Origin of the sequence: Umezawaea tangerina, assembly GCF_003002815.1 — a bacterium.
GTDB lineage: Bacteria > Actinomycetota > Actinomycetes > Mycobacteriales > Pseudonocardiaceae > Umezawaea > Umezawaea tangerina.
The window spans coordinates 397443-758266 of the sequence record NZ_PVTF01000004.1 but is presented as its reverse complement, the minus strand read 5'-3'; the positions used below and the strand labels follow the sequence as shown (position 1 = coordinate 758266).

Annotated in this window: 343 protein-coding genes, 2 tRNA genes, 3 pseudogenes and 1 riboswitch (1 of these 349 only partly in view); of the genes and pseudogenes, 228 read left to right on the top strand and 120 right to left on the bottom strand. The window is 71.3% G+C overall.

The genetic code is table 11. From position 1 onward, the window contains the following. Both CLV43_RS17555 and CLV43_RS17550 read right to left on the bottom strand, forming a co-directional pair. On the bottom strand, window positions 1-590 hold a 590-nt coding region (locus CLV43_RS17555; protein ID WP_245886568.1), incomplete at its 3' end, for an alpha-amylase family glycosyl hydrolase. An 89-nt stretch (window positions 591-679) separates the two neighbouring features. After that, window positions 680-2656 carry an alpha-1,4-glucan--maltose-1-phosphate maltosyltransferase gene (locus CLV43_RS17550; protein WP_106188216.1) on the bottom strand — a complete coding sequence of 659 codons (1977 nt, stop codon included), beginning with the start codon at window positions 2654-2656 and terminating at the stop codon, window positions 680-682. Window positions 2657-3021: 365 nt separating this feature from the next. Here CLV43_RS17550 and CLV43_RS17545 point away from each other — a divergent pair, with 365 nt between their 5' ends. The 5 genes from CLV43_RS17545 (at window position 3022) to CLV43_RS17525 (ending at window position 8226) form a co-directional block, all read left to right on the top strand. Next, window positions 3022-3219: a ribbon-helix-helix protein, CopG family gene (locus CLV43_RS17545; protein ID WP_211304388.1), complete on the top strand. Its 198-nt coding sequence runs from the start codon at window positions 3022-3024 to the stop codon at window positions 3217-3219. After that, a complete protein-coding gene (locus tag CLV43_RS17540) occupies window positions 3216-3599 on the top strand; it encodes a type II toxin-antitoxin system death-on-curing family toxin (protein WP_106188215.1) in 384 nt (127 codons plus the stop codon). The genes CLV43_RS17545 and CLV43_RS17540 overlap by 4 nt, the downstream gene beginning before the upstream one ends. A 233-nt stretch (window positions 3600-3832) precedes the next feature. After that, a complete protein-coding gene (gene glgP, locus CLV43_RS17535; RefSeq protein ID WP_106188214.1) occupies window positions 3833-6403 on the top strand; it encodes an alpha-glucan family phosphorylase in 2571 nt (856 codons plus the stop codon). A gap of 301 nt (window positions 6404-6704) precedes the next feature. Beyond that, complete coding sequence (locus tag CLV43_RS17530) at window positions 6705-7322, top strand: hypothetical protein (protein WP_106188213.1); 618 nt, start codon at window positions 6705-6707, stop codon at window positions 7320-7322. 556 nt (window positions 7323-7878) lie between these two features. Then, window positions 7879-8226, top strand: coding sequence for a hypothetical protein (locus CLV43_RS17525; protein WP_106188212.1), 348 nt, complete (start codon window positions 7879-7881; stop codon window positions 8224-8226). A 107-nt stretch (window positions 8227-8333) separates the two neighbouring features. Here CLV43_RS17525 and CLV43_RS17520 read toward each other — a convergent pair whose 3' ends face one another. The 4 genes from CLV43_RS17520 to glgX form a co-directional block, all read right to left on the bottom strand. Next, on the bottom strand, window positions 8334-9467 hold the full coding sequence (locus CLV43_RS17520) for a hypothetical protein (protein WP_245886565.1): 1134 nt from the start codon (window positions 9465-9467) through the stop codon (window positions 8334-8336). Window positions 9468-9884: 417 nt separating this feature from the next. Further along, window positions 9885-10280: a rhodanese-like domain-containing protein gene (locus CLV43_RS17515; protein ID WP_106188211.1), complete on the bottom strand. Its 396-nt coding sequence runs from the start codon at window positions 10278-10280 to the stop codon at window positions 9885-9887. Next, window positions 10277-10855 (bottom strand): cysteine dioxygenase, encoded by a 579-nt coding sequence (locus tag CLV43_RS17510; RefSeq protein WP_106188210.1) that lies wholly within the window; start codon window positions 10853-10855, stop codon window positions 10277-10279. Before CLV43_RS17510 ends, CLV43_RS17515 begins: the two co-directional genes overlap by 4 nt. 573 nt (window positions 10856-11428) lie before the next feature. Further along, entirely contained in the window at window positions 11429-13537 is a 2109-nt protein-coding gene (gene glgX / locus CLV43_RS17505) for a glycogen debranching protein GlgX (protein ID WP_106188209.1), read from the bottom strand. An 80-nt stretch (window positions 13538-13617) separates the two neighbouring features. Here glgX and CLV43_RS17500 point away from each other — a divergent pair, with 80 nt between their 5' ends. Genes CLV43_RS17500 through CLV43_RS17480 form a run of 5 tightly spaced genes read left to right on the top strand, consistent with a single transcriptional unit; the run spans window position 13618 to window position 18214 of the window. Then, window positions 13618-14469: an ABC transporter ATP-binding protein gene (locus tag CLV43_RS17500; protein ID WP_106188208.1), complete on the top strand. Its 852-nt coding sequence runs from the start codon at window positions 13618-13620 to the stop codon at window positions 14467-14469. 3 nt (window positions 14470-14472) lie between these two features. Next, window positions 14473-15288 (top strand): SAM-dependent methyltransferase, encoded by an 816-nt coding sequence (locus CLV43_RS17495; protein ID WP_245886563.1) that lies wholly within the window; start codon window positions 14473-14475, stop codon window positions 15286-15288. Window positions 15289-15330: 42 nt separating this feature from the next. Beyond that, window positions 15331-16110, top strand: coding sequence for an enoyl-CoA hydratase/isomerase family protein (locus CLV43_RS17490; RefSeq protein ID WP_106188207.1), 780 nt, complete (start codon window positions 15331-15333; stop codon window positions 16108-16110). Window positions 16111-16144: 34 nt separating this feature from the next. After that, window positions 16145-17053, top strand: a complete 909-nt coding sequence (locus tag CLV43_RS17485) for a class I SAM-dependent methyltransferase (protein ID WP_106188206.1) — start codon at window positions 16145-16147, stop codon at window positions 17051-17053. Then, on the top strand, window positions 17054-18214 hold the full coding sequence (locus tag CLV43_RS17480) for a THUMP-like domain-containing protein (RefSeq protein WP_106188205.1): 1161 nt from the start codon (window positions 17054-17056) through the stop codon (window positions 18212-18214). A gap of 56 nt (window positions 18215-18270) precedes the next feature. On the opposite strand, the gene CLV43_RS17475 is transcribed toward CLV43_RS17480, so the two are convergent. Beyond that, window positions 18271-18729: a PaaI family thioesterase gene (locus tag CLV43_RS17475; protein WP_211304387.1), complete on the bottom strand. Its 459-nt coding sequence runs from the start codon at window positions 18727-18729 to the stop codon at window positions 18271-18273. A 93-nt stretch (window positions 18730-18822) separates the two neighbouring features. Between CLV43_RS17475 and CLV43_RS17470 the strand changes: the two genes are divergently transcribed. Then, on the top strand, window positions 18823-19251 hold the full coding sequence (locus CLV43_RS17470; protein WP_211304386.1) for a winged helix-turn-helix transcriptional regulator: 429 nt from the start codon (window positions 18823-18825) through the stop codon (window positions 19249-19251). 77 nt (window positions 19252-19328) lie between these two features. Here the strand turns inward: CLV43_RS17470 and CLV43_RS17465 are convergent, their stop codons facing one another. Genes CLV43_RS17465 through aroB form a run of 3 tightly spaced genes read right to left on the bottom strand, consistent with a single transcriptional unit; the run spans window position 19329 to window position 23391 of the window. Beyond that, entirely contained in the window at window positions 19329-20402 is a 1074-nt protein-coding gene (locus CLV43_RS17465) for a sugar phosphate nucleotidyltransferase (protein ID WP_170155874.1), read from the bottom strand. Beyond that, window positions 20402-22285 carry a TIM barrel protein gene (locus CLV43_RS17460; RefSeq protein ID WP_106188203.1) on the bottom strand — a complete coding sequence of 628 codons (1884 nt, stop codon included), beginning with the start codon at window positions 22283-22285 and terminating at the stop codon, window positions 20402-20404. The genes CLV43_RS17465 and CLV43_RS17460 overlap by 1 nt, the downstream gene beginning before the upstream one ends. Beyond that, complete coding sequence (aroB, locus tag CLV43_RS17455; RefSeq protein ID WP_245886561.1) at window positions 22282-23391, bottom strand: 3-dehydroquinate synthase; 1110 nt, start codon at window positions 23389-23391, stop codon at window positions 22282-22284. Before aroB ends, CLV43_RS17460 begins: the two co-directional genes overlap by 4 nt. 154 nt (window positions 23392-23545) lie before the next feature. On the opposite strand from aroB, the gene CLV43_RS17450 reads away from it, so the two are divergent. The 6 genes and pseudogenes from CLV43_RS17450 (at window position 23546) to CLV43_RS17425 (ending at window position 30403) form a co-directional block, all read left to right on the top strand. Further along, complete coding sequence (locus tag CLV43_RS17450; protein ID WP_342749788.1) at window positions 23546-24724, top strand: MFS transporter; 1179 nt, start codon at window positions 23546-23548, stop codon at window positions 24722-24724. Next, entirely contained in the window at window positions 24721-25623 is a 903-nt protein-coding gene (locus tag CLV43_RS17445; protein ID WP_106188200.1) for an SDR family oxidoreductase, read from the top strand. Before CLV43_RS17450 ends, CLV43_RS17445 begins: the two co-directional genes overlap by 4 nt. Next, on the top strand, window positions 25620-27059 hold the full coding sequence (locus CLV43_RS17440) for a trehalose-6-phosphate synthase (RefSeq protein WP_106188199.1): 1440 nt from the start codon (window positions 25620-25622) through the stop codon (window positions 27057-27059). Before CLV43_RS17445 ends, CLV43_RS17440 begins: the two co-directional genes overlap by 4 nt. Window positions 27060-27076: 17 nt before the next feature. Then, window positions 27077-28348 (top strand): aspartate aminotransferase family protein, encoded by a 1272-nt coding sequence (locus CLV43_RS17435; protein WP_245886560.1) that lies wholly within the window; start codon window positions 27077-27079, stop codon window positions 28346-28348. Beyond that, a complete protein-coding gene (locus CLV43_RS17430) occupies window positions 28324-29298 on the top strand; it encodes an alcohol dehydrogenase catalytic domain-containing protein (RefSeq protein WP_106188197.1) in 975 nt (324 codons plus the stop codon). Before CLV43_RS17435 ends, CLV43_RS17430 begins: the two co-directional genes overlap by 25 nt. Before the next feature lie 118 nt (window positions 29299-29416). Next, window positions 29417-30403, top strand: a pseudogene (locus CLV43_RS17425) (IS481 family transposase). A gap of 32 nt (window positions 30404-30435) precedes the next feature. Here the strand turns inward: CLV43_RS17425 and CLV43_RS17420 are convergent. From CLV43_RS17420 to CLV43_RS17405, 4 genes are all read right to left on the bottom strand, one after another. After that, window positions 30436-31062 carry an HAD family hydrolase gene (locus CLV43_RS17420; RefSeq protein WP_170155873.1) on the bottom strand — a complete coding sequence of 209 codons (627 nt, stop codon included), beginning with the start codon at window positions 31060-31062 and terminating at the stop codon, window positions 30436-30438. A gap of 102 nt (window positions 31063-31164) precedes the next feature. Next, window positions 31165-34455 (bottom strand): GH92 family glycosyl hydrolase, encoded by a 3291-nt coding sequence (locus CLV43_RS17415; RefSeq protein WP_106188195.1) that lies wholly within the window; start codon window positions 34453-34455, stop codon window positions 31165-31167. 58 nt (window positions 34456-34513) lie between these two features. Then, window positions 34514-35494, bottom strand: coding sequence for a pyridoxal-phosphate dependent enzyme (locus CLV43_RS17410; RefSeq protein WP_106188194.1), 981 nt, complete (start codon window positions 35492-35494; stop codon window positions 34514-34516). Further along, window positions 35491-36609 carry a M20/M25/M40 family metallo-hydrolase gene (locus tag CLV43_RS17405; protein WP_106188298.1) on the bottom strand — a complete coding sequence of 373 codons (1119 nt, stop codon included), beginning with the start codon at window positions 36607-36609 and terminating at the stop codon, window positions 35491-35493. Before CLV43_RS17405 ends, CLV43_RS17410 begins: the two co-directional genes overlap by 4 nt. 75 nt (window positions 36610-36684) lie before the next feature. Between CLV43_RS17405 and CLV43_RS17400 the strand changes: the two genes are divergently transcribed. Both CLV43_RS17400 and CLV43_RS17395 read left to right on the top strand, forming a co-directional pair. Continuing rightward, window positions 36685-37575 carry a LysR family transcriptional regulator gene (locus CLV43_RS17400; RefSeq protein ID WP_170155872.1) on the top strand — a complete coding sequence of 297 codons (891 nt, stop codon included), beginning with the start codon at window positions 36685-36687 and terminating at the stop codon, window positions 37573-37575. Then, window positions 37572-38315 (top strand): acyltransferase, encoded by a 744-nt coding sequence (locus CLV43_RS17395; protein ID WP_106188192.1) that lies wholly within the window; start codon window positions 37572-37574, stop codon window positions 38313-38315. The genes CLV43_RS17400 and CLV43_RS17395 overlap by 4 nt, the downstream gene beginning before the upstream one ends. 277 nt (window positions 38316-38592) lie before the next feature. Here the strand turns inward: CLV43_RS17395 and CLV43_RS17390 are convergent, their stop codons facing one another. From CLV43_RS17390 to CLV43_RS17370, 5 genes are all read right to left on the bottom strand, one after another. After that, window positions 38593-39783 (bottom strand): ABC transporter ATP-binding protein, encoded by a 1191-nt coding sequence (locus CLV43_RS17390; RefSeq protein ID WP_106188191.1) that lies wholly within the window; start codon window positions 39781-39783, stop codon window positions 38593-38595. A 7-nt stretch (window positions 39784-39790) separates the two neighbouring features. Further along, window positions 39791-41527 (bottom strand): ABC transporter permease, encoded by a 1737-nt coding sequence (locus CLV43_RS17385; protein ID WP_106188190.1) that lies wholly within the window; start codon window positions 41525-41527, stop codon window positions 39791-39793. A gap of 13 nt (window positions 41528-41540) precedes the next feature. Continuing rightward, complete coding sequence (locus CLV43_RS17380) at window positions 41541-42572, bottom strand: ABC transporter substrate-binding protein (protein ID WP_106188189.1); 1032 nt, start codon at window positions 42570-42572, stop codon at window positions 41541-41543. 128 nt (window positions 42573-42700) lie between these two features. Continuing rightward, window positions 42701-43381, bottom strand: coding sequence for a response regulator transcription factor (locus CLV43_RS17375; RefSeq protein WP_106188188.1), 681 nt, complete (start codon window positions 43379-43381; stop codon window positions 42701-42703). Next, complete coding sequence (locus tag CLV43_RS17370; RefSeq protein WP_146174788.1) at window positions 43378-44253, bottom strand: sensor histidine kinase; 876 nt, start codon at window positions 44251-44253, stop codon at window positions 43378-43380. Before CLV43_RS17370 ends, CLV43_RS17375 begins: the two co-directional genes overlap by 4 nt. Window positions 44254-44743: 490 nt before the next feature. Here CLV43_RS17370 and CLV43_RS17365 point away from each other — a divergent pair, with 490 nt between their 5' ends. Together CLV43_RS17365 and CLV43_RS17360 are read left to right on the top strand one after the other, a co-directional pair. Continuing rightward, entirely contained in the window at window positions 44744-45517 is a 774-nt protein-coding gene (locus CLV43_RS17365; RefSeq protein ID WP_146174787.1) for a GAF domain-containing protein, read from the top strand. A 40-nt stretch (window positions 45518-45557) separates the two neighbouring features. After that, window positions 45558-45893 carry a hypothetical protein gene (locus CLV43_RS17360; protein WP_146174786.1) on the top strand — a complete coding sequence of 112 codons (336 nt, stop codon included), beginning with the start codon at window positions 45558-45560 and terminating at the stop codon, window positions 45891-45893. A 6-nt stretch (window positions 45894-45899) separates the two neighbouring features. Here CLV43_RS17360 and CLV43_RS17355 read toward each other — a convergent pair whose 3' ends face one another. The 3 genes from CLV43_RS17355 to CLV43_RS17345 are packed head-to-tail and all read right to left on the bottom strand — an operon-like array spanning window position 45900 to window position 49378. After that, on the bottom strand, window positions 45900-47150 hold the full coding sequence (locus CLV43_RS17355) for a glycosyltransferase family 4 protein (protein ID WP_106188184.1): 1251 nt from the start codon (window positions 47148-47150) through the stop codon (window positions 45900-45902). A 24-nt stretch (window positions 47151-47174) separates the two neighbouring features. Next, window positions 47175-48635: a 1,4-alpha-glucan branching protein domain-containing protein gene (locus CLV43_RS17350; RefSeq protein ID WP_106188183.1), complete on the bottom strand. Its 1461-nt coding sequence runs from the start codon at window positions 48633-48635 to the stop codon at window positions 47175-47177. Next, the gene (locus CLV43_RS17345) at window positions 48632-49378 is read right to left on the bottom strand and encodes a class I SAM-dependent methyltransferase (RefSeq protein WP_245886559.1); all 747 of its coding nucleotides are present in this window, start codon (window positions 49376-49378) and stop codon (window positions 48632-48634) included. The genes CLV43_RS17350 and CLV43_RS17345 overlap by 4 nt, the downstream gene beginning before the upstream one ends. A 336-nt stretch (window positions 49379-49714) precedes the next feature. Between CLV43_RS17345 and CLV43_RS17340 the strand changes: the two genes are divergently transcribed. The 3 genes from CLV43_RS17340 to CLV43_RS17330 are packed head-to-tail and all read left to right on the top strand — an operon-like array spanning window position 49715 to window position 51736. Continuing rightward, the gene (locus tag CLV43_RS17340) at window positions 49715-50689 is read left to right on the top strand and encodes a hypothetical protein (protein ID WP_146174785.1); all 975 of its coding nucleotides are present in this window, start codon (window positions 49715-49717) and stop codon (window positions 50687-50689) included. A 16-nt stretch (window positions 50690-50705) separates the two neighbouring features. Then, complete coding sequence (locus tag CLV43_RS17335) at window positions 50706-51290, top strand: OmpA family protein (RefSeq protein ID WP_106188180.1); 585 nt, start codon at window positions 50706-50708, stop codon at window positions 51288-51290. 8 nt (window positions 51291-51298) lie between these two features. Beyond that, window positions 51299-51736, top strand: coding sequence for a hypothetical protein (locus CLV43_RS17330; protein ID WP_106188179.1), 438 nt, complete (start codon window positions 51299-51301; stop codon window positions 51734-51736). A gap of 437 nt (window positions 51737-52173) precedes the next feature. Here CLV43_RS17330 and CLV43_RS47815 read toward each other — a convergent pair whose 3' ends face one another. Further along, complete coding sequence (locus tag CLV43_RS47815; protein WP_170155870.1) at window positions 52174-52317, bottom strand: hypothetical protein; 144 nt, start codon at window positions 52315-52317, stop codon at window positions 52174-52176. Between the two features lie 59 nt (window positions 52318-52376). Beyond that, entirely contained in the window at window positions 52377-53219 is an 843-nt protein-coding gene (locus CLV43_RS17325) for a DegV family protein (RefSeq protein ID WP_106188178.1), read from the bottom strand. A gap of 276 nt (window positions 53220-53495) precedes the next feature. On the opposite strand from CLV43_RS17325, the gene CLV43_RS17320 reads away from it, so the two are divergent. Both CLV43_RS17320 and CLV43_RS17315 read left to right on the top strand, forming a co-directional pair. After that, window positions 53496-54278, top strand: a complete 783-nt coding sequence (locus tag CLV43_RS17320) for an electron transfer flavoprotein subunit beta/FixA family protein (protein WP_106188177.1) — start codon at window positions 53496-53498, stop codon at window positions 54276-54278. Between the two features lie 14 nt (window positions 54279-54292). After that, window positions 54293-55252: an electron transfer flavoprotein subunit alpha/FixB family protein gene (locus CLV43_RS17315; protein ID WP_106188176.1), complete on the top strand. Its 960-nt coding sequence runs from the start codon at window positions 54293-54295 to the stop codon at window positions 55250-55252. Window positions 55253-55308: 56 nt separating this feature from the next. Here CLV43_RS17315 and CLV43_RS17310 read toward each other — a convergent pair whose 3' ends face one another. Continuing rightward, window positions 55309-56718 (bottom strand): SNIPE associated domain-containing protein, encoded by a 1410-nt coding sequence (locus CLV43_RS17310; RefSeq protein ID WP_146174784.1) that lies wholly within the window; start codon window positions 56716-56718, stop codon window positions 55309-55311. 176 nt (window positions 56719-56894) lie between these two features. Here CLV43_RS17310 and CLV43_RS17305 point away from each other — a divergent pair, with 176 nt between their 5' ends. From CLV43_RS17305 to mnmA, 5 genes are read left to right on the top strand one after another with little or no spacing between them, the layout of a single operon-like run. Beyond that, the gene (locus CLV43_RS17305) at window positions 56895-57659 is read left to right on the top strand and encodes a GNAT family N-acetyltransferase (protein ID WP_106188174.1); all 765 of its coding nucleotides are present in this window, start codon (window positions 56895-56897) and stop codon (window positions 57657-57659) included. Then, window positions 57656-58522 carry a lysophospholipid acyltransferase family protein gene (locus tag CLV43_RS17300; protein WP_245886557.1) on the top strand — a complete coding sequence of 289 codons (867 nt, stop codon included), beginning with the start codon at window positions 57656-57658 and terminating at the stop codon, window positions 58520-58522. The genes CLV43_RS17305 and CLV43_RS17300 overlap by 4 nt, the downstream gene beginning before the upstream one ends. Before the next feature lie 4 nt (window positions 58523-58526). Then, window positions 58527-59891, top strand: a complete 1365-nt coding sequence (locus CLV43_RS17295) for an MFS transporter (protein WP_106188173.1) — start codon at window positions 58527-58529, stop codon at window positions 59889-59891. 21 nt (window positions 59892-59912) lie between these two features. Continuing rightward, a complete protein-coding gene (locus CLV43_RS17290; RefSeq protein ID WP_106188172.1) occupies window positions 59913-61115 on the top strand; it encodes a cysteine desulfurase family protein in 1203 nt (400 codons plus the stop codon). Window positions 61116-61119: 4 nt separating this feature from the next. Continuing rightward, window positions 61120-62208 carry a tRNA 2-thiouridine(34) synthase MnmA gene (gene mnmA / locus CLV43_RS17285; RefSeq protein ID WP_106188171.1) on the top strand — a complete coding sequence of 363 codons (1089 nt, stop codon included), beginning with the start codon at window positions 61120-61122 and terminating at the stop codon, window positions 62206-62208. Window positions 62209-62575: 367 nt separating this feature from the next. On the opposite strand, the gene CLV43_RS17280 is transcribed toward mnmA, so the two are convergent. From CLV43_RS17280 to CLV43_RS17265, 4 genes are all read right to left on the bottom strand, one after another. Next, window positions 62576-63289 (bottom strand): hypothetical protein, encoded by a 714-nt coding sequence (locus CLV43_RS17280; protein WP_106188170.1) that lies wholly within the window; start codon window positions 63287-63289, stop codon window positions 62576-62578. 79 nt (window positions 63290-63368) lie between these two features. Next, a complete protein-coding gene (locus CLV43_RS17275) occupies window positions 63369-63683 on the bottom strand; it encodes a hypothetical protein (protein WP_106188169.1) in 315 nt (104 codons plus the stop codon). Between the two features lie 23 nt (window positions 63684-63706). Further along, window positions 63707-64582, bottom strand: coding sequence for a serine/threonine dehydratase (locus CLV43_RS17270; protein WP_106188168.1), 876 nt, complete (start codon window positions 64580-64582; stop codon window positions 63707-63709). After that, entirely contained in the window at window positions 64579-65091 is a 513-nt protein-coding gene (locus CLV43_RS17265; RefSeq protein WP_106188167.1) for a DUF6584 family protein, read from the bottom strand. Before CLV43_RS17265 ends, CLV43_RS17270 begins: the two co-directional genes overlap by 4 nt. A 64-nt stretch (window positions 65092-65155) precedes the next feature. Here CLV43_RS17265 and CLV43_RS17260 point away from each other — a divergent pair, with 64 nt between their 5' ends. Then, the gene (locus tag CLV43_RS17260) at window positions 65156-66370 is read left to right on the top strand and encodes a hypothetical protein (protein WP_245886555.1); all 1215 of its coding nucleotides are present in this window, start codon (window positions 65156-65158) and stop codon (window positions 66368-66370) included. 62 nt (window positions 66371-66432) lie between these two features. Next, window positions 66433-66816 carry a hypothetical protein gene (locus tag CLV43_RS17255; RefSeq protein ID WP_106188166.1) on the top strand — a complete coding sequence of 128 codons (384 nt, stop codon included), beginning with the start codon at window positions 66433-66435 and terminating at the stop codon, window positions 66814-66816. Here CLV43_RS17255 and paaI read toward each other — a convergent pair. After that, a complete protein-coding gene (paaI, locus tag CLV43_RS17250) occupies window positions 66813-67178 on the bottom strand; it encodes a hydroxyphenylacetyl-CoA thioesterase PaaI (RefSeq protein ID WP_211304402.1) in 366 nt (121 codons plus the stop codon). The two genes, CLV43_RS17255 and paaI, sit on opposite strands and share 4 nt — an antisense overlap. Before the next feature lie 267 nt (window positions 67179-67445). Here paaI and CLV43_RS17245 point away from each other — a divergent pair, with 267 nt between their 5' ends. Together CLV43_RS17245 and CLV43_RS17240 are read left to right on the top strand one after the other, a co-directional pair. Beyond that, window positions 67446-68453: an aldo/keto reductase gene (locus CLV43_RS17245; RefSeq protein ID WP_106188164.1), complete on the top strand. Its 1008-nt coding sequence runs from the start codon at window positions 67446-67448 to the stop codon at window positions 68451-68453. Between the two features lie 62 nt (window positions 68454-68515). Then, a complete protein-coding gene (locus CLV43_RS17240) occupies window positions 68516-69541 on the top strand; it encodes a uroporphyrinogen decarboxylase/cobalamine-independent methonine synthase family protein (RefSeq protein WP_106188163.1) in 1026 nt (341 codons plus the stop codon). 127 nt (window positions 69542-69668) lie between these two features. On the opposite strand, the gene CLV43_RS17235 is transcribed toward CLV43_RS17240, so the two are convergent. Together CLV43_RS17235 and CLV43_RS17230 are read right to left on the bottom strand one after the other, a co-directional pair. Continuing rightward, complete coding sequence (locus CLV43_RS17235; RefSeq protein ID WP_106188162.1) at window positions 69669-70172, bottom strand: GNAT family N-acetyltransferase; 504 nt, start codon at window positions 70170-70172, stop codon at window positions 69669-69671. Between the two features lie 9 nt (window positions 70173-70181). Next, a complete protein-coding gene (locus CLV43_RS17230) occupies window positions 70182-71084 on the bottom strand; it encodes a LysR family transcriptional regulator (RefSeq protein WP_106188161.1) in 903 nt (300 codons plus the stop codon). Window positions 71085-71156: 72 nt separating this feature from the next. On the opposite strand from CLV43_RS17230, the gene CLV43_RS17225 reads away from it, so the two are divergent. The 7 genes from CLV43_RS17225 to CLV43_RS17195 all read left to right on the top strand — a co-directional run bounded on the left by CLV43_RS17225 (window position 71157) and on the right by CLV43_RS17195 (window position 78816). After that, entirely contained in the window at window positions 71157-71786 is a 630-nt protein-coding gene (locus CLV43_RS17225; protein ID WP_281262164.1) for a succinate dehydrogenase cytochrome b subunit, read from the top strand. After that, window positions 71786-73669, top strand: a complete 1884-nt coding sequence (locus CLV43_RS17220; RefSeq protein WP_106188160.1) for a fumarate reductase/succinate dehydrogenase flavoprotein subunit — start codon at window positions 71786-71788, stop codon at window positions 73667-73669. Before CLV43_RS17225 ends, CLV43_RS17220 begins: the two co-directional genes overlap by 1 nt. Continuing rightward, on the top strand, window positions 73666-74400 hold the full coding sequence (locus CLV43_RS17215; protein ID WP_106188159.1) for a succinate dehydrogenase/fumarate reductase iron-sulfur subunit: 735 nt from the start codon (window positions 73666-73668) through the stop codon (window positions 74398-74400). Before CLV43_RS17220 ends, CLV43_RS17215 begins: the two co-directional genes overlap by 4 nt. Before the next feature lie 25 nt (window positions 74401-74425). Continuing rightward, the gene (locus tag CLV43_RS17210; RefSeq protein WP_106188158.1) at window positions 74426-75106 is read left to right on the top strand and encodes a type II toxin-antitoxin system RelE family toxin; all 681 of its coding nucleotides are present in this window, start codon (window positions 74426-74428) and stop codon (window positions 75104-75106) included. Between the two features lie 37 nt (window positions 75107-75143). Next, window positions 75144-77354, top strand: a complete 2211-nt coding sequence (gene ligA, locus CLV43_RS17205; protein ID WP_106188157.1) for an NAD-dependent DNA ligase LigA — start codon at window positions 75144-75146, stop codon at window positions 77352-77354. Next, window positions 77347-77850, top strand: coding sequence for a GNAT family N-acetyltransferase (locus CLV43_RS17200; protein ID WP_106188156.1), 504 nt, complete (start codon window positions 77347-77349; stop codon window positions 77848-77850). Before ligA ends, CLV43_RS17200 begins: the two co-directional genes overlap by 8 nt. A gap of 168 nt (window positions 77851-78018) precedes the next feature. After that, on the top strand, window positions 78019-78816 hold the full coding sequence (locus CLV43_RS17195) for a hypothetical protein (RefSeq protein ID WP_106188155.1): 798 nt from the start codon (window positions 78019-78021) through the stop codon (window positions 78814-78816). On the opposite strand, the gene CLV43_RS17190 is transcribed toward CLV43_RS17195, so the two are convergent. Both CLV43_RS17190 and CLV43_RS17185 read right to left on the bottom strand, forming a co-directional pair. Continuing rightward, window positions 78760-79215, bottom strand: coding sequence for an SWIM zinc finger family protein (locus CLV43_RS17190; RefSeq protein WP_106188154.1), 456 nt, complete (start codon window positions 79213-79215; stop codon window positions 78760-78762). The two genes, CLV43_RS17195 and CLV43_RS17190, sit on opposite strands and share 57 nt — an antisense overlap. Window positions 79216-79389: 174 nt before the next feature. Next, window positions 79390-79614, bottom strand: a complete 225-nt coding sequence (locus CLV43_RS17185) for a hypothetical protein (RefSeq protein ID WP_106188153.1) — start codon at window positions 79612-79614, stop codon at window positions 79390-79392. Between the two features lie 107 nt (window positions 79615-79721). Between CLV43_RS17185 and CLV43_RS17180 the strand changes: the two genes are divergently transcribed. Both CLV43_RS17180 and CLV43_RS17175 read left to right on the top strand, forming a co-directional pair. Beyond that, window positions 79722-81383, top strand: a complete 1662-nt coding sequence (locus CLV43_RS17180; RefSeq protein WP_106188152.1) for a DUF262 domain-containing protein — start codon at window positions 79722-79724, stop codon at window positions 81381-81383. 23 nt (window positions 81384-81406) lie between these two features. After that, window positions 81407-82135 (top strand): 3-keto-5-aminohexanoate cleavage protein, encoded by a 729-nt coding sequence (locus tag CLV43_RS17175; RefSeq protein WP_211304385.1) that lies wholly within the window; start codon window positions 81407-81409, stop codon window positions 82133-82135. A gap of 173 nt (window positions 82136-82308) precedes the next feature. Here CLV43_RS17175 and CLV43_RS17170 read toward each other — a convergent pair whose 3' ends face one another. Both CLV43_RS17170 and CLV43_RS17165 read right to left on the bottom strand, forming a co-directional pair. Next, the gene (locus CLV43_RS17170) at window positions 82309-83118 is read right to left on the bottom strand and encodes a MerR family transcriptional regulator (RefSeq protein ID WP_106188150.1); all 810 of its coding nucleotides are present in this window, start codon (window positions 83116-83118) and stop codon (window positions 82309-82311) included. 37 nt (window positions 83119-83155) lie between these two features. After that, the gene (locus CLV43_RS17165; RefSeq protein ID WP_211304401.1) at window positions 83156-83809 is read right to left on the bottom strand and encodes an ACT domain-containing protein; all 654 of its coding nucleotides are present in this window, start codon (window positions 83807-83809) and stop codon (window positions 83156-83158) included. A gap of 262 nt (window positions 83810-84071) precedes the next feature. Between CLV43_RS17165 and gatC the strand changes: the two genes are divergently transcribed. The 5 genes from gatC (at window position 84072) to CLV43_RS47810 (ending at window position 88037) form a co-directional block, all read left to right on the top strand. Continuing rightward, window positions 84072-84371, top strand: coding sequence for an Asp-tRNA(Asn)/Glu-tRNA(Gln) amidotransferase subunit GatC (gatC, locus tag CLV43_RS17160; RefSeq protein WP_106188149.1), 300 nt, complete (start codon window positions 84072-84074; stop codon window positions 84369-84371). Next, window positions 84368-85879 carry an Asp-tRNA(Asn)/Glu-tRNA(Gln) amidotransferase subunit GatA gene (gatA, locus tag CLV43_RS17155; RefSeq protein WP_106188148.1) on the top strand — a complete coding sequence of 504 codons (1512 nt, stop codon included), beginning with the start codon at window positions 84368-84370 and terminating at the stop codon, window positions 85877-85879. The genes gatC and gatA overlap by 4 nt, the downstream gene beginning before the upstream one ends. A gap of 2 nt (window positions 85880-85881) precedes the next feature. After that, the gene (locus tag CLV43_RS17150) at window positions 85882-86073 is read left to right on the top strand and encodes a hypothetical protein (RefSeq protein WP_106188147.1); all 192 of its coding nucleotides are present in this window, start codon (window positions 85882-85884) and stop codon (window positions 86071-86073) included. Then, window positions 86070-87572: an Asp-tRNA(Asn)/Glu-tRNA(Gln) amidotransferase subunit GatB gene (gene gatB, locus CLV43_RS17145; protein ID WP_106188146.1), complete on the top strand. Its 1503-nt coding sequence runs from the start codon at window positions 86070-86072 to the stop codon at window positions 87570-87572. Before CLV43_RS17150 ends, gatB begins: the two co-directional genes overlap by 4 nt. A 297-nt stretch (window positions 87573-87869) precedes the next feature. Next, window positions 87870-88037: a hypothetical protein gene (locus tag CLV43_RS47810; RefSeq protein ID WP_170155868.1), complete on the top strand. Its 168-nt coding sequence runs from the start codon at window positions 87870-87872 to the stop codon at window positions 88035-88037. Between the two features lie 100 nt (window positions 88038-88137). Here CLV43_RS47810 and CLV43_RS50065 read toward each other — a convergent pair whose 3' ends face one another. Further along, entirely contained in the window at window positions 88138-88263 is a 126-nt protein-coding gene (locus CLV43_RS50065) for a hypothetical protein (protein WP_281262163.1), read from the bottom strand. Window positions 88264-88272: 9 nt separating this feature from the next. Between CLV43_RS50065 and CLV43_RS17140 the strand changes: the two genes are divergently transcribed. Then, window positions 88273-90780: a CHAT domain-containing protein gene (locus CLV43_RS17140; RefSeq protein ID WP_245886552.1), complete on the top strand. Its 2508-nt coding sequence runs from the start codon at window positions 88273-88275 to the stop codon at window positions 90778-90780. Window positions 90781-91417: 637 nt separating this feature from the next. Here CLV43_RS17140 and CLV43_RS17135 read toward each other — a convergent pair. Together CLV43_RS17135 and CLV43_RS17130 are read right to left on the bottom strand one after the other, a co-directional pair. After that, window positions 91418-92608, bottom strand: a complete 1191-nt coding sequence (locus tag CLV43_RS17135) for a PQQ-dependent sugar dehydrogenase (protein WP_106188144.1) — start codon at window positions 92606-92608, stop codon at window positions 91418-91420. Window positions 92609-92619: 11 nt separating this feature from the next. After that, a complete protein-coding gene (locus CLV43_RS17130) occupies window positions 92620-93549 on the bottom strand; it encodes an alpha/beta fold hydrolase (protein WP_245886548.1) in 930 nt (309 codons plus the stop codon). Window positions 93550-93577: 28 nt separating this feature from the next. On the opposite strand from CLV43_RS17130, the gene CLV43_RS17125 reads away from it, so the two are divergent. Both CLV43_RS17125 and CLV43_RS17120 read left to right on the top strand, forming a co-directional pair. Beyond that, the gene (locus tag CLV43_RS17125; RefSeq protein WP_170155867.1) at window positions 93578-94492 is read left to right on the top strand and encodes a 2-hydroxyacid dehydrogenase; all 915 of its coding nucleotides are present in this window, start codon (window positions 93578-93580) and stop codon (window positions 94490-94492) included. Window positions 94493-94575: 83 nt separating this feature from the next. Further along, complete coding sequence (locus CLV43_RS17120) at window positions 94576-95280, top strand: DoxX family protein (protein ID WP_106188142.1); 705 nt, start codon at window positions 94576-94578, stop codon at window positions 95278-95280. 419 nt (window positions 95281-95699) lie between these two features. Here CLV43_RS17120 and ilvD read toward each other — a convergent pair whose 3' ends face one another. The 3 genes from ilvD to CLV43_RS17105 form a co-directional block, all read right to left on the bottom strand. Further along, window positions 95700-97544, bottom strand: coding sequence for a dihydroxy-acid dehydratase (gene ilvD, locus CLV43_RS17115; RefSeq protein WP_106188141.1), 1845 nt, complete (start codon window positions 97542-97544; stop codon window positions 95700-95702). A 74-nt stretch (window positions 97545-97618) separates the two neighbouring features. Beyond that, complete coding sequence (locus CLV43_RS17110) at window positions 97619-98059, bottom strand: vitamin K epoxide reductase family protein (RefSeq protein ID WP_106188140.1); 441 nt, start codon at window positions 98057-98059, stop codon at window positions 97619-97621. A 125-nt stretch (window positions 98060-98184) separates the two neighbouring features. After that, window positions 98185-98799 (bottom strand): PH domain-containing protein, encoded by a 615-nt coding sequence (locus tag CLV43_RS17105; protein WP_170155866.1) that lies wholly within the window; start codon window positions 98797-98799, stop codon window positions 98185-98187. 271 nt (window positions 98800-99070) lie between these two features. Between CLV43_RS17105 and CLV43_RS17100 the strand changes: the two genes are divergently transcribed. From CLV43_RS17100 to CLV43_RS17030, 15 genes are all read left to right on the top strand, one after another. Further along, window positions 99071-100903 carry an acetolactate synthase large subunit gene (locus CLV43_RS17100; RefSeq protein WP_106188138.1) on the top strand — a complete coding sequence of 611 codons (1833 nt, stop codon included), beginning with the start codon at window positions 99071-99073 and terminating at the stop codon, window positions 100901-100903. Continuing rightward, a complete protein-coding gene (ilvN, locus tag CLV43_RS17095) occupies window positions 100903-101409 on the top strand; it encodes an acetolactate synthase small subunit (protein WP_106188137.1) in 507 nt (168 codons plus the stop codon). The genes CLV43_RS17100 and ilvN overlap by 1 nt, the downstream gene beginning before the upstream one ends. Window positions 101410-101448: 39 nt before the next feature. Beyond that, window positions 101449-102462, top strand: a complete 1014-nt coding sequence (gene ilvC, locus CLV43_RS17090; RefSeq protein WP_106188136.1) for a ketol-acid reductoisomerase — start codon at window positions 101449-101451, stop codon at window positions 102460-102462. A 65-nt stretch (window positions 102463-102527) separates the two neighbouring features. Then, window positions 102528-102794, top strand: coding sequence for a DUF397 domain-containing protein (locus CLV43_RS17085; protein WP_106188135.1), 267 nt, complete (start codon window positions 102528-102530; stop codon window positions 102792-102794). 740 nt (window positions 102795-103534) lie between these two features. After that, window positions 103535-105130, top strand: a complete 1596-nt coding sequence (gene serA, locus CLV43_RS17080; protein ID WP_106188134.1) for a phosphoglycerate dehydrogenase — start codon at window positions 103535-103537, stop codon at window positions 105128-105130. Between the two features lie 285 nt (window positions 105131-105415). Continuing rightward, complete coding sequence (locus CLV43_RS17075; RefSeq protein ID WP_106188133.1) at window positions 105416-108757, top strand: S8 family peptidase; 3342 nt, start codon at window positions 105416-105418, stop codon at window positions 108755-108757. A 235-nt stretch (window positions 108758-108992) separates the two neighbouring features. After that, window positions 108993-110027, top strand: a complete 1035-nt coding sequence (locus tag CLV43_RS17070; protein ID WP_106188132.1) for a 3-isopropylmalate dehydrogenase — start codon at window positions 108993-108995, stop codon at window positions 110025-110027. A gap of 165 nt (window positions 110028-110192) precedes the next feature. After that, the gene (locus CLV43_RS17065) at window positions 110193-111839 is read left to right on the top strand and encodes a glycoside hydrolase family 99 protein (protein ID WP_245886540.1); all 1647 of its coding nucleotides are present in this window, start codon (window positions 110193-110195) and stop codon (window positions 111837-111839) included. A gap of 276 nt (window positions 111840-112115) precedes the next feature. Next, window positions 112116-113168, top strand: coding sequence for a FecCD family ABC transporter permease (locus CLV43_RS17060; protein WP_106188130.1), 1053 nt, complete (start codon window positions 112116-112118; stop codon window positions 113166-113168). Next, window positions 113168-113932, top strand: coding sequence for an ABC transporter ATP-binding protein (locus CLV43_RS17055; protein ID WP_106188129.1), 765 nt, complete (start codon window positions 113168-113170; stop codon window positions 113930-113932). Before CLV43_RS17060 ends, CLV43_RS17055 begins: the two co-directional genes overlap by 1 nt. Further along, window positions 113929-114903: an ABC transporter substrate-binding protein gene (locus tag CLV43_RS17050; RefSeq protein WP_106188128.1), complete on the top strand. Its 975-nt coding sequence runs from the start codon at window positions 113929-113931 to the stop codon at window positions 114901-114903. Before CLV43_RS17055 ends, CLV43_RS17050 begins: the two co-directional genes overlap by 4 nt. After that, the gene (locus CLV43_RS17045; RefSeq protein ID WP_106188127.1) at window positions 114900-115556 is read left to right on the top strand and encodes a (2Fe-2S)-binding protein; all 657 of its coding nucleotides are present in this window, start codon (window positions 114900-114902) and stop codon (window positions 115554-115556) included. Before CLV43_RS17050 ends, CLV43_RS17045 begins: the two co-directional genes overlap by 4 nt. Window positions 115557-115812: 256 nt before the next feature. Further along, window positions 115813-117411 (top strand): citramalate synthase, encoded by a 1599-nt coding sequence (gene cimA / locus CLV43_RS17040; protein WP_106188126.1) that lies wholly within the window; start codon window positions 115813-115815, stop codon window positions 117409-117411. Between the two features lie 10 nt (window positions 117412-117421). Further along, entirely contained in the window at window positions 117422-118195 is a 774-nt protein-coding gene (locus tag CLV43_RS17035) for a fumarylacetoacetate hydrolase family protein (protein ID WP_106188292.1), read from the top strand. Window positions 118196-118361: 166 nt separating this feature from the next. Continuing rightward, window positions 118362-119039: a response regulator transcription factor gene (locus tag CLV43_RS17030; protein WP_170155865.1), complete on the top strand. Its 678-nt coding sequence runs from the start codon at window positions 118362-118364 to the stop codon at window positions 119037-119039. A 447-nt stretch (window positions 119040-119486) separates the two neighbouring features. Here the strand turns inward: CLV43_RS17030 and CLV43_RS17025 are convergent, their stop codons facing one another. Next, complete coding sequence (locus CLV43_RS17025) at window positions 119487-120767, bottom strand: FAD-dependent oxidoreductase (RefSeq protein WP_146174783.1); 1281 nt, start codon at window positions 120765-120767, stop codon at window positions 119487-119489. Between the two features lie 61 nt (window positions 120768-120828). On the opposite strand from CLV43_RS17025, the gene gltX reads away from it, so the two are divergent. The 4 genes from gltX (at window position 120829) to CLV43_RS17005 (ending at window position 123525) form a co-directional block, all read left to right on the top strand. After that, a complete protein-coding gene (gene gltX / locus CLV43_RS17020) occupies window positions 120829-122319 on the top strand; it encodes a glutamate--tRNA ligase (protein WP_106188123.1) in 1491 nt (496 codons plus the stop codon). 104 nt (window positions 122320-122423) lie between these two features. Continuing rightward, the gene (locus tag CLV43_RS17015; protein WP_245886537.1) at window positions 122424-123161 is read left to right on the top strand and encodes an HAD family hydrolase; all 738 of its coding nucleotides are present in this window, start codon (window positions 122424-122426) and stop codon (window positions 123159-123161) included. A gap of 143 nt (window positions 123162-123304) precedes the next feature. Next, window positions 123305-123376: transfer RNA gene (locus tag CLV43_RS17010), tRNA-Gln, on the top strand. Between the two features lie 76 nt (window positions 123377-123452). After that, window positions 123453-123525, top strand: a tRNA-Glu gene (locus tag CLV43_RS17005). 312 nt (window positions 123526-123837) lie between these two features. Here CLV43_RS17005 and CLV43_RS17000 read toward each other — a convergent pair. Beyond that, window positions 123838-124539 (bottom strand): IclR family transcriptional regulator, encoded by a 702-nt coding sequence (locus tag CLV43_RS17000; protein WP_170155864.1) that lies wholly within the window; start codon window positions 124537-124539, stop codon window positions 123838-123840. A 99-nt stretch (window positions 124540-124638) separates the two neighbouring features. Here CLV43_RS17000 and leuC point away from each other — a divergent pair, with 99 nt between their 5' ends. The 3 genes from leuC to CLV43_RS16985 all read left to right on the top strand — a co-directional run bounded on the left by leuC (window position 124639) and on the right by CLV43_RS16985 (window position 127598). After that, a complete protein-coding gene (gene leuC, locus CLV43_RS16995) occupies window positions 124639-126042 on the top strand; it encodes a 3-isopropylmalate dehydratase large subunit (RefSeq protein ID WP_106188122.1) in 1404 nt (467 codons plus the stop codon). Window positions 126043-126060: 18 nt separating this feature from the next. Further along, entirely contained in the window at window positions 126061-126663 is a 603-nt protein-coding gene (leuD, locus tag CLV43_RS16990) for a 3-isopropylmalate dehydratase small subunit (protein ID WP_106188121.1), read from the top strand. 218 nt (window positions 126664-126881) lie between these two features. Continuing rightward, the gene (locus tag CLV43_RS16985; protein ID WP_106188120.1) at window positions 126882-127598 is read left to right on the top strand and encodes an HU family DNA-binding protein; all 717 of its coding nucleotides are present in this window, start codon (window positions 126882-126884) and stop codon (window positions 127596-127598) included. Window positions 127599-128260: 662 nt separating this feature from the next. Here CLV43_RS16985 and CLV43_RS16980 read toward each other — a convergent pair. The 3 genes from CLV43_RS16980 to cofC all read right to left on the bottom strand — a co-directional run bounded on the left by CLV43_RS16980 (window position 128261) and on the right by cofC (window position 132829). After that, complete coding sequence (locus tag CLV43_RS16980) at window positions 128261-129196, bottom strand: NUDIX hydrolase (protein ID WP_245886604.1); 936 nt, start codon at window positions 129194-129196, stop codon at window positions 128261-128263. Between the two features lie 18 nt (window positions 129197-129214). Beyond that, entirely contained in the window at window positions 129215-131482 is a 2268-nt protein-coding gene (locus tag CLV43_RS16975; RefSeq protein ID WP_106188288.1) for an RNA degradosome polyphosphate kinase, read from the bottom strand. A 717-nt stretch (window positions 131483-132199) separates the two neighbouring features. Beyond that, window positions 132200-132829, bottom strand: coding sequence for a 2-phospho-L-lactate guanylyltransferase (gene cofC / locus CLV43_RS16970; RefSeq protein WP_106188119.1), 630 nt, complete (start codon window positions 132827-132829; stop codon window positions 132200-132202). 144 nt (window positions 132830-132973) lie between these two features. On the opposite strand from cofC, the gene CLV43_RS16965 reads away from it, so the two are divergent. From CLV43_RS16965 to CLV43_RS16950, 4 genes are all read left to right on the top strand, one after another. Continuing rightward, window positions 132974-133636, top strand: coding sequence for a lysophospholipid acyltransferase family protein (locus CLV43_RS16965; protein ID WP_106188287.1), 663 nt, complete (start codon window positions 132974-132976; stop codon window positions 133634-133636). Continuing rightward, window positions 133636-134646, top strand: coding sequence for an NAD(P)H-dependent glycerol-3-phosphate dehydrogenase (locus CLV43_RS16960; protein ID WP_106188118.1), 1011 nt, complete (start codon window positions 133636-133638; stop codon window positions 134644-134646). Before CLV43_RS16965 ends, CLV43_RS16960 begins: the two co-directional genes overlap by 1 nt. After that, window positions 134643-135725: a cystathionine gamma-lyase gene (locus tag CLV43_RS16955; protein WP_106188117.1), complete on the top strand. Its 1083-nt coding sequence runs from the start codon at window positions 134643-134645 to the stop codon at window positions 135723-135725. Before CLV43_RS16960 ends, CLV43_RS16955 begins: the two co-directional genes overlap by 4 nt. Window positions 135726-135952: 227 nt before the next feature. Then, complete coding sequence (locus tag CLV43_RS16950) at window positions 135953-136420, top strand: cysteine dioxygenase (RefSeq protein ID WP_106188286.1); 468 nt, start codon at window positions 135953-135955, stop codon at window positions 136418-136420. Here the strand turns inward: CLV43_RS16950 and CLV43_RS16945 are convergent. Then, entirely contained in the window at window positions 136404-137051 is a 648-nt protein-coding gene (locus CLV43_RS16945; protein ID WP_106188116.1) for a pyridoxamine 5'-phosphate oxidase family protein, read from the bottom strand. The two genes, CLV43_RS16950 and CLV43_RS16945, sit on opposite strands and share 17 nt — an antisense overlap. Before the next feature lie 66 nt (window positions 137052-137117). On the opposite strand from CLV43_RS16945, the gene pdxR reads away from it, so the two are divergent. Then, the gene (pdxR, locus tag CLV43_RS16940) at window positions 137118-138512 is read left to right on the top strand and encodes a MocR-like pyridoxine biosynthesis transcription factor PdxR (RefSeq protein WP_106188115.1); all 1395 of its coding nucleotides are present in this window, start codon (window positions 137118-137120) and stop codon (window positions 138510-138512) included. A 24-nt stretch (window positions 138513-138536) separates the two neighbouring features. Beyond that, a complete protein-coding gene (locus tag CLV43_RS16935) occupies window positions 138537-139604 on the top strand; it encodes a D-alanine--D-alanine ligase family protein (protein ID WP_106188114.1) in 1068 nt (355 codons plus the stop codon). Window positions 139605-139611: 7 nt separating this feature from the next. On the opposite strand, the gene CLV43_RS16930 is transcribed toward CLV43_RS16935, so the two are convergent. Together CLV43_RS16930 and CLV43_RS16925 are read right to left on the bottom strand one after the other, a co-directional pair. Beyond that, a complete protein-coding gene (locus CLV43_RS16930; protein ID WP_106188113.1) occupies window positions 139612-140202 on the bottom strand; it encodes a DUF3515 domain-containing protein in 591 nt (196 codons plus the stop codon). A 20-nt stretch (window positions 140203-140222) separates the two neighbouring features. Next, on the bottom strand, window positions 140223-140456 hold the full coding sequence (locus CLV43_RS16925) for an Lrp/AsnC family transcriptional regulator (RefSeq protein WP_106188112.1): 234 nt from the start codon (window positions 140454-140456) through the stop codon (window positions 140223-140225). 97 nt (window positions 140457-140553) lie between these two features. Here CLV43_RS16925 and CLV43_RS16920 point away from each other — a divergent pair, with 97 nt between their 5' ends. The 7 genes from CLV43_RS16920 (at window position 140554) to CLV43_RS16890 (ending at window position 146203) form a co-directional block, all read left to right on the top strand. Continuing rightward, complete coding sequence (locus CLV43_RS16920) at window positions 140554-141519, top strand: thiamine-phosphate kinase (RefSeq protein ID WP_106188111.1); 966 nt, start codon at window positions 140554-140556, stop codon at window positions 141517-141519. Window positions 141520-141533: 14 nt separating this feature from the next. Then, complete coding sequence (locus CLV43_RS16915; RefSeq protein ID WP_106188110.1) at window positions 141534-142022, top strand: GNAT family N-acetyltransferase; 489 nt, start codon at window positions 141534-141536, stop codon at window positions 142020-142022. A 75-nt stretch (window positions 142023-142097) separates the two neighbouring features. Beyond that, complete coding sequence (locus CLV43_RS16910) at window positions 142098-142994, top strand: hypothetical protein (protein ID WP_106188109.1); 897 nt, start codon at window positions 142098-142100, stop codon at window positions 142992-142994. 23 nt (window positions 142995-143017) lie between these two features. Further along, window positions 143018-143539, top strand: coding sequence for a gamma carbonic anhydrase family protein (locus tag CLV43_RS16905; protein ID WP_106188108.1), 522 nt, complete (start codon window positions 143018-143020; stop codon window positions 143537-143539). Between the two features lie 16 nt (window positions 143540-143555). Next, the gene (locus tag CLV43_RS16900) at window positions 143556-144233 is read left to right on the top strand and encodes a uracil-DNA glycosylase (RefSeq protein ID WP_106188107.1); all 678 of its coding nucleotides are present in this window, start codon (window positions 143556-143558) and stop codon (window positions 144231-144233) included. A 165-nt stretch (window positions 144234-144398) separates the two neighbouring features. After that, complete coding sequence (locus CLV43_RS16895; protein ID WP_106188106.1) at window positions 144399-144752, top strand: effector-associated constant component EACC1; 354 nt, start codon at window positions 144399-144401, stop codon at window positions 144750-144752. Then, window positions 144752-146203 carry a caspase family protein gene (locus CLV43_RS16890; protein WP_106188105.1) on the top strand — a complete coding sequence of 484 codons (1452 nt, stop codon included), beginning with the start codon at window positions 144752-144754 and terminating at the stop codon, window positions 146201-146203. Before CLV43_RS16895 ends, CLV43_RS16890 begins: the two co-directional genes overlap by 1 nt. A 65-nt stretch (window positions 146204-146268) precedes the next feature. Here the strand turns inward: CLV43_RS16890 and rpmB are convergent, their stop codons facing one another. Continuing rightward, window positions 146269-146460 carry a 50S ribosomal protein L28 gene (gene rpmB, locus CLV43_RS16885; RefSeq protein ID WP_106188104.1) on the bottom strand — a complete coding sequence of 64 codons (192 nt, stop codon included), beginning with the start codon at window positions 146458-146460 and terminating at the stop codon, window positions 146269-146271. A 162-nt stretch (window positions 146461-146622) separates the two neighbouring features. Here rpmB and CLV43_RS16880 point away from each other — a divergent pair, with 162 nt between their 5' ends. Genes CLV43_RS16880 through CLV43_RS16870 form a run of 3 tightly spaced genes read left to right on the top strand, consistent with a single transcriptional unit; the run spans window position 146623 to window position 151276 of the window. Next, complete coding sequence (locus tag CLV43_RS16880) at window positions 146623-148245, top strand: DAK2 domain-containing protein (RefSeq protein ID WP_106188103.1); 1623 nt, start codon at window positions 146623-146625, stop codon at window positions 148243-148245. 14 nt (window positions 148246-148259) lie between these two features. Next, complete coding sequence (gene recG, locus CLV43_RS16875; RefSeq protein ID WP_106188102.1) at window positions 148260-150452, top strand: ATP-dependent DNA helicase RecG; 2193 nt, start codon at window positions 148260-148262, stop codon at window positions 150450-150452. Between the two features lie 17 nt (window positions 150453-150469). After that, window positions 150470-151276, top strand: a complete 807-nt coding sequence (locus tag CLV43_RS16870; RefSeq protein WP_146174782.1) for an SCO4651 family lipoprotein — start codon at window positions 150470-150472, stop codon at window positions 151274-151276. Here the strand turns inward: CLV43_RS16870 and CLV43_RS16865 are convergent, their stop codons facing one another. Continuing rightward, window positions 151277-152815, bottom strand: coding sequence for a P-loop NTPase family protein (locus tag CLV43_RS16865; protein WP_106188100.1), 1539 nt, complete (start codon window positions 152813-152815; stop codon window positions 151277-151279). It abuts the gene before it with no gap. 111 nt (window positions 152816-152926) lie between these two features. Here CLV43_RS16865 and CLV43_RS16860 point away from each other — a divergent pair, with 111 nt between their 5' ends. Then, the gene (locus CLV43_RS16860) at window positions 152927-154036 is read left to right on the top strand and encodes an exo-alpha-sialidase (protein ID WP_106188099.1); all 1110 of its coding nucleotides are present in this window, start codon (window positions 152927-152929) and stop codon (window positions 154034-154036) included. A 490-nt stretch (window positions 154037-154526) separates the two neighbouring features. On the opposite strand, the gene CLV43_RS16855 is transcribed toward CLV43_RS16860, so the two are convergent. Then, window positions 154527-155744: a coiled-coil domain-containing protein gene (locus CLV43_RS16855; protein ID WP_106188098.1), complete on the bottom strand. Its 1218-nt coding sequence runs from the start codon at window positions 155742-155744 to the stop codon at window positions 154527-154529. A gap of 411 nt (window positions 155745-156155) precedes the next feature. On the opposite strand from CLV43_RS16855, the gene CLV43_RS16850 reads away from it, so the two are divergent. From CLV43_RS16850 to coaD, 8 genes are all read left to right on the top strand, one after another. Beyond that, a complete protein-coding gene (locus CLV43_RS16850; protein ID WP_106188097.1) occupies window positions 156156-159533 on the top strand; it encodes a pyruvate carboxylase in 3378 nt (1125 codons plus the stop codon). Window positions 159534-159714: 181 nt separating this feature from the next. Beyond that, window positions 159715-160521 (top strand): polyprenyl synthetase family protein, encoded by an 807-nt coding sequence (locus CLV43_RS16845; RefSeq protein ID WP_170155863.1) that lies wholly within the window; start codon window positions 159715-159717, stop codon window positions 160519-160521. A gap of 21 nt (window positions 160522-160542) precedes the next feature. After that, complete coding sequence (locus CLV43_RS16840) at window positions 160543-161079, top strand: hypothetical protein (RefSeq protein WP_106188095.1); 537 nt, start codon at window positions 160543-160545, stop codon at window positions 161077-161079. A gap of 45 nt (window positions 161080-161124) precedes the next feature. Continuing rightward, window positions 161125-162213, top strand: coding sequence for an MBL fold metallo-hydrolase (locus CLV43_RS16835; protein WP_106188094.1), 1089 nt, complete (start codon window positions 161125-161127; stop codon window positions 162211-162213). Further along, window positions 162206-163039, top strand: a complete 834-nt coding sequence (locus CLV43_RS16830; protein WP_106188093.1) for an arginase family protein — start codon at window positions 162206-162208, stop codon at window positions 163037-163039. Before CLV43_RS16835 ends, CLV43_RS16830 begins: the two co-directional genes overlap by 8 nt. Then, the gene (locus tag CLV43_RS16825) at window positions 163036-163737 is read left to right on the top strand and encodes an SDR family NAD(P)-dependent oxidoreductase (RefSeq protein ID WP_106188092.1); all 702 of its coding nucleotides are present in this window, start codon (window positions 163036-163038) and stop codon (window positions 163735-163737) included. The genes CLV43_RS16830 and CLV43_RS16825 overlap by 4 nt, the downstream gene beginning before the upstream one ends. Before the next feature lie 4 nt (window positions 163738-163741). Next, a complete protein-coding gene (rsmD, locus tag CLV43_RS16820) occupies window positions 163742-164308 on the top strand; it encodes a 16S rRNA (guanine(966)-N(2))-methyltransferase RsmD (protein WP_106188091.1) in 567 nt (188 codons plus the stop codon). Between the two features lie 54 nt (window positions 164309-164362). Continuing rightward, a complete protein-coding gene (gene coaD, locus CLV43_RS16815; RefSeq protein ID WP_106188090.1) occupies window positions 164363-164845 on the top strand; it encodes a pantetheine-phosphate adenylyltransferase in 483 nt (160 codons plus the stop codon). A gap of 400 nt (window positions 164846-165245) precedes the next feature. On the opposite strand, the gene CLV43_RS16810 is transcribed toward coaD, so the two are convergent. Beyond that, the gene (locus CLV43_RS16810) at window positions 165246-165638 is read right to left on the bottom strand and encodes a GNAT family N-acetyltransferase (RefSeq protein WP_425445759.1); all 393 of its coding nucleotides are present in this window, start codon (window positions 165636-165638) and stop codon (window positions 165246-165248) included. A 240-nt stretch (window positions 165639-165878) separates the two neighbouring features. On the opposite strand from CLV43_RS16810, the gene CLV43_RS16805 reads away from it, so the two are divergent. From CLV43_RS16805 to mutM, 6 genes are all read left to right on the top strand, one after another. Beyond that, entirely contained in the window at window positions 165879-166595 is a 717-nt protein-coding gene (locus tag CLV43_RS16805) for a DivIVA domain-containing protein (RefSeq protein ID WP_106188088.1), read from the top strand. A gap of 99 nt (window positions 166596-166694) precedes the next feature. After that, window positions 166695-167282, top strand: coding sequence for a YceD family protein (locus CLV43_RS16800; RefSeq protein ID WP_106188087.1), 588 nt, complete (start codon window positions 166695-166697; stop codon window positions 167280-167282). Between the two features lie 2 nt (window positions 167283-167284). After that, window positions 167285-167467 carry a 50S ribosomal protein L32 gene (rpmF, locus tag CLV43_RS16795; protein WP_106188086.1) on the top strand — a complete coding sequence of 61 codons (183 nt, stop codon included), beginning with the start codon at window positions 167285-167287 and terminating at the stop codon, window positions 167465-167467. Between the two features lie 27 nt (window positions 167468-167494). Further along, window positions 167495-168298, top strand: a complete 804-nt coding sequence (gene rnc / locus CLV43_RS16790; RefSeq protein WP_106188085.1) for a ribonuclease III — start codon at window positions 167495-167497, stop codon at window positions 168296-168298. Window positions 168299-168303: 5 nt separating this feature from the next. Further along, window positions 168304-168552, top strand: coding sequence for a hypothetical protein (locus tag CLV43_RS16785; protein ID WP_106188084.1), 249 nt, complete (start codon window positions 168304-168306; stop codon window positions 168550-168552). Between the two features lie 21 nt (window positions 168553-168573). Further along, window positions 168574-169461 carry a bifunctional DNA-formamidopyrimidine glycosylase/DNA-(apurinic or apyrimidinic site) lyase gene (gene mutM, locus CLV43_RS16780; protein ID WP_106188083.1) on the top strand — a complete coding sequence of 296 codons (888 nt, stop codon included), beginning with the start codon at window positions 168574-168576 and terminating at the stop codon, window positions 169459-169461. Here mutM and CLV43_RS16775 read toward each other — a convergent pair. Continuing rightward, on the bottom strand, window positions 169454-170527 hold the full coding sequence (locus CLV43_RS16775) for a hypothetical protein (protein ID WP_106188082.1): 1074 nt from the start codon (window positions 170525-170527) through the stop codon (window positions 169454-169456). The genes mutM and CLV43_RS16775 overlap by 8 nt on opposite strands. Continuing rightward, entirely contained in the window at window positions 170524-171747 is a 1224-nt protein-coding gene (locus CLV43_RS16770) for a hypothetical protein (protein ID WP_106188081.1), read from the bottom strand. Before CLV43_RS16770 ends, CLV43_RS16775 begins: the two co-directional genes overlap by 4 nt. 241 nt (window positions 171748-171988) lie before the next feature. Here CLV43_RS16770 and CLV43_RS16765 point away from each other — a divergent pair, with 241 nt between their 5' ends. Continuing rightward, window positions 171989-172312, top strand: a complete 324-nt coding sequence (locus CLV43_RS16765) for a PadR family transcriptional regulator (RefSeq protein ID WP_106188080.1) — start codon at window positions 171989-171991, stop codon at window positions 172310-172312. Next, a complete protein-coding gene (locus CLV43_RS47805) occupies window positions 172309-173466 on the top strand; it encodes an HAAS signaling domain-containing protein (protein ID WP_170155862.1) in 1158 nt (385 codons plus the stop codon). The genes CLV43_RS16765 and CLV43_RS47805 overlap by 4 nt, the downstream gene beginning before the upstream one ends. A gap of 45 nt (window positions 173467-173511) precedes the next feature. Here CLV43_RS47805 and CLV43_RS16755 read toward each other — a convergent pair whose 3' ends face one another. Next, window positions 173512-173949, bottom strand: coding sequence for a MarR family winged helix-turn-helix transcriptional regulator (locus CLV43_RS16755; protein ID WP_106188079.1), 438 nt, complete (start codon window positions 173947-173949; stop codon window positions 173512-173514). A gap of 319 nt (window positions 173950-174268) precedes the next feature. Between CLV43_RS16755 and CLV43_RS16750 the strand changes: the two genes are divergently transcribed. Further along, entirely contained in the window at window positions 174269-176785 is a 2517-nt protein-coding gene (locus CLV43_RS16750; RefSeq protein WP_106188078.1) for a DUF4118 domain-containing protein, read from the top strand. Continuing rightward, a complete protein-coding gene (locus tag CLV43_RS16745) occupies window positions 176782-177465 on the top strand; it encodes a response regulator (protein WP_106188077.1) in 684 nt (227 codons plus the stop codon). The genes CLV43_RS16750 and CLV43_RS16745 overlap by 4 nt, the downstream gene beginning before the upstream one ends. Before the next feature lie 19 nt (window positions 177466-177484). Here the strand turns inward: CLV43_RS16745 and CLV43_RS16740 are convergent, their stop codons facing one another. Continuing rightward, window positions 177485-177976, bottom strand: a complete 492-nt coding sequence (locus CLV43_RS16740; protein ID WP_106188076.1) for a prolipoprotein diacylglyceryl transferase — start codon at window positions 177974-177976, stop codon at window positions 177485-177487. 151 nt (window positions 177977-178127) lie between these two features. Then, complete coding sequence (locus CLV43_RS16735; RefSeq protein ID WP_106188075.1) at window positions 178128-178658, bottom strand: hypothetical protein; 531 nt, start codon at window positions 178656-178658, stop codon at window positions 178128-178130. 228 nt (window positions 178659-178886) lie between these two features. Between CLV43_RS16735 and CLV43_RS16730 the strand changes: the two genes are divergently transcribed. From CLV43_RS16730 to smc, 4 genes are all read left to right on the top strand, one after another. Beyond that, window positions 178887-179174 carry an acylphosphatase gene (locus CLV43_RS16730; protein WP_106188074.1) on the top strand — a complete coding sequence of 96 codons (288 nt, stop codon included), beginning with the start codon at window positions 178887-178889 and terminating at the stop codon, window positions 179172-179174. Window positions 179175-179207: 33 nt separating this feature from the next. Continuing rightward, window positions 179208-179714, top strand: a complete 507-nt coding sequence (locus tag CLV43_RS16725; protein ID WP_106188073.1) for a sigma-70 family RNA polymerase sigma factor — start codon at window positions 179208-179210, stop codon at window positions 179712-179714. Beyond that, entirely contained in the window at window positions 179711-180403 is a 693-nt protein-coding gene (locus tag CLV43_RS16720; protein WP_106188072.1) for an anti-sigma factor family protein, read from the top strand. Before CLV43_RS16725 ends, CLV43_RS16720 begins: the two co-directional genes overlap by 4 nt. Window positions 180404-180509: 106 nt before the next feature. Then, window positions 180510-184328 (top strand): chromosome segregation protein SMC, encoded by a 3819-nt coding sequence (gene smc / locus CLV43_RS16715; RefSeq protein WP_106188071.1) that lies wholly within the window; start codon window positions 180510-180512, stop codon window positions 184326-184328. A gap of 347 nt (window positions 184329-184675) precedes the next feature. Here smc and CLV43_RS16710 read toward each other — a convergent pair whose 3' ends face one another. The 8 genes from CLV43_RS16710 to CLV43_RS16675 form a co-directional block, all read right to left on the bottom strand. Continuing rightward, window positions 184676-184969 (bottom strand): hypothetical protein, encoded by a 294-nt coding sequence (locus tag CLV43_RS16710; RefSeq protein ID WP_106188070.1) that lies wholly within the window; start codon window positions 184967-184969, stop codon window positions 184676-184678. Window positions 184970-185149: 180 nt separating this feature from the next. Further along, complete coding sequence (locus CLV43_RS16705) at window positions 185150-185887, bottom strand: lysophospholipid acyltransferase family protein (protein ID WP_106188069.1); 738 nt, start codon at window positions 185885-185887, stop codon at window positions 185150-185152. 23 nt (window positions 185888-185910) lie between these two features. Next, window positions 185911-186249: a hypothetical protein gene (locus CLV43_RS16700; RefSeq protein ID WP_106188068.1), complete on the bottom strand. Its 339-nt coding sequence runs from the start codon at window positions 186247-186249 to the stop codon at window positions 185911-185913. Between the two features lie 49 nt (window positions 186250-186298). After that, window positions 186299-187132, bottom strand: a complete 834-nt coding sequence (locus CLV43_RS16695; RefSeq protein ID WP_106188067.1) for an ESX secretion-associated protein EspG — start codon at window positions 187130-187132, stop codon at window positions 186299-186301. After that, on the bottom strand, window positions 187129-188484 hold the full coding sequence (locus CLV43_RS16690) for a hypothetical protein (RefSeq protein ID WP_106188066.1): 1356 nt from the start codon (window positions 188482-188484) through the stop codon (window positions 187129-187131). The genes CLV43_RS16695 and CLV43_RS16690 overlap by 4 nt, the downstream gene beginning before the upstream one ends. Window positions 188485-188487: 3 nt before the next feature. Continuing rightward, the gene (locus CLV43_RS16685) at window positions 188488-189087 is read right to left on the bottom strand and encodes a DUF3558 domain-containing protein (RefSeq protein ID WP_106188065.1); all 600 of its coding nucleotides are present in this window, start codon (window positions 189085-189087) and stop codon (window positions 188488-188490) included. Beyond that, on the bottom strand, window positions 189084-189491 hold the full coding sequence (locus tag CLV43_RS16680) for a hypothetical protein (RefSeq protein ID WP_106188064.1): 408 nt from the start codon (window positions 189489-189491) through the stop codon (window positions 189084-189086). The genes CLV43_RS16685 and CLV43_RS16680 overlap by 4 nt, the downstream gene beginning before the upstream one ends. 74 nt (window positions 189492-189565) lie before the next feature. Then, entirely contained in the window at window positions 189566-190147 is a 582-nt protein-coding gene (locus CLV43_RS16675) for a maleylpyruvate isomerase N-terminal domain-containing protein (RefSeq protein WP_106188063.1), read from the bottom strand. Between the two features lie 50 nt (window positions 190148-190197). Between CLV43_RS16675 and CLV43_RS16670 the strand changes: the two genes are divergently transcribed. Then, window positions 190198-191130: a GNAT family N-acetyltransferase gene (locus CLV43_RS16670; protein WP_106188062.1), complete on the top strand. Its 933-nt coding sequence runs from the start codon at window positions 190198-190200 to the stop codon at window positions 191128-191130. Here the strand turns inward: CLV43_RS16670 and CLV43_RS16665 are convergent. After that, entirely contained in the window at window positions 191116-192657 is a 1542-nt protein-coding gene (locus tag CLV43_RS16665) for a sodium:solute symporter (protein WP_106188061.1), read from the bottom strand. The two genes, CLV43_RS16670 and CLV43_RS16665, sit on opposite strands and share 15 nt — an antisense overlap. After that, window positions 192644-193801: an anhydro-N-acetylmuramic acid kinase gene (locus CLV43_RS16660; RefSeq protein ID WP_106188060.1), complete on the bottom strand. Its 1158-nt coding sequence runs from the start codon at window positions 193799-193801 to the stop codon at window positions 192644-192646. The genes CLV43_RS16665 and CLV43_RS16660 overlap by 14 nt, the downstream gene beginning before the upstream one ends. Before the next feature lie 107 nt (window positions 193802-193908). On the opposite strand from CLV43_RS16660, the gene ftsY reads away from it, so the two are divergent. Beyond that, window positions 193909-195222 carry a signal recognition particle-docking protein FtsY gene (ftsY, locus tag CLV43_RS16655; RefSeq protein WP_106188059.1) on the top strand — a complete coding sequence of 438 codons (1314 nt, stop codon included), beginning with the start codon at window positions 193909-193911 and terminating at the stop codon, window positions 195220-195222. 101 nt (window positions 195223-195323) lie between these two features. Next, a complete protein-coding gene (locus tag CLV43_RS16650; protein WP_106188058.1) occupies window positions 195324-195824 on the top strand; it encodes an FBP domain-containing protein in 501 nt (166 codons plus the stop codon). Between the two features lie 21 nt (window positions 195825-195845). Here CLV43_RS16650 and rfbH read toward each other — a convergent pair whose 3' ends face one another. The 3 genes from rfbH to CLV43_RS16635 all read right to left on the bottom strand — a co-directional run bounded on the left by rfbH (window position 195846) and on the right by CLV43_RS16635 (window position 199828). Beyond that, the gene (rfbH, locus tag CLV43_RS16645) at window positions 195846-197165 is read right to left on the bottom strand and encodes a lipopolysaccharide biosynthesis protein RfbH (protein ID WP_245886529.1); all 1320 of its coding nucleotides are present in this window, start codon (window positions 197163-197165) and stop codon (window positions 195846-195848) included. Continuing rightward, complete coding sequence (locus tag CLV43_RS16640) at window positions 197162-198271, bottom strand: nucleotide disphospho-sugar-binding domain-containing protein (RefSeq protein ID WP_342749787.1); 1110 nt, start codon at window positions 198269-198271, stop codon at window positions 197162-197164. Before CLV43_RS16640 ends, rfbH begins: the two co-directional genes overlap by 4 nt. An 801-nt stretch (window positions 198272-199072) precedes the next feature. Beyond that, on the bottom strand, window positions 199073-199828 hold the full coding sequence (locus CLV43_RS16635) for an IclR family transcriptional regulator (RefSeq protein WP_106188285.1): 756 nt from the start codon (window positions 199826-199828) through the stop codon (window positions 199073-199075). Window positions 199829-199939: 111 nt separating this feature from the next. Between CLV43_RS16635 and aceB the strand changes: the two genes are divergently transcribed. Both aceB and CLV43_RS16625 read left to right on the top strand, forming a co-directional pair. Then, window positions 199940-201481, top strand: coding sequence for a malate synthase A (gene aceB / locus CLV43_RS16630; RefSeq protein ID WP_106188055.1), 1542 nt, complete (start codon window positions 199940-199942; stop codon window positions 201479-201481). Between the two features lies 1 nt (window position 201482). Then, entirely contained in the window at window positions 201483-202670 is a 1188-nt protein-coding gene (locus tag CLV43_RS16625; RefSeq protein WP_106188054.1) for a DUF6986 family protein, read from the top strand. Window positions 202671-203023: 353 nt separating this feature from the next. Here the strand turns inward: CLV43_RS16625 and CLV43_RS16620 are convergent, their stop codons facing one another. The 3 genes from CLV43_RS16620 to uraD all read right to left on the bottom strand — a co-directional run bounded on the left by CLV43_RS16620 (window position 203024) and on the right by uraD (window position 204873). Beyond that, on the bottom strand, window positions 203024-203329 hold the full coding sequence (locus CLV43_RS16620; protein ID WP_106188053.1) for an STAS domain-containing protein: 306 nt from the start codon (window positions 203327-203329) through the stop codon (window positions 203024-203026). A gap of 151 nt (window positions 203330-203480) precedes the next feature. Next, a complete protein-coding gene (gene pucL, locus CLV43_RS16615) occupies window positions 203481-204359 on the bottom strand; it encodes a factor-independent urate hydroxylase (protein WP_106188052.1) in 879 nt (292 codons plus the stop codon). A gap of 34 nt (window positions 204360-204393) precedes the next feature. Then, window positions 204394-204873 (bottom strand): 2-oxo-4-hydroxy-4-carboxy-5-ureidoimidazoline decarboxylase, encoded by a 480-nt coding sequence (uraD, locus tag CLV43_RS16610; RefSeq protein ID WP_106188051.1) that lies wholly within the window; start codon window positions 204871-204873, stop codon window positions 204394-204396. Between the two features lie 150 nt (window positions 204874-205023). Here uraD and CLV43_RS16605 point away from each other — a divergent pair, with 150 nt between their 5' ends. The 30 genes from CLV43_RS16605 to CLV43_RS16460 all read left to right on the top strand — a co-directional run bounded on the left by CLV43_RS16605 (window position 205024) and on the right by CLV43_RS16460 (window position 235942). Continuing rightward, on the top strand, window positions 205024-205821 hold the full coding sequence (locus CLV43_RS16605) for a hydroxypyruvate isomerase family protein (protein WP_106188050.1): 798 nt from the start codon (window positions 205024-205026) through the stop codon (window positions 205819-205821). After that, entirely contained in the window at window positions 205818-206699 is an 882-nt protein-coding gene (locus tag CLV43_RS16600; protein ID WP_106188049.1) for a 2-hydroxy-3-oxopropionate reductase, read from the top strand. The genes CLV43_RS16605 and CLV43_RS16600 overlap by 4 nt, the downstream gene beginning before the upstream one ends. After that, window positions 206699-208414, top strand: a complete 1716-nt coding sequence (gene gcl, locus CLV43_RS16595) for a glyoxylate carboligase (protein ID WP_106188048.1) — start codon at window positions 206699-206701, stop codon at window positions 208412-208414. Before CLV43_RS16600 ends, gcl begins: the two co-directional genes overlap by 1 nt. Next, window positions 208411-209418: a glycerate kinase gene (locus CLV43_RS16590; protein ID WP_106188047.1), complete on the top strand. Its 1008-nt coding sequence runs from the start codon at window positions 208411-208413 to the stop codon at window positions 209416-209418. The genes gcl and CLV43_RS16590 overlap by 4 nt, the downstream gene beginning before the upstream one ends. Before the next feature lie 5 nt (window positions 209419-209423). After that, on the top strand, window positions 209424-210728 hold the full coding sequence (gene allB, locus CLV43_RS16585) for an allantoinase AllB (protein ID WP_106188046.1): 1305 nt from the start codon (window positions 209424-209426) through the stop codon (window positions 210726-210728). Next, the gene (alc, locus tag CLV43_RS16580; RefSeq protein ID WP_106188045.1) at window positions 210725-211765 is read left to right on the top strand and encodes an allantoicase; all 1041 of its coding nucleotides are present in this window, start codon (window positions 210725-210727) and stop codon (window positions 211763-211765) included. Before allB ends, alc begins: the two co-directional genes overlap by 4 nt. Window positions 211766-212449: 684 nt before the next feature. After that, on the top strand, window positions 212450-213844 hold the full coding sequence (locus CLV43_RS16575) for an alpha/beta fold hydrolase (RefSeq protein ID WP_245886526.1): 1395 nt from the start codon (window positions 212450-212452) through the stop codon (window positions 213842-213844). 330 nt (window positions 213845-214174) lie between these two features. After that, the gene (locus CLV43_RS16570; protein WP_106188284.1) at window positions 214175-215515 is read left to right on the top strand and encodes an ammonium transporter; all 1341 of its coding nucleotides are present in this window, start codon (window positions 214175-214177) and stop codon (window positions 215513-215515) included. Next, entirely contained in the window at window positions 215512-215850 is a 339-nt protein-coding gene (locus tag CLV43_RS16565) for a P-II family nitrogen regulator (RefSeq protein ID WP_106188043.1), read from the top strand. Before CLV43_RS16570 ends, CLV43_RS16565 begins: the two co-directional genes overlap by 4 nt. A 79-nt stretch (window positions 215851-215929) precedes the next feature. Further along, window positions 215930-218299 (top strand): [protein-PII] uridylyltransferase, encoded by a 2370-nt coding sequence (locus CLV43_RS16560; protein WP_106188042.1) that lies wholly within the window; start codon window positions 215930-215932, stop codon window positions 218297-218299. 212 nt (window positions 218300-218511) lie between these two features. Continuing rightward, window positions 218512-219054, top strand: a complete 543-nt coding sequence (locus CLV43_RS16555) for an AAA family ATPase (protein WP_245886523.1) — start codon at window positions 218512-218514, stop codon at window positions 219052-219054. A gap of 59 nt (window positions 219055-219113) precedes the next feature. Continuing rightward, on the top strand, window positions 219114-220655 hold the full coding sequence (ffh, locus tag CLV43_RS16550; protein ID WP_106188040.1) for a signal recognition particle protein: 1542 nt from the start codon (window positions 219114-219116) through the stop codon (window positions 220653-220655). After that, window positions 220652-221722 (top strand): amidohydrolase family protein, encoded by a 1071-nt coding sequence (locus CLV43_RS16545; RefSeq protein ID WP_106188039.1) that lies wholly within the window; start codon window positions 220652-220654, stop codon window positions 221720-221722. Before ffh ends, CLV43_RS16545 begins: the two co-directional genes overlap by 4 nt. A gap of 581 nt (window positions 221723-222303) precedes the next feature. Then, window positions 222304-223020: a CPBP family intramembrane glutamic endopeptidase gene (locus tag CLV43_RS16540; protein WP_106188038.1), complete on the top strand. Its 717-nt coding sequence runs from the start codon at window positions 222304-222306 to the stop codon at window positions 223018-223020. A 15-nt stretch (window positions 223021-223035) separates the two neighbouring features. Beyond that, window positions 223036-223821, top strand: a complete 786-nt coding sequence (locus CLV43_RS16535) for a CPBP family intramembrane glutamic endopeptidase (protein ID WP_170155859.1) — start codon at window positions 223036-223038, stop codon at window positions 223819-223821. Between the two features lie 34 nt (window positions 223822-223855). After that, window positions 223856-224620 (top strand): LamB/YcsF family protein, encoded by a 765-nt coding sequence (locus tag CLV43_RS16530; RefSeq protein WP_106188037.1) that lies wholly within the window; start codon window positions 223856-223858, stop codon window positions 224618-224620. 155 nt (window positions 224621-224775) lie between these two features. Then, a complete protein-coding gene (gene rpsP, locus CLV43_RS16525) occupies window positions 224776-225213 on the top strand; it encodes a 30S ribosomal protein S16 (RefSeq protein ID WP_106188036.1) in 438 nt (145 codons plus the stop codon). Then, window positions 225210-225449 carry an RNA-binding protein gene (locus CLV43_RS16520; RefSeq protein ID WP_025360511.1) on the top strand — a complete coding sequence of 80 codons (240 nt, stop codon included), beginning with the start codon at window positions 225210-225212 and terminating at the stop codon, window positions 225447-225449. Before rpsP ends, CLV43_RS16520 begins: the two co-directional genes overlap by 4 nt. Window positions 225450-225472: 23 nt before the next feature. Further along, complete coding sequence (rimM, locus tag CLV43_RS16515) at window positions 225473-225991, top strand: ribosome maturation factor RimM (protein ID WP_106188035.1); 519 nt, start codon at window positions 225473-225475, stop codon at window positions 225989-225991. Next, the gene (gene trmD / locus CLV43_RS16510) at window positions 225981-226733 is read left to right on the top strand and encodes a tRNA (guanosine(37)-N1)-methyltransferase TrmD (RefSeq protein WP_106188034.1); all 753 of its coding nucleotides are present in this window, start codon (window positions 225981-225983) and stop codon (window positions 226731-226733) included. The genes rimM and trmD overlap by 11 nt, the downstream gene beginning before the upstream one ends. Before the next feature lie 166 nt (window positions 226734-226899). Continuing rightward, window positions 226900-227259, top strand: coding sequence for a 50S ribosomal protein L19 (gene rplS / locus CLV43_RS16505; protein WP_106188033.1), 360 nt, complete (start codon window positions 226900-226902; stop codon window positions 227257-227259). A gap of 34 nt (window positions 227260-227293) precedes the next feature. After that, on the top strand, window positions 227294-228232 hold the full coding sequence (gene lepB / locus CLV43_RS16500) for a signal peptidase I (protein WP_106188032.1): 939 nt from the start codon (window positions 227294-227296) through the stop codon (window positions 228230-228232). 36 nt (window positions 228233-228268) lie between these two features. Continuing rightward, window positions 228269-229183 (top strand): signal peptidase I, encoded by a 915-nt coding sequence (gene lepB, locus CLV43_RS16495; protein WP_106188031.1) that lies wholly within the window; start codon window positions 228269-228271, stop codon window positions 229181-229183. Window positions 229184-229192: 9 nt separating this feature from the next. Continuing rightward, on the top strand, window positions 229193-229990 hold the full coding sequence (locus tag CLV43_RS16490) for a ribonuclease HII (protein ID WP_106188030.1): 798 nt from the start codon (window positions 229193-229195) through the stop codon (window positions 229988-229990). Then, window positions 229990-230313, top strand: a complete 324-nt coding sequence (locus CLV43_RS16485; protein WP_106188029.1) for a DUF2469 domain-containing protein — start codon at window positions 229990-229992, stop codon at window positions 230311-230313. Before CLV43_RS16490 ends, CLV43_RS16485 begins: the two co-directional genes overlap by 1 nt. 232 nt (window positions 230314-230545) lie before the next feature. Continuing rightward, window positions 230546-230917, top strand: a complete 372-nt coding sequence (locus tag CLV43_RS16480; RefSeq protein ID WP_106188028.1) for a YraN family protein — start codon at window positions 230546-230548, stop codon at window positions 230915-230917. Next, on the top strand, window positions 230917-232440 hold the full coding sequence (locus CLV43_RS16475; RefSeq protein WP_106188027.1) for a YifB family Mg chelatase-like AAA ATPase: 1524 nt from the start codon (window positions 230917-230919) through the stop codon (window positions 232438-232440). Before CLV43_RS16480 ends, CLV43_RS16475 begins: the two co-directional genes overlap by 1 nt. A gap of 333 nt (window positions 232441-232773) precedes the next feature. Then, the gene (gene dprA, locus CLV43_RS16470) at window positions 232774-233928 is read left to right on the top strand and encodes a DNA-processing protein DprA (protein WP_106188282.1); all 1155 of its coding nucleotides are present in this window, start codon (window positions 232774-232776) and stop codon (window positions 233926-233928) included. Between the two features lie 33 nt (window positions 233929-233961). Beyond that, window positions 233962-234939, top strand: a complete 978-nt coding sequence (locus CLV43_RS16465) for a tyrosine-type recombinase/integrase (RefSeq protein ID WP_106188026.1) — start codon at window positions 233962-233964, stop codon at window positions 234937-234939. A gap of 160 nt (window positions 234940-235099) precedes the next feature. Continuing rightward, window positions 235100-235942: a FliA/WhiG family RNA polymerase sigma factor gene (locus CLV43_RS16460; protein ID WP_245886517.1), complete on the top strand. Its 843-nt coding sequence runs from the start codon at window positions 235100-235102 to the stop codon at window positions 235940-235942. Window positions 235943-236310: 368 nt separating this feature from the next. Here the strand turns inward: CLV43_RS16460 and CLV43_RS50460 are convergent. Next, a pseudogene (locus CLV43_RS50460) lies at window positions 236311-236772 on the bottom strand (peptidoglycan DD-metalloendopeptidase family protein); the annotation flags it as partial. 1061 nt (window positions 236773-237833) lie between these two features. Here CLV43_RS50460 and rpsB point away from each other — a divergent pair. The 5 genes from rpsB to CLV43_RS16430 all read left to right on the top strand — a co-directional run bounded on the left by rpsB (window position 237834) and on the right by CLV43_RS16430 (window position 241931). Next, window positions 237834-238697, top strand: coding sequence for a 30S ribosomal protein S2 (gene rpsB / locus CLV43_RS16450; RefSeq protein ID WP_106188024.1), 864 nt, complete (start codon window positions 237834-237836; stop codon window positions 238695-238697). Window positions 238698-238781: 84 nt separating this feature from the next. After that, window positions 238782-239597 (top strand): translation elongation factor Ts, encoded by an 816-nt coding sequence (tsf, locus tag CLV43_RS16445; RefSeq protein WP_106188023.1) that lies wholly within the window; start codon window positions 238782-238784, stop codon window positions 239595-239597. Between the two features lie 112 nt (window positions 239598-239709). Further along, the gene (gene pyrH, locus CLV43_RS16440; protein WP_245886601.1) at window positions 239710-240420 is read left to right on the top strand and encodes a UMP kinase; all 711 of its coding nucleotides are present in this window, start codon (window positions 239710-239712) and stop codon (window positions 240418-240420) included. Window positions 240421-240469: 49 nt separating this feature from the next. Next, window positions 240470-241027 (top strand): ribosome recycling factor, encoded by a 558-nt coding sequence (gene frr / locus CLV43_RS16435; RefSeq protein WP_106188022.1) that lies wholly within the window; start codon window positions 240470-240472, stop codon window positions 241025-241027. 31 nt (window positions 241028-241058) lie between these two features. Continuing rightward, the gene (locus tag CLV43_RS16430) at window positions 241059-241931 is read left to right on the top strand and encodes a phosphatidate cytidylyltransferase (protein ID WP_211304384.1); all 873 of its coding nucleotides are present in this window, start codon (window positions 241059-241061) and stop codon (window positions 241929-241931) included. A 6-nt stretch (window positions 241932-241937) separates the two neighbouring features. Here CLV43_RS16430 and CLV43_RS16425 read toward each other — a convergent pair whose 3' ends face one another. Next, window positions 241938-242783: a VOC family protein gene (locus tag CLV43_RS16425; protein WP_106188020.1), complete on the bottom strand. Its 846-nt coding sequence runs from the start codon at window positions 242781-242783 to the stop codon at window positions 241938-241940. 106 nt (window positions 242784-242889) lie between these two features. On the opposite strand from CLV43_RS16425, the gene CLV43_RS16420 reads away from it, so the two are divergent. From CLV43_RS16420 to CLV43_RS16410, 3 genes are read left to right on the top strand one after another with little or no spacing between them, the layout of a single operon-like run. After that, complete coding sequence (locus tag CLV43_RS16420; protein WP_106188019.1) at window positions 242890-243624, top strand: class I SAM-dependent methyltransferase; 735 nt, start codon at window positions 242890-242892, stop codon at window positions 243622-243624. Between the two features lie 59 nt (window positions 243625-243683). Beyond that, window positions 243684-244139, top strand: coding sequence for an META domain-containing protein (locus CLV43_RS16415; protein ID WP_146174781.1), 456 nt, complete (start codon window positions 243684-243686; stop codon window positions 244137-244139). 16 nt (window positions 244140-244155) lie between these two features. Further along, complete coding sequence (locus CLV43_RS16410) at window positions 244156-245139, top strand: aldo/keto reductase (protein WP_106188017.1); 984 nt, start codon at window positions 244156-244158, stop codon at window positions 245137-245139. Here the strand turns inward: CLV43_RS16410 and CLV43_RS16405 are convergent, their stop codons facing one another. Beyond that, window positions 245140-245832 carry a PadR family transcriptional regulator gene (locus CLV43_RS16405; RefSeq protein ID WP_106188016.1) on the bottom strand — a complete coding sequence of 231 codons (693 nt, stop codon included), beginning with the start codon at window positions 245830-245832 and terminating at the stop codon, window positions 245140-245142. 130 nt (window positions 245833-245962) lie between these two features. Here CLV43_RS16405 and rlmN point away from each other — a divergent pair, with 130 nt between their 5' ends. Together rlmN and CLV43_RS16395 are read left to right on the top strand one after the other, a co-directional pair. Further along, entirely contained in the window at window positions 245963-247069 is a 1107-nt protein-coding gene (rlmN, locus tag CLV43_RS16400) for a dual-specificity RNA methyltransferase RlmN (protein ID WP_106188015.1), read from the top strand. A gap of 522 nt (window positions 247070-247591) precedes the next feature. Continuing rightward, window positions 247592-249118, top strand: coding sequence for a serine/threonine-protein kinase (locus CLV43_RS16395; protein ID WP_342749783.1), 1527 nt, complete (start codon window positions 247592-247594; stop codon window positions 249116-249118). Between the two features lie 165 nt (window positions 249119-249283). Here CLV43_RS16395 and CLV43_RS16390 read toward each other — a convergent pair whose 3' ends face one another. After that, window positions 249284-249541, bottom strand: a complete 258-nt coding sequence (locus tag CLV43_RS16390) for a DUF2631 domain-containing protein (RefSeq protein WP_106188013.1) — start codon at window positions 249539-249541, stop codon at window positions 249284-249286. Between the two features lie 88 nt (window positions 249542-249629). Further along, window positions 249630-250565, bottom strand: a complete 936-nt coding sequence (locus CLV43_RS16385) for a GbsR/MarR family transcriptional regulator (protein WP_342749782.1) — start codon at window positions 250563-250565, stop codon at window positions 249630-249632. A gap of 160 nt (window positions 250566-250725) precedes the next feature. On the opposite strand from CLV43_RS16385, the gene CLV43_RS16380 reads away from it, so the two are divergent. Together CLV43_RS16380 and CLV43_RS16375 are read left to right on the top strand one after the other, a co-directional pair. Beyond that, a complete protein-coding gene (locus CLV43_RS16380) occupies window positions 250726-251613 on the top strand; it encodes an ABC transporter ATP-binding protein (protein ID WP_106188012.1) in 888 nt (295 codons plus the stop codon). After that, complete coding sequence (locus tag CLV43_RS16375; protein WP_245886512.1) at window positions 251610-252455, top strand: ABC transporter permease; 846 nt, start codon at window positions 251610-251612, stop codon at window positions 252453-252455. Before CLV43_RS16380 ends, CLV43_RS16375 begins: the two co-directional genes overlap by 4 nt. A 4-nt stretch (window positions 252456-252459) precedes the next feature. Here CLV43_RS16375 and CLV43_RS16370 read toward each other — a convergent pair whose 3' ends face one another. Both CLV43_RS16370 and CLV43_RS16365 read right to left on the bottom strand, forming a co-directional pair. Continuing rightward, window positions 252460-252879, bottom strand: coding sequence for a PPOX class F420-dependent oxidoreductase (locus tag CLV43_RS16370; RefSeq protein ID WP_106188011.1), 420 nt, complete (start codon window positions 252877-252879; stop codon window positions 252460-252462). A 16-nt stretch (window positions 252880-252895) separates the two neighbouring features. Next, complete coding sequence (locus CLV43_RS16365) at window positions 252896-253867, bottom strand: zinc-binding dehydrogenase (protein WP_245886509.1); 972 nt, start codon at window positions 253865-253867, stop codon at window positions 252896-252898. 195 nt (window positions 253868-254062) lie between these two features. On the opposite strand from CLV43_RS16365, the gene CLV43_RS16360 reads away from it, so the two are divergent. Both CLV43_RS16360 and CLV43_RS16355 read left to right on the top strand, forming a co-directional pair. Continuing rightward, window positions 254063-255703: a sensor histidine kinase gene (locus tag CLV43_RS16360; RefSeq protein WP_106188010.1), complete on the top strand. Its 1641-nt coding sequence runs from the start codon at window positions 254063-254065 to the stop codon at window positions 255701-255703. 6 nt (window positions 255704-255709) lie between these two features. Continuing rightward, window positions 255710-256360 (top strand): response regulator, encoded by a 651-nt coding sequence (locus CLV43_RS16355; protein ID WP_106188277.1) that lies wholly within the window; start codon window positions 255710-255712, stop codon window positions 256358-256360. Window positions 256361-256415: 55 nt separating this feature from the next. Here CLV43_RS16355 and CLV43_RS16350 read toward each other — a convergent pair whose 3' ends face one another. Further along, complete coding sequence (locus tag CLV43_RS16350) at window positions 256416-256682, bottom strand: GlsB/YeaQ/YmgE family stress response membrane protein (protein WP_106188009.1); 267 nt, start codon at window positions 256680-256682, stop codon at window positions 256416-256418. A 155-nt stretch (window positions 256683-256837) separates the two neighbouring features. Between CLV43_RS16350 and dxr the strand changes: the two genes are divergently transcribed. The 8 genes from dxr to map all read left to right on the top strand — a co-directional run bounded on the left by dxr (window position 256838) and on the right by map (window position 264890). Continuing rightward, window positions 256838-258100: a 1-deoxy-D-xylulose-5-phosphate reductoisomerase gene (dxr, locus tag CLV43_RS16345; protein WP_106188008.1), complete on the top strand. Its 1263-nt coding sequence runs from the start codon at window positions 256838-256840 to the stop codon at window positions 258098-258100. Window positions 258101-258102: 2 nt separating this feature from the next. After that, window positions 258103-259299 (top strand): M50 family metallopeptidase, encoded by a 1197-nt coding sequence (locus CLV43_RS16340; RefSeq protein WP_106188007.1) that lies wholly within the window; start codon window positions 258103-258105, stop codon window positions 259297-259299. Window positions 259300-259315: 16 nt separating this feature from the next. After that, window positions 259316-260470, top strand: coding sequence for a flavodoxin-dependent (E)-4-hydroxy-3-methylbut-2-enyl-diphosphate synthase (gene ispG / locus CLV43_RS16335; protein WP_106188006.1), 1155 nt, complete (start codon window positions 259316-259318; stop codon window positions 260468-260470). 143 nt (window positions 260471-260613) lie between these two features. Further along, window positions 260614-261468 (top strand): GNAT family N-acetyltransferase, encoded by an 855-nt coding sequence (locus CLV43_RS16330; protein WP_106188005.1) that lies wholly within the window; start codon window positions 260614-260616, stop codon window positions 261466-261468. Between the two features lie 22 nt (window positions 261469-261490). Beyond that, window positions 261491-263296, top strand: a complete 1806-nt coding sequence (locus CLV43_RS16325) for a penicillin-binding transpeptidase domain-containing protein (protein WP_342749781.1) — start codon at window positions 261491-261493, stop codon at window positions 263294-263296. A 33-nt stretch (window positions 263297-263329) separates the two neighbouring features. Further along, window positions 263330-263602, top strand: coding sequence for a type II toxin-antitoxin system Phd/YefM family antitoxin (locus CLV43_RS16320; protein WP_106188004.1), 273 nt, complete (start codon window positions 263330-263332; stop codon window positions 263600-263602). Beyond that, window positions 263599-263988: a type II toxin-antitoxin system VapC family toxin gene (locus CLV43_RS16315; RefSeq protein WP_106188003.1), complete on the top strand. Its 390-nt coding sequence runs from the start codon at window positions 263599-263601 to the stop codon at window positions 263986-263988. The genes CLV43_RS16320 and CLV43_RS16315 overlap by 4 nt, the downstream gene beginning before the upstream one ends. A 44-nt stretch (window positions 263989-264032) precedes the next feature. Further along, complete coding sequence (gene map / locus CLV43_RS16310) at window positions 264033-264890, top strand: type I methionyl aminopeptidase (RefSeq protein ID WP_106188002.1); 858 nt, start codon at window positions 264033-264035, stop codon at window positions 264888-264890. Here map and CLV43_RS16305 read toward each other — a convergent pair. Next, window positions 264877-265575: an alpha/beta fold hydrolase gene (locus CLV43_RS16305; protein ID WP_106188001.1), complete on the bottom strand. Its 699-nt coding sequence runs from the start codon at window positions 265573-265575 to the stop codon at window positions 264877-264879. The genes map and CLV43_RS16305 overlap by 14 nt on opposite strands. Before the next feature lie 7 nt (window positions 265576-265582). Here CLV43_RS16305 and CLV43_RS16300 point away from each other — a divergent pair, with 7 nt between their 5' ends. Next, window positions 265583-267154 carry a cobyric acid synthase gene (locus CLV43_RS16300; RefSeq protein ID WP_425445757.1) on the top strand — a complete coding sequence of 524 codons (1572 nt, stop codon included), beginning with the start codon at window positions 265583-265585 and terminating at the stop codon, window positions 267152-267154. Here the strand turns inward: CLV43_RS16300 and CLV43_RS16295 are convergent. Further along, window positions 267147-268022 carry an EamA family transporter gene (locus CLV43_RS16295; protein ID WP_106188000.1) on the bottom strand — a complete coding sequence of 292 codons (876 nt, stop codon included), beginning with the start codon at window positions 268020-268022 and terminating at the stop codon, window positions 267147-267149. The genes CLV43_RS16300 and CLV43_RS16295 overlap by 8 nt on opposite strands. A gap of 73 nt (window positions 268023-268095) precedes the next feature. Here CLV43_RS16295 and CLV43_RS16290 point away from each other — a divergent pair, with 73 nt between their 5' ends. Continuing rightward, window positions 268096-269004: a LysR family transcriptional regulator gene (locus tag CLV43_RS16290; protein ID WP_106187999.1), complete on the top strand. Its 909-nt coding sequence runs from the start codon at window positions 268096-268098 to the stop codon at window positions 269002-269004. A gap of 9 nt (window positions 269005-269013) precedes the next feature. Here CLV43_RS16290 and CLV43_RS16285 read toward each other — a convergent pair whose 3' ends face one another. The 4 genes from CLV43_RS16285 to CLV43_RS16270 form a co-directional block, all read right to left on the bottom strand. Continuing rightward, the gene (locus CLV43_RS16285) at window positions 269014-269496 is read right to left on the bottom strand and encodes a pentapeptide repeat-containing protein (protein ID WP_106187998.1); all 483 of its coding nucleotides are present in this window, start codon (window positions 269494-269496) and stop codon (window positions 269014-269016) included. Between the two features lie 559 nt (window positions 269497-270055). Continuing rightward, window positions 270056-271123 (bottom strand): winged helix DNA-binding domain-containing protein, encoded by a 1068-nt coding sequence (locus tag CLV43_RS16280; protein ID WP_106187997.1) that lies wholly within the window; start codon window positions 271121-271123, stop codon window positions 270056-270058. Continuing rightward, entirely contained in the window at window positions 271124-272215 is a 1092-nt protein-coding gene (locus CLV43_RS16275; RefSeq protein ID WP_211304383.1) for an epoxide hydrolase family protein, read from the bottom strand. It abuts the gene before it with no gap. 39 nt (window positions 272216-272254) lie between these two features. Next, on the bottom strand, window positions 272255-272923 hold the full coding sequence (locus CLV43_RS16270; RefSeq protein ID WP_106187995.1) for a FadR/GntR family transcriptional regulator: 669 nt from the start codon (window positions 272921-272923) through the stop codon (window positions 272255-272257). A 47-nt stretch (window positions 272924-272970) separates the two neighbouring features. On the opposite strand from CLV43_RS16270, the gene CLV43_RS16265 reads away from it, so the two are divergent. Next, on the top strand, window positions 272971-274239 hold the full coding sequence (locus CLV43_RS16265) for an MFS transporter (RefSeq protein WP_281262162.1): 1269 nt from the start codon (window positions 272971-272973) through the stop codon (window positions 274237-274239). Window positions 274240-274272: 33 nt separating this feature from the next. Here the strand turns inward: CLV43_RS16265 and CLV43_RS16260 are convergent, their stop codons facing one another. From CLV43_RS16260 to lon, 3 genes are all read right to left on the bottom strand, one after another. After that, a complete protein-coding gene (locus tag CLV43_RS16260) occupies window positions 274273-275646 on the bottom strand; it encodes a mycothione reductase (protein ID WP_106187994.1) in 1374 nt (457 codons plus the stop codon). 69 nt (window positions 275647-275715) lie between these two features. Then, on the bottom strand, window positions 275716-276246 hold the full coding sequence (locus tag CLV43_RS16255; protein WP_106187993.1) for a YbhB/YbcL family Raf kinase inhibitor-like protein: 531 nt from the start codon (window positions 276244-276246) through the stop codon (window positions 275716-275718). Between the two features lie 179 nt (window positions 276247-276425). Further along, entirely contained in the window at window positions 276426-278804 is a 2379-nt protein-coding gene (gene lon, locus CLV43_RS16250; RefSeq protein ID WP_106187992.1) for an endopeptidase La, read from the bottom strand. A gap of 102 nt (window positions 278805-278906) precedes the next feature. On the opposite strand from lon, the gene CLV43_RS16245 reads away from it, so the two are divergent. From CLV43_RS16245 to CLV43_RS16235, 3 genes are all read left to right on the top strand, one after another. After that, window positions 278907-279686 carry a leucine-rich repeat domain-containing protein gene (locus tag CLV43_RS16245; protein WP_106187991.1) on the top strand — a complete coding sequence of 260 codons (780 nt, stop codon included), beginning with the start codon at window positions 278907-278909 and terminating at the stop codon, window positions 279684-279686. Window positions 279687-279758: 72 nt separating this feature from the next. Continuing rightward, complete coding sequence (locus tag CLV43_RS16240; RefSeq protein WP_245886505.1) at window positions 279759-280553, top strand: SAM-dependent methyltransferase; 795 nt, start codon at window positions 279759-279761, stop codon at window positions 280551-280553. Window positions 280554-281077: 524 nt separating this feature from the next. Then, entirely contained in the window at window positions 281078-281905 is an 828-nt protein-coding gene (locus CLV43_RS16235) for a hypothetical protein (RefSeq protein ID WP_106187989.1), read from the top strand. Here the strand turns inward: CLV43_RS16235 and CLV43_RS16230 are convergent. Together CLV43_RS16230 and CLV43_RS16225 are read right to left on the bottom strand one after the other, a co-directional pair. Beyond that, the gene (locus tag CLV43_RS16230; RefSeq protein ID WP_106187988.1) at window positions 281892-282542 is read right to left on the bottom strand and encodes a CatB-related O-acetyltransferase; all 651 of its coding nucleotides are present in this window, start codon (window positions 282540-282542) and stop codon (window positions 281892-281894) included. The genes CLV43_RS16235 and CLV43_RS16230 overlap by 14 nt on opposite strands. Before the next feature lie 11 nt (window positions 282543-282553). After that, window positions 282554-283807: an alpha/beta hydrolase gene (locus tag CLV43_RS16225; protein ID WP_106187987.1), complete on the bottom strand. Its 1254-nt coding sequence runs from the start codon at window positions 283805-283807 to the stop codon at window positions 282554-282556. A gap of 74 nt (window positions 283808-283881) precedes the next feature. Between CLV43_RS16225 and CLV43_RS16220 the strand changes: the two genes are divergently transcribed. Together CLV43_RS16220 and CLV43_RS16215 are read left to right on the top strand one after the other, a co-directional pair. Further along, complete coding sequence (locus CLV43_RS16220; RefSeq protein ID WP_106187986.1) at window positions 283882-284463, top strand: TetR/AcrR family transcriptional regulator; 582 nt, start codon at window positions 283882-283884, stop codon at window positions 284461-284463. A 6-nt stretch (window positions 284464-284469) separates the two neighbouring features. Next, the gene (locus CLV43_RS16215; protein WP_106187985.1) at window positions 284470-284844 is read left to right on the top strand and encodes a hypothetical protein; all 375 of its coding nucleotides are present in this window, start codon (window positions 284470-284472) and stop codon (window positions 284842-284844) included. Here the strand turns inward: CLV43_RS16215 and CLV43_RS16210 are convergent. Further along, window positions 284841-285755 carry an MBL fold metallo-hydrolase gene (locus tag CLV43_RS16210; protein ID WP_170155857.1) on the bottom strand — a complete coding sequence of 305 codons (915 nt, stop codon included), beginning with the start codon at window positions 285753-285755 and terminating at the stop codon, window positions 284841-284843. The two genes, CLV43_RS16215 and CLV43_RS16210, sit on opposite strands and share 4 nt — an antisense overlap. A 122-nt stretch (window positions 285756-285877) precedes the next feature. Here CLV43_RS16210 and CLV43_RS16205 point away from each other — a divergent pair, with 122 nt between their 5' ends. Continuing rightward, window positions 285878-286822, top strand: coding sequence for a LysR family transcriptional regulator (locus CLV43_RS16205; RefSeq protein ID WP_106187983.1), 945 nt, complete (start codon window positions 285878-285880; stop codon window positions 286820-286822). Beyond that, window positions 286819-287655, top strand: a complete 837-nt coding sequence (locus CLV43_RS16200; protein ID WP_106187982.1) for a serine hydrolase — start codon at window positions 286819-286821, stop codon at window positions 287653-287655. The genes CLV43_RS16205 and CLV43_RS16200 overlap by 4 nt, the downstream gene beginning before the upstream one ends. Window positions 287656-287667: 12 nt before the next feature. On the opposite strand, the gene CLV43_RS16195 is transcribed toward CLV43_RS16200, so the two are convergent. Further along, window positions 287668-288600: an alpha/beta hydrolase gene (locus tag CLV43_RS16195; RefSeq protein WP_106187981.1), complete on the bottom strand. Its 933-nt coding sequence runs from the start codon at window positions 288598-288600 to the stop codon at window positions 287668-287670. A 70-nt stretch (window positions 288601-288670) separates the two neighbouring features. Between CLV43_RS16195 and CLV43_RS16190 the strand changes: the two genes are divergently transcribed. Together CLV43_RS16190 and CLV43_RS16185 are read left to right on the top strand one after the other, a co-directional pair. After that, window positions 288671-289696, top strand: coding sequence for a M48 family metallopeptidase (locus CLV43_RS16190; RefSeq protein WP_106187980.1), 1026 nt, complete (start codon window positions 288671-288673; stop codon window positions 289694-289696). Window positions 289697-289774: 78 nt separating this feature from the next. Next, window positions 289775-290620, top strand: coding sequence for a S1 family peptidase (locus CLV43_RS16185; protein WP_106187979.1), 846 nt, complete (start codon window positions 289775-289777; stop codon window positions 290618-290620). Window positions 290621-290705: 85 nt separating this feature from the next. On the opposite strand, the gene CLV43_RS16180 is transcribed toward CLV43_RS16185, so the two are convergent. Together CLV43_RS16180 and CLV43_RS16175 are read right to left on the bottom strand one after the other, a co-directional pair. Beyond that, entirely contained in the window at window positions 290706-291221 is a 516-nt protein-coding gene (locus CLV43_RS16180; RefSeq protein WP_106187978.1) for a hypothetical protein, read from the bottom strand. Between the two features lie 48 nt (window positions 291222-291269). Beyond that, a complete protein-coding gene (locus tag CLV43_RS16175; protein WP_106187977.1) occupies window positions 291270-291881 on the bottom strand; it encodes a LysE family translocator in 612 nt (203 codons plus the stop codon). A 210-nt stretch (window positions 291882-292091) separates the two neighbouring features. Between CLV43_RS16175 and CLV43_RS16170 the strand changes: the two genes are divergently transcribed. Both CLV43_RS16170 and CLV43_RS16165 read left to right on the top strand, forming a co-directional pair. Next, a complete protein-coding gene (locus CLV43_RS16170; RefSeq protein ID WP_106187976.1) occupies window positions 292092-292841 on the top strand; it encodes a serine protease in 750 nt (249 codons plus the stop codon). A gap of 29 nt (window positions 292842-292870) precedes the next feature. Next, complete coding sequence (locus tag CLV43_RS16165) at window positions 292871-293329, top strand: GNAT family N-acetyltransferase (RefSeq protein WP_106187975.1); 459 nt, start codon at window positions 292871-292873, stop codon at window positions 293327-293329. Here the strand turns inward: CLV43_RS16165 and CLV43_RS16160 are convergent. Further along, window positions 293283-294461 carry an 8-amino-7-oxononanoate synthase gene (locus CLV43_RS16160; protein ID WP_170155856.1) on the bottom strand — a complete coding sequence of 393 codons (1179 nt, stop codon included), beginning with the start codon at window positions 294459-294461 and terminating at the stop codon, window positions 293283-293285. The genes CLV43_RS16165 and CLV43_RS16160 overlap by 47 nt on opposite strands. Before the next feature lie 36 nt (window positions 294462-294497). Between CLV43_RS16160 and CLV43_RS16155 the strand changes: the two genes are divergently transcribed. Both CLV43_RS16155 and CLV43_RS16150 read left to right on the top strand, forming a co-directional pair. Further along, a complete protein-coding gene (locus tag CLV43_RS16155; RefSeq protein ID WP_211304382.1) occupies window positions 294498-295664 on the top strand; it encodes a cytochrome P450 in 1167 nt (388 codons plus the stop codon). Window positions 295665-295762: 98 nt separating this feature from the next. Further along, complete coding sequence (locus tag CLV43_RS16150; RefSeq protein WP_245886504.1) at window positions 295763-297844, top strand: ATP-binding protein; 2082 nt, start codon at window positions 295763-295765, stop codon at window positions 297842-297844. Window positions 297845-297858: 14 nt separating this feature from the next. On the opposite strand, the gene CLV43_RS16145 is transcribed toward CLV43_RS16150, so the two are convergent. After that, window positions 297859-298824: a quinone oxidoreductase family protein gene (locus CLV43_RS16145; RefSeq protein WP_106187974.1), complete on the bottom strand. Its 966-nt coding sequence runs from the start codon at window positions 298822-298824 to the stop codon at window positions 297859-297861. A 96-nt stretch (window positions 298825-298920) separates the two neighbouring features. Between CLV43_RS16145 and CLV43_RS16140 the strand changes: the two genes are divergently transcribed. Then, window positions 298921-299514 carry a TetR/AcrR family transcriptional regulator gene (locus CLV43_RS16140; RefSeq protein WP_106187973.1) on the top strand — a complete coding sequence of 198 codons (594 nt, stop codon included), beginning with the start codon at window positions 298921-298923 and terminating at the stop codon, window positions 299512-299514. A gap of 86 nt (window positions 299515-299600) precedes the next feature. On the opposite strand, the pseudogene CLV43_RS49280 reads toward CLV43_RS16140, so the two are convergent. Further along, window positions 299601-299849 (bottom strand): annotated as a pseudogene (locus CLV43_RS49280) (alpha/beta fold hydrolase); the annotation flags it as partial. An 82-nt stretch (window positions 299850-299931) separates the two neighbouring features. Further along, window positions 299932-300057: riboswitch (cobalamin riboswitch) on the top strand. A gap of 39 nt (window positions 300058-300096) precedes the next feature. Here CLV43_RS49280 and CLV43_RS16135 point away from each other — a divergent pair. The 9 genes from CLV43_RS16135 (at window position 300097) to CLV43_RS16095 (ending at window position 310327) form a co-directional block, all read left to right on the top strand. Beyond that, window positions 300097-302067: a putative cobaltochelatase gene (locus CLV43_RS16135; RefSeq protein WP_106187972.1), complete on the top strand. Its 1971-nt coding sequence runs from the start codon at window positions 300097-300099 to the stop codon at window positions 302065-302067. 9 nt (window positions 302068-302076) lie between these two features. After that, window positions 302077-302691, top strand: a complete 615-nt coding sequence (gene cobO, locus CLV43_RS16130) for a cob(I)yrinic acid a,c-diamide adenosyltransferase (protein WP_106187971.1) — start codon at window positions 302077-302079, stop codon at window positions 302689-302691. Continuing rightward, the gene (locus tag CLV43_RS16125) at window positions 302685-304061 is read left to right on the top strand and encodes a cobyrinic acid a,c-diamide synthase CobB (RefSeq protein WP_245886503.1); all 1377 of its coding nucleotides are present in this window, start codon (window positions 302685-302687) and stop codon (window positions 304059-304061) included. Before cobO ends, CLV43_RS16125 begins: the two co-directional genes overlap by 7 nt. Before the next feature lie 102 nt (window positions 304062-304163). Beyond that, window positions 304164-305297: a cobalt-precorrin-4/precorrin-4 C(11)-methyltransferase gene (locus CLV43_RS16120; protein ID WP_106187970.1), complete on the top strand. Its 1134-nt coding sequence runs from the start codon at window positions 304164-304166 to the stop codon at window positions 305295-305297. Window positions 305298-305301: 4 nt separating this feature from the next. Continuing rightward, window positions 305302-306162, top strand: coding sequence for a hypothetical protein (locus CLV43_RS47800; RefSeq protein WP_170155855.1), 861 nt, complete (start codon window positions 305302-305304; stop codon window positions 306160-306162). Next, complete coding sequence (locus CLV43_RS16110; RefSeq protein ID WP_106187969.1) at window positions 306159-307427, top strand: cobalamin biosynthesis protein; 1269 nt, start codon at window positions 306159-306161, stop codon at window positions 307425-307427. Before CLV43_RS47800 ends, CLV43_RS16110 begins: the two co-directional genes overlap by 4 nt. A 272-nt stretch (window positions 307428-307699) precedes the next feature. Further along, a complete protein-coding gene (locus CLV43_RS16105; RefSeq protein ID WP_211304381.1) occupies window positions 307700-309070 on the top strand; it encodes a M4 family metallopeptidase in 1371 nt (456 codons plus the stop codon). A gap of 114 nt (window positions 309071-309184) precedes the next feature. Next, a complete protein-coding gene (locus tag CLV43_RS16100) occupies window positions 309185-309970 on the top strand; it encodes a S1 family peptidase (RefSeq protein WP_106187967.1) in 786 nt (261 codons plus the stop codon). A 75-nt stretch (window positions 309971-310045) separates the two neighbouring features. After that, window positions 310046-310327 carry a hypothetical protein gene (locus CLV43_RS16095; protein WP_106187966.1) on the top strand — a complete coding sequence of 94 codons (282 nt, stop codon included), beginning with the start codon at window positions 310046-310048 and terminating at the stop codon, window positions 310325-310327. A 29-nt stretch (window positions 310328-310356) separates the two neighbouring features. On the opposite strand, the gene CLV43_RS16090 is transcribed toward CLV43_RS16095, so the two are convergent. Beyond that, on the bottom strand, window positions 310357-310590 hold the full coding sequence (locus CLV43_RS16090; protein WP_106187965.1) for a DUF397 domain-containing protein: 234 nt from the start codon (window positions 310588-310590) through the stop codon (window positions 310357-310359). Continuing rightward, window positions 310559-311467, bottom strand: coding sequence for a helix-turn-helix domain-containing protein (locus CLV43_RS16085; protein WP_106187964.1), 909 nt, complete (start codon window positions 311465-311467; stop codon window positions 310559-310561). Before CLV43_RS16085 ends, CLV43_RS16090 begins: the two co-directional genes overlap by 32 nt. 97 nt (window positions 311468-311564) lie before the next feature. Here CLV43_RS16085 and CLV43_RS16080 point away from each other — a divergent pair, with 97 nt between their 5' ends. Then, a complete protein-coding gene (locus CLV43_RS16080; RefSeq protein ID WP_106187963.1) occupies window positions 311565-312278 on the top strand; it encodes a PIG-L deacetylase family protein in 714 nt (237 codons plus the stop codon). Between the two features lie 46 nt (window positions 312279-312324). Next, window positions 312325-313533, top strand: coding sequence for a uroporphyrinogen-III C-methyltransferase (gene cobA, locus CLV43_RS16075; protein WP_106187962.1), 1209 nt, complete (start codon window positions 312325-312327; stop codon window positions 313531-313533). A 54-nt stretch (window positions 313534-313587) separates the two neighbouring features. On the opposite strand, the gene CLV43_RS16070 is transcribed toward cobA, so the two are convergent. From CLV43_RS16070 to CLV43_RS16055, 4 genes are all read right to left on the bottom strand, one after another. Further along, window positions 313588-315156: a DEAD/DEAH box helicase gene (locus tag CLV43_RS16070; RefSeq protein WP_106187961.1), complete on the bottom strand. Its 1569-nt coding sequence runs from the start codon at window positions 315154-315156 to the stop codon at window positions 313588-313590. Between the two features lie 271 nt (window positions 315157-315427). After that, window positions 315428-316372, bottom strand: a complete 945-nt coding sequence (locus CLV43_RS16065; protein WP_106187960.1) for a serine protein kinase RIO — start codon at window positions 316370-316372, stop codon at window positions 315428-315430. A gap of 179 nt (window positions 316373-316551) precedes the next feature. Then, window positions 316552-317289, bottom strand: a complete 738-nt coding sequence (gene yaaA / locus CLV43_RS16060) for a peroxide stress protein YaaA (protein ID WP_106187959.1) — start codon at window positions 317287-317289, stop codon at window positions 316552-316554. A 24-nt stretch (window positions 317290-317313) separates the two neighbouring features. Continuing rightward, the gene (locus tag CLV43_RS16055; RefSeq protein ID WP_106187958.1) at window positions 317314-318168 is read right to left on the bottom strand and encodes a helix-turn-helix domain-containing protein; all 855 of its coding nucleotides are present in this window, start codon (window positions 318166-318168) and stop codon (window positions 317314-317316) included. An 84-nt stretch (window positions 318169-318252) separates the two neighbouring features. Between CLV43_RS16055 and CLV43_RS16050 the strand changes: the two genes are divergently transcribed. Continuing rightward, entirely contained in the window at window positions 318253-319008 is a 756-nt protein-coding gene (locus tag CLV43_RS16050) for a nuclear transport factor 2 family protein (protein ID WP_106187957.1), read from the top strand. 58 nt (window positions 319009-319066) lie between these two features. Here CLV43_RS16050 and CLV43_RS16045 read toward each other — a convergent pair whose 3' ends face one another. Beyond that, on the bottom strand, window positions 319067-319417 hold the full coding sequence (locus CLV43_RS16045; protein WP_106187956.1) for a VOC family protein: 351 nt from the start codon (window positions 319415-319417) through the stop codon (window positions 319067-319069). Between the two features lie 178 nt (window positions 319418-319595). On the opposite strand from CLV43_RS16045, the gene CLV43_RS16040 reads away from it, so the two are divergent. Beyond that, window positions 319596-321347 (top strand): proline--tRNA ligase, encoded by a 1752-nt coding sequence (locus tag CLV43_RS16040; RefSeq protein WP_106187955.1) that lies wholly within the window; start codon window positions 319596-319598, stop codon window positions 321345-321347. Between the two features lie 747 nt (window positions 321348-322094). Here CLV43_RS16040 and CLV43_RS16035 read toward each other — a convergent pair. The 3 genes from CLV43_RS16035 to CLV43_RS16025 form a co-directional block, all read right to left on the bottom strand. Further along, window positions 322095-322793, bottom strand: coding sequence for an HAD family hydrolase (locus tag CLV43_RS16035; protein WP_211304380.1), 699 nt, complete (start codon window positions 322791-322793; stop codon window positions 322095-322097). A 2-nt stretch (window positions 322794-322795) separates the two neighbouring features. After that, window positions 322796-323692 (bottom strand): DUF8017 domain-containing protein, encoded by an 897-nt coding sequence (locus CLV43_RS47795; RefSeq protein WP_170155854.1) that lies wholly within the window; start codon window positions 323690-323692, stop codon window positions 322796-322798. A 77-nt stretch (window positions 323693-323769) separates the two neighbouring features. Further along, the gene (locus CLV43_RS16025) at window positions 323770-324177 is read right to left on the bottom strand and encodes a YjbQ family protein (RefSeq protein WP_106188268.1); all 408 of its coding nucleotides are present in this window, start codon (window positions 324175-324177) and stop codon (window positions 323770-323772) included. A 58-nt stretch (window positions 324178-324235) separates the two neighbouring features. Between CLV43_RS16025 and CLV43_RS16020 the strand changes: the two genes are divergently transcribed. The 3 genes from CLV43_RS16020 to CLV43_RS16010 all read left to right on the top strand — a co-directional run bounded on the left by CLV43_RS16020 (window position 324236) and on the right by CLV43_RS16010 (window position 326870). After that, complete coding sequence (locus CLV43_RS16020; RefSeq protein ID WP_106187954.1) at window positions 324236-325012, top strand: SDR family NAD(P)-dependent oxidoreductase; 777 nt, start codon at window positions 324236-324238, stop codon at window positions 325010-325012. A gap of 21 nt (window positions 325013-325033) precedes the next feature. Further along, window positions 325034-326041, top strand: a complete 1008-nt coding sequence (locus CLV43_RS16015) for an aminotransferase class V-fold PLP-dependent enzyme (protein ID WP_106187953.1) — start codon at window positions 325034-325036, stop codon at window positions 326039-326041. Window positions 326042-326132: 91 nt separating this feature from the next. Continuing rightward, window positions 326133-326870 (top strand): hypothetical protein, encoded by a 738-nt coding sequence (locus tag CLV43_RS16010; protein ID WP_106187952.1) that lies wholly within the window; start codon window positions 326133-326135, stop codon window positions 326868-326870. A gap of 483 nt (window positions 326871-327353) precedes the next feature. Here the strand turns inward: CLV43_RS16010 and CLV43_RS16005 are convergent, their stop codons facing one another. Then, window positions 327354-327827, bottom strand: coding sequence for a ferritin-like domain-containing protein (locus tag CLV43_RS16005; protein ID WP_106187951.1), 474 nt, complete (start codon window positions 327825-327827; stop codon window positions 327354-327356). Beyond that, window positions 327824-328276: a hypothetical protein gene (locus CLV43_RS16000; RefSeq protein WP_245886501.1), complete on the bottom strand. Its 453-nt coding sequence runs from the start codon at window positions 328274-328276 to the stop codon at window positions 327824-327826. The genes CLV43_RS16005 and CLV43_RS16000 overlap by 4 nt, the downstream gene beginning before the upstream one ends. Before the next feature lie 149 nt (window positions 328277-328425). Here CLV43_RS16000 and rimP point away from each other — a divergent pair, with 149 nt between their 5' ends. From rimP to CLV43_RS15910, 18 genes are all read left to right on the top strand, one after another. Then, window positions 328426-328974, top strand: coding sequence for a ribosome maturation factor RimP (rimP, locus tag CLV43_RS15995; RefSeq protein ID WP_106187950.1), 549 nt, complete (start codon window positions 328426-328428; stop codon window positions 328972-328974). Then, window positions 328971-329993 (top strand): transcription termination factor NusA, encoded by a 1023-nt coding sequence (nusA, locus tag CLV43_RS15990; protein ID WP_106187949.1) that lies wholly within the window; start codon window positions 328971-328973, stop codon window positions 329991-329993. Before rimP ends, nusA begins: the two co-directional genes overlap by 4 nt. 22 nt (window positions 329994-330015) lie before the next feature. Further along, a complete protein-coding gene (locus CLV43_RS15985) occupies window positions 330016-330330 on the top strand; it encodes a DUF448 domain-containing protein (protein WP_106187948.1) in 315 nt (104 codons plus the stop codon). A 109-nt stretch (window positions 330331-330439) separates the two neighbouring features. Then, on the top strand, window positions 330440-333559 hold the full coding sequence (gene infB / locus CLV43_RS15980) for a translation initiation factor IF-2 (protein WP_106187947.1): 3120 nt from the start codon (window positions 330440-330442) through the stop codon (window positions 333557-333559). Window positions 333560-333635: 76 nt separating this feature from the next. Beyond that, the gene (locus CLV43_RS15975) at window positions 333636-333932 is read left to right on the top strand and encodes a DUF503 domain-containing protein (RefSeq protein WP_106187946.1); all 297 of its coding nucleotides are present in this window, start codon (window positions 333636-333638) and stop codon (window positions 333930-333932) included. A 14-nt stretch (window positions 333933-333946) separates the two neighbouring features. Next, a complete protein-coding gene (rbfA, locus tag CLV43_RS15970) occupies window positions 333947-334414 on the top strand; it encodes a 30S ribosome-binding factor RbfA (protein WP_106187945.1) in 468 nt (155 codons plus the stop codon). A gap of 623 nt (window positions 334415-335037) precedes the next feature. Then, window positions 335038-336045 carry a DHH family phosphoesterase gene (locus CLV43_RS15965; protein ID WP_106187944.1) on the top strand — a complete coding sequence of 336 codons (1008 nt, stop codon included), beginning with the start codon at window positions 335038-335040 and terminating at the stop codon, window positions 336043-336045. Next, window positions 336042-337346 (top strand): MATE family efflux transporter, encoded by a 1305-nt coding sequence (locus tag CLV43_RS15960; protein ID WP_106187943.1) that lies wholly within the window; start codon window positions 336042-336044, stop codon window positions 337344-337346. The genes CLV43_RS15965 and CLV43_RS15960 overlap by 4 nt, the downstream gene beginning before the upstream one ends. Before the next feature lie 93 nt (window positions 337347-337439). After that, window positions 337440-338759: an MFS transporter gene (locus tag CLV43_RS15955; RefSeq protein WP_106187942.1), complete on the top strand. Its 1320-nt coding sequence runs from the start codon at window positions 337440-337442 to the stop codon at window positions 338757-338759. Between the two features lie 11 nt (window positions 338760-338770). Beyond that, window positions 338771-339679, top strand: coding sequence for a tRNA pseudouridine(55) synthase TruB (gene truB, locus CLV43_RS15950; protein ID WP_106187941.1), 909 nt, complete (start codon window positions 338771-338773; stop codon window positions 339677-339679). 13 nt (window positions 339680-339692) lie between these two features. Further along, entirely contained in the window at window positions 339693-340061 is a 369-nt protein-coding gene (locus tag CLV43_RS15945) for a hypothetical protein (protein WP_146174779.1), read from the top strand. Window positions 340062-340179: 118 nt separating this feature from the next. After that, window positions 340180-341127 carry a bifunctional riboflavin kinase/FAD synthetase gene (locus CLV43_RS15940; protein WP_106187939.1) on the top strand — a complete coding sequence of 316 codons (948 nt, stop codon included), beginning with the start codon at window positions 340180-340182 and terminating at the stop codon, window positions 341125-341127. Between the two features lie 77 nt (window positions 341128-341204). Next, window positions 341205-341684 (top strand): helix-turn-helix domain-containing protein, encoded by a 480-nt coding sequence (locus tag CLV43_RS15935; RefSeq protein ID WP_106187938.1) that lies wholly within the window; start codon window positions 341205-341207, stop codon window positions 341682-341684. A 215-nt stretch (window positions 341685-341899) separates the two neighbouring features. After that, complete coding sequence (rpsO, locus tag CLV43_RS15930; RefSeq protein WP_106187937.1) at window positions 341900-342169, top strand: 30S ribosomal protein S15; 270 nt, start codon at window positions 341900-341902, stop codon at window positions 342167-342169. 289 nt (window positions 342170-342458) lie between these two features. Continuing rightward, window positions 342459-344693 carry a polyribonucleotide nucleotidyltransferase gene (locus CLV43_RS15925; RefSeq protein ID WP_106187936.1) on the top strand — a complete coding sequence of 745 codons (2235 nt, stop codon included), beginning with the start codon at window positions 342459-342461 and terminating at the stop codon, window positions 344691-344693. Between the two features lie 11 nt (window positions 344694-344704). Next, a complete protein-coding gene (locus tag CLV43_RS15920) occupies window positions 344705-346081 on the top strand; it encodes a M16 family metallopeptidase (protein ID WP_106188266.1) in 1377 nt (458 codons plus the stop codon). After that, window positions 346078-346848: a 4-hydroxy-tetrahydrodipicolinate reductase gene (dapB, locus tag CLV43_RS15915; RefSeq protein WP_106187935.1), complete on the top strand. Its 771-nt coding sequence runs from the start codon at window positions 346078-346080 to the stop codon at window positions 346846-346848. The genes CLV43_RS15920 and dapB overlap by 4 nt, the downstream gene beginning before the upstream one ends. Then, window positions 346845-347282, top strand: a complete 438-nt coding sequence (locus CLV43_RS15910; RefSeq protein ID WP_106187934.1) for a tetratricopeptide repeat protein — start codon at window positions 346845-346847, stop codon at window positions 347280-347282. Before dapB ends, CLV43_RS15910 begins: the two co-directional genes overlap by 4 nt. Window positions 347283-348139: 857 nt before the next feature. On the opposite strand, the gene CLV43_RS15905 is transcribed toward CLV43_RS15910, so the two are convergent. From CLV43_RS15905 to CLV43_RS15885, 5 genes are all read right to left on the bottom strand, one after another. Next, window positions 348140-349039 (bottom strand): helix-turn-helix domain-containing protein, encoded by a 900-nt coding sequence (locus CLV43_RS15905; protein WP_106187933.1) that lies wholly within the window; start codon window positions 349037-349039, stop codon window positions 348140-348142. 102 nt (window positions 349040-349141) lie between these two features. After that, a complete protein-coding gene (locus CLV43_RS15900; protein WP_106187932.1) occupies window positions 349142-349642 on the bottom strand; it encodes a YqaA family protein in 501 nt (166 codons plus the stop codon). Window positions 349643-349663: 21 nt separating this feature from the next. Continuing rightward, window positions 349664-350218, bottom strand: a complete 555-nt coding sequence (locus CLV43_RS15895; protein ID WP_106187931.1) for a GNAT family N-acetyltransferase — start codon at window positions 350216-350218, stop codon at window positions 349664-349666. A gap of 64 nt (window positions 350219-350282) precedes the next feature. Further along, window positions 350283-350936, bottom strand: coding sequence for a response regulator (locus tag CLV43_RS15890; RefSeq protein WP_106187930.1), 654 nt, complete (start codon window positions 350934-350936; stop codon window positions 350283-350285). Next, window positions 350933-351829, bottom strand: a complete 897-nt coding sequence (locus CLV43_RS15885) for a sensor histidine kinase (RefSeq protein WP_106187929.1) — start codon at window positions 351827-351829, stop codon at window positions 350933-350935. Before CLV43_RS15885 ends, CLV43_RS15890 begins: the two co-directional genes overlap by 4 nt. A gap of 106 nt (window positions 351830-351935) precedes the next feature. On the opposite strand from CLV43_RS15885, the gene CLV43_RS15880 reads away from it, so the two are divergent. Beyond that, window positions 351936-353138, top strand: a complete 1203-nt coding sequence (locus tag CLV43_RS15880; protein ID WP_106188265.1) for a winged helix-turn-helix domain-containing protein — start codon at window positions 351936-351938, stop codon at window positions 353136-353138. A gap of 90 nt (window positions 353139-353228) precedes the next feature. On the opposite strand, the gene CLV43_RS15875 is transcribed toward CLV43_RS15880, so the two are convergent. Next, the gene (locus CLV43_RS15875; protein ID WP_106188264.1) at window positions 353229-354125 is read right to left on the bottom strand and encodes a DUF4097 family beta strand repeat-containing protein; all 897 of its coding nucleotides are present in this window, start codon (window positions 354123-354125) and stop codon (window positions 353229-353231) included. A gap of 16 nt (window positions 354126-354141) precedes the next feature. Next, complete coding sequence (locus CLV43_RS15870; RefSeq protein WP_106187928.1) at window positions 354142-354708, bottom strand: toxin-antitoxin system HicB family antitoxin; 567 nt, start codon at window positions 354706-354708, stop codon at window positions 354142-354144. Window positions 354709-354881: 173 nt separating this feature from the next. Here CLV43_RS15870 and thyX point away from each other — a divergent pair, with 173 nt between their 5' ends. From thyX to CLV43_RS15840, 6 genes are all read left to right on the top strand, one after another. After that, on the top strand, window positions 354882-355634 hold the full coding sequence (gene thyX / locus CLV43_RS15865) for an FAD-dependent thymidylate synthase (RefSeq protein WP_106187927.1): 753 nt from the start codon (window positions 354882-354884) through the stop codon (window positions 355632-355634). A gap of 6 nt (window positions 355635-355640) precedes the next feature. Next, complete coding sequence (locus CLV43_RS15860; protein WP_106187926.1) at window positions 355641-356051, top strand: ACT domain-containing protein; 411 nt, start codon at window positions 355641-355643, stop codon at window positions 356049-356051. Window positions 356052-356142: 91 nt separating this feature from the next. Next, the gene (locus CLV43_RS15855; RefSeq protein ID WP_106187925.1) at window positions 356143-357588 is read left to right on the top strand and encodes a serine/threonine-protein kinase; all 1446 of its coding nucleotides are present in this window, start codon (window positions 356143-356145) and stop codon (window positions 357586-357588) included. Window positions 357589-357612: 24 nt separating this feature from the next. Then, window positions 357613-358233: a TIGR03085 family metal-binding protein gene (locus tag CLV43_RS15850; RefSeq protein WP_106187924.1), complete on the top strand. Its 621-nt coding sequence runs from the start codon at window positions 357613-357615 to the stop codon at window positions 358231-358233. 105 nt (window positions 358234-358338) lie between these two features. Beyond that, window positions 358339-359256 (top strand): 4-hydroxy-tetrahydrodipicolinate synthase, encoded by a 918-nt coding sequence (gene dapA, locus CLV43_RS15845; protein ID WP_106187923.1) that lies wholly within the window; start codon window positions 358339-358341, stop codon window positions 359254-359256. After that, window positions 359253-360824, top strand: the 5' portion of a protein-coding gene (locus CLV43_RS15840) for a ribonuclease J (RefSeq protein ID WP_106187922.1). 108 nt of this gene lie beyond the right edge of the window; 1572 of the gene's 1680 nt are visible here — the first part of the coding sequence; the start codon lies at window positions 359253-359255; its stop codon lies beyond the right edge, outside the window. The genes dapA and CLV43_RS15840 overlap by 4 nt, the downstream gene beginning before the upstream one ends.

The following is a 360824-nucleotide window of genomic DNA, read 5'->3' as shown; positions in this document are numbered from 1 at the left end:
TCGTAGGTCCAGTTCGACGTCTCCGTGTCCACGAAGATGATCCGCGCGTCGGAGTAGCGCGAGTCGTCGTCGCTCCACACGTAGTAGTCGCCGTAGGGGCCGTCCGGGTCCATGCGCGACTGCTGGAACCACGGGTGCGCGTCGGAGGTGTGGTTGAGCACCAGGTCCGTGATCACCCGGATGCCGCGGCGGTGCGCCTCGTCCAGGAGGTAGACGAAGTCCTCGATGTTGCCGAACTCCGGCAGCACGGCGCGGAAGTCGCTGATGTCGTAACCCCCGTCGCGCAACGGGGAGGCGTAGAACGGGGGCAGCCAGAGGCAGTCGACGCCCAGCCACTCCAGGTAGTCCAGTCTGCTGGCGAGACCACGCAGGTCGCCCGTGCCGTCGCCGTTGGAGTCGGTGAAGGCTCGCACCAGCACCTCGTAGAACACCGCGCCCTTGAACCAGTCCGGGTTCCGCGGCGCCTGTTTCGCGTGCTGGAAGTCCTCGGCCTGTGGCTCCACCAACAGACCGTCGGCGGTGATCGCTTCACCGGTGTGCGGCACACCCTCGAGCCCCAGGGCCGCGTCGGGTCGGGAATCTTCCTGCATGATCTCCACCTCGTCCCACCTCATAGCGGGTACGTCAACCATCCCCTGCGTACCTGGTGCACGCGGGGGTCCTCGAGTTCCTGATGGGTTCAGGAGAACCGGCGCTGCAACCCCACGATGTGCGCGACGGCGCGCCACGGTTCCAGCCGGACGTAGTTCGCCTGTCCCCAGTCCCACGTCTCGCCGGTGACCTCGTCGTGCGCGATGAGGCGCTCGTGCCAGTCGAAGCCGAGCGAGGGCAGGTCGAGCCAGAGAGTGCCCGCCTGCGGGTCGTTCGGGTCCAAGCTCACCACAGTCACGACGGTGTCGCCGGTTGCCGGATCCTGTTTGGAGTAGGCGATCAGGGCGTCGTTGTCGATGTGGTGGAACTTCAGGGTGCGCATCTGCTGCAGGGCCGGGTGTGCCCGGCGGGCAGCGTTCAGCTTGCGGAGCCACGGTTCCAGCGAACGGCCCTCGGTCAGGGCGCCCGCGTAGTCGCGTGGCCGCAACTGGTACTTCTCGGAGTCGAGGTATTCCTCGCTGCCGGGCTTCACGGCCTCGTGCTCGAACAGCTCGTAGCCCGAGTACACGCCCCACGTCGGCGCCATCGTGGCGGCCAGCGCCGCGCGCAGCGCGAACATGCCGGGACCGCCGTGCTGCAGCGACTCGTGGAGGATGTCCGGGGTGTTGACGAACAGGTTCGGGCGGGCCTCGTCCCAGTGCGCGACCTGCTCGGTGCCGAACTCGGTCAGCTCCTGCTTGCTCGTGCGCCAGGTGAAGTAGGTGTAGGACTGGGTGAAGCCGAGCTTCGCCAGTCCGTAGAGCCGCGCGGGCCGGGTGAACGCCTCGGCCAGGAACAGCACGTCGGGGTGCTTGTCCTTCACGGCCCAGATCAGCCACGCCCAGAAGTCCGGCGGCTTGGTGTGCGGGTTGTCGACCCGGAAGATCCGCACCCCGTGGTCGACCCAGTGCAGCACCACGCGCAGGACCTCGTGGTAGATGCCCTTGGGGTCGTTGTCGAAGTTGACGGGGTAGATGTCCTGGTACTTCTTGGGCGGGTTCTCGGCGTAGGCGATCGTGCCGTCCGGGCGGGTGGTGAACCACTCCGGCGACTTGAGCACCCACGGGTGGTCCGGCGCGCACTGCAGCGCGAGGTCCAGCGCCACTTCCAGGTTCAGCTCGTTCGCGCGGGCGACGAACCGGTCGAAGTCCTCGATCGTGCCGAGCTCCGGCGCGATGGCGTCGTGCCCGCCCTCGTCCGCGCCGATCGCCCACGGCGAGCCGACGTCGTGCTCGTCGGCGACCAGGGTGTTGTTGGGGCCCTTGCGGTTGACCCTGCCGACGGGGTGGATCGGCGGCAGGTAAGCCACGTCGAACCCCATCGACGCGACCCGGTCGAGCTCCTTGGTCGCCGTGGTGAACGTGCCGTGCACCGGCACGCCGTTCTCGTCGCGGCCACCGGTGGAGCGCGGGAAGAACTCGTACCAGGAGCCGAACGCGGCCCGCTGGCGGTCCACCCACACCTTGTGCGTCTTGCCCTTGGTGACCAGCTCCCGCACCGGGAACTCGGTCATGATCCGGTGCACGTCCGACGCCAGCGCGGGCGCGACCCGCTCCGGCAGCGGCCGGTGCCCGTCGCGCAGCGCGGCCGCGGCGTTCGCCAGCAGCGGGCGCTCCCGGCGGCGGTCGGGCCTGCGGGAGACCCGGTCGAGCAGCAGCGCGCCGCTCTCCAGGTCGTTCGCCAGCTCGTCGGCCCCCTGGCCCGCGCCGATCTTCGCCTCCACCGCGTGCCGCCACGTCGCCCACGGGTCGCTCCACGCGTCCACGCGGAACGTCCAGGCCCCCTCGTCCTCGGGAACGATGACGGTGGCGAAGCGGTCCAGCCCGACACCGTGCGGTGCCATCCTGGTCTGCCGGGCGATCCGATCCTTGGGCCCGCGCCAAGCCACGGTGGCCGCGATGGCGTCATGCCCCTCGCGCCAGACCGTCGCCTCCACCGGGATGTGTTCCCCCACTACGGCTTTCGCCGGATAGCGGCCACCGCTGACCTCTGGGGAAACGTCATCGATGCCGAGTCGTCCGCTCATCGGCTACGCCCTCTCGCCGTGTTCTCGCGCGGCAGAACCGCGGGCCCGTTCAGTCTGCCTTGCTCGTTGCGGCAGGTCATCACCGGGGACTACTACAACTACCCGTACCCATTCGAGTCGACCCGCACACCCCGGCGCGGCCAACCCGGTGCCCGCGCGGGCGGTGTGTCCACAGTCGCAAGACCTGCTGGCCGTGATCATCAAGGACGGGTTCGCCCGAATGCCGCGCGCCACGCCGTAAGTCGCCTTGATGAGACCTGATCCAGTTAACGCGTTGGTAACGCGGGGGTGGGTGGGAGCGGGCGGGCGGGCGACCTTCGGGCGGTTCGCTGATACCGACTGATACCGGGCGGTATCATCGGGGCATGGCGATGACGTTGAGGCTGACCGACGAGGAGAACGAGGATCTGCGGCGCACCGCGGAGCGGGAGAACCGATCCATGCAGGAGGTCGCGCGGCAGGCCATCCGGGAGTACGTGCAGCGCCGGACGAAGCTCCGCGACGAGGCTCTGGCGCGGATCGTCGCCGAGGACGCCGAACTGCTCGACCGCCTCGCCCGGTGATCGACTACGTGCAGCTGGACGACCTGCTCGCGGCGGCGCGGGCGGTATTCGGCCAGGAAGCGGAAGTCCGCGACTGGGGTCTGCTCGAGTCCGCGCTGATCCGCCCGCAGGCGACGGTCTTCGGCAACCAGGCGTACCCCTCGTTCGACGAGAAGGCGGCGGCGCTGCTGCACTCCCTCGCGCGCAACCACGCGCTGGTCGACGGGAACAAGCGCATGGCCTGGGTGGCCACGCGCCTGTTCTACGTCCTGAACGACGCCGACCTCCGCGCGCCTTCGGTGGACGAGGGCGAGAAGCTCGTCGTCTCGGTCGCCGCCGGGGAGCTGGACGTGCCCGAGATCGCGGGCGTCCTCGCGACGTGGAGCCGCGGCGGGGGTTGAGCGGGCGCGGGACACCGGAATTGTGAGCACCACTCAACTTCCCTTCCCGTGCTCGCGCTCCCCGTTCGCTGCTCCGAACGCGAGCACCCCCGCCGACCCCGCCTTCCGACCCGAAAGACCTGGTGGCACTCATAGGTCTTCTGGATCGGTCCCGGTACCGATCCTGCAAACCGTTGCAGGTTCGGAGTGGAGACTTGTCGTGTTGCCGCCGGCGGGAGATAAGGTCCGTCGCCATGCGAGCACTTCGCCGGTTCACCGTCCGAGCCAGCCTGCCGGAGCCACTGGCGTCCCTGGGCACGCTCGCCACCAACCTGCGCTGGACCTGGCATCCGCCGACGCAGGACCTCTTCGCGTCGGTGGACCCCAAGGTCTGGTCCGATGTGGGTGGCGACCCGTTGCGGCTGTTGTCCGAGGTAGCGCCGGAGCGGTTGGAGGTGCTCGCGAGGGACGAGCAGTTCCTGTCGCACGCGCGTGCGCTGGCCGACGACCTCGACCGCTACACGCAGGGGCCGCGGTGGTTCCAGAGGCGCCAGGAGGAGGTGCAGGCGCGGCGGGAGCACGGGAACTACGAGCTGAGCCCGTTGCCGGAGGCGATCGCGTACTTCTCGATGGAGTTCGGCGTCACCGAGGCGCTGCCGAACTACTCCGGTGGGCTCGGGGTGCTGGCGGGTGACCACCTGAAGGCGGCGTCCGACCTCGGGGTGCCGTTGATCGCGGTGGGGCTGCTCTACCGGTCCGGGTACTTCCGGCAGTCGCTGTCGCTCGACGGGTGGCAGATCGAGCACTACCCGGTGCTGGACCCGAGGGCGCTTCCGCTGGAGCTGCTGACCGAGCCGTCCGGCGCGCCGATCCTGGTGCACGTGGCCATGCCGGGCGACCGGGTGCTGCGGGCCAAGATCTGGAAGGCGCAGGTGGGGCGGATCCCGCTGCTGCTGCTCGACTCCGACGTCGAGGAGAACGACGAGGACCTGCGCGGGGTCACCGACCGGCTGTACGGCGGGGACCAGGACCACCGGATCCGGCAGGAGATCCTGGCGGGCATCGGCGGGGTCCGGGCGGTGCGCACCTACTGCGAGCTGACCGGGCACCCGAAGCCCGAGGTGTTCCACACCAACGAGGGGCACGCCGGGTTCCTGGGGCTGGAGCGGATCCGGGAGCTGACGACCACCGAGGGCCTGGACTTCGACCAGGCGCACGCGGCGGTGCGGGCGGGCACGGTGTTCACGACGCACACGCCGGTGCCGGCGGGCATCGACCGGTTCCCGGTGGACCTCGTGCAGCACTACTTCGGCTCCGAGACGCTGCTGCCGGGCGTGAGCACGCAGCGGGTGCTGGCGCTGGGCGCGGAGGACAACCCCGGCCTGTTCAACATGGCGCACATGGGCCTGCGGCTCGCGCAGCGGGCGAACGGCGTGTCGAAGCTGCACGGCGAGGTCAGCCGGGACATGTTCCGCGGCCTCTGGCCCGGCTTCGACGTGACCGAGGTGCCGATCCGGTCGGTGACCAACGGCGTGCACGGCCCGACGTGGGCGGCGACCGAGATGAGCCGGATGCTCGGCGAGTCCGAGGAGTCCGGGGTCGGGCTGCGGTTCGAGCCGGTCACCGACACCCGGCTGTGGGAGCTGCGCACCGAGCTGCGCGGCCGCCTGGTCGACGAGGTCCGCCGCCGGGTCCGCGCGTCGTGGCTGCAGCGCGGCGCGTCGGCGCTGGAGCTGGGCTGGACCGACTCGGTGTTCGACCCGGACGTGCTGACCGTCGGGTTCGCCCGCCGCGTCCCCACCTACAAGCGGCTGACCCTGATGCTGCGCGACCCGGAGCGGCTGCGCGCGATGCTGCTGCACCCGGAACGCCCGGTGCAGCTCGTCGTCGCGGGCAAGTCGCACCCGGCCGACGACGGCGGCAAGGCGCTGATCCAGCAGATCGTCCGCTACGCCGACGACGCGGGCGTGCGGCACCGGATCGTGTTCCTGCCCGACTACGACATGTCGATGGCCCGCTACCTCTACTGGGGCTGCGACGTGTGGCTGAACAACCCGATGCGGCCGCTGGAGGCGTGCGGCACGTCGGGCATGAAGTCCGCGCTCAACGGCGGGCTCAACCTGTCCATCCGCGACGGCTGGTGGGACGAGCTCTACGACGGCAGCAACGGCTGGGCCATCCCGACCGCCGACGGCGTGACCGACCCGACCCGCCGCGACGACCTGGAGGCCACCGCGCTCTACGAGCTGCTCGGCAACCAGGTGGCGCCGCTGTTCTACGACCGCGGCGAGGACGGCACGCCCACCCGCTGGCTCGCGATGGTCCGGCACACGCTGGCCTCGCTCGGCCCGGCCGTGCAGGCCTCGCGGATGGTGCGCGAGTACGTGGAGACGCTGTACGCGCCCGCCGCCGCCTCGGCCCAGTCGGTCGTCGGCGAGGGCTTCCGCGGCGCGAAGGAGCTGGCCGACTACCGGCAGCGGCTGCGCGCGGCGTGGCCGCGGGTGCAGGTGCTGGACTCGGAGCTGTCCATCGGCGGCCACCCGACGCCGGTGCTCGGCGCGCCGGTGACCGTGCGGGCCAGGGTCGAGCTGGCGAACCTGGAGCCGTCCGAGGTGGACGTGCAGGTCGTGCTCGGCAGGGTCGGCGACGGCGAGGAGCTGTACGACCTGGTCACGGCGCCGATGTCGTACGCGGGCAACGGCAACTACGAGGCCGAGGTGCCGCTGCCGCACGCGGGCACGATCGGCTACACGGTGCGGGTCCTGCCGCGCCACGAGCTGCTCGCCTCGCCCGCCGAGCTCGGCAAGGTCGTGCTGGCGGGCTGAGCCCGTCCCGTGCCACGGGGTATCCGGTCGCTGTCACGCACAGCGACCGGATACCCCGTTGTGTTTACCCCGCTTAATCGCCGGTAACAGGCTGTGATCCGCATCACGCCTGAATCACCTCCTTTCGTCTTAACTCGTTGGAATGACCCTTTTCCTATGGGGTGGATTCGACGTCTCCGCTGGTAGATGACGATCTCCGGGCTTACGCTCGGTCTCGTGGAAATAGTCGACATCCGATCTCGTGGATGTCGCTGGGGGCATTTCAGCCAGCTGTGAACAAGCACGAGAGGGAGCAGTTAACGTGAAGAAGATCGCGACCGTGGTCCCGTTGCTCGTCGTCCTGCTGACCGCGACCACCATTCCCGCCGGAGCCGTACCAGTGCGTGCCGAGGAGCAGGTCGCCCCACCAGCCGCCTGCACCGCCCTCGTCACCAAGCTGTCGGACACGGTGAAGAAGGTCATCGCCCCGTTGACAGCGGTGCCGCCGGACACCACCAAGGTCGCCGCGCCGCTGGGCGACGTGCTCGGCGTGCTCACCGAGATGCAGAACACCAAGTGCCTGCCCACCCCGCCGGTCAGCGTGCCCGCGCCGCCGGTCGCGGTGCCCGCCGTGCCCGGTGACGAGCTCGCGCGCGGGCCGGAGCAGTGCCTGTCGGCGGCCATGAACCTGTTCAGCATCGTGTTCGGCCTGCTCGCCAAGGTCGTTCCCGGCGCGGGTGTGCCGGACGTGACGAAGCTGTTGGCCGAGGTCACGGGTCTGCTCAAGGCGCTGACCGACACGCTGTCCGCCTGCGGCCTGCCCACGCCTCCCGGTGGCCTGCCCGCCGCGCCCGGCCTGCCGAGCCTCCCCGCGCCCGGCCTCCCGGCTCCCGGTCTGCCGGTCCCCGCGCCGGGTCTGCCGTTGCCCGCCGTCGCCTGATCTCCCATAGTCGGAAATGTGGCGCCCACCGCTGGTGGGCGCCACTTTCGTCTGTCCAGGACCGGATCTTCGTCACGCTGCGCAGTCGTCGTACGGGGCGTTCGGTCAGCACAAGTGGTGAACTCGGCTCGTGTTGTGTGTCGTGGCCCTCAGGCGGCCCACGCGTGTGGGGCCGTGGTGGCCACAGGGTCACCGGCGACCGGTACCGGTTCCACGGGCGCAGTAGCGCACTGCGGCGTTCGGGGGCGGAACGCCGTTTCGGTCACTCTCCGAAGTGGACCAATCTTTCCGCTGTTTTGCGGAAAGGGATCGTCGTCCGTTGAGCGGGCACGTCGTGAACTGCGACTATCGCGGGTTTCCCATTCGTGGCCACGCTTTCGGGGTGCCACCATTCCGAATGGTAACCGCTCGACTGTGCGACACATTCTCCCATTGTCGGATGCGTGGGTAATGTCGAAGTCGTCCGGGTGGTTCGAGAGAATCGGATCAGGGAATGTCCGCCCTGAACTCGAAGGCCGCTGAGGAATTGTTTCGCAGTGACGAGGAGAATCGTTCCATGATCAAGAAAGCCATCATCGTCGCCGGGGCCGTCGCAGGACTGTGCCTCATGGGTTCGCCCGCCTTCGCCTCGACCGGCGACACGGCCGCCAAGCGCGACGTGCTGGACACCTCGTTGGTCGGTCCGGTGACGGTGAACGCGCTGTCGAACAACCCCAGGACCCACGGCGACGGGAACATCTCCGGGTCCGGGAACGTCGGCGGCAACGGTAACAACATCGGGAACAACAACAACGGCGGCAACGGGAACAGCAACGGCGGCGCGGGCAACAACCTGGGCGCGGGCAACGCCGGCGGCAACGGCAACAACGACCCCGCGTGGCCCTGGCAGGGTCTCGTCGGCTGATAGGTCGCGGTGAGCGGGGAGTCGGAAGCGCGCACTTCCGACTCCCCGTTCCCCTTTGCCCCACCGAGGACGGTCCACCGGGGCCTGCCGTCCCCGGTGCGCTCCGGTCACGTGATCTTCAGCCGGGCCGAGGTCGTCGCCACGCGGGGCAGCCAGGCGGCGAGCGACTCGGCCTCGGCGAGGGTGGTGCGGGCGGCCGCGTTGTCGCCCGCCGCCATCTGCGCGCGGGCCGCCGTGGCCAACGAGTCGGCGCGGCCGAGGCCGTCGGTGCTGCTGTCCGCGCTCTGCCGGGCCAGCGAGAGCGCCTCCGCGGTGTCGCCGCGCAGGAGTGCCAGCTGGGCGAGCGTGCCGGTGAGGCGGTAGCGGGGAAGGCCGAAGCCGATCGCGCCCTCGGCCGCGCGGGTACCCGCGGGCAGGCCGATCTCCAGGGGGAGCTGACCCGCTTCGACGGCGCAAGCGGTTGCGCCCGCCATCTCGGCGAGGACCAGGGCCATGTCGCGGGGCTCCATGTCCGGGCGCCCGACCAGAGCGCTCAGCAGGTGCAGGGCCTCGGCGTACCGGCCGCGGATGTTGAGCACGGTGGCCTGCGCGCCGGTGGTCATGAGGAGCGACGGGTGCGCCTCGACCAGCCTCGCCAGCGTGACGTCGGCCTTGTCGAGGTCGGCGGCGCGGACCGCCTCCACGACGTCGTTGACGAGCGGGGTGGCGTCCATCTCGGCGGCGGCCCGGCCCTTGAGGCGGGGGAGCGAGAAGAGGAACCAGCCGGGCGAAGTGGTTCCCGCACTGCGCCGGGGGATGAGCTCGTGGAGCAGGCACGTGGTGGCGCCGATCGCCAGGCCGTAGGACAGGGGGCCGGTGGCGAGGAGCCAGGTCGCGGCGGCGGTGGCGGCACCCACCAGGGCCGATGTCGTGCCGGTGAGCCAGAGGCGCCTGCGGACCGGGGGGTGGATGGACCTCGCCCCGACCATGATGACGACGGGCAGGGAACGCAGCACGACCCGGATCCTGGGGGTGGTCCAGGCGCGCAGCTCGGTGCCCACGCCGATGATGATGTGGCGGATCTTGAGGCGCCAGGCGAGGGCGCCCAGGAGGGTGCCCAGTTGGAGGGCCGCGAGTTGGAGGGTCAGGCCCAGGAGGGCGCCTGCTAGGCCGGTGAGGCCCTGGTGTGAGGCGAGGGTGGCCGCGATGGCGGCGATCGTGAAGAGGGGGCCGGTTCGGGTGAGGAGCTTCACGAGGCGCACGGAGCTGGAGACGTTACCGAGGGGTGGGTGGTTCCGGGGTGTGTTGGGTGCGTCGTAGTTGCCGACTGGGAAGCCCGGCCCCCGGCGCTCTCGGTCCGCGAAGCTCGGCCCCGGCCCTCCCTCCATCTGGTGAAGCCCAGCCCCCGGCGCGCGATTGTCTCAATGCCCGATCTTCGTTGTCAAGACGATAGAGCTGTCTTGACAACGAAGATCGGGCAGGAGGGCGCTGTGGATCGGGGGCAGAGGGGAAGTCTGGCTTTGCCAGCATTGGCTCCGCCGACTCAAGCATCGGACTTCGTCCGACACTGCATCCTCGCTGCGCGTCGGACAAGGCCCCAGGCGCTTCGCGCCGGATGCGCGCTGGCGGGCTGCGCCCAACGACGGGGGGTGGGTGCTCGCTTGGCGTCGGGCGCGCGGTTATGTGATGGCTTGGGTGCCGCCTTCGCGGATGGGGAGGCCGGCGGTGGACCAGGCGCGGAAGCCGCCGATGAGGTCGGTGGCTTTGGGGAGGCCGATTCGTTGGAGGTCTCTGGCGGCGAGGCTGGAGGAGTAGCCCTCGTTGCAGAGGACTACGACTGTGGTGTCGGCGGTGAAGTTGGGGAGGCGGTGGGTGCCTTCAGGATCTAGGCGCCATTCGAGGACGATGCGTTCTACGGGGATGGAGTCGGGGATTTCGCCCTCTGCCAGGCGGTTGTGGTGGGGGCGGATGTCGATGATGAGGGCGTCGGTGCCGCGTAGGGCGTCGACCTCTTGAGGGGTGACGCGGGTGAGGGTGGTGCGGGCTTCTGCGAGGAACTTGTCGATGCCGGTCACGGGCCCTCCAGGTCGGCTAGGACGCGCAGTTGGTCGAGCGGCAGGCGTTGGGCGGGTAGTGGGGGGATCTCGGCCGGGATGTCGGCGAGGCTGGCGTACTCCCTGGTGGGGATGAGGGGTGGGGAGTAGGCGTGGACGCTGGCGGCGCCGGTGGTGCCGAGGTTGTGGACCTCGTGGGCGCGGCCGGAACCGAAACCCAGTGAAGCACCGACCGGGCGCTTGGCGCTGCGGATGGGGCCGGCGGGGTAGCGGTAGTTCTCGGTGAGCTCGCCCTTGAGGACGGTGAACGAACCCGACGAGCCGCCGTGGTCGTGGGGTTCGGTGCCCTGGCCGGGCAGCCAGGACAAGAGCCAGAGCTCGACGCCCTCGGTGAGGCCAAGCCGAGCCCACCAGCGCTTGGACGGGTCGAAGTCGAGGATGTCCAGGAGCGGGGTGGTCAGCTCGCTGGCGACGAACGAGGTGAGGTCGCGCAACTGTCGCGGCGACCACAGCTCGCGCTCGGGGTGGATGATGTCGTGCACCAACCGCACGTCCAGTTCCGGGTGCAGGTCAGCCAGGGCAAGGGTGGAGGTCAACGTCGCTCCTGAGGGCTACGGGTGCGGGGTAGCGATCAAGACGCGACGCGGGACTGGCCGAGAGCTCGGAGTCCGCGCCGCGTCCGGCTACACCCGCACGACGCCACCAGGAGGAGGTCGATCGTGCGGTCACACCAGGTGAGGAGCGGGCGGTCCACCAGGTGATGTTGTCATGGGTGGAGGGGGAGGGGGAGGGCGTCCCAGAGCCTGGTAATGGCTCGGTGGCCGACGTATTCGGGGGGTGGGTTTCGACTGGTGTTCGAGCCGCAGTGGGTGTCGCCGCTGTGTGCGCTAGCCGCGGACTCCGGGGGTGTCGCTGCGGTGGTTTCCGGGGGTGTCGCTGCAGCGGACCCAGGTGCGGTCGGCTTGACTTGGGGCCCCTTTTTTGGGCTTCGTCGGGCGAAAAAGGGCAGGTGGTAGAGCCTGCCCGCCGCCGCAAGTCTAAGCCCAAAAACCCCAAGTCAAGCCGACCGCACGAGCGGACGAGCGTGCTCGCTTCCAGCGTCGTTAAGCGGCCGCCAACCGGATGAGCGTGCTCGCTTCCAGCGTCGTTGGGTCGGGGCGTGGGGTTGGTTAGTTCGGGGCCCTTAGGAGCATGAGGGAGTGGCCGGTGATGGTGAGGGTGGAGCCTGGTTGCAGGAGGCCTGGGGTGGCGGGGGAGCCGTCTGCGGTGGTGGTGTCGAGCATGGGTTCGAAGTGGGCGCCGTATTCGGATGGGGGGAGGACCACTTCGATCTGGTCGGCGCCGGCGTGCAGCAGGAGGAGCCAGGAGTCGTCGGAGACGAGTTCGCCCTCGCGGGAGCGGGAGAGGCTGTTGGAGCCGTCGATCCACATGCCGAGGGTGCGGCGGCCCTCGTCGAACCAGTCGGTCTCGGCCATCTCCTCGCCGTCGGGGCGGAGCCAGACGAGGTCGGGGGCGCCGGAGGCGGTGGTGCGGCCCTCGAAGAACTCGGGTTGGCGGAGGGCGGGGCTGCCGGCGCGCAAGGTGATGACGCGGCGGGCGAAGGTGAGCATGGCGGTGGCGTCGTCGGTGAGCTTCCAGTCGACCCAGGAGGTCTCGTCGTCGACGCAGTAGGCGTTGTTGTTGCCGCCCTGGGTGCGCCAGAGCTCGTCGCCGGCGACGAGCATGGGGGTGCCGGTGGACAGCAGCAGCGTGGCGAACAGGTTGCGGGCCTGGCGGGCGCGCAGGGTGAGGACGCCGGGGGCGTCGGTCTCGCCCTCGACACCGCAGTTCCAGGAGCGGTTGTCGTTGGTGCCGTCGCGGTTGTCCTCGCCGTTGGCCTCGTTGTGCTTGCCGTTGTAGGACACGAGGTCGCGCAGCGTGAAGCCGTCGTGGGCGGTGATGAAGTTGATGGACTGCCACGGCCTGCGCAGGTCGTCGGCGTACAGGTCGGAGGAGCCGGAGAGGCGGTAGGCGAGGTCGCGGACGCCGATCGCGCCGCGCCAGAAGTCGCGCACGGTGTCGCGGTAGCGGCCGTTCCACTCGGCCCACTGCACGCCGAAGTCGCCGACGCGGTAACCGTCGCCGGTGGCATCCCACGGCTCGGCGATGAGCTTGCAGCGGGACAGCACGGGGTCGGTGGTGATGGCGGTGAGCAGCGCCGAGTTGCGGTCGAAGTACCCGCCGCCGGGCCGCCCCATCGTGCTGGCGAGGTCGAAGCGGAAGCCGTCGACGCCGAGCTCGGTGGCCCAGTACCGCAGCGAGTCGGTGACCAGGCGCACGACCTGCGGCGACCCGGCCTCCAGGGTGTTGCCGCAGCCGGTGATGTCGAGCGTGCCGCCACCGGCGACGTGCAGGTAGTAGCCGGGCGCGTCGAACCCGCGCAACGACAGCGTCGGGCCGTCCGGGCCGCCCTCGCAGGTGTGGTTGAACACCACGTCGATCAGCACCTCGATGCCCGCCGCGTGCATCGCGGCCACCATCGTGCGGAACTCCTCGACCTCGCGGCTGGGCTCGGAGGCGTAGTCGGGGTGCGGGGCGAAGTAGCCCAGCGGCGAGTAGCCCCAGTAGTTGACGCGGCCCTCGCGCATCAGCGCGGGCTCGTCCTGGAACGCGTGCACGGGCAGCAGCTCGACGGTCGTGACGCCGAGCCGCACCAGGTGCTCGACCACGGCCGGGTGGGCGAGCCCGAGGTAGGTGCCGCGCAGGTGCTCCGGCACGTCCGGGTGCATGCGGGTGAAGCCGCGCACGTGCAGCTCGTAGATGACCGCTTCCTCGAACGGCACCTCGGGCTTCGTGCCGGTGTCCGGGCCGCCGGGCGAGGTGACCACCGACAGCGGCACGCTGCCCAGCGAGTCGACCACCGACGGCGGGCCCAGCATCGGGTCGCCGACGTAGCCGAGCGCGGCGTCCAGGTCGGTCACCTTGCCGGTGATCCGCTTCGCGTACGGGTCGACCAGCAGCTTCGCCGGGTTGCCGCGCAGGCCGCGCGACGGGTCGTACGGCCCGTGCACGCGGTAGCCGTACCGCTGTCCGGGGGTGACACCGGCGACCAGACCGTGCCACACGCCGAACGTGCGCTCGGTCAGCTCGATCCGGTTCTCCGTGCCGTCCTCGCTGATCAGGCACACTTCCACGGCCTCCGCGGACGGCGCGGACACCGCGAACCGGACGCCCCCCGCCTCCGGGTGGGCGCCCAACGGGAACGGTCGGCCTGCGAGGACGGGCGAGTCGGCTGCCATCCCTAGATCCTGTCAGGCCGGACCGACAATCGGCGCGTGAGTAACCCCGCCGCACCAGTGCCGGGGGGTGGTCGGAAACAATGGGTCACGTGACCGACCACGGGGCGAGGCAGGGCACTGTGCAGAGTTCGGAAGTCGACGTGACCGATCTGGTCGTCCACATGGCCGGGGTCGCCGTGCGTCGTGGCAGGACCACGCTCGTCGGCGACGTCGACTGGAGTGTCGAACTGGACGAGCGCTGGGTGGTGCTCGGGCCCAACGGCGCGGGCAAGACCACCCTGTTGAGGCTGGCCAGCGCGGAGCTGCACCCCACGAAGGGGAAGCTGCACCTGCTGGGCGAGCGCATCGGGAAGACCGACGTGCGGGAGCTGAAGCCGCGGATCGGGCTGTGCTCGGCGGCGCTCAACGGGCGGGTGCCCGCGGACGAGAAGGTCGTCGACGTGGTGGTGAGCGCCGGCTACGCGGTCCTCGGCCGCTGGCGCGAGGACTACGACGTCGTGGACACCACCCGTGCGAAGGAGCTGCTGGGCACGCTCGGCATCGAGCACCTGGCCGACCGCACCTACGGGACGCTGTCGGAGGGCGAGCGCAAGCGCACGCTGATCGCCAGGGCGCTGATGACCGACCCCGAGATGCTGCTGCTGGACGAGCCCGCCGCGGGCCTCGACCTCGGCGGCCGGGAGGACCTGGTCGCGCGGCTGTCCGAGCTGGCGATGGACCCGGACGCGCCCGCGATGGTGCTGGTCACCCACCACGTGGAGGAGATCCCGCCCGGTTTCACGCACGTGCTGATGCTGCGCGAGGGCGGGGTGGTCGCGCAGGGCCTGCTCGACGACGTGCTGACCGAGGAGAACCTCTCCACGACCTTCGCCCAACCGCTGGAGCTCCAGCGTTCGGGGGACCGCTACTTCGCCCGTCGCAAGGCGGTGTGACCGGTGGTCGACCCCGAGGCCCAGCTGCCGCCGATCGTCGACCTGACCCGCCCGAACGACGCGCGGGTGTACGACTACCTGCTGGGCGGCGCCCACAACTTCGCGGTCGACCGGGACCTGGCCAAGCAGGTCGTGGCGGCGATGCCCGAGGTCAAGCAGGTCGCGCTGGCGAACAGGGCGTTCATGCACCGGGTGGTGCGGGAGAGCGTGCGCGCGGGCGTGCGGCAGTTCCTCGACCTCGGGTCCGGCATCCCCGGCGTGGGCAACGTGCACGAGATCGCCCAGTCGATCGACCCGACGTGCCGGGTCGCCTACGTGGACTCGGACCCGGTGGTGCACGCGCACGGCGAGCTGATCCTCGCGGACTCCCCGAACACGGCGCTGGTCAACGCCGACCTGCTGGACGCCGCCGACGTGCTGGACCGCCGGGAGGTGCGCGACCTGCTCGACTTCGGGCAGCCGGTCGCCGTGCTGGGCCTGCTGTCGCTGCACTTCATCCAGGACCACGAGGACCCCGACGGCGCGCTGGCCGTGTACCGGGACGCGATCCCGGTGGGCAGCCTGCTCGCGCTGAGCCACCCGGCGGTGGACCCGGCCCACGAGGGCAACGACGCGATCGACCTGTTCGAGCAGGGGTACATGGTGCGGCCCGCGCGGCGCGACCTCGACCGGTTCCGCCGGATGTTCGACGGGTTCGAGCTGCTGGAGCCGGGCATCACCAGGCTGTCGCAGTGGCGACCGGACCGCGAGGGCGTCGAGGACGTCCCCGTCAACGGCGGCCTCGGCATCAAGTCGAGCACCACGACTACCGGGCGGTAACCTGCCGTACGGCAGTGCTGAAGACCTGGTCGAGGAGGACCTGTGGCTGAGTTCGTCACCCTGGAAGTCGACGGCGGTATCGGCACGATCCGGCTGGCCCGCCCGCCGATGAACGCGATCGACAAGCAGGTGCAGGCCGAGATCAAGGCCGCGGCCGAGGAGGCCGCCACCAGGACCGACGTGCACTCCGTGATCGTCTACGGCGGGCAGAAGGTGTTCGCCGCGGGCGCCGACGTCAAGGAGTTCGCCAGGACCTCGCACGCCGAGATGCTGGAGCACGCCTGGCCGCTGTCGCAGGCGCTGGGCTCGGTCGCGGACATCCCGAAGCCGACCGTCGCGGCCATCACCGGCTACGCGCTGGGCGGCGGCTTCGAGCTGGCGCTGGGCTGCGACCGCCGGATCGTCGGCGACAACGCGAAGCTCGGCCAGCCGGAGATCCTGCTCGGCGTCATCCCCGGCGGCGGAGGCACGCAGCGCCTCGCCCGGCTGGTCGGCCCGGCCAAGGCCAAGGACCTCGTCTACACCGGCCGGTTCGTCACGGCCCAGGAGGCGCTCGCCATCGGGATGGTCGACGAGGTCGTCGCCCCCGACGACGTCTACTCCGCCGCCCAGCGCTGGGCGGGGCAGTTCGTCAACGGTCCCGTCGTCGCCTACGCGGCGGCCAAGCGCGCCATCGACGAGGGCCTCGACGGCGACCTGGTGAGCGGCCTCAAGTTGGAGAGCGACCTGTTCGCCGCGCTGTTCGCCACCGAGGACCGCGCGATCGGCATGCAGTCGTTCATCGAGAACGGTCCAGGAAAGGCCAAGTTCAGTGGCAAGTGACCCCGCGCCCAACCCGCACGCGACGACGGAGCAGATGGAGGCGGCCTGGAAGGACCCCAAGCTCGCCAACGTGCTCTACCACGACTGGGAAGCAGGCACGTACGACGAGAAGTGGTCCATCTCCTACGACGAGCGCTGCATCACCTACGCCACGGACCGCTTCCGCGCGGTGTCCGGCGGCGTCGGCCCGTACGGGCACGCGCTGGAGCTGGGCTGCGGCACCGGGTTCTTCCTGCTGAACCTCATGCAGGGCGGCGTGATCGAGAAGGGCTCGGTCACCGACCTGTCGCCCGGCATGGTCGAGGTCGCCCTGCGCAACGCCGAGAACCTCGGCCTGCCGGTGGACGGCCGGGTCGCCGACGCGGAGCGCATCCCGTACGACGACAACACGTTCGACCTCGTCATCGGGCACGCCGTGCTGCACCACATCCCCGACGTGGGCGCGGCGATGAAGGAGGTCCAGCGGGTGCTCAAGCCCGGTGGCCGCTTCGTGTTCGCGGGCGACCCGACGAACATCGGCAACTTCTACGCCCGCAAGCTCGGCCAGCTCACCTGGTGGCTGACCACGAACGTCACCAAGGCCCCCGCGCTCGTCGAGTGGCGGCGCCCGCAGGAGGAGCTCGACGAGTCCTCCCGCGCGGCCGCGCTCGAAGCCGTCGTGGACCTGCACACGTTCGACCCCGCCGACCTGGAGCGCACCGCGCGGGCCGCGGGAGCGCGCGAGGTCAAGGCCGTGACCGAGGAGCTGTCCGCCGCGCTGTTCGGCTGGCCGGTCCGCACGTTCGAGGCCGCCGTGCCGAAGGGCAAGCTCGGGTTCGGCTGGGCGATGTTCGCCTACCGCACCTGGCAGCGGCTGTCCTGGGTGGACGAGAAGGTCCTCGCCAAGGTGCTGCCGCGCGAGGTCTTCTACAACGTGTCGATCACCGGTCGCAAGCCGCTCTAGGTGGGGTACGGGTTCACGCTCGACGACGTGGCGCACCTGCGTTCCGACGCCGGGCGCGCCGCGTTGGCCGAGGTGGCGGAGCTGCCGCTGACCGACCGGCTGGCCGACGTGACGGCCGCGCGGCGGATCGCGGGCGAGCGGTCCGCCGCCGTGCTGGAGACGGTGCTGCTGCGGCGCCGCGCCGCGGCGAAGGTGGACGGGGCGGCGGGCTGGCTGTTCACCGACGACGCCTTGCAGCAGGCCACGGCGTCCCCGGTCGGACGGCACCGGGCCGCGCGGTTCGCGGGCCGGGTGGTGCACGACGTGACGTGCTCGGTCGGTGCCGACCTGGTGGAGCTGGCACGGGTGGCCGACCGGTGCGTCGGGTCGGACCTGGACCCGGTGCGGTTGGCCATGGCCCGCCACAACTGCGGCCCCGACCAGGCGCTCGTGCGGGCGGACGCCCTGACCCGCGTGTCACGGGCCTCCGCGGTGACCGCGGACCCGGCCCGTCGGGACTCGGCCGGTCGGCGGACGTGGAAGCCCTCGGACTTCCTGCCGCCGCTGGACGAGCTGGCCGACACGTACGCGGGTGTCGACCTGGCGGTGAAGTGCGCGCCGGGCATCGACTTCGCCGTCGCCCCCTGGGCCGACGAGGTCGAGCTGGTCTCGCTCGACGGCGGCGTGCGCGAGGCCTGCCTGTGGACGCGGGGGCTGGCCACGCCCGGTGTCTCGCGGCGGGCCACGGTGCTGCGGTCGGGGAGTCCGGAGTGGACGATCACCGACGCCGAGCCCGACGACTGCCCGGTCACGGCACCCGGCAAGTGGGTCGTGGACCCCGACGGCGCCGTGGTGCGGGCCGGGCTGGTGCGCCACTACGCGGCCCGGCACGGCCTGGGGCAGCTGGACGAGCGGATCGCCTACCTGACCGGGGACGTGCCGCCGCCCGGTGTGCGGGCGTTCCGGGTGGTCGAGCACGGGCACTACACCGAGAAGTCGCTGAGGTCGGTGCTGCGCAAGCACGACGTCGGACGGCTGGAGATCCTGGTCCGGGGTCTCGACGTCGACCCGAACACGCTGCGGCGCAGGCTGAAGCTGTCCGGCACGGCGGAGATGACCGTGGTGCTGACCAGGATCGGCAGCGGTCCGGTCGCGATCCTCTGCCACGCCGAACGCACCTAGCGCGGCGGACCGCCTGGATGACGGAACTCCCTGGTGGCGGTTCGCGGTCAGCGCACCTAGCGCGGTGCCGGGAAGACCATGCAGGTCGTGGTGCCGTGGGCGATGAGCCTGCCCTTCTCGTCCACGATCCTGCCCTCGGCGGTGGCCAGGCTGCGGCCGATGTGGACGACCTTGCCCTCGCCGGTCAGCAGGCGGTCGTCGGTGCTGGTGGCGCGGATGTAGTTCACGCTCAGCTCCAGGGTCGTGTAGCCGACGCCGGGGGCGAGCGCGGAGTGGACGGCGCAGCCCATGACGGAGTCGAGCAGGGTCGCCGCGACGCCGCCGTGGACGGTGCCGATCGGGTTCACGAAGTCGGGGCGGGTGCGCAGGGACATCACGACACGACCCTCCTCGAGCTCGGTGAAGGTCATCCCCATCAGCCTGCCGATGTTGGGCGTGTCGGTGTCCTGCGCGTCCTGGAACCGGCGCAGCACCTCCAAGCCGGACAGGGCGGCGCGGTCGTCTGTCGTGGTCACGGTGTGCTCCTGCGGTTCCGGGGGCGGCACCGTAACTACTATCATGGTAGCTACGGCTTGGTGAAGACCTCTGGAGGACCTGTGGTGCAGCACGTGAGCTTCGCGGAGGCGGCCTGCCCGATCGCCCGCGGGCTGGAGCACGTGGGCGAGTGGTGGAGCGTGCTGGTGCTGCGGGACGTGTCCGCGGGCATGACCCGGTTCGCCGACCTCCAGGAGCACCTGGGGATCTCACCGGGGTCGCTCAGCCGTCGGCTCAAGAGCCTGGTGGAGTCGGGGCTGCTGGAGCAGCGCGCGTACACGACCGCGCCGGTGCGCCACGAGTACGTGCTCACCGAGCGGGGGCACGACTTCCTGCCGGTGCTGGGCGCGCTCGCGGCCTGGGGACAACGCCACTTCGGACCCGAGCGGCCCGCGGCGCGGCTGGTCGACCGCGCCACGGGGCGGACGGTGCACCCGGTCGTCGTGGACGGGAAGACCGGCAAGCCGATCACCAGCACCGACCACGGCCTCGAGGTCCGCTAGGGCGTGTGTCCCGGATCTCGTCCGATGGGAGTCGCGCCTGAGGTGGTTCCTGCGGACGCGGATCCGGGAATCCCGCCTCAGGGCTCCAGGTCGGCGATTCCGACGCGGGAGGTCGTCAGGTGTTCGCCGGCGCCGACGACGGTGTCGACCACCTCGATGCCCGAGGCGATCGTGGCGCCCGGCAGCAGGACGGACCGGCGCACCAGTGCGCCCGGTTCGACCGCGCAGCCGGGGAACAGGACGCTGGAGCGGACGTCCGCGCCGACGGGCAGGTCGCCCGCCACGAGGTTGCCGCCGACGCGCCGCGGTGCCGGACCGCCGAGGGTGAGCGGGGCCTTCAGCGCCTCGGGGTGGTCGATCAGGCCCAGCTGGCCGGAGTGGTAGCGCTCGACGGTGCCGATGTCGGCCCAGTACCCGGTGACCGGGTGGGCGAGCACCTTGCGGCCGGTGGCGATCATAGCGGGCAGGACGTCGCGGCTGATGTCGTGCTGCCAGCCGTCCTCGCCGAGCGCGGCCAGCTCGTCGAGCACCTTGACGAGGGTGTCGACGCGGAACAGGCAGAACGCGGTGAAGATCAGGTCGGACGTGGGCTCCTGCGGCTTCTCCACCAGGCGGCGCACGGTCAGGTCGTCGTTGACCTCGACCATGCCGAACAGCTTCACGTACCGGCGTTCGATGGCCTGCACGCCGATCGTCACGTCGGCGCCGCTCTCGCGGTGGGCGTGCAGCATGTCACCGTAGTCGTAGGTGTAGACGTGGTCCGCGTGCTGCACGAGCACGTCCCGCGCGCCCGGCGCGAACAGGTACTCGGCGTTGGCGGTCAGCGCGTCGGCGGTGCCCAGCTCCGGGGCTCGTTCCGGCAGGGGGCCGGTGAACGACGGGTCGCGCACTAGGTCGTCGTGCGGTCCGAAGTGGACTTTCAGCGGGCTGTCGTCCCAGCTGCGCAGCAGGTGGTCGATGAGGTCGCGCTCGCGGTGCAGCGACATCAGCACCAGCTCCGGGATGCCGGAGCGCAGCGCGTTGTCGACGCTGAAGTCGACCAGCCTGCACGAGGCCGCGTAGGGGACGAGGGGTTTGCAGGTGTTCGCGGTGAGCGTCCCCATCCGCTCGCCGAGCCCACCGGCCAACAGTGCCGCCCTGACCTCGTGCATCACCACGTCCTCCCTTGCGGTTCGCGGTCGGGGAGCAGGGAGCGCAGCAGCCGCGCGGAGTTCGCCGCGCTCTGCTCCCTGGGCAGCAGGGCGTCCTCGTGCTCGACGTAGAGCACGCCGCGGAAGCCCTCGTCCAGCAGCGCCGCCACCACCGCGGGCCACGGCAGGTCGCCGGAGCCCAGTGCGCGGAAGCGGATCGCGGGGCCGGGTCCGTAGCGGGACCAGCCCGCGCCGGGCGGCTGGTCGGTGCCGGTCCAGCGCTGGAGGTCCTTGGCGTGCGCGGCGCCGAGCCGGTTGCCCCAGCCGCGCACCACCGACACCGGGTCGTAGCCGACGGCCGCGAGGTTCGCGACGTCCAGGCACAGCCGCACGTCCGCCGCGTCCAGCAGCCGCCGGGTGCTGTCCGGGTCGTAGGCGACCTGCTTGGGGTGCGGCTCGACGAGCAGCCGCACGCCGTGCTCGGCGGCGAGCTTCAGCACGGGCGTGGCGGCTTCCAGCCACGCCTCGACGTTGTCGGCCCACGAGACGTCGCTGTGCCACCAGGACAGCCAGCGCGACAGGTCCGGGACGCCGAACATCAGCCGCACCTGGGGTGCGCCGAGGTCGGCGGCGATCCGGATGGCGTGCTCCGCGTGCCGCAGGGCGTGCGCGCGCTTCTCGTCGGCGGACCCGGCGAGCACCGGGTCGGTGTGCGGACCGTGCGGGCCGAGCAGCAGCTGCGTGTCGCGGCTGTTGCTGACGCACGTCACGGCCAGGTCGGCCAGGGTCTCGCGCAGCTCGGACCGGTAGGCGGCGTCGGCTGCCCAGCGGTCGGCGTCGACCAGTCCCGTCGTGGTGTCGGTCGGCAGGTCCACGGCGTCCACGCCGATCTCGCGGGCGGCGTCCAGCGCCGCGGGCAGACCGTCGCCGCCCCACGCCGCGAGGCACAGGCCGAGCGCGATGGGACCGGTGGCCGCGGCCGGTCTCGGCGCCGGGCGGGGAGGGGCGGCGAGGGTGAGCGTCCACGCGCAGTCGTCCAGCGCCCACGCGGGCACGCCCGCTTCCAGCGCGGCCTCGATCGTGGTGTTGGGGTCGTCCACCACGACCACGTCGCCGAGCACCTCGCGTTCGAACTCGGCGAGGAACTCGGGGCAGCCGAGGAACACCCCGCCGCCCGCCGCGACGGTCCACCCGCCTTCGAGCCCGGCGGCCGCGGCGGCGGCCCGGACGCCGAGGCCCAGCTCGCCGATCGCGTCGGCGACCAGCCGGGTGGCCACGGGGTCGCCGTCCAGCCACGCCCGGCACACGGTCGGCGCCAGCGCGGCCACCGCGGCCTTGGGGAAGGCCAGCCGGGCCAGGTCGCGCGCGGTCGTCACGCCGAAGTGCTTGGCCAGCACCGTGTCCGGGCCCCGGCCGTCCAGCGCGCGCACGGCCGCGCGCAGCCCGGACAGGCCGAGGTCGTACGCGCTACCCTCGTCGCTGCCCAGGTACTCGCAGCTGCCGACCCGCACCGGCGCCGACCGCCCGTCGCCGGCCAGGAAACCCGAGCCGGTGCCGCACACGACCGCGACACCGCGACCGGACAGCGGCGGCGCCACCAGCCACGGCAGCGCGTCGTTGGACACGACGACCCGCCCGCGCAGGCCCGCCCGTTCGGCGGTCCGGCGCAGGCGTTCCAGTTCGGACCCCGGATCACGGGGGTCCACCGTGGCCGTCGCGATCCAACCCCGGCCGACCCGGCCGTCCAGGTCGGCGGCCAGGTCGGCGAACACGGTGCGCAGCACCGCGTCCGCCGCCTCGTGACCGCCCGAGGCCGGGTTCACCGACCCGTACCGCCGACGGCCGCCGGGACCGGTCACCGCGGTCCCGGTGCCGCCGGCGTCCACAGTCCACAGTGGAGTCACGGGCGCTCCCGCACCAGCGCCGCCCGCACCTCTTCGGTGGTGACGTCCTCGACGACGGCCGTCGTCCCCAGCTCCACGGGGAGCACGAACCGCAGGCTCCCGTCGCGGATCTGGCGGATCTTCGCCAACGCCCCGAGCACGTCCTCCACCACGACCTCGACCCCGAGGTCGGCCAGCGACACGGGCAGGCCGAGCCGCCTGATCAGCGCGATCACCCGGTCCGCGGTGGCCGGGTCCACGACCCCGCGCGACCTGGCCACGTCGACCGCGACCGCCATGCCGAACGCGACCGCCTCGCCGTGCAGCACCGGCCCGTAGTCCGTCACGGTCTCGACCGCGTGGCCGACGGTGTGCCCGAAGTTCAGCGGTCTGCGCAGGTCCACCTCGTACGGGTCCCGGCCGACCAGCTCGGTCTTGATCGCGCTGGCGGCGTGCACCAGCACGTCCACCGCGGGCGACCGGCACTCCACCAGGTCGTCCACGTTGTCCTCGATGTACCGGAACAGCGCGGGAGAGGCGATCACGGCCTTCTTCACCACCTCGGCGAGCCCGGCGCGCGCCTGCCTGCGGTCCAGCGTGCCCAGGTACTCCAGGCACGAGATGACCGCGCGCGGCTGGTAGAACGCGCCGACCAGGTTCTTGGCCTCGCTGTGGTCGACCGCCACCTTGCCGCCGATGCCCGCGTCGACCTGCGCCAGCAGCGTGGTCGGCATGTTCACGTACGGCACCCCGCGCATGTAAGCGCTTGCCACCCAGCCGACGGTGTCCACGATGACGCCACCACCCAGTGCGATCACGACATCGCGTCGGGCGAAACCCACCTGCGCCAACCAGTCCACCAGCTCGAACGCCGTCGTGGCCGTCTTGCTCTTCTCACCGCTGGGCACCGAGGTCGTCCCGAGCAGCTGACCCCGTTCGGTCAGCGCGTCGATGATCGGGCCCGCGTGCAGTTCCGCCACCACGTGGTCGGTGATGACCACGGCGCTGCGCCCGTCCAGCTCGGTGAGCAGCGCCTCGATCGCGGAGGCCACGCCGCGCACGACGTCGATGCGGTAGCTGTCCTCGCGGACCACGTCGACGTGCACGACCGCGGGGCCGTCTGGCAAAGGGATTCGGTCGGTGACCAAGAAGTCGCGACTGTCCATCTGTCTCCTCTCGGGGGTCACCCGATAAGGCGCCGGTTGGCAGCTTCTCCGAGTCGGCGTTACGTTGGGTTCACAATCACTGAACCCAACGTAACCCAATCAGTGAGGGGAGACAGTGTTGGCAAGTGCGCCGCCAAGTCGTCCGAACGCCAAGGGGTTGATCTTCGCCGCCACCAGCTGGGGACTCTTCTGGGGTGGTTGGGCCGGGCTCTTGCCCGAGGTCAAGGACCAGATCGGCGCCACCGAGTCGGAGTTCGGACTCGCGTTGTTCGGCATCCCGGTCGGCGCCCTGCCCGCCATGGTGATCACTGGAAAACTGGTGTCTCGAATGCGCGAAAGGGCACTCCCGTTGGTACTTTCGGTCTTCGCAGTGGCGTGCGCGCTGCCGGGGTGGACGCATTCCCCGGTGACCTTCGCGCTCTCCCTCGTCTTGATTGGAGCGACCTCCGGCGCGATCGAGGTCGCCCTCAACGCCACCACCGCCGCGCACGAGGCGCGCGACGGCGTCCGGCTGTTCAACAAGGTCCACGCCGCCACACCGCTCGCGATGGTGGTCGCCGCGCCGTCGGTCGGCCTGGCGCGGCAGGCCGGGGCGTCCTCGCGGGACGTGCTGCTCGTCATCGCCGCCCTCGTGCTGGTCAGCGCCTTCCTGTCGGTGGACCGGGCGGGCTGGCGCACGCAGTCCACTTCGGACACTGCGGTCCGCCCCCGCTCGATGACCCCGGTCCTGATCGCGTTCGGCCTGGTCGCCGCCGTGGTGCTGTTCATGGAGAACGCCGTCGAGCAGTGGGGCGCGATCCACCTGGAGCAGGACCTCGGCGCCGGACCGCTGCTCGGCAGCGCCGCGCCCGCCGCGTACATGATCGGCCTGGCGGGCGGGCGGCTGCTCGTCCAGTGGCAGGGCGAGCGCTTCTCCGGCCTGACGGTCGTGGTGTTGGGCAGCGTCCTGGGCGCGGTCGGCCTGGTGCTGGCCGTGGTCACCGAACCCGCCGGGCTGCCCGCCGTGGTCGCGCTGGTCGGGTTCGCGCTGGCCGGTGTCGGGCTCGCGCCCGCGGTGCCGACGCTGCTGGGCATGGCGGGCAAGTCGACCGACGACGAGCGCAGGCCCGCGGCGATCACCACCGTCACCACGATCTCCTACCTCGGCTTCCTCGGCAGCCCGCCGCTGGTCGGCCTGATGGCCGCGAGCTGGGGCCTGAGCACCGCGTTCGCCGTGGTCGCGGCGGGCGGCGTGCTGGTCGCCGCGGCGGCCGCGCTGCTGCGCCTGCCCGAGCCGGAAGGCGTCGCCGGGTGAGGGCGCTGGTCGTCGGCAGCGGTTTCCTGGGCGCGTCGATCGGGGCCCGGCTGCGAGCGCTCGACGTGGACCCGGTCGTCGCCTCGCGGCACGCGCCCGACACGGCGTCCGCGCGCGGCCTGCCGTGGCGGGAGCTGGACGTGCGCGACCCGGCGGCGTGCCGGGACGTCGTCGAGGGCGTCGACGCGCTGGTCGTCGTGCACGGCCCGTCGGACATCACCTGGTGCGAGCGGAACCCGGCCGAGACGGCCGCCGCGCACGCCGGCGGGGCGGCCAACCTCGCGGCCGCCGCCGACGGCCGCCCGGTGCTGCTGATCTCCACCGACAACGTGTTCGACGGCACCCGGCCCAGCAGCGGCGAGACCGACGAGGTGTCGCCCGCGAACGCCTACGGCCGCGCGAAGCTGGCCGCCGAGCGGACGCTGCTCGACACCGGTGCCGGGCTGGCGCTGCGGGTGAGCCTGGTCTACGGCTGGGAACCCGACGGCATCCGGCCGAACTTCTTCACCACGTGCGCCCGCGCGCTGCTCGACGGCGGCGGGGTGGACGTGCCGGACGACCACTGGAACACCCCGGTGCTGGTCGACGACGTGGCCGCGTGGACGGTCGCGCTGCTGCTGGCGGGCCGCACCGGGCTGCTGCACCTGGGCGGCCCGGAACGGCTGACCCGGTACGCGTGGGCCCGCCGGATCGCGCTGGCCGTCGGCGCCGACCCGGCCCTCGTGCGCAGTCAGCCGAGGGCCGAGGGGCACTACGCGAGCCGCCCGGTCAACGCGTGCCTGCACAGCACCAGGGCGCCCGGACTCCCCGAGCTGGCCGCCCTCGCGCCGCTGGGGGTGGACGGGGGAGCGCTGGCCCTGACCAAGATCGCCGCGAACGACGTCGTGGAGGACCGATGAGCAAGCACCTGTTCCTGGCCAGCAAACGGGCCGTCGTCACCTACGCACCCGATCCGGAGACCGGCCTGCTCAAGGCGTGGCTGGCACCCGGCGGCACCGGCAACGTCGTCGCCGAGCAGGCGGGCTACCTGGACGTGTCGTGGATCGTCAGCGCCGACACCGACGACGACCACCTCGCCTCCGAGCAGAACCCGGACGGCATCGTCACCGAGCTCCCGTCCGGCCGCGAGATCACCGTGCACCCGTTGCGGCACAACCGCGAGACGTTCCGCGTGGTGCAGGACTTCCTGACCGCCGAGCTGATGTGGGCGGGCAACAACTACGGCTGGGACAAGTGGACGACGCCGACGTTCGGGGAGGAGACGCGCGCGGCGTGGCGGGCCTTCGACGAGTTCACCGAGGACTACGCCCGCGAGCTGCTGGCGCGGTCGGCGGACGTGACCGACCCGGTCTACCTGGTGCACGACTACCAGCTGGTCTGCGTGCCCGCCCGGATCAGGGCACAGCGGCCGGACGCGCCGATCCTGCACTTCGTGCACATCCCGTGGCCGTCGGCGGACTACTGGCGCATCCTGCCCAAGCCGATGCGCACCGGCATCGTCGAGGGGATGCTCGCCTCCGACGTGATCGGCTTCTTCGCCGACCGCTGGTCGCGCAACTTCCTGGCCTGCGTGGAGGACCTGTTCCCGGACGCCGTGGTCGACCGCGCCGCGAGCACGGTCACCTGGCGCGGACGGGTGTGCCAGGTGCGCACGCAGGTGCTCGGGTACAGCCCGGAGACGTTGCACCGCAGGAAGTCCACCCTGCCGGAGGGCATCGAGGAGTGGGCGGGGGAGCACCGGCTGGTCGTCCACTCCGGACGGACGGACCCGATCAAGAACGGCTGGCGCGCGGTGCGGGCGTTCGTCAAGGCGGTCAACGAGAACCCCTCGCTGCGGGGCACCCGGATGCTGGTCCGGATGAACCCCAACCGCCTCTACGTCGAGGCGAACTCCGACTACGTCCGGCGGGTGGAGGAGGAAGCGGCCGCCGCCAACGCCGAGCTGGGAGCGGACACCGTGCGGACCCACTGCGACAACGAGGTCAACCACAGCTTCGGCTGCTTCGAACGCGCGGACCTGCTGGTGTTCAACTCCACCGTGGACGGCCAGAACCTGAGCGTGTTCGAGGCGCCGCTGGTCAACCGCCGTGACGCCGACGTGATCATGTCCGAGATGCTCGGCGCGGCCGAGGTGCTGTCCGAGGTGTGCCGGTCGGTCAACCCGTTCGACGTGTCCGAGCAGGCCGAGGCCATCGCGGCGGCGCTGCTGGCCACGCCGGAGGAGCGGGCCGCGTCGGCGCTGAAACGCCGTGAGGCGGCCGAGCCGTGGACGCTGGAACGCTGGGTGGACACCCAGCTGGCCAGCCTGCGTTCGATTGATTCGGGCCAGCGCTGATGCACCCGGTCACCGGGGTGGACCCGAAGGACGACGCCTACTACGAGCTGGGCGACGTGCGGCTGGTGCGCGGCGAGGGCGTGCGGATGTGGGACTCCGACGGCCGCGAGTACCTGGACTGCGTGTCCGGCACGTTCAACCTGGTGCTGGGGCACAACCACCCGGCCGTCGTGGCGGCGCTCAAGGGCCAGGTCGACGACCTGGTGTTCGCCAGCTCGTCGTTCCAGACCGACCCGACGAACCGGGTGATGCGCCAGCTCGTCGAGCTGACGCCGCCCAACCTGACCAGGGTCAACCTGCGCAGCTCCGGCGGGTCGACGGCGAACGAGGGCGCGATCAAGATCGCCCAGTGGCACACCGGCCGCCGCGACGTGATCGTGCCGTTCCGCGGTCACGTCGGCCAGACCGTTGCCGCCGCGGGGTGGAACGGCTCGGCGCGGATCCGGGCACCGTTCCAGCAGCACATGCCGGGCGCGCTGCACGTGCCCGACCCCTACTGCCACCGGTGCTTCTACAAGCAGGAGCCGGACAGCTGCGGGAAGCTGTGCGTGGACCGGATCGACGACTTCATCACCTACGCCTCCACCGGCAGCGTGGCCGCGATGATCATCGAGCCGATCAGCGGGGTAGGCGGGAACGTGGTGCCGCCGCCGGGTTACCTCCAGCGGCTCAAGGAGTTCTGCGTCGAGCGGGAGATCGTGCTGATCTTCGACGAGAACCAGACGGGCCTGGGCCGCACCGGGTCGCTGTTCGCGGCCGACCACTTCGGGGTGGCGCCGAACATGATCACGGTGTCGAAGGGGCTGACCGGGAGCGGGCTGCCGCTGGCGGCGATCATCACCGAGGAGGAGCTCGTCGGGATGCCGCGCAACCTGCACGGGTTCACCTACGGCAGCCACACGCTGTCGGCCGCCGCGGCCGTGGTGACCCTGGACATCGTGAAGCGGCCGGAGTTCCTGGCGAACGTCCGCGCGACCGGGAAGGTGATCCTCGACCGGTTGACGGCGCTGAAGGAGCGGTTCGACTTCCTGGACGACGTGCGCGGGGTCGGGCTGATGCTCGGGGTCGAGCTGGCCGAGCCCGACGGGTCCAAGTCGCCGCGGCTGGCGACGGCGTTGAGCAAGGCGCTGGGGGACCTGGGGGTGATCACGCGGGTGTCGGAGCACGGGCTCGGCAACGTGATCGAGCTGCGGCCGCCGCTGATCCTCACCCCGGCCGACGCCCACCTGATCGCCGACCGCTTCGCCGAGGCCGTGGAGACCGTGTGGACCAGCTCGCCGTCGCGCTGACCGGGGACGGGCCGCGGCTGACCCGAGAGCCGTTGGCGCACGACGGGATGCCCGGCGTGCTGGTGCGCACCGAGCTGATGGGCGTGTGCCGGTCGGACCTGAAGGAGATCACCGGGGTGCGCGGCGGGCCCAGCCAGTTCGGGCACGAGCTGGTGGGGGTGGTCGAGGACGGGGTGCTGCCGGTCGGCACGCGGGTGTGCCTGGACCCGAACGTGCCGGTGCGCAGGGGGTCGGGGTTCGCCCGGCGGCTCTGGGTGTCCGGGGCGGCGGCGGACCTGGCGCGGGCGCTGCCGGTCGCGCCGGACGGGGTGGGCGCGCGGACGCTGGTGTTCGCGGAGCCCGCCGCCTGCGCGGCGCACTGCGTGGCGATGGCCGAACGGCACCTGGGCACGCCGCCGCGAACGGTGACAGTGCTCGGCGCGGGTGTGGCCGGGGTGCTGATCGCCGGGTTGGCCGAGCTCGGCGGCGCCGGGGTGGCGCTGCACAACCGCGGCCGCGACCGGCTGGACTTCCTGGTCTCGCGCGGTGTGCTGCCCGGCGTCGTGGGTCGTGGGGTGCCGCCGGACAGCCAGGACGTCGTGGTCGTCGCGACCAGCTTCGTGTTCCCCGACCTGCTCCGCGACGCGCTGCGGCTGGTGCGGCCGGGCGGGGTCGTGATGCTCTACGGCGGCACCAAGACCGGCGACCGCCTGCCCGAGCTGGACTGCGACCTGGACACCGTGCGGCGCAAGGAGTCCGCCTGGATGGCGGGCTGGCACGGGAAGCCGGTCGTGGTCGGCGGCAGCTACGGCACCGGCCCCGCCGACTTCCCGCGCGCCATGCGGGCACTGGCCGACGGACTGGCGGTGGAGCCGCTGGTGTCCGGCGAGGTGGCGCTCGCCGACCTGCCCGCGGAACTGGACCGGCTCACCACCGACCGCGTGCTCGGCAAGGTCCTGGTGACGCCCTAGGTGTACTGACCACAGAGGTTAGGAACGGGGCGACACGAGATCGAATGATCTTGGAATAGGTGAGGACCTCCGGGTTCGGTGTGGATTGCGACGTCTGCACCGACCGACGGAGGCGCTCGTGACCCACGCTAACGCACCACTGACCCCGCTGGGCAGGCTCCGCCTGGCACGGTGTGTCGTGCACGAGCACTGGCCATTGCGGCGGGCCGCGGAACGGTTCCAGGTCTCGGTGAGCACAACGAAACGGTGGGCCGACCGCTACCGGGACCAGGGCGAGTCCGGCATGGGCGACCGATCATCGCGTCCACACACCAGTCCGGGCCGCACCCCGATCCGGATCGAACGGCGGATCATCAAGGTCCGCCTGGCACGGCGGTGGGGCCCGGCCCGGATCGCGTTCCTGCTGCGACTGGCGCCCTCCACGGTGCACCGGGTACTGATCCGGTTCGGCCTGGCCCGACCGGCCCACCTCGACCGGGCCACCGCGCAGCCGGTGCGTCGCTACGAACGAGCCAGGCGAGCTGGTACACGTCGACATCAAGAAACTCGGCAACATCCCCGACGGCGGCGGGCACCGGGTCACCAGCCGCCAGGCGGGGCAGCGCCACCGCACCCGCACGTCGGGTAGAAACTCGACGCCAACGGCAACAGCCATGTCGGCTACAGCTACCTGCACAACGCCGTGGACGACCACTCCCGGCTCGCCTACAACGAAATCCTGCCCGACGAGAAGAAGGAGACCGCGGTCGCGTTCCGGCGGCGGGCCCAGGTGTTCTTCACCGCCACAGGCATCACCGTCGAGCGAGTGCTCACCGACAACGGCTCGTGCTACAAGTCCCTGCTCTGGCGAGACATGCTGGTCACCGCCGGGATCGCCCACAAACGCACCCGCCCCTACCGACCACAGACCAACGGCAAGGTGGAGCGGTTCAACCGCACCCTGCTCGACGAGTGGGCCTATGCCTACCCCTATCGATCCGAAACCGAACGACGAGCAGCGTTCCCACGATGGTTGCACACCTACAATCACCACCGCGGCCACACCGCACTCGCAGGCCACCCACCCGCCAGCCGCGTTCCCAACCTTTTAGGTCAATACACCTAGGGCGTGTACCGAACGAGACTTCGATACAGGCCCTAGGCGAGGCGCAGCACCGCGTCCAGGCCGCGGTCGCGGTCGGCGGAGCGCTCGGTGGGGAGCAGGTACACCGGCATGCCGACCCGCACGGCCGCGCCGTCCTTGAGCGGGTCGTCGCCGACGTAGAGCACCGAGGCCGGTGGCAGGCCGAGCTTGTCGCAGGCGAGGGTGAACAGGGCGGGGTCGGGTTTCTCCAGGCCGTGCTCGCAGGACAGGACGACGGTGTCGAGCAGGTCGAGCACGCCCGCGTCGGCCAGCGCGGGGCGGATGTCCCAGCCGATGTTGCTGACGACGCCGACCCGCGTGCCGCGGTCGTGCAGGGCGGTGACCACCCGTGCGGTGTCGGGGTAGGGCCGCCAGGCGGACGGGTCGGTGAGGGCGTGGTAGATGGCGTCCACGACGGTGCCGCTGTAGGTGCCGGACTCGGCGATGAGGGCGGTCCAGACGGCGCGGTGCCGCTCGCGCGAGACGTCGCAACCCTGGCGGGCGGCGATGCCCTCGGGGGAGTCGACGTGGGCGAGGACACCGGTGATGACCTCGTCGCCGACGGCGGCGCGGGCCGGGTCGAGGACGGACCTGTCGTCGAACAGGGTGCCGGAGAAGTCGAACAGGACTCCGCTGAACACGGTGGTGGCCTCCACTCGGTTTGTCCGGTGGGCTGCCCCGGAACCGGGGTGCGCCAAACCGGTGGGTGGGGGCGGGATCCGCCCCCACCCACCGGAACCGGCTTACGCGGTGGCGATCGCGAACACGTGCAGACCCTCGTTGGTCGGCAGCTGCACGCTCTTGAGCACCTTGCCCTCGGGTGCGGTGAACGTCTTCGTGGCGAAGATGTTGGTCACCACCTGCTCGTTGCCGCCGCCGAGGAGGTTGCGGTACGGCGTCTTGGCCACGACCACGTTGCCGTAGGACGGGTTCTGGCCGCCGCCGCCCAGGGTCCAGTCGCTGAACCCGAGGTCGACGGTGCCGGTCGTGCCGTCGGTGTAGGTCACCGTGGCCGCCGCGGTGCGACCGCCGTCGGCCGCGGCACCGATGAACGACAGCTTCGTGCCGGTCACGTCGACGCTCTGGCCGTTGGTGACGACGTTGTCCGCCCGGTCGTTCGGCGAGTTCGGCCAGGTGAACGTGAGCCCGTCCACCGTGCCGGTCGCGCCGGAGCTCAGCCCGGCCGCGGCCAGCGCCTGCCGCGAGTAGCTGTAGCCGCCGCCGTCGAAGTCGGCGACCTCGGAGCCCGCGTCGTCGGAGGCGCCGATGTTGTTGACCGCGGCCAGCATGCTGCCCGGCGGAGCGACCTTCACGGTGAGCGGCAGCACCACCGGCTGGGCACCGGCGACGGTGACCGTGACCGTGGCGGAGTAGAAGCCCTGCGGCGCGTCGGGTGTGGTGCTGATGGCGAACCGCGCGCCGGTGTCGTCGATCGGCACCGTGCCGGTCGCCGGGGTGAAGACCAGCGCGGAGTCACCGGTGGCGGTGTAGGTCACGGCGGGGTCGCCGTCGTAGAGCCGCTTCGCCTGCACGGCGGCCGTGACCGACCCGCCGGGCGCCAGCGTGGGGCTGGTCGGCGACACGGTGAGGTAGAACGGCTGGTCGTGCTTGATCGGCTGCTCGCCGTCGCGGAACGACGGGGGCGCGTCGGCCGGGTTCGAGCCCCACGAGGTGTTCGCGGTGGTGCCCAGCACGTAGTCGAGCTTGCCGCCCTTCTCCACGAACGACGTCGGCAGCCACGGCTTGGTGGACGCCTTGCCGTTCACCTTGAGCGACTGCACGTACGGCGCGTCGGCCGCGGCCTTCGGCGCGGTGATGGTGATGTCCTTGCCGTCCGGGCGGTCGACCTTGATCTTCGGGAACAGCGGGCTGCCCAGCACGAGCTCGGCGCGCGAGGACACCTGCGGGTACATGCCCATCGCGGCGAACACGTACCAGGACGACATGGCGCCGAGGTCGTCGTTGCCGGGAATGCCGCCGGTCTTGTCGCCCCACATGGTGTTGAGCACCTGGCGGATCGTCTGCTGCGCCTTGTGCGGCTGGCCCGCGTAGTCGTAGAGCCACGGCGAGTTGATCGACGGCTCGTTGTCCAGCGCGGCCTTGTCGCCACCGGCGCCGCTCAGCGCCCAGCTGCCGTCGGCCTTGTGGAAGAAGTCGTCCAACCGCTTGGTGAACCGGTCCTTGCCGCCCATCGACTCGACCAGGCCCGCCACGTTGTGCGGCACCATCCAGCTGTACTGCGCGCTGGTGCCCTCGACGAACCCGTTCTCCGTGCCGGGCACGAAGTCCTTGACCCAGGTGCCGTCGGCGTTGCGGTTGCGGACGTACCCGCCGCTGCTGTGCGCGACCGGGTCGAAGTTGTTCTGCCACCACTGCGAGCGCTCGGCGAACACCTTCGCGGTCGCCGGGTCCTTCACGTCCTTCGCCAGCTCCGACAGCGCGAAGTCCGCGGTGGACATCTCCAGGGTCTCCGCCGCGCCGCCCCAGGCGTTCGAGACCGACGGCATGTAGTGCAGCTGAAGGTACTTGTCCAGCGACGGGCGCTGGCCGACCGACATGACGGCCCAGCCGTCCTTGCTCAGGTCCTGCTCGGTCGGCACCGTCGCCGCCCGCACCAACGACTTGAGCGCGGCCTTGACGTCGAAGTCCCTGCCGCCGAAGGCGTAGATGCCCGCGAGCGCGGGTGCGGACGGGTCGCCGTTCATCACGTGCGTGCCGCCGGAGTTGTGCGTCCACCGGTCCCAGACGCCGCCGTTCTGGTCGGCCTGGTTCAGCAGCGACTGCGCGATGTCCGACCCGGTCTCCGGTTCCAGCAGGGTGAGGAGCTGGAGCTGCGAGCGGTAGACGTCCCAGCCGGAAAAGGTGCCGTACTGGACCTTCTGCTTCCTGGTCACCTTGTGGGGCTTGCCGTCCATGCCCCAGTACTCGCCGTTGACGTCGCTGAACGCGTTCGGGTGCAGCAGCGCGTGGTAGAGCGCGGTGTAGAACGTGGTCCGCTGCTCGGGGGTGCCGCCGCCCACCTCGATCTTCCCCAGCTGCTTCGACCACGCCTTGACGGCGTTGTCGCGGGTCTTCTCGAACGTCGCCTTCGGCGGGTTCTCCTCCTTGAGGTTCGCCTTGGCGTTGTCCAGGCTCACGTAGGAGATGCCGACCTTGACGTTGGTGGTGCTGGCCGCGGCGGTGTCGAACCCGATGTAGGCGCCCGATCCCTTGCCGACCACCGGCCACCCGGAGGTGCCGTAGGTCGTGGCACCGGTCGACGTCGTCGAGCCCGGCGTGACGACACCGTCCTGCCAGGTTCCCACCTCCTTGAACGGCTGGTCGAACTGCGCCACGAAGTGCAGCGTGTAGTAGCTGCGCCTACCGACCTGGTTGATGTAGCCGCAGAAGTTGCCGCTGGTGACCGAGCCGGTGACGGTGCGGGTCGCCGCGTCCACGGTCACGTCCGACGCGGTGCTGCCGGTCTCGGAGTTGGCCGTGCGGATCAGCATCGTGCCGGGCTTGTCGGCGGGGAAGGTGAACCGGCCGGAGCCCGTGCGGGTCGTCGCGGTCAGCTCGGCGGTCGCGCCCGAGTCCAGGCCGACCTTGTAGCTGCCCGCCTTGGCGACCTCGTTGTCGTGCTTGAAGGTGCTGGCGTAGACCGCGTCCGTGCCGTCGGCGGCGGGGGAGGTCGTCACGGTGCCGACGTGCGGGAAGAAGGGGATGTCACCGGAGCCACCGGCGCAGCCGGTACCGGACATGTGGGTCAGGCTGAACCCGCGGACCTTGTTCACGTCGTAGTGGTAGCCGCCGGGCGCCGCGGTGCGGGTCGCGTTGCCCTTGGAGAGCTCGGGGCTCCAGGCCAGCATGCCGAACGGCGCGACCGCGCCGGGGTAGGTGTTGCCCAGGTTCGTCGTACCGATCAGGGGGTTGACGAGGGACGCGGGATCTTCGGCCATGGCCTCGGGGTCGGCGAGCGCGGCCGGAGCCGAGCAGACGCCGGTCACCAGCGCGACTGCGGCCAAAACGGTGGTCAGGACACCTCTTCGCTGCATGGTGGCGGACCATACCCACGGTCACCGGCCAACTCCAGACGGTGAAGAATTCTTGTCGTCAAGCGGACAAGGCTTCCGCGTAGGCGTCCGGATCGGAGGCTCCCTCCGTGGCCACGCAGAGCACCGAACGGCCCGGTTCGCCGTCCTCCCGCCACGCCGCGAGCGTCGCCGCACCGCAGTCCCCGATGGTCAGTCCACCGCGCGCCAGGTCGCGCATCGCTTGTGCCGCTTGGACATCCGTGACGGTGATCGTCCCGGACAGCCCGTGCAGCAGGGTCGGCCACGCGACCGCGGACGGTGACGCGCAGTCCATTCCGGCCATCGAGGTGCCCGGCGTGTCCACCGCGGCCATCCGGCCTACGACGATCGACGCGGTCACGCACGCGGCGGTGGCGGGCTCGACCGCGATCACCGCCGTGCCGGGCCGTTCGTGCACGGCCCAGCGGACCGCAGCGGCGGCCAGCGACCCGACCCCGGTGGGCACCAGCACCACGTCGGTCGGCACCTCGATCTCGCGGAACAGGGTCGAGTACCCGTCGATCACCCACTCCGGCGGACCCCCGGTCGGCGTCAGGGCGGTGTCCGCCACGAGCGCCGCCCCCGGACGGCCCGCGTCCCGCTCGGCCAGCGCGACGGCGGCGTTGTAGTCGCCGTCCACCCGCACCACGTCGGCGCCCTCGCCCTCGATCAGGGCGGCCCGGCCCGCGCTCGTCACGGCGGGCAGGTAGATGCGGCACCCGAGCCCGCGCTGCGCCGCCACGCGGGCGACCGCCCGGCCGTGGTTGCCCGCGCTGGCCGCGACCAGCACGCGCGTCCCCGGCCGGGCGCGCACGGTCCGCTCGATCGCCCAGGAGGCGCCGAGGATCTTGAACGCGGGCAGCCCGAACCGGTCCGACTCGTCCTTCACGAGCAGCCCCTCTACCGAGCGGACCGGGGACGGCCGGTAGCCGGGCAGGCTCCGGTGGAACTCCTGCACCTCGGCGCCCGCCGGTGGCGGCACGGCGTCGGGCCGGTAGTGCGGGTTGGCGGTGAACGTCATCGGCAGAAGCCCTTCGCGGTGGCGACGAGCGCGCGGGCGCACTCGACCGTCCCTTCGAGACCGACCCACTCGACCTCGGCGTGCGCGCCGTCACCGGGAGGTCCGAAGAGGACGGTCGGGATGCCCGCCGCCGAGATGAACGCCGAGTCGGCCCAGTAGGACGCGCCCGCCAGCTCGACCGGCCTGCCGAGCGCCCCGGTGGCCGCGGCCACGACCTCGCCGACGAACGCGTGGTCCTCGGCGGTCTCGAACGGGTCCCGCGCCAGCGTCGTGCGGCTGGTGGCGCGCACGTCGCACGACGCCAGCAGCTCGGCGACGTCGCGCTCGACGTCCGCCGCGGTCTCGCCGGGCAGCGTCCGGCGTTCGACCGTCAGCACGCACAGGTCGGGCACGGTGGACTCCTCCCGGCCGCCGGTGATCAGCGACGCGTGCAGTGTGCCCGGTCCGAGCCTCGGGTGCTCGCGTCCGCGCAGCTCCTCGTTGAGCCGCTCCAGCGCCACGAGCACCGGTCCGGTCCTCAAGATCGCGTCCTCGCCGAGGTGCGGCCGCGACCCGTGCGCCGCCTTGCCGACCACCCGGATCTCGGTCCACACGAAGCCCTTGTGCGCGGTGACGACGGTCAGCTCGGTCGGTTCGCACACGATCGCCGCGTCGGCGGTGACGTGCCGCAGCACCTCCTGCACACCGGTGCTGGAGTGCTCCTCGTCGGCCACCGCGGCCACCACGACCTCGCCGCCGATGCCCGCGCGGTCGGCCTCGCGGCACGCGACCAGCGCCGCGGCCAGCCCGGCCTTCATGTCGTAGGCCCCGCGCGCGTAGAGCCGGTCGCCGTCGACCCGCGCCGTGAGCGGGTCGGTCATGCCGCCCACGCCCACCGTGTCGAGGTGCCCGCACAGCAGCAGCGTCCGGCCGGTGCCGGTCCGGTTCGACCGCACGACGACGCTGGGCCGCCCCGGCGTCTCCTCCACGACCTCGGCCCGCAGCCCCGCCGCCAGCGCCCAGCCCGCGACGAACTCCGCGATCTCCACCTCGCCCGCGGCGCCCGCGACCAGCGACGGGTTCACCGAGTCGATCTCCACCAGCCGGGTCAGCAGGTCCACGACGTCTCGCTCCATGCCCTCGATCCTGTTGGTCACCGCCGGTAAGCACAAGCGATGGCTCCTTCACCTTCGGTAAGCGATGCTTATCCGGTGGATCCCCGTCTGCTCGCCACCCTGGAGGCGGTCGTGCGCACCGGCTCGTTCGCCACTGCGGCCGCTGAGCTGGGGTACAGCCCGCCCGCCGTGTCCCAGCAGATCGCCGACCTCGAACGCCGGGTCGGGCTGCGGGTGCTCGAACGCCGCCCGGTGCGCCCGACGCAGGCCGGTCAGGTGCTGCTCGACGCCGAGCTGCGGCTGCGCGCCGTGCTCGCCACCGCGTCCGCCGAGCTGGACGCCGTCCGCGACGGCAGCACCGGCCACGTCCGGCTGGGCGCGTTCGCCTCGGCCGCCGCCCACCTCGTGCCCGGTGCCCTGGCCAGGCTCGACGGTGTCGGGATCGTGCTGCGCCAGGTCGAGACAGACGCCGCCTACCTGGCGCTGGCCCGCGGCGAGCTGGACCTCGCGCTCACGTTCGACTACGAGCTCGACCCCGTCCCGCTGCCCGCGGGCCTGCGCCGCCTCCGCATCGCCCGCGAACCCGTCCTCGCCGTCCTGGCCGCCGACCACCCGCTGGCTTCCCGACCCGTGGTCGACCTCGCCGACCTGGCGGGCGACACCTGGGTCGCGGCTCCCCAGTCCTGCCTGCGCCTCGACCTGGTGCGCGAGCTCACCGCCGTCCGCCCCGAGCTGCGCTTCGAGGGCGACGACTTCCACACCGTCATCGGCCTCGTCGAGGCAGGCCTCTGCGTCGCCCTGCTGCCCCGCCTGTCACTTCGGCATTCCGCCGCCGCCGTGGTCGCCAGACCCCTCGCAGGCACCCCGCTCACCCGCGACGTCCACGCCACCCGCCTCGACACCCGCCACACCCCGCAGGTCGTCCTGACACTCGAACGCCTGCTCGCTGAGCAGTCCGACCTCATCGACTACGGTCCTCTGCTGTGACCAGCATGTGGGGCTCGCCCATGGCCGCGAAGTGGACCCGCTCCCGCCGCGACCCCGAGCAGGCCAGGTTCCTGACCATGGCGTCGTTGCGCTGGATGCTCCGCCACCGCGCCTACACCCCGTGGTACCTCGTGCGCTACTGGCGCCTGCTGAAGTTCCGCCTCGCCAACCCGCACGTCGTCCTGCGCGGCATGGTGTTCCTCGGCAAGAAGGTCGACATCCACTGCCGCCCCGGCTACGGCCGCCTGGAGATCGGCCGCTGGGTCCACATCGGCGACGGCAACGCCATCCGCTGCCACGAGGGCTCCCTGCGAATCGGCGACAAGGCCGTCTTCGGCAAGGACAACACCGTCAACTGCTACCTCGACGTCGAAATCGGCGCCGCCACCCTCGTGGCGGACTGGGTCTACATCTGCGACTTCGACCACGTCACCTCGGACATCACCATCCCCATCAAGGACCAGGGAATCATCAAGTCCCCAGTCCGCATCGGCCCCGACACCTGGCTGGGCACCAAGGTCACCATCACCCGCGGCAGCCTGATCGGCCGCGGCTGCGTCATCGGCGCCCACGCAGTAGTCCGCGGCGAGGTACCGGACTACAAGATCGCCGTAGGCATCCCCGCCCGCGTCGTCCGCGACCGCCGCGACGACTACGAAGCAGACGCCGTCAAACGCGCCGCCGTCAAAGACATGGCCCGCAAAGCAAAAGAAGCCCTGGACAAAGCCCGCAACACATAACCACCGCCAGCCCGACACCCACCCACCCACCCACCCCGCCCAGTTGGGCGCAGCCCGCCAGCGCGCATCCGGCGCGGAGCGCCTGGGGCCTCGTCGGCGCCAGCCGATGCCCTGTCGGGCGCAGCCCGATGCCCCGTCCAACGGCGCAGCCGAGGATGCCTTGTCGGGCGCAGCCCGATGCCCTGTCGAGCGCAGCTCGATGTCTGGCGAAGCCAGATCCCCTCCCGCCCCCGATAAACAGCGCCCTCCTGCCTTGCCCCCATTTGTCAAGACAGCTTCACCGTCTTGACAAATGGGGGCAAGGCATTGAGACAATCGCGCACCGGGGGCCGGGCTCCGCCAGGGGTGGGGAGCACCAACAGGAAGCCAGGCATCCCCCACCCCCTCCCCCCCGAGGCAACAGATAAACCCGCGAAGCATCCACCTCCAACCCCACCTTCGTCCCCTCCTCCAACAACCCCCCGACATCCGGATCCCCCACCGACGCCAACACCGTCCCCTGATCCGTCTCCACCTCGTAGTCCACCCCCGCCCCCAGGTACACAGCACTCCTCACAACCCCGCACCCCTGCTCGAACACCGGCGAAACCACCACCGACTCCGGCCGCACCATGACCACCCCCGATGACCCCACCCCCGGATCGGCCGCGACCTCCACCTCCTTCCCGAACACCGACACCCCCCCCCTCCCACCCCTCACCACCACCCCCGACACAGGCAGAAAAGAAGCCCGTCCCACGAAGTTCCCCACGAACACCGACGCGGGCCGCGTGTACACCTCCGCGGGCGTCGCCACCTGCTCCACCCGCCCCGCGTTCATCACCACGATCCGGTCCGACAGGCTCATCGCCTCCGCCTGGTCGTGGGTCACGTAGAGGCTCGTGATCCCCATCCGCCGTTGCAGCAACCGGATCTCCCGCCGCATCTGCTCCCGGAACTTCGCGTCCAGGTTCGACAGCGGTTCGTCGAACAGCAGTACCGACGGCTGCACCACCATCGCCCGCGCCAGCGCCACCCGCTGCTGCTGCCCGCCTGAGAGCTGGTGCGGGAACCGTTCGCCGAGCCCGGTCAGGTTCATGCTGGTCAACGCGATCTCGACCGCTTCCTCCAGACGCGCCCGGCGCACCCGGTCGATCCGCAGCCCGTACGCGACGTTCTCGAACACCGACAGGTGGGGGAACAGCGCGTAGCTCTGGAACACCATCGCCATCGGCCGCTTGTTGGGCGGTAGTCGCAGCATGTCGGCGCCGTCCAGCGAGATTGTCCCGGACGTCGGGGTCTCGAAGCCCGCGACCATCCGCAGGGTCGTGGTCTTGCCGCACCCGGACGGTCCCAGCAGGGTGAGGAACTCGCCCGCTTCGACGTCCAGGCTGACGCCGTCGACGGCGGGGCGGGCGGCGGGGTCGGTGTTCTCGTACCGCTTGACGAGGTCGGTGAGCACGAGGTTGCCCACGTGGTGGTCGGCCATGGTCGGTCTACTCCTTCACAGCGCCGACGAGCGCGGGCTCGACAACGGGCATCTCGGCAGCGGGCAGGACGACCAGCGGCCGCACGGCCCGGTCGCGGACGGCCAGGCGCACCAGGCCGATCAGGGCCAGCACGATCGCCATCAGCACGCAGCAGTAGGCGAAGGCGTTGCCGAACCGGCCCGCGTCGACCTCCGCGAGGATCTGCGCGGCCATGATCTTGGTGTCCGGGGTCGTGAGGAACACGATCGGCGACAGGGTCGTCATCGAGCGGGCGATCGCGAACGTCAGCCCGGCCAGCAGCGCGGGTCTGATGAGCGGCAACGTGATCCGGCGGAACGTCGTCGAGTCGTCGGCGCCGAGGCTCGCCGACGCCTCGTCGATCGACGGGTGGATCTGGTGCAGCGACCCGACTCCGGCGCGGACGGCCGCGGGCGTGCCGCGGATCAGCAGCACGACCACGATCCCGACCGAGCCGCCGAGCACGGCCGCGCCACCGACCAGCGACGGGATGACCGTGACACCGCCGACCAGGTTCTCCGAGCGGAACGCGAGCACGAACCCGATCCCGAGCACGGTGCCGGGGACGGCGATCCCCAGCATCGCGACGAAGTCGAGCAGCGGTCCGACGCGCGGCAGCTTCCGCACGACCAGGTAGGCGATGAGCACCCCGAGCAGCCCGGCCAGCGGGGCGGCGACGACGGCCAGCACGGTGGTGTCGACCATCGCCTCCGACCCGATGCCGAAGAGCACGAAGTCGAAGTGCGCCAACGTGAACGTGTTGTTCACGCCCGGCACGGCGGTGACGGCGCCGTAGCCGATCGTCGCGTAGACCAGCACGATCAGCAGGGCCACGACGACCGCCAGGGCGTAGGCGGTCATCGCCACCGGACCCCGGTAGGTCTGCGGCCTGCCGGTGGGCTTCCCGGTGACGCTGAAGACCTTCCGCCGGTCGATCCAGTACCGCTGGAGCAGGAACACCAGCACGGCGGGGACCATCAGCGACAGCGAGAACACCGCCCCGGACGCCACGTCGTACTCGCCGGTGATCGCGATGTAGGCCCGCGACGACAGCACCGTGAAGTCGCCGCCGAGCACCAGCGGGTTGGCCAGGTCGGCGATGGCCTCGACGAACAGCAGCAGGAACCCGCTGGCCAGTCCGGGCAGCAGCATCGGCAGGGTCACGGTGAGGAACACCTTGGCGCGCCCGGCACCGAGGCTGGTCGCGGCCTCGTCCAGCGACGGGTCGAGCCTCCGCATCATGCCGACCAGGGTCAGGTAGACGACGGGGAAGAACGACAGGGCCAGCGCGATCGTCAGCCCGTCCAGGCCGTAGATGTCGTACGGCACCCCGAAAACGCCCTGGCTGATCACGCCGTTGCGTCCGAACAGCACCACCAGCGCGGTGGCCAGGGCGAACGGCGGGCTGACCACCGGCACGACGGCGACCACGTGCAGCACCCGCTTGAACGGCACGTCCAACCGGGTCTGCACGAACGCGAACAGGAACGCGAGCGCGGTGCCGACCGCGGCGACGCACAGGCCGAGCACGACCGTGTTGCCGACGACCTCCCGGTCGGCCGAGGAGCCGACGAGCGACTCCACGGCGGCCAAGCCCTCGGGCGAGAACGCGGTGAGCAGCACCTGCGACACCGGGAAGAGCAGGCCGACACCGAGCACGGCGGTGACGACGACGAGCGAGAGGGTGAGCGCCGGCTTCGAGCGGACGCGGTGGAGCACCGACATGTCCTGCTCCGTCCTAGTTGGCGGGTGCGGTGGCGACGCCGGACTCGAACTGCTCGATCAGGCCCTTCTTGGCCTTGCCCGCGGCGGCGATGTCGTAGTCGACGAGCCGCACCGCCATCGGGTCGAACGCCTGCGGCGCGGGCGTGGCGTCGGGTGAGGTCGGGCGCTGGTAGGACTTCACCGTCGGACCGATCTCCTGCGCCGTGGCGCTCGCCGCGTAGTCCACGTAGGCCTTGGCGGCGTCGAGGTTGCGGGCGCGGGCGAGGATCCCGACCGCGCCGACCTCGTACCCCGTGCCCTCCCTGGGGTAGGTGACCACGAGCGACGTCGAGCCCTCCTCCTGGTACTTCACGCAGTCGTGCGAGAACACGACACCGGTCGCGACCTCGCCGCGCCCGGCCATCTGCCCCGGCGCGCTGCCGCTCTTGCTGTACTGGAGGACGGACTTGCCGAAGTCCTGGAAGTAGCGCAGCCCGGCCGCCTCGCCGCCCTTGAGCTGGACCACCGTGTACAGCGCGGTGTAGGCGGTGCCCGACGTCGCCGGGTGCGCGATGGCGACCTGCTTCGCGAACCCCGGCGCCAGCAGGTCGTCCCACGACCTCGGGGGCTCCAGACCGGCCTTGGCGAGCACGTCGCGGTTGGAGCAGAAGCCGAGCGCGCCGATGTACACACCGGTCCAGTAGCCCGCCGGGTCGCGGTACCTCGCCGGGATCTTGCCGGTGGCCGAGGACGCGTAGGCCTGGAGCAGCCCCTGGTCCTTGGCGGCCTCGTAACCGTCGGCGGGACCGCCGTGCCACACGTCGAACTCGGGGTTGTCGCGCGACGCGCCGAACCGGGCGACCGCCTCGCCGCTGGAGAGCCGGACGTAGTCGGCCGGGATGCCGGTCTTCGCGGTGAACCCGGCGGTCATCTTCTGGCACCAGTCCTCGGCCGCGCCGCACGCGACGACGACCTCCTTTCGGGGACCGGCGGACTCCGGGGCGCGTTGGGAACAAGCTGTCGTGGTGAGCGCTAAAGCCGCGAGCACGGCCATCGTCCTGCGCATGGGACCCTCCCCTGTCGGGACCACCACCCCGCACGGCGTTGACGGGGCTGACCAGAACGGTAGGGACGACGGGAGGCCCGTGGCGTCACCGCGAGGTGATGGTTGGTAATGCCGGGATTACCGGGGCGTCAGGCCTTGAGCCGGTACCCGGCGCCGCGGACCGTCTCGACGTAGCGCGGGTGCGCGGTGTCGTCGTGCAGGCGTTGGCGCAGCCGGTAGATCGCCGCCTTGACCATCTCCCGGCCGCCGAGCCAGTCGTCGGCCTCCCACACCTCGGCCAGCAGCTTCCGCCACGACACCACCTCGCCCGGCCTGGTCACGAGCGCCATCAGCAGCCGCCACTCCCGGTCGGCCAGCGGCACCTCGCGGCCCGCCGCCACGACGACCCGCGTCACCGGGTCCACCACCAGGTCGCCCACCCGCAGCGGGCCGGTCGTGCGCGGCACCGCCCGGCGCAGCAGCGCGTTCACCCGCAGCGCCAGCACCCGCGGCTTGAACGGCTTCACGACGTAGTCGTCCGCCCCGGCCTCCAGGCCCTCGATGATCTCGCTGTCGTCGGAGCGCGCCGTCAGGATCAGCACCGGCAGCGAGCCGGCGGCCCGGATCTCCCGGCACAGCGACACCCCGTCCAGGCCGGGCAGCCCCACGTCCAGCACCGCCACGTCGACCCCGCCCGCCGCCCACACCTCGCGCGCCAGCAGGCCGTCGTGCACGATCCGCACCCGGAGCCCCTCCGACTCCAGGATGAACCCGACGAGGTCCGCCATCTGCGGTTCGTCCTCGGCGAGCAGCGCCAACGGGCCGGTCATGGGTTCCTCCGGTGCGGCAGCCGCAACATGATGGTGGTGCCGCGTCGCGGCGTCGTGTCGACCAGCAGCCTGCCGCCGTGCAGCAGCGCGATCTGCCGGGTCAGCACCAGTCCGAGCCCCGTCCCGTCGGCCAGCGGCGCCCCCGAGACGAACGGCCGGAACAGCTTCTCCCGCGCCTGCGGCGTCATGCCCGCGCCGTCGTCGGTGACGCTGATGACCGCCGAGTCGTCGTTGTCGATCACCCGCAGCACCACCATCCCGCCGTTCGCGGTGAACCGCATGGCGTTGGTGCTCAGGTTGACGATCGCGCGGGTCACCAGCCGCTCGTCCGCGGTGACCACCGGCGGCAGCCGCGGCAGGTCGACCGTGATCCGCTGGTCCCGCTGCTCGGCCAACGGCCGCAGCCCCCGCACCGCGTCGGCCACCAGCCGGTTCAGGTCCACCGGCGCCAACCGCGCCGCGAACATCCCGGCCTCGATCCGCGACTGCACCAGCAGGTCCTCGGCGATCGCGATGGTCTGGTCGGCCTGGTCGGAGATCGTGGTCAGGAACCGCCGCTGCCGCTCGTTGACCTCACCCGGCGTGCCCTGCAACAACAGGTCGGCCGCGACCTTCACCATCGCCAACGGCGTCCGCACGTCGTGGCTCACCGCCGCCACCAGGTCCGCCCGCGCCGCCGCCGTCCGCCGCGCCTCAGCCAGCTCCGCCCCCAACCCCGCGGCCCGCCGCTCAGCCGCCCGCACCGCCAACACCGCCACCCCTGCGGGCAGCACCACCGCCACCACCGCCCACAACGACCCCACCGACCAGGCGAGCACCGGCCCGGCCAGCGCGGCACCCGCCACCGCCCCCGACCACGCCCACTTGTGCACCGGGCAATCATGAACACCGACCACACCCCCGGACCACGTTTCCCCCGGAAGTGCACCCACCAAGCCGAGCCCCCGCCCGTGTGGAGCAACGGCTCCGGGTCCCGCCAACACCGGCTGGGCACGGACCCGAGCTGACGGGCGCGCGTCCGAGGTCCTGGTCCTGGAGTCGAGGATGCTCCGGACGAGTGCGGATCGCGATTTCCCCAGGACGCCGTCGGAGCGTTGTCCGGTTCTTCGGAGTGACTACTTCACACTATCGGGTGATGGTTAAGTGCAATTCTCCGCACTAGTGCGGAGAATTATCGAATTCTTTCCGCAATTCTCGATGGGTGCGGCTTGTGTTGTGCATTTTCTTGACCCGTTCGGCGGTGTTTCGGCTTTCGGGTGTGTGGATAGCTTTTGTTCACCCTTCGGTCACCTGTGTGCGGTCATGCCCGCTGGTGCCCGAGGTCCCGTGTGTTGGGCAATCTGCAGAAGGTAATGCGAATTCGTGAAAGCCAAGATTGGTGCGGCGGTGCGGTTCGGCGTGCCGGTGGCGCTGCCGGTCGTGATCACCGTGAGTTCCGCCTTCGCGGGGTCGACGACGGCCCCGGTGAAGGTCTACTGGTGGCTGGGCGCGATCGCCTGCACCGCCTCGATGGCGCTGCTGAACACCCTCAAGGAAGTCCGGTCCCGCAAGGCGTCCCTGGCGGTCAAGGCCACGGAGGAGAAGTTGCGGATGTCGCTGGCGGAAGCCAGCCAGCCGCTGGTCAGCGCTCTCGGTCAAGTGTCCGTCGCGGTTGACGTCAAGAACAAGAAGAGTGCGCTGGACACGCTGGTCAACCGTGCTGTGGCCACCGCGCGCGCCCAGTGCGGCACCGGGCGGAAGGAGACCTACCGCAGCGTGTTCTACCGGCTGGACGGGGACCGGCTCGAACGTGCGGCGTACGAGGGCCGGGAAGACGCCCCGCCACCTCGCCAGGTCTTCCTGGCGGAGGACGGGGACTACGCCCGCTCGGTGATCAGGTTGGCCCGCGGCGAGGAGTCGCTGTGGATCGACGATCTGCACGAGGCCCCGGATTTCGTCGATGCGAAAAAGCGCAAGTTCCGCTCGTTGATCTCCGTACCGGTGAACGCGAACGGACGCCGGTTCGGTTTGCTCGGCATCGACTCGCCCGATCCCGGCACGCTGCGCAACGTTGACAGGCGTTTTATGATTCTCATAGCCGGAGTACTGGCCGCGGGGCTGGCTCAGCTCCCAACGGAAGGAGACCTCGGTGAATGATGAGGGAGTCGTGAAAACCGGGAGATCCGCGGTTCGGGGTGTGCACCTGGCACCATTGCGGTCCCGTGAGGAACAGGACCTCCACTCCGGCAACATCAACATCAAGCAGTACCTCGAGCGCGCTCAGGAAGTCGCCGACTCGGACGTCCACCGGAGCGTGCTGGACAAGAACGAGGACCAGCGGTTGGACCAGGCCGCGAAGGTCATCCGGGTCCTGTCGTTGTCGGGCGGGTTCCTCCTGGCGCTGGCCTACCTGGGCGCGGGTGTGTTCATCTCGAAGGCCTACTCGGACACGCCGCTCGCCTCGCTGAGCTGGGTGACGGGTGCCGCGGTCGGTGTCTTCTCCGTCGTGTCCGCGGTGAACCGGAAGCGCTGAACAGCTCTAGCCGAACATGTTCCCCGTGGCGATCTTCGGACGTCCGAGCACCACCGGCGCGCCGACCCGTGCCGCTCGGTACACCTCCACCGTCCCGGCCGCGATCTTCGTCCAGTCGAAGTCCGTCGCGAGGCGCGCCTTCGCCGCCTTGGCCCGCCGCAGCGCCGCGGGCCGGTCGGCCAGTACCGAGCGGACGGCTGTGCCGAGGCCGTCGACGTCGCCGGGGGTGAAGGAGAGGCCGGTGTCGTGGTTGCGGACGACCTCGCCGAGGCCGCCGGCGGTGGACGCGACGAGCGGGGTGCCGGCGGCGGCGGCTTCCAGGGCGACGATCCCGAAGGGTTCGTACTTGCTGGGCAGGACGACGGCGTCGGCGGCGGCCAGGACGGCGGTGAGCTCGCGGTCGGACAGGTGGCCGACGAAGTCGACGGCGCGGCGGACCTTGTGCTTGCGGGCCTGGTCGACGAGCCAGGTCGCGTGGCTGCCCTCGCCTGCGACGACGAGCCGGGTGCCGCGGTGGGCGCGGCGGATGCGGGGGAGCGCGGCGAGGAGGTCCTGCACGCCCTTCTCCCACTCCAACCGCCCGAAGAACAGCAGCAGCGGGTGGCCGTCCGGGCTGTACCGGTCGCGCGCGGTCGCCACGTCGGCGGCCTTGACCTTCCAGCGGCGGGGCTCGATGCCGTTGTGCAGCACGGTGACGCCGGTCGGGTCGACGTCGAACAGGTGCGCCACCTCGGCGCGCATCGCGGCCGAGCAGGTGATCAGCGAGTCGGCCCGGTTGGCCAGCCACCACTCCACGGAGTGCACCTGCTGGTTCAGCGTCTGCGACAGCCAGCCGCTGTGCCGCCCGGCCTCCGTGGCGTGCACGGTCGCGACCAGCGGCACCCCGGCGGCCTCGGCGAGCGCGATGGCGGGGTGCGAGACGAGCCAGTCGTGCGCGTGCACGACGTCGGGCTTCCAGTCGCGCAGCAGCGCCAGGCCCGCACGGGTCATCGCGTGACCCATGGCCAACGTCCACGCGACCAGGTCGCGTTCGAACACCAGGTGCGCGGGGTCCTCGGCGACCCGGATCAGCCGCACGCCCTCGGACACGTGGTCACTGGTCGGGTGGGTGACGGCGTCGCTGCCGGACGGCTGGCGGCACAGCACCACGACCTCGTGGCCCAACGCGGCGAGCTGGGTGGCGACGGCGTGCACGTGTCTGCCGAGCCCGCCCACGACGACCGGCGGGTACTCCCAGGACAACATCAGCACGCGCATGGCTGATCCTCGCATTCCGCCCACCTAGGCCAACCCCCTGGAGTCGAGGTGCCCGAACGGGCCGTCGACCAGCCGCAACTCCGCCGCCCGAGCCCCGTTCCCGCGCCGGGACACCAGTTCGCGAAACCGCTCCGCGTGCACCTTCGCCCGGTAGCGGGCGTAGTCGGCGGCCGAGTCCTTCGTGACCATGAACGCCCAGTCGCTCGACAGCGACAGCAGCGCCTCGCGGACGGCCTGGTCGAGCACGGGGTCGCGGGTGGGCCCGGTGAAGTCCAGCGCCAGCAGCTCGCGCTGCACCTCGGCGTTGCCGTGCACGACGTCCGCGACCTGCGGCCCGGCCCAGGTGCCCCAGTCCTTGCCCGCGCCCCACGACGACGCGGGCAGCTCCACCGGCCCGCCGAGGTGCCCGGCCTCCAGCGCGCCGCGCAGCGTCGTCACGTGCACGCCCGCCTCCGGCAGCGCGCGCAGCACGGCCTCCAGCCACGCCGGTCCCTCGTGCCACCAGTGCCCGTACAGCTCGGTGTCGTAGGCGGCCACCACGAGACCGGGCCGCCCCTTCTGCTCGCGCAGGTCCCGCAGCCGGCGCACGACCGCGTCGACGAAGTCCACCGCGTGCCGCGCCACGGCCTCCGCGGCGAGCGCGGGCTCGTAGGGCGCCTTGTCCTGCGGGGCGACGTCCATGCCGGTCACCCGCGACGGCTTGAGGCCGGTGGGGTGGTCGTAGGTGTGGAAGTCGCGGTACGCCGGGTCGCCGGGGTAGCCGACGCTGGGCGACCACACCCGGTAGGACACCTCCAGGTCGCGCCCGAAGCACACGACGTCCGAGTCGCCGACGGTCCGCGCGGCCGAGGTGTCGCCGCCCAGCGCGGGCCCGTCGACCATGAACCGCCGCACGCCCGCGGCCGCGTAGCCGTGCTCCATGCCGGGCTCGTAACCGCACTCCGGCGCCCAGATGCCCTCCGGCGCGGACCCGAGCCGCAGCGCCGTGTCCGCCAGCCCGGTGCGCAGCGCGAACGCGCGCAGCCGCGGGTCGAGCAGCGGCTGGAACGGGTGCGTGGCCGGGCCGCCGAGCAGCTCGACGGTGCCCGAGTCGACCAGCGGCCGCAGCAGCGGGGAGAACCCGTGCCGCCACTTGGTCTCGAACGCCGAGAGCGCGCGCTCGGACTGCCGGTGCTCGTAGGTGCTCAGGTCGGCCAGCCGCCGCCCGGCGTACTGGGCGCGCAGCTGCCAGTTGCCCAGCCAGTCGTGCACGCCCCGCAGGCTGTACGGGTCGTCGAGCTGCGCGGCCAGCACCGGCGTCACGCCGAGCGTCAGCACGTCGCGGCGGCCCTCGGCGGCGAACCGCTCCAGCAGGTCCACCACCGGCAGGTAGGAGTGCGCCCACGCCTGGTAGAGCCACTCCTCGCCGACCGGCCACCCGCCCTGGTGCGCGAGCCACGGCAGGTGGCTGTGCAGGACCAGGCAGAACGTGCCCTCCGACGTCATGTCCGGACCGCCACCGCGACGAGGTCGAGGCTGGTGTCCAGGTCGTCGGTGGTGAGGTCGAAGTCGTCGCTGCGCACGGACGTGACGGCGGCCAGCAGCTCCGGCGACCACTGCCCGCCGGACAGCACGACGTCCACCTGCGCGTCGATGATCGACCCGCCGAGCGCGGCGTCGAGCTCCCGCAGCCGAGCCCCGTGCCGCAGCCCCGCCAGCACCTCCACGCGCAGCCCGTCGACGGTGAGCAGCTCACGCAGCTCGTCGGGCGCCAGCTCCCTGGTGTGGAACGGGTTGTGCGGCTTGTCCAGCCCCGGCGAGAACGTCAGCCGGTTCGGCGTGGTCATCAGCAGCCTGCCGCCGGGCCGCAGCACCCGCACGCACTCCGCCACGAACTGCTCCTGGTCCCACAGGTGCTCGACGACCTGGAGGTTCGCCACCACGTCCACGCTCGCGGTGCGCAGCGGCAGCGACGCGAGGTTGCCGCGCACCACGTCCAGCTCCGGGTAGGCGGCGCCGACGTGCGCGGCGGTGAACGCGTCGTAGTCCAGCGCGACCACCCGCGCGGCCCGCCGCGCGATCAGCCGGGCGCCGTAGCCCTCGCCGCAGCCCGCCTCCAGCACCACGGCGTCCGCGCAGTACCGGAGCAGGTCGAGGTAGGCCGCCTCGTGCCTGCGGAACCAGTAGTTCTCGACGTCGATTCCCGGCACGGTCCGCTCGCCGGTGAGGGGCAGGGGGGCTGGCGTCACCCGGTCAGGGTAGTGGCTCGTTACTGGCTGGTAGCGAGGCGGGCTCTCGTGACCGGGCGTATTCGGGATTAACTCGAATGTGTTCCACATTTCGTGCGATAGCCGAGTTGTTTGTTGCCCCCTGATGGCGGGGTGGTCCAGTGACCGTTCGTGAAATAGACACAATCGGGTGACTCACGAAAACCGAGTTTTGATCTTACAAACCGGTGTTTCCGCTGCTGGTCGGGTATGTGAGATCGGTTCGGCACTTTTTGACGAGAACCGAACAGGCTGGTTGGTGTCGGACCCCGTCGGTACTCTCTGCCAATCTTCAACAAGGCGGGGTGGGTGGCAGCCATGGGTGCAAAAGAGCAGGAAGTTGTTCCGCTGCACGCGGGTTTCGACGTTGTGTACCGGGGGTTCCACCGGCGCCAGGTGATCGACCACATCGACAACCTGGAAGACCAGCTGCGCTACACGAGCCTCGACCGCGCCGAGGCGATGGCCCAGGCGGCCGACCTGCGCAAGCTGCTGGAGATGACCCGGCAGGACCTGGAGGACGCGCGGTCGCGGGTGGAGCGGCTGGAGATGTCGCCGTCCACCACCGCGGGCGCGACCGAGCGCCTGCACCGGATGCTGCTGCTGGCCGAGGACGAGTCGGCCGAGCTGCGGATCAGGGCCGACCGCGAGGTCTCGTCGCTGCGGCAGCGCACCGAGGTGGAGCTGGCCGAGCACCGCGAGCAGGCCGAACGCGAGATCGCGGAGCTGCGCGCGGAGGCCGAGGAGCAGGGCAGGCTGGCCCGCGAGGCGGCCGCGAACCGGGCCGCGGAGCTCGACCAGCGCGAGGTCGAGCTGGAGCGCCGCGCCGCCGAGATCGAGGCGGAGTACGCGCGCAGGCTGGCCGAGGTCGACGCCGAGTGCGCGGCCGCGATGGAGCAGGCCCAGCTCGACGCCGACATCCTGCTGGAGGAGACGGCCGGGCAGTGCAACCGGCTGGAGACCGAGTCCGAGGAGCGCCGGGTGATGGCGCAGCTGGTCTTCGACGAGGAGCTGGCCAAGCGCAGCGCCGAAGCCGACCGGCACATCGCGGAGCAGGAGGCCCTGGTCAAGTCCAGGGGCGAGTTCGTCGTCAAGGTCGCCAGCCGCGAGGCGCAGCGGCGCATCGCCGAGATCCAGCAGCACTCAGCCGAGCTCGTCGAGCTGCGCCGCACGGTGTCCTCGCAGCTCATCGCCGCCCGCTCCGCCCTCGAAGCGGCGGCCGAGCGGGTACCGGGGCTCGTCCCGGAACAGGTGTCCAGCACGGAGAACGGCGCGATCGCCCTGCGCGCCTAGGTCGGGGAGTGGGTTCATGATCGGCAAACGACGCTGGCTCGGGCTGGCGCTGGCCGGGGTCCTCGTGCCCGGCTCCATCACGGCGTTCGCGTTCACCGTGTACGGCGACGAGCTGACCGGCGCGCTGCCGTTCTCGTCGGCGCCCGCGACACCGCGCACCACCTTCGTCGCGCAGCCGCAAGCGGTACCGGTGGTGATCGACGTGCCGCTGCCCCCGCTGCTGCTCCCCCCACCGCCGCCGACGCCGGACGTGGTGCAGCGCAACGTGAGCACGCTGTTCCTGAGCAACGGCGTCAAGGGCATCACGTTCGCACCCGGCAGCTCGGACTTCGTCGGCCCCGGCTACCAGGTGCAGAGCGGCGTGGGCGAACTGCTGCACCGCACCGGCGGCGCGGCGATCACCCTGGTGTCACACGCGTGGAACGGCGAGACGGCGTCGCACCGCTGCGACGTCCTGGCGATGGAACGGGCGGCACTGGTCCGGGAGTTCCTGGTCAGCCGCGGCGTACCGGTGGAGTCCATCAGGACCAAGGTCATCGTCGATCCGGTGTGGGGACCGCCCTCCGACGGCGGCCCGGCCGTCGACGTCCAGGTGAGTTGAGGACGGTCATGGCAGGTGCTGTCGCGTTCGTGTTCGGGCTGTGCGCGTTGTCGTTCGCCGTGGGGTGCGTGGTGACGGCGGTGATGTTGAGGGGGGAGGAGGCGGTTCCTGAGGTGGTGCCAGCTCCGGTGGTGGTGTGGCCGCCGGAGGGGGGTGGGGAGAGGCCGGTTCATCGGAATCCGGTGGTGGGGGTGGAGTTCGAGGGGCCGTTGGCGTCGGTGATCGAGTTGGTGCCGGTACCGGAGGTGGTGGGGGTTGTGGGGCCGGAGTTCGAGTTCGAGCCGGTGGAGTTGCCGGATTTTGAGGAACCGGGTTTTGAGGAGGCTGAGGTTCGGGTGGTGGTGAGTTTGCCGGAGCAGCCTGTGCGGATGCTTGCGCACAACGAGGAGTTTCGGCAGAGGTATTTGAGGACTTTTGAGGCTGCTCGGAGGAGGGCTAGTCGCTGAGGGGTGGTGGTGCTGCCCTGCGGTTTGGTTCTTCTGCGACGCAAAGCCTGGCTTTCGGCCCTCTCACTCGTGGGGAAGCCCGGCCCCCGGCGCGCGATTGTCTCAATGCCCGATCTTCGTTGTCAAGACGATAAAGCCATCTTGACAACGAAGATCGGGCAGGAGGGCGCTGTGGATCGGGGGCAGAGGGGAAGTCTGGCTTCGCCAGCATCAGGCTCCGCCTGACTCAAGCATCCTCGCTTCGCGTCGGACACTGCATCCTCGGCTTCGCCGTTGGACGGGGCATCCGCGCTGCGCGGCGGACAGGGCATCCTTGCTGCGCGGCGGACAAGGCCCCAGGCGCTCCGCGCCGGATGCGCGCTGGCGGGCTGCGCCCAGCGGGGGGTGTGGTTGCGGTGTGGTTGCGGTGTGTTGCGGTGTTGCTTGTCTTGTCTGGGTTAGCGCTTGCGGAACTTGCGGAGCATTTGCTGGGCTTGGGCGCGTTTTTGGGGGTCTTTGGCCATTTGCTTGGCGCGCTCGGTCATCTGGCGGCCCTGGGGGCTGCGGACGTAGGCGGCGATCTTGCTGAACAGCGAGGCCATGAGCGCTCCAAGTGGATCGGCTTTGTCCTGTTTGTTCCCGTATTTCCTGGTGGGCAAACCTAGACGGGGGAGATGCTGACGCCGATGGCGCCGGGGCCGACGTGGGCGCCGATGGCGGAGCTGACCTGGGTGAGCATGTACTTGCGGGCGCCGGGGACCTTCTTCCTTAGGCGGCGCATGACGTCGTGGGCGCGGTCTTCGGCGGCGAAGTGCTCGACGGCGATGTCGACGCGGTCCTCGCCCGCCTTCTTCGCGGCGATGTCGACCATGCGGCGCAGGGCGCGGTCGGTGCCGATGACCTTCTCGAGCGGTTTGATCTGGCCGTCGGACATGGTGAGCAGGGGTTTCATGGAGACGGCTGTGCCGAGCATGGCGACGGCGGGGCTGATGCGGCCGCCGCGTTTGAGGTGTTCGAGGGTGTCGACGTAGATGAGCTCGGTGCCCCTGCGGAAGCTGTGCATGGCGGCGCCGATGACCTTGCGGGCGTCGGCACCGCGGGCGGCGGCGTCGGCGGCGGCGAGCACCGCGTAGCCGAGGCTCATGCCGCAGGTGCCGGTGTCGACGACGTGGACCGGGACCCGGACCTGCTTGGCGGCGTTGCAGGCGGTGTCGACGGTGCCGGAAAGCCGTGAGGAGACGTGGATGGAGACGACGGCCTCGGCGCCGGCGGCACCCGCGTCGGCGTAGGCCCAGTAGAAGGCGCCGGGATCGGGGGGCACGGTGGTGACCGAGAGGCTGCCTCTCATGGCGTTGACCAGCGCGGGGACCGGGATGCGGGACTCGTCGTCGAGCTGGTCGCCGATGCGGACCTGGATCTGCGCCACGGTGATGCCCAGCTCGTCGGTCAACGCGGGAGGCAGGCACGCGGTGGAGTCGGTCACTATCGCGACGCGCCGGTACATGTAATCGGACCCTAGCCGTACCGGTGCAGAGGAGTGCGGCGTCTGGGTCTTAACCGATCCAGTCACCTGGTGCGACGAGGGTGAGTACCGTCACGCTTGCCTGCTGCTTGCAGGCGTTTGCACCGCGGCTACTCGTGGGTAACATGAGGGTGGTCGACACCACCATGCCAACGCGGCGAGGACATGGCAGGGTCGCGCACACACCGGCGGCCAGCGCGTCTCCCAGCAGTCGCCTAGTCACGTCGCCGCCCGTCCGCAGGAGGTCGAAGAGGACCTATGAACATTGTCGTCCTGGTCAAGCAGGTGCCTGACACCTGGTCCGAGCGCAAGCTCACCGATGCCGACCACACCCTTGACCGCGAGTCCGCGGACGCCGTGCTCGACGAGATCAACGAGCGTGCCGTCGAAGAGGCGTTGCTGCTGAAGGAAGCCCACGGCGGCGAGGTGACGGTCATCGCCATGGGCCCCGGCCGCGCCACCGACGCGATCCGCAAGGCGCTGTCCATGGGCGCCGACAAGGCGGTCCACGTCTCGGACGACGCGCTGCACGGCTCCGACGTCATCGCCACCGCCAAGGTGCTCGCGAAGGCGATCGGCACCGTCGAGGGCTTCGACCTGGTCATCGCGGGCAACGAGGCGACCGACGGCCGCGCGGGCGCGATCCCGGCGATCCTGGCCGAGATCCTCGGCCTGCCGCAGGTCACGCAGCTGCGCAAGGTCACCGTCGAGGGCACCACCGTCAAGGGCGAGCGCGAGACCGAGGAGGGCGTCGCCCACCTCGAGGCGTCGCTGCCCGCGATCGTGAGCGTCACCGAGAAGATCAACGAGCCGCGGTACCCGTCCTTCAAGGGCATCATGGCCGCGAAGAAGAAGCCCGTGACCACGCTGACCGTCGCCGACCTCGGGGTCGACGCTGGCGAGGTCGGTCTCGGGGGTGCCTGGTCCGGTGTGATCGAGGCGTCCCCCAAGCCCCCGCGCAGCGCGGGCCAGCGCATCGACGACGAGGGAGTCGGCGGATCCAAGATCGCCGAGTACCTGGTCGGCCAGAAGCTCATCTGAAGGCGAGGGATCACATGTCTGAGGTACTTGTCCTCGTCGACCACGTCGACGGCGACGTCAAGAAGGTCACCTATGAGCTCCTTTCCGCCGCGCGCCGTCTCGGCGAGCCGTCCGCGGTGGTGGTCGCCGCGCCCGGCACCGCGGCGAAGGTGAGGGAGTCGCTGGGCCGCTACGGCGCGGCGAAGGTCTACGCGGTCGAGTCGGACGACGCGGTGAACTACCTCGTCACGCCGAAGGTCGACGCGCTGGCCACCATCGCGGGCACGGCGTCGCCCGCCGCGATCCTGGTGTCCGCCACGGTCGAGGGCAAGGAGGTGGCCGGTCGGCTCGCCATCCGCCTCGGCTCCGGCCTGCTCGTCGACGTCGTGGACGTCGACGAGGACGGCACCGGCACGCAGTCGATCTTCGGTGGCGCGTTCGTCGTCAAGTCGAAGGTCTCCACCGGCGTCCCGGTCATCACCGTGCGCCCCGGTGGCGTCGAGGCGTCCGAGTCGGAGGGCGCGGCGGTCGAGGAGACCGTCGAGCTGCCCTCGACGGACACCGCGAAGGCCACCAAGGTCACCGGTCGCGAGCAGGTCGTGGGCGGCGACCGCCCCGAGCTGACCGAGGCCTCGGTCGTCGTCTCCGGCGGTCGCGGTGTCGGCAGCGCGGAGAGCTTCGAGGTCGTCGAGAAGCTCGCCGACAGCCTGGGCGCCGCGGTCGGCGCCTCGCGCGCCGCCGTCGACTCCGGCTACTACCCGCACCAGTTCCAGGTCGGGCAGACCGGCAAGACGGTGTCCCCGCAGCTGTACATCGCGCTCGGCATCTCCGGCGCGATCCAGCACCGCGCGGGCATGCAGACCTCGAAGACGATCATCGCGGTGAACAAGGACAACGAGGCGCCGATCTTCGAGATCGCCGACTTCGGCGTCGTGGGCGACCTCTTCGCCGTCGCCCCGCAGCTCACCGAGGAAGTCTCCAAGCGCAAGGGCTAGCCCCGCGCCGAACGGCCACTGCCCGGCTCACGTCCCCCGTGGGCCGGGCAGTTCCGTCACATCGTGCTGGAGCGCCACTCCGCGGCGTCGGGGCGTTCGGTGAACTCGACGAGGCCCGCGTCCGGGATGTCGCGGAACGCGGCCAGCACCTCGGCCGGGGTGGCGCGGAAGAACTCGCGGCGCTGGTCCACCTGGTTGACCCGCCGGTCGGCGAACCGGGCGTGCAGCTCGCGCACCAGGCCCACGGCGTCCCGGTTCTGCACGACCGCGTGCACGTCGAACCGGAACGGCACGGACGCGTCGCCCAGCTCGCGGATCCGGTCGTGCGGGTCGAGCCGCCGGGTCATCCCGATCTTCACCACGCCCTCGCCGAACGCGCCGACGTTGCTGATCACGTACACGTGCCCGGCACGGGCGTCGCCCGCCAGCTCGTCGACCTCGGCCCGCCCGGCCTCGATCTCCTCCAGGCGGCTGCGCAGCGCCAACGCGGCGACGCCCTCGCCGTCACCGCGCCGGATGAGCGCGCCCAGCGAGCTCTCCACGTGCGCCCGCTCCTTGTCCCACTTGGCCCGCGCGCGCTCGTAGTCCCGCGCCGCCGCGGCCTGCTCGCGCATCTCCTCGCGCAGCAGGCGGGCCTCCTCCTTCTCGGCCTCGACCTTCGCGCGGTGGTCGGCGGTCAGCACGATCTCCGCGCAGCGCAGCCGGTGGTAGCGCTCGTCGACGCGGATCTCCATCGACTGGCCGAGCCGGGCGATCGTCTCGGAGATCTTGGTCAGCCGCTCCACGGAGTTCTGCCGCGACTGCGGCCGGACCGTGCGCACGCAGTTGTCCGCCTCGGTGTTGTAGGCCCGCAGCAGCAGCTTCGAGAAGTCGTCGACCATCTTCTTGCCCTCGCTCGACGACCCGTTGACCTGCCAGTTCGTCGTGGCGGTCACCGCGTTGCCGGTGCGCACGAACGCCTTGGTGTCCTCCTTGACCTTCGCGATCCGGTCCTTGTACCCGACCGCGTCGTCCAACGGGTGCGCGTAGGCGTACACCCCGGCGGACTGGAGCACCGCGACGTCCTTGGCGTTGATCAGCTCGTCCCGCACGGCCGCCAGCTCCGCGCGCGCCTGCGACACCTGCGCCAGCACGTTCTGCAGCTGGGCCTCCATCATCCGGATGCCCTCGGCGCGCACCGAGTCCTCCAGCGCGCCCGCGTTGGCGAGCGCCTGCCGCAGCCGCGCGTTCTCGGCCTCCAGGGCCTTGCGGCGGCTGCCGAAGCCGTTCGTCGCCGGCGGTGGGACCACGGGCACCTGTATCCGCGGCACGGGTGCGGTCATGTGCGCCTGCGCGACGGGGCCCCAGAACTGCCAGCCCGCGGGCGCGGGAGGCCAGGAGGGGTCCGGCGCCCAGCCAGGGGGAGGCACCCAGCCCTGGGGCGGCCTCGGCCATCCCGGTGGTGGGCGGAACCGCCTGACCTCCACGTGGTCTCCTCAGGTGAGCTGCTGGTGGACACATCGGGCCGTCCGGCGCGGGTGCCACTCCGCCCCGGCAGGCCCTTCCGGGCTGGACCGGGGAACCGGCCATTCATCGAGTTGGCACGCACGCGTCATCGCTTCGACCTGCCGCCGGTACCCGTCAGGTCGGTAGACCTTGAGCCATGACGCAGCCGCAACTGCTTGTCAGCACCGCACGGCCCGCGACCGGCACGCCAGGGTACTCCCTCCTGGTCGCCCGTGACAGCGCCGAAGTCGTTGCCGCACAACGGCTCCGGTACAAGGTGTTCGCCGACGAGGTGGGCGCCTCCTTGCACACCCCTGTAGAAGGCCACGACGTCGACCGGTTCGACGAGTTCTGCGACCACCTCGTGGTGCGCGACGACGCCTCCGGCGAGATCGTGGGCACCTACCGGATGCTCCCGCCGGACCGGGCCCGCGAGGCGGGCGGCCTGTACTCGGAGACGGAGTTCGACCTGGCGAACCTGGCCGGCCTGCGCCACACCCTGGTGGAGACCGGCCGGTCCTGCGTGCACCCCGACCACCGCAGCGGCGCCGTCGTCGGACTGGTGTGGGCCGGCATCGCGCGGTACATGCTGCTGTCGGGCCACACCTGGCTCGCCGGGTGCGCGTCGGTGTCCCTGGCGGACGGTGGCGAGCACGCCTCCGGTGTGTGGGACGCGGTGCGCGCCAAGCACTACGCCCCCGACGAGTTCCGGGTGCGCCCGCACCACCCGTGGACGCCTGGCCCGGCTCCCGCCAGGACGGTGCTGCCACCGCTGCTCAAGGGCTACCTGCGGATGGGCGCGCAGGTGTGCGGCCCGCCCGCGCTGGACGAGGACTTCGGCGTCGCGGACCTGTTCGTCCTGATGAACCCGTCCCGGATGGACAAGCGGTACCTGAAGTACTTCCTGGGGGAGGCGCCGTGACGCACGCGTGGATGCCGCACTCGCCGTGCGGCGCGGGGTGCCTCGACCACTCGGCGCCCGGCGTCGGCGCCGCCAGGGCCGCGTTCCGGCTGGCGGCAGCCGCCACCGTGATGATGGCGGGCCTGCTCGTCGTGCTGTGCCTGCTGGTGCTGCGCGGCCACGCCCGCGAAAGCCTGCTGCGCCAGTGGTTCCGCACGCTGCTGCGCGCGTTCGGCGCCCGGCTGCGGGTGCACGGCGCCACCCGGTTCCAGGAGACCGAGGGCCGGGGCGTGCTGGTGGTCAGCAACCACGTGTCCTGGCTGGACGAGCTGGCGATCGACGGCGTGCAGCCGATCCGGCTGGTGGCCAAGAAGGACATCCGCGACTGGCCGGTCCTCGGCAGGCTGGTCACCGCCGCGCGCACCGTGTACCTGGACCGCGAGCGGCTGTCGCTGCTGCCCGGCACGGTCGCCGAGCTGGCCGGTGCCCTGCGCGACGGCGCCGCCGTCGGCATCCACGCCGAGGGCACGACGTGGTGCGGGCTCGCCGCGGGCCGGTACCGGCCCGCGCTGTTCCAGGCCGCCCTGGACGCGGGTGTCCCGGTGCGCCCGGTCGTGCTGCGCTACCGGCTGGGCGACGGCTCCCCGACGACCACCCCGGCGTTCGTCGGCACGGACACGCTGGCCGACTCGATCCGCCGCGTGGTCCGGCTGCGCGGCCTCGTGGTCGACGTGCACGTGCTCGACGAGATCGCCCCCGGCCGGGCCGCCACCCGCCGCGAGCTGGCCGGACTCGCCCAGCGGGAGGCCGAGCGGGTGCTGGACGGAGCGCTCACCAGGCCGCATATCCGCTTGACCTCCACCCAGGTCGAGGTTGAACGATAGGCTGGTGACCATCACCGAGAGCGCGGAGAAGAGCAGGCTGTGGGCCCCGGACCGCCGAGGGCCGACCGCGGGGATCGTCCTCCTGGTCACGCTCCTGGCGTTCGAGGCCATGGGCGTCAGCACGGCGATGCCGCGGATGGTCGCGGACCTGCGCGGTGACGAGCTCTACGCCTGGCCGTTCGTCGCGTTCCTGGCCTCCAGCGTGGTCGCGACGGTGGTGTCCGGCCGGTTCTGCGACCTGCGCGGCCCCAAGCCGGTGCTGCTGGCGGGCCCGCTGGTGTTCCTCGCGGGGCTGCTGACCTCGGGGTTCGCCCAGGAGATGGGGATGCTGCTGGCGGGGCGCGTCCTGCAGGGCTTCGGCGCGGGCATGCAGATCGTCGCCATCTACGTCGTGATCGGCCTCGTCTACCCGGAGCGCGACCGGCCCGCCGTGTTCGGCGCCCTGGCCGCGGCGTGGGTCGTGCCGTCGCTGGTCGGCCCGGCGCTCGCCGGGTTCTTCACCGAGCACCTCACCTGGCGGCTGGTGTTCCTCGCACTGGCGCCGCTGGTGCTGATCGGCTTCCTGCTGCTGGTCCCGGTCCTGCGCACGCTGCCGCGGCACGTCGACGGCGCCGTCCCGGCCCGTCGCGGCCTGTTGGCCGCGGCGGTCGGCGGCGGTGCGGGCGTCGCGGCGCTGAGCTGGGCGGCGCAGCACCCGAGCGGGCCGAACCTGGTCCTCGGCCTGGCGGGACTGGCCGTGCTGGTGCCGTCGCTGCTGGTCCTGCTGCCCAAGGGCACGCTGCGCGCGAAGCGCGGCCTCCCGGTGACGGTGCTGGCCCGCGGGATGCTGGCGGGCTCGTTCTTCGCGACCGAGGCGTTCATCCCGCTCACCCTGACCTCCGTGCACGGCTACTCGCCGCTCGCCTCCGGCCTCCCGCTCACGCTGAGCGCGCTCGGCTGGTCGACCGCCTCGATGTGGCAGTCCCGCAGGCCCGACATCCCGCGCGGCACGCTCGTCCGGTGGGGGTTTGTGCTCAACGCCACGGGCATCGCGGGCGTGACGCTGATCGCCCCGACGTGGGGCCCGGCGTGGGCGACGGCGCCGCTGTGGGCCGTCGCGGGCTCCGGCATGGGGCTGGCGATGTCCAGCGTGAGCGTGCTCGTGCTGGCCTCGTCCACCGACGCCGACCGCGGCTTCAACTCCTCCGCGGTGCAGATCAGCGACATGCTGGGGTCCGCGCTGCTGGTCGGCCTCGGCGGTGTCGTGGTCACGACGTTCGCCTCCACCGCCGCCCCGACGGCCGCGATCATCCCGTTCGACCTCGCCATGGCCGCGATCGCGGTCCTCGGCGCCTTCCTCACGGGTGCGCGGACGAAGCCCGTTGGCTGAACGGGCTACCCTGGGAACGCGATGGCCTACCTCGATCATGCCGCCACCACGCCGATGCACCCCGATGCGATCACGGCGATGACGCGGGCTTTGTCCACCCTGGGCAACGCCTCGTCCCTGCACACCTCGGGCAGGCGCGCGCGCCGCGCGGTCGAGGAGGCCCGCGAGGACATCGCGGACGCGCTGGGCGCCCGACCGTCCGAGGTGATCTTCACCGGCGGCGGCACCGAGAGCGACAACCTGGCCGTCAAGGGCGTCTTCTGGGCCCGCCGCGCCGCCGACCCGCGGCGCAGGCGCGTACTGGCCTCCGCCGTGGAGCACCACGCCGTGCTGGACGCGGTGCAGTGGCTCGCCGACCAGGACGGCGCCGAGGTCACCTGGCTCGACACCGACCGGTACGGCCGCGTGCACCCCGACGTGCTGCGCGAGGCGCTGCGGGGCGACGACGTGGCGCTGGTGACGGCGATGTGGGCGAACAACGAGGTCGGCACGATCAACCCGGTCGCCGAGCTGGCCGCCGTCGCCGCCGAGCACGGGGTCCCGTTCCACACCGACGCCGTGCAGGCCGTCGGCGCGGTGCCGGTCGACTTCAAGGACTCCGGCGCGAGCGCGCTGACGATGACCGGCCACAAGGTCGGCGGCCCGTACGGTGTCGGCGTGCTGCTGCTGGGCCGCGACGTGGCGTGCACGCCGCTGCTGCACGGCGGCGGCCAGGAGCGCGACGTGCGCTCCGGCACCCTCGACGTGCCCGCGATCGTCGGTCTCGCCGCGGCCGTGCGACGTGCCGTGGAGGACCAGCCCGCGAACGCCGTCGAGGTGGCCGCGCTGCGCGACGAGCTGATCGCCTCGGTGCGCCGGGTCGTCCCGGACGCCATCGTGAACGGCGACCCCGGCCCGCAGCGGCTGCCGGGCAACGCCCACCTGACCTTCCCCGGCTGCGAGGGCGACAGCCTGCTGATGCTGCTCGACGCCAAGGGCATCGAGTGCTCGACCGGTTCCGCCTGCACCGCGGGTGTCGCCCAGCCGAGCCACGTGCTGCTCGCGATGGACGTCGAACCGGCGCTGTCGCGCGGTTCCCTGCGCTTCTCGCTGGGCCACACGTCCACCGCGCACGACGTGCGCGACCTCGCCGAGGCCATCGGCCCGGTCGTGGAACGCGCGCGCAACGCCGGCCTGGCCGGGATGCGCCGCTCCAAGGGCAAGAACGTCAAGGCGGAGGTGTAGCGGGATGCGGGTGCTCGCGGCGATGAGCGGCGGAGTCGACTCCGCGGTGGCGGCCGCGCGCGCGGTCGAGGCTGGCCACGACGTGACCGGCGTGCACCTCGCGCTGTCCGCCAAGCCCGGCACGCTGCGCACCGGCGCCCGCGGCTGCTGCACCGTCGAGGACGCCCACGACGCCCGCCGCGCCGCCGACCTGATGGGCATCCCGTTCTACGTGTGGGACTTCGCCGAGCGCTTCACCGAGGACGTGGTCGAGGACTTCGTCGCCGAGTACGCGGCGGGCCGCACGCCCAACCCGTGCCTGCGCTGCAACGAGCGCATCAAGTTCGAGGCGCTGCTGGACAAGGCCATCGCCCTCGGCTTCGACGCCGTCTGCACCGGCCACTACGCCCGGCTGTCCGCTGTGGACGGCGTCGTCGAGCTGCGCCGCAGCGCCGACGACGGCAAGGACCAGTCCTACGTCCTCGCCTCGCTCACCCGCGAGCAGCTCTCGCACGCCATGTTCCCCTTGGGCGACAGCACGAAGGCCGCCGTCCGCGCCGAAGCCGCCACCCGCGGTCTCGCCGTCGCCGAGAAGCCGGACAGCCACGACATCTGCTTCATCCCCGACGGCGACACCCAGAAGTTCCTCGGCAACCGCCTCGGCCAGTCCCCTGGCCTGCTCATCGACGACGCCACCGGCGCCGTCCTCGGCCGCCACGCGGGCGTCCACGAGTTCACCATCGGCCAGCGCAAGGGCCTCGGCATCGACGCCCCCGCCCCCGACGGCCGCCCCCGCTACGTCCTCTCGTTGGAACCGGTCTCCGGCAACGTCCGCGTCGGCGCCGCCGAGAAGCTGGCCGTCACCACCATCACCGCCACCCGCCCCTCCTGGCCCTCCGGCACCCCCCTGACCGGCCCCATCGAGTGCGTCGCCCAGGTCCGCGCCCACGGCGGCACCGCCCCCGCCGTCGCCGAACTGGTCGACAACCACCTCCAAATCCACCTACGCACCCCCCTGACCGGCGTAGCCCCCGGCCAAGCCGTCGCCCTCTACCACCCAGACACCAACGGCGACCTAGTCCTGGCCAGCGCCACCATCAACACCACCGCCTAACACCCACAAGCACGAAGCGCCTGCGCTTGCGCTTGCTTTGTCCGACGCGAAGCGAGCTAGCCACCCCCACCACGATGGGCGCAGCCCGCCAGCGCGCATCCGGCGCGGAGCGCCTGGGGCCTCGTCGGCCCCAGCCGATGCCTTGTCGGGCGGAGCCCGATGCCCTGTCGAGCGCAGCTCGATGCTGGCGAAGCCAGATCCCCTCCCGCCCCCGATACACAGCGCCCTCCTGCCCCACCCTTGTTTGTCAAGACAGCTTCACCGTCTTGACAAACAAGGGTGGGGCATTGAGACAATTGCGCGCACGGGGGCCGGGCTTCCCGCTTCAGCAACCCCAAACGCGCCAGAGCCGGGCTTCCCCCAACGCCTACCCCGCCACCAACGACCACCACACCGAGCCGACAACCAGCACCACATACCCCACCGACGCCCACCCGACCACCCGCGTCCGCCGCACCTCGTCCAGCGACGTGAACGTCAACCCCCAAGCCAGCAACGGCAGCACCAGCACCCCGTGCATGGCGACCCCGTGCGCCGGCTTCAAGAACCCCGCACTCCCGTAAGCCTCCGCCACGTGCCCGGTCCGAGACAGGATCGTCCCCCGAGCGATCATCACCGCCCCGAACACCATCGCGGCCAGGAACACCGAAGCCCCCACCTTCACCGCCACCCGCATGCTCGGCGTCAGGTGCCGGGCCCGCAGCGCGGTGACCAGGAACCACACCACCACGAAGATGATCACCCCACCACCGAGCGCCAACCCCGCGGTGATCGCGGTGTCGAACGGCGTCTCGAAGTTGAAGTGCGACGGCACCCCGCGCCAAGCCTGCACCGTGATCCCGGCGACCTCGTACACCGAAGCGGCCGTGAACAACGCCACCACGAATGGCCGCACCCGGATCAGCGTCCCGACCCACACCACGGTCACCAGCGTCAACCCGAACGACAGCCCGAACGTCACCGGTTTGCGCCACGACACCGGCCCCTCCCACGGCCCGCCGTCCACGGCGAACACCAGCAGGTGGAACAGCCCGCTGGTGAACAGCAGGCCACCGACCCAGTACCCGACACGCGTCGTCATGGCACACGATCGTCCTCGCGGCGGACCGCGTCCGCGTCCGCCGTGGAACGTCACCCCCGGCTACGTCAGCGGGCGTACCTCAGTGCGGAACCGACATCGCCGCCGACGCGAACTCCGCCCACCGCGCCGAGTGCGCCTCCGGCAGGCTCACCCAGTCCGGCATCGGCCTGCCCTTGCCCGACGGGTCGAACAGGTGCGTGTCGCCCATCGCCATGGCCTCGGTGTGCGCCTGCGTGCCCTGGCCGAGGCGGCACGCGAGCGCGCCCCCGTGCAGGCAGGCGAACGTCTTGCCCTCGACGTCCTTGAGGGCCGGTTCGCCGAACAGCCTGGAGGTCCGGACCCCGAAGGAGCCGAGCTGGGTGACGAGCCCGTCGAGAACGTCGGTGTCGGTCACCCGCCCAGCGTCCCACCCGCCGGTCAGGGGGTCCAGTCGGTGTTCGCCCCGCACAGGACCACGCACGGCAGGTCGCCGGGCACGGTGCCCGCCAGGAACGCGGCGAACGGCACGGCGGCGGCGGGTTCCACGGCCAGCCGGAACTCCTCCCACAGCCGGTCGCGGGCGGCCAGCAGTTCCGCGTCGGTGACCAGCAGCGACGTGACCGCGGCCGACCTCAGGACCTCGAACGGCACCTCGCCCACGCGGGTCGCGCCCAGCGCGGAGGACGCCACGGACTCGACCGGGCCGTCCACGGGTTCGCCCGCGGCCAGGGCGTTGTGCAGCGCGGAGCAGTTCTCCGGTTCGACGGCCACGGTCAGCCGTCCGTGCGCGGCCGAGGCGATGCCGGCGACCAGCCCGCCGCCGCCGACCGCGACGGCGATCGAGTCCACGGCGGGCAGTTCGGCGACGATCTCCAGCCCGACCGTGCCCTGCCCGGAGACGACCAGCGGGTCGTTGTAGGCCTCCACGTAGGCGCCGTCGTGCTCGCGGGCGGCGGCCGCGGCCTCGGCGTAGGTGGCGCCGTGCCGGATCAGCTTGGCCCCGGCGGCCTCGATCCGCCGCACCTTCCCCTCGGGCGCGGACACGGGCACGTACACCGTCGCCGCCACCCCCAGCAGCTGCGCGGCCCGCGCCACGCCCAGTCCGTGGTTGCCGCCGGACGCGGTGACCACGTGGTCGACCGGCGGTCCGGCGAGCAGGGTGTTCAGCGCGCCCCGGATCTTGAACGACCCGGTCAGCTGCAGGTGTTCCAGCTTCAGCACAAGCGGTCGGCCGTCCACCTCGACGCGCCACAGCGGGGTGCGGCGGGCGTACGGGCGGATGCGTTCGGCGGCGGCCGCGACGTCGATGGTCATGCCACCAGCATGCGGTACCCGAACCGCACGACGGTGATGGCGCCTATCACCACGAGCAGCGCCATGACCGCGAGCCCGAGCGCCATCAGCGCGCAGGTGACCCACGACCGGCCGGGCTCCACCTGCTCCGCGGCGGTCAGCTCGTCCTGGATCTGCTCGGTCGCCGCCCGGTGCACGGCCATCAGCCGCGTCCGCGCGGTCTCGGTGTCCGCCGCGTTCTCGCCGCCCACCCAGTTCAACGCCGTCAGCCGCGCCACCGGCGTCTTGTAGGCGTGCTCGAACGCGATCACCTCGACGTCGTCGCGCACCTCGGACAGGTAGCTCCAGCGACCGGCCTGCACGGTGTTGCCGAGCACCCGGTACACGGCCGCGAGCTTGTCGCGGAGGTCCAGCCTGGTGGGGTAGCTCCCGACCAGTCCGGCCAGCCTCTGGCGGGCGCGCAGGACACTGGCCAGGTCCCCGCGTGCGAGCTCCTCGGTCGCTCGGTGCAGCGTCACCTCGACTGGCATGGGCCACATGCTCTCAAGCCGCGCAATAGAGTGCCGATTGTTCGCCCGATCGTAGGATTGTGCGGTGTTGTCCACGATGGTCGTCTCGTTCGGTTTCGCCTGGTGGCTCGGGCTTTACCTGCTGGCGCGCGACGTTCGCAAGCCAGTCCTGCACCGAACGGCCGCTGGACTGCTCGCCTACGCGGTGGTAGTCGCGTTCGACCTGGCGCCGTCGGTGCTGGTCGCGGTGCCCGCGGTGGCGTGGACCGGCACCATCGCCTGCTGGCTGCCCGCGCGCTTCGACCGCTGGTGGAAGCTCGGGGCGCTGCCGGTGCTGGCGCTGTCGGCCTTCTCGCCGCTCGTCGCCGCGGTGCCGCTGGTGGCCGCGTTCGGGCTCTTCCTGCGCCACCGGCCCGCCCGCGTCGGCGGTGTCGTGGCCGCGGCGACGCTCGTGTTCGCGATGGGCGACGGGTTGCTGCTGCTGGGGTTCGACCTGCTGCCGCGGCAGGTGCTGCTCGCGGGCGTCGGGTTCGACCTGGTGCTGCTGGGCATCGCGGTCGCGGTGGCCGACGCGTTCCACGAGGGCGAGGCCGTGCGGGCGGACATGGTGCGGTCGCTGGTCGTGTCGCTGGGCACGGCGTTCCTGTTCGGCGGCCAGGTCGCGCTGTTCATGCTCCGCCCCGACTCCCACCTCGAACCGCTGCTGTTCGGCACGGTCGCCGCGGCCGTCGCCGTGCAGGTGTTCGCCAGCCCGCTCGCCGCGGCGGTGGACAGGGTGGCGTTGCCGGGGCTGGCCAAGGACCGCGCCGAGCTCCGCGAGGTCGTCGACGCGCTGCCCCGCCGGGACCCGTTGGCGGACCTGGACGAGGCCGAGTTCACCCGGCTCACCCGCAGGGCGCTGAGCGGCTACGGCGACCTGGGCAAGCTGGTCGCCAGCCCGTTGACGAACCTGCCGGTGATCAAGGCCAGGCTGGCGGCGCGGGGTGCGGCGGACCAGCCGGTCGAGCGGGCGGTGGAGCTGAAGGCGCTGCTGCTGGAGAGCGTGCTGCGGTTGAAGCCGAAGGACGGGGACTTCGGCACGAGCGACGAGTGGCGGCACTACAACGCGCTGTACTTCTACTACGTGGCGGGAATCCGGCCCTACAGCGCGCGGACCAAGCGCGAGGACCTGGACCCGGACTCGAAGAAGGCGCTGGCGTGGTTCGTCGGGCAGGTGCCGGAGCGGACCCTGCACAACTGGCAGAACGCCGGGGCGAAACTGGTGGCCGCGGACCTGTTGGCGCAGTTCGAGCGCCGCTGACCGGCAGTGCTCGGCAGTGTTGGGCGTGGTCTCGGCAGTGCCCGCGGCCGCAGGGTCGGGGCATGGCAAACACCGATCGACTGCTCCGGTTCGCACTCAGGCTCGACGGCGTCGCGTCCGCCGGACTCGGCCTGCTCACCCTCCCGTTCGGCACCGCGCTGGGCCTGCCGTCACCCGTCGCGCTCGGTCTCGGCGCGTTCCTGGTCGCCTACGGCGCCGGGGTGTTCCTCGTGGGCACCCGGCCCGTGGTCAACCGCACCGTCGTCAAGGTCGTGGTCCTCGGCAACGTTCTGTGGGCCGTGGACAGCGCGCTGACGGTCGAGCTGGGGTGGTTCCCGCTCACGACGGCGGGCGTCGTCCTGGTGGTGCTGCAGGCCGTCGCCGTGGCCGGGTTCGCCGCGCTCCAGGTGTTCGGGCTCAACGCCGCGGCACGGGTCGACGCCTAGCGCAACGTGCGGCTGCGGCCGCGGAACTCCGCGACGACCTGGTCGCCCCGCCGGACGGTGATGTCGTAGATGCCGCTGCGGCCGTAGGACGTGCGCTCGACGGCGTCGGCGACCAGGTCGTCGCCCTCGTGCACCGGGGCGATGAAGTCGATCTCCGCCTGGGCGGCGACCGTGACCGAGCCCTCCCGGTTGCAGGCGCAGGCGAAGGCGCTGTCGGCGAGGAGGAACACGTACCCGCCGTGGCCGATGCCGTGGCCGTTCACCATCCGCGCGGTGATCGTCATCGACAGCCGCGCGGTGCCCTCGGCGAGGTGCAGGAGCTTGATGCCGAGGCTGGTGGAGGCGACGTCGGCCGCGAACATCTCCGCTGGTCCCATCACCGCACCCTGCCACACCGGTGCGGGAGCGGGGGGAAGGAGGTCGGGGAGTGGTGCGGGAGCGCGGGGCGCGACGCGCTCCCACACCACGATCCGGGGGCGCTCGACAACCGCGAGCGCCGACATCGTGACGGTATGTGGTCTACACCACTCCCGTCAATGGGTCTAGACCTCTCGCTTTGCCGAGGGTCGCTCACGTGCGTGGGGTGGGCTGTTCGCGGACCCCCGCGGCGAATCCGCGAGACTGTTTCGATGGCCGAGCAGAGCAGCACCACGATCACCAGACGTCCACTGGGGAGCCAGGGCCTCCTCGTCTCGACCCAGGGCCTCGGCTGCATGGGGATGAGCGCGGCCTACGGCGCGCGCGACGACGAGGAGTCGACCGCGACCGTGCACCGCGCGCTCGACCTGGGCATCACGTTCCTGGACACCGCGGAGGCCTACGGGCCGTTCACCAACGAGATCCTGGTCGGCAAGGCCATCGCCGGGCGCCGCGAGGAGGTGCAGCTGGCCACGAAGTTCGCGACCGAGTTCGACGACGACGGCACCCGGCACGCCGTCAACGGCCGCCCCGAGTACGCGCACCGCGCCATCGACCGCTCGCTGCGCCACCTCGGCACCGACTACGTCGACCTCTACTACCTGCACCGCGTCGACCCGGACGTCCCCATCGAGGACACGATGGACGCGATGGCGGACATGTTCATGGCGGGCAAGATCCGCTACGTCGGCCTGTCCGAGGTCTCGCCCGAGACGATCCGGCGCGCCCACCTCATCCACCCGATCACGGCGGTGCAGTCGGAGTACTCGCTGTTCGCCCGCGGCCCGGAGCTCGACGGCGTGCTGCGGACGTGCCGCGAGCTCGGCATCGGGTTCGTCCCCTACTCGCCGCTCGGCCGCGGCTTCCTGACCGGCGAGATCACCTCGGTGGACGACCTCGCCCCGGACGACGCCCGGCGCGGCCTGCCGTGGTTCTCGCCGGAGAACATCGCCCGCAACGTGGCGGTCGTCGAGGTGCTCAAGACGTTGGCGGAGGCCAAGGGCGTGACCGCGAGCCAGCTCGCGCTGGCCTGGGTGCTGGCCCAGGACACCGTCCCGATCCCCGGCACCAAGCGCCGCCGCTGGCTGGAGGAGAACGCCGCCGCGGCCTCGGTCAAGCTCACCACCGCCGACCTCGCCGCGATCGACAAGGCCGCCCCGCACGGCGTCGCCGCGGGCGAGCGCAACACCCCGCAGGGCCTGGCCACGACCAACCGCTGACCCGGTGGGCGGCGGCAGGGCACCCGGCCCGCCGCCGCACGCCCCGGTGGGAGACTGGCGCGGTGAACACGACCCCTTGGAAACCGGGCTCCGCCACCGGCATCGGCTCACTGCCCGGCACGGATCCGCACGAGGCGTCACGCATCGTCCTCGGCGAGCTGCCCCTGCTGCCGCACCTGCCCGAGCTGCCCGACCGCGGGGTGGGCGCCGACATCGTCGGCCGCACCGCCGGGCTGCTCGTCGACATCCCGGTCGAGGTCGTCCCGTCGGGCTACCGGGTCACCGCCCACCCCGGCCGCGACCACCGCCGGGCCGTCGACCTGATGCGGTACGACCTGGACGCGTTCGAGGAGGCGTTCGAGGGCACGAACCTGCGCGCGGAGGTCGTCAAGATCCAGGTCGCCGGGCCGTGGACGCTGATGTCCAACGTCGAGCTGGTGCGCGGCCACCGGGTGCTCACGGATCCGGGCGCGGTCAAGGAGTTCACCGAGTCGCTGGCCGAGGGCCTGCGGCTGCACATCGCCGAGGTCGTCAAGCGGACCGGCGCGCAGGTGGTCGTGCAGCTGGACGAGCCCGGTCTGCCCGCCGTGCTGGAGGGACTGCTGCCGACGCCGTCGAAGCTCGGCACCGTCCGCGCGGTCCCCGCACCGGACGCCCGCGACGTGCTGGCGACGATCGTCGAGGCCGCGGGCCCCGGCGTGATCGTCCACTGCTGCGCCCCGAAACCGCCCGTGACGCTGCTCCGCGAGGCCGGTGCCGCCGCCGTCGCGCTGGACGTGTCGCTGCTGCGCGGCGCGGGCCCGGCCGTGCTGGACGAGCTGGGCGAGGCCTGGCAGGCGGGCACGTCGTTGTGGCTGGGGCTGGTGCCGAGCACCGACCCCGGCACCGAGGTGACCCTGCGCAAGATGGCCAAGCCCGCCCTGGAACTGGCCGACCGCCTCGGTTTCCCGCGCACCGTCCTGAGCGGACTCGCGCTGCCCACGCCGTCGTGCGGGCTGGCGGGCGCGTCCGACAAGTGGGTCCGGCGGGCGCTGGCCCTGACCCGCGACCTCGGCAAGGCGTTCCTGGAGCCGCCCGAGGACTGGTGACGCGGAGGTCTGGTCACCCCGGCGCCCGGTCCCGGTGCGACGTTCGCCGTGCTGGACCGGGCGGGCCGGACCGCGCTGAACCTGCACAACACCGGCGCCCTGGCCCACGCGGACCCGTTCACCGACCTCACATCCGTTCGAACGGCTCCGCGTACCGGAACTGCCCGCGCAGCGAGGGCCGGTGGGCGCTCAACGCCCGCACCTGGAAGTGGGGCGCCCACCCGGCCTCCGGCGGCACGATCCCGTGCGCCTCGGCGAGCTCGAACCCGAAGCGCGAGTAGTAGCCGGGATCGCCCAGCAGCACCACCAGCGGCTCGTCGAGCGCGTCGGCGGCCCCCAGCACGGTGTGCACCAACGCCTTGCCGACCCCGGCGCGCTGGTGCGACGGCAGCACGCTCAACGGCCCCAACCCCAGCACCGGTTCACCCGAAAGTGTCGCCCGTGTGCACACGACGTGCCCCACGACGGCCTGGTCCGCGACCGCCACCAGCGACAGCGCGGGGATCCACCCGGCGTCCGCCCGCAGCCGGTCGACCAGCACCGCCTCCCCACCGGGGCGAGCGGCGAACGCCGCCTCCGTCACCGATCGGATCACGTCCACGTCACCGGGCACCTCGCGTCGAATCAGCACGCGCGCACCCTAGTTCTCCAGCAGCCGGACCCCCGAAGGCATTTCCGCCACCCGCAGGTACTCCAGCAGCACCGCGCGGAACGCCCGCGCCGCCCCGGTGGGCGCCACGTCGGTCCGGTGCGCCAACGCGATCGTCCGCCGCGCCCCCGGCCGCGCCAGCGGGGTCCCGTGCAGCAGCGGCCGGGTCGCCAGCACCATGCTGGGCACCAGCGCGACCCCCAGCCCGGCCTCCACGAACCGCAGCACGGCGTCCATCTCGCCGCCCTCCACCGAGAACCGCGGCTCGAACCCCGCCGCGTGGCACGCGGCGACGGTCGTCTCCCACAGGTCGTACCCCTCGCGGAACATCACCATCGGCTCGTCCCGCAGGTCGGCCAGCCGCACCCGGTCGCGGCCCAGCGGCGTGGCCGACGCCACGACCAGCTCCTCGTCCAGCAGCGGCACGGCGGTCAGCGACAGCCCCGGCGACACGATGACCAGCGCCAGGTCCAGCGCCCCCGCGGTGAGGTCCCGTTCCAGGTCGCGCGACCCGTTCTCGGTGACCAGCAGCCGGATCCCCGGATAGGCGTCGTGGTAGCGCTTCAGCACGTCCGCGAACAGCGACCCGCACAGGCTCGGCGGCGCGCCGACCCGCACCCGGCCGCTGCGCAGCCCGACCAGCTCGGCCACCTCCAGGTGCGCGGTGTCCACATCGGACAGGATCCGCAGCGCGATCGGCAGCAGCGCCTCGCCCGCCGGGGTCAGGGCGACGTTGCCGCGGGCCCGGCTGAACAGCTCCGCGCCCAGCTCCTTCTCCAGCGCCTGGATCTGCTTGCTCAGTGAGGGTTGTGCCACATGCGCCTGCTCGGCGGCCCTGGTGAAGTGCCGCGTCCTGGCCACTGCCAGGAAGTACGAGAGCTGCTGGAGCGTCATAGTCCGAGGCTATCGAACCAAGGCTTATGATGTATTGGACGACTCGTCGAAACCGCGCCTAGCGTCGCTGACGTGCAAACACTCCGCCTGTACCGGTCGACGGTCGGCAAGAAGGCCGTCATGGCCGTCACCGGCGTCGGCCTGCTGCTGTTCGTCGTCGGCCACATGGTCGGCAACCTGGCGATCTTCTCCGGACCGGCCGCGATCGACGGCTACGCGGCCTGGCTGCGCGAGATCGGCGTCGTCTGGCCGCTGCGGTTCGGGCTGCTGCTCTGCGTGGGCCTGCACATGGTCGTCGCTATCCAGCTGGCCCGCCGGGCGCGCAAGGCGCGGCCGGTCGGGTACGAGCACGGGCGCAGGCCGCAGAGCTACGCGGCCCGCACGATGCGCTGGGGCGGCGTGGTCATCGCGCTGTTCGTGGTCTACCACCTGCTCGACCTCACGGCGGGCGTCGCGAACCCGCACGGCGTCCAGGGCGAGGTCTACAACAACCTCGTCGCCGACTTCCGGCTCTGGTACGTCGTCCTGGCCTACACCGTCGCCGTCCTGGCGCTGGGCCTGCACATCCGGCACGGCGCGTGGAGCGCGTTGCAGAGCCTCGGCGTCACGGCGCCGCGCGGCATCGCGCTGGTCGTCGCCACCGCGATCTGCGCCGGTTACCTGTCCGTCCCCGCGGCGGTCGTCCTGGGAGTGGTGAGCTGATGTACACCGAAGGCACCCCGATCGCCGACACCAAGGCCCCGTCCGGGCCGATCGAGAACCGCTGGGAGCAGCGGCGGCTCGGCGCGCGGCTGGTCAACCCGGCCAACAAGCGGAAGCTGTCGGTGATCGTCGTCGGCACCGGGCTGGCGGGGGCGTCGGCCGCCGCGTCGCTCGGCGAGCTCGGCTACCGGGTCACGTCGTTCTGCTACCAGGACAGCCCGCGCCGGGCGCACAGCATCGCGGCGCAGGGCGGGATCAACGCGGCGAAGAACTACCGCAACGACGGCGACAGCGTGCGGCGGCTGTTCCAGGACACGGTGAAGGGCGGCGACTTCCGGTCGCGCGAGTCCAACGTGCACCGGCTGGCGGAGCTGAGCGTGCGGATCATCGACCAGTGCGTGGCCCAGGGCGTGCCGTTCGCCCGCGAGTACGGAGGGCTGCTGGACACCCGGTCGTTCGGCGGGGCGCAGGTGTCCCGCACGTTCTACGCCCGCGGCCAGACCGGGCAGCAGCTCCTGCTCGGCGCCTACCAGGCGATGGCGCGGCAGATCGCCGCCGGGACCGTCACCTCCCACCCGCGCACCGAGATGCTCGACCTGGTCGTGCACGACGGCCGCGCCCGCGGCGTCGTGGTGCGGGACCTGGTGACCGGGCAGGTCTCCGCGCACACCGCCGACGCCGTCGTGCTCGCGACCGGCGGCTACGGCAACGTGTTCCACCTGTCCACCAACGCCAAGGGCTGCAACACCACCGCGATCTGGCGGGCGCACCGGCGGGGCGCGCTGTTCGCGAACCCGTGCTTCACCCAGATCCACCCGACGTGCATCCCGATCTCCGGCGAGCACCAGTCGAAGCTGACCCTGATGAGCGAGTCGCTGCGCAACGACGGCCGGGTGTGGGTGCCGTCGGTCAAGGACGACCCGCGCCCGCCCAACGACATCCCCGAGGCCGAGCGGGACTACTACCTGGAGCGGATGTACCCGAGCTTCGGCAACCTCGTCCCGCGCGACATCGCCTCGCGGGCGGCCAAGAACATCTCCGACGAGCGCAAGGGCGTGTACCTGGACTTCGCCGACGCCATCGCGCGGCTCGGCCGCGACGTCGTGGAAGCCCGCTACGGCAACCTGTTCGAGATGTACCAGCGGATCACCGGCGAGGATCCCTACACCGCGCCGATGCGGATCTACCCGGCCGTGCACTACACGATGGGCGGGCTGTGGGTCGACTACGACCTGCGCAGCACCATCCCCGGCCTGTTCGTGATCGGCGAGGCCAACTTCTCCGACCACGGCGCCAACAGGCTGGGCGCCAGCGCGTTGATGCAGGGCCTCGCGGACGGCTACTTCGTGCTGCCCGGCACCATCGGCGACTACCTGGTAGACGGGCCGTTCGAGGCGTTCACGGCGACGACCACCGAGGTCGAGGACCGCGTGGCGGCGCTGCTGGCCGTGCGGGGGGACCGCACGGCCGAGTCGTTCCACCGGGAGCTCGGCAGGCTGATGTGGGACGAGTGCGGCATGGAACGCGACGAGGCGGGCCTGCGCAAGGCCCTCGACCGCATCCCGGAGCTGCGCGCGGAGTTCTGGCGGCGGGTCAGGGTGACCGGAACCGGGGAGCAGCTGAACCAGGAGCTGGAGAAGGCGGGACGGGTGGCCGACTTCCTGGAGCTGGCCGAGCTGATGTGCGTGGACGCGCTGCACCGCACCGAGTCCTGCGGCGGCCACTTCCGGTCCGAGAGCCAGACCCCCGACGGCGAGGCGCTGCGCGACGACGAGCACTTCGCCTACGTGGCCGCGTGGGAGTACACCGGCGCGGAACCCGTGCTGCACAAGGAACGACTCGACTTCGAGCACGTGCGACCCAGCACGAGGAGCTACAAGTGAAGCTGACCCTGCGGATCTGGCGCCAGTCCGGCCCGACCGGCGCCCTCGTCACCTACCCGCTGGACGACCTGTCGCCGGACATGTCGTTCCTGGAGATGCTCGACGTCCTCAACGAGTCGCTGGTGCTGCGCGGCGAGGAGCCCGTGGCGTTCGACCACGACTGCCGCGAGGGCATCTGCGGCATGTGCGGGCTGATGATCAACGGTGTCGCGCACGGCCCGGAGAAGGCCACCACGGCCTGCCAGCTGCACCTGCGGCACTTCCGCGACGGCGACACGGTCACCGTGGAGCCGTGGCGCGCCAAGCCGTTCCCGGTCCTGCGCGACCTCGTCGTCGACCGCTCCGCGCTGGACCGCATCGTCGAGTCCGGCGGCTACATCAGCGCCCCCACCGGCAGCGCCCCCGACGCGCACGCCACCCCGGTGCCCAAGCAGGCCGCCGACACCGCGTTCACCTCCGCGGCCTGCATCGGCTGCGGCGCCTGCGTCGCGGCCTGCCCCAACGGCTCCGCGATGCTCTTCACCGCCGCCAAGGCCACCCACCTCGGCTCCCTGCCCCAGGGCCAACCGGAACGCTGGACCCGTGCGCAGGACATGGTCCAGGCCCACGACGACCTCGGGTTCGGCGGCTGCACGAACGCGGGCGAGTGCATCCCGGCCTGCCCCAAGGGCATCCCGCTGACCACGATCGCCCAGCTCAACCGCGACCTCCTGCGTTCCCACCTCCGCTGATCCGGGGTGGGGGTTGAATGGGGGCATGAGCTGGTTCCGCCGCCGACGCCCCGACCCCGCACCCGAGCCCGTCGTGCACCTGCCGAACCCGCGGGAGGCGGCGGAGGCGTTCTGGGTCGGCTGGCTGGACCTGCTGCCGACGACGAGCGCGGCGCTGGGCGACGGGGAGCCGCACCGGGTCGAGAACCAGCTGTGCGACCTGGTCGCGGCGGTGCACCCGGACCTGCACTTCTCGTTGGAGCGCGGGCACCGGGCGATCTACGCGCTGGTCGTGAGCGGCCAGGAGGACCCGCGGCTGCGGCCGTACACGGACGCGTGGATCGAGGCGGCGCCGCCGGAGGACATGATCTGGGAGTACCACGACTCGGTGCCGCCGGTGCCGGACCCGACCGAGGTGACGGTGAACCTGGCGGGCCACCGGCTGCGGCTGGGCGACTTCCGGGTGGTCGCGCAGGTCGACGAGGCCGAGGGCGTGGTGGACGTGGCCGTCTACCACCCGGAGCTGGGCGAGCTGGGGGAGGAGGCGCGGCGGGCGATGACGTTCCTCCCGCTCGACGTGACCCTGGGTGAGCGGCTGGCGGGGGAACGGCTCGGACGGGTGGAGACGGCGGAGAACGAGCCGTCGGACACGATCGACCTGCTGGAACTGCGACACCTGGTCCGGACCCTGGCAGGGGCCGACGAACCCCCTCCACCGGGGGAGTAGCTCTGGAAATGTCGGTGGTCGTCGTTAGGCTGGCGACGTGACCAGGAACGATGAGCTCGACCCCGCCGGCGGCGGGGCTGCCGGTCCGACGACGGACGGTGTCGTCGAGGTGGAAGGCGTCGAGGACGTGCCCGCCGACGTCCGCGAGCGGCACGCCGCCCTCGCCGAGGAGCTGCTGGGCCACCAGTTCCGCTACTACGTGAAGGACTCACCCACCGTCACCGACGGCGAGTTCGACGCGCTGCTCAAGGAGCTGGAGGCCATCGAGGAGGCGCACCCCTCGCTGGTCACGCCCGAGTCGCCGTCGCAGCGGGTGGGCGGGACGTTCTCGACGGAGTTCACCGCCGTCGACCACCTGGAGCGGATGCTCAGCCTCGACAACGTGTTCGACCTCGACGAGCTGAAGGCGTGGTTCGAGCGGGCGGACAAGGAGGTCTCCGGCACCGCGCACTACCTGTGCGAGCTGAAGATCGACGGCCTCGCGATCAACCTGCTCTACCAGGACGGCAAGCTCGTCCGGGCCCTGACCAGGGGCGACGGCCGCACGGGCGAGGACGTCACGCTGAACGTGCGGACCATGGACGACGTGCCGCAGGTGCTCAAGGGCACCGACCGGTACCCCGTCCCGGCGCTGGTCGAGGTGCGCGGCGAGGTGTTCATGCCGGTCGAGGGGTTCGCGGAGCTGAACGCGAAGCTCGTCGAGGCGGGCAAGCCGCCGTACGCGAATCCGCGCAACACCGCCGCGGGCTCGTTGCGGCAGAAGGACCCGAAGATCACCGCGGGCAGGCCGTTGCAGCTGATCTGCCACGGCATCGGCAAGCGCGAGGGGTTCGAGCCGTCGCGCCAGTCCGAGTCGTACGAGGCCCTCCAGGCGTGGGGGCTGCCGGTGTCCGAGCACACCGTCGTCCTCGACTCCTACGACGAGGTGGCCAAGCACGTCGAGCACTGGGGCGCGCACCGGCACGACGCCCGGCACGAGATCGACGGGATCGTCATCAAGGTCGACGAGGTGCCGTTGCAGCGCCGCCTGGGGACGACGTCGCGGGCGCCGCGGTGGGCCATCGCCTACAAGTACCCGCCCGAGGAGGCGACGACGACGCTGCTGGACATCCAGGTGCAGGTCGGGCGCACCGGGCGGGTCACCCCGTACGCCGTGATGGAGCCGGTGAAGGTCGCCGGGTCGACGGTCGCGCGGGCCACGCTGCACAACGCGAGCGAGGTCGAGCGCAAGGGCGTGTGGATCGGCGACCGGATCGTCATCCGCAAGGCCGGTGACGTGATCCCCGAGGTGCTCGGGCCGGTGATCGACGTCCGGCCCGCCGACGCGCACCCGTTCGTGATGCCGGTCGCCTGCCCCGAGTGCGGCTGGGAGCTGCGCCCGATGAAGGAGGGCGACGTCGACATCCGCTGCCCCAACGTCCAGTGCTGCCCCGGCCAGCTCCGGGAGCGGCTGGCGTACCTGGGCAGCCGGTCCGCGCTGGACATCGAGGTGCTCGGCTACGAGGCCGCGGTGGCGCTGGCCGACTCGGACGCCTACTCCGACGAGGGCGACCTGTTCGACCTGGACGCCGACCAGCTGCTCGGCGTCGAGATGTTCCGCAAACCCGTGAAGCACACCAAGAACTCCGACCTGCCCGCGGACGCCGTCGAGCTGACGGCGAACGCGGTCAAGCTGCTGGACAACCTGGAGGCCGCCAAGCAGCGTCCTCTGTGGAGGATCATCGTCTCGTTCTCGATCCGGCACGTCGGCCCCACCGCCTCGCGGGCGCTCGCACGGGAGTTCGGGTCGATCGACCGGATCGTCGCGGCGACCGAGGAGGAGCTGGCGGCCGCCGAGGGCGTCGGGCCGACGATCGCGCTGGCCGTCCGCGAGTGGGTGGACACCCCGTGGCGGCAGGGGATCGTGGCGAAGTGGCGGGCCGCGGGCGTCCGGATGGAGGAGACCCGCGACGCGGGCGTCCCCCGCAACCTGGAGGGCCTGTCCATCGTGGTCACCGGCTCGCTGGAGACGTTCTCGCGCGACGAGGCGAAAGAAGCCATCCTGTCCAGGGGAGGGAAGGCGGCCGGGTCGGTGTCGAAGAAGACGGCGTTCGTGGTGGTCGGGGACGCGCCGGGGTCCAAGTACGACAAGGCCGTCCAGCTCAAGGTCCCCGTGCTGGACGAGGCCGGGTTCCGGGTGCTGCTCGACGACGGCCCCGACGCCGCGGTCGAGGTCGCGACGGTCGGCGGAGGGGAAACAGATGGCTGACGTCTTCGTCAGGGCCGCGCACGAGCACGAGTGGGAGGCCGCCGGGAAGATCACCGTGGCGGCCTACCTCGCGGACGGGTACATCGACAACCACGCGGGCGGCTACGCCGACCAGCTGGGCGACGGCGCGGCGCGGGCCAGGGAGGCCGAGCTGCTGGTCGCCGTCGACGTCGAGGACTCCCTGCTGGGCACGGTCACGGTGGTCCGCCCCGGCACCCGGTGGTCCGAGGTGTCCAAGCCGGGCGAGCTGGAGTTCCGCATGCTCGCCGTGGACAGCGCCGCGCGCGGCCGCGGCGTCGGCGAGGCGCTCGTGCGCGCGGTGATCACCCGTGCCCGCGAGCTGGGCGTGGGCCGGGTGGTGATGAGCAGCTCGGAGGTCATGTCGTCCGCGCACCGGCTGTACGGGCGGCTGGGCTTCCAGCGGATCCCGGAACGCGACTGGCAGCCGGTGCCGGAGCTCAAGCTGCTGGCGTTCGCGTTCAGCCTCGACCTGTAGCCGGCGGGACCGATCGGTGCGCCGTGGCGGCGGGTATCCGCGCCACGGCGTGCTCGGGCCCACGCTCGTGGTGACCCGCGAGGTCAGCGTGTGGACCGCCTGGTCCGGGGCCCGCGGGAGGCGGTCGTGTTGATCTCCAACAGGTGAGCGACCTCTAGGATCGGTGGGGTGATCCGGTTCGAGAGCGATCGACTGGGCGGTCTCCACCGCTACGCCTACCTCCCCGGCGAAGACCTGCCGATCGACGACCCGTGGGCCGGGCTGTTCGAGGAGTGGGCGGACAACGGCGTGCTGATGGCCCGCACGCCGATGACCGAGTACGCGGTCAACAACTGCAACTGCGAGGAGGTCGCCGTCTACCTCGGACTGGTGTGGCGGCTGACCGAGGGGCGGCACCGGGTCGCGCTGCCCGCCTACTACCGCGACGAGGCGGCGGCGCTGGTCGGGCAGGAGCCGACGTTCGTGGAGTGGGAGTACGACGTGGACGCCGCCGCGCCGGACCTGGAGGGGCGGGACAGGGGTTTCGTGCCGGGGCGGGCCTGCGTGCCGTTCCGGCCGGAGCCGACGCCGTGGCAGCAGGAGCACGCCGCGCAGGCCGGGCTGTTCGACCTGCGCGAGCCGTCCGACCTCGTCGCCATGCTCCGCGCCACGCTCGGCGACGCCACCGCGGAGGTGACCGTGTTCGCCGTCGAGGACCGGGAACGGCTGGTCCACGCGCTGCGCACGCAGACCCGGCCGGAGCTGTCGTCGGTGCTGGCGCCGGGTGACGTGTTCGTCGACCTGTCGATCGGCGTCGACGAGCACTACAGCGACTCGGTCATCGTCGTGTCCCACGACGACCTGGGCGAGCGGCTGGCCGAGCTGACCGAGGACGCCGAGCGGCGGATCGAGGGCTACGACCCGGAGGAGCTAGCGGACATGCCCGCGTTCCTCGACGCCATGGCCGGCCTCTCCGGCCTCCGCTGACCCGTAGATGCGTTCGTAGAGCGTCCGGTCGCGGCCCGCCTGCTGGTAGAGCAGGTCCACGAGCTGCTCGTGCGGCAGCGTCCGCAGGTGCAGGCGCAGCTCCACGTCCTCCGCGTCGGCGGGCGGCACCGCGTGCCCCCGGTCCAGCAGCACCAGGCCGACCGCGACCAGGTGCTTGCAGAAGAACCCCTGCTCGCCGTACGGGCACGAGCACTCACCCGCCAGCTGGCTCTCCCGCCACGCCAGCTCCACCGCGTACTCGTCCGCGCCCAGGACCTTCGCCGACACGTGCCGCCGCAGCACCCGCAGCTCGACCACCGAGTCGCGGTAGCCCAGCCCGCGCCAGAACGACTTGGCGCCCGCTTTGTGCTGAAGCATCTCGGTGGTGAGCGTCGGCATGATCGTTATTCAACTACGACCGCCCGGTTCACCCACAAGCGTGGTTCGGGTACACGATCCCCACCCCTCGCCGCACACCGACGGGCCCACGAGCTGACCAGCACCGGAACCCCTCGCAGGACTTCCGCCGCCGGCCACCCCGTGCGAGCCCCTGTCGGCCTTCGTCGGCCTTCGTCAGCCCGAGTTCTTCTCCAGGTCCAGCAGCGTCACGGCCGCCCGGAAGTACTTGTTCGTACCCAGGTCCCGCACCGTCTTGATGTTGAACGCCGCCTTCAGCTTCTCGGCGTCACCCTCGCTCACCCCGGACAACGCCGCCACCGGCGCGTCCAGGATCTCGGTCAACGCCTTGTTCTCGTACGCCTTGTCCAGCAGCGAGTCCAGGTTCACGGAAACGGCCATCGTCCACGTCCTCCAAGGTCGGCGAGCGGTTGATCGCGCCGATTCTCACCGCTGCGCGCGAGAACCGCAGCGCGTAACGACGGTCACAAGATCACCGATGCCCCGGTATGCAGCAACTCGAAGCCCACGAGATGGCCTTGCACCAGGTGTTCGGCGGGGAGTTCGACTTCCGCATCCCCGACTACCAGCGGCCCTACGCGTGGGAGCCGGAGCAGGCCGACCAGCTGCTGCAGGACCTCTCTGAGGCGCTGGACCGCAACAGCGACGAGCCCTACTTCCTCGGCTCGGTGGTGCTCGTCAAGGCCAAGGGCTCCGTCGACGCCATGGTGATCGACGGCCAGCAGCGCCTCACCACCCTGACGATCCTGCTCGCCGTGCTGCGCGACCTGACGGAGGACGCGGTGCTGCGGGGTGCGCTGGAGGACATGGTCGTCGAGAAGGGCAACCCGATCCTGGGGCGGCCCGCGAAGCCGCGGCTCGCGTTGCGGGTGAAGGACGCGGAGTTCTTCCGGAAGCACGTGCAGAACTCGGGCGCGATCACGGGCCTGCTAGGGCTCAAGCCCGACTCGTGCGGGACCGACGCCCAGAAGTCGATCGTGGCGAACACCAGGTCGCTGCACGCGACCCTGGCCAAGTGGAGCGCCGAGCGCCGCCAAGCGCTGATGACCATGATCGGCAGCCGCACCTTCCTCGTCGTGGTCTGCACGCCGACGCTGGACAGCGCGCACCGGATCTTCAGCGTGATGAACGCCAGGGGACTCGACCTGTCGCCCGCCGACATCTTCAAGGCCGACGTCATCGGTGGTCTGAACGCCGACTACGCGGCCAAGTGGGAGGACGCGGAGGTCGCGCTCGGCCGGGACAGCTTCGCCGACCTCTTCCTCCACCTGCGCATGGTCTTCGTGAAGGAACGGGCGAAGGTCGTCCTGCTCAAGGAGTTCCCGGAGCAGGTCCTCTCGAAGTACCTGCCGCACCGGGCCGCCGAGTTCGTCGACGACGTGGTCGTGCCCTACGCGGACGCCTACGCCCGGATCCGGGACTTCCGCTACAGCGCGATCTCCGGAGCAGACAAGGTGAACGCGTGGTTCAGGCGGCTGGCCCAGATCGACAACAACGACTGGGTGCCACCAGCCCTGTGGGCCCTGCGCCACCACGGCGACGACCCGCTGTGGCTGGACGGGTTCTTCCGGGCGCTCGAACGGCTGGCCGCGAGCATGTTCATCCGGCGGATCTACACGACACCCAGGGTGAGCAGGTACGCGGCGCTGCTGCACGACCTGGCGAACGGGAAGGGCCTGGAGTCGCCGTCGTTCGAGCTCGGCCCGGACGAGCGGGCCGACACCCTCGCCCAGCTCGACGGCAACCTCTACCTGGTCACCAAGATCCGCAAGTACGTCCTGCTCAGGCTGGACGAGGTGTCCGCGAACGGGTCCGGGGCGACTTACGACGTCCCGCTGGTCACCGTCGAGCACGTGCTGCCGCAGAGCCCCAAGCCGGGGTCGCGGTGGCTCGAGGACTTCACCAACGCCGACCGGCTGGACTGGACGCACCGCATCGCCAACCTGGTGCTGCTCAACCGCGCCAAGAACTCCCAGGCGTCGAACTACGACTTCGTCGACAAGAAGGAGAAGTACTTCCGGGGTGGCCTGGGGGTCGCGAACTTCACGGTCACGGTGGAGGTCCTCAACCACTCCGCGTGGACTCCCGAGGTGCTGCAGGTCCGCCAGCGGGAGCTGCTGAAGTCGCTCGCCTGCGAATGGAACCTCTGACCGGCCTGTGGTTACGTGGGTGGGTGCTGCAAGCCTGCCTGAACGGTGGCCGACCCGTCGGCGGTCACCCGGCGTTGCCGGTCTCCCCCGCCCAGCTCGCCGAGGACGCCGTGGCCGTGGTGGGGCTGGGTGTGACGAGCCTGCACCTGCATCCGAGGGACCTGGTGGGGTTGGAGGTGTTGGCGGGGCCGGAGGTCGCGACGGCGGTGGCGGTGGTGCGGGCGGCGGTGCCGGGGGTGGAGATCGGGGTGACGACGGGGGCGTGGATCCAGGGGGATCCGGGGCGGCGGGCGGAGCTGGTCGCTGGTTGGGCGGGGTTGGCGGCGGGGCGGCCGGACGTGGCGTCGGTGAACGTGCACGAGGCCGGGTGGGTGGAGGTGTGCGCGGCGCTGGACGGGGCGGGCATCGGGATCGAGCTGGGTGTGTTCCACGCGACGGCCGCGCGTGCGCTGGTCGCGCACGGCGTGCCGCCGGGCACCAGGCGGGTCCTGGCCGAGGTGCGGCCGGGAGCCGACCCGGTGCCCGAGGCGGAGGCGCTGCTGCGGCTCCTGGAACCGCTGGGCCCGCCGGTGCTGCTGCACGGCGAGGACACGACGACCTGGCCGGTCCTCGCCTACGCGGCCCGGTTGGAGCTGGACGCGCGGATCGGCCTGGAGGACACCCTGCTCCGCCCGGACGGCACCCCGGCCACCGACAACGCCGACCTGGTCGGCTACGCCATCCGCGTCCTGCGCTCACTCGGCCCGCGTTGACCGCTGGTCACGCGGCCCCCTGCCCCGCCGGTCACGCGCCCACCTGCCCCGCGAGCCCGGTCGGCCACGCCATCCACGCCATCCACCCGCGCCGGCCACCCCGGTGACCAGCGCGACCCCAGTGGGTCACGTCGTCCGGGTCCGGCGCTCATCGGGTTCGCGTTGACCACCCGTCACGCCGGACCGATCGGTTCCTGCAGTTCGGTCACCCACTGGGCCCGGTCGGCCGGGCAGTCGAGGTACAGCTCGCGGGACGGGCCGGTCGACCGGTGGCCGTTGGCGTCGATCCACCGGGCGAGGGCCTGCACGGACGGCATGACGGAGTCCATCGGGCCGCGGTGGACGATGGTCGCCATCTCCGCCACGGCGGGCAGGTCGACGACGTCGAAGTCGCCCGTCACGGAGGCGCCGACGGGGAGTCCGGCGTGCACGAGGACACCGTCGTCGGTCTGGTCGTAGTAGGCGATCCCCCACCCGGTCGGCGCCGCGCCCACGGCCTCCAGCCTGCGGAGCAGCTCCTCGTACAGCGGTCCGATCACCGGGCTGATGTGCTCCGGGTCGAAACCGCCCGCCATCCCGCTGAGCTCGGCCACCCGCACGGCCGGAACGCTCTTCACCACGACGTCTTCGGTGGGCATGAGCCCCTCGCTCTCGATGGTCCGGAGCCTCGCCTCGACCCTGGTCAGCCGCGTGCGGTCGGCCTCGATCGAGGCCTCCAGCTCGGCCCGCCGCAGCCGCAGCATCCCGCGCAGCGCCTCGACGCCCACCTTCTCGTCGATGATCTCCCCGACCTGCGCGAGGGTGAGCCCGAGGTCCTTGAGCGCGATGACCCGGTTGAGCCGGGCCAGCTGCGCGCCCTCGTAGGAGCGGTAGCCGGTGAACGGGTCGACGTGGGCGGGTCTGAGCAGCCCGATCTCGTCGTAGTGGCGCAGCATGCGCACCGACACGCGACCGTGCTTGGCGAAGTCCCCGATGCTGAACATGACGCCCCCGAGTCAACGGCCTCACACGGTGTCAGGGTCAATCCGGCAGCACGACCGACACGATCCCGGCCAGGTGCGCGAGCCTGGCGACCTCGGCGGCGCGGAACATCGGCCCACCGGGCCTGCCGACGAGCAGCACGCGGTCCGGCTTGCCCAGCGGCGTGGCGGCCAGCTCCGTGCCCAGCTCCTGCCACGTCTCCGGCACCCAGTCCTCCTCGCCGTCCAGGACGGTGGCGCGCTGGAGCGGGAACCACGGCGGGTTGGTCATGCGGGTCTCCGGGGCCGCCGAGCTGGCGGTGATCCGGTGCACGCCCTTCGCGTCGTGGCCGAGCACGACGGCCCAGCCCGCGCGGATGATCTTCGGAACGCCCTCGGTGAAGACCGCGAGACCCTTGGACGGCTCCTCCGCGACCTCCTCGACGAGCTCCAGCTCGCGGTGCGTGTCGAGCACGCCCGCGTACGGGCGCACCGCGTCCACCTCGACACCGTCGATCGACTCGGCGGCGGTGATGAGCACGTCGGGGAGCCGCCCGGAGGGGAGCTCGACCACGAGGTCGTCGATCGCCACGCCGCCGCCGCGTTCCACCACGTCCACGCTGAGGATGTCTGCCCCGATCTCGCCGAGCGCCGAAGCGACCGCGCCGAGGGTGCCGGGACGGTCCGGGAGTTGGACCCGGATCAGGAAGGACACGGTGAACGCCTCCATGCTCATGCGCGGGAGATGATCACCCGAGCGGTATCGGTAAGCGGTACGTGCCACGTGACCGCATCGCCGACCGGTGATTCTCGCAGACGAACTATCGCTTTCCGACTCTCCTCCGACAGTTGCGCCCCGGTAAAATCGCGCACCGCCCGTGAGCAGGCGCCCGGCAACCCGGTCGAAGCCGGTGCTGACCTCGCCATAGACTCGGGAAGTCCACGAATCCGACTACCGACCCACGGGGGTTGACGAGGTGCCCAGCATCTCCCGCGACGAGGTCGCGCACCTGGCCAGGCTGGCCAGGCTGGCCGTCACCGACGACGAGCTCGACCTGTTCGCCGGTCAGCTCGACGTCATCCTGCAGTCGGTGTCCGCGGTGGGCGACATCGCCACCGCCGACATCCCACCGACCTCGCACGCCGTTCCGCTGACCAACGTGTTCCGCGAGGACGTGGTGCGCCCGAGCCTCGGCCAGGCCAAGACGCTCGCGGGCGCCCCCGCCGCCGAGGACGGCCGCTTCCGCGTGCCCCGAATCCTGGGTGAGGAAGCATGAGCCTGATCCGCAGCACGGCCGCCGAGCTGGCCGCCAAGATCCACGGCGGCGAGGTGTCGGCGGTCGAGGTCGCCCAGGCGCACCTCGACCGCATCTCCTCGGTCGACAAGGGTGTCAACGCGTTCCTGCACGTCGACACCGACGGCGCGCTCGCCGCGGCCAAGAAGGTGGACGACGACGTCGCCGCCGGTCGCCCGGTGGCCTCGCCGCTGGCGGGCGTCCCGCTGGCGCTCAAGGACGTCCTCGTCGCCGAGGGCATGCCGACCACGTGCGGGTCGAAGATCCTCGAGGGCTGGCACTCGCCGTACGACTCGACCGTGACGCGCAGGCTGCGCGAGGCGGGCGTCGTCATCCTCGGCAAGACGAACATGGACGAGTTCGCCATGGGCTCGTCGACCGAGAACTCCGCCTACGGCCCCACCCACAACCCGTGGGACCTGGACCGCATCCCCGGCGGCTCGGGCGGTGGCTCCTCCGCGGCGCTGGCCGCGTTCGAGGCGCCGCTGGCCATCGGCACCGACACCGGCGGGTCCATCCGCCAGCCCGGCTCGGTCACCGGGACGGTCGGCGTCAAGCCGACCTACGGCTCCGTGTCGCGTTACGGTCTCGTGGCGTTCTCGTCCTCGTTGGACCAGGCCGGGCCGTGCGCCCGCACGGTCCTCGACGCGGCGCTGCTGCACGAGGTCATCGCGGGCTACGACAACATGGACTCCACGTCCATCGACGCGCCGGTCCCGCCGGTCGTGGCCGCGGCCCGCGAAGGCGCCTCCGGCGACCTGAGCGGCGTCCGCGTCGGCGTCGTGTCGCAGTTCAGCGGCGAGGGCTACCAGCCCGGTGTGCTGGCGTCGTTCGAGGCCGCCGTCGAGCAGCTGCGGCAGCTCGGCGCCGAGGTCGTGCAGGTCTCCTGCCCGAGCTTCGACTACGCGATGCCCGCCTACTACCTGATCGCGCCCAGCGAGGCCTCGTCCAACCTGGCCCGCTTCGACGCGATGCGCTACGGCCTGCGCGTCGGCGACGACGGCACCCACGGTGCCGAGGAGGTCATGGCGCTGACCAGGGACGCCGGGTTCGGCGCCGAGGTCAAGCGCCGCATCATGATCGGCACGTACGCGCTGTCGTCCGGCTACTACGACGCCTACTACGGCTCGGCGCAGAAGGTCCGCACGCTCATCGCGCGCGACTTCGACGCCGCGTTCGCGACCGTCGACGTGCTGGTCTCGCCGACCACGCCGACCACCGCGTTCAAGATCGGCGAGCGGGTCGACGACCCGATGGCCATGTACAAGGCCGACCTCTGCACCATCCCGTCGAACCTGGCGGGCAACGCGGCCATGAGCGTCCCGAGTGGACTGTCCGCGGACGACGGTCTGCCCGTCGGCCTGCAGATCATGGCTCCCGCGCTCCAGGACCACCGCATGTACCGGGTCGCCGCCGCCTACGAGGTCGCGCGCGACGCGGCCCAGGGCGGTCCGCTCATCCAGCGCGTCCCGCAGTTGGAAGGGATCTGACGATGAGGAAAGCCCGAGGGATCATGGGCCTGCTCGGCGCGGTCGCCGCCGCCGCGAGCGCCTTCTCCACCCTGCGCACCGCCAGGGGTGACAAGGACAAGCTGGCGCTCGCGAACGCGGCCGCCAGCATCGCCGTCGCGATCACCGGCGCGGCGCTGGCCGTGCGAGGTCTGCGGAAGGACGGGAAAGCGTGACGAGCGTTGCTGACCTGATGGACTACGACGAGGTCGTCGCGCGGTTCGACCCCATGCTGGGTCTTGAGGTGCACGTCGAGCTGCACACGAAGACCAAGATGTTCTGCGGCTGCGCCAACGAGTTCGGCGGCGAGCCGAACACGCACGTGTGCCCGGTCTGCCTGGCCGCGCCCGGCGCGCTGCCCGTCGTGAACGGCGTCGCGGTCGAGTCGGCGATCCGGATCGGTCTCGCGCTGAACTGCGAGATCGCGGAGTGGTGCCGCTTCGCGCGGAAGAACTACTTCTACCCGGACATGCCGAAGAACTTCCAGACGTCCCAGTACGACGAGCCGATCGCGTTCAACGGCTACCTCGACGTGACGCTGGACGACGGCGAGATCTTCCGCGTGGAGATCGAGCGCGCGCACATGGAGGAGGACACCGGCAAGTCGCTGCATGTGGGCGGCGCAACTGGGCGAATTCATGGCGCTGACCACTCGCTGCTCGACTACAACCGCGCCGGTGTACCGCTGATCGAGATCGTCACGAAGATGATCCCCGGCACGGCCGAGCGCGCGCCCGAGGTGGCCCGCGCCTACGTCAGCGCGCTGCGCGACCTGCTCAAGGCGCTCGACGTGTCCGACGTGCGGATGGACCAGGGCTCGCTGCGCTGCGACGCCAACGTCTCGTTGAGCCCCAAGGACTCCGGCGTGCTCGGCACGCGCACCGAGACGAAGAACGTCAACTCGCTGCGCAGCGTCGAGCGGGCCGTGCGGTTCGAGATGACCCGCCAGGCCGCGATCCTCGCCGAGGGCGGCGAGATCGTGCAGGAGACGCGGCACTTCGAGGAGGCCTCCGGCACGACCCGCGCGGGTCGTCGCAAGGAGACCGCCGAGGACTACCGGTACTTCCCGGAGCCCGACCTCGTGCCCATCGCGCCGTCGCGCGAATGGGTGGAGGAGCTGCGGCTCACGCTGCCCGAGATGCCCGCGGAGCGCCGCAAGCGCATCAAGGCCGAGTGGAGCCTGACCGACGCGGAGCTGCGCGACCTGGTCAACGCCGACGCCATCGACCTCGTCGCGGCCACCGTCGAGGCGGGCGCCACGTCCGTCGAGGCGCGGTCGTGGTGGGTGTCGTACCTGATGCAGCAGGCCAACACCCGCGGCGTGGAGCTCGGCGCGCTGCCGATCACCCCGGCGCAGGTGGCGAAGGTCGTCGCGCTCGTCAACGAGGGCGCGCTGACCAACAAGCTCGCCCGCGAGGTCGTCATCGGCGTCCTCGACGGCGAGGGCGAGCCGGAGCAGGTCGTCGAGGCGCGCGGCCTCAAGGTCGTCTCCGACGACGGCGCGCTGGAGAAGGCCGTCGACGAGGCCCTGGCGGCCCAGCCCGACGTCGCCGACAAGATCCGCGACGGCAAGGTTGCCGCCGCGGGCGCCATCGTCGGCGCGGTCATGAAGGCCACCAAGGGCCAGGCCGACGCCAAACGGGTGCGCGAACTCGTGATCGCCCGCTGTTCTTAGGCTATTCCACGTCGGAGGCGTTGTTCGGCCGCTTTATGCGGATCGGACAACGCCTCCGCTGCGTTAGGGGCTTGCTCCGAACGGGTGGTGCTTGCGGCGTCAAGTGATACGTAAACGCTGGTCAGAGGTGAGCTGAGCCATATTTTTCGTCGCAATGGGTGAAAATACTCATCGAAGAAGCGTCCATCTGTGTAAGGCTTAGGCCGTTCAATCGAGCCGGGGGGCTCGAAATGATCATGAAATGTGGTTCAGGTCGCCGGCCCGTTCGGGTCGCCTGTTTGTTAGGGGAGAACAACCATGGCTGCTGAAACCGACCCCAAGCTCATCGAAGAGATCGACGCGATCGTCCCGGCGGGCACCGAGGGCGACGAGACCCCGTTGCCGGTGCCGCCCAAGCCGGAGACCCCCGCCGAGCCGAACGGCGGTCCGTACCACTCCGAGTCGAACCCCGTCGGGGCCAACTAGCACTCCCGCAAACGCCTGTCGGGTGCTGTCGGTGATCGGGTTGGTGCCCGACCGGACGGCAGTGCCCGGCAGGCGTTTGTGCTCTCATATGACTGTGCCGTCACCTGCGCCCGCCGAACCTCCGCGCGGCACTCCTCGCGTTGAGGCGGCGCGCCGAGCCGTCGACCGCGCCCGTGAACTCCTCCACCGCGGTCGTGCCGCCACCCTCGCGGGCCGCTACCTCCACGCGATCCGCTTGCTGGAGCGCGGTTCGGCCCTCCTGGAGACGCCCGGCATCGACGAGGTCGAGCGCTTGGAGATCCGCACCCGCCTGCTCGTCACCTTGTCCTTCGGGCTCGCCGAAACCGGAAGTCTCGACGACGGTCTGACCCAGTTGGCCGTTGCCAGGCAACAACTCTCGGCCATGCCGGACCCGGACCTGCGTGATGAGCTCTACAGCCTCGTGGACGGCAACCACGGCGGGCTGCTGTGCCGGGTGGGTCGTGTCGAAGAGGGCATCGGACACCTCGACCTCAGCGTGGCCCGCAAGGAGCAGCGCCTCGCCGACGCCACCGGTGACCCGGTCCCGCTGGTGGAGTCGCTGGTCGTCACCCTGTCCAACCGCGGCAACGCCTACGGCGAGATCCACCGCACCGACCTCGCGAAGCGCGACCTGAACCGCGTGGTCGACCTCGCGACCGTCCACGACGTCCCGGTGCGTGCGGCGATCGCGCAGCACGCGCTCGGCAACGTCCTCAAGCAGGAGGGCGACCTGCCCGCCGCGCTGCGCCGCTACGAGGACGCCAACAAGGCCTACCAGGACCACGGCCTGCCCGGTCTGCTGCCGCGACTGCGGATCGACCAGGCCGAGGCCATGATCAGCGTGGGGCTGGTCGACGAGGCCGCCCGCCACCTCGACGCGGTGCTGCCGGAGTTGCGCAAGCAGCGGATCGGCCAGGACATCGCGGAAGCCGAGCTGTTCCGCGCTGCGGCCGCGCTCCTGGACGACGACGAGGTCACCGCGAAGCGGATGGCGAACTCGGCGCAGCGCAGGCTGGTCCGCCGCGGCAGCCCGGCGTGGGCGGCGGTCGCCGGGTTGATCGTGCTGCGGGTGGACGTGCTGCGGGCGTTGGGGAGCAAGCGGCCGTCCGCTCGGGTGGTCGAGCGCGCGCTCGACCTGGCCGGGCTGCTGACCTCGCTGAACCTGCGCGACCACGCCGCCGTCGCGTACGCGCTCGCGGTGCGGGTGGAAGTGCGGCGGGGCAACACCGACCGAGCCGCCGACCTGCTGCGCGACGTGCCGCGCACCCGGCGGACCAGTCCCATCGACCACCGGATGCTGCTGCGGCTGTGCCGCGCGGAACTGGCGCTGGCCACCGGGAACCGGCGTGTCGCGCTCGCCCAGGCGAAGGCGGGGCTCGCCGAGCTGGGGCGGATGCGGGACCAGATGGGTGGCCTGGAGCTGGTGTCGGGGACCGCGCTGCACGGGCGGGAGCTCGGCGAGCTGGCGGTGCGGCTGGTGCTGGACGGGTCTGGGTCGGCGGCGTCGGCGCGGCGGCTGTTCACCTGGTTGGAGCGCACCCGCGCGCAGATGTACCGGTACGAGCCGGTCGAGTCCACTGTGGACGCCGAGCTGTCCGAGCGGATCGCCGAGGTGAGGCAGCTCAGCCGGGCGCTGCTGCGGGCCCGGCTCGACGGGCACCCGACGTCGACGCTGGAGGTGCGGTACGCGACCAGCCAGCGGGACGCGATGCGGCTCGGGTGGAGCGCGAGCCCGTGGGGCAAGGCGCGGCCGGTGGCGGACGTGCGTGAGGTGCAGGCGCAGCTCGGCGAACGGGCCATGATCAGCTTCGCGTCGTCGGGGGACTCGATGGTGGCCGTGGTGGTCGCCGGTGGTCGGGTGCGGTTGGTGCGCCTGGGATCCGCCGCCGCCGCGACCGAGGCGGCGCTGCGGCTGCACGCGGACCTGAACGCCCTGGCACCCGACTACCTGCCCGCACCGCTGGCCGAGGTGATCTCGGCGTCCGCCCGGCGGCAGGCCGACCAGCTGGACCGGCAGCTGCTGCGGCCGCTGGCCGGGATGCTGGGGGACCGCGAACTGGTGATCGTGCCGACCGGGGCGCTGTACGTGGTGCCCTGGGGCGTGCTCGCCTCCTGCAAGTCCCGGCCCACGACCGTCGTGCCGTCGGCCACCGCCTGGCTGGCCACCGCGCGAGCGGACGTCGACTCCGGGCACGGGGTCCTGCTGGTCCGCGGACCAGGGCTGCAAGCGGCGGAAGGCGAGATCGACAAGCTCGCGACCTACCACGTGGACGCGACCGCGATCGGAGGGGACGAGGCGAGGGTCGTCCGGGTGCTGGCGGCGCTGGACGGCGTGACGCTGGCGCACATCGCGGCCCACGGGGAACACGAACCGGAGAACGCGCTGTTCTCGCGGCTGGAACTGGCTGACGGGGCGTTGTTCGCGCACGAGGTGGGACGGGTGCGGCGGCCGCCCCGGCAGGTGGTGTTGGCGGCGTGCGAACTGGCGTTGAACCGGATCCGGCCGGGGGACGAGGCGTTGGGGTTCGCGGGGGCGATGCTGGCGAGCGGGGCGCACACGGTGATCGCGGCCAGTAGCCGGGTGGGGGATGAGCCTGCTGCGGCGGCCATGGGGGATTACCACCGGGGGTTGGCTTCGGGGTTTTCGCCTGCGGTGGCGTTGGCGGATGCGGTGGCGGTGGATCCGTTGAGGCGGCCGTTTGTTTGTTTGGGGTCTGGGTGAGGGTGTTGGGTTCGTGAGGGCTGGTGTTCTGCTCGCTGGGGGAGTTTGGCTGTTGCCCTCTCACCCCTGGTGAAGCCCAGCCCCGGCCGTCCCACCCCTGGTGAAGCTCAGCCAGGGCCCTCCCACCGTGCGAAGCCCAGTCCCGGCCCTCCCACTCGTGGTGAAGCTCAGCCAGGGCCCTCCCACCGTGCGAAGCCCAGTCCCGGCCCTCCCACTCGTGGTGAAGCTCAGCCAGGGCCCTCCCACCGTGCGAAGCCCAGTCCCGGCCCTCCCACTCGTGGGAAGCCCAGCCCCCGGCGCGCGATTGTCTCAATGCCTGATCTTGCTTGTCAAGACGGTGAAGCTGTCTTGACAAGCAAGATCAGGCAGGAGGGCGCTGTGGATCGGGGGCAGAGGGGAAGTCTGGCTTCGCCAGCATCGGCTCCGCCGACTCAAGCATCGGACTCCGTCCGACGAGGCATCCTCGGCTGTGCCGTCGGACCAAACATCCGCGCTTCGCGTCGGACAGGGCATCCTTGCTGCGCGGCGGACAAGGCCCCAGGCGCTTCGCGCCGGATGCGCGCTGGCGGGCTGCGCCCAATGTGTGGGGTTGGTGCGTGCTTGCTCGTTTGCTCGCTGCCGTCTGTTTTTGTTGTTGCTAGTCCTTGCTGCCGCCGCTGGCGGCGTCGCGGACGATGATGACTACGCGGTCGTCGCTGGAGATGGGGGTGCCGCCTGCTTTGTTGACGGTGCCCGCGAGGGCGGTGTTGTCGTCGAGGGCGACTAGGGGGCCGATGCGGCCGAAGCCGTTTTCCTTGTCGAGGAAGGGTTCTGGTTTGCCGGTGAAGGCGCCTTCTGGGTTCATGGCGATCATCTGGGTGCCGGGGGTGTTGGAGGTGGCGACCCACATCATGTTGGAGAGGGAGGCGCAGCCGGTGACGCCTGGTTTGTCGGGCCAGGACCAGGCGGGGGTGGTGAGGGGTTTGCCGGCGTCGACGCGGTAGAGGACGTCGGCGGTGGGGGTGGCGTCGGTCACCCAGGTCTTGGTGCCGTCGGCGGAGACGCAGATGCCGCCGGGGGAGCGGAGGCCGCTGGTGAGGACGGCGGAGCCGGTGGTGGGGTTGCCCTTGGCGGGGTGGCCCGCGGCGTCGATGCGGAGGACCTTGCCCGCGAGGGAGGTCGGGTCGGTGGCGAGGGCGGGGTTGCCCGCGTCGCCGGTGGCGACGAGCAGGGCGCCTTCGCGGTCGTAGCCGAGGACGCCGCGGTTGCCGGTGGGGCCCTTGGGGATGCCGGTGAGCACCGGTTTGGGGGTGTCGCCGGGGGCGATGCGGACGACGCGGTTGTCGGTGTCGGTGGTGAGGTAGACGTAGACGAGCTGGTCCTCGCCGTAGGACGGGGACAGGGTGAGGCCGGTGAGGCCGCCGTCGGACGTGGCGTCGACGGGGAAGCTGGCGACCTCGACGGGGTCGACGTCCTTGGTGACCTTGAGGAGCTTGCCGGTGGTGCGTTCGGTCGCGAGAGCGGTGACGACACCGGTGGACTGGTTCACGTCGGTCAGCGCGACACCGGAGATCGGGTTGAGGCAGGTCGCGACGACGGCGGGGCTGAAGTCCTTGCAGCCCTCGGGCGGGGGGACGGAGGCGGGGGGCTGGCCGCCCTGCTGCTCACCGCCCGCCTGCGGCAGTCCGCCTGGCAGTTCGGGTGTCGGGCCCGCCTGGGGGGTGAGCTGCGGCTGGGCGCTCCAGCCCGCGGGCGACGGCTGCTCGGGAAAACTCGCGCAGCCGGTGGCGAGCAGGCAGAGGGCCGTGCTCGCCAGGACCGCGCGGAGCAACCGCTGAGGACGTGACACGAGAGGTGACACTAGGCGCGCTGCCGTGAACCCGAGGTGAGTGGCGGCGGGTCGAGGTCGCACAGGGCCCGGTGCACGGCGTCGACCCGGTCGACCAGCAGCAACAGCTCCTCGGCGAGCACGTCCGGAGCCTCCAGCGGCAGGAAGTGGCTGGTCGGGAGCACGCGCACCCGCGCCTGGGGCAACGTCCCCGCGGGACCGGCCATGCTTTCGGGTGACGCCAGCAGGTCGTACTTGCCGGCGAGCACGGTCGTGGGGCAGGTCACGCCGGTCAGGTCCTGCCTCGGCACCTGCCCGAGGGCGAGCGCCAACGTGAAGTACCAGGTCCAGTCGTGCTTCATGAACCGGCTCATCGACCCCGCGACGGCCTCGGGCGCGCTGGAGGCGAGCATCAGGCCGCTGTGCCGGAGCAGGAACGTGGTCACGTCGTTGATCGGCAGCCGGTGCAGCACCAGGTCCAGCAGGGGACCGGCGGCGCGCAGCGCCTTCGCGCCGGTCAGCCCGACGAGCCTGCGCAGGTCCGACGGCAGGCCGGAGACGCCGAGCATGGACTCGAACGAGTCGCCGGGGGCGCCCGCGACCAGCATCAGCCCGGACACCCGGTCGGGGTGCTTCAACGCCAGTTCGGCGGCGACCGTCACGCCCATCGACCAGCCGAGCACCACGCACTGCTCGATGCCCGCGTCGTCCAGGACCGCGAGCGCGTCCGCCACGTGGTCGGCCAGCGCGATCCGCGACTCGTCCTCCGGTCGCGCCGACCCCATCGTGCCGCGGTGGTACCAGCTCAGCGCCCGCACTCCGCACGTCGGCAGCAGCAGCGCGGGCCAGGTCTCCGGGGTCGTGCCGAGGCCGGGGCAGAGCAGCACCACTGGCCCTTCCGCGTCCGACCGCCACACCCTGATCCGCGTGCCGTCCGCCGAGACGACGTCGTGCTCCTGCATGCGCGACAGTGTGCCGTAGCTTGCAGGGGTGACGCTCATCGTGCTCGTCCCCGACGACTACGGCCTGTCCGCGCTGTCCTCGGTGGACGGTGTCCGCGCCGTCCGCTACGAGGCGGGCGAACCGCTGCCACCGGAAGCCGCCGACGCCCGCGTGCTCGTGCCGAAGTTCCTCCAGGGGACGAACCCGTCCGACGTCTACGCGCAGCTCCCGAAGCTCGAGCTGGTCCAGCTGCTCAGCGCGGGCGCCGAGCGCTTCATCGGCACCCTCCCCGAGGGCGTGCTGCTGTCCACGTGCCGCGGCGCGCACGGCGGCAGCACCGCGGAGTGGGCGATCGGCGCGCTGCTCTCGATCTACCGCGACTTCCCGGCGTTCGACGCCGCCCGCCGCGAGCGCCGCTGGGACTTCCACCGCACCGACACCCTCCAGGACAAGCGCGTGCTGGTCGTCGGCGCCGGTGACCTCGGCGAGCAGTTCCGGCGCAGGCTGGAGCCGTTCGACGCGACCGCGACCCTGGTCGGCCGCACCGCCCGCGACCGCGTGCACGGCATGGACGAGCTGCCCGTGCTGCTCGGCGAGCACGACGCCGTGCTGGTCGTCGTGCCGCTGACCGACGAGACGACGGGCATGGTCGACGCCGCGTTCCTGGCCGCGATGCCCGACGGCGCGATCCTGGTCAACGCCGCCCGCGGCCCGGTCGTCGACACCGACGCGCTGGTCGCCGAGCTCACCAGCGGCCGCCTCCGGGCCGCCCTGGACGTCACCGAGCCCGAGCCGCTGCCCGAGGACCATCCACTGTGGACCGCCCCCGGCCTGTTCCTCACGCCGCACGTGGCGGGGAGCTGCACGGGGTCCGAACGCCGTTCCTACGGGGTCGCCACCCGCGAGATCGCCCGGTTCGCGGCCGGTGAGCAGCCCCTCAACCTGGTGAAAGGCGACTACTGAGGGCCCGCCTCGGCATCCGCAGCAGCGGGTCCGGCGGAATGGACCCTCGCCAACGTCGCCCGATTCTCCTATCGTGCCGGTTCGTGGCTACTCACGACGACCGTTCCGGCTCAGGTGGTTACCCCGACGACGGGTTCTACCCGGCGAGCAGCGCGAGCGGGGGCGTGCACCACTTCGACGACGGCACGCAGTCCTTCGACTCCAGCACCAAGTCCTTCGACAACACGGGCTACACCCCGGTCGACCCGGTGTCCTCGCACTTCGAGGACGACTACGACCGCCGCCGCGTGTTCGCCTGGAACGGCGGCACCGACCTGGGCCTCTTCGTCCTCCGGGTCGCCCTCGGCGCCGCGTTCGTCGTGCACGGGCTCCAGAAGGTCTTCGGCATGTTCGGCGGCCCCGGCATCGACGGCTTCGCCAAGTTCCTCGAGTCCGCAGGCTTCCGCGAGGCCCGCATCCTGTCCTGGGTGACCGGCGTCACCGAACTGGGCGGCGGCATCCTGCTCGTCTTCGGCCTGTTCACCCCCCTGGCCGCCGCCGGCATCCTCGGCGTCATGGCCAACGCCATCGTGGTGAAGTGGGGCGGCGGCTTCTTCGGCGCACCCGGCGTCGAACAGGAGTCCTCCTTCGCCGTCATGGCCTTCACCCTCCTCTTCACCGGCCCCGGCCGCGCCGCCCTCGACTACGGCCGCAGCTGGTTCCGCCGCCCCCTCCTCAGCGGCAGCATCTTCCTCGTCATCTCCGCCGCCGCAGTAGCCGCAACCCTCTACGTCTTCCGCTCCGTCTAACCACCAAAGCCACCCAGCCACCCAGCCACCCCCCGCCCCGTTGGGCGCAGCCCGCCAGCACGCATCCGGCGCGGAGCGCCTGGGGCCTTGTCGGGCGAAGCCCGATGCCTTGTCCGACGCGCAGCGAGGATGCAGTGTCGGGCGGAGCCCGATGCCTGGTCAGGCGGAGCTCGATGCTGGCGAAGCCAGACTTCCCCTCTGCCCCCGATCCACAGCGCCCTCCTGCCTGATCTTGCTTGTCAAGACAGCTCTATCGTCTTGACAAGCAAGATCAGGCATTGAGACAATCGCGCGCCGGGGGCCGGGCTTCCCCTTCCTGACCCGGACAAACCAGACCAAAGGTCCCCCGCCCGTGAAGACCCCCCGATGCACAACCTACTCAGAGGGTCCGACAATTCCGGCCACCCAAGACCCCGGAACTACCGCGACGGATCCCGAACAGCCCCCGTAGACGCATCCGTCGTCAACCGCGCATAAGCCCTCAAAGCCGCCGTGACCGGCCGAACCCGATCCACCGGCTGCCAAGGTCGCTCACTCGCCTCCATCTTCGCCCGCCGCTCCGCCAGCACGTCCTCGTCCACCAGCAGTTCCAGCCGCCGCTCGTGCACGTCGATCAGGATCCGGTCCCCGTCCTGCACCAACCCGATCACCCCGCCGCCTGCCGCCTCCGGCGACACGTGCCCGATCGACAACCCCGACGACCCGCCCGAGAACCGCCCGTCCGTGATCAACGCGCACTTCTTGCCCAGCCCGGACCCCTTCAAGAAGGCCGTCGGGTGCAGCATCTCCTGCATCCCCGGCCCACCGGCAGGCCCCTCGTACCGCACGACCAGCACATCCCCGGCCTGGATCTCCTTCTTGAGGATCACCGACACGGCCTCTTCCTGGCTCTCCACGACCCGCGCCGGCCCCTCGAAGTGCCACAGCTCCTCGTCGATCCCCGCGGCCTTGATCACCGCCCCGCGCTCCGCCAGGTTCCCCCGCAGCACCGCCAGCCCGCCGTCCTTGGTGAACGCGTGCTCCACGTCGTGGATGCACCCCTCCGCCGCGTCGGTGTCCAAAGAGGACCAGCGGTTCGAGGTGGAGAAGGCCTCGGTCGTCCGCACCCCGCCGGGCGCCGCGTGGAACAGCTCCACGGCCCGCTCGGAGGGGGAAGCTCCGCGCACGTCCCACTCGGCCAGCCATTCCGAGAGCGACGGGCTGTGCACCGAGTGCACGTCGCGGTTGAGCAGGCCGCCGCGGTCGAGCTCGCCGAGCAGCGCGGGGATGCCGCCCGCGCGGTGCACGTCCTCCATGTGGAAGTCCGAGTTCGGCGACACCTTCGACAGGCAGGGGACCCGGCGGCTGATGTCGTCGATGTCCTGGAGCGTGAAGTCGATCTCGCCCTCCTGCGCGGCGGCGAGGATGTGCAGCACGGTGTTGGTCGAGCCGCCCATCGCCATGTCCAGCGCCATGGCGTTCTCGAACGCCTTGCGGTTCGCGATGGACCGGGGCAGCGCGGACTCGTCGTCCTGCTCGTACCAGCGGCGGGCCAGCTCCACGACGGTCCTGCCTGCCTCGACGAACAGGTCGCGGCGCGCGGCGTGCGTGGCCAGCGTCGACCCGTTGCCCGGCAGCGCGAGACCCAGCGCCTCGGTCAGGCAGTTCATCGAGTTCGCGGTGAACATGCCGGAGCACGACCCGCACGTCGGGCACGCCGAGCGCTCGACCTCGTCCAGCCCGCTCTGGTCCACGTTCGCGTTCGCCGACGCCGAGATCGTCGTGATCAGGTCGCTCGACGGGATCGCCACCCCGTCCACGACGACGGCCTTGCCCGCCTCCATGGGCCCGCCCGACACGAACACCACCGGGATGTTGAGCCGCAGCGCCGCGTTCAGCATGCCCGGCGTGATCTTGTCGCAGTTCGAGATGCACACGATCGCGTCGGCCTGGTGCGCGTTCACCATGTACTCGACCGCGTCCGCGATCACCTCGCGCGAGGGCAGCGAGTAGAGCATGCCGCTGTGCCCCATCGCGATGCCGTCGTCCACCGCGATCGTGTGGAACTCCCGCGGCACGCCGCCCGCCTCGCGGATGCCCTCGGCCACGATGTCGCCGAGGTCGCGCAGGTGCACGTGACCGGGCACGAACTGGGTGTAGGAGTTCGCGATGGCGATGATCGGCTTGCCGAAGTCCGAGTCGGTCATGCCGGTGGCCCGCCACAGCGAACGGGCTCCCGCGGCGTTGCGGCCGTGGGTGGTGATTCGGGACCGTAGCGAGGGCACGGCTCCTCCAAGATCTGAGTGCGCAGCAGTGGTTTCAGACGCCTGGTGGGCGTGACGTGCGGTGGAGCGGTGGTTCAGACGTTACTCGGGCGCAGCGCCGCGGCGACCAGGAGACCGGCCAGTGCGAGCGTGATCACGTGCACCACCGTGCACCACAGGCAGATCTTCCCGATCAGCAGGAACTCGGCCGCGACCAGGTAGACGACGAACAGCACCCCGACCCCGACCGACGCCAGCCGGACCCAGCCGACCCACGGGCTCGCGCTCCGCCAGGCCCACGGGAGGCAGATGGCCGTGAGGAACGCGTAGAACAGCGCGCCGAGCACGGCGACGGGGATCCCCAGCAGCTCGGACTGCTCGCTGCTGGTGACGGTGGCGCAGTCGACGACGCTGTTCTCGGAGCAGACGAGGAGCTCGGGGGCGCCGTAGTGGGCGATCGTCAGGTACACCGAGACGGCGAGTCCCGCGAGCGCCAGGACGAGGCTGATCAGGGGGACGCGGGAGGTCTTGAGCACGCGTCCGACTCTACGGAGGCACGGGGTTGGGCCTGCGTGAACCGGGCGACCGCGTCCTGCTTCCGGGTGACGTCCGCCGAACCGACCGGTCCCCTCTCGTGGACCCGCTGTCCGGGGACCGGGTACTACGAGCGCTCGGCGTCCTCGCGGTCGACGGCCGACGGCTTGCCCGCGGGGGAGCCCGCCGGGTCCGCCGTGGGCAGGTCGTCCCCGTGCTCGGCGGACGTCGGCTCCACGGTGCCGGACTCCATCGCGGCATCCTCGTCGACGGCAGGCACCTCGACGGCCGGTTCCTCCACCGAGGGTTCCTCCACGGCTGGTTCCTCGGCCGCGGGCTCCTCGCGCACTGTGGGATCCGCGATCCGGCCGCCGCTGACCGCCGCCAGCGCGGGCAGGTGCATCATCCGCACGGCGGGCAGCCGCACCAGCTTGTCGTCGGTCAGCACGGCGCTGAGCCAGGACCGCTCGGCGAGCTTGATGGCCTTCACCCCGGTCCACGGCACCACGCGCTTGCCGAACACCCCGCGTGCCACGATCGTCTCGGAGTCGACCGTCGTCCGGTTCCGCAGCACCCACACCGCGAACGCCACCGGCAGCACGTAGAGCACCTGCAACCCCGGTACGGCGAACGCCACCGGCGTGACGCAGATGATGCCGACGCCGGAGGCGAGCAGGGCGACGGCGGGGATTCGGAAGACCAGCTTGTCCACGTCGGACATGGTCGCACCGGTCAGCCGCACGGGTGACTCCGCCCCGTGTTCGTGCAGCACATCACGTCCACGATCCGGGAATCCGATCCCGCCCAGTTGACGGTTCCCGTGATTCACGGTTAACGTCACCGCCATGCAGCGCACGCTCGTTCTCGTACTTCCCAGGCGCGTCGACGCCTAGGCAGTAGCAGCTGCGTCGACGCGCGACCCTCGTACGACCCGTTCGGGTTGTCGAGGGTTTTTTCGTGCCCGGACCCCCAGGTGGGCCCAACCACCGCATCCGACACCACGAGGCAGACAGATGACTAGCGCAACCTCGCGACAGGCCCCTGGCGAGTCGCCCCGCCCCGGCCCGCGGCCCAAACCGGCCCCGCCGAGCGGAGCCCCGATCCGCGTAACCGGTGCCCAGTCGCTCGTCCGTTCACTCGAAGCCGTCGGCTGCGAAATCGTCTTCGGCATCCCCGGTGGCACGATCCTCCCCGCCTACGACCCGCTGCTGGACTCGACGAAGGTCCGGCACGTCCTGGTGCGCCACGAGCAGGGCGCGGGTCACGCCGCGACCGGGTACGCGCAGGCCACGGGCAAGGTCGGCGTGTGCATGGCGACGTCGGGGCCGGGTGCGACGAACCTGGTGACGCCGCTGGCCGACGCGAACATGGACTCGGTCCCGGTGGTCGCGATCACCGGTCAGCAGAGCCGGGCGCTGATCGGCACGGACGCGTTCCAGGAAGCCGACATCTGCGGCATCACGATGCCGATCACCAAGCACAACGTCCTCGTGACCGACCCGGCGGAGATCCCGCGGGCGATCGCGGAGGCGTTCCACCTGGCGTCGACGGGCCGACCCGGCCCGGTGCTGGTGGACATCCCCAAGGACGTGCTGCAGGAGACGACCACGTTCTCCTGGCCGCCGGAGCTGCGCCTGCCGGGCTACCGCCCGACCACGCGGCCCCACGGGAAGCAGGTGCGCGAGGCCGCGAAGCTGATCGCGGCGGCCCGCAAGCCGGTGCTCTACGTCGGCGGCGGCGTGATCAAGGCGAACGCCCACGCGGAGCTGCTGCGGCTGGCCGAGTCGACGGGCATCCCGGTCGTCACGACCCTGATGGCCAAGGGCGCGTTCCCCGACTCGCACCCGCAGCACATGGGCATGCCCGGCATGCACGGCTCGGTCGGCGCGGTCGCCGCGATGCAGGAGTCCGACCTCCTGGTCGCGCTCGGCGCGCGCTTCGACGACCGGGTGACCGGCCAGCTGTCGTCGTTCGCGCCGCACGCGCAGGTCGTGCACGCGGACATCGACCCGGCCGAGATCTCCAAGAACCGGCGCGCGGACGTGCCGATCGTGGGCGACTGCAAGGAGATCATCACCGAGCTGGTCGACGCGATCCGGGTCGAGGTCGAGCACTCGGACAAGCGGGTCGACCTGGCACCGTGGTGGGCGTACCTGAACGGTCTCAAGGAGACCTACCCGCTGGGCTACGACTGGCCGTCGGACGGCACGCTGTCGCCGCAGTACGTGATCGAGCGGATCGGTTCGCTGGTCGGCCCGGACGCGCACTACACGGCGGGGGTCGGCCAGCACCAGATGTGGGCGGCGCAGTTCATCAAGTACGAGAACCCGCGGACGTGGATCAACTCCGGCGGGCTCGGCACGATGGGCTTCGCGGTCCCCGCGGCCATGGGGGCCAAGGCGGGGGCGCCGGACAAGGCGGTCTGGGCGATCGACGGCGACGGCTGCTTCCAGATGACCAACCAGGAGCTGGCCACCTGCGCCATCGAGGGCCTGCCGATCAAGGTCGCCGTCATCAACAACGGCAACCTGGGCATGGTCCGCCAGTGGCAGAACCTGTTCTACGAGGGCCGCTACTCGCAGACCGACCTCGGCACGCACAAGCACCGCATCCCGGACTTCAAGCTGCTCGGCGAGGCCATGGGCTGCGCCGGTCTGCGCGCGGAGTCCCGCGAAGAGGTCGACGCCGTCATCAAGCAGGCCATGGAGATCAACGACCGGCCGGTCGTCATCGACTTCGTGGTCGGCAAGGACGCCCAGGTGTGGCCCATGGTCGCCGCGGGCACCGGCAACTCCGAGATCATGGCCGCTCGCGGCATCCGCCCACTGTTCGATGAGGACCTGTGATGACCCGCCACACCCTGAGCGTCCTGGTCGAGGACAAGCCCGGCGTGCTCGCCCGCGTCGCGGGGCTGTTCTCCCGCCGGGGCTTCAACATCGAGTCCCTGGCCGTCGGCCGCACGGAGTACCCCGACATCTCCCGGATGACCATCGTCGTCTCGGTGGACGAGCTGCCCCTGGAACAGGTCACCAAGCAGCTCAACAAGCTGATCAACGTGATCAAGATCGTGGAGCTGGAGCCGACCGCTTCGGTTCAGCGGCAGCTCCTGCTCGTGAAGGTCAGGGCCGACGCCACGGTCCGCAGCCAGGTCCTGGAGACCGTGCAGCTGTTCCGCGCGAAGGTCGTCGACGTCTCGCCGGAGGCGGTCACCGTCGAGGCCACGGGCACGTCTGACAAGCTCGACGCGCTGCTCCGGATGCTGGAACCGTACGGGCTTCGCGAGATCGTGCAGTCCGGCATGGTCGCGATCGGCCGCGGCGCTCGTTCCATCACCGCGACCGCGGTGCGCTAACCCGAATTTCTCGTTGGTAGGGAAGGAAGAAGTAACACCATGAGCGTCGAGATCTTCTATGACGACGATGCGGACCTGAGCATCATCCAGGGCCGCAAGGTCGCCGTGATCGGCTACGGCAGCCAGGGCCACGCCCACGCGCTGAGCCTGCGCGACTCCGGCGTCGACGTGCGGATCGGTCTCCTGGAGACCTCGAAGTCGCGTGCCAAGGCCGAGGAAGAGGGTCTCCGCGTGCTCACGCCCGCCGAGGCGTCCGCCGAGGCCGACGTGATCATGATCCTGGCCCCGGACACCGCCCAGCGGCACATCTACGCCAAGGACATCGCGCCGAACCTGAAGGACGGCGACGCGATCTTCTTCGGCCACGGCTTCAACATCCGCTACGGCCTCATCGAGGCTCCGTCCGGTGTGGACGTCGCCATGGTCGCCCCCAAGGGCCCCGGCCACCTCGTCCGCCGCCAGTTCGTCGACGGCAAGGGCGTGCCCGCGCTCATCGCCATCCACCAGGACGCCACCGGCGGCGCCCAGGCACTGGCGCTGTCCTACGCGGCGGGCATCGGCGGCACGCGCGCCGGCGTCATCAAGACCACGTTCAAGGAAGAGACCGAGACCGACCTCTTCGGCGAGCAGGCCGTCCTCTGCGGTGGCGCCTCCGCCCTCGTGCAGACCGGCTTCGAGGTCCTGACCGAGGCAGGCTACGCCCCCGAGATCGCCTACTTCGAGGTCCTCCACGAGCTCAAGCTCATCGTCGACCTCATGTACGAGGGCGGCATCGCCCGCATGCGCTACTCCATCTCCGACACCGCCGAGTACGGCGACCTCACCCGCGGCCCGCGCGTCGTGAACGCCGCGGTCAAGGAGGAGATGAAGAAGATCCTGGGCGAGATCCAGGACGGCACCTTCGCGACCGAGTGGGTCGCCGAGGACGAGGCGGGCCGCAACAACTACAAGAAGTTGCAGGCCGAGGGCGAACAGCACCCGATCGAGGAGGTCGGCAAGAAGCTGCGCGGCCTCATGTCCTGGGTCGACCGCCCCCTCACCGACACCGTCTGAGCTGCACCGCGACCACCGGAGCCCGCGATGCCACGAGCACCGCGGGCTCCGGTATACCTAGGGGTATGACGGAAAGCGCGCCGATCTACGACGACAAGGCGCACGTGCGCGGCAACCTCGACCTGACCGCCGCCCAGTGGCAGCGCGGCGACGAGGGCGACCCCGACGGCGAACACGTCGAGATCGCCTTCGTCGAACACACCGACGGCATCACCTACGTAGCCATGCGCAACTCCGCCCACCCAGAAGGCCCAGTCCTCGTCTTCACCCCCGCCGAATGGGACGCCTTCATCCTCGGCGCCAAAGACGGCGAATTCGACGAACCCTGGTAACCACCAACCGCTTCGTCAGAGGGCAAAGCCCAGGACGCTTTGCCAACACGCAGCACGAACGCCCCCACCCAACAGCGAAACCAAACACACCAACCCAACGTAGGGCGCAGCCCGCCACCCCCATCCGGCGCGGAGCGCCTAGAGCCTTGTCCGCCGCGCAGCAAGGATGCCCAGTCCGACGCGCAGCGAGGATCCCCCACCGGGCGCAGCCCGCCACCCCGCATCCGGCGCGGAGCGCCTAGAGCCCTGTCCGACGGCGCAGCCGAGGATGCAGTGTCCGTCGCGGAGCGTCGGATGCCCTCCCCACCCACACTCCCCCCACGCACCCCGCCGAGAAGCCACCTCTATGCCCACTCCTGTTTGTCAAGACAGCCCTATCGTCTTGACAAACAGGAGTGGGCATAGAACACTCGGCGACCGGGGTGCCCCCCAAAAAAATCCCCCCAAAAATCCCCAACCCACCCCCCAAATCCACCCCCACCCCGAACCTCCAACCCCCCACCCCCGAACCCTCCACCCCACCCCTCCCACACCATGAGACCGCAGGTCACCGGGACACCCGTACTGGTGAATCCCCTGGTGAGGTGGGACACCCGACGTCGGCTCCCGAGACCTCGCTGACTAGACTCGTTAACAGTCCGGACACATTGCCGTGGCCGGTCGGCGCGGCTGCCGACGGCGCCCATCCGGCCGTGGCCCGCGCTCCCCATCTGATCCCCGATGCCCTGGGAGCAACGTCCGTGAGCACGAGCCGACCTGTTGTCCTGATCGCCGAGAAGCTGGCCCCCTCGGTGCTCGACGTTTTCGGTGACGGGATCGAGGTGCGCCATGTCGATGGCACCGACCGTCCCGCGCTGCTCGAAGCCGTTGCCGACGCCGACGCGCTGCTGGTGCGCTCCGCCACGAAGGTGGACGCGGAGGTGCTCGCCGCGAGCACGAGGTTGAAGGTCGTCGCGCGCGCCGGTGTCGGTCTCGACAACGTCGACGTGCCCGCCTCCACCGCCCGCGGTGTCATGGTGGTCAACGCGCCCACGTCGAACATCGTGTCGGCCGCCGAGCACGCCGTGGCCCTCCTGCTGTCGGTCGCCCGCCAGGTGCCCGCGGCCCACGCCACGTTGCAGGCGGGGACGTGGAAGCGCAGTTCCTTCAACGGCATCGAGCTCAACGGCAAGACGGTGGGCGTCGTCGGCCTCGGCAAGATCGGGCAGCTGTTCGCGGCCCGTGTCGCGGCGTTCGGCGTGAACCTGATCGCCTACGACCCGTACGTCTCCGCGGCGCGCGCGGCGCAGCTCGGCATCGAGCTCGTCACGCTGGAGGAGCTGCTGGAGCGTTCGGACGCGATCTCCATCCACCTGCCGAAGACGCCTGAGACCAAGGGGCTCATCGGTGCCGACCAGCTGGCGAAGGCGAAGCGCGGTGTGATCGTCGTGAACGCCGCCCGCGGTGGTCTGGTGGACGAGCAGGCGCTGGCCGACGCGGTGCGCGAGGGCCAGGTCGGCGGTGCGGGCATCGACGTGTTCTCCACCGAGCCGACCACCGAGAGCCCGCTGTTCGGCGTGCCGAACATCGTCGTGACCCCGCACCTGGGCGCGTCCACGACCGAGGCGCAGGACCGCGCGGGCACGGACGTCGCGCGCTCGGTGCTGCTGGCGCTGCAGGGCGACTTCGTGCCGGACGCCGTGAACGTCCAGGGCGGTGGCGTCGTGGGCGAGGAGGTCCGCCCGTACCTGCCGCTGGTGCAGAAGCTCGGCACCGTGCTGGCCGCGCTGTCGACCAAGGCGCCCCGCTCGGTCGCCGTCGAGGTGCGCGGCGAGCTGTCCAACGAGGACGTCGCCGTGCTGCCGCTGGCCGCGCTGCGCGGTGTGTTCTCCAGCGTCGTCGAGGAGCAGGTCACCTTCGTCAACGCCCCGAACCTGGCGTCGTCGCTGGGCGTCGCGGTCGAGCTGGTGAAGGAGCCGGAGAGCGCGAACCACCGCAGCCTCGTCACGGTGCGCGCGGTGCAGGTCGACGGCACCGTGCTCTCGGTGTCCGGCACGCTCACCGGTCTCGACCAGGTCGAGAAGATCGTGGGCATCAACGGCCGCAGCTTCGACCTGCGCGCCGAGGGCACCGTGCTGCTGCTGGAGTACCCGGACCGCCCCGGCGTCATGGGCACCGTCGGCACGCTGCTGGGCGAGGCGGGCGTGAACGTGGAGGCCGCGCAGATCAGCCAGACCACGGACGGCTCGGACGCGTTCATGCTGCTGCGGGTGGACCGCCAGGTCGACACCCAGGTGCTGGACCCGATCGGCGCCTCGGTGGGCGCGCACAAGGTCGGCTCGGTCAGCTTCGAGTAGTGACGGTCCAGGGGGCGTTCCGGCCCCGGAACGCCCCCTGGAGCCAGTTCGCTTGACCAGGTATATCGCGCTTGCGCCCGGACGTGTGACAGTTGACATCTGGTAAGCAATTCTGTGGGTGCCGTCACTCGTTCGGAGTAATATCCCGGCGATGTTGACCGATTAAATTCCCCCCAACGAGGTTGACCGAGGTGCCGTAGAGGGCACGGCACCCCCGCGAGCAGTCCCTACCGGTTTCTCCCCCTCTGCCCGCGCGGTCGTATCCGGCCTCGGTTGGGGCATGTTGTGAGTCGAACTCGCATTCTCGCCAGGTCAGCGGGCCCCGTGCTCGCCGCGATCCTGGTAGTCGGCGCCACCGCGGGCTCCGCGGTCGCCGCAGACGACCCGAAGGCGGACTCCGTCGCCGCCGCGAAGGGTCTACCGGCCGCTTCCCTGCAGCTGAAGGTCTCGCCTCGGCTGAAGGCGACCTCCGGCAAGGTCACCGCGTTCGTCGAGCTCGAGGCGAAGCCCGCCGTCGACACCTATGACGAGAAGACCAGCCAGGGCGCCACCAAGGAGCAGGCCAAGCAGGCCGCCAAGGTGACCAAGAGCGACACGACCAAGGTCACCGACCAGGTCGTCGGCCAGCTCAAGAGCACCGACTCCTCCACCAAGGAGGTCTCCCGGACCACGAACGGCGTCCCCGGTGTGATCGTCACCGCCGACGCCGCGAAGGTCCGCGAGCTGGCGGACCGCCCGGACGTGAAGTCCGTCCGCGCGGTCGTCCCGAAGACCCGCACCAACTCGAACGCGGTGCAGCTGACCAACACCATCAAGGCGTGGCAGCAGTACGGCAAGCTGGGTGAGAACGTCCGGGTCGGCATCATCGACACCGGCATCGACTACACCCACGCCGACTTCGGCGGCCCCGGCACGCCCGCGGCGTTCGAGGCGATCGACGAGACCAAGGTCGACCCGTCGTACTTCCCGACGGCCAAGGTCGTCGGCGGCACGGACTTCGTCGGCAACGGCTACGACGGCGCCAGCGACGACCCGGCGATCAACACGCCGAAGCCGGACCCGAACCCGATCGACTGCAACAGCCACGGCTCGCACGTCGCGGGCACGACGGCGGGCTTCGGCGTCAACGCCGACGGCACGACGTTCAAGGGCGACTACACCAAGCTCACGCCCGAGGCGCTCAACGCCATGAAGATCGGCCCCGGCACGGCCCCGAAGGCGCTCCTGTACGCGCTGAAGGTGTTCGGCTGCGAGGGTTCGACCAACGTGACGTCGGTGGCGCTCGACTGGGCGCTCGACCCCGACGGCGACGGCGACTTCTCCGACCACCTCGACGTGGTCAACCTGTCGCTGGGCCAGGACTACGGCGCACCGGACGACCCCGACAGCCTCTTCGTGAAGAAGCTCAACAAGAAGAACGTGCTGACCGTGTTCTCCGCGGGCAACGGCGGCGACCTGTACGACATCGGCGGCTCGCCGGGCTCCTCGCCCGAGGCCCTGACCGTCGCCTCGGTCCGCGACTCCTACGTGCTGCGCGACGGCGCCGAGGTCAAGGCCCCCGCGGCCGCGGCGGGCGTCAAGCCCGGCCAGTACAGCCAGAACTACACCGGCTACCCGACGCTCGACCTCACCAAGCCCGCCGTGAAGCTGACCGACCCGGCGAACCTCGACGGCTGCCTGCCGTTCTCGGCCGCCGACAAGGCCGCCGTCGCGGGCAAGTTCGCCTGGCTGGAGTGGGACGACGTCGACGCCACCCGCCGCTGCGGTTCCGCGGCGCGCACGAACAACGCCCAGGCCGCCGGCGCGGTCGGCGCGCTGTTCTCGTCCAGCCTGGAGAACTTCAACGCTGGCATCGCGGGCAACGCGACCATCCCGGTCTTCCAGTTCACCGGCACGGCCACCGCGGCGGTCCGCCCGGCGCTGAACGCGGGCACGCTGGAGGTCCGCCTGGCGGGCAGCCTGCGCACCTCGACCCCGACCTACGACCAGTCCATCAGCGACACCCCGAGCTCGTTCACCTCCCGTGGTGTGCGCGGCCCGGTCGTGAAGCCGGACATCGCCGCCCCCGGTGACACCATCGCCTCGGCGCTGGTCGGCTCCGGCAACGGCACCCTGGTCATCTCCGGCACCTCGATGGCCGCCCCGCACACCTCGGGCATCTCCGCCCTGGTCCGCGAGGCGCACCCGGACTGGACGACCGAAGAGGTCAAGGCCGACATCATGAACAGCGCCAGCGCCGACGTGAAGGAGAACGGCAAGACCTACGCGCCCAACCGCGTCGGTTCCGGCCGGATCGACGGCAAGGCGGCCCTGGACAACCAGGTCCTCGCGATGGTCCAGGACGACCCGGGCAACGTGAGCGTCTCCTTCGGCACCGTCGAGGTCGGCGGTCCGGTGTCGCTCAGCAAGACCGTCAAGCTGGTCAACAAGAGCGCCAAGTGGGTCGAGTACTCGGCGGGCTACGAGGCCATCACCTCCATCCCCGGTGTGAGCTACCAGCTCTCCTCGGGCTCGGTGAAGATCAGCCCCCGCGGCGTCGCCAAGGTCAAGGTGACCCTGAAGATCGACAACCCGGCCGCGCTGCGCAAGACGATGGACTCCACCGTCGACCCGCTGCAGCTCGACGTGCCGCGCCAGTTCCTGGCCGACGCGTCCGGTCGCGTGGTCTTCACGCCGAAGTCCGGCGCGACGGTCCCGCTGCGGGTGCCGGTCTACTCGGCCCCGAAGCCGGTCGCGAAGATCACGACCGCGGAGAGCGTCCAGTTCAAGGGCAAGGACAAGCAGGCCGTCCTGAACCTCAAGGGCAAGGGCGTCAACCAGGGCACCGGTTCGCAGGCCTACCGCTCGCTGATCAGCGTCCTGGAGCTGCAGGGCACCTCGCCCAAGCTCAAGGAGTGCGGCAAGAAGGTCACCGAGAACTGCACCGTGAACGGCACGGCCAAGGGCGGTGACCTCCGCTACGTCGGCGCCGCGTCCACCGCGCCGCTGGCCAAGGCGCAGGGCGTGCCCGAGGAGTCGCTGCTCGCGTTCGGCGTGGCGACCTGGAGCAACTGGTACAACATCGGCAGCAACACGACCCCGTTCGTCGACATCGACACCACCGGTGACGGGGTGCCGGACTTCGAGACGTTCGCGACCAAGCTGACCGACACGGACCTGATGGTCGCCACCACGGTGGACCTCGCCAGCGGCGCGACCGTCGACATCCAGGGCCTCAACGGCCAGTTCGGCGACGTGGACACGAACCTGTTCGACACCAACGTCGTCGTCCTGCCGGTGCTGCTCACGGCGCTGGGCCTCGACCCGACCAAGGACACCTCGCGGGTGTCCTACCAGGTCGGCGTCGCGGGTCTGTACGTCGCGCCGGGCACGACGAACGGCCTGATCGACTCGATCCCCGGCTCGTTCTCGTTCGACCCGCTCAAGCCGGGTCTGTCCGTGCAGGGTGGCGGTGACGCCGCGCTGTCGTACGTGGCCAAGCCCGGCACCGCGCTCGTGGTCAACCGCGACACCGCGGCCCTGGCCAAGGACAAGGCGGACAGCCTGCTCGTGCTCAACCACCACAACGCGACCGGCGAGAAGGTCTCCGTCGTGAAGGTGCGCGGCTCGGGTGGCTCGGGTTACTAGTCGGTAGTGCTCCATTCGAGGACCGGCCGGTCGGGGACTTCCCCGGCCGGCCGGTCTCGTTAGACACTGCGGGTGACACCCGAACGGGTGGTATGGACCGTCTAGGTGTCCCGCAGTACGGGAGAAGTGACCACGAAAGTGTGGCCGAGAACCGTTTGCGCTCCCGATTGCCGGTAGCCTTTCGCAAAGGAAAGTAAGTCCCGACAATTGGGACTGATACCTGGGAGGTGTGTGGATGCGGCTCGCAGTGATCCCAGGAGACGGGATCGGGCCCGAGGTCATCGCCGAAGCGCTCAAGGTGCTCGGTGAGGTCGTTCCGGCGGCCGAGATCACGCGTTACGACCTCGGCGCGGCTCGCTGGCACTCCACTGGGGAGTTGTTGCCCGAGTCCGTGCTCGGCGAGTTGCGCCAGCACGACGGAATCCTGCTCGGCGCGGTCGGCGACCCGTCGGTGCCCAGCGGGATCCTGGAGCGGGGGCTGCTGCTGCGGCTCCGCTTCGAACTGGACCACCACGTCAACCTGCGGCCTGCCCGGCTCTACCCCGGCGTGCGCAGCCCGCTCGCCGACGCGCCGGAGATCGACCTGGTCGTCGTGCGCGAGGGCACCGAGGGCCTGTACGCGGGCAACGGCGGCCTGCTGCGCAAGGACACCCCGCACGAGATCGCCACCGAGGTCAGCATCAACACCTCGTTCGGCGTCGAGCGCGTGGTCCGCGACGCCTTCGCCCGCGCGTCGAACCGGCCGCGCAGGCACGTGACGCTGGTGCACAAGACGAACGTGCTGACCCACGCGGGGTCGCTGTGGTCGCGCGTGGTGGAGGAGGTGTCCCTCCAGCACCCGGAGGTCACCGTGTCCTACCAGCACGTGGACGCGGCCACGATCCACCTCGTCACCGACCCCGGCCGCTACGACGTGATCGTCACCGACAACCTGTTCGGCGACATCCTCACGGACCTGGCGGCCGCGGTGACCGGCGGCATCGGCCTCGCGGCCAGCGGCAACCTCGACGTGACCCGGCGCAACCCGAGCATGTTCGAGCCCGTGCACGGCAGCGCGCCGGACATCGCGGGCCAGGGCGTCGCGGACCCGACGGCCGCCGTGCTGTCGGTCGCCCTGATGCTCGACCACCTCGGCGAGCACGAGTCCGCCCGCCGCATCGAGGCCTCCGTGGCCTTCGACCTGGCGACGCGCGACCACCAGTCGCCGGGTGCGACCTACGCGATCGGCGACCGCCTCGCGGCGCTCGTCTCGTCGAACGTCCGCACCTGACCTGCTGGAACTCCTGGACGATGCCCGCCCGACCGCACCGGTCCGGCGGGCATCTTCAGGTCGACGACCGGAACACCGGTCATTGTCGATACTTTGCGTGATTCTGCCCACTTCTTGCGCAACACTGGTCCGCGAGCACCTCCAACGAAGGAGATCGCGGTGGTTGTGTCCCGGAGGACTTTCCTCGGTTCGGCCCTGGCGGCGTCGGCTCTGGCGGGGGTGGTCCCCGCACCCGCGCGGGCCGCCAGTCCGCCCGGCGACGTCGTCGGCAAGATCACCGTCGGCTACCAGGGCTGGTTCGCCGCCCCCGGCGACGGTTCGCCGATCAACGCCTGGTGGCACTGGGCCGACAACTGGGGCCAGGCACCGTCCCCGGCCAACACCGCGATCACCGCGTGGCCCGACATGCGCGACTACTCCCGCGGTTTCCCCACGGCCTACCAGAACCTCGGCAACGGCCAGCCCGCCACGCTGTTCTCCAGCTACGACCAGCAGACCGTGGACACGCACTTCCGCTGGATGCGCGAGAACAACTGCGACACCGCGGCGTTGCAGCGCTTCAACCCGTTCGGCGGCGAGGGCCCGACCCGCGACGGGATGGCGGTCAAGGTCCGCTCCGCCGCCGAGGCCAACGGCCGCAAGTTCTACATCATGTACGACGTCACCAACTGGTCGAACATGCAGTCGGAGATCAAGACCGACTGGACCGCCAAGATGTCGGCCCTCGTCTCGTCCCCCGCCTACGCCCGGCAGAACGGGAAGCCGGTCGTCTGCATCTGGGGGTTCGGGTTCAACGACCCCGGCCGCCCGTTCGCGCCCGGCCCGTGCCAGGACGTGATCACCTGGTTCAAGGCGCAGGGCTGCTACGTCATCGGCGGTGTGCCGACGCACTGGCGCACCGAGACCGAGGACTCCCGGACCGGGTTCGCGGGCGTCTACCGCTCCTTCGACATGCTGTCGCCGTGGATGGTCGGTCGGATCGGGAACGTCGCGGACACGGATCGCTTCTACACCAACGTGAACCAGCCCGACCAGGCCGAGTGCAACGCCCGCGGGATCGACTACCAGCCCTGTGTGCTGCCGGGGGACCTCCCGGCGAGGCACCGCGCGCACGGCGACTTCATGTGGCGGCAGTTCTACAACATGGTCCGCCTGGGGGCGCAGGGCATCTACATCTCCATGTTCGACGAGTACAACGAGGGCAACCAGATCGCGAAGACCGCCGAGACCCAGGCGTTCGTGCCGGTCGGTTCGGGGATGCTGGCCCTCGACGAGGACGGCACCGCGTGCTCCGCCGACTACTACCTCCGCCTCACCGGGGACGGCGGGCGGATGCTCAAGGGGCAGATCGCGCTCACCCCGGTCCGTCCCACCCAGCCCGTCGTCGGCGGTACCCCGCCGCCGCCGTCGGACCTGGCGAGGGGCAGGGGAACCGCGCAGAGCAGCCAGACCCAGGGCTACGGCAGCGGCAACACCGTGGACGGCAACCAGGACACCTACTGGGAAAGCGCGAACAACGCCTTCCCGCAATGGGTCCAGGTGGACCTCGGGAGCGCCGCCAACGCGCGCCGTGCCGTCCTGACCCTGCCGTCGTCCTGGGGCACCAGGACGCAGACCCTGTCGGTCAGCGGGAGCACGGACGGCGGCGCGTTCACCACCCTGGTCTCCTCGGCCGCGTACACGTTCACCGCGGGTAGCAACACGGTGAGCATCACCCTGCCAGGCACCACGACCCGCTACCTGCGCGTCACCTTCACCGCCAACACGGGCTGGCCCGCGGGCCAGCTGTCCGGCTTGCAGGTCTTCGCCTGACGGGAAGAGCACGCCGGTGCGGCCCAGCGGTCGCACCGGCGTGACCTCGACCACCCGAGGTTGACACCCCGTCGTCCCAACGCACAGCATCACAGCGCTGCCCCTGGGGGAAGTCCGGTCGAAATCCGGCGCTGACCCGCAACGGTAGGTCCTCTTCCGGGAGGACGAGCCCGATCACCCATCGGCGGCGAACCACTCCACTTCCTGCCGTGGTCCGCGGGACGGGGACCTCCGTGGGTCGCTCGCGCTCAGGCCACCTAGCCCGAAAGGCTCCAGGTGACCACGGTCCACACCCGACGGCGCGCCCTCCACCCCCTGGTGACCGGACTGCTCGTGGCGCTGGCCGCCTCCATCGTCTGCGGCGTGGCCCTCGGCCCGGTCCCCATCCCCTTCCCCAGGGTCCTCACCTTCCTGCAGGCCGCCACCACCGGCGGCACCATCCCGGCCACCGACGCGGGCCAGTACCACATCGTCTGGGACATCCGCCTCCCCCGAGTCCTCCTCGCGGCCGTCGTCGGCGCGGGCCTCAGCGTGGTGGGCGTCGCCATCCAGGCCATGGTCCGCAACGCCCTCGCCGACCCGTACGTCCTGGGCATCTCCTCCGGTGCCTCGGTCGGCGCCACCGCCGTGGCCACGCTCGGGCTCTTCGCCTCCCTGGGCGTCTACGCCCTTTCCGTCGCCGCGTTCCTGTCCGCGCTGGCGGCCACCGCCCTCGTCTACCTCGCCGCCAGGACCCGCGGCGGGCTCACGCCCCTCCGCCTCGTCCTCACCGGAACGGCCATGGCGTACGGCTTCTCGGCGTTGGCGATGCTCCTGGTCTTCCAGGCCCCGCACGGCGAAGCCGCCCGCGCCGCCATGTTCTGGCTCCTCGGCAGCCTCGGCGGTGTCACCTGGGGGTCGCTGCCGGTCGCCGCCGCGGTGACGGTCGCGGGCACCGGCTACCTGCTGGCCAACGCCCGCCGCCTCAACGGCCTGTCGATGGGCGACGAGACCGCGACGACGCTGGGCATCGACGTGACCAGGACGCGCAGGCACCTGTTCGTCGTGACCGCCGCCATGACCGGTGTGCTGGTCGCGGTCAGCGGCGCGGTCGGGTTCGTCGGGCTGATGCTGCCGCACCTGGTCCGCATGGTGGTCGGCGCCGACCACCGGCGCGTGCTCGTCGTGGCCCCGTTGGCGGGGGCGAGCTTCCTGATCTGGGTGGACGTCGCGGCCCGGCTGCTGGCCGCGCCCGAGGAGCTGCCGCTCGGCGTCATCACCGCGGCGCTCGGCGTGCCCTGCTTCGTGTTCCTCATGCGCCGCCGCGGCTACGTGTTCGGGGGGAAGTGATGGAGCTCGGGCTCGACGGGGTCTCGGTCGACGGGATCGTCCACGACGTCACGCTGTCGGCGGCCTCCGGCCAGGTCGTCGGGATCGTCGGTCCCAACGGGAGCGGCAAGTCGACCACGCTGCGCTGCGTCTACCGGGCGCTGCGGCCGAGCGGGGGAGCGGTGCTCCTGGACGGGCAGGACCTGCTCGCCATGCCTCTCAAGGAAAGCGCCCGCAGGCTGGCCGCGCTGACCCAGGACAGCCACGTCGAGTTCGACTTCACCGTCGCCGAGGTCGTCGCGATGGGACGCCTGCCGCACAAGGGCGCGTTCGACCGCGACACCGACCGCGACCACGACCTGGTGGCGCGGTCGTTGCGGCAGGTCGACGCGGAACACCTGGCCGGGCGCACGTTCCTCACGCTGTCCGGCGGCGAGCGGCAGCGGGTGCTGATCGCCCGCGCCCTCGTGCAGGAACCGGACGTGCTCGTGCTGGACGAGCCCACCAACCACCTCGACATCCGCCACCAGCTGGACGTGCTCGCGCTCGTCCGCCGCGTCGGGCCGACCGTGCTGACGGTGCTGCACGACCTGAACCTGGCCGCCGCGTACTGCGACCGCGTCCACGTCCTCGACGGCGGCCGCGTCGTCGCGGGCGGCGCTCCCGCCGACGTGCTCACCCCCGACCTCGTGCTGGCCGTGTTCGGCGTGCGCGCGCACCTGGTCGTCCACCCCACCAGCGGAGCGCCCCAGCTCCTGTTCGGACACCCGGAGGTTTCCCCGTGAGGCTGCTCGCCCTCTTCCTGGTCCTCGCCACCACCGCGTGCGGCGCGACGGTCGCCCAGGACACGTCGGCCACCGACCCGGTGACCGTGCGGAACTGCGGGCAGGACGTCACCTACGACCGGGTGCCGGGGAAGGTCGTCACGAACGACACCGGCATCGCCGAGCTGATGTTCGCGCTGGGCCTCGCCGACCGGATGGCGGGCTACGTGATCGGCGGCGGGCAGACCGCGGACCTGGCGACGTCGCCGTTCAAGGCCGACTGGGAGCGGGTGCCGAAGCTCGGCGAGAAGATCACCAAGGAGGTCGTGCAGGGCGCGGGCGCCGACCTCGTGTTCGCGGGCTGGAACTACGGGTTCTCGGAGAGCACCGGGTTCACGCCGGACTCGTTGGAGGAGCTCGGGATCCCGACCTACCAGCTCACCGAGGCGTGCCGCAACGGCGTGGGCAAGCAGCGCGGGATCATGCCGCCGCTGGAGGCGCTGTACGAGGACCTGCGCAACCTCGGGAAGGTCTTCCGGGTGTCGGACCGGGCCGAGCGGCTGATCACCGGGTACCAGGCGCAGGTCGCCGCCGCGGAGCAGCTCGGGGCGGGCAGGCCCAAGCCGAAGGTGTTCCTCTACGACAGCGGTCTCGACCAGCCGTTCACCGCCGGCCGCAACGCGGCGCCGCAGGACGTCATCGGCAAGGCGGGTGGCGTCAACGTCTTCGGCGACCTGGACGACAGCTGGACCACCGTCGGCTGGGAGACCGTGGTGCAGCGGAACCCGGACGTGATCCTGATCAACGACTACGCCGACGGCGACGCGAACACCCCGGAGCAGAAGCGGGCGTTCCTGGAGTCCTACGCGCCACTGGCGGCGGTGCCCGCGGTCCGGGACAAGCGGTTCTTCGTGCTGCCGTACGCCGCGCTGGTGGAGAGCCCGCGCAACCCCGCCGCCATCGAGGCGTTCGCGAAGTTCCTCGCCGGATGACGGCCGCGCACCTCGCCCGCTGCGACCGGCTCCTGCCGCGGTCGGCGTCCGGGCGCTCCGTGCCGTGGAGCGACTTCTGCTCCCCGGACGGACCGTGGCTGACCGGCTGCGTCGACGAGTGGCAGGCGCGCGGCGGGTTCACCCACCACCGCGCGGCCGTGGTGCTCGTCGCGTTCCGCGCGGGCTGGCTCGCCTGCTGCGCCACGATCCCGGAGGTCCACTTCGGACTGCCGGTGCCCGACCTGGCCACGGCGTCGGCGGTGCTCGGCCCGGACGGCGGGCTCGCGGGCCTGTCGACGCGGCGGAGCCATCCGCTGGACGCGCGCGGGTGGTGGCACGGCGTCGAGGCGTTCTTCGCGCCGCTCGCCCGGTCCCTCACGGCGATGGGCGCCCGCGACGCCGAGCTGTGGGGCAACCCGGTGGGCCTGATCGGCGCGGTCGCGAGGCGAATGGCGGATGGAGGTCTGCCGGGGGACCTGCTGGCCACCGCGTCGGCGTTGCGGGACGCGACCGGGAGGCCGGGGCTGCTCACCCTCGCCGGCACCGCGGACGACTGGCGCGCCCGCCGCCGCACCTGCTGCCAGTGGTGGCGGGCCGGTGGCGGCTACTGCGCCGAGTGCGTCCTGCACGACTCGCCCGCCCGCGCCAGGTGACGTTTGCGCCCCGGACACCGGGTCCGGGAGTTTTCCCACCCGTTACCCAGGATGTGGGAATTCGGGCTCGACGCTTGGTACCGGAGCGGGGGCTGTGGCACGATCCCTCCGTGGCTTCCAACACCGTGATCATTATTGACGAGCGCGCCGGGTAGTGCTTCTCCGAGCACCGGCGCGCTGACCTCTCGCATCCTGCGGGGGGTCTTTTTGTTTTCCGGACTTCGCCACCTCCCACCACTTCAGCCAGGAGCAGACCGTGAGCAGCCTCCCGCTCGGTGACACCTTCCACGTCTTCGACACCACGTTGCGGGACGGTGCGCAGCGGGAGGGGATCGCCTACTCCGCCTCGGACAAGCTGGCCGTGGCGCGGTTGCTGGACTCGCTGGGCGTCGGGTTCATCGAGGGCGGGTGGCCGGGCGCGATGCCGAAGGACACGGAGTTCTTCGCACGGGCCGCGGCGGGCGAGCTGGAGCTCAAGCGGGCCAAGCTGGTGGCGTTCGGGGCGACCCGCAAGGCCGCCGTGAAGGTGCACGAGGACCAGCAGGTCAGGGCGCTGCTCGACGCGAACACCGAGGTGGTGACGCTGGTGGCGAAGTCGGACCGCAGGCACGTCGAACTGGCGCTGCGGACCGACGTCGAGGAGAACTGCGCGATGGTCCGCGACACCGTGCGCCACCTCGTCGAGCACGGCAGGCGGGTGTTCGTGGACGCCGAGCACTTCTTCGACGGCTACGCCTACGACCCGGACTGCGCGCTGCGCGTCCTGGAGTCCGCAGTGGACGGTGGCGCCGACGTCGTCGTCCTCTGCGACACGAACGGCGGCCAGCTCCCGCTGGGGCTGGCCGACACGGTGCGGGACGTGATCGCCCGCACCGGCTTCCGCGTCGGGATCCACTGCCAGGACGACACGTCCTGCGCGGTGGCGAACACGGTAGCGGCGGTGCAGGCGGGGGCGACCCACGTCCAGTGCACCGCGAACGGGTACGGCGAACGGGCGGGCAACGCGGACCTGTTCGCCGTCGTCGGGAACCTCGTGACCAAGCTCGGCCTTCCGGTGCTACCCACCGAGTCGCTGGCCGAGCTCACCCGCGTCTCCCATGCCCTGGCGGAGATCGCGAACCTCGCCCCCTACGCCCACCAGGCATACGTAGGGGCGTCGGCTTTCGCCCACAAGGCGGGACTGCACGCGAGCGCGATCAAGGTGGATCCGGAGCTGTACAACCACATCGATCCGGACACCGTCGGCAACGGCATGCGGGTGCTGGTCACCGAGATGGCGGGCCGGGCGAGTATCGAGCTCAAGGGACGTGAGTTCGGAATGGACCTGGCCCGTCGGCCCGAAGCGGTCACGAACGCGGTGCGCAAGGTGAAGGAGCTGGAGGCGAAGGGGTGGTCGTTCGAGGCCGCCGACGCCTCGTTGGAGCTGCTGCTGCGCGCCGAGCTGTCCGAACTGGACGAACCGCCGTTCACGCTGGAGTCCTACCGGGTCGTGCTGGACCACCGGCAGGGCGGCGGGATCGTGTCCGAGGCCACGGTCAAGGTGCACGTGGCGGGGGAGCGGGTCATCGAGACCGCCGAGGGCAACGGCCCGGTGCACGCGCTGGACGCCGCGCTGCGCAAGGCGTTGCGCCCGCACCTGTCCTGGTTGGACAGCGTCGACCTGTCCGACTACAAGGTGCGCATCCTCACCGAGGACCCCGGTACCGACGCGGTCACCAGGGTGCTGGTCGAGTCGACCGACGGGGAGGGGGAGTGGACCACCGTGGGCGTGCACGGCAACATCGTGGAGGCCAGCTGGCTCGCCCTCTGCGACGCCCTGGTCCACAAGGCGATGCGGGTTCGCGCCCTGGTTTAGGGTGGAGGTCGTGCGCATCGCCCGAATCGCCCAGCCAGACGGACTCGCCTTCGCCAAGATCGAGGGCGAGGGTGACGACCTGACGGCCGTCGAGATCGCGGACGAGCCCTTCGGCGGCACGCCGACCTTCACCGGTCGGCGCTGGCCGCTGGCGGACGTCCGCCTGCTCGCCCCGTTCCTGCCGCCCAAGATCATCGGTGTCGGCCGGAACTACGCCGCGCACGCCGCCGAGCTGGGCAACGAGGTCCCCGAGAACCCGCTCATCTTCTTCAAGCCGAACACCGCGGTCATCGGCCCGAACGCCGAGATCAAGCTGCCCGCGGTGTCCGAGCGGGTCGACTACGAGGGCGAGCTGGCCGTCGTCATCGGCATCGGCGGCCGCGACATCCCCGCCGCCCGCGCCCGCCAGTCGATCCTCGGCTACACGATCGCCAACGACGTCACCGCCCGCGACCTGCAGAAGGCCGACGTGCAGTTCACCCGCGCCAAGGGCTTCGACACCTTCTGCCCCCTCGGCCCCTGGGTGGAGACCGAGTTCGACCCGAGCGACGTCGCCATCCGCACCGAGCTGGACGGCGAGGTCGTCCAGGAGGGCCGGACGTCGCAGCTGATCTTCGACATCGGCGAGCTCATCGAGTACATCAGCGCCGTCATGACCCTCCGCCCGCTCGACGTCATCCTCACCGGCACCCCCGCGGGCGTCGGCCCGATGAAGTCCGGCCAGAGCGTCTCGGTCACCGTCGAGGGTCTCGGCACGCTGACCAACCCGGTCGCCAACCGGTAGACCGCTCCATCTGGGAAAACCGGCGCGCAAAGGTTTGCGGCGACCAGCGCGGACACCCCCGCGCTGGGCCGCCTGGCCCAACCTCCCGGTCGCAGGTACCGCACTGGCTTACTGACGGGTAACTTCCCGTGTTCATCAGGCCGTGGGGCCTGGTGGAGGTGGCGAAGTGCTCGATGACGAGTGCCCCCGTGTGCTGCTGGTCGATGCCGCGCAGCTCATCACCGAGGGTTTGCGGACCTCGCTCAACCGCACGCGCACCTTCCGCGTCGTGGCCATAGCCCACACCGCCGCCCAGGCCCAGCACCACCTCCGCACCACCCCCGTCGACATCGTCATCACCGACGTCGACATCCCCGGCGCCGGCCCGCTCCGCACCGTCCACGACGCCACCACCCGCAGGCCCCGCGCCAAGGTCATCGTCCTGTCCAACCGCGACAGCAAGCACTGGGCCCAAGCCGCCCTCGACGCGGGCGCCGCCGCCTACCTCCTCAAAACCACCCCCCTCGTCGAACTCCTCCCCGTCATGCTCGCCGTCGCCCACGGCGCCACCGCCACCGTCGACGCCCACCTCGGCGAACTGGCCCGACTCCCCTCCAGACTCCCCCCGCCGGCAGCCCTCAACAGACTCAGCGCCAGAGAATTCGACGTACTGGCAGAAGTGGCCAAGGGCCTCGACAACCACCGCATCGCCCAACGCCTCTTCATCAGCACCGACACCGTCAAATCCCACGTCCGCGCCATCCTCCGCAAACTAGGCGCCCGCGACCGCGCCCACGCGGTAGCCATGGTCCTCAACGAATCAGGCGCCGTAGAACCAAGCGGCCTACCAACCACAAACCCTTAAAACACCCAAACCCCACCACCCACCCACCCACCCACGCCGCCACAAATGTTGGGCGCAGCCCGCCAGCGCGCATCCGGCGCGTAGTGCCTGGGGCCTTGTCCGCAGCGCAGCAAGGATGTCCTGTCCGACGCGCAGCGAGGATGCCTGAGTCAGGCGGAGCCTGATGCTGGCGAAGCCAGACTTCCCCTCTGCCCCCGATCCACAGCGCCCTCCTGCCTGATCTTGCTTGTCAAGACAGCTCTATCGTCTTGACAAGCAAGATCAGGCATTGAGACAATCGCGCGCCGGGGGCTGGGCTTCGCACGGGGTGGGCACGGCGTAAGCGAGGGCTGGGCTTCCCCAGAGGGGGCCAGAAGTCGAGCTCAGGGGCAGGACGGCCGGAACCCATGCTTCACACGCCGAGATCGCCGGAAGCCGAGCCTCCCGCGAACCGTGAACCACCAACCCTCACCCCCTCCCCCTCACCCCCGGCTCCCTCCGCGCAAATCCCGGCGCATGCTCCGGCCTCAACCCGATCGCCACCATGTACGCCGGTACCCCCTGCAACACCGGCACCTTCTGCAGCACCCGGATCGGCAACGGCACTCCCGCCGCCCCCACGTCCACCTTCCCGTCCAGCGCCCGCCTCAGCAGCGCGTTCTGGATCACCCTCTGCACCCCCTGCGTCACCACGGTCGGCAGCCACCTCCTCCGCCGCACCTTTGCCAGGACGTCCACCGCGACCCGCCCCTTCCGCAACGGCCCCGCCAGCAGCGAGGCCGCGGCCACCGCGTCCTGCACCGCCAGGTTGATCCCCACACCGCCGATCGGTGACATTGCGTGCGCCGCGTCCCCGATGCACAGCACGCCGTCCGCGTGCCACCGCGACAGCCGGTCGAGCTTCACGTCCAGCAGCTTCACGTCGTCCAGCGACTCCACCGCGTCCATCCGGTCGGCCAGCATGGGCACCAGTGCCACCATCCGGTCCCGGAAGGCCTGGACGCCCGCTTCCCGCAGCATCGTGTCCGTGCCCTTCCGGATCAGGAAGGCGATCTGGAAGTAGTCGCCGCGGTCCAGCATCACCAGTCCGCTGCTCCGCCCGAACCGGGCCAGTCCGCCCGTCGGGTCGTCGGCCTTGCGCGGGACCCGGAACCACCACACGTCCATCGGCGTCCCGAACGACCGCACGGGCAGCAGGGTCTCGTCCCGCACCAGCGACCCGCGTCCGTCCGCGGCCACGACCAGGTCCGCGGCGATCTCGCCGTCGACGCCGTCGGAGGTCCGGTAGCGGACGCCGGTGACCCGCCCGCCGGTCTTCACCAGCCCGGTGAACCCCGTGTTCATCCGCAGCGAGAACGTCGGTTCCAGCTTCCCGGCGTCGGCGAGCAGGTCCAGGAAGTCCCACTGCGGCACGAACGCGATGTGCTTGTGCTTGCCGGGCAGCCTGCTCAGGTCGGCCACGGTCGCGGGCCCGCTGTCGAGCAGCACCTGCATGCGGTCCAGCAGCTGGTGCGGCACCTGTGCGAACGCCGGTCCGAGCCCCAGCTCGTCCAGCAGCGTCAACGTGGAGGCGTGGACCGTGTCGCCGCGGAAGTCGCGCAGGAAGTCCTTGTGCTTCTCCAGCACGGTGACCTGGACGCCCGCCCTCGCGAGCAGCAGTCCCATGACCATCCCCGTCGGTCCGCCGCCGACGACGACGCACGTGCTCCGTTCCATGACCCCTCTTTTCAACGGTAGTTGAATAACCATAGCGTCCTCCTGGAGTCCTCGTGCGGTCAAGGGTTTCGCGGCCGGATACGCTGATCGGGCCATGAGCAACGCATCCGCATCCCCAGCTGTCCGCGTCCGCTTCTGCCCGTCGCCGACCGGCACGCCGCACGTCGGACTCATCCGCACCGCCCTGTTCAACTGGGCGTTCGCCCGGCACAGCGGCGGCAAGGTCGTCTTCCGCGTCGAGGACACCGACGCCGCGCGCGACACGGAGGAGTCCTACGACTCCCTCCTGGAGGCGCTGCGCTGGCTCGGGCTCGACTGGGACGAGGGCCCCGAGGTCGGCGGTCCGCACGAGCCGTACCGGCAGAGCCTGCGCCGCTCGGTCCACGAGGACATCGCCAAGCGCCTGTTCGCGGCCGACGAGCTCTACGAGTCGTTCTCGACCAACGACGAGGTCGAGGCCCGCCGCAAGGCGCTCGGGCAGGACCCGAAGCTCGGCTACGACAACTTCGACCGCGACCTCACCGACGAGCAGAAGGCCGCGTTCCGCGCCGAGGGCCGCGAACCCGTGCTGCGCCTGCGGATGCCCGACGAGGACATCAGCTGGACCGACCTCGTCCGCGGCGAGATCACGTTCAAGGCGGGCAGCACGCCGGACCCGGTGATGGTGCGCGCCAACGGGGTTCCGCTCTACCCGTTCGTGAACCCGGTCGACGACGCCCTGATGGGCATCACGCACGTGCTGCGCGGCGAGGACCTGCTGCCGTCCACGCCCCGCCAGATCGGGCTGTACCAGGCGCTGCGGCGCATCGGCGTGACGGAGTTCACGCCCGAGTTCGGCCACCTGCCCACGGTGACCGGCGACGGCAACAAGAAGCTGTCCAAGCGGGACCCGCAGTCGAACCTGTTCCTGTACCGGGACCTGGGTTTCCTGCCCGAGGGCCTGCTGAACTACCTCGCGCTGCTGGGCTGGTCCATCGCCGAGGACCACGACATCTTCAGCGTCGCCGAGATGTACGACGCGTTCGACATCGCCAAGGTCAGCTCCAACCCGGCGCGCTTCGACCTCAAGAAGGCCGAGGCCATCAACGGCACGCACCTGCGTGCGCTCAGCGTCGAGGAGTTCGTCAGCCGCACACTCCCGTACCTGGCGGCCGACGGCGTGCTGCCCGCCGAGCCGAGCGAGGAGCAGGTGGCCCAGCTGGCCGCCATCGCCCCGCTCGTCCAAGAACGACTGGCGCTGCTGTCCGAGGCGTCCGAGATGGTTCGTTTCCTTTTCGTAACAGAGGAATCGTTCACGCCCGAGCCCGCGTCCGCGGCCAAGGCGCTCGGCCCCGACGCGGAACCCGTGCTGCGCGCGGCGATCGACGCGCTCCAGGCGCTCGACAAGTGGACGACCGAGGCGATCCAGGACGCCCTCAAGGCGTCCCTTGTGGACGGACTCGGCCTCAAGCCGAAGAAGGCGTTCGCCCCCGTGCGGGTCGCCGTGACCGGCCGGACGGTCTCACCGCCGCTCTACGAGTCCATGGAACTGCTCGGCAAGGATCGCTCGATCGGCCGATTGCTTCGGGCGCTCGGGTCAGCCTGACTGCTGCGTTCGGCGGGTCAAGTGGTGCTTGACCGTGCAAGAACCCGGAGATATCACCTCCTTAGCCGAATCGGCCGAGGGGTGATCGCACCTAGCCTCACGGGGTGACAACTGCTTCCCCGACTTTCACGCTCAAGAGAACCGGCGAAATCCGCGCTATCTCGCTTGACGTCGACGACACGCTCGTCGACTACAGCACCTCGTCACGAGCCGCGTTGGCCTCGATGGTGGGGAACGCCGACGCGTGGACGTTGTGGCAGCGGATCACCGACGACCACTGCACCAGGCTCTTAGCCGGGGAACTGCAGTACGAGACGATGCGGAACATCCGCACGCGCGCCTTCTTCGCCGCACTCGGCGAGGACCTCGACCAGGCCGAGGCCACCCGCCGCGAGATGCGGCGGCAAGAGGTCCTCGCCGACGGCTGGAGCCTCTTCCCGGACGTCGTCCCCTGCCTGGAGTGGCTGCGCGCCACCGGACTGCCCATCGCCGCCGTGAGCAACGCCTCAGGGCGCCACCAGCGCGTCAAGATCGCCGCCCTCGGCCTCGCCGAGTACTTCGACACGGTCCTCATCGCGGGCGAGGTCGGCGCCGCCAAACCGGACCGCATGATCTTCGACACGGCCTGCTCCGACCTCGGCGTACCCCTCACCGAGACGGTGCACGTCGGCGACCGGCTGCACGCCGACGCCATCGGCGCCCGCGACGCGGGCATGCGCGGCGTCTGGCTCAACCGGCAAGGCCCGCGCGAAGGAGCGATGCCCGCGGGCATCAGCACGATCAGCAGCCTCGCGGAACTCCCCGAACTGCTCGTCTGCGAACTCTCCACCGCGCACGCCTGAACACCGGCGCACCGGCCCCCACCTCGCTCGATGCGGCGAGGCGGGGGCCGATTTCACTTCTGCGGGTGCCGTGGTCTAGTATTCATCTCGTTGGAACGAGCGGCCCACAGCGCCTAGAGCGGGAGAGCCGATCAGGAAAACATTGGGGTATGGTGTAATTGGCAGCACGGCTGATTCTGGTTCAGTCAGTCTAGGTTCGAGTCCTGGTACCCCAGCTGCAGAGTAGAAATCAGAGTCTGATACGCTACTCCCGCAACAAGCAAGACCGGCAAGACAAAAGAATTACCCTAGGGCCCCGTCGTCTAGCGGCCTAGGACGCCGCCCTCTCAAGGCGGTAGCGTGGGTTCGAATCCCATCGGGGCTACAGATTGGGGAGATCCCGTGCGCGGAATACGCGCACGGGATCTTTCGCGTTTCACGCTGGGGCTCCCGCCCCAGACCCCGAGGCAGGGCGGGCTTCGCCCCCCTGCACCCCCCGGTTTGCGCAGGTGAGTAGTGGGTTGGGGGCTCGCCTTCGGCATCGAGGGGGTGGGGGGAGGGGTGGGGTGGGGAGCGGGGGCTTGCCTGCGGCATTGCGGGGGAGATGGCAAAAGGTCGTGAGCGCTTGGTGCTCACGACCTTTGCTTATGGGCGAACTGATGCCCAGGTTTCTTAGTGGTTGTTGGGTGGTTTGGGGTTAGAGGCGGGATTGGAGGGCTTCGGCGGCGGCTAGTAGGTCGGCGGCCCATCTGGCGCCTGGTCTTCTGCCCATGCGGTCTATTGGGCCGGAGACGGAGATGGCGGCTACGACGGTGCCGGCGCTGTCGCGGACGGGGGCGCTGACGCTGGCGACGCCTGGTTCGCGTTCTGCGACGCTTTGGGCCCAGCCGCGGCGGCGGACTTCGAGGAGAGTGCGTTCGCCGTAGACGGCGTCGGCGAGGACCGAGCGCTGGGTGCCGGGGTCGGACCAGGCGGCGAGGACCTTGGCGCCCGAGCCGGCGGTCATGGGGAGGCGGGCGCCCACGGGGACGGTGTCGCGCAAGCCGCTGGGAGGCTCGGCGGCGGAGACGCAGATGCGCTGCATGCCGTCGCGGCGGTAGAGCTGGACGCTCTCGCCGGTGATGTCGCGCAAGCGGGGCAGGACGGAAGCCGCCGCGTCGAGCAGGGGGTCGGTCGCGCCACCCGCCAGCTCGGCCAGAGCGGCGCCGGGGCGCCAGCGGCCGTCGGAGCCGCGTCGGAGGAGGCGGTGGACCTCGAGGCCCACCGCGAGACGGTGCGCAGTCGCCCTGGGCAACCCCGTCCGGTTGCAGAGCTCTGCCAGTCCACACGGATCCTTCGCGACGGCGTTCAACACGGCCACAGCCTTGTCCAGCACGCCGATCCCGCTATGCTGTCCCACAGCTCGATACTAACTTCCCGGTATCTGGGAAGTCCAGATGTTATCGGGAGCCCCCGCTCGTGAGAGAGCTCCCAGCCACGAACCGATGGGGATGAAGCGATGGGCCGCACACTCGCGGAGAAGGTGTGGGAGGCGCACGTCGTGCGCCACGGAGACGGCGCCGAGCCGGACCTGCTCTACATCGACCTCCACCTGCTGCACGAGGTCACCAGTCCGCAGGCCTTCGACGGGCTGCGGCTCGCCGGGCGCGGGCTGCGCCGGGTGGATCTGACGATCGCCACCGAGGACCACAACGTCCCGACCGTCGACATCGACCAGCCGATCGCGGACCTGGTGTCGCGCACGCAGGTGGACACGCTCCGGGCGAACTGCAAGGAGTTCGGGGTCCGGCTGCACCCGATGGGCGATGCCGAGCAGGGCATCGTGCACGTCGTGGGGCCGCAGCTCGGGCTCACGCAACCGGGCATGACGGTGGTGTGCGGCGACAGCCACACGTCCACGCACGGCGCGTTCGGCGCGCTCGCCTTCGGCATCGGCACGTCCGAGGTCGAGCACGTGATGGCGACGCAGACGTTGCCGCTGCGGCCGTTCAAGACCATGGCCGTCACGGTCGACGGCGAGCTGCGGGAGGGCGTGACGGCGAAGGACGTCATCCTGGCCGTCATCGCCCAGATCGGCACCGGCGGCGGCCAGGGCTACGTCCTGGAGTACCGCGGCGCGGCCATCGAGGCGCTGTCGATGGAAGCCCGCATGACCGTGTGCAACATGTCCATCGAGGCTGGTGCGCGGGCCGGGATGATCGCGCCGGACGACGTGACGTTCGAGTACCTGAAGGGGCGTCCGCACGCTTCCGTTGGGGCCGAATGGGATGCCGCGGTCGAGTACTGGAAGACCCTGCGCACCGACGACGACGCGGTGTTCGACGCCGAGGTCCGCATCGACGCGAGCGCGCTGACCCCCTTCGTGACGTGGGGGACGAATCCTGGACAGGGCCTGCCGTTGAGCGCGTCGGTGCCGGACCCGGAGGCGATCGGGGACGACAACGAGCGGGTCGCGGCCGAGAAGGCGCTGACCTACATGGGCCTCGCACCGGGCACGCCGCTGCGCGACATCAGCGTGGACACGGTGTTCCTCGGCTCGTGCACGAACGGCCGCATCGAGGACCTGCGGGCGGCCGCGGCCGTGCTGCGCGGGCACCGGGTGGCCGACGGCGTGCGGATGCTCGTGGTGCCCGGCTCGATGCGGGTGCGGGCCCAGGCGGAATCCGAAGGGCTGCACGAGATCTTCCTGGCAGCGGGCGCGGAGTGGCGCCAGGCGGGCTGTTCCATGTGCCTCGGCATGAACCCGGACCAGCTCAAGCCCGGTGAGCGCAGCGCGTCCACCTCCAACCGGAACTTCGAGGGCAGGCAGGGCAAGGGCGGCCGGACGCACCTGGTCTCGCCGCTCGTGGCGGCCGCCACGGCCGTGCGCGGCACGCTCTCCTCGCCTGACGACCTGGCCTGAGAAGGGAACACCGAGACCATGGACGCGTTCACCACCCACACCGGCGTCGGCGTGCCGCTGCGCAGGTCCAACGTGGACACCGACCAGATCATCCCGGCGGTCTACCTGAAGCGGGTCACCCGCACCGGGTTCGAGGACGGCCTGTTCGCCGCCTGGCGCAACGACGAGAACTTCATCCTCAACCAGGGGCCCTTCCAGGCCGGGTCCGTCCTGGTGGCCGGACCCGACTTCGGTACCGGGTCCTCCCGCGAGCACGCCGTCTGGGCGCTGATGGACTACGGCTTCCGGGTGGTGATCTCCTCCCGCTTCGCCGACATCTTCCGCGGCAACTCCGGCAAGCAGGGCCTGGTGGCCGCCGAGGTCGAGCAGTCGGACGTCGAGCTGCTCTGGAAGCTGCTCGAGAACGAGCCCGGCACGGAGGTGTCGGTCGACCTCGAGGCGAAGACCGTCCGCGCCAAGGACTTCACCGCGGCCTTCCGGATCGACGACTACACCCGCTGGCGGCTGCTCGAGGGATTGGACGACATCGCCCTGACCTTGCGCCACGCCGATCGGATCGACGAGTTCGAGGCCCGGCGCCAACCTTGGCTGCCCACCACGGATCCGCTCCCGACCAGCTGAGAACGGGCCCCGGATTCGCCTCCCACGAGGGGAATCCGGGGCCCGCGAGCCCCTCCCAAAGTGCCCCAGGAGGGGGTTTCTGTCCCTCGACAGAGCGCAATTGCCCACGCCACAACGAAAAATATGGCGTGGCGATTGGTATTTCCCTTCATATGGGCTTACCGTGGCCATCAGTCGGCCCGACGAATGGGCCGTAAGCGTCCTGGGAGGGACTGACGGTGAACAAGGCCCAGCTCATCGAGGCGCTGTCCGAGCGTCTTGGCGACAAGAAGAACGCCGCTGCTGCAGTGGACGGGCTCGTCGACGTGATCGTTCGCAGCGTCCACAAGGGCGAGAAGGTGAACATCACCGGCTTCGGCGTGTTCGAGAAGCGCGCCCGCGCGGCGCGCACCGCTCGCAACCCGCGCACGGGTGAGACCGTCAAGGTCAAGAAGACCAACGTGCCCGCGTTCCGCGCGGGTTCGACGTTCAAGGACGTCGTGAGCGGCGCGAAGAAGCTGCCCCGCGTCGTCGCGGCCAAGGCTCCGGCCGCCGCCGCGACCACCACGCGGGCCGCTGCCGCCGCGAAGCCCGCCGCCGCCACCAAGGCGCCGGCGACCCGCAGCACCACGGCGCGGACCACGACGACCCGCACCGCGCGCGCCACCACGGCCCGCACGGCCGCCGCGGCGACCAAGGCCCCGGCCACCCGCAAGACCACCACCACGGCAGCGGCCAAGCCCGCCGCCGCGAAGGCTCCTGCGGCCGCCAAGGCCCCCGCCAAGACGGCTGCGGCCGCCAAGGCACCCGCCAAGACCGCAGCGGCGAAGCCCGCCGCAGCGGCCAAGAAGGCCCCGGCCGCCGCCAAGACCACGGCAGCGGCCAAGGCTCCGGCCAAGACGGCAGCGGCGAAGCCCGCCGCCGCCAAGAAGGCTCCGGCGGCCAAGAAGAAGTAGCACCACCTCCCGGAAACGGGAGCAGCACCAACGCCCAGGGCCCGATGCGGACGCGCATCGGGCCCTGGCGTTTGCCTGGGCACCGGTGCCGCCGGGAATGCGCCGCACCCGCTCGCGATACGGGTCGCGTATGGCTTACCGCGAACCGGATAGGACGACCGCGGGCATTCCACCCGAACGCCGGAACCAGATCCGCCGCCGTCGAGCCGACAAGGCGCGGGCTCTCCGCGTCATCGCGGATCCGCTATGCACGTGCACTCCAATCGGAGCGCGGAGACCGCACTCCGGAGGTGGGTCGGGCATTCCCCGGACCACCGCAGTGGAGTCCGGTGCGGATCTCCCGAAGGGCCAAGGCGGTGAACCGACCGGGCCCGTCCCGCGTACGCGGTGGTATTGGTCGAAGCCGTTCGGCAATGGCCACGAGGCACCGGGTGAGCCCTTTTCGGCGCCCGGTGTCCAGACCGGTCGGTGCGTTGCCCGGCGGTTCGCGTCGGCGCGTTCGCAGCGGCGGAACCGGTCCGCGCCGCGCGGTCGACGGGACCCGCGACCGTGCCGGACCGCCCGGTGCGCACGCCTAGGCGGAGGTGCGGCGTTCCGCGGGGCTGAGGGGTTCCTGGGAGCCCGTCGGGGGTACCGCCGGGGTCCTGGCCTGGGCAGAGGCGTCAGGGACGCGGAGCGGGCAGGGCGCTGGGGAGGTAGTGCGCCGAGACCAGGCGCGGCCAGGCGGCGGGGGAGTCCGATGTGGACCAGCCCGGTGCCGGGTGGGTGAAGGCGAGCAGCCAGAGGCTGCCCTTCTTGCACGGGACGTCGGCCAGGCGCAGGCCGCTGAGGTCGGCGAGCTTCTGCACCAGGTCGGGGATGACACCGCCCTGGCTGGACACGACCGGCACGCCGTCCCCGGCCACGATGTCGAGGAACCGCACCAGGCCCGCGTCGCGGTCCGGCCAGTACCCCTCCTCCGACAGCCGGGGCTCGCGCGGCACGAAGACCTCCAGGTCGTCGGCCGTGCCCTGCACGGTCTGCACGCACCGCACCCTGGGCGCGGCGTGCACGCGGGCGGGCCCGAACAGCGGGAGCAGGGCGCGCAGGGCCTCAGCCTGCCGCCAGCCCGCCGAACTGAGCGGGCGCAGGTCGTCGTCCCCCGGCCAGTTCTCGCGCTTCCCGGCCTTCGCGTGGCGGACCAGCAGGACGGTCCGCAGATCGGCCGGTACGAGCGCGAACGCGGCCAGCACGTCGCGGTCCTCCCGCCGGGTCACCAGCGCGGCCGCGTCGGCGACCGGGAGCCAGCGCAGCTCGTCGCACTCGCTGTTCGGCGTGAACGCGCCGCGCACCGCGCGGGCGCCGAAGTAGTCGACGACCTTCGGCCTGCCGAACGCCGAGTACCGCACCTGCGCGACGTGCCTGCCCAGCACCGAGTGGAACCCGGTCTCCTCGAGGACCTCGCGCACCGCGGCGGCGGGCACGGTCTCACCGGCGTCGAGCTTGCCCTTGGGGAGCGACCAGTCGTCGTAGCGCGGCCGGTGCACCACGGCGACCTCGACGACCCCCTCGCCCCTCCACAGCACCGCACCGGCCGCCCGAATGGTGTCGGTCGACAACACGCGTCTCCTCCGAGGTCAGGCCAGCGCGCGGTGTTTGCGCAGCATCTCCACTTGGTGGTCGCGCACCACCGTTCCGTCGGAGGGGGACGCGTCCCACTCGCCGTCCGACCGCAACACCCAGCAGCGGGTGGCCGGTTCCAGCGCCGAATCGAACATGTCGTCGAGCTGGGCGGTCAGCTTCGGGCCGGTGACCCGCAACTGCACCTCGACCCTGCGGTCCAGGTTGCGGTGCATCATGTCAGCGCTGCCGATCCAGTGCTCGTCCGCCCCGACGAAGTGGAACACCCGCGAGTGCTCCAGGAACCGGCCGAGGATCGACCGCACGTGGATGTTCTCGCTCAGCCCGCGGATGCCCGGCTTGAGCGCGCACACCCCGCGCACCACCACGTCCACCCGCACACCGGCCTGCGACGCGCGGTACAGCGCGTCGATCACCTCTTCGTCGACCAGCGAGTTCACCTTGATCCGCACCCCGGCGGGGTGACCGGCGCGGGCCAGGTCGATCTCGTCCTGGATGCGCTCCACGATGCCGCGCCGCACCCCGTACGGGGCGACCAGGATGCTGCGGTAGTTGTCCTGCCGCGCGTACCCGGTCAGCACGTTGAACAGGTCCGTCAGGTCCGCGCCCACCGACGGCTCGGCGGTCAGGATGCCGACGTCCTCGTACAGCCGCGCGGTCTTCGGGTTGTAGTTGCCGGTGCCGATGTGGCAGTACCGCCGGATCGTGGACCCCTCCTGGCGCACCACCAGCGACGTCTTGCAGTGCGTCTTGAGCCCGACGAGCCCGTACACGACGTGCACGCCCGCCTTCTCCAGCTGCCGCGCCCACTTGATGTTCGCCTGCTCGTCGAACCGCGCCTTGATCTCCACCAGCGCCACGACCTGCTTGCCCGCCTCGGCCGCGTCGACCAGCGCGTCGACGATCGGCGAGTCGCCCGACGTCCGGTACAGCGTCTGCTTGATCGCCAGCACGTGCGGGTCCGCCGCGGCCTGCTCGATGAACCGCTGCACGCTCGTGGAGAACGAGTCGTACGGGTGGTGCACCATCACGTCGCCCTCGCGCAGCGTCGCGAACACGCTCTTCGGCGTCTCGCGCTCACCGAACGCCGGGTGCGTGGCGGGCACGAACGCCGGGTCCTTCAGCTGCTTGCGGTCCAGGCTGTACAGCTGGAACAGGCACGACAGGTCCAGCAGACCCGGCACCTGCACCACGTCGTGCGGGTCGACCTCCATCTCCCGCAGCAGCAGCTCCAGCATGTGCTCGGTCATGTCGTCGGCGACCTCGAGCCGCACCGGCGGCCCGAACCGGCGGCGCGCCAGCTCGCGCTCCAACGCCTGCAGCAGGTCCTCGTCGCGGTCCTCCTCGACGTCGAGGTCGGCGTTGCGGGTGACCCGGAACGCGTGGCACTCGATGACCTCCATGCCCGCGAACAGCTCGCCCAGGTGCGCGGCGATGAGCTGCTCCAGCGGCAGGAACGTCGCCGAGCTGCTGGACCGGTCCGCCTCCACGCGCACCAGCCGCGGCACGTTGTCCGGCACCTTCACCCGCGCGAACCGCTCGGTGCCGCCCTCCGGGTCCCGCACCGTCACCGCGAGGTTCAACGACAGCCCCGAGATGTAGGGGAACGGGTGCGCCGGGTCGACCGCGAGCGGCGTCAGCACCGGGAACACCTGGTCGCTGAAGTAGTTCGACAACCGCAACCGGTCGAAGTCCGTGAGCTCCGCCCAGGTGACCAGGCTGATCCCGCTGCTGTCCAGACCAGGACCGACGTGGTCGAGGAACGCCCGCGCGTGCTGCTCCACGAGCTCCTGCGTCCGCTTGGAGATGTTCGCCAGCTGCTCGCGCGGCGTCAGGCCGTCCGCGCTGCGCACCGACAACCCGGTCTCGTCGCGGCGCTTCAACCCCGCGACCCTGACCATGTAGAACTCGTCGAGGTTCGACGCGAAGATCGCCAGGAACTTCGCCCGTTCGAGCAGCGGCTGCGACGCGTCCTCGGCCAGCGCCAGCACCCGCGCGTTGAAGTCCAACCAGGACAGTTCCCGGTTGAAGTAGCGGTCGTCCGGCAGATCCGGGGTCAGCTCCTCCCCGGCGGTCACGGCGGGCGGTGACGACGGCACCGACCTCGAACCGGTCGTCACAGCGGGTGGCGACTCGACAACCGGGTCGGGGGTCTTCGCACGACGGGTCGCGGGGCGGGGTTTGCGCCGCGGGGTCCCCGCGGACGCGGCCGTCCGGGTCCGTCGCTTCGGCGTCACCTTGTCGTCGCTGTCGTCCGTGGTCACCACTGCATTGTGCCGTGCAAACCGCGTTATCGCCCCGACTGGCGGCGACTACGAGGTGAACTCCCGGTCACACCCGGCTTGGAATCGGGGCGGAACGGGCCGGCGTCAGGCCGGACGGAGTACGGCGGTTACGACGCCGCGGGGGTCGCGACGGAGAGTGACCCGTTGGCCGGGGCGGAGATGGCGCCAGTGGCCTGTTGAGACGGAGGCGGGGGAGGCGTCGAGGAGGAGGCCTTGGTCGGTGAGGAGGGTGGCGGAACCGTCGTCGTTGTAGGTGCTGACGGTGGCCTGTTCGGTCATGTGGGTGACGGTAGTGGGTTGTCTGTTCTTGCTCGCCGTTGTGGGGGCGTGAGTTGTTCGCCGTCGTGGGGGATGTGACTTGCTCGCCGTCGTGGGGGACATGCCTCCAACCCGCTCGCCGAGTGCTCTATGCCCACCACACCTTGTCAAGACGATAGGGCTGTCTTGACAAGGTGTGGTGGGCATAGAGATGGCTTCGGATCGGGTTGCCGGGTGGATCTGGCTACGCCAGCATCAGGCTTCGCCTGACCGGGCATCGGGCTGCGCCCGACAAGGCATCCTCGGCTTCGCCGTTGGACAAGGCATCCTCGCTGCGCGTCGGACAGGGCATCCTCGCTGCGCGTCGGACGAAGCGGGCGGGCGCTCCGCGCCGGATGCGAGGTGGCGGCTTCGCCGGTTGTGGGGGCTTGGTGCTGCTTAGTGGCAGACCGGTAGCAGGGCTGATGTTCTGGGGCCCAGGCCGAGGGTTGTGGCGAGGGTCAGGTCTTCTGGGGTGTCCACGTCTGTGCGGAGTGAGTGCCAGGGGCCGAGTAGGGGGATGGCGCCGGAGGCCTGGTGGGCTTCGGCTGAGCCGAGGCCGAAGTGGGGGGACAGGGGGTGGCCGGGGGCGGAGAGGAGGAGGGTTGTGCCGGTGCCCTGGCGGTCTGGGCAGAAGGCGCGTTGGTCGGCTGCGGCTTCGAGTGCCGCTGTCAGGTCGTCCGGTTTGAGGGCGGGGAGGTCGGCTTGGAGGGCGCCGATGACCGAGTGGGGGTCGCGGGTCCTCAGGACTGCCGCGGCGTGGTGGAGGGCGGGGTTGAGGCCGTCCGGGCCGGGGAGGGACTCGATGCCGAGGGCGCGCAGTTCCGCGACGACGGCGGGGTCCGATGTGACGGCTACCACTTGGCGGACGGCCTTCGTGGCGGCGGTGATGGTGTCCAGGGCGAGCGCCAGTGCCAGTGCGGCGTGGGCGGTGGGGTCGCCAAGGCCGTGGTCGGCTGCTCCGAGCAGCCTGGTCTTGGCCCTGTCGAGTGTCTTGACCGGGACTACGAGGTCCACTTCACGGCGCACGTCGCCATACTCCCTGATGTCGGCTGGACCTGGCCGGGGCACCCGAGGAACACTCCAGGTCCGCGGTGGGCGAGTGAGGGAGAGCACGTGGTCAGGGAGAAGGGCGGCTTCTGGATCTGGGTCGCCGCGGCGATCGTGTACCCGATGGCGGGGGTGCTCGGGAAGCGGCGGACGGTGCACGGGGAACGGGTGCCCGCGACGGGGAGCGCGCTCCTGGTGATGAACCACGTGTCGCACCTGGACCCGTGCTACGACGCGGTGTTCGTGCACAGCCACGGGCGGGTGCCGCACTTCCTGGCCAAGCACAGCCTGTGGAACGTGCCGGTGATGGGGGCGATCCTGCGCGGCGCCAAGCAGATCCCGGTCTACCGGGGCACCACCGACGCGCAGCAGAGCCTGCGGGCGGCGCACGAGGCGTTGGCGAACGGCCAGGTGGTGGTGATCTACCCGGAGGGGACGATCACCCGCGACCCGGACGGGTGGCCGATGGCGTCGCGGACCGGGGTCGCGCGGCTGGCGCTGGAGCACGACGGGCCGGTGATCCCGGTGGCGCGGTGGGGCACCAGGGAGATCTACGACGGCTACCACAAGAAGTTCCGGCCGCTCCCGCGCAAGACGGTCGAGACCAGGCTCGGCGAGCCGGTCGACCTGAGCGCCTACCGGGAGCAGCCGGAGACGATCGCGCTGCTGCGCGACGTGACGGACCTGTTGATGGGCGAGGTGAAGCACCTCCTCGCCGACATCCGCGGGGAGCAGGCCCCGGAGGGCTTCCACACCTCCGCGAACACCAAGCGGGACGAGGACTGATGAGCGTGCAGCGGGTGGCAGTGCTGGGAGCCGGGTCGTGGGGCACCGCGTTCGCCAAGGTGATCGCCGACTCCGGGCCGGAGGTCGTGCTGTGGGCCAGGCGCGACTCGGTCGCCGAGTCCGTGAACGGGGCGGGGATCAACGAGGACTACCTGCCGGGCACGAAGCTGCCCGCGAACCTGAGCGCCACCACGGACGTGGACAAGGCGCTGGACGGCGCGCAGGCCGTGGTGCTGGCGGTGCCGAGCCAGACGCTGCGGGCGAACCTGGTGGGGTGGCGGGACTCGCTGCCGGAGGGCGCGACGCTGGTGAGCCTGGCCAAGGGCGTGGAGCTGGGGACGCTCAAGCGGATGAGCGAGGTGATCCGCGAGGTCGCGGGCGTCCCCGAGGACCAGGTCGCCGTCGTGTCCGGACCCAACCTGGCCAAGGAGATCGCGGCCGAGCAGCCCACCGCGACGGTCATCGCGTGCACCGACCACGACCGCGCGGTCGAGCTCCAGCAGGCCTGCTCCAACGGCTACTTCCGGCCCTACACCATCACCGACGTGATCGGCTGCGAGCTCGGCGGCGCCTGCAAGAACGTCATCGCGCTGGCCTGCGGCATGGCCGCGGGGCTCGGGTTCGGCGACAACACCATGGCCTCCATCATCACCCGCGGCCTGGCCGAGACCGCCCGGCTCGGCGCGGCGCTCGGCGCGGACCCGCTGACGTTCGCGGGCCTCGCCGGCCTGGGTGACCTGGTCGCGACGTGCGCGTCCCCGTTGTCGCGCAACCGGACCTTCGGCCACCGGCTCGGGCTGGGCGAAAGCCTCGCGCAGGCGCAGGAGGCCGCGCACGGCCAGGTCGCCGAAGGCGTGAAGTCCTGCTCGTCGATCCGCGAGCTGGCGCAGCGCCACGGCGTGGACATGCCGCTCACCGACGGCGTCCACATGGTGTGCCACGACGGCATGCACCCGCGCACGCTCGGCGCCGCCCTGATCGGCCGCGAGCCCAAAGCCGAACGCCAGTGACGGCGGAGCGGGAGTACGGGGACGGCACGCGGGTCGTGCACGCGGGCGCCCCGGAACGCGCGCCGGGCTCGCCGTTCATGGGCAGCCCGGTGTTCGCGTCGGCGTTCCACCTCACCGGCGAGGACACCTACGGCCGGTCCGGCAACCCGACGTGGCGCGCGCTGGAGTCGGCGCTGGGGGAGCTCGACGGCGGCGAGTGCGTGCTGTTCCCCTCCGGCATGGCGGCGGTCTCCACGGTGCTGCGGCTGCTGCTGCGCACCGGGGACACGGTGGTGCTGCCCGGTGACGGGTACTTCCTGACCAGGAAGTTCGTGGCGGAGCACATGGACGTGGTGGTCCGCGAGGTGCCGACCGCCGGACCGTGGCCGGACTTCGACGGCGTCTCGTTGGTGCTGCTGGAAACCCCGTCCAACCCCGGCATGGACGTGTGCGACATCACCGCCCTGTCCCACGCCGCCCACGCGGCGGGCGCGCTGGTGGCCGTGGACAACACGACCGCGACCCCGTTGGGGCAGCAGCCGTTGCGGCTGGGCGCGGACATCGTCGTGGCCAGCGACACCAAGGCCGTCGCCGGGCACAGCGACGTGCTGCTCGGCCACGTGTCCACAACGGACTCCGCGCTGGCCGAACGGCTGCGCGGCGCCCGCACGGTCGGCGGCGCCATCCCCGGCCCGTTCGAGGCGTGGCTCGCGCACCGCGGCCTCGGCACGCTCGACCTGCGGCTCACCCGGCAGGCCGCGAACGCCGCCGCCCTCTACGACGTGCTGCGCGTCCACCCCGCGGTGACCGGGCTGCGCTGGCCCGGCGCGCCGCAGGACGAGGCGTACGCGCTGGCGTCGCGGCAGATGCGCCGGTTCGGCGGCGTGCTCACGTTCCAGCTGCCCGACGCGGCCGCGGTGGACGTGTTCCTCGGCAAGTCGCGGCTGATCGCGGCCAGCACCAGCTTCGGCGGGCTGCACACCAGCCTCGACCGGCGCGCCCAGTGGGGCGACCCGGTGCCCGAGGGCCTGGTCCGGCTGTCGGCGGGCTGCGAGGACACCACCGACCTGGTCACCGACGTCCTGGCGGCGCTGACCTGACCGCTCCGGGTCCACCCGTTCGGGGTATCCCACGGGATGGGACGTGGTTGAGGGGGCCGTGCGGGGCTGCGAGGATCTGCGGGTGCTGTTTCGCGCCATGATCGACGGGCGGGGTCACATCGACCTCGGCCTGGTCGCCAGCGCGCTCTGTCCTTGTCGGTGATCGTCTCGCGCCCTGCCGGTCGGTGACGACCGGTGTCGCTCTGATCCCGAAGGACCACACCACCATGTTCGCCGTTCCGGACAACACCGTCGCCCTGCCCGAGTCCCGTTCCGCGCTGCACCCCGTGCGCATCGCGCTCGGCTTCGCCGCCGACCGCGACAGCTGGCGCCACCTGCTGCGCTACGACCCCGACCACCGGTTCGCCGCGCTCGTCGAGCGCGTGGAGGACCAGGAGGTCTGGCTGATGAGCTGGCTGCCCGGCCAGTCGACCGACCTGCACGACCACGGCGGGTCGACCGGGGCGTTCACCCTGGTCAGCGGCTCGCTGACGGAGACCGTGGCCACCCCGCGCGCCCAGGTGCTGCACACCCTGGTGGCGGGGCAGTCGCGGGTGTTCGGGCCCGGCTACGTGCACCGCGTGCACAACGACGGGCCCGACCCCGCGGTCTCCGTGCACGTCTACCGCGACGGCGGCAGGCGCATGACGCCCTTCCGCTACGACCCGGTCGACGGGCCTACCGCCGCGCGCTGACGTGCTCCGGCACGGCCGTGCCCTCGGGCAGCAGGGGGCACGGCTCGGGCGTGCCGAAGGACTCGCGGATGGGCAGCACACCGGCCCACGCGATACCGGCCTCGACGTCCTCGTCCTCGTCGGACGGGGGGCCGGTGCGGATCTTCACCGACGCCTCGGCCAGGTCCAGCGCGAGCACGGACGTGGCGGCCAGCTCGCGGGCCGACGGCCGCCGGGCGTGCTCCCACGATCCGGGCGACAGGTGCTCGGTCAGCACGCGCAGCGCGTGCGACTTGGCCTCGTCCCCGGTCACCGGCACGGCGGTCCCGTGCACGACGGCGCACCGGTAGTTCATCGAGTGGTCGAACACCGAGCGCGCGTAGACGATGCCGTCGAGCAGCGTCACCGCGACGCTGACCGGCACACCCGACCCGGCCTCGCGCAGCGTCCGCGCGCCGGTCGAGCCGTGCAGGTAGAGGGTGTCGCCGTCGCGGCCGTACCCGGTGGGCAGGACGACCGGCGCGCCGTCGACGACGACCGCGAGGTGGCACACCAGGCCCGCGTCGAGCACAGCGTGCAGGGCCGATCGGTCGGTCACGGCGCGGTTCTTGCCCCGCTTGATGGTGCTGCGCGGGGTGGGCGACAAGGTCATGGCCCCATCCTGGTCGAAAAAGTGGCATTCTAGAAGTACCAATCCCGAAGGATTCGGAAGTGCCACTTGTCCGACACCGCGTTCCCCGTCGCGCTCGACCGCACCTCGTCCGAACCGCTCGCCGTGCAGCTCGCGGACGCCATGCGCACCGCGGCCGCCGAGGGCAGGCTGCGCAGCGGTGACCGGCTGCCCTCGACCAGGGCGCTGGCCGAGCGCCTCGGCGTCAGCCGCACCGTCACGGCCGCGGCCTACGAGCAGCTGCACGCCGAGGGCTGGATCGCGGGCAGGCACGGGTCCGGCACCTACGTCACCACGACCCCGCCCGGCGCGCTCAAGGGGCGCACCAGGCCACCGGCCCCGGAGCCGGTGCCCGGCGAGGTGGTCGACCTGGCGCCGGGCGCGCCCTGGGCGGGTGGGCTGGACAAGGCGGCCTGGCGCCGCGCGTGGCGGGCCGCGGCGGACACGACGCCGCTGCTGCGGCCGCAGCGCGGGGGACTGCCGGAGTACCGCGAGGTCGTGGCCGAGCACCTGCTGCGGCACCGCGGCCTCGCCGTGCCCGGCGGGCTGCGCGACGAGCTGGTGCTGGCCACCGGTGGCACGACGGCGGCGTTGACCGAGCTGGCCGCGGCCGTGCTCAAGCCCGGTGACGCGGTCGCCGTGGAGGAGCCCGGCTACCAGCGCGCGGTCGGCGCGATCCGCGCGGCCGGGATGCGGGTCGTGCCCGCGCCGGTCGACTCGGAGGGCCTGCTCGTCGAGGGCGTGCCCAAGGGGGTGCGGGTCGTCTACTGCTCGCCCGCCCACCAGTACCCGATGGGCGGCCGGATGTCCGCGGGCCGCCGGGTCGCGCTGGTGGAACGGGCCCGCCGCGACGGGTGGCTGGTCATCGAGGACGACTACGACGGCGAGCTGCGCTACGACGTGGCCCCGCTGCCGCTGCTGGCCGCCCTCGCGCCGGACGTGGTCGTGCACCTGGGCACCACCAGCAAGATCCTCACCCCGACGCTGGGCACCGGCTGGATGGTGGCGCCCGAGTCCATCGCCAGCGCCGTGCTGGCCCACCGCGACCGCACCGGCACCGGCCCCGCGCCCGCCGGGCAGCGCGTGGTCGTCGAGCTGGCCCGGCACGGCGACCTCGGCAGGCACCTGCGCAAGCTGCGCCGCGAGCTGTCCGAACGGCGGGCGCTGCTGGTCGAGTCGCTGGCCGCGGCGGGCATCCCGGTGCTCGGCGACGACGCGGGCGCGCACGTCGTCGTGCTGGTGCCGACCGCGGAGGCCGAGGTGGAGCTGCTGGCCGCCGCGGAACGGCGCGGCCTGCGGCTGGACGGCCTGGCCAGGCACCACGCGGGGCGGCCGAGGGTCCACGGCGTCGCCATCGGCTACGCCGCGTGCTCGCGCGAGCAGCTGACCTCGGTGCTCCCGCTCCTGGCCGAGCTGGTCATCGGCGCTGCTCCGAACGGGTAACCCGTCCGGGTAGTCTCGGGCCTCATGACACAGCGCAAGACCAGGGTTGCCGTGGTGTTCGGCGGCCGGAGCACCGAGCACACCGTCTCCTGCGTTTCCGCCGGGAGCGTGCTGCCGAACCTCGACCGCGACCGCTTCGAGGTCGTCCCCGTCGGCATCACCGCCGAGGGCGCGTGGGTGATCGGCGCCGACGACCAGGTCGCGCTGACGATCAAGGACCGCGAGATGCCGACGCTGGCCTCGCTCGTGCCCGCGGGCGGCGGCGAGCTGGTGCCCACCGAGCCCGGTGTCGTGGTCGGGGGCGTGGACGTGGTCTTCCCGCTGCTGCACGGCGCGTGGGGCGAGGACGGCACGATCCAGGGCCTGCTGGAGCTCGCCGACGTGCCCTACGTGGGTCCCGGCGTGCTGGCCAGCGCGGTGTCCATGGACAAGGAGTACACGAAGAAGCTGCTCCAGGCCGAGGGCCTGCCGGTGGGCACGTTCGAGGTGCTCAAGCGCGGCCAGGCCACGCTCACCCAGGAGCAGCGCGACCGCCTCGGCCTGCCGGTGTTCGTGAAGCCGTGCCGCGCCGGGTCGTCCGTGGGCATCTCGAAGGTCGTGGACTGGGGGCACCTGGACGACGCCATCGCGTTCGCCCGGCAGACCGACCCCAAGGTGATCGTCGAGGCCGCCGTGGTCGGCCGCGAGGTCGAGTGCGGTGTGCTGGAGTTCCCCGACGGCCGGGTCGAGGCGTCCCTGCCCGCGGAGCTGCGCGTGGTCGGCGGCTCGGTCGACTGGTACGACTTCGACTCGAAGTACCTCGACGACGTGTGCGAGTTCGACATCCCGGCCAAGCTGGAGGACGACCTCACCGAGCGGCTGCGCGCGATGGCCGTCACGGCGTTCCGCGCGCTGGACTGCCAGGGCCTGTCCAGGGTGGACTTCTTCGTCACCGAGTACGACGAGCTGGTGATCAACGAGATCAACACCATGCCCGGCTTCACGCCGATCTCGATGTACCCGCGGATGTGGGCGGTCACCGGGGTCGACTACCCGACCCTGCTGACCACGCTCGTGGACACCGCGATCGCGCGCGGCACCGGCCTGCGCTGACCCGTGCTCAGCCCTGCGTCTGGACGGGGCCCTTCGGGAGCGTGTCGCGGATCGTCGTCGACACGTCCTGCAGGGGCCCCGTTCCCGCGTCCGAGGGAACGGTGAGCGCGATGAACACCGGCCGGTCGACGGCGAACCAGGTCGAGGACTCGCCGCCCTGGACCTCCAGCCACTGCACGTCCGAGACGACCCGCAGCTGGGCGGTCGGCGACAGCTCGCCCGGCCGTTCCAGGCCGCAGCGCAGCACCAGCGGCGAGTGGTCCGCGTCACCCCACGCCAAAGCGCCCGCGGGCGCGGGCGTGGCGAGCTCGCGGCGCGGCAGCGTCGCCCCGTCCGACACCACGCTGACCGGGAGCTTCCCCAGCAGCGTCGTGCAGTCCGGGGACTCAGCGGCGGGCGCGTTCACCGGCACGAGCGCGAGCGGGCGCGAGTTGTCGGCGGACGGCGAGGCCGGGTCGGCGGCACCCGACGTGCCGAGGACGAGCCCGACCGCCGCCACCGCGACCGCCAGCAGCACCGGGAGGCCGATGGCCACGGCGAGCAGCGGTCGGGGCAACGACGAGACGGGCTCGGATTCGGTCGGCTGATCCTGTGGCACAGGGCTATGACAGCACGTCGCTACAAATGGACCACCGGGCAGGTCAGGGTCCGGGTGATCCCCTCCACGTTCTGGATGCGGGCGACCACGAGCTGGCCGAGCTGGTCGACGGTCTCGGCGTCCGCCCGGACGATCACGTCGTACGGACCGGTCACGTCCTCCGCGGTGGAAACCCCCGGAATGCCGGAGATCTCGCCCGCGACGGCGGCTGCCTTCCCGACCTCGGTCTGGATGAGGATGTATGCGTGCACCACGGCGTGCCCCTTCGTCGCGACAGGTTAGGTCGGGGTAGGAACTTGACCAGCAACGTACCGCAGTTGGAGTTCCGAATGCTCAGAATGGGAGGCAATCTTGCGTCCGGACCCGCCGCAGGACGCGGACACGGTCGCTGAAGTGGGTGAGTTCGGTCTCATCCGCCGAGTGACGGCCGGTCGGACGCAGCCGCCCACCACGCTGCTCGGGCCGGGTGACGACGCAGCGGTCGTCGCCGCCCCGGACGGCCGGGTGGTCGCCTCGACCGACGTCCTCGTCGAGAACGTCCACTTCAGACTCGACTGGTCATCCCCCGAGCACGTGGGGCGGAAGGCCGCCGCGGTCAACCTCGCCGACATCGCCGCCATGGGCGCGATGCCGACCGCGCTCCTCATCGGACTGGCCTGCCCGGCCGACACGCCCGCGAGCGTGGTCGACGGCATCACGGCAGGCCTGTGGCAGGAGGCGGCCGTCGCCGGGGCCGGTGTGGTCGGTGGCGACATGGTGAGCTCCGAGACACTGGTGATCTCCATTACTGCGCTCGGGGACCTCAATGGACTAGAGCCGGTCGTCCGGTCCGGGGCGCAGGTCGGCGACATCGTCGCGGTGTGCGGCAAGCTCGGCTGGGCGGCCGCCGGGCTGGCCGTGCTCAGCCGCGGCTTCCGCTCCCCGGTCGCCGTCGTCGGCGCGCAGCGCTCGCCCGAACCGCCGTACCCCTCCGGTCCGGAGGCCGCCGCCGCGGGAGCCACCGCGATGATCGACACCTCCGACGGCCTGCTGGCCGACCTCGGGCACATCGCGACCGCGTCCGGCGTCGGCATCGACATCCGCACGGAGCTGCTGGAGGTCCACCCGCGGCTGATCGACGTCGCGTCCGCGCTCGGCGCCGACGCGCGGCACTGGGTGCTCACCGGAGGTGAGGACCACGCGCTCGCCGCCACGTTCCCGGACGCCGCCGCGGTGCCCGAGGACTGGCAGGTGATCGGCGCGGTGCGGCCCGGCGACGGCGTGACGGTGGACGGCCGCGGGTACGAAAAACCCCCTGGCTGGGAGCACTGGCGCTAGGTACCTTCGACGGCATGGAACTATGCACGGTCGCGTATGACCATCCGGACGCCGTCAAGCTGATCACCGCCGTGCAGCAGGTCTACGTCGAGCGGTACGGCGACGAGGACATCACCCCGGTCGCCCCGGAGGAGTTCACGGCGCCCCGCGGCTACTTCGTCGTCGGCTACCTCGACGGCGTCCCGGTGGCGTGCGGCGGCTGGCGCGCCCACGACGGCACCCCCGAGGAACCGCTGGTGGCGGGCGACGCCGAGATCAAGCGCATGTACGTGGTGGACTCCGCCCGCGGCCGCGGGCTGGCCAGGGCGGTGCTGGCGGACCTGGAGCGCTCGGCGCTCGCCGCCGGGCGCACCCGCATGGTCCTGGAGACCGGCGCCGTGCAGCCCGAGGCCATCGCGCTGTACGGGAGCAGCGGGTACGAGCGGATGCCCAACTTCGGCACCTACCGCGACCACGCGGACAGCCTCTGCTTCGCCAAGCCCCTGCGCGCCACCGGCGGCTGACCACCCGGTCAGCCGCTGCTCCGAACGGGTTGTCGGCGGTACGTTGGCCTCTCGATCTTCGGGGGGAGAACCGCGGTGGAGTGGCCCGACCGACCGCTGGTGCTCAGCGAGCGGACCCTGCGGCGCGGCTGGGAGACCGGCTGGGCCCTCGTGGTCCCCGTGGTGGTCGGTGTGCTGACCTGGTTCGCGGGCGGCAGCGCGTGGCTGGCGCTGCTCACCGGCGCGGTGTTCGGCGTGCTGTTCTGGCTGATCGCGCGGCCCGGCTTCGTGGCACCGCCGGGCAAGCCCGTGCTCGCGGACGACCCGGCCCCCGCGCCCGCCGAACCGGTGTGGGCGCAGGTCCGCTGGGTCTCCTCGCCGCGGCTGCCGCGCGTGGTGCCCGTGGTCGCCCTCGCCGACGAACGCGGCGGCTCGGTGCGGCAGGTGTTCCGGGTGGCCTCCGGCGACGCGCCCGGCCAGCTGCGCGCCGACGGGATCCCGTTCGCCGCCGAGCTCGTCCCCGCCCGGCCGCCGCTGCTGCGCGTCGCGGGCGCGGACCCCGTGGCACTGCGGCAGGAGCACCCGGCGGGCACCTCGGCGCTGGTCGACCCGGACTACGCCGAACCGCCGTCGCCGCCCACGACCGCGCCGCTCGTCCAGTGGTGGCAACGGTTCTACACCCGCCGCGCCCGCGCGGTGCTCGCGGGCGATCCACAGTGGATCCCGGTCCGGCTCGTGCCCGCCCCGGTCGGCCTGACCACGCCGTGGGTCGTCGTCCGGCCCAGCGACGGCCACGTGCTGACCCGCCAGTACCTGCCGCGCGCCCTGACCGGCGTGCCCGCGGGCCCGCACAGCGCGCTGCTCGGCGTGCCGCGCGGGTCCGCCGTGCTCGACGAGAACGAGGCCGGTGACCCGCTGGACGGCGTGCTCTACGGTCATGGCTGGTCGAACCCCGTGCTCTCGCGTGGAATCCGCGTCCGGCACGTCGGCTGACCCCACCGCACAGAGGAGGACGCGTGGCCATCTACGCGCTGGGCAAGTACGAGCCGGAGATCCACCCGGAGGCGTACGTGCACCCCGACGCCACCGTGATCGGCGACGTCCGCATCGCCGCGTACGCGTCGGTGTGGCCGCAGGCCGTGCTGCGCGGCGACTACGGGCGCATCGAGATCGGCGCGCGCACCAGCGTGCAGGACGGCACCGTCATCCACTGCACCGAGGTGCACCCCACCCAGATCGGTGAGGAGTGCGTCATCGGGCACAACGTCCACATCGAGGGCGCGACCATCGCCGACCGCTGCCTCATCGCCTCCGGGTCGGTGGTGCTCAACGGCGCCGTCGTCGAGGAGGGCGCCATCGTCGGCGCGGGCGCGGTGGTCTCGTTCGAGGGGCACGTCCCCACCAGGTCGATGGCGCTCGGCGTGCCCGCGAAGGTCCGCCCCGGCCACGTCGTGCCCGAACGCGCCTGGCAGTTCGCGGTGGACAAGTACGTCGCCAACATCGCCTTGTACCGCAAGGAACTGCGCCGACTCGACTGAGATAGGGTCACGCGCTGTGGCTGGACGTCCCCTGAACGAGATCGTGGAAACCGGATGGGCTGAAGCCCTCGCCCCCGTTTCCGACCGCATCGCCGCAATGGGCGAGTTCCTGCGAACAGAAGTCGCCGCAGGACGCACCTACCTGCCCGCGGGCGAGAACGTGCTGCGCGCTTTCAAGCAGCCCTTCCACAGCGTGCGCGCGCTCATCGTCGGCCAGGACCCGTACCCGACACCGGGCCACGCCGTCGGCCTGAGCTTCTCGGTGTCCCCGGAGACCCGGCCCATCCCGAAGAGCCTGGTCAACATCTACAAGGAGTACGTCGAGGACCTCGGCTACCCCATGCCCTCCAACGGCGACCTGACCCCGTGGACCGAGCAGGGCGTCCTGCTGCTCAACAGGTCCCTCACGGTCGAGCCCGGCAAGTCCAACGCCCACCAGGGCAAGGGCTGGGAAGAGGTCACCGAGCAGGCCATCCGCGCCCTCGCCGCCCGCGACGAGCCCATGGTCGCCATCCTGTGGGGCCGCAACGCCCGCAACCTCCGCCCCCTCCTCGACCCCATCCCGTGCATCGAGTCCGCCCACCCCAGTCCGCTCTCCGCGCACGCCGGCTTCTTCGGCTCCAAGCCGTTCAGCCGGGCTAACGAGCTGCTGGAGAAGCAGGGCGCGGAACCGATCGACTGGAAGCTCCCCTAACCCGACACCCCGCTCGCCGAGGCCTTTCCGCATTCGTGCGGAAAGGCCTCTTTCTTGTCGTGGTGGAATAGAGGAAGCGCTTCGGGATCGAATATCGGGGGTGTATTGTCTCGCGTTGCCCAGTTCGGTCCTGAACGGGCGTTCCAGCGATACAGGAGACCGGCGTTGCGTTCGTCCTCCATTGCCATCAGCTCGGACGATTCCGATGAGGAATTGAGGTCGCTCGCCCGCTGGCTGCGGGACGAGGACGAGTTCAGGGGGCGGGTCGAACTGCTCGCCGCCCCCATCGCGGCGGACGAGATGGGGGCGGACCTCGAATCCGTCGTCACGATCGTGACCAGCGGAACGGCGGGAGTTTTCGTCACCTCGCTGTTCGCCTGGCTGGAAAGGCGACGCAGCGCGTCCAGGGTCCGGTTGACGATTCGCACCGGAACCGGGGCGACCGTGGAATTGACCTGCGGTTCGGCCGAGGACGCCGATGCCGTGCTCAAGCAGATCACGAAGATCATCGACGAGTGATGGTTGTGGAGAATCTGCCCGACCGGACCCGATCTCGCGCGATCCTCATCGGCACCGCGGACTACGAGCGTTCGGAAAGCCTGCCGAACCTGCCCGCCGTCGGGAACAACCTGCTCGATCTCCGGCGGGTGCTCACCGATTCCGACACGGGAATCCTCGACCTGTCCTCCTGCACCGTCGTCGACAGCCCGGACTCCCCGGCGAGCCTGGTCGGACGACTGCGCAGGGTGGCCAGGCAGGCCGAGGACCTCCTGCTGGTCTACTACGCGGGCCATGGCATCCGGCACGACTCGAAGGACGTCCTCTACCTCGCGGTCCGCGACACCACGGTGGACAACCTCGGAACCACCGCCGTTCCCTTCGAACTGGTCAGAGAGGTGATCGAGGAGAGTTCGGCGCGGACCCGCGTGCTGATCCTCGACTGCTGCTACTCCGGTATGGCAATCGGCACCATGGCCACCGCCGCCGTCGACCCGCGTGAGATCAGGATCTCCGGCACGTCCGTGCTGACGTCCGTGCCGAAGAACAAGAAGGCGCTCTCGCCGCCCGGTGAGAGGCATACCGCCTACACCGGTGAACTGATCTCACTGCTGGAGAACGGTCCGAGGGTCGGTGCGGGTCCGCTCACCGTCAGCTCGCTGCACAGGTCGTTGCAGGCGGCCATGTCCAACCGGGGACTACCCGTCCCCAAGTTCGTGTCCGCAGACACCAGCGGTGAATTGGTGCTGCGTAGGTCTCCGCCGCGGATCGTCCCCGCGGTCGTGCCGCCGGTCGTGGTGGACCCGGTTCCGGTTCCCGAACCGGTCGTCGCCGCGCTTCCGGTCACGGCCGAACCGGTTCCGTCCGGCCTGTTCGACGCGACCACTCCCCGGCCTCCGGCGTCCGTCGAACCGACCCAGCCCGCAACGCGGCCATGGGCGCCCTCTGAGGTGCCGCCCGACGCGGGTGGTCCCACGGCTCGGGTCAAGGTGGGGCCGGGGTACTACCTGAACCGGATCGTTCCCCTGTACCCGCTGCTGCTCGTGCTCACGGCCATCTCGATCGACATCCTGATCGTGGCAGGGGCGGATTTCATCTTCACGGAGAAGCCGACGACCGGTGCAGGGCAGGTCTCGGTGGTCTTCCTCGGCATCTCGGCCCTCTTGGTGTTCGTCACCATCCGGGTCCGGAAGTGGAGGGCCGAGGTGCGGGAACCCGATTCGACAGGGGCGGCGGGCAAGGCGTTGACAGCGGTGCACCACGTCCAGTCTGTCGTCCTGGGCCTGGTCTGCCTGTTCTGCGGCATCATGGTCCTGGCAGGAATCGGAGTGAGCCTCTCACCTCCCTCGGGAGGGAAGCCCACCTCCCTGTACAGCACCCTGAGCCTGATGCTGATCATGTGCGAAGGCGCTGCGGGGTCGGGGTGGGCGCTGTTCCGCCGGAGCGGGAAGCGGCGGGTGGCCCGGCGCTGACCACGTCCCCGACAAAGGCGAAGGCCCGGACGCCGTAGCGTCCGGGCCTCCGTCACGGGGCTTGATCAGCCGCGCACAACCTTGCCCGCCTTGATGCAGGAGGTGCACACGTTCAGCCGCTGGCGCTGCGAGGAGGAAACCTTCGCGCGCACGGACTGGATGTTCGGGTTCCACCGGCGGTTGGTCTTCCGGTGGGAGTGCGAGACAGAATGGCCGAAGCCCGGCCCCTTGTTACAGACGTCGCACACGGCAGCCACGTCAGCCACTCCTTAGGGTTGCTCATTTCGAACTCACGCCCCGGCGGGCGCGCAAGCGTGCACAAGCCTCAGCCGGGCATGGCAACACCGATGAGGGTAACCGGTGGGTGGTCGAGCGACCAAACCGGGGGCCCGCCGGCCGGAGTGGATACGCTCCCCGCCATGCAGGTCCTCGATGCCGGAGCGGTGCGCCAGTGGGCGGACGCGTGCGTGCGCTCCCTGGACGCGAACCGCGAGGCGATCGACCGCATCAACGTCTACCCGGTCCCCGACGGCGACACCGGGACGAACCTGCTGCAGACCATGAGATCCGCGCTGGACGCCCTGCTGCGCGCCCCCGCCGACGCGCGGGACGCGGCGGGCACGTCGCTCGCGGCGCTGGCCAGGGGCGCGTTGGCGGGGGCGCGGGGCAACTCCGGGGTGATCCTGTCCCAGGTGCTGCGCGGGCTCGCCGAGACCGTGCAGGGCGCCTCCACGATGACCGGCGGCGCGCTGCGGCAGGCGCTGCGCCGGGCCGACGAGCTCGCCACCGCCGCGGTGTCCAAGCCCGTGGCGGGCACCGTGCTGTCGGTCCTGCACGCCGCCGCCGAGGCCGCGGGCGACGGCCCGGACGACTTGGAGAACGTCATCACCTCGGCCGCGAAGGCCGGTGCCGCCGCGCTCGCCGACACCCCGCGCCAGCTGGCCGTTCTCGCCAAGGCCGGGGTCGTGGACGCGGGCGGCCGCGGCCTGCTCGTGCTCTTGGACACACTCGCGGCGGTCGTCACCGGCCGCGAGGAGGTGACCGAGGTCGTCCCGGTGCTGCCCAGGACGCCCGAGTCGCTCACCACCGGCCGCGAGGCGGGCTCCAGCGAGTTCGAGTACGAGGTCATGTACCTGCTCGACGGCGTGACCGACGACGGCGCGGAACGGCTGCGGGCCGACCTCGGCGGGCTCGGCGACTGCGTGTCCGTCGTCGGCGACGGCGCCGAGCTGTGGACGGTCCACGTGCACTGCAACGACATCGGCGCGGCCGTCGAGGCGGGCATCGGCGTCGGGCGCCCGCACCGGATCACCGTGGCCAGGTTCGCCGACCAGATCACCGCCCAGGCCACCAGGTTCGTCCGCGACCGCGCGGTCGTCGTGCTGGTCAGCGGCCAGGGCGCGGCCGAGCTGTTCCGCGCCGAGGGCGCCGTCGTGGTCGACCTGGCCGAGGTCGAGGCGCTGACGTGGGCCGACCTGCTGGCCGTGCTGGTGAGCACCCGCGCCAGGCAGGTCACCGTGCTGCCCGGTTCACCGGACCTGCGCGAACACCTCGACGAGGCGGTCACCCAGGCCGTCGCGGCCGGCCAGGACGTCGTGGTCGTGCCGACCGCGTCCCCGGTGCAGGTGCTCGCCGCCATCGCCGTGCACGACCCGTCGCGCCGCGCGGGCGACGACGTCGTCGCCATGGCCGAGGCCGCCGCCGCCACCCGCCGCGGCGAGCTGGCCGCGTCCGACCGCGACGGCATCACCTGGGTCGGCCAGGTGGCGAAGGGCGACCTGCTCGGCCTGCTCGACGGCGAGGTCGTCCTCATCGAACCCGGCCCCGCCTCCGCCGACACCGTCGGCGACCTCGCGTGCCGCCTGGTCGACCGGATGCTCGGCGGCGGCGGTGAGCTGGTCACCGCCGTCCTCGGCGCCGACGCCCCCGCGGACCTCGCCGACCTGCTCGAAGGGCACCTGCGGCACAGCCACCCGGAGGTCGAGCTGACCGTCTACCCAGGCGGACAGCCGGACACCATCATCTTTGTCGGTGTCGAGTAGTTGAATGGGCGGCGATGACCACCTTTGACGAGAAGCTGGTGTCGGTGCTCGGCAAGAAGAGCGCCGACGCGCTGGAGGCCGGGCTCGGCCTGCTGACGGTCGGCGACCTGCTGCGGCACTACCCGCGCCGGTACGACGAGCGCGGCAAGCTGACCGAGATCGCGAGCCTGGAGCTCGGCGAGCACGTGACCGTGCAGGCGAAGGTCAAGACGGGCAAGAAGCGCGCGATGAAGAACCGGCGCGGCTACCTGTTCGAGGCGACCATCACCGACGGCACCAACGAGCTGCAGCTGGTGTTCTTCGGCGCGCCCGCGCACGTCGCCGAGACCGAGCTGCTGCCCGGTCGGCAGGCCATGTTCGCGGGCAAGGTCGGCCGGTTCAACAACAAGCTCCAGCTCGCCCACCCCGACTTCGAGGTCCTCAAGGACGAGGCCCCGGAGTCGTCGGCCGACCGCTTCGCCCAGGCGTTCATCCCGGTCTACCCGGCCGCGCAGGGCATCCAGTCGTGGAACATCGTCAACTGCGTCAAGCAGGTCCTCGACATCTGGGACGGCGTCCCAGAGGCTGCCGACCCGCTGCCCGCCCACCTGCGCGAGGCGCGCTCGCTGATGCCGCTGGAGGCCGCCCTGCGCGCCATCCACCGGCCGGACAGCTGGGCGATGATCACGCTGGCGCAGCAGCGGCTCAAGTGGGACGAGGCGATGGCCGTCCAGCTCGCCCTCGCGCAGCGCAGGCAGTCCGCAGGCGCCCGCCCCGCCCCCGCGTGCCCCAGGCGGCCGGGGGAGATCCTCGACGCCTTCGACGACAGGCTGCCGTTCACGCTCACCAAGGGCCAGCAGGAGATCGGCGACGAGGTCGCCCACGACCTGTCCGGCGTCCACCCGATGAACCGCCTCCTCCAGGGGGAGGTCGGGTCCGGGAAGACCATGGTTGCCCTGCGGGCGATGTTGCAGGTCGTCGACGCGGGTCGGCAGGCCGCGATGCTGGCGCCGACGGAGGTGCTGGCGGCGCAGCACGCGCGGTCGTTGAACGAGATGCTGGGTGACCTCGCGCAGGCCGGGCAGCTCGGCGGGGCGGAGCACGCGACGCGGTTGACGTTGCTGACGGGCTCGATGAGCGCGCCGCAGCGGAAGAAGGCGATGCTGGAGATCGTGTCCGGTGAGGCCGGGATCGTGGTGGGGACGCACGCGTTGATCCAGGACAAGGTGACGTTCGCCGACCTCGGGCTGGTGGTGGTGGACGAGCAGCACCGGTTCGGCGTCGAGCAGCGGGACGCGCTGCGCGGGCGGGCGCAGGAGGGTGCGTCGCCGCACGTGCTGGTCATGACGGCGACGCCGATCCCGCGCACGGTGGCGATGACGGTGTACGGCGACCTGACGGTGTCCGCGCTGCGCGAGCTGCCGCAGGGCAGGTCGCCGATCAGCACGTCGCTGGTGCCGCTGGCGGAGAAGCCGCAGTGGCTGTCCCGCGCGTGGCAGCGCATCCACGAGGAGGTCGCCAAGGGCCACCAGGTGTACGTGGTGTGCCCGCGGATCGGCGACGGCGAGAACGAGGACGGGCCGGAGCCGCCTAAGGAGGACGGGTCGGACCGGCGGCCGCCGCTGGCGGTGGTGGACGTGGCGAACCGGCTGTCCGAGGGGCCGCTGCGGGGGCTGCGGATCGAGATCCTGCACGGCAGGCTGCCCGCGGAGGACAAGGACGCGGTGATGCGGGCGTTCGCCGCGAACGAGGTGCAGGTGCTGGTCGCGACGACGGTGATCGAGGTCGGCGTGAACGTGCCGAACGCCACCGTCATGGTGATCATGGACGCGGACCGGTTCGGCGTGAGCCAGCTGCACCAGCTGCGCGGCCGCGTCGGCCGGGGCAGCGCGCCGGGGCTGTGCCTGCTGGTGACGGAGATGCCGGACGGCACGTCGACGATGGAACGGCTCCGCGCCGTGGAGTCCACTCTGGACGGCTTCGAGCTGGCCCAGCTTGACCTGGAGCTGCGGCGGGAGGGCGACATCCTCGGCGCCGCGCAGTCCGGCAGCCGGTCCGGCCTGAAGATGCTGTCGCTGCTGCGCGACGAGGACGTGATCCGGGAGGCGCGGGTCGAGGCGCAGCAGGTCGTCGAGGCCGACCCGGACCTCGTGGCCCATCCCGGTCTCGCGGGGCTGGTCGCGGGCCTGCTGGACGAGGAGCGGGCCGAGTACCTGGAGAAGGCCTGAGCTAGCATCGACTCCTTGTGCGCCGTCGACTGCTAGCCGCCATCCCGCTCGTGCTGCTCGCCGCCTGCGGGTCGACCCCGCCGCCCCCGGCGCCGACGACCTCGCAGGTGAAGGGCGAGCTGGCGGTGCTGGCCGAGCGGATCGCGCAGCGCCGCGGGGAGCTGAGGACGGCCAGGTTCCACACCGACGGCTTCGCCTCCGACGGCGCGTCCACCGAGGTGCGCAACACCGCGGACGGCGCCATCAGCCAGACCGCGGACGGCGTGTTCGGCGCGTTCACCATGGGCATCGACACCGGCGGCGCGGCCCGCAAGATCGACCTGGTGGTGCTGAAGGACGGCCTGTACGCGCACCTCGACGGTGCCGCGATGCCCACGGGCAAGAAGTGGGCGCAGTACACCGAGGCCAACGCGGGCGAGATCTCCGGGCTCCTGCGCGGTTTCGGGCCCAGCGGCATGGCGGGCGCCGAGCTCGACTACCTGAAACCGACTGCGGCGCTGGTGCTGCGCAAGGCGTCCGAGCAGCTCGACGGCACCCCGGTCACCCGCTACGACATCGCCGTGGACACGGTGAAGATCGCCAAGCTGCTCGACGACCCGGACCTCCAGCTCCAGCACACCCAGCTCGCCGAGTACGGCGTCACCATCAGCGCGTTCGCCTGGGTCGACGACACCGGTCTCCCGCTCAAGGCCGAGTACCGCTTCGAGCAGAACGGCAAGGTCGTCAAGAGCTCCACCACCCGCTTCACCGACTGGGGTGCCGCCGTCGACGTCGCCGCGCCACCCGCCGCCGAGACCGTTCCGGCCGACCAGCTGCCGAAGTAGCTAGTCCAACGTGGACAGGTCGATCGCCTCCGCGCCGAAGTCGAAACCGTCCGGCGGCAGGGCGTGCGACCAGGTGAGCCAGCCGCCGCGGTGGCGCGGGCGCGACGGCAGCTCGCCGTCGAGCAGCAGGGCGACGTAGCAGCCGTAGTCGATGGCGAAGCCGTCGTAGGTGGTGCCGGGGTGGTGCTTGTCGACGATGCCGCGGCGCAGCACGTGCAGCAGCCGCGCGTCGTACAGCACGTCGACCGCGGGGTGCTCCGAGCCCGCGGAGTGCTCCAGCAGGAACGTCCGCGAGCGCCGTTTCCCGACCACCTCGTCGACGAGCTTGCGCAACGTGGTGCGGGCGTCCGGGATGGAGTCGATGGCGGCCTGCTTGTCTCGCAGGTACCAGTCGCGGGCGGCGCGGCGGACGTCGGCGAGGCCGATGGGCTCCCGGTGGGCGTTCTGCGCGGCGAGCGCGGCGATGTTGATGGCGTCGCGCGGGACGCCCTCGGCGGCGCGGACCAGCTCGTCGAACGCGTTGGGCTGGAAGGCGTGCGCGACGAGCTCGGCCGGGTTCGCCGGTGCCGTCGCGTCGGGCATGCGGGTCAGCCGTTCGAGGGAGTGGTTGTAGAAGAGCTGGCCGAAGAACTCCTGGGCGTCGGTGCGGCCGCGGTTGAACACCAGGAAGTCGTCGAGGCTGACCGCGGTCGCCGCGTCGGCGCCCAGCTCGATGCCCACGTAGTCGCCCGCGGGGCCGGGGATGGCGAAGCGCGAGCGGCGTTCGATCGCGGCGATCTTCACCGTGATGCCGGTGACCGGCAGCACGCAGCGGCGCAGCAGGTCCGCCAGCAGCGGCTGGAGGTCCATCGGCACGCTGCTCCACTCGTCCAGCAGCAGCCACAGCCGCCGCCTTCCCAGTGCCCTGCTGATGGCCCGCAGCGCTCGGCTGAGCGGTCCGAACACCACGTGGTGCCGCTCCACCCCGGTCCGCCGCAGGCGGTGCTCGGCCGACGCCGTGTGCTTGCGCTCCGCGGTGACCTTCGCCGACGGCGTCGCGCTCACCTCGAAGCCGTGCCTGCTCTCGCTGGTGCCGCCGCTCTTGGACTCCTGCTCGACCTCGCCGACCACTTCCACGGCGGTCGCCGCCTCCGCCAAGGCGTCCAGCGGGGCGAACAGGTCGACCTCCTGGTCGACCGCGATCGCCAGCAGCTCGTCGTGCACCGCTTCCAGCGTGTCCACCAGCAGGTGCGTGCCGCGCACCGCCGCGCTCACCGCGCTGTCGGCGTTCATCCCGTCCGCGGAGCCGATCGTGCGCAGGTCCAGGTACACCACCAGGTCCCCGGCGCGGTCGACCTGGTCGCTCAGGTACAGCAGCGCGTGCGTCTTCCCGGTACCGCGCCGCCCGTAGAGGACCTGGTGGTCGGTCGAGTGCAGCATCGCGGAGAACGACCCCGCGCTGACGTAGGTCGTGGCGAGCGTGTACCGGTCGGTGCTCTCCGAACGACGGGGGATGCCCATCAAGGCCTGGTTCAGGTGGCGGTGCTGGTTGGTGGTCATCACCACCAGCCTGGCGCGACCCGATCACCGCCGAAATCGCCCAACTGGTCCCACGTTCGGGTCTGGCGTTGCGCCCCGATCCGCCCGATCCGGTGATCTAGCGTCCCGCCCGTGCGCCGCATCCCCACGTTGCCACTGGTCCTGCTCCTGCTCACCACCGTCCTGGTCGCACCCGCGCGCGCGAGCCGTGAGCCGAAGCTGCTGAGCGACGGCGAGTCCCGCTACCCGCACGCGATCCGGTTGAGCGACGGGAACATCGTCGCCAGCGCCGACCACTGGGGTGACGGCACCGGTGTCGCCGACATCTACCGCAGCGCCGACGGCGGCACGTTCCGCAAGGTCGCCACCATCACCGACCCCGAGGCCGACCGCGGCCTGTGCTGCGCCCACCTCTACGAGTTGCCCCGCCGCGTCGGCAAGCTGCCGAAGGGCACGCTCCTGTGGGCCGGCACCACCGGCCACCTCCGCGGCCGCATGACGTTGCGGATCTGGCGCAGCGACAACCACGGCACCACCTGGCGCTACCTGTCCACCTGCGCCACCTCACCCGACGGCCACGGCATCTGGGAACCCGAGCTGTCGGTCGACGCGGACGGCCACCTGGTCTGCCACTACGCCGACGAGACCTCCCCCGACCACAGCCAGATGCTCGTCCGCACCACTTCGCCTGATGGAACCACCTGGTCCGACCGCATCACCACCGTCGCCTTGACACCACGCGGCTACCGCCCCGGCATGCCCCACGTCCGCCGCCTTCCCGACGGCACCTACTTCATGACCTACGAGATCTGCGGCCAACGCGGCCAGTACTTCTGCGAACCGCACTTCCGCACCTCCCCCAACGGCTCGGACTGGGGCGACCCCACCAACCCCGGCACCAGCCTGCACAGCCGCAACGGCCGCTACTTCGCCCACACCCCCACCATCGAACTAGCCCCCGGCGGCCGCATCGTCCTCATCGGACAGATGCTCATGACCCCCGACGGCAAGATCGACGAAGGCAACGGCAGCACCCTCTTCATCAGCGACAACAACACCCAAGGCCCCTGGTACGAAGCCCCCGCCCCCATCTCGGTACCCAAAGCACGAGACGTCAACTGCCCCAACTACCACCCATCACTGGTCACCTCACCCGACGGCCACGAGGTCCTCGAACTCACCAGCGACTACGACTCCACCGGCAAATGCCAAGTCCGCTACGCCACCGGCCCCCTACCGTGACCACAGGCTCCAGCCGCCCAGTCCAACGCGCAGCAAGGATGCCTTCCCTTCCGACGGCACAGCCGAGGATCCGTCGTTGGGCGCAGCCCGCCAGCGCCCATCCGGCGCGGAGCGCCTGGGGCCTTGTCCGCAGCGCAGCAAGGATGCCCTGTCCGACGGCGCAGCCGAGGATGCAGTGTCCGTCGCGGAGCGTCGGATGCCCTCCCCACCCACACTCCCCCCACGCACCCCGACGAGAAGCCACCTCTATGACCACTGCCGCTTGTCAAGACAGCCTTATCGTCTTGACAAGCGGCAGTGGTCATAGAACACTCGGCGACCGGGGTGCAGCCCCGTCCCTCACACGCGCGAACCCATAACATCCCCCACCCTCACCGGGGGACGGCCCCGAGGCCAGTCTACCGGGGGTAGGGGCTCCGAAGAGGAACACGCACCTCAGCTGTGGACAACCCCAGCCCCTGTGGACAACTCACAGCGACCCGCCCAACCCTCAAGCGTCCTTGGCCTTCTTCTGGATCGGCAACTTCGCCGTAGGCGAATCCGGATCCACAGCCTTGGCCCCGGCACTCCCAGACCCCACATGCGGATCCTCCGGCAACGGCCCCAGCACCGACACGGCCTGCAACACCGCCGCCTGCGCCGCCGCGAACTGCTCCGTCAACGTCTGGTGCATGGTCCGCAAAGCCGTCACCCGGTCGTTCGCCTCGGTGACCCGCCGCCCCGCGTGCTCGTCCGCGTCCTTCACCGTCTTCTCGGCCCGTGCCGCCGCCGACGTCGTGAGGGCTTCGACCTTCGCCAGGGCTTCGGACTCCAGTTCGGCGAGCAGCTTCTCCGACTCGGCCTTCTTCGCGGCGAGCGACTCGGCCAGGGACTTCTCGGCCGCGACCTTGCGCGCCTCGGCGTCGGTGACGATCTTCTCCGCCGCGACCTTCGCCGTCACGACGAGCTGCTCGTGCTCCTTCTTGAGCTTGGTGCGCAGCTCGTCGTACTCCTTGTCGAGGTCGTCGTGGTACTTCTTGTACTTCTGCTCCAGGGCGACCCGGTTCTTCTCCAGGTCGGCGGCCTTCGCGTCGTACTCGGTCGTGACCCGTTCGGTCTCCGCGCGCGTCTCCGCCATGAGGGCGTTGTGCTCGGCGGAGAGCTTGGCCTTCAGCTCCTGCTGCTCGGTGTTGAGCTTGGTGCGGAGCTCCTTGTGCTCGGCTTCCAGCTCGGCCTTGCGCTGCTCGAACTTCTGGTCGAGGTCGATGCGGTGCTGCTGGTGCTGGGCTTCCAGCTGCCTGCGCCGGTCCTCGGTCTCGCCGTGCTTGCGCTGGTGCAGGGCCTTCTGCTCGGCGGCGAACCGGTCGGCTTCGGCGCGGGTGGCGTTCGCGTGGTCGACGGCCGCCTTGCGGATGTCGGCGATCTCCTCCTCGGCGAGGCCCATCATGATGCGGACGCGCTCGGTCACGTTGGAGGCGCTGATGGGGCTGTTCGCGAGGCTGGACAGCTGCGTCTTGACCTTGTCCAGCTCGGCTCTCGTGCCCGCGACCACCTTCGACAGCTCCGCCACCTGGGCGGCGGCGGCGTCACGGCTGCGGTTGGCGTTCTTGAGGTCGAACTCCAACCGGGTGACGCGTTCGTTGACCTGCCGCTGGTTGTAACCACGCAGGACGACGTCGAAGTGAGCTGTGCGGGCAGCTGTCTGCCCATTCCCATCGGGCGCGGCCATATGGGCAACACTACCGAGGTTTCCGACCTGTTAGTGATTCGATGCGGTGAACGCCACCGCGTTGGCGCAACCCATCGGACCTTCGGATGGGTACCGCCGTGAAGACGGCCACACCTACTGCATTCGACGCAACCTCCACCGCTTTCGGTGACCGTTGGTAACGGACGGGTGATCCGCCGCTAACAGGACCCCTACCGCCAGGGGCTGCGCGCGGGCCTGCGCTGCGGCACACTCTCGGGGCATGGCCCCAGCTCACGACGGGGGCGCACGCGCGACTTGACCGTGCCGCGAACCGATCGAGATGACGTCCGTCACGTGGGATGGAACTCCCGAGGGGCGGGAAGCGCACGGTAACGTTCCGCTGACTCAAACAAAGCGACCCAGTCGAGCCAGCCGGGAGGGAACGCCGCTATGTTCCGCAAGGTCCTTGTCGCGAACCGCGGCGAGATCGCGATCCGGGCGTTTCGAGCCGCCTACGAACTGGGCGCGGGAACGGTCGCGGTCTTCCCGCACGAAGACCGCAACTCGCTGCACAGGCTGAAGGCCGACGAGTCCTACCAGATCGGCGAGCCGGGGCACCCGGTCCGCGCGTACCTGTCCGTCGAGGAGATCGTGAAGGCCGCCCGCCGGGCGGGTGTCGACGCGGTCTACCCCGGTTACGGCTTCCTGTCGGAGAACCCCGAGCTCGCGCAGGCGTGCAAGGACGCGGGCATCACGTTCGTGGGCCCACCGACCGAGGTGCTGGAGCTGACCGGCAACAAGGCGCGCGCCATCGCGGCCGCGCGCGAGGCCGGGCTGCCGGTGCTGGAGTCGTCCGCGCCGTCGGCCGACGTGGAGGAGCTGCTCGCCGCCGCCGAGGGGATCAACTTCCCCGTGTTCGTGAAGGCCGTCGCCGGCGGTGGCGGTCGCGGGATGCGCCGGGTCGAGGACCCGTCGACGCTGCGCGAGTCGCTCGAGGCGGCCATGCGCGAGGCCGAGTCGGCGTTCGGCGACCCGACCATGTTCATCGAGCAGGCCGTGGTCGAGCCCCGCCACATCGAGGTGCAGATCCTCGCCGACGGCGAGGGCAACGTGATCCACCTGTTCGAGCGCGACTGCTCGGTGCAGCGGCGCCACCAGAAGGTCATCGAGATCGCGCCCGCGCCGAACCTGGCGCCGGAGATCCGCGACCGGATGTGCGCCCACGCCGTCGCGTTCGCCCGGCACATCGGCTACCGCAACGCGGGCACCGTCGAGTTCCTGCTGGACCCGAACGGCAACTACGTCTTCATCGAGATGAACCCGCGCATCCAGGTCGAACACACGGTCACCGAGGAGGTGACCGACGTCGACCTGGTCCAGTCGCAGATGCTCATCGCGAGCGGCTCCACGCTGGCCGACCTCAACCTCAGCCAGGAGACCGTGCAGCTGCGCGGCGCGGCGCTGCAGTGCCGCATCACCACCGAGGACCCGGCCAACGGCTTCCGCCCGGACACCGGTGTGATCAGCGCGTACCGCTCGCCCGGCGGCTCCGGCATCCGGCTCGACGGCGGCACGATCGGCGCGGGCACGGCCATCGGCGCCCACTTCGACTCGATGCTGGTGAAGCTGACCTGCCGCGGCCGCACGTTCGCCGCCGCGGTGGCCCGCTCCCGCCGCGCGGTCGCCGAGTTCCGCATCCGCGGCGTGTCCACGAACATCCCGTTCCTCCAGGCGGTGCTGGACGACCCGGACTTCTACGAGGGCCGCGTCACCACGTCGTTCATCGAGCGCCGCCCGCACCTGCTGACCGCCCGGCACTCCGCCGACCGCGGCACGAAGATCCTCACCTACCTGGCCGACGTGACGGTGAACAAGCCGAACGGCGAGCGCCCGGCGAGCGTGGACCCGCGCGACAAGCTGCCGCTCGCGGACCTCGGCGCGGAGCCGGTGGCCGGGTCGAAGCAGCGGCTCGACGAGCTGGGTCCGGAGGGCTTCGCCGCGTGGCTGCGCAACAGCCGCGCGGTCGGCGTCACCGACACGACGTTCCGCGACGCGCACCAGTCGCTGCTGGCGACGCGGGTGCGCACCAAGGACCTGCTCGCCGTCGCGCCGCACGTGGCCAGGCTGACGCCCGAGCTGCTGTCGCTGGAGGCGTGGGGCGGCGCGACCTACGACGTGGCGCTGCGGTTCCTCGCCGAGGACCCGTGGGAGCGGCTCGCGCAGCTGCGCGAGGCCGTGCCGAACATCAACCTCCAGATGCTGCTGCGCGGCCGCAACACGGTCGGCTACACGCCGTACCCGGCGGCGGTGACGTCGGCGTTCGTGCAGGAGGCGACGAAGACCGGCATCGACATCTTCCGGATCTTCGACGCGCTCAACGACGTCGAGCAGATGCGGCCCGCGATCGAGGCCGTGCGCGAGACCGGGACGGCGCTCGCCGAGGTGGCGCTCTGCTACACCTCGGACCTGTCCGACCCCGACGAGCGGATCTACACGCTCGACTACTACCTCAAGCTGGCCGAGCAGATCGTCGGCGCGGGCGCGCACGTGCTGTGCGTCAAGGACATGGCGGGCCTGCTCCGCGCGCCCGCCGCGTCCCGGCTGATCACCGCGCTGCGCAAGGAGTTCGACCTCCCCGTGCACCTGCACACCCACGACACGGCCGGTGGCCAGCTGGCCACCTACCTGGCCGCGATCCAGGCGGGCGTGGACGCGGTGGACGGCGCCGCGGCGTCGATGGCGGGCACGACGTCGCAGCCCGCGCTGTCGTCGATCGTCGCCGCGACCGACCACACCGACCGCGCCACCGGGCTCGACCTGGAGGCGGTCTGCGACCTGGAGCCGTACTGGGAGGCGACCCGGCGGATCTACGCGCCGTTCGAGTCGGGCCTGCCCTCGCCGACCGGCCGCGTCTACAAGCACGAGATCCCCGGCGGCCAGCTGTCCAACCTGCGCACGCAGGCCGTCGCGCTCGGCCTCGGCCAGCGGTTCGAGGACATCGAGGCCGTCTACGCCGCCGCCGACCGGATGCTCGGCCACCTGGTGAAGGTGACCCCGTCGTCCAAGGTCGTCGGCGACCTCGCGCTGCACCTGGTCGGCGCGGGTGTCACGCCCGCCGAGTTCGAGGCCGACCCCGGCAAGTTCGACATCCCGGCCTCGGTGATCGGGTTCCTGCACGGCGAGCTGGGCGACCCGCCCGGCGGCTGGCCGGAGCCGTTCCGCACCAAGGCGCTGAAGGGCCGCCCGGCCCCCAAGGGTGTCGAGGAGCTGTCCGACGCCGACGCGCGGGGGCTGGACGACGACCGCCGCGCCACCCTCAACCGGCTGCTGTTCCCGGCGCCCACCAAGGAGTTCCTGGCCCACCGCGAGCAGTACGGCGACACGAGCGTGCTGCGCAGCAAGGACTTCTTCTACGGCCTGCGGCCGGGGGAGGAGTACTCGGTCGACCTGGAGCCCGGTGTGCGGCTGCTGATCGGCCTGGAGGCCATCGGCGAGGCCGACGAGCGCGGCATGCGCACGGTCATGGCCACGCTCAACGGCCAGCTGCGGCCGATCTCGGTGCGCGACCGGTCCATCGCCGCGGAGATCCCCGCCGCGGAGAAGGCGGACCGGAGCAACCAGAACCACGTCGCCGCGCCGTTCGCCGGTGTCGTCACGCCGTCGGTGGCCGAGGGCGACCAGGTCGAGGCGGGCCAGACCGTGGCGACGATCGAGGCCATGAAGATGGAGGCCTCGATCACCGCCGCCAAGGCGGGCACGGTGCAGCGGCTCGCGGTGCGCGCCGTGCAGCAGGTCGAAGGCGGGGACCTGCTGATCGTCCTCCAGTAGGGCTCGGCACGGGCCGTTCCCGCACCCGTCGGTGTCCTCCGGTGCACAACGCGCAGCGGAGGGCGCCGACGGGGCTGGGCCAGGCGTGTGGCGTCGTTGCACCGTCCGGGTCACGCGCCGCGCACCGGTCGCGGCGGCCACCAGCATGGAGTGCTCCCCTCCCCCGAAGAGGAGCCCCGCCTTGGACCTCGACGCCAGCCGCAACCCTCCGCTCAGCCCCCACGACGACGACCTGCGCGAAATGCTGCGCACCGAGTTCGCGGCCCGCTGGCCGGACTCCCGCCGGGGCTCCCTCGACGCCGTCGACCGCTACGCCCTGCTGCCCGTCGGCACCCTCCTGCGCTCGCTGCTCGTGCTGCGCGCCGCCCTCGCCGTCGGCGGCGACCTGCACCGCGTGCTGCCCGCCGCGGTCGGCGTGGAGTGCCTGCACGTCGGCAGCCAGGTGCACCAGGACCTCATGCGCCGCGACGACGTGCGGCACGGCCGCGTCGCCGTGCACCGGCGGTTCGGCACCGAACGCGCTCTCGTCGCGGCGAACTCCCTGTACTTCCGCGGGTTCGGCCTCATCGGCGAGTGCCGCGACCGCGGCGCCACCGCCGAGCAGGTCGCCGACGCCACCCGGATCCAGGCCGAGGCGGGCGTGCAGGCCAACCGCGGCCTGGAGCTCGCGCTGGAGCTCGACGGGAACCCGGACCCGGCGTCGGTGGAGTACCTGCGGATGGCGAAGCTGCGCACGGCCGTGCTCGCGGCCGCCTGCCGCATCGGCGCGGTGCTCGGCGGGGCCACCCCGGAGCAGGCGCGCGCGTTGGCCGGTTTCGGCGAGAACCTGGGCATGGCAACGCACCTGCGCACCGACCCCAAGCCCGTGCGCGCGGTGTCCGCGGAGCGGATGGCGCAGCAGTACACCGGTCGCGCCCGGCGCAAGCTGCGCCGCCTTCCGGTTGGTGCAAGTCGGGATCGTTTGGCGCAGTTGACCAAGTTGTGCTGATGCTGTGGCAACCTCGCTGACATGGACGACCGCTACCAGACGATCGCTGACATCGAAGCGACCGAGCAGGAGGCCCCGCACCTGGCCCAAGAGGTGATCGACTGGCTGGTCGAGATCGGCGTGGTGGTCAAGGAGAGGACCAACTGCGCCTGTGGGATCGGTCACGCTCCCGGCCCGCACTTCGGGCGCGCCGTCGTCGAACCCGACGAAGCCCTCCGCTCGGTGGCCTGGAACGGGCTCCGCGTCGAGGTCGGCCGAGCCGTCTACTACGCCAAAGCGCCTGATCAGGCCATCTACTGCCCGCACTGCGACGCCGAGGTGGACCTGGACCGGATCGCCGACGCGTTCGAGGAGTGGCAGCAGGGGGCGGACGGCACCCGGCCGTGCCCGATCTGCACCAGGGAACTGGATCCGAACGGCTGGCGTTGGGAACCACCGTGGGGCTTCGGCGCGCTGGGTCTGACGTTCTGGAACTGGCCGCCGCTGCGCCCCGAGTTCGTCCTTGAGCTGTCCGCCCGGCTCGGTCACCGCACCGTCCTGGTCGCCGACAAGCTCTGAGGCCTGACGCGTGTGACGATGGCCTGGCGGAACAGTGGAGGTGCCATGAGGAAGACGACGGGTGTGCTGCTCGGACTGGCGGCGGCCGGAGCGGCCTGGGCGGTGCGCGGAGTACCCGCGGCGCTGGGCGGGAAACCGGACCCCGCGCTGCTGCGGCGGTCACCGCAGTTCCGCGACGGCACGTTCCACAACGTCAAGCGCACCAGCACGATGCCGGACGCGGAGAGCGCGGGCGTCTTCCGCGAGTTCCTCTTCGGCGGCGGCCGCCGCAAGCCGTCGGGGCCGGTCCCGCTGGTCGGCCCGCCGACCGGGACCACGAGCGCCGAGGGCCTGCACATCACCTGGTACGGCCACGCGTCGTCGCTGGTGGAGATCGACGGCGTCCGCGTGCTGTTCGACCCCATCTGGTCCGACCGCTGCTCGCCGTCGGAGCTGGTCGGCCCCAAGCGGCTGCACCCGGTGCCGCACGAGCTGTCCGACCTGCCGCCGATCGACGCCGTCGTGATCTCGCACGACCACTACGACCACCTCGACCTGCCGACCGTGCGGGCGCTCACCCAGGACAGCACCGCGCCGTTCGTGGTGCCGCTGGGGATCGGCGCGCACCTGCGCCGGTGGAACGTGCCGGAGTCGCGGATCGTCGAGCTGGACTGGAACGAGGGCCACGAGGTCGCGGGCGTCCGGCTGACCGCGACCGCCGCCCAGCACTTCTCCGGGCGGGGGCTCAAGCGCGACAACACGTTGTGGGCGTCCTGGGTCGTGGCCGGGCCGCGGCACCGCGTCTTCTACAGCGGTGACACCGGGTACTTCGACGGGTACGCCGACATCGGCGCCGAGCACGGCCCGTTCGACGCGTCCCTGGTGCAGATCGGCGCGTACAGCGTCGGCTGGCCGGACATCCACATGACGCCGGAGGAGGGCGTGCGCGCCCACCTCGCGCTCAACGGCGGGCTGCTGATCCCGGTGCACTGGGCGACGTTCAACCTGTCCGTGCACGACTGGTCCGAGCCGGTGGACCGGGTGTGGCGGGAGACCAAGGCGCACGACATCAAGCTGGCCGTGCCGAAGCCGGGGGAGCGGGTCGACGTCAACGACCCACCGGCGGTCGACGGTTGGTGGCAGGCGCTTGCCTGAGGTCCACTCCGTCCCGCAGCGGCAGGGCGCGGTCGTCGCCAGGGCCGAGTCGCTGCCGTCGGGCGGGCGCGCGTTGGCGAAGCTCGCCGGTGAGGTGCTCGGCGCCGACGTGCGCGCGGTCCCGGTGGGGGAGCACGGGTCGCCGGTGGTCGACGGCATCGCCGACCGCGAGGTCCTGCTGGCGAACCGGGCCGCTCAACGGGCGGCGCTGAAAACCCGGTCGAAGGTGCTCACCATCGGCGGCGACTGCGGCGTCGAGCTCGAACCCGTGCGGGCCGCCCGCGAGCGGTACGGGCGGACCCTCGGGCTCGCCTGGTTCGACGCGCACGGCGACCTGCACACCCCGGCCACCTCCCCGTCCGGCGCGTTCCACGGCATGGTGCTGCGCGCCCTGCTCGGCGACGGCGACCCCGACTTCGCGGCCACGCCCCGGATCGGCCGCAACAAGGCCGTGCTGCTCGGCACCCGGTCGATGGAGCCCGCCGAACGCGAGCAGGTGTGGCGCGGCACCGTCCGCTACCTGCCCGCGCACGCCGCCCGGCGTTCGGGCATGGCGGGCTCGGCCGTGCTGGAGACCGACTCCGACGAGGTCTACCTGCACGTGGACCTCGACGTCCTGGACCCGACCGAGTTCGACGGCGTCGGCTGCCCCTCGCCCGGCGGCCTCACCGTCGCCCAGCTGGTCGGCTCCATCCGCGCCATCGCCGCCGCGACTCCGGTGATCGGCGCGGGCATCACCGAGTGCGCCACCGACGACCCCGAGGCCCTGCGCGTGCTCGTACCGCTGCTCGAAGCTGTCGGCGCCTGCCTGGGGTTCGGGTCATGACCAGGACCGCCGTGGTGACCGGGGGAGGCACCGGCATCGGCCGGGCGATCGCGCTGGACCTGGTCGCCAGGGGACTGGACGTGGTGATCACCGGACGGCGCGCCGACGTGCTCGCCCTGGTGCCCGGTGTGCGCGGGGTGGCGTTCGACGCGACCGACCCCGACGCCGTCGACCGGGCCCTGGCCGACCTGCCGGGGTCGGTGGACGTGCTGGTCAACAACGCGGGCGGGGTGGCGTCCGGCTCCTCCGCCACGTTGGCGGACGTGCGCGCGGGCTGGCTGGCCGACTACGAGTCGAACGTGGTCAGCGCCGTCCTGGTGACCACCGCGCTGACACCGCGGCTAGCCGACCAGGCCCGGATCGTCACGATCGGCTCCATCGCGGGCCGTCGCGGCGGCGGCAGCTACGGCGCCGCCAAGGCCGCCGTCGAGGCCTGGACCGCCGACCTGGCGTCCTCGCTCGGCCGCCGCGGCATCACCGCGAACGTCGTGTCGCCCGGCTACGTCGAGGACACCGGGTTCTTCGGCGACTCCATGACCGCCGCCCGCCGCGAGCGGCTGGTCGGCCAGACCGCCACCGGCCGCCCCGGCACCCCCGCCGACGTCGCCGCCGTCGTGGGCTTCCTCACTTCCCCGGAGGCCGGTCACGTCACCGGGCAGGTGGTGCCGGTCAACGGCGGCGCGCACCTGGGACGATGAGCGGGTGACCAGGATCGTGGCCGGCGCGGCCGGTGGCCGCCGCCTGCAAGTACCGCCGAAGGTGACCCGCCCGACCTCGGACCGCGTCCGCGAGGCGATGTTCAGCGCCTTGGAGGTCCTCGTCGACCTCGACGGCCTGCGAGTCCTCGACCTCTACGCCGGCTCCGGCGCCCTCGGCTTCGAGGCCCTGTCCCGCGGCGCCGCCGAGGCCACGTTCGTCGAGTCCGACCGCCGCGCCGCCGACGTGCTCCGCACCAACGCCCGCGACCTGCGCCTCCCCGGCGTCACCGTGATCGCCCGCCCCGCCGAGACCGTCGTCGCCGTCACCGCCCCCACCCCGTTCGACCTGGTCTTCGCCGACCCCCCGTACGCCATCACCGACACCCAGCTCGGCAAGGTGCTGGACGGCCTCGTCCTCAACGGCTGGACCGCCCCCGGCACCGTCCTCATCGTCGAACGCGCTTCCCGCAGCCAACGCCCCCTCTGGCCCGCTCCGGTGGAATCCTTGCGCGACAAGCGTTACGGCGACACCACCCTCCACTGGGCAGAACACCCGTCCCCGGAGGGGTGATCAGCGACACGGACCCCTCTGGCCGCGTCCGATCGGGTGCTACCGTCCAAAACCATGACGCGTGCCGTGTGCCCCGGCTCCTACGACCCGGTCACCAACGGACACCTGGACATCATCGGCAGAGCGGCGAAGCTCTTCGACGAGGTCGTCGTCGCCGTGCTCATCAACAAGAACAAGAAGACCCTGTTCTCCGTTGAGGAACGCACCGACATGCTCGCCGAGGTCACCGCCCAGTGGCCCAACGTCCGCATCGACTCCTGGCACGGCCTGCTCGTCGACTACTGCCGCGAACACGACATCAAGGCCATCGTCAAAGGCCTGCGCGCCGTCAGCGACTACGACTACGAGCTGCAGATGGCCCAGATGAACCACCAGCTCAGCGGCGTCGACACCCTCTTCATGCCCACCAACCCGATCTACAGCTACCTGGCGAGCTCCCTGGTCAAGGACGTCGCCACCTACGGCGGCGACGTCTCCACCCTGCTCCCCCAAACCATCGAACGCCGCCTCATGCTCCGCCTAGCAGAACGCCGCTGACCAGCAGCAAAGCAAGCAGGCAAACAAGCAAACAAGCAAACAAGCCACCCCACCACCCCCTCCCCGTTGGGCGCAGCCCGCCAGCGCGCATCCGGCGCGGAGCGCCTGGGGCCTTGTCGGACGAAGTCCGATGCCTGGTCCGACGGCGCAGCCGAGGATGCAGTGTCGAGCGCAGCTCGATGCTGGCGAAGCCAGATCTACCCCTGCCCCCGATACACAGCGCCCTCCTGCCTTGCCCATGTTTGTCAAGATGGCTTTATCGTCTTGACAAACATGGGCAAGGCATTGAGACAATTGCGCGCACGGGGGCCGGGCTTCCCTCGCCGGGAACCCCGAAACGCTACGGGGGCCGGGCTTCGCGGGGGTGACCCACAACGCACCCGAACCCGCCCCCCACCCCTCACAACGCCAACTTCATCCCCACATGCGAAGCCGAAAACCCCAACCGCTCGTAAAACCGATGCGCATCCACCCGCGACGCATCGGTAGTCAGCTGCACCACCCCGCACCCCCTCCTCCGCGCCTCCTCCAACGCCCACCCCACCAACGCCTCCCCGATCCGCCTCCCCCGTAGATCCCCCCGAACCCGCACCGCCTCGATGGTCCCCCTCACCATCCCCACCCGCGACAACCCCGGCGTGCACGTCAACTGCAACGTCCCCACCACCTCGCCATCCAGAACCGCCACCGCCAACACCTGCCGCGGATCCCTCTCGACCTCCTCGAACGCCGCCACGTACCCCGGATCCCCAGGCCTCTCCCTCCCCGCCCCCAACGGGTCATCCGCCAACATCTCCACGATCGCCGGCACGTCCCCCACCCGAGCCACCCTGATCCCGACCTCCACACCCATCCCCTCCCGACACGAACCCGACACGAACCCAACGTGGACCCCGACACGAACCCACCACCCGCATCCCAACCCACCCGACATCCACCGGCAAAACCGGACACGCCCTGCCGATCTCCCCACCCCCACCCGACCGGCAGGGCAGACTGGTCCAGTACTGGCCTGTGTTGCGAGGAGAGTGACGTGTACCGGGTGTTCGAGGCCCTCGACGAACTGGTCACGATCGTCGAGGAAGCGCGTGGGGTACCGATGACCTCCGGGTGCGTCGTGCCGCGTGGCGACGTCCTCGAACTTCTTGACGACGTTCGTGACGCCATCCCCGCCGAGCTGGACGACGCGCAGGACGTGCTCGACCACAAGGACGAGCTGGTCGGCAAGGCCGCTCACGAGGCGGAGACCGGTGTCAGCAAGGCCAGGTCCGAGGCCGAGCGGATGGTCGCGGAGGCGCACGCCGAGGCGGAGCGGATGCTCGCCGAGGCCCGTGCCCGCGCCGAGCGCATGGTCGACGAGGCCGAGAACCAGGCGGAGCGCACGGTCGCCGCGGGCCGCCAGGAGTACGAGGACCTGGTGGGTCGGGCGCACTCCGAGGCCGACCGGATGGTGCAGGCGGGGCGGGCGAGCTACGAGCGCGCCGTCGAGGAGGGCCGGGCGGAGCAGGTGCGCCTGGTCGACCAGACGGAGGTCGTGGCCGCGGCGCACGCGGAGTCCGCGCGCGTGCTCGACGCGGCCCAGTCCGAGGCCATCAGGCTGCGCAGCGAGTGCGACGCGTACGTGGACGGCAAGCTCGCCGACTTCGAGGACCTGCTGGCGCACACCCTGCGCAGCGTCGGGAAGGGCCGTTCGCACCTGCGGGGCCCGGCCGTCGCGAGCGTGTCCGCGCCGTTCGACTACCACGACTGAGACGACGGACTCACCTGGCGATTTCGCCGACGGACCACTTGTCGCGTACCCTGGAGCGGCTGGCCGTGGTAGGTCCACCGACAGCGAAACCAACACATCATGTCTGAGCATCGTCACGCCTCCGCGCGTCCCACAGCAACCGGGCCCTGGATCATCGACACCAGGGACATCGGTCGTAGAGCGGGCACCAGCCGCAGTTACCAGCGGTCAGTGCCCGCTGCAGGCCTCGGCCTGCTCGACGTGATCGCGGTGCCGGAAGGCGGGACGGTCGAGCTCGACCTGTTGGCGGAGTCGGTCGTGGAGGGCGTGCTGATCTCGGGCACCGCGTCCGCGGACGTGGCCGGGGAGTGCTCGCGCTGCCTCGACCCGATCTCCGACCACGTCGAGATCAAGCTGATGGAGTTGTTCGCGTACCCGGACAGCGCCACGGATGAGACCACTGATGAGGACGAGGTCAGCCGGATCTCGGACGATCTGATCGACCTCGAACCTGTGGTGCGGGATGCCGTCGTGCTCGCGCTGCCGCAGGTGCCGCTGTGTTCGCCGGACTGCCTTGGGCTGTGCGTCGAGTGCGGGGGCAAGCTGGCGGAGCTTGGGCCCGACCACGGGCATGAGACGATGGATCCCCGTTGGGCCGCGTTGCAAGAGCGGTTCGGCGGGAATCGTGATAACTCGGAGGAGAACTAGTCGTGGCCGTCCCGAAGCGGAAGATGTCGCGCTCGAACACGCGCTCGCGCCGCGCCCAGTGGAAGACCAGTGCCGTGCACTTGGTGGCGTGCTCGAACAAGGCGTGCCGCGCCCCCAAGCCCCAGCACATCGCCTGCCCGACCTGCGGCCAGTACGACGGCCGCCAGGTTGTTCAGCCGGCCTGAGTCTCCTGGCGAAGGTAGCGGCGAACCGTGGGGGGTAGGTCGTCGCGTGATCGGTCCGCCGATCGCGCCCCGTTGCTCGAAGCGCTCGGCGTCCAACTGGACGCCGAGCTCCTCGTGCTCTCCTTGACACATCGTTCCTATGCCTACGAGAACGGCGGCTTGCCGCCGAACGAACGGCTCGAGTTCCTGGGCGACGCAGTCCTGGGGCTCATCGTCACCGATCACCTCTACAACACCCACCCCGATCTGCCCGAGGGGCAGCTCGCCAAGCTCCGCGCCAGCGTGGTCAACATGCACGCACTGGCGGGCGTCGCCCGAACGCTGGGCGAGGACGGACTGGGCGGCTACCTGCTCCTCGGTCGCGGGGAAGAGCTGACCGGCGGCAGGGACAAGGCGAGCATCCTCGCCGACGGCCTCGAAGCCGTCATCGGCGCGGTGTACCTGGAATACGGTATCGATACCGCGCGCAAACTTGTGCACAGGCTGTTCGACCCGTTGCTGGCAGAGGCGCCGTTGCGCGGCGCAGGCCTCGACTGGAAGACCAGCCTTCAGGAACTCACCGCCTCAGCAGGCCTTGGAGTGCCCGAGTACCGGGTGGACGACCAGGGTCCGGATCACCGCAAGGAGTTCACCGCGACCGTGGTCGTGGCGAGCAACTCCTACGGCTCAGGCGATGGTCGCACCAAGAAGGAAGCCGAGCAGAAGGCGGCCGCGGCCGCCTATCGCGTGTTGTCGGAACGGGCTGGCGCTGATCGAGAAGCGGGCGCGGCCGAGAACGGGCATGCTGGTAACTCGGCTTCATCCGAGACCTCACCCACCGAGGAAGACTGACGCCGATGTACGCCACCAACGTCCGCACCAACCGACGCGCACGTTCCGCCAACCGCCCCTCGCGCCCGCTGAGCGCTGTGCGCAGCGGGGGCATCCAGGGGCTGGTGCTCGTCCGCGACACCGCCCAGGCAGGCGGGTGGATGCTCAAGCCCACCAAGCCGCAGGCCGCCGCGTACGAGGACCTGGAAGCCCTGGAGGAGCTCGAGGCCGCCCGTGCGGCTGAAGCCTCCGAGGACGCCCAGGTCGACGCCTGAGCCCAGTTCGAACCCCGAGTCGTGCCCGAACTCCCTGAAGTAGAGGTCGTTCGCCGCGGCCTGGACGCCCACGTCGCCGGCCGGGTCATCTCGGCCGTCGACGTGCTGCACCCGAGAGCGATCCGCCGCCACCTACCCGGTGCGGCGGATTTTTCCGCACGCCTCGCCGGGCAGCGCATGGTCGCCGCCCGCAGGCGCGGCAAGTACCTGTGGGTCGACCTCGACGGCCCCGGCACCGGTGACGGCGAAGCCATGCTGGCCCACCTGGGCATGAGCGGCCAGATGCTGGTCCAGCAGCCCGGCAGCCCGGACGAGAAGCACCTCCGCGTCCGCATCTCCTTCGCCGACGACGGCCCCGAGCTCCGCTTCGTGGACCAGCGCACCTTCGGCGGCCTCGCCCTCTCCGACATCGTCGAGGTCGACGGCACCCGCCTCCCCGAACCCGTCGCGCACATCGCCCGCGACCCCATGGACCCCGCCTTCGACGCTGCGGCCGCCGTGCGCGCGCTGCGCGCCAAGCGCACCGAGGTCAAACGCGCACTCCTCGACCAGACCCTGGTCTCCGGCGTCGGCAACATCTACGCCGACGAGTCGCTGTGGCGCACCCGCCTGCACGGCCTGCGCCCCACCGACAAGCTCACCAAGGCGCAGGCGGCCGAGCTCCTCGTGCACGCCACCGAGGTCATGAACGAGGCACTGGGCCAGGGCGGCACCTCGTTCGACGCCCTGTACGTCAACGTGAACGGCCAGTCCGGCTACTTCGACCGCTCCCTCGCCGTCTACGGCCAGGAGGGCGAGCCGTGCCGGCGCTGCGGCGCGGTGATCGTGCGGGAGCCGTTCATGAACCGCTCCTCCTTCTCCTGCCCGGTCTGCCAGCCGAAGCCCCGCCCCGCGCGCCGGGTCACCTGAAGGCCACACCCGCCAGGCACATCCCCGAACCGTCCTCACGTCCCTGCGGCCAGCGCAGCCCGACGCTGCGCACGGACGCCAGGTCGAGGTTCGGCATCCCCGTCAGGTCCACGGTCGCCGTCTGCTTCCCGGCGAACGCGGCCAGCGGGAGGGCTTTCACCCCTTCGTGGCCCTTCGTGTCGGCGACCACCAGCTCCAGCGCGTCCACACCGCCCTCGGTCCGCACGGACAGCTCCGCGCGGGGCCGACCGGTCAGGTCGACGTGCCCGTCGGCGGCGCCCGACCAGTCCAGCCGCACGCTCCCCGCGGACTTCGCCCAGACCACCCGCAACCCCGTGCCGCGGTCGGTCGCGCAGTCCGCGCCCGGCCCCACGACGGCGTTCGGGGCGTCGATCACCACCGCGGCGGCGGTGACCAGCTCGGTGGGGGAGACCAGGCACGACGCTGTGGGCTTGGCGCACTCGGTGGACGTGGGCGCGGAAGCGGTCCGGGTGACCGTGACGACGGCCTGCTGGGGAGCGTCCCCGGTCATCCGCACCACGCCGAAGGCGCCCGCGCCGACCACACCGAGCGCCACGAGCCCGCCGAGCAGCCGCCGGGACGTCCGACCGGCCGGAGGCGCGGACCCGCCGCGCTCCGCGCCGGGACCGATCCGGAACCCGGTCGAGCCCTCGACCTCGTGGTCGTCCTCCCCGTCCCAGAACCGCCGGAACGCCGCCGCCGCCACCTCGTGCCCGCGCGCCAGGTCCGCCGCGGCCACCAGCTGGGCGTCCCCCCGGACCACGAGCCCCTCGGTGAGCCGGATCGCCCGTCCGCTGCCGTCGCGCAGCGGACCGGTCCCGTCGACGCCGTAGTCGGCGCGGTCGCCCACGAACACGCGGGACACGACCAGCAGACCGCCCTCCACGAGGTCCACGACCACCTCGCCCTCGGGCGTGTCCGGGCCGCGCGAGATCCGCGTCAACGAGGACGCGGTGCCCTGCTTGAGCATGAAGTCGGGTGCCACGACGACCCGGTGCCCGGCGGTGCGGGCCCGGCCGACCAGGAACGGCCACGCGGTCGTCACACCGTGCTCCTGCGGTACTGCGTCAGCTCGATCGACGCGCCGTTGGCCGTCAGCCGGTCGAGGAAGCTGAGCACCCGCAGCACGCTGCGCTGCTGGGGGCGCCGCACCCGGTCCTCGACCTCCTGCGGGCGGTCGGCGACCGCGGCCAGGCCCGCGAGGCCGTTGCGCTTGAGCACGAACTCGACGGCGCCGAACGACAGCAGCGGCACCTGAACGCTGATCATGCCCAGCAGGGCGCCCACCGCGACGAAGAAGTGCGAGAACTCCCGCACCCGCCGCCTGCGGTTCGCGCGCCCCTCGGACGCGCGGCTGGTGTTGCCGGTCATCACGTCCCGCAGCGCGAACGCGAGCGGGGTGGCGACGTTGTAGGGGTCCCAGTGCAGGTCGGGCTTGCCGCTCTTGCACACCACGCCCTCCGCGTCCCGGAACAGGTAGCCGTTCATCCCGAACGAGCTCACCGGGATCACCCGCAGCACCCCGTGCCGCCGGTGGCCGCGGAACTGGCGGAACGGCGGGAACAGGTCGAGGCGCGCCACGACGTCGGCCAGGCTGAACCGGGGGTGCACGACGTCCCACTTGGTGATGATCAGGTGCGCGGCCTTCTGCGGTGCCCTGGCCAGCAGCAGGATCAGGTCCCCCAGCTCGGTGAAGAAGTCCTCGTCCGCCTGGCCCTCCATCATCCGCACCACGCGCTGGCCGTCCAGGATGCCCATCAGCACGTCGCTGCGCGCGGCGGCGGCCATCACCTCCGGCGCGGGCTCGGTCGTGCCCGGTCGGACCAGCGGTCCCGCGTGCTCGCCCGCGTAGTCGAGGTAGCTCACCCCGCACGGCCGCACGTGCCCGCCGCCGTCGTCGGTGACCAGGAACGTGAACTCGTAGTTCGTCGTGTCGTCGAGCAGGGTCCCGGCGGGCACCTCCTCGTCGCGGTGCTCCATCGCCCTGGTCAGCGCGAGCAGCTGGCCGGTCGTCGCCCGGTCGGTCTCCACGAGCACGCCGTCCGGCCCGCCGTAGGCGAGCCTGCGGAACATGCTGGCCAGCAGCGCGGTCTTCCCCGACTCGGGCAGGCCGACGACCATGACCTTGACCGACCGGTCGCGCAGGGCCTTCCTGCGCCGGGCGCGGCGGCGCGCGACCAGACCGGACAGCAGCGCGACGACGGCGGAGCCGCCTGCGACCAGCCAGCCGACCAGATCGTCGTCCAGCTCGGACAACACTTCCATGGGTGGAGACCTCCGTGCGAGGCGTACTTGGCCCCTTGATCGCCGACCTCGCGCCGGGCGTTACGACCTGTCCCGCGCGGTCCGGTGGGGGCGTGCGGAGGTGGAAGTCCTTGCACCGCAAGCGATGCCCGCGCGCTGCTCGGCCGCGGCCGTCGCCACCGCGTACCCGAAGGGTGCTGCGCCGTGGACACTACTGCGCATTCCGTAGTACTGTTCACGGCACATCACCGGGGAGAACCGCATGGACACAAGCCAGTTGTTGAAGGGGGTGCTGGACCTCGCCGTCCTCGCGGTGCTCCGCACGGAGGACGGGTACGGCTACGACGTGCTGCGCAGACTTCGCGCGGGAGGTCTGGACGAGGTGGGGGACGCCTCCGTCTACGGCACTCTGCGCAGGCTCTACAACGCCGGTCTGCTGACCTCGTACGTCGTCCCGAGCGAAGAGGGCCCGCACCGGAAGTACTACAGCCTCAACGAGCCGGGACGGCAACGCCTGGCCGAGTCGGGAAGGACATGGCGGTCGTTCGCGCACACGCTCGACGACCTGCTGGGGGTGGTGGCATGAGCAGCACGCACACTCGCGCCGAGGTCCAGGACTACCTGGACAGGATGCGCGCGGCGCTCGCCGACCTGCCGGACGTCGAGATCTCCGAGATCATGGACGACGCCGGCGCGCACGTGGTCGAGGTCGCCGACGAGCTGGGCGAGGACTTCTCCGCCGAGGCGCTGACGACGAGGCTGGGCACGCCCGAGGCGTACGCCCACGAGCTGCGCGTCGCGGCCGGCTACCCTCCCGCCGCCTCCGTCGCCGCCGTGGCGGTCCCGGAGAAACCGGTGTTCGCCGCGCGGTTCGCGTTCTGGGCGCTGGTCGCGGGCACGGCCGCCGCGTTCGGCATGGGCATCGGCGGGCGCGACGGGTTCCCGTTGGCGCTGCTGGTCGCGGTGTTCGTGGTGTGGGCGATCATCCTGCTCAACCGCAAGGCCGAGCTGATCGGCCAGGTCGGCGACCTGCCGGAGACGGCCGCGGTGCGCTCGGCGCTGGAGCAGGCCGAGCAGGGGCAGGCCGCCAAGGCGATCGCGTACCTGAAGTCGTTGCAGCCCGCCTGGTGGCTGGCGCGCGCCGTGCTGATCGCGATCTCCGGCCTGGTGCTCGACGGCATGTCGCCGGTCTTCCTGATCGGCCTCGCGCTCGCGGGCCTCGCGCTGGTGTCGGGCCCCAAGGCGAAGGAGGACCGCCGCTGGCTGTGGGTCAGCCTGCCCGCGGGCGCGTTCGCCGCCGGGGTGCTGCTCTACATCCTCGGCTCCGTCATCCCCAACGGCGGGTACAGCCGCTCCAGCCAGGACTACATCCCCTCCCGGCCGTCGCTGCCGAACAACATCTACGTGTTCGACCAGCAGGGCAGGCCGCTGACCGACGTCTACCTCTACGACGAGGACGGCCAGCCCATCGTGACGACGTTCTACGGCTGCGGCAGGCCCGGCCCGGACTACCGGGACCGCGACGACAACCGGTACCCGCGGCCGCGGGTGGACTACAGCGACAACGGCAGGTGCGAGGAGATCACCGGTGTGCCGTTCGCGGTCGCCGTCCCGGCCCGGCCCTCGTCGCCCTCCGCGTCGCCGTCCGGTTCGGCCTCCGCCTCGGTGGACCCCTCCGGCTCGGTCGCGCCACCCCCGAGCGGGTCCTCGGCGCCGCCGACGGTGCCCACCTCGAAGTGACCACGGGTGAGCGGGACCGGTCGGGGGTCCCGCTCACCCGCTCCATCACTGCTGCGCGGGCTCACCGAGCCTGCGCAGCAGTGGCGTCGCGGCGAGCAGCAGCTCCTGCTCGGAGGGCGTCAGCTGGGCGAGCCGGTCGGACAGCAGCTCGGCCTCGCCGTGGGCCATCGAGATGATCGTCTCCCGGCCGGACCCGGTCAGCTCCACGATCGTGGCGCGGCCGTCGGCCGGGTCGGGCTCCCGGTGCACGAACCCGGCCGCCTCCAGGCCGGTCACGACGGTCGTCGCGGTGGGCTGCGAGCACAGCGCCCGCACCGCGATCTCGCCGATGCGCATCGGGCCGTGCATCGCCAGCTCCGACAGCACGAGCATCTGGGTCGGCTGCAGCCGCCGCACGGATGCCGTCTGGCGGAGACTCCTCACCAACCTGTGCACCGCCACGACGAGTTGCAGTGCTTCCTGGTTGGTCACACTGGTGGTCATAACGGTCCTCCGCGTGCTCACTCTGAGGTGAGCGATTGTCCGAATTCGGACAGGACATTCGCACTTTCGCACCACTCGTGTCCAGCTTGATCGACGAATAGTGTCCTCTTGCGCGACCGCACCACACCTTTGTCGTAACGCTGCAGGTCCGGGTCCCGAGAGCTACCGCCATCAGGATGAGGCCGCCCTGACCGTCAAAATCGTGTCAATTCCGCCGCCGACGTCGTCAAGACACCGTCAACGATCCCCGATCGGGTGATTCTCCGGGGCACTGTGTGTCCATGCGGAACCACGTTCACCAGCGTGCACACTGACCGGCGTGGACGATCGACGCAGACGCGGCGAGCTGCGCATCTACCTCGGGGCCGCGCCGGGTGTCGGGAAGACGTTCGCCATGCTCGGCGAGGCGCACCGGCGGCGCGAACGCGGCACCGACGTGGTGGTCGGGCTCGTCGAGACGCACGGCCGGGAGAAGACCGCCGAGCTCGTCGCGGGCCTGGACGTGCTGCCGCGCAAGGAGTTCCGGCACCGCGGGCTCGACGTCGAGGAGATGGACGTCGACGCGCTGCTCGCCAGGAACCCCGAGGTCGCGGTGGTCGACGAGCTCGCGCACACCAACGCCCCCGGCTCGCGCAACGCCAAGCGCTGGGAGGACGTCGAGGAGCTGCTGGAGGCGGGCGTCGACGTGCTGTCCACGGTGAACGTGCAGCACCTGGAGAGCCTCAACGACGTCGTGCAGCGCATCACCGGCGTGCCGCAGCGCGAGACCGTGCCCGACGAGGTCGTGCGCCGCGCCGAGCAGATCGAGCTCGTCGACCTCACCCCGGAGGCCCTGCGGCGCAGGCTCGCGCACGGCAACGTGTACCCGGCGAGCAAGATCGACGCCGCGCTGGGCAACTACTTCCGCCCCGGCAACCTGACCGCGCTGCGCGAGATCGCCCTGCTCTGGGTCGCCGACCAGGTCGACGTGGCGCTGCGCCGGTACCGGGCCGAGCAGAGCATCACCGACACCTGGGAGACCCGCGAACGGGTCGTCGTCGCGATCACCGGCGGCAAGGAGAGCGAGACCCTGATCCGGCGCGCGCGCCGCGTCGCGACCCGTGCCGGCGCCGAGCTCCAGGTGCTGCACATCCTGCGCGGCGACGGGCTCGCGGGCGCCGCGCCCGCCGCCGTCGCCCGCTACCGCGGGCTCGCCAAGGACGTCGGGGCCACGTTCCACACCGTCGTCGGCGACGACGTGCCGAGCGCGCTGCTGGAGTTCGCCCGCGGCACCAACGCGACCCAGCTGGTGATCGGCACCTCGCGGCGGACCCGGCTGGCGCGGCTGTTCTCCGAGGGCATCGGCGCGACCGTGCTCCAGGAGTCCGGGCCGATCGACGTGCACATGGTCACCCACGACCAGTCCGGCTCCCGCTGGCGCGCGGCCGTCGCGCGCAGCCCGCTGCGGACCTCGCGGCGCCTGGCCGGGTGGGCGTTGGCGGTGCTGGCGCCGATCCTCGCCACGGCCATCGGCGTGTGGCTGCGCGACGACCTGATCCAGTCGACCAACGTCGTGGACTACTTCCTCGCCACCGTCCTCGTCGCACTCGTCGGCGGGCTCGGCCCCGCGGTGTTCGCCGCCGTGTTCTCCGCGCTGCTGCTGAACTTCTACTTCACGCCGCCGCTGTTCACCTTCACCGTGGACACCCAGCAGAACGTGGTCACGCTGGTCGCGATGGTCGTGGTCGGCGTGACCGTGGCGCTGGTGGTGGACCGGGCCGCCCGCCGCGCCGAGCAGGCCGCCCGCGCCCGCACCGAGGCCACGCTGCTCGCCTCCTACGCCCGGACCGTCCTCACCAACCCGTACCCGCTGGTGCGGCTGCTGGAGAAGGTCCGGGAGAACTTCGGGCTCGCGTCCGTGGTGCTGCTGGAGCGGACCGACGGCGACTGGGCGCGGGTGGAGAGCGTCGGCGTGGTGGCCGACTGCGAGCCCGACGTCGACATCCCGGTGACCCCGGACGTCCGGCTGGTGCTGCGCGGCAGGCCGCTGCCCGCGTCCGACCGCCGGGTGCTGGAGGCCGCCGCCGGACAGGCGCTGCTCGCCCTGCGGCAGCAGCGGATGGCCGACCAGGCTCGTGACGCCCAGCGCCGGGCCGAGGGCACCGAGCTGCGCACCGCGCTGCTGTCCGCCGTCGGGCACGACCTGAGGACCCCGTTGACGTCCATCAAGGCCGCCATCGGCAGCCTGCGCGACCCGGAGCTGCGGCTGTCCGACGAGGACGTGGCCGAGCTGAACGAGACCGTCGAGGTGTCGGCCGACCGGCTCACCGGCCTGATCGACAACCTGCTCGACTCCTCGCGGCTCGCGACCGGCGCGGTGCGGCCGCTGTTCCGCGCGGTGGGGCTGGACGAGGTGGTCGCGCGGGCGCTGTCCGGTGTGGACGACGTGCGGCGCGTCGAGGTCGACGTGGACGAGCAGCTGGTGCCCGTGCGCGCCGACGTCGGCCTGCTGGAGCGGGTCGTCGCGAACGTCGTGGACAACGCCCTGCGCTACGGCGGTGGGGGCCAGGTCGCCATCCGCGCCAGCGAGCACGCCGAACGCGTCGAGCTGCGCGTCGTCGACCACGGCCGCGGCCTCCCCAGGGGCACCGCGGACGAGGTGTTCGCCCCCTTCCAGCGCCTGGGCGACCGCGCCGCCTCACCCGGTGTCGGGCTCGGGCTCAGCGTGGCGAAGGGGTTCACCGAGGCGATGAACGGCACCATCAGGGCCGAGGACACACCCGGCGGCGGGCTCACCATGGTGATCGCGCTCCCCGCCTTCGACACGGCCGACTCCGACGGGGAGGTGCCCGCGTGACCAGGGTCCTGGTGGTCGACGACGAGCCGCAGATCGTGCGCGCCCTGCGCATCAACCTCACCGCGCGCGGCTACCAGGTGCTGACCGCCCACGACGGCGCCTCCGCGCTCACCGCGGCCGCCGACGGCAAACCCGACGTCGTCGTGCTCGACCTCGGCCTGCCGGACCTCGACGGCACCGACGTGATCGCGGGCCTGCGCGGCTGGACCTCGGTCCCGATCATCGTCCTGTCCGCCAGGACCGACTCCTCGGACAAGGTCTCCGCCCTGGACGCGGGCGCCGACGACTACGTCACCAAGCCGTTCGGCATGGACGAGCTCCTGGCCCGCCTGCGCGCCGCCGTCCGCCGCTCGGCGACCTCGCCGACCGCGGGCGAGGACGCCGTCGTGGAGACGGCGTCGTTCACCGTCGACCTGGCCGCCAAGAAGGTCCACCGCGACGGCGCCGAGGTCCACCTGACCCCCACCGAGTGGGGCCTGCTGGAGATGCTGGCCCGCAACCGCGGCAGGCTGGTCGGCCAGAAGCAGCTGCTCCAGGAGGTCTGGGGCCCCGCGTACGCCAAGGAGAGCCACTACCTGCGCGTCTACCTGGCCCAGCTCCGCCGCAAGCTCGAACCCGAGCCCTCGCACCCCCGGCACCTGCTGACCGAGCCGGGCATGGGGTACCGGTTCGAGCTCTAGTGCGGGTATCGAAGTCGGCTCAGGGCTTCGACGGGTCCGCGGACGGTTCCGGGGCGGTCGTGGTGGTCTCCACCGGCGCGGAGGTCGACGACGGCGTGCTCGGCTGGGTCCGCGAGGTCGGCGGGTTGCTCGGCGGGCGCTTGGTCGTCTGCTGCTCGCTGGTCGTCTGCTCGGTGGGCGTCAGCGCCACCTCCGGCGCCTGCTCGCCCGATCCGGGAGCCGAGGCGTTGTGCACGCGCTCCTGTTCGCCCTTCGGCTTCCCGGACACCGTGATCACCACGGTGGCGGTGCTGCCGTCGGGCGCGACGCTGATGGACGTGCTGGTCTCGACGGTGGTCTCCTCGACCTCCGCCTGCGCTTTCGGAGGACCCGCCTCGGGCTTGCCGCCGCTGGTGGCCAGCATGGACGCGAGGGTGGCGCAGACGGTCGCCACGAGGACGCCGCCCGCCGCCAGCAGCACCACCGAGGAGACCTTCTTCTCCGGTGACTCCGACTGTTCTTGCTCGAACACACCATCTCCCTGTGGGAAACCCGGTTGGATGGTTCCGTGCTCGACTTATCGGCGGAAAGCGCTGATCACCGCACCGTTCGGGTCGGCTCCTACACCTTCGTGTGACACTCCGCTACTTGACCGTCACCGATTCCGCGTGACGTCGTTCGGGTCAGTTCGACGTGCCGCCCTCGCTGGGCGGTGTCGTGGGGTCGGTCACGGTCGGCGGCGTCGTCGGGTCGGTGGGCGGGTTGCTGGGGCTGGTCGGCTTGGTGGTCGGGTCCTCGGTGCGCGGGGTCGTGGTGGTGCGGGGCGGCTGCGGCTGCTCGGTGGTGGTGTCCTCGACCGTGGTGGTGGTCGTGGTGCCGTCCGCCCTGGTGACCGTGGTGACCTTGGTCTTGACCGGGGTCGTCGTGCCGGGGGCGTCCTCGGTGGGCTGCGAGGACTCCGACGTCGAGGTCGGGGCCGCGGAGCTGGACTTCGTCCGGGACGGCGGCGAGTTGCTCAGCGTGCTCCGGGACACGACGTCGTCGCGCAGGATGGGCTTCGCCGGGGTCGCCTCGTCGTCGGGGCTCCCGGTCAGCGCCGCGACGGCGGCGAAGAGGGTCGCGACCACGACCCCCGCCGCGGCCAGCACGACCTTCGGGGCCACGCGTACCCGTGCGCTGTCGGGTTCCGGCGTCTCGTACAGCCCGTCGCTCACACCATCTCCTGAGATCGTCGTCCAGAGGGGGAAGTGCCCGTGGTGGTGAACGAGCGGCGGCGCGCCGCGTCACGGTGGCCGAGCGGGTTCGTCCAAGATCGGACAAGGCGGCTCGGGGGTGTGGCGCTCCCGGTTGACAGGTCACTCCGGCGGGCGCTCACGGTCGCGCACCGTACCACTATCGGGTGAATTACAGGCGTGTGGTGAACCGTTTGGCAGGATGGTGCCGTGTCGACAGCAGAGCCCCACGTCCGGTTGACCGCATGGGTGCGCGGAGAGGTCCAAGGGGTCGGGTTCCGGTGGTGGACCCGTGCCCGCGCGCTGGAGCTGGGACTGGTGGGAAGCGCCTCGAACCTCCGCGACGGCCGGGTCGAGGTGAACGCCGAGGGACCGAGGACCACGTGCAGGCAGCTGTTGGTCGCGCTGCGTTCAGGAGATTCACCCGGACGGGTGGACGCTGTGGTAGAACGTTGGTCCGATCCGAGGGGAAACCTGGTGGGTTTCGTAGAGCGTTGAACGAGTTCTGCCCCGACGGCGTAGTAAGTCGTTGTGGAGCCCGGTGAAGATGTGGTCAGGCAGTTGTACGGTCGCTGGCGCGGACCGCTGCACGGCTATGTCCTCCGAATGGTCGGCGGCGACTACCAGCACGCCGAGGACATCGTCCAGGAGACGCTGTTCCGGGCCTGGCGCCACTCCGACGAGCTGAGCCCCGAGCAGGCGGGTCCGTGGCTGTACACGGTCGCGCGCAACCTCGTGGTGTCCGGCTACCGGCGCAGGGTGGCGCGGGCCACCGAGATCCCGATCGAGCCCGACGACCTTCCACCCGTGGCCGACGAGGTGGATCACGTGTTGCAGAGCTGGCAGGTGGCCGAGGCCCTCCGCGCGCTGAGCGCCGACCACCGCAGCGTCGTGATCGAGCTCTACTACCGCCGCCGCACCGTGACCGAGGCGGCCAAGTCGCTCGGCATCCCCGCGGGCACCGTGAAGTCCCGCAGCTTCTACGCCCTGCGCGCCCTCCGCGACGCCCTCGCCGAGAGAGGGGTGACCGAGTCGTGAGCTGCTTCCAGATCACGTCGCTGGGCGCCTACCTGCTCGGTGCGCTGGACCCGGCGGAGCGGTCGGTGTTCGAGCGCCACCTCAACACGTGCCACGTGTGCCGCGAGGAGCTGATCCGGCTCGCCCCGCTGCCCGGCCTGCTCGGCCAGGTGAACCTCGCCGACCTCGAGCTGCCGTTCGACGACCCGGACCCCTACGACAACCAGCCGCTGCCCCCGATCACCGCGCTGCGGCCGGTCCCCGACCCGGAGCCGAGGAAGTCCCGCCGCACGTTGCTGCTGGTGGGCGCCGGTGTGCTGGTGGCGCTGCTGGTCGCGGCGGGCCTGTTCATCCCGCGGATGGTCGAGGGCGACCCGGTCCGGGTGGCCGACCCGTCCACGTCCGCGCCCCCGCCGCCGACCTGGTCGGCGATGGACGGCAAGACCGGCGTCGGCGCGTCGGTGGCGATGGTGAGCCACGGCTGGGGCACCGAGGTGCGGCTGCGGCTCAAGGACGTGAAGCCCGGCCTGCGCTGCATGGTCGTGCTCTACGCCAAGAGCGGCACGCGGGAGGTGGGCGGCTGGTGGGGCACCAGCGACACGGACGGCGAGGTCATCCCCGGTTCGTCGTCGTTCGCGGTGGACGGCATCGACCACATGGAGGTCGTGGCCGACCAGCAGGTCCTGGTCACCCTCAGACCGCCCGGCTGATCATCGATCCGCTGGTCAGGGGCCACGCCTCCCACGTCCGCCGCGCGCCCACCGGTAGTCTCCACCGGATAAGTTCCGAACCAGGACGCGGGAAGGCCCACCGGACGTGCACCTGAAGAGCCTGACGCTGAAGGGCTTCAAGTCCTTCGCCTCGGCCACGACGCTGCGCTTCGAACCCGGCATCACCTGCGTCGTCGGCCCCAACGGGTCCGGCAAGTCGAACGTGCTGGACGCCCTGAAGTGGGTCATGGGCACCCAGGGCGCGAAGGACCTGCGCGGCGGCAAGATGGAGGACGTCATCTTCGCCGGCACGTCGGGGCGGGCCCCGCTGGGCCGCGCCGAGGTGACGCTGACGATCGACAACGCCGACGGCGCGCTGCCCATCGACTACTCCGAGGTGTCGATCACCCGCCGGATGTTCCGCGAGGGCGCCACCGAGTACGAGATCAACGGCAGCTCGTGCAGGCTCATGGACGTGCAGGAGCTGCTGTCGGACTCCGGCATCGGCCGCGAGATGCACGTCATCGTCGGCCAGGGCCAGCTCGCCGCGATCCTGGAGTCCAAGCCCGAGGAGCGCCGCGCCTTCATCGAGGAGGCCGCGGGCGTCCTCAAGCACCGCAAGCGCAAGGAGAAGGCGCTGCGGAAGCTGGAGGCGATGCAGGCCAACCTGACGCGCCTCACCGACCTCACCGCCGAGCTGCGCCGCCAGCTCAAGCCGCTGGGCAAGCAGGCCGAGATCGCCCGCCGCGCCCAGACCGTGCAGTCGGAGCTGCGCGACGCCAGGATGCGCCTGCTCGCCGACGACCTGGTGACCCAGCGGTCCCAGCTGGCCCGCGAGGAGCAGGACGAGGCCACCGCCCGTGCCCGCCGCGCCGAGGTCGAGGCGTCGTTGCAGGTCGCCCAGGTCCAGCAGAACGAGCTGGAGGAACTGGTCGCCGCGGACGCCCCGAAGCTGTCCCGCGCCCAGGACACCTGGTACCGGCTCTCGGCGTTGGAGGAACGGCTGCGCGGCACCGTGCGGTTGGCCGTGGAACGCGCCCGGCACCTGTCCGCCGCCGTCGAGGCGCCGCGCGGCGGCCGCGACCCGGACGAGCTGGACGCCGAGGCCGAGCAGACCGCCGAGATGGAGCTGGAGCTCCAGGAGGGCGTGACGGAGGCCCGGATCGGGCTGGCCGAGGCGCTGGAGGTCCGCACCGAGCTGGAACGCATGGTGTCGGCCGCCGAGAAGGCGCACCTGGCCGCCGTGCGCGCCATCGCCGACCGCCGCGAGGGCCTGGCCAGGCTGTCCGGCCAGGTCGAGGCGCTGCGCAGCAAGACGAACGCGACGTCCGAGGAGATCGAGCGCATGTCCACCGCGCTCGCCGAGGCGACCGAGCGCGCGGAGCTCGTGCAGCTCGAACAGGCCGAGCAGGAGGCCACCACCGGCACCGAGGACGAGGGCGACCTCGGTCTCGACGAACGCCACCGGCAGGCCGTGCAGGCCAACGACGCGGCCAAGAACCGGGTCGAGGAGCTGATCAGGGCCGAGCGCACCGCGGAACGCGACATCGCGTCGTGGCGGGCCCGCGTGGACGCCCTGTCGCTGGGCCTGACGCGCAAGGACGGCGCGGGCGCGCTGCTCGCCGCCGGGGCTCGCCTGCCGGGCCTGCTGGGGTCCGTGGCGGCCCTGCTGACCGTCGAACAGGGCGCCGAGGTGGCGTTGGCGGCCGCGTTGGGCCCGATCGCGGACGCGGTGGCGGTCGCGGGCGGCCACGACGCCCTGGAAGCCCTGAAGCTGTTGAAGGAGAACGACTCCGGCCGCGCGGGCGTGCTCGTCGGCGGCGACCGGCCGACCGCCGACACCACGTCGTGGCCTGCGCTGCCGCACGGCGCGCGGTGGGCCGTGGCGCTGGTCCGCGCCCCGGACGGTCTGCGCCCGGCGCTGCACCGCGCGCTCGACCGCGTGGCGGTCGTGGACGGCCTGGACGCCGCCCGCGACCTCGTGGCCGCGCACCCGGACGTGCGCGCGGTGACCCGCGAGGGCGACCTGTTCGGCGCGGACTGGGCCATCGGCGGCTCCGGCCGCAGCCAGAGCGTCATCGAGGTCCAGGCCGCCGTCGACGAGGCCGAGGAGAAGCTCGCGGTCGCCGAGCACTCCCTGGAGGGCTCCAGCGCCGCGCTCGAAGGCGCGCGCGCCGAGCAGCAGGCCCGGCGCGCCGAGGTCGCCGCGGTCAAGGAGGAGATGAACGAGGCCAAGGTCCGCCGCGCGCGGTCCTCCGAGCGCCTCAACCGCCTCGCCCAGGCCGTCCGGTCCGCCGAGGCCGACGTCGAACGGGTCCGCGCCCAGCGCGCGAAGGTCGAACAGGCCCGCGAGGAAGCCCTCGGCAAGCTCGAGGAGCTCGAGGAGCGCCTGCTGGTCGCGCAGGAGGAGCAGACCCTCGACGACGAGCCCGACTCCTCGCACCGCGACGAGATCGCCGCCGAGCTGTCGTCCGCCCGCCAGGCCGAGATGGACGCCCGGCTGTCCCTGCGCACCGCCGAGGAACGCGCCCGCGCCGTCCAGGGCAAGGCGGAGGGCCTGCGCCGCGCCGCCCGCGCCGAGCGCGAGGCCCGTGAACGCGCCCAGCGCGCCCACGCCGCCCGCGCGCACGGGGCCGTCATCGCCAAGGCCGTCGTGCGCGGCGGCGGGACGGCGTTGGAGCGCATCGAGGAGTCGCTGCGCCGCGCCGTGCACGAACGCGACGTCGCCCAGGAGCGCCGGGCCAAGCACGAGGCCCTGTTCACGCAGGTCCGCGGCGTGGTGCGGGAGATGTCCGGCGAGCTGGAGAAGCTGACCGACGCCGTGCACCGCGACGAGGTGCTGCGCGCCGAGCAGCGGATGCGCATCGAACAGCTCGAGACCAAGATCGCCGACGACTTCGGCATCGGCCTCGACGACCTCGTCAGCGAGTACGGCCCGGACATGATGATCCCGCCCTCGCAGCCGGAGATCGCCGAGTACGAGGCCGCCAAGGAACGCGGCGAGCAGGTCACCCCGCCCCAGCCCATCCCGTACGACCGCGACACCCAGTCCCGCCGCGCCAAGCGCGCCGAACGCGACCTGTCGCTGCTCGGCAAGGTCAACCCGCTGGCCCTGGAGGAGTTCGCAGCGCTGGAGGAGCGCTACAAGTTCCTCTCCAACCAGCTCGAGGACATCAAGGCCACCCGCCGCGACCTGCTCACCGTGGTCAAGGACGTGGACGACAAGATCCTCGAGGTCTTCACCGCCGCCTACGAGGACGTCGCCCGCGAGTTCCTCGTCGTCTTCGCCACCCTGTTCCCCGGCGGCGAGGGCAAGCTCGTCCTCACCGACCCGTCGGACATGCTCACCACGGGCATCGAGATCGAGGCGCGCCCACCGGGCAAGAAGGTCAAACGCCTCTCCCTGCTCTCCGGCGGCGAGAAGTCCCTCGCCGCCGTGGCCATGCTCGTCGCCATCTTCCGCGCCCGCCCCTCGCCGTTCTACGTGATGGACGAGGTCGAGGCGGCACTGGACGACACGAACCTGCACCGGCTGATCGGGCTGTTCGAGCAGCTGCGCGAGAAGTCCCAGCTGCTGATCATCACCCACCAGAAGCCGACGATGGAGATCGCCGACGCCCTGTACGGGGTGTCGATGCGCGGCGACGGCATCAGCCAGGTGATCTCGCAACGGTTGCGCGGTCGCGGGGCGAAGCCCGCGGTGATCGAGTCGACCGGCACGGTGCCCGATCGGGACGCCGAGGCGGCTCAGGCGGTGGAGGAGGGGGCTTCGGCGGCGGCTGAGACCACCGTGGCGAAGCTCACGGCCGAGTCGGGTGCTGCGGGTGAGGTTGAGCCTGGTGCTGCCAGTTCGCTCGACGACGTGGACGGCGCTGCTGAAGCCGCGGTGGCCACGCCGGAACCCGTAGCCGACCCGGAGAACTGACGACTCAGCTGGTCAACGCCGCTGGGTCGTTGTGGCCGACCGGGAACCAGCGCCGGGTGGTGACGTGCTTGCTTGGTGGCGTGATCTGGCTGGCAATTCCAGGCTCGCTGACAGTGCGCGCAGTGCGTCAACGACAGCATCGTGCCCACTGGACTCCACGTCCACTAAAGATCGGCGTTGACGTGGTCGCTCAAGCACCCGCGGTTTCATCTGCACTACACCTCGAGAAGGTGCGCGCGATGCGGGTCGGGGCTGTTTGTGCAGCTCAAGGCGTTGAAGGGCCCGGTGGTGACGGGCTCCGGTCGGCTGTGTGCCGACCGGCGAGGTGTTGCTGAGGTGGTGTGTCGCTAGTTGTAGCGACGCCTGCCGGAACGGGCGCGCGGGGCCTCGGACGAGTCGGGCTGCTGTTCGAACTCGTCGACCACGAAGTTCGCCGAGGACGACGTGTCGGACTCGACGATCGGCGGCTGCTGGAACAGGCCCTCGTACTGGGTGCTGCCCAGCGCGCGGCCCGACGTGGTGCTCTTGTGCGTGCTCGCGGCCTGTTCCTTGGGGAAGAGGTCCGGCGCCGTCTCGGAGAACAGGGCGTCGTGGGTGTGCTCGATGATGGGATGACCTTCCTTGCCGGTGGCCGCGCGCACGGTAGGGCTGCGCGGTTCCGACGGATCGGCCCCGCCGAGACTTCAGCTGGGGCTGGCGGGCGCCCGGTCACGTGACCTGGGGTCGCCTCGACAGCCAGTATCGCACGTTTGTGCGAAGAGCGTCGGGGATTTGTGCGCGCCACGCGGGTGCTCCGCGGCACTCGCGTGGCGCGCGGAAGATCAGTCCTCGCGACCCTGGGCGTCCAGGGCGGCCGCTTCCTCGGGTGTGGGGGCGCTACCGCCGAGGTGGGCGGGCTGCCACCACAGCTCGTCGTCGGCGGGCTTCTCCGGGTACTCCTGCTGGGCGCGGTCCAGGAGTTCCTGCAGGCGCTTGTGCAGCTCGGCGTTGACCGCGTCGTGCTTGTCGCGCGGCTGCGGGTGCAGCGGCTCGCCGATGAGGATCCGGACCGGCACGTGGCGCTTGGTGAGGGTGCGCGGCCTGCCCTTGGTCCACAGCCGCTGCGTACCCCACAGGGCGACCGGGATCAGCGGCACACCGGCCGACGCGGCGAGCCGGTTCGCGCCCGACTTCAGCTCCTTGACGGTGAAGGAGCGGCTGATCGTCGCCTCGGGAAAGATCCCGACCACTTCACCGGACCGGAGCGCGGCCAACGCCTCCCGGTAGGAGGCCAAGCCCGCGCTCCGGTCCACCGGGATGTGGTGCATCCCCCGCATGAGCGGGCCCGCGTAGCGGTTCGCGAAGACCTCTTGCTTCGCCATGAACCGCACCAAGCGCTTGGACGGCACCGCACCGAAACCGGCGAAGATGAAGTCGAGGTAGCTGACGTGGTTGCTCGCCAGCACCGCGCCACCTTCGCGGGGTATGTGGTGCGCTCCGTCCACGGTGATCCGAACGTCGAGCGCTCGGAACAGGAGCTTGGCCGCGGCGATCACCGGGGGGTACACGCGATCTGACATGACCCAAACGGTAGCTGGCCCGACTACCCGTCGGTGGCGGTGTCCTCCTTGCCGCGCATGGCGCGTGGCACGCCGGCCAGGTCCTCTTCGTTGCAGAGGAGCTTCAGGTCGTAGTACGGCGAACCCTTGCGGTCGTCGTAGTCCAGGTGGACGGCGATCACGTCGACCGGCTCGCCGAGCCAGTCCTGCGTCTGCCTGAGCCAGGACGCCGCCCGCTCCAACGCGGTGGGCAGGTCGTCGTCGCGGAACTCGACCGGGCGGTAGGGGACACCCTGTACCGCGTCCCGCTGATTTGCGGGCAGGGGCAGGTCTACCGCCACCCCGGATTCGTTGAGTTCGAGTTGGATCGTTTTCTCACTCACCTTGGAAGGGTCTCCCAACCGCTGTTCGGCTGCAAGCCCGTCCCCCTGTTCAGACGTTCGGGATCGTCGAGGGGAGCATCCCCAGCCGCGCGGTCATCGTGCCGAAGTCCGCGGGCTGCACGGTGTTCCACGGCAGCCCGTTGCTGGACACCTGGTACTGCAGGTAGCGGCCGCCGACGGTGTCGAAGAACGTCAAAGGCTTGGGGCAGCGCACTTTCTTGCCCAGGTGGTTGCGCCGCGCCGCGTACAGCTGGCCACCACCGAGCCGCTTCTCCGCGAGCAGCTTCTTCAACGCGATCGTCTGCTGCTCCTGCGGGGAGGTCGCGTACCGGTTCTGCTGGAGGAAGCTGCCCTCCTCCTCGCGCGCGTGCCGCGGCTTGGGCTGCAGGGCGTCCACCGGCAACGAGATCAGCGGCCCCTTGCCCGGTCCGACCTCGGGCAGCACGGCCACGAGCGACTGCGGGGCGTCCTCGGCGCGCACCGGTTCGAGGACGAAGTGCTTGTCCGCGGTCAGGACCACCCGGATGGCGTCGTCACCCGACACGGCCACCAGCGCCGACCGGGCCTCCTCGTCGCCCTGGTTGAAGAACGCCCAGTACTCGGTGCCCGCCTCGGCGATCAGCCGCAACGACCGCCCCAGGTCGGGGTGGACGTTGCGGCCGCGCGCGAGACCGAGCCGTTCCAGGGTCGTCCAACCGCTCTGGAACAGCGCCAAGGCGTCGTTGAGGTCACCCTCGGCGATCGCCGTCGAGTCGAAGTCGATCTGCGTGTACAGCGCCCGGTGCAGCTCCGGCAGCCCCTCGGCCTGCCAGGCGTTGTACAGCGCCACCACGGGCAGCACCACTCGGCTGCGCAGCACGTTGTCCCCCGCTTGTAGGTTCATCCACCGATGACCGGCGGCGCGACCATGGTCCCGTCGCCGAAGTACTCGTCACTCGGCTGCAGGTACTTCGAGCTGTGCTCCAGGTCGTCACCACCCTCGCCCTTGCCCCCGTGCCCACCGGCTCCCATGCCCGCCGCACCGGCAGCACCACGACCACCGGCCGCCGCACCACCGGGCCCGAACCCACCGGCCCCGGCACCCGCGCGCCCACCGCCTTCGTTGACCGCACCGGTACCGCCACCGAACTGCCCGGCCGCCGCCGCGGCCCCCGGCCCACCGATGCCCCGTCCCGCCACACCGGCACCGGCCCCGGCCCCCGCGCCACCGCCCAGTCCGCCACCACCGAGCCCACCCCGACCCGCACCCGCCCCACCGGGACCACCGGCCAACGCCTTGCCCGCGGCCCCGCCACCAGGCGTCCCGAACTTGTTCGCCGGATTCCGCGGGTCGTTCGGCCCGAACGGCCCCCCGACCAGGTTCGACCCGTCGTTGATCCCCGGCGTCCCCACCGGCGGCCGCCCCGTCCCCGGCGTACCGGTCGGCGGCAACCCCGGGTTGTTCACCTCCGACGGATTAGTCGTCCCACCCGTCCCGCCACTCGTACCGGTAGTCCCACCACCGTTGCCCGAGCCGGAGTTGTTGCCGCCGCCGGGGTTGGTGAACTGGCTGTTGCCGAGCGAACTGCCGGAGCCCTGGTTGTTGGGGTTGGAGGTGTTGTTGGAGCTGCTGGAGGAGCTGTTGCTGCTGGTCGCGTTCGGGTCGCTGGTGTTGTAGTCGACCGAGGAGGTGGTGGTGCTGGAGCTGTCGTCGATCGTGGCCGTGGAGTCGGCGGGTGCTTCGAACGTCGGCATGCTCGACACGCTGTAGTTCGTGCGGTCGGCGTACGCGTTGATCACCCGCATGTTCGCCTCGTCGACCTGCTGGCTCTGCTCCACCGCGTTGTCGTAGTCCGTGTCCCACGGGACCACGCCGTTGTACCAGGGCTTGTCCGGCACGTCGACTGGCTTCTCGACGGAGTTCTGCGCCTCCCGGTACGCGGCACTGATGTCCGCCACCGCACTCGACCCGCTCTGCGCACTCGACCCCGTGAGGTCGGCCCAGGTGGACATGGGCGAGGTCGACGACCGCATCGCGTCACCGGCGGCTCCGGTCCACGTCGCACCGGAGTCCGTCACCGCCTTGTTGATCAGCGTGCTGATCTCCCCCTGCAGCGACGACACCTTCCCCCAGGCCTCGTAACCGGTGTCGGTGACCTGCGGGTTGCCCTCCTTGAACCAGCCGTAGACAGCCTTGGCGCTCACGCACATGCCGACCGGTCCGGAGAAGAAGGTGCTCGTGTCGGAGGGAGACATCAGTTACCCCTTCAGGTTCTGGATCACGAGGGCGGCGACCTTCTCGGTCGCGCCGCAGGAGTCCTTGTACTCGGGCGTGCTTTCGTTCAGGGTGCTGATCTGGACGAGGAACGTGTCCTTGCTCGATGCGCCTACGGCCGTCGCGCAGGTTCCCTTGCCATCGGTCGAGTCGGAACTCACCGCGGGCAGGCCGGATACTTCTGCTTTGCGGTAGACGGGTGCCGTCTTGACGTTCTCCGTCACTTTGTCAATAGTGGTTCCATCGGTGAGGAGCGACACGGTGTAGGAAATCCCCTTGGTCGGGTCGGTCGCCGCCCAACGACAAGACGGTCCCGTGGAGTCAGTGCTCGGTTTCGCTTCCTTGAAGGTGCCCAGGGTGGTGATCTGGGCAGATGTGAGCACATCGCACGGCTTGTCGATGAACTTGGCGAAGCTCAACCCCGGTGCCGCAGATGAGGAGGAGGTCGCGGTTTCAGACGAATTCCCCCCTGTTGTGGGTGCGGGAGTCGGCTGACCGGCGTTCTTCTCCGAGCATCCGGCGACCAGGCATACAGAAGCCGCTGCCGCCAGGGTGAACAGTGTTGCGGACCTCAAGAGTGTCATTCCTTCGTCGTCATCGAGTCGTGGGCTGCGGTGTCGGTCTCGCTGTAGTTGGCCACGGACTTCTCGATGTTCTCGATCGTTTTCTGCAGAGCTTTCTGCGCCTCTTTGTTCGCCCAGCCGTATCCGCCGTTTTGGTCACCCGCAGAATCCTTGATCGCCGCAGTCGCGATTCCGCTGTACGGGTCTTTGCCGGGTGACGTGATGTTGCGCAGCTTGTCCGAACCCTCATACGCCTCTTGCAGTTTCTCGATCGCGTCCTTCAGCCCCTGGATCAGCTTCGGTGCCTCGTCGAGATCCACCTGCATCGCCGTGGAACCTGGGCCGCTCGAGGCCCCCAGGCCTGCGCCGATGGCCGCGCCTACCGCCGCTCCGGCGGTTATCGCGTCGAATCCGATGAGTGCCATGACTCCGTGCTCCCCTCACACCCAGTCCTGTAGACGATGATGACATGGTCGTGGTTCCGCGTCCGGCAAATCGGTCACACGTCCACTGTCAGTGGTGCGCAGTGCCACTGCCACTTGCCCCGCCGCGGTACGTCCCCCAACGCCTGCCGACCGTTCGCCCACAGCAGAGTCGCCCACGGAGCGTGACCGGGCGGTGCCTCTGGGAACAGGCGTGCCAGCACCTTGGACGCCAGGGCGGGGGAGGGGGTGAACGGGGTTGCCAGGCCGGTGGCGGCGTCGGCGGTGTGGATGAGGAGTTCGTCGGTGGCCATGGCGATGACGCCGGAGGCGTCGGGGGAGCCCGCGTCGTGCCAGCCGCGGTCGCCGGGACGGCTGCCGTCGACGGTCCTGGCCAGGACCTCGGTGAACGTGGTCAGGGTTCTGACCAGGTCGGACGGGGGTGTGGAGGGGCGGACGGCGAGGTCCATGGTGCTGAGTTCGGTGGGGCCCGCGGCGAAGTCGGTGGCGTACCAGAGGACGGTGTCGCAGACGTGGGCGACGGCCTGGGCGACGGTCCACTCCATGTCCGGGATGGGGGTCGTCCAGTCGGCGGCGACCAGCGCGCCCAGGTGGGTGGCGCACTCCGACGCCGCTGCTCGGAGGTCAGTCGTGTCCACGGTCGAAAACTCCCTCGCTCAAGTCCGCCCGGAGGGTGACCATTCCAGACATGTACGACACCCGTTTCGCCGTCCCCGGCGACCTCAGCGCAGTCCTCGCGCTGCTCGTCCGCCTCCAGGCCGACAGCGCGCACCACATCGGCTACCTCGGTGAGACGCTCGGCGAGCTGACCGAGGAGCTCGCCGAGTTCGAACCCGATTGGCCGTCCTGCACAGTAGTGGCCACCGACGATTCCGGCCGCGTGTGCGGTGTGCTCAGCGTCGAGGTCGACACCGAGCCAGCGCGCGCGTGGTTGCACGGGCCGTTCGTGGACGTCCCGGTGAACCACCCGGCGGGCAGCCGGATCTGGGACCAGACCGCCGACGCGCTCTACCGGGCGGCCGCCCCGCTGCTCGACGGCACGGCCGACCGCGAGCTGTTCGGCCACACCTCCCACCAGCGGCTGGCCGCGTTCGCCGAGCGGCACGGGTTCGCGAAGGGCAAGCCGAGCAGCGTGTTCGTGCTCGACGGCGATGGTCTGAGGGCTCTCCTCCTGCGTGAAGCGGGGTGTCCGCGCACCGGCCCGGCGCGGGAGATGCGGGTGCTGCCGACCGACGCCGCGGTGCACGAGGCGGTGGCGGTGCTGCACGAGCGGTGCTTCCCGCGCACGTACCTGTCCGGCGCGAAGCTGGTCGACGGGTCGACCGAGCGGACCGTGGTCGTCGCGATGGACGGCCAACGGGTGCTCGGGTACGCCGCAGGCAAGCAGCAGGCCGAGGAGTACTACGTCGACTTCGTCGCGGTGGAACCGGACCTGCGCGGGCAGGGCGTGGGAGCCGCGCTGGTCACCGAGCTGGTGTGGAAGCTCGCGGCCGCGCACGGGGCGCGACCGCAGGCCGCCGCGTCGATCCTCGCGGGCAACGAGTCGTCCGAGCGGATGTTCCACCGCCTGGGCTTCCGGTTGCACGTCGAGCTGGTCGCCTACCGGTCACAGGTCGCGTGACACCACCGGTGCCTTGTGGCGCAACGAGAGCAGCCCGCCCACCACCAGCGTGATCAGCACCCCGATGGGGGTGTACCAGGGGTAGGCCAGGACCTTCGCCGTGGGTGAGGCCGCGGCGAAGTCGACCTCCAGCGCCAGGTCCGCGCCGACGAACTTGACGCCGAGGATCACGAACGCCATCACCACGACGGTCGTGACGAACGCGGCGATCGCGTCGGCCTGCCTGGCCGCCTTGAAGACGAGCCCGAGGAAGAACGCGCCGAGCAGGGCACCGTAGGTGAAGCCCGCGATGGACAGGCCCTGCTCGACGATCGGGTTGCCGCGAGTGGTCAGCGTCGCGAACAGCCCGGCGCACACGATCAGCAGCCCGGCCCAGACCACCGTCCAGATCCGGCCCTGCTTGAAGATGTCCTCCTCGGTGAGCTCCCGCCGCACGACGTGCTGGTACACGTCGGTCACGGTCGAGGACGCCAGCGCTCCCAACGACGAGCTGAGCGCCGCCGCCAGGATCCCGGCGATCACGAACCCGGACAGCCCGGTCGGCATGTCGTTCACGATGAAGCTGGCGAACAGCTCGTCGTTGTTGTTGAGCTTCAGGTCCTTCACCGGGCTGGCCGCGTTGTAGAACGCCCACAGCATCACGCCGATGAACAGGAACAGCGCGAACTGCAGGAACACCACGACACCGCTGGCGATCAGCGCCTTCTGGCTGGCCCGCACGTCCTTCGTCGCCATCAGCCGCTGCACGATCAGCTGGTCGGCGCCGTGCGACGCCATCGACAGCACCGCGCCGCCGACCAACGCGGTCACGATCGCGTAGGGGCTGGTCAACGGGCTGGAGGACAGGTCGAACAGCTGGAACTTGTTGGCGTCGACGGCCTTGCCGAACCACCCGTCGGGCAGCTTCCCGGACAGCACCACGATCACCGCGACCGCGCCAAGGACGTACCAGAGCATCTGGATCGCGTCGACCCACACGACCGCGCGCACCCCGCCGAAGAAGCTGTAGAACACCATCGCGATGCCCAGCACCACCACGATCGTCCAGTACGAGGCGTCCACGCCGTAGCTGGTGAGCACGACCTTCACCGGGATCGCGGTGGCGAACAGCCGCAGCCCGTCGGCGAGCAGCCTGGTCAGCAGGAACGTCACCGACGCCGTGCCCTGCAGGCCCTTGCCGAACCGCTGGCCGAGGAACCCGTACGCCGTCACGAGGTCGCCCGCGATGTACTTGGGCAGCAGCACGAACGACACGACGATCCGGCCGAGCAGGTACCCGATCGACAGCGACAGGAACGTCATCCCGCCCGCGCCGGGCGTCGCCAGGTAGGCGACCGTCGGCACGCTGAGCACGGTCAGCGTGGACGTCTCCGCCGACACGACGGACACGCACACCACCCACCAGGAGATCCGGCGCTCGCTGACGAAGTAGTCGGTGGACGACTTCTGCCTGCCGCCGATCCACACCCCCAGCAGGGGCATGCCCACCAGGAAGATCGCGATTATGGCGAGGTCAAGGGCGCGCACTGGTGCCTCCTGGGTGGCCGATCCGCAGTCGGGTGACGGGTGTGGCGGCGGGTTCGGGGAGCCGAAGCGGCTCACGCCCCGGCGTGATGCTGCCGAGCAGGCGCGCGCCGGACGCGCCGGTCGCGGTGGGCACCGAGGACGGCACGCCGGACCACGTGAGGAACCCCAGCAGCGCGCTCAGGTACGCCTCCTTGGCGTCCGACGGCAGCCCGAGGGAGTCGCTGGTGACCAAGTCGACGGGGCCGAGCGCGCGGGTCAGCGCGGCCACCAGCGCGGGGTTGCGCAGGCCGCCGCCGGACCCGACGACCACGCCCGCGCCGTGCGCGCGGCACGCGTCGGCGACGGTCCGCGCGGTGAGCTCGGTCAACGTGGCCACCAGGTCCTCGCCGCGCACCGTGGGCAGCCCGGACGTGGTCCGGTGCAGGTAGGCGAGGTCGAAGTGCTCCTTGCCGGTCGACTTCGGCGCGGGCAGCGCGTAGTACGGGTCGGCCAGCAGCGCCGCGAGGTAGTCCGGGGCCGGGGTGCCGCGTGCCGCCAGCTCGCCGTCGACGTCGAAGCCGCGCAGGCCGTGGGACAGCTCGAGCACGGCCGCGTCCAGCAGCGCGTTGCCCGGCCCGGTGTCGTAGGCGACCGGGTCGGCGCCGGGGGAGACCGCGGTGATGTTCGCGATCCCGCCGATGTTCAGCGCGACGGCGGGCTTGCCGGAGGACTCGGCGAGGTCGGCCAGCCACAGCGCGTCCAACGTGCTGGCCAGCGGTGCCCCGTGGCCGCCCGCGGCGACGTCGCGGGCCCGCAGGTCGGCCACGACCGGCAGCCCGGTGGCCTCGGCGATCCACGCGGGCTGGCCCAGCTGCAGCGTCCCGAGGCACCGGCCGTCCTCGACCCAGTGGTGCACCGTCTGCCCCAGCGAGGCGACCAGGTCGGCCTCGCCCATCGCGACCGCGGCGGCGGCGAACGCCCGGCCGAGCCGGGTGTCCGCGCGGCACAGCTCGGCGGCCGAGCCGGTGCGCACGTCGGCGGGGAACGGGTGCTCGGCGTGCCCCAGCGGGGTCAGCACGACGGTGTCGCCGTCGAGGTGGAGATCGGCGAGAGCCACGTCGACGGCGTCCATCGACGTTCCCGAGATCACCCCGATGACCTTCATGTCGTGTGGTCTATTGCACCCGGCCGGGGACCGCAAGGTCTGTTCGTGGGCAATTCGCCGACTGCGCGGGTGGTTTGTCGACTGATCACACGGGGCACCGTGCGAGGATGGCGCCCGTGTCGACCTCGTCCCTGATCTGGATCGTTGTAGCCGTCGTGGCCGTGCTCGCGGTCGCCCTCGTCGTCGGAGTGGTGCTGGCCCGCCGCAGGCGCATCAGCCTGACCGACCAGGAGGAGACCCCGAAGGCCACCGGGTACAAGGCGGGCAGCGGCATCACGTTCGCCCCGTCCGACCACCCCGTCGCCGAACGGACGGAGGTCGACGGCCAACCCGGCGTCGGCGACGACGCCGCCGTGCCGCGCGACTCGGTGAAGCGCCCGCTGGTGGACGTCGCCCTGCCGGACGCCGTGGTCGTCGAACCCAAGGCGCCGGAAGTCCCCGAACCCGAGGTCACCGAGCCGGAACCGATCGAGGACGAGCCCGCGCTCGACGACATCGAACCCACCGCGGGCAGGCTGGAACGCCTGCGCGGCAGGCTCTCCCGATCCCGCTCCACCCTCGGCACCGGCCTGCTCGGCCTGCTCGGCGCGGGTGACCTGGACGAGGACTCCTGGACCGAGGTCGAGGACACGCTGCTGCTCGCCGACCTCGGCGCGGCCACCACCATGGAGATCGTCGAGAAGCTCCGCGCGGAGATCGTCTCGCGCGGCGTCCGCAGCGCCGAACAAGCCCGCGCGCTGCTGCGCGAAGTCCTCGTCGAGAAGCTCCGCCCCGAACTCGACCGCTCCGTCCACGCCCTCCCGCACGCCGAGGGCAAACCCGCCGTCGCACTGGTCGTGGGCGTGAACGGCGTCGGCAAGACCACCACCACCGGCAAGCTCGCCCGCGTCCTGGTAGCCGACGGCCGCACCGTCCTGCTCGGCGCGGCGGACACCTTCCGCGCCGCCGCCGCCGACCAGCTCCAGACCTGGGGCGCCCGAGTCGGCGCGGACACCGTTCGCGGCCCGGAGAACGGCGACCCCGCCTCGGTGGCCTTCGACTCCGTCAAACGCGGCATCGACCTCGGCGTCGACACCGTCCTGATCGACACCGCGGGCCGCCTGCACACCAAGACCGGCCTGATGGACGAGCTCGGCAAGGTCAAGCGCGTCGTCGAGAAGCTCACCGTGGTCGACGAGGTCCTCCTCGTCCTCGACGCCACCACCGGCCAGAACGGCCTCACCCAAGCCCGCGTCTTCGCCGACGTCGTCGCCATCACCGGCATCGTGCTGACCAAGCTCGACGGCACCGCCAAGGGCGGCATCGTCTTCCAGGTCCAACGCGAACTCGGCGTCCCGGTCAAACTCGTCGGCCTCGGCGAAGGCGCCGACGACCTCGCCCCCTTCGAACCCGGCGCCTTCGTCGACGCCCTGCTCGGTTGATCCATTCGGCACGGTCGTCGCGTTGTGTCGGCGGTGCGGGCGCACTCAGCCGGGTGTTAATCCAGTTGCCCCGGCACTGGAAGGGAACGGATGATCGGGTCGTGGAAGCGCTGGCCGAAGGTGTGATCAGGGGTTCGTTCGTCAACTGCTCGAAGGGCGAGGCGAAGCGGCTGACCCTGCCGGGGAAGCTGGCCGACATCGAGTGGTCGGACCTGGACTTCCTGGGCTGGCGCGACCCCAAGGCGGTGCACAACGCCTACGTCGTGCTGCCCCGCGAGGACGGCGTGGTCGGGCTCGCGCTCCAGTCGGCGACCCAGCCCAAGGGCCGGGTCAAGCAGTCGATGTGCGCGTTCTGCTGCACGGTCCACGGGCAGGCCGACGTGGCGCTGTTCTCCGCCCGCCGCGTCGGGGCGGCCGGGAAGCTCGGCAACACCGTCGGCACCTACATCTGCGCGGACCTGGCCTGCTGCCAGTACACCCGCGGCAGGCGCAGCGCGTCCGGACCGAAGGCGACCGAGTCGCTGAGCCTGGACGAGCGCGTCGAGCGCACCGTGGCGAACCTGAACAGGTTCGTGGACGAGGTCCTCACCGACAACGCGTGAGGACCCCGTCCACGGGTCGGCTCACGCCGGGGTGAGCGCGCCGACCTTGGAGCGGACGAACTCGCGGATCGACGACGTCACGTAGTCGATCATCTCGTCCGTGAGCCTCGGGTGGACGCCGAGCCAGAACGTGCGCTCGGTGATGACGTCGCTGTTGGTCAGGCCGCCGACCACGCGGTACTCGGCGCCCTGGTAGGCGGGCTGGCGGGTGAGGTTGCCGCCGAACAGCAGCCGGGTCGCGATCTTGCGGCCCTCCAGGAACGAGATCAGCTCGGCGCGGCGGAACGGCAGCTCGCGGCCCAGCGTCAGCAGGAACCCGAACCAGCTGGGATCGCTGTCCCTGGTGGCCTCCGGCAGGATCAGGCCGGGCACGTCGACGAGGCCGTCGCGCAGCTTGCGCCAGTTGCTCCTGCGGGCCTGCGAGAAGCGGTCGAGCTTGGCCAGCTGGGTCACGCCGAGCGCGGCCTGCTGGTCGGTCGACTTCAGGTTGTAGCCGATGTGCGTGTACGTGTACTTGTGGTCGTAGCCCTGCGGCAGCGTCCCCAGCTGCCAGCCGAAGCGCTTGTGGCACGTGTTGTCGTGCGCCGGTTCGCACCAGCAGTCGCGGCCCCAGTCGCGGACGGACTCGACGATCTTGCCCAGCTGCAGGTTCCCGGTGGCGACGCAGCCGCCCTCGCCGGTGGTGATGTGGTGCGCCGGGTAGAAGCTGACCGTGGCCAGGTCGCCGAACGTGCCGGTCAGCTTGCCGCGGTAGGTGGAGCCCAGCGCGTCGCAGTTGTCCTCGACGAGCCACAGGCCGTTGTCCCGCGCGATCCTCGCGATCTCCTCGACCTCGTAGGGGTTGCCGAGGGTGTGCGCGAGCACGATGGCCTTGGTCTTCGGGCCGACCGCGGACGCGATGGCCTCCGCCGTGGCGTTGTAGGTCCCGAGCTCGACGTCCACGAACACCGGCACGAGCCCGTTCTGGATGATCGGGTTGACCGTCGTCGGGAAGCCCGCGGCGACCGTGACGACCTCGTCGCCGCGCTGGAGCCTGCGCTCGCCGAGGTGTCTGGACGTCAGCGCGGTCACCGCGACCAGGTTCGCCGACGAACCCGAGTTCACCATGTACGCCTTGCGCAGCCCGAACGCGCGGGCGAGCGCCGTCTCGAATTCACGGGTCGATTTCCCCGCGACGATCCGCATGTTCAGCGCGGCTTCGACGACGGCGACCCGGTCGTCCTCCTCGAACACCGCCCCACCGGTCAGGATGGGGGTTTCCCCAGGAATGAACGCGGTGGGTTCCGACTCCTCGCGGTGGTATTTCCTGACGATTTCCAGGATCTCCCGCTCGAGGCTCATGCGGCGGCCCATTCGCTGCGCGGGGCCACCACGGTCTCCAGGTGCTTCACCACGGACGCGGGTGAGAGCTGGTCGTCGTTCTCCTGCTGGAGCCGGGCCGCGACGAGCCGCGCCGCGGAGTGCGTCAACAGCCCGCAGACGGCCTCGCGGATGTTCTCGACGGTCTGCTCGGCCGGGTGCAGCGACACCGCGCCGCCGATGGCCGCGAGCCGGTCGCCGTGCTGGAAGTGCACGCACATCTGGGGCAGGACGACCTGCGGCAGGCCGTGCGCGATCGTCGCGAGCAGGCTGCCCGCGCCGCCGTGGTTGATCACCAGGTCGCAGGTCGGCAGGAGGTCGTGCAGCGGGATGCCTCGGACGACCCGGACGTTGCGGGGCAGGTCGTCGTCGTGGTCGAGACCCCAGCCCGCGGCCACCACGACCTCGGCGTCGATCTCCTTGAGGGCCTCCAGGGTCGTGTGCAGGACCTCGGAGTGCTTGCCGCGGATCGGGACGTTGCCCAAGGTCACCGCGACGCGCTTGTGCCTCGGCTTCTCCATGAGCCAGTCGGGGAGCACCGTGGACCCGTTGAAGGGGATCCAGCTCATGGGCAGCGACTCGGCGGGGGCCTTGCCGACCTGCATGCTGCGGGGGCAGACGTCGATCCAGCGGACGGGCGGCGGCGGGGCGCCGACCAGACCCCAGTCGCGGTAGAGGTAGGCAAGGCGCTCGTGGACGAGCTCGTCGACCTCCGGCGGCAGCATCAGGCCCCAGCCGTGCTTGACCGTCGGGATGCCCAGGCGGGCGGCGACGATGGGGCCCGCGTACTCCCACGAGGTGTGCATGACGACGTCGGGCTGCCAGCGCTCGGCGATGTCGAACAGTCGTCCGACGTGCCGTTCCGCGAGGGGGCCGTAGTAGTCGGCGACGTGCTCGGCCAGCGACTCGACGCTGGCGTTCTGGGCCGGGCGGTTCGCGTGGTCGGGCACGAGCTCGGCCAACGGGACGTCGTCGCCGAGGGAGATCGCGGACACGCCTGCGGTGGCGGTGACTCCGGCCATGGTGCGGGGCATGGCAGCGACAACGTGGTGGCCGGCACTGCGCAGGGCCCAGAGGAGAGGGATCATCGGGTAGAAATGGCCCTGATTGGGACAGCTGGTAACCAGTACCTTCATCGGACGCGCCGCCTTCTCCAGTCGATTACCGCGATATGGCGGAATGGGGAGACTCGTGAGGAAAAGATAGGGACGCGGGGGGTGGGTTGATACCCCTGATGTTCCCCTATGGGGGTTTGGGGAGGGGGTAGGGGGGATATTTGGGCTGATCAGGGTGGGGGTGTTGTTTCGGGGTTTGTTTGGGGGCACCCCGGCTCGCCGATTGTTCTATACCCGCCGAATCTTGTCAAGACGATAGGGCTGTCTTGACAAGATTCGGCGGGTATAGAGATGGTTTTTCGGCGGGGTGCGTGGGGGGAGTGTGGGTGGGGAGGGCATCCGACGCTCCGCGACGGACAGGGCATCCTCGGCTGCGCGTCGGACTGGGCATCCTTGCTGCGCTGCGGACAAGGCTCTAGGCGCTCCGCGCCGGATGCGAGGTGGCGGGCTGCGCCCCGGTGGGGATCCTCGGCTGCGCCGTTGGACAGGGAAGGCATCCTCGCTGCGCGTCGGACGAGGCGTCCTCGCTGCGCGTCGGACGAGGCGTCCTCGCTGCGCGTCGGACGAGGCGTCCTCGCTGCGCGTCGGACGAGGCGTCCTCGCTGCGCGTCGGACGAGGCGTCCTCGCTGCGCGTCGGACGAGGCGTCCTCGCTGCGCGTCGGACGAGGCGTCCTCGCTGCGCGTCGGACGAGGCGTCCTTGCTGCGCGTCGGATGGGTGTTGGTGGGCTGCGCTCGGTGAGGAGGGCGTTCGCGTTGGGTGTTGGGGTGTGTTTTAGGAGTTGGCGGCTTGGTCGCTTAGGCGTTTCGCGATGGCCAGGACCTCGGGGAGGATGCGGGCGACGGCGTCCTTGGTGAGTCGGCCTTCGGGGCCGGAGACGGAGACGGCGGAGAGGGTGGGGGCGCCGGACAGGGGGACTGCGATGCAGCGGACGCCTAGTTCCTGTTCGCTTTCGTCGAGGGCGTAGCCCTGGTCGGCGATGCGGTCGAGGGAGTCCAGGAGTTCTGCCGGGTCGGTGATGGTGTTCGGGGTGTAGGCGGGAAGGCCGGTGCGGTCCAGGAGTGCCTGGACTTCTGGGCGGGGGAGTTGGGAGAGCATTGCTTTGCCGACGCCGGTGCCGTGGGGGAGGAGGCGTCTGCCGACTTCGGTGAACATGCGCATGGAGTGCTTCGAGGGCACCTGGGCGACGTAGACGACCTCGTCGCCGTCCAGGACGGCGAGGTTCGCCGTTTCCTCCACCTGGTCGACCAACTCGGTCAGGAAGGGGCGGGCCCAGGTGCCGAATTGGCGGCCCGCGCTCTCGCCGAGGCGGATGAGGCGGGAGCCGAGGGTGTAGCGGCGGTTGCGGTTCTGGCGCACGTACCCCAGCGTGACAAGGGTGCGGATGAGGCGGTGGATGGTCGGGAGGGGGAGGCCCGAGGTGGCGGCGAGCTCGGAGAGGCTGGCTTCGCCGCCGGCGTCCGCGAGGCGTTCGAGCAGGTCGAAGGCGCGTTGGAGGGACTGGACTCCGCCTGACGACTCGCGCGCCATGATCACTCCCCTGGTAGACCGGCTGGAGTCTAACCATCGTTGCAGTTCCGCTATGCAAAAACTATAGTCCGCGAAGTAGAAACACAGCCCCCAGAAGCGAGGTGGACCTCCATGTCCGACATCCGCGTCCTCGGCGGCCAGGTCGATCGTGGTGAGGAGGTCCTGACGCCGGAAGCGCTCGAGTTCGTGGCGGGGCTGCACCGCGACTTCGCGGCCACCCGCGACGATCTGCTGGCGCGGCGGGCGGAGCGGCGGGCTTCGGGGACGTTGGACTTCCTGCCGGAGACGGCGGAGGTCCGGGAGGCGGAGTGGCGGGTGGCGCCCGCGCCCGAGGCGTTGACCGACCGGCGGGTGGAGATCACCGGGCCGACCGAGCGGAAGATGGCGATCAACGCGCTCAACTCGGGGGCGAAGGTGTGGCTCGCGGATCTGGAGGACGCGAACACGCCGCACTGGGAGAACGTGGTGTCGGGGCAGGTCAACCTGTACGACGCGGCGCGCGGCACGATCGAGTTCACCTCCCCGGAGGGCAAGCACTACGCGTTGAAGGACGACGTGGAGCGGCCCGCGATCGTGGTGCGGCCGCGCGGCTGGCACCTGGACGAGCGGCACCTGGAGTTCGACGGCCGGTCCGCGGTGGGCGCGCTGGTGGACTTCGGGCTGCACTTCTTCCACAACGCGTCGCTCGGCAAGCCGTACTACTACCTGCCGAAGATGGAGAGCCACCTCGAGGCGCGGCTGTGGAACGACGTGTTCACGGCGGCCGAGGAGCGGTTGGGCGTGGAGCACGGCACGATCCGCGCGACCGTGCTGATCGAGACGATCCCGGCGGCGTTCGAGATGGAGGAGATCCTCTACGAGCTGCGCGAGCACGCGTCGGGGCTCAACGCGGGCCGCTGGGACTACCTGTTCAGCATCATCAAGTACTTCCGCGACGCGGGCGCGGACTTCGTGCTGCCCGACCGCAACAGCATCACGATGACGGCGCCGTTCATGCGCGCCTACACCGAGCTGCTGGTCCGCACCTGCCACAAGCGCGGGGCGTTCGCGATGGGCGGCATGGCGGCGTTCATCCCGAACCGGCGTGACCCGGAGGTCACCGCGCAGGCGTTGACGAAGGTGCGCGACGACAAGAACCGCGAGGCGAACGACGGGTTCGACGGCTCGTGGGTGGCGCACCCGGACCTCGTGCCGGTGTGCAAGGAGATCTTCGACGCGAAGCTCGGGGACGCGCCGAACCAGCTCGACCGGCAGCGCGAGGACGTGTCCGTGACGGCCGCTCAGCTGCTGGACTTCAAGGCCACCGGCGGCGAGGCGACCAGGGCGGGTGTCGAGTCCGCTGTGGACGTCGGCCTGCGCTACCTGGTGTCCTGGTTGGGCGGCAACGGCGCGGCGGCGATCCACAACCTGATGGAGGACGCGGCCACCGCCGAGATCTCGCGCTCCCAGCTGTGGCAGTGGGTGCACAACAAGGTCGTGCTCGGCGACGGCACGCCGGTGACGGCGGACCTGGTGCGGGAAGTGCTGGCGCGCACCAAGTTCGAGCTGTCCGGCGAGCACGTCGAGCTGGCCGCGGAGCTGTTCGAACAGGTCGCGCTGAGCGAGGAGTTCGCGGACTTCCTGACCGTCCCCGCGTACGCCCGGATCCCCTGACGTGCCGAGGACGTCGCTCGACGCGGTGGCGGTCGCGGCCGCCACCGCACGGCTGTCCGATGTGGAGCGCACGCTGCCCGACGGCAGGCAGCCCGTGCACACCTGCTACGTCCCCGCGTCGGCGGTGACCGGCGACCTGGTGCGCGACTGGGGTGCGCAAGCGCTTGCGGCGTTGGACTCGCACGAGGACGCGCTGACCGCGTTGCTGCCCGCGGAGCTGGCGCCGGTGATCCGCGAGCGGGTGCGGGCGAAGCTGGCGGCCGAGCCCGTGGAGGACCTGAGGATCGACTTCGAGGACGGGTACGGCGCACCCGGCGACGACGTGGAGGACGCCGACGCGGAACGCACCGCCGGTGTCGTCGCGGGATGGGCGCGGGACGGCGTGCTGCCGCCGTACGTCGGGATCCGGATGAAGTCGTTCGACACCAGGGCGTTGCGGGAACGCGGGATCCGGACGCTGGACGTCTTCCTGACCGCGCTGGGGGATCCGCCGCCCGGCTTCGTGCTGACGTTCCCCAAGGTGACGTCGGCGGAGCAGGTCGAGGTGTTCGGGGAGATCCTGGACATGTTCGGGATCCCGCTGCGGTTCGAGATCCAGGTCGAGACCACCCAGTCCGTCGTGGACCCCGAGGGCAGGCTGGCGATCCCCCGGTTCGTCGAAGCCGGGCGCGGTCGGGTGTCCGGACTGCACTTCGGGACCTACGACTACACGGCCGGGTGCGGGCTCGGGGCGGCGCACCAGCACCTGGCGCACGGGGCGTGCGACTTCGCGCGCAACGTGATGCAGGTGGCGGCGGCCAACGCGGGGATCCGGGTGTCCGACGGCTCGACCAACGTCCTGCCGGTCGGCGACGCGGTCGAAGAGGGCTGGCGGACCCACTACGGACTCGTGCGGCGGTCGTTGGCGCACGGCTTCTACCAGGGCTGGGACCTGCACCCGGCGCAACTGGTCACGCGGTACGCGGCGGTGCACGCGTTCTACCTCGAAGGGGTGGAGGGGGACGCGCGGCGGCTGAAGGCGTACGTGGATCGGGCTGGGGGGACGGTGCTGGACGAGCCTGCTACGGCGCAGGCGTTGTCGTCGTCGTTCTTGCGGGCTTTGGAGTGCGGGGCGTTGGGGGAGGCGGAGGTGTTGAGGGTGACGGGGTTGGGAGTGGGGGATTTGAGGGGGCTTGCTAGTCGGGGGTAGTTCGTGGGGCTTGCCCGGTGTTCTAGCCGCCGGGGGTGTCGGTGCCGGGGTCTCCGGGGGTCGGTGCAGCGGACTACGGGGTGTCGCTATAGCTGTCTCCGGGTGCGGTCGGCTTGACTTGGGGCCCCTTTTTTGGGCTTCGTCGGGCGAAAAAGGGCAGGTGGTAGAGCCTGCCCGCCGCCGCAAGTTTAAGCCCAAAAACCCCAAGTCAAGCCGACCGCACTAGCGGACGAGCACCGCTCGCTTCCAGCGTCGTGGGCCGCTTGTTGGCCGCTTCCAGCGTCGTTGGGTAGGCCAGCTTGTGGTGCTGCTGTCAGCGTTGTTGGGTGGCTGGCTGCTTTGTTGCCCTTTGCCTAGTGCTTGGTCAGGGCGCGGCTGACGGGGGCGCTGGGGACTACGCGGAGGGCCATGGAGCGGTCGGAGCAGATGGACTGGGCGTAGCGGACGAGGTCGCGGGCGGCCTGGTCGCAGGCGGAGACGGAGGAGAGGTCCAACGTCAGCACGTCGGTGTCGGGGCGGTCGGCCAACTCGAAGAAGTCGGTGACCATGCGCTTGAAGTCCGGAGCCGTCGTGGCGTCCAGTGCGCCCGAAACGGTGATCACGGCCTCGTCGTCCAGGAACATCGTGACCGGCGAGAGACCCCGTTTGACATCACTCATGTTCGCGAGAGTACGGCCTTTTCGACATCTTGCGGACACCGTGTGGTGCTCTGTGAGACACGAGATTGCTCCGAACGAGTGATGTGCACCACTTTAGGGTGAATATCGCAGGTCAGGGGTGGTGCGGGAGGTCGCACCACCCCCGAAGGCATCAGAAGGTGGGCAGGGTGTCCCAGGCGTGTCCGGCGTCCTGGGCGTCGTCGCGCAGCACGGTGCCCTCGATGAGCCCGTAGGGGCGGTCGGCGGCGTAGAACACCTCGTTGTCGTTCTCCAGCCCGAACGGGCTGAGGTTGACGAGGAAGTGGTGCTTGTTGGGCATGGAGAGGCGGACCTCGGCGACGTCGGGCCTGGCCAGGAGGACGGACTCGCCCATGGTGTAGAGGGTTTGCTGCAGCGAGAGGCTGTGCTTGGTGGCGAAGGCCTCCAGCAGCAGGCCCCGGATCTCGGGGTAGGCCTTCGCCCAGTCGACGTCGGTGCCCAGGTAGCGCCACCGGGCGGTGACCGACGTGGCCAGGATGCGGTCGTCGGTCTCCTTCAGCGTCGTGTACGGGTCCTTCGGGAAGCCGTGGAACTCCGACCCGGTCGACTTGAGCACGACGAGGTCGCGCACGCCGGACACGACCCACGCGTCGTCCCCGTGGACGGTGACCGCGGTGGTGCGCTTCTCGTTGCCGCCCTGGACGAACGAGTGGTCGTTGGCGTCGATCCGGTTCCACCCGTGCTCGTCGACGAGCACGCGGGCGCCGGTGATGGCCTCCTGGGACGAGACGAAGTGCCTGCCGAGCCGCAGTGCGAAGTCCTCGATCTCGCCGACGGGCGCCTGCTTGGCGAACGCGTAGACGGTGTTCTTCTGCGTGTCGGTGGCGAGCACCTTCGAGTTGTCGCCGGTGTGGTGGGTGTCGGCCAGGTCGCCGCGCAGCGAGGTGCTGACCGTCAGGTCCTTGACGGTGTGCACGGACCCGTCGCGCGACACCACGACGAGGCGGTTCTCGGCCTTCCCGTACTGGTTCGGCCCCAGGATGATGCCCATCGATCAGCTCCCTTGGTCGGTGTGTGCGTGCATCTCAGGCGATGGCCTTGCGCAGCCGCAAGGCCGCGATCCTGGCCAGTTCGCCGTTGACCACGCGGAGTTCGGTGTCGGGGTCGTTGCCCATCCGGGACGCCAGGTCCGCCAGCATCTGCTCGCCGCTGAGCCCGGTCGCGCACACCAGGTAGATGTGGCCGAACCGCTCCTCGTAGGCGAGGTTCGCGGCGACGAGCCGGTCCGCGACGGACAGGTCGACGCCGGACTGCTCGGCCGCCGACCACTTCGCGGACACCCCGTCGTGCCGGGCGCGCTCGCCGATGCGGGGGTGGCCCGCGATGGCGCCGTGGATCTCGTCGGTGCTCAGGTCCACCTCGGCGGCGGCGACCAGCGCGTCGACGTCCGGGTAGGGCCGGGCGGCGAGGACGGCGTCCACCCAGCGGGGGACCGCGAGGCATTCGGTGAGCAGCGGGCGGAGCTCGTCCGCCGGTGCGGTGTTGAACGCTTGCAGGCCAGGCACAGGCGCGTTCCTTTTCTGTATCGCGGAATTCTGATTCCGCAGAGAGGGACGGTACGAGCGGGGTCGAGCGCTGTCAACAGTCTTGCGCTCTTCCGCGATTGCCGCCTACGCTCTCGTTGTACGGAATCTTACTTCCGCATTGTGGAAGGAATGCTCATGCGGTTCGACGTCAACCTCTCGATCCTGTTCACCGAGCTGCCGCTGCTCGACCGCCCCGCGGCCGCCCGCGCCGCCGGGTTCGACGCGGTCGAGCTGTGGTGGCCGTTCGCGGTCGCCCAGCCGGACGAGCGCGAGGTCGCGGAGCTCGTCGGCGCGATCACCGACGCGGGCGTCCGCCTGGTCGGCCTCAACTTCTTCGCGGGCGACCTGCCGTCGGGCGACCGCGGCCTGGTGTCGTGGCCCGGCCGCGAGGGCGAGTTCAAGGCGAGCGTCGACATCGCGGTCGGCATCGCCCGCGAGACGGGCTGCCGCGCGTTCAACGCCCTGTACGGCAACCGGATCGAGGGCGTCGACCCGGCGGAGCAGGACGCGCTGGCGCTGCGGAACCTCGCGTTCGCCGCCGACGCCGCGGCCGCGGTCGACGCGACCGTGCTGCTCGAACCGGTCAGCGCCGTCCCGGCCTACCCGCTGCTCACCGCGGCCGACGCGCTCGCCGTGATCGACCGGCTGGGCAAGCCGAACGTGGCCCTGCTCGCCGACCTGTACCACCTCAGCGTCAACGGGGACGACGTCGACGCCGTGATCGCGGAGCACACCGCGCGGATCGGCCACGTGCAGATCGCCGACGCCCCCGGCCGCGGCGAACCGGGTTCCGGCGGGCTGGAGCTGGAGCGGTACCTCGCCCAGCTCGAGTCGAACGGCTACCAGGGGTTCGTCGGCGCCGAGTACAAGCCCACCGGCCCCAGCGCCGCCAGCTTCGGCTGGCTCACCAGGGAGGAAGACCAGTGACGACCACCATCGGGTTCATCGGCCTCGGCATCATGGGCTCGCCCATGTCCGGGCACCTCGTCGCGGCGGGCCACCGGGTGACCGGCTTCGACCTCAACGCCGACTCGGTCGCGAAGCTCGTCGCGGCGGGCGGCACGGCGGCGGCGAGCGTCGCCGACGCGGTGGCGGGCGCGGACGTTGTGATCACCATGCTGCCGAACCACCCGCAGGTCGAGGAGGTCGCGCTCGGCGAGGGCGGGGTGCTGGAGCTCGCGGCGCCGGGGACGCTGCTGGTCGACATGAGCACGATCCGGCCGGAGACCTCGGTGGCCGTGGCGGAAGCCGCCGCCGCCAAGGGGATCCGGGTGCTCGACGCCCCCGTGTCCGGTGGTGAGGCGGGGGCGAAGCAGGCCACGTTGTCGATCATGGTCGGCGGCGAGGAGGCCGACTTCGCGGCGGCGCGGCCCGTGCTGGACGCCGTCGGCAAGACCGTCGTCCACGTCGGCCCGCACGGCGCGGGCCAGGTCGTGAAGGCGGCCAACCAGCTCATGGTCGGCGGCATCTACGCGCTCGTCGCCGAGGCCATCGTGCTGCTGGAGGCGTCCGGCGTGGACGCGAAGGCGGGCCTCGACGTGCTCGCGGGCGGCCTGGCCGCCAACCGGATCCTGGACCTCAAGCGGGAGGGCATGATCGCCCGCGAGTTCGCGCCGGGGTTCCGGATCGACCTGCACCACAAGGACATGGGCATCGCGCTGGCCGCGGCCCGGCAGGTCGACGTCGCACTACCGGTGACGGGGCTGATCGCCCAGCTCATCGCGGCGGGACGGGCGCAGGGGTACGGCTCCCTCGACCACTCCGCCCTGCTCAAGGTCGTCGAGAACCTTTCAGGGAGGGCGTAATGCCGAAGATCCCCGTCATGCAGGCCGTCGTCGAGGTCCTCAAGTCCGAGGGGGTCGACACCGTGTTCGGCTGCCCCGGCGCCGCGATCCTGCCGTTCTACAAGGCGATGGAGACCGACGGCACGATCGAGCACCTGATCGTGCGGCACGAGGAGGGCGCGACGCACATGGCCGACGGCTGGTCGCGCACGACCGGCAACGTCGGCGTCGCCATCGGCACGTCCGGTCCCGCCGGCACGAACATGATCACCGGGTTGTACACCGCGCAGGCCGACTCGGTGCCGATCCTGTGCATCACCGGCCAGGCCGTCTCCACGAAGCTGCACCAGGAGGCGTTCCAGGCGGTCGACATCGTCGAGATCGCCAAGCCGGTCACCAAGTGGGCGGTGCAGGTGAAGGAGGCCGCGCAGGCGCCGTGGATCTTCCGCGAGGCGTTCCGGATCGCCCGCTCGGGGCGGCCGGGTCCGGTGCTGATCGACCTGCCGCTGGACGTGCAGAAGCAGGAGGTCGAGTGGGACTGCGCGATCGACGCGCCGCTGCCCGTGACGCGGGCAGTGCCGCACGGGCCGCGGGTCGAACGCGCGCTGGAGCTGCTGCTGGCGGCGGAGAGGCCGCTGCTGCTCGCGGGTGGCGGCGTGATCCTCGGTGAGGCGCACGAGGAGCTGCTGGAGCTGGCCGAGTACCTCCAGGTGCCGATCCAGGCGACCCTGATGGGCAAGGGCGCGGTCGACGAGGACCACCCGCTCTACGCGGGCATGACCGGCATCCAGACCTCGCAGCGCTACGGCAACGCGTCCTTCCTGGAGTCGGACCTGGTGCTGGCGCTGGGCGCGCGGTTCGGCGACCGGCACACCGGCGACCTGGACACCTACCGGGGCTCGCGGACGTTCATCCACGTCGACTCCGAGCCGACCCAGATCGGCCGCGTCTTCGGGCCCGACCTCGGGATCGTGGCCGACACCAGGCTGTTCCTGCGCGCGGTCATCGACCTCGCCCGGTCGCGCGACGCCGGTCGGGCCGCTGGTTCGTGGGTCGCGCGCGTCCAGGAGCTGAAGGCGACCCTGACCCGGCGCGAGGACTTCCCGGACGTCCCGGTCAAGGCGCCCAGGGTGTTCAAGGAGATCAACGAGTACTACGGCCCCGACACGTACTTCGTGACGGCCATCGGGCTCTACCAGATCTGGTCGGGCCAGCACCAGAAGGCGCACAAGCCGCGGCACTACCAGGTGTGCGGCCAAGCGGGCCCGCTCGGCTGGGAGATCCCGGCGGCCATCGGCGTGAAGAAGGCGTTGAAGCACACCGATCCCGGAGCCGAGGTGGTCGGGATCGTCGGCGACTACTCGTTCCAGTTCCTGGTCGAGGAGCTCGCCGTCGGCGCCCAGTACGACGTGCCGTTCGTGCTGATCATGCTGAACAACGAGTACCTGGGACTGATCCGGATGGCCGAGGACCACGGCGGGTACGACATGGAGTACGAGGTCGACATCCACTACGACGTCAACGGGTCGGACAACGTCAAGATCATGGAGGCCTACGGCTGCTCCGGCACCAGGGTCACCGAGCCCGAGCGCATCCGCGAGTCGCTGGAGTGGGCGCGCAAGGAGGCCGAGCGCACCAGCCGCCCGGTGCTCGTCGAGGTCATGATCGAACGCGAGGGCAACACCGCCAACGGCTCGTCCATCGCGGCGATGCGCGAGTTCGAGCCGCTGCCGTGACCGGTCACGTCCTGGTCGCCCCGGACAAGTTCAAGGGCACGTTGACGGCCCCGCGGGTCGCCGGGGCCGTGGCGCGCGGCCTGCGGGAGGCGGTCCCCGGCCTGGACGTGCGCTGCCTGCCGGTGGCCGACGGCGGTGACGGCACGGTCGACGCCGCTGTCGCCGCCGGGTTCACCAGGGTCGGCCGGTGGGTCACCGGGCCGGTCGGCAAGCCCGTCGCCGCCTCGTTCGCGGTCCGCGGCGACACGGCGGTCGTCGAGGTCGCGGCGGCGTCCGGACTGGCGGGCCTGCACCCGTTGGCGCCGCTCACGGCGACCAGCCGCGGCACCGGTGAGCTGCTGGCCAGTGCTCTCGACGTCGGCTGCACGCGGATCGTGCTCGGGGTCGGCGGCAGCGCGTGCACCGATGGCGGGCGGGCGATGGTCGAGGCGCTGGGCGGCCGGGACCTGTCCGGCGTCGAGGTCGTGCTGGCCACCGACGTGGACAACCCGCTGCTCGGCCCGACCGGCGCGGCCGCCGTCTACGGGCCGCAGAAGGGCGCGACCCCGGCGGACGTCGAGGTGCTGGAGGACCGGCTGCGGGCGTGGGCCGACGAGATCGGCCACGAGCACGTCGACACCCCCGGCGCCGGGGCGGCGGGCGGTATCGGCTTCGCCGCGCTGACGCTGCTGGGCGCGCGTCGCCGTCCGGGCATCGAGGTGGTGCTGGAGCTGATCGGCTTCGCCGACGCGCTGCCCGGTGCCCGGCTGGTGGTCACCGGCGAGGGCGCGCTGGACGCGCAGACCCGGCACGGCAAGGCCCCCGCGGGCGTCGCGGCGGCCTCCGGGGGAGTCCCGGTGGTCGCGGTGGCGGGCCGGTGCGAGGTCGACCCGACCGGGCTGGGCATCAAGGCGGCCTACGCGCTGCTCGACGTCGAGCCGGACATCACGCGGTGCGTCGCCGACGGCGAGCGGCTGCTCGCCCGGCTGGCCGGTCGCATCGCGGAGGACTGGCTGGAAGAGTGAGCCGCATGACCTTCGACCTGGTGTTCCGCGCTCGCAGAGTGGTCACGCCGGACGGTGAGACCATGACCTCGGTGGGTGTGCGGGACGGCCGCATCGCGGCGATCGGCCCCGACCTCGACGCGCCGCGCGTCGTCGAGCTGGGCGACGACGAGGTGCTGCTGCCCGGACTCGTGGACACCCACGTCCACGTGAACGACCCCGGCCGCACCGAGTGGGAGGGCTTCGAGACGGCGACCCTCGCCGCGGCGGCGGGCGGCGTGACGACCATCGTCGACATGCCGCTCAACAGCCTCCCGCCGACGGTCGACGTGGCCGCGCTGGAGGTCAAGCGCAAGACCGCGCGCGGCCGGGTGCACACCGACGTGGGGTTCTGGGGCGGCATCATCCCCGGCAACCTCCCCGACCTGCGCGGACTGCACGACGCCGGGGTGTTCGGGTTCAAGTGCTTCCTCGTGCACTCGGGCGTGGACGAGTTCCCGCACGTCGAGCCCGCTGACTTCGACGCGGCGCTGGAGGAGCTGGCCTCCTTCGACGCGCTGGCCATCGTGCACGCGGAGGACGCGCACACGATCACCGACGCGGCCCCGGACTACGCCGGGTTCCTGGCCTCCCGGCCGGGTGCCGCCGAGACGATCGCCATCCAGCAGGTCGTCGAGACCGCGCGGCGGACGGGTGGACGTGCGCACGTGCTGCACCTGTCCAACGCCGGTGCGCTGCCGGTGATCGCGGCCGCCAAGCGCGACGGCGTGCAGATCACCGTCGAGACCTGTCCGCACTACCTGACGTTCACGGCGGAGGAGGTCGCGGACACCGCGACCCAGTTCAAGTGCTGCCCGCCGATCCGCGAGGCGGCCAACCGCGAGCTGCTGTGGCGGGGGCTGGCGGAGGGCACGATCGACCTGGTCGTGAGCGACCACTCGCCGTGCACGCCGGAGCTGAAGGCGGGGGACTTCGCGACCGCCTGGGGCGGGATCGCGAGCCTGCAGCTGGGCCTGCCCGCCGTGTGGACCCAGGCCCGGCAACGGGGGCACGCGCTCACCGACGTGGTGCGGTGGATGGCGTCGGCACCCGCCGACCAGGTCGGGTTCGCGCACAAGGGGCGCATCGCCGTGGGCGGCGACGCGGACTTCTGCGTGTTCGCGCCCGACGACGCGTTCGTCGTCGACCGGGCGAAGCTGCGCCACCGCAACCCGGTCACGCCCTACCACGGGCGTCCGCTCGCGGGTGTGGTGCGGCAGACGTGGCTGCGCGGCCAGGAGATCACCGGAACGGAACCGCTCGGGCGGTTGCTGAGCAGAGGAGACGCATGAGCGAAGTGCCCGGCTGGACGAGGCTCCCCGACCTGGCTTCCCGAGCGGTCGGCGGCAGCGTGGTGTGGGCCAACGACGAGTTCTTCGCCGAGCGCGAGAACCTGATCAGGCCGACGGAACCCGTCTACCAGACCTACACGTTCGGCCACAAAGGGCAGGTGTACGACGGGTGGGAGACCCGCCGCAGGCGGGAGGCCGGCCAGGACGCGGCGGTCGTCCGGCTCGGGCTGCCGGGAGTGGTGCGCGGCGTCGTCGTGGACACGGCGTTCTTCACGGGGAACTTCCCGCCGCACGGATCCGTCGAGGCCACCTCCGTCGAGGGGTACCCGTCACCGGAGGAGCTCGGCCAGGCCGAGTGGGAGGTGCTGGTGCCGAAGTTCCCCTTGGGGGGCAACCAGAAGCACTACTTCGGGGTCGGGGTGGAACGGCGGTACACGCACGTCCGGCTGACGATCTACCCGGACGGCGGGGTGGCCAGGCTCAGGGTGTTCGGGGAACCGGTGGCGGACCCGCGGTTCCTGGTGGCGGGCGCGCTCGACCTGGCGGCACTGGAGAACGGGGCGTCGGTGGTCGGGTGCTCCAACATGTTCTACAGCTCGCCCAGCAACCTCATCGCGCCCGGACAGGCGACGGTGATGGGGGAGGGGTGGGAGACCGCGCGGCGCCGGGAAGAGGGGAACGAGTGGGTCGCGGTGAAGCTGGCCGAAGCCGGGACGGTGACGCTGGCGGAGCTGGACACGAGCCACTTCAAGGGGAACGCGCCGGGGTGGGCGTCGGTGCTGGGGTGCGACGCGCGGAAGGACCCGGAGGAGTGGTTCGAGCTGCTGCCGCGGACGAGGTTGCAGCCGGACACGAGGCATCGGTTCGTGGTGGTGGGGGGAGTCGAGGTGACGCATGCGCGGTTGGACATCTACCCGGATGGGGGGATGGCGCGGATGCGGTTGTTCGGGGGGTTGAGCGGTGAGGGGTATGAGGGGTTGAGGCGGCGGTGGTTGGGGCTGTTGCCGGAGGGGCATGCGAGGGTTGTTGGGGGGTAGGGGGTGTGGGGTTGGGGGGAGTGAGCGAAGCCCAGCCCCCGGCGCGCGATTGTCTCAATGCCCGATCTTCGTTGTCAAGACGATGAAGCTGTCTTGACAACGAAGATCGGGCAGGAGGGCGCTGTGGATCGGGGGCAGAGGGGAAGTCTGGCTTCGCCAGCATCAGGCTGCGCCTGACTCAAGCATCGGACTCCGTCCGACAAAGCATCCTCGGCTTCGCCGTTGGACAAGGCATCCGCGCTTCGCGGCGGACAGGGCATCCTTGCTGCGCGGCGGACAAGGCCCCAGGCGCTCCGCGCCGGATGCGCGTTGGCGGGCTGCGCCCAATGGGGAGGGGGTGGGTTTTGTTTTGGTCGTAGTCCGACGAAGTGGTGTGGCGTCAAGATGCCTTGGGTTGATCGTGCTGTGCGACTTCAGTTGGTTGTGCGGGTTGTCGTGGCGCTGAAAGCCTCGGTTGGTCCGTCGGTTGTCGGGCGGGCGCAACGATTTGGGGAGGAACCTGTGCGTGCGATGATCCGGGCGATTGGCGCCGTGATCGCGAGCGGGACACTGGTAGTCGGGGCGGGGGTCGCGGGTGCGGCGCCGCAGCAGCAGGAAGATGTTGGGCTGCAAGGGGTTGTGGGGTCGATCGCGTGGGCGCCGTGCAGTGAGCCGGGGGCGCCGGCGGGGGTCGAGTGCGGGAAGTTGAGCTTGCCGGTCGACTGGAGCAAGCCGCGCGGGGAGAAGTTCGACCTGGCGGTGGCTCGTCGCAAGGCGACGGATCCGGCGAAGCGGATCGGGATCATGCTGATCAACCCCGGTGGGCCTGGTGGGTCGGGGGTGAGTTTCGCGTACGGGGCGAACACCTACTTCAGCGCCGAGGTGCAGGAGCGGTTCGACATCATCGGGTTCGACCCGCGCGGGGTCGCGCGCAGCCAGCCGGTCAAGTGCTCGCTGGACCTGCTGAACGCCCAGCCCTCGCTGTTCCCGAAGGACCAGGCGGAGTTCGACAAGCTGAAGGCGTACAACCAGGAGCTGGCGGCGGACTGCCGGGCGAGGAGCGGGGCGATCTTCGACCACGCCGACACGATCGCCGTCACCAACGACATGGACGCGATCCGGCGGTCGCTGGGCGAGCAGAAGATCAACTACTACGGCATCTCCTACGGCACGATCATGGGGCAGCAGTACGCCGAGCGGTTCGGGCACCGGGTCCGGGCGATGGTGATCGACAGCAACATGGACCACAGCCTGGACGCGAAGGCGTTCAACGCCACGGAGGCGGCGACCGCGGAGGACTCGTTCCAGGAGTTCGTGAAGTGGTGCGACCGCACCGAGTCGTGCGCCCTGCACGGCCGGGACGTGGCGGCGTACTGGGACGACCTGCTGGCCAGGGCCGACCGCGGTGAGCTGAAGGACCCGGACGACCCGACCAGGACGGTCACCTCGGAGGAGATCACCGGGACGGCGTTCAGCGTGTTCTACGGGCCCGCCTGGAGCTTCCTGGCGAGCTGGCTCGACGCGCTCGGCAGCGGGACGCCCACCCCGGCGGGGATGTCCGCGTTCGCCGACGAGACCGCCGGGAACCCGTTCCCCGCGGTCTTCTGCCAGGACTACCAGTACCGGGTGAAGGACTACCGGGAGCTGGCCGGTCTGGTCGCCGACGCGAAGCGGCTGGCCCCGCACATGGGTGGCAGCAGGCTCGGCCACTACGCGATCGCGTCCTGCATCGGCTACCCGGCCAAGGCGAACAACCCGCAGCACCGGCTGCGCATCACCAGCTCGCCGAAGATCCTGATGCTGAACGCCCTGCACGACCCGGCCACGGCGTACGCGTGGGCGGCGAACGCCCACAAGCAGACCCGCGACAAGACCGTGCTGCTCACCTACGAGGGCTGGGGCCACGGTGCCTACGACCGCTCGGAGTGCACGCTCGGCGCGTCGGACGACTACCTCGTCGACCTGACCGTCCCGCGCGACGGCACCAGGTGCGCGGCGGTCGAGCCGCAGCCGCAGACGGCCTCGGTCGACTCGGCGGGCACGACCGCGTTGCCCGCGGGCCCGAAGCCGGGGCTGCCGGGCTGGCAGCGGCAGCGCTAGGACCCGACCCGCGCGGGGCGACCGACCATGTCCGGTCGCCCCGCGCGCGTCACCCGGAAAGTCGAAGATCGGAAACGTTGTTGCGAAGCGTGTTCACGGGCTGTTCCGGACCCGAATGAGACGCCCACGACCACCTGAAGAGATCAGTCGGTCCAGCGCACAGTCACGGCCGGAAATCCAGCTTCGTGACCGTAACTTGTCCGATACGGTGCACGAAACCTGCTCGTAACACCGGCTGGTCGACAGTTCACCTCCGCGAAACCTTCGGCGCAACCAGGCGAAACAGGACACTTCGATGCTCCCTGCAACCGACATGCAGTGGAGGTCGACGTGGATACAGGGGACACCGCCTGGGTGCTGACCAGTGCCGCACTGGTGCTGTTGATGACACCGGGACTTGCCTTCTTCTACGGGGGCATGGTCCGTTCGAAGAGTGTGCTCAACATGATGATGATGAGCCTGGGCGCCATGGGCGTCGTGGGCGTCCTCTGGGTCTTGTTCGGGTACTCCGCGGCATTCGGCAGCGACGTCGGCGGCGGTCTGCTCGGCAAGCCGTTCGAGGCCTTCGGGCTCAGCGGCCTGCTGGGCAAGGAGTCCTTGTTCGGCACCATCCCGACCACGGTGTTCGTCGCCTTCCAGGCGATGTTCGCGATCATCACCGTGGCGCTGATCTCCGGCGCGATCGCCGACCGCGCCCGCTTCGGCCCGTGGCTGCTGTTCGCCGGTCTCTGGGCCACGATCGTGTACTTCCCGGTCGCGCACTGGGTGTTCGACTTCGACGTCAAGGACGCCGACGGCAACGTGACCAGCGCCGGTGGCTGGATCGCCAACAAGCTCCTCGCGATCGACTTCGCCGGTGGTACGGCCGTCCACATCAACGCCGGTGCCGCCGGCCTCGCGCTGGCCATCGTGCTGGGCAAGCGCGTCGGCTGGCCGAAGGACCGGATGAAGCCGCACAGCCTCCCGCTGGTCGTGCTCGGCGCCGGTCTCCTGTGGTTCGGCTGGTTCGGCTTCAACGCGGGCTCCGCGCTCGCCGCGAACACCACCGCCGGTGTCACCTTCATCAACACCACCGTCGCCACCTGCACCGCGATGCTCGCCTGGCTGCTGGTCGAGCGGGTCCGCGACGGCCACGCCACCACGTTGGGCGCGGCGTCCGGTGTGGTCGCGGGCCTGGTCGCGATCACCCCCTCCTGCTCCTCGGTCACCCCGGTCGGCGCCATCGCGATCGGCGCCATCACCGGTGCCCTCTGCGCGCTGGCGGTCAGCCTCAAGTACCGCTTCGGCTTCGACGACTCGCTCGACGTCGTCGGCGTGCACCTCGTCGGTGGCCTCTCCGGCACCATCCTGATCGGCTTCTTCGCCAGCGACGCCGCGCCGGCGGCGGTCAACGGCCTGTTCTACGGTGGCGGCGTCGACCAGCTCTGGCGCCAGGCCGTCGGTGCGGTCGCCGTGATGCTGTACTCGTTCGTCCTGAGCCTGGGCCTGGGTTACCTGGTCAAGTTCACGGTCGGCTTCCGGGCCGACGAGGAGGCCGAGGTGAGCGGCGTCGACGAGGCCGAGCACGCGGAGACCGCGTACGAGTTCGGCGGGTTCTCCGGTTCCCGTGGAGCCGGCAAGGTCAGTGCGGCCGCGGGCGCGTCCGCGGTTCTCGAGGGGAGCAAGTCGTGAAGCTCGTAACCGCCATCATCAAGCCGTTCACGCTCGACGACGTCAAGGCTTCGCTGGAGCAGCTCGGCGTGCTCGGCATGACGGTCAGCGAGGTCCAGGGCTACGGCAGGCAGAAGGGCCACACCGAGGTCTACCGCGGCGCCGAGTACGCCGTGGACTTCGTGCCCAAGCTGCGCATCGAGGTCCTGATCGACGACGCGGCCGTGGAGAAGGTCCTGGACGCGGTCGTCGAGGCCGCCCGCACCGGCAAGATCGGTGACGGCAAGGTCTGGGTCACGCCGGTCGAGACGGTGATCCGGGTCCGCACCGGGGAGCGCGGGTCGGACGCACTGTAATAGCGATGAAGTCTGGGACGGGGCATGCGGGAGCGTCATCCGCATGCCCCGTCTTGCCGATCACGGGGAAGGCGGCCTGATGGACAGCGTCTCGGCCGAGGCGAACTCTGGTTCGGAGATCGTGACCGCTGACGACCTGGTGAAGGCCCGCGACAGACTGCTGGCGCCCGGCCGCAAGCGGCTGACGGGGGAGCTCCTGCGCGAAGCCCTGGTCGACCTGCACGAGTTCTGGCTGACCGCGCACGCCACGAGCGCGGGGGTCGCGGGCCCCGGCATGGCGCTGGTCGCCGTCGGCGGGCTGGGGCGAAGGGAACTGGTGCCCTACTCCGACCTCGACCTCGTCCTGGTGCACAACGGGCACAAGGGGATCGACGCGGTCGCCGACAAGCTCTGGTACCCGCTGTGGAACTCCGGTGTCGGGCTCGACCACTCCGTGCGCACCGTCGGCGAGGGTCTGCGGGTGGCCGCGGGCGACCTGCGGACCGCGCTCGGACTGCTCGACGTCCGCCACCTCGCGGGAGACCCCGAGGTGTCCCAACGACTCGCGGAGAGCGCGCGCCAGGCGTGGCGCTCCAACGTCCGCACCCGGCTCGACGAGATGGCCGAGTCCGCGCAGCGGCGGTGGGCGCGCAGCGGCGAGATCGCGCACCGCGTCGAACCGGACCTCAAGCACGGCCGCGGCGGCCTGCGCGACATCACGCTGCTGGACGCGCTGTCGGTGGCCCAGCTGACCGACCGGGCGTCGGTCGAGGTCAACGACGCCCGCAGGCTCCTGCTCGACGTGCGCACCGAACTGCGCCGGGTCGCGCGCAAGCCGAGGGACGTGCTGCGGGCGCAGGACGGCGACGAGGTCGCCTCCGCGCTCGGCCTCACCGACCGGTTCGCGTTGGCGAGAGCGCTGTCCTCGGCCGCGCGCACGGTCGTGTACGCGGTGGACGTCTCGATGCGCACCGCCCGTGCCGCAGCGCCCAAGCGCGGGCTCGGCGCGTTCGCCAGGTCCCCGCTGCGCCGCTCGCCCGCGCGCCGTCCGCTGGACGAGGGCGTGGTGCTGCACGGCGCCGAGGTCGCGCTGGCCCGCGACGCCATGCCGAACCGGGACCCGGCGCTGCTGCTGCGGGTCGCGACGGCCGCCGCGCGCAGCAAGCACCCGATCGCGGCGGGCACGCTGTCCCGCCTCGCCGACTCCGCCCCGGAGCTGCGCCAGCCGTGGCCGCGCGAGGCCCGCGAGGAGCTGCTCGCGCTGCTGGGCAGCGGTGCCGGGCTGATCGACGTCGTGGAAGCCCTGGACCGCACCGGGTTGTGGGGCAGGCTCTTCCCGGAGTGGGGCGCGGTGCGCGACCTGCCGCCGCGCGACGCCGCGCACATGTGGACCGTCGACCGGCACCTCGTGCAGGCCACCGCGCACGCCGCGCGGCTCGCGACCACCGTGTCGCGGCCCGACCTGCTGCTGCTCGGCGCGCTCGTGCACGACATCGGCAAGGGCAGGCAGACCGACCACTCCGAGGTGGGCGCCGCGCTGGCGACCCAGATCGGCGAACGGCTCGGCCTGTGGCCGCAGGACGTGGAGACGCTGACCGCGATGGTCCGCCACCACCTGCTGCTGCCGCACACCGCGACCCGCCGCGACGTCGAGGACGACGCGACCGTGCACCGCGTGGTCGACACCCTCGGCGGCGACCCGGTGCTGCTGGAGCTGCTGCACGCGTTGGCGGAGGCCGACTCCCTGGCCACCGGCCCCGGCGTGTGGACGGACTGGAAGGCGTCGCTGATCGCGGACCTGGTGCGCCGCTGCCGGACCGCGATGGCGGGCGACCCGCTGCCCGACCCGGAGCCGCTCGACCAGGCCCAGCTGGAACTGGCGGAGAAGGTCGCGTCCACCGGCAAGCCGGACGTGCTGATCACGCCGACCGACGGCGCCGCGCTGGTCACGATGGCCGCCCCGGACCGGCCGGGCGTGCTGTCCAGGGCCGCGGGCGTGCTGGCGCTGAACTCGCTGGAGGTGCACACGGCGACGTTGCGGGGCCACGAGGGCGTCGTGATCGACGTCTTCACCGTCTCGCCCCGGTTCGGGTCGTTGCCCGACGCGTCCCTGCTGCGCGAGCAGCTCTCCAGGGCCGTGGACGGGTCGCTGGCGCTGGCCGACAAGCTGGCCGCCAAGGAACGCGACTACGGCGGCCCGCCGCAGGACCCACCGCCCGCCAAGGTGCTGTGGTTCGACGACGAGGCCACCGGCGCCGTCGTGCTCGAACTGCGCGCGGCGGACCGGATCGGGCTGCTGCACCACGTGGCGGACGCGCTGGAGCAGTGCGGCGTGGACATCCGGTGGGCGCGCGTGGCGACCCTCGGCGGCACCGTGGTGGACTCGTTCAGCCTGGCCACCGAGGACGGCGGGCTGGACTCGACGTTGCGGAAGAAGATCGAACGGCTGGTGCTCGCCGCCTCCCGGTGAGGTCGCGTAGGACTACGCACAACCGATCGGGGTGCTTGCGCTCCCGGCGCCCCTCGTGACGCGGCAGGCTTGGCACCGCGACGCGAGGGGCCGCTTCGGGGGGAGCGGGACCGGCGCGCCGCACGGGGGCGGCCCGTCGAGGGGTGGGGCCGCCCCCGAAATTTTCGGGTGAACCGGACTAGTAGGACGAACGTCCTCCTACTATGGAGTTGATGACTGCCGTCGCGGTTCGGCCACGTTCGCTCGTCGTGCTGGCCGGTCTGCCGGGGGCCGGCAAGAGCACCCTGCTGGCACACCTGGACGCGGGCGGTGTCCCGGTGGTCGTGCTCGACTCCGACCAGGTCCGCGCGCGGTTGCGCACCGTGTTCCCGGCGCGCCTGCCGTACCGGTTCTACCGCCCCCTGGTGCACCTCGTGCACCGGGCGAGGGTCCTGCTGTTCGCGGCTGGCCGCACCGGGTTGCTGGTGGTCCACGAGCCGTCGACCAGGCCCACCACCAGGGCGTGGCTGGTGCTGGTCGGCTTCCTCGCCGTTCGCCACCGGCAGTTCCTGTGGCTCGACGCCACCGCCGAGGAGGCCATGGCCGGCCAGGTCGAACGCGGCAGGCTGGTGCGCGGGACCTCGTTCGCCCGGCACGTGCGGCGCGCGGCGTGGCTGCGCGACCGGTTCGCCGAGGGCTGGGTGCCGCGCGGCTGGCACGCGCTGACGGTGCTGACCCGTCGGGATCGGGTGCGGCTGTCCGTGACACCCGACTGATCCGGTGCGGCTACGCTGGTCGTTGCTCTATCCGACGACGTGCGAGGTCTGGCGGCACCGTGTTCAACACCCTTTCCGACCGGCTCACCTCGGTCCTGCAGAACCTGCGGGGCAAGGGGCGGCTCTCCGAGGCCGACATCGACGCCACCTGCCGCGAGATCAGGGTGGCGCTGCTCGAGGCCGACGTCGCGCTGCTCGTGGTGCGGACGTTCATCGCGAAGATCAAGGAACGCGCCAAGGGCGCCGAGGTCTCCGGCGCGCTGAACCCGGCCCAGCAGGTCATCAAGATCGTCAACGAAGAGCTGGTCGGCATCCTCGGCGGTGAGACCCGCAGGCTGAACCTGGCGAAGAACCCGCCGACCGTGATCATGCTCGCCGGCCTCCAGGGTGCGGGCAAGACGACGCTGGCGGGCAAGCTCGCGAAGTGGCTGAAGACCCAGGGCCACACGCCGATGCTCGTCGCCTGCGACCTCCAGCGCCCCAACGCGGTGACCCAGCTCCAGGTCGTCGGCGAGCGCGCGGGCGTGCCCGTGTTCGCCCCCGAGCCGGGCAACGGCGTCGGCAACCCGGTGGACGTGGCCCGCCGCGGCATCGAGGAGGCCCGGCGCGCGCAGCACGACATCGTGCTCGTCGACACCGCCGGTCGTCTCGGCATCGACGCGGAGCTGATGCAGCAGGCCAAGGACATCCGCGACGCCGTCCAGCCCGAAGAGGTCCTGTTCGTCGTCGACGCGATGGTCGGCCAGGACGCGGTCAACACCGCGCAGGCCTTCGCCGACGGCGTCGGCTTCACCGGTGTCGTGCTGACCAAGCTCGACGGCGACGCCCGCGGTGGTGCCGCGCTGAGCGTCCGCGAGGTCACCGGCCAGCCGATCCTGTTCGCGTCCAACGGTGAGAAGCTCGAGGACTTCGACGTCTTCCACCCGGACCGGATGGCCAGCCGCATCCTCGGCATGGGCGACATGCTGACCCTGATCGAGCAGGCCGAGCAGGCCTTCGACCAGGAGAAGGCGGAGGTCGCCGCCCAGAAGATGGGGTCCGGCCAGCTCACGCTGGAGGACTTCCTGGAGCAGATGCTCGCCATCCGCAAGATGGGTCCCATCGCGAACCTGCTGGGCATGCTGCCCGGTGCCGGTCAGATGAAGGACCAGCTCGCCATGCTGGACGAGAAGCACCTCGACCGCGTGCAGGCCATCATCCGCGGCATGACGCCCGCCGAGCGCGACGACCCGAAGATCATCAACGCTTCCCGTCGCCTGCGCATCGCGAACGGCTCCGGCGTGAAGGTCAGCGACGTCAACGACCTCGTCAACCGCTTCTTCGACGCCCGCAAGATGATGTCGCAGATGGCGGGCCGCTTCGGCATGCCCGGCGGTGGCGGCAAGAACAACCGCAAGGGCAAGAAGGGGAAGAAGGGCAAGGGCAGCGGCCGCGGCCCGACCCAGCCCAAGATCAAGGGCGGTTTCCCCGGCATGTTCCCCGGCGGCGGCATGCCGGGCATGCCCCCCGGCGGCGGCACGCCCCAGCTGCCCCCTGGCCTGGGCGGCCTCAACGACCTGCCGCCCGGCTTCGACCCGACCAAGTTCAAGTTCGACAAATGAGCGGTCTGCACCTGCGCGGCGTCGTCCTCCCGGACGGCGACCAGCGCGACCTGTGGGTCGTCAACGGCCGCATCCGGACCCGTGAGGTCCCCGGTGCGCGCACCGTCGTCGACGGCGGCTACCTCCTGCCGGGCCTGGTCGACGCCCACTGCCACGTCGGCATAGGGCCCAAGGGTCCGGTCGAGCTGCCGGAGGCCGCCGACCAGGCCGTGACCGACCGCGACTCGGGCACCCTGCTCATCCGCGACTGCGGCTCCCCGATCGACACCCGCCCGTTGCAGGAGCGCCTCGACCTGCCCCGCATCATCCGCGCGGGCAGGCACCTGGTCCGCCCCAAGCGCTACATCCCGTACCTGGGCATCGACATCGAGGACCCGGCCGACCTGCCCGCCGCCGTGGCCGAACAGGCCGCCTACGGCGACGGCTGGGTCAAGCTCGTCGGCGACTGGATCGACCGCTCCCAGGGCGACCTCGCCCCGCTCTGGTCCGACGACGTCCTCACCGAGGCCATCAAGGTCGCCCACGAGAACGGCGCCCGCGTCACCGCCCACGTCTTCGGCGAAGACGCCCTACCGGGCCTCCTCGCGGCGGGCATCGACTGCATCGAACACGGCACCGGCCTCACCGACGCCACCATCGACCAGATGGCCACCTCCGGCACCGCCCTGGTCCCCACCCTCATCAACGTGGAGACCTTCCCCGGCATCGCCGACAGCGCATCGAAGTACCCCGACTACGCCACCCACATGCGCTCCCTGCACGCCCGCGCCTCATCAACCGTCAGCAAAGCCATCGAAGCCGGCATCCCCGTCTACGCGGGCACCGACGCCGGCGGCGGCATCGACCACGGCCACATCGTCGACGAGATCGAAGCCCTCCACCGCATCGGCATGACCAAGGAACAAGCCATCGCCGCCGCCTCCTGGTCCTCCCGCACCTGGCTCGGCTACCCCAACCTCACCGAAGGCTCAGCCGCCGACATAGTCGTCTACTCAGACGACCCCCGCACCAACCTCACCACCCTCCGCCACCCCAAGCTGATCATGCTCAGGGGTCGCATCCACTAACCCAAAACCCAAACCAACCCCAACGCCCACCCACCCCGCCCCGTTGGGCGCAGCCCGCCAACGCGCATCCGGCGCGGAGCGCCTGGGGCCTTGTCGGCGCCAGCCGATGCCTGGTCCGCCGCGAAGCGCGGATGTTTTGTCCGACGCGAAGCGCGGATGCCCTGTCCAACGGCGAAGCCGAGGATGCAGTGTCGGGCAAAGCCCGATGCCCGAGTCGAGCGAAGCTCGATGCTGGCGAAGCCAGACTTCCCCTCTGCCCCCGATCCACAGCGCCCTCCTGCTTGATCTTGCTTGTCAAGACAGCTCTATCGTCTTGACAAGCAAGATCAAGCATTGAGACAATCGCGCGCCGGGGGCTGGGCTTCCCAGGGGTGGGAGGGCCGGAAGACGGGCTTCACCAGCGGGGTGGGAGGGGCGGAGGCTGGGCATCACACCGGGGGGCATGGCCAGGCTCCACCAGGGACCGGCACCACTCTTCCCATAGTGACGAGCACCAACCGAAAACCGCAGAGCCCCCACCCCACCTCCATCCGGGTCCACCTGTTCGGTCCCCAACCCCCAGCACCACTACGTTCGTACAGGTGGAGGAACCGACCCCCGTCCGAGCCCACTGGGCCTTCGCCGCCTTCTTCTCCGGCTTGGCCGGCTACTACCTCTGCACCCTCGCCGTCACAGCCCTGACAGCCGACCGCTTCGATTCCTTCGACGTCAGCGACCCCCCGGTCCTGGGTCCTCTCCTCCTGCTCCTCTTCCTCCCCAACCTCCTCCTCGGAGCAGGCCCCTTGACCCTCTCCCACCTCAAGGGCAACGGCCCCTCCTCCGACTACGGCCTCAAACCCACCTGGCGCGACGTCAAGGTCGGCTTGGCCTGCGGCGGTCTCTCCCTGCTCCTGGCCTGGATCGTCGGCGTCCTGCTCCTGAGCATCCGCCGGGACACCGCCGACGCCACCTCCGCCCTGGAGGACATCGGCCTCCTGTCCGGCGGCAAGTCCGTGTGGCTCGCCGTGGCCGCCCTCTTCGTCTTCCTGGGCGCGCCCCTCACCGAGGAGCTCCTCACCCGAGGTGCCCTCTGGAACGCCCTGGAGCACCACCGCATCCCCCGCCTCACCATCCTCGCCCTGACCGCGTTGATCTTCGCCTTCCTGCACGAGGAGTCCTGGCGCACCATCGGCCTCTTCGCCCAGGGCATGGCGATCGGCACCGCCAGGATGATCACGGGCCGGACGTCGTCCAGCATCGTGGCGCACGCCACCAACAACCTGCTCCCGGCTGTTTACCTGTACGTCGGAGCCTCGTGATTAGGGTGATGACCCGTGAACCCTCCGCTCGAACCCCCACCGGAGCAGCCGCCGGGCCTGCTGGCCAGCGTCCGCGCGGTGAGCAGGGAGCCCGAACCCGAACGGGAGGGGCAGCGCTGGGGTTTCGGCGCGTTCCTGCTCGTCGAGGCCGTCTTCATCCTGAGCGCGGTGTTCATCACCGCGCTCGCCAGCACGTCGGGCACGGACCTGTCCAGCTCGGTGTCGTTCGTCCTGGTCGGATCGATGGTGCCGACCGTGCTCGCCGCGGCCACGGCCGTCGTGATCACGAGGGTGCGCGGCAACGGACCGCTCATCGACCTGCGCCTGGGCTGGGACTGGGCGGACGTGAAGGTCGGGCTGAAGCTGGGGCTGCTGGGCATCCTGCTGACGGTGGTGGCCGCCACGGTGTGGTCGAGGGTCGTCGGGACCCAGAACGCGACCTCGGCGATCGGTGAGCTGGTCGACGGCACCGCGCTGCCGCTGTCGGCCGCCGTGGTGATGTTCGTCTACGTCTGCTTCCTCGGCCCGGTCTGCGAGGAGCTGATCTACCGCGGCCTGCTGTGGGGCGCGATCGAGCGGCAGGGCTGGAGCCGGTGGGCGGCGTTCCTGCTCAGCACGCTGATCTTCGCCGCCAGCCACCTCGAACCGCTGCGCACGTCGCTGCTGATCATCATCGCGCTGCCCATCGGCATCGCCAGGCTGATCACCCGCAGGCTCACCGCGAGCGTCGTGGCGCACGTGGTCAACAACTTCCTCCCCGGTCTCACGCTCCTGTTGGTCGCCACGGGGGTGATGTCTTGACCGACGACGTGCTTTTCCCCGCGGAGGCGGCGACATGATCGACCTGAACAGCGACCTCGGCGAGGGGTTCGGCATCTGGGCGCTCGGCGACGACGAGGCCCTGCTGGACGTCATCACGAGCGCCAACGTCGCCTGCGGCTTCCACGCGGGCGACCCGTCGACCATGCGCCGGGTGTGCCGCCAGGCCGCCGAGCGCGGGGTCGCCGTCGGCGCGCAGGTGTCCTACCGCGACCTCGCCGGGTTCGGCCGCCGGTTCATCGACGTGGACCCGGTGGAACTGGCCGACGAGGTGCTCTACCAGATCGGCGCGCTGGAGGCGTGCGCCCGCGCGGCGGGCACGGCCGTCGCCTACGTCAAGCCGCACGGCGCCCTCTACAACGCCGTCGTGCACCACGAGGCCCAGGCCAAGGCGGTCGTCGACGGTGTCGGGGCGTTCGGCGGACTGCCTGTCCTGGGGCTGCCGGGATCGCGGCTGCTGGCCGCAGCCGAGGCCGCCGGGCTGCCCGCCGTCAAGGAGGCGTTCGCGGACCGCGGGTACACGCCGGAGGGCACCCTGGTGCCGCGGAACCGGCCGGACGCGCTCATCACGGACACCGCGAAGATCGTCGAGCGGGCCTTGCGCCTCGCGGGGAGCGGTGAGCTGGTCGCCGTCGACGGCACCGTGCTCCCGACCGAGGCCCGGTCGCTCTGCCTGCACGGGGACACCCCCGGAGCCGTCGCGCACGCCCTCGCGGTCCGCGACGCGCTGGTGTCCGCGGGCACCGATCCGGTGGCTTTCACCCGGCCGATTCGGACCTAGGGCAGGCCGTCTGGCAGAATGGCTGGTTGTTCGCCGAGGCCGGACCCTCTCACCGTGCTGTGGCGCCATGTTCTTTGGGCTTTCCCACCCGTGCCCCACTCGGGTGACGAGCGCCCGCACCTTGGTTTACGAGAGCTTGAGGAGTACCAGTACCCGTGGCCGTCAAGATCAAGCTGCAGCGGCTTGGCAAGATCCGTCAGCCGTACTACCGGATCATCGTTTCGGACGCTCGCACCCGCCGCAACGGCAAGGCCATCGAGACGATCGGCAAGTACCACCCCAAGGAGGAGCCGAGCTTCATCGCCGTCGACTCCGACCGGGCGCAGTACTGGCTGGGCGTCGGCGCGCAGCCGACCGAGTCCGTCCAGCGCCTGCTGGAGATCACCGGTGACTGGCAGAAGTTCAAGGGCCTGCCGGGCGCCGAGGGCACGCTGAAGGTCAAGGAGCCGAAGACGTCGAAGGCGGACCTGTTCGCAGCCGCTCTCGCCGCCGCGTCCTCCGAGCCGATGGCCGAGGCCACCACGCCGAAGAAGAAGGCGTCCAAGAAGGCTGACGCAGAGCCTGCTGCCGAGGCGCCCAAGGACGAGGCGTGAGTTTGTTGGCTGACGCCCTCGAACACCTCGTTCGTGGCATCGTCGACCACCCGGACGACGTCCGGGTGACCCTGGTCACCACCCGTCGCGGTCGCACCCTCGAGGTGCACGTCCACCCGGACGACCTCGGCAAGGTGATCGGGCGCGGCGGTCGCACCGCGACCGCGCTGCGCACCGTCATGGCCGGCATCGGCGGCCGTGGCGTGCGCGTCGACGTGGTCGACACCGACCGCTAGCCACAACAAGCAAGAAGTAGGGCATGGACGTCGTCGTCGGCCGCGTGGCCAAGGCGCACGGGATCACCGGTGAACTCGCCGTTGACGTGCGCACCGATTCACCCGAGATGCGGTTCGCACTCGGTTCGGCACTGGTCGCGAAGCTGCGCGACGGGACGACGCGCACCCTCACCGTCGCAGCCGCCCGGAACCACTCCGGGCGGCTGCTGGTGCGTTTCGACGAAGTGCTGACCAGGGACGTCGCGGAGTCGCTGCGCGGCACGCTGTTGCTGGGCAGCACGGACGACCTGCCGCCGACCGACGACCCGGACGAGTTCTACGACCACGAGCTGGAAGGCCTGGTCGTGGAGCTGCTGGACGGGTCCGAGGTGGGCACCGTCAAGGAGATCGCGCACGGGGCGGGCGGCGAGCTGCTCGTCGTCAACCGCGAAGGCGGTGGCGAGCTGCTGGTGCCGTTCGTGCGCCAGATCGTGCCGACCGTGGACGTGAAGGCGGGCAAGGTCGTCATCGACCCGCCGGAAGGCCTGCTCGATGCGGATTGACGTTCTGACGATCTTCCCCGAGTACCTCGACCCGATCAGGGCCGCGCTCCTCGGCAAGGCGATCGACAAGGGCCTGATCAGCGTCGACGTGCACGACCTCCGCGACTGGACGCACGACGTGCACAAGGCCGTGGACAACAGCCCCTACGGCGGTGGTCCCGGCATGGTGATGCGGCCGCAGATCTGGGGCGACGCGCTCGACCAGGTGTGCGCGGGCGACCCGGCGCCGCGGCTGGTCGTGCCGACCCCGGCGGGGCGGCCGTTCACCCAGGCGCTGGCGCACGAGTACGCGGCCGAGCCGCGGCTGGTGTTCGCCTGCGGGCGCTACGAGGGCATCGACCAGCGCGTGATCGACGACGCGTCCACCCGCATGCGCGTGGACGAGGTCTCCATCGGCGACTACGTGCTCGTCGGCGGCGAGGTGGCCGTGCTGGTGATGGTCGAGGCCGTCGTCCGCCTGTTGCCCGGTGTGCTCGGCAACCCGCGCTCGGCGGCGGAGGACTCGTTCTCCGACGGCCTGCTGGAGGGCCCGAGCTACACGCGGCCCGAGGTGTGGCGCGATCTCGCGGTGCCGGAGGTGCTGCTCTCCGGGAACCACCGGCTGATCGACCGCTGGCGCCGTGACCAATCGCTCGAACGGACCCTGCACAGGCGTCCTGAGCTGCTCGAAGCCCTTCCCGAAGAGGCGTTCGACAAGCACGACCGGGCCCTGCTGGACCGGCTGAGGTCGGTGCAGGAGTAGCCTCGATTTCATTCCGGAGTGCCCGTCTGGCACACTGGACAGGTTGCTGCAGCCGGTTATTAGTTCCGGCGCGCGCCGCAAGCCCGCCCCCACGGTGTCGCACTCTGAAGCTTCATTGCGCTCTGGGGGAGTACGCGAGACACATGAGGACGAGGACGGACCACCGATGAACACCCTGGACGCTCTTGACGCCCAGTCGCTGCGCTCCGACATTCCCAGCTTCCGGCCGGGCGACACGCTGAAGGTCCACGTCCGGGTCATCGAGGGCTCGCGCGAGCGCGTCCAGGTGTTCCAGGGCATCGTGATCCGCCGCCAGGGCGGCGGGATCCGCGAGACCTTCACCGTGCGCAAGGTCTCCTTCGGCGTTGGCGTCGAGCGCACCTTCCCGGTGCACTCCCCGAACATCGCCGAGGTCGAGGTCGCGACCCGTGGCGCCGTGCGCCGCGCGAAGCTGTACTACCTCCGCGACCTGCGCGGCAAGGCCGCCAAGATCAAGGAGAAGCGCACCGCGAAGCCGGGTGCCTGACAGCCCGTCGAGCAGCTGCGCGTAGCCTGCCCACGTGGCAGACCCCGTGCGTTCGTCCGCTGACGACAACGATTCAGAACCCTCTGGCGAAGATCGTGTCAGCGACCCAGCCGTAACCCCCGAGGCCGAGTTCGAGTCCATTCCGGACTCGGCCGGGGGCGGCAGGTCGAAGGCGAAGAAGAAGACCCCGCTGTGGCGCGAACTGCTGATCCTCGCGGGAACCGCACTGGTGCTCACCTTCATCATCCAGACGTTCCTGGCGCGGGTCTACGTGATCCCGTCGGCGTCGATGGAGAAGACGCTGCACGGCTGCCCCGGCTGCGTGAACGACAAGGTGCTCGTCGACAAGATCACCTATGACTTCACCGACATCTCGCCGGGTGAGGTCGTCGTGTTCCGCGGCCCCGACGCGTGGGGCCAGAACGACATCCAGTCCAACCGTTCGGACAACCCGGTCGTCGCCGCGCTCCAGAGCGCCGCTTCCGTGGTGGGCCTCGCGCCGCCGGACGAGCGCGACTTCGTGAAGCGCGTCATCGCCGTGGGCGGCCAGACCGTCCAGTGCTGCGACGACCAGCACCGGCTCATCGTCGACGGGAAGCCCCTCGACGAGCCGTACATCTACTGGCAGCCGGGCACCGGTCCCGAGGACCACGACCCGTTCGAGCCCGTGAAGGTCCCCGAAGGCCACCTCTGGGTGATGGGTGACAACCGCACGAACTCCACCGACTCGCGCAAGCAGGGCGGCGGGGGCGTGGCGGGCACCGTGCCGGTGGAGAACGTGATCGGCAAGGCGCGGGTGATCGTGATCCCGCCGTCGCGCTGGGGCGGCATCAGCGACTTCAACCCGCAGGCCGTGGCCATCGGAGCTCCCGAGTGGCAGCGCGGTTTGCCCGCGGGTGTCGGGTTTGCCGCCGCGTGGCCGGTTCTGTTCTTCGGCCGCAGGCTGCGCGAAAGGCTTTTCCCCGGTCGCTGACCGGGCCCACACACCCATCCTGGGTACTCTTGCCAAGTGGTAGACGTCGTGCCCTCCCGTGGCCCATCAGATGATGACCCCTATCGCGACAGCGATGAGGAGGCGGTCGAGGCCTGGCGAGCGCGCGCCCGGAAAGCCCAGAAGGGCAAGCGCAAGGGCTCGTTCTGGCGCGAGCTGCCGATCCTGGTGGTCGTGGCGTTCGGTCTCGCGTTCCTGATCCAGACGTTCCTGGCGCGGGTCTACATGATCCCGTCGGAGTCGATGGAGCAGACCCTGCACGGCTGCAACGGCTGCTACGGCGACCGCGTGCTGGTTGACAAGGTCACCTACGACTTCAGCGACCCCGCCCCCGGCGACGTGATCGTCTTCCACGGGCCGCAGAGCTGGCAGAACGACTTCACGGCGCAGGAGCCGACGAACGCGTTCCAGAAGGCGCTCCAGGGCCTCGGGTCGCTGGTCGGCCTCCCGTCGGCCAGCGAGGAGGACTTCGTCAAGCGGGTCGTCGCGGTCGGCGGCCAGACGGTGAAGTGCTGCGACGACAAGAACCGGGTCTCGGTCGACGGGAAGGCCCTCGACGAGTCGTACCTGTACTGGGAGCCGGGCCGGAGCACCGTCCAGGAGTCGTTCGCGGACCTGACGATCCCGCCGGGCTTCCTGTTCGTGCTCGGCGACAACCGCAACGACTCGTGCGACTCGCGGTGCCAGGGCGACGGCCGCGAAGGCGGACTCGTGCCGATCGGCAACGTGGTGGGCAAGGCGCGGCTGATCGTGCTGCCGCCGTCGCGCTGGCAGGGCGTCACGGACCACAACCCGCAGGGCCAGGCCGTCGCGATGGGCGCCCCGGCGTGGCAGGACGCGCTGCCCGCGGGCGTCGGCATCGCCGGTGCGTGGCCGGTGTTGTTCCTGGGCAAGCGCGCGCGGGCCCGGTTCCGCCGGAAGACCCTGGGATAGGGTCGACGGGTGATCTGCAACCCACCCCGTGCCATCGTTCGGCGGGACGCAGGAATCTGGGCGCTGCAGGCCGCGCTCGACCGCCGCGGACTGGGCCCCGTCGCGGGTGTCGACGAAGCCGGGCGCGGCGCGTGCGCCGGTCCGCTCGTGGTGGCGTCGTGCGTGCTCAGGCCCAAGGACGCCGCCAAGTTCGAGGGCCTCACCGACTCCAAGCTGCTCACGGCCGCCGCCAGGGACCGCATGTACGACGTGGTGCTGTCCCGCGCGGTCGACTGCGCGGTGATCGTCATCCCGGCCGCCGAGGTGGACCTGACCGGCGTGCACGTGGCGAACATCGAGGGCATGCGCCGCGCGGTCGCCCAGCTCGGCGCGCACCCCGGCTACGTGCTGACGGACGGGTTCCGCGTCCCCGGCCTCGCCGCGCCAAACATGCCGGTGGTGAAGGGCGACCGGGTCGCCGCCTGCGTCGCGGCCGCGTCGGTGCTCGCGAAGGTCACCAGGGACCGGATCATGGAGGGCATGCACGACGCCCTGCCGGTCTACGGCTTCGACGTCCACAAGGGCTACAACACCCCCGTGCACACCTCCGCGCTGGTCGAGCACGGCCCGAGCGCGGAGCACCGGTGGTCGTATGCGAACGTGGCGTCAGCCGCAATCCGGCACGGACTTGAGCCGCCACACCGTGTGGCGCGCAGTGTGGCCGCGATCGGCGTGGTCCAGAATGGGGCACCCCCTGCTGCTGCGGGGGTGGCAGGGCTCGCGACGAGGAGGGGCGCGGATTCGATGATTACCCGCGCGGAGGCGTAATGAGTGCAGAGGATCTCGAGAAGTACGAGACCGAGATGGAGTTGTCGCTGTACAAGGAGTACCGCGACATCGTCAGCCAGTTCTCGTTCGTCGTGGAGACCGAACGGCGGTTCTACCTGGCCAATTCGGTCGACGTGCAGGTTCGCAACGCGGACGGCGAGGTCTACTTCGAGGTGCGGATGTCGGACGCCTGGGTGTGGGACATGTACCGCCCCGCCCGGTTCGTGAAGAACGTTCGGGTCATCACCTTCAAGGACGTCAACGTCGAGGAGCTGGACAAGCCCGACCTGCGTCTTCCCGAGGGTGGACCGTTTGACAGCTGATGGGGCAGCCGCACGCCGCACTCAGAACTTCAGGGGACCCTTCCGCACGTGGCGGAGGGGTCCCCTGAAGCCTGTCCGCCCATAGCACGACCCCCCGACAGTCCGGCGGGTTCCGGGCGTTCAAGATCGCGACCTGTCCACAGGCCCTCCACTTGTCCACAGTTCCGCGGTACCCGCTGGTCCCGCCGCCCAGCTCCCGGCAAGGTCGAACCCAGACGACCGAGGGGGAGCGATGACGGTGGAAGTGGCCCGGCGGACCAAGCGCGACCTGGGCGAACAGGGGGAGGACCTGGCGTGCGAGTACCTGGAGCGCCAGGGGTTGGTGGTGCTGAGCCGCAACTGGAGCTGCCGCGAGGGCGAGCTGGACATCGTCGCCACGGACGGCAAGTTGTTGGTGGTGTGCGAGGTGAAGAGCCGGTCCGGTGTCGCCTGCGGGAGTCCGCTGGAGGCCGTGACACCGGAGAAGCTGCACCGGATGCGCAAGGTGACCCAGCGGTGGCTGATGGCCTACCGGGTCGGCTGGGTGGACGTCAGGTACGACGCCGTGTCCGTGTTGTGGCCACCGGAGGGTGAAGTTCGGCTGCATCACCTGAAGGGGTTGTAGTGGGCCTCGCACGGGCCTGGTCCGTGGCGCTGTTCGGGGTCGACGGCGTGGTCGTGGAGATCGAGGCCGACGTCGGCGCGGGCGCGGTCGCGACCCAGCTGCTCGGGCTGCCGGACGCGGCCCTGCACGAGTCCAAGGACCGCGTGCGCGCCGCCATCCGCAACAGCGGCCACGACTGGCCGACCCAGCGCGTCACCCTCGGTCTCTCGCCCGCTGCCCTGCCGAAGGGCGGAGCCGGGTACGACCTGGCCTTGGCGTCGGTGGTGCTGGCCGCCGCGCAGTCCGTTCCGGCCGAGCGCCTCGCGACCACGGTGCTGCTGGGCGAGCTGGCGTTGGACGGGAGGCTGCGCGGCGTGCGGGGCGTCCTGCCGTCGCTGCTCGCCGCCAGGCGGGCGGGGCTGCGCGAGGCCGTCGTGCCGGTGGAGTCGCTGTCCGAGGCGTCGCTGGTGGACGGGCTGACCGTCCGCGGGGCCTCCTCCCTGACCGAGGTGGTCGCCTGGCTGACCGGCGACGACGCCGCGTTGCGCCCGGCCCCGCCGCCGGAGGCACCGCGACCGGTGCCGACGGCGGACCTGGCGGACGTCCTGGGGCAGCCCGAGGCGCGGTGGGCGCTGGAGGTGGCCGCCGCGGGTGCGCACCACCTGCTGCTCAGCGGTCCACCGGGCACCGGCAAGACCATGCTGGCCCAACGGCTGAGCGGCCTGCTGCCGCCGTTGACCAGCCAGGAGGCGCTGGAGGTCACGGCGATCCACTCGGTGGCGGGGCTGCTGTCCGCCGAGGCGCCGCTGGTCGGTGCTCCGCCGTTCATCGCCCTGCACCACTCCGCCTCGGTGGCGGCGCTGGTCGGCGGCGGCACCGGGCTGGCGAAACCGGGGTCGGCCAGCAAGGCCCACCGGGGCGTGCTCTTCCTCGATGAGGCCTGCGAGTTCAGCCGGGTGGGGCTGGACGCCCTGCGCACCGCGTTGGAGGAGGGCGAGGTCCGGCTGGCCAGGCAGGCGGGCACGGTCCGCTACCCGGCGAGGTTCCAGCTGGTCCTGGCCACCAACACCTGTCCCTGCGCACCACCGAAGGAGATCGACTGCACCTGCACGCCCAAGGACCGCCGCAGGTACCTGGCCAAGCTCTCCGGTCCGCTGCTGGACCGGGTCGACCTGCGGGTGAAGATGCGTCCCCTCACGGCCATGACCGGCGCCGAGGTGTCCGCGCCCGAACCGACGGCGGTCGTCCGCGAACGCGTGCTCAAGGCCCGCACCCGTGCCGCCGAGCGCTGGTCGTCGCACGGCCAGCCGTGGCGCACCAACGCGGAGGTCCCCGGCCCGTCGCTGCGCCAGGAGTTCGCCCTGCCGCGCCAGACCACGGCCCTGCTGGACCGCGCCCTCACCACGGGCACCCTGACGGGCCGCGGCGCGGACCGCTGCATCAGGGTCGCGTGGACGCTCGCGGACCTGGCGGAGTCCGACCGCCCGGACGCCTCGCACGTGGCGGCGGCGCTCGAGTTCCGGGAGCGCCGCGCCTCCTGGTAGCCCCTTCCGTCGCCCTCTAACCACTCTGCAAGTCGTGCTCGTCCCTGTGCTGCACCGATCGGTTCGTGCGAGGGCTCGGTTCCGCTCGCGCACTCGCTTCCACCTCTGGTTCTTCTGGATGGCTGCCGGTGGTCTTCCGGCCATTCCGGTGGCTGCGTTGTTCGGGCGGACTTGGCGAGGTAGCTGCAAGACCGGTTAACCGACCTTGGCTCGGAGGTTGGGCCGCACCGCGTTCCGCTGTTCCCGACGAAGGAGACCCCATGTCCCCGTTCCTGGCCCCGCCGCGCGCGGAAACCCCGCCGCACCAACGGAAATCCCTCGATGGAGGTCGTCATGAGCATTGACAAGGTGCGGTTGACGCGCGCGTACCTCTCCCGCGTCGCGGAACCGCCCGCGCCCGCGCTCGCCGCGTTCGTCGACGAGGTCGGGCCGGTCAAGGCGGCGGAGCTGGTGCGGGCGGGCAGGGTGCCCGAGGCGGTGGAGGGGCAGACGTCCGCTCGACGGGGCGAGGACCGGGCCGAGCAGGACCTGCGGCGGATGGCGGAGCTGGGCGGGAGGCTGGTGGTCCCGGAGGACGACGAGTGGCCGGAGTGGCCGTTCAACGCCCTGACCCTGGCCGCCGCGAACGGGCTGAAGTGCGGTCTGGCACCGCTCGCGCTGTGGGTGCGGGGCAAGGCGAACGTGGCCGAGCTCGCCGAGCGGGCGGTGGCCGTCGTGGGGTCGCGGGACGCCAGCGGGTACGGCCAGCACATCGCGACGGAGTTCGGGTACGGCCTCGCGGAGAAGGGGATCGTGGTCGTGTCCGGTGCCGCGTACGGCATCGACGGCTGCGCCCACCGCGGTGCGCTCGCGGCGGAGGGGTCGACCATCGCGGTGCTCGCGTGCGGGGTGGACGTGCCGTACCCGGCGGGGCACGCGAACCTCATCGCGCGCATCCCGGAGCGGGGCCTGGTGGTCAGCGAGTACCCGCCCGCGCACACGCCCGCCCGGCACCGGTTCCTGACCCGCAACCGGCTGATCGCGGCGCTGGGCGACGGCACGGTCGTCGTCGAGGCCGGGCGGCGCAGCGGGGCGAAGAACACGGCGGCGTCGACCACCGCGCTGGGCCGGGTGCTGATGGCGGTGCCGGGGCCGGTGACCTCGGCGAGCTCGACCGGCTGCCACGAGCTGCTGCGGTCCGGCCAGGCCATCGCGGTCAGCACCGTGGCCGAGGTGGTCGAGTCGACCGGGCGGATCGGTGCCGACCTGGTCGAGTCCACCCGGCAGTCGTCCACCGCCATCGGTCCGCCGAACGGCGACGCGGTCCGCGTGCACGAGGCGCTCGGGTTGACGACCGGGCACAGCGCGGAGGTGATCGCGGTCGAGTCGGGAGTCGCTTTGTCGACAGTCCGGGCGCTGCTGCCCGAGTTCGAGATGGCCGGGCTCGCCGAACGGGTCGACACGGGTTGGAAACGCTCTCATGTCACCGCTGGGTGTGGCGATGCTTGACCAAGGGCCACGGAGGGCGCAGCGTCATCCCCTATGTCCTTGCAGCCGCCAGCACGGACTCGTCGTGCCGACCGGGTCCGGTCGCGTGCCGAGCCGTGCGCGGGCGTCCGGGCGGTGCCGGGTGGGATCGGGCGGTACCGGGTCCGGGGAAGCGGCTCGTCGCCGCACACGGTGCGTGCGTGTCCGGGCAATCTTGTCGGCCTTTCGGTGCACGTCGCCGAAGGGGATTCCGGGCAGCCGACCGCCAGGTCGGTCGCCTCCGCGGCTCCGCGATCCCGCTCAGCGGCCTGGTTAGATTCGCGGGCGAGTCGCGGGTCGACTGCCCGCGAAGCCGCCGCAGCCAGGCCGTTCACCGTCGGGATGGCCCGTGCGGGGCGTCCCGCTGGTGTGGCGGGGCCTTGGCCGGCTGTTCCGCGAGCGCACCGGAAGACGCCTTCGGGGCCGTGTCCGGGGCGGGTCGGAGGGGCCTTGTCGGCTGTCGGTTCCGCAGCGGAGAATGGCCAGCCGGTTGCGCTGCGTGACCAACCCGTGGTGGAGTTGCCCTGCGCAACGGGCGTCCGGGTCGCCGGGTTGCGTGGTCTCGACCTCGGCGACGTGGACTACTCCCAAAGGGTGATTCGGGTTCTTGGCAAGGGCAGTCGCGAACGCACCGCCCCGTTCGGCGTTCCGGCCGAACGTGCGGTACGACGTTGGGCGGAACAAAGCCGATCGGCGCTGTTCAGCGCGGGTGCGCCAATGTCGTTGCCCGAGGGGGTCCGAGGTCGGATTCCCGATTCCCGTACCGCTGGACGGGTTGTTCACGATGTAGTGGGTGCGGTACCCGGTACGGCCCCTTCGGGGTCGCGCGGACCCAGTCGCCCAGCGGCGGCGCACGCCTTGGAAGGGGGAGCGGACCTGCGCACAGTCCAAGATCTCCTTGGTCACGCTACGCTCGCAACAACTCAGCTCTACACACATGTAACAGTCGAACGGCTGAAGGCGATCCATGACCGAACCCACCCCCGTTCCTGACGTCGCCGGGGGAGGTTCGCGGACCGCAACCGTGAACTCCCCTTCCGCGGCGCACGTCGGAACCTCGTCGGAGGCGCACTCCCCGGCAGGGACGAACGGTCACCGCGTCGACGGTGAGCCCCTCCATAACGGGAGTGCCGCCCCGAACGGCCATGCCGTCATGCTCGCGACGGCCGTGCGCAACGGTTCCACGCGCCCGGCGCACCCGGCGTCCGACTCCCGCACCGCGGACGACGTCGAGGCCGGGATCATCGCCCTGTGGCAGAAGTACGGGAAGTCGCACGAGCAGGTCGTGCGCGACCGGCTGGTGCTGCACTACGCGCCGCTGGTCAAGTACGTCGCGGGCCGCGTCGGCACCGGTCTGCCCGCGCACGTCGACGTCGGCGACCTGATCCAGTCCGGCATCTTCGGGCTGGTCGACGCCATCGAGAAGTTCGAGTTCGAGCGCGGGCTCAAGTTCGAGACCTACGCCATGCAGCGCATCCGCGGCGCGATCCTGGACGACCTCCGCTCCCAGGACTGGGTGCCGCGCTCGGTCCGCTCCCGCGCGCGGGACGTCGAACGCGCCCTCGAACGCCTCGGCGCGAAGCTCCAGCGCACACCGACCGACCGCGAGCTCGCCGCCGAGCTCAAGATCGGTCTCGCCGAGCTGCGCGAGCTCTACGCCCAGCTGCAGCTCACCAGCGTCGTGGCGCTGGACGAGCTCATCGCCGCGGGCCGCGGGGGAACCGGCGCGGGCGCCTCGCTCGCCGAGTCGCTGCCGGACAACCACGCGGAGGACCCGGTCGCCGCCCTCGTCGACCTCGACAGCCGCCGCCAGCTCGCCGACGCCATCGCCCAGCTCGCCGAACGCGACCGGGTCGTCGTCACCCTCTACTACTTCGAGAACCTCACCCTCGCCGAGATCGGCAAGGTCCTCGGCGTCACCGAGTCCCGCGTCTGCCAGCTCCACACCCGAGCCGTGCTCCGCCTCCGCACCAAGCTCAACGAGCAGACCGACTGACCACCTGCCAGGACCCCCGCGGCCGGAACCCCGAATTCCGGCCGCGGCGACACCTGCGCCCAGCACCGCCCTCCACGGTCCGACCGCCGACCGGTTGACGGGTTGTCCTGACCCGTACCACCGTCCGGTGGATCGCGAATCGCGGGCGGGGTCCCAGCGCATTCGAGGCGATTATCTCCGGGCAGGAATTCCCGAACTCCCAATCCACTGTGAACGATCGCCACGGACAATTCCCGCGCATTTCCCGAACGGCCGACAACGAACTCGGCCCGACGACTTCGCGCCCCGCCGTACTCCGCGTTGTCCGTCGGCGTCACCGGCAGCAAACGCACCCGCCCGCCCGTGACCAACCGCAGCGGGTTGACGTAGTCGACACCCCTCCGCGCACCCCAGTGCAGGCACGCCGGCCGAGGACAGCCCTCATGACCCGCCACCAACGTGCCGATCCGCTCACCCCGCCGCACCGCCGAACCCGCCCTCACTACCGGCTCGACCGGCTCGTACGTGGTCCGCAACCCACCCCCATGACCCACCGACACCACCGACCGCCCACCCACCGCGCCCGCGAACACCACAGTCCCATCCCCCGCCGCGAACACCGCCTCACCCACCACCCCACCCAAATCCACCCCCCGATGCCCCGGCCCGTACGGACTCGCCGGCGCACTGAAACCCCTCACAACCGGATGCGGCACCCCAAACGGCCACCCAAACCGCCCACCCACCCCATCCACCCCATCCACCCCATCCGCCGCCCCCACGCCAACCACACCCACCAACACACCCACCAGCGCCACCACCCACACCCGCCACCCACCCAGACCCGCCATCCGCCTCAACACCGCCCCTCCACAACGCACACCTGCATGACCTCGCCGAGCCACGCGAAGACACCGATGAAGTGCCACCACGCGCCCGCACCACCCACCCAGCCGCGCACCCGCCCGACGGGTTGATCTCGCCGCGCGAAGAGAAGCCATGCGCCCTGGTGACACCGCTTGCCCGCCACCTGCGCAATCGCACGCCCACCCGGCGGGGTGGTCTCGCCGAGTGAATCCGGTGCCATGCACCCTGGTGACACCTGCTCGCACCACGGGCCCGGTGACGCACTCGTCCGGCGCGGTGGTGTCGCCCAACGAATCACCGCAACCGGCCAAGGCCCGCCACTTGCTCACACCACTTGCTCGGCTGCTCACCGGTTCGTCGAGGTGACCCAGCCGAGCGGAGTGGCGTTGCCTGCTGTGGGGACACCGCCTGTGTGTGCCTCCGACCCAGCTGCGCGCTCGCCCAGCCAAGTAGCGCCCCAGACCGGACCACCACCCGGCCAAGCCCCACCACCCACGCGCGCCACCCGGCTGGCCGCCCGCCAGTCCGGCGAAGCGACATCCCCCGGAGCGGCAGCACCACCCCGCCGACCGACACCCACCCAGGCAAACCCGACAAACCCCACCGCTCACCCCACCTCCGACCCCACCGCGAACCCCTCCAACGCACCCCCTCCCGGAGCACCTGAGCAGGCCGGGGGAGTGGTGGGGTGCGCATGGGTCAACGGTCGGGGCTGAGCTGGGCGGACGCCAGGGGGTGGGGGTGAACTGTGGACAGCCGCGGGGCCTGTGGATAACCCGGAGGCCCGGTTCGGAGATCGTGGGGTTTCGGCGTACACTTGTTCCACGCCCCGTCTGCGTGCGGGACGACTTCGCGTGCCACTGCTGATCCGATCCCTTTCGAGTGTGGTCGAGTCACGGCGTCCGGCGGTCCCAAAGTGCACACATCTCTGGGTCTGGGCGGCGGCAGGGCACTAGGGCGGCGTGCCATCCCGGCTCGTCGCGACAACCGGACAACGCGCACCGGCTGGTCCGGTGCGCCTGATGGAAAAGGTGCGAACCCGGCTATGGCCGTCGTCACCATGAAGCAGCTGCTCGACAGCGGCGTGCACTTCGGACACCAGACTCGTCGGTGGAACCCGAAGATGAAGCGCTACATCTTCACCGAGCGCAACGGCATCTACATCATCGACCTCCAGCAGACGCTGACCTACATCGACCGGGCGTACGAGTTCGTCCGCGAGACGGTCGCGCACGGCGGGTCGATCCTGTTCATCGGCACCAAGAAGCAGGCGCAGGAAGCGATCGCCAGCGAGGCGCTCCGCGTCGGCATGCCGTACGTGAACCAGCGTTGGCTGGGCGGCATGCTCACGAACTTCTCGACGGTGCACAAGCGCCTCCAGCGGCTCAAGGAGCTGGAGTCGATGGAGCAGACCGGCGGTTTCCAGGGTTTCACCAAGAAGGAAATCCTGATGATGAACCGCGAGAAGGACAAGCTGTCCCGCACCCTGGGCGGCATTCGCGACATGGCCAAGGTGCCCTCCGCGGTGTGGATCGTCGACACCAAGAAGGAGCACATCGCCGTCGGCGAGGCGCGCAAGCTGCACATCCCGATCGTCGCGATCCTGGACACGAACTGCGACCCCGACGAGGTCGACTTCCCGATCCCGGGCAACGACGACGCGATCCGTTCCGCGGCGCTGCTGACCAAGGTCGTCGCCGAGGCGGCCGCCGCGGGTCTGATGGCCCGTTCCGGTGCGCGCAACGGTGCGGCCGACGGCGACGACAAGCCGGAGCCGGGCATCGACGAGCCGCTGGCCGAGTGGGAGCAGGAGCTGCTGACCAGCGCCACCCCCGAGGCCGCCGCCACCGAGGCGGCCCCGGCCGCCGAGACGGCCGAGGCGCCTGCCGAGCAGCCCGTCCAGTCCTGATCCACCGGCACGCCGCGCCCCGCTCCGGCGCGGGCGCGGCGTGTTCTCGGCATCACCCCCGCAGAAGGAACGGAAATCGTCACGATGGCGAACTACACCGCCGCTGATGTGAAGCGCCTCCGCGAGCTCACGGCCGCGGGCATGATGGCTTGCAAGAACGCGCTCGAGGAGACCGACGGCGACTTCGACAAGGCCGTCGAGATCCTGCGCATCAAGGGTGCGAAGGACGTCGGCAAGCGCGCTGGCCGCACCGCCACCAACGGTCTCGTCACCGCCGAGGACGGCGTGATCGTCCAGGTGCTGTGCGAGACCGACTTCGTGGCCAAGACGGAGGGCTTCCAGGAGTTCGCCGCCACGGTGCTCGCGGCCGCCAAGGCGTCCCGCGCCAACGACGTCGCGTCCCTGCTGACCAGCGAGATCGACGGCAAGACCGTCGCAGGAGTGGTCGAGGAGTACTCGGCGAAGCTGTCCGAGAAGCTCGAGGTCGGCAACGTCGCGGTGTTCGACGGCACCGTCGCCACCTACCTGCACCGCCGCTCGGCCGACCTGCCGCCCGCCATCGGCGTGGTCGTCGAGTACACCGGTGACAACGCGAGCGTCGCCGCGGACACCGCGAAGCAGATCGCGGCCATGCGGGCGAAGTACCTCACGCGCGAGGACGTCTCCGACGAGCTGGTCGCCAACGAGCGCCGCATCGCCGAGGAGACCGCCCGCGAAGAGGGCAAGCCCGAGGGCGCGATCGCCAAGATCGCCGAAGGCCGGGTGAACGGCTTCTTCAAGGACGTCGTGCTCCTGGAGCAGTCCTCCGTGGTGGAGTCCAAGAAGACCGTCAAGGCAGTGCTCGACGAGGCCGGCGTCGCGGTTACCCGCTTCGCCCGGTTCGAGGTCGGCCAGGCCTGATTCGCGTGAGGGCGGGGTTGCTGCGACTTGCAACCCCGCCTTCGCCGTGTCCAGACCCCCAGCGCCGCGAGGAGGACCTGTGAGCGAAGACGTCGATGGTTACAAGCGCGTGATGCTCAAGCTGGGCGGGGAGATGTTCGGCGGCGGTGAGGTCGGTGTCGACCCCGACGTCGTCGTGGTCGTCGCCCGCCAGATCGCCGCGGTGGTCCGCACCGGCGCCCAGGTCGCCGTGGTCATCGGAGGCGGCAACTTCTTCCGCGGCGCCGAGCTCCAGCAGCGCGGCATGGACCGCAGCCGCGCCGACTACATGGGCATGCTCGGCACCGTGATGAACTGCCTGGCCCTGCAGGACTTCCTGGAGCGCGAGCACGGCATCGACACCAGGGTGCAGACGTCCATCACGATGGGCCAGGTCGCCGAGTCCTACATCCCGCGCCGCGCGATGCGGCACCTGGAGAAGGGCCGCGTCGTGATCTTCGGCGGCGGCGCGGGCATGCCCTACTTCTCCACCGACACGACGGCCGCCCAGCGCGCGCTGGAGATCGGCTGCGAGATCGTGCTCATGGCGAAGGCCGTGGACGGCATCTACACCGCCGACCCCAAGATCGACCCGGACGCGCTGATGTTCGACAACATCACGCACCGCGAAGTGCTGGAACGCGGGCTCAACGTGGCGGACTCGACCGCGTTCAGCCTGTGCATGGACAACAACATGCCCATCATGGTGTTCAACCTCCTCACCGAGGGGAACATCGCGCGTGCGGTGCGTGGTGAGAAGATCGGAACATTGGTGAGCACCCCCGGTGGTCGCCCGTCCTTCTAGACCCGCTGGGACCAGGTCCGCCTGCCCCGGCTCGCACTAAGGAGTAGCCGTGATCGACGAGACCCTCCTCGACGCCGAGGAGAAGATGGAAAAAGCGGTGGCCGTGGCGAAGGACGACCTCGCGGCCGTCCGCACGGGCCGCGCTTCGCCCGCCATGTTCTCGCGCATCGTCGTCGACTACTACGGTTCGCCGACCCCGCTGAACCAGCTGGCGAGCATCGCGATCCCCGAGGCGCGCATGGCGGTCGTCAAGCCGTACGACGCGAGCCAGCTCAACGCCATCGAGAAGGCGATCCGGGACTCCGACCTGGGCGTGAACCCGAGCAACGACGGCTCGATCATCCGCATCGTCATCCCGCAGCTCTCCGAGGAGCGCCGCAAGGAGATGGTGAAGGTCGCGAAGACCAAGGGCGAGGACGCCAAGATCACCATGCGCAACATCCGCCGCAAGGCGAAGGAGGAGATCGAGCGCCTGGTGAAGGACGGCGAGTCCGGCGAGGACGAGGGCACTCGCGGCGAGAAGGAACTCGAGCTGGTGACGCAGAAGTACGTGCACCAGATCGACGAGCTCGTGAAGCACAAGGAAGCCGAGCTGCTCGAAGTCTGATGGTGACGTGGGAGTCGTGATAGGAGCACAGGTGCCAGGCGGCGGTGAGCAGGACGCGCAGGCGCCGTCCGGTGGTGCGGACGGCGCGAAGAAGCCGTCACGGGCGGGACGCGACCTGAGGTCGGCCATCGCGGTCGGCGTCGGTCTGGGCGTCGTGGTCCTCGTCTCCCTGTTCACCGTGCGGCAGGTGTTCATCGCCGTCGTCGCGGCGGCGGTGGCGGTGTCGATCTTCGAGTTGGCCCGTGCGCTCAGGACGAGCGCGGGCATCCAGGTCGCACTGGTGCCCGTGCTCGTCGGCGGGCAGGCGGTGCTGTGGCTCGCCTGGCCGTACGAGCGCGCGGGGGTGCTCAGCGCGTTCGTGCTGACCATGCTCGCGTGCATGGTGTGGCGCCTCAAGGACGGCGCGGAGGGGTACCTGCGCGACGTCACCGCGTCGATCTTCACGGTCGCCTACGTCGCGGTGTTCGCCTCGTTCGCCGTGATGCTGGTCGTGCCGGAGGACGGCGCGTACCGGGTGATCGCGTTCATCCTGGGCGTCGTGCTGTCGGACACCGGCGGCTACATCGCGGGCGTGCTCTTCGGCAAGCACCCGATGGCTCCCACGATCAGCCCCAAGAAGTCCTGGGAGGGCTTCGCCGGGTCGGTGCTCGCGGGCATGGTCGGCGGCGCGCTCACGGTGAGCCTGCTGCTGGACGGCCAGTGGTGGCAGGGCGTCCTGTTCGGCGCGGCGCTCGTGGTCAGCTCCACGGTCGGCGACCTGATGGAGTCGCTGATCAAGCGCGACCTGGGCATCAAGGACATGGGCACGCTGCTGCCCGGCCACGGCGGCCTGATGGACCGCATGGACTCGCTGCTGCCGTCGGCCGTGGTCGCCTGGCTGCTCCTGCACCTGTTCGTGCCGTAGCGGACCTCAGTCGTCGTAGGGGTCGTCCACCTCGGCGCCGCGATCCTCGTCGGTGAGCGGCACCGCGCGGGACGAGTCGATCACCGAGAACGTCTCCCCGGCGTGGTCCTGGACCTCGGTGACGCGGCCGTAGGGCGTGTCGTAGGGCTCCACGGTGATCCGCCCGCCGAGCTCGAGCACCCGGCTCGCCACCGAGTCGGCCCCGATCTCGGGCGCGGCCGTGAAGTAGACCATCCAGTGCGCGGGCACGTTCGCCGGGAACGACCGGCGCCCCATCCGCTGCCTGCCCAGCACGCTCTGCCCCTCCACGGACCAGACCGTGTAGTCCACGTTGTGCCCGTCGCCGATCTGCATCACGTCGAAGTGGCACAGGTCCCGGAAGAACGCGTCGGCCGCCGCCCCGTCACGGGTGTTCAGCTCGGCCCACGCGAACGCGCCGTGCCCGGTCGTGCCGAACCGCCAGTCCGGCGGCACGTGCCGGAAGCCGATCACGGCACCGGTCGGGTCGAGCACCACGGTGCTCTGCGTGTGGTCGACCTCCGGCGTGGGGTTGCGCAGCACCTGGCCGCCGAGCGCGAAGACCTTCTCCGCCGTGGCGCGCGCGTGCCTGGTGTGCAGGAACAGGGTCCACGCGGTGTACTGCTCGGGCAGCGCGCGGCCCTTGGGCAGGCCCGCGACGGGGACGCCGTCGAGCACGGCGACCGTGTACCCCTGGTCGTCGACGTACTCCCAGCCGAACAGCCCGGTGTAGAAGTCGGTCGCGGCGGTCAGGTCGGTGACGGGCAGTTCCGCCCAGCACGGCGCGCCTGGGTGCAGGGCGGCCAGCGCGGGCGAGTTCGGCGTGATGGACAAGGACGCCTCCTCATACCAATTGTCCAGATCACGCTACGCCGGGGTGGGCTGGAATAGCACCGTCATCCGGCGTGCGACCTCTACAGTTTGGATCGTGAAGGGATTCATGCGCGCGGCTTTGGCGGCTATTCGTCCCGCCGATGTCCTGCCGAGCCCGAACATCTGGCACTGGCCCGAGGTGTACCAGGTCGAGAACCGCGCACAGGACGTGAACGGCGACATCTGGACCGCACTGGGTGCCGAGTGCGGCTGGGCCGGGCTGGACGTCGTCGACGTCGGCTGCGGCGACGGGTTCCACCTGCCGGTGTTCGCGGCGACCGCGCGGTCGGTGGTCGGCGTCGAGCCGCACCCGCCGCTGGTCGTGCGGGCCAGGACCAGGGTCGAGGGCCTGGCCAACGCCTCGGTCGTGGCCGGTCCGGCGCAACGGCTGCCGCTGCCGGACGCGAGCGCGGACCTCGTGCACGCGCGCACGGCGTACTTCTTCGGCCCCGGCTGCGAACCGGGGCTGCGCGAGGCGGACCGCGTGCTGCGGCCGGGTGGCGCGCTGGCGATCGTGGACCTCGACGGCGAGTCGTCCCCGTACGGGCCGTGGCTGTGCGCGGACGAGCCCCGCTACAACCCTTCCGAGGTGCTGGGGTTCTTCGCGGACAACGGTTTCCGGCTGGTGCGGGTCACCGCGAGGTGGGAGTTCGAGCGGCGCGAGGACCTGGAGGCCGTGCTGCGCATCGAGTTCTCCGCCAAGGTGGCGCAGCGGGCCATCGCCGAGACGCCGGGGCTGTCGTTCGACGTCGGCTACCGGCTGCACGTGCGCGACAAGCCGAAGGGGCTCGTCCTTCCTTAGCGGGCAACCGAAGTCCAGACCCGTTCCGTCCAGCCGGCAGGACGAGGTGAGGGGTGCACGTGGAAGAGGGAGAACGGGCGCCGCGGTACCGGTGGTGGGTGCTGGGGATCGGCGGTGCCGTGCTGGCGACCGCGGTGGTGGTCGTGCTGTGGAACCGGGACGGGGCGTCGGTCCCCGGTGTCGAGGGCCGGTGGCGCCCGGAGTCCATCGCCGGCTACACCATCGACCCGGCGCGGACCGCGGCCAACCCGAGGGAGCCGCTGGTCGAGTTCCGCCCGGACGGGACGCTGACCACCAGCGACGGCTGCAACGTCGTCGAGATCCCGTACACGGTCGGCGAGCAGGGGGCGTTCGGCCACGGCGCGCCGGGACCGCAGACGGACATCGGGTGCTGGGCCGTGCCGAACCTGGGCGTGGTCCTCAAGGCAAAGAGGGTCGACGTCGACGGGGACGTGCTGACGTTCCTCGACGGCGCCGGGGTCGAGGTCGGCCGATACGCCAGAGCGGGCGGCTGACCGTAGGATTTCGTTCGTGGAGAAGCGAAGCGCGAGCAGGATCGGACGCCCCGTGGGCGTCGTGGGTTTGGGTTGCTGGCAGCTCGGCGGCGACTGGGGGCAGGTGGAGGAGGGCGACGGCATCGCCCTCCTCCACGCTGCCGCCGACGCGGGCGTGACCTTCTTCGACACCGCCGACGTGTACGGCGACGGCCGCAGCGAGAAGCTGGTCGGGCGGTTCCTGCGGGAACGGGACGACTCGGGCGTCTTCGTCGCGACCAAGATGGGCCGTCGAGTCGAGCAGGTGCCGGAGAACTACACCCGCGAGAACTTCCTCGCGTGGAACGACCGCTCGCGCGCGAACCTGGGCGTGGACACGATCGACCTGGTCCAGCTGCACTGCCCGCCGACCCCCGTGTACTCGACCGACGAGGTGTTCGACAGCCTCGACGAGCTGGTGCAGGCCAAGCGGATCGCGGCCTACGGCGTGAGCGTCGAGACGGTCGAGGAGGCGCTGCTGGCCATCGCGCGGCCGAACGTGGTGAGCGTGCAGATCATCCTGAACGCCTTCCGCCTCAAGCCGCTGGAGCGGGTGCTCCCGGCGGCCGCCGAGGCGGGTGTCGCGATCATCGCGCGGGTGCCGCTGGCCTCGGGCCTGCTGTCCGGGCGGTACACCGCCGCGACGACGTTCGGCGACGACGACCACCGCACGTACAACCGCAACGGCGAGGCGTTCGACCAGGGCGAGACGTTCTCCGGCGTGCCGTTCGAGGTGGGCCTGGAGGCCGTCGAACGGCTGCGCCCGCTGGTACCCGCGGGCGCGACGCTCGCCCAGTTCGCGCTGCGCTGGATCGTCGACCAGCCGGGCGTCACCGTCGTGATCCCCGGTGCGCGCAACGCCGAACAGGTGGGCGGCAACGTCGCGGCGGCCGACCTGGCGCCCCTCACACCAGAGGCGCTGTCCGAGGTCGCGGCCGTCTACGACGAGCTGGTGCGGCCGCACGTGCACGACCGCTGGTGATCACTCCGAGTCGTCGGTGTCCTCTTCGACGTCGAGCTCGCCCAGGATCGCGTAGATCTTGCGGCGGGCCTCGTTGAGGACCTCGACGGCCCGGCCCTTCTGCTCCCTGGTGCCCGCGTGCGCCATCTGCTGCATCGCGGACCCGAGGTGCCGCGACGCCGTGCGGAGCTTGGCCGCGACGCTGTCGATCTCGTCGTTGACCTGCTCCCACGGGGTCGCGCCCTCGTGCTTGGCCGCCTCCGCCGTGCCCGCCTCGGTGAGCGTGAACAGCTTCTTGCCGCCCGCCTCCTCGGTGGCGGAGACCAGGCCCTCGTCGGCCAGCATCTGCAGCGTCGGGTAGACCGAGCCGGGGCTCGGGCGCCACACGCCGTCGGTGCGCTGGCCGATCTCCTGGATCATCTCGTAGCCGTGCATGGGCCTTTCGGCCAGCAGCGCGATGACGGCCGCGCGGACGTTGCCGCGGGGCTGCCGCCCGCCGTGACCGTGGCCCGGTCCGCCGCGCCTGCCGCCGCCCCGTCGGCCGCCCCAGGGTCCGGGGGGCATGGGCGGGAACGGCATCCGGGCGTCCGGCGGGAACGGGGGGACCGGTGGTTCCCCGAAGCCGCCGCCGAAGCCCTGGCGCGGGTCCTCGAAGCCGCCGGAACGGTGGTGCCTGCGGCCGTGGTGCTCGTGGTGGTCGTGGTGGGATCGCATCTCGATCGCTCCTCTGACTGGTATCGGTAGGGACGAGCTAACGATATATCGGAAGCTATCGCGATGCAACGGCGATTGTCGGTCGAGTGGTCAGGAGCACCCTCCGGGCCGTGGGACACTGGTAGGTGCTATGACTGCCCTCCCCCTCGTCTTCGACGCACCCAAGCGCGGGCTTCCGCCGCGCCACCTGGCCGACCTCTCCGCCGAAGGGCGTCGAGAAGCCGTCGCCGCACTGGGCGAGAAGCCCTTCCGGGCCGCCCAGCTGTCGAACCACTACTTCGGCAGGCTCACGGTCGACCCGGCGGCGATGACCGACATCCCGGCCGCCACCCGCGAAGCCCTCGTCGCCGACCTCATGCCGCCGCTGTTCACCGAGGTCCGCTCGGTCGCGTGCGACGACGGCACGACCCGCAAGACCCTGCTGCGCGCCCACGACGGCACGCTCGTCGAGAGCGTCCTCATGCGCTACCCCGACCGCGCCACGCTGTGCATCTCCAGCCAGGCGGGCTGCGGCATGGCGTGCCCGTTCTGCGCCACCGGCCAGGGCGGGCTCCAGCGCAACCTGTCGACCGCGGAGATCGTCGACCAGGTGCGCCGTGGCGCGGCCGCGATGCGCGACGGCGAGCTGCCCGGTGGACCGGGGCGGCTGTCGAACATCGTGTTCATGGGCATGGGCGAGCCGCTGGCCAACTACAAGCGGGTGATCGACGCGGTGCACCGCATCTGCGACCCCGCGCCCGACGGGCTGGGGATCTCCCAGCGCTCGGTCACGGTGTCCACGGTTGGCCTGGTACCCGCGATCCGCCGCATGACCGAAGAAGGACTGCACGTCCGCCTCGCGGTCTCCCTGCACACCCCGGACGACGAACTGCGCGACACCCTGGTGCCGGTGAACACCCGGTGGAAGGTGTCCGAGGTGATGGAAGCGGCCCGCGGGTACGCCGACCGGACCGGGCGGCGGGTGTCGATCGAGTACGCGCTGATCCGCGACATCAACGACCAGGGTTGGCGCGCGGACATGCTCGGCAAGCTCCTGCGCAAGCACCTCGGCCCCCTGGTGCACGTGAACCTGATCCCGCTGAACCCGACGCCGGGATCGAAGTGGGACGCGTCACCGAAGCCGGTGGAGCGGGAGTTCGTGCGGAGGGTGATCGCGCAAGGGGTCACCTGCACTGTGCGGGACACGCGGGGTCAGGAGATCGCGGCTGCTTGTGGGCAGTTGGCGGCGGAGGGCTGATTTCGGGGTTGTTGCCTGGTGCTGGGGGGTCGTGTGTCTTGCTCGGTAAGGGTGGCACGGCGGGGCTCGCCTGTTATGGGTGACTGGTGCCTCGACGCCGGGTGTTCGGGCCGCCGTGTTGTGTCGCCCAGTGTCGCTAACCGCGGTCTCCGGGGGTGTACGCTATCCGCGGTCTCCGGGGTGTCGCTGCAGCGGACCTAGGTGCGGTCGGCTTGACTTGGGGCCCCTTTTTTTGGGCTTCGTCGGGCGAAAAAGGGCAGGTGGTAGAGCCTGCCCGCCGCCGCAAGTCTAAGCCCAAAAACCCCAAGTCAAGCCGACCGCACTAGCGGACGAGCATGCTCGCTTCCAGCTGGGTTGGGACGTTGGCTTGTCTGCTGTTGCCAGCGTTGTTGGGCGTTTGTCTTTTGGTTCAGCGTTGTTGGGTGGGTTTGGCGCGTTGCTTCCAGTCCGGTTGAGCCCTTTGGTGCTCCTGGGGTGGTCGTGATGGGCGAGCTTGGTGGGGGCTCGGGATAGCATCCGGGCGTGGGTGACGTGGTGAAAGTGGTGGCGGGGCGGTATTCCGCGTTGCGCCGGCTTGGCCGCGGGGGCATGGGTGTTGTGTGGTTGGCCGAGGATCTGGTGATCGGGCGGCGGGTGGCGTTGAAGGAGTTGCCGACGTCGTCGCCGCTTGAAGCTGAGCGGGTGTTGCGGGAGGCGCGGACCGCAGGGCGGTTGAACAGTCCGAACGTGGTCGGTGTGTACGACGTGGTCGTTGAGGACGGTGCGACCTACCTCGTGATGGAGTTGGTCGAGGCGCCGACGTTGGCCGACGTGATGAAGCGGGAAGGCGCGTTGCCCGCGGAGCGGGTCGTGTCGATCGGGTTGCACGTGCTGAGCGCGTTGGAGACGGCGCACGCGGCGGGGATCGTGCACCGGGATGTGAAGCCCAGCAACATCATGGTGTTGCCGGACGGTGGGGCGAAGCTGGCGGACTTCGGGATCGCGCGGGCGATGGACGATCCGAGGTTGACGGCCACGGGCAGCATGATGGGGACGCCGGGGTACATGGCGCCGGAGCTGTTCAACGGGGCGGTGCCCACGCCGGCCAGTGACCTGTGGGCGTTGGGGGCGACGCTGTTCCACGCCGTCGAAGGGCGGGCGCCGTTCCTGCGGGACACGACGGCGTCGACGATGCACGCGGTGCTGTACGAGCCGCCGGTGCTGGCGGTCGGGTCGGGGCCGTTGGCGGCGGTGGTGATGCGGTTGCTGACCCGTGCCGTCGAAGGGCGGCCGACGGCGGCGCAGGTGCGGGAGCTTCTGCGCAGGCCGGGGGAGCCGGAGACGGTGGTCATGGAACCGGTGACGTCGTACGCGACCCGGCCGGTCGACACTCCGGAGTGGACGGAGGAGGTGTCGGCGAAACCCAAGCGGCGCAAGGCTTTCCTGGTCGCGGGGGCGGTGTTGGTGGCGGCGGCGGTGGCCGCCGGGTTCCTCCTCCAGCCGAAGCTCGGCGGTGAGGCGACGCCGGTGCCGGGCGGCCTGGCCCAGTCGTCCGGCGCGGTGACGACCACGAGCGCCGCGCCGAGCAGTGCGCCGTCGAGCGGGAGTCCGGCGCCGACCACCACGACCGAGACGACCACGCAGTCGGTCCCGCCACCGGTGGTGACGACGACGACCGACGCGCCCAAGCCGCCACCGGAGTCGGTGCAGCTGCTGCGCTACCGCAACGCCGCGGGCTGGCACTACAGCGGGACGGCGAAGGTCGCGCCACCGGCCGGGTTCGCGGCCGAGGGCGGGATGGGGAAGCTGCTCGCGAACCCCGACCCCGGAACGAAACCGCTGTACTCGTGCGCGCTCACCGGCACCGAGGACCGGATGTCGTCGCTGTCGGCGAACTGCGAGGGCAACGCGGTGTACGGGCTGCTCGGGTACGTGCTCGACGCGAAGCCCGCGGACGTGCCCTCGCTGCCGCTGTTCCGCTGCAACGCCGGAGCCCACCACTTCGACTCGGTCACCACCGACTGCGAGGGGCAGCCCGTCGAGTTCCAGTACGGCTGGGTCCTGGGCTAGTCGACCTCTTTGAGCTTCCCGGTGGCGACGTCGAAGACGAAGCCGCGCACGGAGTCCTCGACCGGGAAGTACCGGCTGGCCTGGCTCGTCGAGATCGCCGTGCTCGTCACCGAGGACTGGCCGTTCCGCTGCCTGGCCAGGGGCGACCCGGCCAGGCCGAAAGGGCTAGCGGCGCCAGGAGGTGCGGCTGCGCACCTGGTCGCGCACCAGCATCGCGATCATCGCGACGCCGATCAGGATCAGGAACAGGTTCTCGGTGCGACCGTGGTGGTTCCCGATCAGCAGCCCGAACACCGCCACCGTCGACAGCCAGCCCGCCACCCGGATGGCCTTCGGGAACGACCCGTGCCAGCCCCACTCGGCAGACGGCTCGTCGTGGACGTCCACTGCCGGACGCTTGTCCAGCTCAGAAGACGAAGACACAGCAGCCACGACCTTCCCACCCGATCCGATGAACACCCCATTTTCGCACACGGGCCCGAGGCGGGCCGGGGCGACCGGGGTGCGCGGCTCAGCGGCCCCGCCGGTCCAGCGCCTCGCGCTGGTCGGCGGTGAGCCTGGCGGCGCCGGCCGCGGCGGTGTGGCCGTCCGGCCCGACGCGGCGGACGACGACCGGGTCCGTGAGGTCGGTGTGCAGCTGCGCGTCCCCGAGCGCCCGGACCACCCGGTCCGCCTCCCAGCCGAGCCCGGCGGCCAGCTCCGCCGCCGTCCGCACCCCGCCCACGTGCACCAGCGCCGCCGTCACCGTCAACGCGTCGTTGGCCGCGGCCGTGCTGGGCCCGCCCGCCATGTCGTCGCTGAGCTGCGCGAAGAACCCACGCATCAGCTCCAGCCGGGCACCGGCGGGCGTGCCGGGCCCGAGCACCGCGGCCCCCTGTTCGGCCGCCTCCGCCCACATCGCGTTGGTGCGCGCGCTCGTGAGCCACGTGTGCAGCCACACGTCGTCGTCGATGAAGTACCTCTCCCGCCGCCCCGACGAGTCCCGCCGCACCAGCTCCAGCCCTTCGAGGTACCCGACGGCCTTGGACACCGAGGCCGGGCTGACCTCCAGTCCGGCCACCAGTTCGACGGCGGTCAGCGCGCCGGAGTCCGTCGTGACCAGGCTGGCGAACACCCGCGCGGCCATCCTCGGCAGCCCGGTCCGCACCATCATCCCGGCGAACCGCTCCACGAACCCGCGCACCGCCTCGGGCGTCCCGAGGGCAGGGCCCGGTGCCGGTCGACGGCGCTTGGCCCGGTGCGACGTGGCCGCGCGGGCGTAGTCCGCGCGGTACCCGGTGGGGCCGCCGTTGCGCGCGACCTCCCGGCTGATGGTCGACGTCGGCCGGTCCAGCCGCCGGGCGATCTCGGCGTACCCCAGCCCCTCGGCCAGTCCCGCGGCGACGTGCCCGCGGTCCTCGTCGGTCAGCCTGCCTCCCGGCATCGCGCCCTCCTGTGCGTTCACCATCAGATCATTGCAACGGGTAGTTGCGTTCACCGACAAAGTCATTGCACCGTATCCGACAAAACACGGCTATAAAAGCGAAAACGGCCGTCCGAGGTGTTGTCGGTGCCGGAAACGCAACGTAGCGTTCGTGAGCACTGAAGATCACAACCATGGGGGCGGGATGAGCACCGGGCACACCGTGCTGGACGTCGAGGGCCTGCGCATGCGCTACGGCGACAACGACGTCCTGCGCGACGTCACCTTTCGAGCGCGCCAGGGCGAGGTGCTGGCGCTGCTGGGCCCGAACGGCGCGGGCAAGACCACCACGATCGAGATCCTCGAGGGCTTCCGGAACCGGTCGGCGGGCCGCGTCGACGTCCTCGGGTCGGACCCGGCGCACGCCGACGAGGGCTGGCGCGCGCGGGTGGGCGTCGTGCTGCAGTCGTGGCGGGACCACGGCAAGTGGCGGGTCCGCGAGCTGCTGGCCCACCTCGGTTCCTGCTACGCCTGCTACTCCACCGACCGGGTCGCGCGGCCGTGGGACGCCGACGACCTGGTCGCCGCGGTGGGGCTCACCGAGCACGCGGGCAAGAAGATCCGGACGCTTTCCGGCGGCCAGCGGCGCAGGCTGGACGTGGCGATCGGCATCGTGGGCCGTCCGGAGCTGCTGTTCCTCGACGAGCCGACCGCGGGCTTCGACCCGGAGGCGCGCCGGGAGTTCCACGACCTCGTGCGCGACCTCGCCGCCCGGCACGAGACCACGGTCCTGCTCACCACGCACGACCTCGCCGAGGCGGAGAAGCTCGCCGACCGCATCGTGGTCCTCGACGGCGGCCGGATCATCGCCGACGGCACCGCCGCCGAGCTGGCCCGGCTGATCGCGGGGCAGGACGAGGTGCGCTGGGTCCGCGACGGCCGCGCGTTCGAGGTGTCGACCGCCGACTCCACCGCGTTCGCGTTCGACCTGTTCCGCCGGTACGGCGACACCGTGACCGACCTGGAGGTGCGGCGGTCCTCGCTGGAGGACACCTACCTCGCGCTGGTGCGCAAGGCGGAGGTGTCCCGGTGAGCCCGATGGCGACGGCGCTGCGCGCGGGGTGGGCGCGCGGGCTGGTGGAGCTGCGGCAGTCGTTCACCAACGGCGCGGACCTCTGGGGGCACTTCTTCTGGCCGTCGCTGATGGTCGTCGTCACGTACTTCCTGCGCGACGTGTCCTTCGGCGGCAGCGGGTTCCTGCTCGGCACGCTCGTGCTGCCGAGCATCCTCGGCATGAACGCGTCGATGGCGATGGTGAGCATGAGCCAGCAGCTGACCGCCGACCGCGAGGACGGCACGCTGCTGCGGGCCAAGGCGACGCCGAACGGGATGACGACGCTGCTGCTCGGCAAGGTCGTGTCGGTGTCCGGCGGGCTGGTCGTGGACCTGGCCGTCTTCCTGGTGCCCGCGATGGTCCTCGTGCCCGGTCTCGCCGTCGGGCCCGGTTCCTGGCCGACGCTGGCGTGGGTGCTGGCGCTGGGGCTGCTGGCCACGCTGCCCCTGGGCGCGGTGCTGGGGTCGGTGTTCACCAGCGTCCGCGCCCAGGGGCTGATCACGCTGCCGATCCTGGGCCTGATCGGGATCTCCGGCGTCTTCTACCCGGTCACCGCCATGCCGCAGTGGGTGCAGTGGGTCGCGCAGTCGGCCCCGGTCTACTGGCTGGGCCTGGGGATGCGCTCGGCGCTGCTGCCGGACAGCGCTGCGGCCGTGGAGATCGGCGGGTCGTGGCGGCACGCGGAGACCGTCGCCGTGCTGGGCGTCTGGGCGGTGCTCGGGCTGCTGGTGGCCCCGGTCGTGCTGCGCCGGATGGCCCGCCGCGAGTCGGGGTCGACCGTGGCGGGCCGGCGCGAGAGGGCGCTGGGCCGGGTCGGGTGACCGGTCACCCGACGTCGCGCTTGTTCGGCACCATGTCGTGCGGCGCGACGTCGGGCGCGTCGTCGATCCCGAAGCTGAGGATCCGGCGCGGGTGGATCCGGATGATCGCCCCGTCCATCCCGCCGCCGGTGTCGCCGCCGGTGCCGACCGCCTCACCCGTGCCGCGGACCTCGACGCAGCGCACCCGCCACGGGCTGAGCGAGGCGATGTCGTCGACCACGAACGCCACCTGCCCGTTCTCGGCGAGGTTGCGGTACTTCCGGCTGGCGGCCATGTTGTAGCCGCCGATGTCGATGGTCCCGGTCTCCGCGTTGTACCGGAACCCGACCGGGTTCACCTGGAGCGTCCCGTCGGGTTGGCGGGTCGCCAGCCGCCCGAGGTGCTGGGAGGCGAGGTAGGCGAGCTCGGAGTCGGTGAAGGACATGGTTCTCCAATGGTCGTCAGAGCACGAGCAGGGTCTTGCCGAGCACTTCGCGGGCCTCCATCGCGGCGTGCGCGGAGGAGGCCAGCTCCAGGGGGAACGCCTTGCCGATGACGGGCCGGAGGCGACCGGCGGCGGCCTCGGCCAGTGCACGGGTGGCGCGGCCCGCCGAGTGGGCCCCGAACCCGAGGAGCTGGTCGATCCCGATCACGGTCACCCCGGCCCGGCGGGCCTCGGTGTCGTCGATGGCGGTGGCCGTGCCGCTGGAGGCGCCGTGCACGGAGAACCGGCCGCCGCGCGCCGTCACCCCGAACGCCTCCCGGCCGATCGCGCCGCCGACGCCGTCGAACACCAGGTCGGGCCCGCCGTTCGTGGCCTCCCGGACCCGGTCCGCCCAGCCGGGCTCGGAGTAGTCGACCACGACGTCGGCCCCCACCTCCTCGGCCAGGTCGAGCTTCGCCCGGCCGCGCGCGGCGCCGACGACCCGTGCCCCGGCGGTGCGGGCGAGCTGCACCAGCAGGCTGCCGAGCCCGCCCGCCGCGGCCTCGACCAGCACCCACTCGTCCGGCCGGATCGCGGCGCCCTCGACCAGCCCGAGCGCGGTGGCGCCGTCGTCGAGCAGCGCCGCGGCGACCCGGAGGTCCACGTCGGCAGGCACCGGGACCAGGTCCTCGACGGCCACGACGGCGCGTTCGGCGCTGCCGCCGTCCCCGCTCGCGGTGTGCCCGACGACGCGCCTGCCGACCCACGCCAGGTCGACGCCGTGCCCGACCGCGGTGACCAGCCCGGCCACCGACGCGCCGGGGACGTACGGCGGCTCCGGCAGCGGCGGCCCCGGTGTGACCCCGCGGCGGAGCTGCGTCTGGACGAACGACAGCGCCACCACGGCCACGTCCACCACGACCTGCCCCGGCCCCGCTGCCGGGTCCGGCGCCTCGCCCGCCACCAGCACCTCCGGCCCGCCGAACCCCATCGCCCGCACCACTCGCACAGTCGTTCCTCCCCACGTGGCCGGCAACGCGCACCAGCATGGGACCTCGACTTAGCTGGAGGTCAAGCGCCGAGTCGCCTTGTACCGGGACCGGCGGCTCCGCGGCGGGGAATCCGCTGACCGGTCAACTTTCGTCGTCCGACGAAGCGACCAACGTGAGCCGACAGGACGGGCGCGGTCTTCTACGTTGGGAGGGTGACCATCGCCGTGCGTCGACTCGTGCCCGAACTGACCGGGTCGTGGGAACGGCCCTCGGCCTACCTGCGGGACGTCCTGCACCGGGTCCGGCAGGTCACGCCGTGGCGGGTCGGGTGCGAGGTCTTCGGCCTCGCCTGGGTGTTCCTGCTCGACCTCGCCCCCGGCTGGCTGTCCGACACCCACCCGTCCGGGTGGGCGCTGGTCGGGCTGGCGGCGGCCTTCGTCGTGCTCTACCTGATGCGGCTGTGCTTCCCGGCGGTCGCGCTGCTGCTGGCGCTGCTGGTGGCGTTCGGGACGAACAGCGGCGGCATCACGTTGATGGTGGTCGTGGCGTACGCGGCGGGCTACCGGATCGCGTCGTGGCGGCGGGCGCTGCCCACGGCGGTGATCGGCCTCGCGCTCTACATGCTCCTGTGGGAGGGCGGGGTGCCGGGCCTGACCGGTTTCCTCGGCTCGTTCGTGATGCTGACCGTGTACGGCATGGTGGTCGCGCTGCCGTTCCTGGTCGGCCGCTACATCGCCCAGCGCAACGCGCTGGTGGCCGCGCTGCAGGAGCGCGAGGAGCGGATGCGCCGCGAGCGCACGATGCTGACCAGGCAGGTCCGGCTGCGGGAGCGGAACCGGATCGCCCAGGACATGCACGACAGCCTCGGCCACCGGCTGAGCCTCATCTCGGTGCACGCGGGGGCGCTGGCGCTGGACGGCGACCTGGGGGAGCGGCAGCGCGAGGCGGTCCAGGTGCTGCGCAGCGCGGCCCTGACCGGCATGGAGGAGCTGCGCGGCGTGATCGGGGTGCTGCGCCGCGACGACCCGCCGGAGGAGGACCTGGCCCGGCGGACCGTGGAGGCGATCGACGAGCTCGTCGAGGGCGCCCGGCGGGCCGGGGTGCGGGTCAGCCTGGTGCGCGGCGGGCAGCCGTGCCCGCTGCCGTCGAAGGTCAGCCACGCGGCCTACCGGGTGGCGCAGGAGGGGCTCACCAACGCGAACAAGCACGCGCCGGGGGCGAGCGTGCAGGTCACCGTGAAGTACGAGCCGGACGCGCTGGTGGTGGAGGTGCGCAACAACCCGTCGCGGTCCGGCGTCGCGGGCAGCCCCGGAGTCGGTCTGATCGGTCTCGGTGAACGGGTGCGCGTCGCGGGCGGGCTGCTGCACGTGGGGCCGCTGCCGACCGGCGGGTTCCGGATCGCCGCCGTGCTGCCCTACGAGGACACGACCGTCGCCGAGGAGCCCGAGGACAGCGACGAGGTGCTGGTCGCCGGGACCGCGCGGTCGGGTGTGCGCAAGTGGGCGGGCGTCGGGTCGATCGTCGCGGCGGGCGTGGTGCTGCTGGTGATCGTCGGCGGCTACACCTGGATCGGCATCCAGCCGGTCACGAACGTGGTCGACCGGGCGTTCTACGACTCGGTCTACCGCGGGCAGCCCGAGTCGGAGGTGCGGGCGCGGCTGACCGACGGCGCGCAGCCCGCGAACTCCATCGGCGACCTGCGCAAGGACTCGGCGCCCGAACCGGCGGGGGCCGTGTGCGAGTACCGGCTCTCCGACGAGCAGACTTACACCTCGGGTGGCCAGCTGGTCCTGCGCTTCTGCTTCGCGGGCGGCAAGGTCGTCGAGAAGAACTCCCACCTGCAGAGGATCTGAGTGACCGTGATCCGGGTCTTGATCGCCGACGACGAACCGCTGATGAGGGCGGGCATCAAGGCCATCCTCGGCACCGCCGACGACATCGAGCTGGTCGCCGAGGCGGGTGACGGGCGCGAGGCGGTGCGGATCGCGCTGGAACGGCGGGTCGACGTCGCCGTGCTGGACATCCGGATGCCCCGGATGGACGGCCTGGCCGCCGCCCGCGAGCTGCGGTCGGTCGCGCCCGCTGTGCGGGTGGTGGTGCTGACGACGTTCGGCGAGGACGACAACATCGTGCGCGCGCTGTCCGACGGCGCGGCGGGGTTCCTGCTCAAGGACTCCGCGCCCGAGGAGCTGCTGCGCGCGGTCCGGGCCGTGCACGTCGGCGAGGCCTACCTGTCGCCGATGGTCACCAGCCGCGTCGTCGGCATGGTCGCGCACGCCGGGCAGCCGCGGCGGCAGGAGGCGAAGCGGCAGGTCGAGGGCCTGACCGAACGCGAGGTCGAGGTGCTGGCGCTGCTGGGCCTCGGCATGTCCAACGCCGACGTCGGCCAGCGGCTGCACATGAGCGAGGCGACCGTGAAGACCTACGTGAGCCGCCTGCTGGCCAAGCTCGGGCTCACCAACCGGGTCCAGGCCGCTCTGCTGGCCAGGGACGCGGGACTCGCGGGCTGAGGACAGCGAGAAGGGCCGCCCCCGAGGGGACGGCCCTTCTCGTCGTCGAGGGGGGTCAGGCGTGCGCCCGGCGACCCGTGACCAGTCGGTAGATGCCGAGCAGCACCAACGAGCCGAGGATGGCCAGCAGCCACGTGCTCAGGTCGAAGAAGCTGTTGATGTCGCTGTTGAACAGCGCGCGGCCGATGAAGCCGCCGAGGATGGCGCCGACGATGCCGATCAGCATCGTGATGATGATGCCGCCGGGGTCCTTGCCCGGCATGATCGCCTTGGCGATGGCACCCGCGATAAGACCCAGGACGATCCAGCCCAAGATGCCCACGGGGGCTCTCCTTCCAGCGGGCCGCGGTGGGCTTCTCCCTCGCGGCGTCAGGGGTGGAGTGCCCCGCCGCGCACAGGACCATGCGCGATTTACCGTTCCGTAATCTGAGTGCCTCCATGTGGTCTATCGGCGACTGTCCGGAAGAATCGGCGGACATGGAAACCTCCGCGCACGCCACCCGGACGACGCCGCAGTTCACCCCTGCCGCGCGGTCCGTGCTCCTCCTCGGGTCGACGGGTTCGGTCGGGACGCAGGCGCTCGACGTGATCGCCGCGAACCGCGACCGGTTCTCCGTCGTCGGCATCGCCGCGGGGGGTGCCGACCCGGCCGTCCTGGCCCGCCAGGCCATCGAGTTCGAGGTCCTCGCCGTCGCCGTGTCCCGTGCGACGGCCGCGGAGGACGTCACGCTCGCCCTGTACGCCGAGGCCCAGCGCCGCGGGTACGCGCGGGGTGGGTTCCGGATGCCCAAGGTGTTCGCCGGGCCGACGGCCGTGCTCGACCTGATCGAGTCCACGCCCGCCGACGTGGTGCTCAACGCCATCACCGGCTCGCGCGGCCTGGAGCCCACGCTCCGCGCGCTGGCCACCGGCGCGACCATGGCGCTCGCGAACAAGGAGTCGCTGATCGCGGGCGGCTCGCTGGTGCTCAACGCGGCCAAGCCGGGCCAGCTCGTCTCGGTCGACTCCGAGCACTCGGCGATCGCCCAGTGCCTGCGCGGCGGCCGCTCCGACGAGGTGGACCGGCTGGTCCTCACCGCCTCCGGCGGCCCGTTCCGCGGCCGCACCCGCGCCGAGCTGGACAGCGTGACGGCGGCGGACGCGATGGCGCACCCGACGTGGGCGATGGGGCCGGTCATCACCATCAACTCGTCGACGCTCATCAACAAGGGGCTGGAGCTGATCGAGGCGCACCTGCTGTTCGGCGTGCCCTACGACCGGATCGACGTGGTCGTGCACCCGCAGTCGGTGGTGCACTCGATGGTGGCGTTCACCGACGGCTCGATACTGTCGCAGGCCAGCCCGCCGGACATGAAGTTGCCCATCTCACTGGGCCTCGGCTGGCCCGACCGCGTCCCCGGTGCCGCGTCCAGGTGTAGTTTTGAGGTGCCGACGGCCTGGACTTTCGAGCCGCTGGACAACGACACCTTCCCGGCGGTCGAACTGGCCAGGCACGCGGGGTCGACGGGCGGTTGCCTGCCCGCCGTCTACAACGCCGCCAACGAGGAGGCAGTCGACGTCTTCCTGGACGGCAACACGGCTTTCACCTCCATCGTGGACACTGTCACGCGAGTGCTCGCCGAGGCGGACGGGTGGGCGCACGAGCCCGCCGACGTCGCCGAGGTGCTGGCGGCCGAGGACTGGGCACGCGCACGGGCACGGGAACTTGTGGCCACTTCGGTGGAGTCTGGAAGGGACTGAACGTGGTCAACGTCTTGGGCGTAGTGCTCTTCGCACTGCTCATCGGTGTGTCGATCGCCCTGCATGAATTCGGCCACCTGCTGACCGCGAAGGCGTTCGGCATGAAGGTGACCAGGTACTTCGTCGGGTTCGGGCCGAAGATCTGGTCCTTCCGCAAGGGCGAGACCGAGTACGGGCTCAAGGCCATCCCGGCGGGCGGGTTCTGCGAGATCACCGGCATGACCGCCCTGGAGGAGGTGCACCCGGACGACGCGCCGCGCGCCTTCTACCGGCAGAAGACCTGGAAGCGCGTGGTCGTGCTGTCCGCGGGCTCGATCACCCACTTCATCGTCGGGTTCGTCGTGCTCTACGTGATGGCCGCGACCATGGGCCTGCCGAACCTCAAGAACGAGCCGGTCATCGCCGCGGTCAGCGACTGCGTGCAGAGCGGCCCGGCGACCACCGCGTGCGCGAGCGGCGCCCCGGCCCCGGCGAAGGCCGCGGGCATCCAGCCGGGCGACCAGATCGTCGCCGTGGCCGGTCAGGCGACGCCGACGTGGACCGAGCTGCTGAAGAAGACGCAGGAGCGCGGCGGTCCGACCGAGTTCACCGTCCTGCGCGACGGCGCCGAGATGAAGGTGACCATGGACGTCCCCAGGGTGACCCGCGAGGTCACCAAGGCGGACGGCACCAAGGAGAGCCGCGAGGTCGGCGCCATCGGCGTGCAGTGGCAGAACAACTTCGACTACAACGCGCTGACCGCGGTCGGGGCAGCCACCTCGTTCACCGGCGACATGTTCGTGAACACCTGGCACGGGCTGCTGAAGTTCCCGGAGAAGATCCCGGCGGTCATCAAGGCGATCGGCGGCGGCGAGCGCGACCTGGAGTCCCCGGTGAGCGTCGTCGGCGCCAGCAGGCTCGGCGGTGACGCGGCCGAACAGGGCCTTTGGCAGTTCTTCCTGCTGATGCTCGCCGGCCTCAACTTCTTCGTGGGTGTTTTCAACCTCCTGCCGCTACTTCCACTCGATGGTGGGCACATTGCGGTGAACCTCTACGAGCGGGTGCGAGACTGGCTGCGCAGGCTCCGCGGCAAGCCCGCCGGTGGACCCGTGAACTACATGCGGCTCCTTCCCCTCACCTATTTCGTCATCTTCATCGGTGGTGGCATCACGCTGCTGACCGTGACCGCCGACATCGTCAATCCGATCAGACTCCCCTAGTGAGAGGTGCAATTCCATGAGTGACGGCGTAATGCTCGGAATGCCGGCGTTGCCGCCGCCGGTGTTGTCCGAGCGTCGCAAGACGCGGCAGCTCATGGTGGGTTCGGTGGGCGTCGGCAGCGAGTTCCCGGTGTCGGTGCAGTCCATGACGACCACGCTGACCTCGGACGTCAACGCGACGCTGCAGCAGATCGCGGAGCTCACCGCGTCCGGCTGCGACATCGTGCGGGTGGCGTGCCCGTCGCAGGACGACGCGGACGCGCTGAAGGCGATCGCGACGAAGTCGCAGATCCCGGTGATCGCGGACATCCACTTCCAGCCGAAGTACGTGTTCGCGGCCATCGAGGCGGGCTGTGCGGCCGTCCGGGTGAACCCCGGCAACATCCGCAAGTTCGACGACCAGGTCAAGGAGATCGCGGCCGCCGCGAAGGACCACGGCACCCCGATCCGCATCGGCGTGAACGCCGGGTCGCTGGACCCGAGGCTGATGGCGAAGCACGGCAAGGCGACGCCGGAGGCGTTGGCCGAGTCGGCCATGTGGGAGGCGTCGCTGTTCGCCGAGCACGACTTCCACGACATCAAGATCTCGGTCAAGCACAACGACCCGGTCGTGATGATCCGCGCCTACGAGATCCTGGCCGACCAGTGCGACTACCCGCTGCACCTGGGCGTCACCGAGGCCGGTCCCGCGTTCCAGGGGACGATCAAGTCCGCGGTGGCGTTCGGCGCGCTGCTGCGCCAGGGCATCGGCGACACGATCCGGGTGTCCCTGTCCGCGCCCCCGGTCGAGGAGGTCAAGGTCGGCATCCAGATCCTCCAGTCGCTCAACCTGCGGCCGCGCAAGCTGGAGATCGTGTCCTGCCCGTCGTGCGGGCGGGCCCAGGTCGACGTGTACACGCTGGCCGAGCAGGTCACGGCCGGGCTGGAGGGCATGGAGGTGCCGCTCCGCGTCGCCGTCATGGGCTGCGTCGTGAACGGCCCCGGCGAGGCCCGCGAGGCGGACCTCGGGGTCGCGTCGGGCAACGGCAAGGGCCAGATCTTCGTGAAGGGCAAGGTCATCAAGACCGTGCCCGAGCACCAGATCGTGGAGACGCTGATCGAGGAGGCCATGCGGCTGGCGGAGGACATGGAGCCCGTCGAGGGCGTCGCGCCCGCCGTGTCGGTCAGCTGAACGGGGTTCCCGTCGCGACGGCGGCCACCGGGCACCCGGTGGCCGCCGTCGCGCGTCGCGGCCGAACCCGAACGGATCTCGCACCACCGAAGTCGTCCAAGGTGAGCGAGCGCTTTCCCCTGTTCATCTGGCAGGCTTAGGACGTGCTGAGGTTGGCCGGAGCGCGGCTGCTCGACGGACGGGACCTGCCCGAGGTGCTCGGGCTGCTGGAGGCCGATCCCGTGGCTTCCTGCATGGTCGCCGCACGGGTGGAGGTCGCCGGGCTCGACCCGTGGCGGCTGGGTGGCGAGGTGTGGGCGTGCGACCACCGGGCCCTGCGCGGGGGGAGGGTCGACGGGCTGTGCTTCGCCGGTCCCAACCTGATCCCGCTGCGCGGCAACCCGACGGCGCTGCGGAGCTTCGCCGACCGGGCCCGCCGCCGGGGGCGGATGTGCTCGTCGCTGGTCGGGCCCGCCGAGCAGGTGCTCGGGCTGTGGCAGGAGCTCCAGCCGGACTGGGGCCCCGCCCGCGAGGTGCGCGACGACCAGCCGCTGATGGCGCTGGGGCGTGGACCGGACGTGGAGCCGGACCCGCTGGTGCGGCCGGTGCGCCCCGAGGAGCTGGACCGGTACCTGCCCGCCGCGATCGCGATGTTCATCGAGGAGGTGGGCGTCGACCCGTGCGCCGAGGACGGTGGCGCGAGCTACCGGGCGCGGGTGTCGGAGCTGATCGCGGGCGGCCGGGCGTTCGCCCGGTTCGAGGGCGGTGACGTGGTGTTCAAGGCCGAGATCGGGGCCATGTCCAGCAAGGTCGGCCAGATCCAGGGCGTGTGGGTGCGGCCGGACCGGCGGGGCGCGGGCATCGGCACGGCGGCGACCGCGGCGGTGGCGGACCGGTTGGTGCGCGGCCTCGGGCGGACTGCCAGCCTCTACGTGAACGGCTACAACGAGGTCGCCAGGGCCGCCTACCGGCGGATCGGTTTCACCCAGGTCGGCCAGTACGCCACGGTCCTGTTCTGACTCCTTGCGGCATACTGCGGCCGTGCGGGTGAACCCTGAGTTGACCGTGGTGATGAGCGCGCTGCTGGTGATCAGCGGTTGCGGCCTGTTCCAGTCGAGGCCGGGACCCGACCGGATCACGGACGACTTCCTGGCCCGGCTGTCGAGCGGGGACACGCAGGCCGCGGCCGCGCTGACCGACGACCCCGGCCAGGCCAAGGACGTGCTGGACAAGGTGCGGGCGGCGCTGAAGCCGGAGTCCGTGTCGGTGAAGGTCGAGCAGGTCCGCAACGCCAAGGGCGAGGGCACCACGGCGGACGCGACGGTCACCTACGACTGGGACCTCGGGCACAACCACCGCTGGGGCTACCAGGGCAAGGTCGACCTGCGTCGCGACGACGACGACTGGAAGGTCCACTGGGCGCCGTCGCTGGTGCACCCGAAGCTGGCCGCCCAGCAGAGCCTCGCGGTCGCCGACCTGACCCCGAACCTGGCGCCCGTGCTCGACCGCGACGGGTCGCCGCTGCTCGCCCCGGACGCGGTCGTGTCGGTCCTGGTCGACCGCAAGGACGTGCCCGACCTGGCGGCCGTCACGACGGCGCTGGGGGAGGCGCTGACCCCGTTCGACGCGGCGCTGACCCCGCAGGCCATCGCCGACGGCGTGGCCAAGACGCCGGAGGGGCAGGTCTACCAGGTGGCCGCGCTGCGCGACGCGGACTACCAGTCGGTCAAGCCGAAGATCTACGAGCTGCCCGGTGTGCGGTTCAGCTCGCAGACCAGCCTGCTGCCGCCGGTGAAGAACTTCGGCTCCCAGGTGCTGCCCGCGATCCGCAAGGCGGTCGAGGAGCAGGTGGCCGGGCGGTCGGGGTTCCGGGTCTACACCGTGAACTCCGCCGGTGACGAGCTGGAGGGCCTGTTCGAGAAGCCGTCCGAGCCCGCCGAGGCGGTGAACAGCGTGCTCAGCAAGGTCGTGCAGACCGCGGCCGAGGACGCCGTCGAACCGCTCACCCAGCCCACCATGCTGGTCGCGATCCAGCCGTCCACCGGTGACGTGCTGGCCGTCGCGCAGAACGGCCCCGCCGACGCGCAGGGCGCCATCGCGCTGACCGGCCAGTTCCCGCCGGGCTCGACGTTCAAGATGATCACGGCCACCGCGGCGCTGGAGGACGGCAAGGTCCAGGCGGACACCCCGGTGCCGTGCCCCGGCAAGACCACGATCGACGGCCGCCGCGTCGTGCCGAACGACCACGACTTCGACAAGGGCACGATCCCGCTGCACAGCGCGTTCGCCTTCTCCTGCAACACGACGTTCGCCGAGATCGCCGCCGGTCTGCCCGCCGACGCGCTGACCAAGACCGCCGACAAGTTCGGCATCGGCGTCGACTTCGACATCCCCGCCATCACCACCATCACCGGCTCGGTGCCCGCCGCGACCGACGTCGTGGAACGCGCCGAGGACGGCTTCGGCCAGGGCAAGGTCCTCGCCAGCCCGTTCGGCATGGCCGTCGCGGCCGCCACCGCCGCGACCGGCACCCAGCCCGTGCCGTCGTTGCTGCGCGGCCAGGAGACCAAGGTCGACCACCGCTCCGCCACCATCGCCCCGACCGTGCTCGACCCGGTCCGGCAGATGATGCGCGAGGTCGTCGAGGTCGGCACCGCCCAGCTGCTCGCCGACATCCCGGACGTGCGCGGCAAGACCGGCACGGCCCAGTTCGGCGACGGCGTCAACTCCCACGGCTGGTTCGTCGGCTACAAGGGCGACCTGGCGTTCGCCACCCTGGTGCTCGGCGCGAACTCGTCGATCCCGGCGGTGGAGGTGACGGGGAAGTTCCTGCGGGCACTGGGCTGAACGGTCCAACATCAATGTGATACATTGTTAAACATGGAGCGGATCGGCCTGAGGGAACTGCGCCACCACGCCACCGACTACGTCCACCGCGCGGAGGCCGGCGAGCGCATCGCGATCACCGATCACGGCAAGGTCGTGGCGGAGATAGGGCCACCCAGCGAGACGGCGACCACCAGGGACCGCATGATCGCCGATGGCGAGCTGGTCCGGGGGCGTGGAGGGCCGCTGCCCGAACCGCTTCCCGCCACTACGGGTACCCCGTTGTCCGAGGTGCTCCGCCAGAGGCGCGAGGACGAGCGCTGGTGATCTACTTCGACACCTCCGCACTGGTCAAACTCGTGTGCGAGGAGCCCGAGACCAAGGCGCTCCGCGCGTGGATGGACGAGCGCCCGACCGCGGGGCGGGCGACCAGTTCGCTCGCCAGGGTCGAATTGATCCGAGCGGTTCGCCACGAGGGTGACGCGGCGATCAGGTTGGCCTCGATGATCCTGGTCGAGCTGGACAACGTGACGATGACGTTCGACCTGCTCGACACCGCTGGAGCCCTGCCGTTCCAGCTGAAGTCGTTGGACGCCATCCACCTGACGTCGGCGATGCGCTTCCGCGGTGATCTCGAAGCGTTCGTGACCTACGACAGGCGACTCGCGACCGCGGCGCATGACGCGGGCCTGCCGGTGGCCGCTCCCGCGTAGTGACCACGTGACAGGCGTACGGCAAAGCGCCGTAGGGTGAACGCATGCCCGTTCGTGCCGCGCTCAAGCCAGGTCAGTTGTCCCCCCGACGTCCCGTGCCCTCGTCGATAGCCCGCCCCGAGTACGTGGGCAAGCCGGGCCCGACGAAGACGAACGACCCGTGGGTGCAGCCCCCCGAGGTGATCGAGGCGATGCGCGTCGCGGGCAGGCTCGGGGCGCAGGCGCTGCAGGAGGCGGGCAAGATCGTGGCGCCCGGTGTGACGACCGACGAGATCGACGCGGTGGCGCACGAGTTCCTGTGCGACAACGGTGCCTACCCGTCGACGCTGGGCTACCGGGGTTTCCCGAAGTCGTGCTGCACGTCGCTCAACGAGGTCATCTGCCACGGCATCCCCGACTCGACGGTGATCGAGGACGGCGACATCGTGAACATCGACGTGACCGCCTACATCGGCGGGGTGCACGGCGACACCAACGCGACGTTCCTCGCCGGTGACGTGAGCGAGGAGAACCGGCTGCTGGTCGAGCGCACGCACGAGGCGACGATGCGGGCCATCAAGGCGGTCAAGCCGGGACGCCGGCTCAACGTGGTGGGCCGGGTCATCGAGGCCTACGCCAACCGGTTCGGCTACGGCGTGGTGCGCGACTTCACCGGCCACGGCATCGGGCGGACGTTCCACAGCGGGCTCGTGGTGCTGCACTACGACGCGCCGCACGTCCCGACCGTGATCGAGACCGGCATGACGTTCACGATCGAGCCGATGATCACCCTCGGCGGGATCGAGCACGACACGTGGGCCGACGACTGGACGATCACGACCAAGGACAAGAGCTGGACCGCCCAGTTCGAGCACACGATCCTGGTCACCGACGACGGCGCCGAGATCCTCACAGTCTGCTGAGCAGCTCCACCAGCGCCGCGGCGACCTGCTCCGGGTGGGTCGCCGCCGCCAGGTGGTGCAGCTCCAGCTCGTCGACCGGCCAGCCCTCGGCACGTGCGGCGGCGGCCGCGTCGGTGTACTCGCCGCTGAGCCTGAGGTAGGCCGAGGGGCCCGACCACGGCACCGACGGTCGCTGTTCCTTCAGGAACGCCAGCGGCACCTCCGGGGCCTCCTCCAGGATCTCCGCGAGCTGCACCGGGTCCGGGATCAGGGCGGGCAGCACCTCCGGCGGGAACCAGCGGTCCCAGCGGGGCATGACGTCCTCGCGGGAGATCTTCCGCATGTGCGCCATCAGCTCCGGCGAGAACGTCTCCCGCCAGCTCTTGCCCGGCGTCGGCAGGTCGGCGTCGAGGTAGACCAGCGCGTCCACCTCGGTCTCCAGCGCGTCGGCGAACGCGGGCAGCAGCGGCCCGGCACCGCTGTGGCCGACGAGCACCAGCTCGCCCTCGACGGCGGAGTCGTCCACGGCGTCGGCGAACTCGCCGATCATCCGCTGGTGCACCGGCGCGGAGTTCACGCTCACCCGCAGGTCGAGCAGCACCACGGGGTGGCCGTGCGCGGAGAGCGCGTCGGCGAGCGGTCGCAGGGTGGCGGGTCCGAGGAAGGGGCTGTGCACCAGGACCGTGGTGGCGGGAACGTCGACCATGGGGGGAATGATGTCAGTCGGGACCGACATCGGGGGGAGAGCAGTCGTGGCGGGTGCGCTGCTGGTGGCCGGGACCACCTCGGACGCGGGCAAGAGCGTGCTCGTGGCGGGGATCTGCCGCTGGCTGGCGCGCCGCGGGGTCCGGGTGGCGCCGTTCAAGGCGCAGAACATGTCGAACAACTCGGTCGTCACGCTCGACGGCGGCGAGATCGGCCGCGCGCAGGCCGTGCAGGCCGCCGCGTGCGGGCTGGAGCCGAGCGTGCGGTTCAACCCGGTCCTGCTCAAGCCGGGCGGTGACCGGACGTCGCAGGTGGTCGTGCTGGGTCGCGCGGTCGGCGAGGTGTCGGCGCTGTCCTACCGCGAGCGCAAGGCGGAGCTGTTCCGCACGGTGCTGTCCACTTTGGACTCGCTGCGCGGTGACCACGAGGTCGTGGTCTGCGAGGGCGCCGGGTCGCCGACCGAGATCAACCTGCGGGTCAACGACATCGCGAACATGGGCCTGGCGCGGGCGGCGGACCTGCCGGTGCTGGTGGTCGGCGACATCGACCGCGGTGGCGTGTTCGCGCACCTGTTCGGCACGCTCGCGCTGCTCGACGCCGCCGACCAGGCGCTGGTGACCGGGTTCGTGGTCAACAAGTTCCGCGGCGACCCCGCGCTGCTGGAACCGGGCCTGCGCCAGTTGCGGGCGCTCACCGGCAGGCCGGTGTACGGGGTGCTGCCGTGGCGCGAGGAGCTGTGGCTCGACGCCGAGGACTCGTTGTCCTACACCGCGGACGGCGTGATCGGCAGGCCGCTGCCCCCGGTCGGGGAGCAGTGGCTGCGGGTCGCGGTCGTCCGGCTGCCCAGGATCTCCAACGCCACGGACGTGGAGGCGCTGGCGTGCGAGCCGGGCGTGTCGGTCCGGTTCGTCACCGAGCCGTCGCGGGTCGCCGACGCGGACCTGGTGGTGCTGCCCGGTTCCAAGGCCACCGTCGACGACCTGGCGTGGCTGCGGGAGACCGGGCTGGCCGACGCGATCACCGCGCACGCCCGGCGCGGCCTGCCGGTGCTGGGGATCTGCGGCGGGTTCCAGATGCTCGGCGTCCGCGTCGAGGACGCCGTCGAGTCCCGCGCGGGCGTGGTGGACGGCCTGGGGCTGCTGGACGTGGACGTGCGGTTCGAGGCGGACAAGACGTTGGGCCACCCGGTCGGCACGGCCATGGGGGAGCCGGTCACCGGCTACGAGATCCACCACGGCCGGGTCGTGCGGCACGGCGGGCAGGACGGCCTCGTGGTGCTGTCGGACGGCACGGGGGAGGGTGCGGTCGCCGGGTCGGTCGTGGGCACGCACTGGCACGGCCTGCTGGAGAACGACGGGTTCCGCCGGGCGTTCCTGCGCTGGGCCGCGGCCCGCGCCGACCGGGACGGGTTCGAGCCCGCCGCGGACGTCGACTTCGCCGCCGCCCGCGCCGCCCAGCTCGACCTGCTCGGCGACCTCGTCGCCGACCACCTGGACACCGAAGCCCTGCTCGGCCTGCTCGCGCACGGAGCCCCGTCCGGCCTGCCGTTCCTGCCGCCGGGTGCCCCGCCGCTCAGGTGAGCACCGGCACCCGGTCGCGCGGCTTGATCGCCGTGCTCGCCATGCCCGCGACGACCAGCAGCCCGGCCGTGCAGCGCAGCACGGTGAGCTCCTCGCCGAGGAAGACCCACGCGGACAGCATGCCCGCCACCGGGACCAGCAGCGAGAACGGCGCGACCGTGCTGGCGTCGTACTCGCGCAGCAGGAAGCCCCACAGGCCGAAGCCGAGCAGCGTCGAGACCCACGCGACGAAGCCGAGCGCCGCGGCACCGGACCAGTCGAACCCCCGCAGCGCGGCCAGGTCCGCGCTCGGGCCCTCGATGAGCAGCGACAGCGCGAACAGCGGCAGCACCGCGACCGCGCTGACCCACACGATGAAGCTGAGCGCGTCCGGCGGCTTCGCGTGGCGGGTGATGACGTTGGACAGCCCCCAGCACGCCGCACCGGCGATGACCAGCAGGAACGCGCCGAGCGGGCTGCCGACGCCGTAGTCGAGGGCGATCACCAGGATGCCCGCCGAGGCCACCCCGATGCCGACGAGCTGGGTCCGGCGCGGCCGTTCGCGCAGCAGGACCGCGGCGAACACGACCGTGAAGACCGCCTGGCTCTGCAGGACCAGCGACGACAGCCCGGCGGGCATCCCCGCGTGCATGCCGCTGAAGACGAACCCGAACTTCGCGACGCCCAGGACCAGCCCGACCGCGACCACCCACCGCCACGCGACCCGCGGCGGGCCGACGAGGAAGAGCGCGGGCACGGCCGCGGCGAGGAACCGCAGACCGGAGAACAGCAGCGGGGGGAAGTCGCGCAGCCCCAACTCGATGGCGACGAAGTTGACGCCCCAGATGGTCGCGACGAGGACCGCGAGAGCGGCGTGCCGTGGTTTCACGCCGTTGAGTCTGGGTTCGTCCACTGTTTAGCACCAGCGACGTGTTCTTCAAGGTTGGGTTTAGCATTGCTACATGTTGGATCTCGGGAGGCTGCGCGCGCTGCACGCCGTCGCGACGCACGGGTCGGTCGGCGCCGCCGCGTCGGTGCTGGGCTACACGCCGTCGGCGGTGTCGCAGCAGATCGCCAAGCTCGAACGCGAGACCCGCACCGCGCTGCTCGAACGCCGCGGCCGCGGGGTCGCCCTGACCGACGCCGGTTACGGCCTCGCCGCCACCGCCGCCCAGGTGCTCGCGCTCGTCGAGGAGGCCGAGGTGACGCTGGAGGAGCAGCGCGGCGCCGCCGTCGGGGCGCTGTCCATCGGCGCGTTCGCCACCGCCGCCCGCGGCCTGCTCCCGCTGGCGCTGGTCGACCTCGCCGCCCACCACCCGGCCCTGGACGTCCGCTCGGTCGAGATCGACCCACCGGAGGGCATCGACGCCGTGGCCCGCGGCGAGCTCGACCTCGCCGTCGCCCACGACTGGGACAACGCCCCGCTCGTCGTGCCGGAGTCGTTGTCCCGCAGCGCTTTGGGCGAGGACATCGCCGACGTCCTGCTCCCCGCCACCCACCCCCTGGCCACCCGCGCGTCCCTCACCCCGCGGGACCTGGCCGACCAGCGCTGGATCTGCCAGCCCGAGGGCACCATCTGCCACGACTGGCTCATGAAGACCTTCCGCGGCGCCGACATCGAACCCGACCTCGCCCACCGCGTCGCCGAGTACGAGACCCAGCTCGCCCTGCTCTCCCAGGGCATCGGCGTGGGCCTCCTCCCCCGCCTCGGCCGCGGCCCCCTCCCACCCACCGTCCGCGCCATCCCCCTGCACCCCACCCCGACCCGCCGCGTCTTCGCCGTCTGGCGCACCGGCGCCAGCCGACGTCCCGCGATCACCGCGACGTTGGCGGTGTTGCGGGGGTGTTGGGAGCGGCGGAGCACGGCGTGAGGGGTGGCGTCAGGGTTGGTCGGAAGCGTCCACCACCCGGCCATGGTCGTTGGTCACGATCGCCTGCCTGCCTGGGATGTCCGGCGCACCTGCCTTGAACTCGGCGTCCTCGAAGTACAAGGGCGCGGTGGTGCGTGCGTGCAGGAAGGTGATGACCCCGAAAGTCCCCTGGTCGAACAACGCGGCTCCGCGGAAGTCGGTTTCATCGAACGACGCCGTTCCGCTGAAGTCCGCTTTTACGAACCGGGTGATGCCGGTGAAGGTCGCACCGGTGAAGGTGACCGTGCGGCAATGGGCGCCACTGAGGTCTAGATCGATGAGTGCGGCGCCACTGAGGTCCAGGTCGATGTCCGACCAGAACGTGTCGGCGTCGGTCCGAGGACGCAGGTGGTCGGCGATGATGCGCTGAGCGGTCAAGCGGACCTGGCGCTCTTGCGACCTCGTCTCGCGCTCGCTGTCGGTACTCGCCTCGTTCGGGACCGCGTACGGCATGCGCAGGTACGCGCAGAGGATGTTGACGATGGTCTGCCGCTGGCGGGGTTGTCCTGAGCGAGGCGCTCCAACGCGTACAGGCCGCCCAGCCGGACCGGTGCTTTGTTGGAACCGAGTTGTTCAACGGACTTGCTGTACAGCTCGGTTATCCGCCGTGACGCGGCGTCGTTTTCCGTCGTTGCCGCCATGCGGTCCTGTAGGTCCTGGTCAAGTCCCTTCTGCTCCACGCTGATCTCGGTCGACCGCTGCCTGCGCACCGACAGCGCAAGGGCGAACAGTCCACCGCCGCCCACACCGATGGTCAGACCGATGCGGACCGCGTCGAACCGTGCCGTGATCAGCTCGTTTCCGCCCAGTCCGCTGGTGCCCGCCCACCACAGTGCGGTCACAGCGCCAGCCGTCGACGCAAGTAGCGTTGTCAAGACCGCGACCGTGGTCCACCTGGGCAACGGATTCTGAGTCACTACCGGAGTTCTCATACCCCATCATCATCCCGAGTCCGGCAATCGACGTGGCGGTGTTGCGGGGGTGTTGGGAGCGGCGGAGCACGGCGTGAGGGTCAGGTGGTGAAGTGGATGGCGTGGTCGTGCTGGGGGGCGAGGAAGTCCAGCAGTGCCAAGCCTTCCCGTTCTAGAGCCCGCCTGTCCCCAGTGGACACCTTGCGGTAGGGCGTGATCGCCAGCGTGCCGCGGTCGACCTTCCACGTCCCGCTGAGGAACCCGTCGAGCAGGAAGCTGGCGGGGAACACGGCGTTGGCGACGCCGCTCCAGCGCTTGCGGTCCTCGTCGCCCATGATGCGGGTGCGGTCGGCGTGGGAGAGCAGGACGTTGTCGAACTCGGGGAGGAATCGGGGCGGGGCGGGGGTTTCCGGGTCGGTGAGGTCGGCGTCGGGGTGGTCGAGGAGGGTTCGGCCCGTTTCGTCGCGGTAGGTCTTCAGGTCCATTCGGGTGATGACGGATTTCACGCCGGTCAGTCGCGACCACGCCGAGATGTCGGCGGCGGTCGCGGGGCCGAAAGCCGCGAGATACCGCAATATTGCGGAGTCCGGGGGTTCCGGTGCCGGGATATCGGTGCCGAGCCAGGTCGACGCGAGCGCGTTGGCGGCGGGTCCGCCGCGGCCGAGGATGCCGCGGGGTGGGATCTGGACCACGGGCAGCAGCAGTGGGAGGACGGCGCCGAGCACGCGGGGCTGGTGGTCGGGCCAGCGGGGTGCCAGTGCGGCGCCGAGCTGGGCGGTGGTCCGGGGTTCGGTGAGCAGGGGGAGCGCGGCTTCGACGAGGGCGGCCAGGTCGACGCCGGTGAGGTCGCGGCCGAAGTTGGTTCTGGCGACGCGGTCCAGCATCGGCTGCATGGCGGGACGCAGCCGTGCGCAGTCGCGGGCCGTGACGAGGTGCAGGGTGCCGCGCATGAGCGTCGTGCGGACCGCGGAGCGGTCCTCCAGCATCGTGCCCACCCGATCGGCGGTGAAGCCCGTCAGACGCGACCACAGGGCCACGTAGGGGGATGCGGTGGCCTGCGCCTGCAGCCCGACCAGGTGCTCGATCGCCTGGTCGGGCCGCAGGTCGTGCCGGTCCAGCAGCAGCTGCCTGGCCAGCAGGGTGCGGTTGAGCGTTCTGGCGGTCGGCATCTACAGGCTCCGGAAGAAGGCGCGGACGTCGTCGACCAGCAGCTCCGGCTGTTCCATGGCGGCGAAGTGGCCACCGCGGTCGAGCTCGGTCCACCGGACGATCCGGTTCGTCCTCTCGGCGATCGACCGCACCGGCCGCACGACCTCCTTCGGGAACACGGCCACCGCGGTGGGGGTCGTCGACGCCTCGACCCTCCCCGCGGACCCGGCGGACTCCTTGTACAGCCGCGCGGACGACGCCGCGGTGCCGGTCAGCCAGTAGACCATCACGTTGGTGAGCAGGAGGTCGCGGTCGACGGCGTCCTCCGGCACGTCCTCTGAGTCGGTCCACTCCTTGAACTTCTCCACGATCCACGCGAGCTGCCCGACGGGCGAGTCGGTCAGGCCGTAGCCGAGCGTCTGCGGCCTGGTGCCCTGGATGCGCTGGTAGCCCGACCCGTCGTCGGCGAAGTGCCTGAACGCCCTCAGCCGTTCGAGGTCGTCCTCGGTCAGCCCCTCGACGCCGCCGGTCGGGAACGTGAGCAGCATGGTCAGGTGCACGCCGACCACGTGCCCGGCGTCGATGATCCCCAGTTCGCGCGAGACGAGCGACCCCCAGTCGCCGCCCTGCGCGCCGTAGCGGTCGTAGCCGAGGCGCGCCATCAGCTCGGCCCACGCGCCCGCGATGCGCCGCACGTCCCAGCCGGTGTCCGCGGTGGGCCCGGAGAACCCGTAGTTCGGCATCGACGGGATGACCAGGTGGTGGTCCCGCGCCAGCGGTTCGACGACGTCCAGGAACTCGACGACGGATCCCGGCCACCCGTGCGTGAGGATCAGCGGCAGGGCGTCCTCGCGGGCGGAGCGGACGTGCAGGAAGTGGATGTTCGCGCCGTCGATGGTGGTCGTGAACTGGGGGTACTCGTTGAGCCGCGCTTCCCAGGCCCGCCAGTCGTAGCGCGTGCGCCAGTGCTCGACGAGGTCCTTCAGGTACGCGACGGGCACGCCGTCGCGCCAGCCGGTGCCCTCGGGTTCGGCGGGCCAACGGGTGTTGGCGAGCCGGGCGGCGAGGTCGTCCAGCCGGGACTGCGGGATCTCGATGCGGTAGGGCTCCATGACCTCCACCCTAGGAGCGGACATCTCCGGTCCGCGGTCTCACTCGGCCGTCCGCTGCAGGATGTCCTCCAGGAAACCGCTTGCCTCGGCCGCGGCGCGCACCGGGTCGCGGTCGCGCACGGCGTCGAGCAGGCCGGTGTGCGACACCTGGTTGTCCAGGTCCTCGTCGACGGTCGCGGTGATGCTCGCCCGCACGGTCTCGTTGAGACCGCGGTACAGCTCGGACAGCAGCGTGTTGTGCGACGCTTGCACGAGGAGCCCGTGGAAGGCGGCGTCGTGCTCGATCATCCGCTCCCAGTCCTTGGCCGCCATGGCGGCGTCGCGCTCGGCCAGCAGCGTGGTCAGCCTGCGCAGGTCGTCGTCGGTGCGGTGGGTCGCGGCCAGCCGGGCGCCCTCGACCTCGAGCGTGCGGCGCACCTGGAGCACTTCGCGGAGCTCGTTGCCGCAGAGCCTGCGGACCGCGCCGGATATCTCGCTCGTGGCGCGGACGAACGTGCCGTCGCCCTGCCGCACCTCCAGCAGTCCGGCGTGGGACAGCGCGCGGACGGCCTCGCGGACCGTGTTGCGCCCCACCCCGAGTGCCGCGACGAGTTCGGGTTCCGGCGGGATGCGGCGGCCCACCGGCCATTCACCGCCGCTGATCGCACCCCTCATCTGGTCGATCACCTGATCGACGAGGCCCGCCCGCCGGGTAGTGGCCAATGGCACAGCAAAGTCCTTTCATCCGAACATCCCACGTCTGAGACAGTAGTCGAGTGACGATTCCGAAGCCGATACCGTCGAGTGACAACACTGCCACCGATCGTGGTGATTGCGCGACGGTTCAAGCACTAGGAGTGGTTGAACCCGTAGGACGACACCGGCAACTGGCGGTAACCGGCGGCCTCCTGTTGGCAGCCGGTGTCACTCTTTCGGCGGCAAACCTACGACCCGCTGTAACCAGTCTCGCTTCGGTGCTCGGTGACGTCCGGGCCGGGCTCGGTGTGTCCGCGGGCTGGACCAGCCTCCTGACCGCCGTCCCGGTCCTGTGCTTCGGCGCCGCCGCGTTCGCCGCCCCGTGGGTCGGCCGGCGGTTCGGCCTCAAGCGCGCGGTCGCCTCCGCGCTCGCGCTGCTGACCCTCGGACTGCTCCTGCGGGTCGTCGACGGCCCGTTCGTGGTCCTCGGCGGCACGTTCGTCGCGTGCGCGGGCATCGCCGTCTGCAACGTCCTGATCCCGGTCGTGGTCAAGGACTCGTTCCCCACCCGGATCGGGCTGATCACCGGCATCTACACGGCCGCGATGGCCGCCGGGGCCGGACTCGGGGCCGCGCTGACACCACCGCTGGAGGCGCTGCTGGGCTCGTGGCGGGGCGCGGTCGGCGCGTGGGCGCTGCTGTCGGCGGCCGCGCTCGTGCTGTGGCTGGCCGGGGCGCGCAAGGGCGTGACGGGCCGCGTGGCGCGCACGCCCGCGGGCCGGTCGTTGCTGCACAGCCCGCTGGCGTGGGTGATGACGGTGTTCTTCGGGCTCCAGGCGCTGCTCGCCTACACGATCATGGGCTGGCTGCCCGCGATCCTCGGCGACGCCGACGTGGACCGCACCACCGCGGGCTTCCTGCTCGCCATCACCGTCGTCCTCGGCGTCCCGGTCAGCCTCGTCGTGCCGCCGCTGGCCGCCCGCTGGAAGTCCCAGGTCGGCATGGTCCTCGTGCTCGGCGCGCTCTCGCTGTCCGGCGTGCTCGGCCTGGCGTTCGCACCGGGCTCCGCCCCCGCGCTGTGGGTGCTCCTGGTCGGCCTGGGCATGGGCGGCATGTTCCCCTTGGCACTGGTCATGGTCTCGCTGCGCACGGTGTCCACTTCGGACACCGCGCGGCTGTCCGCCATGACCCAGAGCATCGGCTACCTCATCGCTGCCGCGGGCCCGTTCGCCTTCGGGTTGCTCCGCGAGTCCACGGGCTCGTGGACGGCGTCGATGATCGGCCTCGCCGGCCTCGTCCTGCTGCTCACCGCACTGGGTTCGGTGGCGGGCAGGAACCGCTTCGTGTGACGGGGGCGTGCGCCGCCCCCGTCACACCGGCGGTCAGTCCAACGGCAGGTTGAGCAGGGCGTTCTCGACGAGCTCCGGCATGGCCGGGTGGATCCAGTACTGGCCCTTGGCCATGGTGCGGGCGTCGAGGCCGAAGCTCATGGCCTGGATGAGGGGCTGGATGACGGTGGGGGCCTGCGGGCCGATGATGTGGGCGCCCAGCAGCTGCCCGGTCGCCGGGTCGGCGAGGACCTTGGCGAAGCCGGTCTCGTCCTCCATGGCCCAGCCGTAGGCGATGGACGCGTAGGCCTGGGTGCCCTTCACGTACCGCACGCCCCGCTCGACGGCCTGCTCCTCGGTGAGGCCGACGGAGGCGATCTGCGGCGAGGAGAACACCGCCGACGGCACGTACCGGTGGTCGGAGGACCTGGGCTCGTCGGGGTGCAGCAGGTTGTGCTGCACGACCTTGCTCTCGTGGTTGGCGACGTGCTTGAGCTGGTGCTCGGAGCTGATGTCGCCGAACGCGTAGATGCCGTCCACCACGGTCTTCTGGTGCTCGTCCACCACGATCCGGCCGTCCGGGTGCGTGGTCACACCGGTCCGCGCGAGGTCGAGCAGGTCGGTGTTGGGGGTGCGGCCGACGGCGACCAGCAGCGTGGCGGCCTCCACGACCTCGGCGCCGTCCGGGCCCTCCAGGTGCAGCCGCACACCGGTGTCGGTGCGCTCGGCGCGCACGGTCTTGCGCTTGAGCCGGACGTCCCACTTCGCCGAGGCGATGGAGGTGAACCGCTCCGCGATCTCGCGGTCCTCGTGGCGCAGCAACAGGTCCGAGCGGGCGATCAGGGTGACCTTGACGCCGAACGAGGAGAACACGTGCGCGAACTCGTTCGCGACGAACCCGCTGCCCAGGATGACCATGCTCGCGGGCAGCTCGTCGAGCCGCATCACGGTGTCGCTGGTGTGGTAGTCGACGGTGTCGAGGTCGACCACGTCCGGGATGACCGGCCTGCTGCCCGCGCCGATCGCGAACCGGTCCGCGGTGATGACCTCACCCGTGCCGGTGTCCAGCGTCTTCGGCCCGACGAACTTCGCGAGCCCCTGGTACACGGTCACGTTCTCGTTGTCCTCGGCCCGCCAGCGCAGCCCGCCCGCCGAGATCGGGTCGATCCGCCCGAAGATCCGGTCCCGCACGTCCGCCCAGCGCACGCCGTCCAAGTGCTCGTCCACGCCGAACCTCGCGGCGTTCTTCGGCGTCGAGGCGACGTCCGCGGTGTGCACGAACATCTTCGTCGGGATGCAGCCGACGTTGAGGCACGTCCCGCCGAACACGCCCTTCTCGACGATCGCGATCCGCTGGTCGGCGAAGCGCTCGTCGGGGATCGAGTTCCCGGAGCCGCTGCCGATGATGACGAGGTCGAAGTGCCGCACGATGCCGTCCTGCCTGGTAGGAGATGCGCCTACTCTCTCAAACGGGCAGGACGGCCGTGCGATTCCCGCTCAGGTCTGCTGAAAGACCGGCGTAATGACCGCCCGCGCGAGCGTGTGGAACGCCAGGTTGAAGCTCACCACCGCGGGCGACGCGTCGCCGTCCACGTCCAGCTTCTCCACGTCCACCGCGTGCACCACGAAGTAGTACCGGTGCGCCGGGTCCCCCTCCGGCGGCGCCGCCCCGCCGAACGCCCGCGTCCCGTAGTCCGACCGCACGTGGAACGCGTCCCCCGGCAACGTCTCGTCCTTCTCACCCGCCCCCGCCGCCAGCTCCGTCACCGACGCGGGCAGGTTCACCGCCACCCAGTGCCAGAACCCCGACGGCGTCGGCGCGTCCGGGTCGAAGCACGTCACCACGAAGCTCTTCGTCCCGTCCGGGAACCCGAACCAGCTCAACTGCGGCGAGGTGTTCCCACCCGCGAACACCTGCGCCTGGTCCAGCGCCTCGCCCTCGCGCACGTCGGTCGACGTCACGCTGAACGAGGGCACCACCGGCAGCAGCGAGTACGGGTCGGGCGCGACGGGTCGCTCAAGGCTCATCGGGATCCTCCACTGGTGATCTTGGGGTGGTTCGAGCGTAGTGCCGCCACCCGGACCGCGCAGTTCCCCGGCTCCCCACGCACGCCGCCGAGGATCCGGACATGCGGAAGGGCCCCGCTCTTGTCGAGCGGGGCCCTTCCGTTCGGACAGATCACGCCGCGCGGATCACGCCGTGGACGTCACGCCGCGGCGGTGGCCGTGGAGGTGGCGGGTTCCAGGGCGTGGGTGAGGACTTCGCGGACGTCGGCCACGAAGTGCACCGTGAGGGCTTCCCGGACGGAGGCCGGGACGTCGTCCATGTCCGGCTCGTTGCGAGCCGGCAGCAGGACCGTCGTGATCCCGGCGCGGTGGGCGGCCAGCAGCTTCTGCTTCACGCCGCCGATGGGCAGGACCCGGCCGGTCAGCGAGACCTCGCCGGTCATCGCCACGTCGGACCGGACGGGGCGGCCGGAGAGCAGGGAGGCGAGTGCCGTGGTCATCGTCACGCCTGCCGAGGGGCCGTCCTTCGGCACGGCGCCGGCGGGCACGTGGATGTGCACGCCGCGGTCGGCCAGGGAGCCGACGCCGAACGCGAGCTCGTCGTCGTGGGACCTCAGGTAGGACAGCGCGATCTGCGCCGACTCCTTCATCACGTCGCCGAGCTGCCCGGTCAACGTGACCCCGCTGGCACCGGAGTCCTTGGCGGCCAACGAGGCCTCGATGAACAGCACGTCGCCACCGGCGCCGGTGACGGCCAGACCCGTTGCCACGCCGGGAACGGAGGTGCGTTCGGCGGACTCGGGGGTGTGCTTGGGCTTGCCGAGGTAGCCGCGCAGGTCGGGCACGTCCACGCCGACCGGGAGGGTGGCCCCCTCGTCGAGGGCGAGCTTGGCGGTGACCTTGCGCAGGATGCGGGCGAGGCCGCGTTCCAGTTGGCGCACACCGGCTTCGTGGGTGTACTCGCCGGCGAGCTTGCGCAGGGTGTCCTCGGTGAGGGTGACGTCCTCGGGCGTCAGCCCGGCCTTCTCCAGCTGCCGGGGGAGCAGGTGGTCGCGGGCGATGGTGACCTTCTCCTCCTCGGTGTAGCCGTCGAGCTGCACGAGCTCCATGCGGTCGAGCAGCGGCGCGGGGATGGTGTCGAGCACGTTCGCCGTGGCCAGGAACACCACGTCGGACAGGTCGAGGTCGACCTCGAGGTAGTGGTCGCGGAACGTGTGGTTCTGCGCCGGGTCGAGCACCTCGAGCAGGGCGGCGGTCGGGTCGCCCCGGTAGTCGGAGCCGACCTTGTCGATCTCGTCGAGCAGCACGACCGGGTTCATCGTCCCGGCCTCGGTGATGGCGCGGACGATCCGGCCGGGCAGCGCGCCGACGTAGGTGCGCCGGTGGCCGCGGATCTCGGCCTCGTCGCGGACGCCGCCGAGCGCGACCCGGACGAACTTGCGGCCCATGGCCCGCGCGACCGACTCGCCCAGCGACGTCTTGCCGACGCCGGGAGGGCCCACTAGGGCCAGCACGGCCCCGCTGCGGCGGCCGCCGACGACGCCCATGCCGCGGTCGGTCCGCCTGCGGCGCACCGCCAGGTACTCGGTGATCCGCTCCTTCACGTCGTCCAGGCCGGAGTGGTCGGCGTCGAGCACCGCACGCGCGCCCAGGATGTCGTAGGCGTCGTCGGTGCGCTCGTTCCACGGCAGTTCCAGCACGGTGTCCAGCCACGTGCGGATCCAGCCGACCTCGGGGGACTGGTCGGAGGTGCGCTCCAGCTTGTCCACCTCGGTGAGCGCGGCCTTGCGGACGTGCTCGGGCAGGTCGGCGCCCTCGACGCGGGCGCGGTAGTCCTGCTCCTCGGTGGCGGGCTTGCCGTCCAGCTCGGCCAGCTCCTTGCGGATCGCGGCCAGCTGCTGGCGCAGCAGGAACTCCCGCTGCTGCTTCTCCATGCCCTCCTTGACGTCCTTGCGGATCGTCTCGGCGACGTCCAGCTCCGCCAGGTACTCGCGACCCCACACGAGCAGCTTCTCCAGCCGCGCGTTGACGTCGTTGGTCTCCAGCAGCCAGACCTTCTGCTCCTCGGTCACGTAGGTGGCGTAACCGGCGAGGTCGGCCAGCGCGGACGGCTCGTCGACCTGCTGCACGGAGTCCACGACCTGCCACGCCCCGCGCTGCTGCAGGATCGTGGTCACCAGCGCGCGGTACTCGCGGGCCAGCTCGTCGGTGTGCTCGTCGGTCGTCGGGGCGTCGGCCACGGTCGCCTCGACCCACAGCGCCGCGCCGGGGCCGGTCGTGCCGGTGCCGATGCGCACGCGCTCCGTGCCGCGGACGACGGCCGCGCGCTCACCGCCGGACAGCCTGCCGACCTGCTCGATCAGGGCCAGGGTGCCCACCTTGGCGTACTTGCCGTCCAGTCTGGGGACCAGCAGGATCCGCGCCTTGGCACCGGTCTCGGCGGCGGCGGTGGCGGCCTCGACGGCGGCACGGGCCTCGGCGTTCGCGTCCGCACCGGAAAGCCGGATGGGGACGACCATGCCGGGGAGCACGACCACGTCGTCGAGGGGCAACACCGGAAGAGCCAGAGTCTTGCCCATCAGTTCACCCTCCAAAGTTGAGTCTGACTGGCTCAACCAAGTAGAGCGGGGGTTTGTTTCCCGATGGTGTTCGCTCTGAGCGAGCGGGCTTAGAGTTGCCCGATGCAGAGCCTCGACCTGGACAGCCTGCGGCTGACCGCGCTCCCCGCCGACCTCGCGCCGGACCTGTGGGAGCTGAGCGCCTACGACAACGACCTCACGTCGTTGCCCGACTCCCTCTGGGAGCTCGGCGAGCTCCGCATGCTCAACGTCGCCGCGAACCGCATCGGCGAGGTGTCGCCGAAGATCAGCAGGCTCACCACGCTGCACACCCTCGACCTCGGGCACAACGCCCTGACGTCGCTCCCGGATTCCCTCGGCGACCTGACCTCGCTCGACCGGTACCTCTACCTGAGCGACAACCGGCTCACGGCCGTGCCCGAGTCGCTGGGCGGGCTGGTCAAGCTGCGCTACCTCAGCGTCACCGACAACCTGCTGACGGTGCTGCCCGACTCGATCGGCGGCATGGCGGGCCTGCGCGAGCTGCGGCTCTACGGCAACCAGCTCACCGCGCTGCCGGACTCCGTCGGCGACCTGTCCCGCCTGCGCGAGCTGCACCTGCGCGGCAACCACCTCACCGAGGTGCCGTCGTCCATCGGCCGCCTCGACGACCTGCGCGAGCTCGGTCTGCGCGACAACCGGCTCACGGCCCTGCCCGCCGAGATCGGCGACCTGGTCGCGCTGCGCGTCCTCGACCTGCGCAACAACGAGCTGACGGCGCTGCCGGACGCGATCGAGAAGCTGCCCGCCCTGGAGAAGCTCGACCTGCGCTGGAACAAGCGGTTGAAGATGCCGGTGTGGCTGCTCGACCTGGAACGGCGGGGCTGCGTCGTCCTCACCTGACCGCACCTGGACATGCCGCGACGCGGAGCGGTTGGATCGGAGGTCCGTCGCTGTGGGTTGGGGGATAACGTGGTGGACTCGTGGGTGCCGTCGTCGGTCGACCTGAGCAGGCCGAGCGTCGCCAGGATGTACGACTACTTCTTAGGTGGTTCGCACAACTTCGCCGCCGACCGCGAAGCCGCCAAGGTCATCGAGAAGATCTACCCCGGCATGGCGGGCGCCGCCCGCGCCAACCGCTCCTTCCTCCGCCGCGCCGTCCGCTTCCTCTGCGACCAGGGCATCGACCAGTTCCTGGACCTGGGCTCCGGCATCCCGACGGTCGGCAACGTCCACGAGATCGCCCAGACCACCATCCCCTCGGCCCGCGTCGCCTACGTCGACGTCGAACCCGTCGCCGTCGCCCACAGCATCGCCCTGCTGGCCAACAACCCGCTCGCCATCGCCGTCCAGGCCGACCTCCGCGACACCGACGCGGTCCTGACCTCCCCCGCCATCAACGCCCTCCTCGACTTCTCCCGCCCCATCGCCGTCCTACTGGCCGCCGCCCTCCACTTCGTCCCCGACTCAGACGACCCCCACGCCGCCGTAACCCGCTACCGCGACGCCCTGGCCTCAGGCAGCTACCTCGCCATCAGCCACGGCAGCCTGGAAGGCATCCCGCAGGACAGCGTCACCAACGGCGAACGCGTCCAAGCCGTCTACCAACGCACAGACGCCCAACTTGTGCTCCGCACCAAGCACGACATCACCCGCTTCTTCACCGGCTTCACCCTCATCCCCCCAGGCGTAGTCCTCCTCCCCGAATGGCACCCCGACTCCGACGACGCCTACATCACCGCCTACGTGGGCGTAGGCCGCAAACCCTGACCCAACCGAACACCCACCCCACCCCCCCCCCCCGCTTAGTCCGACGCGCAGCGAGGATGCCTTCCCTCCCGACGGCGCAGCCGAGAATCCCCCGCCGGGCGCAGCCCGCCACCCCACCCCGACGGGCGAAGCCCGCCAGCGCGCATCCGGCGCGGAGCGCCTGGGGCCTTGTCCGCCGCGCAGCAAGGATGCTCTGTCCGACGCGCAGCGAGGATGCCCTGTCAGGCGCAGCCTGATGCCCTCCCCACCCACACCTCCCCCACGCACCCCGACGAGAAGCCATCTCTATGCCCACCACCGCTTGTCAAGACAGCCCTACCGTCTTGACAAGCGGTGGTGGGCATAGAACACTCAGCGAGCCGGGGTGAACCCCCAGACCCTCACATCACATACCTGGGCCCCACCCACCCACTCGAGCCCCACTTGAGACCCCGTTCGAGTGATGCCAAACCACGTGGGATAACACCCCGTACCAGCGCCTCGACGAACCGGGTGACCACCAAGCGAGCCCGAAGGTGACCCCCATGGCGCAACCACCCGCGGACCCTCCCGAACCCACCCCGTACAACCACCCCCAGTGGGCCCCACCACCCCGCCCCAAACCCAAGAAGTGGCCCTGGATCCTCGGAGCCGCCCTCACCCTGATCCTCATCAGCACCCTCGCCAACGCAGGCAAGGAAACCCCCTCAGCAGCCACCTCACCCCCCACCACCCAAGCCGAACTGGCCCGAGCACAAACCACCATCACCAGAACGACAACCACCAGAACGACAACCACCAGAACGACAACCGCCGCGACAACCACCAGAACGACTACCGCGCCCCCCACGACAACAACCCCACCACCCACCGTCTACACCGGACAAGGCGACGACGTCATCACCCTCGACCGCCCCTCCGGCTTCAAGATCGTCAAGTTCGAGTGCCCCGCCTGCACCGGCAACACCGTCCTCAAGTCCGACGGCTTCGAATCCCTGCTGGTCAACGAGATCGGCTCCTACAGCGGTCTGCGGTGGATCGACATCCGCGACAACAGCCGCACCACCACCCTCACCGTCACCGCCGTGGGCGCCTGGACGCTGACCGTCGGCGGCCTCGACCTCGCGACCCTCGCCGACGGCCCGGTGTCCGGTTCCGGTGACGCGGTCGTCTTCCTGATGTCCAAGTCCGCCAAGGCGAGGATCACCAACACCGGTGACGGGAACTTCGCCGTCCACGTCGCGTCCACGAAGTCGACCCGCATGGACCTCCCCGTCAACACCATCGGCGGCTACGAGGGCACCGTTCCCCTGGCGGGCCCCGCTTTCATCCAGGTGACCTCCAGCGGCGACTGGACCATCACCCCGTCATGAGCCCTTCCCGCCGCGCGATGTCCGCCACGTCGGCCGGTGTCCCCGACATGATCGTGCGGACGTGCGCGGTGACCACGTCGACCGGCCAGTCCCACCACGCGGCGCGCAGCAGCAGGTCGATCTCGTCGTCGGCGTACCGCTGCTTCACCGGTTTGGCCGGGTTGCCGCCGACGATCGTGTACGGCGGCACGTCGGCGACCACGACGGCGCCGCTGGCGATGATGGCGCCGTCGCCGATGCGGACGCCGGGCATGATCGTGGTGCGGTAGCCGAACCAGACGTCGTTGCCCACCACCGTGTCGCCCTTGGTGGGGATGTTCATCAGCAGGTCGACGGTGCTCTCCGCCCAGTCGCCGCCGAAGATCGTGAACGGGAACGTGGACACGCCGGTGGTCAGGTGGTTGGCGCCGGCCATGATGAACGTCGTGCCCGCCGCGAGTGCGCAGTACCGGCCGATGACGAGCTTCTCGTCGCCGTAGGAGTAGAGGACGTTGCGGCGTTCGAAGTGCGTCGCGTGGTCCGGGTCGTCGTAGTAGGTGAAGTCGCCGATCTCGATGTTCGGCGAGTTGACCAGGGGTTTGAGCAGGACCACCCGCGGGTGGTCGGGGAGCGGGTGGAGCTCGTTGGGGTCGGGCACGGCCGGTCCTCTCAGGCGGGGAGCAGGGCGCGGAGCCCTTTGACGACGCTGCGGCGGAACGTGGCGAAGTCGTGCCCGCCCGCCGCCTCGTGGTAGGTGACGGGGTAGCCCCTGGCGCGCAGCACGGTGCGCAGGTGGCGGTTGGCGGCGCGCTGGTCGACGCCGGGGGAGAGCGGGCTCGACCCGGTCTCCAGCGACCCCACGTCGACCCAGAACCGCAGCGGCAGCAGCGGTGCCCTGGCGTACTGGCGGGTGAGCCATTCCGGCTCGGAGTCCTTGCCCCAGCCCGATTCGTCGGGCCGGTAGCCCCACCAGTGCGACCCGGAGCAGGACAGGACGGCGCCGAACGCGTCGGGCCGTTCCAGCGCGGTGTGCGCGGCGGCCAGTCCGCCGAGGCTGTTGCCCGCCAACACGACCCGGCTGGTGTCGTCGCTCACCGAGTACCGCGCCCGCACGAACACGAGAACGTCCTCGGCCAGGTAGGTGGCGAAGGCCGGTTCGCAGGACAGGTCGGCCATCCGCCCCGCCATCCCGCCCTTGTTGTGCACCATCGCGACCACGGCGGGCTCGATCTCGCGGCCCATCAGGTTGTCCAGCGCCGTGTCGAGCCGGGCGACCAGCGGCCAGCACTCGCCGTCGAGCAGCACGACCAGCGGGTGCGCCCGGTCCTCCCGGTAGCCCGGCGGCGTGTACACGGTGATCGTCCGCCCGTGCAGGTCGTGCGCGGTGAGCGTGCCGCGGTCGGCGGGCTCGGCGTCGAACCAGTCGACGGCCTCGGCGTCGGGCAGCCGGAGCTCGGAGTCCCAGTGCCGCCGGTCCGCCGTCGACTCGCCCGCGACGACGGCCAGCTGCGGGAACAGCGCGTGCGGGTTGACCGGGTCGGCGAACGTCCTGGCCCGCGCCCGCACCATCAGCCGCCCCAGCTCCGCGAGGTCGGTGTGGTCGGCGTCGGCGAACGGGTCGTCGACCAGGAACTGGTAGGTCGTGACCACGTCGGACGCCACGACCGCGTCGAGGTGCCACACGGGCGTGCCCGGCACCTGGCGCATCGGGTGCGACAGCGCGTTGGCGTCCTCGAACACCTGCGCCCGCACGGACACCTGCCGCTCGGGCCCGATCCACACGAACGTCACCCGCACGGTGGCCTCGGTCAGCCGCTGGACCAGCGGCCCGCCGGACGCGACCAGGTCGGCCCGCAGCCGTTCGACGGCGGCCGTCGGGTCCTGCTCCGCCTCGGCGGTGAACTGCGCGATGCGATCCGACACCCGGATCCCCCTAATGCAACTCGAGTTGCGTTATTGTGGGCACGTCCGGTCCCCCGACGCAACTGGATCCGCCCTTGAACGCTCGCCCCGGCGGCCGCTCCGCCCGCGTCCGCGACGCCGTCCTGACCGCCGTGTACGAGGAGCTGGCCGAGGTCGGCTACCCGCGCCTGACCGTCGACAACGTCGCCAACCGCGCGGGCGTGCACAAGACCACCGTGTACCGGCGCTGGGGGAGCGTCGACGTGATCCTGGTCGACGCGCTGCACCGCACCACCGCGGACGGGTGGCGGGCGCCGGACACCGGCACGGTGGAGGGCGACCTGGTCGCCGTCACGACGGAGATCGCGCGCACGTTCGGCGAGGCCCACGAGCGCGCCATCCCGTCCGCGCTGGTCGCCGCCGCGTTCCAGTCGCCGCTCGCGGCCGAGGCGATGAGCGCCTTCTACGCCGCCCGCCAGCACGCGGCGGCCGAGCTCGTCGTCCGCGGGGTCGACCGGGGTGAGCTGCCGCGGGCCGTCGACCCGGTCGAGGTGGTCCGCGCCGCCTGCGGCCCGCTGTTCTACCGGATCTTCATCACCCGCGAACCGGTCGACACCGCCACGGCCCGGCGCTGCGCCCTCGCCGCATTGGCCGCGGCCCGCGCGGGCGTGATCTAGTGCGGCGTGGACAAGACGCGACTCGGTGCCTGGCTGGTCATCTCCCTGGCCGTGGCGCAGACCCTGACCACCCTGCCGACCGCCGCCGCGCCGGAGCTGGGGGCCACCGCGGTGATCTTCAACGCGGCGGCGGCGTTCTCGGCCTACCTGCTGCTGCGCCGCCCCGACCGCGGTCGCTGGCCGCTGGTCGTGTGGAGCGCGGGCTTCTTCGGCTGGCACGTCACCGGCCTGGCCACCATGGCGGGCCTCATCACCACCGACCTCGACCCGGTGTTCTTCATCGCCTCCCAGTGCGAGCTGTCCATCGCCTACCAGGCGGTGCTGGCGACGCTCGCGGGCTTCGCCGTGCACCTCCTGCTGCCGCGGCCGGAGAAGGGCTAGAGGTCGTACCAGCGCAGGACGGCCGGATCCAGCACGGTCGCGGCCAGTCCCACCCGCTTCGCGGTGTCGGCCAGCTCCCGCGCCGCCGCGGGGAACCCCTTCTCGGGCAGGGCCGGGTCGTCGAGCTGGGTCACCATGTCGTCGTGGTGGCTGGGGACCAGCAGCTTCGGCCTGGTCGCCCGCAGCGCGCGGGCGGTGTAGTCGAAGACGTTGGCGTGCCCGCTCATGCCGAGCACGAGCGCGTCCGGGCGCAGGCCCTCCACCTCGCGTTCGACGAAGTTGGCGGTGCCGGACAGGAAGAGGACCGAGTAGCGGTCGGCGATCGTGACCAGGTAGCCCAGCGTGCCGCCTTCGAGCAGGTCGCTGATGGTCTCCGGGCGCGGCGGTGCCGCGGTCAGCGTGCCGGGCGCGAAGTAGCCGTAGGAGCCGAACTGGCTGTGCAGGCTCCGGACCACCTGGACGGTGAACCCGTGGAAGTCCAGGTGCTCACCGCCCTGCGCGATGATGATCCGGTCGGTCGGAACCCCTTGTGCCGCAAGCAGGTGCGCGTGCGTCTCGGTGCCGATCACGCGCGGCTCCCCGCCGAACCTCCGCATCAGGTAGGGGATCTCCAGCAGGTGGTCGTAGTGGCCGTGCGTCGCCAGCAGCAGTTCCGGTCGCCGCTCCAGGTACCGGTCGACCAGCTCGGTCCGCACGTCCAGCCGGTAGTCGGTGATGATGCCGCCGTTCGCGTCCAGCACCGGCAGCCTGCTCAGGTACGGGTCGACCACGATCCGCCGCCCGTCGAACACCAGCTCCCACCCCGCCACGCCCAGCCAGCGCAGGCTCACCCCCGAGTTCCCCACGGCCATCGCCCGCGCGCTGCCGAGCGCGCTGCCCGCGATCGCCGCCGCCGCCGTCCCGATCAACATCCGGCGCCTGCTGACGCCCCCGCATCCGGTGCACATGGACCAAGGACAGCAGCCGCGCGCACCGCGTGTCCAAGACGGATATCGTCGCCGCAGCGATAGTCGATCGACTATCATCGCTGGTCATGGACCTCCTCCGGCACCTGGGGAACTTCCTCGTGGTCGCCGAGGAGCTGCACTTCGGGCGGGCCGCGGCCCGGCTGCACATCTCCCAGCCGCCGCTGTCGCAGAGCATCCAACGGCTGGAACGGGAGCTCGGCGTCGAGCTGTTCGACCGCTCCGGCCGCCAGGTCGCGCTCACCGACGGCGGCAGGCTGCTGCTCACCCAGGCGCGCGAGGTGCTGGCGGGCGCCGACCGGCTGCACGCGCTGGCCGCGCGGTTGCGCCGCGGCGAGGCGGGCACGTTGCGCGCGGGCGTCCCACCGGACCTCGGCGGCAAGGCGGTGGCCGCGCTGGTGACGGCGTTCCGCGCCCGCGGCTGCGGGGTGGAGCTGAAGCTCCGCGAGATCGGCACGGCCGAACAGCTCCGCGCCCTGGCCGACCGCGGCCTGGACGTCGGCGTGCTGCGGCACCCGTTCGACACCTCGTGGCTGGGCCTCGGACCGGTGCTGACCAGCCCTCTCGGCGTGCTGCTGCCCGCGGACAGCCCGCTGACCGGCCACGACGCGGTCCGGCTCGGCGACCTCGACGGCCTCGCGCTGGTGCTGTTCCCGCGCGCCACCGCCCCCGCGCTGCACGACGAGGTGCTCACCACCTGCGCCCGCCACGGGTACGCGCCCACCGAGGTCCACCAGGCGGCCAACCCGGACTTCGCCCTCGGGCTGGTGCTGGCGGGCGGCTGCGTGGCCCTGCACGACGGCGTCGACCCGCCCGGCGACGCCGTGTGGCGCCCGCTGCGCGGCCGTCCGCTGGCCTGGCGCACGTCCTCGGCGTGGCCGCGCGGACGGCAGACACCGGCGACCCGCGCGTTCGCGGACGCCGTGGAGGAAGTGCTGCGCGCCAAGGGGATGAGCCCCGCCGAGGGCACGCTGCCGCGCTTCCCGCGCCCGGCGGCGGAGTACCTGGCGTGAGCGCCGCGCGGATCAGGTCCGCCTTCGCCGACGCCGGGGTCACGGGGTGGCTGCACGCCGTCGACATCGACCACCCGGACCGGCAGGTGGCCGTCGGGGCCGACGAGGCCGTCGTGCTGGCCAGCGTCTTCAAGGTGCCGCTGGTGCACACCGCGTTCCGCGAGGTCGACATGACCGCCACCGCGCTGCTGCGCCCCGACCACCGCAGCGCGGGCCCGACCGGTGTCGGCGGCATGCTCGACCCGGTGACGATGTCGTTGCGGGACCTGGCCTACCTGGCGATCACGGTCTCCGACAACGCCGCCGCGGACGCGCTGGTCGACGTGGTCGGGCTGGACGCGGTGAACCGCACGATGGCCGCGCTGGGCCTGTCGAACACCCTGGTCGTGCACCGGGCGCGTGAGGTGTTCCGGACCCTCGCCGAGGACGCGGGGCCCGGTGACCTGGCGCCCAAGCTCGCCGATCCCGTTGTGCTGTCCCGACTTCGCGCCCTCGACCCGCGCCGGACCAACCGCGGCACACCCCGTGACATGACCACGTTGCTCAGCGCCGTCTGGCTCGACCCCGACGCGGCGCCGCTGCGCCGCATCATGGGCATGCAGGTGTGGCCGCACCGGCTGGCGTCCGGGTTCCCGTTCGACGACGTCCGCGTCGCGGGCAAGACCGGCACGCTGCCGACCGTGCGCAACGAGATCGGCGTGGTCGAGTACCCCGACGGCGGCCGCTACGCGATCGCCGTGTTCACCCGCAGCGCGGGCACCGCCCTCACGCTGCCGGCCGCCGACGCGGTCATCGGCACGGCGGCCCGGCTGGCGGTGCAGCGACTGCGCTGAGCGCCCGCGGGCTCACCTGACCCGGCCGTCCAGGAACTCGTCGACCACCTCGAACGCCCGCTTCCGCACGTCCTCGCGCGACAGGAACAGGTCGTGCAGCCCGTCCTGGACCACCAGCGACGTGACCTCCCCGCCGAGCTTGGGCGCGAACCTCTCGATGTGCGCCACGTCCAGCACCGCGTCGGCGACCATCGCCTGCTCCGTCCACGCCTTCGCGTGCAGGTGGCTGGCGCTGGACCGCAGCACGAGCGAGGGCACCCGCACGTCCAGTCCACCCTGGAGCCTCGAGTGTCCGATCCGGATCGCCCGCAGCCACCCGGCGTACACCGGGAACGCCTCCAGCGGCTTCCACGTGAGGTCGAAGTCCCACTCGCCGTGGTGGTCGCGGTGGATGCTCTGGCCGTAGACCGGTCCCAGGCCCGGCTTGACCACGAGCTTCGGCGACACCCGGCCGAGGCCGCGCACCACGGCCGTGCCGACCGTCTGCATGATCCACGGCTCGGCCAGGTCGAACCACGGGCTGTTGAGCACCAAGGCGTCCACCAGGCCGTCCGCGCGCCGCTCGTGCGCCCACAGGGCGGCGATCAGGCCGCCGGTGGAGTGTCCCATCAGGACCAGCTCCGAGTGGCCGTCGTCCTCGCGGACGGCGCGCACGGCCCCGTCCACGTCGGCGAGGTGGTCGGCCAGGTCGGTGACGAAGTTCGGCGTCTGGCCCTGCCGCCACGACCGGCCGTACGCGCGCAGGTCGACGGCGTAGAAGTCGAAGCCGAGCGCCGCGTAGTGCTCGGCGACGTGGCGCTGGAAGAAGTAGTCGGCCCAGCCGTGCACGTAGAGGATCGCCCCCCGCGTGGCTTCGCGCGCGCGGTGGCGCACCAGGGTGGCGGTGGCTTCGCCCGTGGCGAGGGTCCGGGTCTCGAAGTCGGCACCGAGCACGTCAGCGGTCATCGGCACAGTCTGCACGGTGATTGTCCGGTTTCGGCACCCCGAAGGCCCGGATCTGGCTAACCTCGGTTGAATGACCGAGGAGATCGAACGTTCGACGGCCAGGGTGCGCTTCGCCGGGATCAGCCCGCGCGCGTACGAACACCCCGCCGACCGGGGCGCGTTGGCGCTGCTCCGGGCGGTTCCGGGCATCGGCCCGGTCCTCCAGGCGGTGGCCGGGGCGTTCACCGAGCGCGGCGAGCGGCTGGTGTACCTCGCCTCGTCGATCCGGGTCGGCCCCAAGCAGTACCCGAACCTGGACCGGATCCGGCTGGACACGGCGGCCACTTTGGACATCGACCCGGTGCCCGAGGTCTTCGTGCAGCGCAACCCGGTGCCCAACGCGTCGACGCTGGGCATCGACAAGCCGTTCATCGTGATCACCACGGGCCTCATCGAGCTGCTGGACACCGAGGGCCTGCGGTTCGCGATCGGGCACGAGATGGGCCACGTCCTGTCCGGCCACGCGCTCTACCAGACGATCCTGCAGCGCCTGATGCAGCTCCAGTACAGCCTCGGCTGGATGCCCGCCGGGTACTGGGCGATCCGCGCGGTCATCGCGGCCCTGTTCGAGTGGTACCGCAAGACCGAGCTGTCCTGCGACCGCGCCGGGCTGCTGTGCGTGCAGGACCCGGCGGCCGCGCTGCGGGTGCACGTGGCGATGGCGGGCGGCATGGACGGCTCGCAGATCGACACCGCCGAGTTCCTGAAGCAGGCCAAGGAGTACGAGCAGGTCGAGGACATCCGCGACAGCGTCCTCAAGCTCGTCAAGACGTGGCCGCTGACCCACCCGCTGGCCGTGGTGCGCGCCGCCGAGCTGCAGAAGTGGGCGGCCTCGGAGGAGTACCGCGCGATCCTCACCGGCGAGTACGCCCGCCGCGAGGACGACCGGCCGACCAGCTCGTTCACCGACGACATCAAGTCCGCGGCGAAGTCGTACAAGGACACGATGAGCACGTCCGAGGACCCGCTGATGAAGGTGTTCAACGAGTTCGGCGAGGTCCTCGCGGGCACGGCGGGCAAGGTCTGGAGCAAGTTCGGGAACTCCCCGAACAACTGATGTTGGGCCGAACGGCCCAGTTGTGTCGTACGTCTTGGCTAACCTCCTCGGGACAACCGGACTCACCGAGGAGGCCCCGTGGGGGATACCGAACGACGGCTCGTGGCGCTCGTTGCGGCACTGGCGGCACTGCTGAGCTGCGCGGCACCGGCCGGCGCCGACGAACGGATCGTCGGCGGCGACCGCGTCTCCATCACCGCCCACCCGTGGGTGGTGTACCTGACCGACGCGAACGGGTTCCAGTTCTGCGGCGGCACCCTGGTCGCCCCGACCAAGGTGGTCACGGCGTCGCACTGCGCGGTCGGCCGCTCCGCGAGCGCGTTCCGCGTGGTCGCCGGGCGTGAGGACAAGCAGAGCAAGGCCGGGGTGGTCAGCGCGGTCACCGACGTCTGGGTGCACCCCGACTACGTGTCCGCCGACCGCGGTGACGACGTCGCCGTGCTGACCCTCCGCAAGGAGCTCCCGTACCCGACGCTGCCGCTGGCCGGTGCCGCCGACGCGCCGCTGTACGCGGCCGGGACGTCGGCCTACGTCTACGGGTGGGGCCGGGTCAGCGAGCAGGGCGCCACGTCCCGGTACCTGCTCGGCGCGACCGTGCCGCTGTCGACCGACAGCGCCTGCCAGGACGCCTACCCGCAGTACGACGAGACCCAGATGGTGTGCGCGGGGTTCGCCGCGGGCGGTGTGGACACCTGCCAGGGCGACTCCGGCGGGCCGCTGGTGTCGGGCGGCAAGCTGATCGGCGTGACCTCCTGGGGTGAGGGGTGCGCCCGCGCCGGGAAGCCCGGCGTGTACGCGCGGGTGGCGGCCTTCGAGGACGAGCTGGCCGAACAGCTGGGCCTGACGACCACGGCCCCCGCGGCACCTCAGCCCCAGCCCCAGCCGCAGCCCTCGCCCGAGCCCGAGCCGCAGCCGGAGGGGTAGTCGCGGGGGCTTCCGCGGTCGCCCTGCCCGAGTCGCGACCACCGGGCCCGGCCGGGGAGCACCACTCCCGGCCGGACCCGGTGGCCTACGCCCGGTCGACCTGTCTCGGCGCGGGCCGGTCTCGGCGCGCGTGGAGGACCAGGACGACCAGTGCGCCGACGGCGCCGACCACGGTGGTCGGCGCCGCGGCCAGTGAGCAGAAGCTCGCCCAGTCGGAGTCGGAGTAGGGCTCCCGACCGCCGGGGGAGCCGGGTTCGAGGGCTCCGGACACGAACGCCATCGGCACGGACGCGACCGCAAGGCACGTCGTGACGACGGCGGCCCAGCGCCGCCGGAGCACCAGGAAGGGCGAGGTCAGCGCCAGCAGGACCGCGGTGGTCACGGCCCCGCGGAACAGCAGCTGGTCGAGGTGCCTGCTGGTGTCGTGGAGGGCCCGGTGGGTGTCGTACGTCCCGCTGGTGGTGTAGGTCCCGTCCCAGTCGTCGAGCCGGTGGCCGATGGCGACGGAGGCGAACACCAGCCCGCCGCCGAACAGCACGACCGCCGCCACCAGGCCCCAGGGGACGCGCCCGGCGCCGGTCTGCCCGAGTGGAGTCCGCACGGAAGGCCAGGACGCGCGGGGCGTCCTGGCCGTTGCGCGAGCGGGTGGCTAGAGGACCAGTCCGACGGACATGGTCAGGAACACCGCGGCGCACACCGCGTCCAGCGCGGTCGTCACGCCGGGGCGGTGGAGTCCGCCCGCGACGCGGCCGGCGGCGATGACGATGAGCAGCTCCCAGAGCGCCGCGAGGCCGAGGAAGAGCGCGGCGAGCATCGCGAGCTGGGCGGTGGGTTGGCCCGCACCGATGAACTGCGGCAGGAACGCGAGCGAGAACAGCAGCATCTTCGGGTTGGTGATGTTGGTCAGGAAGCCGCGGCGGAACGGCCGGTCGGCCACGGCCTCCAGCGGCTCGTCGGCCTTGGTGCGGCGCAGCAGCCCGCGCGCGATCGACAGCGCCAGCCACAGCAGGTAGGCCGCGCCGACCCAGCGCAGCGCGACGAGCACCGCGGGGTAGCGGGCCAGGACGACGCCGAGGCCGGAGATGACCACGCCGACCTGGACGAAGCTGGCCGCGTGGATGCCGCCCAGCGCCCACAGGCCCGCCCGCGTGCCCGAGCGCATCGAGGTGCGCAGCAGCAGGAAGGCGTCGACACCCGGCGTGAGGATCACGACCACGCAGGCGATCAGGAAGGCCGGGATCTGACCGAAGTCGAGGAACATGCGTAACCCTCCTAGGTTGCCGGACAGATCGTTGTGATCTGCGCAATATGCCGATGATTCTTCGGCTCCAGAGGACACTAACAGGAAGATTTCACGTTCTGTTCCCGATAGGCGGTGGATTCGACTGTCGACCACGGGGGTGTGCCGGAGAAAACGCGGGCCCGCTACGGTGAGTAGCCGTTCGTCCACCTGCCGTAGAAGGAGTGCTCCGTGCGGACCAGGACCACCGCGTCGTTAGTCGCCGCCATCGCGGCCGTCATCGCCTCCGCCGCCCCGGCGCACGCGATCGTCGGCGGCACCGAGGCGCCCGCCACCCCGTGGGCGGTCGCCCTCACCGACGCGAACGGCCAGCTGTTCTGCGGTGGCGCGCTCGTCGCGCCGGACAAGGTGGTCACGGCGGCGCACTGCATGGCCGAACGGCTGGCGATCACCGGCCGCGACCGCACCCCGGACGGGATCCGCGTCGTCGCGGGCACGGGCGACCTGCGCACCGCGCGCCCCGGTGCCAGGGTCGCGGGCATCTGGAAGCACCCGGACTTCAAGGACGTGTCCAAGGGCGACGACGTGGCGGTGCTCACGCTGGCCGAGCCGCTGCCGCTGCGGACCGTCCCGCTCGTCGACGCCGACGACACCGCGAGCTACGCGCCGGGTGTCGAGGCGACGGTGCTCGGCTGGGGGCGCACGGCGGAGGGCGCGAACCCGTCGCCGACGCTGCGCCAGGTGCGCGTCCCGGTCGAGGCGGACGCCGACTGCGCCCGCGCCGTCACGGGGTTCCGCCCCGACGCGATGGTCTGCGCCGGGTACCCGGAGGGCGGCCGGGACGCGTGCGAGGGCGACTCGGGCGGGCCGATGGTCGTGCGCGGCAGGCTCGTCGGCGTGGTCTCCTACGGCAAGGGCTGCGCGCGTCCGGGTGAGCCGGGCGTCTACACGAGGCTGGCGAGCTACCGGTCACGCCTGTAGGACCGGTCCGCTGTGATATCCAGGCTGGTGTGCGCACATCACCGTTCCCCGCCACGCTGCGCAGGCAGTGGTCGGCAGACCTGACCACCGCGCAGTTGTACGCGCTGCTGCGGTTGCGCAGCGAGGTGTTCGTGATCGAGCAGTCCTGCCTCTACCCGGACCTGGACGGCCGCGACCTCGAACCCGGCACCCGGCACCTGTGGCTGGAGGTGGACGGCGACCCCGCGCCGCTCGCCTACCTCCGGCTGCTGGAGGAGCCCGACGGCGCGTTCCGGATCGGCCGGGTCGTCACGGCCCGCGCCGCCCGCGGCCGCGGGTACAGCCGCAGGCTCGTCGAGGCCGCGCTGTCGGAGGTCGGCAAGACCGACTGCGTGCTCGACGCGCAGACCTACGTCGCCGACTTCTACGGCTCGTTCGGCTTCGTCGCCGAGGGCGCCGAGTTCATCGAGGACGGGATACCGCACCTGCGGATGCGCCGGTCTCGGTGATCACGCGGACCGCGCGGTCGATGTCCGCCTCGGACAGGTCGGCGCGCGCGGTCAGCCGCAGCCGGGAGATGCCGTCGGGCACCGACGGCGGCCGGAAGCAGCCGACGACCACACCGCTGGTGCGGCACGCCTCGGCCCACGCGAACGCGGACTCCGGCGACGGCGCCTGCACGGACACGACCGCCGCGGTCGGCGTGCTGGCCCGGAAACCCGCCGCGCGCAGGCGTTCGGACAGCTCGACGGCCGCCGCCAGCGCCCGGCCGGGGCGGTCGGGCTCCTCGCGCAGCACCTTCAGCGCGGTCAGCGCCGCCGCCACGCTGCCGGGCGCCAGGCCGGTGTCGAAGATGAAGCTGCGCGCGGTCTCGACGAGGTGCCGGATGACCCGGCTCGGTCCGAGCACCGCGCCGCCCTGCGCGCCGAGCGACTTCGACAGCGTGATCGTGGTGACGACGTCCGGCGACTTCGCCAGACCCGCCGCGTGCACCGCGCCGCGACCGCCGTCGCCGAGCACGCCGAGGCCGTGCGCGTCGTCCACGACCAGCGCGGAGTCGTGCTCGCGGCACACCGCCGCCAGCTCGGTCAGCGGCGCCAGGTCGCCGTCCACGGAGAACACCGAGTCCGTCACGACCAGCGCCCGCCGCTTGCCGCGCGTCGCGAGGGCGTTCTTCACCTGCGGCACGTCGGTGTGGCCCGCGACGACCACGTCCGCCTTCGACAGCCTGCAGCCGTCGATCAGGGAGGCGTGGATGTACTGGTCGGCCACGATCGCGGTGCCCGGCCCGGACAGCGCCGTGAGCGCGCCGAGGTTCGCCGCGAACCCGGAGGAGAACACCAGCGCGGACTGCGCGCCGCAGAAGTTCGCGAGCTCGTACTCCAGCTCGGTGTGCAGCTCGGTGCTGCCGGTCACCAGCCGAGACCCGGTCGACCCCGCGCCCCAGCGCATCGCCGCCGCCGCTGCCGCCCCGGTCACCCGCTTGTCCCGCGCGAGCCCGAGGTAGTCGTTGCTGGCGAGGTCGAGGTCCGTCGACGTCGCCGGCCGCGGCCTCAGCCTGCGGGTCAGTCCGGCCTTGGCGCGGGCCTCCGCGCGGGTGTCGATCCAGTCGAACACCGAGTCACCTGTGCTCACGCTCACCGCGGCAGTCTCCCACCGGCCGGATACGGTCCACCCGTGCGGACCACCCAGCTCGACCTGTTCGACGCCGACCAGCCCCCCGACCTGCGCGGACTGCGCGCGGAGAGCCCCGTGCACCACGACCCGGCCACCGGGTTGTGGCTGGTCAGCAGGCACGCCGACGTCCGCGCCGTGCTCGCCGACCCGGAGGCGTTCCACCCGGACAACGCGCTGACCGCCATCACCCCCGTCCCGCGCCCGGTGCTGCGGGTGCTGGCGCGCGCCGGGTTCTCCCTCCCGCCGACGCTCGCCAACAACGGCACCCCCACCCACACCGCCCTCCGCCGGCTCGTCGCGGGCTTCCTGACCCCGGCGCGGGTGGCGTCGTTCGCGGACCGGATCGCCGACCTGTGCGCGGAACGCCTGGTCGACGGCCCCGTCGACCTGCACGCCTCGCTCGCCCGCGACCTGCCGTGCGTGGTGCTGATGGAGGTGCTCGGCATCCGGGACGTGGACGTGCCCGCGTTGAAGGCGTGGAGCACCGCGTCCCTGGAGCTGTTCTGGGGCAACCCCTCCGTCGACCGCCAACACGAGCTGGCCGCGTCCGCGGGCGAGTTCCACCGCTGGCTCACCACCCGCCTGCGCGCCGCGTCCCCCGCGGGCGACGACCTGTTCGGCGCGCTGGTCGCCCGCGGCACTCCCGTCCGCGAGGCCGCCGGGCTCTGCTACTTCCTGCTGATCGCGGGCCAGGAGACGACCACCCAGCTCCTGAGCACCCTGCTCGACCGCGTGCTGCGCCACCCGGACGTCTGGCACCGCCTCTCCCTCGACGAGCCCGGCCTGGCCGCCGCCTGCGTCGAGGAGGTGCTGCGCCGCGAACCCCCGGTCACCACCTGGCGCCGCCTCACCAGCCGTCCCGTGGAGCTGTCCGGCGTCCGCCTCCCCGCGGGCGCCCCGCTGCTGCTCATGCTCACCGGCACCGACCCCGAGGTGTTCGCGGACCCGGAGTCCTTCTGCCCCGGCCGTCCCGACGCCCGCAAGCACCTCGCGTTCGGCTACGGCAGGCACTTCTGCCTCGGCGCCGGACTGGCCCGGCTGGAGGGCGAGGTGGTCCTGCGCACGGTGGCCCGCCGCTTCCCCGCCCTCCGCCTGGCATCGGTCGAACCACCACCGATGCTGAACCTGCTGTCGTTCCGGGCACCGCTGAGCGTGCCGGTGGTGTAGGCCGAAGGGCTGGAGCGCGTCGCTCGTGCGGGTGGTTCCCGGAGCTCTCGGTGCCGCCTGCTCGTAGCGTCGGGGTGTTCCGCGGGGTGGGGAGGGCGATGGCGGTCGAAGGCGGGCAGGGGGAACCGGTTGTCGGCAACGCGGTGACCTCGAGCGCGGTGTCCGGCGGGATGGTGCAGGCGGGCGCGGTCGGCGTTGTCGAGCTCCACGACCACTCCGTCCCGTTCCGCAGGCCGGTTCCCCGACAACTGCCCTCGGCGCCGCACGGGTTCGTCGGCCGCGCCCACCACTTGGCGGACCTCGACGCCCTGCCGGTGATCGGCGCGATCGGCGGCACCGGCGGTGTCGGCAAGACCTGGCTGGCCCTGACCTGGGCCCACCGCAACCTCCACCGGTTCCCCGACGGGCAGCTGTTCGCGGACCTGCACGGCTTCAGCCCCACCGGACGACCGGCGCACCCGATCGACGTGCTCGGTGGTTTCCTCGACGCGCTCGGGGTGGACCGCGACCACCACCCCGTGGACCTGGACCGGCGATCCGCGCTGTTCCGGAGCCTGGTCGCGGACAAGCGGATGCTCGTGGTGCTGGACAACGCCGCCACCACCGACCAGATCACCCCGCTGCTGCCCGGAGGGCATCGGAGCGCCGTGCTGGTGACCAGCCGCAACCACCTGCCGGGGTTGATCGCCCGCCACGGCGCCCGCCGGGTCCGCCTGGACGTGCTCACGGACTCCGAGTCCCACACCTTGCTGAGCACAGCCCTCGGCCCCGTCGACGGGCAGGTGGTCGCCGAGCTGGTCCGGTGGTGCGGAGGACTTCCCCTGGCACTGGGTCTGGTCGCCGCCGACCCCCGGTCGCCCCTGTCGGAACTGCGCACCCTCGGGGTGGACGCCCTGGACTCCGAGGACCCCACGGCCAGCCTGCCGACCGTGTTGTCGTGGTCCCTGCGTCACCTCACCGACCGGCAGCGCGAGATGTTCGCCATGCTGGCCGTCGCCCCAGGGCCCGACATCGGTCCGGCTGCCGCGGCCAGTCTTGCCGGGCTGTCGGAGCGGGAGGCGCACGCGGTGCTGCGCGCCCTGGTCGGGGCCTCACTGGTCAACCGCGCCGCCAACGGCCGGTACGCCATGCACGACCTGGTCCGCGCCTACGCGATCAGCGTCGCCGACGGTGCGCGGGAGGAGGCGCTGCACCGGGTTCTCGACTTCTACACGCACACCGCCCACGCGGCTCGACGGCTCCTGGAACCCCATCGGGACCCACCGCCGCTCGACCCGCCCGCCGGAGGAGTTCGCGCCCAGCCACTTCCCGACGCCGAGGCGGCGTTGGCCTGGTTCGACGCCGAGCACGCCTGCCTGCTCGCCGCCCAGCACACCGCGACGACCCTCGCCAGGCACCGCACCGCCTGGCACCTGGCCTGGGGCGCGTACACCTTCCTCGTCCGACGGGGGCACCGGCACGACCGGCTCACCATGTGGGAGGCCTCCACACAGGTGTCCGACCTGGATCTCCGTGCCCGTGCCCACCGCTTCCTCGGCCTCGCCCACGTCGACCTCGGCGACCTGGACGCCGCCACGGCGCACCTGGACCAAGCTCTCAGCCTCGCCGAACACCACCACGACCCCGACCAGCAAGCCCACACCCGCAACGCGCTCGCCTGGTTGTGGGGCCGACGCGGTTCCGACCGGCTGGCTTGGGAACACGCCCGCCGCGCCCTCGACCACTTCCGCGGTTCCGGCTCGGTCTGGGAGGCCAACGCCCTCAACTGGGTGGGCTGGCACGCCGCTCGCCTCGGCCGGCACGGCACAGCCCGTGACCACTGCCAGGACGCTGTTTCCCTGCAGCGCGCCCACCACAACCTCGAAGGCGAGGCGGACGCGCTCGACAGCCTGGGGTACATCGAGCACCACAGCGGTCACCACACCGAGGCCATCGGGTACTACCGCCGCGCGCTCGCGCTGCGTCGCGAGCTCGGCAACACCTACTACGCGGCGGACACCCTCGATCGGCTCGGCGGACCGCACCTCGCACTCGGTCAGCACGAGCAGGCGCGCGAGGTGTGGCGGGAAGCCCTGGAGCTGTACCGGGAACAAGGGCGCGACACCTGCGTCGACCGCGTGCGGCGTCGACTCGACACCTGCGTCGACGACCGGCCTCCGGACCACGTGCCGGTGGTGTGACTCCGGGGCTGAGTTCAGGGAACGAGGAACTGCTTGCCGGTCGTCGTCCGCTCCTCCAACGCCCGGTGCGCCGACGCGGCCTCGCCCAACGGCCAGGACTCGCCGAGCACGGGGCGGAGCTCGCCGGACGCGCCGAGCGCGAAGGCCTCGTCGAGCAGTTGCCGCATGTGCACCGGGTCGCTCGCGAGGTTGCTCAGGCCGCTGAGCGCGACCCCCTTCCGCACCAGCTCCTTCACCGGGATCTCCGGATATGCGCCGGAGGCGGTGCCGTAGATCACCATCCGCCCGACGCCGTCGCGCAGCAGCCCGAAAGCGGCCTCGCTGGTCGTGCCGCCGACGGAGGACAGGACCACGTCGACCGGGGACACCCGTGACGCCCAGGAGAGTTCGCCGTAGTCGACGGCCTCGGCGGCACCGAGGTCCTTGGCGATGGCGAGCTTGGCGTCGCCGCGGGCCAGGGCCACGGCGGTGGCCCCGGCCCGCGTGACGAGCTGGACGAGGAGGCTGCCGACCCCTCCCGCGGCGGCCTCGACCAGCACGCGCTCGCCCGCCGTGACGCGGGCGGCGTTCATCAGGCCCACGGCGGTGACGCCCTGGACGAAGAGGGCGAGGGCCTCGCGGGAGCCGAGGCCGGTGGGCAGGGGGATGGCGCCCGCGGCGGGGAGGACGGCGAGCTCGGCGTAGGCGCCGGAGGTGGCGAAGCCGATGACCTCCGAGCCGATGAGGTCGCCGGACACGTCGGGACCGACGGAGCGGACGACGCCCGTGACCTCCAGGCCGGGGATGACGGGGAGCGGGGGCTCGGGGTACCAGTCGTAGAGCTTCGCGGAGGCCCGTGAGCGCTGAAGCGTCTCGCCGTAGTTGAGGCCGACCGCGGTCACCTCGACCAGCACCTCACCGGGTCCCGCGACCGGGTCGGGGACGTCGTCGACCCGGAGCACCTCGGGACCGCCGAACTCGTGGACGCGCACCGCACGCATGGGAACTCCCGTCCTGTAGCGGACCGTCGGTCCGCTTCTGTGTGGGCTACGATACGGACCACGAGTCCGGTTCTGTCAAGGGCGAAGGTGGGCGGGATGGCCGAGCGGGCGGACGCGGTGCGCAACCGCGAGGCGATCCTGGTCGCCGCGAAGCGCCTGATCGACGAGCGCGGGATCGAAGCGGTCTGCATGGACGACGTGGCGGTGGCCGCGGGTGTCGGCAAGGGCACGGTGTTCCGCCGGTTCGGGGATCGCGAGGGGCTGATTGAGGCGCTGGCGCTGCGGGCGGGCGAGGGCTGGCGCGAGGGCGCGGCCGTCGTGCTGGCCGACGAGAGCAGGAGCGCGGCCGACCGGGTGCGCTTGTTCGCGGAAGGCCTCTTCGACCACGTCCTGGGGACGTTGCCGCTGGTGCGGGCGTTCGAGCAGGTGTCGAGGGCGCACGCCTGCGTCGGCGGCATGGAACCGGTCCGCGCCGCCCTGATCGGGTTGGTCGAACGCCTCGTCCCCGGCTGCGACGCCGAGATCCGGGCCGAGTCGCTGCTGGTGAACTTGCGCGCCGCGCACATCCACTACCTCGTGCACGAGCGCGGGATGCCGGTGGAACGGGTGCGGGCCGGGGTGCTGGGGCTGGCCGAGGACCTGGTCACCGCCCGGCGGGACGCGGGGGAGCCGGTTCCCGCGCCCGGGTAGGAAGTCGGGCCCGTGCGACGGGCCCCGAACAGCGCCCCGGACTGGTGCGCCGCCTTCGTCACCAGGTCGACGACCGCGGACGCGAACTCCGCGGGCTGTTCGAGGTGGCCGAAGTGCCCGCTGTCGGTGAGCACCAGCGCACGGGCGTGCGGGATGCCCGTGACCAGCATCTCCGCCCACCGCGGGCCGCGGATGGAGTCGTGCGCGCCCACCACGACCAGCGTCGGCGCGGTGATCTCCGGCAGGTCGTCCCGCACCTCGAACGGCCGCGACCTCACCGCTCCGGGCGGCCCGGACCGGCTCCACGTCCGGCACGGCGTCCGGTGCCACGACACTCCTCGCCCACGTCGCCGCGGCCGATCGTCCACCTCGCGCGGATGTGATCAGACTCGCCGAGGGGTTGGTGGGCGCGGCACGGGATGCGACGATGCGGAAGCTGTAGGGGTGTGCGAGGAAGCCGGTGGGAATCCGGCGCGGTCCCGCCACTGTGACCGGGTAGGAGAGATCCGGGAGTCAGGAACTCGACCCCCGAGTCACTTCTACCGGACACGGGCGTGGACACCCGAGGAAGGACCTCCCCGCATGACCTCGCGCTTCCCCTTTTCCGCCGTCGTCGGTCACGACGACCTGCGACTGGCCCTGCTGTTGAACGCGGTGCACCCCGGCATCGGCGGTGTGCTGGTCAGGGGTGAGAAGGGCACCGCGAAGTCGACGGTCGTGCGCGCGCTCGCCGCCCTGCTGCCGGAGCTGGCCGTCGTACCGGGCTGCCGGTTCGGCTGCGACCCGCTCGTCGACACCGGGTGCCCCGACGGCCCGCACGTGGGCGGCGCCTCCGAACGCCGGGCCGCCAGGCTGGTGGAGCTGCCCGTCGGCGCCACCGAGGACCGCCTGGTCGGCTCGCTGGACCTGGAGCGCGCCCTGACCGAGGGCGTCCGCGCCTACCAGCCCGGCCTGCTGGCCGCCGCGCACCGGGGCGTGCTCTACGTCGACGAGGTCAACCTGCTGCACGACCACCTGGTCGACCTGCTGCTGGACGCGGCCGCGATGGGCCGCGCGCACGTCGAGCGCGAGGGCGTGTCGGTCTCGCACGCGGCGTCGTTCCTGCTGGTCGGGACGATGAACCCGGAGGAGGGCGAGCTGCGCCCGCAGCTGCTGGACCGGTTCGGCCTCACGGTCGCCGTGCGCGCCTCGCGCGACGTGGCCACCCGCACCGAGGTCATCCGCCGCAGGCTCGCCTACGAGGCCGACCCCGAGGGCTTCGCGGCCCGCTGGGAGGCCGCCGACGTCGAGCTGGCCGACCGGATCGTGACCGCGCGCGCCGCGCTGCCGACGGTGGCGCTGCCGGACGCCGAGCTGCGCCGCATCGCGGGTGTCTGCGCGGCCTTCGAGGTCGACGGCATGCGCGCCGACCTCGTCGTCGCCCGCACGGCCGTGGCGCACGCCGCCTGGCGCGGCGCGGACGTGGTCGAGGAGGCCGACGTGGAGGCCGCCGTGCGGCTCGCGCTGCCGCACCGCAAGCGCCGCGACCCGTTCGACGAGCCGGGCCTGGAGGAGGAGCAGCTCGCCGACGCCATGCGGCAGGCCGCCGAGCACGCCGACGAGGAGCCGGACGGTCCGGACGGGCCGCCGGAGCCCGACGGTCCCGACGACGGCGGCGGCCAGTCCCCGGAGAGCCAGGGGAACGCCGAGTCCCCGCGGCAGAAACCCGAACAGGGCGGTTCGCGGGAACGCCCGCCCGCCGCGCCCGCACCGGCGTTCCGCGCCCGGCTGCTCCAGGTGCCCGGCGTCGGCGAAGGCGCGCCCGGCAAGCGGTCCCGTGCCCGCGCGCGCACCGGCCAGGTGGTCCGTTCGTCCACTGTGGACGGTGCGGGGCTGCACCTGGTCGGCACGCTCTCCGCCGCCGCGCCGCACCAGGGCTCCCGCGGCCGCAGCGGTCCCGGACTCGTGCTGCGCGCGGGCGACCTGCGCCTGTCGGTGCGCGAGGGCAAGGAGGGCAACCTCGTCCTCTTCGTCGTCGACGCGTCCGGCTCGATGGCCGCCCGGCAGCGGATGTCCGCCGTCAGCGGCGCCGTGGTCTCCCTGCTCCGCGACGCCTACCAGCGCCGCGACAAGGTCGGCGTGATCACGTTCCGCGGCTCGACGGCGGACGTCGCACTCCCGCCGACGAGTTCCGTGGACGCCGCCGCGGCCCGGCTGCGCGGACTCCGCACGGGTGGCCGCACGCCGTTGGCGGACGGCCTGCTCAAGGCCCGCAGGCTGCTGGAGGTCGAACGGCTGCGCGACCCCCGCCGCCGTCCGCTGCTGGTCCTGCTCACCGACGGCCGCGCCACGTCGACCGGCGCGGGCGGCGACCCGATGCGGGACGCCCTGCGCGCCGCCGGTCTGCTGGCCTCGGACGGCACCGCCTCGGTGGTGGTGGACTGCGAGCACGGCCCGGTCCGGCTCGGCTTGGCGGCCCGGGTCGCCGTCGCGCTGGACGGCGCCTGCCTGCGCCTTGAGGAACTGTCCGCCGACCAGGTCGCGGGTGTCGTCCGCGCGGCCCGCGCCGCCTAGGAGATCCCGGTGCCACAAGGACAACCGACGTCCGTCCCGAACGACGGCCTGACCACGCGCCAGCGCCGCAACCGGCCGCTGCTGATGGTGCACACCGGTGAGATGAAGGGGAAGTCCACCTCGGCGTTCGGCCTCGCGCTGCGCGGCTGGAACCAGGGCTGGTCGATCGGCGTGTTCCAGTTCGTGAAGTCGGCGAAGTGGAAGGTCGGCGAGGAGGAGGCGTTCAAGGCGCTGGGCAGGGTGCACGACGAGACCGGCGCGGGCGGGCCGGTCGAGTGGCACAAGATGGGCGAGGGCTGGTCCTGGACCCGCAAGCAGGGCACGGAGCAGGACCACGCCACGGCCGCGCTGGAGGGCTGGCACGAGATCTCCCGGCGGATCGCGGACGGGCGGCACGGCCTGTACGTTCTGGACGAGTTCACCTACCCGATGCACTGGGGCTGGGTCGACGTCGACGAGGTGGTGGCCACGCTGAAGGACCGGCCCGGCCACCAGCACGTCGTGATCACCGGCAGGTACGCGCCGCCCGCGCTGCTGGAAGCCGCCGACCTGGTGGTGGAGATGTCCAAGGTGAAGCACCCCATGGACGACGGGCAGAAGGGCCAGAAGGGGATCGAGTGGTGAATCGGCTGGTGGTGGCCGCTCCCGCGTCCGGGAGCGGCAAGACCACCGTGGCGACCGGGCTGATGGCCGCACTGCGCCGCGCGGGTGACCGCGTGGCGCCGTTCAAGGTCGGCCCGGACTACATCGACCCCGGCTACCACGGCATCGCCACGGGCCTGCCCGGCCGCAACCTCGACCCCGTGATGGTGGGGGAGCAGAAGGTCGCGAGCCTGTTCGTGCACGGCTCGCGCGGCACGGACATCGCCGTGGTCGAGGGCGTGATGGGCCTGTTCGACGGGCGCATCGACACCGAGGGCCTCGGCTCGACCGCGCACGTCGCGAAGCTGCTGGCCGCGCCGGTGCTGTTCGTGGTCGACGCGCGCGGCCAGAGCCGCAGCCTCGCCGCCCTGCTGCACGGCTTCCGCGGCTACGACCCGACGGTCCGGATCGGCGGCGTGGTCCTCAACCAGGTCGGCTCCGAGCGGCACGAGCAGGTGCTGCGCAGCGCGTGCGCGGAGGTCGGCCTGGAGGTCATGGGCGTGCTGCCGCGCGACCCGGCGTTCTCGCTGCCGTCGCGGCACCTCGGCCTGGTCACGGCCGTCGAGCACGGCCCGGAGGCGCTGGCGGCGGTCGACGCGATCGCCGACGCCGTCGCCAAGCACGTCGACCTGGACGCCGTGCGCAGGCTGGCCGCCATCGCGCCCGCGATGGCCGTGCCCGCCTGGGACGCGACCGCGGAGGTCGCGGAGGTGCCCGGCGAGCCGGTCGTCGCCGTCGCGGGCGGGGCCGCGTTCACCTTCGGCTACGCCGAGCACGTCGAGCTGCTGCGCGCGGCGGGCGCGGACGTGGCCGTCGTGGACCCGCTGCGGGACGAGGCGCTGCCCGAGGGCACGTCGGGGCTGGTGCTGCCCGGCGGGTTCCCCGAGCAGCACGCCGACGCCCTGTCGCGGAACGCCCCGCTGCGCGCCGCCATCGCGGAGCTGGCCCGTTCCGGCGCCCCGGTCCACGCCGAGTGCGGCGGGCTGCTGTACCTGGCGCGCAGCCTCGACGGCGTGCCGATGTGCGGCGTGCTGGACGCGGACGGCTCGATGTCGCCCCGGCTCACCCTCGGCTACCGCGACGCCGTGGCGCCGGTGGACTCGGTGCTGGCGCGCGCGGGCGAACGGGTCACCGGGCACGAGTTCCACCGCACGGTCCTCACCCCGGCGCAGGGCGCGCAGCCCGCGTGGCACTGGCGCGGGACCGACCGCAGGCCCGTGGCCGAGGGGTTCGTCCTCGGCGGTGTGCACGCCTCGTACCTGCACACGCACCCCGCCGCGATCCCGGAGTCCGTGGCCAGGTTCGTGCGGGCGTGCGCAACGGCCGAGGTCACCTACGAGGCCACTCGATAGTGGAACGCCACCGGACGGTACGGTCGGCTCTCCTCTTCGCGCACGCTGTGTCGATCAAGAACGCTGTCCGCTGTATCTGATTCCTCTTGGGGAGCAACCGTGATGTCTGGTCGGGTTTCCTTCGTGGGCGCCGGTCCCGGCGCCGCCGATCTCATCACCCTGCGGGGCGCCAAGCGCATCGCGGAGGCGGATGTCGTCGTGTGGGCGCCGAGCGTGGTCGACGCCGAGTGCGTCCGCGAGCACGCCCGCCCGGAGGCCGACCTGGTCGACTTCTCCCGTGTGTCACACGAAGAGGTGATCGAGGTCTACCGCCGCGCCGCGGCCAGCAGGCTCAAGGTCGTGCGGCTGCACGCGGGCGACCCTTCGCTGTGGGGCGAGGTGCAGGACCAGCACGACACGTGCGCGCGGCTCGGCCTCGACCTGGAGGTCGTGCCCGGCGTGTCCCAGTTCTCCGCGGCCGCCGCGGCGATCGGCCGCGAGCTGACCACGTCCGAGGTCGCGCAGTCGTTGATCCTCACCGGTCCCGAGGGCAGCGAGCACCTCCAGGAGTTCGCGGGCCACGGCACCACGATGGCGATCTCCCTGTCCGCCGCGCGCACCGGCCAGCTGGTCGAGAAGCTGCGTGCGGGCGGGTACGCCGAGGAGACGCCGATCGTGGTGGCGTACAAGGTCTCCTGGCCCGATGAGACGATCGTGCACACCACCCTGGCCGAGCTGGAGGCGGCGGTGAAGGAGCACAAGCTCTACCGCACCACCACGTTCCTCGTCGGCAAGGTGCTCAAGCCGAGCAGCCGGGCGCGCGGCGCCGGGTTCCGCAAGTCCGACGCGCCGGTCGAGGCGTCCGACGAGCCCGTGCGCAAGGCCCGGCCGTCGAAGTGGTCCGTGCGGGCCGGTCGGCAGGGCCGGATCGGCGCGCGCGCCGACGTGGCGCCCGCGATCACCGACGTGGCCGTGGAGCCCGCGCCGGAGTCGGAGACCTCGGCCGCCGCCTGGTCGGCCGTGCACGACTGGCAGGAGAGCGCGCGCAGGCCGCGGATCGTGACCGTGGACGCGGGCGAGGGCCCGGCGGAGGCGGCCGACGCGCCGGAGTCGCCGGAGGACCCGGTCGAGGGACCGGTCGTGGACCCGAAGCCGCGCGCGGTCGCCGCCGCGACGCCGAGCAGGACCGTCCGGGCCAGCACGACGCCGCGCAAGGCCGCCTTGCCGCGGACCAAGAAGACGAAGCGCGCACACTGAGCCCATGACCGCCGATCTCACGTCGCTGCACCGGTTCGCCACGATCGCGGGCCGCTCCTGGGACCAGGTCGTCGTCGTGGACGCGGCGAAGGACCCGGTGGCCGCGCTGAACGTGTGCCGCGCCCGCTCGTCGGTGCTGGTGCGCGACGCGCCGGTGGCCGAGCTGGCCCGCGGCCTCGCGGGGTGGCGGCGCACGCTCGTCGTCGCCGAGGACCTGGGCGGCCCCGCCGAGCAGCTGTCCACTGTGGACCCGGCGGACGCGGTGGTCCGGCCGTGGCGGTCGGCGGACGTGATCTGCTTGGCGGACAACGAGTTCACCCCCGGCGTCGACGGCTGGGCGCTGCCCGACGACAGGTTCGCGCACCGGGGCGACGGCATGGTCGCGAACGCCGAGGTGCGCGCGCTCGTGCTGGCCCGCCTCGCGCCGCGACCCGGCGTGCTGGTGTGGGACATCGCCGCCGGACCCGGCGCGGTCGGGGTCGAGTGCGCCCGGCTGGGCGCCGCCGTGGTCGCGGTGGACCGCGACCCGGTGCAGTGCGTGCGGATCATCGCGAACGCCTCCGCGCACGGCGTGGACGTGCGGGTCGAGGAGTCCGAGCTGGCCGACGTGCTGGGCGACCTGCCGAGGCCGGACGCGGTGTTCGTCGGCGGTGGCGGCGCTGTCGTGGTCGCCGCCTGCGCCAAGGCCGGTGCCCCGCGCGTGGTCGTGGCGGTGCCGGAGCTGGACCGGGTCGTGCCCGCGCGGGACGCGCTGCGCGACGCCGGGTACGCCGTCGAGGGCAGCCTGCTGTCCTCGGCCCGGTTGGTCGGCGGTGCGCTCACCGCGACCGACCCCGTGACCGTCCTTTGGGGGAGCAGAACGTGATCGGCCTGTTCGCGACGACCGAGGCGGGCCGTCGCGCCGCCACCGAGCTGGCCCCGTTCCTGGGCCCGGACACGGTGATCCCGGACGGTCCGGTGCGCCCCGCGCTGCACCGGCTGTGGCCGAGCCTCGGGTCCGCGGTGTTCTTCGTGGGCGCCGAGACCGCCGTGCGGCTCATCGCGCCCCTGTTGCGGGACAAGCGGTCCGACCCCGGCGTGGTGTGCGTCGACCAGGGGTTCGCGATCTCGCTGGCCGGTGGCGCGGACGCGCTCGCCGAACGCGTCGCGGACGTCCTGGAACGCACGCCGGTCCTCGGCACCGCCGAGGAGGACGGGCCGCTGGACGAGCTGGTCGAACTGCTCGACGCGACCCCGGACGGCGACCTCGCCGGGTGCGCCGCCGCGCTGTCCGCGGGCGAGCCGGTGCTGCTGGTGAACCCGCTGGGGTTCCCGCTGCCCGCGCTGCCGGACACGGTGCTCTCGCACGGCGAGGCGGACTGGACGATCGTGATCGACGACCGCGTCCCCAAGGGCGTGCGACCGGACAACGAGCTGCGGCTCGTGCCCCGGACCCTGGTGGTCGGCGTCGGCTCGGGCACCGGCGTGTCCACGACGGCCGTCGCGTCCGCCTTGTCCGAACTGGAGGCCCGTGCCGGGCTGGACCTCCGCGCGGTGCGGGCGTTCGCGACGGCGGACCGCAAAGCGGGCGAACAGGGCATCCTGGACGCCCTGGAGGACTGGGGCTTCTGGAACGACAACACCACGGCCCCGCTGCTGACGTTCTCCGCCGAGGTGCTGGCCGACGTCGACGTGCCCAACCCGAGCGACGACGTCGCCGCGACCGTCGGCACGCCCAGCGTCGCCGAGGCGGCCGCGCTGTGCGGCGCGGTGGACCTCGCGGCGGGCGCCCCGGTGGAGCTGGCGGCGGAGAAGGTCAAGGGCGACAACGTGACCGTCGCCGCCGCCCGCGTGCTGCCGCGCGGCAGGCTCGCCGTGATCGGCCTCGGTCCCGGTGCCGCCGACCAGCGCACACCGCGCGCGGAGGCCGAGCTGCGCCGCGCCGCCTTCGTGGTGGGGACGGCGGAGTGCGTCGGCCAGGTGCGGCACCTGCTGCGCCCCGGCACCGGCATCCACACCCACGGCGCCGTCGAGCTGGCCGCCTCCGGGCTGGCCGTCGCCTGGATCGGCGCGGGCGTCGGCCCGGACGCGCCGACGTCGGGCGTCCGCGTCGAGACCGTCGTCGTCCCCGGCGTGGCCACGGCGCCCTAGGGCGGCGACCGCGATCCGCGACGGGCATTTCCGGTCCTGGACGACGGAATTCCCCGGCAAGGGTTCTTGGTCACCGCACTGGATCGTGGGACCCGACCCTGTGGATGGGCCACAGAGTTTGTGTCCCAGTGAGTGGGCTGACGCGGTTTTTCCTACCTTCGGGTGGTTTTCCCACCGGATCGGCGGACTAGCGTCCCTGCGCAGACGTCCCGATCCGTTCCGGGGCCTTGCGATCTGGAGAACTCCCCATGCGTCTGCGTCGCCTTGTCGCCGTGGCTTGCTGTGCGAGCGCGGTGTCCCTGTCCGGCGGAGTGGTTGCCCAGGCCTCCCCACCGGAGCCCGCCGACCTCCAGCTGGTGGCCACGCGGGACTCGCTGCTGGCGACCCACTACTGGTACGCGCAGACGTTCGAGGGCAAGCCGGTGCTCGGCGGGTACTACGCGAAGCACGTGGACAAGCGGACGAAGCGCGCGACCGTGCAGGACGGGCGGATCCCGGTGTCGGGGCTGGCCTCGACGACGCCGTCGGTCGCGACCGAGCGCGCCGACGCGACGGTGGACCAGCAGGTGGCGGGCGACCGCGCCGCCACCGAGCTGTCCGTGCTGCCCGGCCCGCAGTCGAAGCTGGTCTACGCGGTCGTGTCGCGCACCGACCGCGGTTCGGTGCGGACCATCGTGGACGCCGCGTCCGGTGAGGTCATCAAGACCGAGGACATCGTCAAGCGCGCCGAGGGCACCGGCAAGGTCTTCGCGCCGAACCCCGTGGCCAGCCTGCAGAACGAGGCGCTGACCGACCAGGACGACGCCGACGCGGCCGTCCCGGCGAAGGCGTACAAGAAGGTCCGGCTGTCCGATCTGGACACCTCGGGCTACCTGTCGGGCAAGTACGCGAAGCTCGTCGGCCCCACCGAGCAGCTGGCGTTCCAGAAGAACCGCAAGTTCGAGTACACCCGCGCCGACGACCGCTTCGAGCAGGTCATGGCCTACAGCGGCATCACCGACGCGCAGCGCTACATCCAGCGCCTCGGGTTCAAGGACGTCAACAACGAGGCCCAGGACGTCACCACCATCGGCTTCGAGGACGACAACTCCTACTACGACCCGTCGACCGACCAGATCACCTTCGGCACCGGCGGCGTGGACGACGCCGAGGACGCCGAGATCATCTGGCACGAGCTGGGCCACGCCATCCAGGACGCGCAGGTGCCGAACTTCGGCCAGAGCCTGGACGGCGGCTCGATCGGCGAGGCGTTCGGCGACTGGTGGGCGATGATCATGTCCGTGCCGCTGCAGAAGGACTCCGCGACCACCCCGATCGCCTGCATCGGCGACTGGGACGCCACCGCCTACACCGACGACACCCCGCACTGCCTGCGCCGCACGGACACCGACCTCAAGGTCGCCGACCGCGAGGGCGAGGTGCACTTCGACGGCCAGATCTGGTCCCGCGCGCTGTTCGACGTCTACAAGGCCGTCGGCCGCGACGAGTCCGCGCGCATCGTGCTGGAGGCGCAGTTCTCCTACACCCCGGACACCACGTTCGCCCAGGCGGCCGAGACCACCGTGGCGACCGCGAAGGCGTTGTGCGGCAACAGGACCGCGGACAAGGTCAAGGCCGCATTCGTGGCCCGCGGCATCCTCTAGACCCCGGACCCTGGTCAACTGTGAAACCGGAGTCGTAATCCGCGTAGGGGTTGCCGGGTGTTCGCCATGATCGATATCCCTTGGGTGCCGCCCTTACCCGAAGGAAGGACTCCAGTGGCGAACACCCTGCATCGCCTGGTGAAGTTCACCGTCGTCGCCGCCATCGCGGCCGTCGTCGGCCTGTTGACCAGCGTCCCCTCGTCCGCCGACGTCACCCCGTTCGTCGTGGGCGGCTCCCGCGCCACGATCAGCCAGTACCCGTGGACCGTGTTCCTGTCGAGCACCAGCGGTTCCCAGTTCTGCGGCGGCAGCCTCGTCAAGGGCGACAAGGTCGTCACCGCCGCGCACTGCGTCTCCGGTCGCACACCCGCCAGCACGCGGGTCGTCTGGGGGCGCGAGGACAAGCAGAGCACCGCGGGCATCGTCGCGGGCGTGACGGCCATCTGGGTGCACCCGGACTACCGCACCGCCACGGCGGGCTCCGACGTCGCCGTGCTGACCCTCGACCAGTCCATCAACTCCACCTACCTGCCGCTGGCCACGCCCGCCGACACCGACCTGTACACGGCGGGCACCAGCACCACCGTCCTGGGTTGGGGGACCACCTCATCGGGTGGTTCGGCGTCGCGCTACCTGCTCAAGGCCACCGTCCCGCTCACCTCGGACGAGACCTGCCAGACCGCGTACCCGCAGTACAGCAGCCTCTCCATGGTGTGCGCGGGCTTCCCCGAGGGCGGGGTCGACACCTGCCAGGGCGACTCCGGCGGACCCATCGTCGCCGGTGGCAAGCTCATCGGCGCGACTTCGTGGGGTCGCGGCTGCGCACTGGCGGGTTACCCCGGCGTGTACTCCAGGGTGGCCTCCTACTACGACCTGCTCATCGAGCAGATCGGCGTCTGACCGCGTAGGTGGTGGCACGCCCACGACCGGGTGGATGGCCCGGTCGTGGGCCCCGCCCGTGTTCGGATCGAGGGCATGGGCAAACGACTGATAGCACTGCTGATCGGTATCGCCGCCGCTTCCGCACCCGCCGTCGCGGTGGCCGCGCCGAGTGGACTGCACGACTGCGGTACCAAGGTCGAGCGCAACGTCGGCAACGGCTGGTGCCACGGCACCGGCACCTTCCGCATCGTCGTCGACTGCGCTGACGGCTCCTCGGTCAAGAGCATGTGGATCCGCATCTCCGGTGGCTACGGCACCCTCGGCGTCTCCTGCCGAGCCCTGGCGACCAACGTGACCATCGTCGAAGGCAGCTAGACAGCTAGGCAGCCTAAGCAGTTGGGAAGCTAGGCAGCGAGAAGAGCGCAGAACGCGCGCCACTGGACCGGCGGGAAGTCCAACGCCGGTCCGGTGGCGTTCTTCGAGTCCCGCACAGCCACCCTCGCTCCAGGCCACGCGACAGCGACGCAGCCCCCATTGCCGCCGCTGTAGCTGCTAGTGCGCCAGGTGATCTCAACGCAGTTGCCGTTTCCGCCGCTGTAGCTGCTCTTATGCCAGGTCGAGGTTTCCTGGTCGGTCATCGGCACCTCGCGGTTCGTAGTACTCGCTCCCCAAGTCGGCGAGCAACGACCGCGATTCTTCCTCATTCAGCGCGACCTCATCGAGACGTTCAGCCATCAGGCGGTAAGTCGCGACCGGTGTCGGCTCATCCAGGAACAGGCTGGAGACCTCCTGCTCGACGTAAACCACCGACCGGTATCGGGCGTAGTCCATGATCATGAACTGGCCTCGGAGCCAGGTGGCGCCCGGTGTTCCGAGCGGCACCACCCGGATGGTGATCTTGCGCCAGTTGGACAGGAGCACCAAGTGCATCATCTGGTCCTCCATCACCCGCCCGCCGCCCGCCCCGTTCCGCAGCGCTGCCTCATGGATGTAGAACACACAGGTGGGTGCCTCGGCCCGGTGAAGCATCGATTGACGATCCATCCGAGCCTGGACTCGCGCCTCCACTCCACCTGCTGGCACCCCGATCGCTGAGCCGATGATCGCTCGGGCGTAGTCAGGGGTTTGCAGTATTCCTGGGAGGATCATCGATTCGTAGTGGTGGATGCCCGTCGCGACCGATTCGTGGCGTATCAATGTCCGGACCTCGTCGGGTAGGCCGGGTTCGTGGTTGTGGATGAGGTATTCGTTGTCGATCTGCTTGTGCAGGTCCATGATCCGGGCGGTGGTGTGAGGGTCGGCGCCGCACATGCCCAGGTAGTAGGCCAGGTCGGCCTCGCTCGTGCCCCTCGACCCGTGTTCGACGTGCGAGATCCGCGAGGGCGACCAGTCGAGCACCTCGCCGAGCTCCTTGCCGCGGAAGTGCGCGTGTTCCCGCACCCGCGCCAATTCCTCGCCGAAGGTCCGGCTGTGCACACTGGTCCGCACTACGTCGGAGTCGCGGTCATCCCTCATGTGTTTAATGTACCGTCGGACATCCGGAATGCCTCGGTTGTTCACCGCAAAGTATTATCCCGTGCATTTCTTGACCGTTGGGAAATAGACTGCGCGAATGGATGACCTCACTCCGATGCCGGAGGACTGGCAGAGCGCCCTGGCCGTCGTGGCGCACCCCGACGACCTGGAGTACGGCGCCTCGGGCGCCATCGCCCGGTGGACCGACCAGGGCAAGACCGTCCGGTACCTGCTCGCCTGCCGGGGCGAGGCGGGCATCGACACGATGCCGCCCGAGGAGGCGGGCCCGGTGCGCGAGCGGGAGCAGGTGGCGAGCGCGGCGGTGGTGGGCGTGTCCGAGGTCGAGTTCCTGGACCACCCGGACGGGATGATGACCTACGGTCTCCCGCTGCGGCGGGACATCGCGGCCGCCATCCGCAGGCACCGACCCGACCTGGTGATCACCGGCAACCACCACGAGACCTACCACGGCGGGTTCCTCAACATGGCCGACCACCGGGTCGTGGGGACCGCCGCGATCGACGCCGTGCGCGACGCGGCGAACCGGTGGGTCTTCCGCGACCTGGGGCTCGAACCGTGGGGTGGTGTGCGGCACGTCGCGGTGTCCGGGTCGCCGCTGGCGACGCATGCGGTGGACATCACAGAGCACTTCGACCGGTCGGTGGCCTCGTTGCGCGAACACGCCGCCTACCTGGCCGCTTTGAGCGGTGACATGGCGAATCCGGAGCCCTTCCTGCGCCGGGCGGCGGAGGAGACGGGGCGTCGGTTCGGCGGTCGGCTCGCCGCGGGCTTCGAACTGCTCGACATGTGAAACTCCCGAGTTGGCCGGGGGCGTCCGCGTGGGGATGCTGTGACCCATGCAAGGTGAACAGCACTACCTGGTGGGCCTCGACCTGGGCGGCAGGCGGGTCGTCGTGGTCGGTGGCGGCACGGTCGCGCAGCGGCGGCTGCCGCGCCTGGTGGCGGCGGGGGCCGTCGTCGACCTGATCTCACCCGAGGTCACCCCCGCGGTGGAGGGCATGGTCGACAGCGGTGAGGTGACGTGGCACGCGCGCGGCTACGCCGAAGGCGACCTGGACGGGGCCTGGTACGTCCTGGCGTGCACGTCGGTCGCCGAGGTGAACGAGCGGATCGCGGCCGACGCCGAGCAACGCCGGGTCTTCTGCGTGCGGGCCGACGTCGCCGCGCTGGGCACGGCCGTGACACCCGCCGTCGGCGGCCACGACGGGCTGCTGGTGGGCGTGTTGGCAGGCGGGGAGCACCGGCGGTCGGCACGGGTGCGCGACGGCCTGCTGTCGGCGCTGCGCGACGCGACCGTCGTCGACCACCACGAGCAGCCCGCGGGCGTGGCGCTGGTCGGCGGCGGCCCCGGCGACCCGGACCTGATCACCGTGCGCGGGCGCAGGCTGCTGGCGCGCGCCGACGTCGTGGTCGCGGACCGGCTGGCACCGCGCGAGCTGCTGGACGAGCTGTCGTCCACGGTGGAGGTCGTGGACGCGTCCAAGATCCCGTACGGGCGGGCGGCGTCGCAGGACTTCATCAACAGCACGCTGGTCGAGAACGCCAAGGCGGGCAAGTTCGTGGTGCGCCTCAAGGGCGGCGACCCGTACGTGTTCGGCCGCGGCTTCGAGGAGCTGCTGGCGTGCGCCGAGGCCGGCGTGCCGGTGACCGTGGTGCCGGGCATCTCCAGCGCGTTCGGGGTGCCCGCCATGGTGGACATCCCGGTGACCCACCGGGGCGTGGCGCACGAGGTCGTCGTGGTGTCCGGCCACGTCGCGCCGGACGACGAACGGTCCCTGGTGGACTGGGGGGCGTTGGCGCGGCTGCGCGGGACGCTGGTGATCCTGATGGGCGTGGAGAGGTCGCGAGCGTTTGCGGACGCCCTGATGGCCGGTGGGCGGCCCCACGACACACCGGTCTCGGTGATCCAGGAGGGGACCACGCGGACCCAGCGGGTCGTCCGCTCCACTCTGGACAAGGTCGCCGACGACATCGTGAGCGAGTCGATCCGCCCACCCGCGATCATCGTGGTCGGCACTGTCGCGGGGCTGGCCAAGGACCTGTGAGGACGCGGAAGGCCCCCTTGGCGGACCAAGGGGGCCTTCCGCGTTGTTGGCTACTTAGTACGAGCGGGCCGGGCGAGGACGACCGCCACCGCTGCCGGCACCCGCACCCGCGGTGGCGCCACCGCGGTAGCCGCCTTCGCTGCGACCGCCACTGGACCCGCGGTCACTGCGACCACGGCTGCCGCCGCGGAACTCCGAGGTGCGACCGCCACCGGAGCCGAAGGGGCCTCCACGACGCGGGCCGCCGCGGCGGTTGCCGCGCTCGGGGATCACGGGCTCGATGACCGGCTCACCGCTGGGCACGCGGGCGCCCGTGATGCGGATCAGGTCCTCGTTGCCGGGGGACACCTTGGTGCTCTCCGGACGGATGCCCGCGCGGGCGGTGAGGCCCTGCACGGCGCGGCGCTGGTCGTGCGTGACCATCGTGACGACCACACCGGACTGCCCCGCGCGCGCCGTGCGACCGGCGCGGTGCAGGTAGTCCTTCGAGTCGGCGGGCGGGTCGACGTGGACCACGAGGCTCACGTCGTCGACGTGGATGCCGCGGGCGGCGACGTCGGTCGCGATCAGCACCGGCGTGGTGCCGTCGCGGAACTCGCCGAGGACCCTGGTGCGGGCGCTCTGCGCCTTGCCGCCGTGCAACGCACCCGCGTGCACGCCGACCGAGCGGAGCTTCTTCGCCAAGCGGTCCACGTGGTGCTTGGTGCGCACGAACATGATCGTGCGCCCCTCGCGGGCCGCCACCTCGGTGATGACGTTCTGCTTGTCATCGGCCGACACGAGCAGCAGGTGGTGCTCCATGGTGATCACGCTGCCGGTGGGCGGCGCGACCGAGTGGGTCACCGGGTTGTGCAGGTACTGGCGGACCAGCTTGTCCACGTCGCCGTCGAGCGTCGCGGAGAACAGCATGCGCTGGCCGTCCTGCGGGGTCAGGTCGAGGATGGCGCGGACCTGGGGCATGAAGCCCATGTCGGCCATCTGGTCGGCCTCGTCCAACGCGGTGAAGCGCACGTCGGACAGGTCGCAGGTGCCCTGGCGGACGTGGTCCGACAGGCGGCCCGGCGTCGCGATCAGGAGGTCGACACCACGGCGCAGCGCGTCGATCTGACGCGGGAACGACGTGCCGCCGACGACCACGCGGGCCGACAGGCCCAGCGACCGGGCGTACGGGGAGAGGGCTTCCTCGACCTGCATCGCGAGCTCACGGGTGGGCACCAGGATCAGTGCGCGCGGCATGAGCGGCTTGGCCCGCTGGCCCGCGAGGCGGGACAGCAGCGCCAGACCGAACGCCAGCGTCTTGCCGGAGCCCGTCTGGCCGCGACCGAGCACGTCCCGGCCCGCGAGGGCGTCGGGGAGCGTGGCGGCCTGGATCGGGAACGGGGACTCGATGCCCGCAGCGGTCAGCGCGCGGAGCAGCTCGTCGGAGAGGCCGAGCTCGGCGAACGTGGGCAGCGGGCCTTCCGGCACGGTGCTCTCGATGTGCTCGGCGACAGTGGAAGGACCGTTCTCAGCGAACTGGGGACGGCCATTGCCCTGGCCAGAGCGACGCGGCCGCGGCTTGCGGAACGACGGACGCTCGGAACGGCCCTGGGACGTGGGTGGCAAAACAAACCTCCGGGACATGGCACGTCTCGGGGATGCTCCGCAGTTGTGCAGCGGGTCGCGGCGCCGATCGCAAGGACGAGCCCGACGCGTGTATCGCGCCGATGGTTGTTAGGAGCACCGATGACCGACCCGAGGTGGTCCGCGAGCACGTGAGTGTGCAGGCATTTGTGCGGTGCAAGGACCACTCTAGCTGATCATCGGAAGGGCGCGACGCGGGTAGGGGCCCCAGAGCCCGTGTTCTTGCTCATAGGGGGCTCGGGAATTCGCGGTCCCGAGCCCCCCACCAGCGCTAATTCAGTCCTGCGGCGTCGACGAGGACGATCATGAGCTCGCGCGCGTCGACCACCTCGGGCGGCAGTCCCCTGGACCCGAACCACTCCGACACGTTGCGCACGTCCCGTTCCAGGATCTGCTCCGCCTTCGGGTTCGCGACCAGGTCGACGACCTGGGGCAGGTCGATCATGACCAGCACGCCGTCGTGGACCATGAGGTTGTAGGCCGACAGGTCGCCGTGCGCGACGCCCTCCTTGGCGAGCAGGGTGAGCGCGGTGACGAGTTGTCGCCACAGATCGACCAGTTCGTCCGGCTCCGGGCGGCACTGCGCCAGCCGCGGCGCGGCCGTGCCGTCGTCGTCCCCGATGAACTCCAGGAGCAGTTCGGTGCCGCTGCGCTGCACGGGGTAGGGCACCGGGGCGCCGAGCTGCCACAGCCTGCTCAGCGCGCCGAACTCGGCGACGGCCCACTGCTCGGAGATCAGGTTGCGGCCGAACGAGCTGCGGTTGCCCATCGCCCGCATCTCGCGGGACCGCCGCATCCGACGGCCCTCGAGGTAGCCCGCGTCCCGGTGGAACATCCGGTGGTCCGCGCTGCGGTAGCGCTTGGCGGCCATCAGGCAGCTGCCGCCGCTGCCCCGGCGTTCCACCAGGTGCACGTCGGCTTCCTTGCCGGTCTTGAGGACGCCGAGCTCCAGGTCGGTCGCGCTCAGCTCCGTGATCACCCAGTCGGGGCGCGGGGTCGGGCCGTGGTCGGCGCCGTCCCACGTGGACCAACGGTCCCCGTCCTCGGGTTTGTCGGCGTCGCTGAGCGCGTCCTCGCGGACTCGGGCGAGGTTCGCGCGCTCCTCCTCGGTCAGCCGTCCGCTGCGGTCGCGGTCGTCCGTCCGCTTCTTGCGCCTGCCGCGACGCATCGTGTCGGGGATGTCGTCGTAGGCGGATTCGTAGTCGTGCTCGCGCACTGGTGGGGTCTCCTTGGATGTGCCGGGGCACCCCACCCAGGGCTCAGCCGGGCGGGGCGGGTGGACGGGCCGACGCCACGTCTCGGACAGTCGTCTTCACCTGGCACCTCCTCCGGTCCACCGGCAGTTCCGCCGTTGCGGGTGAGCTTCCCAAAGCGCGTTTCCGGCGCGCAACCGAATTACGCGAACAGGTCCACGCCCCGCTCGCCGGTCTTCTCCACCCGCAGCCCCGCCGCCTTCGCGACCCTGATCAACCCGCGGACGTCCGAGGGCTCGGCCCGCGAGGTGCTCAACGCCCGCGCCAGCAGTCCCTTGTGCGCCTTGTTGAAGTGGCTCACCGCTTTCCGCACCCCCCGCGCGTCCTCGCTCACCACCCGCACGACCACGGCGTCGGGAATCCTCGCCAGGTTCGCGTAGGCCCCGGACCGCAGGTCCACCACGAACTCGTCGACCTCGCGCAGGACGGGTTCGAGAGCGGGGCGCCACAACGCCGTGAGCGACCCGATCGAGGGAAGGACGGAACCGCCGGAGAGGCGGTAGGCCGGGATGGGGTCGCCACCGCGGACCACGCCGAACAACGCCGAGGCGACCGCCAACCGCCGGAAGGCGCGCTCCCGTTCGCCCTTCTTCATGCTCGGCAGGTCGAGGGAGTCGTAGAGGACACCGGTGTACCGGGCCAGCGCGGGCAGCGTCGGCGACCGCCACAGCTCCGCGTTCCGCGAGACCTCGTCGGCTTGGCGCTCGGACAGGTCCAGCGCGGCGAGACTGGCCGGGAGGTCGTCCGCCAGCTCGACCAGGGCCGACGCGATCTTGTCGCGGACGGGGTTCAGCTCGGGACAGGAGAGGGCCGCGTGGTCGAGCGGCGCGCCCGTCCCACCGATGGCCTTGGTCTCCGACGGGGGCAGCAGCACGAGCACCCGATGAGGGTAGGGCAGCGCGGGTCAGGTGCGTTCCCGCGCCCGGAACGCGCCGGGCGTGGCACCGGTCTCGCGGGTGAAGAACTTGCCGAAGTTCGTCGGCTCGGTGAAGCCCAGCCGGGCCCCGACCGCCGCGACGGACAGGTCGGTGTCGGCCAGCAGGCGCTTGGCCTCCAGCGCGACCCTGGCGTCGACCAGCGCCTTGGCGGTCCGGCCGGTCGCCTGGAGGCAGACCCGGTTCAGGGTGCGCGGTGAGTAGCCGACTCGGGCGGCGTAGTCCGCAGCGTTGCGGGTCGTGGCGAACGACCGCTCCAGCTCGTGCCGGAAGCGGTGGAACGCGTCGTGCCGCTGCTCCTCGTCCTCCGGGGCCAGCCGGGCGACGCGGAGCAGCAGGGCTCCCAGCAGGTGCCGCAGGAGGTCGACGGTGATGGCCCGCGGCCGTTGGACCGCCCGGCGGTACTCGGCGTGCAGCTCCGCCGCGGCGGCGACCACGGTCCGCCGTTCGTCGGGCGGGACCGTCCAGCCGACCGGGCCGAACGAGGCGAGCAGGGACCCCGCCCGGTCCAGCCGGGGCGGGAAGGTGGCGGTGAACAGCACCACGGTCGCCTCCAGCCCCGGCGGCGGGAGGCGCAGGACGCGGCCGGGGGCAACGTGCAGCAGCGTGCCCGCGACGCAGGGGTGGTCGACGAAATCGACCATCATCTCGCCGCTGCCGCCGGTGATCAGGAAGACCTGGTGGAAGTCCGTCCGGTGCACGCTGGACAGCGTCCTCGCAGGCAGCCTTCTGGTCATCCGGCCGAAGTCCACCACTTCGACGCCGAGGTGCCGCCGGTCGGGGTTGCTGAAGCCGAACTCGCTGACTTGTCCACTTTTCACCATGGTGCTGCCGGATCCTACCTCGTGGTCGAGGCCGGTTCGGTCGATCGTTGTCCTCGTTCCTCCTCACGAAACGGACTTCCTCCCATGGACAACAAGAACCTGGTCGGCCAAGCCGCGGGCGAGCTGTTCGGCGACCGCGACCCCTCCGCCGTAGACCGCTGGGTCTCGCCCACCTACCGGCAGCACAGCTCACTGGCGGCCGACGGCCCGGACGCCCTGCGCGGCCTCGTCGCCTCCCTGCCCGCGGACTTCCGCTACGAGGGCGCACGCGTCATCGCGGACGGCGACCTCGTCGCCCTGCACGGCACCTACCACGGCTTCGGCCCGACGCCGCTGGTCGCCTTCGACCTCTTCCGCGTCGAGGACGGCAAGCTGGCCGAGCACTGGGACGGGCTGACCCCGGTCGTGGCGCGCACCGCCAGCGGCCGCACCCAGACCGACGGCCCCGGCGCGCCGGCCGACCTGGACAAGACCGAGCGGAACCGCGCCCTCGTCACCGAGTTCGCCCAGCGGGTGCTGGTCGACGCCGACTACTCGGTGCTCACGGACTACATCTCGACCGAGCGCTACGACCAGCACAACCCCGAGGCGGCCGACGGCCTCGCGGGCTTCGGCGCCGCCGCGGCGACCTGGGCCGAGCAGGGCAAGAACCTGGTCTACAAGACCGTCCACCGGGTCGTCGCCGAGGGCGACCTGGTGCTGCTCCAGTCCGAGGGCGAGTTCGGCGACCCGGTCGCGTACTGGGACCTGTTCCGCGTGGCCGACGGCAAGATCGTCGAGCACTGGGACGTCATCGCCCCCGTCCCGAGCGCCCTCCCGCACGACAACGGCCTCTTCTGAGGCCGCTGGAGGCCGTGCCGGTCGGGACGAGCACCACCTCGTCCCGACCGGCCTGGTCTCAGCCGGGTTGGCCGACGCAGAACTGGTTGCCCTCCGGGTCGGCCAGCACCGTCCACGTCAGCCCCGGCACGGTGTGCTCGCCGATCTCCGAGGCGCCCAGCTCCACGAGTCTGGAGACCTCGGCGGCGCGGTCCGGCACCTGCATGTCGAAGTGCACCCTGTTCTTGCCCGGTGTGACCGACTCGACCCGCTGCAACCCGACCTGCACCGCCCCCTCTGCGGAGGGCGCCAGGACGACGTACTCGCCCCAGTCGTGCTGCACCGACGTGCCGAGGGCACCGGTCCAGAAGTCGGCGAGCTTGTGCGGGTCGCTGCTGTCGATCGTGATCATGCCGATGGTGAGGGTCATGGTCGGCAGGGTAGGGACGGGTACCGACAGTTTTCGTGGATAAGTGTTCTGAGCTGCGCAAACGCGGTGGGGAACGATCAGGTCCTTTCCGGGGGCGCGACGGGGCGTTACCCGTTGGATCTGCGGTGACCTCCTTCACTACGCTGTTCGGACACCGTTCCCACGAGGAGTACCCATCGTGATCACCAGGATGTCGTCGCTGTTCCTGCGCACCTTGCGCGAGGATCCGGCCGACGCCGAAGTACCCAGCCACAAGCTGCTGGTCCGCGCCGGCTACGTCCGCCGCGTCGCACCGGGCGGGTACACCTGGCTGCCGCTGGGTCTGCGCGTGCTGCGCAACATCGAGCAGGTCGTGCGCGAGGAGATGGACGCCTTCGGCGCCCAGGAGATCCAGTTCCCCGCGCTGCTGCCCAGGGAGCCCTACGAGGCCACCGGCCGGTGGACCGAGTACGGCCCCAACGTGTTCCGCCTCAAGGACCGCAAGGGCGCCGACTACATGCTCGGCCCGACGCACGAGGAGCTGTTCGCGCTCACCGTGAAGGGCGAGTACAACTCGTACAAGGACTACCCGGTCACGCTCTACCAGATCCAGACGAAGTACCGGGACGAGGCGCGCCCCCGCGCGGGCATCCTGCGCGGCCGCGAGTTCCTGATGAAGGACTCGTACTCCTTCGACCTCAGCGACGAGGGCCTGTCGGAGTCCTACCAGGCGCACCGCGACGCCTACATCCGCATCTTCGAACGCCTCGGCATGGAGTACGTCATCGTGTCGGCCACGTCCGGCGCGATGGGCGGCTCGGCGTCCGAGGAGTTCCTCGCCGTCGCGCCGACCGGCGAGGACACGTTCGTGCGCAGCACGGAGTCCGGCTACGCCGCCAACGTCGAGGCCGTCACGACCCCCGCGCCGCCCGAGCAGTCCACCGAGGACAAGCCCGAGTCCCAGGTGCACCACACGCCCGCGACGCCGACCATCCAGACGCTGGTCGACCACCTCAACGGCGCCGGTCTCGGCCGCACGTTCACGGCCGCGGACACGTTGAAGAACGTGCTCGTCAAGACCCGCAAGCCGGGCGAGAAGGACTGGACCCTGCTCGCCATCGGCCTGCCCGGCGACCGCGAGGTCGACTTCAAGCGCCTCGAGGCCGCGTTCGAGCCCGCCGAGGTGACGCTGCTCGACGACGCCGACTTCGCCCGCAACGGCTTCCTCGTCAAGGGCTACATCGGACCGGGCGCGCTGCTGGCCAACGGCGTCCGGTTCCTGGTCGACCCGCGCGTCGTGCGCGGCACGGCGTGGGTCACCGGCGCGGACAAGGCCGACCACCACGTCGTGGACCTCGTGGCGGGCCGGGACTTCACGCCCGACGGCGTGATCGACGTGGCCGAGGTGCGCGAGGGCGACCCGTCGCCCGACGGCCACGGCGTGCTCGTCGCCGCGCGCGGCATCGAGATCGGCCACATCTTCCAGCTCGGCCGCAAGTACGCCGACGCGTTCTCGCTGGACGCCCTCGGCCCGGACAGCAAGCCGATCCGGATCACCATGGGCTCCTACGGCATCGGCGTCTCCCGGCTCGTGGCCGCCATCGCCGAGCAGAGCCACGACGAGAAGGGCATCATCTGGCCCCGCAACGTCGCCCCCGCCGACATCCACCTCGTCGTGGCGGGCAAGGACGAGGCCCTGCTCGCCGGCGGCGAGAAGCTGGCAGGCGAACTCCACGCCGCCGGCCTCTCCGTCCTGCTCGACGACCGCCCCAAGGTCAGCCCCGGCGTGAAGTTCAAGGACGCCGAACTGATCGGCGTCCCGACCATCCTCGTCGTCGGCCGCGGCCTGGCCGACGGCCAGGTGGAGGTCAAGGACCGCCGGTCGGGCGACCGCACCGACGTGGCCGTGGACGCCGTGGTGGAGCACCTGGTGGGGTTGGTCCGGGGGTAGTCGCCGTTGTGCGCCAAGGGGTCCCGCTCGGGTGAGCGGGACCCCTTTCGCGTGCGGTGGCGTCGTGCCCGAGGAACCAGAGTCCAGGCCGCACGTCACCAACATCATGTCCGGCGATGGGCGCCACGTGGTGCAAGCCGGTGTCGTCACCGGTCCGGCGCGGACGAGGTCGCCGGCGTGCCGCTCGCACCAGGGCAGGAGCGGAAGGTCTCGCTGACCGTGTCATGCGGGCCGACGGAGCCCATGGCCGGTCATCACCAACTCAAAGTGCTCGCCACGAACGCCGAGGCCGAAGCCGAGGAACGCAGCTGGTGGGCGAGTGAGCCCAAGGTCGTCATCGTGCGGACGTGGGCTGCTCTGGAGGTCGACCTGGTCCGTCCCGAGCCCCGGTTCTCCACTCCCGGACAGCACAACACGACCATCGCGCTCACGAACACGGGGAACATCGATCTCAGGGGCGACCTGAGCGCGGTTGAGGGGGACCATCCCGGCTTGGCCTTCCCCGAGGGGGCGGGGTTCAGCCTCGCGCACGAGGCGACGGTCCACATGCCGGTGGTCGTCACCTTCGCCGAATGGGGGTGGAGGGACCGGACCTGGGTGGTCCCCGTGCACGGGAACGTCGGTCATCGTGCTGAAGTCGATGACGGCCGACGAGGCCCGGTCGTACGCGAGGTACACCGTGGAGTTCGAGACGACGAGGCTGAGGGGTTCAACGAGAACTTGCGCCGTCGGAGTCGCCTGACGCGATCAGGTCCGCAGCACGGCCGCGAGGACGGCGGCGGTGTCGGTGAGGTCGGGGAGGACGGTGTGGGCGCCGGCGGCTTGGAGGTCGGCCACGGTGCTGCGGCCGGTGGCGACGCCGATCGCGGTGGCGCCGTGGTGGGTGGCCGCGGTGATGTCGTGCGGGGTGTCGCCGAGGACGACCACGGAGTCCGCGGGGAACGGGTGGCCGTGTTTGGTGGTGGCGCGGCGGATGGCGTCGATGACGAGGGCGGGGCGGTCGGGGGAGAGGGAGCCGTAGCCGCCGATGTCGAGGTCGACGTGGGGGTCGAGGCCGTAGGCGGCGAGCTTGTACCTGGCGATCTCGGCGAGGTTGCCGGTGACGACGCTCTGGACGACGTCGTCACGGGCGGCGAGCGCGGCGAGGGCTTCGGGGGCGCCGGCGAGGGCGCGGCCGTGTTCGAGGAGGAGGGGGTGTTCGCGGTCGGCGACGGCGATGAGCTCGCGGTGCAGGGCGGCGATCTGCTCGGGGGTGGGCTCGATGTCGTGCAGCACCAGCAGCTCGTGGGAGATGGCCATCTCGGTGCGGCCGGGGAAGCTGGGGACGTGCCGCAGCTCGGTGCCCGCCGCCGCTTGCAGGGCCGTGCGGTACCAGCTGTGGCCCAGGCCGCGGGCCTCCATGAGGGTCTGGTCGATGTCCCACAGCACCAGCGTCTTCACGGCCACTCCTAGCTCAGCGGTTTGACGGAGTCGACCATGGCCTGGAGGTCGGCCTCGCTGACGGCGGCCGGGGCGTCGGTGGCGCCGCCCTCGAGGTCGCCGTTGGCCATGAACACGTGCAGGTTGTCGGTGCTCTGCAGCACCAGGACCCGGATGGAACCCTTGGTGGCCAGGCAGTTGTTGCCGCTGGTGGTGATCACCGAGTCGACGAGCATCCCCTTCACGGTCGTCTTGGGGAGGGTGATCTCCTTGGGCTCGCCGACGACGGCGTTGGAGGTGGGCGCGGACTTGTAGTACTGCGTGCTCAGCTTGGTGGCGATGTCCTTCGCCGTCGCGCCCGCGTCGCCCTTCGGCAGCAGCGCCGCGCCGGTGTTGCCGCGGTTGTAGCCCTTGCCGCCGCACTTGTAGTCGCCGTAGGTGGCGAGACCGATCAGCTTCACGTCCGGCAGGCCCTCGACGACGCCGACGCTGGTCGGGGTCGCGGGCTTCCACGTGTCGGGCACGTCGTAGCCGAAGCCGACGGACTTCACCGCGACGCAGGTCCACTTCGCGGCGTGCGCCTCGCAGCTCGCGGCGGGCGGGGCGGACGACTTGGTGGTCTCCTCGGACGACGTGGTGGTCGGCGCGGAGGACGTGGCGGGCGCGGCGCCCTTGTCGGGGTCGCGGTTGAGCAGGAACACGGTCAGACCGCCGCCGACCAGCACGAGCACCGCGACGATGATGCCGACGACCAGCCACGGGCCGCGGTTCGGCCGCTGGGGCGGGCCGCCGGAGTACACGCCGAGGCCGCCGTACTGCGCCTGCTGCTGTTGCTGGGGGAAGCCGCCGGTCTGGGGGTAGCTCGGCTGCCCCCAGCCACCCTGCTGACCTCCCCAACCGCCTTGCCCGTCCCCTGGGTGCGTCACGCGTCGCACCGTACCCTGCCGCACCGGCGGAAACGGACCCGTCCGCGGACGCACGGGGCCGGCAGGCCAGCGGTGGGCTACCCGGCGAGGAAGCTGAACCGAACCCGGCGGACGGGGTTGTCGATGTTGGTGTCGACCAGGCAGATCGACTGCCAGGTGCCGAGCACCGGCACGCCGCCCAGCACCGGGACCGTCGCGTACGGCGGCACCAGCGCGGGCAGCACGTGGTCGCGGCCGTGGCCGCGGCTGCCGTGCCGGTGCCGCCAGCGGTCGTCGGCGGGCAGCAGCTTCCGCAGCGCCGTCAGCAGGTCGTCGTCGCTGCCCGCGCCGGTCTCCAGGATGGCCAGCCCGGCGGTCGCGTGCGGCACCCACACGTGGAGCAGGCCGTCGCCCTCGACGTCCTCCAGGAACCTCTCGACCGCCGAGGTGAGGTCGTGCACGACCTCGTCGGACCCGGTGCTGATCTCGATCTCTTCGCTGCGCACACGCCCACGGTAGGCAATTCGGGTGCGCCCGGCACGGCCGTGGGGCACGATCCGCGCCATGGTCCACACCGCGATCGTCACCGGCGCGAACCAGGGCATCGGCGCCGCCACCGCGAAGGCGCTGGCGGCGCAGGGCGTCAACGTCCTCGTCACGTTCCTGCGCTACGAGCCGGAACCCGACCCGAGCACCCCGGAGGCGTACTTCACCAGCCGCGACTCCGACGCCCACGAGGTCGTCGAGGCGATCCTCGCCGCCGGTGGCCAGGCGCACGCCGTCGAGGCGGACCTGGCCAGGCCGCAGACCGCCGCCGAGCTGTTCGACGAGGCCGAACGGGTTTTCGGACCGGTCGACGTGCTGGTCAACAACGCCTCGGGCTGGGTGCAGGACACGTTCCTGACCGAGGACGCCGACCGGTTCGGGCGCAAGCTCCGGTCGGTCACCGCCGACACGTTCGACACCCAGTTCGCCGTCGACGCCCGCGCCACCGCGCTGCTGATCGCGGAGTTCGCCCGGCGGCACGTGGCCCGCGGCGGCAACTGGGGCCGGATCGTGAGCCTCACCTCCGGCGGTCAGCAGGGGTTCCCGAGCGAGGTGTCCTACGGCGCGGCCAAAGCGGCGCTGGAGAACTACGCCATGTCCGCCGCCGCCGAGCTGTCCGCGCACGGCATCACGTCGAACGTGCTGCACCCGCCGGTCACCGACACCGGCTGGGTCAACGACGAGGTGCGGGCGAGCTTCGACGTCGCCGAGGCCGAGGAGGTGGGCGGTGTGATCGCGTTCCTCTGCTCCGACGCGGCCGCGCGGGTGACCCGCAACGTGATCCGGATGCGCTGAGCGCGACGTAGGTTCGGGGGTATGCGCAGCGCCTTCGGCCAGGAGTTCGACGTCCCGCCCGGTTACCTCAACACCCCGAGCATCGGCATCCCGCCCGTCGTGGTGGCCGACGCCGTGGCCGAGTCCGTGCACCGCTGGCGCACCGGCGCCGACCGGCCCCCGCTGTTCGACGAGCACGTGGTCGCCGCGCGGGCGGCGTTCGGCGAGCTCGTCGGGATGCCCGCGGAGCGGGTCGCGATCGGGTCGTCGGCCTCGCAGCTGGTCGCGGTCGTCGCGGCGAGCCTGCCCAAGGGCTCCCGCGTGCTGGTGGCGCGCGGCGAGTTCACCAGCGTCTCGTTCCCGTTCGCGGCGCAGGGGCACACGGTCGTGGAGGTCGGGCTCGACGAGCTGGTGTCCGCCGCGGGCGGGTACGACCTGGTGGCGGTGAGCACGGTGCAGTCCGCCGACGGCCGGATCGCCGACCTCGACGGGCTGCGGGCGACCGGGGTGCCGGTGATGCTGGACGTGACCCAGTCGCTCGGCTGGTACCCGCTCGACGTGGGCTGGGCCGACTGGGTGGTCGCCGCCGGCTACAAGTGGCTGCTGTCGCCGCGCGGGGCGAGCTGGCTGGCCTGCTCACCGGAGGCGCTCGCGCGGGCCGTGCCGATCGCGGCCAATTGGTACGCGGGGGAGGACCGGTGGACGACCGTCTACGACCTGCCGCTGCGCCTGGCGTCCGACGCGCGGGCGCTGGACACATCCCCGGTGTGGCTGTCGCACGTCGGCGCGGCCGTCGCCCTTCCGTGGCTCGCGTCACTCGACCAGGCGGCGGTGCGGGCGCACAACACCGGACTGGCCGACGCGGTGCTGATCGGTCTCGGCCGGGAACCCGAAGGATCCGCGATCATCGCCGTAGATCGGCCCGGTGCGCACGAACGCCTGGTCAAAGCGGGTGTGGCCGCGGGTTTGAGGGCGGGGAAAGTGCGGCTCGGGTTCCACTTGTACAACACGGCGGAGGACGTGGAACTCGTGCTCGAGGCGCTTGGATGAGCGCGGTCGGATACCGTTTGGCACTGTGTCAGTCCCACGTGAGTCCCCCGAAGAGGTGACGCAGCAGCTTCCGCGGATCCATCCGCCGGGGGTGAACGAGACCACGCCGCTGTGGCGTTCGGAGATGGGGAAGCTGGACTCGTTGATGGGTCCTGGGGTGGGTCCTGGGCCTGGTCCGGGGACCATGGTCGGGCCGCCTGTGTCGGTGCCGGGGCCTGTTGGGAGGCCTCGGGGGAAGAACCTGCCGTTCAAGGCGTTGGGGTTGGTCGCTGTCGCGTTGGTGGCGGCGTTGATCTGGTTGTTGATCGACTCCGGGGGGTCGGGGAACTCGGCTGACCCGTCGGCTACCCGGTCGACGGTGCCGGCTGGGGAGTTCGAGTTCGCGAAGAACGAGCAGATTCCGGCGCCGTTGAGGGACACGAAGTGCGTTGACCACGCCTACGGGGCGGTGAAGGACTTCCTGGCGAAGACGCAGTGCGCGCAGTTGGCGCGGCAGTTGTTCACGACGATGTTGGACGACGGGCGAACGGTCTACACGTCCATTTCCGTGGTGAGGATGGCCAACGCGCAGGACGCGGCCAAGTTCAAGGAACTGACCAGTGCCGACGGGACCGGGAACGTGAACGACCTGGTGCGGGAAGGGACCGTGAAGGTGCCCGACCTGAAGACGTTGGCGTCCGGGGGGTTCGCGTCGAAGCTTCAGGACCGGGAAGTGGTGATCGTGGAGTCCGACACGGTGAAGCACGGGCCGGACGAGGCTGAGCACAACCGGCTGATGAAGAAGGTCAGTGAGGATGCTTTTCGGTTGGCGGGGGATGTGGCTGGGTGAGTCCTGGCGTGGTGCTGTGCGTGGTGCTGTGCGGGGTGGCGTCGGGCTCGCGGGTTTAGGGAGGTTCCACCCCGCTCGCCGAGTGTTCTATGCCTGTCGAACCTTGTCAAGACGGTAAAGATGTCTTGACAAGGTTCGACAGGCATAGAGATGGCTTCGGATCGGGGTGCCGGAGGGGAATGGCTGGCCCCGGCATCGGCTTCGCCGACTCGGGCATCCTCGCTGCGCGTCGGACCAAGCATCCTTGCTTCGCGTCGGACAAAGCGGGCGGGCGCTCCGCGCCGGATGCGAGGTGGCGGCTGCGCCGGTTCGGGATCCCTCGCTCCGCGACGGACAAGGCATCCTTGGCTTCGCCGTTGGACAAGGCATCCTCGCTGCGCGTCGGACAAGGCATCCTTGGCTTCGCCGTTGGACAAAGCATCCGAGCTTCGCCGGACCAAGAATGTGGTTGGTCTTTGTTTGGCTTTGGTTTTCCCTGTTTTGCTAGCCGACGGCGGTGCCTGGGAGGGCTAGGGAGGTTGGGGTTAGGCCGCCGGTTTTGCGCCAGCGGGTTGCGCGGACGGCGCAGGAGGTGAGGGCGTCCAGGGCGCTGCGGCGTAGGTCTTGGTCTTCGGTGCGGTCGAGTACGCCGCGCCAGGCGGTGCAGCCGTCGATCTCCACGGCTACGAGGGCGGCGATGGAGGAGGCGGCGTCGGTTACCGGGGCTGGGGGGAGGTAGGCGGGGGCTGGGGGGACGGGTTCGGCGTTGGTGTCGCGGAGGATTCTTTCCGTGGCGTCGCGGCGGGCGCGGTGGGAGTTGGCGCCGGCGGCGGTTTGGTCGGCCTGTTCCTTGAGGAAGGCGCTGACCAGGCCGTAGGTCCAGACGGCGGCGTGTTCGGTGGCGAGGGCGTCCTGGACGGCCTGGATGGCGTCACCCGTGGGTTTGCCGGTGGGTGGGGTGGAGCTCGGTTGGCTCATGACATGGCCTCCAGCAGGCTGGCGCAGCCCGCGACGACGGAGCCCAGGAGGCCCGCGCGGTGGACGGGCACGGTGGGCATGAGGTCGGTGCCCTTCTGGCGGGCGGCGGTGAGGGCCTCGACGACCTGTTCCGGGGTGGCGCCGCCGGGTGGTTGCTCGGGTGGCGTGCTGGAGGGGGCCGCGGAGGCGGAGGGGGTGCTGGGGCGGGCGCGGTCGACCTCGGCCTGGAGGAGCTTGGCGTGCTCGGTGCGGGCGGCGGCGACCTCGGTGGCGCCCGCCGCGGTCGCCAGTGCGGCGTCCGCGCGCGCCTGAACCACCAGCTCGGCCAGCGGGTCGGGTGGTGGGGGAGGCGGCGGCGGTGTGGTGCACGCGACTGCCAACGGCGCGGCGGCTGCGGCGAGCAGCACCCGGCGTCGGTTGAGCAGCGGACCACGGGAATCGGCGATCACGGATCCCGATCCTGCCAGAGACGGCGTGATCGACGGTGGCCGTGGAAGGTCTCCGAACGAGATAGTCTGGGCGACCACGACCGGCGAGTGCAGCGTCGGCCGGGGTTCCCATGCCCGTGTACTGCACCTGAGACTGTGGGAGTAACCAAATGTCCAGCCCGCCGCGCGGAGACCTCGCCGCGCAGCTAGAACCCGTCGTGCAGGAGGCGGTAGAGGCCATCGGCTTCGACCTCGAGCTGCTCGACGTGCATCAGGCTGGGCGTCGCAGGCTGGTCAAGGTGGTCGTGGACGCCGAGCACGGCATCGGACTGGACGAGGTGGCCCAGGCCAGCCGCGCCGTCGCCGCCGCCCTCGACGAAGTCGACCACCTGATGGCAGGTCCGTACACGCTCGAAGTCACGTCGCCCGGCGCCGAACGCCCGCTGACCAGGCCCCGGCACTGGCGGCGCGCGAAGCTGCGGCTGGTCAAGGTCAAGCAGCCCGACGCGGTCGAGTGGTTCGGCCGGGTCGGCCAAGCCGACGACGACGGTGTCGTGCTGCTGGTCAAGGGCGAGCTGCGCCGCGTCGAGTACCGAACGATCGAGCGCGCCGTCGTGGAGATCGAGTTCAAGCCGGCCCCCGCCTCGGAGCTGTCCATCCTCGAACCGGGGCAGCACGAGGACGAATCCGAACCAGAATCGAAGGAGGAGTCGAGGTGAACGTCGACATCGCTGCTCTCCGCGCGATCGAACGGGACAAGGACATCCCCTTCGACGTCGTGCTGGAAGCCATCGAGACCGCGCTCCTGACGGCCTACAAGCACACCGAGGGCCACCACGCGCATTCCCGCGTGGAGATCGACAAGAAGACCGGAGCCGTCCGGGTGCTCGCCCAGGACCTGGCGCCGGACGGCACGGTCGAGGACGAGTGGGACGACACCCCCGAGGGCTTCGGCCGGATCGCCGCGACCACGGCCCGGCAGGTCATCCTGCAGCGCCTGCGCGACGCCGAGCACGAGCGCACCTTCGGCGAGTTCTCCGCGAAGGAGGGCGAGATCATCGGCGGCGTCGTCCAGCGCGACGCGCGTGCGAACGCCCGCGGCATGGTCGTCGTCCAGGTGGGTGACACCGAAGGCGTGCTGCCGCCCGCCGAGCAGGTGTCCGGCGAGACCTACGAGCACGGCTCGCGGCTCAAGTGCTACGTCGTCGGCGTCTCGCGCGGCGCGCGCGGCCCGCAGATCACCCTGTCCCGGACGCACCCGAACCTCGTGCGCAGGCTCTTCGCGCTGGAGGTCCCGGAGATCGCGGACGGCACCGTGGAGATCCCCGCGGTGGCACGTGAGGCGGGTCACCGTTCGAAGATCGCGGTGAAGTCGACGGTGTCCGGAGTCAACGCCAAGGGCGCCTGCATCGGCCCGATGGGCGCCCGCGTCCGCAACGTCATGAGCGAGCTGGCCGGCGAGAAGATCGACATCATCGACCACTCGGACGACCCGGCCACGTTCGTCGGGAATGCCTTGTCACCTGCCAAGGTTGTCTCCGTCACGGTGCTCGACGAGCGTGCGAAGACGGCGCGCGTCGTGGTGCCGGACTTCCAGTTGTCGCTCGCCATCGGCAAGGAAGGCCAGAACGCGCGGCTCGCCGCGCGGCTGACCGGATGGCGCATCGACATCCGCAGCGATGCCGAGGCAGCGGGTGCCGCACCGGCCGGGGCGACCGCATCCGGTTCGGCTGAATGAGTCGTAGGGGATAGACTACTCAGTGGTTGAACGTCGGGGATCGGTTGCAACGCACATCGGCCCAGCTCGTACGTGCATTGGATGCCGCGCTCGGACGTTGCCCTCCGAGCTGCTGCGCGTGGTGGTGGTGGACGGGACGCTTGTTCCGGACACCCGCCGACGGTTGCCGGGTCGGGGCGCTTGGTTGCACCTTGATCTCGATTGCCTCACGAACGCCGAACGGCGACGAGCGTTCCCCAGGGCCCTCCGGGTCCAGGGGCCGCTCGCCGTCGATCACGTGCGTGAGCACCTCGAGCAGCATGAGAAGGCCGCGGGAACGTCCCGCGGCGAGGAGTAGGGAAGCAGGTCGACCCGTCATGAGTCAGCCGTGAAGCTGAAGACATGAACGCGCGACGTTAAGACGAGGTCGACGGGACTGCCGCCGACCTCATCACCTGAGGAGAGCAGTGGCAGGGAAGGCCCGTGTGCACGAGCTCGCGAAAGAGCTCGGCGTCACAAGCAAAGAAGTACTCACGAAGCTCGCCGACCAGGGCGAGTACGTGAAGTCCGCATCCTCCACGGTCGAGGCCCCGGTGGCCCGTCGACTGCGCGACGCGTACTCGAAGAACGATGCGAAGCCGAAGCCGGCAGGCCGTCCCGGCCCGCCGAAGCCCGCGGCACCCGCACCGGCAGCGCCCGCGCAGTCCGCCCCGGAGGTCAAGTCCGACTCCAAGCCCGTCGTGCCCGGACGTCCCGGCCCCGTGCCCGGTCGCCCCGGCCCCATACCCGGCCCGAAGCCCCCGGCCCCGAGGCCCGCGCCGCAGCAGCAGCCCGCTGCCGCTGCCCCCGCGCCCGCCCCGGTCGCCCCCGCGGCCAAGGCCCCGCAGCCCCAGCAGCAGGCCCCGGTGGCACCCGCCGCCTCGGCCACCCCGTCGGCGCCCGCGCCGACCTCCCAGCCGCAGAAGCCCGCAGGCCCCCGTCCGGGCCCGCGCGTCGTTCCGCAGCCCGCACAGCCCGCGGCCCAGCAGAACCCGTCCGTGGTTCCGCCGAAGCCGCAGTCGCCGAAGCCCGCCGGACCCCGTCCGCCGCGGCCCGGCAACAACCCCTTCGGCGTCGGCGGTGGCGCACCCGCGCCGCGTCCGTCCGGCCCGCGTCCGGGCGGCCAGCCCGGTGGTGGCCAGCCCGGTGGCGGCAACCAGGGTGAGCGCGACAGCGGTGGCAGCAGCGACCGCCGTCCGTCCTCCAAGCCCGGCGACAGCCGTCCGGCCGGTCCCCGTCCCGGCGGTTCCGCCGGTTCCGGTGGCCCGCGCCCGAACCCCGGCTCGATGCCCCCTCGCCCGAACCCCGGCATGATGCCCGGTCGTCCGGCGCCCGCTCCTCGTCCCGGTGGCACCGGCGGCCGTCCCGGCCCCGGTGGCGGCGGAGGCCGTCCTGGTGGCGGTGGCGGCGGTGGCGGTCGTCCCGGTGGCGGCGGCGGTGCCGGTGGCGGCTTCCGCCCCGGTGGCGGCGGTGGCGGCGGCGGTGGCTTCCGTCCCGGTGGTGCCGGTGGCGGCGGTGGCGGTGCCGGTGGAGGCTTCCGCCCCGGCGGCGGTGGCGGTGCCCCGGCCGGTGGTGGCGGCGGTTTCCGCGGTCGTCCCGGTGGCGGTGGCGCCGGTCGTGGTGGCACCGCTGGTGCCTTCGGCCGTCCTGGTGGTCCGGCGCGACGTGGACGCAAGTCCAAGCGCCAGAAGCGCCAGGAGTACATGGACAACATGCAGGCCCCCTCGGTCGGCGGCGTCCGCCTGCCGAAGGGCAACGGCGAGGTCGTCCGCCTCGCCCGCGGTGCCTCGCTGACCGACTTCGCCGACAAGATCAACGCCAACCCGGCCTCGCTGGTGCAGGTGCTGTTCCACCTCGGTGAGATGGTCACGGCCACGCAGTCCGTGTCGGACGAGATCCTCGAGCTGCTCGGCTCGGAGATGAACTACCAGGTCCAGGTCGTCTCCCCGGAGGAAGAGGACCGCGACCTGCTGGGCACGTTCGACATCACCTACGGCGACGACGCCGGTGGCGAGGACGACCTGCAGATCCGTCCGCCGGTCGTGACCGTCATGGGCCACGTCGACCACGGTAAGACGCGACTCCTCGACACCATCCGCAAGACGAAGGTGCACGAGGGCGAGGCCGGTGGCATCACCCAGCACATCGGCGCCTACCAGGTCCGCACGGAGCTCCAGGGCATCGAGCGGCTCATCACCTTCATCGACACCCCCGGTCACGAGGCGTTCACCGCCATGCGTGCCCGAGGCGCGACGTCCACGGACATCGCGGTCATCGTGGTCGCGGCCGACGACGGCGTCATGCCGCAGACGGTCGAGGCGATCAACCACGCCCAGGCGGCAGGCGCGCCGATCGTGGTCGCGGTGAACAAGATCGACAAGGAGGGCGCGAACCCGGACAAGATCCGGCAGCAGCTCACCGAGTACAACCTGGTGGCCGAGGAATACGGTGGCGACACCATGTTCGTCGACATCTCCGCGAAGCAGGGCACCAACATCGACGGCCTCCTCGAGGCCATCCTGTTGACCGCCGACGCCTCGCTCGACCTGCGGGCCAACCCGAACATGGAAGCGCAGGGCGTCGCCATCGAGGCGCACCTCGACCGCGGCCGTGGCCCGGTGGCGACCGTCCTGGTCCAGCGCGGCACGCTCCGCGTCGGCGACTCGATCGTCGCCGGTGGCGCCTACGGCCGTGTCCGTCGCATGGTCGACGAGCACAACGTGGACGTCATCGAGGCGACCCCGTCCCGTCCGGTGCAGGTCATCGGCCTCACCTCGGTGCCGGGCGCCGGTGACACGTTCCTCGTCGTGGACGAGGACCGCGTCGCCCGCCAGATCGCGGAACGCCGCCAGGCACGTCAGCGCAACGCCATGAACGCGTCGCGTCGCAAGCGGGTCAGCCTCGAGGACCTGGACGCAGCGCTGAAGGAGACGAACCAGCTCAACCTGATCATCAAGGGCGACAACTCGGGTACCGTCGAGGCACTCGAGGACGCGCTCCTGAAGATCGAGGTCGGCGACGACGTCGAGCTGCGGGTCATCCACCGCGGTGTCGGTGGCATCACCGAAGGCGACATCAACCTCGCCATCGCCGACAACGTCATCGTGCTCGGCTTCAACGTCCGCGCGGAGGGCAAGGCCACCGAGCTGGCCAACCGCGAGGGCGTCGACGTCCGGTACTACACGGTGATCTACCAGGCGATCGACGAGATCGAAGCGGCCCTCAAGGGCATGCTCAAGCCGGAGTACGAAGAGGTCCAGCTTGGCCGCGCGGAGATCCGCGACGTGTTCAAGTCCTCCAAGGTCGGCACGATCGCCGGTTGCATGGTCCTCTCGGGCGAGATCCGCCGGAACGCGCGGGCCCGCCTGCTGCGCGACGGCAACGTCATCCAGGAGAACCTGCCGATCAGCTCGCTGCGGCGGTTCAAGGACGACGCGACCGAGGTCCGCGAGGGCTTCGAGTGCGGTCTGACGCTGGGCAACTACAGCGACTTGAAGGTCGGCGACGTCGTCGAGACCTTCGAGATGCGCGAGAAGCCCCGCGCCTGATAGTCGAGGGTGCAGGTGCGGGGTCGTCCAACGGGCGGCCCCGCACCTTTGCCCGCTACCCCCCATGGTGACCACTGTGTTCGTTGGTTCACTCGAGCTGGACCTGTTGCTCGGCGACGTCCACTCGTTGAAGGAAAAGCGATCCGTCGTCCGGCCCGTGGTGGCCGAACTGCGGCGCAAGTTCGAAGTCTCCGCGGCCGAAGCGGGCCACCAGGACCTGCACCGCCGCGCGTTGATCGGGGTGGCCGTCGTCGCGGCGGACGCATCCCATGTCAGGGATCTGCTGACCTCCTGCGAACGACTGGTGGCCGGCCGACCCGAGGTTGAACTGCTCTCCGCCAAGCACCGGTTGCTTGGCCCGGAGGACGAGTAAAAGAGGAGAAGACCGTGGTCGACCAGGCACGGGCTCGCAAGCTCGCCAAGCGGATCTCGCAGATCGTCGCATCGGCGATCGAGCACGAGGTCAAGGACCCGCGACTCGCCAGGGTGACCATCACCGACACCAAGGTGACGGGCGACCTGCACGACGCCGTCGTCTACTACACGGTGCTCGGCGAGAAGCTCGACTCCGAACCGGACTACGCCGGGGCGGCCATGGCGCTGGAGAGCGCCAAGGGCGTGCTCCGGAGCATGGTGGGAGCGCAGACGGGGGTGCGGTTCACCCCTACGTTGGCGTTCATGACGGACACGGTGCCGGGGGAGGCCCTTCGGATGGAGGAGCTGCTGGCACGGGCCCGGAAGAGGGACGAGAAGGTGGCGAAGATCGCTATTGGGGCGGAGCCGGCGGGGGAGGCGGATCCGTACAAGGCGCCTCGGGAGGATGAGGACGTGGAGGATGCGTCGGAGTCTTCGTAGGGGGTTGGGCTTTGGTCCTTGCTCTGTGGGTTCGGCTTCTGGTTCTCTCGCCAGGCGAAGCTGGTTTTGGCCCTGTCACCTTTGGTGAAGCCTGGTCCTGCGCCTTCCCGTCCCTGGTGAGGTTCGGTTTCCGGCCCTCTCGCCCCGTGAGTCCGGCTCTTGGTCCTCCCACCCCTTGGGAAGCCCAGCCCTGCCCTCCCATTGCGCGAAGCCCAGCCCCCGGCGCGCGATTGTCTCAATGCTTGACCTTGCTTGTCAAGACGATAGGGCTGTCTTGACAAGCAAGGTCAAGCAGGAGGGCGCTGTGGATCGGGGGCAGAGGGGAAGTCTGGCTTCGCCAGCATCAGGCTGCGCCTGACTCAACCATCGGACTTCGTCCGACAAAGCATCCTCGGCTTCGCCGTTGGACTAGGCATCCTCGCTGCGCGTCGGACAAAGCATCCTTGCTTCGCGGCGGACAAGGCCCCAGGCGCTTCGCGCCGGATGCGCGTTGGCGGGCTGCGCCCAATGTGTGGGGTTGGTGCTCGTTGCGGCCGGTGGCGTTTTGGTCGGGGCGGTGGGCTACTTCGGGTGTGGCCGAAGTCGGGGAGCGTTGGTGGGGTTTTCGGAGTTAACGTGTCGCGGTGCCCCTTGACCTGTCGGCGGACCTCGCCGCGGCCGCGGAAGTGCTTGCGGACGCCAGTGACGTCACCCTGCTCGCCCATGTGAACCCCGACGCGGACGCGCTCGGTAGTGCTTTAGCGCTTGGGTTGGCCCTGCATCGGCGTGGGGTGCGGGTGCGGGTGTCGTTCGGGGCGCCTGCTGAGGTGCCGGAGACGTTGCGGGACCTGGACGTGGCGGGGTTGTTGGTGCCGGCGGCCGAGGTGCCTGCTGTGCCGGCGGTGCTGGTGGCGTTGGACGCGGGCAGTGTGGGGCGGTTGGGGCCGTTGGGGAACCGGGTCGCGGCGACGGTCGAGGCGGGTGGGCAGGTGGTGGTGTTGGACCACCACGTGTCGAATCCGGGGTTCGGGACGGTCAACGTGGTGGACGACCGGGCCGAGGCGACGGCGTTGGTGGTGTTGCGGCTGCTCGACGTGATGGGGGTCGAGGTCGACGAGCCGATCGCGCGGTGCGTGTACGCGGGGTTGGTGACCGATACGCGGTCGTTCCGGCACGCGAGCTCGGCGACGCACCACGTGGCGGCGCGGCTGCTGGACGCTGGAGTGGACGCGGAGGCGGTGGCGCGGCCGTTGATGGACAGCCACCCGTTCGGCTACCTGGGGATGCTGGCGACGGTGCTGAGCAGGGCCGGGCTGGACCGGGAAGCGGTGGGTGGGCTGGGGCTGGTGCACGCGGTGGTGACGCTGGAGGACGCGAAGGGGCTGCGGCCGGAAGAGGTCGAGAGCGTGGTCGACCTGGTGCGGACGGCGGAGGAGGCGGAGGTCGCGGCGGTGCTGAAGGAGCTGCGGCCGTCGACCTGGTCGGTGTCGCTGAGGTCGGTGAGCCGGATCGACGTGCGCGAGGTGGCCCAGCTGCTCGGCGGCGGCGGACACCGGCGGGCGGCGGGGTTCACGGCGCGCGGAGACGCGGCCGGGGTGCTGGCCGACCTGCGGGCAGCGCTGGAGAGGGTGCCACCGGAGGCCGGTGCGTGACGGACGACCGGGTACCCGCGCGGCGGGTGCTGGGCCTGGCCGCGCCCGCGTTGGGGGTGCTGGCGGCGGAACCGCTGTACGTGCTGGTCGACACGGCCGTCGTGGGGCACCTCGGCGCGCTGCCGCTGGCCGGACTCGCGTTGGGCGGGGTGCTGTTCACGCAGGTGGCGGCGCAGCTGACGTTCCTGTCCTACGGCACGACCTCGCGCACGGCCCGGCTGCACGGGGCCGGGCGGCGGGCGGAGGCCGTCGAGGAGGGCGTCCAGGCGACGTGGCTCGCGATCGGCGTCGGCGTCCTGCTGGTCGTGCTCGGGCAGCTGTTCGCGCCACCGCTGGCCCGGCTGCTCGCCGGTGACGGCGAGGTCGCCGCGGCGGCGGTGAGCTGGCTGCGGATCGCGCTGTTCGGGGCGCCGTTCGTGCTGGTCACGATGGCGGGCAACGGGTGGATGCGCGGCGTGCAGGACACCGCCCGGCCGCTGCGGTACGTGCTGATGGGCAACGGGCTGTCGGCGGTGCTGTGCCCGGTGCTCGTCTACTGGGCCGGGTGGGGGCTGGAGGGGTCGGCGATCGCGAACGTGGTCGCGCAGGTCGTGTCCGCGGTGCTGTTCTTCCGCGCGCTGTCCGTCGAGCACGTGGCGCTGCGCCCGGTGCCCGCGCTGATGCGCGCCCAGCTCGGCCTCGGCCGCGACCTGGTGCTGCGCAGCCTCGCGTTCCAGGCCTGCTTCGTCTCGGCCGCCTCGGTGGCGGCGCGGACGTCCATCGCGGCCGTCGGCGCGCACCAGGTGGTGCTCCAGCTGTGGACGGCGCTGGCGCTGGTGCTGGACTCCCTCGCGATCGCGGCCCAGTCCATCGTCGGCGCGGCGCTGGGCGCGGGGGAACGGGTCAAGGCGCGCCGGTTCGCCTGGCAGATCACCCGGTACGGGCTGGTGTTCGGGGTGCTGCTCGGGATCGTCTTCGCGGCGGTCGCGGGAGTGCTGCCCAAGGTGTTCACCTCCGACGCGGGCGTGCTCGCCGAGATCCCGCACGCGTGGTGGTTCTTCGTTGCGCTGCAACCTATCGCGGGCGTGGTGTTCGCATTGGACGGTGTGCTGCTCGGCGCGGGCGACACGGCGTTCCTGCGCACGGCGACCCTGCTGTCGGCGGTGGTCGGGTTCCTGCCGATGGTGTGGGCGTCGCTCGCGTTCGGCTGGGGCCTGGTCGGGATCTGGACCGGGCTGTCGGCGTTCATGGTGCTGCGGCTGGTGTCGGTGCTGCTGCGCACCCGGTCGGAGGGCTGGTCGGTGGTGGGTGCCGTCCGATAGGTGGGATGTGTCCGAAGGCACCCGCCGAAATGGTTACCGCGAGGCAAGTGTTCCCGATGTACTGGGTGGACCCACTACCCGAGGAGCGTCGCCTTGCCGGTCGATCGCGCCACGAAGCAAGCGTGGCTGATCTGGACCACCGCCATCGTCATCTACATCGCCGCACTGTTCCACCGCACGTCCCTCGGCGTCGCGGGGCTGGAAGCGAGCGAGCGGTTCGGGGTAGGCCCGGCCGCACTGGGCACCTTCACCGTGCTCCAGATCGGGCTCTACGCCCTGATGCAGATCCCCACCGGACTCCTCGTGGACCGCTTCGGCCCACGCCGCGTCCTCACCGCCGCCGCCCTGCTGATGGGCACCGGCCAAGTCCTGTTCGCCGTCGCCGACTCCTACCCGCTGGGCCTGCTCGCCCGCGGTGTCCTGGGCATCGGCGACGCCATGACCTGGGTCAGCGTGCTGCGCCTGGCCGCCGCGCACTTCCCGGCCCGCCGCTTCCCGGTCATCGTGGCGATCTCCGCCGCGCTCGGCGGCGTGGGCAACCTGGCTGCCACCGTCCCGCTGACGCTGCTGCTGGGCGGCGCGGGGTGGACGTGGACGTTCCTGATCGCGGGCTTCGCGACGGCGGCCTACGCCGCGGTGGCGTTCGCCCGGCTGCGCGACGTGCCCGCCGGGGTAGTCGTGCCGGTGCTGCCACCGCAGTCGCCCCGTGTCGTGCTGCGCAAGGTCGCCACGGCGTGGAGCGTGCCCGGCACCCGGCTCGGGTTCTGGACGCACTTCTCCACGATGTCCACGCCCGCCGTCCTCGGCCTGCTGTGGGGCTTCCCGTACCTCGTCGAGGCGCAGGGCATGTCCCGCTCCGCGGCGAGCTCGGCGCTGAGCCTGCTGGTCCTTGGCGCCGTCGCGTCGGGCCCGCTGCTCGGCTCGGTCATCTCCCGCAAGCCCGAGCTGCGGATGCCGATCGCGGGCTGGTTCCTGGCCGGGGCGCTGGTCGTCTGGACGGTGCTGCTCGCCTGGCCCGGTGGCGTCGTGCCCGCGCCGGTGGTGCTGACGGCGTTCGTCGTGCTCTCGCTCGGCGGCCCGATCTCCGGCATCGCCTTCGCGCTGGCCCGCGACTACAACCCGATGCACCGGGTCAGCACGGCCACCGGCGTCGTGAACGTCGGCGGCTTCGCGGCCGTCACCGGGTCCGCGCTGGCCGTGGGCGTGCTGCTGGACGTGTTCGACGGCCTGCCGCCCGCGCAGGCGTACCGGATCGCCTTCCTGTCGCTCGCCGCGATGCTCGTGCTCGGCGTGTGGCGCACCGCGGTCTGGTGGCGCCGCGCCCGCACCGCCGTCTTCGAAGCGGAGGCCCGCGGCGAGGACGTACCGGTCCAGTTGCGGCGCAGGCGTTGGGACGCCTCCGTAGCAGCCTAAGATCCTCGCTCGTGTCCGCAACCCCTCGCCAGTCCCGCCCCACCGTCCCGCCAGGTCTGGTCGTCATCGACAAGCCGGACGGCATGACGTCGCACGACGTCGTCGCCCGCGTCCGCCGCATCCTCGGCACCCGCAAGGTCGGCCACGCGGGCACCCTCGACCCGATGGCCACCGGTGTCCTCGTGCTCGGCATCGAGCGCGCCACCAAGCTCCTCGGCCACCTCGCCCTGGACAGCAAGGCCTACCTGTCCACGATCAGCCTCGGCTCGTCGACCACCACCGACGACGCCGAGGGCGAGGTGCTGTCCACAGTGGACGCCTCCGGGGTCTCGGAGGAGCGGGTCCGCGCGGGCGTCGCGAAGCTGACCGGGCCGATCCAGCAGGTGCCGAGCGCGGTCAGCGCGGTGAAGGTCGACGGCAAGCGGGCGTACGCGCGGGTCCGGGCGGGCGAGGAGGTCACGCTGCCGCCGCGACCGGTGACCGTGCACCGGTTCGACGTCCTGTCGATCCGCCGCGAGGGCACGACCACCGAGCTGGACGTCATGGTCGAGTGCTCGTCCGGCACGTACGTGCGGGCGCTGGCCCGCGACCTCGGTGCGGACCTGGGCGTCGGCGGACACCTGGCGGCCCTGCGCCGGACGCGGGTCGGCCCGTTCGACCTGCGGGTCGCCCGCACCCTGGAGAAGCTGGAGGCGGATCCGGGGCTCTCGCTGGACCTGGACTCGGCCGTCGCCACGGCGTTCCCGCGCCGGGAGATCGAGCCCGCCGAGGTGGTCGCGCTGTCGCACGGGCAGCGGCTGTCCGCGGGCGGGTTCGAGGGCACCTACGGCGTGTTCGGACCCGATGGGCACGTGGTCGCGCTGGCCAAGGACGAGGAGGGTGTCGCCAGGTCGGTGGTAGTCCTCTCGCCCGCGGGCTAGCTACCGTTGGCCCATGGCGAGATGGGCGTGGCCCGCGGCGGGCGGTGTGGTGACGGTGGTGACCGGTGTGGTCGTCAACCTGGCGACGGACTGGAAGTGGAACCCCTGGGCGTGGGTGGCCGTCGTGCTGCTCACCGCGCTGGGGGTCCTGATCGCCGTGCGGACCGCGCCCACCGCCGCGCCCACCGCCGCGGCGGAGGCCACGCCCGCACCACCGTCGGGTAGCGTGCACAACAGCGTGAGCGGCACGGTCCACGGCCCGGTGATCCAGGCCGGGTCGATCGGCTCGTACACCGACCGGTCGGTGAACCAGACCGCCGTCGCCCGCGACGGCGGCACGGTCTACCAGGCGGGGCGCGACATCCGGCAGGACGGTTCCTGAGCCGCGACCGGGCCGGTCGGACCACGTGCCCGACCGCCCTGTGGCAGGCACCACACGACCACAACACGCCACACCCACCCCCGGCGGCCCACCGCGGGTGAGCCGTAGGCTCCCCACCGTGCAACGCTGGCGAGGGCTAGACCACCTACCGGGCGGCTGGGGCCGCTGCGTCGTCACCATCGGTGTCTTCGACGGGGTCCACAACGGCCACCAGACCCTGATCGGCCGGGCCGTCGAGCTCGCCCGCGAGAAGGGCGTCCCGTGCGTGGTCATGACCTTCGACCCGCACCCGTCCGAGGTCGTCCGCCCCGGCAGCCACCCCGCCCAGCTCACCACCCTGCGCCGTCGCGCCGAGCTCGTCGAGCAGCTGGGCGCCGACGTCTTCTGCGTCCTCCCGTTCACCGTCGAGCTCTCCCGCATGCCCGCGAACGAGTTCGTCCACGAGGTGCTGGTGGAACGCCTGCACGCGGCCGCCGTCGTGGTCGGCCAGAACTTCACCTTCGGCCAGAAGGCCGCGGGCAACGTCGAGCTGCTGCGGCGTCTCGGGCAGCGGTTCGGCTTCGTCACGGAAGGGGCGGATCTCGTGACCGACACCAAGGGGGGCGACGGTGGCGTCACCTTCTCCTCGACCTACATCCGCGCCTGCATCGACGCCGGTGACGTGGCCGCGGCCGCGGTCGCGCTGGGGCGTCCGCACCGGCTGGAGGGCATCGTCGTGCGAGGTGACGGGCGTGGCAAGGAGCTGGGGTTCCCCACCGCGAACCTGTCGATGACCCGGTTCGCCGCGGTCCCCGCCGACGGCGTCTACGCCTGCTGGTTCATCCACTCGTCGGGCCGCAGGCTCGGCGCCGCGGTCTCGGTGGGCACGAACCCGACCTTCTCCGGCCGCGAACGCCGGGTGGAGGCGTTCGTGCTGGACGTGGACGAGGACTTCTACGGCCAGCGGGTGGCGCTCGACTTCGTGACCCGCGTGCGCGGCCAGCTGAAGTTCGACAGCAGCGACGCGCTCGTCGTGGAGATGAACAAGGACGTGGCCAAGGTCCGGGAGTTGCTGGAACAGGGGTGAAAGCACCAGTGCGGAGCGTCACGGCCTGGCAAGATGCCCCCCAGAAGGGCGCAAGGGCACGACGAGGAGAGGCTCAGGTGGAGGACCACAAGATCGTTCAGCGCAACATCGCGTTGCAGCGCGAGTGGTACGGGGAGCCCCTGGGTGACCGGGTCCGCCGCCTGGTGGTCGCTTTCCGCGTGTCGCAGGCGCAGCTGGCCGAGGTGCTGGGCATCAGCGCGCCCATGCTGAGCCAGGTGATGTCGGGACGGCGGGCGAAGATCGGCAACCCGTCCGTGCTGGCCCGGATGATCATGCTCGAGCGCAAGGTCCTCACCCCGGACGTGGCGACGGGGGCGCCCGAGGCGCTCCAGCGCGCGCTGGAGGAGGTGCGCGTGTCGAAGCCGACGGTGAGCCGCGACTCGCTGCCGGTGAACGGGGCGGGCGACGAGGCGGTCGTGCTCACCAACCTGCGGCGGATCGCCGACCGGCGGGAGCTGGCGCAGGCGGCCGACGTGCTCGGCGACGAGTTCCCGGCGCTCGCCGACCTGCTCAGGAGGGCCGGTCGGGGTCGCTGAATCGGGTGGACCTCTTCGCCCGTCTGCTCCACAATGGTGCCGAGCCGCACGTCCGCCGAGTGCCGTTGAGCACGCCGGACGTCCGTGCCGGAAGTGTGCCTGGTAACCTCGACAGTTGGGTCTGGCTGCGTTCCGTGGCGGCCAGTACCGACTAACCCCATCCGGATCTCTGGTGGGGCCGCACGGAACCGAACAGGCACAAGGAGAATCACCAAGTGGCACTGACCACTGACCAGAAGAAGACCATCCTGACCGAGTACGGCGTCCACGACACGGACACCGGCTCCGCCGAGGCCCAGATCGCGCTGCTGAGCAAGCGCATCAGCGACCTGACCGGGCACCTCAGGACCCACAAGCACGACCACCACTCGCGTCGCGGGCTGCTGCTGCTGGTCGGCCGTCGCCGCCGGCTGCTCAACTACCTCGCGAAGGTGGACATCAACCGCTACCGCTCGCTCATCGGGCGACTCGGTCTGCGTCGTTGACAGGCACCGAGGGGGAGTGACCGGCGACGGTCACTCCCCCTCGGCGTACGGCCCGGTTCCGGTGTAGAACCGAACCGGGAGAAGATCCAAAGAGGAACCAACAGGGCCAGCACGCCGCGAACCGGGACGACCAGTTCGCCGGTCCTCGGTAGTGGTTCCCTGGACGGGCTGAGCGCCAAGGGGCGCTCGCGAACACGCCAGGGGACTTCGATCGAAGACCGGCCTCGTCCGAACCGCGATCCCGCGCCCGAGCGCGCTGCGGCCAGAAGACGAACGAGGAGTTCACTGCATGACTGAAGTAGAGGTCCACGAGACCGCCGCCGTGATCGACAACGGCAAGTTCGGCACCCGCACCATCCGCTTCGAGACCGGCCGCCTGGCCCGTCAGGCCGCGGGTTCCGTCGTCGCGTACCTGGACGACGAGACCATGCTGCTGTCCGCCACGACGGCGTCGAAGCACCCCAAGGAGCACTTCGACTTCTTCCCCCTCACGGTGGACGTCGAGGAGCGCATGTACGCCGCGGGCCGCATCCCCGGCTCGTTCTTCCGCCGCGAGGGTCGCCCGTCGACCGACGCGATCCTGACCTGCCGCCTGATCGACCGGCCGCTGCGTCCGTCCTTCGTGGACGGTCTCCGCAACGAGATCCAGGTCGTCATCACGGTGATGAGCCTCAACCCGCAGGACCTGTACGACGTCGTGGCGATCAACGCCGCGTCCGCGTCGACGCAGCTCGCGGGCCTGCCGTTCTCCGGCCCGATCGGCGGCGTCCGCGTCGCCCTCATCGAGGGCCAGTGGGTCGCGTTCCCGACCTACGAGCAGCTGGAGAAGGCCGTGTTCGACATGGTCGTCGCCGGCCGCGTCGTCGGTGACGACGTCGCGATCATGATGGTCGAGGCCGAGGCCACCGACAACGTGATCGACCTGATCGGCGAGGGCGCGACCGCCCCCACCGAGGAGGTCGTGGCCGCGGGTCTCGAAGCCGCGAAGCCGTTCATCAAGGTCCTCGTCGAGGCGCAGGCCGAGCTGGCCCGCGTCGCGGCGAAGGAGACCGGCGTGTTCCCGACGTACCCGGCCTACCAGCCGGACGCGCTCACCGCCGTCGAGGAGGCCGCCACCAGCGACCTCGCCGCGGCGCTGACCGTGGCGGGCAAGGCCGAGCGCGAGTCCCGCATCGACGAGGTCAAGGCCGCGACGCTGGACAAGCTGGCCGCCTCGTTCGAGGGTCGCGAGAAGGAGATCGGCGCGGCGTTCCGCTCGCTGAACAAGAAGCTGGTCCGCCAGCGGATCCTGCGCGACAACATCCGCATCGACGGCCGCGGCCTGACCGACATCCGCTCGCTGGGTGCCGAGGTCGCGCTGATCCCGAGGGCGCACGGTTCCGCGCTGTTCGAGCGCGGCGAGACCCAGATCCTGGGTGTCACCACGCTGAACATGCTCCGCATGGAGCAGCAGATCGACTCCCTCACGCCGGAGACGCACAAGCGCTACCTGCACCACTACAACTTCCCGCCCTACTCGACCGGTGAGACCGGCCGGGTCGGTTCGCCGAAGCGCCGCGAGATCGGCCACGGCGCGCTCGCCGAGCGGGCGTTGATGCCGGTGCTGCCCAAGCGCGACGAGTTCCCCTACGCGATCCGCCAGGTCTCCGAGGCGCTGAGCTCCAACGGCTCCACCTCGATGGGCTCGGTCTGCGCGTCGACGATGTCGCTGCTGAACGCCGGTGTGCCCCTCAAGGCCCCGGTCTCCGGCATCGCGATGGGTCTCGTCTCCGACGAGGTCGACGGTGAGACGCGCTACGTCGCCATCACCGACATCCTCGGCGCCGAGGACGCGTTCGGCGACATGGACTTCAAGGTCGCCGGCACCAAGGAGTTCGTGACCGCGCTCCAGCTCGACACCAAGCTGGACGGCATCCCGTCCGAGGTGCTGCGCAAGGCGCTCGGCCAGGCGCGCGACGCCCGGCTCACCATCCTGGAGGTCATGGCCGAGGCCATCGACGCCCCGGACGAGATGAGCCCGTTCTCGCCGCGCGTGACGTCGGTGAAGATCCCGACGGACAAGATCGGCGAGGTCATCGGCCCGAAGGGCAAGATGATCAACTCGATCACCGAGCAGACCGGTGCCGACATCTCGATCGAGGACGACGGCACGATCTACGTCGGCGCGGCGGACGGCCCCTCGGCCGAAGCGGCGATCGACATGATCAACGCGATCGCCAACCCGCAGCTCCCCAAGGTCGGCGAGCGCTTCCTGGGCACCGTGGTGAAGACCGCGGCGTTCGGCGCGTTCGTCTCCCTGCTGCCGGGTCGTGACGGTCTGGTCCACATCTCCAAGCTCGGTGGCGGCAAGCGCATCGGCAAGGTGGAGGACGTCGTCAAGGTGGGCGACAAGCTCCGCGTGGAGATCGCCGACATCGACCAGCGCGGCAAGATCAGCCTCATCGTGGTCTCCGAGGAGACCGCGCCCGAGGCCGCTCCGGCCGGCGACGACGCCCCTGTGCCCGCGGAGTCCGCGGCTCAGTGACGATCAGCGACATGGCGGCGGCCGCGAGTGCTCCTGGCACTCGCGGCCGTCCGCGTCTCAGCACCCCTGGCCATCTCCAGAAGCCGGGGACGACGCGTCAGCTCGAACCGTCGGTGCGCCGCAGCGTGCTGCCGTCGGGCCTGCGCGTGATCACCGAGCAGATCCCCACGGTGCGCTCGGCGTCGGTCGGCCTGTGGGTGCAGGTCGGCTCCCGCGACGAGCGCCCCGAGGTCGCGGGCGCCGCGCACTACCTGGAACACCTGCTGTTCAAGGGAACCGCGAACCGCACCGCGGCGGCCATCGCCGAGGAGATCGACGCGGTCGGCGGTGAGCTCAACGCGTTCACCGCGAAGGAGCACACCTGCTACTACGCGCACGTCATCGACGAGGACCTGCCGCTGGCGATGGACCTCGTCTCCGACGTGGTGTTCGAGGCGCTGTGCGAGGAACGCGACTTCGAGACCGAACGCGGTGTCGTGCTCGAGGAGATCGCGATGCGCGACGACGACCCCGAGGACCTGCTGCACGACGCGTTCTCCGAAGCCCTGATGGGCGGGCACGTCCTGGGCAAGCCGGTGCTGGGCACCGAGGAGTCCATCGGCGCGATGAGCCGCGACGCGCTGTTCACGTTCTACAAGCGCCGCTACACGCTGCCGAAGATGGTGCTCGCGGTCGCGGGCAACGTCGAGCACAACCACGTGATGCGCTTGGCGCGCAAGGCTTTGGGCGACCGGCTGACGCGGGAGGGCACACCGGTCGCACCGCGCGCGGGCCGTGCCCGCATCGCGGCGGGCCGCAAGCTCGTGCTCAACACCGACGACACCGAGCAGGCGCACCTGATGCTCGGCGTGCGCGCGCTGGACCGGCACGACGAGCGCAGGTTCGCGCTCAACGTGCTGAACGCGGCGCTCGGCGGCGGCATGAGCTCCCGGCTGTTCCAGGAGATCCGCGAACGGCGCGGCCTGGCCTACCAGGTGTACTCGTCGATCGGGTCGTACGCGGACACCGGCAGCCTGTCGGTCTACGCGGGCTGCCAGCCGGACCGGCTCGGCGACGTCGCGGGCGTGATCCGCGAGGTGCTGCTCCAGGTCGCCGACGAGGGCATGTCGGACGCGGAGGTGGCCCGCGGCAAGGGCCAGCTGCGCGGCGGGCTCGTGCTCGGGCTGGAGGACACCAGCTCGCGGATGTCCCGCATCGGCAAGGGGGAGCTGAACTACAGCGACTACCTGTCGGTGGACGACACCCTCGCCAGGATCGACGCGGTGACCTCGGAAGACGTGGCCGCACTGGCGAAGGAACTGCTCCGACGGCCGGTCGCCGCCGCCGTGGTCGGCCCGTACGACCACCAGGACGACCTGCCGTCCCAGGTACACGAGGTGATCTCATGACCAAGCGCTCCGCCTCCGACGGCCCGATCCGGGTCGGCGTCATCGGAGCCCGCGGCCGGGTCGGCGCCGAGGTCTGCCTCGCCGTCGACGAGGCCGAGGACCTCGCCCTCGTCGCGTCCGTCGACGAGGGCGACGCCCTGACGACCCTGACCGACGCGCGCGCCGAGGTCGTCGTCGACTTCACCCACCCGGACGTCGTGATGGACACGCTGGAGTTCTGCGTGGCCAACGGCATCCACGCCGTCGTCGGCACCTCCGGCTTCGACACGGCCAGGCTCGACGTGCTCGCCGGATGGCTGTCCGACAAGCCGGAGCTGGGGCTGCTCGTCGCCCCCAACTTCGCGATCGGCGCCGTGCTCTCCATGCGCTTCGCGGAGATCGCGGCGAAGTACTACGAGTCCGCCGAGGTCATCGAGCTCCACCACCCCCGCAAGGCCGACGCCCCTTCGGGCACCGCCGCGCACACCGCCAGGCTCATCACCCAGGCCCGTGAAGCCGCGGGCATGGCGGCCATGCCGGACGCCACCACCCAGGAAGCGGACGGCGCCCGCGGCAACCTCGTCGGCGACGTGCGGGTGCACTCGCTGCGCATCGCGGGCCTCGTGGCGCACCAGGAGGTCGTGTTCGGCACCGAGGGCGAGACCCTCACGCTGCGCCACGACTCCTTGCACCGCAAGTCCTTCATGCCCGGCGTCCTGCTCGCCGTCCGGTCGATCCTCGACCACCCCGGCCTCGCCGTCGGACTCGACAAGTACATGGACCTGTGAAGACCAGAACCGTCGCACTGCTCCTCACCGCCGTCCTCGCGGTGTACTTCGTCATGCTCGGCAGCAAGGGCGTCCTCCTCATCACCACCGGCGACCCCGTCGGCATCGGCCTGGGCATCGGCGTCCTGCTCCTGCCGCTCATCGGTGTCTGGATCGCCTGGACGAACCTCAGGTTCGGCCTCAAGACCGAGAAGATGGCCCGGCAGCTCGCCGCCGAAGGCGAGCTGCCGGACACCACCTCCTTGCCCCGCAGGCCTTCCGGCCGGGTCGACCGCGACGCCGCCGACACCTACTTCGAACAGCGCCGCACCGAAACCGAGGCAGAACCCGACAACTGGCGCTCCTGGTTCCGCCTCGCCCAGGCCTACGACCTCGCAGGCGACCGCGCCCGCGCCCGCGAGACCATGCGCAAGGCGATCGAGCTGTATTCGTAGGCGGGTTCTGGTTGGTGGGTTGGCTGGTGGCCAACGTGTGGTGCTGTCAGGGGTGCGGCAGGCGGGTTTTGGTTCGTGGTTGGCCGGTGGCCGACATGCGCTGCTAGCAGGATGTGGCAGGCGGGTTCTTGGGTACCTCGTTGGGGTCGGCGTCGATCTCTTGGTGGATCCAAGGGTGCCGGACCAGTGGCGCGGGTCTGTTCAGTCACCTAAGTTGCGCGCGCGTCCAGGCCGGAATGGCCCTCGTGTCACCGGAGCTTTGTGGCATGAACGTTCACGGGACGCCGGTGCACGGTAAGGCCATTGGCAGCGTCGTCTGGTCGTCTGCGTCCAGGGCGGTGATCGCGGTCGTGCCCGCGAGACCATGCGCAAGGCGATCCAGCTGTACTCGTAGGCGGGTTCTGGTTGGTGGGTTGGCCGGTGGCCAACGCGTGCTGCTGTTAGGGATGCGGCAGGCGGGTTGTCGTTCGTGGTTGGCCAGCGGCCAACTTCCACTGCCAGCAAAGGCTGCGAGTAGCAAAGGCTGCCAGCAAAGCTGTAGCAAGCAAAAAGTCCGCGAGTCGCCTCACCACGGCGAGTCGCAGACTCATCGGTCCACGTGTCGCGCATCCCCCGCGCGCACTTGTTGCGCCACCTGCAAAATCCGCCGCAACTTCAAGCGCCCCAACGCTCCCGAGAAGGACTTCATCCGGCCTTCACTCGTTTGCGACTTGGTTTGTCCGGTCGACAATCAATACCGTAACGGTGTTCACTTTCGATCCGAAAGGCACACCGTGGGCACCCGAGTGCGGCTGGTGGTCGCGTTCCTGGTCATCGTCACGGCCTTGTGGGCGTCGGTCATGATGACCTGACCCCGTTCATCCCCACGGCACCTGGCCGTGGTCGTCGGCGCGGTCGTACACGTTCGCCCAGTGCGTGAAGACCTCGTGGGACTCGTCCGCGCTCAGCGCGAGCGCGTCGAGGACGCCGTGCTTCTCCTCGTGGAACTCGATCGCGCGCTCCTCCTCCAGGAACACGGTCGTGAGGTCGGATTCCGCGTAGGCCACGGGTTTCGCGTTGCGGGTGAAGGTCATGAGCGTGGACGGGTAGCGCAGGGCGGGGTGGCCTTGGGCGGAGAACGGGACGACGCGCAGGCGCAGGTGGGTCCAGCCGCACATGAACGCGAGCCGCATCATCTGGTCGTGCATGACGCGCGAGCCGCCGATCCGGAGCCGCAGGGCGGTCTCGTGGATGTAGAAGGTCGACACGGGAGGCGAGCCGCCGCACAGGAACTCCTGCCGGTCCATCCGCACGCGCACCTGCTCGTCGACGTCCTCGACGGGGACGGACCTCGTCATCTCCAGCAGGGCGCGCGTGTAGCCCATGGACTGGAGCAGACCGGGGATCACCATGGTGTCGTAGCTCGTGATGGTCAGCGCGGCCCGCTGGTGCAGCACCAGGCTGAGCAGGCCGTCCGACGACGTGCCCGCGTGCCGCCGCACGAAGAAGCCGACGTCGGGCTCCTGGGCCAGGCGCATGACGCGTTCGCGGGTGGCCTTGTCCGCGCCGCACTTGCCGAGGAAGGTGCCGATCTCCCAGTCGCTGGTGCCGCGCCAGCCCTTCTCCAGCTTGCTCAGCTTCGCCGTCGACCACTCCAGTTCCTCGCAGAACTTGGTGCCGCGGAAGCCCGCCCGCTTGCGGGCCCGCCGGAGTTCCTCGCCGAGCTCCCGGCTCTGCGCGGTGGTGAAGCGCGCAGGCGGCTTGTCATCCGTCTCCATGACGGTGGAACGTAGTGCCCTCGCGGGGTGGAATCGACTGCCACGCAAGGGATTCCGCCCCAAGGAAGTACAAACGGGTGACTGTTGACCGCGGGTCCGGGGTCAGTGCACCCAGCCCGCCATCAGCGCGGGCGACGCGGCCAGGACGGTGAACCTGGCGAACCGACCGATCGTTCCGGTGGCCACGAACAGCGCCGTCGACATGCCCGCCAGACCGGCCAGCACGGTGGTGAACATGAACGGCGGCAGGCCCACCACGGAGCTGACGGCGTGCGTGCCGAACATCCAGTGCGGGTGCCGGTGGCAGCGTTCGCGCACGGCCTCCAGGCGGGCCTTCCACTTCAGCCGGAACGGCGAGCCCGCCTTCTCCGGCTTCTCCTTGCGCTTCAGGAACGCGGGCAGGTGCAGCGAGCCGCGCGCGGCGAAGAAGTAGACCAGCTTGCCGAGCACCTGCCCGCACGCCACCGCGACCCCGATCCACCAGCACGAGATGGACGGCTGCTGGGTCACCAGCCCGAGGACGAAGAGCTCGATGCTGACCAGGGGGAGGATCGCCGAGCCCACCGCGACACCGAACGTCAGGCACAACCAGGCGACGACCACTCGGCCGAGGATAGCCAAGGATCAGTGTTGCAGGAGTAGGGCCAACCCCCCGGTCATCCGGATTTCGCGCAACGGACGCCCGCCGGCGTCCAACGTCCGCACGGTCCCGTCGGCCGCCCAGCCGACCCGCTCGTAGAACGACTTCGTCGCCCGGTCGGCCTCCGGCACCCACGCCACCGCCCGCGACGCGCCCTGGTCGCGCAGCGCGTGCGCGGCCGTCGCGATCAGCCGTCCGCCGTGCCCGCGCCGCCCCCACCGGGGCTCCACCAGCAACGTGCTGACCAGCGCCGTCGTCTCGAAGTCGGCGGGCAGCGACCCGTCGGCGTCGGCCACTTCCTGCTCCGGTGCCGATCCCGCCACCACGAACCCCACGACCCACGTGCCCTCGGTCGCCAGGAACACGTGCGCGTGCTCCACGGCGTCCGCCCACGCCCGCCGGGCCTCCTCGGCGTCGAACGACTCGAACACCGAGGGCGGCAGGATCCCGGCGTAGGCGGTGCGCCAGGTGTCGAGGTGGATGCGGGCGATCTCCGCGACGTCATCGGGCTGTGCGGGGCGCACCGCGGCATCTGCCATGCGGGGAAATCTAGTGGCGCCGCCGGTGCGCGCCCCGAGGGGGTGCAACCCGCGTCCGGACCGGTCAGTCCTCCACCAGCCCCGCCTCGTGGGCGAGGACGGCCGCCTGGACGCGGTTGCGGACGGAGAGGCGGTCCATGAGGGAGGTCATGTAGGCCTTGACGGTGCCCTCGACGAGGTGCAGCCTGCGGGCGATCTCGGCGTTGGACAGGCCCTTGGCGACGAGGGTGAGGACGGTGCGCTCGCGGGTGGTGAGGGCGGCCACGCGGGCGCGGGCGGTGGTGGCGCGAATGAGCCTGCCGCCGCCGAGCTCGGCGATGACGCGCCGGGCGATGCGGGGCGAGAGGCAGGCGGCGCCCTCGGCGACGGCGTGCACGCCCGCGAGGAGGTCGCGAGGGTCGCCCGCCTTGAGGAGGAAGCCGCTGGCGCCGCCGCCGAGGGCCCGTGCGATGTAGGCGTCCTCGCTGAACGTGGTCAGGATGACGACCCCGGTGCCGGGCACCAGGCGGTGGATCTCGTCGGCGGCGTCCAGGCCGTCCAGGACCGGCATCTGGACGTCGAGCAGCGCCACGTCGGGGCGGTGGGCCAGGGCCAGGTCCACGGCCTCGCGACCGTTCGCGGCCTCGGCGACGACGTCGACGGCGGGGTCGGTGGCGAGGACGGCGCGGACGCCGACGCGGACCAGGGGCTCGTCGTCGGCGAGCAGGACCCGGATCACCCCGCGTCCTTCCGCATCGTCGCGACCACGGCGAAGCCGCCGTCGGGGCGGGTGGCGGCGTCGAGGGTGCCGCCCGCGAGCCGGAGGCGTTCGGCGAGGCCGACCAGGCCGTGGCCGCCGGTGGGCGGTGCGTTGACGACGCTGACCACGAGGTCGGTCGGGGTGTGCCGGAGGCGCACCTCGACGGGGGCGCCGGGGGCGTGCTTGGCGGCGTTGGTCAGGGACTCCTGCACGACGCGGTAGGCGGTGCGCGAGGCGGAGCGGTCGCCGACCAGCCGCACGGTCATGCCGGAGGCGACCGAGCGGTCCACCAGGGAGGAGATGTCCTCGGTGTCGTCGCGCAGCAGCCCGATGATCTCGTGCAGGCGCTCGGTCGCCGCGCCCGCGCCCGCCCGCAGCTCGCCCGCCGCCCGCCGGTGCGGCTCGGCCAGGTCGGACGACAGCTCCAGGGCCCCGGCGCGCAGCGCGACCAGGGTCAGCTCGTGCCCGAGCGAGTCGTGCATGTCCCTGGCGATCCGGGTCCGCTCGCGCTGCCGGGCCAGCCGGACGTCCTGGCGCAGCCGCTCGGCCAGCTCCAGGTGCTGGCGGCGGTAGCGGCCGGCGAACCACGGGAAGACCACCGTGGCGAGCACCCCCACCGGGCCCTCCGCCAGGTTCCAGGGCTCCCGCGCCAGCACGGCCGTGCACACCGCGCCGAGCACGCAGGCGAGCACCGGCGCGCGCCCGTCGGCGACCCGCCTGCCGACCAGGTAACCGGGTACCAGCAGCGCCAGTCCGAGCAGCACCCGCGGCGGCGGCACGGGGCCGCCGGTCACGGCCAGCGTGTTCCACACCGCGACCGGTGCCACCGCGGACAGCGCCGCCGCACCCCACGTCCTCCGCGCCCACCTCATGCGCGGGACTCTAGGAGCCGCCGGTCGGGGCCGGTAATGGACGAAGGTCATGTCCCTGGTCGCGGTTTCTGTCGGTGCCTGGTGGGAGTATCCGGACGTGCAGAAGATGAACGCGGACGTTGCCCGTCGGATCGCGTTGGCGGCGCAGGGGTTCGCCGACGCCCGCCCCGCCTCGCCACCCGGCCGACGGCACCTGCAACGGGTGCTGTCGCGGGTGCAGCTGATCCAGCTCGACTCGGTGAACGTCGCGGTCCGCGCGCATTACATGCCGCTGTTCAGCAGGCTCGGCTCGTACCCGGCCGACCTGGTCGACGACGCGGCCTGGTCGCACTCGGCGCGCAAGCCCCGGATGCTCGTCGAGTACTGGGCGCACGAGGCCAGCCTGGTGCCCGTGGAGGACTGGCCGCTGCTGCACTCCGGCGCGAAGAAGCTGGGCTGGTGGACGAACTACCGGTCGATCGCGGACCGGGCGCCCGAACTGGTCGAGGGCGTGCTGCGGGTGGTCAAGGAGCGGGGGCCGATCGGCGCCGGGGCGATCGAGCGCGAGCTGCTGGGGGAGGGGCCGAGGTCGACCGGGCCGTGGTGGGGGCGCTCGGAGGTGAAGCGGCTGTGCGAGTACCTGTTCGGGCTGGGGGAGCTGACCACCGGCACGCGCCGGAGCTTCGAACGGCTCTACGACCTGCCCGAACGGGTGATCCCGGCGGACGTCATGGCGCGGAAGGTCGACGCGGACGAGGGGGCGCGGCAGCTGGTCGCGCGCTCGGCGGTCGCGCTGGGGGTGGCGACGGAGCCGGACCTGCGGGACTACTACCGGCTGGCGCCGAAGGCGAGCCAGCGGGCGGTGGCGGAGCTGGTCGAGTCCGGGGTGCTGGAGCCGGTGGAGGTGGCCGGGTGGGGTGCTCCCGCCTACCGGCACGTCGAGGCGCGGGTGCCGCGGAAGGTCCAGGGGCGGGCGCTGCTGTGCCCGTTCGACCCGCTGGTCTGGGAGCGGGCCCGCACCGAGCGGATCTTCGGCTTCCGGTACCGCATCGAGATCTACGTGCCGGAGGAGAAGCGGGTCCACGGCTACTACGTGTTCCCGTTCCTGCTGGACGGGGAGCTGGTGGCGCGGGTCGACCTGAAGGCCGACCGGGCGGGTGGCGTGCTGCGGGTCCAGTCCGCGTTCGCCGAGCCGGGGCGGGACCACGGGCGGGTGGCCGTCGAGCTGGCCGCGGAGCTGCGGCACATGGCCGACTGGCTGGGCCTGGACGGCGTGGTCGTCATGCCCAAGGGCGACCTGGCCGGGGCGCTCGGGGCGGTGGTGCGCTGAGGACGGCGGGTGGGGGTCGGGCACAGGTCCCCAGGACGACGAGGAGCGGCGCGCGCATCGGGGGTGCGCACGCCGCTGGTCCTCGGTCGGTCAGCTGCTGGACGTGGTGACGAGCGCGTCGCCGCTGCCGGTGCGACCCGTCACGAAGAGCGTCGGCTCGCCCTCCGCCGGGGGCTGGGACGAGACGTCCAGGTCGCTGCGGGCCTTGCCCGAGCGGGAGGAGACGTCGATCTGCGCCTTGACGCCCGCGCGGATGCCGATCCGGATCTCGCCGCTGCCGGTGGCCAGCTGGATGCGGCCGGAGGCGGCGTCGGCGACGGTGACGTCACCGCTGCCGGTGCGGATCTGCACGTCGTGCTGCACGGCACCCAGCCAGACGTCGCCGGTGCCGGTGTAGAGGATGGTGTTGCCGCCGATGGAGGACACCTCCACGTCGCCGCTGCCGGTCTTGGCGCGCAGGCCGGCGAGCATGGGGCCGAGGCGCAGGTCGCCGGAGCCCGAGTTGACCTCGGCGGCGGCGTCGGCGCGGTCGGCGGTGATGTCACCCGTGCCGGTGGTGACGTCGAGCCTGCCCGCGGCACCGGTGACGGCGACGTCGGCGGAGCCGGTCTTGCTGGTCACGTGCGAGCCGGACGGGGCGCGGACGACGACGTTGAGGGGCACCGCGCGCAGCGGCAGCGCCTTGGACGACTGCACCTTCAGGCGCGAGCCGACGAGGTCGACGCGGGCGTCGCGGACGGCCTCGGCCGGGCCCGCGGGCTGCTGCTTGGCGGCGGTGCCGCCGAACTGGTCGTTCACCCAGCTCAGCAGGCCGCTGAGCCCCGCGGTCCAGGACTCGCCGGTCGACGGGTCGTAGCGGACCTCCACGTGCACGCCGGGCTCGTCGACCAGGTGCACCTGCACGCGGCCGGAGATCAACGCGATGTCGATCTCCACGACGCCCTCGACGTCGAAGCTCTGCTGCCGGACGACGTCTGACTCGGTCATCTCCACCATCTCCCCCTCAGCCCTGGACCCAGCCGCGGACCTGCGACTTGCCGCCGCCGCCCTTGGTGTCTTCCCGCTCCGGCCCCTTGGCCGACTCCTGCTGGCCCCACGGACCGCCCTGGCCCCACGGACCCTTGTGGCGGCCGTGGCCGCCCTTGCTCAGCGCGCCCTGCACGGCCTGGGACACGAAGGTGTTGAGCGACACGCCCTGCGAGGACGCGGCCTGCTCGGCCTTCGCCTTCAGCTCGTCGAGCAGCCGCAGCGTGATCCGGCTGATGTCGCCCGTGGCGTCACCGAAGGAGCGCGGGGGAACCTCCTCGTGCTCCGGTTCGCTGTCGTGGGTGGGGCCGGTGACGACGACCTGCACGTCCCGGCCGTCCAGCCGGACCTCGACGACGCGGTCGTCCAGCGAGGCCGTGACCTCGGCCGCGAGGTCGGACAGTGCGTTCATGATGGCCAGCCGCGCGGCTGGCTCCAGCGCGCCGGACAGCGCGGCGGCCGTGCGTCGGGTGTTGTCGTCCCCGGCGGACGCGGCGGTCGCGAGGTCCTCGCGCAGCGATGCGATGTACGGCGAGAGATCCATGACACCACTATGACGTCATCGATGGTGTCAGTCAAGGGAACGGTGATGTCAGCGTCTGGTCATCGTGGTGTCAGAGGGGTGCGGTAGGAGGGGGTCGGAGCGTTGCGCCCGGCCGCGAGGGCGCGGGATACGCTGCTCGGCGTAACAGAGGCTTTGAGAGAGGTTCCGTAGTCGTGACCGAGACGGTGTCGCCGAAGGTGCAGTTGATCGCGAAGACGGAGTTCATCCCGCCCGCGGATGTCCCCTGGTCCACGGACACCGACGGTGGTGAGGCGCTGGCCGAGTTCGCGGGCCGCGCGTGCTACCAGTCGTGGAAGAAGCCGAACCCGGCCACGGCCACGAACGAGGGCTACCTCCGGCACATCCTCGAGGTCGGCCACCTGTCCGTGCTGGAGCACGGCTCGGTGACCTTCTACATCACCGGCATCTCCCGCTCGCTGACCCACGAGCTGATCCGGCACCGGCACTTCTCCTACTCGCAGCTCTCGCAGCGCTACGTGCCCGAGCGCGACGCCGCGATGGTGGAGCCGGAGGTCATCGCCTCCGACCCCGAGCTGCACGCCCGCTTCCAGGCCGCCGCCGAGGCCAGCGTGGCCGCGTACACGGACCTGCTGGAGGGCCTGGAGAAGAAGTTCGCCGACGTGCCCAGCGCGACCCTGCGCCGCAAGCAGGCCCGCCAGGCCGCGCGCGCGGTGCTCCCCAACGCCACCGAGACCCGCATCGTCGTCACCGGCAACTACCGCGCCTGGCGGCACTTCGTCGCGATGCGCGCCTCCGAGCACGCCGACGTGGAGATCCGCGACCTGGCCGTGGAATGCCTGCGGCAGCTGCAGAAGGCCGCGCCCAACGCGTTCGCCGACTTCGTCATCTCGGCGCTGCCCGACGGCAGCGAGGTCGCGTCCAGCCCCCTCGTCAGCGAAGGCTGAGGCGCGGTGAGGCGGTTGGTCGTCGACGTCCGACCTGGCGACTACAGCGTCGCCCGGCTGGCCCCCGACGCGCCGGTCCCCGCGGGCCTGCTGGACGCGTCCGGTCTGGTCTCGGTGACCAGGACCCCGGACGAGCTGTCGATCGTGTGCCCCAGCGGGGTGGCCCCGGCCGACGAGAGCACCAAGGGCGGCTGGCGGCTGCTCACCGTGCGCGGGCCGCTGGAGTTCACGCTGACCGGCATCATGGCCGCGCTGTCGGGCGAGCTGGCCGCGGCGGGCGTGAGCCTGTTCGCACTGTCCACCTACGACACCGACCACCTGCTGGTGAAGGACGGTGACCTGGTCCGGGCGGTGCGCGCGCTCAGCGAGGCGGGCCACCAGGTCGAGCAGCAACATCCGGCCGGTTCGGACCGATAGAAGGAACAAGTCACGAAACCGTGAAACCCGTCGGCCTCCCGAAGGGTCTCAGCTAGGGTCCGGCTGGTCCATTCGGTGAGGAGTTGCTTCGGTGACGGGACAGCAAGGTGTGTCCGCGCAGCCGCGCGTCATCGCGGGCAGGTACACCCTGCTCGTCGAACTGGGCCGCGGCGGCATGGGCGTGGTGTGGCGCGCGCAGGACAACGTGATCGGGCGGCACGTCGCCATCAAGGAGCTGCACCTCCCGGACGGCGTCCCGACCGAGGAGCGGCACGTCCTGGAGGAGCGGGTGCTCCGGGAGGCCCGCGCGGCGGGCAGGCTGAACGACCCCGCGGTCGTGACGGTGTTCGACGTTGTCGTCGAGAACCGGATGACCTACATCGTGATGGAGCTGGTCGAGGCGGCGACGCTGTCGACCCTCATCAACCGGCAGGGCCCGATGCCGCCCGAGCGCGTGTCGTCGATGGCGCAGCAGCTGCTGTCCGCGCTGGAGGCCGCGCACGCGGCGGGCATCGTGCACCGCGACGTCAAGCCCGGCAACATCATGGTGCGCCCCGACGGCCGGGTGAAGCTGACCGACTTCGGCATCGCCCAGGCCGTGGACGACCCGCGCCTGACCACCAGCGGCAGCCTGATCGGCTCCCCGGCGTACATGGCGCCCGAGCGCATCCACGGCCACGAGGCCTCGCCCGCCTCCGACCTGTGGGCGCTGGGCGCGACCCTCTGCTACGCCATCGAGGGCGTGAGCCCCTACGAGCGCTCCTCCACGGCGTCCACGCTGAACGCGATCATGAACGAGGTGCCCCGGCTCACCAGGGCGCACGGCGTGCTGGCCGCGGTGATCACCGGTCTGCTGATGCCCGACCCCATGGCCCGGCTCAACGGCCCGCAGGCGCGCGCCATGCTCGAACGGCAGGCCGCCAACCCGACCCCGCCGCACGGCTTCGCGCCGACCCAGGCGTCGACCATGCACTACCAGAACGCCCCGCGCCCGAAGGCGAACAAGGCCCGCAGGATCGCCCTGGTCACGGCCGCCGTGCTCGCCGCCGCCGCGGTGTTCACCGGCGGGTTCTTCGCGCACAAGTGGATCGCCACCCCGTCGGCCGGGGCCAGTGCGGTGAAGACCCTCAGCTACGGCGAGAACGGCGACGTCCCGGTCTTCGAGCTTTACGAGGGCTACTGCGCCGACGGCAAGTTCGCGCTGGCCGCGCAGTTCGACAGCGGCAGCGCGGTGAGCGAGTGCAACGGCCACGACGTGCAGGTCTACGCCGACAGCTCCGCACTGGGCGACAACGCGAAGACCACCTACCCCGGAGCCGAGGCGCTGACCACCTACGCCGAGAGCTTCTGCGGCATGTACTTCGACTCGAACCGGATCGAGTACACGGACAAGGGCAAGCTCAAGCACGGTGCGCTGGTGCCGACCGCGAAGGCGTGGAAGCCGGACAAGGGGTCCGGGAAGCACAACGTCTACTGCCTGGTGTGGCGCGAGGACGGCAACAAGCTCGAGAAGTCGGTCATCGTCAAGGACTCGTGATCACCCAGGAGTAGCGTGCGGGGCATGGGTCTCGCGCGCGATGAGCGCAAGAAGCTGAGCGATCTGTTCGTACAGGTGGGGCCGGACGCGCCGACGCTGTGCTCGCCGTGGACGACCAAGGACCTGGCCGCGCACCTCGTCGTGCGCGAACACCGGCTGGACGCGCTGCCCGGCATCAGGCTGAAGGCGCTGGCCGGGCACACCAAGAAGGTCCAGGACTCCTACGCCGCCAAGCCGTGGACGGAGCTGGTCAACCTGGTCCGCCAGGGCCCGCCGCTCTACTCGCCGTTCCGGCTGGCCGACGAGCCCGCCAACTCCGGCGAGTTCTTCATCCACCACGAGGACGTCCGGCGCGCCCAGGAGGGCTGGGAGCCGCGCCCGCCGGACCCGGCCCGCGACGCGAAGCTGTGGAAGGCGCTGGCGTTCACGTCGAAGTTCGCCTACCGCCGCAGCCCCGTCGGCGTGGTGTTCCGCAGGCCCGACGGCCAGTCGATCACGGTGAAGCAGGGGCCGACGCCGGTCGTGGTGACCGGCGAGGTCGGCGAGCTGGTGCTGCTGGGGTCGGGCCGCAAGGCGGTGCGGGTCGAGTTCGACGGCGACCCGGAGGCCGTGGCGGCCGTGCGGGGGCTCGACACCGCCCTCTAGGAAGGCGCCCCGGCGCTCGGCGCCGGTGCAGTGGATCACTCGGTGCGGTCGCCCGCATCCACCTCGGTGGGTGCGGGTACCCGCATTGCAGGTAGCGTTTGCCCCATGACCGGATGCCCGACTGCCTCACCCGGCCGACCCTTCGGCCGCGTGCTCACCGCCATGGTCACACCGTTCGACGCCCATGGGGCAGTGGACCTGGACAAGGCGCAGCAGCTCGCCAAATACCTGGTCGAGCTGGGCAACGACGGTCTCGTGATCAACGGCACCACGGGCGAGAGCCCCACGACCAACGAAGCCGAGAAGGCGGACCTGATCCGCGCCGTCGTCGAGGCGGTCGGCGACCGCGCGACCGTGGTCAGCGGCGCGGGCTCGTACGACACCGCCCACAGCGTGCGCGCGGCCCAGCAGGCCGAGGCCGCGGGCGCGCACGGTCTGCTCGTGGTCACGCCGTACTACTCGCGGCCCACGCAGCGCGGCCTCGTCGCGCACTTCTCCGCGGTCGCCGACGCGGTCGGCGTCCCCGTGATGCTGTACGACATCCCGCCGCGCACCATCGTGCCCATCGAGGTCGCCACCCTCCAGGAGTTGGCCGCCCACCCGCGCATCGTCGCCGTGAAGGACGCCAAGGGCGACCTGCTCGCGGGGCAGCGCGTGATGGCGACGACGGACCTGGCGTACTACTCGGGTGACGACCCGCTGAACCTGCCGTGGCTCTCGGTCGGCGCCGTCGGCGTGGTGAGCGTGATCGGCCACCTCGCCGCGGACCGCATTCGTTCGATGATCGACGCTTTCGAAGCGGGCGACGTGGTGGGAGCACGGGCGATCAGCCACGGCCTCCTGCCGTTGCTCCAGCCCTTCACCCGGATGCCCGGTGTCACCTACGCGAAGGCGGGGCTGCGGCTGCGCGGTGTCGACGTGGGCGAGCCGAGGCTGCCGTTGGTGCCATCCACGCCGGACGAGATCGGCTCGATTTCCGCCGATCTCGCAGCCGCCGCCATTTCCCTTGGGGTTTCTGCATGAACGTGCCCACCACGACTCCGCCCGCGCTGCCCGAGGGCGGTCTTCGGATCGTCGCCCTCGGCGGCATCGGCGAGGTCGGCCGCAACATGACCGTGTTCGAGTACGCCGGACGGCTGCTCATCGTCGACTGCGGCGTGCTCTTCCCGGAGGACGACCAGCCCGGCGTCGACCTGATCCTCCCGGACTTCCGGGCCATCGAGGACCGGCTCGACGAGATCGACGCGCTGGTGCTGACGCACGGCCACGAGGACCACATCGGCGCCGTGCCGTTCCTGCTCAAGCTGCGCCCCGACCTGCCGGTCATCGGTTCCCGCTTCACCCTGGCGCTGCTCACCGCGAAGTGCCGCGAGCACCGCCAGGTGCCGAAGGTCGTCGAGGTCAAGGAGGGCGAGCTCCGCTCCTACGGCCCGTTCGACCTGGAGTTCTTCGCCGTCAACCACTCCATCCCGGACGCGCTCGCGGTCGCCATCCGCACGCCCGCCGGCCTGGTGCTGCACACCGGTGACATCAAGCTCGACCAGCTGCCCCTCGACGGCAGGCTCACCGACCTCGCGGGCTTCTCCCGGCTGGGCGACGAGGGCGTCGACCTGTTCCTGGTGGACTCCACCAACGCCGAGGTCCCCGGCTTCGTCGTGCCCGAGCGCGAGATCGGCCCGGTCCTCGACAACGTCATCCGCAAGGCCCGGCAGCGGGTGATAGTGGCCTGCTTCGCCAGCCACGTGCACCGCGTGCAGCAGGTGCTCGACGTGGCCGTGGCGCACGGTCGGCGGGTCGCGCTCGTGGGCCGGTCGATGGTCCGCAACATGGGCATCGCCGCCGAGCTGGGCCTGCTGAAGGTCCCGAACGGCCTGTTCGTCGACCTCGACGAGGCCATGCGGCTGCCGGAGAACCAGGTGCTGTTCGTGTCCACCGGCTCCCAGGGCGAGCCGCTCTCGGCGCTGTCCCGGATGGCGCGCGGCGAGCACCGGCAGATCTCCATCCAGGCGGGCGACACCATCGTGCTCGCCAGCTCGCTCATCCCCGGCAACGAGAACGCCGTGTTCGGCGTCGTGAACGGCCTTGCCCGGCTGGGCGCGAACGTCGTGCACCAGGGCAACGCCAAGGTGCACGTGTCCGGCCACTCGCCCGCCGGTGAGCTGCTGTTCCTCTACAACGCCGTCCGCCCCAGCAACGTGATGCCCGTGCACGGCGAGTGGCGGCACCTGCGCGCCAACGCCGCACTGGCCGTGAGCACCGGCGTCGACCCGCAGCACGTCGTGATCGCCGAGGACGGCGTGGTCGTCGACATGGTCGACGGCAAGGCCGCCGTGTCCGGCCGCGTCGTCGTCGGCCACGTCTACGTCGACGGCCTGTCCGTCGGCGACGTCGGCGAGTCCACCCTGTCCGACCGGCTCGTGCTGGGCGAGGGCGGGTTCATCTCCATCAGCGTCGCCATCGACAGCAACAACGGCCGCGCGGTCTCGCCGCCCACCGTGTCCGGACGCGGTTTCTCCGACGATCCGAAGGCCCTCGACCAGGCCGTCGCGCTGGTCGAGATGGAGCTGTCGCGCACCGAGGCCGAGGGCATC

What these genes read in the sequence shown, in the direction of transcription:
- CLV43_RS16865 (WP_106188100.1), bottom strand. Translation starts at nt 152,815, where the DNA reads ATGACCACCAACCAGCACCGCCACCTGAACCAGGCCTTGATGGGCATC.
- CLV43_RS17500 (WP_106188208.1), top strand. Translation starts at nt 13,618, where the DNA reads ATGGGTCACGTGACCGACCACGGGGCGAGGCAGGGCACTGTGCAGAGT.
- CLV43_RS16965 (WP_106188287.1), top strand. Translation starts at nt 132,974, where the DNA reads ATGGCGGGGGTGCTCGGGAAGCGGCGGACGGTGCACGGGGAACGGGTG.
- CLV43_RS16755 (WP_106188079.1), bottom strand. Translation starts at nt 173,949, where the DNA reads ATGACCACCAGTGTGACCAACCAGGAAGCACTGCAACTCGTCGTGGCG.
- dapB (WP_106187935.1), top strand. Translation starts at nt 346,078, where the DNA reads ATGACCAAGCGCTCCGCCTCCGACGGCCCGATCCGGGTCGGCGTCATC.
- CLV43_RS17305 (WP_106188174.1), top strand. Translation starts at nt 56,895, where the DNA reads ATGACGCAGCCGCAACTGCTTGTCAGCACCGCACGGCCCGCGACCGGC.
- CLV43_RS17210 (WP_106188158.1), top strand. Translation starts at nt 74,426, where the DNA reads ATGAGCTGGTTCCGCCGCCGACGCCCCGACCCCGCACCCGAGCCCGTC.
- CLV43_RS17085 (WP_106188135.1), top strand. Translation starts at nt 102,528, where the DNA reads ATGACGGAAAGCGCGCCGATCTACGACGACAAGGCGCACGTGCGCGGC.
- CLV43_RS16640 (WP_342749787.1), bottom strand. Translation starts at nt 198,271, where the DNA reads ATGATCCCTCTCCTCTGGGCCCTGCGCAGTGCCGGCCACCACGTTGTC.
- CLV43_RS16150 (WP_245886504.1), top strand. Translation starts at nt 295,763, where the DNA reads ATGGCGGTCGAAGGCGGGCAGGGGGAACCGGTTGTCGGCAACGCGGTG.
- ftsY (WP_106188059.1), top strand. Translation starts at nt 193,909, where the DNA reads ATGGCGCCCGTGTCGACCTCGTCCCTGATCTGGATCGTTGTAGCCGTC.
- CLV43_RS16205 (WP_106187983.1), top strand. Translation starts at nt 285,878, where the DNA reads ATGGACCTCCTCCGGCACCTGGGGAACTTCCTCGTGGTCGCCGAGGAG.
- CLV43_RS15880 (WP_106188265.1), top strand. Translation starts at nt 351,936, where the DNA reads ATGAACGCGGACGTTGCCCGTCGGATCGCGTTGGCGGCGCAGGGGTTC.
- CLV43_RS16210 (WP_170155857.1), bottom strand. Translation starts at nt 285,755, where the DNA reads ATGTTGATCGGGACGGCGGCGGCGGCGATCGCGGGCAGCGCGCTCGGC.
- CLV43_RS16635 (WP_106188285.1), bottom strand. Translation starts at nt 199,828, where the DNA reads ATGGCGCGCGAGTCGTCAGGCGGAGTCCAGTCCCTCCAACGCGCCTTC.
- CLV43_RS17415 (WP_106188195.1), bottom strand. Translation starts at nt 34,455, where the DNA reads ATGCAGCGAAGAGGTGTCCTGACCACCGTTTTGGCCGCAGTCGCGCTG.
- CLV43_RS16705 (WP_106188069.1), bottom strand. Translation starts at nt 185,887, where the DNA reads ATGTCAGATCGCGTGTACCCCCCGGTGATCGCCGCGGCCAAGCTCCTG.
- CLV43_RS16305 (WP_106188001.1), bottom strand. Translation starts at nt 265,575, where the DNA reads ATGGTCGACGTTCCCGCCACCACGGTCCTGGTGCACAGCCCCTTCCTC.
- CLV43_RS17440 (WP_106188199.1), top strand. Translation starts at nt 25,620, where the DNA reads ATGAGCAAGCACCTGTTCCTGGCCAGCAAACGGGCCGTCGTCACCTAC.
- CLV43_RS17465 (WP_170155874.1), bottom strand. Translation starts at nt 20,402, where the DNA reads ATGCACGAGGTCAGGGCGGCACTGTTGGCCGGTGGGCTCGGCGAGCGG.
- CLV43_RS17220 (WP_106188160.1), top strand. Translation starts at nt 71,786, where the DNA reads ATGTACACCGAAGGCACCCCGATCGCCGACACCAAGGCCCCGTCCGGG.
- CLV43_RS16825 (WP_106188092.1), top strand. Translation starts at nt 163,036, where the DNA reads ATGACCAGGACCGCCGTGGTGACCGGGGGAGGCACCGGCATCGGCCGG.
- CLV43_RS17255 (WP_106188166.1), top strand. Translation starts at nt 66,433, where the DNA reads ATGGCAAACACCGATCGACTGCTCCGGTTCGCACTCAGGCTCGACGGC.
- glgX (WP_106188209.1), bottom strand. Translation starts at nt 13,537, where the DNA reads ATGGCAGCCGACTCGCCCGTCCTCGCAGGCCGACCGTTCCCGTTGGGC.
- CLV43_RS16145 (WP_106187974.1), bottom strand. Translation starts at nt 298,824, where the DNA reads ATGCGTGCGGTGCGCGTCCACGAGTTCGGCGGTCCCGAGGTGCTCCGG.
- CLV43_RS15945 (WP_146174779.1), top strand. Translation starts at nt 339,693, where the DNA reads ATGGCGAGATGGGCGTGGCCCGCGGCGGGCGGTGTGGTGACGGTGGTG.
- CLV43_RS17385 (WP_106188190.1), bottom strand. Translation starts at nt 41,527, where the DNA reads ATGTCGGTGCTCCACCGCGTCCGCTCGAAGCCGGCGCTCACCCTCTCG.
- CLV43_RS16690 (WP_106188066.1), bottom strand. Translation starts at nt 188,484, where the DNA reads ATGTCTCCCTCCGACACGAGCACCTTCTTCTCCGGACCGGTCGGCATG.
- CLV43_RS17280 (WP_106188170.1), bottom strand. Translation starts at nt 63,289, where the DNA reads ATGACGACGCGTGTCGGGTACTGGGTCGGTGGCCTGCTGTTCACCAGC.
- CLV43_RS16280 (WP_106187997.1), bottom strand. Translation starts at nt 271,123, where the DNA reads ATGCCGACCGCCAGAACGCTCAACCGCACCCTGCTGGCCAGGCAGCTG.
- CLV43_RS16095 (WP_106187966.1), top strand. Translation starts at nt 310,046, where the DNA reads ATGGGCAAACGACTGATAGCACTGCTGATCGGTATCGCCGCCGCTTCC.
- CLV43_RS17130 (WP_245886548.1), bottom strand. Translation starts at nt 93,549, where the DNA reads ATGCAGGAGCACGACGTCGTCTCGGCGGACGGCACGCGGATCAGGGTG.
- CLV43_RS17200 (WP_106188156.1), top strand. Translation starts at nt 77,347, where the DNA reads ATGGCTGACGTCTTCGTCAGGGCCGCGCACGAGCACGAGTGGGAGGCC.
- CLV43_RS16850 (WP_106188097.1), top strand. Translation starts at nt 156,156, where the DNA reads ATGTTCCGCAAGGTCCTTGTCGCGAACCGCGGCGAGATCGCGATCCGG.
- CLV43_RS16950 (WP_106188286.1), top strand. Translation starts at nt 135,953, where the DNA reads ATGTTCGCCGTTCCGGACAACACCGTCGCCCTGCCCGAGTCCCGTTCC.
- CLV43_RS16120 (WP_106187970.1), top strand. Translation starts at nt 304,164, where the DNA reads ATGTCTGGTCGGGTTTCCTTCGTGGGCGCCGGTCCCGGCGCCGCCGAT.
- CLV43_RS16135 (WP_106187972.1), top strand. Translation starts at nt 300,097, where the DNA reads ATGACCTCGCGCTTCCCCTTTTCCGCCGTCGTCGGTCACGACGACCTG.
- tsf (WP_106188023.1), top strand. Translation starts at nt 238,782, where the DNA reads ATGGCGAACTACACCGCCGCTGATGTGAAGCGCCTCCGCGAGCTCACG.
- CLV43_RS16290 (WP_106187999.1), top strand. Translation starts at nt 268,096, where the DNA reads ATGTTGGATCTCGGGAGGCTGCGCGCGCTGCACGCCGTCGCGACGCAC.
- CLV43_RS16480 (WP_106188028.1), top strand. Translation starts at nt 230,546, where the DNA reads ATGACGGTGGAAGTGGCCCGGCGGACCAAGCGCGACCTGGGCGAACAG.
- CLV43_RS17375 (WP_106188188.1), bottom strand. Translation starts at nt 43,381, where the DNA reads ATGACCGGCCCGTTGGCGCTGCTCGCCGAGGACGAACCGCAGATGGCG.
- allB (WP_106188046.1), top strand. Translation starts at nt 209,424, where the DNA reads ATGACCTTCGACCTGGTGTTCCGCGCTCGCAGAGTGGTCACGCCGGAC.
- CLV43_RS16420 (WP_106188019.1), top strand. Translation starts at nt 242,890, where the DNA reads ATGCGCGCGGCTTTGGCGGCTATTCGTCCCGCCGATGTCCTGCCGAGC.
- CLV43_RS16045 (WP_106187956.1), bottom strand. Translation starts at nt 319,417, where the DNA reads ATGACCCTCACCATCGGCATGATCACGATCGACAGCAGCGACCCGCAC.
- CLV43_RS15850 (WP_106187924.1), top strand. Translation starts at nt 357,613, where the DNA reads ATGGGTCTCGCGCGCGATGAGCGCAAGAAGCTGAGCGATCTGTTCGTA.
- CLV43_RS16140 (WP_106187973.1), top strand. Translation starts at nt 298,921, where the DNA reads ATGGCCGAGCGGGCGGACGCGGTGCGCAACCGCGAGGCGATCCTGGTC.
- CLV43_RS16785 (WP_106188084.1), top strand. Translation starts at nt 168,304, where the DNA reads ATGTACGCCACCAACGTCCGCACCAACCGACGCGCACGTTCCGCCAAC.
- mnmA (WP_106188171.1), top strand. Translation starts at nt 61,120, where the DNA reads ATGCGGGTGCTCGCGGCGATGAGCGGCGGAGTCGACTCCGCGGTGGCG.
- CLV43_RS17350 (WP_106188183.1), bottom strand. Translation starts at nt 48,635, where the DNA reads ATGACGTCGGAGGGCACGTTCTGCCTGGTCCTGCACAGCCACCTGCCG.
- CLV43_RS15920 (WP_106188266.1), top strand. Translation starts at nt 344,705, where the DNA reads ATGGCGGCGGCCGCGAGTGCTCCTGGCACTCGCGGCCGTCCGCGTCTC.
- map (WP_106188002.1), top strand. Translation starts at nt 264,033, where the DNA reads ATGCCCGTTCGTGCCGCGCTCAAGCCAGGTCAGTTGTCCCCCCGACGT.
- CLV43_RS16055 (WP_106187958.1), bottom strand. Translation starts at nt 318,168, where the DNA reads ATGGTGAAAAGTGGACAAGTCAGCGAGTTCGGCTTCAGCAACCCCGAC.
- CLV43_RS16080 (WP_106187963.1), top strand. Translation starts at nt 311,565, where the DNA reads ATGGATGACCTCACTCCGATGCCGGAGGACTGGCAGAGCGCCCTGGCC.
- CLV43_RS16530 (WP_106188037.1), top strand. Translation starts at nt 223,856, where the DNA reads ATGATCGACCTGAACAGCGACCTCGGCGAGGGGTTCGGCATCTGGGCG.
- CLV43_RS17340 (WP_146174785.1), top strand. Translation starts at nt 49,715, where the DNA reads ATGGGTGCAAAAGAGCAGGAAGTTGTTCCGCTGCACGCGGGTTTCGAC.
- CLV43_RS16485 (WP_106188029.1), top strand. Translation starts at nt 229,990, where the DNA reads ATGAGTGCAGAGGATCTCGAGAAGTACGAGACCGAGATGGAGTTGTCG.
- CLV43_RS17355 (WP_106188184.1), bottom strand. Translation starts at nt 47,150, where the DNA reads ATGCGCGTGCTGATGTTGTCCTGGGAGTACCCGCCGGTCGTCGTGGGC.
- CLV43_RS16005 (WP_106187951.1), bottom strand. Translation starts at nt 327,827, where the DNA reads ATGAGCCAACCGAGCTCCACCCCACCCACCGGCAAACCCACGGGTGAC.
- CLV43_RS16695 (WP_106188067.1), bottom strand. Translation starts at nt 187,132, where the DNA reads ATGAACCTACAAGCGGGGGACAACGTGCTGCGCAGCCGAGTGGTGCTG.
- CLV43_RS17150 (WP_106188147.1), top strand. Translation starts at nt 85,882, where the DNA reads ATGAGGAAAGCCCGAGGGATCATGGGCCTGCTCGGCGCGGTCGCCGCC.
- CLV43_RS17485 (WP_106188206.1), top strand. Translation starts at nt 16,145, where the DNA reads ATGGAGGCGGCCTGGAAGGACCCCAAGCTCGCCAACGTGCTCTACCAC.
- CLV43_RS16945 (WP_106188116.1), bottom strand. Translation starts at nt 137,051, where the DNA reads ATGACCTTGTCGCCCACCCCGCGCAGCACCATCAAGCGGGGCAAGAAC.
- aceB (WP_106188055.1), top strand. Translation starts at nt 199,940, where the DNA reads ATGTCCGACATCCGCGTCCTCGGCGGCCAGGTCGATCGTGGTGAGGAG.
- rimM (WP_106188035.1), top strand. Translation starts at nt 225,473, where the DNA reads ATGGACGTCGTCGTCGGCCGCGTGGCCAAGGCGCACGGGATCACCGGT.
- CLV43_RS16070 (WP_106187961.1), bottom strand. Translation starts at nt 315,156, where the DNA reads ATGTCCCGGAGGTTTGTTTTGCCACCCACGTCCCAGGGCCGTTCCGAG.
- CLV43_RS16915 (WP_106188110.1), top strand. Translation starts at nt 141,534, where the DNA reads ATGGAACTATGCACGGTCGCGTATGACCATCCGGACGCCGTCAAGCTG.
- CLV43_RS16090 (WP_106187965.1), bottom strand. Translation starts at nt 310,590, where the DNA reads ATGACCGACCAGGAAACCTCGACCTGGCATAAGAGCAGCTACAGCGGC.
- CLV43_RS16380 (WP_106188012.1), top strand. Translation starts at nt 250,726, where the DNA reads ATGAGCACCGGGCACACCGTGCTGGACGTCGAGGGCCTGCGCATGCGC.
- trmD (WP_106188034.1), top strand. Translation starts at nt 225,981, where the DNA reads ATGCGGATTGACGTTCTGACGATCTTCCCCGAGTACCTCGACCCGATC.
- CLV43_RS16560 (WP_106188042.1), top strand. Translation starts at nt 215,930, where the DNA reads ATGGACAGCGTCTCGGCCGAGGCGAACTCTGGTTCGGAGATCGTGACC.
- pucL (WP_106188052.1), bottom strand. Translation starts at nt 204,359, where the DNA reads ATGGGCATCATCCTGGGGCCGAACCAGTACGGGAAGGCCGAGAACCGC.
- leuD (WP_106188121.1), top strand. Translation starts at nt 126,061, where the DNA reads ATGGACGCGTTCACCACCCACACCGGCGTCGGCGTGCCGCTGCGCAGG.
- CLV43_RS16685 (WP_106188065.1), bottom strand. Translation starts at nt 189,087, where the DNA reads ATGACACTCTTGAGGTCCGCAACACTGTTCACCCTGGCGGCAGCGGCT.
- CLV43_RS47800 (WP_170155855.1), top strand. Translation starts at nt 305,302, where the DNA reads ATGACCGCCGATCTCACGTCGCTGCACCGGTTCGCCACGATCGCGGGC.
- CLV43_RS17320 (WP_106188177.1), top strand. Translation starts at nt 53,496, where the DNA reads ATGAACATTGTCGTCCTGGTCAAGCAGGTGCCTGACACCTGGTCCGAG.
- CLV43_RS16810 (WP_425445759.1), bottom strand. Translation starts at nt 165,638, where the DNA reads ATGTTGGCGGATGACCCGTTGGGGGCGGGGAGGGAGAGGCCTGGGGAT.
- CLV43_RS16620 (WP_106188053.1), bottom strand. Translation starts at nt 203,329, where the DNA reads ATGAGTGATGTCAAACGGGGTCTCTCGCCGGTCACGATGTTCCTGGAC.
- CLV43_RS17290 (WP_106188172.1), top strand. Translation starts at nt 59,913, where the DNA reads ATGGCCTACCTCGATCATGCCGCCACCACGCCGATGCACCCCGATGCG.
- CLV43_RS17055 (WP_106188129.1), top strand. Translation starts at nt 113,168, where the DNA reads ATGGAGCTCGGGCTCGACGGGGTCTCGGTCGACGGGATCGTCCACGAC.
- CLV43_RS16545 (WP_106188039.1), top strand. Translation starts at nt 220,652, where the DNA reads ATGAGCGGTCTGCACCTGCGCGGCGTCGTCCTCCCGGACGGCGACCAG.
- dxr (WP_106188008.1), top strand. Translation starts at nt 256,838, where the DNA reads ATGGAAACCTCCGCGCACGCCACCCGGACGACGCCGCAGTTCACCCCT.
- coaD (WP_106188090.1), top strand. Translation starts at nt 164,363, where the DNA reads ATGACGCGTGCCGTGTGCCCCGGCTCCTACGACCCGGTCACCAACGGA.
- cobA (WP_106187962.1), top strand. Translation starts at nt 312,325, where the DNA reads ATGCAAGGTGAACAGCACTACCTGGTGGGCCTCGACCTGGGCGGCAGG.
- dapA (WP_106187923.1), top strand. Translation starts at nt 358,339, where the DNA reads ATGACCGGATGCCCGACTGCCTCACCCGGCCGACCCTTCGGCCGCGTG.
- dprA (WP_106188282.1), top strand. Translation starts at nt 232,774, where the DNA reads ATGAGCATTGACAAGGTGCGGTTGACGCGCGCGTACCTCTCCCGCGTC.
- CLV43_RS17330 (WP_106188179.1), top strand. Translation starts at nt 51,299, where the DNA reads ATGGCAGGTGCTGTCGCGTTCGTGTTCGGGCTGTGCGCGTTGTCGTTC.
- CLV43_RS16370 (WP_106188011.1), bottom strand. Translation starts at nt 252,879, where the DNA reads ATGTCCTTCACCGACTCCGAGCTCGCCTACCTCGCCTCCCAGCACCTC.
- CLV43_RS16195 (WP_106187981.1), bottom strand. Translation starts at nt 288,600, where the DNA reads ATGACCGCTGACGTGCTCGGTGCCGACTTCGAGACCCGGACCCTCGCC.
- CLV43_RS16405 (WP_106188016.1), bottom strand. Translation starts at nt 245,832, where the DNA reads ATGCGATCCCACCACGACCACCACGAGCACCACGGCCGCAGGCACCAC.
- CLV43_RS16460 (WP_245886517.1), top strand. Translation starts at nt 235,100, where the DNA reads ATGCTCGCGACGGCCGTGCGCAACGGTTCCACGCGCCCGGCGCACCCG.
- ispG (WP_106188006.1), top strand. Translation starts at nt 259,316, where the DNA reads ATGAGTGACGGCGTAATGCTCGGAATGCCGGCGTTGCCGCCGCCGGTG.
- CLV43_RS47805 (WP_170155862.1), top strand. Translation starts at nt 172,309, where the DNA reads ATGAGCAGCACGCACACTCGCGCCGAGGTCCAGGACTACCTGGACAGG.
- CLV43_RS17325 (WP_106188178.1), bottom strand. Translation starts at nt 53,219, where the DNA reads ATGTACCGGCGCGTCGCGATAGTGACCGACTCCACCGCGTGCCTGCCT.
- CLV43_RS47815 (WP_170155870.1), bottom strand. Translation starts at nt 52,317, where the DNA reads ATGGCCTCGCTGTTCAGCAAGATCGCCGCCTACGTCCGCAGCCCCCAG.
- CLV43_RS17045 (WP_106188127.1), top strand. Translation starts at nt 114,900, where the DNA reads ATGACGGCCGCGCACCTCGCCCGCTGCGACCGGCTCCTGCCGCGGTCG.
- CLV43_RS16670 (WP_106188062.1), top strand. Translation starts at nt 190,198, where the DNA reads ATGTACGACACCCGTTTCGCCGTCCCCGGCGACCTCAGCGCAGTCCTC.
- CLV43_RS16555 (WP_245886523.1), top strand. Translation starts at nt 218,512, where the DNA reads ATGACTGCCGTCGCGGTTCGGCCACGTTCGCTCGTCGTGCTGGCCGGT.
- rplS (WP_106188033.1), top strand. Translation starts at nt 226,900, where the DNA reads ATGAACACCCTGGACGCTCTTGACGCCCAGTCGCTGCGCTCCGACATT.
- CLV43_RS15885 (WP_106187929.1), bottom strand. Translation starts at nt 351,829, where the DNA reads ATGAGGTGGGCGCGGAGGACGTGGGGTGCGGCGGCGCTGTCCGCGGTG.
- CLV43_RS16935 (WP_106188114.1), top strand. Translation starts at nt 138,537, where the DNA reads ATGACACAGCGCAAGACCAGGGTTGCCGTGGTGTTCGGCGGCCGGAGC.
- CLV43_RS16190 (WP_106187980.1), top strand. Translation starts at nt 288,671, where the DNA reads ATGACCGAGGAGATCGAACGTTCGACGGCCAGGGTGCGCTTCGCCGGG.
- CLV43_RS17410 (WP_106188194.1), bottom strand. Translation starts at nt 35,494, where the DNA reads ATGACGTTCACCGCCAACCCGCACTACCGGCCCGACGCCGTGCCGCCA.
- CLV43_RS17245 (WP_106188164.1), top strand. Translation starts at nt 67,446, where the DNA reads ATGGCCGAGCAGAGCAGCACCACGATCACCAGACGTCCACTGGGGAGC.
- rfbH (WP_245886529.1), bottom strand. Translation starts at nt 197,165, where the DNA reads ATGAGCCTCGAGCGGGAGATCCTGGAAATCGTCAGGAAATACCACCGC.
- CLV43_RS16285 (WP_106187998.1), bottom strand. Translation starts at nt 269,496, where the DNA reads ATGCCGTACGCGGTCCCGAACGAGGCGAGTACCGACAGCGAGCGCGAG.
- CLV43_RS16320 (WP_106188004.1), top strand. Translation starts at nt 263,330, where the DNA reads ATGGAGCGGATCGGCCTGAGGGAACTGCGCCACCACGCCACCGACTAC.
- CLV43_RS47810 (WP_170155868.1), top strand. Translation starts at nt 87,870, where the DNA reads ATGGCTGCTGAAACCGACCCCAAGCTCATCGAAGAGATCGACGCGATC.
- rpsB (WP_106188024.1), top strand. Translation starts at nt 237,834, where the DNA reads ATGGCCGTCGTCACCATGAAGCAGCTGCTCGACAGCGGCGTGCACTTC.
- CLV43_RS17390 (WP_106188191.1), bottom strand. Translation starts at nt 39,783, where the DNA reads ATGGCCGACCACCACGTGGGCAACCTCGTGCTCACCGACCTCGTCAAG.
- CLV43_RS17525 (WP_106188212.1), top strand. Translation starts at nt 7,879, where the DNA reads ATGATCAAGAAAGCCATCATCGTCGCCGGGGCCGTCGCAGGACTGTGC.
- CLV43_RS16800 (WP_106188087.1), top strand. Translation starts at nt 166,695, where the DNA reads ATGTCTGAGCATCGTCACGCCTCCGCGCGTCCCACAGCAACCGGGCCC.
- CLV43_RS17185 (WP_106188153.1), bottom strand. Translation starts at nt 79,614, where the DNA reads ATGGCCGTTTCCGTGAACCTGGACTCGCTGCTGGACAAGGCGTACGAG.
- CLV43_RS16235 (WP_106187989.1), top strand. Translation starts at nt 281,078, where the DNA reads ATGGCGCAACCACCCGCGGACCCTCCCGAACCCACCCCGTACAACCAC.
- recG (WP_106188102.1), top strand. Translation starts at nt 148,260, where the DNA reads ATGACCACCTTTGACGAGAAGCTGGTGTCGGTGCTCGGCAAGAAGAGC.
- CLV43_RS16880 (WP_106188103.1), top strand. Translation starts at nt 146,623, where the DNA reads ATGCAGGTCCTCGATGCCGGAGCGGTGCGCCAGTGGGCGGACGCGTGC.
- CLV43_RS15905 (WP_106187933.1), bottom strand. Translation starts at nt 349,039, where the DNA reads ATGGAGACGGATGACAAGCCGCCTGCGCGCTTCACCACCGCGCAGAGC.
- CLV43_RS16660 (WP_106188060.1), bottom strand. Translation starts at nt 193,801, where the DNA reads ATGAAGGTCATCGGGGTGATCTCGGGAACGTCGATGGACGCCGTCGAC.
- CLV43_RS17070 (WP_106188132.1), top strand. Translation starts at nt 108,993, where the DNA reads ATGCGGCTCGCAGTGATCCCAGGAGACGGGATCGGGCCCGAGGTCATC.
- leuC (WP_106188122.1), top strand. Translation starts at nt 124,639, where the DNA reads ATGGGCCGCACACTCGCGGAGAAGGTGTGGGAGGCGCACGTCGTGCGC.
- CLV43_RS16465 (WP_106188026.1), top strand. Translation starts at nt 233,962, where the DNA reads ATGTCCTTGCAGCCGCCAGCACGGACTCGTCGTGCCGACCGGGTCCGG.
- CLV43_RS16890 (WP_106188105.1), top strand. Translation starts at nt 144,752, where the DNA reads ATGGTTGTGGAGAATCTGCCCGACCGGACCCGATCTCGCGCGATCCTC.
- CLV43_RS16020 (WP_106187954.1), top strand. Translation starts at nt 324,236, where the DNA reads ATGGTCCACACCGCGATCGTCACCGGCGCGAACCAGGGCATCGGCGCC.
- CLV43_RS16275 (WP_211304383.1), bottom strand. Translation starts at nt 272,215, where the DNA reads ATGGAGCCCTACCGCATCGAGATCCCGCAGTCCCGGCTGGACGACCTC.
- CLV43_RS16175 (WP_106187977.1), bottom strand. Translation starts at nt 291,881, where the DNA reads ATGTTCCTCGACTTCGGTCAGATCCCGGCCTTCCTGATCGCCTGCGTG.
- alc (WP_106188045.1), top strand. Translation starts at nt 210,725, where the DNA reads ATGAGCGAAGTGCCCGGCTGGACGAGGCTCCCCGACCTGGCTTCCCGA.
- CLV43_RS17100 (WP_106188138.1), top strand. Translation starts at nt 99,071, where the DNA reads ATGACTAGCGCAACCTCGCGACAGGCCCCTGGCGAGTCGCCCCGCCCC.
- CLV43_RS16765 (WP_106188080.1), top strand. Translation starts at nt 171,989, where the DNA reads ATGGACACAAGCCAGTTGTTGAAGGGGGTGCTGGACCTCGCCGTCCTC.
- CLV43_RS17270 (WP_106188168.1), bottom strand. Translation starts at nt 64,582, where the DNA reads ATGACCATCGACGTCGCGGCCGCCGCCGAACGCATCCGCCCGTACGCC.
- CLV43_RS17265 (WP_106188167.1), bottom strand. Translation starts at nt 65,091, where the DNA reads ATGCCAGTCGAGGTGACGCTGCACCGAGCGACCGAGGAGCTCGCACGC.
- CLV43_RS16050 (WP_106187957.1), top strand. Translation starts at nt 318,253, where the DNA reads ATGGACAACAAGAACCTGGTCGGCCAAGCCGCGGGCGAGCTGTTCGGC.
- CLV43_RS17545 (WP_211304388.1), top strand. Translation starts at nt 3,022, where the DNA reads ATGGCGATGACGTTGAGGCTGACCGACGAGGAGAACGAGGATCTGCGG.
- CLV43_RS16840 (WP_106188095.1), top strand. Translation starts at nt 160,543, where the DNA reads ATGGACGACCGCTACCAGACGATCGCTGACATCGAAGCGACCGAGCAG.
- CLV43_RS17170 (WP_106188150.1), bottom strand. Translation starts at nt 83,118, where the DNA reads ATGTTCAGCATCGGGGACTTCGCCAAGCACGGTCGCGTGTCGGTGCGC.
- glgP (WP_106188214.1), top strand. Translation starts at nt 3,833, where the DNA reads ATGCGAGCACTTCGCCGGTTCACCGTCCGAGCCAGCCTGCCGGAGCCA.
- gatA (WP_106188148.1), top strand. Translation starts at nt 84,368, where the DNA reads ATGAGCCTGATCCGCAGCACGGCCGCCGAGCTGGCCGCCAAGATCCAC.
- rlmN (WP_106188015.1), top strand. Translation starts at nt 245,963, where the DNA reads ATGACTGCCCTCCCCCTCGTCTTCGACGCACCCAAGCGCGGGCTTCCG.
- gcl (WP_106188048.1), top strand. Translation starts at nt 206,699, where the DNA reads ATGCCGAAGATCCCCGTCATGCAGGCCGTCGTCGAGGTCCTCAAGTCC.
- CLV43_RS16245 (WP_106187991.1), top strand. Translation starts at nt 278,907, where the DNA reads ATGCAGAGCCTCGACCTGGACAGCCTGCGGCTGACCGCGCTCCCCGCC.
- CLV43_RS17230 (WP_106188161.1), bottom strand. Translation starts at nt 71,084, where the DNA reads ATGACGCTCCAGCAGCTCTCGTACTTCCTGGCAGTGGCCAGGACGCGG.
- CLV43_RS16855 (WP_106188098.1), bottom strand. Translation starts at nt 155,744, where the DNA reads ATGGCCGCGCCCGATGGGAATGGGCAGACAGCTGCCCGCACAGCTCAC.
- CLV43_RS17025 (WP_146174783.1), bottom strand. Translation starts at nt 120,767, where the DNA reads ATGGTTATTCAACTACCGTTGAAAAGAGGGGTCATGGAACGGAGCACG.
- CLV43_RS16015 (WP_106187953.1), top strand. Translation starts at nt 325,034, where the DNA reads ATGCGCAGCGCCTTCGGCCAGGAGTTCGACGTCCCGCCCGGTTACCTC.
- CLV43_RS17405 (WP_106188298.1), bottom strand. Translation starts at nt 36,609, where the DNA reads ATGGAGCGAGACGTCGTGGACCTGCTGACCCGGCTGGTGGAGATCGAC.
- gltX (WP_106188123.1), top strand. Translation starts at nt 120,829, where the DNA reads ATGAGCAACGCATCCGCATCCCCAGCTGTCCGCGTCCGCTTCTGCCCG.
- CLV43_RS17190 (WP_106188154.1), bottom strand. Translation starts at nt 79,215, where the DNA reads ATGCCGACGCTCACCACCGAGATGCTTCAGCACAAAGCGGGCGCCAAG.
- CLV43_RS16605 (WP_106188050.1), top strand. Translation starts at nt 205,024, where the DNA reads ATGCTCATGCGGTTCGACGTCAACCTCTCGATCCTGTTCACCGAGCTG.
- CLV43_RS16770 (WP_106188081.1), bottom strand. Translation starts at nt 171,747, where the DNA reads ATGGAAGTGTTGTCCGAGCTGGACGACGATCTGGTCGGCTGGCTGGTC.
- lon (WP_106187992.1), bottom strand. Translation starts at nt 278,804, where the DNA reads ATGGGCAAGACTCTGGCTCTTCCGGTGTTGCCCCTCGACGACGTGGTC.
- CLV43_RS15925 (WP_106187936.1), top strand. Translation starts at nt 342,459, where the DNA reads ATGACTGAAGTAGAGGTCCACGAGACCGCCGCCGTGATCGACAACGGC.
- CLV43_RS16085 (WP_106187964.1), bottom strand. Translation starts at nt 311,467, where the DNA reads ATGAGGGATGACCGCGACTCCGACGTAGTGCGGACCAGTGTGCACAGC.
- CLV43_RS16385 (WP_342749782.1), bottom strand. Translation starts at nt 250,565, where the DNA reads ATGGTGAACGCACAGGAGGGCGCGATGCCGGGAGGCAGGCTGACCGAC.
- CLV43_RS16960 (WP_106188118.1), top strand. Translation starts at nt 133,636, where the DNA reads ATGAGCGTGCAGCGGGTGGCAGTGCTGGGAGCCGGGTCGTGGGGCACC.
- ilvN (WP_106188137.1), top strand. Translation starts at nt 100,903, where the DNA reads ATGACCCGCCACACCCTGAGCGTCCTGGTCGAGGACAAGCCCGGCGTG.
- CLV43_RS17550 (WP_106188216.1), bottom strand. Translation starts at nt 2,656, where the DNA reads ATGAGCGGACGACTCGGCATCGATGACGTTTCCCCAGAGGTCAGCGGT.
- ilvC (WP_106188136.1), top strand. Translation starts at nt 101,449, where the DNA reads ATGAGCGTCGAGATCTTCTATGACGACGATGCGGACCTGAGCATCATC.
- CLV43_RS17180 (WP_106188152.1), top strand. Translation starts at nt 79,722, where the DNA reads ATGCAGCAACTCGAAGCCCACGAGATGGCCTTGCACCAGGTGTTCGGC.
- rimP (WP_106187950.1), top strand. Translation starts at nt 328,426, where the DNA reads ATGTCCAGCCCGCCGCGCGGAGACCTCGCCGCGCAGCTAGAACCCGTC.
- CLV43_RS17315 (WP_106188176.1), top strand. Translation starts at nt 54,293, where the DNA reads ATGTCTGAGGTACTTGTCCTCGTCGACCACGTCGACGGCGACGTCAAG.
- CLV43_RS16680 (WP_106188064.1), bottom strand. Translation starts at nt 189,491, where the DNA reads ATGGCACTCATCGGATTCGACGCGATAACCGCCGGAGCGGCGGTAGGC.
- CLV43_RS15895 (WP_106187931.1), bottom strand. Translation starts at nt 350,218, where the DNA reads ATGGCAGATGCCGCGGTGCGCCCCGCACAGCCCGATGACGTCGCGGAG.
- CLV43_RS16835 (WP_106188094.1), top strand. Translation starts at nt 161,125, where the DNA reads ATGAGGAAGACGACGGGTGTGCTGCTCGGACTGGCGGCGGCCGGAGCG.
- CLV43_RS17380 (WP_106188189.1), bottom strand. Translation starts at nt 42,572, where the DNA reads ATGCGCAGGACGATGGCCGTGCTCGCGGCTTTAGCGCTCACCACGACA.
- pyrH (WP_245886601.1), top strand. Translation starts at nt 239,710, where the DNA reads ATGCTCAAGCTGGGCGGGGAGATGTTCGGCGGCGGTGAGGTCGGTGTC.
- CLV43_RS15870 (WP_106187928.1), bottom strand. Translation starts at nt 354,708, where the DNA reads ATGGATCTCTCGCCGTACATCGCATCGCTGCGCGAGGACCTCGCGACC.
- CLV43_RS16300 (WP_425445757.1), top strand. Translation starts at nt 265,583, where the DNA reads ATGATGTCAGTCGGGACCGACATCGGGGGGAGAGCAGTCGTGGCGGGT.
- CLV43_RS17335 (WP_106188180.1), top strand. Translation starts at nt 50,706, where the DNA reads ATGATCGGCAAACGACGCTGGCTCGGGCTGGCGCTGGCCGGGGTCCTC.
- paaI (WP_211304402.1), bottom strand. Translation starts at nt 67,178, where the DNA reads ATGTTCGCGGCCGACGTCGCCTCCACCAGCCTCGGCATCAAGCTCCTG.
- CLV43_RS15875 (WP_106188264.1), bottom strand. Translation starts at nt 354,125, where the DNA reads ATGACCGAGTCAGACGTCGTCCGGCAGCAGAGCTTCGACGTCGAGGGC.
- CLV43_RS16255 (WP_106187993.1), bottom strand. Translation starts at nt 276,246, where the DNA reads ATGAGCCTTGAGCGACCCGTCGCGCCCGACCCGTACTCGCTGCTGCCG.